Source organism: Bacillus sp. C-3-6, from assembly GCF_054509685.1.
The window spans coordinates 3,877,698-4,336,764 of record NZ_CM137247.1 but is presented as its reverse complement, the minus strand read 5'-3'; the positions used below and the strand labels follow the sequence as shown (position 1 = coordinate 4,336,764).

Annotated in this window: 491 protein-coding genes, 3 tRNA genes, 8 pseudogenes, 4 riboswitches and 11 other annotated features (2 of these 517 only partly in view); of the genes and pseudogenes, 388 read left to right on the top strand and 114 right to left on the bottom strand. The window is 36.2% G+C overall.

Annotated elements, in window-relative coordinates; genetic code table 11:
* The 6 genes from thrS to ACW0JX_RS22240 form a co-directional block, all read left to right on the top strand.
* A protein-coding gene (gene thrS / locus ACW0JX_RS22265) for a threonine--tRNA ligase (RefSeq protein WP_000786077.1) crosses the window boundary here: on the top strand, positions 1-637 show its 3' portion. Its footprint begins 1,301 nt before the window's first position; only the last 637 of its 1,938 coding nucleotides appear in the window; its start codon lies off the left edge, out of view; it ends in the stop codon at positions 635-637.
* Positions 638-847: 210 nt separating this feature from the next.
* Positions 848-968 (top strand) — a sequence feature (ribosomal protein L20 leader region).
* 62 nt (positions 969-1,030) lie between these two features.
* Positions 1,031-1,534, top strand: a complete 504-nt coding sequence (infC, locus tag ACW0JX_RS22260) for a translation initiation factor IF-3 (protein ID WP_000973215.1) — start codon at positions 1,031-1,033, stop codon at positions 1,532-1,534.
* Positions 1,535-1,555: 21 nt separating this feature from the next.
* Positions 1,556-1,756 (top strand): 50S ribosomal protein L35, encoded by a 201-nt coding sequence (rpmI, locus tag ACW0JX_RS22255; RefSeq protein WP_001125945.1) that lies wholly within the window; start codon positions 1,556-1,558, stop codon positions 1,754-1,756.
* Positions 1,757-1,793: 37 nt separating this feature from the next.
* Complete coding sequence (gene rplT, locus ACW0JX_RS22250; protein WP_001138362.1) at positions 1,794-2,150, top strand: 50S ribosomal protein L20; 357 nt, start codon at positions 1,794-1,796, stop codon at positions 2,148-2,150.
* Positions 2,151-2,582: 432 nt separating this feature from the next.
* Positions 2,583-3,074, top strand: a complete 492-nt coding sequence (locus tag ACW0JX_RS22245; protein WP_000365050.1) for a dUTP diphosphatase — start codon at positions 2,583-2,585, stop codon at positions 3,072-3,074.
* Between the two features lie 70 nt (positions 3,075-3,144).
* Positions 3,145-4,230: a M42 family metallopeptidase gene (locus ACW0JX_RS22240; RefSeq protein WP_000163555.1), complete on the top strand. Its 1,086-nt coding sequence runs from the start codon at positions 3,145-3,147 to the stop codon at positions 4,228-4,230.
* 40 nt (positions 4,231-4,270) lie between these two features.
* Here the strand turns inward: ACW0JX_RS22240 and ACW0JX_RS22235 are convergent, their stop codons facing one another.
* Complete coding sequence (locus ACW0JX_RS22235) at positions 4,271-4,888, bottom strand: TetR/AcrR family transcriptional regulator (protein WP_000023672.1); 618 nt, start codon at positions 4,886-4,888, stop codon at positions 4,271-4,273.
* Between the two features lie 297 nt (positions 4,889-5,185).
* Here ACW0JX_RS22235 and ACW0JX_RS22230 point away from each other — a divergent pair, with 297 nt between their 5' ends.
* Positions 5,186-5,839, top strand: a complete 654-nt coding sequence (locus ACW0JX_RS22230; RefSeq protein WP_001071419.1) for an HlyD family secretion protein — start codon at positions 5,186-5,188, stop codon at positions 5,837-5,839.
* A gap of 12 nt (positions 5,840-5,851) precedes the next feature.
* On the top strand, positions 5,852-7,651 hold the full coding sequence (locus ACW0JX_RS22225) for a DHA2 family efflux MFS transporter permease subunit (protein WP_459245065.1): 1,800 nt from the start codon (positions 5,852-5,854) through the stop codon (positions 7,649-7,651).
* Between the two features lie 22 nt (positions 7,652-7,673).
* On the opposite strand, the gene ACW0JX_RS22220 is transcribed toward ACW0JX_RS22225, so the two are convergent.
* From ACW0JX_RS22220 to sspI, 5 genes are all read right to left on the bottom strand, one after another.
* Entirely contained in the window at positions 7,674-8,030 is a 357-nt protein-coding gene (locus ACW0JX_RS22220) for an ammonia permease (protein ID WP_459245064.1), read from the bottom strand.
* 37 nt (positions 8,031-8,067) lie between these two features.
* Positions 8,068-8,439: a DNA-binding protein gene (locus ACW0JX_RS22215; RefSeq protein WP_070179522.1), complete on the bottom strand. Its 372-nt coding sequence runs from the start codon at positions 8,437-8,439 to the stop codon at positions 8,068-8,070.
* Between the two features lie 187 nt (positions 8,440-8,626).
* Positions 8,627-9,340: a CPBP family intramembrane glutamic endopeptidase gene (locus tag ACW0JX_RS22210; RefSeq protein WP_001182112.1), complete on the bottom strand. Its 714-nt coding sequence runs from the start codon at positions 9,338-9,340 to the stop codon at positions 8,627-8,629.
* A gap of 290 nt (positions 9,341-9,630) precedes the next feature.
* The gene (locus ACW0JX_RS22205; RefSeq protein WP_000554803.1) at positions 9,631-10,188 is read right to left on the bottom strand and encodes an HD domain-containing protein; all 558 of its coding nucleotides are present in this window, start codon (positions 10,186-10,188) and stop codon (positions 9,631-9,633) included.
* A gap of 176 nt (positions 10,189-10,364) precedes the next feature.
* Positions 10,365-10,574: a small acid-soluble spore protein SspI gene (sspI, locus tag ACW0JX_RS22200; protein ID WP_000009509.1), complete on the bottom strand. Its 210-nt coding sequence runs from the start codon at positions 10,572-10,574 to the stop codon at positions 10,365-10,367.
* A gap of 82 nt (positions 10,575-10,656) precedes the next feature.
* On the opposite strand from sspI, the gene ACW0JX_RS22195 reads away from it, so the two are divergent.
* The 5 genes from ACW0JX_RS22195 to ACW0JX_RS22175 all read left to right on the top strand — a co-directional run bounded on the left by ACW0JX_RS22195 (position 10,657) and on the right by ACW0JX_RS22175 (position 17,326).
* The gene (locus tag ACW0JX_RS22195; RefSeq protein ID WP_001986644.1) at positions 10,657-11,454 is read left to right on the top strand and encodes a TrmH family RNA methyltransferase; all 798 of its coding nucleotides are present in this window, start codon (positions 10,657-10,659) and stop codon (positions 11,452-11,454) included.
* Between the two features lie 48 nt (positions 11,455-11,502).
* Positions 11,503-11,731 (top strand) — a binding site (T-box leader).
* Positions 11,732-11,775: 44 nt separating this feature from the next.
* Positions 11,776-12,810, top strand: coding sequence for a phenylalanine--tRNA ligase subunit alpha (gene pheS, locus ACW0JX_RS22190; RefSeq protein WP_000388220.1), 1,035 nt, complete (start codon positions 11,776-11,778; stop codon positions 12,808-12,810).
* Between the two features lie 18 nt (positions 12,811-12,828).
* Positions 12,829-15,249, top strand: coding sequence for a phenylalanine--tRNA ligase subunit beta (pheT, locus tag ACW0JX_RS22185; RefSeq protein ID WP_459245063.1), 2,421 nt, complete (start codon positions 12,829-12,831; stop codon positions 15,247-15,249).
* Between the two features lie 153 nt (positions 15,250-15,402).
* Positions 15,403-15,654: a binding site (T-box leader), on the top strand.
* A 52-nt stretch (positions 15,655-15,706) separates the two neighbouring features.
* The gene (gene asnS / locus ACW0JX_RS22180) at positions 15,707-17,098 is read left to right on the top strand and encodes an asparagine--tRNA ligase (RefSeq protein WP_406653552.1); all 1,392 of its coding nucleotides are present in this window, start codon (positions 15,707-15,709) and stop codon (positions 17,096-17,098) included.
* A gap of 93 nt (positions 17,099-17,191) precedes the next feature.
* Complete coding sequence (locus ACW0JX_RS22175; protein ID WP_000039592.1) at positions 17,192-17,326, top strand: YuzL family protein; 135 nt, start codon at positions 17,192-17,194, stop codon at positions 17,324-17,326.
* A gap of 42 nt (positions 17,327-17,368) precedes the next feature.
* On the opposite strand, the pseudogene ACW0JX_RS22170 reads toward ACW0JX_RS22175, so the two are convergent.
* The 3 genes and pseudogenes from ACW0JX_RS22170 to rnhC all read right to left on the bottom strand — a co-directional run bounded on the left by ACW0JX_RS22170 (position 17,369) and on the right by rnhC (position 18,934).
* Positions 17,369-17,580 (bottom strand): annotated as a pseudogene (locus ACW0JX_RS22170) (hypothetical protein).
* A 52-nt stretch (positions 17,581-17,632) separates the two neighbouring features.
* A pseudogene (locus tag ACW0JX_RS22165) lies at positions 17,633-17,866 on the bottom strand (hypothetical protein).
* Positions 17,867-17,998: 132 nt separating this feature from the next.
* Positions 17,999-18,934: a ribonuclease HIII gene (rnhC, locus tag ACW0JX_RS22160; protein WP_053563578.1), complete on the bottom strand. Its 936-nt coding sequence runs from the start codon at positions 18,932-18,934 to the stop codon at positions 17,999-18,001.
* Positions 18,935-19,058: 124 nt separating this feature from the next.
* Here rnhC and zapA point away from each other — a divergent pair, with 124 nt between their 5' ends.
* The 13 genes from zapA to srtB all read left to right on the top strand — a co-directional run bounded on the left by zapA (position 19,059) and on the right by srtB (position 34,988).
* Positions 19,059-19,328 carry a cell division protein ZapA gene (gene zapA, locus ACW0JX_RS22155; RefSeq protein ID WP_000082701.1) on the top strand — a complete coding sequence of 90 codons (270 nt, stop codon included), beginning with the start codon at positions 19,059-19,061 and terminating at the stop codon, positions 19,326-19,328.
* Between the two features lies 1 nt (position 19,329).
* Complete coding sequence (locus ACW0JX_RS22150; RefSeq protein ID WP_000565409.1) at positions 19,330-19,869, top strand: CvpA family protein; 540 nt, start codon at positions 19,330-19,332, stop codon at positions 19,867-19,869.
* Positions 19,870-19,924: 55 nt separating this feature from the next.
* Positions 19,925-21,643 carry a DNA polymerase/3'-5' exonuclease PolX gene (polX, locus tag ACW0JX_RS22145; RefSeq protein WP_000867533.1) on the top strand — a complete coding sequence of 573 codons (1,719 nt, stop codon included), beginning with the start codon at positions 19,925-19,927 and terminating at the stop codon, positions 21,641-21,643.
* Positions 21,644-21,662: 19 nt separating this feature from the next.
* Positions 21,663-24,023 carry an endonuclease MutS2 gene (locus ACW0JX_RS22140; RefSeq protein ID WP_000893743.1) on the top strand — a complete coding sequence of 787 codons (2,361 nt, stop codon included), beginning with the start codon at positions 21,663-21,665 and terminating at the stop codon, positions 24,021-24,023.
* A gap of 195 nt (positions 24,024-24,218) precedes the next feature.
* Complete coding sequence (locus tag ACW0JX_RS22135) at positions 24,219-24,908, top strand: 23S rRNA pseudouridine(2604) synthase RluF (protein ID WP_000700737.1); 690 nt, start codon at positions 24,219-24,221, stop codon at positions 24,906-24,908.
* Between the two features lie 108 nt (positions 24,909-25,016).
* Positions 25,017-25,272: a binding site (T-box leader), on the top strand.
* 115 nt (positions 25,273-25,387) lie between these two features.
* Positions 25,388-26,713 carry a branched-chain amino acid transport system II carrier protein BrnQ6 gene (gene brnQ6 / locus ACW0JX_RS22130; RefSeq protein WP_000842650.1) on the top strand — a complete coding sequence of 442 codons (1,326 nt, stop codon included), beginning with the start codon at positions 25,388-25,390 and terminating at the stop codon, positions 26,711-26,713.
* 491 nt (positions 26,714-27,204) lie between these two features.
* Entirely contained in the window at positions 27,205-27,918 is a 714-nt protein-coding gene (gene isdC, locus ACW0JX_RS22125; protein ID WP_053563579.1) for a heme uptake protein IsdC, read from the top strand.
* A gap of 23 nt (positions 27,919-27,941) precedes the next feature.
* The gene (locus ACW0JX_RS22120) at positions 27,942-28,400 is read left to right on the top strand and encodes an NEAT domain-containing protein (RefSeq protein WP_168410176.1); all 459 of its coding nucleotides are present in this window, start codon (positions 27,942-27,944) and stop codon (positions 28,398-28,400) included.
* Between the two features lie 24 nt (positions 28,401-28,424).
* Complete coding sequence (locus ACW0JX_RS22115) at positions 28,425-31,469, top strand: NEAT domain-containing protein (protein ID WP_459245062.1); 3,045 nt, start codon at positions 28,425-28,427, stop codon at positions 31,467-31,469.
* Between the two features lie 69 nt (positions 31,470-31,538).
* On the top strand, positions 31,539-32,420 hold the full coding sequence (gene isdE / locus ACW0JX_RS22110; protein ID WP_168410178.1) for a heme ABC transporter substrate-binding protein IsdE: 882 nt from the start codon (positions 31,539-31,541) through the stop codon (positions 32,418-32,420).
* Positions 32,421-32,447: 27 nt separating this feature from the next.
* Positions 32,448-33,431 (top strand): FecCD family ABC transporter permease, encoded by a 984-nt coding sequence (locus ACW0JX_RS22105; protein WP_001036841.1) that lies wholly within the window; start codon positions 32,448-32,450, stop codon positions 33,429-33,431.
* The gene (locus ACW0JX_RS22100; RefSeq protein ID WP_069356275.1) at positions 33,421-34,191 is read left to right on the top strand and encodes an ABC transporter ATP-binding protein; all 771 of its coding nucleotides are present in this window, start codon (positions 33,421-33,423) and stop codon (positions 34,189-34,191) included. The genes ACW0JX_RS22105 and ACW0JX_RS22100 overlap by 11 nt, the downstream gene beginning before the upstream one ends.
* 32 nt (positions 34,192-34,223) lie before the next feature.
* Positions 34,224-34,988 carry a class B sortase gene (gene srtB / locus ACW0JX_RS22095; protein ID WP_168410179.1) on the top strand — a complete coding sequence of 255 codons (765 nt, stop codon included), beginning with the start codon at positions 34,224-34,226 and terminating at the stop codon, positions 34,986-34,988.
* A gap of 72 nt (positions 34,989-35,060) precedes the next feature.
* On the opposite strand, the gene isdG is transcribed toward srtB, so the two are convergent.
* Positions 35,061-35,384 carry a heme oxygenase gene (gene isdG / locus ACW0JX_RS22090; protein ID WP_000587818.1) on the bottom strand — a complete coding sequence of 108 codons (324 nt, stop codon included), beginning with the start codon at positions 35,382-35,384 and terminating at the stop codon, positions 35,061-35,063.
* Between the two features lie 293 nt (positions 35,385-35,677).
* On the opposite strand from isdG, the gene ACW0JX_RS22085 reads away from it, so the two are divergent.
* Entirely contained in the window at positions 35,678-36,877 is a 1,200-nt protein-coding gene (locus tag ACW0JX_RS22085; RefSeq protein WP_459245061.1) for a class I SAM-dependent rRNA methyltransferase, read from the top strand.
* Positions 36,878-36,915: 38 nt separating this feature from the next.
* Here ACW0JX_RS22085 and ACW0JX_RS22080 read toward each other — a convergent pair whose 3' ends face one another.
* Complete coding sequence (locus ACW0JX_RS22080; RefSeq protein WP_001014307.1) at positions 36,916-37,110, bottom strand: YwbE family protein; 195 nt, start codon at positions 37,108-37,110, stop codon at positions 36,916-36,918.
* The gene (locus tag ACW0JX_RS22075; RefSeq protein ID WP_001293578.1) at positions 37,111-37,284 is read right to left on the bottom strand and encodes a hypothetical protein; all 174 of its coding nucleotides are present in this window, start codon (positions 37,282-37,284) and stop codon (positions 37,111-37,113) included.
* 169 nt (positions 37,285-37,453) lie between these two features.
* On the opposite strand from ACW0JX_RS22075, the gene ACW0JX_RS22070 reads away from it, so the two are divergent.
* The 7 genes from ACW0JX_RS22070 (at position 37,454) to ACW0JX_RS22040 (ending at position 42,650) form a co-directional block, all read left to right on the top strand.
* Positions 37,454-38,146 (top strand): response regulator transcription factor, encoded by a 693-nt coding sequence (locus ACW0JX_RS22070; protein WP_075719095.1) that lies wholly within the window; start codon positions 37,454-37,456, stop codon positions 38,144-38,146.
* Between the two features lies 1 nt (position 38,147).
* Entirely contained in the window at positions 38,148-39,083 is a 936-nt protein-coding gene (locus ACW0JX_RS22065) for a HAMP domain-containing histidine kinase (RefSeq protein ID WP_459245060.1), read from the top strand.
* A gap of 125 nt (positions 39,084-39,208) precedes the next feature.
* Positions 39,209-40,132: an ABC transporter ATP-binding protein gene (locus tag ACW0JX_RS22060; RefSeq protein ID WP_459245059.1), complete on the top strand. Its 924-nt coding sequence runs from the start codon at positions 39,209-39,211 to the stop codon at positions 40,130-40,132.
* The gene (locus tag ACW0JX_RS22055) at positions 40,125-40,286 is read left to right on the top strand and encodes a hypothetical protein (protein ID WP_075719099.1); all 162 of its coding nucleotides are present in this window, start codon (positions 40,125-40,127) and stop codon (positions 40,284-40,286) included. Before ACW0JX_RS22060 ends, ACW0JX_RS22055 begins: the two co-directional genes overlap by 8 nt.
* A 34-nt stretch (positions 40,287-40,320) precedes the next feature.
* A complete protein-coding gene (locus tag ACW0JX_RS22050) occupies positions 40,321-41,025 on the top strand; it encodes an ABC transporter permease (RefSeq protein ID WP_000475542.1) in 705 nt (234 codons plus the stop codon).
* 35 nt (positions 41,026-41,060) lie between these two features.
* On the top strand, positions 41,061-41,933 hold the full coding sequence (locus tag ACW0JX_RS22045) for a DUF4097 family beta strand repeat-containing protein (protein WP_000239296.1): 873 nt from the start codon (positions 41,061-41,063) through the stop codon (positions 41,931-41,933).
* 24 nt (positions 41,934-41,957) lie between these two features.
* On the top strand, positions 41,958-42,650 hold the full coding sequence (locus ACW0JX_RS22040; RefSeq protein WP_089171817.1) for an ABC transporter permease: 693 nt from the start codon (positions 41,958-41,960) through the stop codon (positions 42,648-42,650).
* 63 nt (positions 42,651-42,713) lie between these two features.
* Here ACW0JX_RS22040 and ACW0JX_RS22035 read toward each other — a convergent pair whose 3' ends face one another.
* Positions 42,714-43,046 carry a YfjL-like protein gene (locus ACW0JX_RS22035; protein WP_088024417.1) on the bottom strand — a complete coding sequence of 111 codons (333 nt, stop codon included), beginning with the start codon at positions 43,044-43,046 and terminating at the stop codon, positions 42,714-42,716.
* 136 nt (positions 43,047-43,182) lie between these two features.
* The gene (locus ACW0JX_RS22030; protein ID WP_000284950.1) at positions 43,183-43,686 is read right to left on the bottom strand and encodes a DinB family protein; all 504 of its coding nucleotides are present in this window, start codon (positions 43,684-43,686) and stop codon (positions 43,183-43,185) included.
* A 184-nt stretch (positions 43,687-43,870) separates the two neighbouring features.
* Here ACW0JX_RS22030 and ACW0JX_RS22025 point away from each other — a divergent pair.
* Positions 43,871-44,424, top strand: a pseudogene (locus tag ACW0JX_RS22025) (sigma-70 family RNA polymerase sigma factor).
* Positions 44,417-45,085 (top strand): septation ring formation regulator EzrA, encoded by a 669-nt coding sequence (locus ACW0JX_RS22020; RefSeq protein ID WP_144465100.1) that lies wholly within the window; start codon positions 44,417-44,419, stop codon positions 45,083-45,085. The pseudogene ACW0JX_RS22025 and the gene ACW0JX_RS22020 overlap by 8 nt, the downstream one beginning before the upstream one ends.
* Before the next feature lie 65 nt (positions 45,086-45,150).
* Here ACW0JX_RS22020 and ACW0JX_RS22015 read toward each other — a convergent pair whose 3' ends face one another.
* Entirely contained in the window at positions 45,151-45,348 is a 198-nt protein-coding gene (locus ACW0JX_RS22015; RefSeq protein ID WP_089171814.1) for a hypothetical protein, read from the bottom strand.
* Positions 45,349-45,660: 312 nt separating this feature from the next.
* Between ACW0JX_RS22015 and ACW0JX_RS22010 the strand changes: the two genes are divergently transcribed.
* From ACW0JX_RS22010 to uvrC, 8 genes are all read left to right on the top strand, one after another.
* The gene (locus tag ACW0JX_RS22010; protein ID WP_459245058.1) at positions 45,661-46,986 is read left to right on the top strand and encodes a BclA C-terminal domain-containing protein; all 1,326 of its coding nucleotides are present in this window, start codon (positions 45,661-45,663) and stop codon (positions 46,984-46,986) included.
* Between the two features lie 189 nt (positions 46,987-47,175).
* The gene (locus ACW0JX_RS22005) at positions 47,176-48,861 is read left to right on the top strand and encodes a long-chain-fatty-acid--CoA ligase (protein WP_000414744.1); all 1,686 of its coding nucleotides are present in this window, start codon (positions 47,176-47,178) and stop codon (positions 48,859-48,861) included.
* Positions 48,862-48,967: 106 nt separating this feature from the next.
* A complete protein-coding gene (locus ACW0JX_RS22000; protein WP_000742223.1) occupies positions 48,968-49,555 on the top strand; it encodes a TetR/AcrR family transcriptional regulator in 588 nt (195 codons plus the stop codon).
* A gap of 11 nt (positions 49,556-49,566) precedes the next feature.
* A complete protein-coding gene (locus ACW0JX_RS21995; RefSeq protein WP_459245057.1) occupies positions 49,567-50,343 on the top strand; it encodes an enoyl-CoA hydratase in 777 nt (258 codons plus the stop codon).
* A 77-nt stretch (positions 50,344-50,420) separates the two neighbouring features.
* Positions 50,421-51,194 (top strand): electron transfer flavoprotein subunit beta, encoded by a 774-nt coding sequence (gene etfB / locus ACW0JX_RS21990; RefSeq protein WP_001029028.1) that lies wholly within the window; start codon positions 50,421-50,423, stop codon positions 51,192-51,194.
* Between the two features lie 36 nt (positions 51,195-51,230).
* On the top strand, positions 51,231-52,208 hold the full coding sequence (etfA, locus tag ACW0JX_RS21985) for an electron transfer flavoprotein subunit alpha (RefSeq protein ID WP_454484354.1): 978 nt from the start codon (positions 51,231-51,233) through the stop codon (positions 52,206-52,208).
* A 211-nt stretch (positions 52,209-52,419) separates the two neighbouring features.
* Complete coding sequence (trxA, locus tag ACW0JX_RS21980) at positions 52,420-52,734, top strand: thioredoxin (RefSeq protein ID WP_001018944.1); 315 nt, start codon at positions 52,420-52,422, stop codon at positions 52,732-52,734.
* 149 nt (positions 52,735-52,883) lie between these two features.
* Positions 52,884-54,668 (top strand): excinuclease ABC subunit C, encoded by a 1,785-nt coding sequence (gene uvrC / locus ACW0JX_RS21975; RefSeq protein ID WP_000544300.1) that lies wholly within the window; start codon positions 52,884-52,886, stop codon positions 54,666-54,668.
* Between the two features lie 115 nt (positions 54,669-54,783).
* Here the strand turns inward: uvrC and ACW0JX_RS21970 are convergent, their stop codons facing one another.
* On the bottom strand, positions 54,784-55,233 hold the full coding sequence (locus ACW0JX_RS21970; protein ID WP_000042214.1) for a YslB family protein: 450 nt from the start codon (positions 55,231-55,233) through the stop codon (positions 54,784-54,786).
* A 299-nt stretch (positions 55,234-55,532) separates the two neighbouring features.
* Between ACW0JX_RS21970 and sdhC the strand changes: the two genes are divergently transcribed.
* The 4 genes from sdhC (at position 55,533) to ACW0JX_RS21950 (ending at position 59,257) form a co-directional block, all read left to right on the top strand.
* Positions 55,533-56,159 (top strand): succinate dehydrogenase cytochrome B558, encoded by a 627-nt coding sequence (sdhC, locus tag ACW0JX_RS21965; RefSeq protein WP_000678354.1) that lies wholly within the window; start codon positions 55,533-55,535, stop codon positions 56,157-56,159.
* A 13-nt stretch (positions 56,160-56,172) separates the two neighbouring features.
* On the top strand, positions 56,173-57,966 hold the full coding sequence (gene sdhA / locus ACW0JX_RS21960) for a succinate dehydrogenase flavoprotein subunit (RefSeq protein ID WP_000676743.1): 1,794 nt from the start codon (positions 56,173-56,175) through the stop codon (positions 57,964-57,966).
* A complete protein-coding gene (gene sdhB / locus ACW0JX_RS21955; RefSeq protein WP_001291830.1) occupies positions 57,959-58,720 on the top strand; it encodes a succinate dehydrogenase iron-sulfur subunit in 762 nt (253 codons plus the stop codon). Before sdhA ends, sdhB begins: the two co-directional genes overlap by 8 nt.
* A 90-nt stretch (positions 58,721-58,810) precedes the next feature.
* Positions 58,811-59,257, top strand: coding sequence for an acyl-CoA thioesterase (locus ACW0JX_RS21950; protein ID WP_459245056.1), 447 nt, complete (start codon positions 58,811-58,813; stop codon positions 59,255-59,257).
* A 36-nt stretch (positions 59,258-59,293) separates the two neighbouring features.
* Here the strand turns inward: ACW0JX_RS21950 and ACW0JX_RS21945 are convergent, their stop codons facing one another.
* Positions 59,294-60,073 carry a M15 family metallopeptidase gene (locus tag ACW0JX_RS21945; protein WP_000720211.1) on the bottom strand — a complete coding sequence of 260 codons (780 nt, stop codon included), beginning with the start codon at positions 60,071-60,073 and terminating at the stop codon, positions 59,294-59,296.
* A gap of 266 nt (positions 60,074-60,339) precedes the next feature.
* On the opposite strand from ACW0JX_RS21945, the gene motA reads away from it, so the two are divergent.
* Entirely contained in the window at positions 60,340-61,134 is a 795-nt protein-coding gene (motA, locus tag ACW0JX_RS21940; protein ID WP_000344862.1) for a flagellar motor stator protein MotA, read from the top strand.
* Complete coding sequence (gene motB, locus ACW0JX_RS21935) at positions 61,124-61,948, top strand: flagellar motor protein MotB (protein WP_459245055.1); 825 nt, start codon at positions 61,124-61,126, stop codon at positions 61,946-61,948. Before motA ends, motB begins: the two co-directional genes overlap by 11 nt.
* On the opposite strand, the gene ACW0JX_RS21930 is transcribed toward motB, so the two are convergent.
* Complete coding sequence (locus ACW0JX_RS21930; protein WP_000782771.1) at positions 61,881-62,708, bottom strand: 5'-nucleotidase, lipoprotein e(P4) family; 828 nt, start codon at positions 62,706-62,708, stop codon at positions 61,881-61,883. The two genes, motB and ACW0JX_RS21930, sit on opposite strands and share 68 nt — an antisense overlap.
* Before the next feature lie 343 nt (positions 62,709-63,051).
* Here ACW0JX_RS21930 and ACW0JX_RS21925 point away from each other — a divergent pair, with 343 nt between their 5' ends.
* The 3 genes from ACW0JX_RS21925 to ACW0JX_RS21915 all read left to right on the top strand — a co-directional run bounded on the left by ACW0JX_RS21925 (position 63,052) and on the right by ACW0JX_RS21915 (position 65,715).
* Entirely contained in the window at positions 63,052-63,936 is an 885-nt protein-coding gene (locus ACW0JX_RS21925) for an ABC transporter ATP-binding protein (protein ID WP_000058130.1), read from the top strand.
* A gap of 2 nt (positions 63,937-63,938) precedes the next feature.
* On the top strand, positions 63,939-65,165 hold the full coding sequence (locus ACW0JX_RS21920) for an ABC transporter permease (protein ID WP_072940454.1): 1,227 nt from the start codon (positions 63,939-63,941) through the stop codon (positions 65,163-65,165).
* A 118-nt stretch (positions 65,166-65,283) separates the two neighbouring features.
* Entirely contained in the window at positions 65,284-65,715 is a 432-nt protein-coding gene (locus ACW0JX_RS21915; protein WP_000512998.1) for an Rrf2 family transcriptional regulator, read from the top strand.
* A 59-nt stretch (positions 65,716-65,774) separates the two neighbouring features.
* On the opposite strand, the gene ACW0JX_RS21910 is transcribed toward ACW0JX_RS21915, so the two are convergent.
* Complete coding sequence (locus ACW0JX_RS21910; RefSeq protein ID WP_000913213.1) at positions 65,775-66,440, bottom strand: aquaporin; 666 nt, start codon at positions 66,438-66,440, stop codon at positions 65,775-65,777.
* A 143-nt stretch (positions 66,441-66,583) separates the two neighbouring features.
* On the bottom strand, positions 66,584-67,549 hold the full coding sequence (locus tag ACW0JX_RS21905; RefSeq protein WP_069356261.1) for a DMT family transporter: 966 nt from the start codon (positions 67,547-67,549) through the stop codon (positions 66,584-66,586).
* A 100-nt stretch (positions 67,550-67,649) separates the two neighbouring features.
* Here ACW0JX_RS21905 and ACW0JX_RS21900 point away from each other — a divergent pair, with 100 nt between their 5' ends.
* Positions 67,650-68,222 (top strand): helix-turn-helix domain-containing protein, encoded by a 573-nt coding sequence (locus tag ACW0JX_RS21900; protein WP_000661921.1) that lies wholly within the window; start codon positions 67,650-67,652, stop codon positions 68,220-68,222.
* Positions 68,223-68,292: 70 nt separating this feature from the next.
* Here ACW0JX_RS21900 and ACW0JX_RS21895 read toward each other — a convergent pair whose 3' ends face one another.
* The gene (locus tag ACW0JX_RS21895) at positions 68,293-68,478 is read right to left on the bottom strand and encodes a PspC domain-containing protein (protein WP_000044337.1); all 186 of its coding nucleotides are present in this window, start codon (positions 68,476-68,478) and stop codon (positions 68,293-68,295) included.
* Between the two features lie 179 nt (positions 68,479-68,657).
* On the opposite strand from ACW0JX_RS21895, the gene ACW0JX_RS21890 reads away from it, so the two are divergent.
* The 5 genes from ACW0JX_RS21890 (at position 68,658) to ACW0JX_RS21870 (ending at position 73,318) form a co-directional block, all read left to right on the top strand.
* Positions 68,658-69,899, top strand: coding sequence for an amidohydrolase family protein (locus ACW0JX_RS21890; RefSeq protein WP_000219588.1), 1,242 nt, complete (start codon positions 68,658-68,660; stop codon positions 69,897-69,899).
* 98 nt (positions 69,900-69,997) lie between these two features.
* Positions 69,998-71,293 (top strand): purine/pyrimidine permease, encoded by a 1,296-nt coding sequence (locus tag ACW0JX_RS21885; RefSeq protein WP_078401066.1) that lies wholly within the window; start codon positions 69,998-70,000, stop codon positions 71,291-71,293.
* 165 nt (positions 71,294-71,458) lie between these two features.
* Positions 71,459-71,683 carry a spore germination transcription factor GerE gene (gene gerE, locus ACW0JX_RS21880; protein ID WP_000659484.1) on the top strand — a complete coding sequence of 75 codons (225 nt, stop codon included), beginning with the start codon at positions 71,459-71,461 and terminating at the stop codon, positions 71,681-71,683.
* 106 nt (positions 71,684-71,789) lie between these two features.
* The gene (locus ACW0JX_RS21875) at positions 71,790-72,452 is read left to right on the top strand and encodes a type 1 glutamine amidotransferase domain-containing protein (protein WP_016512275.1); all 663 of its coding nucleotides are present in this window, start codon (positions 71,790-71,792) and stop codon (positions 72,450-72,452) included.
* A gap of 227 nt (positions 72,453-72,679) precedes the next feature.
* Positions 72,680-73,318, top strand: a complete 639-nt coding sequence (locus tag ACW0JX_RS21870; RefSeq protein WP_029443378.1) for a TetR/AcrR family transcriptional regulator — start codon at positions 72,680-72,682, stop codon at positions 73,316-73,318.
* Between the two features lie 48 nt (positions 73,319-73,366).
* Here ACW0JX_RS21870 and ACW0JX_RS21865 read toward each other — a convergent pair whose 3' ends face one another.
* On the bottom strand, positions 73,367-74,050 hold the full coding sequence (locus ACW0JX_RS21865; RefSeq protein WP_089171808.1) for a type 1 glutamine amidotransferase domain-containing protein: 684 nt from the start codon (positions 74,048-74,050) through the stop codon (positions 73,367-73,369).
* A 545-nt stretch (positions 74,051-74,595) separates the two neighbouring features.
* Here ACW0JX_RS21865 and ACW0JX_RS21860 point away from each other — a divergent pair.
* The 9 genes from ACW0JX_RS21860 (at position 74,596) to ACW0JX_RS21820 (ending at position 81,065) form a co-directional block, all read left to right on the top strand.
* Positions 74,596-75,921 carry an MFS transporter gene (locus ACW0JX_RS21860; protein WP_459245054.1) on the top strand — a complete coding sequence of 442 codons (1,326 nt, stop codon included), beginning with the start codon at positions 74,596-74,598 and terminating at the stop codon, positions 75,919-75,921.
* 213 nt (positions 75,922-76,134) lie between these two features.
* A complete protein-coding gene (racE, locus tag ACW0JX_RS21855; protein WP_459245053.1) occupies positions 76,135-76,944 on the top strand; it encodes a glutamate racemase in 810 nt (269 codons plus the stop codon).
* Between the two features lie 183 nt (positions 76,945-77,127).
* Complete coding sequence (gene gerM / locus ACW0JX_RS21850; protein WP_001126743.1) at positions 77,128-78,177, top strand: spore germination protein GerM; 1,050 nt, start codon at positions 77,128-77,130, stop codon at positions 78,175-78,177.
* Between the two features lie 131 nt (positions 78,178-78,308).
* Complete coding sequence (rph, locus tag ACW0JX_RS21845; protein ID WP_001261762.1) at positions 78,309-79,046, top strand: ribonuclease PH; 738 nt, start codon at positions 78,309-78,311, stop codon at positions 79,044-79,046.
* Positions 79,047-79,057: 11 nt separating this feature from the next.
* Positions 79,058-79,666, top strand: coding sequence for an XTP/dITP diphosphatase (locus ACW0JX_RS21840; RefSeq protein WP_000815949.1), 609 nt, complete (start codon positions 79,058-79,060; stop codon positions 79,664-79,666).
* A 13-nt stretch (positions 79,667-79,679) separates the two neighbouring features.
* Positions 79,680-80,183, top strand: a complete 504-nt coding sequence (locus ACW0JX_RS21835) for a metallophosphoesterase (protein ID WP_000645488.1) — start codon at positions 79,680-79,682, stop codon at positions 80,181-80,183.
* Between the two features lie 108 nt (positions 80,184-80,291).
* Positions 80,292-80,365, top strand: a tRNA-Gly gene (locus tag ACW0JX_RS21830).
* 1 nt (position 80,366) lies between these two features.
* A tRNA-Arg gene (locus ACW0JX_RS21825) sits at positions 80,367-80,440 on the top strand.
* A gap of 424 nt (positions 80,441-80,864) precedes the next feature.
* Positions 80,865-81,065 carry a hypothetical protein gene (locus ACW0JX_RS21820; RefSeq protein WP_000124460.1) on the top strand — a complete coding sequence of 67 codons (201 nt, stop codon included), beginning with the start codon at positions 80,865-80,867 and terminating at the stop codon, positions 81,063-81,065.
* Between the two features lie 84 nt (positions 81,066-81,149).
* On the opposite strand, the gene ACW0JX_RS21815 is transcribed toward ACW0JX_RS21820, so the two are convergent.
* A complete protein-coding gene (locus ACW0JX_RS21815; RefSeq protein WP_000473869.1) occupies positions 81,150-81,764 on the bottom strand; it encodes a PH domain-containing protein in 615 nt (204 codons plus the stop codon).
* Positions 81,765-82,282: 518 nt separating this feature from the next.
* Here ACW0JX_RS21815 and ACW0JX_RS21810 point away from each other — a divergent pair.
* The 7 genes from ACW0JX_RS21810 to ysxC all read left to right on the top strand — a co-directional run bounded on the left by ACW0JX_RS21810 (position 82,283) and on the right by ysxC (position 91,721).
* A complete protein-coding gene (locus ACW0JX_RS21810; RefSeq protein WP_001983650.1) occupies positions 82,283-82,531 on the top strand; it encodes a hypothetical protein in 249 nt (82 codons plus the stop codon).
* A 197-nt stretch (positions 82,532-82,728) separates the two neighbouring features.
* A complete protein-coding gene (locus ACW0JX_RS21805) occupies positions 82,729-83,727 on the top strand; it encodes a hypothetical protein (protein ID WP_000358255.1) in 999 nt (332 codons plus the stop codon).
* A gap of 309 nt (positions 83,728-84,036) precedes the next feature.
* Complete coding sequence (gene tig / locus ACW0JX_RS21800) at positions 84,037-85,314, top strand: trigger factor (RefSeq protein WP_000105215.1); 1,278 nt, start codon at positions 84,037-84,039, stop codon at positions 85,312-85,314.
* A gap of 264 nt (positions 85,315-85,578) precedes the next feature.
* Positions 85,579-86,838 (top strand): ATP-dependent protease ATP-binding subunit ClpX, encoded by a 1,260-nt coding sequence (gene clpX, locus ACW0JX_RS21795; RefSeq protein WP_000472289.1) that lies wholly within the window; start codon positions 85,579-85,581, stop codon positions 86,836-86,838.
* Between the two features lie 106 nt (positions 86,839-86,944).
* On the top strand, positions 86,945-88,615 hold the full coding sequence (lonB, locus tag ACW0JX_RS21790) for an ATP-dependent protease LonB (RefSeq protein WP_000119173.1): 1,671 nt from the start codon (positions 86,945-86,947) through the stop codon (positions 88,613-88,615).
* Between the two features lie 182 nt (positions 88,616-88,797).
* Positions 88,798-91,128 carry an endopeptidase La gene (gene lon / locus ACW0JX_RS21785; protein ID WP_000097288.1) on the top strand — a complete coding sequence of 777 codons (2,331 nt, stop codon included), beginning with the start codon at positions 88,798-88,800 and terminating at the stop codon, positions 91,126-91,128.
* Positions 91,125-91,721 (top strand): ribosome biogenesis GTP-binding protein YsxC, encoded by a 597-nt coding sequence (gene ysxC / locus ACW0JX_RS21780; RefSeq protein WP_000869118.1) that lies wholly within the window; start codon positions 91,125-91,127, stop codon positions 91,719-91,721. The genes lon and ysxC overlap by 4 nt, the downstream gene beginning before the upstream one ends.
* Before the next feature lie 34 nt (positions 91,722-91,755).
* Here ysxC and ACW0JX_RS21775 read toward each other — a convergent pair whose 3' ends face one another.
* A complete protein-coding gene (locus ACW0JX_RS21775; protein WP_000359774.1) occupies positions 91,756-92,172 on the bottom strand; it encodes an organic hydroperoxide resistance protein in 417 nt (138 codons plus the stop codon).
* 2 nt (positions 92,173-92,174) lie between these two features.
* Positions 92,175-92,627 carry a MarR family winged helix-turn-helix transcriptional regulator gene (locus ACW0JX_RS21770; protein ID WP_459245052.1) on the bottom strand — a complete coding sequence of 151 codons (453 nt, stop codon included), beginning with the start codon at positions 92,625-92,627 and terminating at the stop codon, positions 92,175-92,177.
* A 415-nt stretch (positions 92,628-93,042) separates the two neighbouring features.
* Here ACW0JX_RS21770 and hemA point away from each other — a divergent pair, with 415 nt between their 5' ends.
* From hemA to pheA, 35 genes and pseudogenes are all read left to right on the top strand, one after another.
* Entirely contained in the window at positions 93,043-94,377 is a 1,335-nt protein-coding gene (hemA, locus tag ACW0JX_RS21765; RefSeq protein ID WP_000547868.1) for a glutamyl-tRNA reductase, read from the top strand.
* Between the two features lie 17 nt (positions 94,378-94,394).
* Positions 94,395-95,228: a cytochrome c biogenesis protein gene (locus tag ACW0JX_RS21760; RefSeq protein ID WP_000009005.1), complete on the top strand. Its 834-nt coding sequence runs from the start codon at positions 94,395-94,397 to the stop codon at positions 95,226-95,228.
* 15 nt (positions 95,229-95,243) lie between these two features.
* Positions 95,244-96,173, top strand: a complete 930-nt coding sequence (gene hemC / locus ACW0JX_RS21755) for a hydroxymethylbilane synthase (RefSeq protein WP_016080168.1) — start codon at positions 95,244-95,246, stop codon at positions 96,171-96,173.
* A 2-nt stretch (positions 96,174-96,175) separates the two neighbouring features.
* Positions 96,176-96,928, top strand: coding sequence for a uroporphyrinogen-III synthase (hemD, locus tag ACW0JX_RS21750; RefSeq protein WP_053563601.1), 753 nt, complete (start codon positions 96,176-96,178; stop codon positions 96,926-96,928).
* A gap of 20 nt (positions 96,929-96,948) precedes the next feature.
* Entirely contained in the window at positions 96,949-97,938 is a 990-nt protein-coding gene (gene hemB / locus ACW0JX_RS21745; protein ID WP_001087056.1) for a porphobilinogen synthase, read from the top strand.
* Positions 97,938-99,224 (top strand): glutamate-1-semialdehyde 2,1-aminomutase, encoded by a 1,287-nt coding sequence (hemL, locus tag ACW0JX_RS21740; RefSeq protein WP_000712942.1) that lies wholly within the window; start codon positions 97,938-97,940, stop codon positions 99,222-99,224. The genes hemB and hemL overlap by 1 nt, the downstream gene beginning before the upstream one ends.
* A gap of 80 nt (positions 99,225-99,304) precedes the next feature.
* Positions 99,305-100,315 (top strand): stage VI sporulation protein D, encoded by a 1,011-nt coding sequence (spoVID, locus tag ACW0JX_RS21735; RefSeq protein ID WP_003271973.1) that lies wholly within the window; start codon positions 99,305-99,307, stop codon positions 100,313-100,315.
* 66 nt (positions 100,316-100,381) lie between these two features.
* A complete protein-coding gene (gene ysxE / locus ACW0JX_RS21730) occupies positions 100,382-101,407 on the top strand; it encodes a spore coat protein YsxE (RefSeq protein ID WP_459245051.1) in 1,026 nt (341 codons plus the stop codon).
* A 217-nt stretch (positions 101,408-101,624) separates the two neighbouring features.
* Positions 101,625-101,856, top strand: a binding site (T-box leader).
* A 37-nt stretch (positions 101,857-101,893) separates the two neighbouring features.
* On the top strand, positions 101,894-104,539 hold the full coding sequence (locus tag ACW0JX_RS21725) for a valine--tRNA ligase (protein ID WP_459245050.1): 2,646 nt from the start codon (positions 101,894-101,896) through the stop codon (positions 104,537-104,539).
* 93 nt (positions 104,540-104,632) lie between these two features.
* Positions 104,633-105,934, top strand: coding sequence for a bifunctional folylpolyglutamate synthase/dihydrofolate synthase (locus tag ACW0JX_RS21720; RefSeq protein WP_459245049.1), 1,302 nt, complete (start codon positions 104,633-104,635; stop codon positions 105,932-105,934).
* A 164-nt stretch (positions 105,935-106,098) separates the two neighbouring features.
* Positions 106,099-107,049, top strand: a complete 951-nt coding sequence (locus ACW0JX_RS21715) for a hypothetical protein (RefSeq protein ID WP_023523114.1) — start codon at positions 106,099-106,101, stop codon at positions 107,047-107,049.
* A 233-nt stretch (positions 107,050-107,282) separates the two neighbouring features.
* Complete coding sequence (locus ACW0JX_RS21710; RefSeq protein WP_029443367.1) at positions 107,283-107,858, top strand: Maf family protein; 576 nt, start codon at positions 107,283-107,285, stop codon at positions 107,856-107,858.
* 46 nt (positions 107,859-107,904) lie between these two features.
* A pseudogene (gene radC / locus ACW0JX_RS21705) lies at positions 107,905-108,432 on the top strand (RadC family protein); the annotation flags it as partial.
* A 362-nt stretch (positions 108,433-108,794) separates the two neighbouring features.
* Positions 108,795-108,974 (top strand): hypothetical protein, encoded by a 180-nt coding sequence (locus tag ACW0JX_RS21700; protein ID WP_000858401.1) that lies wholly within the window; start codon positions 108,795-108,797, stop codon positions 108,972-108,974.
* 188 nt (positions 108,975-109,162) lie between these two features.
* A pseudogene (gene ltrA, locus ACW0JX_RS21695) lies at positions 109,163-111,108 on the top strand (group II intron reverse transcriptase/maturase).
* Positions 111,109-111,254: 146 nt separating this feature from the next.
* Positions 111,255-111,401: pseudogene (locus ACW0JX_RS21690) on the top strand (JAB domain-containing protein); the annotation flags it as partial.
* A 157-nt stretch (positions 111,402-111,558) separates the two neighbouring features.
* On the top strand, positions 111,559-112,578 hold the full coding sequence (mreB, locus tag ACW0JX_RS21685; protein ID WP_000466736.1) for a cell shape-determining protein MreB: 1,020 nt from the start codon (positions 111,559-111,561) through the stop codon (positions 112,576-112,578).
* A gap of 41 nt (positions 112,579-112,619) precedes the next feature.
* Positions 112,620-113,471, top strand: a complete 852-nt coding sequence (gene mreC, locus ACW0JX_RS21680; RefSeq protein ID WP_001135487.1) for a rod shape-determining protein MreC — start codon at positions 112,620-112,622, stop codon at positions 113,469-113,471.
* A 14-nt stretch (positions 113,472-113,485) separates the two neighbouring features.
* Positions 113,486-114,031 (top strand): rod shape-determining protein MreD, encoded by a 546-nt coding sequence (mreD, locus tag ACW0JX_RS21675; RefSeq protein WP_000975765.1) that lies wholly within the window; start codon positions 113,486-113,488, stop codon positions 114,029-114,031.
* 35 nt (positions 114,032-114,066) lie between these two features.
* The gene (gene minC / locus ACW0JX_RS21670; RefSeq protein WP_000391521.1) at positions 114,067-114,753 is read left to right on the top strand and encodes a septum site-determining protein MinC; all 687 of its coding nucleotides are present in this window, start codon (positions 114,067-114,069) and stop codon (positions 114,751-114,753) included.
* Positions 114,754-114,755: 2 nt separating this feature from the next.
* Positions 114,756-115,553, top strand: coding sequence for a septum site-determining protein MinD (gene minD / locus ACW0JX_RS21665; RefSeq protein ID WP_000503309.1), 798 nt, complete (start codon positions 114,756-114,758; stop codon positions 115,551-115,553).
* Between the two features lie 133 nt (positions 115,554-115,686).
* The gene (gene spoIVFA, locus ACW0JX_RS21660) at positions 115,687-116,433 is read left to right on the top strand and encodes a stage IV sporulation protein SpoIVFA (protein ID WP_000797475.1); all 747 of its coding nucleotides are present in this window, start codon (positions 115,687-115,689) and stop codon (positions 116,431-116,433) included.
* A complete protein-coding gene (gene spoIVFB / locus ACW0JX_RS21655) occupies positions 116,426-117,286 on the top strand; it encodes a stage IV sporulation intramembrane metalloprotease SpoIVFB (protein ID WP_000599064.1) in 861 nt (286 codons plus the stop codon). Before spoIVFA ends, spoIVFB begins: the two co-directional genes overlap by 8 nt.
* 67 nt (positions 117,287-117,353) lie before the next feature.
* Positions 117,354-118,742 carry an Rne/Rng family ribonuclease gene (locus tag ACW0JX_RS21650; protein WP_098127594.1) on the top strand — a complete coding sequence of 463 codons (1,389 nt, stop codon included), beginning with the start codon at positions 117,354-117,356 and terminating at the stop codon, positions 118,740-118,742.
* Positions 118,743-118,819: 77 nt separating this feature from the next.
* Positions 118,820-118,897, top strand: a sequence feature (ribosomal protein L21 leader region).
* 14 nt (positions 118,898-118,911) lie between these two features.
* Complete coding sequence (gene rplU / locus ACW0JX_RS21645) at positions 118,912-119,220, top strand: 50S ribosomal protein L21 (RefSeq protein ID WP_000270907.1); 309 nt, start codon at positions 118,912-118,914, stop codon at positions 119,218-119,220.
* A gap of 11 nt (positions 119,221-119,231) precedes the next feature.
* The gene (locus ACW0JX_RS21640) at positions 119,232-119,576 is read left to right on the top strand and encodes a ribosomal-processing cysteine protease Prp (RefSeq protein ID WP_459245048.1); all 345 of its coding nucleotides are present in this window, start codon (positions 119,232-119,234) and stop codon (positions 119,574-119,576) included.
* Between the two features lie 3 nt (positions 119,577-119,579).
* A complete protein-coding gene (gene rpmA, locus ACW0JX_RS21635) occupies positions 119,580-119,870 on the top strand; it encodes a 50S ribosomal protein L27 (RefSeq protein ID WP_000944957.1) in 291 nt (96 codons plus the stop codon).
* Positions 119,871-119,933: 63 nt separating this feature from the next.
* A complete protein-coding gene (locus ACW0JX_RS21630; RefSeq protein ID WP_001003587.1) occupies positions 119,934-120,482 on the top strand; it encodes a sporulation initiation phosphotransferase B in 549 nt (182 codons plus the stop codon).
* On the top strand, positions 120,482-121,768 hold the full coding sequence (obgE, locus tag ACW0JX_RS21625) for a GTPase ObgE (RefSeq protein WP_000497127.1): 1,287 nt from the start codon (positions 120,482-120,484) through the stop codon (positions 121,766-121,768). Before ACW0JX_RS21630 ends, obgE begins: the two co-directional genes overlap by 1 nt.
* A 140-nt stretch (positions 121,769-121,908) precedes the next feature.
* The gene (locus tag ACW0JX_RS21620; RefSeq protein WP_002082113.1) at positions 121,909-122,616 is read left to right on the top strand and encodes a response regulator transcription factor; all 708 of its coding nucleotides are present in this window, start codon (positions 121,909-121,911) and stop codon (positions 122,614-122,616) included.
* Positions 122,606-123,688 carry a HAMP domain-containing histidine kinase gene (locus ACW0JX_RS21615; RefSeq protein ID WP_000865403.1) on the top strand — a complete coding sequence of 361 codons (1,083 nt, stop codon included), beginning with the start codon at positions 122,606-122,608 and terminating at the stop codon, positions 123,686-123,688. Before ACW0JX_RS21620 ends, ACW0JX_RS21615 begins: the two co-directional genes overlap by 11 nt.
* Positions 123,689-123,781: 93 nt before the next feature.
* Positions 123,782-124,558 carry an ABC transporter ATP-binding protein gene (locus tag ACW0JX_RS21610; protein WP_000114529.1) on the top strand — a complete coding sequence of 259 codons (777 nt, stop codon included), beginning with the start codon at positions 123,782-123,784 and terminating at the stop codon, positions 124,556-124,558.
* Complete coding sequence (locus ACW0JX_RS21605; protein WP_089171799.1) at positions 124,533-126,455, top strand: ABC transporter permease; 1,923 nt, start codon at positions 124,533-124,535, stop codon at positions 126,453-126,455. Before ACW0JX_RS21610 ends, ACW0JX_RS21605 begins: the two co-directional genes overlap by 26 nt.
* 49 nt (positions 126,456-126,504) lie before the next feature.
* Positions 126,505-128,418: an ABC transporter permease gene (locus ACW0JX_RS21600; protein ID WP_459245047.1), complete on the top strand. Its 1,914-nt coding sequence runs from the start codon at positions 126,505-126,507 to the stop codon at positions 128,416-128,418.
* A gap of 96 nt (positions 128,419-128,514) precedes the next feature.
* Positions 128,515-129,366 (top strand): prephenate dehydratase, encoded by an 852-nt coding sequence (gene pheA, locus ACW0JX_RS21595; protein WP_000621693.1) that lies wholly within the window; start codon positions 128,515-128,517, stop codon positions 129,364-129,366.
* Positions 129,367-129,526: 160 nt separating this feature from the next.
* On the opposite strand, the gene ACW0JX_RS21590 is transcribed toward pheA, so the two are convergent.
* The 3 genes from ACW0JX_RS21590 to ACW0JX_RS21580 form a co-directional block, all read right to left on the bottom strand.
* The gene (locus ACW0JX_RS21590; RefSeq protein ID WP_088021638.1) at positions 129,527-130,174 is read right to left on the bottom strand and encodes an MOSC domain-containing protein; all 648 of its coding nucleotides are present in this window, start codon (positions 130,172-130,174) and stop codon (positions 129,527-129,529) included.
* Between the two features lie 79 nt (positions 130,175-130,253).
* Positions 130,254-130,796, bottom strand: coding sequence for a transcription repressor NadR (locus ACW0JX_RS21585; RefSeq protein ID WP_089171798.1), 543 nt, complete (start codon positions 130,794-130,796; stop codon positions 130,254-130,256).
* Positions 130,796-131,938, bottom strand: coding sequence for an IscS subfamily cysteine desulfurase (locus tag ACW0JX_RS21580; RefSeq protein ID WP_089171797.1), 1,143 nt, complete (start codon positions 131,936-131,938; stop codon positions 130,796-130,798). Before ACW0JX_RS21580 ends, ACW0JX_RS21585 begins: the two co-directional genes overlap by 1 nt.
* Before the next feature lie 152 nt (positions 131,939-132,090).
* Between ACW0JX_RS21580 and nadB the strand changes: the two genes are divergently transcribed.
* The 5 genes and pseudogenes from nadB to ACW0JX_RS21555 all read left to right on the top strand — a co-directional run bounded on the left by nadB (position 132,091) and on the right by ACW0JX_RS21555 (position 138,513).
* Complete coding sequence (gene nadB / locus ACW0JX_RS21575) at positions 132,091-133,620, top strand: L-aspartate oxidase (protein WP_459245046.1); 1,530 nt, start codon at positions 132,091-132,093, stop codon at positions 133,618-133,620.
* Positions 133,621-133,639: 19 nt separating this feature from the next.
* Positions 133,640-134,473, top strand: a complete 834-nt coding sequence (gene nadC / locus ACW0JX_RS21570) for a carboxylating nicotinate-nucleotide diphosphorylase (RefSeq protein ID WP_089171795.1) — start codon at positions 133,640-133,642, stop codon at positions 134,471-134,473.
* A 30-nt stretch (positions 134,474-134,503) separates the two neighbouring features.
* Positions 134,504-135,610, top strand: coding sequence for a quinolinate synthase NadA (nadA, locus tag ACW0JX_RS21565; protein ID WP_089171794.1), 1,107 nt, complete (start codon positions 134,504-134,506; stop codon positions 135,608-135,610).
* Positions 135,611-135,835: 225 nt separating this feature from the next.
* Positions 135,836-135,986 (top strand): annotated as a pseudogene (gene safA / locus ACW0JX_RS21560) (SafA/ExsA family spore coat assembly protein); the annotation flags it as partial.
* Positions 135,987-137,865: 1,879 nt separating this feature from the next.
* Entirely contained in the window at positions 137,866-138,513 is a 648-nt protein-coding gene (locus ACW0JX_RS21555) for a YhcN/YlaJ family sporulation lipoprotein (protein WP_016080194.1), read from the top strand.
* 33 nt (positions 138,514-138,546) lie between these two features.
* Here the strand turns inward: ACW0JX_RS21555 and ACW0JX_RS21550 are convergent, their stop codons facing one another.
* Positions 138,547-138,981 carry a branched-chain amino acid ABC transporter substrate-binding protein gene (locus tag ACW0JX_RS21550; RefSeq protein ID WP_069356231.1) on the bottom strand — a complete coding sequence of 145 codons (435 nt, stop codon included), beginning with the start codon at positions 138,979-138,981 and terminating at the stop codon, positions 138,547-138,549.
* A gap of 430 nt (positions 138,982-139,411) precedes the next feature.
* Here ACW0JX_RS21550 and ACW0JX_RS21545 point away from each other — a divergent pair, with 430 nt between their 5' ends.
* Positions 139,412-139,942: a BofC C-terminal domain-containing protein gene (locus ACW0JX_RS21545; RefSeq protein ID WP_000871172.1), complete on the top strand. Its 531-nt coding sequence runs from the start codon at positions 139,412-139,414 to the stop codon at positions 139,940-139,942.
* Positions 139,943-139,953: 11 nt separating this feature from the next.
* On the opposite strand, the gene ACW0JX_RS21540 is transcribed toward ACW0JX_RS21545, so the two are convergent.
* The gene (locus tag ACW0JX_RS21540; protein WP_000823606.1) at positions 139,954-140,898 is read right to left on the bottom strand and encodes an iron-hydroxamate ABC transporter substrate-binding protein; all 945 of its coding nucleotides are present in this window, start codon (positions 140,896-140,898) and stop codon (positions 139,954-139,956) included.
* 188 nt (positions 140,899-141,086) lie between these two features.
* Here ACW0JX_RS21540 and ruvA point away from each other — a divergent pair, with 188 nt between their 5' ends.
* The 6 genes from ruvA to yajC are packed head-to-tail and all read left to right on the top strand — an operon-like array spanning position 141,087 to position 145,420.
* Positions 141,087-141,704 carry a Holliday junction DNA helicase RuvA gene (gene ruvA, locus ACW0JX_RS21535; protein ID WP_000464511.1) on the top strand — a complete coding sequence of 206 codons (618 nt, stop codon included), beginning with the start codon at positions 141,087-141,089 and terminating at the stop codon, positions 141,702-141,704.
* 5 nt (positions 141,705-141,709) lie between these two features.
* Positions 141,710-142,711 (top strand): Holliday junction branch migration DNA helicase RuvB, encoded by a 1,002-nt coding sequence (gene ruvB, locus ACW0JX_RS21530; protein WP_000344450.1) that lies wholly within the window; start codon positions 141,710-141,712, stop codon positions 142,709-142,711.
* Positions 142,708-142,908, top strand: a complete 201-nt coding sequence (locus ACW0JX_RS21525; protein WP_000970410.1) for a DUF2905 domain-containing protein — start codon at positions 142,708-142,710, stop codon at positions 142,906-142,908. The genes ruvB and ACW0JX_RS21525 overlap by 4 nt, the downstream gene beginning before the upstream one ends.
* Before the next feature lie 19 nt (positions 142,909-142,927).
* Positions 142,928-143,980 carry a tRNA preQ1(34) S-adenosylmethionine ribosyltransferase-isomerase QueA gene (gene queA, locus ACW0JX_RS21520; protein ID WP_000354014.1) on the top strand — a complete coding sequence of 351 codons (1,053 nt, stop codon included), beginning with the start codon at positions 142,928-142,930 and terminating at the stop codon, positions 143,978-143,980.
* Between the two features lie 12 nt (positions 143,981-143,992).
* Positions 143,993-145,132 carry a tRNA guanosine(34) transglycosylase Tgt gene (tgt, locus tag ACW0JX_RS21515; protein WP_000125365.1) on the top strand — a complete coding sequence of 380 codons (1,140 nt, stop codon included), beginning with the start codon at positions 143,993-143,995 and terminating at the stop codon, positions 145,130-145,132.
* A 27-nt stretch (positions 145,133-145,159) separates the two neighbouring features.
* Positions 145,160-145,420, top strand: a complete 261-nt coding sequence (gene yajC / locus ACW0JX_RS21510) for a preprotein translocase subunit YajC (RefSeq protein WP_000991115.1) — start codon at positions 145,160-145,162, stop codon at positions 145,418-145,420.
* A gap of 37 nt (positions 145,421-145,457) precedes the next feature.
* Here the strand turns inward: yajC and ACW0JX_RS21505 are convergent, their stop codons facing one another.
* On the bottom strand, positions 145,458-145,841 hold the full coding sequence (locus tag ACW0JX_RS21505) for a TIGR04086 family membrane protein (protein WP_000349148.1): 384 nt from the start codon (positions 145,839-145,841) through the stop codon (positions 145,458-145,460).
* A 103-nt stretch (positions 145,842-145,944) separates the two neighbouring features.
* On the opposite strand from ACW0JX_RS21505, the gene ACW0JX_RS21500 reads away from it, so the two are divergent.
* Positions 145,945-146,592 carry a DUF421 domain-containing protein gene (locus tag ACW0JX_RS21500; protein WP_000454821.1) on the top strand — a complete coding sequence of 216 codons (648 nt, stop codon included), beginning with the start codon at positions 145,945-145,947 and terminating at the stop codon, positions 146,590-146,592.
* Positions 146,593-146,672: 80 nt separating this feature from the next.
* Here the strand turns inward: ACW0JX_RS21500 and spoVB are convergent, their stop codons facing one another.
* Positions 146,673-148,232 carry a stage V sporulation protein B gene (gene spoVB, locus ACW0JX_RS21495; protein ID WP_098584481.1) on the bottom strand — a complete coding sequence of 520 codons (1,560 nt, stop codon included), beginning with the start codon at positions 148,230-148,232 and terminating at the stop codon, positions 146,673-146,675.
* Positions 148,233-148,417: 185 nt separating this feature from the next.
* On the opposite strand from spoVB, the gene ACW0JX_RS21490 reads away from it, so the two are divergent.
* From ACW0JX_RS21490 to ACW0JX_RS21440, 11 genes are all read left to right on the top strand, one after another.
* The gene (locus tag ACW0JX_RS21490; protein WP_000886979.1) at positions 148,418-148,702 is read left to right on the top strand and encodes a post-transcriptional regulator; all 285 of its coding nucleotides are present in this window, start codon (positions 148,418-148,420) and stop codon (positions 148,700-148,702) included.
* 269 nt (positions 148,703-148,971) lie between these two features.
* Entirely contained in the window at positions 148,972-151,236 is a 2,265-nt protein-coding gene (gene secDF, locus ACW0JX_RS21485) for a protein translocase subunit SecDF (RefSeq protein ID WP_098352562.1), read from the top strand.
* A gap of 156 nt (positions 151,237-151,392) precedes the next feature.
* Positions 151,393-152,286: a cation diffusion facilitator family transporter gene (locus ACW0JX_RS21480; protein ID WP_000409746.1), complete on the top strand. Its 894-nt coding sequence runs from the start codon at positions 151,393-151,395 to the stop codon at positions 152,284-152,286.
* Positions 152,287-152,387: 101 nt separating this feature from the next.
* Complete coding sequence (recJ, locus tag ACW0JX_RS21475) at positions 152,388-154,727, top strand: single-stranded-DNA-specific exonuclease RecJ (protein ID WP_168410202.1); 2,340 nt, start codon at positions 152,388-152,390, stop codon at positions 154,725-154,727.
* A gap of 47 nt (positions 154,728-154,774) precedes the next feature.
* Positions 154,775-155,287 carry an adenine phosphoribosyltransferase gene (locus ACW0JX_RS21470; RefSeq protein WP_000346215.1) on the top strand — a complete coding sequence of 171 codons (513 nt, stop codon included), beginning with the start codon at positions 154,775-154,777 and terminating at the stop codon, positions 155,285-155,287.
* 210 nt (positions 155,288-155,497) lie between these two features.
* The gene (gene relA, locus ACW0JX_RS21465) at positions 155,498-157,681 is read left to right on the top strand and encodes a GTP diphosphokinase (RefSeq protein ID WP_001262795.1); all 2,184 of its coding nucleotides are present in this window, start codon (positions 155,498-155,500) and stop codon (positions 157,679-157,681) included.
* A gap of 16 nt (positions 157,682-157,697) precedes the next feature.
* Positions 157,698-158,138 carry a D-tyrosyl-tRNA(Tyr) deacylase gene (locus tag ACW0JX_RS21460; protein WP_001266965.1) on the top strand — a complete coding sequence of 147 codons (441 nt, stop codon included), beginning with the start codon at positions 157,698-157,700 and terminating at the stop codon, positions 158,136-158,138.
* Positions 158,139-158,303: 165 nt separating this feature from the next.
* The gene (locus ACW0JX_RS21455) at positions 158,304-158,480 is read left to right on the top strand and encodes a hypothetical protein (protein ID WP_459245045.1); all 177 of its coding nucleotides are present in this window, start codon (positions 158,304-158,306) and stop codon (positions 158,478-158,480) included.
* A 54-nt stretch (positions 158,481-158,534) separates the two neighbouring features.
* Positions 158,535-158,765, top strand: a binding site (T-box leader).
* Positions 158,766-158,834: 69 nt separating this feature from the next.
* The gene (gene hisS, locus ACW0JX_RS21450; RefSeq protein WP_000027079.1) at positions 158,835-160,106 is read left to right on the top strand and encodes a histidine--tRNA ligase; all 1,272 of its coding nucleotides are present in this window, start codon (positions 158,835-158,837) and stop codon (positions 160,104-160,106) included.
* Positions 160,107-160,118: 12 nt separating this feature from the next.
* The gene (aspS, locus tag ACW0JX_RS21445) at positions 160,119-161,894 is read left to right on the top strand and encodes an aspartate--tRNA ligase (RefSeq protein ID WP_000840885.1); all 1,776 of its coding nucleotides are present in this window, start codon (positions 160,119-160,121) and stop codon (positions 161,892-161,894) included.
* 202 nt (positions 161,895-162,096) lie between these two features.
* Positions 162,097-162,864 carry a tRNA threonylcarbamoyladenosine dehydratase gene (locus tag ACW0JX_RS21440; RefSeq protein WP_459245044.1) on the top strand — a complete coding sequence of 256 codons (768 nt, stop codon included), beginning with the start codon at positions 162,097-162,099 and terminating at the stop codon, positions 162,862-162,864.
* A 576-nt stretch (positions 162,865-163,440) separates the two neighbouring features.
* On the opposite strand, the gene ACW0JX_RS21435 is transcribed toward ACW0JX_RS21440, so the two are convergent.
* Positions 163,441-164,082 carry an RsfA family transcriptional regulator gene (locus ACW0JX_RS21435; RefSeq protein ID WP_000857709.1) on the bottom strand — a complete coding sequence of 214 codons (642 nt, stop codon included), beginning with the start codon at positions 164,080-164,082 and terminating at the stop codon, positions 163,441-163,443.
* Between the two features lie 37 nt (positions 164,083-164,119).
* On the bottom strand, positions 164,120-165,406 hold the full coding sequence (locus ACW0JX_RS21430; RefSeq protein WP_000812919.1) for a replication-associated recombination protein A: 1,287 nt from the start codon (positions 165,404-165,406) through the stop codon (positions 164,120-164,122).
* Positions 165,407-165,699: 293 nt separating this feature from the next.
* Between ACW0JX_RS21430 and cymR the strand changes: the two genes are divergently transcribed.
* The 7 genes from cymR (at position 165,700) to ACW0JX_RS21395 (ending at position 172,093) form a co-directional block, all read left to right on the top strand.
* On the top strand, positions 165,700-166,116 hold the full coding sequence (cymR, locus tag ACW0JX_RS21425; protein ID WP_000704116.1) for a cysteine metabolism transcriptional regulator CymR: 417 nt from the start codon (positions 165,700-165,702) through the stop codon (positions 166,114-166,116).
* A gap of 35 nt (positions 166,117-166,151) precedes the next feature.
* Positions 166,152-167,297, top strand: a complete 1,146-nt coding sequence (locus tag ACW0JX_RS21420; protein ID WP_053563619.1) for a cysteine desulfurase family protein — start codon at positions 166,152-166,154, stop codon at positions 167,295-167,297.
* A 16-nt stretch (positions 167,298-167,313) separates the two neighbouring features.
* The gene (gene mnmA, locus ACW0JX_RS21415) at positions 167,314-168,429 is read left to right on the top strand and encodes a tRNA 2-thiouridine(34) synthase MnmA (RefSeq protein WP_001038010.1); all 1,116 of its coding nucleotides are present in this window, start codon (positions 167,314-167,316) and stop codon (positions 168,427-168,429) included.
* A 109-nt stretch (positions 168,430-168,538) separates the two neighbouring features.
* Complete coding sequence (locus ACW0JX_RS21410; protein ID WP_000066411.1) at positions 168,539-169,198, top strand: tetratricopeptide repeat protein; 660 nt, start codon at positions 168,539-168,541, stop codon at positions 169,196-169,198.
* Positions 169,199-169,293: 95 nt separating this feature from the next.
* Positions 169,294-171,630, top strand: coding sequence for an SF1B family DNA helicase RecD2 (recD2, locus tag ACW0JX_RS21405; RefSeq protein WP_000528080.1), 2,337 nt, complete (start codon positions 169,294-169,296; stop codon positions 171,628-171,630).
* Between the two features lie 127 nt (positions 171,631-171,757).
* Entirely contained in the window at positions 171,758-171,946 is a 189-nt protein-coding gene (locus tag ACW0JX_RS21400; RefSeq protein WP_000469281.1) for a hypothetical protein, read from the top strand.
* An 18-nt stretch (positions 171,947-171,964) separates the two neighbouring features.
* On the top strand, positions 171,965-172,093 hold the full coding sequence (locus tag ACW0JX_RS21395; protein ID WP_001053553.1) for a YrzQ family protein: 129 nt from the start codon (positions 171,965-171,967) through the stop codon (positions 172,091-172,093).
* 45 nt (positions 172,094-172,138) lie between these two features.
* Here the strand turns inward: ACW0JX_RS21395 and ACW0JX_RS21390 are convergent, their stop codons facing one another.
* Positions 172,139-172,351 carry a hypothetical protein gene (locus ACW0JX_RS21390; protein ID WP_000242539.1) on the bottom strand — a complete coding sequence of 71 codons (213 nt, stop codon included), beginning with the start codon at positions 172,349-172,351 and terminating at the stop codon, positions 172,139-172,141.
* A gap of 176 nt (positions 172,352-172,527) precedes the next feature.
* On the opposite strand from ACW0JX_RS21390, the gene ACW0JX_RS21385 reads away from it, so the two are divergent.
* Positions 172,528-173,595, top strand: a complete 1,068-nt coding sequence (locus ACW0JX_RS21385; RefSeq protein WP_000793129.1) for an AI-2E family transporter — start codon at positions 172,528-172,530, stop codon at positions 173,593-173,595.
* 44 nt (positions 173,596-173,639) lie between these two features.
* On the opposite strand, the gene ACW0JX_RS21380 is transcribed toward ACW0JX_RS21385, so the two are convergent.
* Positions 173,640-173,984, bottom strand: coding sequence for a PH domain-containing protein (locus ACW0JX_RS21380; RefSeq protein WP_000209466.1), 345 nt, complete (start codon positions 173,982-173,984; stop codon positions 173,640-173,642).
* Positions 173,985-174,225: 241 nt separating this feature from the next.
* Positions 174,226-174,445: a binding site (T-box leader), on the top strand.
* A 40-nt stretch (positions 174,446-174,485) separates the two neighbouring features.
* Here ACW0JX_RS21380 and alaS point away from each other — a divergent pair.
* The 12 genes from alaS (at position 174,486) to ACW0JX_RS21320 (ending at position 186,587) form a co-directional block, all read left to right on the top strand.
* Positions 174,486-177,128: an alanine--tRNA ligase gene (gene alaS, locus ACW0JX_RS21375; RefSeq protein WP_144465081.1), complete on the top strand. Its 2,643-nt coding sequence runs from the start codon at positions 174,486-174,488 to the stop codon at positions 177,126-177,128.
* A gap of 76 nt (positions 177,129-177,204) precedes the next feature.
* Positions 177,205-177,471 carry an IreB family regulatory phosphoprotein gene (locus ACW0JX_RS21370; RefSeq protein WP_000348591.1) on the top strand — a complete coding sequence of 89 codons (267 nt, stop codon included), beginning with the start codon at positions 177,205-177,207 and terminating at the stop codon, positions 177,469-177,471.
* Positions 177,472-177,474: 3 nt separating this feature from the next.
* A complete protein-coding gene (ruvX, locus tag ACW0JX_RS21365; protein ID WP_001221193.1) occupies positions 177,475-177,888 on the top strand; it encodes a Holliday junction resolvase RuvX in 414 nt (137 codons plus the stop codon).
* Positions 177,889-177,900: 12 nt separating this feature from the next.
* On the top strand, positions 177,901-178,179 hold the full coding sequence (locus ACW0JX_RS21360) for a DUF1292 domain-containing protein (RefSeq protein ID WP_000392245.1): 279 nt from the start codon (positions 177,901-177,903) through the stop codon (positions 178,177-178,179).
* Between the two features lie 224 nt (positions 178,180-178,403).
* Positions 178,404-179,474, top strand: a complete 1,071-nt coding sequence (gene mltG, locus ACW0JX_RS21355; RefSeq protein ID WP_000572138.1) for an endolytic transglycosylase MltG — start codon at positions 178,404-178,406, stop codon at positions 179,472-179,474.
* Between the two features lie 203 nt (positions 179,475-179,677).
* Positions 179,678-180,319 (top strand): O-methyltransferase, encoded by a 642-nt coding sequence (locus ACW0JX_RS21350; protein ID WP_000389102.1) that lies wholly within the window; start codon positions 179,678-179,680, stop codon positions 180,317-180,319.
* A gap of 7 nt (positions 180,320-180,326) precedes the next feature.
* Positions 180,327-181,256, top strand: coding sequence for a peptidase U32 family protein (locus ACW0JX_RS21345; RefSeq protein WP_000742793.1), 930 nt, complete (start codon positions 180,327-180,329; stop codon positions 181,254-181,256).
* 18 nt (positions 181,257-181,274) lie between these two features.
* Positions 181,275-182,555: a peptidase U32 family protein gene (locus ACW0JX_RS21340; protein ID WP_000217961.1), complete on the top strand. Its 1,281-nt coding sequence runs from the start codon at positions 181,275-181,277 to the stop codon at positions 182,553-182,555.
* Between the two features lie 17 nt (positions 182,556-182,572).
* On the top strand, positions 182,573-183,211 hold the full coding sequence (gene udk / locus ACW0JX_RS21335; protein ID WP_000537080.1) for a uridine kinase: 639 nt from the start codon (positions 182,573-182,575) through the stop codon (positions 183,209-183,211).
* A gap of 278 nt (positions 183,212-183,489) precedes the next feature.
* Positions 183,490-183,966, top strand: a complete 477-nt coding sequence (gene greA / locus ACW0JX_RS21330) for a transcription elongation factor GreA (RefSeq protein WP_014894880.1) — start codon at positions 183,490-183,492, stop codon at positions 183,964-183,966.
* 93 nt (positions 183,967-184,059) lie between these two features.
* Positions 184,060-185,814 carry a peptidoglycan D,D-transpeptidase FtsI family protein gene (locus tag ACW0JX_RS21325; RefSeq protein WP_071729611.1) on the top strand — a complete coding sequence of 585 codons (1,755 nt, stop codon included), beginning with the start codon at positions 184,060-184,062 and terminating at the stop codon, positions 185,812-185,814.
* 116 nt (positions 185,815-185,930) lie between these two features.
* A complete protein-coding gene (locus tag ACW0JX_RS21320; protein WP_000897097.1) occupies positions 185,931-186,587 on the top strand; it encodes a YrrS family protein in 657 nt (218 codons plus the stop codon).
* 35 nt (positions 186,588-186,622) lie between these two features.
* Here the strand turns inward: ACW0JX_RS21320 and ACW0JX_RS21315 are convergent, their stop codons facing one another.
* A complete protein-coding gene (locus ACW0JX_RS21315; RefSeq protein ID WP_000010984.1) occupies positions 186,623-186,838 on the bottom strand; it encodes a YrzA family protein in 216 nt (71 codons plus the stop codon).
* 136 nt (positions 186,839-186,974) lie between these two features.
* Between ACW0JX_RS21315 and ACW0JX_RS21310 the strand changes: the two genes are divergently transcribed.
* The 13 genes from ACW0JX_RS21310 to ACW0JX_RS21250 all read left to right on the top strand — a co-directional run bounded on the left by ACW0JX_RS21310 (position 186,975) and on the right by ACW0JX_RS21250 (position 198,987).
* The gene (locus ACW0JX_RS21310) at positions 186,975-187,613 is read left to right on the top strand and encodes a class I SAM-dependent DNA methyltransferase (protein ID WP_000536323.1); all 639 of its coding nucleotides are present in this window, start codon (positions 186,975-186,977) and stop codon (positions 187,611-187,613) included.
* 14 nt (positions 187,614-187,627) lie between these two features.
* Entirely contained in the window at positions 187,628-188,323 is a 696-nt protein-coding gene (gene mtnN, locus ACW0JX_RS21305; RefSeq protein WP_001217027.1) for a 5'-methylthioadenosine/S-adenosylhomocysteine nucleosidase, read from the top strand.
* Between the two features lie 82 nt (positions 188,324-188,405).
* Positions 188,406-189,329, top strand: coding sequence for an O-acetylserine dependent cystathionine beta-synthase (locus ACW0JX_RS21300; RefSeq protein ID WP_001103877.1), 924 nt, complete (start codon positions 188,406-188,408; stop codon positions 189,327-189,329).
* Between the two features lie 3 nt (positions 189,330-189,332).
* Positions 189,333-190,466, top strand: coding sequence for a bifunctional cystathionine gamma-lyase/homocysteine desulfhydrase (locus ACW0JX_RS21295; RefSeq protein ID WP_001201921.1), 1,134 nt, complete (start codon positions 189,333-189,335; stop codon positions 190,464-190,466).
* Between the two features lie 261 nt (positions 190,467-190,727).
* Positions 190,728-193,331 carry a bifunctional acetaldehyde-CoA/alcohol dehydrogenase gene (adhE, locus tag ACW0JX_RS21290; RefSeq protein ID WP_098126826.1) on the top strand — a complete coding sequence of 868 codons (2,604 nt, stop codon included), beginning with the start codon at positions 190,728-190,730 and terminating at the stop codon, positions 193,329-193,331.
* Between the two features lie 126 nt (positions 193,332-193,457).
* Positions 193,458-193,685, top strand: a complete 228-nt coding sequence (locus ACW0JX_RS21285) for a YrhC family protein (protein ID WP_098126827.1) — start codon at positions 193,458-193,460, stop codon at positions 193,683-193,685.
* Between the two features lie 157 nt (positions 193,686-193,842).
* Entirely contained in the window at positions 193,843-194,790 is a 948-nt protein-coding gene (locus tag ACW0JX_RS21280) for an ABC transporter substrate-binding protein (protein ID WP_095690187.1), read from the top strand.
* 5 nt (positions 194,791-194,795) lie between these two features.
* Complete coding sequence (locus tag ACW0JX_RS21275; protein ID WP_141240980.1) at positions 194,796-195,824, top strand: FecCD family ABC transporter permease; 1,029 nt, start codon at positions 194,796-194,798, stop codon at positions 195,822-195,824.
* Positions 195,811-196,629, top strand: coding sequence for an ABC transporter ATP-binding protein (locus ACW0JX_RS21270; protein WP_071729617.1), 819 nt, complete (start codon positions 195,811-195,813; stop codon positions 196,627-196,629). The genes ACW0JX_RS21275 and ACW0JX_RS21270 overlap by 14 nt, the downstream gene beginning before the upstream one ends.
* Positions 196,596-196,991: an ankyrin repeat domain-containing protein gene (locus ACW0JX_RS21265; protein ID WP_016080225.1), complete on the top strand. Its 396-nt coding sequence runs from the start codon at positions 196,596-196,598 to the stop codon at positions 196,989-196,991. The genes ACW0JX_RS21270 and ACW0JX_RS21265 overlap by 34 nt, the downstream gene beginning before the upstream one ends.
* A gap of 428 nt (positions 196,992-197,419) precedes the next feature.
* Entirely contained in the window at positions 197,420-197,959 is a 540-nt protein-coding gene (locus ACW0JX_RS21260) for a GNAT family N-acetyltransferase (RefSeq protein ID WP_002024815.1), read from the top strand.
* A 70-nt stretch (positions 197,960-198,029) separates the two neighbouring features.
* On the top strand, positions 198,030-198,488 hold the full coding sequence (locus ACW0JX_RS21255; protein WP_000276127.1) for a GNAT family N-acetyltransferase: 459 nt from the start codon (positions 198,030-198,032) through the stop codon (positions 198,486-198,488).
* Positions 198,489-198,609: 121 nt separating this feature from the next.
* Positions 198,610-198,987 (top strand): hotdog family protein, encoded by a 378-nt coding sequence (locus tag ACW0JX_RS21250; RefSeq protein WP_000111564.1) that lies wholly within the window; start codon positions 198,610-198,612, stop codon positions 198,985-198,987.
* Between the two features lie 38 nt (positions 198,988-199,025).
* Here ACW0JX_RS21250 and ACW0JX_RS21245 read toward each other — a convergent pair whose 3' ends face one another.
* Positions 199,026-199,571 (bottom strand): helix-turn-helix domain-containing protein, encoded by a 546-nt coding sequence (locus tag ACW0JX_RS21245; RefSeq protein ID WP_001020693.1) that lies wholly within the window; start codon positions 199,569-199,571, stop codon positions 199,026-199,028.
* 156 nt (positions 199,572-199,727) lie between these two features.
* On the opposite strand from ACW0JX_RS21245, the gene ACW0JX_RS21240 reads away from it, so the two are divergent.
* Positions 199,728-200,132, top strand: coding sequence for a DoxX family protein (locus ACW0JX_RS21240; RefSeq protein ID WP_001071553.1), 405 nt, complete (start codon positions 199,728-199,730; stop codon positions 200,130-200,132).
* A gap of 22 nt (positions 200,133-200,154) precedes the next feature.
* A complete protein-coding gene (locus tag ACW0JX_RS21235; protein ID WP_000009849.1) occupies positions 200,155-201,012 on the top strand; it encodes a VOC family protein in 858 nt (285 codons plus the stop codon).
* Between the two features lie 14 nt (positions 201,013-201,026).
* On the opposite strand, the gene ACW0JX_RS21230 is transcribed toward ACW0JX_RS21235, so the two are convergent.
* From ACW0JX_RS21230 to ACW0JX_RS21220, 3 genes are all read right to left on the bottom strand, one after another.
* On the bottom strand, positions 201,027-201,341 hold the full coding sequence (locus ACW0JX_RS21230) for a 4a-hydroxytetrahydrobiopterin dehydratase (RefSeq protein WP_000979537.1): 315 nt from the start codon (positions 201,339-201,341) through the stop codon (positions 201,027-201,029).
* Positions 201,322-203,076: an aromatic amino acid hydroxylase gene (locus tag ACW0JX_RS21225; protein WP_000163188.1), complete on the bottom strand. Its 1,755-nt coding sequence runs from the start codon at positions 203,074-203,076 to the stop codon at positions 201,322-201,324. The genes ACW0JX_RS21230 and ACW0JX_RS21225 overlap by 20 nt, the downstream gene beginning before the upstream one ends.
* A 163-nt stretch (positions 203,077-203,239) precedes the next feature.
* Positions 203,240-203,467: a binding site (T-box leader), on the bottom strand.
* Between the two features lie 50 nt (positions 203,468-203,517).
* Positions 203,518-203,746 (bottom strand) — a binding site (T-box leader).
* Positions 203,747-203,965: 219 nt separating this feature from the next.
* Positions 203,966-206,719: a S8 family serine peptidase gene (locus ACW0JX_RS21220; RefSeq protein ID WP_459245043.1), complete on the bottom strand. Its 2,754-nt coding sequence runs from the start codon at positions 206,717-206,719 to the stop codon at positions 203,966-203,968.
* Between the two features lie 228 nt (positions 206,720-206,947).
* Between ACW0JX_RS21220 and ACW0JX_RS21215 the strand changes: the two genes are divergently transcribed.
* Entirely contained in the window at positions 206,948-208,186 is a 1,239-nt protein-coding gene (locus ACW0JX_RS21215) for a TolB family protein (RefSeq protein WP_069356215.1), read from the top strand.
* A gap of 39 nt (positions 208,187-208,225) precedes the next feature.
* Here the strand turns inward: ACW0JX_RS21215 and ACW0JX_RS21210 are convergent, their stop codons facing one another.
* Positions 208,226-208,348, bottom strand: coding sequence for a DUF4023 domain-containing protein (locus tag ACW0JX_RS21210; protein ID WP_000071866.1), 123 nt, complete (start codon positions 208,346-208,348; stop codon positions 208,226-208,228).
* Between the two features lie 69 nt (positions 208,349-208,417).
* Entirely contained in the window at positions 208,418-208,756 is a 339-nt protein-coding gene (locus tag ACW0JX_RS21205; RefSeq protein WP_000871151.1) for a hypothetical protein, read from the bottom strand.
* A gap of 168 nt (positions 208,757-208,924) precedes the next feature.
* Between ACW0JX_RS21205 and ACW0JX_RS21200 the strand changes: the two genes are divergently transcribed.
* The 3 genes from ACW0JX_RS21200 to ACW0JX_RS21190 all read left to right on the top strand — a co-directional run bounded on the left by ACW0JX_RS21200 (position 208,925) and on the right by ACW0JX_RS21190 (position 210,847).
* Positions 208,925-209,527 carry a histidine phosphatase family protein gene (locus tag ACW0JX_RS21200; protein ID WP_000706247.1) on the top strand — a complete coding sequence of 201 codons (603 nt, stop codon included), beginning with the start codon at positions 208,925-208,927 and terminating at the stop codon, positions 209,525-209,527.
* An 18-nt stretch (positions 209,528-209,545) separates the two neighbouring features.
* On the top strand, positions 209,546-210,082 hold the full coding sequence (locus ACW0JX_RS21195; RefSeq protein ID WP_098976539.1) for a delta-aminolevulinic acid dehydratase: 537 nt from the start codon (positions 209,546-209,548) through the stop codon (positions 210,080-210,082).
* 264 nt (positions 210,083-210,346) lie between these two features.
* Positions 210,347-210,847 carry a DoxX family protein gene (locus ACW0JX_RS21190; protein WP_000236608.1) on the top strand — a complete coding sequence of 167 codons (501 nt, stop codon included), beginning with the start codon at positions 210,347-210,349 and terminating at the stop codon, positions 210,845-210,847.
* 41 nt (positions 210,848-210,888) lie between these two features.
* Here the strand turns inward: ACW0JX_RS21190 and ACW0JX_RS21185 are convergent, their stop codons facing one another.
* Positions 210,889-211,773, bottom strand: a complete 885-nt coding sequence (locus tag ACW0JX_RS21185) for an alpha/beta fold hydrolase (RefSeq protein ID WP_098976538.1) — start codon at positions 211,771-211,773, stop codon at positions 210,889-210,891.
* Positions 211,774-211,788: 15 nt separating this feature from the next.
* Complete coding sequence (locus ACW0JX_RS21180; protein WP_098976537.1) at positions 211,789-212,622, bottom strand: GNAT family N-acetyltransferase; 834 nt, start codon at positions 212,620-212,622, stop codon at positions 211,789-211,791.
* A 262-nt stretch (positions 212,623-212,884) separates the two neighbouring features.
* On the opposite strand from ACW0JX_RS21180, the gene ACW0JX_RS21175 reads away from it, so the two are divergent.
* Positions 212,885-214,270, top strand: coding sequence for an alkaline phosphatase (locus tag ACW0JX_RS21175; RefSeq protein ID WP_000714908.1), 1,386 nt, complete (start codon positions 212,885-212,887; stop codon positions 214,268-214,270).
* 54 nt (positions 214,271-214,324) lie between these two features.
* Positions 214,325-214,792, top strand: coding sequence for a hypothetical protein (locus ACW0JX_RS21170; RefSeq protein WP_053563631.1), 468 nt, complete (start codon positions 214,325-214,327; stop codon positions 214,790-214,792).
* Positions 214,793-214,869: 77 nt separating this feature from the next.
* Here the strand turns inward: ACW0JX_RS21170 and ACW0JX_RS21165 are convergent, their stop codons facing one another.
* Positions 214,870-215,520 (bottom strand): GTP pyrophosphokinase, encoded by a 651-nt coding sequence (locus tag ACW0JX_RS21165; RefSeq protein ID WP_000456213.1) that lies wholly within the window; start codon positions 215,518-215,520, stop codon positions 214,870-214,872.
* Positions 215,521-215,869: 349 nt separating this feature from the next.
* On the opposite strand from ACW0JX_RS21165, the gene ACW0JX_RS21160 reads away from it, so the two are divergent.
* The 3 genes from ACW0JX_RS21160 (at position 215,870) to ACW0JX_RS21150 (ending at position 218,374) form a co-directional block, all read left to right on the top strand.
* Positions 215,870-216,496 carry a nitroreductase family protein gene (locus ACW0JX_RS21160; protein ID WP_000245980.1) on the top strand — a complete coding sequence of 209 codons (627 nt, stop codon included), beginning with the start codon at positions 215,870-215,872 and terminating at the stop codon, positions 216,494-216,496.
* Positions 216,497-216,642: 146 nt separating this feature from the next.
* The gene (gene rpmG / locus ACW0JX_RS21155) at positions 216,643-216,792 is read left to right on the top strand and encodes a 50S ribosomal protein L33 (RefSeq protein WP_001265617.1); all 150 of its coding nucleotides are present in this window, start codon (positions 216,643-216,645) and stop codon (positions 216,790-216,792) included.
* Positions 216,793-216,880: 88 nt separating this feature from the next.
* A complete protein-coding gene (locus ACW0JX_RS21150; protein WP_144465077.1) occupies positions 216,881-218,374 on the top strand; it encodes a YcdB/YcdC domain-containing protein in 1,494 nt (497 codons plus the stop codon).
* 43 nt (positions 218,375-218,417) lie between these two features.
* Here ACW0JX_RS21150 and ACW0JX_RS21145 read toward each other — a convergent pair whose 3' ends face one another.
* Complete coding sequence (locus ACW0JX_RS21145; protein WP_003271732.1) at positions 218,418-219,338, bottom strand: hypothetical protein; 921 nt, start codon at positions 219,336-219,338, stop codon at positions 218,418-218,420.
* Between the two features lie 152 nt (positions 219,339-219,490).
* On the opposite strand from ACW0JX_RS21145, the gene sigK reads away from it, so the two are divergent.
* Both sigK and ACW0JX_RS21135 read left to right on the top strand, forming a co-directional pair.
* A complete protein-coding gene (sigK, locus tag ACW0JX_RS21140; RefSeq protein WP_000051382.1) occupies positions 219,491-220,204 on the top strand; it encodes an RNA polymerase sporulation sigma factor SigK in 714 nt (237 codons plus the stop codon).
* A 290-nt stretch (positions 220,205-220,494) separates the two neighbouring features.
* Complete coding sequence (locus ACW0JX_RS21135; RefSeq protein ID WP_001255000.1) at positions 220,495-221,283, top strand: phosphatidylserine decarboxylase; 789 nt, start codon at positions 220,495-220,497, stop codon at positions 221,281-221,283.
* A gap of 185 nt (positions 221,284-221,468) precedes the next feature.
* On the opposite strand, the gene sda is transcribed toward ACW0JX_RS21135, so the two are convergent.
* Positions 221,469-221,624, bottom strand: coding sequence for a sporulation histidine kinase inhibitor Sda (sda, locus tag ACW0JX_RS21130; RefSeq protein ID WP_000850094.1), 156 nt, complete (start codon positions 221,622-221,624; stop codon positions 221,469-221,471).
* A gap of 246 nt (positions 221,625-221,870) precedes the next feature.
* Between sda and ACW0JX_RS21125 the strand changes: the two genes are divergently transcribed.
* The 8 genes from ACW0JX_RS21125 (at position 221,871) to ACW0JX_RS21090 (ending at position 227,007) form a co-directional block, all read left to right on the top strand.
* Complete coding sequence (locus ACW0JX_RS21125) at positions 221,871-222,383, top strand: YqeG family HAD IIIA-type phosphatase (protein WP_000765307.1); 513 nt, start codon at positions 221,871-221,873, stop codon at positions 222,381-222,383.
* A 3-nt stretch (positions 222,384-222,386) separates the two neighbouring features.
* Complete coding sequence (gene yqeH / locus ACW0JX_RS21120) at positions 222,387-223,493, top strand: ribosome biogenesis GTPase YqeH (protein ID WP_000140807.1); 1,107 nt, start codon at positions 222,387-222,389, stop codon at positions 223,491-223,493.
* A gap of 15 nt (positions 223,494-223,508) precedes the next feature.
* Positions 223,509-224,342: a shikimate dehydrogenase gene (aroE, locus tag ACW0JX_RS21115; protein WP_053563633.1), complete on the top strand. Its 834-nt coding sequence runs from the start codon at positions 223,509-223,511 to the stop codon at positions 224,340-224,342.
* A 5-nt stretch (positions 224,343-224,347) separates the two neighbouring features.
* Positions 224,348-224,641, top strand: coding sequence for a ribosome assembly RNA-binding protein YhbY (gene yhbY, locus ACW0JX_RS21110; RefSeq protein ID WP_000955227.1), 294 nt, complete (start codon positions 224,348-224,350; stop codon positions 224,639-224,641).
* Positions 224,642-224,779: 138 nt separating this feature from the next.
* A complete protein-coding gene (gene nadD / locus ACW0JX_RS21105; RefSeq protein ID WP_001226037.1) occupies positions 224,780-225,349 on the top strand; it encodes a nicotinate-nucleotide adenylyltransferase in 570 nt (189 codons plus the stop codon).
* A complete protein-coding gene (gene yqeK / locus ACW0JX_RS21100; RefSeq protein WP_001078478.1) occupies positions 225,339-225,908 on the top strand; it encodes a bis(5'-nucleosyl)-tetraphosphatase (symmetrical) YqeK in 570 nt (189 codons plus the stop codon). The genes nadD and yqeK overlap by 11 nt, the downstream gene beginning before the upstream one ends.
* A complete protein-coding gene (gene rsfS, locus ACW0JX_RS21095; RefSeq protein WP_000998173.1) occupies positions 225,905-226,261 on the top strand; it encodes a ribosome silencing factor in 357 nt (118 codons plus the stop codon). The genes yqeK and rsfS overlap by 4 nt, the downstream gene beginning before the upstream one ends.
* Positions 226,258-227,007: a class I SAM-dependent methyltransferase gene (locus tag ACW0JX_RS21090; RefSeq protein WP_000873069.1), complete on the top strand. Its 750-nt coding sequence runs from the start codon at positions 226,258-226,260 to the stop codon at positions 227,005-227,007. Before rsfS ends, ACW0JX_RS21090 begins: the two co-directional genes overlap by 4 nt.
* 189 nt (positions 227,008-227,196) lie before the next feature.
* On the opposite strand, the gene comER is transcribed toward ACW0JX_RS21090, so the two are convergent.
* Positions 227,197-228,024 carry a late competence protein ComER gene (comER, locus tag ACW0JX_RS21085; RefSeq protein ID WP_053563635.1) on the bottom strand — a complete coding sequence of 276 codons (828 nt, stop codon included), beginning with the start codon at positions 228,022-228,024 and terminating at the stop codon, positions 227,197-227,199.
* A 77-nt stretch (positions 228,025-228,101) separates the two neighbouring features.
* On the opposite strand from comER, the gene ACW0JX_RS21080 reads away from it, so the two are divergent.
* The 3 genes from ACW0JX_RS21080 to ACW0JX_RS21070 all read left to right on the top strand — a co-directional run bounded on the left by ACW0JX_RS21080 (position 228,102) and on the right by ACW0JX_RS21070 (position 231,658).
* Entirely contained in the window at positions 228,102-228,701 is a 600-nt protein-coding gene (locus ACW0JX_RS21080; RefSeq protein ID WP_053563636.1) for a helix-hairpin-helix domain-containing protein, read from the top strand.
* 63 nt (positions 228,702-228,764) lie between these two features.
* Positions 228,765-229,322, top strand: a complete 558-nt coding sequence (locus ACW0JX_RS21075; protein WP_459245042.1) for a ComE operon protein 2 — start codon at positions 228,765-228,767, stop codon at positions 229,320-229,322.
* A 14-nt stretch (positions 229,323-229,336) separates the two neighbouring features.
* Positions 229,337-231,658 (top strand): DNA internalization-related competence protein ComEC/Rec2, encoded by a 2,322-nt coding sequence (locus ACW0JX_RS21070; protein ID WP_098976534.1) that lies wholly within the window; start codon positions 229,337-229,339, stop codon positions 231,656-231,658.
* Positions 231,659-231,689: 31 nt separating this feature from the next.
* Here ACW0JX_RS21070 and ACW0JX_RS21065 read toward each other — a convergent pair whose 3' ends face one another.
* Complete coding sequence (locus tag ACW0JX_RS21065) at positions 231,690-231,824, bottom strand: YqzM family protein (RefSeq protein ID WP_000997609.1); 135 nt, start codon at positions 231,822-231,824, stop codon at positions 231,690-231,692.
* Between the two features lie 346 nt (positions 231,825-232,170).
* Here ACW0JX_RS21065 and holA point away from each other — a divergent pair, with 346 nt between their 5' ends.
* Positions 232,171-233,181 (top strand): DNA polymerase III subunit delta, encoded by a 1,011-nt coding sequence (holA, locus tag ACW0JX_RS21060; RefSeq protein WP_001279933.1) that lies wholly within the window; start codon positions 232,171-232,173, stop codon positions 233,179-233,181.
* An 85-nt stretch (positions 233,182-233,266) separates the two neighbouring features.
* Here the strand turns inward: holA and rpsT are convergent, their stop codons facing one another.
* Positions 233,267-233,524 (bottom strand): 30S ribosomal protein S20, encoded by a 258-nt coding sequence (rpsT, locus tag ACW0JX_RS21055; RefSeq protein WP_001274012.1) that lies wholly within the window; start codon positions 233,522-233,524, stop codon positions 233,267-233,269.
* 180 nt (positions 233,525-233,704) lie between these two features.
* Between rpsT and gpr the strand changes: the two genes are divergently transcribed.
* The 14 genes from gpr (at position 233,705) to ACW0JX_RS20985 (ending at position 248,087) form a co-directional block, all read left to right on the top strand.
* A complete protein-coding gene (gpr, locus tag ACW0JX_RS21050; protein ID WP_075719071.1) occupies positions 233,705-234,808 on the top strand; it encodes a GPR endopeptidase in 1,104 nt (367 codons plus the stop codon).
* The gene (locus ACW0JX_RS21045) at positions 234,805-235,170 is read left to right on the top strand and encodes a YqxA family protein (protein WP_098976532.1); all 366 of its coding nucleotides are present in this window, start codon (positions 234,805-234,807) and stop codon (positions 235,168-235,170) included. The genes gpr and ACW0JX_RS21045 overlap by 4 nt, the downstream gene beginning before the upstream one ends.
* A gap of 210 nt (positions 235,171-235,380) precedes the next feature.
* Complete coding sequence (lepA, locus tag ACW0JX_RS21040) at positions 235,381-237,204, top strand: elongation factor 4 (RefSeq protein ID WP_001030948.1); 1,824 nt, start codon at positions 235,381-235,383, stop codon at positions 237,202-237,204.
* Between the two features lie 130 nt (positions 237,205-237,334).
* Complete coding sequence (locus ACW0JX_RS21035) at positions 237,335-237,709, top strand: winged helix-turn-helix transcriptional regulator (RefSeq protein WP_001293539.1); 375 nt, start codon at positions 237,335-237,337, stop codon at positions 237,707-237,709.
* A 51-nt stretch (positions 237,710-237,760) separates the two neighbouring features.
* Positions 237,761-238,900, top strand: coding sequence for a radical SAM family heme chaperone HemW (gene hemW, locus ACW0JX_RS21030; RefSeq protein WP_098976531.1), 1,140 nt, complete (start codon positions 237,761-237,763; stop codon positions 238,898-238,900).
* A gap of 133 nt (positions 238,901-239,033) precedes the next feature.
* Positions 239,034-240,050 carry a heat-inducible transcriptional repressor HrcA gene (gene hrcA / locus ACW0JX_RS21025; RefSeq protein ID WP_000954942.1) on the top strand — a complete coding sequence of 339 codons (1,017 nt, stop codon included), beginning with the start codon at positions 239,034-239,036 and terminating at the stop codon, positions 240,048-240,050.
* Between the two features lie 114 nt (positions 240,051-240,164).
* A complete protein-coding gene (gene grpE / locus ACW0JX_RS21020; RefSeq protein ID WP_000392711.1) occupies positions 240,165-240,731 on the top strand; it encodes a nucleotide exchange factor GrpE in 567 nt (188 codons plus the stop codon).
* 26 nt (positions 240,732-240,757) lie between these two features.
* Positions 240,758-242,593, top strand: coding sequence for a chaperone protein DnaK (gene dnaK / locus ACW0JX_RS21015; protein ID WP_000034701.1), 1,836 nt, complete (start codon positions 240,758-240,760; stop codon positions 242,591-242,593).
* Positions 242,594-242,797: 204 nt separating this feature from the next.
* Positions 242,798-243,913, top strand: coding sequence for a chaperone protein DnaJ (gene dnaJ / locus ACW0JX_RS21010; RefSeq protein ID WP_000043947.1), 1,116 nt, complete (start codon positions 242,798-242,800; stop codon positions 243,911-243,913).
* A 28-nt stretch (positions 243,914-243,941) separates the two neighbouring features.
* The gene (gene prmA / locus ACW0JX_RS21005) at positions 243,942-244,880 is read left to right on the top strand and encodes a 50S ribosomal protein L11 methyltransferase (RefSeq protein WP_098976530.1); all 939 of its coding nucleotides are present in this window, start codon (positions 243,942-243,944) and stop codon (positions 244,878-244,880) included.
* 144 nt (positions 244,881-245,024) lie between these two features.
* Positions 245,025-245,774: a 16S rRNA (uracil(1498)-N(3))-methyltransferase gene (locus ACW0JX_RS21000; RefSeq protein ID WP_001190142.1), complete on the top strand. Its 750-nt coding sequence runs from the start codon at positions 245,025-245,027 to the stop codon at positions 245,772-245,774.
* Between the two features lie 6 nt (positions 245,775-245,780).
* A complete protein-coding gene (mtaB, locus tag ACW0JX_RS20995) occupies positions 245,781-247,133 on the top strand; it encodes a tRNA (N(6)-L-threonylcarbamoyladenosine(37)-C(2))-methylthiotransferase MtaB (protein ID WP_000108679.1) in 1,353 nt (450 codons plus the stop codon).
* A 321-nt stretch (positions 247,134-247,454) separates the two neighbouring features.
* Entirely contained in the window at positions 247,455-247,628 is a 174-nt protein-coding gene (rpsU, locus tag ACW0JX_RS20990) for a 30S ribosomal protein S21 (RefSeq protein WP_000048061.1), read from the top strand.
* Between the two features lie 15 nt (positions 247,629-247,643).
* Positions 247,644-248,087: a GatB/YqeY domain-containing protein gene (locus tag ACW0JX_RS20985; protein WP_000054582.1), complete on the top strand. Its 444-nt coding sequence runs from the start codon at positions 247,644-247,646 to the stop codon at positions 248,085-248,087.
* 135 nt (positions 248,088-248,222) lie between these two features.
* Here the strand turns inward: ACW0JX_RS20985 and ACW0JX_RS20980 are convergent, their stop codons facing one another.
* Positions 248,223-248,849, bottom strand: a complete 627-nt coding sequence (locus ACW0JX_RS20980) for a DUF4253 domain-containing protein (protein WP_098976250.1) — start codon at positions 248,847-248,849, stop codon at positions 248,223-248,225.
* A gap of 426 nt (positions 248,850-249,275) precedes the next feature.
* On the opposite strand from ACW0JX_RS20980, the gene yqfC reads away from it, so the two are divergent.
* The 18 genes from yqfC (at position 249,276) to ACW0JX_RS20890 (ending at position 265,705) form a co-directional block, all read left to right on the top strand.
* Positions 249,276-249,569, top strand: a complete 294-nt coding sequence (yqfC, locus tag ACW0JX_RS20975; protein WP_000732269.1) for a sporulation protein YqfC — start codon at positions 249,276-249,278, stop codon at positions 249,567-249,569.
* Positions 249,570-249,730: 161 nt separating this feature from the next.
* Positions 249,731-250,930, top strand: coding sequence for a sporulation protein YqfD (yqfD, locus tag ACW0JX_RS20970; RefSeq protein WP_000792498.1), 1,200 nt, complete (start codon positions 249,731-249,733; stop codon positions 250,928-250,930).
* A gap of 3 nt (positions 250,931-250,933) precedes the next feature.
* The gene (locus ACW0JX_RS20965; protein WP_000840520.1) at positions 250,934-251,893 is read left to right on the top strand and encodes a PhoH family protein; all 960 of its coding nucleotides are present in this window, start codon (positions 250,934-250,936) and stop codon (positions 251,891-251,893) included.
* Positions 251,894-252,087: 194 nt separating this feature from the next.
* Positions 252,088-254,232 carry an HD family phosphohydrolase gene (locus tag ACW0JX_RS20960; protein ID WP_000091513.1) on the top strand — a complete coding sequence of 715 codons (2,145 nt, stop codon included), beginning with the start codon at positions 252,088-252,090 and terminating at the stop codon, positions 254,230-254,232.
* Entirely contained in the window at positions 254,229-254,699 is a 471-nt protein-coding gene (gene ybeY, locus ACW0JX_RS20955) for an rRNA maturation RNase YbeY (RefSeq protein WP_000054684.1), read from the top strand. Before ACW0JX_RS20960 ends, ybeY begins: the two co-directional genes overlap by 4 nt.
* Entirely contained in the window at positions 254,696-255,049 is a 354-nt protein-coding gene (locus ACW0JX_RS20950) for a diacylglycerol kinase family protein (RefSeq protein ID WP_000715464.1), read from the top strand. Before ybeY ends, ACW0JX_RS20950 begins: the two co-directional genes overlap by 4 nt.
* 99 nt (positions 255,050-255,148) lie before the next feature.
* Positions 255,149-255,547 (top strand): cytidine deaminase, encoded by a 399-nt coding sequence (locus ACW0JX_RS20945; RefSeq protein ID WP_088022801.1) that lies wholly within the window; start codon positions 255,149-255,151, stop codon positions 255,545-255,547.
* Positions 255,540-256,445: a GTPase Era gene (gene era / locus ACW0JX_RS20940; protein WP_001080230.1), complete on the top strand. Its 906-nt coding sequence runs from the start codon at positions 255,540-255,542 to the stop codon at positions 256,443-256,445. Before ACW0JX_RS20945 ends, era begins: the two co-directional genes overlap by 8 nt.
* A gap of 176 nt (positions 256,446-256,621) precedes the next feature.
* Positions 256,622-256,765 carry a YqzL family protein gene (locus ACW0JX_RS20935; RefSeq protein WP_000883924.1) on the top strand — a complete coding sequence of 48 codons (144 nt, stop codon included), beginning with the start codon at positions 256,622-256,624 and terminating at the stop codon, positions 256,763-256,765.
* A 33-nt stretch (positions 256,766-256,798) separates the two neighbouring features.
* On the top strand, positions 256,799-257,545 hold the full coding sequence (recO, locus tag ACW0JX_RS20930) for a DNA repair protein RecO (RefSeq protein WP_000487009.1): 747 nt from the start codon (positions 256,799-256,801) through the stop codon (positions 257,543-257,545).
* Between the two features lie 107 nt (positions 257,546-257,652).
* A complete protein-coding gene (locus ACW0JX_RS20925) occupies positions 257,653-258,285 on the top strand; it encodes a helix-turn-helix transcriptional regulator (protein WP_000583756.1) in 633 nt (210 codons plus the stop codon).
* 29 nt (positions 258,286-258,314) lie between these two features.
* Positions 258,315-259,127 carry a pyruvate, water dikinase regulatory protein gene (locus tag ACW0JX_RS20920; RefSeq protein ID WP_000368944.1) on the top strand — a complete coding sequence of 271 codons (813 nt, stop codon included), beginning with the start codon at positions 258,315-258,317 and terminating at the stop codon, positions 259,125-259,127.
* A gap of 635 nt (positions 259,128-259,762) precedes the next feature.
* A complete protein-coding gene (locus tag ACW0JX_RS20915) occupies positions 259,763-259,906 on the top strand; it encodes a hypothetical protein (RefSeq protein WP_176549462.1) in 144 nt (47 codons plus the stop codon).
* Positions 259,907-259,987: 81 nt separating this feature from the next.
* Positions 259,988-261,784: a DNA primase gene (dnaG, locus tag ACW0JX_RS20910; protein ID WP_000528221.1), complete on the top strand. Its 1,797-nt coding sequence runs from the start codon at positions 259,988-259,990 to the stop codon at positions 261,782-261,784.
* Positions 261,785-261,843: 59 nt separating this feature from the next.
* A complete protein-coding gene (gene rpoD / locus ACW0JX_RS20905; RefSeq protein ID WP_000764066.1) occupies positions 261,844-262,971 on the top strand; it encodes an RNA polymerase sigma factor RpoD in 1,128 nt (375 codons plus the stop codon).
* 386 nt (positions 262,972-263,357) lie between these two features.
* Positions 263,358-263,714 carry a cytochrome c550 gene (cccA, locus tag ACW0JX_RS20900; RefSeq protein ID WP_000828142.1) on the top strand — a complete coding sequence of 119 codons (357 nt, stop codon included), beginning with the start codon at positions 263,358-263,360 and terminating at the stop codon, positions 263,712-263,714.
* 165 nt (positions 263,715-263,879) lie between these two features.
* On the top strand, positions 263,880-264,587 hold the full coding sequence (locus ACW0JX_RS20895) for a tRNA (adenine(22)-N(1))-methyltransferase (protein ID WP_001006547.1): 708 nt from the start codon (positions 263,880-263,882) through the stop codon (positions 264,585-264,587).
* The gene (locus ACW0JX_RS20890; protein ID WP_000036248.1) at positions 264,584-265,705 is read left to right on the top strand and encodes a Nif3-like dinuclear metal center hexameric protein; all 1,122 of its coding nucleotides are present in this window, start codon (positions 264,584-264,586) and stop codon (positions 265,703-265,705) included. The genes ACW0JX_RS20895 and ACW0JX_RS20890 overlap by 4 nt, the downstream gene beginning before the upstream one ends.
* 40 nt (positions 265,706-265,745) lie before the next feature.
* On the opposite strand, the gene ACW0JX_RS20885 is transcribed toward ACW0JX_RS20890, so the two are convergent.
* Complete coding sequence (locus ACW0JX_RS20885; protein ID WP_000706657.1) at positions 265,746-266,696, bottom strand: 4-hydroxy-3-methylbut-2-enyl diphosphate reductase; 951 nt, start codon at positions 266,694-266,696, stop codon at positions 265,746-265,748.
* An 89-nt stretch (positions 266,697-266,785) separates the two neighbouring features.
* Positions 266,786-267,532, bottom strand: coding sequence for a VrrA/YqfQ family protein (gene vrrA / locus ACW0JX_RS20880; RefSeq protein ID WP_000484179.1), 747 nt, complete (start codon positions 267,530-267,532; stop codon positions 266,786-266,788).
* A gap of 180 nt (positions 267,533-267,712) precedes the next feature.
* On the opposite strand from vrrA, the gene ACW0JX_RS20875 reads away from it, so the two are divergent.
* On the top strand, positions 267,713-269,023 hold the full coding sequence (locus ACW0JX_RS20875) for a DEAD/DEAH box helicase (protein WP_000194023.1): 1,311 nt from the start codon (positions 267,713-267,715) through the stop codon (positions 269,021-269,023).
* A 168-nt stretch (positions 269,024-269,191) separates the two neighbouring features.
* Complete coding sequence (locus ACW0JX_RS20870; RefSeq protein WP_095690204.1) at positions 269,192-270,088, top strand: deoxyribonuclease IV; 897 nt, start codon at positions 269,192-269,194, stop codon at positions 270,086-270,088.
* Between the two features lie 18 nt (positions 270,089-270,106).
* On the opposite strand, the gene ACW0JX_RS20865 is transcribed toward ACW0JX_RS20870, so the two are convergent.
* Positions 270,107-270,361, bottom strand: coding sequence for a DUF2624 domain-containing protein (locus ACW0JX_RS20865; RefSeq protein ID WP_459245041.1), 255 nt, complete (start codon positions 270,359-270,361; stop codon positions 270,107-270,109).
* Between the two features lie 149 nt (positions 270,362-270,510).
* Here ACW0JX_RS20865 and ACW0JX_RS20860 point away from each other — a divergent pair, with 149 nt between their 5' ends.
* The 4 genes from ACW0JX_RS20860 (at position 270,511) to ACW0JX_RS20845 (ending at position 273,599) form a co-directional block, all read left to right on the top strand.
* On the top strand, positions 270,511-271,389 hold the full coding sequence (locus ACW0JX_RS20860) for a YitT family protein (RefSeq protein WP_000435960.1): 879 nt from the start codon (positions 270,511-270,513) through the stop codon (positions 271,387-271,389).
* Between the two features lie 179 nt (positions 271,390-271,568).
* Entirely contained in the window at positions 271,569-272,339 is a 771-nt protein-coding gene (locus ACW0JX_RS20855) for a metal ABC transporter ATP-binding protein (protein ID WP_001059662.1), read from the top strand.
* Positions 272,339-273,172: a metal ABC transporter permease gene (locus tag ACW0JX_RS20850; RefSeq protein ID WP_000613817.1), complete on the top strand. Its 834-nt coding sequence runs from the start codon at positions 272,339-272,341 to the stop codon at positions 273,170-273,172. Before ACW0JX_RS20855 ends, ACW0JX_RS20850 begins: the two co-directional genes overlap by 1 nt.
* Before the next feature lie 13 nt (positions 273,173-273,185).
* Entirely contained in the window at positions 273,186-273,599 is a 414-nt protein-coding gene (locus ACW0JX_RS20845) for a Fur family transcriptional regulator (RefSeq protein WP_001054516.1), read from the top strand.
* 79 nt (positions 273,600-273,678) lie between these two features.
* Here ACW0JX_RS20845 and ispG read toward each other — a convergent pair whose 3' ends face one another.
* The 3 genes from ispG to yqgB all read right to left on the bottom strand — a co-directional run bounded on the left by ispG (position 273,679) and on the right by yqgB (position 276,136).
* Positions 273,679-274,782 (bottom strand): flavodoxin-dependent (E)-4-hydroxy-3-methylbut-2-enyl-diphosphate synthase, encoded by a 1,104-nt coding sequence (gene ispG / locus ACW0JX_RS20840; protein ID WP_161114734.1) that lies wholly within the window; start codon positions 274,780-274,782, stop codon positions 273,679-273,681.
* A 164-nt stretch (positions 274,783-274,946) separates the two neighbouring features.
* Positions 274,947-275,312 (bottom strand): protein YqfZ, encoded by a 366-nt coding sequence (yqfZ, locus tag ACW0JX_RS20835; RefSeq protein WP_000825415.1) that lies wholly within the window; start codon positions 275,310-275,312, stop codon positions 274,947-274,949.
* A gap of 65 nt (positions 275,313-275,377) precedes the next feature.
* Positions 275,378-276,136, bottom strand: a complete 759-nt coding sequence (gene yqgB / locus ACW0JX_RS20830; RefSeq protein ID WP_000021895.1) for a protein YqgB — start codon at positions 276,134-276,136, stop codon at positions 275,378-275,380.
* Between the two features lie 242 nt (positions 276,137-276,378).
* Between yqgB and ACW0JX_RS20825 the strand changes: the two genes are divergently transcribed.
* The 14 genes from ACW0JX_RS20825 (at position 276,379) to glcK (ending at position 290,709) form a co-directional block, all read left to right on the top strand.
* A tRNA-Ile gene (locus ACW0JX_RS20825) sits at positions 276,379-276,452 on the top strand.
* A 221-nt stretch (positions 276,453-276,673) separates the two neighbouring features.
* On the top strand, positions 276,674-277,285 hold the full coding sequence (sodA, locus tag ACW0JX_RS20820; protein ID WP_001052031.1) for a superoxide dismutase [Mn]: 612 nt from the start codon (positions 276,674-276,676) through the stop codon (positions 277,283-277,285).
* A 117-nt stretch (positions 277,286-277,402) separates the two neighbouring features.
* Complete coding sequence (locus ACW0JX_RS20815) at positions 277,403-278,680, top strand: MFS transporter (protein ID WP_023523062.1); 1,278 nt, start codon at positions 277,403-277,405, stop codon at positions 278,678-278,680.
* A 109-nt stretch (positions 278,681-278,789) separates the two neighbouring features.
* The gene (locus tag ACW0JX_RS20810; protein ID WP_071713588.1) at positions 278,790-280,919 is read left to right on the top strand and encodes a peptidoglycan D,D-transpeptidase FtsI family protein; all 2,130 of its coding nucleotides are present in this window, start codon (positions 278,790-278,792) and stop codon (positions 280,917-280,919) included.
* 342 nt (positions 280,920-281,261) lie between these two features.
* Positions 281,262-282,170, top strand: coding sequence for a PstS family phosphate ABC transporter substrate-binding protein (locus ACW0JX_RS20805; protein WP_459245791.1), 909 nt, complete (start codon positions 281,262-281,264; stop codon positions 282,168-282,170).
* Between the two features lie 27 nt (positions 282,171-282,197).
* Complete coding sequence (gene pstC / locus ACW0JX_RS20800; protein WP_459245040.1) at positions 282,198-283,148, top strand: phosphate ABC transporter permease subunit PstC; 951 nt, start codon at positions 282,198-282,200, stop codon at positions 283,146-283,148.
* A 1-nt stretch (position 283,149) separates the two neighbouring features.
* Entirely contained in the window at positions 283,150-284,016 is an 867-nt protein-coding gene (gene pstA / locus ACW0JX_RS20795) for a phosphate ABC transporter permease PstA (protein ID WP_029443309.1), read from the top strand.
* A 28-nt stretch (positions 284,017-284,044) separates the two neighbouring features.
* Complete coding sequence (gene pstB / locus ACW0JX_RS20790) at positions 284,045-284,860, top strand: phosphate ABC transporter ATP-binding protein (RefSeq protein WP_000226681.1); 816 nt, start codon at positions 284,045-284,047, stop codon at positions 284,858-284,860.
* 289 nt (positions 284,861-285,149) lie between these two features.
* The gene (gene phoU, locus ACW0JX_RS20785) at positions 285,150-285,806 is read left to right on the top strand and encodes a phosphate signaling complex protein PhoU (RefSeq protein ID WP_000251246.1); all 657 of its coding nucleotides are present in this window, start codon (positions 285,150-285,152) and stop codon (positions 285,804-285,806) included.
* 340 nt (positions 285,807-286,146) lie between these two features.
* On the top strand, positions 286,147-288,501 hold the full coding sequence (locus ACW0JX_RS20780; protein ID WP_097821477.1) for a sugar phosphate nucleotidyltransferase: 2,355 nt from the start codon (positions 286,147-286,149) through the stop codon (positions 288,499-288,501).
* A 69-nt stretch (positions 288,502-288,570) separates the two neighbouring features.
* Positions 288,571-288,720 (top strand): 50S ribosomal protein L33, encoded by a 150-nt coding sequence (gene rpmG / locus ACW0JX_RS20775; protein WP_001265616.1) that lies wholly within the window; start codon positions 288,571-288,573, stop codon positions 288,718-288,720.
* Positions 288,721-288,824: 104 nt separating this feature from the next.
* Positions 288,825-289,403 carry a 5-formyltetrahydrofolate cyclo-ligase gene (locus ACW0JX_RS20770; protein WP_000656861.1) on the top strand — a complete coding sequence of 193 codons (579 nt, stop codon included), beginning with the start codon at positions 288,825-288,827 and terminating at the stop codon, positions 289,401-289,403.
* A gap of 102 nt (positions 289,404-289,505) precedes the next feature.
* The gene (locus ACW0JX_RS20765) at positions 289,506-289,706 is read left to right on the top strand and encodes a YqgQ family protein (protein ID WP_000253699.1); all 201 of its coding nucleotides are present in this window, start codon (positions 289,506-289,508) and stop codon (positions 289,704-289,706) included.
* Between the two features lie 19 nt (positions 289,707-289,725).
* Positions 289,726-290,709 (top strand): glucokinase, encoded by a 984-nt coding sequence (glcK, locus tag ACW0JX_RS20760; protein WP_000391701.1) that lies wholly within the window; start codon positions 289,726-289,728, stop codon positions 290,707-290,709.
* Positions 290,710-290,789: 80 nt separating this feature from the next.
* Here glcK and ACW0JX_RS20755 read toward each other — a convergent pair whose 3' ends face one another.
* The gene (locus ACW0JX_RS20755; RefSeq protein ID WP_000524852.1) at positions 290,790-290,963 is read right to left on the bottom strand and encodes a DUF2759 domain-containing protein; all 174 of its coding nucleotides are present in this window, start codon (positions 290,961-290,963) and stop codon (positions 290,790-290,792) included.
* A 170-nt stretch (positions 290,964-291,133) separates the two neighbouring features.
* Between ACW0JX_RS20755 and ACW0JX_RS20750 the strand changes: the two genes are divergently transcribed.
* Positions 291,134-291,763: an MBL fold metallo-hydrolase gene (locus ACW0JX_RS20750; protein WP_459245039.1), complete on the top strand. Its 630-nt coding sequence runs from the start codon at positions 291,134-291,136 to the stop codon at positions 291,761-291,763.
* 9 nt (positions 291,764-291,772) lie between these two features.
* A complete protein-coding gene (locus ACW0JX_RS20745; RefSeq protein WP_095690210.1) occupies positions 291,773-292,885 on the top strand; it encodes a class I SAM-dependent methyltransferase in 1,113 nt (370 codons plus the stop codon).
* A gap of 142 nt (positions 292,886-293,027) precedes the next feature.
* Here the strand turns inward: ACW0JX_RS20745 and ACW0JX_RS20740 are convergent, their stop codons facing one another.
* The 4 genes from ACW0JX_RS20740 to metI all read right to left on the bottom strand — a co-directional run bounded on the left by ACW0JX_RS20740 (position 293,028) and on the right by metI (position 296,700).
* Positions 293,028-293,318, bottom strand: coding sequence for an ArsR/SmtB family transcription factor (locus ACW0JX_RS20740; RefSeq protein WP_000894377.1), 291 nt, complete (start codon positions 293,316-293,318; stop codon positions 293,028-293,030).
* Positions 293,319-293,751: 433 nt separating this feature from the next.
* Complete coding sequence (locus ACW0JX_RS20735; protein ID WP_069356200.1) at positions 293,752-294,264, bottom strand: cysteine hydrolase family protein; 513 nt, start codon at positions 294,262-294,264, stop codon at positions 293,752-293,754.
* Between the two features lie 163 nt (positions 294,265-294,427).
* Positions 294,428-295,591, bottom strand: a complete 1,164-nt coding sequence (metC, locus tag ACW0JX_RS20730) for a cystathionine beta-lyase (RefSeq protein ID WP_023523020.1) — start codon at positions 295,589-295,591, stop codon at positions 294,428-294,430.
* Positions 295,588-296,700, bottom strand: a complete 1,113-nt coding sequence (metI, locus tag ACW0JX_RS20725) for a cystathionine gamma-synthase/O-acetylhomoserine thiolyase (RefSeq protein ID WP_000103889.1) — start codon at positions 296,698-296,700, stop codon at positions 295,588-295,590. Before metI ends, metC begins: the two co-directional genes overlap by 4 nt.
* 94 nt (positions 296,701-296,794) lie before the next feature.
* A riboswitch (SAM riboswitch) is annotated at positions 296,795-296,905 on the bottom strand.
* A gap of 203 nt (positions 296,906-297,108) precedes the next feature.
* Positions 297,109-297,218: riboswitch (SAM riboswitch) on the top strand.
* Positions 297,219-297,288: 70 nt separating this feature from the next.
* On the opposite strand from metI, the gene ACW0JX_RS20720 reads away from it, so the two are divergent.
* From ACW0JX_RS20720 to ACW0JX_RS20695, 6 genes are all read left to right on the top strand, one after another.
* A complete protein-coding gene (locus tag ACW0JX_RS20720) occupies positions 297,289-299,121 on the top strand; it encodes a bifunctional homocysteine S-methyltransferase/methylenetetrahydrofolate reductase (RefSeq protein ID WP_000770353.1) in 1,833 nt (610 codons plus the stop codon).
* On the top strand, positions 299,121-302,519 hold the full coding sequence (gene metH / locus ACW0JX_RS20715) for a methionine synthase (RefSeq protein ID WP_095690213.1): 3,399 nt from the start codon (positions 299,121-299,123) through the stop codon (positions 302,517-302,519). Before ACW0JX_RS20720 ends, metH begins: the two co-directional genes overlap by 1 nt.
* Before the next feature lie 18 nt (positions 302,520-302,537).
* Positions 302,538-303,596, top strand: coding sequence for an undecaprenyldiphospho-muramoylpentapeptide beta-N-acetylglucosaminyltransferase (murG, locus tag ACW0JX_RS20710; protein ID WP_000724780.1), 1,059 nt, complete (start codon positions 302,538-302,540; stop codon positions 303,594-303,596).
* Between the two features lie 194 nt (positions 303,597-303,790).
* Positions 303,791-304,051: a DUF3966 domain-containing protein gene (locus tag ACW0JX_RS20705; protein WP_000817964.1), complete on the top strand. Its 261-nt coding sequence runs from the start codon at positions 303,791-303,793 to the stop codon at positions 304,049-304,051.
* A gap of 95 nt (positions 304,052-304,146) precedes the next feature.
* Complete coding sequence (locus ACW0JX_RS20700; RefSeq protein WP_088020495.1) at positions 304,147-304,521, top strand: nucleoside 2-deoxyribosyltransferase; 375 nt, start codon at positions 304,147-304,149, stop codon at positions 304,519-304,521.
* 79 nt (positions 304,522-304,600) lie between these two features.
* Positions 304,601-305,089, top strand: a complete 489-nt coding sequence (locus tag ACW0JX_RS20695) for a hypothetical protein (protein WP_139213257.1) — start codon at positions 304,601-304,603, stop codon at positions 305,087-305,089.
* A gap of 34 nt (positions 305,090-305,123) precedes the next feature.
* Here ACW0JX_RS20695 and ACW0JX_RS20690 read toward each other — a convergent pair whose 3' ends face one another.
* Positions 305,124-305,435 (bottom strand): hypothetical protein, encoded by a 312-nt coding sequence (locus tag ACW0JX_RS20690; RefSeq protein WP_001093240.1) that lies wholly within the window; start codon positions 305,433-305,435, stop codon positions 305,124-305,126.
* Positions 305,436-305,688: 253 nt separating this feature from the next.
* On the opposite strand from ACW0JX_RS20690, the gene ACW0JX_RS20685 reads away from it, so the two are divergent.
* Together ACW0JX_RS20685 and ACW0JX_RS20680 are read left to right on the top strand one after the other, a co-directional pair.
* Positions 305,689-305,904, top strand: coding sequence for a DUF3912 family protein (locus tag ACW0JX_RS20685; RefSeq protein WP_001008326.1), 216 nt, complete (start codon positions 305,689-305,691; stop codon positions 305,902-305,904).
* Positions 305,905-305,991: 87 nt separating this feature from the next.
* A pseudogene (locus ACW0JX_RS20680) lies at positions 305,992-306,384 on the top strand (hypothetical protein).
* Positions 306,385-306,463: 79 nt separating this feature from the next.
* Here the strand turns inward: ACW0JX_RS20680 and ACW0JX_RS20675 are convergent.
* From ACW0JX_RS20675 to ACW0JX_RS20665, 3 genes are all read right to left on the bottom strand, one after another.
* Positions 306,464-307,858: an L-cystine transporter gene (locus tag ACW0JX_RS20675; protein WP_001094344.1), complete on the bottom strand. Its 1,395-nt coding sequence runs from the start codon at positions 307,856-307,858 to the stop codon at positions 306,464-306,466.
* 107 nt (positions 307,859-307,965) lie between these two features.
* On the bottom strand, positions 307,966-308,208 hold the full coding sequence (locus ACW0JX_RS20670; RefSeq protein ID WP_000375619.1) for a DUF2626 domain-containing protein: 243 nt from the start codon (positions 308,206-308,208) through the stop codon (positions 307,966-307,968).
* Between the two features lie 126 nt (positions 308,209-308,334).
* Positions 308,335-309,030 carry a helix-turn-helix transcriptional regulator gene (locus ACW0JX_RS20665; protein ID WP_000434107.1) on the bottom strand — a complete coding sequence of 232 codons (696 nt, stop codon included), beginning with the start codon at positions 309,028-309,030 and terminating at the stop codon, positions 308,335-308,337.
* Between the two features lie 205 nt (positions 309,031-309,235).
* On the opposite strand from ACW0JX_RS20665, the gene comGA reads away from it, so the two are divergent.
* From comGA to ACW0JX_RS20615, 10 genes are all read left to right on the top strand, one after another.
* Positions 309,236-310,279 (top strand): competence type IV pilus ATPase ComGA, encoded by a 1,044-nt coding sequence (gene comGA, locus ACW0JX_RS20660; RefSeq protein WP_001013187.1) that lies wholly within the window; start codon positions 309,236-309,238, stop codon positions 310,277-310,279.
* Complete coding sequence (gene comGB, locus ACW0JX_RS20655; RefSeq protein ID WP_083530659.1) at positions 310,272-311,303, top strand: competence type IV pilus assembly protein ComGB; 1,032 nt, start codon at positions 310,272-310,274, stop codon at positions 311,301-311,303. The genes comGA and comGB overlap by 8 nt, the downstream gene beginning before the upstream one ends.
* A gap of 11 nt (positions 311,304-311,314) precedes the next feature.
* Positions 311,315-311,614, top strand: a complete 300-nt coding sequence (comGC, locus tag ACW0JX_RS20650) for a competence type IV pilus major pilin ComGC (RefSeq protein ID WP_053563652.1) — start codon at positions 311,315-311,317, stop codon at positions 311,612-311,614.
* Positions 311,611-312,066, top strand: coding sequence for a competence type IV pilus minor pilin ComGD (gene comGD, locus ACW0JX_RS20645; protein ID WP_002094140.1), 456 nt, complete (start codon positions 311,611-311,613; stop codon positions 312,064-312,066). The genes comGC and comGD overlap by 4 nt, the downstream gene beginning before the upstream one ends.
* Positions 312,059-312,361, top strand: coding sequence for a type II secretion system protein (locus ACW0JX_RS20640; protein ID WP_144465161.1), 303 nt, complete (start codon positions 312,059-312,061; stop codon positions 312,359-312,361). Before comGD ends, ACW0JX_RS20640 begins: the two co-directional genes overlap by 8 nt.
* Positions 312,331-312,801: a competence type IV pilus minor pilin ComGF gene (gene comGF / locus ACW0JX_RS20635; RefSeq protein ID WP_000923102.1), complete on the top strand. Its 471-nt coding sequence runs from the start codon at positions 312,331-312,333 to the stop codon at positions 312,799-312,801. The genes ACW0JX_RS20640 and comGF overlap by 31 nt, the downstream gene beginning before the upstream one ends.
* A complete protein-coding gene (comGG, locus tag ACW0JX_RS20630; RefSeq protein WP_069356197.1) occupies positions 312,798-313,169 on the top strand; it encodes a competence type IV pilus minor pilin ComGG in 372 nt (123 codons plus the stop codon). The genes comGF and comGG overlap by 4 nt, the downstream gene beginning before the upstream one ends.
* Before the next feature lie 174 nt (positions 313,170-313,343).
* Positions 313,344-313,994 (top strand): 2OG-Fe(II) oxygenase, encoded by a 651-nt coding sequence (locus tag ACW0JX_RS20625; protein WP_000183863.1) that lies wholly within the window; start codon positions 313,344-313,346, stop codon positions 313,992-313,994.
* Between the two features lie 115 nt (positions 313,995-314,109).
* Complete coding sequence (locus ACW0JX_RS20620; protein ID WP_089171758.1) at positions 314,110-314,607, top strand: shikimate kinase; 498 nt, start codon at positions 314,110-314,112, stop codon at positions 314,605-314,607.
* A 38-nt stretch (positions 314,608-314,645) separates the two neighbouring features.
* Complete coding sequence (locus tag ACW0JX_RS20615) at positions 314,646-314,846, top strand: YqzE family protein (protein ID WP_000106083.1); 201 nt, start codon at positions 314,646-314,648, stop codon at positions 314,844-314,846.
* Positions 314,847-314,911: 65 nt separating this feature from the next.
* Here ACW0JX_RS20615 and ACW0JX_RS20610 read toward each other — a convergent pair whose 3' ends face one another.
* The gene (locus tag ACW0JX_RS20610; protein WP_001073111.1) at positions 314,912-315,544 is read right to left on the bottom strand and encodes a VC0807 family protein; all 633 of its coding nucleotides are present in this window, start codon (positions 315,542-315,544) and stop codon (positions 314,912-314,914) included.
* Between the two features lie 141 nt (positions 315,545-315,685).
* On the bottom strand, positions 315,686-315,802 hold the full coding sequence (locus tag ACW0JX_RS20605) for a hypothetical protein (protein ID WP_003279814.1): 117 nt from the start codon (positions 315,800-315,802) through the stop codon (positions 315,686-315,688).
* A gap of 73 nt (positions 315,803-315,875) precedes the next feature.
* Here ACW0JX_RS20605 and ACW0JX_RS20600 point away from each other — a divergent pair, with 73 nt between their 5' ends.
* Both ACW0JX_RS20600 and ACW0JX_RS20595 read left to right on the top strand, forming a co-directional pair.
* On the top strand, positions 315,876-316,103 hold the full coding sequence (locus tag ACW0JX_RS20600; RefSeq protein WP_000032702.1) for a hypothetical protein: 228 nt from the start codon (positions 315,876-315,878) through the stop codon (positions 316,101-316,103).
* Positions 316,104-316,199: 96 nt separating this feature from the next.
* Complete coding sequence (locus ACW0JX_RS20595; protein WP_050844516.1) at positions 316,200-316,331, top strand: hypothetical protein; 132 nt, start codon at positions 316,200-316,202, stop codon at positions 316,329-316,331.
* Between the two features lie 49 nt (positions 316,332-316,380).
* Here ACW0JX_RS20595 and ACW0JX_RS20590 read toward each other — a convergent pair whose 3' ends face one another.
* Both ACW0JX_RS20590 and ACW0JX_RS20585 read right to left on the bottom strand, forming a co-directional pair.
* On the bottom strand, positions 316,381-317,175 hold the full coding sequence (locus ACW0JX_RS20590) for a YqhG family protein (RefSeq protein WP_044784477.1): 795 nt from the start codon (positions 317,173-317,175) through the stop codon (positions 316,381-316,383).
* Entirely contained in the window at positions 317,162-318,844 is a 1,683-nt protein-coding gene (locus ACW0JX_RS20585) for a DEAD/DEAH box helicase (protein WP_071729662.1), read from the bottom strand. Before ACW0JX_RS20585 ends, ACW0JX_RS20590 begins: the two co-directional genes overlap by 14 nt.
* A 390-nt stretch (positions 318,845-319,234) precedes the next feature.
* On the opposite strand from ACW0JX_RS20585, the gene gcvT reads away from it, so the two are divergent.
* From gcvT to ACW0JX_RS20530, 11 genes are all read left to right on the top strand, one after another.
* On the top strand, positions 319,235-320,335 hold the full coding sequence (gene gcvT, locus ACW0JX_RS20580) for a glycine cleavage system aminomethyltransferase GcvT (RefSeq protein ID WP_000631769.1): 1,101 nt from the start codon (positions 319,235-319,237) through the stop codon (positions 320,333-320,335).
* Between the two features lie 20 nt (positions 320,336-320,355).
* Positions 320,356-321,699: an aminomethyl-transferring glycine dehydrogenase subunit 1 gene (gcvPA, locus tag ACW0JX_RS20575; RefSeq protein WP_459245038.1), complete on the top strand. Its 1,344-nt coding sequence runs from the start codon at positions 320,356-320,358 to the stop codon at positions 321,697-321,699.
* Positions 321,696-323,171, top strand: a complete 1,476-nt coding sequence (gcvPB, locus tag ACW0JX_RS20570; protein ID WP_000795702.1) for an aminomethyl-transferring glycine dehydrogenase subunit 2 — start codon at positions 321,696-321,698, stop codon at positions 323,169-323,171. The genes gcvPA and gcvPB overlap by 4 nt, the downstream gene beginning before the upstream one ends.
* Before the next feature lie 291 nt (positions 323,172-323,462).
* Complete coding sequence (locus ACW0JX_RS20565) at positions 323,463-323,666, top strand: DUF3929 family protein (RefSeq protein ID WP_000262496.1); 204 nt, start codon at positions 323,463-323,465, stop codon at positions 323,664-323,666.
* 70 nt (positions 323,667-323,736) lie between these two features.
* Complete coding sequence (locus ACW0JX_RS20560) at positions 323,737-323,928, top strand: hypothetical protein (RefSeq protein WP_000535933.1); 192 nt, start codon at positions 323,737-323,739, stop codon at positions 323,926-323,928.
* Positions 323,929-324,046: 118 nt separating this feature from the next.
* Positions 324,047-324,421, top strand: coding sequence for a GntR family transcriptional regulator (locus ACW0JX_RS20555; protein WP_001021350.1), 375 nt, complete (start codon positions 324,047-324,049; stop codon positions 324,419-324,421).
* Positions 324,422-324,426: 5 nt separating this feature from the next.
* Positions 324,427-325,299 carry an ABC transporter ATP-binding protein gene (locus ACW0JX_RS20550; RefSeq protein ID WP_095690219.1) on the top strand — a complete coding sequence of 291 codons (873 nt, stop codon included), beginning with the start codon at positions 324,427-324,429 and terminating at the stop codon, positions 325,297-325,299.
* Complete coding sequence (locus ACW0JX_RS20545; RefSeq protein WP_001249554.1) at positions 325,280-325,948, top strand: ABC-2 transporter permease; 669 nt, start codon at positions 325,280-325,282, stop codon at positions 325,946-325,948. The genes ACW0JX_RS20550 and ACW0JX_RS20545 overlap by 20 nt, the downstream gene beginning before the upstream one ends.
* Before the next feature lie 14 nt (positions 325,949-325,962).
* Positions 325,963-326,595 carry an ABC-2 transporter permease gene (locus ACW0JX_RS20540; RefSeq protein ID WP_459245037.1) on the top strand — a complete coding sequence of 211 codons (633 nt, stop codon included), beginning with the start codon at positions 325,963-325,965 and terminating at the stop codon, positions 326,593-326,595.
* Between the two features lie 32 nt (positions 326,596-326,627).
* Positions 326,628-327,224 (top strand): ABC-2 transporter permease, encoded by a 597-nt coding sequence (locus tag ACW0JX_RS20535; protein WP_141240983.1) that lies wholly within the window; start codon positions 326,628-326,630, stop codon positions 327,222-327,224.
* 245 nt (positions 327,225-327,469) lie between these two features.
* Complete coding sequence (locus ACW0JX_RS20530) at positions 327,470-327,658, top strand: hypothetical protein (protein ID WP_088020489.1); 189 nt, start codon at positions 327,470-327,472, stop codon at positions 327,656-327,658.
* Between the two features lie 16 nt (positions 327,659-327,674).
* Here the strand turns inward: ACW0JX_RS20530 and ACW0JX_RS20525 are convergent, their stop codons facing one another.
* From ACW0JX_RS20525 to ACW0JX_RS20505, 5 genes are all read right to left on the bottom strand, one after another.
* Positions 327,675-327,932: a DUF3975 family protein gene (locus tag ACW0JX_RS20525; RefSeq protein ID WP_000265371.1), complete on the bottom strand. Its 258-nt coding sequence runs from the start codon at positions 327,930-327,932 to the stop codon at positions 327,675-327,677.
* A gap of 15 nt (positions 327,933-327,947) precedes the next feature.
* Positions 327,948-328,262, bottom strand: a complete 315-nt coding sequence (locus tag ACW0JX_RS20520) for a DMT family transporter (RefSeq protein ID WP_046956356.1) — start codon at positions 328,260-328,262, stop codon at positions 327,948-327,950.
* A gap of 1 nt (position 328,263) precedes the next feature.
* Positions 328,264-328,596: a DMT family transporter gene (locus ACW0JX_RS20515; RefSeq protein WP_071713565.1), complete on the bottom strand. Its 333-nt coding sequence runs from the start codon at positions 328,594-328,596 to the stop codon at positions 328,264-328,266.
* Between the two features lie 71 nt (positions 328,597-328,667).
* Positions 328,668-329,249, bottom strand: a complete 582-nt coding sequence (locus ACW0JX_RS20510; RefSeq protein ID WP_002005730.1) for a TetR/AcrR family transcriptional regulator — start codon at positions 329,247-329,249, stop codon at positions 328,668-328,670.
* Between the two features lie 96 nt (positions 329,250-329,345).
* Positions 329,346-330,323, bottom strand: a complete 978-nt coding sequence (locus ACW0JX_RS20505; protein WP_144465067.1) for a LacI family DNA-binding transcriptional regulator — start codon at positions 330,321-330,323, stop codon at positions 329,346-329,348.
* 314 nt (positions 330,324-330,637) lie between these two features.
* Between ACW0JX_RS20505 and ACW0JX_RS20500 the strand changes: the two genes are divergently transcribed.
* Positions 330,638-331,174: a hypothetical protein gene (locus ACW0JX_RS20500; RefSeq protein WP_033695179.1), complete on the top strand. Its 537-nt coding sequence runs from the start codon at positions 330,638-330,640 to the stop codon at positions 331,172-331,174.
* A gap of 40 nt (positions 331,175-331,214) precedes the next feature.
* On the opposite strand, the gene ACW0JX_RS20495 is transcribed toward ACW0JX_RS20500, so the two are convergent.
* Positions 331,215-331,598, bottom strand: coding sequence for a rhodanese-like domain-containing protein (locus ACW0JX_RS20495; protein WP_000108653.1), 384 nt, complete (start codon positions 331,596-331,598; stop codon positions 331,215-331,217).
* 170 nt (positions 331,599-331,768) lie between these two features.
* Between ACW0JX_RS20495 and ACW0JX_RS20490 the strand changes: the two genes are divergently transcribed.
* A complete protein-coding gene (locus tag ACW0JX_RS20490; protein WP_000514081.1) occupies positions 331,769-332,605 on the top strand; it encodes a lipoate--protein ligase family protein in 837 nt (278 codons plus the stop codon).
* Positions 332,606-332,633: 28 nt separating this feature from the next.
* Here ACW0JX_RS20490 and ACW0JX_RS20485 read toward each other — a convergent pair whose 3' ends face one another.
* From ACW0JX_RS20485 to ACW0JX_RS20475, 3 genes are all read right to left on the bottom strand, one after another.
* Positions 332,634-333,473, bottom strand: a complete 840-nt coding sequence (locus ACW0JX_RS20485; RefSeq protein ID WP_053563664.1) for a hypothetical protein — start codon at positions 333,471-333,473, stop codon at positions 332,634-332,636.
* A 201-nt stretch (positions 333,474-333,674) separates the two neighbouring features.
* Complete coding sequence (locus ACW0JX_RS20480; RefSeq protein WP_053563665.1) at positions 333,675-334,346, bottom strand: DUF1129 family protein; 672 nt, start codon at positions 334,344-334,346, stop codon at positions 333,675-333,677.
* 5 nt (positions 334,347-334,351) lie between these two features.
* Positions 334,352-334,669 (bottom strand): PadR family transcriptional regulator, encoded by a 318-nt coding sequence (locus tag ACW0JX_RS20475; protein WP_000556083.1) that lies wholly within the window; start codon positions 334,667-334,669, stop codon positions 334,352-334,354.
* A 156-nt stretch (positions 334,670-334,825) separates the two neighbouring features.
* Here ACW0JX_RS20475 and splB point away from each other — a divergent pair, with 156 nt between their 5' ends.
* From splB to ACW0JX_RS20460, 3 genes are all read left to right on the top strand, one after another.
* On the top strand, positions 334,826-335,851 hold the full coding sequence (splB, locus tag ACW0JX_RS20470) for a spore photoproduct lyase (RefSeq protein ID WP_053563666.1): 1,026 nt from the start codon (positions 334,826-334,828) through the stop codon (positions 335,849-335,851).
* A 144-nt stretch (positions 335,852-335,995) separates the two neighbouring features.
* Positions 335,996-336,424, top strand: coding sequence for a transcriptional regulator MntR (mntR, locus tag ACW0JX_RS20465; RefSeq protein ID WP_001143080.1), 429 nt, complete (start codon positions 335,996-335,998; stop codon positions 336,422-336,424).
* A 54-nt stretch (positions 336,425-336,478) separates the two neighbouring features.
* Positions 336,479-337,141 (top strand): HAD family hydrolase, encoded by a 663-nt coding sequence (locus tag ACW0JX_RS20460; protein WP_454500878.1) that lies wholly within the window; start codon positions 336,479-336,481, stop codon positions 337,139-337,141.
* Here the strand turns inward: ACW0JX_RS20460 and ACW0JX_RS20455 are convergent.
* Both ACW0JX_RS20455 and ACW0JX_RS20450 read right to left on the bottom strand, forming a co-directional pair.
* Positions 337,138-337,539 carry an SA1362 family protein gene (locus ACW0JX_RS20455; protein ID WP_001014463.1) on the bottom strand — a complete coding sequence of 134 codons (402 nt, stop codon included), beginning with the start codon at positions 337,537-337,539 and terminating at the stop codon, positions 337,138-337,140. The two genes, ACW0JX_RS20460 and ACW0JX_RS20455, sit on opposite strands and share 4 nt — an antisense overlap.
* Before the next feature lie 79 nt (positions 337,540-337,618).
* Positions 337,619-338,539: a DUF1385 domain-containing protein gene (locus tag ACW0JX_RS20450; RefSeq protein WP_000807120.1), complete on the bottom strand. Its 921-nt coding sequence runs from the start codon at positions 338,537-338,539 to the stop codon at positions 337,619-337,621.
* Positions 338,540-338,783: 244 nt separating this feature from the next.
* Here ACW0JX_RS20450 and ACW0JX_RS20445 point away from each other — a divergent pair, with 244 nt between their 5' ends.
* Genes ACW0JX_RS20445 through efp form a run of 4 tightly spaced genes read left to right on the top strand, consistent with a single transcriptional unit; the run spans position 338,784 to position 341,410 of the window.
* Positions 338,784-339,272, top strand: a complete 489-nt coding sequence (locus tag ACW0JX_RS20445; RefSeq protein WP_000076886.1) for a YqhR family membrane protein — start codon at positions 338,784-338,786, stop codon at positions 339,270-339,272.
* Positions 339,273-339,324: 52 nt separating this feature from the next.
* Entirely contained in the window at positions 339,325-339,765 is a 441-nt protein-coding gene (gene aroQ / locus ACW0JX_RS20440; RefSeq protein WP_000735140.1) for a type II 3-dehydroquinate dehydratase, read from the top strand.
* A gap of 4 nt (positions 339,766-339,769) precedes the next feature.
* Positions 339,770-340,831, top strand: a complete 1,062-nt coding sequence (gene pepQ / locus ACW0JX_RS20435) for a Xaa-Pro dipeptidase (RefSeq protein WP_000411057.1) — start codon at positions 339,770-339,772, stop codon at positions 340,829-340,831.
* 21 nt (positions 340,832-340,852) lie between these two features.
* Positions 340,853-341,410 (top strand): elongation factor P, encoded by a 558-nt coding sequence (efp, locus tag ACW0JX_RS20430; RefSeq protein WP_000626513.1) that lies wholly within the window; start codon positions 340,853-340,855, stop codon positions 341,408-341,410.
* A gap of 36 nt (positions 341,411-341,446) precedes the next feature.
* Here efp and ACW0JX_RS20425 read toward each other — a convergent pair whose 3' ends face one another.
* Together ACW0JX_RS20425 and ACW0JX_RS20420 are read right to left on the bottom strand one after the other, a co-directional pair.
* Entirely contained in the window at positions 341,447-341,767 is a 321-nt protein-coding gene (locus tag ACW0JX_RS20425) for a hypothetical protein (RefSeq protein ID WP_063548620.1), read from the bottom strand.
* Positions 341,748-342,326 (bottom strand): GNAT family N-acetyltransferase, encoded by a 579-nt coding sequence (locus tag ACW0JX_RS20420; protein WP_459245036.1) that lies wholly within the window; start codon positions 342,324-342,326, stop codon positions 341,748-341,750. The genes ACW0JX_RS20425 and ACW0JX_RS20420 overlap by 20 nt, the downstream gene beginning before the upstream one ends.
* 191 nt (positions 342,327-342,517) lie before the next feature.
* Between ACW0JX_RS20420 and ACW0JX_RS20415 the strand changes: the two genes are divergently transcribed.
* From ACW0JX_RS20415 to ACW0JX_RS20375, 9 genes are read left to right on the top strand one after another with little or no spacing between them, the layout of a single operon-like run.
* Positions 342,518-342,799 (top strand): YqhV family protein, encoded by a 282-nt coding sequence (locus ACW0JX_RS20415; RefSeq protein WP_000816050.1) that lies wholly within the window; start codon positions 342,518-342,520, stop codon positions 342,797-342,799.
* 27 nt (positions 342,800-342,826) lie between these two features.
* Positions 342,827-343,753, top strand: coding sequence for a stage III sporulation protein AA (gene spoIIIAA, locus ACW0JX_RS20410; RefSeq protein ID WP_000665907.1), 927 nt, complete (start codon positions 342,827-342,829; stop codon positions 343,751-343,753).
* Positions 343,747-344,262, top strand: coding sequence for a stage III sporulation protein SpoIIIAB (spoIIIAB, locus tag ACW0JX_RS20405; protein ID WP_000238703.1), 516 nt, complete (start codon positions 343,747-343,749; stop codon positions 344,260-344,262). Before spoIIIAA ends, spoIIIAB begins: the two co-directional genes overlap by 7 nt.
* Before the next feature lie 15 nt (positions 344,263-344,277).
* Positions 344,278-344,481, top strand: a complete 204-nt coding sequence (gene spoIIIAC, locus ACW0JX_RS20400) for a stage III sporulation protein AC (RefSeq protein WP_000020914.1) — start codon at positions 344,278-344,280, stop codon at positions 344,479-344,481.
* A gap of 23 nt (positions 344,482-344,504) precedes the next feature.
* Positions 344,505-344,888, top strand: coding sequence for a stage III sporulation protein AD (spoIIIAD, locus tag ACW0JX_RS20395; protein ID WP_077393170.1), 384 nt, complete (start codon positions 344,505-344,507; stop codon positions 344,886-344,888).
* 10 nt (positions 344,889-344,898) lie between these two features.
* A complete protein-coding gene (spoIIIAE, locus tag ACW0JX_RS20390; RefSeq protein WP_459245035.1) occupies positions 344,899-346,071 on the top strand; it encodes a stage III sporulation protein AE in 1,173 nt (390 codons plus the stop codon).
* Between the two features lie 12 nt (positions 346,072-346,083).
* Complete coding sequence (gene spoIIIAF / locus ACW0JX_RS20385; protein WP_001161037.1) at positions 346,084-346,716, top strand: stage III sporulation protein AF; 633 nt, start codon at positions 346,084-346,086, stop codon at positions 346,714-346,716.
* On the top strand, positions 346,706-347,368 hold the full coding sequence (gene spoIIIAG / locus ACW0JX_RS20380) for a stage III sporulation protein AG (protein ID WP_459245034.1): 663 nt from the start codon (positions 346,706-346,708) through the stop codon (positions 347,366-347,368). The genes spoIIIAF and spoIIIAG overlap by 11 nt, the downstream gene beginning before the upstream one ends.
* Before the next feature lie 15 nt (positions 347,369-347,383).
* Entirely contained in the window at positions 347,384-348,028 is a 645-nt protein-coding gene (locus tag ACW0JX_RS20375; protein ID WP_065485172.1) for a SpoIIIAH-like family protein, read from the top strand.
* Positions 348,029-348,141: 113 nt separating this feature from the next.
* Here ACW0JX_RS20375 and ACW0JX_RS20370 read toward each other — a convergent pair whose 3' ends face one another.
* Complete coding sequence (locus ACW0JX_RS20370; protein ID WP_002000935.1) at positions 348,142-348,336, bottom strand: hypothetical protein; 195 nt, start codon at positions 348,334-348,336, stop codon at positions 348,142-348,144.
* Between the two features lie 469 nt (positions 348,337-348,805).
* Here ACW0JX_RS20370 and accB point away from each other — a divergent pair, with 469 nt between their 5' ends.
* The 15 genes from accB to ACW0JX_RS20295 all read left to right on the top strand — a co-directional run bounded on the left by accB (position 348,806) and on the right by ACW0JX_RS20295 (position 364,144).
* On the top strand, positions 348,806-349,294 hold the full coding sequence (gene accB, locus ACW0JX_RS20365) for an acetyl-CoA carboxylase biotin carboxyl carrier protein (RefSeq protein ID WP_098678595.1): 489 nt from the start codon (positions 348,806-348,808) through the stop codon (positions 349,292-349,294).
* Between the two features lie 16 nt (positions 349,295-349,310).
* Complete coding sequence (gene accC, locus ACW0JX_RS20360) at positions 349,311-350,663, top strand: acetyl-CoA carboxylase biotin carboxylase subunit (RefSeq protein ID WP_000592870.1); 1,353 nt, start codon at positions 349,311-349,313, stop codon at positions 350,661-350,663.
* 22 nt (positions 350,664-350,685) lie between these two features.
* Positions 350,686-351,078, top strand: coding sequence for an Asp23/Gls24 family envelope stress response protein (locus ACW0JX_RS20355; protein ID WP_000807630.1), 393 nt, complete (start codon positions 350,686-350,688; stop codon positions 351,076-351,078).
* Positions 351,079-351,424: 346 nt separating this feature from the next.
* Positions 351,425-351,817, top strand: coding sequence for a N utilization substance protein NusB (nusB, locus tag ACW0JX_RS20350; protein WP_000830247.1), 393 nt, complete (start codon positions 351,425-351,427; stop codon positions 351,815-351,817).
* A 23-nt stretch (positions 351,818-351,840) separates the two neighbouring features.
* A complete protein-coding gene (gene folD, locus ACW0JX_RS20345; protein ID WP_000226732.1) occupies positions 351,841-352,701 on the top strand; it encodes a bifunctional methylenetetrahydrofolate dehydrogenase/methenyltetrahydrofolate cyclohydrolase FolD in 861 nt (286 codons plus the stop codon).
* Positions 352,702-352,727: 26 nt separating this feature from the next.
* Entirely contained in the window at positions 352,728-354,086 is a 1,359-nt protein-coding gene (gene xseA, locus ACW0JX_RS20340; RefSeq protein ID WP_098678596.1) for an exodeoxyribonuclease VII large subunit, read from the top strand.
* Positions 354,076-354,306: an exodeoxyribonuclease VII small subunit gene (xseB, locus tag ACW0JX_RS20335; RefSeq protein ID WP_000428423.1), complete on the top strand. Its 231-nt coding sequence runs from the start codon at positions 354,076-354,078 to the stop codon at positions 354,304-354,306. Before xseA ends, xseB begins: the two co-directional genes overlap by 11 nt.
* On the top strand, positions 354,306-355,196 hold the full coding sequence (gene ispA, locus ACW0JX_RS20330; protein ID WP_000150374.1) for a (2E,6E)-farnesyl diphosphate synthase: 891 nt from the start codon (positions 354,306-354,308) through the stop codon (positions 355,194-355,196). The genes xseB and ispA overlap by 1 nt, the downstream gene beginning before the upstream one ends.
* A gap of 301 nt (positions 355,197-355,497) precedes the next feature.
* Positions 355,498-357,390, top strand: a complete 1,893-nt coding sequence (gene dxs, locus ACW0JX_RS20325) for a 1-deoxy-D-xylulose-5-phosphate synthase (RefSeq protein ID WP_000366452.1) — start codon at positions 355,498-355,500, stop codon at positions 357,388-357,390.
* Positions 357,391-357,393: 3 nt separating this feature from the next.
* Entirely contained in the window at positions 357,394-358,233 is an 840-nt protein-coding gene (locus ACW0JX_RS20320) for a TlyA family RNA methyltransferase (RefSeq protein WP_000111872.1), read from the top strand.
* Positions 358,234-358,375: 142 nt separating this feature from the next.
* The gene (gene argR / locus ACW0JX_RS20315) at positions 358,376-358,825 is read left to right on the top strand and encodes an arginine repressor ArgR (protein ID WP_001032580.1); all 450 of its coding nucleotides are present in this window, start codon (positions 358,376-358,378) and stop codon (positions 358,823-358,825) included.
* A gap of 264 nt (positions 358,826-359,089) precedes the next feature.
* Complete coding sequence (gene recN / locus ACW0JX_RS20310) at positions 359,090-360,829, top strand: DNA repair protein RecN (RefSeq protein WP_000947734.1); 1,740 nt, start codon at positions 359,090-359,092, stop codon at positions 360,827-360,829.
* Between the two features lie 118 nt (positions 360,830-360,947).
* The gene (gene spoIVB, locus ACW0JX_RS20305) at positions 360,948-362,246 is read left to right on the top strand and encodes a SpoIVB peptidase (protein ID WP_063548618.1); all 1,299 of its coding nucleotides are present in this window, start codon (positions 360,948-360,950) and stop codon (positions 362,244-362,246) included.
* Between the two features lie 287 nt (positions 362,247-362,533).
* On the top strand, positions 362,534-363,328 hold the full coding sequence (gene spo0A, locus ACW0JX_RS20300) for a sporulation transcription factor Spo0A (RefSeq protein ID WP_011110369.1): 795 nt from the start codon (positions 362,534-362,536) through the stop codon (positions 363,326-363,328).
* A 252-nt stretch (positions 363,329-363,580) separates the two neighbouring features.
* Positions 363,581-364,144, top strand: coding sequence for a PRK06770 family protein (locus ACW0JX_RS20295; protein ID WP_459245033.1), 564 nt, complete (start codon positions 363,581-363,583; stop codon positions 364,142-364,144).
* Positions 364,145-364,383: 239 nt separating this feature from the next.
* Here ACW0JX_RS20295 and ACW0JX_RS20290 read toward each other — a convergent pair whose 3' ends face one another.
* A complete protein-coding gene (locus tag ACW0JX_RS20290; RefSeq protein WP_001247671.1) occupies positions 364,384-364,530 on the bottom strand; it encodes a YycC family protein in 147 nt (48 codons plus the stop codon).
* Between the two features lie 50 nt (positions 364,531-364,580).
* Here ACW0JX_RS20290 and ACW0JX_RS20285 point away from each other — a divergent pair, with 50 nt between their 5' ends.
* The gene (locus ACW0JX_RS20285) at positions 364,581-365,309 is read left to right on the top strand and encodes a glycerophosphodiester phosphodiesterase (protein WP_459245032.1); all 729 of its coding nucleotides are present in this window, start codon (positions 364,581-364,583) and stop codon (positions 365,307-365,309) included.
* Positions 365,310-365,358: 49 nt separating this feature from the next.
* Here the strand turns inward: ACW0JX_RS20285 and ACW0JX_RS20280 are convergent, their stop codons facing one another.
* The gene (locus ACW0JX_RS20280; protein ID WP_001190211.1) at positions 365,359-365,592 is read right to left on the bottom strand and encodes a DUF2627 domain-containing protein; all 234 of its coding nucleotides are present in this window, start codon (positions 365,590-365,592) and stop codon (positions 365,359-365,361) included.
* 137 nt (positions 365,593-365,729) lie between these two features.
* Here ACW0JX_RS20280 and ACW0JX_RS20275 point away from each other — a divergent pair, with 137 nt between their 5' ends.
* The 19 genes from ACW0JX_RS20275 to ACW0JX_RS20185 all read left to right on the top strand — a co-directional run bounded on the left by ACW0JX_RS20275 (position 365,730) and on the right by ACW0JX_RS20185 (position 384,361).
* Positions 365,730-367,802, top strand: coding sequence for a sigma 54-interacting transcriptional regulator (locus ACW0JX_RS20275; protein WP_459245031.1), 2,073 nt, complete (start codon positions 365,730-365,732; stop codon positions 367,800-367,802).
* Between the two features lie 195 nt (positions 367,803-367,997).
* Positions 367,998-368,897 (top strand): phosphate butyryltransferase, encoded by a 900-nt coding sequence (gene yqiS / locus ACW0JX_RS20270; protein WP_000764675.1) that lies wholly within the window; start codon positions 367,998-368,000, stop codon positions 368,895-368,897.
* Between the two features lie 34 nt (positions 368,898-368,931).
* Positions 368,932-370,032, top strand: coding sequence for a leucine dehydrogenase (locus ACW0JX_RS20265; protein WP_000171355.1), 1,101 nt, complete (start codon positions 368,932-368,934; stop codon positions 370,030-370,032).
* Between the two features lie 87 nt (positions 370,033-370,119).
* Complete coding sequence (gene buk, locus ACW0JX_RS20260; RefSeq protein WP_000115781.1) at positions 370,120-371,223, top strand: butyrate kinase; 1,104 nt, start codon at positions 370,120-370,122, stop codon at positions 371,221-371,223.
* A gap of 4 nt (positions 371,224-371,227) precedes the next feature.
* Positions 371,228-372,649 (top strand): dihydrolipoyl dehydrogenase, encoded by a 1,422-nt coding sequence (gene lpdA / locus ACW0JX_RS20255; RefSeq protein ID WP_001051295.1) that lies wholly within the window; start codon positions 371,228-371,230, stop codon positions 372,647-372,649.
* A 27-nt stretch (positions 372,650-372,676) separates the two neighbouring features.
* Positions 372,677-373,678, top strand: coding sequence for a 3-methyl-2-oxobutanoate dehydrogenase subunit alpha (gene bfmBAA, locus ACW0JX_RS20250; RefSeq protein ID WP_048655604.1), 1,002 nt, complete (start codon positions 372,677-372,679; stop codon positions 373,676-373,678).
* Positions 373,679-373,691: 13 nt separating this feature from the next.
* Entirely contained in the window at positions 373,692-374,675 is a 984-nt protein-coding gene (bfmBAB, locus tag ACW0JX_RS20245; protein ID WP_000290071.1) for a 3-methyl-2-oxobutanoate dehydrogenase subunit beta, read from the top strand.
* 15 nt (positions 374,676-374,690) lie between these two features.
* Positions 374,691-376,010 (top strand): dihydrolipoamide acetyltransferase family protein, encoded by a 1,320-nt coding sequence (locus ACW0JX_RS20240; RefSeq protein WP_048655603.1) that lies wholly within the window; start codon positions 374,691-374,693, stop codon positions 376,008-376,010.
* A 342-nt stretch (positions 376,011-376,352) separates the two neighbouring features.
* Positions 376,353-377,531: an FtsW/RodA/SpoVE family cell cycle protein gene (locus ACW0JX_RS20235; protein ID WP_000831181.1), complete on the top strand. Its 1,179-nt coding sequence runs from the start codon at positions 376,353-376,355 to the stop codon at positions 377,529-377,531.
* 108 nt (positions 377,532-377,639) lie between these two features.
* Positions 377,640-378,344: a DUF421 domain-containing protein gene (locus ACW0JX_RS20230; RefSeq protein WP_089171743.1), complete on the top strand. Its 705-nt coding sequence runs from the start codon at positions 377,640-377,642 to the stop codon at positions 378,342-378,344.
* Positions 378,345-378,414: 70 nt separating this feature from the next.
* The gene (locus ACW0JX_RS20225) at positions 378,415-378,879 is read left to right on the top strand and encodes an NUDIX hydrolase (protein WP_053563679.1); all 465 of its coding nucleotides are present in this window, start codon (positions 378,415-378,417) and stop codon (positions 378,877-378,879) included.
* 121 nt (positions 378,880-379,000) lie between these two features.
* The gene (locus ACW0JX_RS20220) at positions 379,001-379,408 is read left to right on the top strand and encodes a YjdF family protein (protein WP_000424203.1); all 408 of its coding nucleotides are present in this window, start codon (positions 379,001-379,003) and stop codon (positions 379,406-379,408) included.
* A gap of 144 nt (positions 379,409-379,552) precedes the next feature.
* Positions 379,553-379,966: a BrxA/BrxB family bacilliredoxin gene (locus tag ACW0JX_RS20215; protein ID WP_001979317.1), complete on the top strand. Its 414-nt coding sequence runs from the start codon at positions 379,553-379,555 to the stop codon at positions 379,964-379,966.
* A 252-nt stretch (positions 379,967-380,218) separates the two neighbouring features.
* Positions 380,219-380,998 carry a transporter substrate-binding domain-containing protein gene (locus ACW0JX_RS20210; RefSeq protein ID WP_000737678.1) on the top strand — a complete coding sequence of 260 codons (780 nt, stop codon included), beginning with the start codon at positions 380,219-380,221 and terminating at the stop codon, positions 380,996-380,998.
* 36 nt (positions 380,999-381,034) lie between these two features.
* Positions 381,035-381,694, top strand: coding sequence for an amino acid ABC transporter permease (locus ACW0JX_RS20205; protein ID WP_001046915.1), 660 nt, complete (start codon positions 381,035-381,037; stop codon positions 381,692-381,694).
* On the top strand, positions 381,687-382,409 hold the full coding sequence (locus tag ACW0JX_RS20200) for an amino acid ABC transporter ATP-binding protein (protein WP_000590203.1): 723 nt from the start codon (positions 381,687-381,689) through the stop codon (positions 382,407-382,409). The genes ACW0JX_RS20205 and ACW0JX_RS20200 overlap by 8 nt, the downstream gene beginning before the upstream one ends.
* 100 nt (positions 382,410-382,509) lie before the next feature.
* A complete protein-coding gene (locus tag ACW0JX_RS20195) occupies positions 382,510-383,478 on the top strand; it encodes an aromatic acid exporter family protein (protein ID WP_000472671.1) in 969 nt (322 codons plus the stop codon).
* A 16-nt stretch (positions 383,479-383,494) separates the two neighbouring features.
* Entirely contained in the window at positions 383,495-384,055 is a 561-nt protein-coding gene (locus ACW0JX_RS20190; protein ID WP_001146564.1) for a L,D-transpeptidase, read from the top strand.
* A 66-nt stretch (positions 384,056-384,121) separates the two neighbouring features.
* A complete protein-coding gene (locus ACW0JX_RS20185; protein ID WP_000281167.1) occupies positions 384,122-384,361 on the top strand; it encodes a DUF3894 domain-containing protein in 240 nt (79 codons plus the stop codon).
* A gap of 72 nt (positions 384,362-384,433) precedes the next feature.
* Here the strand turns inward: ACW0JX_RS20185 and prli42 are convergent, their stop codons facing one another.
* Positions 384,434-384,526, bottom strand: coding sequence for a stressosome-associated protein Prli42 (gene prli42, locus ACW0JX_RS20180; RefSeq protein WP_000549037.1), 93 nt, complete (start codon positions 384,524-384,526; stop codon positions 384,434-384,436).
* A 189-nt stretch (positions 384,527-384,715) separates the two neighbouring features.
* Here prli42 and ACW0JX_RS20175 point away from each other — a divergent pair, with 189 nt between their 5' ends.
* From ACW0JX_RS20175 to ACW0JX_RS20165, 3 genes are all read left to right on the top strand, one after another.
* Complete coding sequence (locus ACW0JX_RS20175; RefSeq protein ID WP_025118231.1) at positions 384,716-385,261, top strand: GNAT family N-acetyltransferase; 546 nt, start codon at positions 384,716-384,718, stop codon at positions 385,259-385,261.
* A gap of 127 nt (positions 385,262-385,388) precedes the next feature.
* Positions 385,389-386,507, top strand: a complete 1,119-nt coding sequence (locus ACW0JX_RS20170; RefSeq protein ID WP_000609816.1) for a tripeptidase T — start codon at positions 385,389-385,391, stop codon at positions 386,505-386,507.
* A gap of 343 nt (positions 386,508-386,850) precedes the next feature.
* Entirely contained in the window at positions 386,851-388,089 is a 1,239-nt protein-coding gene (locus tag ACW0JX_RS20165) for a DNA polymerase IV (protein WP_459245030.1), read from the top strand.
* A gap of 41 nt (positions 388,090-388,130) precedes the next feature.
* Here the strand turns inward: ACW0JX_RS20165 and ACW0JX_RS20160 are convergent, their stop codons facing one another.
* Together ACW0JX_RS20160 and mgtA are read right to left on the bottom strand one after the other, a co-directional pair.
* Positions 388,131-388,832 (bottom strand): MgtC/SapB family protein, encoded by a 702-nt coding sequence (locus tag ACW0JX_RS20160; RefSeq protein ID WP_050844500.1) that lies wholly within the window; start codon positions 388,830-388,832, stop codon positions 388,131-388,133.
* A gap of 73 nt (positions 388,833-388,905) precedes the next feature.
* Positions 388,906-391,611, bottom strand: a complete 2,706-nt coding sequence (gene mgtA, locus ACW0JX_RS20155; RefSeq protein ID WP_459245029.1) for a magnesium-translocating P-type ATPase — start codon at positions 391,609-391,611, stop codon at positions 388,906-388,908.
* 331 nt (positions 391,612-391,942) lie between these two features.
* A riboswitch (M-box (ykoK) riboswitch) is annotated at positions 391,943-392,110 on the bottom strand.
* Between the two features lie 168 nt (positions 392,111-392,278).
* Between mgtA and ACW0JX_RS20150 the strand changes: the two genes are divergently transcribed.
* Entirely contained in the window at positions 392,279-392,818 is a 540-nt protein-coding gene (locus ACW0JX_RS20150) for a hypothetical protein (RefSeq protein WP_459245028.1), read from the top strand.
* Between the two features lie 34 nt (positions 392,819-392,852).
* Here the strand turns inward: ACW0JX_RS20150 and ACW0JX_RS20145 are convergent, their stop codons facing one another.
* Positions 392,853-393,104, bottom strand: a complete 252-nt coding sequence (locus tag ACW0JX_RS20145) for a DUF3932 family protein (RefSeq protein ID WP_000665709.1) — start codon at positions 393,102-393,104, stop codon at positions 392,853-392,855.
* A gap of 189 nt (positions 393,105-393,293) precedes the next feature.
* On the opposite strand from ACW0JX_RS20145, the gene rnz reads away from it, so the two are divergent.
* The 4 genes from rnz (at position 393,294) to sdaAA (ending at position 396,444) form a co-directional block, all read left to right on the top strand.
* Positions 393,294-394,217 (top strand): ribonuclease Z, encoded by a 924-nt coding sequence (rnz, locus tag ACW0JX_RS20140; RefSeq protein WP_000397454.1) that lies wholly within the window; start codon positions 393,294-393,296, stop codon positions 394,215-394,217.
* A 485-nt stretch (positions 394,218-394,702) separates the two neighbouring features.
* Positions 394,703-394,840 carry a hypothetical protein gene (locus ACW0JX_RS20135; protein WP_000943432.1) on the top strand — a complete coding sequence of 46 codons (138 nt, stop codon included), beginning with the start codon at positions 394,703-394,705 and terminating at the stop codon, positions 394,838-394,840.
* A 47-nt stretch (positions 394,841-394,887) separates the two neighbouring features.
* The gene (sdaAB, locus tag ACW0JX_RS20130; RefSeq protein ID WP_000877449.1) at positions 394,888-395,547 is read left to right on the top strand and encodes an L-serine ammonia-lyase, iron-sulfur-dependent subunit beta; all 660 of its coding nucleotides are present in this window, start codon (positions 394,888-394,890) and stop codon (positions 395,545-395,547) included.
* Between the two features lie 18 nt (positions 395,548-395,565).
* On the top strand, positions 395,566-396,444 hold the full coding sequence (gene sdaAA / locus ACW0JX_RS20125; RefSeq protein ID WP_000489461.1) for an L-serine ammonia-lyase, iron-sulfur-dependent, subunit alpha: 879 nt from the start codon (positions 395,566-395,568) through the stop codon (positions 396,442-396,444).
* Between the two features lie 46 nt (positions 396,445-396,490).
* Here the strand turns inward: sdaAA and proI are convergent, their stop codons facing one another.
* Positions 396,491-397,330 (bottom strand): pyrroline-5-carboxylate reductase ProI, encoded by an 840-nt coding sequence (proI, locus tag ACW0JX_RS20120; protein WP_053563686.1) that lies wholly within the window; start codon positions 397,328-397,330, stop codon positions 396,491-396,493.
* Between the two features lie 165 nt (positions 397,331-397,495).
* Here proI and ACW0JX_RS20115 point away from each other — a divergent pair, with 165 nt between their 5' ends.
* Positions 397,496-398,449 (top strand): MBL fold metallo-hydrolase, encoded by a 954-nt coding sequence (locus ACW0JX_RS20115; protein ID WP_000125135.1) that lies wholly within the window; start codon positions 397,496-397,498, stop codon positions 398,447-398,449.
* A gap of 9 nt (positions 398,450-398,458) precedes the next feature.
* Positions 398,459-399,253: an SDR family NAD(P)-dependent oxidoreductase gene (locus tag ACW0JX_RS20110; RefSeq protein ID WP_000147789.1), complete on the top strand. Its 795-nt coding sequence runs from the start codon at positions 398,459-398,461 to the stop codon at positions 399,251-399,253.
* Positions 399,254-399,282: 29 nt separating this feature from the next.
* Here the strand turns inward: ACW0JX_RS20110 and ACW0JX_RS20105 are convergent, their stop codons facing one another.
* Positions 399,283-399,471: a YqzH family protein gene (locus ACW0JX_RS20105; RefSeq protein ID WP_001003222.1), complete on the bottom strand. Its 189-nt coding sequence runs from the start codon at positions 399,469-399,471 to the stop codon at positions 399,283-399,285.
* Positions 399,472-399,695: 224 nt separating this feature from the next.
* Between ACW0JX_RS20105 and argC the strand changes: the two genes are divergently transcribed.
* The 7 genes from argC (at position 399,696) to ACW0JX_RS20070 (ending at position 405,838) form a co-directional block, all read left to right on the top strand.
* Positions 399,696-400,733 (top strand): N-acetyl-gamma-glutamyl-phosphate reductase, encoded by a 1,038-nt coding sequence (argC, locus tag ACW0JX_RS20100; RefSeq protein ID WP_071729704.1) that lies wholly within the window; start codon positions 399,696-399,698, stop codon positions 400,731-400,733.
* 10 nt (positions 400,734-400,743) lie between these two features.
* Positions 400,744-401,967: a bifunctional glutamate N-acetyltransferase/amino-acid acetyltransferase ArgJ gene (gene argJ, locus ACW0JX_RS20095; protein WP_459245027.1), complete on the top strand. Its 1,224-nt coding sequence runs from the start codon at positions 400,744-400,746 to the stop codon at positions 401,965-401,967.
* Positions 401,968-401,978: 11 nt separating this feature from the next.
* Positions 401,979-402,746 carry an acetylglutamate kinase gene (argB, locus tag ACW0JX_RS20090; protein WP_001286792.1) on the top strand — a complete coding sequence of 256 codons (768 nt, stop codon included), beginning with the start codon at positions 401,979-401,981 and terminating at the stop codon, positions 402,744-402,746.
* A complete protein-coding gene (locus ACW0JX_RS20085) occupies positions 402,743-403,903 on the top strand; it encodes an acetylornithine transaminase (protein WP_053563690.1) in 1,161 nt (386 codons plus the stop codon). Before argB ends, ACW0JX_RS20085 begins: the two co-directional genes overlap by 4 nt.
* Before the next feature lie 12 nt (positions 403,904-403,915).
* On the top strand, positions 403,916-404,866 hold the full coding sequence (argF, locus tag ACW0JX_RS20080; protein WP_000108861.1) for an ornithine carbamoyltransferase: 951 nt from the start codon (positions 403,916-403,918) through the stop codon (positions 404,864-404,866).
* 138 nt (positions 404,867-405,004) lie between these two features.
* Complete coding sequence (locus ACW0JX_RS20075) at positions 405,005-405,565, top strand: DUF2062 domain-containing protein (protein WP_053563692.1); 561 nt, start codon at positions 405,005-405,007, stop codon at positions 405,563-405,565.
* 57 nt (positions 405,566-405,622) lie between these two features.
* Positions 405,623-405,838, top strand: a complete 216-nt coding sequence (locus ACW0JX_RS20070; protein ID WP_000291956.1) for a hypothetical protein — start codon at positions 405,623-405,625, stop codon at positions 405,836-405,838.
* Positions 405,839-405,862: 24 nt separating this feature from the next.
* On the opposite strand, the gene ACW0JX_RS20065 is transcribed toward ACW0JX_RS20070, so the two are convergent.
* Together ACW0JX_RS20065 and ACW0JX_RS20060 are read right to left on the bottom strand one after the other, a co-directional pair.
* Positions 405,863-406,309 (bottom strand): MarR family winged helix-turn-helix transcriptional regulator, encoded by a 447-nt coding sequence (locus ACW0JX_RS20065; protein ID WP_000445819.1) that lies wholly within the window; start codon positions 406,307-406,309, stop codon positions 405,863-405,865.
* 72 nt (positions 406,310-406,381) lie between these two features.
* The gene (locus tag ACW0JX_RS20060; protein WP_016080356.1) at positions 406,382-407,161 is read right to left on the bottom strand and encodes a GDSL-type esterase/lipase family protein; all 780 of its coding nucleotides are present in this window, start codon (positions 407,159-407,161) and stop codon (positions 406,382-406,384) included.
* Positions 407,162-407,526: 365 nt separating this feature from the next.
* On the opposite strand from ACW0JX_RS20060, the gene cpdB reads away from it, so the two are divergent.
* Positions 407,527-409,851, top strand: coding sequence for a bifunctional 2',3'-cyclic-nucleotide 2'-phosphodiesterase/3'-nucleotidase (gene cpdB, locus ACW0JX_RS20055; protein WP_459245026.1), 2,325 nt, complete (start codon positions 407,527-407,529; stop codon positions 409,849-409,851).
* Positions 409,852-409,899: 48 nt separating this feature from the next.
* Here the strand turns inward: cpdB and nhaC are convergent, their stop codons facing one another.
* The gene (gene nhaC / locus ACW0JX_RS20050) at positions 409,900-411,273 is read right to left on the bottom strand and encodes a Na+/H+ antiporter NhaC (RefSeq protein ID WP_000253730.1); all 1,374 of its coding nucleotides are present in this window, start codon (positions 411,271-411,273) and stop codon (positions 409,900-409,902) included.
* A gap of 278 nt (positions 411,274-411,551) precedes the next feature.
* Positions 411,552-411,772, bottom strand: a binding site (T-box leader).
* A gap of 142 nt (positions 411,773-411,914) precedes the next feature.
* Here nhaC and ACW0JX_RS20045 point away from each other — a divergent pair.
* From ACW0JX_RS20045 to ACW0JX_RS20010, 8 genes are all read left to right on the top strand, one after another.
* Positions 411,915-412,271, top strand: coding sequence for a hypothetical protein (locus tag ACW0JX_RS20045; RefSeq protein ID WP_000726902.1), 357 nt, complete (start codon positions 411,915-411,917; stop codon positions 412,269-412,271).
* A 77-nt stretch (positions 412,272-412,348) separates the two neighbouring features.
* Positions 412,349-413,782: an adenosylmethionine--8-amino-7-oxononanoate transaminase gene (gene bioA / locus ACW0JX_RS20040; RefSeq protein WP_459245025.1), complete on the top strand. Its 1,434-nt coding sequence runs from the start codon at positions 412,349-412,351 to the stop codon at positions 413,780-413,782.
* Positions 413,782-414,510: a dethiobiotin synthase gene (gene bioD / locus ACW0JX_RS20035; protein ID WP_459245024.1), complete on the top strand. Its 729-nt coding sequence runs from the start codon at positions 413,782-413,784 to the stop codon at positions 414,508-414,510. Before bioA ends, bioD begins: the two co-directional genes overlap by 1 nt.
* A complete protein-coding gene (gene bioF, locus ACW0JX_RS20030) occupies positions 414,476-415,663 on the top strand; it encodes an 8-amino-7-oxononanoate synthase (RefSeq protein WP_144465048.1) in 1,188 nt (395 codons plus the stop codon). Before bioD ends, bioF begins: the two co-directional genes overlap by 35 nt.
* Positions 415,660-416,400: an alpha/beta fold hydrolase gene (locus tag ACW0JX_RS20025; RefSeq protein WP_053563698.1), complete on the top strand. Its 741-nt coding sequence runs from the start codon at positions 415,660-415,662 to the stop codon at positions 416,398-416,400. The genes bioF and ACW0JX_RS20025 overlap by 4 nt, the downstream gene beginning before the upstream one ends.
* Positions 416,366-417,175 (top strand): malonyl-ACP O-methyltransferase BioC, encoded by an 810-nt coding sequence (gene bioC / locus ACW0JX_RS20020; RefSeq protein WP_000608911.1) that lies wholly within the window; start codon positions 416,366-416,368, stop codon positions 417,173-417,175. Before ACW0JX_RS20025 ends, bioC begins: the two co-directional genes overlap by 35 nt.
* Before the next feature lies 1 nt (position 417,176).
* Positions 417,177-418,175, top strand: a complete 999-nt coding sequence (bioB, locus tag ACW0JX_RS20015) for a biotin synthase (RefSeq protein WP_000815858.1) — start codon at positions 417,177-417,179, stop codon at positions 418,173-418,175.
* A gap of 182 nt (positions 418,176-418,357) precedes the next feature.
* Positions 418,358-418,678, top strand: a complete 321-nt coding sequence (locus ACW0JX_RS20010) for a hypothetical protein (protein WP_000280032.1) — start codon at positions 418,358-418,360, stop codon at positions 418,676-418,678.
* 22 nt (positions 418,679-418,700) lie between these two features.
* Here ACW0JX_RS20010 and ribH read toward each other — a convergent pair whose 3' ends face one another.
* From ribH to ACW0JX_RS19985, 5 genes are all read right to left on the bottom strand, one after another.
* Positions 418,701-419,162, bottom strand: a complete 462-nt coding sequence (gene ribH / locus ACW0JX_RS20005) for a 6,7-dimethyl-8-ribityllumazine synthase (protein ID WP_000230895.1) — start codon at positions 419,160-419,162, stop codon at positions 418,701-418,703.
* A gap of 18 nt (positions 419,163-419,180) precedes the next feature.
* Positions 419,181-420,374, bottom strand: coding sequence for a bifunctional 3,4-dihydroxy-2-butanone 4-phosphate synthase/GTP cyclohydrolase II (gene ribBA, locus ACW0JX_RS20000; RefSeq protein WP_098640422.1), 1,194 nt, complete (start codon positions 420,372-420,374; stop codon positions 419,181-419,183).
* 12 nt (positions 420,375-420,386) lie between these two features.
* Entirely contained in the window at positions 420,387-421,031 is a 645-nt protein-coding gene (gene ribE / locus ACW0JX_RS19995) for a riboflavin synthase subunit alpha (protein ID WP_459245023.1), read from the bottom strand.
* Positions 421,013-422,125, bottom strand: coding sequence for a bifunctional diaminohydroxyphosphoribosylaminopyrimidine deaminase/5-amino-6-(5-phosphoribosylamino)uracil reductase RibD (gene ribD / locus ACW0JX_RS19990; protein WP_000131986.1), 1,113 nt, complete (start codon positions 422,123-422,125; stop codon positions 421,013-421,015). Before ribD ends, ribE begins: the two co-directional genes overlap by 19 nt.
* Before the next feature lie 305 nt (positions 422,126-422,430).
* Positions 422,431-422,574, bottom strand: a riboswitch (FMN riboswitch).
* Between the two features lie 190 nt (positions 422,575-422,764).
* Positions 422,765-422,971 (bottom strand): CDGSH iron-sulfur domain-containing protein, encoded by a 207-nt coding sequence (locus ACW0JX_RS19985; RefSeq protein ID WP_001151582.1) that lies wholly within the window; start codon positions 422,969-422,971, stop codon positions 422,765-422,767.
* Positions 422,972-423,198: 227 nt separating this feature from the next.
* On the opposite strand from ACW0JX_RS19985, the gene ACW0JX_RS19980 reads away from it, so the two are divergent.
* Complete coding sequence (locus tag ACW0JX_RS19980; protein ID WP_000360796.1) at positions 423,199-423,444, top strand: DUF2552 family protein; 246 nt, start codon at positions 423,199-423,201, stop codon at positions 423,442-423,444.
* Between the two features lie 10 nt (positions 423,445-423,454).
* On the opposite strand, the gene ACW0JX_RS19975 is transcribed toward ACW0JX_RS19980, so the two are convergent.
* Positions 423,455-424,378, bottom strand: a complete 924-nt coding sequence (locus ACW0JX_RS19975; protein WP_000819230.1) for an alpha/beta hydrolase — start codon at positions 424,376-424,378, stop codon at positions 423,455-423,457.
* A gap of 81 nt (positions 424,379-424,459) precedes the next feature.
* Here ACW0JX_RS19975 and ACW0JX_RS19970 point away from each other — a divergent pair, with 81 nt between their 5' ends.
* Both ACW0JX_RS19970 and ACW0JX_RS19965 read left to right on the top strand, forming a co-directional pair.
* A complete protein-coding gene (locus ACW0JX_RS19970; RefSeq protein WP_000902437.1) occupies positions 424,460-424,942 on the top strand; it encodes a GNAT family N-acetyltransferase in 483 nt (160 codons plus the stop codon).
* Positions 424,943-425,041: 99 nt separating this feature from the next.
* Positions 425,042-425,905, top strand: a complete 864-nt coding sequence (locus ACW0JX_RS19965) for a LacI family DNA-binding transcriptional regulator (protein ID WP_000201347.1) — start codon at positions 425,042-425,044, stop codon at positions 425,903-425,905.
* 24 nt (positions 425,906-425,929) lie between these two features.
* Here the strand turns inward: ACW0JX_RS19965 and ACW0JX_RS19960 are convergent, their stop codons facing one another.
* Positions 425,930-427,249, bottom strand: a complete 1,320-nt coding sequence (locus ACW0JX_RS19960) for a Na+/H+ antiporter family protein (protein ID WP_000994810.1) — start codon at positions 427,247-427,249, stop codon at positions 425,930-425,932.
* Positions 427,250-427,380: 131 nt separating this feature from the next.
* Positions 427,381-428,379 (bottom strand): alpha/beta fold hydrolase, encoded by a 999-nt coding sequence (locus ACW0JX_RS19955; RefSeq protein ID WP_053563703.1) that lies wholly within the window; start codon positions 428,377-428,379, stop codon positions 427,381-427,383.
* Positions 428,380-428,500: 121 nt separating this feature from the next.
* Between ACW0JX_RS19955 and ACW0JX_RS19950 the strand changes: the two genes are divergently transcribed.
* Entirely contained in the window at positions 428,501-428,977 is a 477-nt protein-coding gene (locus ACW0JX_RS19950; RefSeq protein ID WP_000151933.1) for a ribbon-helix-helix domain-containing protein, read from the top strand.
* Between the two features lie 125 nt (positions 428,978-429,102).
* Here the strand turns inward: ACW0JX_RS19950 and ACW0JX_RS19945 are convergent, their stop codons facing one another.
* Positions 429,103-430,692, bottom strand: coding sequence for a bifunctional metallophosphatase/5'-nucleotidase (locus tag ACW0JX_RS19945; RefSeq protein ID WP_000265555.1), 1,590 nt, complete (start codon positions 430,690-430,692; stop codon positions 429,103-429,105).
* A 201-nt stretch (positions 430,693-430,893) separates the two neighbouring features.
* Here ACW0JX_RS19945 and ACW0JX_RS19940 point away from each other — a divergent pair, with 201 nt between their 5' ends.
* From ACW0JX_RS19940 to ACW0JX_RS19930, 3 genes are all read left to right on the top strand, one after another.
* Positions 430,894-431,157 (top strand): YqkE family protein, encoded by a 264-nt coding sequence (locus ACW0JX_RS19940; RefSeq protein WP_000727561.1) that lies wholly within the window; start codon positions 430,894-430,896, stop codon positions 431,155-431,157.
* Between the two features lie 67 nt (positions 431,158-431,224).
* On the top strand, positions 431,225-431,749 hold the full coding sequence (locus ACW0JX_RS19935) for a GrpB family protein (protein ID WP_001227176.1): 525 nt from the start codon (positions 431,225-431,227) through the stop codon (positions 431,747-431,749).
* 127 nt (positions 431,750-431,876) lie between these two features.
* Positions 431,877-432,704, top strand: a complete 828-nt coding sequence (locus ACW0JX_RS19930; protein WP_088114564.1) for an aldo/keto reductase — start codon at positions 431,877-431,879, stop codon at positions 432,702-432,704.
* 57 nt (positions 432,705-432,761) lie between these two features.
* Here ACW0JX_RS19930 and ACW0JX_RS19925 read toward each other — a convergent pair whose 3' ends face one another.
* Together ACW0JX_RS19925 and mciZ are read right to left on the bottom strand one after the other, a co-directional pair.
* Positions 432,762-433,676 (bottom strand): aldo/keto reductase, encoded by a 915-nt coding sequence (locus ACW0JX_RS19925; protein ID WP_459245022.1) that lies wholly within the window; start codon positions 433,674-433,676, stop codon positions 432,762-432,764.
* 92 nt (positions 433,677-433,768) lie between these two features.
* Positions 433,769-433,903 (bottom strand): Z-ring formation inhibitor MciZ, encoded by a 135-nt coding sequence (gene mciZ / locus ACW0JX_RS19920; RefSeq protein ID WP_000870302.1) that lies wholly within the window; start codon positions 433,901-433,903, stop codon positions 433,769-433,771.
* Positions 433,904-433,977: 74 nt separating this feature from the next.
* On the opposite strand from mciZ, the gene ACW0JX_RS19915 reads away from it, so the two are divergent.
* Complete coding sequence (locus tag ACW0JX_RS19915; protein WP_000067042.1) at positions 433,978-434,517, top strand: NUDIX hydrolase; 540 nt, start codon at positions 433,978-433,980, stop codon at positions 434,515-434,517.
* Positions 434,518-434,541: 24 nt separating this feature from the next.
* Here ACW0JX_RS19915 and ACW0JX_RS19910 read toward each other — a convergent pair whose 3' ends face one another.
* Positions 434,542-435,093, bottom strand: coding sequence for a GNAT family N-acetyltransferase (locus tag ACW0JX_RS19910; RefSeq protein WP_000803479.1), 552 nt, complete (start codon positions 435,091-435,093; stop codon positions 434,542-434,544).
* Positions 435,094-435,248: 155 nt separating this feature from the next.
* Between ACW0JX_RS19910 and spoIIM the strand changes: the two genes are divergently transcribed.
* The 9 genes from spoIIM to corA all read left to right on the top strand — a co-directional run bounded on the left by spoIIM (position 435,249) and on the right by corA (position 443,257).
* Positions 435,249-435,866 (top strand): stage II sporulation protein M, encoded by a 618-nt coding sequence (gene spoIIM, locus ACW0JX_RS19905; RefSeq protein WP_459245021.1) that lies wholly within the window; start codon positions 435,249-435,251, stop codon positions 435,864-435,866.
* Positions 435,867-435,973: 107 nt separating this feature from the next.
* Positions 435,974-436,429, top strand: a complete 456-nt coding sequence (gene fur, locus ACW0JX_RS19900; protein ID WP_000392657.1) for a ferric iron uptake transcriptional regulator — start codon at positions 435,974-435,976, stop codon at positions 436,427-436,429.
* 103 nt (positions 436,430-436,532) lie between these two features.
* Positions 436,533-436,763 carry a YqzK family protein gene (locus tag ACW0JX_RS19895; RefSeq protein WP_001250432.1) on the top strand — a complete coding sequence of 77 codons (231 nt, stop codon included), beginning with the start codon at positions 436,533-436,535 and terminating at the stop codon, positions 436,761-436,763.
* A gap of 6 nt (positions 436,764-436,769) precedes the next feature.
* Entirely contained in the window at positions 436,770-437,660 is an 891-nt protein-coding gene (xerD, locus tag ACW0JX_RS19890) for a site-specific tyrosine recombinase XerD (RefSeq protein ID WP_000390088.1), read from the top strand.
* Between the two features lie 144 nt (positions 437,661-437,804).
* Positions 437,805-438,548, top strand: a complete 744-nt coding sequence (locus ACW0JX_RS19885) for a FixH family protein (RefSeq protein ID WP_140155618.1) — start codon at positions 437,805-437,807, stop codon at positions 438,546-438,548.
* A gap of 354 nt (positions 438,549-438,902) precedes the next feature.
* Positions 438,903-440,087, top strand: a complete 1,185-nt coding sequence (gene deoB / locus ACW0JX_RS19880) for a phosphopentomutase (RefSeq protein ID WP_016080381.1) — start codon at positions 438,903-438,905, stop codon at positions 440,085-440,087.
* Positions 440,088-440,099: 12 nt separating this feature from the next.
* On the top strand, positions 440,100-440,921 hold the full coding sequence (locus ACW0JX_RS19875) for a purine-nucleoside phosphorylase (RefSeq protein ID WP_001078446.1): 822 nt from the start codon (positions 440,100-440,102) through the stop codon (positions 440,919-440,921).
* A 7-nt stretch (positions 440,922-440,928) separates the two neighbouring features.
* Positions 440,929-442,233, top strand: coding sequence for a pyrimidine-nucleoside phosphorylase (locus tag ACW0JX_RS19870; RefSeq protein ID WP_459245020.1), 1,305 nt, complete (start codon positions 440,929-440,931; stop codon positions 442,231-442,233).
* Positions 442,234-442,294: 61 nt separating this feature from the next.
* Positions 442,295-443,257 carry a magnesium/cobalt transporter CorA gene (gene corA, locus ACW0JX_RS19865; protein ID WP_002026281.1) on the top strand — a complete coding sequence of 321 codons (963 nt, stop codon included), beginning with the start codon at positions 442,295-442,297 and terminating at the stop codon, positions 443,255-443,257.
* 32 nt (positions 443,258-443,289) lie between these two features.
* On the opposite strand, the gene ACW0JX_RS19860 is transcribed toward corA, so the two are convergent.
* Positions 443,290-444,579: an NCS2 family permease gene (locus tag ACW0JX_RS19860; protein WP_000676248.1), complete on the bottom strand. Its 1,290-nt coding sequence runs from the start codon at positions 444,577-444,579 to the stop codon at positions 443,290-443,292.
* A 134-nt stretch (positions 444,580-444,713) separates the two neighbouring features.
* Complete coding sequence (locus ACW0JX_RS19855) at positions 444,714-445,385, bottom strand: SIMPL domain-containing protein (protein WP_001161449.1); 672 nt, start codon at positions 445,383-445,385, stop codon at positions 444,714-444,716.
* A 159-nt stretch (positions 445,386-445,544) separates the two neighbouring features.
* On the opposite strand from ACW0JX_RS19855, the gene ACW0JX_RS19850 reads away from it, so the two are divergent.
* Positions 445,545-445,964 (top strand): MarR family winged helix-turn-helix transcriptional regulator, encoded by a 420-nt coding sequence (locus ACW0JX_RS19850; RefSeq protein ID WP_001003307.1) that lies wholly within the window; start codon positions 445,545-445,547, stop codon positions 445,962-445,964.
* Positions 445,965-446,063: 99 nt separating this feature from the next.
* Complete coding sequence (locus ACW0JX_RS19845) at positions 446,064-446,609, top strand: hypothetical protein (RefSeq protein ID WP_089171724.1); 546 nt, start codon at positions 446,064-446,066, stop codon at positions 446,607-446,609.
* A 17-nt stretch (positions 446,610-446,626) separates the two neighbouring features.
* Here the strand turns inward: ACW0JX_RS19845 and ACW0JX_RS19840 are convergent, their stop codons facing one another.
* Genes ACW0JX_RS19840 through ACW0JX_RS19825 form a run of 4 tightly spaced genes read right to left on the bottom strand, consistent with a single transcriptional unit; the run spans position 446,627 to position 450,048 of the window.
* Entirely contained in the window at positions 446,627-447,712 is a 1,086-nt protein-coding gene (locus ACW0JX_RS19840) for an ABC-2 transporter permease (RefSeq protein ID WP_089171723.1), read from the bottom strand.
* A gap of 12 nt (positions 447,713-447,724) precedes the next feature.
* A complete protein-coding gene (locus tag ACW0JX_RS19835) occupies positions 447,725-448,792 on the bottom strand; it encodes an ABC transporter permease (protein WP_459245019.1) in 1,068 nt (355 codons plus the stop codon).
* Positions 448,782-449,663: an ABC transporter ATP-binding protein gene (locus tag ACW0JX_RS19830; protein ID WP_199716889.1), complete on the bottom strand. Its 882-nt coding sequence runs from the start codon at positions 449,661-449,663 to the stop codon at positions 448,782-448,784. The genes ACW0JX_RS19835 and ACW0JX_RS19830 overlap by 11 nt, the downstream gene beginning before the upstream one ends.
* Entirely contained in the window at positions 449,629-450,048 is a 420-nt protein-coding gene (locus ACW0JX_RS19825; protein ID WP_000548027.1) for a GntR family transcriptional regulator, read from the bottom strand. Before ACW0JX_RS19825 ends, ACW0JX_RS19830 begins: the two co-directional genes overlap by 35 nt.
* Positions 450,049-450,214: 166 nt before the next feature.
* On the opposite strand from ACW0JX_RS19825, the gene dacF reads away from it, so the two are divergent.
* From dacF to spoVAF, 13 genes are all read left to right on the top strand, one after another.
* Positions 450,215-451,405, top strand: coding sequence for a serine-type D-Ala-D-Ala carboxypeptidase DacF (gene dacF / locus ACW0JX_RS19820; protein ID WP_000831997.1), 1,191 nt, complete (start codon positions 450,215-450,217; stop codon positions 451,403-451,405).
* Positions 451,406-451,574: 169 nt separating this feature from the next.
* Positions 451,575-451,925: an anti-sigma F factor antagonist gene (gene spoIIAA / locus ACW0JX_RS19815; RefSeq protein WP_000059135.1), complete on the top strand. Its 351-nt coding sequence runs from the start codon at positions 451,575-451,577 to the stop codon at positions 451,923-451,925.
* Positions 451,926-452,366, top strand: coding sequence for an anti-sigma F factor (gene spoIIAB, locus ACW0JX_RS19810; RefSeq protein WP_001243398.1), 441 nt, complete (start codon positions 451,926-451,928; stop codon positions 452,364-452,366).
* A gap of 12 nt (positions 452,367-452,378) precedes the next feature.
* The gene (gene sigF, locus ACW0JX_RS19805) at positions 452,379-453,137 is read left to right on the top strand and encodes an RNA polymerase sporulation sigma factor SigF (protein WP_000350729.1); all 759 of its coding nucleotides are present in this window, start codon (positions 452,379-452,381) and stop codon (positions 453,135-453,137) included.
* A gap of 135 nt (positions 453,138-453,272) precedes the next feature.
* Positions 453,273-454,799, top strand: coding sequence for a sodium-dependent transporter (locus ACW0JX_RS19800; protein WP_000450088.1), 1,527 nt, complete (start codon positions 453,273-453,275; stop codon positions 454,797-454,799).
* Positions 454,799-454,897 (top strand): methionine/alanine import family NSS transporter small subunit, encoded by a 99-nt coding sequence (locus tag ACW0JX_RS19795; RefSeq protein ID WP_000016826.1) that lies wholly within the window; start codon positions 454,799-454,801, stop codon positions 454,895-454,897. The genes ACW0JX_RS19800 and ACW0JX_RS19795 overlap by 1 nt, the downstream gene beginning before the upstream one ends.
* A 115-nt stretch (positions 454,898-455,012) precedes the next feature.
* Complete coding sequence (locus ACW0JX_RS19790; protein WP_016080389.1) at positions 455,013-455,633, top strand: stage V sporulation protein AA; 621 nt, start codon at positions 455,013-455,015, stop codon at positions 455,631-455,633.
* Entirely contained in the window at positions 455,626-456,042 is a 417-nt protein-coding gene (gene spoVAB / locus ACW0JX_RS19785) for a stage V sporulation protein SpoVAB (RefSeq protein ID WP_000572941.1), read from the top strand. The genes ACW0JX_RS19790 and spoVAB overlap by 8 nt, the downstream gene beginning before the upstream one ends.
* Before the next feature lie 14 nt (positions 456,043-456,056).
* The gene (gene spoVAC / locus ACW0JX_RS19780) at positions 456,057-456,515 is read left to right on the top strand and encodes a stage V sporulation protein AC (RefSeq protein ID WP_089171719.1); all 459 of its coding nucleotides are present in this window, start codon (positions 456,057-456,059) and stop codon (positions 456,513-456,515) included.
* Between the two features lie 13 nt (positions 456,516-456,528).
* Positions 456,529-457,545, top strand: coding sequence for a stage V sporulation protein AD (gene spoVAD / locus ACW0JX_RS19775; RefSeq protein WP_001241140.1), 1,017 nt, complete (start codon positions 456,529-456,531; stop codon positions 457,543-457,545).
* A 3-nt stretch (positions 457,546-457,548) separates the two neighbouring features.
* A complete protein-coding gene (gene spoVAE / locus ACW0JX_RS19770) occupies positions 457,549-457,899 on the top strand; it encodes a stage V sporulation protein AE (RefSeq protein WP_000345907.1) in 351 nt (116 codons plus the stop codon).
* 5 nt (positions 457,900-457,904) lie between these two features.
* Positions 457,905-458,474: a stage V sporulation protein SpoVABEA gene (locus ACW0JX_RS19765; protein WP_001254416.1), complete on the top strand. Its 570-nt coding sequence runs from the start codon at positions 457,905-457,907 to the stop codon at positions 458,472-458,474.
* Positions 458,461-459,067, top strand: partial view of a spore germination protein SpoVAF gene (gene spoVAF, locus ACW0JX_RS19760; RefSeq protein WP_000165595.1) — the 5' end (the start) only. It continues 866 nt past the right edge of the window; only the first 607 of its 1,473 coding nucleotides appear in the window; its start codon is at positions 458,461-458,463; its stop codon lies beyond the right edge, outside the window. The genes ACW0JX_RS19765 and spoVAF overlap by 14 nt, the downstream gene beginning before the upstream one ends.

Genomic DNA, 459,067 nt, shown 5'->3' with positions numbered 1-459,067 from the left:
TAAAAAGTATTATGCGGATGATGAGATGTGGGAAAAAGCACAAGGTATGTTAAAAGAAGCTATGGATGAAATGGGTCTTGATTACTATGAAGCTGAAGGTGAAGCGGCATTCTACGGTCCAAAACTTGATGTTCAAGTTCGTACTGCTCTTGGAAAAGACGAAACACTTTCAACTGTACAATTAGACTTCTTACTTCCAGAACGCTTTGAATTAACTTATGTTGGCGAAGACGGTAAGCAACATCGTCCAGTTGTAATTCACCGTGGTGTTGTATCAACTATGGAACGCTTCGTAGCCTTCTTAATTGAAGAATACAAAGGTGCATTCCCAACTTGGTTAGCTCCAGTTCAAGTACAAGTAATTCCAGTTTCTCCGCAAGTACATTTAGACTATGCGAAGAAAGTACAAGACGAATTGCGTCGTGCTGGTATCCGTGTTGAATTAGACACTCGTGAAGAGAAGATCGGTTACAAAATCCGTGAAGCACAAATGCAAAAAATTCCGTACATGCTTGTAGTAGGTGATAATGAAGTAACTGAAAACGGCGTAAACGTACGTAAATATGGTGAACAAAAATCAGAAACAATCGCATTAGATGCTTTTGTTGACATGATTAAAGTAGAAGGAAAACGATAAGAAAAAGCCGCGGTATACCGCGGCTTTTCTTTGTAATATAAAAGAGAAAAACTAGAAAAAATAACCATGTAACACTTATCATAAAAAAGTATTGCAAGTATGTTAGTTGTTTGTTACAATATTTCTTGTTGTTAGTAAAACACATCGCGTCTTCTTGACAGACGTCATGTCCTATGATAAACTCATCAAGGATAATAGAATATTGTTTTGTGGAACAAGTAGAAGCACCCGCTTCTCACCTGATGGACGCATTCGCAGTTAGCAGGTAAATGTATTTCTTACTTAAGATTTTACAAGTGTGGGTGTCGTATGCCCGCACTTTTTTTGTCGGGTTCTATGACTACAAAATATGTTCTGAGAAAACCTTGGAGGTGGCTTACTATTAGCAAGGATATGATGATTAACGAGCAAATTCGTGCACGTGAAGTACGTTTAGTTGGCGCAAATGGCGATCAACTTGGAATCAAGTCTCGTAATGACGCTTTAGACTTAGCTGCAAATCTTAATCTTGATTTAGTATTAGTTGCTCCAAATGCGAAACCGCCAGTATGCCGCATTATGGACTACGGTAAATTCCGCTTTGAGCAACAGAAGAAAGAAAAAGAGCAGCGCAAAAATCAAAAAGTAATTAGCATGAAAGAAGTTCGTTTAAGTCCAACAATTGATGAACACGACTTTAACACAAAACTTCGTAATGCTATCAAGTTTTTAGAGAAAGGCGACAAGGTTAAAGCGTCAATTCGCTTTAAAGGACGTGCCATTACTCATAAAGAAATCGGTCAACGTGTTTTAGATCGCTTCTCAGAAGCTTGTGCTGAAGTTAGTACAGTTGAATCTAAGCCTAAAATGGAAGGACGCAGTATGTTCTTAGTTTTAGCACCGAAAAACGATAAGTAATAGATAGAGGAGGAAATACCTATGCCTAAACAAAAAACTCATCGCGGCGCTGCAAAGCGTTTCAAAAAGACTGGATCAGGTAAACTGAAACGTTCTCACGCTTACACAAGCCATTTATTCGCTAACAAATCTACAAAAGCTAAACGTAAACTACGTAAAGCTGGTGTAGTAAGCGCTGGTGACTTCAAACGCATTCGTCAAATGCTTGACAACTTAAAATAAGTTCGGCTGATATATAGAACAATTAGGAGGTAATATTATGCCAAGAGTAAAAGGTGGTACAGTTACTCGTCAACGTCGTAAAAAAGTAATTAAATTAGCAAAAGGTTACTACGGTTCAAAAAATACATTATTCAAGGTTGCTAACCAACAGGTTATGAAATCTCTAATGTATGCATTCCGTGACCGCCGTCAAAAGAAACGTGACTTCCGTAAATTATGGATTACACGTATCAACGCAGCAGCTCGTATGAATGGTCTTTCTTACAGCCGCTTAATGCACGGTCTTAAAAATGCTGGCATCGAAGTTAACCGCAAGATGCTTGCTGACTTAGCTGTTCATGACGAAAAAGCTTTCGCTGAATTAGCAACAGTTGCAAAAAACAACATTAACTAATTAATTAGTTGAAACCTTAGAAGAATTTTCTTCTAAGGTTTTTTGTTTGTGTTCAGAGAGAAGTTTGAAGTTCTAAAGATTAACGGATGTGTTGTTATCGATATGACAAAATCAACGTAAAAACTATAGCGATATAGAAGAATATACATATGAAGTCAGGAGAATCCTCCTGGCTTTTTTTAATTATGCACGTTTGGAAAGAAGAGTATCTTTCCTAGCCGAAACGACACTGCTATAATGGAAAGATGATATGGAACTTTCATCAGATGAACAATTTAAGAGTGATGACTGAAACGTATTTGCAAATTAAGGACAAGCTATTTTATAAAGAGGTAGATAGCTGACTTATTCATAAGAACTGAAACATAATAATGAACTTTGAGATGAAACAACATTGTTGCGTAAAATGCGATGTTGGAGGAGGACAATAGAATGGACTTACTACAACTATTTAAATTACAAAAAGAATTAGATGACCGTATTGCAAAAGAACATGACTTACAACCGAAAAAATTGTTAAAAGAAAAAATGTTAGCTCTTCTTGTAGAAATTGGTGAACTTGCAAATGAAACACGTTGTTTTAAATATTGGAGCAACAAACCAGCTTCGGAACGTGAAGTAATATTAGAAGAATACGTAGATGGTTTGCATTTTATTTTATCAATCGGAATTGATTTAGGTATTGATAAAAACTTCTTATTCTATAAATGTGCACAAACGAATAAAACACAAGTGGAAATTTTCTTAGACACATATGCGAAAGTAATTCGTTTTACAGATCAACCATCTATTACAAACTATATTGAATTATTTACGAGCTATCTTCGACTTGGACAAGCACTTGAATTTGAGCAAGAAGAGATTGAAAAAGCATATTTAGATAAAAATGAGGTAAATCATCAGCGTCAAACACAAGGATACTAATTTAATTTTTGAATATTTCAATTTAATTATTGTATAATGAATTGACTGAAGAAAAAGGAGGGTGTTGGCAATGACAAAATTAGACGCGACATTGACAATGCTAAAAGAATTAACGGATGCACGTGGTATTGCTGGTAACGAACGTGAACCACGTGAAGTAATGAAGAAATATATCGAGCCGTTTGCGGACGAACTTTCTACTGATAATTTAGGGAGTTTAGTTGCGAAAAAAGTAGGGGAAGAAAACGGTCCGAAAATTATGGTTGCAGGTCATTTAGATGAAGTTGGATTTATGATTACACAAATCGATGACAAAGGTTTCCTTCGCTTCCAAACGGTTGGTGGCTGGTGGTCACAAGTTATGCTTGCACAGCGCGTGACGATTGTAACGCGTAAAGGAGATGTAACAGGTGTAATTGGTTCAAAACCACCGCACATTTTACCTCCAGAAGCTCGTAAAAAGCCAGTTGAAATTAAAGACATGTTCATCGATATCGGTGCTTCTAGCCAAGAAGAAGCGATGGAGTGGGGCGTACGACCAGGAGATCAAGTTGTACCGTACTTTGAATTCCAAGTGATGAAGAATGAAAAAATGTTACTTGCAAAAGCGTGGGATAACCGAATCGGTTGTGCAATTGCAATTGACGTATTAAAACAACTAAAAGATGAAAAGCATCCAAACGTTGTATACGGCGTTGGAACTGTACAAGAAGAAGTTGGTCTTCGTGGTGCAAAAACATCTGCGAATTATATTAAACCAGATATCGCGTTCGCAGTAGATGTTGGTATCGCTGGAGATACACCGGGTGTAACGTCAAAAGAAGCGCAAAGTAAAATGGGCGATGGACCACAAATCATTTTATATGATGCTTCTGTTATTGGACATACAGGTTTACGTGATTTCGTAGTTGATGTTGCTGATGAATTACAAATCCCGTATCAATATGATTCAGTAGCGGGCGGAGGAACGGATGCGGGTGCGATTCACATTGCTGTAAATGGTATTCCTTCTATGGCAATTACAATTGCAACGCGCTATATCCATTCTCATGCGGCAATGTTACATCGTGATGATTATGAAAATGCAGTGAAGTTAATTGTAGAAGTTATTAAACGTCTTGATAAAGAGGCTGTACATAACATTACATTTAATTAATAGAAAAAGCGAAGGAGATTCTCCTTCGCTTTTTTATGTTTTAAAAAGGCCGTTCTAATCCCGCTGCAGTATGAGCGCCTAAAATAATTAAACGAGTTAATTGCATCGCCATAAAATGCGGGGTATATATCATTCCTCTTTTAAGCCATGACATAATCATCCCTAGATGGGCACCAGTAACATAACTAATGAGAATATCGCGTGGAACCATTAGTTTTTCATCGTTAGGTTGTGAAATAGAGAGGCTTAATGTTAAATGCGTTTGAATTGCTTTCATCATCTTATACGTATAGTTTCCGGCAGCTTTATCACCAAGCATGACGTTATAGAAGTTAGTGTTTTCTGCAATATGTTCGAACAAGGCCAAAAAACTTGGATGTGGCGAATCAAATGTTAGTTGGAAATCTTCTTTATTTCTATTTCTCGGTTTAATTACTTCAGTTAGCTTTTCTAACATTTCTTCAATGCTTTTGTCTAGTAAGTCATATTTATCGTGGTAATGGCTATAAAATGTAGCGCGGTTTACAGGAGCGCGTTCTGCAATATGTTGAACAGTAACATTTTCAAAACCTTTTTCGCCTACTAAAGCGACAAAAGCATCCTGTATGAGTTGTCTCGTCCGTTTTACACGTGGATCATTTGTATTTTTAATAGACATTTTTATTTCCCCTCGTTTAATTTTCTGTACTTAAACAACATATTGGTATTATATTGTTGTTTAAACGACATTTCATACGTAAATTGTCGGTTGTAGATTCAAAATAATTATTTATAATTATAAACGATAGTCCTTCAGAAATCAGCACCGCTCGCAGGTAGATAAATTTCGATTTACGCTGCAGATGGTGTGATTTTTTTGTTAAAAGGTTAATATAATTAACAATTAAACAATCTAAACAATAAGGACATAAATAGTTTAGAAAAAAATTATATGCGATATAAGGAGAGGAATGCAATGAATCAGTTTCGAAGAATGGTAATTATCAACATTATCACATTAATTGTACTAGTTGGCGGCGGTATTGGCGGTTATTACTATTACAATCAAACGGAAAATTACTTAAAAACAGACAATGCAAAGATTGATGGAAAGGTAATTCCGGTTGCTTCACCAGTAGCAGGTAAACTAACTGACTGGAAAGCTGAAGTAGGAAAAAATTATAATGAGAACGATAAATTAGGTACTGTTACTGTAGCGGCAGCTAATGGAGAACAAACAGTAGATGTAACAATTCCACAAAATGCAACAGTTGTACAATCAAACGCAACAACAAATGCTTTCGTTGGAGCAGGTAGCCCGATTGCTTATGCATTTGATATGAACAATTTATGGGTAACAGCAAACATTGAAGAAACAGATGTTGATGATGTTCAAAAAGGTCAAGATGTAGATGTGTATGTAGATGCATACCCAGATACAACGTTAACAGGAAAAGTAGAACAAGTTGGCTTAACAACAGCGAATACATTCTCTATGTTGCCATCAAGCAACGCAACAGCGAACTATACGAAAGTAACACAAGTAGTACCAGTTAAAATTTCTTTAGATCATAGCAAATCAGTAAATATTGTTCCTGGCATGAATGTGACAGTTCGTATTCATAAGTAAGGGGGAGATGAGATGTCCTCAATTGTAATTGCAGGATATGCACTATTTTGTATAATCGTCTTCTTCCTTGTAAATCGTCTTTTACGAAAGAAAAAAACGAAAATGGGAGAAGAACAAGTCCCAGCCGTAAGTAAAATAGAAGTAAGTAAAGTTGAAACAGAAGAGAAAGAAATTGAACGAAAGCAAGAATCGGAAATTTCTAATGTAGTTGAGTTAGAAACAGGAAAGCAAGAAGAAGTAAAACAAGAAAAAGAAGTGCCGAAAAAACAAATGTCTATGCCTGTAGAGAATGTGAACGTAAAAGCAGTTGTAGCTGTATTAATTCTCGGCATGTTCGTTTCTATTTTAAACCAAACAATCATTAACGTTGCATTACCTCCGTTAATGAATGAATTTAATGTATCAACTTCAACAGCACAATGGTTAATTACAGGCTTCATGCTTGTAAATGGTATTTTAGTACCGATTAGTGCCTTTTTAGTTTCACGATTTACGTATCGTAAATTATTCGTAGCAGCAATGTTATTCTTCACGGTAGGATCTATCATTTGTGCTACTTCAGGAAACTTTACAATGATGATGACAGGTCGCGTAATTCAAGCAGTTGGTGCGGGTATTTTAATGCCGGTTGGTATGAATATCTTTATGACGTTATTCCCGCCTCATAAACGCGGAGCGGCGATGGGATTACTAGGTGTAGCGATGATTTTAGCGCCAGCTATCGGACCAACTGTAACAGGTTGGGTGATTGAAAACTATAGCTGGAACTTAATGTTCTATGCGATGTTTATTATTGGTTTAATTATTACGTTCCTATCTTTAAAATTCTTTACACTAGCTCAGCCAGTGTCTAAAACGAAATTAGATATATTCGGTGTGGTTAGTTCAAGTATTGGACTAGGAAGCTTATTGTACGGATTTAGTGAAGCTGGAAATAATAGTTGGACTAGTGCAGAAGTCATTATTTCACTTGTTATCGGTGTAATTGGTTTAGCGTTATTTATTTGGAGAGAGTTAACAACGGACAATAAAATGCTTGATTTACAAGTATTTAAATATCCAGTATTTACTTTTACTTTAGTAATTAACGCAATCGTTACGATGGCATTATTCGGAGGTATGTTATTGCTTCCAGTATATCTGCAAAACATTCGTGGCTTTACGCCAATTGAATCTGGTTTACTACTTCTTCCAGGATCATTAATTATGGGGATCATGGGACCAGTAGCGGGTAAATTATTCGATAAATATGGCATTCGTCCATTAGCGATAATTGGATTGGCAATTACGACGTATGCGACATATGAATTTACAAAATTATCGATGGATACACCGTATAGCGTTATTATGACGGATTATATTATACGTTCAATTGGTATGTCATTCATTATGATGCCAATTATGACAGCTGGTATGAACGCGCTACCGATGAAATTAATTTCTCACGGTACAGCAACGCAAAATACGTCAAGACAAGTAGCTGGTTCAATCGGAACAGCGATTTTAATCACACTTATGACACAACAAACAACTGCTCACGTAGCAGATTACGGCAACATGTTAACAACATCAAACCCAATTTTAGTTGATAAAGTACACGGCATGGGTCAAAGCTTAGCGGCCTTAGCTGGATCAGCTCAAGCAGGAGACGCGATGAGCACACAACTATTATATGGACAAATTTCAAAGCTATCTGCAATTAACGGTATTAACGATGCCTTCTTAATTGCAACGATACTCGCAGGGATTGCTTGGGTGTTATCGTTCTTCTTACCATCAGGCAATAAACCAAATAAAAAAGCAGGGAATTAAATTCCCTGCTTTTTTGTGTTCTTTATGCAGTTAAATATAAAAGCTGGTAACCAGCTACGGAGCACAGCCCTGCTAGAAACAAAATTATCCCCATAGAACAAATACTCGATATTTGCCTGCCGCTTATAATAGCTAATAGTCCAGCTAAAGAGAAGAAGCACCAATATAAAGTTCCCGAAATTGGAACCATCCCCTCTAAATCTATTCCAGAACCTATACAAACGATAGGAACAACGATAAGTAATATGCTAATTAAACCAGCTATAATGGTAAGTGATTTACGACATTTAATACCAAAAATAATTAAAAAAATGCCAACGATGAATTCGCATACCATTAAAGTAAGAGCTAAAATCATCCAAGTTAATATTCCGAACACTTCTGTGTTACCTCCGATTTGTGAGTTTCAAAAAATATTATATATAGTATGAATCACCCACAGTCATGAGTAACCAGAAGATAACTCCTAATATACCAGCGATAAAAATAATGAATCCCATATTACGGATACTTTTAATCTTTGCTTGTAATCCACTTAATCCAGCTAATAATCCAGTTAAAGAAAATAGGGTCCAGTAAAGAGCAGTTGGAATGGGGAAGATTGTATCCATATTAATTCCTATACTTAAAAAAACAAAAGGTAGTGTGACAAAGGATAGGCTAAGTAGCCCCATTAAACCAACGAGTAATTTCCGATATTTAATTCCTGTTACTATTAAAAAAATACCACCAGCAATCCCGCATAGTAAGAGAAGTGGCGTGAAAAGCATCCAAATAACACTGAACATATGTAAACTCCTTTATATGAATTAAGTTATATTTTACTACATGAGGTTTATTTTGGATATTATTAATGAGTATATATAAATTGAAGGAAATGGGTAATAACGATACGGATTATCAAAAACGCTAACCGCAGAAGAGTTTGAAGTTATGATAAAAGAGTAAAGAGAGGTATCGCGATGATACCTCTTTTTAACTCAAGAATGCCAACATGTTATTCATAATATGAAATAACATAGCTGGAATAATGGACTTTGTTTTTTTACATAAAATGGCCATTAATAATCCCATAAAGAAAGTAATTACCATTACCCCAAGTGAGTATGTATGAGCGATACCGAAGAAGAAACTTGTTACGATGGCTGCAATCCAAAATGGAAAGCGTTCTGAGAAGAAGCGAAGTATAAAACCACGGAAAATAAGTTCTTCAAAAATGGGTGTGAGTATTGCAAAGCTGAGAAGTAATAATATTTGATATTGCTTAAAGACGTCTAAGCTTAGTGCGGAAGATTGCTGCTTTGTTGCGTCTTGGAACACATAATTTAACAAGATGTAATTGAGTATGATGTTGATAACGAAGAAAAGAAGTAAGTATACGTATGTGCGCCATTCTTTCAGTGTTTTAAAGTTAAAAGATTTTAGTAGTAATTTTTTTGCGGGTTCGAATTTAAAAATGAAGAATAACAATACAGCTAGTTGTAATACGGTACTTGCAGTATTTGCAATAGATTCATACAGGGCAACTTGTTTTTTATCTGTAAGACCTGCTGTATAAATTGTTAATGGCATTGCGAGGAACACAGTAATAAGTCCAGTTCCAAAAAAGGCGAATAAAACAGAGCTAATAAATTGTCCCCATGACATCGAGTGTTTTTGTTCATTAGAAAGCTGTGTAGCGGGTTGCATTTGTAAAATCACCTCTTTTATATTTGTATATTTAATTATAAAGTAAAATGTTTTTGAATGTAACATTTAAATATTACATATAAAGTGAAACTTTAATCATTGGGGAGGTTCATCCCCCACTGATTATCAGCCCTCACCAATCGGGCTTTTACGGGCAGTTGATTCTCCACCTAACTTCCTCGTCTTTGCTGAATTTCGAGGTGGGGATCTTACTGCCTGTTAATGCGGGATAAAGGTTTATTTTCCATAAAATAATAAAAGAGGTATCACCCTGTAGTGATGCCTCTTTCTCATTGATAACTATGTTCTGCCTTGTTATTCAATTTTGCTTGCTCTATTTGCAATTCACGCTCTACCAATCGATCTAATTGCTGAATAGCTTTAAGTGCTTTTTCATAAGAAATCGTTCTATAATGATGAGCTCCGCCTGGTTCTTCATCTGCTTCGTCTGCCCATTTAATAATGTTTTGAAGAGATGTTCTTTCAATTTCTTGTTCTACTAAGAAAGAATCTGTATGAAGAAGAATTGCGATAGAAATTTCTTTTGCTAGTTTTGGATGTTCTCCTAATCTAATAAGCAATTTATGTGCTCTTTCAGCACCTTTAATTGCATGGATATCATTCTTTTTATATAAGTCATAGTCCCATTCGCCGCCTGTGTACCACGTATGATGTCCGATATCATGAAGGAAACCGGCTTTTGTCGCAGCATCGACTGAGGCGTGATGCTTTTTGGCTAGGTGAAACGCATGGTAAGCGACAGCGATCGCGTGGACCATTCCAGAACGGTTTACGTATTTTTGTGTAATGTGATGTTTAAAAACTTGTTCAAGCGTAATACGGTGCATAAAACATTCACTCCTTTTATCTAATGATGTATACGAAGAAAAATCGATCGGTTTAAATGTATTTTGAACATTGTACTCCATCATAGTTCGTTAGTAAAGTAGAAATGTTTAGGAGAAGAAAAATTTTTTTCGTAAAAAAATCACCTTAGCTTATGCGAAGGTGATTTTCAAATTGCTTATTTTTTTAATCCTTGCTCTAGTGTTTCTAACATTTCGTGCTTTTCATTTTCATCAGCGTTTTTCCAAATGACTTCAAATAAAACGCCAAGACCTGGAAGCATTTTTTCTTCACCGCTTTGAATTGCATCGACAATTGTTTCTTGTAATTGATCTTGTGAATTACCAGATACATTCGCTAATACGGCACCGCGTAAATTAAAACTCATTGCTTTCACCTCTTCTTCAGAATTGAAACTGACGTTAGTTTTTGTTCTTTTTTATGTAAATATGTATGAAAAATAGGCTATAATGATAAGACAAGAAGAGAGGGAAATACATATTATGAAAAACATTGATTCAGTACAAAATCCGCGTGTAAAGCAGTGGAAAAAGCTGCAAACGAAAAAAGAACGCGATAAAAAAGGTTTATTTTTTGTAGAAGGATTTCACTTAGTCGAGGAAGCTCTGAAGGCAGGAATTGTAACAGAACTTATCGTTTCAGATCAGACAGACCTTCCGAAAGATTGGACAGTTAATGATGTGGAAATGTATATCGTGCCTGAGGCGATTGTAAAAATACTTCGTGAAACAGAAACGACGCAAGGTGTATTTGCTGTTTGTGAGAAGCATGAGAAAGAAGTAGCTCTTACTGATGGGAAATTCCTTTTATTAGATGGCCTGCAAGACCCAGGTAATTTAGGAACAATTATTCGTACAGCTGATGCAGCTGGTATTCACGCCGTTGTGCTTGGAGAAGGTTGTGTTGATGTTTACAATAGTAAAGTACTCCGCTCTACACAAGGCTCTATTTTCCACTTACCAATTGTAAAAGGGAACTTAGAAGAATGGGTAGACAAGTTAAAAGAAAATAACGTTCCTGTATATGGAACAGCTCTTGAAAATGGAGTTCCGTATGGTGAAGTAACTCCGGCTGGAAGTTTTGCATTAATTGTTGGAAATGAAGGAAATGGCGTACGCCAAGAAATTCTTGCAAAAACGGATCAAAACTTGTATATTCCGATTTACGGTGGGGCAGAATCATTAAATGTTGCGGTTGCAGCAGGGATTTTAACGTATTATTTGCAAAGCCCGGTTGCGAACAAATAAAAAACTTCTTATAATAAGTTGAAGTACATTATATTAAAAGTTAAATAACGAAAAACGTTGATAGAGAAGAGTAGCTTACAAAATCGCCATATAGGGAGAGAGTGCCGTAGACTGAAAGCATTCTTATGGTAGACGGAAGTGAATTCACCTCTGGAGTTGACGCCAGGACCATGTATATGTAAAGGCGTTCCGGTCAGAATTGATCGTTATAACTAATGAGTGGGCAGACTTGTTCTGTCAATTTAGGGTGGTACCGCGAATTTACCTCGTCCCTTTTTGGGAGCGAGGTTTTTTTATTTTTAAAATTAGGAGGGTTCCAAAATGGAAGCACGTTTAAAAGAGCTAAAGCAAAAAGCGTTAGAGCTTATTGAAGAAGCGAAAGAGCTAAAGGGCTTAAACGACGTACGCGTAGCGTATTTAGGAAAAAAAGGTCCAATTACAGAAGTATTACGCGGCATGGGAAAATTATCAGCGGAAGAGCGTCCACGTATGGGAGCATTAGTAAATGAAGTACGTGAAGCGATTCAAACGCGTCTAGAAGACAAAATTGGTAACTTAGAAAAAGCAGTAATTGAAGCGAAATTAGCTACGGAAACAATTGATGTTACATTACCAGGTCGTCCTGTTGAAACAGGTTGTCACCATCCGTTAACAGCTGTTGTTGAACAAATTGAAGATGTATTCATCGGTATGGGTTATGAAGTAGCTGAAGGAACAGAAGTAGAAAAAGACTACTACAACTTCGAAGCACTAAACTTACCGAAAGATCACCCAGCACGTGACATGCAAGATACATTCTACATTACAGAAGAAACGTTACTACGTACACATACATCTTCTGTGCAAGCACGTACGATGGAAAATAATAAAGAAAAAGGCCCAATCAAAATTATCTGTCCTGGTAAAGTATATCGCCGCGATGATGATGATGCGACGCATTCACATCAGTTCATGCAAATTGAAGGTCTTGTAATTGATAAAAACATTCGTATGAGTGACTTAAAAGGTACACTGCAAGTATTCGTGAAAAAGATGTTCGGTGAAGATCGTGAAATCCGTCTTCGTCCAAGTTTCTTCCCATTCACAGAGCCATCTGTAGAGATGGATATTTCTTGTATGATGTGTCATGGCAAAGGTTGCGGCACTTGTAAAGGAACTGGCTGGATTGAAATTTTAGGCGCAGGTATGGTTCACCCGAACGTACTTGAAATGGCTGGTTATGATTCAAAAGAATATCAAGGTTTCGCATTCGGTATGGGCGCAGAGCGTATCGCAATGTTGAAATACGGCGTAGATGACATTCGTCATTTCTATACAAATGATGTACGTTTCCTACAACAATTCAAACGAGCGTAAGGGAAGGAGAGGATAAATATGTTCGTATCATATCGTTGGTTACAAGAGTATGTAGATATTAAAGATGTAACAGCACAAGAACTAGCAGATAAAATCACGAAAAGTGGTATTGAAGTAGAAGGCGTTGAATTATTAAATAAAGGTGTAAAAGGTGTTGTAGTTGGTCACGTATTAGAATGTGAAAAACACCCAGAAGCTGATAAATTAAGCAAATGCTTAATCGATATCGGTGAAGAAGAGCCAGTTCAAATTATTTGTGGAGCTGCTAATATTGCAAAAGGTTTAAAAGTACCAGTTGCAAAAGTTGGTGCTGTACTTCCTGGTAACTTCAAAATTAAAAAAGCAAAACTACGTGGTGAAGCTTCTCACGGTATGGTTTGTGCTCTTCAAGAGCTTGGCATTGATGGAAAGTTAGTTTCAAAAGAATATGCAGATGGTATCTTCATCTTCCCAAGTGACGCTGAAGTTGGTGCAGATGCACTTGAAATTTTAAACTTACACGATGAAGTACTTGAGCTTGGTTTAACACCAAACCGTGCAGATTGCTTAAACATGTTAGGTGTTGCATATGAAGTGGCTGCTATTTACGGCCGAGAAGTAAAACTTCCAGCTATCGAATTACAAGAAACAGCAGAAAAAACTTCTGATTATATTTCTGTAAATGTAGAAGCGAAAGAAGAAAACCCATTATACATTGCAAAAATGGTTAAAAACGTAAAGATTGGTCCATCACCAATGTGGATGCAAACTCGCCTTATGGCAGCTGGCATTCGTCCAATTAGCAACGTAGTTGATATTACAAACTACATTTTAATGGAATACGGTCAACCGTTACATGCATTCGATTACGATAAATTAGGTTCAAAAGAAATCGTTGTTCGTCTTGCAAAAGAAGGCGAAAAAATTGAAACGTTAGATGATCAAGAGCGTACATTACAAAGCCACCACCTTGTAATTACAAACGGAACAAAAGCTTTAGCTGTTGCTGGTGTAATGGGCGGAGCGGATTCTGAAGTTACAAATGAGACAGTAAACGTTCTAATTGAGTCTGCATACTTTGCAGGTCAAACAGTGCGTCGTACATCAAAAGACTTAGGTCTTCGTAGTGAATCAAGTGCACGTTTCGAAAAAGGAATCGACCCAACACGTACATTTGAAGCAATTCAACACGCAGCTGCTTTAATGGCGAAATATGCTGGCGGTGAAGCACTTGAAGGTGTAGTAGAAGCTGACAACTTACAAGTACAAGAGCGTACAGTATCTGTTACTGCTGAAAAAGTAAACCGTGTATTAGGTACAAATATTTCTGCGAGTGAAATGGGTACAATGTTTACAAACTTGAAATTCCCATTCACAGAAGTAGAAGGAACATTCCATGTAAATGTACCAGCACGTCGTCCTGATATTACAATTTCAGAAGACTTAGTAGAAGAAGTGGGCCGTCTATACGGTTATGACCACATTCCAGTTACATTACCTTCTGGAACGATGACTCGTGGTAAATTAACATCAGCACAAACGAAACGTCGTAAAGTACGTCGCTTCTTAGAGGGTGCTGGTTTATATGAAGCAATCACGTATTCATTAACAAGCGCTGACAAAGCGAAACAATACATGGTTGAGCCAAACGAAAAAGCACCTGTAAACCTTGCGCTTCCAATGAGCGAAGAGCGTAGCCAACTTCGTTTAAGCTTAGTGCCACAATTGCTAGAAGCAGTTTCATACAATGTTGCTCGTAAAAACGACAGCGTTGCTTTATACGAAGTAGGTTCTATCTTCTTACCAACAGAAGCAGGAGAACTTCCGAAAGAAGAACAACACCTTGCAGGTGTTATGACAGGTCTTGCCCTTCACCATGCATGGCAAGGTGAGAAGAAAGTAGTAGACTTCTTCGTTATGAAAGGTGTACTAGAAGGACTATTTGACGTACTTGGCGTTTCAAACCAAATCACATATGCACCAGCAAAACGTGAAGGTATGCACCCAGGCCGTACAGCTGACATCGTATTAGATGGCGAAGTAATTGGTTTCATCGGTCAATTGCACCCAGAAGCAGAAAAACAATTAGATGTGAAAAATACATTCGTATTTGAACTATCTCTTGTAAAAGTATTCGGTGCAGACGCTGAAGAAACTTACTACTCAGCAATTCCGCGTTTCCCATCTATGACACGTGACATGGCTGTTGTAGTAACAAAAGAAACAAAAGCTGGTGAAATGAAGCAAGTCATTGCTGAAGCTGGCGGAGAACTTCTGAAAGACGTAACACTATTCGACTTATACGAAGGTGAAAAAATGGAAGAAGGCAAGAAATCACTTGCATTCTCTATGACTTACTTCGATGCAGAACGTACGTTAACAGACGAAGAAGTAACAGAAGCACATAACCGTGTATTAACAACGGTAGAAGAGAAATTTGGTGCGGAGTTACGTAAGTAATTAGAAAATTGCCGGATTCATTCCGGCAATTTTTTTATTGCACAATCGTCGAAAGATGTCGGAAAGTCGATATATTACAAAAATCGCTTATATATTTTCTGGCATCTTGCATCTTTCTCTCGAATGTAGTACATTAATTTTAGTTTAACAAAATGAAAGACGATGATAAGGAAAAGTAGTATATACTATAATCCAAAGCGAGTCAGGGGCGGTGAGAGCCTGATGAGGCGGTATATGTGAAGAACACCTTGGAGTTGCTAACCGAAATTGAATCTTGTATTCAAGAGTAGACTTAGACGGGAATCCGGCCTGTTACAAACCGGGAAGTATGTATTACATACGAGTTAAAGTTGGTCTTTATGACAAATTGGGTGGTACCGCGAAGTTTAACCTTTCGTCCCTTTATGGATGAAAGGTTTTTTTGTATTTAAATATATCAGCAAAGGAGAATTTCACTATGGAAAACACATTAGTAAAAAGTCTGTATAGAGATACAGAAAAGTATGCAGGTCAAACAGTACAAGTATCAGGGTGGATTCGTAACTTACGTGATTCAAAAGCATTTGGTTTCATCGAATTAAACGACGGTAGCTTCTTCAAAAGCGTTCAAATCGTTTTCGATACAGAATTAGAGAACTTTAAAGAAATTGCAAAGCTTCCACTTAGCTCTTCAGTGAAAGTAGAAGGTAAAGTAATTGCAACGCCTGGGGCGAAGCAACCATTTGAAATTAAAGCAGAAAAAATTGATATCGAGGGCTTATCAGATTCTGATTACCCACTTCAAAAGAAGCGTCATACGTTTGAATACTTACGTACAATCGCTCACTTACGTCCAAGAACAAATGCATTCTCTGCAACGTTCCGCGTACGTTCTATCGCAGCATTTGCGATTCACCAGTTCTTCCAAGAGCGTGGATTTGTACATGTTCACACACCAATCATCACTGGTAGTGATACAGAAGGTGCTGGCGAAATGTTCCGCGTAACAACACAAGATTTAAACAACGTACCAAAAGATGAAGACGGACAAGTTGATGAATCAAAAGACTTCTTCGGTAAAGAAACAAACTTAACAGTAAGTGGACAGCTGAACGCTGAAGCGTATGCATTAGCATTCCGTGATGTATATACATTTGGACCTACATTCCGTGCGGAAAACTCAAACACAACTCGCCACGCTGCTGAGTTCTGGATGGTTGAGCCTGAGATTGCATTCGCTGAGTTAGGCGATGTAATGGATCTTACAGAAGATATGCTGAAATATGCAATGAAATATGTATTAGAGCATGCACCAGAAGAAATGGACTTCTTCAACAGTTTCGTTGATAAAACAGTTCTAGAGCGTATGAACAACGTGATTAACTCTGACTTCGGTCGCATCACATATACAGAAGCAATTAAAGTACTTCAAGAATCAGGTGCTGACTTCAAATACCCAGTAGAATGGGGTATTGACTTACAAACAGAGCATGAAAGATACTTATCAGAAGAGATCTTCAAACGCCCTGTATTCGTAACTGACTACCCGAAAGACATTAAAGCGTTCTACATGCGTATGAATGAAGATGGAAAAACAGTAGCTGCTACTGACCTTCTAGTTCCTGGCATCGGCGAATTAATCGGCGGAAGTCAACGTGAAGAAAGAATGGACGTTTTAGTAGACAGAATTAAAGAATTAGGTATGAACGAAGAGGACTACTGGTGGTACTTAGAACTTAGAAAATACGGCGGTACAAAACACGCTGGATTCGGTCTAGGTTTCGAGCGCTTCCTAATGTACATCACTGGTATGGCTAACATCCGTGACGTAATTCCATTCCCAAGAACTCCAGGTTCTTCTGAGTTCTAAAATATGAAAAAAGCGAGAGGATTTCCTCTCGCTTTTTTGTTTGCATAGTTTATGACCCCGTAGCAAAAAGTAACGCGAAGGGGTGAGTATAAAATGAGTAAAAAAGTGAAGAAAGATCATTCAAGGTCAAGCCTTGGTTCTCCAGAAGTAGAAGGACAAGGAACGACGACGCATGAAACAGGTTCACATAAAGTACCTTCATCAAATAAGAAGCAGAAACGAAGCTAACATAAAAAAGGAGAGTCTTGGCGACTCTCCTTTTTTCATGTATTACATCTTCTTATCGTTAATTTCTTTTGTAATGTTATCGACATCTTTGTCTAATCGATCGAAATAGAAAAACCACAGTAAACTTATGAACACGTAATAGATGGCCATAACGCTAAGGCTATCAGATATGTTTCCAATGTGGATTTAGTAGTGAAGAAAGTGCCCCAAACAGTAGAAATAATGAAGTAAGAAAGTGGACCTACGATGTGTATGAAAACATATAATAATTTTTAAACTTTCACAGCGTCCATATGAATTCCCTCCTTATGTAAACAATCCTTTTCTTCTAATTATGAATTCAAATTCCTCAGAGAAGTGTTGTAGCTTGTTGTGCATCGTGTTTCACGATAAATTTTCGAATCCGAAAATTTAATAGGAATGATCTACCATATCTTTCGATTAAATTTTGGAACTCCTGTTGCTCACTTAATAGTTGGATATTCTCTCTAATTTTGAATTGTCTTTCATGGGATTACCTAGTAAGATGTTTAGAATCATTTATAGAAATAGTAATAGGAATTATCTTCTTTAATTTTAATAATATGTATATTTATGTTGTGACATAATTACAAGGACAATAGTAGGGTGAAACAAAAAACAGGAGTTTGTAGGCTCCTGTTTTTGTCGATACTATTTTAATAAGCGAAACGCCTTCTCTGTATTAGCAAAATGCAGTTTCACAAACTCAGGTAATCGTTCTTTACCAAGCTTTTGAATTAATTTAGCAGCAGCGATATCAACTTGTTTACCAGCACCTTTTGGAAGTGGCATACCAGCTTTTTTACTTAGTTCGTCAAACTGTTTTACGAATGAGTAGCGAGCTAAAATAGAAGCAGCGGCTACTGCTAAATGGACGCTTTCACCTTTCGTAGCGAAATAAACATTTTCACGCTGTACCTGTTTTTGTTTTGCTAAATATTTATAGTATGTATCAGGTTGTGTGAATTGATCGATTAAGACGCCTTCAGGTTTTGTAGGTGCCATTTTAGCTAATAAGTTTGTAATAGCTTTATTGTGTAGTAAAGCTTTTAACTTACCTTGATTGTTTCCTTTATCAAATAGCTCGTTATATTTTTCATTATGAAGGACAAGAGAGCTGTAAGGAACAACGTGTAGAAGTTGTTTCGCAATGGCAGTAATTTGATCGTCATTTAAGTTTTTAGAGTCTTTTACACCAAGTTCTTTTAGCAGTGGGATTTGCTTTGCATCCACATATACAGCAACGACTGTCATCGGTCCAAAGAAATCTCCCGTACCAACTTCATCAGACCCTACAATAGACATTGTACCGATGGAAGCGGGCGGCGCATAACGATGGGAATCGACAGATTTTTTTACAGCTGTTTTCGGTGTTTGAGAGACAGTTTGCCAACGAGAAGCTTCTGCTTCAGCGCGGCCTCCTTGGAACATTACTTTTCCAGATTTATACGCTGTAATTGTGCAAGATGGTACCTTTGCCATGAAGATTCCGCCTTGTGGAATTTTTGGGCTAAGCGAATGTTTATATTGTTGTTTCATGTCTTCAATTACTGTAGAATTTGTTTGAATTACGATAGAATTTGACATAATGGTCGCCCCTTTTTTTATATTGTTATTTTTATCATATCGGATTGTTCTTTCTGTTTCCATATTATGAAGGTTCATGGTATGATAAACTTTAGGATTCTGTACGTGATTGGAGGCCGGTGAGTTGTCACAACAAAAGGGAAAGAAAAGTCGAATTAATGTAGAAATCTATGGTCAGCAATATTCAGTTGTTGGCGATGAAAGTACAAGTCATATCCGCATGGTAGCAGCGATTGTGGATGATAAAATGCGCGAACTCAATGCCAAGAATCCTTCGCTTGACACGAGTAGACTAGCGGTATTGACGGCGGTAAACGTCATACACGATTACATAAAATTAAAAGAAGAACATGAGAAATTGAAAGAAAGTATGACAAAAAAAGGAATGGAATAACATGATTGATATTATTATCATTTTACTGCTTGTTATGGGATTTTTCCTCGGCTTACGCAGAGGGTTTATTCTGCAACTTGTAAAGTTAACAAGCTTTATTATCGCATACCTTGTTGCATACTGGTACTGTAAAGATTTAGCGCCAGCACTTGCGAAATTTATTCCGTATCCATTTGATAAAAACGTATCTGTTCCAGAATGGATTGATGCAAATAATATTGAGACAGTATTTTATCAAGCGCTTGCGTTTATCATATTGTTTATTATCACTAAAATTGCACTTTCATTACTTGGTAATTTGTTAAATATGTTTGCAGAAATACCGGTTTTAAAGCAAGTAAATGCGTTTGCGGGGGCAATCCTCGGATTTTTAGAAGTATATATTATTTTGTTTGTCTTAATTATCATTGGAAATATTCTTCCGATTGAACAAGTACAAACACCATTACAAAAATCATCAATTAGCAAAATAATTGTAGACGATACACCGATTCTATCTGAAAAGGTGAAGGAACTATGGCAGACAGGTAGCAGAGTATAACTTCTCTTTTTTCGGAAAGAGAAGTTTTTTTCTATGAAAGAAAGGCGGGGCAATGATGAAAGTAAATAAAAAACAAGTTATCAAATTATTAGAGACAATCGGGCTTTTTATGGAACTAAAGGGTGCGAATCCATTTAAAATATCTGCATTTCGTAAAGCGGCAGCAGCATTGGAAAGTGACGATCGTAGTCTTTCTGAAATTGAAGATTTCACAAAGATTCCAGGAATCGGAAAAGGAACAGCAGCCGTTATTCAAGAATATATAGAATCGGGAACATCTGAAGTATTGCAAGAACTTGAGAAAGAAGTACCAAGTAGCTTATTGCCGTTATTAAAACTACCAGGACTTGGTGGTAAAAAGGTGGCTAAGTTATATAAAGAACTTGGTGTTGTTGATATGGAATCGCTAAAAGCTGTTTGTGAGGAAAATAAAGTACAGGCTTTAGCAGGTTTCGGTAAGAAGACAGAAGAGAAAATATTAGAAGCAATCGATCAAGTAGGCTCTCGTCCAGAGCGTTTACCAATTGCGATGGTATTGCCTATTGCCGGGGAAATAGAGGAGAAATTGTCGAATATTGCTGAAGTAATTCGTTTCTCTCGCGCTGGTAGTTTGCGCCGTGTTCGTGAAACAGTGAAAGATTTAGATTTTATCATTGCAACGACAGAACCAGCAGCGGTACGTGAGCATTTACTACAATTTGATAATATGATTGAAGTAATAGCAAGTGGAGATACGAAAGTTTCTGTCCGTCTTCAATATGAATATGATATTTCAATTGATTTCCGTTTAGTAAAACCAGAAGAGTTTATTACAACTCTTCACCATTTCACAGGATCAAAAGATCATAACGTAAAAATGCGTCAAATCGCAAAAGATAAAGGCGAGAAAATTAGTGAGTACGGTGTAGAGAACTTGGAAACAGGTGAAGTGAAAACATTTGAGACTGAAGAAGACTTCTTTGCTCATTTCGGTTTGCCATTTATTCCGCCAGAAGTGCGTGAAGATGGAAAAGAAATTGAATTAATTAAAGAGTATCCAAACTTAATTCAGTTTTCCGATATACAAGGTGATTTACATATGCATACAACTTGGAGTGACGGTGCTTTTTCTATTGAAGAAATGGTACAAGCGTGCCGTGCTCGTGGATATAAGTTTATGGCGATTACTGATCACTCGCAATACTTAAAAGTGGCGAACGGTTTAACGAAAGAGCGTCTTCGTGAGCAAGCGAAAGAAATTGAACGTATGAATGAAAAGTATCCAGACATTACAATTTTACGCGGAATTGAAATGGACATTTTACCAGATGCCTCTCTTGATTTTGATGATGAAGTATTAGAAGAATTAGACTATGTCATTGGAGCGATTCACTCTAGCTTCTCACAAGACCGTGAAACGATTATGAAGCGTCTGCGTACTGCACTTGAGAATAAACATGTCACAATGATTGCCCATCCGACAGGACGTCTTCTCGGGCGCCGTGAGGGTTATGATGTAGATACAGATTTATTAATTGAACTCGCAAAAGAGACAAATACAGTTTTAGAATTAAATGCGAATCCGAACCGTCTAGATTTAAGCGCGAAATTATTAAAACAAGCACAAGATGCTGGTGTAAAAGTAGCGATTAATACGGATGCTCATACACTTGAAATGTTAGAAGATATGGAAACAGGTGTAGCTGCAGCACGTAAAGGTTGGATTCAAAAAGATAACGTGATTAACACATGGGATATTGAACGTTTATTAGACTATATTAAACGTAATAAGTAACACAAGGGGGACCTGCAACATGTTAGAAAGAACGTTGCGTGTATTAGAATACAATAAAGTAAAAGAACAATTACTTGAACATACAGCCTCTTCACTTGGCCGTGATAAAGTGAAGAATTTAGTGCCGAGCACTGATTTTGAAGAAATTGTAGAAATGCAAGATACAACGGATGAAGCAGCGAAAGTCATTCGTTTAAAAGGTAGTGCACCATTAGGTGGCATTACGGATATTCGCTCGAATGTGAAGCGTGCAAAGATTGGAAGTATGTTAAGCCCGAATGAACTACTTGATATTGCGAATACGATGTATGGTAGTCGTAATATGAAACGTTTCATTGAAGATATGGCTGATAACGGTGTCGAGCTTCCGATTTTAGAAACTCATGTCGCTCAAATTGTATCTTTATATGAGTTAGAAAAGAAAATTACAAATTGCATCGGTGATGGCGGTGAAGTAGTCGATAGTGCGAGTGATAAACTGCGTGGTATTCGTACTCAAATTCGTACTGCGGAAAGCCGTATTCGTGAAAAGTTAGAAAATATGACGCGTTCTTCAAACGCGCAAAAGATGCTGTCTGACTCGATTGTAACAATTCGTAATGAACGTTACGTAATCCCAGTAAAACAAGAATACCGCGGCGTATATGGCGGTATTGTTCACGACCAATCTGCTTCTGGACAAACATTATTTATTGAACCACAAGTAATTGTAGAATTAAATAATGCACTACAAGAAGCACGAGTGAAAGAAAAACAAGAAATTGAACGCATCTTATTAATGTTAACAGAAGAAGTGGCAGTAGAAGCCGATATCGTTTTATCAAACGTAGAAGTAGTTGCAAATCTTGATTTCATCTTTGCGAAAGCTTTTTATGCGAAACGAATTAAAGCAACGAAACCAATTGTAAATAACGAGCGTTATATGGATTTAAGACAAGCTCGTCATCCGCTAATCGATCCAGAAATTATTGTGCCAAATAACATTATGCTAGGTAAAGATTTCACAACAATTGTTATTACAGGACCGAATACAGGTGGTAAAACAGTTACGCTGAAAACAGTTGGTATTTGTGTATTAATGGCGCAATCTGGTCTTCACATTCCAGTAATGGATGAGTCAGAGATTTGTGTATTTAAAAATATCTTTGCTGATATCGGTGATGAGCAGTCGATTGAACAAAGCTTAAGTACGTTCTCCTCACATATGGTGAACATTGTAGATATTTTAGAAAAAGCTGATTTTGAAAGCTTAGTTTTATTTGATGAATTAGGTGCTGGAACAGACCCGCAAGAAGGTGCTGCACTAGCAATTTCGATTTTAGATGAAGTATGTAACCGCGGTGCTCGCGTTGTTGCTACGACGCATTACCCAGAATTAAAAGCATACGGATACAACCGTGAGCAAGTTATTAATGCGAGTGTTGAGTTTGATGTAAATACATTAAGTCCAACTTATAAATTATTAATCGGTGTACCAGGTCGCAGTAACGCCTTTGAAATTTCGAAGCGCCTTGGATTATCTGATCGCGTTATTGACCAAGCACGTAACCATATTAGTACAGATACAAATAAAATTGAAAATATGATTGCGAAGTTAGAAGAAAGCCAGAAGAACGCAGAGCGTGACTGGAACGAAGCAGAGGCACTTCGCAAACAATCTGAGAAACTTCATCGTGAGTTGCAACGTCAAATTATTGAGTTTAACGATGAGCGTGATGAAAAACTATTAAAAGCGCAAAAAGAAGGGGAAGAAAAAGTCGAAGCTGCGAAGAAAGAAGCAGAAGGTATTATTCAAGAACTTCGTCAATTGCGTAAAGCACAGCTTGTAAATGTGAAAGACCATGAGCTTATTGAAGCGAAGAGCCGTCTAGAAGGAACAGCGCCAGAGCTTGTGAAGAAACAAAAAGTAAACGTGAAAAACACTGCGCCGAAACAACAGTTACGCGCAGGTGATGAAGTAAAAGTATTAACGTTCGGTCAAAAGGGTCAATTACTTGAAAAAGTAAGTGATACAGAGTGGAGCGTACAAATCGGTATTCTGAAGATGAAAGTAAAAGAATCTAACATGGAATACATTAACACACCGAAGCAAACAGAGAAAAAAGCAGTCGCAAGTGTGAAGGGTAGAGATTACCACGTTTCATTGGAACTTGATCTTCGCGGTGAACGTTATGAAGATGCAATGATGCGCGTTGAAAAATATTTAGACGATGCCCAGCTTGCAAGTTATCCTCGTGTATCAATCATTCACGGTAAAGGAACAGGAGCGCTTCGCCAAGGTGTACAAGATTACTTGAAGAAGCATCGCGGCGTGAAGAATTACCGTTACGGTGACATGGGCGAGGGAGGCCTAGGCGTAACAGTTGTCGAATTAAAATAGCAAACAACGAAACAAAGGGGAAACCATTATATGTTTATGGACAAACTTGCAAAAGTATTGTTAGCTTGTTGTGGAATATTTTTGGTGATTGGGGTTATTTATTTAGTTGTTTTTGCGAAGTGAAAAAGCGTCAATCGTGGCATAATGATATTGCCATAGATTGACGTTTTTATTATATATGAAAAGGAATAAAACATGAAAATCAACCAATACATAAGCGAAGCAAAATCATGCTCAAGACGTGAAACAGACCGCCTTATTAAAGCTGGACGCGTGGCTATTAATGGCGAAATATGTACGCACGGTGCACTTGTGAGCGATGGTGATGTTGTAACGATTGATGGACAGGTTATTGCGAAAGAAGAGAAAGAAAAGGTGTATATCGCATTCCATAAACCAGTCGGAATTACTTGTACAGCAGCTGATCATATTGAAGATAATATTATTGATTATATCAATTACCCAGAGCGAATCTTTCCAGTTGGGCGATTAGATAAAGCATCAGAAGGACTTATTTTATTAACGAATGATGGCGCGATTGCCAATCAAATTTTACACGGTGATCACGAACACGAGAAAGAATATGTTGTCACAGTCGATAAACCTTTTACGGACTGGTTTATTGATGAGATGTCCAGCGGTGTAAAGATTAAAGATGGTATGACGAAGCCGTGCAAAGTGACGAGAGTCGATCAATCAACATTTCGTATCGTTTTAACGCAAGGAATGAACAGGCAAATTCGTAGAATGAGTCGTGCTTTCGGATTTACTGTAATAAAGCTAAAGCGAGTGCGCATTATGAATATAGAGCTAAATGAGCTTGGAGTAGGAAAATGGCGGAACATTGCAACTGAGGAATTAGAGATATTAAAAGGGCAGTTATAGGGAGGAAAAATTTTCTCCCTATATTTTTTTGTCAGAAAAAATAAAACTATTGATTTTTTAAAAAATAGCCCATATAATAAAAAACAACAAGTTTCGACAAGATATTTTATAAAAGTAATGATGAGGACATGAGTTGTATTTTACGATTCTCAGAGAGGGGAGCCTTAGGCTGTGAGCTTCCTAATACGAAAAGACAAGCTTACCACCTCTAAACTTCAAGAGTGAACTGCATACATGATGCATTGTAATTCTTGACGGATAAAACCGTTATCAATTTACACGAGCTATAAAATGAGCTTATTTTGCTATAAATTCATTTTATTAGAATAAGGGTGGAACCACGATTTCAACACTCGTCCCTTTGTTAGGGACGGGTGTTTTTTGCGTTCTTTTACGGGGAAGTATGCTTGAAAGAGGATATGTGACGGATTTAAAATCAGAATATTTTGTCAATTAATTATTTTAGGAGGTTAGTAGAAATGAAATCATCTTTAAAGTTTTCAGAGATGTTTGCAATAAGTTTAATGTTATTTGCACTGTTTTTTGGTGCAGGCAATATGATTTTTCCACCAGCGTTAGGGCAAGGTGCTGGAACGGACGTATGGATCGCGCTGTTTGGTTTTATCGTAACAGGGGTTGGACTACCTTTATTAGGAGTAATTGTTATAGCTTTAAAGGGAGATATTAATGAGCTAGCAGGACGTGTACATCCTATATTCGCACTTGTTTTTATCACTGCAATTTATTTATGTTTAGGCGTATTCGTAAGTGTGCCGCGTACAGGAACAGTAGCTTATGAGATGAGTGTTGCACCGTTTTTACCAAGTGAGATAGCTGGTCAGTCATATCCACTTGTTATCTTTACACTTATTTTCTTTGCAGTCACTTTCTATTTAGCTTTAAATCCTTCGAAATTAGTGGGGCGTATTGGTAAAGTACTAACTCCAATATTATTAGCAGTTATTGCAATTATCGTAGGTAAAGCACTTATTACACCAATTGGAGAATTTGGTGCACCGACAGAAGCGTATAGTGCTCCTCTCTTCAAAGGATTTATTGATGGATATTTAACTTTAGATGGACTTGCAGCACTTGTTTTCGGAAATGTTGTAATTCATGCGTTAAAAGAAAAAGGCATTACAAATAAAAATAGTATTGCAAAAGTAACAATCTTTGCAGGATTTATTGCAGCACTTGGTTTACTACTTGTATATTTAGCGCTTGCGTATCTTGGAGCTTCTAGTGTATCGCTTGGAATGGGCGCAAACGGAGGAATTATTTTAACAAATGTCGTGAATCATTTATTTGGTAGCTACGGAACTTTATTACTAGGGATCGCAATTACAGCAGCATGTTTAACAACTTCTGTAGGTATTGTTGCAGCTTGTGGTGATTACTTCTCTTCCTTATTACCAAAGCTTTCTTATCAAAAAGTCGTTTTCATTTTCTGTGTATTAGCATTTATGGTAGCAAACCTTGGGTTAACTCAGTTAAATGCATTAGCATTACCAATCTTAATCGCCATTTATCCAATTGGAATCGTACTTATCGTATTATCACTTGTTGAAAACTACGTTCGTCTTCCATTAGCGATGTATGTGGGCGGGATTGTAGGAGCATTTGCAATAAGTTTCTTTGATGGGTTACACAATGCAAACCTTCAAATTGCAGCGCTAGCACCTATTTTAGATAAGATTCCATTATATAGTGTAGGAATTGGTTGGTTAGTTCCAGGCATAATCGGTATAGGATTTGGTTATATAGTTTCTAAGTTTCAAAAGCAGGAAATTGCTGTAGAAAAATAGAGAAAAGAGGCTTTCTATAATAGAAAGTCTCTTTTTTTGTAGAAAAAGCCACATATAGAGAAATTCAGATATTAAAAATTTTATACGTAATATAGTTGACAAAAAATTTATGAGTAGGCTAAGATTGACTTAGTTGTGGAAATATTGGAAGGGAAGTGAGGGAAAAGGGTTTTCTATAACTAAAGTGTTGTTAGGGGAAAGAGGTGAAAGAAGAGGAGAAGAGATAGTTTATTTTTTTTGATTTATATTGAGAATGATAATCAATAAATAAGTCTTGAAATTTTTTCTCAGTTTCTATGCCTTCATATAAGGAATAGGGTGAGATATTATTTTTAACATTCAATGAGAATGATAATCAATAATACTTATATTACATAAAAGAATGCTAATTAAATAATAGGTAGAAGAGATTATTTTTTTTCTTATAAATTGAGAATAATTATCATTTTCAAAAAGTGAAGTGAAAGATAACAAAGGAGGAAACAAGAAAAATGAAAAAGGTTTCTGTATTACCCGCTTTTATTATAACGTTCGTATGTATGCTAGCTTTTCTTGTAATGCCATACGGGAATGCTTCAGCAAAACTAGCTGATGGTACTTACGATATTAATTACGTAATTCAAAAAGCGGAAAATGATTCAGCTTCAATGGCAAATGACTATTTTGAAAAGCCAGCAAAATTAATAGTGAAAAACGGTGAGATGAGAGTACAAGTTCCGATGAATCATAGTGCTTGGATTACAGAATTTAAAGCACCAGAGAACGGGAATTTTGTTGATGCGAAAGTTGTTAGTAAAGATGAATCGGCAGATAAAAGAACAGTAGAGTTTAAAGTAGATGATTTATCCAAACCAGCAGCTGTAAAAATTCATGTTGTTGTACCAAATGCAAACTATGACCACCACTACACAATTCGTTTTGCTTTTGATGCAAATGTAAAAGCTGTAGGTGGCGATAACGGCGTAGCTGCTACAACAAAAAATAATGATCAAGCGAAAACAGATACACAAGTAAAAGAAGAGAAAACAAAAGTAGAGAGTAAGGAAACAGCTAAAGAAGCGAACAAAGAAACAAAAAATGAAAATGGAAAAGCTGAAAAAACAGATAACCCAAAAACAGGCGATGAAGCACGTATTGGATTGTTTACAGCGTTAATTCTTATTTCAGGTGCTTTCTTAATTCGTAAAGTGAAATTGAGTAAATAAATCTTTTGAAGGGTGATGAATATATGTTTAAACAATTTAAAATGATTATTGCCGTATTTGCTGTTTTATTTACGTTTATCGCAACACTAGGTTTACAAGATGCAAAGGCTGCTACAAAACTAGCTGATGGAAAATATAATATTGCTTTTACTGTATGGAAAGGCGATAAAGATGAATCGTCTAGAATGAATAGTTATTTTGAAAGCCCAGCAACATTAACAGTTAAAAATGGAAAACAATATGTTTCATTTAAAGTGAAAGATAGTGCTTCTATTAAAAGTTTCCAAGTAGAAAAAGATGGTCAATTTGTAGAAACAACCGTGTTAAGTGAAAACAAAAAAGATAATACTAGAGTTGTAGAATTTGAAGTTGCTGACTTGTCAAAAAAACTAAATGGCAAGGTGAAAATTAATATTCCAATTATTAATTATAATGCTTCGTATGATATTCGCTTTGTATTTGATGGGAAGAGTATTAAATAATTTTCAAAAGGGAGAGTCGTTCCATTGAACAGGTATACAAAAATTATTGTTGCTATGTTTTTAATGATATTTACATTCGTATCAACATTACAACCACTTGCAGTTCAAGCAGCTACCAAGTTGGCTGACGGTGAATATTCAATTGGCTTCAAAGTTTTAAAAGATACATCAGATGAAGAATCGATGATGAATCAATATTCAGTAAGCCCGGGAACTTTAAAAGTGAAGGATGGGAAAAAGAAAGTATCCTTTACATTAACGAATAGTTCATGGATTACGAAGTTTGAAACAGAAAAAGCAGGTAAGCTAGTTGCGACAAATATAATTAGTGAAGATAAAGAAAAAGATACAAGAGTAGTAGAATTTGATGTAGAAGATGTAGAGAAGGTATTAAATGCAAAAGTAAAAGTAGATATTGATTTTTTAAATTATCATCATGAGTACGACGTTCGTATTGCATTTGATCAAAATAGCATTACACCAATTCATGTAGAAAAACCAAATGAAAAAGAGGACCCAGCTAATAAGCCAGATCCAAATAAAACTACCGATCCAGATCAGAAGCCCGACCAAAAGCCTGACCCAGATCAACAACCAAATTCTAACACAATTACAGATGGTGCGTACAGCATTCCATTTAAAGTATTAAAAGATCAAACAGATGAAGAATCTAAGATGAATACTTACATGGTAAATCCAGGAGTATTAAAAGTAGAAAACGGTAAGAAAAAAGCAATTGTAACACTAAAAAGTAGCTCATTAATTAAAAATTTCCAAACGGAAAAAGATGGCGCATTTGTTGATGCAAAAGTAGTGAGTGAGGATAAGGAAAAAGATACAAGAGTAGTAGAGTTTGAAGTAAACGATTTATCTAAAAAACTAAATACAAAAGTATTTATCGAAATGGCATCAAGAAATTATAAGCAAACGCATGATGTACAACTTTTATTTGAACAAGATAAACTTGAACAAATTAAAAATGAAGAGAAACAACCAGAAGTAGAAAAACCGGAAGCAGAAAAACCAGAAGTAGAAAAACCAGAAGTAGAAAAACCAGAAATAGAAAAACCGGAAGTAGAAAAACCGGAAGCAGAAAAACCAGAAGTAGAAAAACCAGAAGTAGAAAAACCAGAAATAGAAAAACCGGAAGTAGAAAAACCAGAAGCAGAAAAACCAGAAGTAGAAAAACCGGAAGCAGAAAAACCAGAAGTAGAAAAACCAGAAGTAGAAAAACCGGAAGTAGAAAAACCAGAAGTAGAAAAACCAGAAGTAGAAAAACCGGAAGTAGAAAAACCAGAAGCAGAAAAACCAGAAGTAGAAAAACCGGAAGCAGAAAAACCAGATGAAAATAAAAAACCAGATGCTGAAACAATTAAAGATGGTGAATACAGCATCAATTTTAAAGCATTAAAAGATCAAACAGACGAAATTTCAATGATGAACACATATACAAAAAGTCCAGGTGTGCTAAAAGTAAAAGATGGTAAGAAGTATGTATCATTTACGTTAACGAACAGTTCTTGGATTACAAAATTTGAATTTGAGAAAAATGGTTCGTTTGTTGATGCAAAAGTAATAAGTGAAGATAAAAAAGCTGATACACGCGTAGTGGAAGTAGAAGTACCAGATTTATCGAAAAAGTTAAATGCAAAAGTAAAAGTAGATATCGATTCAATGAATTATCACCATTTTTACGATATTCAATTTGCATTTGATAAAGGTAGCATTAAGCCGTTAGATAACCAAGGAGGAAACGACAACCAAGGCGGAAATAACAACCAAGGTGGAAACGACAACCAAGGAGGAAACGACAACCAAGGAGGAAACGACAACCAGGGTGGAAACGACAACCAAGGAGGAAACGACAACCAAGGCGGAAATAACAACCAAGGAGGAAACGACAACCAAGATAATAACACAACAATTGATCCAAAAGCTCTTAAAGATGGTGAATACAGCATTGGCTTTAAAGTGTTAAAAGATCAAACAGATGAAATCTCAATGATGAACACATACACAAAAAGCCCAGGTGTATTAAAAGTAAAAGATGGTAAGAAATACGTATCGTTTACATTAACAAATAGTACATGGATTACGAAATTTGAATTTGAGAAGAATGGTTCTTTCGTTAATGCAAAAGTGTTAAGTGAAAATAAAGAACAAAATACAAGAGTAGTAGAAGTAGAAGTAAACGATTTGTCTAAAAAATTAAATGCAAAAGTAAAAGTAGATATTGATTCAATGAATTATCACCATTTCTACGATGTTCAATTTGTATTTGATCAAGACAGTATTAAAGCTTTAGGGAACCAAGGTGGAAACGACAACCAAGGAGGAAACGACAACCAAGGAGGAAACGACAACCAAGGCGGGAATGACAACCAAGGTGGGAATGGAAACCAAGGTGGAAATAATAACCCGAAAGTAATAGTTGACCCGAAAAATTTAGTAGATGGCCAATATGATATTACATTTAAAGTATTAAAAGATAAAACAGATGAGATTTCAAAGATGAATGACTATGTTGTAAATCCAGCGAAATTAATCGTAAAAGATGGTAAAAAATACATTGAGATGACGCTGAAAAATAGTGCGTGGATTACGAAATTCCAAACGGAAAACAAGGAACTATTCGCTGATGCGAAAGTAGTAAGCGAAGATAAAAATGCAAATACGCGAGTAGTACAGTTTGAAGTAGAAGATCTATTTAAAAAATTAAACGCAAAAGTAAAGGTAGACATCGATGAGATGAACTACCATCATTTCTACGATGTACAAATTCAATTTGATACAAATAATATCGGCGCGTTAGGAACTATTAAAGAGGAACCGAAAAATGAACCGAAAAATCCAGTGACTACACCGAAAGTAGATAATGTAAAAACAGTAGGTACTCCTGATTTTAACCGAAATGCAGATGGTCAGAAGAAAAAAGAAGATACAAAAAATGATTCGAAAAAAGAGAAAAACTCAAAAACTGCAGATACAGCACAACTTGGTTTATACATGGTGTTACTGCTAGGTTCACTTGCTTTACTAGTTCGTAAATATAGAGCAGGTAGATTGTAATTTTTGGAGTCTTGATGCATGTTCGCGTGCATCAAGACTTGTTTCATATTGTATGGAAGGGAGTGGTGATTGAGAGTGAAGAAAATCGTAAGTGTACTAATGGCTATCATTTTGTTAATGAGTATAGCCGGGTGCTCATCACCAAAAAAAGAAACAGCAAAGCAGGTAAAGAGTGAGAGTAAGGAGCGCGTTGTTGCAACAACAGTGGCTGTTACTGAAATTATGGATGCGTTAGAAGTAGATTTAGTCGGCGTTCCAACAAGTTCTAAAACTTTACCGAAGCGATATAAAGGTTTACCTGAAGTTGGGAATCCAATGAGTCCAGATATGGAAAAGGTAAAGTCATTAAAGCCTTCAGAAGTGTTATCTGTGACAACACTTGAATATGAATTAAAGCCAGTTTTTGATGGTGTGGGTATGAAAGCAAACTTTTTAGATTTAACGAGTTTAAAAAATATGCAAAGTTCTATTAGCGATTTAGGTAAGAAATATGGAAGTGAAAAGCAGGCTGAAGCAGTAGTAACTAAGTTAGATAAAAAGGTTGCTAGCATTCAAAAGGAAGTAAAAGGAAAGAAAGAACCGACAGTGCTTATTTTATTAGGTGTGCCGGGCAGTTATTTAGTAGCAACAGAGCATTCTTATATTGGAGATTTAGTGAAACAACTAGGTGGTAAAAATATTGTACAAGGTGAACAAGTAGAATATTTAGCTTCTAATACAGAGTATTTAAAGAAAGCTGATCCAGATATTATTTTACGAGCAGCTCATGGTATGCCTGATGAAGTTGTAAAAATGTTTGATAAAGAATTTAAAACAAATGACATTTGGAAACACTTTGCTGCGGTTAAAAATAACCGTGTTTACGATTTAGAAGAGCGTTTATTTGGAACGACAGGCAATTTAGCAGCAATTGAAGCGTTAGATGAATTGAAAAAAATGATGTATCCGTGATGCATTTTAATATAAAGGAAGAGCAGAATGAATAAAAAAACTTGGAGTTTCCTCATTGTTACTGCATTGCTCATTGTTATGACATCATTGTCAGCGATGAAAGGGAGTTTAGAAGTAGGTATTGTTGAACTTGTGCAAGGGATATTTACAGGTGGGAATGAAGATGTTGAAGTCATTAAAGATTTACGTTTCCCGCGTATTATTATTGCGCTGTTCACTGGAGCGGCTCTTGCTGTTTCAGGGGTGCTTTTTCAAGCTGTTATGAAGAATCCACTCGCTGATGCTGGGGTAATCGGTATATCTTCAGGAGCTAGTTTTATGACACTCGTTATTATTACATTGTTCCCGCAATTCTTTTTCTGGACACCCGTATTCGCCTTTTTAGGTGGTGCGTTTGCGTGTTATCTCGTTTATTCGTTTTCATGGAAGTCAGGGTTAAGCCCGCTTCGCATTATTTTAATTGGTATTGCCATTAATGCGATGTTTACTGGATTAAATGAATCATTCGTTACGATTTGTGGGTATTTTATTAAGAGTATTAAGCAAACGACGACTTCTAACATAACAATGAAGACGTGGGGCGATGTAGAAATAATGGTGACTTATGGAACGATTGGTCTTATTCTTGCTCTGTTCGTAGGAGCTTGGTGTAACTTATTATCGCTACAAGATAAGACTGCGAAAAACTTAGGCTTGCACGTGACGAGAGTTCGTCTTATTATTTCTGCCATTGCAGTACTCTTAGCGGCAGTATCAACAGCGATTGCAGGTGTTATTGCTTTTGTAGGATTACTAGTTCCGCATATTTCAAGACAATTAGTCGGTTCAGACCATAAAGTATTAATTCCATTTTCTGCTCTTGCAGGCGCGTTATTAATTTTGACGGCGGATACGATTGGAAGGTTAATTGTGCCACCTAACGAAATTCCAGCAGCAACAATTATGGCGGTTATTGGTGGTCCATTCTTAATATTCTTGCTTAGAAAGAGTGATAAAGTTCATGGAAATTAAAAATGTAACCTTTTCATACGATAACATAACAAATCGTTTAAAGTCTGTTAGTAGTGAAATAGAAATTGGGAAAATTACAACAATCATTGGCCCGAATGGATGCGGGAAATCAACATTACTTAGTGTCATGTCTAGAAATCACGTTCCTAGCAGTGGAGAAGTAATACTTGATGGGAAAGCGATTAGTGAATATAAACCGAAAGAGTTTGCTAGAAAGCTAGCAGTTGTCCATCAACAAAATGAGGCTCCAGCAGATATTACAGTGGAAAAGCTAATAAGCTTTGGGCGTATGCCATATAAAAATATTTTCTCTCCGCAAACAGATGAAGATAGAGAAGCGATAGAGCGCGCACTAGTATGTACGAATTTACAAAGTAAGCGTGATAAGCCAATCTATGCTTTATCTGGTGGAGAGAGGCAGCGAGTTTGGATTGCAATGACATTAGCTCAAAATACACCAATGCTTTTCTTAGATGAACCGACAACATATTTAGATATTTACTATCAGCTAGAAATATTAGAGTTAGTGAAAGAGTTAAATGAAGTGTATGGACTAACGATTGTAATGGTATTACATGATATTAATCAAGCTATTCGTTATAGCGACCATATTATCGTTATGAAAGATGGAAAGATCATTACGAAAGGTAATCCTAATGATGTAATAACAGAAGAAATGGTTAAAGCAATATATGGTGTAGATGTCATTGTAAAGCAGGATGAAGATACCGGATTGTACATGGTACCTATGGGAATCTAAAGGCTGAGCATAATCCGTTTTGAGGTGATAATTTGAATAGCAAGAAAGGACGGAAAAAGAATTCTTTTTTTCAACGCATACTTACAATTGCGTTTTTAGGAATCTTTTTCTATTCAATGTATGAGTTGGGCGGGATTTTCATGGATTATTATGAAAATCGTAAAGTAATGGCTGAGGCACAACATATTTATAAAAGAAGTCCAATGGAAGAAAAATCGGAAGACGGAGAGGTACGTAAACAGTTTCAGGATCTCCAGAAAATTAATCCAGAGATAGTCGGATGGATTACGATGGATGATACACAAATTAATTATCCAATCGTTCAAGCAAAAGATAATGAGTACTATTTATTTCGTAATTATAAAGGTGAAGATATGAGAGCGGGCAGCATTTTTATGGACCATCGTAATGATGTGAAATCTCGAAATCGCAATACGATTTTATATGGTCATCGTATGAAAGACGGTTCTATGTTTGGTAGTTTAAAAAAGATGTTGGACGAAGACTTTTTCATGTCCCATCGTAAATTATATTACGATACATTATTTGAAGGATACGACATTGAAGTTTTTTCAGTATACACGACAACAACGGACTTTTATTACATTGAAACGGATTTTGAAAATGATGCAGCATATACATCGTTCTTAAAGGAAATTCAAGAAAAATCACTGTACAAAACGGATACGGAATTGACGGCTAATGATGAAATTGTAACACTTTCTACTTGTGACTATGCGCTTGATCCAGAGGCTGGAAGACTAGTTGTACACGCAAAATTAGTAAAAAGAAATTAAAGAAAAAAGTATAGAATATGAGAAGTGATAGATAACGCTTCTCATATTCTATACTTTAAAAAAGAACTGTTTTTACTGTGCTGCAGCCATTGGCATACGTACAACTTTTACATCATAGTAAGCAATTTTATTATCAAGAATATATTCTGGCATCCCGCCTTGATGTGAGTGAGCATCTTTAAATGCGGCGCTCTTTGTCCAACCTTGGAAATCTTCTTTTGCATTCCAGCGAGTGCTAATTGTTACTTCATCATAATCAACTGTATTTTGCGTTAAAAGAACTTCTAGACCTAAAAAGCCTGGCATCGTTTCAACTTTACCTACTTTATTAAAACGCTCAATTAATTTATGTCCATTTCCCTTTGTAATTTTAGCTGTATTTGTAACAATAATCATGTTTATTCCTCCTATAAATGTAGCTATATTTTCAAGAACTCATATACATTAAATGATAATGAAAATCATTATCAATGTCAATGGTAAATGTGAAATATATAATTTTTTCTATTATTTTGGACAGTGAGAGTTCCATTTCAAAACGTAGTAAATATGTGGCGGTTAAGTGTGAGAATGAGCGAGTTGTACTAGCAAAGCAATAATATGGTATAGTGAAACGAGGCTGTTTTTTCAGGCTCGCTTTTTAAATGCTTCCTATAGAGAAAGCATGCAAATGGAAAGGAAGTTATTATATGCGATCAGAAGTAACTATAAAAATAAAACCGAAATTTATAAAAGAAATTAAAAGTGGATATCCACTTATTTTAAAAGATGCAATTCAAAATTTAAACGATGTTCGTGAAGAAGGGACAATCATCAAAGTAGTAGATGAGAAGAACAACTTTGTCGGAAAAGGTTATTATGGAAAACAAAATAAAGGATACGGCTGGATTTTAACGAGAAAAGAGAGTGAACAAATTAATCAATCTTTCTTTGAAAGTAAAATCAAATCTGCCTTACATAAACGAAAACAATTTTATAAATCAAGTGATACGACAGCATTCCGTGTGGTGAATGGTGAAGGTGATGGTCTTGGTGGATTAATTATCGATTACTATGACGGCTACTACGTAGTAAGTTGGTATAGTGAAGGGATTTACACTTTCAGAGATGAGATTATAGCAGCTCTTCAAAAAGTAGCAAACTTTAAAGGCATTTATGAGAAAAAGCGTTTTGATACGAAAGGGAAATACATTGAAGGTGATGATTTCGTAGCAGGAGAGCGCGGTGAGTTCCCGCTTATCGTAAAAGAGAATGGTGTGAACTTCGCTGTATATTTAAATGATGGAGCAATGGTTGGTGTATTTTTAGATCAGCGTAACGTGCGAAAACAAATTCGTGATAAATATGCAAAGGGAAGAACCGTGTTGAATATGTTCTCTTATACAGGTGCTTTCTCTGTATTTGCAGCGCTTGGCGGAGCGAGCAAAACGACGAGTGTGGATCTTGCAAATCGTAGTTTAAGTAAAACGATTGAGCAGTTTAGTGTAAATGAAGTTGATTATGAAGCACAAGATATTATTGTAGAAGATGTCTTTCTGTACTTCAAATATGCAGCGAAGAAAAAGAGGAAATTTGATATGGTCGTACTTGATCCTCCAAGCTTTGCACGCTCAAAGAAATATACATTTAGTGCAGCGAAAGATTATAAAAATTTATTAAAAGAAACAATTGCTATTACAGAAAATAACGGGATTATCGTTGCTTCTACAAATTGTAGTGCGTTCGATATGAAAAAGTTTAAAGGCTTTATCGATACAGCCTTTAAAGAAATGAATGGCAAATATAAAATATTAGAAGAACATTCTTTACCAGAAGATTTCCGTACCATTGATCAGTTTAAAGAAGGAGACTACTTAAAAGTAGTTTTCATCGAGAAAATTAAAGGTTAATAAAGAAAAGGAGCTCGAGTTTACTTGAGCTCCTTTTCTTATTGAACGATATTTTGTACTCTACCGACTTGCCCGTCCTGCAATCGTACTTTAATGCCATGCGGATGGGAAGGGGATTTTGTTAAAATATCTTTTACAATTCCACGTGTTAATTTGCCTGTTCGTTGATCTTGTTTTAATACAATATCAACTTCAAGACCGGGCGCGATATTAGAACGTTTTTGTCCGTTCATTTACACACCTGTACGTCTACGTTGGTTGTTTGTTTTCTTCGTTTGTTGGTTTTGTAATTTTTTTGTTTCTTGGCTTTGGTTTTTGGCATTCTGACCATTACCGTTACCTTGCTTTTTCTTAGCAAGTTGTTCGCGCATTAAATCAGCTAAGCTTACTTTTTTATTCTCTGACATGATAAGTCTCCTTTATATAAAGTTAATTATGAACAATCGTAGTGAATTTCATCATATCATTGTTAAGGAAGGAAGGGAAGTTGGTTTGAAAATTCATATAATTGTTTCCAGCATTCATTCGTTGCGATACAATTGATATGTTAATGTTTGTAAAAAAGGGGATAGACATATGTCACATCATATTTTATTAGTTGAAGATGATATTTCAATTCAAGAGATGGTGGAAAAGTATTTAATAAAGGAAGGCTTTCAAGTTACGATTGCGTCTGACGGAGAAGAAGGGGTGCAAGCCTTTTTTAAATCATCTTTTGATTTAGTAATCCTTGATATAATGATGCCAAAGTTAGACGGATTAGAGGTTGTACGTATTATTCGTGAAAAAAGTGCAGTTCCGATTTTAATGATGTCGGCAAAAGATACAGATGTTGATAAAGCTGTTGGATTAGGACTTGGAGCGGATGATTACATTTGTAAGCCGTTTTCTATGATTGAATTGGCTGCACGTGTAAAAGCAGGTATTCGGAGGTCTACGAAATACTCGGCTACAGAAACAATAGAAAAAATGATTCAAATTGGTGATTTAACAATTGACCCAATTAATTTTACAGTTGAAAAAAACGGGAAGCCTCTCAAACTTACTTTAAAAGAATTTGAGATTTTAAAGCTATTCGTAAAGAACCAAAATCGTGTATTTACAAAAGCGCAAATATATACGTTAGTTTGGAATGAAGAGTATTACGGTGATGATAACGTTATTAATGTTCATATGAGAAGATTGCGTGAGAAAATCGAAAGTGATCCATCTAATCCAGAATATATTAAAACGTTATGGGGCATCGGCTATAAGTTGGAAGTGATGTAATATGGTCAATTTGTTAATAGGTATTATTTTTATATTGTTATGTGTTATTTATATGCAATATAGAATGAGAAAAAATAGTAGTAAAAATTTACGATACACATATGAAAAGTTAGAAAGTATTGTAAATGACAAAACAGGCGAGACGTTACTCGTTATGACAGATGATCTAGAATTGCAAAAATTATTAGTGGCAATTAATCAATTATTAGATGCAAAACAGAAAACGAATGCAGATCATGCAAAAGTAGAAATTTCGATGAGAAAAATGCTTTCAAATATTTCGCATGACTTGAAAACACCACTAACAGTTATTCTTGGATATACAGAAATGTTAAATAAGGATAAAACGATAAATAAAGAAGAACAGCAAATATTACTTGAAAAAGTGCATACGAAAACACTAGAAGTGATGGAGTTAATTCATAAGTTTTTTGACTTGGCAAAATTAGAATCTGGTGACAAAGCAATTGAAATGACAAAAGTAAATATGAATGAAGTTTGCCGCGAGAAGATTTTATCTTTTTATGATTTAGTGACGACGAAAGGTTTTCAGGTTCATATTGATATACCAGAAAGAAATATATACGCACTTGGAAATGTAGAAGTATTAGGTAGGGTATTGAATAATTTAATATCAAATGCGATTACATATGGAGACGATGGAAAGGCACTTGGTATGACGTTAAGAGATGATGAAACGAGTGTGTATATAGACGTATGGGATAAAGGAAAAGGGATTGATGAATCTCATATTGATAAAGTATTTGAGCGTATGTACACACTTGAAGATTCAAGAAATAGATCGTACCAAGGAAGCGGTCTAGGATTAACGATTACGAAACGGCTTGTGGAAGCGATGGACGGAAAAATTCACCTCTCTAGTAAACCGTATGAAAAAACAATTTTTACAATTGTATTAACAAAGATGCAGTTTTAGCTTGTAGAGCAGTAGATTCTACAAGCTTTTTTTCAGCGTAAGGAATTTGTAAGAAACGGGTAAGAAAAAAGAGATTTCCGTTGTCTATTATAGAAATATAGAGTATTGCGAAAGGGGAAAGTAACATGACATATATATTAAAAACAAACCAGTTAACGAAAGTGTTTAAAGGGAAAGAAGTTATTTCCGGTGTTAACATGCATGTGAAAAAAGGAGAAATTTACGGTTTTTTAGGACCAAACGGTGCTGGTAAAACAACGATTATGAAAATGATTACAAATTTAATAAAACCGACGAGTGGTGATATTGAAATCTTCGGTGAGAAATTAACAGATACATCTTATGAAGTATTAAAAAGAATGGGGACAATTATTGAATACCCAATCTTTTATGATAAATTAACGGCGAAAGAAAACTTAGACCTGCATTGTGAATATATGGGCTACTACGATAAAAATGCAATTGACCATGCTTTACATTTAGTGAAACTACAAGGGATAGATAATAAAAAAGTAAAAGATTTTTCATTAGGAATGAAACAACGACTCGGTATTGCAAGGGCAATCGTGACAAAGCCAGAATTGCTCATTTTAGATGAACCAATTAACGGTTTAGATCCAATTGGTATTAAAGAGTTACGAGACTTATTTAAAATGCTCTGCAAAGAATACGGTATTACATTATTAGTTTCTAGTCATATTTTAGGTGAGATGGAACTAATGGCGGATACAATTGGTGTCATTCAAAATGGAAAACTAATAAAAGAAGTTTCAATGAAGAGTATTAACGGAAAACAAACAGAGTACATTGAAATCACTGTTCCTGATGTGAAACGTGCAGTTTATATTTTAGAAGATAAACTTGGTATAAAAAACTACAAAATAATGAGTGGAACCATAATTCGTGTGTATGATACGTCAGCGTCTCAGCAGGCCATTTCAAAAGCACTTATTATGAACGATGTGGAAATTGAAAGTATTAATAAGAAACATAGTTCCTTAGAAGAATATTTCTTAAATGTAATGGATGGAGAAGGTATTCATGCTTAATGGACTGTGGCTGAACCTGGTAAGTGGATTTATCGTAATGCTAATAAGTGGAATTTTATATTATAGAAAACCAGAGCGGAAATGGTTGTTCAGTGTACTAGTGATAGGAATGTTAAGCTTCGTTACTGCTGGGATTAGAATGTTAGCAGCGTAGAGACAGGTATATAAAGAATGGAGGCGTAATTTATATGTTTAAATTAATGAAGCTCGAATGGAAGAAACATAAATTATCTAGTTACTTTAAAAGTGTAGCAATTTGTATTATAGCAATTTTCGCTGCAGTAAGCCTTATGGCATTGGGAATGAAAGCCGAGGAAGACATGCTCTTCTCTGACTTCACACAGAATATGGCTTTAGTAAATATTTTTATTAGGATAACATTCATTATTTTTAGTTCGGTCATTTTATCACGTTTAGTAATTGATGAGTATAAGAATAAAACGATACAACTATCATTTATGTATCCGCTTCAAAGGAAAATGCTAATGAGTGCGAAATTAACAATTGTTTTTTGTTTTTGTTTTGTGAGTACCATTATCGCGACTTTCATTATTAGTTTGCTCGTATATTTTGTGAGTCCAATGATGGGACTGATTGAAACACCTGCTACGATAGGTGAAATAATAGCTATCGTTCCAGGTACTATTATAAGTGCATTTATGATATCTGGTATAAGTTTAATTCCTTTGTTTTTTGGAATGAGAAAGAAATCGACACCGACAACGATTACTTCGGCAGTAATAATTGGTATGCTGATTAGTGGTAACTTTGGTCCTGGAAACGGTCAAGTAAGTATGTTTGATTTTATAGCTATCCCAATCGTGCTCTGTTTATTAGGAATTTTCATTAGTTATCTATCGTTTCGTAAAATCGACAAGATCGATGTGGCGTGAAGCAAGCTTAAAACAAAAAACGAACTGGGGTATGAATGGTGAAAAAAATAATAGTAATTGCAATATTATTCATTACAATTGCTAGTGTAGTTTTTGGTATTAAGGTATTTCAGGGGAAAGATTTTAAGAAAGAAAAGTCTTTTGAGATAAATAATATAAAAGCAATAGAAGTAGACATTGAAAACTGGAATCTTGAATTTAAAAGTACAGACGCTAATAAAATAGTAATTTCCGCTCAAGGTGAACAAGCAGATAAAGAGATAGATCCCGTCAAAATAGAAAATGATGAAAATAAACTTGTGATTAAGCAAAAACAAAAGGTGAACAGATTTTTTTATGGTTTTACGTTTAGGAAGAAAAATAGTATATCTATAGCTATTCCGAAGAAAGAAATAGATAAAATTGTATTAAATAATAAATCGGGTGATGTGAAAATAAACGATATAGTAGTAAAAAGCATCGTGACAAGAGGAAAATCTGGAGATGGAATGATTACAGGACTATCGGCAGAGAAGGGTGAATTTACATCCGAAAGTGGAGATTTAATGTTAAAAGATAGTTCATTACAAGAAGTAAATATAACTTCCACTACTGGTGATAATTATGTGAAAAATGTAAAAAACGAAAATATGAACATCACTTCAACATCTGGGGAAGTATTACTGAAAGATATGACAGAAGGAAAATCATTATTTGTAGAAACAAAATCAGGGGATATTGGCGTACGATATAAAGGTGTCCCGGCATCATTGAAGCTTATGGCTAAAAGTAATTCGGCTGACGTAATAGTGGATTTAAAAGGATTTAAGAAAGATAAAAGTACAGAAAAAATAAAAGTAGGAACCATTGGTGATGCAAAAAACAAAGTGGAGATTTTAAGTAAGACAGGGGTAATTTATATCGATTAAAATATAAATGAAAGGAGGACTATCATGCTACGTCTTATGAAGCTAGAAATGAAGAAGTTTAAGCTTGGATGGTATGTAAGGAGAGCGATTATTGCAAATATCGCTATACTGGCATTACTGATTTTTACGAGCATCGTTTCTCAAATAGAAGGAGATCCAGAAATGAGAGATCCACAGATGGTTTTGTTAATGGCTAGTACATTAGTAAGAGCAACATTTATTATTTTTGGTAGTGTGTTAATCGCAAGGTTAATAATTGGTGAATATAAAAACAAAACAATACTACTTATGTTTTCTTATCCTATTAATCGGAAGAAAATGATGATTAGTAAGTTGGTTATTACAGCAACATTAACATTTATAACAGTTATTGTATCTAACATTTTAGTAGTAGGAGTTTTCTTTGGGATAGATAGCTATTTTTCAATTCTTCCTAATTCATTCACAATAGATCAATTGAAGCAAGAAGGGATAAACCTTGTTCCTTTAGCCGTTGCAACTGCGGGAATAAGTTTAATCCCACTATATTTCGGAATGCGTAAACGTTCAGTGCCAACTACAATTGTTTCATCCCTTATCGTTGTATCAATTGCAATGAATAGCACTACGTTTTCTGTAGCGACTTTTCTTCCCCTTCAACTAGCACTTGCAGCAATTGGAGTTGTGATTGCATATTACGGCATTAAAAATATAGAGAAGGAAGATATAACTGTATGATAAGAATATACAAAAAAGAGTTGGCGTTACACCAACTCTTTTTTGTATATGTACGCTTCGTTACTACTCTGTAAATTTAGAGTGTGTGCTTAAATACTTTTGCACTTCTGGAGAAATGTTAAAGTTATTAGGACTTTTATATTCGATAGTAAACTCGCCGTCGGTACTTGTTTCAAAGGAGATTGCATAGCTATTCATTTTAGCATCGTAAGAAGTGTTTTTGACTTCTGCATCTAGATTAAAATATTTTGTAATATATTCTTTTGATTCCGTAATTGCTGCTTGTTTTCCCCAAGGGGTACCATAATAGGTGAAATAAAGAGATACACTAATAACTCCAATAATAGAAGTTAGTAAAATAGTTCCCATAACTATTTTTTTATTTTTTGTATTCAATTTGGTTACTCCTCTTCGTAATATGTATTCATTTTAACCTATCTTTTCCATAAAACAACCATTAAGAAAAAATAGTTTCACATGAAACAAGTTACAGAAAAAGACAAGATATGTAAACATCTTGTCTTTTTTGTCGTTACATTTTAGGAGCTTCCATTCCAGCCGCAGCCCATTCTTCTTTTGCGGGGCCATATACGCCAGGAACTGTTAAGCCAGCTTGTCGCATTAAAACCGTCATTTGTCCGCGGTGGTGATTTTGATGATTAATGAGTGTCATTAAAAATATAGAATTCGGCATAGGGCGACCAAAGAAGTCATTAATAGTAGCTAAGTCTTTATCAGTCCATTTACTTTGAAGTGTTTCAACAAAAGCCGCGTTTACTTTACGGTATTCATCTGCAATTGTTTTTGCAGAAGTTGGAACAGGATAATCTTTCGATTCTCCTTCAAACTTTAGCCCTGTGCCAGATAGTATAACAGGAATTGCCGTCACGATGTGCCAAGCAACTCTACCTAACGTCCAATGTTCAGGTGCAATTTCCTGTGATAAAGATGCATCGGTTAATGAATCAAGCATTTTCTGAGTAGACTCAGCCTCGTATGTCCATGATTGCAAGAAGCCGTCAATTGTTTGGTACATAGTTATCCCTCCTATTTTTGTTCATAGATTAAATTCGTGAGAGATAGTATAATCCCTGTTCCATAAGAAATAATTACTTAAGCATTGCTACAATATGAAAACAATTAGAAAATATTTGTAAAAGTGTCAGGAAACGAATGTGCTCATTCGTATATATAATGAATAAGGAATAGGATAAAGAGTGGTGATAAGGGTGAAGGATATAGAAATAGTAGAAGGTCTTCGGAAACAAGATATGTTAGCATTACATACAGCAATTGATCGATATGGAGATTTAATTTATAAGGTAGTTCATAGTATTTTAGATACTGCACAGAGTAAGGTGTTAGTGGATGAATGTGTTGACGATATTTTATTAATCGTTTGGTACAACATTAGTAGTTATGATGAAAATCGTGGGAAGTTTAGAAACTGGCTTATATCTGTCGCTAGGTTTAAGGCCATTGATTATAAATGAAAAAGTAATAAGTCTTATCAATTACAAGAGTTTCAGCAAGAAATATATGAAGATAGAAAAATGTCAATTTAACAAAAGAAGAGCGAGATTATAATTTTTACGTTTTAATTAAAGAATTGAATGAAGAAGATAAGAAAATTTTTATAAAAAGGTATTTAGATGAATATAGCGTACAAGAAATAGCGCTTGAATTCGGTATGACACGAGATACGGTATATAGTAGGCTTTCAAGAGGGAGAAAGAAATTGAAGAAGCTGCTGGGGGGGAAAAGGAATGAATAAAGAAAAGTTACTTCAGGAATTAAATAACTTACAGTATAGCGATAATTGTGTAGATGATTATAGAAATGATGAGAAAATAGATAAAAAGAAAATAGATCGTACAAAAGAAGTTGTAACAAAAACAATTTTAATGAAACGTTGTTATGAGGTTGTACAAGAAGAGTTACAGGGAAGCGAAGAGATTTTATATAGTATGCTTGCCGAAAATCATCGTGTGAAAAATTGGCAGACAGGCACAGCCATGACATTAGGGATAGGCGTTCTTGCAATGAACTTCGGTATTAATAATGTGTTAATCGTTACAAATAAACGGTTGTATGTGTTTTTTATGGATCGTTATTATAATGAAGTTGATTTAAAAGTATGTGTATTGAATGAAGTAGCTTATATGAAAACAATATTAGACCGTAAAGGTGGAAGTGAGTTTCTGCATATAAAGTATAAAAATGATAACGAATACGTATTATTGGGAAATGCTGATGATTACAGAGAGTTATTTCAAATAGTAGGTAGGTTGAAAATAGCGAATGGAATAGAATTGAGATTACAAGATAGGAAATTAAAGAGAAAGTTAACTTTAAAACGAAGTGTGTTCAATATAATCATGTATTCACTTGTTATATATATTATGTACAAAGCCTATGTTAATTTTATGCCATAATAGGAAAAGACGGCTTCACATATATGAAGCCGTCTTTTAATTAACTTTCTTCCTACTCTTCCTTATCAACCATAAGAAATAAGGCGCTCCAAGTACAGCAACTTTTTCGCTGGTTTATTTAATTTTATTTCCCATTCAGTATGTTTAATTGTTATAGCTTGCTTTTTATCGTCTGTCGTAGTTACCATTTTCTCCTCTTTTTGCTGTCCACATTCAACAGGGAATCGAAGAACAACCATGAAAATACTAAGAATTTTCTTCATCTTCTGTCCCAAAATAAGTTTTTTATTCGTAATTATATTTTTAAAATTTTGATGAAAAATAACGAATTATACGGATGTTTTTATGTAAGATTAAAATCCATATGTGTATGAAGAATTTAGAAAAGGAATTTCATTTAACCAGAGAGGCGAAAGTACAAGCAAAAGGAGATAGTATCGCATGTAATAATTATTAGAATGTATGGGATAAATCTATATTTATCTCCACTGAATAGAGCTTTCGGTCTAATTTGATAAATGTTTTTTAATTTCTTACTTGTACTTATAAGATTGAATTTGAAGGAAGGGATCAACATGTCTTCATGGCTCAATAATACAAATGGATATTGTAGTTGTAATAATCGAAATGGTGTACATGTTGATTCGTGTTGTTTTAGTTGTGATGGGACAGTTCCTAAGCTTGGTCCAACAGGTCCGACGGGAGCGACAGGTTCAACAGGCTCAACAGGTTCAACAGGCTCAACAGGTCCGACGGGAGCAACAGGTTCAACGGGAGCGACAGGTTCAACAGGCTCAACAGGTCCGACGGGAGCAACGGGTTCAACAGGATCAACGGGTTCAACAGGTCCGACGGGCTCAACGGGTTCAACAGGCTCAACGGGTTCAACAGGATCAACGGGTTCAACAGGTCCAACGGGGGCGACGGGAGCAACAGGAGCGACAGGTTCAACAGGTCCGACGGGCTCAACGGGAGCGACAGGCTCAACAGGTCCAACGGGAGCGACAGGAATAACAGGAGCAACAGGCCCAACGGGGGCGACAGGAATAACAGGGGCAACGGGTCCAACAGGAGCGACAGGAATAACAGGGGCAACAGGCCCAACGGGAGTAACAGGTCAAACAGGAGCAACAGGCCCAACAGGAGCGACAGGTTCAACAGGAGCAACAGGTCCAACGGGAGCGACAGGTTCAACAGGTCCAACGGGAGCGACAGGTTCAACAGGTCCAACGGGAGCGACAGGTTCAACGGGGGCGACGGGAGTAACAGGAGCAACAGGCCCAACAGGAGCGACAGGTTCAACAGGTCCAACGGGAGCGACAGGTTCAACAGGTCCAACGGGAGCGACAGGTTCAACAGGTCCAACGGGAGCGACAGGTTCAACAGGTCCAACGGGAGCGACAGGTTCAACAGGTCCAACGGGAGCGACAGGTTCAACAGGTCCAACGGGAGCGACAGGCCCAACAGGCTCAACCGGAGCTACAGGTACAAGTATCACGGCGACATATGCATTTGCAAATAATACGTCGGGAACAGCGATATCGGTAGTTCTAGGTGGAACGAATGTCCCGCTTCCGAATAATCAAAATATCGGTCCAGGTATTACGGTTTCCGGGGGAAATACAGTATTTACGGTTGCAAATGCTGGTAATTATTATATTTCATATACAATTAATATAACGGCTTCATTATTAGTCAGTTCACGGATTACAATTAATGGAGGGGCACTTGCTGGGACGATAAATTCTCCTGCGGTAGCAACCACATCATTTAGTGCAACAATTATTACAACTCTTGCAGCAGGAGATGCTATTAGCTTACAATTATTTGGTTTGTTAGCTGTTGCGACATTATCAACAACTACCCCAGGAGCGGTATTAACAATTATAAGATTAAGTTAATGACAAACTCTCTTACTCTTTTAAGATTAAGAGAGTTTCTACATATAATAAGAAGTTAATGAAGTAAAGCATAGTTATATAAAAGTCAGAATATTATGATTGTAACGTTATGGTGACTATAATATAATGAAAATAACCATCATGAATGAACATTCATTTATTTTTTATGTATTTGAAGGGGGAATGAAGGTGGAAAAACCATGGTTGAAAAGTTATCCAGAGGAAATTCCGAGTACGATTTCTTATGATATTCAGCCGCTTCATAGATATGTAGAACAGATGGCTTCTCGCTACCCAGAAAAGAAAGCGCTTCACTTTTTAGGGAAGGATATTACGTTTTCGGACTTCCATGATAAGGTGAAGCGGTTTGCAAATTATCTTCAAAAACTCGGTGTGGAAAAGGGTGATCGAGTTGCTATTATGTTGCCGAATTGTCCGCAAGCTGTAATTGGTTATTACGGTACATTACTTGCGGGAGGTATCGTAGTACAAACCAATCCACTGTATACAGAAAGGGAATTAGAATATCAGCTTCATGACTCGGGAGCAAAAGTAATTCTTTGTCTCGATTTAGTGTTTCCAAGAGTAACGAATGTTCAATCTGCTACAAAAATTGAGCATATTATCGTAACTCGTATTGCAGACTTTTTACCATTCCCTAAAAATCTATTGTATCCATTTGTGCAGAAAAAACAGTCGAATTTAGTTGTGAAAGTATCAGAGAGTGAAACGATTCATCTTTGGAATTCAGTAGAAAAAGAAGTGAATACGAATGTTGAGGTGCCTTGTGATCCTGAAAATGATCTAGCTCTTTTACAGTACACAGGAGGAACAACCGGATTTCCGAAAGGAGTTATGTTAACGCATAAAAACCTCGTCTCTAACACGTTAATGGGAGTTCAATGGTTATATAATTGCAAAGAAGGAGAAGAAGTCGTTCTTGGGGTTCTTCCATTTTTCCATGTTTATGGTATGACAGCTGTTATGAATTTAAGTATTATGCAAGGATACAAAATGGTCCTTATTCCAAAGTTTGATATGAAAATGGTTTTTGAAGCGATTAAGAAGCATAAAGTGACATTGTTTCCAGGGGCACCAACTATTTATATCGCTCTTTTAAATAGTCCGCTTTTAAAAGAATACGATATTTCTTCTATTCGTGCTTGTATTAGTGGATCAGCACCACTGCCAGTAGAAGTACAGGAAAAGTTCGAAAAAGTTACAGGTGGTAAACTAGTAGAGGGATATGGTTTAACAGAATCCTCTCCGGTTACACATAGTAATTTTTTATGGGAAAAGCGAGTGCCAGGTAGCATCGGAGTTCCGTGGCCAGATACAGAAGCAATCATTATGTCGCTTGAAACTGGTGAGGCATTACCGCCAGGAGAAATAGGGGAAATTGTAGTGAAAGGCCCTCAAATTATGAAAGGATATTGGAATAAGCCAGAGGAAACAGCGGCTGTATTGCAAGATGGCTGGCTCCATACAGGTGATGTTGGCTACATGGATGAAGATGGATTCTTCTATGTAAAAGATCGCAAGAAAGATATGATTGTCGCGAGTGGATTTAATGTGTATCCTCGTGAAGTTGAAGAAGTATTATATGAGCATGAAAAAGTGCAAGAAGTAGTGACAATTGGAGTTCCAGATCCGTACCGAGGAGAGACAGTTAAAGCGTTTGTTGTGTTAAAAGAAGGTACGGAATGCTCTGAGGAAGAATTAAATCAGTTTGCACGTAAATATTTAGCGGCTTATAAAGTGCCGAAAGTATATGAGTTTAGAGATGAATTGCCGAAAACGACAGTAGGGAAAATTTTGCGCCGTGTTCTAATAGATGAAGAGAAGAGAAAGAATGAGGATGAGCAAACGGGCTAAGGCCCTTTCTTTTTGAAAAAATAGGATTGACACTTTTCTAAATAGTCAGTATTATAAGAATATGAATGACTATTCATTCAGTCATCTTCTTGAAGGGGACAGTAAAGTGAAGAAAAATAGACCGAAATACAATCAAATTATTGATGCGGCAGTCATTGTGATTGCGGAGAATGGGTACCACCAAGCGCAAGTGTCTAAAATCGCAAAGCAAGCTGGGGTAGCTGATGGCACGATTTATTTATATTTTAAAAATAAAGAAGATATATTAATATCCTTATTCCAAGAGAAGATGGGAGAATTTGTCGAAACAATTCGTCAAAAAACAGCAGGAATTGAAAGCGCTGTATCGAAGTTATTCATGTTGGTAGAAACGCACTTCTTGCTGTTGTCGCAAAATGATCCGCTTGCTATCGTTACGCAATTAGAGCTAAGGCAGTCCAATCAAGACTTGCGCCTTAAAATAAATGAAGTATTAAAAGGCTACTTACAAGTTATGGATGAGATTTTAGAGACTGGTATAAAACAAGGTGAATTTCAAGCAGATTTAAATGTTCGCGTGGCAAGACAAATGATCTTTGGAACAGTAGATGAAGTTGTGACCAATTGGGTAATGAGCGATCATAAGTATGATCTGGTCGCACTTTCAAAAACGGTACACGGGCTACTTATTGCAGCTTGTGGTTATCGTCAATAATGGGAGGGATCATGTTGAAATTCCTATCTGTAAGAGTTGAAGATCATATCGCGGTGGCGACGTTAAATCACGCACCAGCGAATGCGATGTCTTCACAAGTTATGCATGACGTTACTGAATTAATTGATCAAGTGGAAAAGGATGATAACATTCGTGTTGTTGTTATTCACGGTGAAGGACGTTTCTTCTCAGCAGGAGCAGATATTAAAGAATTTACATCTGTTACTGAAGCGAAGCAAGCAACAGAATTAGCACAGCTTGGACAAGTTACGTTTGAGCGTGTTGAAAAATGTTCAAAACCAGTTATTGCGGCAATTCATGGAGCGGCACTGGGCGGCGGCCTTGAGTTTGCTATGTCTTGCCACATGCGCTTTGCAACTGAAAGTGCAAAACTTGGTTTACCTGAATTAACACTTGGATTAATTCCTGGCTTTGCAGGTACACAGCGCTTACCACGTTATGTTGGGAAAGCGAAAGCTTGTGAAATGATGTTAACAAGTACACCAATTACTGGTGCAGAAGCATTAAAGTGGGGACTTGTTAACGGATTGTTCTCTGAAGAATCATTTTTAGATGATACGCTTAAAGTTGCAAAACAAATTGCTGGAAAAAGTCCAGCAACAACTTGTGCTGTACTAGAGTTATTGCAAACGACAAAATCGTCTCATTACTATGAAGGTGTACAACGTGAATCACAAATTTTTGGTGAAGTATTTACGAGTGAAGATGGAAGAGAAGGTGTAGCAGCATTTTTAGAAAAGCGTAAACCTTCATTTAGTGGCAGGTAGTTCAATTATTTTTTAATATAAATTAACAGAAAATTAAAATTGATAGAATCTTTCTGAAAAACAAGGGGGTAAATGGAATGAACATCTACGTACTCATGAAACGAACATTTGATACAGAAGAAAAAATCGTAATTAAAAACGGTGCAATTTACGATGGCGAAGCGGAATTCATCATCAACCCTTACGATGAATATGCAATTGAAGAAGCAATTCAAGTAAGAGATGCACAAGGTGGAGAAGTTACAGTTGTAACAGTCGGTGGCGAAGATAGTGAGAAAGAACTTCGTACTGCATTAGCAATGGGCTGTGATAAAGCGGTATTAATTAATATTGAAGATGATGTAGAAAATGGTGACCAGTTCACGACAGCAAAAGTACTTGCTGAGTATTTAAAAGATAAAGATGCAGATTTAATTTTAGGCGGAAACGTTGCAATTGATGGTGCATCTGGACAAGTCGGGCCACGCGTAGCTGAAGCGTTAAATATTCCATATGTAACGACAATTACAAAACTTGAAATTGACGGTACAAATGTGAAGATTGAGCGTGATGTTGAAGGTGATACAGAAGTGATTGCAACTTCATTACCAGTTTTAGTAACAGCACAGCAAGGTTTAAATGAACCTCGTTACCCATCGCTTCCAGGTATTATGAAAGCGAAGAAAAAGCCACTAGAAGAATTAGAATTAGATGATTTAGATTTAGAAGAAGATGATGTGGAAGCAAAGACAAAAACAATTGAAATCTATTTGCCTCCTAAGAAAGATGCAGGAAAAGTGTTACAAGGCGAGCTGCAAGATCAAGTAAAAGAACTTGTATCGTTGCTCCATACAGAAGCGAAAGTAATCTAATAAAATACGAAATTATATATGCAGGAGGGAAAATCTATGGCTCGTAAAGTATTAGTAATGGGTGAAGTTCGTGATGGATCGCTACGTAACGTTTCGTTTGAAGCGGTAGCAGCAGCAAAAACAATTGCAGAAGGCGGTGAAGTAGTAGGTCTTCTAATTGGAGACAGCGTTGCCTCTTTTGCAAATGAATTGATTCATTACGGTGCAGATCGCGTTGTGACAGTTGAAAATGATAAATTAAAATCATATACATCTGATGGTTATGCACAAGCATTTTTAGCTGTACATGCTGAAGAAAATCCAGAAGGTATTGTCTTTGGACATACGGCACTTGGTAAAGATTTATCACCAAAATTAGCAGCGAAGCTTGAAGCTGGTTTAGTTTCTGACGTAACTGCTTTAGAGGTTGAAGGTGGAAATGTTATCTTCACTCGTCCAATTTACTCTGGTAAAGCATTCGAGAAGAAGATTGTAACAGACGGCATCTTATTTGCGACAGTGCGTCCAAATAACATTGCAAATCTGGAAAAAGATGAGTCTCGCAGCGGTGACGTATCCTCTATTACAGTTGATGTGAAAGATTTACGTACAATTATTCAAGATGTTGTCCGTAAAACAGCAGAAGGTGTGGATCTTTCTGAAGCGAAAGTTATTATCGCTGGCGGACGCGGTGTGAAGAGTGAAGAAGGATTTAAACCATTAAAAGAGTTAGCTGACGTACTAGGCGGCGCTGTTGGGGCATCTCGTGGTGCTTGTGACGCTGAATACTGTGAGTACTCATTACAAATTGGTCAAACTGGTAAAGTTGTTACGCCAGACTTATACATTGCATGTGGTATTTCTGGTGCGATTCAGCATTTAGCAGGTATGTCTAACTCAAAAATAATCGTTGCGATTAATAAAGATCCAGAAGCAAGTATCTTCAAAGTAGCTGACTACGGTATTGTTGGTGACTTGTTCGAAGTTGTACCTCTTTTAACAGAAGAGTTTAAAAAGTTAAAAGTACATTCATGATTTAAGTACCCTTGAGTTCCAAGTGAAGTACCCCTATATATAGAAAAAGGTGAGAGATCCCCTGTCTCTCATCTTTTTAGTATTTAATCCATATTTTTATATAGTATAAAGGAACATTTTTTTGTTACAATACATAACGATACATATTATTCGCCACGTATATAAGTTAATGATATACTCTTGGTAGAATATACTTGAAGGAGGAAATAAAATGGCAATTGTAAACGCAAATGACCAAAGCTTCGCAGCTGAAACTAGCGAAGGTGTTGTATTATTAGATTTCTGGGCACCTTGGTGTGGACCTTGTAAAATGATCGCTCCTGTATTAGAGGAGATCGATGCAGAACTAGGCGAAAAAGTAAAAGTAGTAAAAGTAGATGTTGATGAGAACCAAGAAACTGCTCGTCAATTCGAAGTAATGAGCATTCCAGCTCTTTTCGTATTAAAAGACGGTAAAGTAGTTGATCAAACGTTAGGTTACAAACCGAAAGAAGCGTTAGTAGAATTAGTTTCTAAACATTTCTAAAATAAAAAAAGCTACCAGTTGGTAGCTTTTTTTATTTTCTTTTTTACAGTCTTTCCGTTACAATAAAAGAACGTATGTTGGGTGTTTGAGCATAGTATGTTTTCAAGGGAAAATAAAAATGCTAAGTATGTAGAAATGGAGGGAGACGAGTGCACGAACATTTGAAAGAGAAGTTGGCTATTTTACCAGATCAACCTGGTTGTTATTTGATGAAAGATAAGCAAGGAACGGTTATATATGTTGGAAAGGCAAAAGTGCTTAAAAATCGTGTGCGCTCGTACTTTACTGGTTCACATGATGGGAAAACACTGCGGCTTGTAGGAGAAATTGTTGATTTTGAATATATTGTAACCTCTTCGAATTTAGAAGCACTTATTTTAGAGTTAAATCTAATTAAAAAATATGATCCGAAATATAATATTCAATTAAAAGATGATAAAACATATCCTTTTATTAAAATTACGGCGGAGAAGCAACCGCGCTTACTCATTACTCGAAATGTAAAAAAGGATAAAGGAAAGTATTTTGGTCCTTATCCAAATGCACAATCTGCTCATGAAACGAAAAAATTGCTAGATCGTATGTATCCACTGCGGAAATGTACGAATATGCCAGATAAAGTTTGTTTGTATTATCATATGGGTCAATGCTTAGCGCCGTGTGTGAAAGAAGTGACGGAAGAACAAAATAAAGAAATTGTAGATGAAATTATTAAGTTTTTAAATGGTGGACATAAAGAAGTTCGTTCAGAATTAGAAGTAAAAATGTATGAGGCCTCAGAGAAACTAGAGTTTGAACGTGCAAAAGAGTTGCGTGATCAAATTGCTCATATTGATGCGATTATGGAAAAACAAAAGATGATTATGAGTGACTTAGTCGATCGTGATGTGTTTGGATATGCAGTGGATAAAGGATGGATGTGTGTTCAAGTTTTCTTCGTTCGAAAAGGAAAGCTAATTGAACGTGATGTTTCTATGTTTCCAATTTACGATGAACCAGAAGAGGGCTTTTTAACGTTTATCGGCCAATTTTATGAAAACAGTAGTCATTTTAAGCCTAAGGAAATTGTCGTTCCAGGAAGTATAGACTCGGAATTAGTAGAGCGCTTTTTAGAAGTAGAAGCGACACAGCCGAAACGTGGTAAGAAAAAAGACCTTGTAGAATTAGCAAATAAAAACGCGAAAATTGCTCTTGAAGAGAAGTTTTACTTAATTGAACGTGATGAAGAACGAACGATTAAAGCAGTAGATCATTTAGGGAAGCAGCTTGGGATTGAAACGCCGTATCGTATTGAAGCGTTTGATAACTCAAATATTCAAGGAACAAATCCTGTTTCTGCAATGATTGCTTTTATCGATGGGAAACCGGCGAAGAAAGAGTATCGAAAATATAAAATTAAAACGGTTCAAGGACCAGACGATTATGAGTCTATGAGAGAAGTTGTGAGGCGCCGTTATACAAGGGCCCTTAAAGAAAATTCACCTTTACCTGATTTGATTATTATTGATGGAGGAAAAGGCCATCTAGCGGCTGCAAGTGATATTCTAGAGAATGAGCTCGGATTATATATTCCGATGGCAGGTCTTGTGAAAGATGATAAACATAAAACCTCCCATTTAATTATTGGGGACCCACCGGAACCTGTGATGCTTGAGAGAAATAGCCAAGAATTTTATTTATTGCAGCGTATTCAAGATGAGGTGCATCGATTTGCGATTACATTCCATCGTCAATTACATGGGAAATCTGTCATTCAATCAGCATTGGATGACATTCCAGGAATAGGTGATAAACGGAAAAAGGTATTGTTAAAACATTTTGGTTCATTAAAGAAGATGAAAGAAGCTTCTATAGAGGAATTTGTCGAAGCGGGTATGCCGAAAAATGTCGCGGAGACGATTTATACGTATTTAACAGATAAGAAGACGTTGTAGTTTACAACGTCTTCTGTTTTTTGGTATAATTTCTGAAGATTTAAAATAAATGCATCTGAATGAAAATACAAAAAAGTCAACTAAACTGATATGTCTAGTTGACTGTAGGTAATGCTTACACTTCAATGAGATCTTTTATATCCCATTTTACAAGAAATGTAATAGAGTCAGAACGTTTTTTCTTTTCTTCGTATGACTCTGCAACGACGTTCCGTTGCTTTTGAATTTGTTCAGCGATGAATCCAGCTTCTAGTTGATAAGAAGAATGTCGTTTTTGTTTTTGACGTTCTGCAATGAGTGTGCCTTTAAGTTGGAACTGCATTTCACGACGCTTATGTTCAATAATGCTTAAAGTGCCCCAGCCAGCTTTTTCAAAGAACTGAATGACTTCTTCAATTGTTTCTAGCGGATATTTTCTTGCAAGGTTTCTACCAGACCAGTATAAAATACCATCTAAATCGTTGCCGATTAAATCAGGTAGTAATTCTTCACGTAGCAATTCATAAGCGAAGGCGTTCAATGAAACATCTTCTAAAGATGTTATATCGATTGTATTTTTACTCACAATATTCCCCTCTTTCTATAGGGATTATTATATAACATTTTTCATTTATAAAAACAGATTTTTCTTTAGGGAAATCTGAATATCTAAGAAGAAAAAAAGAATTGCCAAATTATATGCAAATTATGTATACGTTTTCTTGACGCTTCGACAAAAATAGGGGTAAAATGAACTTGTTATCAAATTATGCTGAAATATTTCGAATAATTTTTTCAGTTTTTCTTATGCCAATAGTGAAAAAACATTATTGTTATAAATTAATCTGAAAACAGCAGTCAAACATTCAAGGGGGTAATGGGGACATGAAAGGCCGCGAGTATACGTTTCGTAAGTGGCACTCATTAATGGGGGTCATCCCGGTTGGTGTCTTTTTGACGCAACATCTAATTGTAAACAACTTTGCAACAAGAGGAGCAGAGGCTTTTAACAAAGCTGCAGGCTTTATGGAGCTCCTTCCATTCCGGTATGCGCTAGAAATTTTCATCATCTTTTTACCGATACTGTACCATGCTATATATGGCTTATATATTGCATTTACAGCTAAGAACAATGCGGTTTCTTACGGTTATTTCCGTAACTGGATGTTCGTTTTCCAAAGAATTTCAGGTATCGTTACGCTGATTTTCATTTCTTGGCACGTCTGGGAAACTCGTATTCAAGCAATGTTAGGTAAAGAGGTAAACTATGATATGATGGCAGATATTTTAAACAATCCAGCTATGTTTGCATTCTACTTAGTTGGTGTTGTTTCAACAATTTTCCACTTTGCAAATGGACTATGGACATTCTGCATCAGCTGGGGAATTACAGTATCTCCACGTTCACAAAGAATCTCTACTTATGTAACATTAGCTATTTTCTTAGGTCTATCTTATGTAGGTGTGAGTGCATTATTAGCGTTCATCGATCCACAGCTAGCAAATCAGTAAGGAGTGGGAGAGCATGAAAGGGAAACTTATAGTAGTCGGCGGTGGCTTGGCTGGCTTAATGGCAACGATTAAAGCGGCAGAAGCAGGAGTAAATGTTGAACTGTTTTCTTTAGTACCAGTAAAACGTTCACATTCTGTATGTGCTCAGGGCGGAATTAACGGTGCCGTAAATACGAAAGGTGAAGGGGATTCTCCATGGATCCACTTTGACGATACAATTTATGGTGGGGACTTCTTAGCGAACCAACCACCAGTTAAAGCAATGTGTGAAGCAGCACCTGGTATCATTCATTTAATGGACCGTATGGGTGTTATGTTCAACCGTACGGAAGAAGGACTTCTTGATTTCCGTCGATTTGGTGGAACGCAACATCACCGTACAGCATTTGCTGGTGCAACAACTGGACAGCAATTACTTTACGCATTAGATGAGCAAGTACGTCGTCACGAAGTAGCAGGACTTGTAACGAAATATGAAGGTTGGGATTTCTTACGAGCTGTTGTTGATGATGAAGGTGTGTGCCGAGGAATCGTTGCACAAGACTTACAAACTATGGAGATTAAAAGTTTCGGAGCAGATGCCGTGATTATGGCAACAGGGGGCCCTGGTATCATTTTCGGAAAATCAACAAACTCCATTATTAATACAGGTACAGCAGCTTCTGCTGTATATCAACAAGGTGCATATTATGCAAATGGTGAGTTCATTCAAATTCACCCAACGGCAATTCCTGGAGACGATAAATTACGTCTTATGAGTGAATCTGCACGTGGTGAAGGTGGACGTGTTTGGACATATAAAGATGGTAAACCATGGTACTTCTTAGAAGAAAAATATCCGGCTTACGGAAACCTTGTACCTCGTGATATCGCAACGCGTGAAATCTTTGATGTTTGCGTAGAGCAAAAACTAGGTATTAACGGTGAAAACATGGTGTACTTAGATCTTTCTCATAAAGATCCGAAAGAACTAGATATTAAACTTGGTGGAATTATTGAAATCTATGAGAAATTTACAGGGGATGATCCTCGTAAACTACCAATGAAAATCTTCCCAGCTGTTCACTATTCAATGGGTGGACTATGGGTTGACTATAAGCAAATGACTAGTATTCCAGGTTTATTTGCAGCAGGTGAGTGTGATTATTCTATGCACGGTGGTAACCGCCTTGGTGCAAACTCACTATTATCAGCAATTTACGGTGGTATGGTAGCAGGACCAAACGCAATTGAATATATGAAAGGTCTTTCTAAATCATCAGATGCTGTTTCATCTACTGTATATGAGCAAAATGAATTAATCGAAACAGAGAAATTTAACAATATTTTAACGATGGATGGTAATGAAAATGCATATGTTCTTCATAAAGAGCTTGGAGAATGGATGACAGATAACGTTACAGTAGTTCGTGAAAATAAAAAGTTATTAGAAACAGATGCGAAAATTGAAGAGTTAATGGATCGTTACAAACGTATTAACATTAACGATACAGCGAGATGGAGTAACCAAGGTGCTTCATTTACACGTCAACTTGCAAATATGTTTGAGTTAGCACGTGTTATTACAATTGGCGCATATAACCGTAATGAGAGCCGCGGGGCGCATTACAAACCTGAATTCCCAAATCGTGATGATGCAAACTTCTTAAAAACTACTATGGCAAAATTTGAAGGAGAAGGAAATGCACCAGCATTCCATTACGAAGACGTTGATGTTTCATTAATTAAACCACGTAAACGTGATTATTCTTCAAAACATGATGTAGCTGCTAAGGGTGAAGAGAAGGGGGATAAACAACATGTCTGAGAAAACAATCCGCCTCATCATTACGAGACAAGATGGACCAGATGCACAAGAGTTTGACCAAGAGTTTGAAATTCCATATCGTCCTAATATGAATATTATTTCGGCGCTTATGGAAATTCGTCGTAATCCTGTTGATTCAAAAGGAAACCAAACAACTCCGATCGCATGGGATATGAACTGCTTAGAGGAAGTATGCGGTGCATGTTCGATGGTTATTAACGGAAAGCCACGTCAATCATGTACGGCTCTTATTGACCAATTAGAACAGCCAATTCGCTTAAAGCCGATGAAGACATTCCCAGTTGTACGTGATTTACAAGTTGACCGCAGTCGCATGTTTAATGCTCTAAAACGCGTTAAAGCTTGGATTCCAATTGATGGTACGTATGACTTAGGTCCAGGACCAAGAATGCCTGAGAAAAAGCGTCAATGGGCTTATGAGCTTTCAAAATGTATGACATGTGGTGTTTGCTTAGAATCATGTCCAAACGTAAACAGTAAGTCTGACTTTATTGGACCAGCGCCGTTATCACAAGCTCGTTTATTCAACTCACATCCAACGGGTGAAATGCATAAAGCAGATCGCTTACGTGCAATTATGGGAGATGGAGGACTAGCAAACTGTGGTAACTCTCAAAACTGTGTGCAATCATGTCCGAAGGGTATTCCTTTAACAACTTCAATTGCGGCATTAAACCGTGATACAACAATTCAATCGTTCAAAGATTTCTTTGGTAGCGATAATAACTATTAATAAATAATGCCTCTTCATTTTGAAGGGGCAATATTTATAACTGTATTTTTCAGTTTATTCTGTTTTTTTTGGTAGGAAGGGGAGATAGCGTTGAAGAGAATTTCTTATATTGAAGACTTCGAGAAATGGGAAAGTGGTTTTTCATTTTACAATCCTGTAAAGGTTCGTTTTGGTGAAGTAGATATGTTTGGACATGTAAATAATGTCGTTGCTTTTACTTATTTTGAAGAAGCTCGTATCGCGTTGTTTAAAGAACTTGGATTTATGCAAGAGTGGACACATGCATCATCAGAAACGATGATCGTTGTTGCGGATTTACAATGTAATTTTATTAAGCAAATATATTTTGATGAACAGTTGAAGGTGTATGTAAAGGCAGGATCGGTTGGGAACTCTTCTTTAGATCTACATTATATGGTGAAGAATGCAGAAGGAGAGGTTTGTTTAGTAGGTCGTGGAATGATGGTTCAAGCGTCGAAAACAACAGGAAGAGGCGAACCATGGCCTGAAGAATGGAAGAAGAAATTACTACAATGATAGAGTGAAAGAAAAATAAGAGAGCAATTTGCTCTCTTATTTTTTGTCTTCCATCGCTTCTTCTAATGTTAAGTGATGTTTATATAGGTATGTAGCGTATGGATTACCAACGTAGCGTAAGTGCCATGGTTCATATGCATATTCTGTTGTATCTGTTTTATCTTCTAAGTAACGAATGACAAAGCCGAATTCATGAGCGTGTTCCGCGACCCATTTTCCTTCTGCTGTCTCCCCGAAAATAGGCTCTAATTGAAATTTAGCTGTTTTTGAACTAATATCCATTGCTAAACCCGTTTGGTGTTCACTCGTACCAGGAATTGCGCTTACTGAATTAGCCTCAGCTTTTCCTTGACGCCTAACGTATGTATCATGCAACGATTTTTGGCGTTTGTATGAACGATAACCAGATACAGCTGTAAGATCAAGCCCTTCTTTTTTCGCAGCTTTAAACATGTTTTCAAGTGCCTCTGCAGCATCTTTGCGTAGCAATGTTTTTTCTTTATCTTTTGGACTAGCAAATGGTACGTTTGGTCTCGTTAAGTCTTCAGGAATGTATCCATCTGGTAGTTTTCGATGTTTATTAATTAAGACAAGATTAGATTTTGGATTTGTTACAACTGAAAAGTTATTGTCTATTTTCTTTGCATTATGATCAGCTTTTGGAAAAGCAGGAATCTCTTCTTTTGGGTGGTTAGTATGTTTTTGACTTTCGACAGCTTTCGCTTCATTATGTAGTGGTGATTTAGAACCAAAGTAAGTGAAAGATGTGATACCGATTACAATAGTAGTGGCAGAAATAATTATTATCTTTTTCATAATGCCTTGTAATCACAGTCCCTTCTTAATAAAATGTGTATCGTTTTTTTATTATAAGTCTAGTTTGTTGGAAAAGGAATATAAGAGTCATAACGTAATAGAAATGCAAAGAAAATGTCAGAAAATGTGTGAATTTGTAGTATTTTTTTATATAATTCATTTCTTATCTTTCATGAATTGCATTTTTTATGTAATATATATACATAAGAAGATGTAGCGATTATCGAGAATAAAGAACTTCTTGTATAGACTAGGAGTGAATGGGAATGGATTTTGCAACAATTATTGGACTTGTTTTAGGATTTTTAGCAGTGGTAGTAGGGATGGTCGTCAAGGGCGCTGACGTAACAGCCTTATTAAATCCTGCCGCAGCATTAATTATTTTTATCGGTACATTTGCTGCAGTATGTATTGCATTTCCGATGAATCAACTAAAAAGGGTTCCAAAACTATTTAAAGTTCTTTTTGGTTCAAATAAAAAGGATTTAAGTTATGAACAGTTGCTAGAATTATTTGTTCATTGGACATCTGAAAGTAGAAAATACGGTATTTTGTCTTTAGAGCAACAATTAGACAAAATTCAAGATGAATTTCTTTTGCGCGGTATGAAATTTGTGATTGATGGCGTATCCGCAGAAGATTTAGAGCAGATTTTGGAATCTGAATTAGAGGCAATTGAAGAAAGACATGCAAAGGGAGCTGCTATTTTTTCACAAGCTGGTACGTATGCACCGACATTAGGAGTTTTAGGTGCTGTTATCGGTCTTGTAGCTGCGCTTGGTAACTTAACTGATATTGAAAAGTTAGGTCATGCTATTTCGGGTGCGTTTATTGCAACGATTTTTGGTATTTTTTCAGGTTATGTATTATGGCATCCATTTGCAAATAAGTTAAAGCAAAAATCTTCAGCTGAAATTGAGAAAAAACGTTTAATCATTGATTGTTTATTAATGTTACAAGAAGGTACATATCCGTTTATTATGAAGAACCGCATTTTAGGTGCACTTTCTGCAACTGAGCGTAAAAAGCTAGAAAAAGGAGCAGAAAAAAATGCGGAGTAAGAAAAATAGAAGAGGCAAAAAGAAAAAACATGATGAGCATATCGATGAAACGTGGTTAATTCCATATTCTGATATGTTAACGTTGTTATTTGCATTGTTTATCGTTTTATTCGCAATGAGTAGTATAGATGCTGCGAAGTTTAAACAGATGGCAGTTGCTTTTCGAAGTGAATTAGCTGGGGGAACAGGTAACAAAGAATTTTTAAGTGATCAAAAGCCAAATGAGGAAAAAGAATTATCAGCAAGTAGCCTTGAGGCAGAACAAGCAAAAAAACAAGAAGAAGCTAGAGCTAAAGAAAAAAAAGAGATGGATGAATTGAAAGCATTACAAAAAAAGATTGATCAATATATTAATGAAAAACAATTATCCTCTTCTTTTCAAACTAAATTAACTGAAAAGGGATTAATGGTGACAATATTAGAAAATATACTGTTTGATTCGGGGAAAGCAGATGTGAAATTAGAATCTTTAGGGATTGCGAAAGAGATGTCTAGCTTACTTGTTTCAGCGTCACCTCGTGAAATTACAGTATCGGGTCATACGGATAATGTCCCTATTGCCAATGCGCAGTTTGCGTCGAATTGGGAATTAAGTACGCAGCGGGCAGTTAATTTTATGCAAGTATTACTGCAAAATAAAGAATTACAACCAGAAAAATTTAGCGCGATTGGATACGGAGAATACCGTTCAATTGCTCCAAACGATACACAAGAAGGAAAGGCAAAGAATAGACGTGTGGAAGTGTTTATTTTACTTCAAATGATTTTAAGTTGTCGCGACGGATTTTATCTTTTTCTGCATCTGATTTTTTGAAATCATAATCATATAAAGCGCCTTCCCAATCGCCATACATTGGATTCGGGAAAATAATGAATTTCTCACCAAATTGTGCTTTTGAATCTTCTACTGTTTGGTTACGATCTTTTACAGATTTTCCATCAAAACCTGTGAAATCAGATAAGTTATCACCGAAGAATAAGACAATATCATGGGTTTGAGAAACGAGTTCACGGCGTTTTTCTTTTCCTTTTTCTTTCGGATCTTGTAGTAATATATGTTCTTTCGTTGCTTGAGGAGCACCTACACGCTCAAGATTTTTAATTGTTGCATCTAGTTGGTTCGTTTTACGATTTGAGATGTAGTAAATATCTACACCTTTAGACTCTGTATATTTTAAGAAATCAATTGCGCCTGGAAGGGCTTCAGCCTCAGCTTTATTAATCCAATCATCCCATTTGTAAGGATAGCCTTTGCCTGTTTTTACGCTCATTGCTTGATGAGGACTGTTATCTAAAACAGTTTCGTCTAAATCAAGTACGATAGCAGGTTTTTTCTCTGTCCCTTTTGCAAGAACTGCATCAAGCTTTAATTGACCGATATTGTACCCTTGGTAGTAAAGTGCTTTCGTTTCGCCAGCTGTTTGATACCATAAATCAGCCATTAATTGCTGTTCTGTTAATTTTACTTTCTCTTCTTTCGCCACTGTTTTCTCTGGTGTTCCTGAACATGCTACAAGTGATGTAGATAGAACCGCTACAGATAATAGAGTGGTAATGCCCCTCTTCATCTTCATATGTACCCTCCTTGATGTTAGAAAATCATTTTATATTATATATTAAAATATAATATTTTTATATGAACATTTGCATATTGTCTTTTGTATATATAGTAGTATGTCCTATATTAGAAAGATGAGCAAAATAATAATAGTTATTTTGACAAGTTTTATTGTCGTAATGACAATTATAATTGACAAAAAGAGTTTTGTTATTTACAATTTTAACTAAATAGAACAAATGATGGATTAATGACGGTGTTTACATATAAGAGGATGAAGTGTAGTGCTATATTTTTTCTTGAATAAACATAGTCTTTGAAAGAGAGTACGAATGATACTAAAGGGGAGGCTTTATACTTTGAGTTTACAAATTCAAAACTTAACGAAACAATTTGGGGAATCAAAAGCAGTTAACGGTTTGCAAATTTCGTTACCAAAAGGTGAAGTACTAGGATTACTTGGACGAAATGGTGCAGGGAAAACAACAACAATCAAAATGCTTCTCGGATTATTAACGCCTAATGAAGGTACGATTACGTGGGATGGAAAAGCATTTGGGGATAGTGGCGTAACAATTGGGTATTTACCAGAAGAAAGAGGTTTATATACAAAAAGTAGAGTAATAGATCAGTTGCGATATTTTGGTAGATTAGAAGGAATGTCGAAGAAAGAAGTAGATCAAGCTATTGATCATTGGTTAGAGCGTTTAGCGATACCAGAATATAAATTTAAAACGGCTGGAGAGCTTTCAAAAGGGAATCAGCAAAAAATCCAATTAATTGCTGCTCTTCTTCATAATCCGGAACTTCTCATTTTAGATGAACCATTCAGCGGCCTTGATCCAGTTAACGCCGGGATGTTAGCTAGTATTATTGAAGAACAAGTACAGAGCGGAAAGACGATTATTTTATCAAGTCATCGTATGGAACAAGTAGAGGCTTTTTGCCAACATGTATGTATTTTGAAAAAAGGTGAAGCAGTCGTAAAAGGACAGCTAAGTGATATTAAGAAAGAATACGGTTTCCGTAATTTAACGATTGAAGATACAGTAGAGAATGAAAAGGGATTAGAAGCTATACATGTATCGTATGAAAAACAACAAGGCCTTCTTTATGTGAAAGTACAAGACGATGCGGAAGCTCTCAAGATTTTGCAACAGTTGCAAGAGCAAGGTGTTAGCTTACGACAATTTAAAATGTTAGAGCCGACGTTAAATGAAATCTTTGTAGAGAGGGCGAAATAACGATGCGTAAATTTTCTCACGTATTTTCATTTTATTTTAGGGAAGCATTTTTATCTAAAAAATCATTAATTACGAGCGCGATTTTATTTTTAGTTGTGTTTGGGATTTTTGCATTTAATCATTTTACTTCAGGCGATGATAAAAATAAGGATAAAGATAAAATTGCAGTTGTAGTAGAGAGTTCCACATATAAAGTACAAAAAGATGAGCTAAATAAGCTATTGCCATCAGCAAAAATAACACTTGGTTCAAAGGATGATTTTGATAAACTGCATAAGCAAGTAGAAGAAGGCGATTTAGATGGTCTATTCCATGTGACGGAAAAGGGTGGGGCTCCATCGATTACATATATGTATAATGGATTTCCAAGCCAAGCAACTTCTGCAATTATGGCAGGATATTTAAAGCAACAATATACGATGGTGACAATTGCCAAAAATAATGTTTCACCAGAAATTGCACAGCAATTACAAACAGAAATTCAAGTAAAGCAAGAAGCGATAAAAGATCGTACATCTTCTTTCGGAATTGCCTATTTCTTTACATTTGCTTTATATATGTTTATTGTAGCGTTCGGAAATACAATCGCAATGAATATTGCATCTGAGAAGGCGTCACGTGTAATGGAAGTAATGCTTCCGAAAGTGAAACCTCTTACGATGATGTATGCGAAAATTTTAGCGGTTGTTTCAACGGCTTTATTGCAACTTGTCATATTGGCGTGTGGTTATCTTATTCCATATTTGTTAGGTTGGGTCGATTTAGAAAGTGCCTCACTATTGGGTATTCCAATTGACTTTACGAAATTAGATGCAAAGGTTGTAAGCATGTTTCTTGTTTATTTCATTACGGGATATTTACTTTATGCAATGATGTATGCTGCTGCTGGAGCTGTCGTGTCTAAGACGGAGGATTTACAAGCTGTATCTTTCCCGGTAATGATTTTAATTATGGCTGCATTCTTCATTAGTATTAAATCATTAAGTGATCCGAATAGTACTATCGTTGTTGTAAGTTCTTACGTTCCATTTTTTACACCGATGGTTACCTTCTCACGTATTGTAGCTGGTGAAGCAGGTATGCTAGAAATTACGATAACATTAGCAGTCTTATTGGCGACAATTGCGATATTAAATGCTGTTACAAGCCGCATTTACGTAAATGGCGTAATGAATTACTCAGATAAAGTGAAATTTAAAGATTTAGCGAAATTTATAAAGCGTCAATAATGAGAGAAAAGCATGATTTCCTATTGAAATCATGCTTTTTCTTTATGTATAAATTAAAAATAGTATATAATAATAAGAGTCGTCTTTTAATAGAATGAATAAAAAGGAGGGTGTGCAGATGGGGATTAGTAGTCGTTTTACAGTAGGTGTTCATATGCTGACATTACTTGCGATAGATCGAAACTCTCGCTGTACCTCTGAATGGATTGCCGGTAGTGTGAATACAAATCCAGTTGTGATTCGTCGCATTACAGGAATGTTGAAGAGAGCAGGACTTGTTGATGTACAAGCTGGTAAAGGTGGTACGACACTTGCTCGAGATTTAGAAGAAATTACATTACTTGATGTATATAAAGCAGTGGAAGTTGTAGAAGAAGGACAGCTATTTTCCTTCCATGAAAATCCCAACATTGAATGTCCAGTAGGAGCTAATATTCAATCAGTATTAGAAATTATTTTAATGCAAGCGCAAGAAGCGATGGAAAACGTGCTTGCAAATGTAACGGTAGATCAATTAGTTACAAATTTAAAGTCTAAAATGAAAGAATAAAAAAGCGAGCTTCCTCATAATGAGGGCTCGCTTTTTTTTATTCAGAAATATTGAAAATTCTATTTTTCAGTATTTAAAATGAATTTACCTACGATAGCTGCGAAGATACCACCAAGAATTGGTGCTACGATGAATACCCATAGTTGAGAAAGTGCTTCTCCACCAACAAATAAAGCTGGTGCGATACTACGAGCTGGGTTAACAGATGTTCCAGTTAACGGAATTCCTAATAAGTGGATTAAAACTAATGTGAAACCAATTACTAGTCCAGCTAAAGAAGAACTTCCTTTTTTACCTGTTACAGCGACGATAACTAAAATAAATACGAAAGTTAAAATGAACTCAACTAAAAATGCTCCAGATAAACCAAGAGTTCCGAAACCATTTTGTCCTAAATTATCTAAAGGTGTTTTAGCAGATTTTAAAATTGTTACTAACGTTGCAGTTCCTAATAAACCACCTAAAATTTGAGCTAATACATAATAACAAAGTTCCATAGCGTTCATGCGTTTGTTGATGAACATAGCTACTGATACTGCTGGGTTAATGTGACATCCAGAAATTGTTCCGATGCTATATGCCATAGCTACAATAGATAAGCCGAAAGCCATAGCGATTCCTAATGTTCCAATTCCTTCGATTCCGCCGCCAGTGACAGCTACTCCAGTTCCGAATAATACAAGTACAAAGGTACCAATAAATTCAGCGATTGCTTTTTTTAACATAATTTACCTCCTATTAATGCGCATGAAACGTATTATAACATACGTTTTAGTATAAACAGCCAATGAAATACTATTCTGATAAGGCGAAATAGGGGGACAATAAAAAAGAGTATGGTTCATCTCTATAGAACCATACTCTTTTTTTATGCTGATTTTTTCTGTTTAACGGCTGGAATAGATCGGTTTAAAATACTATTTGCAACCATTCCTAACATAATAATAATCATTCCAAGTAGGGAAAGCCCGCCAGGAAACGAACCATTCAAGAAAACAATTTCTCCAAGTACGGTAAAGACCATCGTTCCAGCTTGTGTTGCTTCAACAGCTCCAAGTAAAGCCAGGTTATCTTTTGCTAAGTCAGTAGCAAAGAAAAATGTCATCGTTGCAATAACGCCGGAACATAATGCTAACAAAAATCCTTGAAGCATTTGGCTAGATGTTGGAATACCCGTAGTAGAAAATCCGTATACACCAAGCAAAATTGTTATAGGAAGACTTCCAATTGCCATTCCTAATACACGTTGGAACGTATCAAGGCGTCCGCCAACAAGCTCCATCATTTTTCGGTTACCGAACGGATATAAGAAAGCGGCTAATACGACAGGTAAAAAACCTGAAATGAACTGAGTCATTGTAATATGGCCTGCGGCAGTTGCTTGCATACAAATTACACCAAGTAAAATAAATAAAGCAACATATAAGCTACGAAGTGGAATTTTTCCACGTACAAGTTTCGTACCTGATTTTGTTTCTATTTTCACAAAAAATAGTGGTGATAGTAGTAAACCAGCTAAAATCGTAACTTGCCAAGTTCCAGCAACGAGCCAAGCTGGAGAAAAGACAGCTGCGAAACTTAATAAAGAATAAAAACCAATACCGGCAACAGAACCCCATCCGATCCACGCCAATGGATGTTTTTTTAACTCTTCCCATAATCCCCTAAAGTTTTTGCGAAATAAAACGATAAGGAATAAAATAGGGAGAGCAAATAAAAAACGGAAGGAAGCTGTCCAAGCCCAGCTCGTTCCAGATACATTCATTGCTCTATTAATAATAAAGGTTGCAGAAAAAAAGGCCGATGATAAAAGACCTAATAAAATTGCGCGCATGAAGTATAGCACTCCTTTCGAAAATAAATAATTATGTATAGTATGATATACTTTAATTGAATAAAAGTAAACTATTTTATACTTTGAGGTGGTTTTATATATGAAAGAAAATGAAGATATGCAAACGAAAGAAGTCATTCAACAAGTTGGACAGTTATTGAGACAAATTCGAAATGAACAGAAATTAAGTTTAGAAGAATTAGCTCATAAAACAGGAGTTAGTAAATTAACATTAGGAAAGATCGAAAGAGGGGAAACAAATCCGACGCTAGCTGTCATTTGGAAAATAACGAAAGGGTTATCAATTCCTTTATCTAGATTAATGGTTTTTGGAGAACCGGTAGCCGTTGCGCGCTGTGGAGAAGGATTTGCAGTAGATGTAGGACAAGCATGGCATTTAGAAACGATGTTCCGTTATACGAAAGAAACAGGGATGGAAATGCACCGTGCTTGTTTACGATCAAATAGTATATATGAACCAGAAGCTCATCATGAAGGTGCGATTGAGCTTGTAACGGTAATGAAAGGGAAAGTGTCTATTCAAGTGGAGAATGATGTATATGAATTAAATGAGTTTGATTCCATTCAATTTGAAGCGAATAAGAAGCATATTTATAAAAATGAAGAAGAAGAAGTGGCGGTATTACATTTAACGATGAAATATTCTTCATGAAAAAATCCCCTATAGAAAAATCTATAGGGGATTTTGTATACACTATGCTCAAATATATGAAAGAATGTTATTAGTAAGAGCGTGGCATAAGTAATAAACAAATAAAATAAACTAAAAACCCCGTCCCAAAACATAAAACTGCAATGACCCAAAGTATGCGAATGAGAGTAGAGCTAATATCAAAATATTCTCCTAAACCACCGCATATACCAAATAGCATTTTATCAGTTTCGGATTTACATAATCTTTTTGACATCTTCCAATACACTCCTTTTTATAGCAAACTCTATACTTCTATTCTATATGGAAATCTATGAGGAGACTATGAGGTTGTATGACATTTTTTTAGGGAACAGTCATATTAATTGTCTTAATTTTCAGTTGATATTAAAATTATAGTAAGAGGTACTTTTAATAAAGGGTGGGGAAATAGAGATGACGGTATATTGGTTGACTAATGTAACGCTTGAATCGGGGTATACATATGAAGAGGGGAGAATTTCAAAAACAGAAACAGAGTTATGTAGTTTACTTATTGAAGAGGGACGAATTAAAAAAATTATAGCAGGGACTGTTCAAGAGGAAGGGGTACTCATTCTTGATGCTAATCGTTTATTAATTTTGCCCGCTTTCGAAGAGATGCATATTCACATTGATAAGACATATTATAGTGGTCCTTGGAAAGCTTGTATGCCAGCAGAAAGTATTTTTACACGTTTTAATGAAGAAGAAAAAATTTTACCAAAGCAATTAGCGACTGCCCAAAATAGAGCGGAAAATATGCTAGAGTTACTACTGCAAAATGGTGCAACGAATATTAGAACGCATTGTAATGTTGATCCAATTATTGGGCTTGGTAATTTGGAGGCGACGTTAGCGGCATTAGAAACATATAAAAATCGAGTGTCTAGTAGAATTGTTGCGTTTCCGCAACATGGATTATTGCGCAGTAATTCTGTGCAACTCGTGAAAGATGCGATGCGTATGGGTGCTCATCTAGTCGGAGGCGTAGATCCAGCTACAGTGGATAATGACATTGAAAAATCATTACATACAATTATGGATATCGCAGTAGAATTTAATGCGGATGTTGATATTCATTTGCATGATGCGAATAATCTTGGAACATTTACGATGAAGAGATTGGCAAGTTTAACAGAAGAAGCAGGATGGCAAGGTCGTGTAACAATTAGTCATGCACTTGGACTTGGTGGTGTTACTGATAAAGAGGCTGAAGAAGTGGCAGAAAGACTCGCAAATGTAAATATTGATATTACTTCAACGGTACCAATTGGTAAACAAGTAATCCCAATTCCGTTATTAGATAAAAAAGGTGTTAAGGTTTCATTAGGAAATGATAGTATTACAGATCATTGGTCACCGTTTGGAACAGGTGATATGCTTCAAAAGGCGAATCGATTAGCAGAGCGTTTTGGGTGGAGTGACGAAAGGTCTTTAGGAAAAGCACTTCGCTTTATTACAGGAGGAAAAGAAACGTTAAATAATGAAGGGAAGCGAGTATGGCCGAATGTAGGGGATGAAGCGAGTTTTGTTTTGACAAATGCGACATGCGCTGCTGAAGCAGTAGCGCGTCAAACAGAAAAACGTTTAGTCGTGTATAAAGGAAATATTGTTGTTGGAAGTTTAAATGAGGTGGAATTAAATAATCTTGTGTAGAAGAATCGTTTAAATATTTTGAGGGGGGTTCTAATGGTAAGTCTAGAACTCTTCTTTTTTATTCTTACAGTATATTTTTTATAGGAAAGCTAGAAGGGATGAAAATTTTGGACAATCAACATAACCAAAATCATATTATGGGAACTTTGCAATGGTTTATATTTTTATTAGCAAATTCAATCGCACTACCAATTGTCGTTGGCGGATTATTTCATCTTACGACGGAAGAAATATTTTATTTAATGCAGCGTACGTTTTTTGTAGTTGGTATATCTTCTTTTTTACAAGGCTGGCTTGGGCATAGACTGCCAATTGCGGATGGGCCGGCTGGATCTTGGGTTGGTGTATTTACCGTGCTTGCTTATGCAACGGCCGGACAGGATCAATTACATAGTACACTGCAAATTTTAGAATTAGGAATGATAATCTCCGGTGTTATTTTAATAGGATTAGGAGTAACTGGTTTTATAGGACGTATTTTATTTTTATTTACGCCGCTTGTGACAGGGACGTTTTTACTTTTATTATGTTTACAATTAAGTGGTGTATTTTTAAAAGGAATGTTAGGGATTACAGCTACTATTTCTCAAATTGACGGATTTACAGCAATGATCGCGTTTAGTATATTTTTGTTCGTTATTATACTATCTAATTTCGGAAAAGGCTTTGTCAAAAGTTATGCAGTTTTAATAGGATTAATTAGTGGGTGGATTATTTTTCTCATTGCAGGAAAAGTGACAATCCCATCTCAAGTAACTCATTTTGTGCAACTTCCACATATATTTGCTTGGGGACTTCCAAAATGGAATACAGGTATGGCTGTATCAAGTTTCGTTATGGTATGTATTTTAGTTTCGAATACGGTGGCAGCTATTATAGCAATTAATCAAGCAACTATTCATAAAGCGACTATTGAACAAAAACAGTTGAAAGCTGGAACATGGGTTGGGGGGATTTCACATATCATCTCTTCTGTATTTTCAACTGTAGGTGTCGTTCCGTTACCAGCAACGGCAGGATTTATACGTTTAACAAAACAAAAGTATATACGATCGTTCTTAATGGCATGTGCGTTACTAGTCGTAATGTCTCTTTTTCCAAGTATTATTCGTTACTTAGCATCTTTACCATCTGCCGTCGCATCGGCTGTTTTAATGGCTTCGTTCGTACAGTTAATTGGAATTGGATTTAATAATATAAAACAAGTGCCGATGAGTGAAAGGAATGTAACGATTTTAGGCGTTGCAGTATTATTTGGCAGCGGCGTTATGTTTTTACCGTCTGGAGCACTCCAATCCTTGCCGTCTGTTATGCAATATATATTCGGTAATGGTTTATTTGTAGGTACGGTTGTAAGTATATTGCTAGAACAAATATGGCGCGTTGGAAAGTAAGTGGATAAAAAGAGTGTACGCACTGTATAAAAGTCTAAAATAACATAGGAAATAAAGCCCATTTTCATTCACCACCTGCACATTTCGTTCATACAATATCTTGACTAAATAAACACCCAACTTACACATACACAGCTCTGGCTTAAGCAAGGAGGGTTATACCAGTTGAAGGAAAAAGCGTATCAATCTAAACCTTTACTCACAAAGAGAGAAAGAGAAGTATTTGAATTACTGGTTCAAGATAAAACAACGAAGGAAATTGCAGGTGAACTTTTTATAAGTGAAAAGACAGTTCGCAACCACATCTCAAACGCAATGCAAAAGCTAGGGGTTAAAGGACGTTCACAAGCAGTTGTGGAGCTTCTTCGTATGGGAGAGCTCGAACTATAAGAAAGCAGCCGACTTTATACAAAGAGTCGGCTATTTTTTTGTTTGCTTCACTTGCTATATGAATGATAAGAACACTCCATACATAAATAGGTAATAAGGAGGGGATATGTTGAAAAGGATACTGTTAGTTTCAACAAGTGCTCATGATATGAATGGACACCCGACGGGTTTGTGGCTTGAAGAGCTCGCAGCTCCTTATCATTTATTTAAAAAGGCTAAGTTTGATGTTGATATTGTGTCAATAAAAGGCGGGAGAGTACCTATAGATAGAGTGTCTATTCCGAATGGTATACCTCGCGAATTCAAGCATGTAGCTTCTTTATTACAAAATACGAGGCCGATTTCAAATGTTCATTTCTCGGATTATGATGCGGTTTTATTTGGTGGTGGGCACGGGGCGATTGTAGATTTTCCAGGCAATCCATATGTAGCAAATTTGATTGAGAATATGTATAACAATAACCGGATTGTAGCGGCTGTTTGTCACGGAGTAAGCTCCTTAGTCGGTGTGAAAAATAAGGATAGCTCGTTTTTTGTTGCCGGTAAGCGTATAACAGGTTATACAAACGATGAAGAAAAAGCTGTACATTTAGAAAAGCGCGTTCCGTTTTTGTTAGAAAGTAAGTTGAAAGAAGAAGGAGCTTTGTTTTATGTAGCGCCTAATTTTACGCCGCATGTGGTAGTAGATGGGCATTTAATTACAGGGCAAAATCCACAGTCTAGCGTGGAAATAGGTAAGGCTATAAAAAGGGCTGTAAATAAATTATAGAAAAAGTACCCGCTACTAACAAAGGTAGTGGGTATTTTTATCCTAAAATTCCCCCCTCAAAATTGGTTTGTAACTGTCCAGTTGGTGATAATGGATTCTAGTTCTCTATGTATAGTATATGAAAATGTAATAAACTAAAAAAGCATAATGAGTATAATAACTTCATTTATAATCATTCGTGAATTTGCTATACTATTTTGTATGGACAAAAGGGGAGGCTCTTTTAAATGAGAAAAGTCGCATGTGCAAATACTTATATTAATAAAATAAAGCCCGTTATTAGAAAGACGAGTTTTAGCCAATTGAAAATAGATGAAATTGCGAAATATATGGATATTAGTAAAGCTACTTTATATAAACGTTTTTCTTCGAAAGATGAAATTATTGAGGCGGTAGTAGAGGATTTTATGAATTATCTACTCGAAGGTGATGCGGACAATCAAGATGAAAGCATGTCTTTTGCAGAACGTTTCCAAAAGACGTTTATCCACTCTTTAAAATGTGTGACATATATTTCGGATGTTTTTTTGCAAGATTTGAAAGAAGCATATCCGCATTTGTCAGATCAATTAGTCGCTGCGCAACAAAATCGTAATCATAATTTGCAAATGTTTTTTGAAGCGGGTATGGAACAAGGTTATTTTAATAAAATGAATGCACAATTATTTATGGTACAAGATGATGTGATGTTACGACGTATTATAGATCATTCTTTTTGTATTCAGTACGATATTACTTTAAAGAAAGCGATACTTGATTTTTATCAATTAAAGAAGTATCAACTTTTTAAACCAGAGTATATAGAAGCAATTGATGATTCTGAAATTGAAAAAGAAGTTATTGCTATTTTGCAAATGATTTCGTAAAAAAGCAGATCTCCCTTAATAGAGGAGAATCTGCTTTTTTAGTACATATTATTTTTGCAACTGTTTTAATACTAATTCGGCTACTAGACCACCTGAAGCTGGGTTTTGACCAGTGATAACACGATTATCTTCTAGAGCATAAGCTTCCCAAGGCTGTGCAGCTTTTTCGTAAAGTCCTCCATTTTTAATGAGTTCATCTTCTGTTAAAAATGGAACGAATTGATCTAATTCAGCTAATTTTTCTTCTTCATTTGAAAAGCCTGTTACCTTCTTACCGCTAATTAAACGATCCCCATTGCTTAATGTAATATGAAATAAACCAGCAGCTCCATGACAAACCGAAGAAACAATTCCGCCGTTTTCATAAATATTGCGGCTAATATTTTGAAGTTCTTTATTTTCTGGGAAGTCCCAAATAACCCCGTGGCCACCTGCGTAATAAATAACAGCGTAGTCTTCTGGATTCACTTCACTTGGTTTCATTGCAGAACCGAGGCGATTCATAAACTCTTTCTTTTGATACCATTCCCAATCGATACTCTCCGCCATTGCTAAACTATGTGGATCAATTGGTGTATAACCGCCTTGTGGACTGACGTAATCAACTTCGTAACCCGCTTCTTCTACTTTTTTTACGAAATGTACAGCTTCACCAAGCCAAAGTCCGGTAGCCCTATTTAAATTTGGGTATTTTTCTACGCTTGTTAATACAACTAACATTTTTCTCTTCATCATAATCCTCCTATAATGTCTCTTCTATATAAAAGTTCTGTATGCGTTTCATTTTATTAAGTTAAAAAATGTAAATTTGAATAATCATGCCAGTCCTCCTTATATCGGCTTCGAAATTAGTGTATAATAACTTTTGAACAAAGTAAACTAAAAAGACTGAATTAGTTTACTTTGTATATTTTTCGTTGACAAACTGTAATGCTGAAACTATGATAGTTCCATGAATATCGAACAACATACGTGTTTCGTTTCGAATTCAATTTACCCCGCATTAACGGGCAGTAAGACCCCCACCTCAAAATTCAGCGGAGGCACAGAAGTTAGGTGGGAGATCAACTGCCCGTAAAAGCCCGATTGGTGAGGGCTAATAATCAGTGGGGGATGAACAAAAACCTCACTGATTAAAGTTTCACTTTATCGCGCGATAAATTAGCGCCATTTATACATTTAATGAAGTTGTTTAGTGGTGATACAACATTTAAATAACTTCATTTTTTTATCTATAGTTTGACAGTTTTAAAATTGCAATCAGGAGAGTGTTACACATGGGGAAAGATATAAGTAACCATTCGAAATGGTTTGTTTTTACATTATGTTTTATTGTTTTGTTAGGACCGATGAACGCTGTGTTATTTAATGTAGCGCTAGAGGATATTGCCAATGATTTATCAATTAGTCAATCGAAAGTAAGTTGGGTTGTAGTAGGGTATTCTTTAGTCGTCGGTATCGGTTCGATGATATATGGAAAACTGGCTGATCGTTACAGTGTAAAAAGGCTATTAATTATTTCTATTATCATATTTGTAGCGGGTTCTATTGTTGGGTTTTTGAATCAATCTTATGAGATTATCATTTTCGCAAGGTTAGTGCAGGCGAGCGGAGGAGCAGCGTTTATTGCGCTTAGTATGATTGCGGTGGCGAAATTAGTTGCTCCAGCTAAAAAACCGGGTGCGTTAGCAATGATTAGTTCTTCTATTGCATTAGCGGTTGGTATTGGACCTTTAGTTGGTGGGGCAATTACAAATACGTTAGGGTGGCCGTATTTATTTTTATTTATGGTTATTTCAATGGTTGGTATTTTCTTGCTCGTAAAATTTATGCCAGAAGAGGTGCAACATACCGATGAAGTGTTTCACTTTGATTTCATTGGAGCAGTTTTATTATTTGTATTGATTACGACCGTTTTATTAGGAGTGAATAGTAATAGTTGGCTTTTTGTGTTATCTGTTGCTTTCCTATTTTTATTCAAGGCTCATATGAAGAGAGCAGAGTCGCCGTTTATTGATATTGAGTTGTTTACAAATAAACCATTACTGCGTTTAATAGCGGTCGGATTTATCATTAATGTGGCGTTATGTGCTAGTTTATTATTATTACCATTACTGTTAGGAAGAGGGCACGGATTGTCTCCGTTCGTTATTGGAATTGTATTGTTTGTTGCATCTCTCTTTGGTATTGTATCTAGTTTTATTACCGGAAAGATTATTCCTGCGTTTGGGAATGTGAGGATGATGTATGTAGCGTCTGTAGTTATGATCATTGGCTTTTTAATTTTAGGGATTATTCCAGACGGGAACTTACTCTTTATTTTATTTGCGGTTATTTTAACATTTATGAGTTATTCGGCAATTCAAGTATCATTAAACACATTTATTCCGAAAACATTAAATCCAGCTAAAGTTGGAGTCGGCCTTGGTTTATATAATTTAATTAACTTTTTCGGTATGGCATTCGGACCAGCTGTAGCGAGCAAAATTATGGAATCTACAAATAGTTATCGATTGAATTTTATTTTGATCGTCATTTTAATTTCTGTTCATTTCGTCTTATTAATGGGAATGTCTTCTTTTCAAAAAAAGATGGATCAATGAATATGCACTTTATATAGAAGAAACCGACTTTCTTATAGAAGGTCGGTTATTTTTCTATCTTGCAAATTATGAAAAAAAGGAGCAAAATAAAAAAGGTCCTAGTCTATACATGGGCAAATGAAAATTTTCATACAGAAGCATTTGAAGTGAGCGAACTTAAAGTGTGTAAAATATAATGATAAACATAAAAGATGATGAATGAGAAAACGGGTGATGAAGTTGAATAGAGCAATCGGTGTTATCGATTCAGGAGTTGGCGGTTTAACAGTAGCGAAGGAATTAATTCGTCAGTTGCCGAAAGAGCGTATCATATATTTAGGAGATACAGCACGTTGTCCTTATGGTCCACGTTCTCGAGAAGAAGTACGTCAATTTACGTGGGAAATGACGGAGCATTTACTAGATTTAAATATTAAAATGTTAGTTATTGCGTGTAATACAGCAACTGCAGTTGTATTAGAAGAGATGCAAAAACAATTACCAATTCCAGTAGTAGGAGTTATTCACCCAGGATCACGTACAGCTTTAAAAGTGACAAACACGTATCACGTTGGGATTATTGGAACGATTGGAACGGTGAAAAGTGGTGCATACGAAGAGGCGTTAAAGTCTATTAATAACCGTGTTATGGTAGAAAGTTTAGCTTGTCCACCTTTCGTTGAACTTGTAGAGAGTGGGAATTTCGAAAGTGAAATGGCGTATGAAGTTGTAAGAGAAACGCTGCAACCACTGAAAAGTACCGATATTGATACACTTATATTAGGGTGTACACACTATCCAATTTTAGGACCTGTTATTAAAAAAGTAATGGGAAATAAAGTAAAACTAATTAGTTCTGGTGATGAAACAGCACGTGAAGTAAGTACAATCTTATATCATAGTAAAATGTTGAATGAAGGAGAAGAACAAAGCGATCATCTCTTCTTAACAACAGGAAAAATAGGCTTGTTTAAAGAAATTGCATCAAAATGGTTCGGTCAACCGATTGAAAATGTGAAGCATATTCATTTAGAAAAAGAATAATAGTAGAATTCATATAAGTGAGCTCCTGAGAAATCAGGAGTTTTTTGTTTTATCTTGCTATTTGCTGGGCAGTTAGACCCTCCACTGATTAAAGTTTCACTTTATAAGAGGCACAGCTTGTTCTAAAATGTGAAACGGCTCGTATACATAATAGTACAAACTTAGATTTTAGGGGGGAATGGCATGCCTAAATCCACTTTTAAATGGGTTGTTGGTGCTACTGTGAGCGCTGTTTTACTAACAGGGTGTGGCTTTATAAATCAGGAGAAAGCAACTGAACAAATTGATCCGCCAAAACAAGTTACGTATACAGAGGGTGGGAAGAAAGAAGTAGCTAAAAAAGATAAGCAAGGGCAAATGGTAAATAGAGAACTATACCTTGTTGATAAAAATGGTTATGTTGTACCACAAACGTTAGCTATACCTACTCCGAAAGCAAATGAGACTGTGAAGCAAACGTTAGAATACCTTGTGAAAGATGGACCGGTAACGAATTTATTACCGAATGGGTTTCGTGCAGTCATTCCGGCGAATACAACGATGACTTTAGATTTGAAAAAGGACGGGACGGCAGTTATTGATTTCTCTAAAGAAATGAAAAACTATGCGAAAGAAGAAGAGCGTCAAATCATTGAATCTATAGCGTGGACGTTGACGCAATTTACAGAGATAAAACAAGTGCAGTTCCAAATAAATGGTGAGAAATTGGCGAAGATGCCGGTTGCTGGTACACCGCTTGGTGAAGGAGTGAGCCGTGCAAATGGTATTAACTTCGATGATGAACAAGTAGCAGATGTAACGAATACAAAACCAGTCACACTATATTTCATGGCGCAAAATAATAATAAACAGCAATACTACGTACCAGTCACACGCCGCGTTGCGGAAGGAAAAGAAAATGATTATGCAGCAATTATAGATGAACTTGTAAAAGGTCCGATTCATCAATCGCTCCTGAATGATTTTAATCCAGGCGTTAAGCTTATTACGAATCCGAAATTACAAGATGGAAATCTTACATTAAACTTTAATGAAAATATATTTGTAAACCCAGATAAAAATATGATCTCAAATTACGTATTGAAGTCGTTAGTTTTATCTTTAACAGAAAAGAAAGGTGTGAAAAATATTTCTATTGAAGTGAATGGAAAAGCAAATCTTATAGATGAAAAGGGCGGAAAGTTAATAAAACCTGTAGATCGTCCAGAAAACGTGAATACAGGTAGTTTTTAATCTTGAATAATTTGATATACTTAAGTAAGAAAGGAGAATTGCTTTTTGGGTTCTCCTTCTTTTATTGTATACATATCATACATTTAAATTTGGCTATACTAACGAGTAGTAATTAAGAGGAGGTTATTTTTATGCGAGTAGATGGTAGAGAGAAAACAGAATTACGCCATATACATATTCACACGAATTATTTAAAACATCCAGAGGGATCTGTATTAATTGAAGTTGGGGATACAAAGGTGATTTGCTCAGCAACAATTGAAGAGCGTGTACCACCGTTTATGCGTGGAGAAGGAAAAGGATGGGTAACAGCTGAATACGCGATGATTCCGCGTGCAACAGAACAACGTACAATTAGGGAGTCAAGCAAAGGGAAAGTAACAGGACGTACAATGGAAATTCAACGTCTAATTGGACGAGCATTACGTGCGGTAGTTGATTTAGAAGCGCTTGGCGAGAGAACAGTTTGGATTGACTGTGATGTTATCCAAGCAGATGGTGGAACGAGAACAGCTTCTATTACAGGTGCATATGTAGCGATGGTATTAGCTTTCGAGAAATTATTACAAGCAGAAAAAGTATCTAAAATTCCAGTAAAAGATTATTTAGCAGCAACGTCAGTAGGAATTGTTGAAGAGCAAGGTGTTGTTTTAGATTTAAACTATGCAGAAGATTCTAAAGCAGACGTTGATATGAACGTAATTATGACTGGAAAAGGTCAATTTGTTGAAGTACAAGGAACTGGAGAAGAAGCGACGTTTAGTAGAGCGCAGTTAAATGAACTACTTGATGCTGCGGAAAAAGGCATTTTCCAACTGATTGATATACAAAAAGAAGCTTTAGGTGACATCGTATCTCATATAGAGTAGAGGTGGAAAGTATGAAACAAGTTGTTGTAGCGACAAAAAATATGGGAAAAGTACGTGAGTTTGCTGAGTTATTTGAGCGATTTGATTTAGAAGTGAAATCATTACACGATTTTCCTCATATTGAAGAAGTCGAAGAAACTGGTGAAACATTTGAAGAAAATGCGATCTTAAAAGCGGATAGTTTGAGTAGACAGTTGAATTCTATCGTAATTGCGGATGATTCGGGTCTTATTGTAGATGCTTTAAATGGAAAACCAGGAGTGTATTCAGCGCGTTTTGCTGGTGAACCGAAAAATGACCAAGCAAATATCGATAAAGTGTTACAAGAATTAAATGGCGTTGACTTTGAAAAGCGTAAAGCTCGTTTCTATTGTGCATTAGCAGTTGCTTTCCCTGAAGGTGATAAAAAGCCTGTCATTGTAAATGGGACATGTGAAGGATTTATCTTAGAACAACGCCGCGGAGAAAATGGCTTTGGATACGATCCGATTTTTTATGTGGAAGAATACAAAAAAGCAATGGCGGAATTAAGTTCAGATGAAAAAAATGCTATTAGCCATCGTGGCCGTGCTCTTCGTAAGTTAGAAGAAAAAATCCCGGAATGGTTTTTAGGAGAATAAGGGAGAGAGAATGATGAAAGCTTTAATCGTAAGCGATAGTCATAGCTCTGTGAAGGAATTACAGCAGTTGAAAGAGAAATATGAAGGGAAAGTAGATATCATGATTCATTGCGGTGATTCAGAGCTAACGCCTGCTCATGAAGAACTGCAAGGTTTCCATGTTGTAAAAGGAAACTGTGATTATGCTAACTTTCAAGATGAAATTGTAACTGATGTAGATGGAATTCGCTTCTTAGTAGTGCATGGACATCGCCATAATGTGAAAATGACATTACAAACGCTAGCGTACCATGCTGAAGAAGTGGGAGCGCAAGTTGCATGCTTCGGACATTCTCACGTATTAGGTGCGGAATTAATCGAGGGCGTTTTATTTATTAATCCAGGCAGTATTTTATTACCACGTCAGCGTGTAGAAAAGACATTTGCTTTATTAGAAATGGATGAAAATCAAATGGAAGTTCGTTTTGAAACGTTAGACGGACAACTAGTTGAACAAGCAGTTTTTAAAAGAGGATAAGAAAATTTATCCTCTTTTAAAAAAGGTGTTGACTTTATGTGTGGTTATACATATAATAAATATTGTCGATAGGGCAACGGCGCTAACGAAGAAAAGAAAATAACATATGCGGGTGTAGTTTAGTGGTAAAACAAGAGCCTTCCAAGCTCTGGTCGAGAGTTCGATTCTCTTCACCCGCTCCATGTCCCAGTAGCTCAGCCGGATAGAGCATACGCCTTCTAAGCGTACGGTCGGGAGTTCGAATCTCTCCTGGGACGCTAAAAAAACCTTGTTATCTTTTGATAACAAGGTTTTTTGTTTGTCTATAAATTGATGTATGTGCAAGAGGTTTAAAAATATTATAACGGGATATATGATAATGAGTATATGCAACAGATTAAAGTGCATTAAAAAGAGCGCTTAAAAACGCTCTTTGCTAGTCAGTTATATTATTTGTTTGTTCAGGCTCATCAAATGGTTTATGCACGTATTGAAAACCATATCCAGATTCTCTTAATTGTTTATTTACAATATTATCAAACTCTTTACCATTCTAGTACGATTGAGCAGCAGTTATCGGAACTTATCCCCGGCAGTGTGTTACAATTAATAGAAGCGGAAAACGAGAATCTCCAATTGACTGGACCTGTGATTGGTTAGAGGGTTTAAGAAGGTCGTATAAAAAAGGGAGATGGCGCAAAGATGGCGAGATCAAATGAGAATGATTTAACGGAGAAATTGGCAGAAGGTCATCGGAAATATGGTGATGGCAATTTTACAGTACAGAACATCGGTGATGAAACTAACCCGAATTGGACTGTTGTAAAAAATGTGAGGAAGGGATCGGCAGGCATTCGCGAGGGCGAAGATATATTAAGACTGCGATCAAAATATATAAAATAGTACGGAAATGGCCGGAGCGGGAGTTCTCATCTCTCCTAGGACGCTAAAAAAACCTTGTTATCTTTTGATAACAAGGTTTTTTGTTTAATTATTAATAAACTTCTCAAATACAAAACCATAATCTTTCACATTATATTGTTTCTTCGTATCAACAAGCCAGTTAAAGGCAATCTCGTTCATTTCTTTAAATTGCTCTGCTAGATTTACTTGTGCGTTTGAAATACGGCTAAAGGCATTAGATGCCATATCTAAACTTTTATGTGCATATTGTAATGTAATATCGTTGTCGTATGAAATTTCTTCGATTTTAAGTAAAGCCTTATATAAATCTTTTAATTCTTCAATATGTTTTTTATGAACATCAATTGAGTAATGTTCATCGCCCATTTGAAACTTAATTTCTACATCTAAATCAATCGTTCCTGCAGTTTCAAGTGCTACGTTTTTAATTTGATATTTGCTATAACTAAAGCGGCGTAGTGTACGTTTTTTACTTGTTGCGCTTGTACCGTCTAAGTGAATTAACCCTTTGTTTGTGAAGCAATATTCATCTGATTTGGATTTAATTAGAAAGTAAATTTTCTCCCCATCTTCATGCATCACATAATCATCAGCATCAACCTTATCATAGTCTTTCGGCGTAATGACAGAACCTACATCGCTTAGTCCTAATACATCTGCGGCCATTTTTTTAAACATATATAATCCCCCTTGTAAATTAAATTCTTAATTGTACAAAAATATATTAACACGATTTTCACCCGTTGTTTTCTTGTAATACGAAAATATCTGAAGGTAAGTTAAGAAAAGTAACGAATAATTATTTTGATTCTAAATTATTTAGTAAATCTATTAGTTTAAGAGTCGATTCACCGAAAAATAACTAAGAGAAAAAGTTAATTTTGCAAGTGATTATAGAGAAATTCCGTGAAAGCACCTCAAGCGATATGAGGTGTTTTTCAATCTCTTTTTGGAATCTTACAATTCTGTAAGGTAACTGTAAGGTAGTTCGATGGTAAGAAATTGCTAATCTTTTATAATGAAGATAACAACGATAAAACGAGGAGGCAGAAATGATGAAAGGATTAGTTGTAACGGGCTTAACGGTTGCTTTTGGATTTGTAGCGTATGAGAAATTAACGTATGTAGTTGATGTTGTGAAACATTTGATCGCTTAGAGAAAACAGCCATGAGAGGGAAAGGGAATGAGTGAATGAATGGAATGGTTATTTGGAATTATAGGTACTTGTAGTGTAGTGTTATTGTTCTTTGTCCCAAGTGGTATACTTAGTTCGACAACAAGTTTGTTCTTCTTAAGTTTGTTTGCTTGTACGATGCTTATTATTATGTTTTTAATGAAGCGAAGTAAACCAATCTTCTATTTTAGCATGATTGTTATGGCAATTATTGTTCTCCAAATTATTACCCTTGTAATATACCCCACAATTATAAAAGCTTTCCATTAATGATGAATCCTCTGTGCTTGTTGCTGGGGATTTTTATTTGTACAATTTTAATTTTTAGTAGAAATTTATTCGTATTGGAATGTAAAAATTAAATATTTTTATATTTCAAAAAAATGGTTTAGGGATGTTGTGTTCTCATTACGCATTTGATATATTTACTTTGAACATAATTAAAATCAAGAAAAAGAGGCGGACGTATGGATAAAAAAGAAAATACGGTCGTATTGTTTCCACAACTATCAGAGCGCTATATTGATGAAGGTTTTTTAGCGCTGAAAGAGCGGGAATTCGAAGATGCATTGCGTTGCTTTGAAATATTACGTCAGTATAATGCGGAAACGGAACAAACGGAATTAGCTTCAGTTATTTGTTTACTCGAATTAAAACGTATGGAAGAAGCGAAAGACAAATGTGAACAGTTGCTTAAAACAGGAGTTGTCTTATTTGGTGATATTCTTGAAACGTACGTAACTATTTTAGTTCAAACAAATGATTATGAAGGTGTTATTGAAACTGTTGAAAAGGTTTTACAAACGAAAGATATAATGCCTGATCAAAAGGAAAAATTAGCGCAGCTTGCTTTATTTGCAGAAGGTATGCTAAATGAGGGAGACGCATCGCTAGTGGATTCAAATTTTGAATTGGATGAGTTTACTAATGAAATTTTTGGAGAAAACTTTGGACAGAAGCTAAGAGCGATTCAGCGACTTTCGTTAAAAGACTTAGATCTTGCATTACCTGTTTTAAAGAAATTTTTAATAGACGAAGAGCAGCACCCCTATTTGAAAACTTCTATTTTGTATAAAATGATAGAAAGTCAGGTAGAAGAAGAAATAGAGGTAGAAAAGTTTGGAAATACGATTAAGGTGATTCCAGCATTTACAGGTCATAATGAGGAGCAATCCAATAACATTATACATAAATTATCAAGCCGATTAGAGCAAAATTATCCCGATATATTTGAAGCAATGGTTACATATTGGAAAGAGTTGCAAATTAGCGTTTTCCCATTCGCTCTATTAATGGATAAAGAAGAGATTTGGTCAGCTGTTTTAGAGAGAATTGGAAGAAAGCGTTTCGGATTGGCTATAGATGAAGAAGAGCTTATGGCAGCATATAATATCGAATTGGAAGAGTTTCATATTGCCTATCAATGGTTATTACGTGTTGAAAGAGAAGGATATTTGCCCGTATAATTATGAAAAAGAATCGTTCAGTTCTTGAAACGAGCATATTCTATGTTATAATGTAAGGGTTGCAAAAGGCAGAAATCTGCCTGTTTGTAAGAGAAGAGAAGTGTAATTCTCTTACTTAATATGTTTCATATTATTCTCGAACAAAATATACCGTAGTTGTCTTCTGGGCAATTAGTAGATTGGAACATTATATCTGAAAGCTTTTGCTAGAGGATTATTTGTGTATTTGTTATTTCAAAAAAGAGATAATGAAGATTTTAATCTATAGAGGTATGTGCATACATTATTATAGTTGGAGGGAAAGAATAAATGTCTACAAAATGGGAAAAATTAGAAGGTAACGTTGGCGTTTTAACAATCGAAGTTGATGCTAAAGAAGTAAACAACTCTATCGACGCTGCGTTCAAAAAAGTAGTAAAAACAATTAACGTACCAGGTTTCCGTAAAGGAAAAATGCCTCGTCCATTATTCGAACAACGCTTTGGTATTGAATCTTTATACCAAGATGCTTTAGATATCATTTTACCAAAAGCATACGGTGAAGCGATCGAAGAAGCTGGTATCTTCCCAGTTGATCATCCTGAAATCGACATCGAGAAGTTCGAAAAAAATGCTAACCTTATCTTCACTGCAAAAGTTACAGTGAAACCTGAAGTTAAATTAGGTGAGTACAAAGGTTTAGCAGTAGAAAAAGTTGAAACAACTGTAACTGACGAAGATGTAGAGAACGAATTAAAATCTTTACAAGAGCGTCAAGCTGAACTAGTTGTTAAAGAAGAAGGAACTGTTGAAAACGGTGATACAGCTGTAATCGACTTCGAAGGTTTCGTTGATGGCGAAGCATTTGAAGGCGGAAAAGGCGAAAACTACTCTCTAGCAATCGGTTCTGGTACATTTATCCCAGGTTTCGAAGAGCAAGTAATCGGTCTTAAATCTGGTGAGTCTAAAGACGTTGAAGTATCATTCCCAGAAGAGTACCATGCTGCTGAATTAGCTGGCAAACCAGCAACATTCAAAGTAACAATTCACGAAATCAAAACAAAAGAACTTCCTGAGTTAAACGACGAGTTCGCTAAAGAAGCAGACGAAGCGGTTGCAACTCTTGATGAATTAAAAGCAAAACTTCGCACAAACTTAGAAGAAGGCAAAAAGCACGAAGCTGAGCACAAAGTACGTGACGAAGTAGTAGAATTAGCTGCTGCTAACGCTGAAATCGAAATTCCAGAAGCTATGATCAACACTGAGTTAGATCGTATGGTTCGTGAATTCGAGCAACGTTTAAGCCAACAAGGTATGAACCTTGAGCTTTACTACCAATTCACAGGTACTGACGCTGACAAATTAAAAGAGCAAATGAAAGAAGATGCACAAAAACGTGTAAGAATCAATCTTGTTCTTGAAGCTATCATTGAAGCTGAAAACATCGAAGTTACTGAAGAAGAAGTAACTGCAGAAGTTGAAAAAATGGCTGAAATGTACGGTATGCCAGTAGACGCTATCAAGCAAGCTCTTGGAAGCGTAGACGCTTTAGCTGAAGATCTTAAAGTGCGTAAAGCTGTAGACTTCTTAGTAGAAAACGCTGCATAATAAAATAACAAGGCACGATTTTAATCGTGCCTTGTTTTATAAATATAGAAATATATTTATAAAACTTTTCGATGGAGAAGGAAAAGTTCCTTTACAAGTCGAATATACATATTTCAAAAGTTTTAAAATTTTTTTATTTGTACATAACTAGTCATATTATTTGTATTTCTCGCCACGTAGTGACATAATATGTATTTACATACGATACATTTATCGTGTACATACGAAGGCAAGAGGTTAGCACTTTGTAAGGGGTGTGAAAATATGTTTAAATTTAATGATGAAAAAGGGCAATTAAAATGTTCTTTCTGTGGTAAAACACAAACGCAAGTTCGAAAGTTAGTGGCAGGTCCAGGTGTTTACATTTGTGACGAGTGTATCGAACTTTGTACTGAAATTGTACAAGAGGAGCTTGCGAAGGACGAAGAAGTAGAATTCAAAGATGTACCGAAACCGGTAGAAATTCGTGAAATCTTAGATGAGTATGTCATCGGGCAAGATAGCGCGAAAAAAGCACTAGCGGTAGCGGTATATAACCATTACAAACGCATTAATTCTAACAGCAAAATTGATGATGTAGAATTAGCGAAGAGTAATATCGCACTTATCGGGCCAACAGGTAGTGGTAAAACATTACTTGCACAAACGTTAGCGCGTATTCTAAATGTTCCATTTGCAATCGCGGACGCAACATCTTTAACAGAAGCTGGATATGTTGGGGAAGATGTAGAAAATATCTTACTAAAATTAATTCAAGCGGCTGATTATGATGTAGAGAAAGCGGAAAAAGGAATCATTTATATTGATGAGATTGATAAAGTGGCACGTAAGTCCGAAAATCCATCAATTACACGTGATGTATCTGGTGAAGGTGTGCAGCAGGCACTTCTGAAAATTTTAGAAGGTACTGTAGCAAGCGTTCCACCTCAAGGTGGTCGTAAGCATCCGCACCAAGAGTTTATTCAAATTGATACAACGAACATCTTATTCATTTGTGGTGGAGCGTTTGATGGCATTGAGCCGATTATTAAACGTCGCCTTGGTGAGAAAGTAATTGGATTTGGTTCTGAGAAGAAAAATGCTGATGTAAATGAGAAGCATGTTTTATCTCACGTATTACCAGAGGATCTTTTAAGATTTGGTTTAATTCCAGAGTTTATCGGTCGTCTTCCAGTTATTGCGAACCTAGAGCCACTTGATGAAGATGCTCTTGTTGATATTTTAACGAAACCGAAAAATGCACTTGTTAAGCAATTCCAAAAACTATTGGAGCTTGACGATGTTGAGTTAGAGTTTGAAGAAGGTGCACTAATCGAAATTGCGAAAAAAGCAATTGAACGTAAAACGGGTGCTCGTGGACTTCGTTCTATTATTGAAGGCTTAATGCTTGATGTAATGTTCGAACTTCCATCTCGTAAAGATATCGAGAAGTGTATTCTTACAAAAGAAACAGTAGCTGATAATGAACCGCCAAAATTGGTGTTACAAGACGGTACTGTACTTGATACAAAAACATCTGCATAATGCGAAAGGGAAACAGCAATTTTTATAATTGCTGTTTTTCTTTATGTTTAGCTACGTTCCTCCGCGGAAATACTAAGAGATAAAATATTGCGGGAGGAAATAAATAATGAGCTGGACAAATATATTTTTAGTTGTTCAACTTGTTTTTGGTGTAATTGTCGGATTATATTTCTGGCATTTACTTCGAAATCAACGAACACAAAAAGTTTCAATTGATCGAGAATCGAAAAAAGAATTAGAACAGCTTCGTAAAATGCGTGAGATTTCTTTAACAGAGCCGCTAGCAGAAAAGGTGCGTCCTACAACCTTTTTAGATATTGTAGGGCAAGAGGACGGGATTAAGTCCTTAAAAGCGGCTCTTTGTGGTCCGAATCCGCAACATGTAATCATATATGGCCCGCCAGGTGTTGGGAAAACAGCGGCAGCACGTCTTGTATTAGAAGAAGCGAAACGAAATCCTAAATCTCCATTTCGTACGAATGCAACATTTATTGAACTTGATGCGACGACAGCTCGGTTTGATGAACGTGGTATCGCAGACCCTTTAATTGGTTCGGTGCATGATCCGATTTATCAAGGTGCTGGGGCGATGGGGCAAGCAGGTATTCCGCAACCGAAAAAAGGTGCTGTAACAGATGCGCATGGTGGTATTTTGTTTATTGATGAGATTGGCGAACTCCATCCGATTCAAATGAACAAAATGTTAAAGGTGTTAGAAGATCGAAAAGTATTTTTAGAAAGTGCGTACTATAGTGAAGAAAATACGATGATCCCAACATATATACATGATATTTTCCAAAAAGGCTTACCGGCAGATTTTCGCTTAGTTGGAGCAACGACACGTTCGCCAGAGGAAATTCCTCCTGCTATTCGGTCACGTTGCTTAGAAGTATTTTTCCGTGAATTAGATACGGAAGAGATTCAAAAAGTAGCGAAAAACGCCGCGGAAAAAGTGGAAATGCAAATAGGTGAAAATGGTATTGAAATGATTGGGATGTATGCAAGAAATGGACGAGAGGCGATTAATCTCGTACAAATTTCTGCTGGTATGGCGATAAATGAAGAACGTTCTTTCATTAAAGATGAAGATATAGAGTGGGTTGTTCACTCAAGTCAGCTTACGCCGAAATACGAAAAGCACATTTATCCGATTCCAAGGATTGGTCTTGTAAATGGTCTTGCTGTATACGGACCAAATACAGGTGCGTTATTAGAAATTGAAGTAACAGCAATTCCGGCGAAAGATAAAGGATCGGTAAATGTTACCGGAATTGTAGAAGAAGAAAGTATTGGTAGTCAAACGAAATCGATTCGCCGTAAAAGTATGGCAAAAGGCTCTGTTGATAATGTATTAACAGTACTTCGTTCTTTAGATGTGTTGCCAGAAGGATACGATATACATATTAATTTTCCAGGTGGTATCCCAATTGATGGACCTTCTGCAGGAATCGCTATGGCAACAGGTGTATATTCTGCGGTGCATCGCACATATGTAAATAATGAAGTAGCGATGACAGGTGAAATAAGTATACACGGAGAAGTAAAGCCTATTGGTGGCGTGTACGCAAAAATAAAAGCTGCGAAAAAAGCGGGAGCTAAGAAAGTCATTATTCCTGCTGAAAATATGCAACCATTTTTGTATACGATAAAGGGAATCGAAATTATTCCTGTCCGTAAATTAAAAGAAGTATTTGAGTTAACGTTTATGCAAGAAAATATGCATAGAGAGCTAGATGTACATACTAACGTAGACGAAACAGATGCACAATCTATGTAAAAATAAACAATAATAAAATTTGCCAGACTTCGTTTAAGTTTGTATGCTTAATCGGAGTCTTTTTTCTTTTCGTGAGGTAGAAAAACAAGCTATTTACAATTGCGAGGAATCTCAGCAATTGCATCTAGGTGTATTGTAATATAAAATAGTTGAACAGGAGTTTAATTTATTATGGAGGTGCTATGTCTAGTATGAATACGAACGAAAGAATCGTGCCCCTCCTACCATTAAGAGGCGTTCTCGTATATCCAACGATGGTTTTGCATCTTGATGTAGGACGTGATAAATCGATACAAGCACTAGAGCAGGCGGCAATGGATGAAAATATCATCTTTTTAGCAATGCAAAAAGAAATGAATATCGATGATCCGAAAGAAGATGACATATATAGTGTAGGTACAGTGGCGAAAGTAAAGCAAATGCTAAAATTGCCGAACGGTACGCTTCGTGTCCTTGTGGAAGGTTTACATAGAGCAGAAGTAATAGAGTTTATCGAAGAAGAAAATGTAGTACAAGTGTCTATTAAAACGGTAACTGAAGAAGTAGAAGATGATTTAGAAGAGAAAGCTCTTATGCGTACGTTACTGGAGCATTTCGAACAATATATTAAAGTTTCGAAAAAAGTTTCAAATGAAACATTTGCAACGGTAGCTGATGTAGAGGAACCAGGGAGATTAGCTGATTTAATTGCTTCTCACTTGCCGATTAAAACGAAGCAGAAACAAGAGATTCTAGAGATTGTATCTGTAAAAGAACGATTACATACACTTATTTCAATTATTCAAGATGAACAAGAGTTACTTAGCCTAGAAAAGAAAATTGGGCAACAAGTGAAACGTTCAATGGAGCGCACGCAAAAAGAATATTTCTTACGTGAGCAAATGAAGGCGATTCAAACTGAACTTGGCGACAAAGAAGGTAAGGGCGGAGAAGTAGAAGAACTTCGTGAAAAAATTGAACAGTCAGGAATGCCTGAAGAAACAATGAAGGCTGCGCTGAAAGAATTAGATCGTTATGAAAAGTTACCAGCAAGTTCTGCGGAGAGTGGTGTTATTCGCAATTATATTGATTGGTTATTAGCGCTTCCGTGGACAGAGGCAACAGAAGATATAATTGATCTTGCTCATTCGGAAGAGATTTTAAATAACGATCATTACGGTCTTGAAAAAGTGAAAGAGCGTGTACTTGAATATTTAGCTGTACAGAAGTTAACGAATTCATTAAAAGGACCTATCCTTTGTTTAGTAGGCCCTCCTGGGGTCGGAAAAACTTCGTTAGCGCGTTCAATTGCAACATCATTGAATCGTAACTTTGTCCGTGTATCTCTTGGTGGTGTGCGTGATGAATCTGAAATTCGTGGTCACCGCCGTACATATGTTGGAGCAATGCCAGGACGCATTATTCAAGGTATGAAAAAGGCGAAAACAGTTAATCCAGTCTTCTTATTAGATGAGATTGATAAAATGTCTAACGATTTCCGTGGAGATCCATCAGCAGCATTACTTGAAGTATTAGATCCAGAACAAAACCATAACTTCAGTGATCATTACATTGAAGAACCATATGATCTATCGAAAGTTATGTTTGTAGCAACTGCTAATACACTTTCAAGTATTCCAGGTCCGTTACTTGACCGTATGGAAATCATTTCGATTGCTGGCTATACAGAACTTGAAAAAGTACACATTGCTCGTGAGCATTTATTGCCGAAACAATTAAAAGAGCATGGCTTACGAAAAGGTAATTTACAAGTACGTGATGAAGCGCTTCTTGAAATTATTCGTTATTATACACGTGAGGCTGGTGTTCGTACGCTAGAACGCCAAATTGCAAAAGTTTGCCGTAAAGTAGCGAAAATTATCGTTACAGCAGAACGTAAACGTATCGTTGTGACAGAGAAAAAGATTGTTGATTTACTTGGTAAACACATATTCCGTTATGGGCAAGCTGAAAAAACAGACCAAGTTGGTATGGCAACAGGTCTAGCTTACACAGCAGCAGGCGGCGATACACTTGCAATTGAAGTTTCTGTAGCGCCAGGAAAAGGGAAACTAATTTTAACAGGGAAACTTGGGGATGTTATGAAAGAATCCGCACAAGCTGCGTTTAGTTATATACGTTCTCGTGCAGAAGAGCTTCAGATTGATCCGAATTTCCATGAGAAAAATGATATTCATATTCATGTTCCAGAAGGAGCAGTTCCGAAAGATGGACCGTCAGCAGGTATTACGATGGCAACGGCACTTATTTCTGCACTAACAGGTATTCCTGTAAGTAAAGAAGTAGGTATGACAGGTGAAATTACACTTCGTGGTCGTGTATTACCAATTGGTGGCTTAAAAGAAAAAACATTAAGTGCTCACCGCGCAGGCTTAACAAAAATTATTTTGCCAGCAGAAAACGAGAAAGATTTAGATGATATTCCAGAGAGCGTAAAAGAAAACCTTACGTTTGTGCTTGCATCTCATTTAGATGAAGTATTGGAGCACGCATTAGTAGGAGTGAAACAATGAAAGTAACAAAAGCAGATATTGTAATTAGTGCTGTTAAACCAGAACAATATCCAGACAGTGATTTACCAGAAATTGCATTAGCAGGTCGTTCAAATGTCGGGAAGTCTTCCTTTATTAATAAAATTTTAAATCGTAAAAAGTTAGTGCGTATTTCTTCTAAACCAGGAAAAACGCAAACGCTGAACTTTTTCTTGATCAATGAGATGATGCATTTTGTTGACGTTCCAGGTTATGGATATGCGAAAGTGTCTAAATCGGAGCGCGCGGCATGGGGGAAAATGATTGAAACGTACTTTACAACGCGTAAGCAATTAGACGCAGCTGTATTAGTAGTTGATTTACGTCACCAACCGACAAGTGATGACGTGATGATGTATGATTTCTTAAAGCATTATGAAATCCCAACAATTATTATTGCGACGAAAGCTGATAAAATCCCGAAAGGGAAATGGCAAAAGCATTTAAAAGTTGTAAAAGAAACGCTTGCTGTTGAAATTGGCGATGAAATCGTTCTATTCTCTTCTGAAACAGGACTTGGAAAAGAAGAAGCGTGGAAGGCAATTCATAAAATGACAAAAACAAAAAACGCGTGACGAATGTCGCGCGTTTTTTTCTTTATATAAGCTGTTAACGTACGTTTAATGTAACTTCAATATTACCTCGTGTTGCTTTAGAGTAAGGACATACACCGTGAGCCGCTTCTACAAGTTCTTGTGCTTCGCTATGTGAAACGCCAGCGACATGTACATCAAGCACGGCAGATAGGCCAAAACCACCATCTGTATCTTTTCCGATAGAAACGTGAGCGGTTACTTCTGTACTTTCTACTTTCATACGTTTTGTACGAATGACAAGTTGTAATGCACTATCGAAACAAGCTGCATAACCAGCTGCAAATAGTTGTTCTGGATTTGTTGCTTCTCCACCTGCACCACCTAGTGCTTTCGGCATTTTCACATCAAGATTTAATATGCCATCATCTGAAACTACTTTCCCATTTCTTCCACCTGTTGCTGTTACTGAAGCAGTATATAATTTATCCATATTTATTCCCCTTTTCCATCATTAATTGTTTTCATTGTTTCAATTAGTTTATTTAGTTGAATTAATAAAGAGCGATATTCTTGCTCTGTAATTCCTAAGTTTGTAGCCAGTGTTGTCGGTAATGAACAAGCCTTTTCCTTTAAATTTTTACCTTGTTCTGTTAATTCAATACAAACTTTTCGCTCGTCTTCTTTGGAACGAACACGTTTTACAAGTGTTAATGATTCCATTCGTTTTAACATAGGTGTTAACGTACCGGAATCTAAAAATAGACGCTCTCCAATTTCTTTTACTGTTAGTCCATCTTGCTCCCATAGTACGAGTAAAGTAATGTACTGGGGATACGTAATACCCATCTCTTCTAAATAAGGTCGATAAAAACGAGTAACCTCTCTAGAACAGGCATAAATAGAAAAACAAAGTTGGTTATCTAGATGCAAAGAGTCCTCTGTCATACATAACTCCCTTCTTATTAAGTTGTGCACAATTTAATTTTGTAAAATCAATATAACGAAAAAGAAATAAAATGTCAAATACATTGTATTGAGAAAGTGTTTGCTACATTTTGGAACAATCATACATATTTTCCTTCATGATGAAAGAAGATAGGAAAGATGATGTTATAATTTATATGGAATAGTTTCCATCACTTGATTATGAGGACTTTTTTTGGTAACGTACAAATAGAGTTATTAATTTATAATCATTATAAAGTAGAAGTTTTTTTATTAGTTTGCTGAATCTCCTTTATTACATACGGAGAATAATTAAAAAATAATCGGTTGTTCACACGATTGTCAGATTCATAAGAGGAAAGTTGTATTATGATAGTAGATAAAGTGATAAAACGGGTGAAGGGGGACATGCTGCGTGCATATTCTTGTTGTTAGTGTAAATTATCGAACAGCCCCTGTAGAATTTCGTGAGAAACTCACATTTCAGGCAGCAGAGCTAGAGCGAGCGATGACTACATTACAAAATCAAAAGAGCGTGTTAGAGAATGTCATTGTATCAACTTGTAATCGCACTGAGATTTATGCTGTTGTCGATCAATTACACACGGGACGGTATTATATTAAGAAATTTTTAGCTGATTGGTTTCAGCTTGAAATAGAAGAAGTCGCACCATATTTAACTATTTTTGAACAAGATGGTGCAATAGACCATTTATTCCGCGTAACGTGCGGTTTAGATTCTATGGTAGTGGGAGAAACACAGATTTTAGGCCAAATAAAAGATAGCTTTTTAGAAGCACAACAAGTTAAAGCAACAGGCACAATTTTTAATGAATTGTTTAAGCAAGTCATTACATTAGCAAAACGTGCCCACTCAGAAACAACAATTGGTGAAAGTGCGATGTCTGTTAGTTATGCTGCTGTTGAGCTTGGAAAGAAAATATTTGGCGAGTTAACGGATTGTCACGTGCTTATTCTTGGTGCTGGTAAAATGGGCGAACTTGCATTGCAAAACTTATATGGAAGTGGTGCTCGTAAAGTAACAGTTATGAATAGGACGCTTTCGAAAGCAGAAGTAATGGCTGAGAAATATATGGGACATGCAAAATCATTAAGCGAATTACAATGTGCATTATTAGAAGCAGATATTTTAATTAGTTCAACTGGTGCATCTGAGTATGTCATTACGAAAGAGATGATGACAAAGGTGGAGAAAATGCGCTCTGGTCGTCCTTTGTTTATGGTTGACATTGCAGTGCCACGTGATATTGATCCAGCGATTGATGAGCTAGAAGGTTCTTTCTTGTATGACATTGATGATCTGCAAGGAGTAGTGGAGGCAAACCGTGCTGAGCGTTTGAAAGAAGCAGAGAAAATTCAATTTATGATTGAAGAGGAAATTGTTCTATTTAAAACGTGGTTAAGTACACTTGGTGTTGTTCCATTAATATCAGCTCTTCGTGATAAGGCACTTGCAATCCAAAGTGAAACGATGGTAAGCCTAGAGCGAAAAATACCAAACCTTAGTGATCGTGAGAAAAAAGTTATTAGTAAGCATACGAAAAGTATTATTAATCAATTATTAAAAGACCCAATTTTAGTAGCAAAAGAAATAGCTGCTGAAGAGGGAGCGAGCGAAAAACTAGCGTTATTTGCAAAGATTTTTGATTTAGAAACGGAAGAAGTAGAGAGTCGTGCGGAAGAAGTAGAACATAAAAGAGTGTGGACACCATCCGTTCCATCTTTATAATTTGGAAGGATGATCGGATGAGTTTTTTAAATAACAGTATTATTTATCATATTGCAATTATTTTATATGCTTGTAGCATTAGTTTATATTTTATAGATTATTTCCAAAGTAACCGAAAGGCGAACCGATTTGCTTTTTGGTTACTTTCGATTGTATGGGTATTGCAGTCTATTTTTATGTTGCTTAGGGCGACAGATTCAGAAACGAATCCCATTTTAACTTTATTATCAGGGATTTATTTTTATGTTTGGTTATTGATTACGATGTCGTTAGTCATAAATCGATTTATGCGCGTTGACTTTTTAGTCTTCTTTACAAATGTTGTTGCATTTGGCGTAAGCGCTTTTTCTATTTTTACACCGCTCGGAAAGATGTCGCCAGTACTTGCAGAGCAATTAGTTTCAGAACTTGTATACGTGCATGTTGGAATGGCGATTATTTCTTATGCAACGTTTACGGTATCGTTTATTTTTTCTATTATGTATTTACTGCAATATCGCCTATTAAAAAAGAAAAAGTGGAATGCGAGATTAAGAAGGTTAGGGAATTTACCGAAGCTTGAATCTACGTCTTACGGATTAAATTTATTTTCTGTTCCATTTTTCTTACTAGCAATTTTATTGGGGTGTATATGGGGATATACAAAATTGGACAATTTCCATTGGTATGATACGAAAGTAATCGGATCTTTTGTCGTTCTATTTGTGTATTGCACAGGTTTATATTTACGAGCGGCAGATGTGTTGCAAGGTAAGAAAATTGTACAGTGGAATATCGGATCGTTTCTCGTAATGCTAGTAAACATTTTTCTATTAAGCAGTTTATCCAATTTCCACTTTTGGTATTTATAATGAGGAGAGAGAATTATGCGCAAAATTATTGTAGGGTCACGAAAGAGTAAACTAGCATTAACGCAAACAAACTGGTTTATTGATCAGTTAAAAGCGCTAGGTCTACCATATGAATTTGAAGTGAAAGAAATTGTCACAAAAGGTGATGTTATTTTAGATGTTACTCTTTCAAAAGTAGGCGGAAAAGGCTTGTTCGTTAAAGAAATTGAGCATGCGTTACTTACGAAAGAAATCGATATGGCTGTACATAGTATGAAAGATATGCCGGCCGTACTTCCAGAAGGTTTAATGATTGGCTGTACACCAAAGCGTGTTGACCCTCGGGATGCTTTTATCTCAAAAAATGGAGCATCGTTTAAAGAGTTAGCGGAAGGTGCTATTTTAGGTACGAGTAGTTTAAGACGTAGTGCACAGCTACTCGCTGCGAGACCAGATTTACAAGTGAAGTGGATTCGCGGGAATATCGATACACGTTTACGTAAATTAAAAGAAGAAGATTACGATGCGATTATTTTAGCGACAGCTGGATTACAAAGAATGGGCTGGGATGATGAAGTTATTACAGAACATTTAGATGAAACGTTATGTGTACCTGCTGTAGGACAAGGTGCATTAGCGATTGAATGTCGTGAGGATGATAAGGATTTATTGCAATTGTTAGCGCATATTAATGATGCGATAACAGAAAGAACAGTGGCAGCGGAGCGAGTATTTCTTCATAAACTTGAAGGTGGATGCCAAGTTCCAATCGCTGGATATGCAACCCTTACAGAAAACGATGCAATCGAATTAACAGCTCTTGTCGGCTCTATGGATGGCTCTGTTTTATTAAAAGAGACAGTAGTGGGTACTAATCCTGAAGAAGTAGGATTAGAGGCCGCGGACCGTTTAATTAAACAAGGCGCCAAAGAACTCATTCTTGCTGCAAATAAGGAGCAACAATAAATATGAACGCTCTCGCTGGAAAAACGGTATTGATTACACGTGCCCAGCATCAAGCGAAACAAATGAGTGTAGCAGTGAAAGAAAAGAGCGGAATTCCATTGGAAATTCCGCTTTTGCGTATGGAAGGTATGTCTCATAGGCAAATTCAACATATTGAAGAGCAGCTACATTCATACGACTGGGTTATTTTTACGAGCAGAAATGGTGTAGCTTTTTTTCTAGATAGTTTAAAAAAGAAACTACCACTAACCATTAAAATCGCTGCGGTAGGTGTGAAAACAAAATTAGAATTAGAAAAAAGGGGCTATCAAGTTCATTTTGTCCCGAATTCATTTGTTGCAGAAGCATTTGCCGAAGAGTTTCTAAAAGAATTAAATGGAAACGAACGTATTTTATTTCCAAAAGGCAATTTAGCAAGAGATGTAATACCAGTTAAACTGCGTGAAATTGGTGTTTCTCTAGATGAGTTGATCGTATACGGTACGAAAGTGAATGTAGAAAAAAAGCAAGAACTTATAGCAGCGTTGAAGTTAGGAGAAGTAGACATTATTACATTTACGAGTCCTTCAACTGTTACTAGTTTTGTTCGTTTACTTGAGGGTGCAAACTGGAGAGAATGGACAAAAAAATGTACAATTGCTTGTATAGGACCTATTACGGAAAAAGAGGCAAGTCGTTATTTTCCGTCTGTTATTGTGCCGAAAGAGTACACTGTAGAAGCATTACTACAATGTGTTTGTGAATCTATAAAATGAAAGAATGGGGATAGAAATCTATGAACTCTTTACAATTTAATCGTCATCGTCGTTTAAGACAAAGCGGGGGCATGCGTGCGCTTGTGCGTGAAACGTTTTTACATACGGAAGATTTTATTTACCCTATTTTTGTATTAGAAGGTGAAAATGTTCGTAATGAAGTTCCTTCTATGCCAGGCGTATATCAAATTTCTTTAGATTTATTGCAAGCTGAAATGCAAGAAGTTGTTGATTTAGGTATTCGTTCTGTTATTGTATTTGGTTTACCTGCTGAAAAGGATGAAGTTGGATCATCAGCATATTGTGATCATGGAATTGTACAACGTGCTATTCAGCAAATTAAAGGTGATTTCCCTGAGCTAGTAGTAGTCGCAGACACATGTTTATGTCAATTTACAAGCCATGGTCATTGCGGTGTAATTGAAGATGGTATTATTTTAAATGACGAGTCTCTTGCAGTTCTTGCGAAAACGGCTGTAAGTCAAGCGAAAGCAGGAGCGGACATTATTGCGCCATCAAACATGATGGACGGCTTCGTAACAGCAATTCGCCATGCATTAGACGAAAATGGTTTTGGACACGTGCCAGTTATGTCGTACGCTGTGAAATATTCATCAGCATTTTATGGACCATTCCGTGATGCTGCGCACGGTGCACCGCAATTTGGTGACCGTAAAACATATCAAATGGATCCGGCAAACCGTATGGAAGCATTCCGTGAAGCAGAATCAGATGTAATGGAAGGTGCAGATTTCTTAATCGTAAAACCAGCTCTTTCTTACTTAGATATCGTTCGTGATGTGAAAAATAACTTTAATTTACCAGTTGTCGCTTATAATGTAAGTGGTGAATATTCGATGATTAAAGCGGCAGCGCAAAATGGCTGGATTAATGAAAAAGAAGTTGTTCTTGAAAAATTAATTAGTATGAAACGTGCAGGAGCAGACTTAATTATTACGTATCATGCGAAAGATGCAGCAAAATGGTTACAAGAAGGAGGCGCTAAATAATGAAAAAGTTTGATAAATCGATTGCGGCGTTTGAAGAGGCACAAGACTTAATGCCTGGTGGCGTAAATAGCCCGGTTCGTGCTTTTAAATCTGTTGGGATGAATCCGTTGTTTATGGAGCGTGGAAAAGGCTCTAAAGTATATGATATTGATGGGAATGAATACATCGACTACGTATTATCATGGGGGCCTTTAATTCATGGTCATGCAAATGATCGTGTTGTAGAAGCGTTAAAATCTGTTGCTGAAAGAGGTACAAGCTTCGGTGCACCAACAGAAATTGAAAATAAATTAGCAAAACTTGTTATTGAGCGCGTGCCATCAATTGAGATTGTGCGTATGGTTAACTCTGGAACGGAAGCAACAATGAGTGCACTACGTTTAGCTCGTGGTTATACAGGTCGTAATAAAATCTTGAAATTTATTGGTTGTTACCACGGTCATGGTGATTCGCTATTAATTAAAGCTGGTTCTGGTGTGGCGACTTTAGGTTTACCAGATAGTCCTGGTGTACCAGAAGGTGTAGCGAAAAATACGATTACAGTAGCTTATAACGATTTAGAAAGCGTAAAATACGCGTTTGAACAATTCGGTGATGATATTGCTTGTGTAATTGTAGAACCAGTAGCAGGAAATATGGGGGTTGTTCCTCCGCAGCCTGGATTTTTAGAAGGTCTTCGTGAAGTAACAGAACAAAACGGTGCATTGCTTATTTTTGATGAAGTAATGACAGGGTTCCGAGTAGCTTATAATTGTGGCCAAGGTTATTATGGCGTAACACCTGATTTAACATGCTTAGGTAAAGTAATCGGTGGTGGTTTACCAGTAGGAGCATACGGTGGTAAAGCAGAAATTATGCGCCAAGTTGCACCAAGCGGACCGATTTACCAAGCAGGTACTTTATCAGGTAATCCACTTGCAATGGCAGCAGGTTATGAAACGTTAGTACAGTTAACGCCAGAATCATATGTAGAATTTGAGCGTAAAGCTGAAATGTTAGAAGCAGGATTACGTAAAGCAGCTGAAAAACATGGCATTCCACATCATATTAACCGTGCAGGTTCTATGATTGGTATTTTCTTTACAGATGAGCCCGTTATTAATTACGATGCAGCAAAATCTTCAAACTTAGAATTCTTTGCGGCTTACTATCGTGAAATGGTAGAACAAGGTGTATTCTTACCGCCATCTCAATTCGAAGGTTTATTCTTATCGACAGCACATAGTGACGCAGATATTGAGGCGACGATTGCAGCAGCTGAAATTGCAATGTCAAAATTAAAATAATGTATTAGAGAAAAATCGCTCTCCATAAGGGGAGCGATTTTTTTTATTCATAAAGTAAGCTTTCCCTACATAAATCTGTAATGACATATAGTTTGGGAGGGGGAAAAGAAGTGGCTGCAGATCATTCGTTACGATTTTCATTAAAAGAATCTGTTTGGTTCCAAAAGGGACAGGAAGTCGATGAACTTTTGTCAATTTCGTTAGATCCAGACGTTGAGATAGAAGAGCTTGATCATGAAGTAATCGTGAGAGGGCAATTAGATTTAACGGGAGAGTATGTTGCACGAAAAGATGATTCGGCGTATTCATTAAGAGAACTATCGCCAGCAAAGTCAATTGATTATGTAGAAACAAGGGAAGATGGGGTTAATGAACTTGTTCATTCCTTTCCGCTTGAAATATCAATTCCGAGAAATCGAGTGAAAGTAATTGAAGAGCTATATGTATCAATTGAGGAATTTGATTATGAATTAAAGGAAAATGGTTGCTTACAATTATTAGCGGATATATCTATTACCGGTTTGTGTGATGAAGAGAGAAACGAGGATGAAGCTGAAGAGGAAGAAACGGTGTATGCCGAGTTAGAAGAAGATTCAGCGCAAGAGGATGAAAATAGACCGGCGCCGCATGTAGAAGAACCAGCATATAAGGAATCAGATGAGTGGGAAGATTACGCATTTGAACCGTTCCAATTAGAGGAAAGAAAAGAGCAGGAATTAGAAGAAGAGAAGATAGAGGAACATGAATTTGTGGAGCGTGAAGAGGAGCAAGAAACAACGCCGCAATTTGAATTGTTTGGGCGAAAAGATTTCAAGAAAGAAAAAGCGAAAAAGCAGGAAGAACAAGAAGAAGAGTACTCACAGCGAGATGAAAATGCGCTTTATTTAACAAAACTATTTACGAAAGAACCGGAAGAAGAATTTACAAAGTTAAGAATGTATTTTGTGCAAGAAGGGGATACAATTGAATCTATTGCAGAACGTTATGAAACGTCTGTGCAAAATGTGTGCCGTGTCAATCAAACAGAAGATATATTTTTAAATACGGGGCAAATTATTTATATTCCGGTTTCAAGGGTAAAGGCGAAATAAGGAAGTGAGTGTTTTCACTCGCTTCTTTTCTTAGAGGCTATGTTTTGAATAGAAAGGGTTATTCGTATGGATATTGAATTACGAAATCACTATGAACCTATCGTGAGGCAATATAGATTGGATACGCAGCATATGGAAGAGCACGGAAGCGTAATGAAAATTTATACGAATCAAGGTCCATATGCACTCAAGAAAATAGAAGGCAGAAAGTTAGAGCGGAATAATTTTCTGCATCATATTCAATATTTGAAGGAGAAAGGTTTTTCAAATTATGTACCTATATACCACGCGACGGATGGAAATTATATTTTAAGTGACGGGACGTATAATTATTATTTAATGCCTTGGTTAGAACGTGCAGAAGGAAACGGCGAGGATAATGATCAATACCATAAAATGTTTCAGACACTTGGAACGTTGCATCAAAAAACTGTGAAGGAAGAAACATATACGGAAGAAGATTTAGAAAAACATTATACAACTATATTCGATCGGTGGGAAAATGATGGTGAGATGTTAGAAGAGTTTCTCGTAGAATCTGAATCAAAATGGTATATGTCCCCGTTTGAATTACAATATTGTACGTACTATCATCATGTAATGAGAGCGCGTGAATTTGCAACGAAGCAATTAAATGAGTGGAACGATGCGATGAAAGAAAAAGAGAAAACACGTATTACTTTTGTGCATGGTAACGTGTCACTTAATCATTTTTTATTTGACTATGAGCGAAATGGCTATTTTATTAGTTTGGAAAAATCGAAGTTTGCAACGCCTGTGCAAGATATAGTAGGTTTTTATTCACGGTCTTTAAACACATATCCAATCGCAAGAAGTGATCGGTTTGAATGGTTTCAAATGTATCAAAAAAATTTCCCTTTTACGAAAGAAGAGCAACTACTTATGTTTGCGTATATGACGTATCCATCGCAATTTATTCGGCAAATCCAGTCTTATAAGAAAAGAAGAGATAATCGCAACGAGGAAAATGAACTGCGCGGAGTAAAGAGTTTGCAACAATCGCATTGGCTCGTTAGCAATATAGAATATTTCCTGTCACAATTACAAGCTGCCCAGCAAGGGAACGGGTAAAGTAAAACTTTAATCAGCGGGTGGCTCCAACCTAACTTCTTTGCTTCAGCTGAATTTTGAGGTGGGGTCTTATTGCCCGCAAATAGCGGGATAAAGAAGATAAGTAGAGAATGCTACTTATCTTCTTTATATTCACCCGAAAAGTCATAGTTTTAAATTTATCTTGACGAATAAGGTTTCGTTTTTTACACTATTGTATATAATAATTAACAATCATATAAATGCCTTGAAGGGGAAGAGTATAACATGAAACGTCTTCAGAGAGGAGAATCAGTAGCTGGGAGATTCTCTAGATAGTTATGTTAGAAGGTAGCCCTGGAGCATCTTTTCTGAACAGAATAGTTCTCATTAGGAAAAGACGGATTTGTCCGTTATCAAATTAAGAGTATAAGCAAATTATGAATTTGTTTGTAAATAAAGGTGGTACCGCGATGTCCCTCGTCCTTTTTGGATGAGGGACATTTTTTATTTTAAGGAGGGAAAATAATGTCAAACACGGAAAAGAATTTACCAACTAAATATGATCATATGTCCGTTGAAGAAGGCCTTTATCAATGGTGGCTTGAAGGCAAATATTTTGAAGCAACAGGAGACGAGAAGAAACAACCGTATACAATTGTAATTCCACCTCCGAACGTAACTGGTAAGTTACACTTAGGTCATGCTTGGGATACAACTCTTCAAGATATTTTAACTCGTACGAAGCGTATGCAAGGTTACGATGTGCTATGGCTTCCAGGAATGGACCATGCTGGTATCGCAACACAAGCGAAAGTAGAAGGAAAACTTCGTGAAGAAGGTATTTCACGTTACGATCTTGGCCGTGAGAAATTCCTTGAAAAAGCTTGGGAGTGGAAAGAAGAGTATGCTTCTCACATTCGTCAACAATGGGGGAAAGTTGGTTTAGGACTAGACTATTCTCGCGAACGTTTCACATTAGACGAAGGTTTATCTGATGCGGTTAATAAAGTATTCGTTCAATTATACGAAAAAGGCTTAATTTACCGCGGTGAATATATTATCAACTGGGATCCAGCAACACGCACAGCTCTTTCTGATATTGAAGTAATTCATAAAGAAGTTCAAGGTGCATTCTACCATATGAACTATCCGTTAACAAACGGTTCAGGTCACATTCGCCTTGCTACTACTCGTCCAGAAACGATGCTTGGTGATACAGCGGTAGCAGTTCATCCAGAAGATGATCGTTACAAACATTTAATCGGAAAAACAGTTACACTTCCAATCGTAGGCCGTGAGATTCCGATTATTGCTGATGAGTACGTAGAAAAAGACTTCGGAACAGGCGTTGTAAAAATTACACCAGCTCATGACCCGAACGACTTTGAAGTAGGTAACCGTCATGACTTACCACGCATCTTAGTAATGAACGAAGATGGATCGATGAACGAAAAAGCTGGTAAATATAACGGTATGGATCGTTTCGAATGCCGTAAAGAATTAGTGAAAGACTTACAAGAAGCTGGCGTATTAGTAGAAATCGAGCCACATATGCATTCAGTAGGTCATAGTGAGCGTAGCGGTGCAGTTGTTGAGCCTTACTTATCAACACAATGGTTCGTAAAAATGGCTCCACTTGCTGAAAAAGCAGTAGCGCTTCAACAAAAAGAAGAAGAAAAAGTAACGTTCGTACCAGAGCGTTTTGAAAACACATATTTACGATGGATGGAAAATATTCATGACTGGTGTATTTCTCGTCAATTATGGTGGGGACACCGTATTCCAGCTTGGTACCATAAAGAAACTGGTGAAGTATACGTAGGTACAGAAGCACCAGCAGATATTGAAAACTGGAATCAAGATAACGACGTACTTGATACATGGTTCAGTTCAGCGCTATGGCCATTCTCAACACTTGGTTGGCCAAATGAAGATTCAGCAGACTTCAAACGTTACTATTCAACAGATGCACTAGTAACGGGTTATGACATCATCTTCTTCTGGGTATCTCGTATGATTTTCCAAGGTTTAGAGTTTACAGGCGAGCGTCCATTTAAAGATGTATTAATTCACGGTTTAGTTCGTGATGAGCAAGGTCGTAAGATGAGTAAATCTCTTGGTAACGGTATTGACCCAATGGATGTTATCGAGAAGTACGGTGCAGATGCAATGCGCTATTTCTTATCAACAGGAAGTGCACCAGGTCAAGATTTACGTTTCAGCATGGAAAAAGTAGAATCTACTTGGAACTTCATTAATAAAATTTGGAACGCATCACGTTTCGTATTAATGAACATGGATGATATGAAGTATGAAGAAATCGATTTAACTGGTGAAAAATCAGTTGCAGATAAGTGGATCCTAACTCGCTTAAACGAAACAATCGAGAGTGTAACACGTAACATGGATAAATATGAGTTCGGTGAAGCTGGTCGTTCATTATACAACTTCATTTGGGATGATTTCTGTGACTGGTACATTGAAATGGCGAAACTTCCACTATACGGTGAAGATGAAGCAGCTAAGAAAACGACTCGTTCTATTTTAGCTTACGTATTAGATCAAACAATGCGTCTATTACACCCATTCATGCCATTCGTAACAGAGAAAATTTGGCAACATTTACCGCATGAAGGCGAATCTATTACAGTAGCTGCGTGGCCAACAGTTCGCGAAGATTTACAAGATACGGAAGCTGCGGCAGAAATGCACCTTCTAGTTGATATCATTCGCTCTGTTCGTAACATTCGTGCAGAAGTAAATACGCCAATGAGCAAAAAAGTTCAAATGCAAATTAAAGCAAAAGATGAGGCTGTACTTGCTCAACTTACGAAAAATAGCTCTTACATTGAGCGTTTCTGTAACCCAAGCGAATTAACAATTCAAACGGACTTACAAGCGCCAGAAAAAGCAATGACTGCAATCGTATCAGGTGCAGAGTTATTCTTACCGTTAGCTGATCTTATCAATCTTGATGAAGAGAGAGCTCGTCTTGAGAAAGAACTTGAGAAGTTCGATAAAGAAGTAGAACGTGTACAGAAGAAACTTTCTAACCAAGGTTTCGTAGCGAAAGCTCCTGCAGCGGTTATTGAAGGAGAGCGTGCGAAAGAGCAAGATTACCTAGAAAAACGCGAAGCAGTTCGTCAACGTCTAGCAGATCTTGAAAAGTAAAAATATTTTTAGAGACTCACTGTATTGGTGAGTCTCTTTTCTTTGCGTATAATAGAACTATGAAAGTTGTCTTTTGAAAGGGGAAAAGCATACGTGATACATACATACGAAGAAGCGATAGGGTGGATTCATAGCCGATTGAAATTTGGTATTAAACCAGGATTAGAAAGAATGAATTGGATGCTAGAAGAGCTCGGAAATCCAGAGCGTCATATAAAATGTATTCATCTTGCTGGTACAAATGGAAAAGGTTCAACGTTAACATATATGCGTTACATGTTAGAAGGCGCGAAATATAAGGTAGGAACGTTTACCTCTCCTTACATCGAAACATTTAATGAACGCATTAGTGTGAATGGAACACCAATTGCAGATGAAGAGATTACTGAACTCGTAAAGATGGTAAAACCAGTCGTGAAAAAACTAGATGAAACGGATTTAGGGGAAGCGACTGAGTTTGAAATTATTACTGTTATGGCAATTTGCTATTTCGGTAAAGTCAATTTCTGTGATGTTGTTTTATTTGAAACAGGGCTCGGTGGACGTTTTGATTCTACCAATGTTATACACCCTGTTCTCACGATTATTACGAATATCGGTCACGATCATATGCATATTTTAGGGAATACACTAGGAGAAATTGCATATGAAAAGGCGGGGATTATTAAGTCTGGTGTGCCGGTAATTACTGGTGTAAAAGATGAAGAAGCTTTGCAAGTCATTCAAAATGTTGCAAAGGAAAACCATGCAAACTTATACGAACTTGGCAAGCATTTTACAGCGTTACATAAACAGTCTAACGAAGATGGGGAACAGTTTGATTTTACTTGTCCTTTTACCGCATTTGAAGATTTGCAAATCTCAATGAAAGGTATTCATCAAGTAGGAAATGCAGCGCTAGCACTTATGGCAGTAATGTATGTAAAAACATATTTATCATTTTTAATTGAGGAAGAGGGAATAAGAACGGGATTACGGGAAGCGTATTGGATTGGGCGCTTTGAAAAGCTACAAAGTAACCCGGATATTATTATAGATGGTGCTCATAATCCAGAAGGTATCGAAAGCCTTGTGAAAACAGTAGAAGCGCATTACAAAGATAAAAATGTAATAGTTTTATTTACTGCCCTTGGTGATAAACAATTGCATAACATGGTAGGCCGATTAGAAACCATTGCAGATGAAATGATTTTTACAACATTCGCCTTTGATCGTGCTATTTCTGCAGACAAGCTTGCATCATATTCACAAAAAGAATCAAAATTAGTTTTTGAAAATTGGAAAGAGGCAATTGATACAAAAGTTGAAATGATAGGGGAAAATGATGTTTTTATCATAACAGGTTCTCTTTATTTCATTTCTGAAGTTCGAAAATATATTCGAGAGAAAAACTAGATAGTCTTTGCTATCTAGTTTTTTGTTCTACAAATGAAGTCAAATGCATACATATAAGATAAATATATAGGGTTATTTGGCGAATTCCTCTGACAAATATCTCGTTTTTTTGTGAAATGAATATGATATGATGCGGACAACGATAAGAGGTGAGGTGTGAGTGTATGGACAAGCAATCACGAACGATCTCAGTGAAAGTGAATGGAACAGAAGCGAAGTATGAGGAAAAGAAGAAAGATGAATTTGAATGGATGGTAGTAGAAAGTGAACGACCTAAAAATGTTGTTCCGTTTCAAAAAGCGAAATCAGTGTCTGTGGAAAAATACCGAAAGAAGTGGAGTAATACATTAATTGCAATCGTTGCAACCGCAATTATTATCGGTACGACGTTTGGAATGGGGATGCTTCATTTACTTACTGGACAAGGAACAACAGGAGGAAGTGAAGTAACTGCTTCAAGGCCGACTGGAAATGGAGAATCAAAGGTGGGTGGAACGGCAGAACAAACACCAGCACCGAAAGAAGAAAAACAAAAGGCGCAGACAGGAACGTCATTGGATCCGATGAAATTATTCTTTGTTCAAGGGGGGCTTTATTCTTCTGAAGAAAAGGGACAGGCAGCTCTTGAAGAATGGAAAGGCAATGGGGGCATTGGTGCTTTGAGACCGAGCGGGGATAAGTATGCAATAGTTGTTGGTATTGCTAGCGATGAACAGGCTATAAATCAATTAATGACTAAGTATAAAAATGATGGTGTCTCCGTTTTAAAAAAGAACTGGGATATAACAGATAAAGCATTGCTGAAAGATGATAAAGAAGTAGGAACATTTTTAACAAAAGTGCAGCCATTATATACTCATTTAGCAAAATATGCTTCTAGCGTACAAGTTGGTGGAAAAAGCAGCGCAAAAGATATAGAAGTGATTGAAAAAGAATGGAAAGCGATTGAAAAAGAAGGGAAAAGTATGAAGCGAGAAGAAGCAAAGAAACTGTATATGTATACGTCGGTAGCTGTACAAACAGTAAAAGATGGGAAAATGGATAAGGAATCTTTGGCGAAATTAAATCAAGTTATTATTGATGGCTTACTCTCGTATGAAAAAATTGTTTCGTAGAAAGTGAAATGATAGGATAATAAAATGAGTAAGAAAGAAGTACATGTACTTCTTTCTTTTCTTTTGAATTTAGAGCAAAGTGCTTTCTCTATGACAGGAATATAATCGTATGCAATAAAGAAGTGTTATTTTTAGTTAGAGAAATTAATATTTCTTTCATTTGTGGGCAAACTATTCCTTTGATACGATTGATATAAATTGTTCTGCTTCATGTGAGAAAGGAAGGAGAAAATATGAAAAAAATAATTTTAGCTTCAGGGTCACCTCGGAGGAAGGAATTGCTTGAGTTAGCTAGCGTACCATTTGAAATCGTTGTAAGTGAAGTAGAGGAAACAATTGGTGCATATTCATCGCCTTCTGATATTGTAATGTCGCTTGCCTTGCAAAAAGCATCAGCGGTTGCAGAAAATAATAGTGATCACATTGTGTTAGGTGCAGATACAATTGTTACATATGAGTCGCGTATCCTTGGTAAGCCTTCTAATGAGGATGAGGCGAAAGAGATGTTACAATTACTATCTGGGAAAACACATGAAGTGTATACAGGTGTTGCGATTATATCAAAAGAAAAAACGGTTACTTTTTATGAGCGTACAGAAGTTACGTTTTGGGAATTAACAGAAGAGGAAATTGATACATACGTCGCGTCGAAAGAACCTCTTGATAAAGCAGGTAGTTATGGGATTCAAGGTAAAGGGTCTATTTTCGTTCAACATATTCAAGGGGACTACTATAGTGTAGTTGGCTTACCAATTGCACGTCTCGTTCGAGAATTAAAACAATTTGATATTGATGTAACCCATGCGTAAAATTGCATGGGGTTTTCTTTGAGAGAACAAATAAAGGGGTGGAGAGATGAACGGTATTCGTGATGTTGTAAGAGAAGAACAACCACGGGAGCGTTTATTGTCAGAAGGTGCTGGAAGTTTATCAAATCGAGAGCTCCTCGCAGTGTTACTCAGAACAGGTTCTAAAGAAGAAACAGTTTTAAAGTTGTCAGATAAAATTTTACACCAATTTGATGGCTTACGTATGTTGAAAGATGCAACATTAGAAGAGCTAATTAGTATACATGGGATTGGGATTTCAAAGGCATCGCAACTTATGGCAGCCTTTGAGCTAGGCAGAAGAATGGTACGTTTAGAATATCAAAATAGATATAGTATTCGAAGTCCAGAAGATTGTGCGAAATACATGATGGAAGAAATGCGCTTTTTACAACAAGAGCATTTTGTTTGTTTATATTTAAATACAAAAAATCAAGTTATACATAGGCAAACGATCTTTATTGGAAGTTTAAACACGTCAATTGTACACCCAAGGGAAGTTTTTAAAGAAGCCTTCCGTCGTGCAGCAGCCTCTATCATATGTCTTCATAACCATCGTGCGACACGTTCCTAACTGAAAAGGTTACGCACGCTGTCTGAACGTCATTTATGGCAAGTAAGGGAGTCGTGAACTCTTAACTCGATAGGTAGAATGATAGGGTAACGCCTTGAAATGCCTACTCTAATACTCCGACATGCGTTATTCGAATGTGTATAAGAATAGGGTGTGAAGCTCGGTGAAGTCGGCTGAAAGTTGTCGTAGTACTCATAAGTAACCGAAAGCTAACCAGAGGTGGTTGGTACAACTGATAGGTCGGGAGTCGTGAAAAACTTAATATGGTGAGAATGTGATAAAACACTGACGAACTAGCGAACGAAATGTCTGTAAGTGAAACTACTTAGAAATGAGTAGACTTGATGAAAACTTCAAGTGCGTTCCGTGGGCGAGTAAGTATGGTGGTTTCGAAAGCTCCATGCATCGTTACAGGCGATGGAGAGGACGCCAGGCAAGAGCTAGCACCTAAGTTAAGAATAGATAGAGTTAAGGGAACGTGGAAAGCTATCAACATGGAGAGTACACACTCTATGAAGTGGTAGGGAGGAAAGGAATATATCTATAACTTCCTTTTATGATAGTGAGAGTAGAGGCAGGAGTGATGAAGTTTCTGTAATGGAAATGGAACAATAGCCTCAAGTCGTTTCGCCTAAACTATTTCAACTCAATCATCTCAAGGATTCTCGTATGACTAAAAAGGTCACGAGCCAAGATTGGAGCGTGATATACCTTGAACGAAAACTTTAAGAAGATCCCTAGAATGAAAAATACAAGGTTACGCCATGCTGAGTATTATGGCATGACTGAAATCTTCGATGAACTTTATGCAAAAAGTAAGGATAAACAAAAATTTAAAAACCTCATGTCAATCATTACTTCAGACAACAACATTCTACTCGCCTATCGAAATATTAAACGGAATAACGGAAGTGCCACGCCTGGAGTCGATGAAGTTACGATAAAGGACGTTGAAGAGCTTGGAACCCATGAGTTTATTGGAATTGTGAAGAAAAGATTTAAACAGTATAATCCTCGAAAAGTAAAACGTGTGGAAATTCCAAAACCTAATGGAAAAACTAGACCATTAGGTATTCCATCTATGTGGGATAGAATTGCACAACAATGTATTCTACAAGTACTGGAACCTATATGTGAAGCTAATTTTTATAAATATAGTTATGGGTTTAGACCGACAAAATCAGCTGAAAATGCAATATCTGCATGTAATGGACGAATAAACAATAATAAAATGCAATATGTAGTGGACATAGACATTAAAGGTTTCTTTGATGAAGTGAAACATTCAAAGCTTATGCGACAAATTTGGACAATGGGTATTCGTGATAAACAATTACTTGTGATTATACGTAAAATGTTAAAAGCGCCTATTGTTTTACCAAATGGAGAAATCGTACATCCAACAAAAGGGACACCGCAAGGTGGAATACTTTCCCCTCTATTGGCGAATATCACTTTAAATGAATTTGATTGGTGGATTGCAAACCAATGGGAAAGTAAAAAGTGTCGAACGATTAACGACTATTTTAATAAGAAAACAGGATGGTATAATCGTCAATATCGCTATCAACAACTTAGAAAAACATCTACATTAAAAGAAATGTACATTGTCCGCTACGCAGATGATTTTAAAATTTTTACTACAACGCGATTAAATGCCGAAAAGATTTTCATGGCAAGCAAAATGTGGCTAGAGGAACGGTTAAACCTTCCTATTTCTGGGGAGAAATCTCAAATTACAAATCTGAAAAAGAAAAGTAGCGAGTTTCTCGGCTTTGAACTGAAAATGGAACGAAAAGGATATGACCGTTTTGGCCGCAGAAAATACGTTTGTCAATCACATATAGCAGAAAAAGCACGAAAGAGGATTAAGAAACAACTCAAAGACCAAATCAAACTCATGCAAAGAGTTCCCAATGGAAACGAATTAATCAAGAACGTTCGAATTTATAATAGTATGGTTATTGGCATTCACAATTATTATCAAATTGCGACGCAAGTAGTCAATAGTTTGATGCCAATACAATACCAATTAACACAAATAGAACGTCAACGATTAAAGCAATTTTCATTGCGAAAAACAACCAATTATCCAATCAAAGATAAAGGCATTAAACCTTATTTAAAATCAAAGATAAAGGCATTAAACCTTATTTAAAATCAAAGATGACAAGATATATTAATGGATATCCCCTCATTCCTATTGGGTTCATTAAAACAAAAACAGCATTAATGCCCAAAAATAGTGTTAATAAATTTACCAAAGAAGGACGAGAACTAATACATCGGGAACAAAAGTCGGTTCCGAACTGGCAAGTTCAATGGATTAGGGAACACCCTATCATTAATGAACGGACAACGATAGAATTCAATGACAATCGAATATCGCTGTTTATAGCCCAAAATGGAAAATGCGCAGTAACTGGGGAAGAATTGATTCTAACGGAAATGGATTGCCATCATAAAACATTATGGAGTAAAACGAAGGATGATAGTTATTCCAACTTAGTGCTAATTACTAGAGATGTTCACCGGCTAATCCATGCCACAGATGTAGAAACTATCCAAAGGTATCTTGAATTTCTTGAATTAAATGAGGAACAACTTATAAAGCTGAATAAACTAAGATTGTTAATTGGAAATGAAATAATCAAGTAAATTAGGGATTTAAATTAAACTAAGTAGATTGAGGAAAATGAAATAGAAGGCAAACGATGGCATGCCGTGTGCGATGAAAGTTGCACGCACGGTGTAGAGCAGGGGAAAAGGTGGAGATAACCTCAAAGTCTTACCTATTGCTATCCTCAGGAGATCCCACGCCGAGCCGTGAAGATATTGAAGTAACAAAACGCTTAGTAGAATGCGGTCAGATTATCGGAATTGAAGTGCTTGATCATATTATAATAGGTGACCATAAATTCGTGAGTTTAAAGGAAAAAGGTCATATTTAAGACTATGCTTTTTACTTATTTTGTTTTATAATGTGATTTATGAGTTTTTTGTAGAAATTTATCTACAAAAAGGATAAAGATATAAAAAACGTACTGTTTTTATAATATAAAGTAAGAAAAAATGAGTCCGTGAAAACAAGAAAGGAAGATAAATAATATGTTTGGATTTGGTGGATTTACTCGCGATCTTGGAATAGACTTAGGAACTGCGAACACGCTTGTATATGTAAAAGGAAAAGGTGTAGTTTTACGTGAACCTTCAGTAGTTGCGTTACAAACTGATACGAAACAAATCGTTGCTGTAGGTAGCGATGCAAAACAAATGATTGGTCGTACACCAGGGAACGTTGTGGCACTTCGCCCGATGAAAGACGGTGTAATTGCTGATTATGAAACAACTGCAACAATGATGAAATATTACATTCAACAAGCTCAAAAATCAAACGGTTTCTTCTCACGTAAGCCGTATGTAATGGTATGTGTACCATCTGGTATTACAGCTGTAGAAAGACGTGCAGTAATCGATGCGACTCGTCAAGCGGGTGCTCGTGATGCTTATCCTATCGAAGAGCCATTTGCAGCAGCAATTGGTGCAAACTTACCTGTTTGGGAACCAACTGGTAGTATGGTTGTTGATATCGGTGGTGGTACAACAGAAGTTGCAATTATTTCTTTAGGTGGTATTGTAACAAGCCAGTCAGTTCGTGTTGCTGGTGATGATATGGATGATTCAATCATTCAGTACATTAAGAAAAGCTATAACTTAATGATTGGTGAAAGAACAGCTGAAGCATTAAAATTAGAAATTGGTTCTGCAGGCGAGCCAGAAGGTATCGAGCCTATGGAAATTCGCGGTCGTGATTTAGTAAGTGGTTTACCAAAAACAGTACTAATTCAGCCAGAAGAAATTGCAGATGCATTAAAAGATACAGTAGATGCGATTGTAGAATCAGTTAAAAATACGTTAGAAAAAACGCCACCTGAATTAGCGGCTGATATTATGGACCGCGGTATCGTATTAACAGGCGGCGGGGCATTACTACGTAATTTAGATAAAGTAATTAGTGAAGAAACGAAAATGCCAGTTCTTGTTGCAGAAGATCCATTAGATTGCGTAGCAATTGGAACAGGTAAAGCATTAGACAATATCGATCTTTTCAAAACTGCTGCTCGATAATATTGCAAAATAAAAATCAGTGAAATTAAGAGGGTGTGAACGTGCCACAGTTTTTCTTAAACAAAAGATTAATTGTTTTGTTGGTTAGTATTATTCTTCTCGTGGCATTGATTGGAATCTCATTGAAAGAACGGAACAGTTTAACATGGCCAGAGCAGTTTGTTAAAGACACTGTCGGTGTTGTAGAACGTGTATTCCAAAAGCCAGCGAAATACGTAGCTGGATTCTTCGAAAATGTAGAAGATGTAAAGCGCACGTATGAAGAGAATAAAGAATTAAAAGCAAAATTAGATAATTATGCAGGTCTATCAGGGAAAGTAAAACAACTAGAAGATGATAACAAGAAGCTACAAGAGCTAACTGGTAAAAAAGAGTTAAATAGCGGGTATACTGAAATTCCAGCTACTGTTGTTTCTCGTAATCCAGATAAATGGTACGATTTAATTGGAATTGATAAAGGGGCACAGCAAGGAATTAAAAAAGATATGGCTGTAGTAACTTCACAAGGGTTAGTTGGAAGAGTGAAAAGTGTATCTCAGTTTACATCATCAGTAGAATTACTAAGTTCTATGAGCCGAACAAATCGCGTTTCTGCTATTGTACAAGGGCAAGAGAAAATCTTTGGTTTGATTGAAGGTTATGACAAAGAAAAACAATTACTTCTTTTCACAAAGATTGGCTCTGATGCACCGGTAGAAAAAGATCAACTAGTTGTAACATCTGGACTTGGTGATATTTTCCCGAAAGGTCTTGTAATTGGAAAAATCGTTGATGTTCAGCCGGATGCATATGGCTTAACAAAAACAGCTTATGTAAAACCTGCCGCTGATTTAAATGACGTAGAGCATATTACGGTTGCTAAACGTGCAACACCTTCAGCGCCATTAGAATAGGAGGAGAAGAAGAGATGATGAAGATATTAAAAAGAGCAGCTCTTCCTCTTTTGCTCCTTTTTGTGTTTCTATTTGAAAATATGTTTGCTACTGTTGTTCCAACGGATGTGTTTTGGAAAGACAGTATAGCAGCACCGCATTTCTTTATAATCGTCTTATGTTTTATTACAGTGTATTATAGTCCGGTCCAAGGGATTTATTACGGACTATTATTTGGCTTCTTATTTGATACCGTATACACAGAACTTGTCGGGATATATATTTTTGCTTATCCGATTTTAGCTTATTTAGTTTATAGTGTGATGAAAGTATTACAATTGAATTTATTTATTGTTGTTTCTATCATATTAGCTAGCATTGTAGCACTAGAGTATTATGTGTATGGATTCTTAACTTTGTTAGGACGTACTCATATGCCAGCGCATGTCTTTTTCACAGATCGTCTCCTTTCTACTTTATTGTTAAATGCTATTTTCTTATTGATAGTTTGTTTCCCACTGAGACGATATATAGTGCGTCTTTCAAAAGCGATGGAAGAAAAAGAAAAAAGGATTTTCTAATTTTATGTCGAATTGAATCGGTGGGGTGAACTTTAGTGGAAGAAAAAAAGCAACAAAATGTAACGATAAAAGGGACAAAAGATGGGATAACGCTTCATTTAGATGATTGTTGTTCATTCTCAGAATTATTGATGGAATTAGACGAAAAACTTTCTACACATTACTACGATGGTGATGGGCGCTCTTTAATTGAAGTGCATGTGAAAGTAGGAAATCGTTATTTAACAGAAGTCCAACAAGAAGAGATTCGTACGTTAATTCGTAATAAAAAGAATCTTGTTGTGGATTCAATTGAAAGTGATGTTATCACTAAAGCAGAAGCAATAGCTTGGAAAGAAGAAACAGAAATTGTCCCTATTTCCAAAATTGTTCGCTCTGGACAAGTTTTACATGTAAAAGGAAATTTGTTGTTAATTGGAGATGTTAATCCAGGCGGAACGGTTATCGCTGGGGGGAATATTTTTGTCGTAGGATCATTAAGAGGAATTGCACATGCTGGGTATTATGGGGATTCAGATGCTGTAATCGCTGCATCTGTTATGAACCCGATGCAACTTCGAATTAGTGATGTGGCAATGCGGGCTCCGGAAGAGAAAGAAGACGGAGCGGAGGCGGCAGAATGTGCGTATATTAATGAGAACAATCACATTGTTGTCGATCGCCTGCAACTTCTCACTCATCTTAGACCTAATTTAACAAAGTTAGAAAGGGGAATTGTATAGCTGTGGGAGAGGCAATAGTAATTACATCTGGAAAAGGCGGAGTAGGTAAAACTACTACATCTGCGAACATTGGTACGGCCCTAGCGTTATCTGGAAAGAAAGTGTGCTTAATTGACACAGATATCGGTCTTCGAAATTTAGACGTAGTAATGGGGCTGGAAAATCGTATTGTATTTGATCTTGTTGATGTCGTTGAAGGGCGTTGCCGTTTACCTCAGGCTCTTATTAAAGATAAACGTTTTGATGATCTTTATTTATTACCTGCAGCACAAACGAGTGATAAATCAGCGGTAACACCTGAACAAATGGATGAATTAATACAAGTATTACGTCAAGATTATGATTACATATTAATCGATTGTCCTGCGGGGATTGAGCAGGGATTTAAAAATGCGGTAGCTGGTGCGGATAAAGCAATCGTTGTTACGACTCCAGAAGTATCCTCAATGCGCGATGCGGATCGTATTATTGGGCTTTTAGAAAAAGAGGATATTGAACCACCGAAACTTGTTATTAACCGTGTACGTAGTCATATGCTTCATGAACAGGATATGTTAGATGTTGATGAAATTGTACGTACATTGTCAATTGAGCTTCTTGGTGTTGTCGAAGATGACGATGAAGTTATTCGAGCTACAAATACAGGTGAACCTGTGGCGTTGCAACCAAGCGGAAAAGCAGCGTTGGCTTATCGTAATATTGCAAGACGCTTGTTAGGTGAGAATGTACCATTACAAGCATTTGAACAAGAAAAGGTATCGGTATTTGCAAAGGTGAAAAACTTCTTTGGAATCCGTTAAGAGCACTTCGCACATATGCGAGGTGCTTTCTTTTTTCTTCACACGAATATCTTTCTTTCTTAGCTCATACATATGTACAAACTGTATACAACTGTTTCTATTGAAATTAGCTTAATGAAAGAAAGGAGACAGTATGAAGAATAGACGCGTAGAAGAAATTAAAAAGCGGATTGCAAAAAGGAAGGCCGAGCAAGAAAGGATGGAGGAAGAACAGTATTTTACCGGAGGGAATTTTGATAGCGAAACAGTAGTTATTGAAGATGGAGAAAAGGAAATGCATCCTTTATTTCGAAAGGAAGTCTTTTTCTTCAAAGTTTTATTATCGGCAATATTAGTTCTTTCGGTTGCTATTTTATATAAGAATGCTCCTTCTTCATTCAATGGAGCTAAAGCTGTTACAGAAAAAGTGATGAAAGAGGAATTTCAGTTTGCTACTGTAGCGAAATGGTACGAAAAGCAATTTGGAAAACCACTCGTATTCTATTCGCCAAACGAGAAAAAAGAAGGAAGTATTCAGCAAAAAGATTATGCAATTCCCGCTTCTGGAAAGGTAATGCAAGGGTTTCAAAAAAATGGCCAAGGTGTATTTGTCCAAACAGCTACAAATGCAACGGTTGAGTCAGTGAATGAAGGATTAGTTGTTTTTGCGGGTAAGAAAGAGGAACTTGGAAATACAGTTCAAATTCAACATGCAGATGGTACGGAGTCATGGTATGCAAACTTAAACGATATGTCAGTGAAATTATATGATTACGTTTCAAAGAAACAAAAAATTGGAACGGTGAGTAATGATACAAATGATAAAAATGGAAAGTTTTATTTCGCGATAAAAAAGAATGAAAAATTTATTGATCCGATCCAGGTGATATCATTTGATTAAATATAGAGACGTTTTGACGAAAATTTCCGTGCATCCATTATTTTGGGTTATTATTGTCATTGGTATTTTTACTGCACGTTTTAAAGAGTTACTACTGTTATTTTGTATCGTTCTTATTCATGAACTTGGGCATGCTATTGCAGCAGCACACTATAATTGGCGTATAAAAAGAATTCAGCTTTTGCCGTTTGGTGGCGTGGCCGAGCTTGAGGAACATGGTAATAAGTCATTGAAAGAGGAACTTGTTGTCGTAATTGCAGGGCCGATTCAACATGTTTGGATGATGCTGGTAGGTTATATGTTGTTTGAAGCCGGTTGGTTGAATGCAGATTTATATTATTTCTTTATGTGGAATAATATAATTATTTTAGCGTTTAATTTACTCCCTATTTGGCCGTTAGATGGCGGGAAAGTATTGTTTAATATACTATCATATCGTTTTCCTTATTTACAAGCACATGAAAAGATGATGAAATTGTCATGTGTTTTTTTTGGTGTAATATTAGGATGGCAGTTGCTCTGGAATAGTAACAATATTATGATGTGGGTACTACTCATATTTTTGGCAGTGTCGTTATATCAAGAGTGGAAACAAAGACGGTATGCATTTATGCGTTTTTTATTAGAACGTTATTATGGAAATAAAAGAGGGATTGAAAAGATTGCACCTATTGAAGTGCAATCAGAAGATCATTTATATAAGATATTCACAAAATTTCGTAGAGGATATAAGCATTCTATTATCGTCCGTGGAAAATATAAAGAGCATTACACATTGGATGAAAATGAATTGCTCTATGCATATTTTACTGAAAAACGAACAACCTCATCAGTTGAAGAATTAATCGGTTAGTGTTGACGATAGCACTAACCTTTTATTATTGTAAAAGCAAAGAAGATTATAAAGTGAGGAAATAATTTTGAAAACGTTATATGTGAATTACGCTGGTTCGGAAAAGCGCGTTGCAATTGAAGAGAAGAAAAAGATTGTTGAGTTTTTATGGAAACGTAATGAAGAGCAAGAGATTGTTGGGCATATTTATGTTGGACGTATCGTAAGAACAATTGCTGGAATGAACGCAGCTTTTGTAAATATAGGTTTAGAAAAACATGCGTATCTTTCATACGATGATGTACCACCTTCTTATCGTATACATGAAGGGCAAGCGATACTCGTACAGGTTGTGAAAGAGGCAATTGATACGAAAGGGCCTAAATTGACAGCGAATATAGAATTTACCGGGAAATATGTCGTTTATATGCCGTTTGATGAGATGCGAGCTGTTTCTCGGAAAATAAAAAATAATAAAAGAAGACAACAGTTACTTGAAATTGAAGTAGAAGGAACGGGAGGTTACATTTTCCGCTCTGCTTCTGAAAAAGGGGAAATTGAAGAAATACAAGCTGAAATGCAAGGGTTACAACAGTTGTATGAAGAGTTAAAAAGAAAAGAGGATCAAGGAAAGGCGCCGTTATTACTTCATCGACCGGCGACCTTTTTAGATCGTGTATTTCAAGAGAATCCAATTGAAACAATTGAAAAAGTAGTTGTAGATACAAGAAGTATAGTAAAAGAGTTAGAAGACAAAGTTGGAAAAGAAAAAGTATCTTTTTATAATGAAAAGTCTTCGATGTTTAACCATTTTGGAATAGAGCGTGAAATTGAGAAAGCACTCCAAAAAATTGTGTGGCTTCCAAATGGTGCTTATTTAATTGTAGAGCAAATGGAGACGATGACTGTAATTGATGTGAATACGGGCAAGTTTACTGGAAAACAAAATTTACAAGATACAGTACTTCGCACAAATGAGATGGCAGCTGAAGAAATTGCACGCCAATTAAGACTTCGTGATATTGGTGGTATGATATTAATTGATTTTATTAATATGAAAAAAAGAGAAGATAAAGAAAAGGTAAGAGAATGTCTCATAGCTGCTATGAAAGATGATCGTACTTATACAAGAGTACTTGGATTTACTGAGTTAGGAATTTTGGAGATGACACGAAAACGTAAAAAACATTCTTTACGTGACGTATTACTAGAAGAGTGTGTATCTTGCAAAGCGACGGGTTATGTAATGTCGTATGAAACAATTGCGTATGAGCTAGAGAGAGAATTAATCACATATGGCAACATAGAGGATGAGGCAGTATTAATCGCTGCGCCTAAAGAACTGCAAAAACAATTTTTGCAAAAAGAATTTAAAAAAAATATTCCATTTGAAATTTATTTCAAAGATGATATTATCGAAAAGTACGCTATTATCCGTTTTGGAAGTAAAAAAGAAATTGTAGAACGGAAAAAATAGTTAGTAGAAGATTCATTGACAATACTCAATGAATTATGGTAACATCTTTATGTTATAGTTTATAGCACCTAAACGGCTATATGCTACAACCGCACAAGACAGGTTCCCTAAAGGCATTTATGTCTACCTCGTTTTTGGCGAGTCTTAGTAATTAAGAGGAGGTGCAAGTATGTACGCAATTATCGAAACAGGTGGAAAACAAATTAAAGTTGAAGCTGGTCAAGCAATCTACATTGAAAAATTAGATGTTGAAGCTGGTGAAACTGTTACTTTTGACAAAGTTCTTTTCGTTGGTGGCGAAAACGTTAAAGTTGGTAGCCCAGTTGTAGAAGGTGCAACAGTTACTGCGAAAGTTGAAAAACAAGGTCGCGCTAAGAAAATCATCGTTTTCAAATACAAAGCGAAAAAGAACAATCGTAAGAAACAAGGTCATCGTCAACCTTACACTAAGCTAGTTGTTGAAGCTATCAACGCTTAATTCTGGTTAACATGATTAAAATTACGATAAGTCGCACGAAATTAGGAAGTATCCAATCATTTAAAATGACTGGACATGCCGATTATGCGCCACATGGACAAGACCTTGTCTGTGCTGGAACTACAGCGGTTGTGTTTGGTTCTATAAATGCAGTGGAAGAACTTTGTAATGTGCAGGCAACTATTGAACTCGGAAGTGATGGCGGATTCTTAATGTATGAATTGCCTAATGATTTAGACGTCCATGCAGCAGAAAAAGCACAGATACTTTTAGAAGGATTGGTTGTTTCGCTTAAGACGATCGAACTTGATTACGGAAAGTATATCCGTTTAATAGAAAAAGTGCAGGAGGTGTAACGTATGTTAAGATTAGATCTTCAGTTTTTCGCATCTAAGAAAGGTGTAGGTAGTACAAAGAACGGTCGTGACTCTCAGTCAAAACGTCTTGGTGCTAAACGCGCAGATGGTCAAACGGTTTCAGGTGGTTCAATTCTTTACCGTCAACGCGGTACAAAAATTTATCCAGGTGTTAACGTTGGTCGTGGTGGCGATGACACTTTATACGCGAAAGTTGACGGCGTAGTACGCTTTGAGCGTCTTGGCCGTGACCGCAAACAAGTGAGCGTATATCCTGTTGCTCAAGAAGCATAAGAACTCACGGAAAACTCTAACCTGAGTGCAGGTTAGAGTTTTTCTATATTAAGGGGTATCTAAATGAATGAAAAATGGACAATTATAGATGCATTGCGCCATTCAAGACATGATTGGCTCAATCGTATGCAGATGGTGAAAGGAAACCTTTCACTTGGAAAAGTGGAAGAAATTCATAGTCTCATCGATCGTTTTGTCCAAGAAGCGAGACAAGAATCCAATCTGATGGGGCTATCAATGCCTTTATTTTCAGAGTGGATTTTAACATATAATTGGAAACAGCAGCCGTGCTTATTGGAGTACGAAGTATTAGGGAAATTACATAACTTATCTCACTTGGATGAGACTGTATGTACATGGACGAATCAATTTTTCTCAATGCTTCAGCATAGTTTAGACGTATATGTTGAAAATTATGTTTGTATCACAATTGAATGTGACGCGGAGAATGCTCGTTTCTTTTTTGATTTTCGTGGTAAGCTAACGAGTGTAGAAGAACTACAGAATTGGCTTGCGACCCAAAACAATAAATGGTATTCCATTTCTTATACAGTGCGAGACGAAGAAGTCTCAGTTATATTACAACCAATTGAAAAAAGTGTGGTGAAATAATGTTTGTAGATCAGGTCAAGATATATGTAAAAGGCGGCGACGGTGGTAACGGTATGGTTGCGTATCGTCGTGAGAAGTATGTTCCTAAAGGTGGCCCAGCAGGTGGCGACGGCGGTAAAGGTGCAGATGTTGTTTTCGTAGTTGAGGAAGGCTTACGTACATTAATGGACTTCCGCTACCAACGTCATTTCAAAGCTGATCGCGGTCAGCACGGAATGAGTAAAGGTCAGCACGGACGTAAATCTGAAGATTTACTTGTAAAGGTTCCGCCAGGAACAGTAGTAAAAGATGAAAAAACTGGTCAAATTCTTGCCGATTTAGTAACGCATGGACAAACTGCTGTAATTGCAAAAGGTGGCCGTGGTGGCCGTGGTAACTCACGTTTCGCAACAGCTACGAACCCAGCGCCAGAAATCGCTGAGAACGGGGAACCAGGTCAAGAGCGTGATGTCATTCTAGAACTTAAAGTACTAGCAGACGTTGGACTTGTTGGATTCCCAAGTGTAGGTAAATCTACATTATTATCTGTTGTATCATCAGCGCGTCCGAAAATTGCAGAGTATCACTTCACAACAATCGTTCCGAATCTTGGTGTTGTTGAAACTGGTGATAACCGCAGCTTCGTTATGGCTGACCTTCCAGGACTAATTGAAGGCGCACATGCTGGCGTTGGACTTGGACACCAATTCTTACGTCATATTGAGCGTACACGTGTAATCGTGCATGTTATTGATATGTCTGGTTTAGAAGGCCGTGATCCATATGAAGATTACGTAACGATTAATAATGAATTGAAAGAATACAATCTTCGCTTAACTGAGCGTCCACAAGTTGTTGTTGCAAACAAAATGGATATGCCAGATGCAGAAGAAAACTTACAAGCATTTAAAGAGAAAGTGGGAGACGAAGTAAAAATCTTCCCAATCTCAGCTGTAACAAGACAAGGTGTTCGTGACTTACTGTTTGAAGTAGCAAACTTAATAGAAACAACACCAGAATTCCCAATACATGAAGTTGCGGATGAGTCTGATACAAGTGTAATGTACAAATTTGATACTGAAGGTGTTAAATTTGAAATTACACGTGAAAGTGATGGCACGTTTGTTATCTCTGGTTACGATATCGAGAAAACATTCAAGATGACAGACTTCTCACGTGATGAATCTATACGTCGTTTCGCTCGTCAAATGCGCGGAATGGGTATTGATGAAGCGCTTCGTGCACGTGGTGCAAAAGACGGAGATATTGTGAAAATTCTTGAATATGAATTTGAATTTATCGATTAAGACTGCCGAAATACGGCAGTCTTTTTTTATATCGTAAAAATCGGATTTATATAGGAAAAAATCCCCACTAATTAAATTTTCAATTTATAATGGAAAAAGGAGTAAATGTAGAAGAATTCTTTTATGGGGAGAAAAAGAACATGTATAAAATATTAATTGTAGAAGACGATGAGAAAATTGCGGGAATATTAGAGGAGCATTTAGAAAGGTATGGCTATCAATCATTTAGAGCAAGTGATTTACGTCATATAAAAGATGAGTTTGTAAAAATAAATCCTCATCTTGTGTTACTTGATATTAATTTACCGTACTTTGACGGTTTTTATTGGTGTCGTCAAATTCGTACTGTATCGAATGCGCCGATTATTTTTGTTTCTGCAAGAACAGGGGAAATGGATCAAGTAATGGCGATTGAAAATGGCGGCGATGATTATATTACGAAGCCATTCCATTTAGATATCGTAATGGCAAAGGTGAAGAGTGCGCTTCGCCGTGGCTATGGAGAGTATGCCTCTGCTGCTGAGAGTGATTGTTTAGGTGTAAATGGACTGTTGTTATTCCCGTCCCAGCATATCGTTGAGTGGCAGGGACAACAAACTGAACTGACAAAAAATGAGTTTTACTTATTAGAGTGTTTAATGAAACAGGTGAATCAATATGTAACGCGTGAAGAACTGTTAGAAGCTCTATGGGATGAAGTAGCATTTGTGGATGATAATACATTAACCGTAAATGTAAAACGTGTAAGGAAGAAACTAGAAGAGCTAGGCATTAAAAATGCAATTGTAACGAAACGTGGATATGGTTATGCGCTTCTTACAGAGTGGGGCGAAGGGCATGAAGGTTAAAAATTACCTCATGGACCGCTTTTCTTTAATTCTTTCTTATATTGTTAGCCTTTGTTTATTTGGGCTTGTTTTGCAGTTGCAAAGTCTTTTAGAAAAGAAATCCATTGATTGGAGTACGTGGTTATATGGACTTTTATTAGGAACAGTTGTGTTTACTGTATACCTCATTTACGATTACCGAAAACGGAGTGTGTTTTTAAAGAGTATCAAAAAGTATGTTACTGGCGGAAATACATTACATGACTCTTTACTTATTGATGAATCTTATACATTAGAGCAAGAAATGGTCGTTGAATCTTTTACGTTATTAAGACAGCAATATATGAATGAAGTTCATAAACAGCATGCGAAAGAGCAACAGCAAATGATATTTATGAACCAATGGATTCACCAAATGAAAACACCAGTATCTGTTATTGAATTATTGTTGCAGAAGTTTGGCAAAGAGCATCGTGAGGCAAGAGCAACAGTTGAAAGTATTCGTGAAGAAAATAACCGTATACTAAATGGTTTAGATTTAGCGTTACATATGGCAAGACTAGAGCAGTTTGCGAAAGATTATAAGGTAGAAGTAGTAAATGTTATAGATGTCGTGCGAGGTATTATTAATGAAAATCGAAAATCCTTCATTCAATCGTCTGTATTTCCGAAAGTGATGTTTGAAGAAGATACTTGTATGGTTGCATCTGATAGAAAATGGCTGAGTATTGCTATAGGTCAAATTGTTGTAAACGCAATTAAGTATACAAAAATTTCAGCGGCAGAGAAAAAAGAAATTCAATTTCAAATTGAAGAGAAAAATCAAAAGGTGTTATTACATATTAAGGACAATGGAATTGGTATTCCAGAGCAAGACGTAAAGCGCATATTTGATCCATTCTTTACGGGAATAAATGGACGTAAAACGAGAGAAGCGACTGGGATGGGCTTATATATTACGAAGGAAATTTGCGATAATTTACATCATGGAATATATGTTCAATCGGCTGAAGGAGAAGGAACAACATTCACGTTCCAATTTGCAAAAGATGAAGAGTATCATACATTAATGAGAAAAATGACAAAACTGTAAGATAACAAAAAGTTTTGTAAGGGAAATCACTCGTTTCTTTTTCTTATTTTTCTTATAGTAAATGTAAGAAGAAAACACATAGGGGGATTAGAAATGAGTGTTCTTGAAGTAAAAGGATTAACGAAGGTGTACCAATCAAAAGGTTCAGTAGCGACGACTGCTTTAAACGATATAAATTTTAAAATAGAAGAAGGCGAATTTGTAGGGATTATGGGTCCTTCAGGAAGCGGGAAAACGACGCTTTTAAATTTATTAGCAACAATTGATAAGCAAACTTCAGGTCATGTGCTTGTAAATGGTGAAGAAATTAATCAAATGCGTGCTGCAAAATTAGCGGAGTTTCGCCGTACACATTTAGGGTTCATCTTTCAAGATTTTAATTTACTTGATACGTTATCCATTAAAGAAAATATTATTTTACCACTTGTAATGGCGAAGAAATCTGTAAATGAAATCGATGCGAAAGTACTGGAAATTGCGAAGTTTTTAAACATCGAAGAAATTTTAAATAAAAAAGTATACGAAGTATCTGGGGGACAACAACAACGTGCAGCAGCAGCGAGAGCAATCATTCATGAACCGACGTTAATTTTAGCAGATGAGCCAACTGGAAACTTAGACTCGAAGTCAGCGAAATCGCTAATGGGCGCTCTGCAAGATTTACACGAGCAAAAGAAAGTAACGATTGCAATGGTTACGCACGATCCAGTAGCGGCTAGTTATTGTGAACGTATCCTTTTCATACGCGATGGGGAAATTTTCTCGGAAATACATAAAGGAAGAACGAAACAAGCCTTTTTCCAAGAAATTCTGGACGTACTTGCGATGCTAGGAGGAGAATATCATGAACTTTCGCCAGCTCGCGCTTAATAACGTAAAAGGAAATTGGCGTAACTATAAAGCGTTTCTTATAAGTAGTTGTTTATCGATTGTCGTATTTTTCATGTATGCTTCTTTTATTTATCATCCAGATGTCGTAAGCGGTAATATTAGTATGAGAAAGATGATCACAAAAGGATTAGAATCGATGAATTATATTGTGGTCATCTTCTCGGCACTCTTTATTTTATATGCAAATTCAACGTTTTTACGAGCAAGAAAAAAAGAGTTTGGTCTACTAACATTAATAGGCGGAACGAAATCGCAGCTCGGCCGAATGATTATATTAGAGCAACTGATGTTAGGTAGTATTGCAATTGTAATTGGTACTGGGGTTGGAATGCTTTGTTCAAAATTATTTTTCCAAGCGTTAAGCGTATTATTGAAAATAGATAAGACACTTCCACTTGTTTGGAATAGTAAAGCAGTTCTTATTACAGCTGGCGTATACTTTATTCTATTTTTAATCCTATCATTGTTTAGTGTTTGGACAGTCGGGCGCTTGCAAATTATTGATTTATTAAGAGAAGCAAGAAAGCAAAAAGTAGAGCCGTTTGCATTTACATGGTTATGTGTAGTTGGTATAGGATGTATTATTGCTGCGTATGTACTTAGCTTCCAAGTAACGTTTCTGAATTTCCTCATCCTCTTTTTACCGGTTGTAGGACTGACAATTGGCGGAACGTATTTACTATTTACACAAGGTAGTACAGTCGTATTAAAAGCATTGCAAAAACGAAAACAATCTTTTTATACGTACCCAAATATGTTCGTCCTTAGTAACCTTATTTATAAAATGAAAGATAATGCTCGTTTTCTATTTGTAATTTCTATTATTACGGCGGTTGTATCCTCGGCAGTTGGCACGCTTTACGTATATTTTGAAAATTTGAGTGCGAAAACGGTAGAACTTACACCACACGCTATTTCATATGAGGAAAAGGGGTTAAATACGCATAGCCTTATTAATGAAGAAAAGGTACAGGAGCTTGTGAAGAGACATGGGTTTGAAGATGCGCGAAAAGTAACCTACGTTAAACTACCGGCAACACAGAAAATAACGTTGTTTAATAGTGAACATGAAGTACCGATGACGATTATTTCAGAAAAAGAATATAATACGGAAGTGCGCAAACAAAAGAGAGAGCAACCTACAGAAGTTCATAATGCACCAGGTAGTGCAACGATGGTTATGGTTGATATGTCAAATGAACTGATGAAGATAGACCGTACGAAACCGTATGAATTTACAATTAACGGACAAAAGCAGTCTGTTCAATTAAATAATCCAACGCAGTATTCTGTTTTTAATGATAGTGAATATCTCGTTGTAAATGATCAAGATTTTGAGAAGTATGCAAAACTCGTACCAGATGAAGAAAAGACGAAATATTACGGTTATTATATTGAGGATTGGAAAAGTACAGAAGATCTTGTATTAGATTTGAAAAATGAAATTGCACCAGAAAAGCAAGGAGAATTGAGAAATTCAGTGTTTGCGTATAAGGATATAAGAGAAGGTGGAGCGATTACAATGTTCATCGGTTTCTTCGTGGCGGTACTATTCTTCTTCTTCGCTTGTAGTATGACATACTTTAAATGGTTTAACGATAAAGAACAAGATCGCATTCAATTTAAATCGTTAAAGAGAATCGGTATGACAGATAAAGAAATTCGCAAAATTGCGATTCGACAAATGGGAGTTATCTTCTTTATACCAATTTTAATCGGTTCCATTCATAGTGGATTTGCTCTTCATACGTTAGGGAAAATGCTTTATATTAATTTGTGGAAATCAGGTGCGCTTGTAATTGGAGCATACATTTTAGCTTCTGCCATTTACTTTATGATCGCGCAAAGAGGATATTTAAAACACGTAAAAAGCTAGGGGAACCTCTAGCTTTTTACCTATGTAGTAAGTTACAGGAGGAAGATAGATGAACATTCGGCAACTAGCGCTGCAAAATATAAAAGGAAATTGGCGTAATTATAAAGTGTTTTTCTTAAGTAATTGTTTTGCGATATTTGCATCTTTTGCATATATGTCTGTCATTGTACATCCGTATATGCAAGAGACGATGTGGTATCAAAACGTACGCTGGGGACTTATCATATGTAATGTTATAATTATTTCTTTTTTCGTCATATTTATTTTGTACTCTACTTCTATTTTCATAGAAGCACGTAAGAAAGAATTAGGGTTATATATGTTAATGGGAGCAACGAAGTCTAACGTAATAGGAGTAATTATGACCGAGCAAATATTAATTGGAATTTTTGCTAATATTTTCGGTATAGGGCTGGGCTTGATCTTTTTAAAGCTCTTCTTCATGGTGTTTAGTATGTTACTGGGGCTTCCGAAAGAACTCCCTGTTATATTTGACGTAAGTGCGATTGGTGTAACATTTATTACATATATGGTCGTTTTTATTCTGTTATCTTTTATAAGTGCTTTATGTATATGGAATATAAAAATCATTCGGTTATTGAAAGAATTTCGAACAGATAAAAAAGAGAAGAAAACATCAAAGTGGCTTTGTATATTCGGCTTTATTTGTTTAGGGATAGGATATGCGTTAGCGCTACAAGTGACGATGGCTACGATAGCAATATACTTTTTCCCTGTGTCTATACTTGTCTTTTTGGGAACGTATTTTTCTTTCGCGCATGGTGCTACCCAAGTGTTAGAAATGATAAAGCGAAATAAAAAGATTATGTATACATATCCATATTTGTTTATAGTGAATCAATTGTCACATCGAATGAAGGAAAATGGTCGCTTTTTCTTTCTGATGTCTATGGCAACGACGTTTGTAGTTACGGCAACAGGTACGGTGTTCTTGTATTTTTCTAGCATGCAAGATATGTGGCGAACTGGAGGGGTACACTCGTTTTCGTACATAGAAAAAGGTATTTCTACTTATGAAGTCTTTGAAGAAGGTGCGGTTGAAAAATTACTGAATCAATATGGGTATGATGATTTTCAATATATGAGTTTTGTTGGAGTGTATGCATCCTTTCAGTCTAATAAAGGAGAAACAACAATAGCACCGCTTATAAAAGAAAGTGATTATAACCAAGAAGCGAGGAAACAAAAACAGAAAACATATCATCCTAAAAAAGGTACAGTGACACTCGTTTATTATAATAAATACAATAATTCGAATGTATATAATCAAAAAGAGATTCAATTGCAAGTAATGAATCAACCATATCAATTCGTATTTAACGGTCAGAAAGAAGGGGTTCAATTTAACTATCACCCTTCGTACATTAATGGTCTGTTCTTCGTTATGAATGATGAAGACTTTGACAATATAGCAAATAAGGTTCCTGATTCTGAAAAGATGATATATAGAGGCTACACATTATCAAATATCGAAAAGACGAAGAAATTGAACGAAGATTTACGGAAACATATGAAACAAGATAATAATAATGCATTTCGAAGTAATATGGAGTTATATGTAAGTATGAAAGAAGGCGGCGATATTACTCTATTTGTGGGCTCGTTTATTAGTATATTATTCTTTCTTACTTCATGTAGTATCGTGTATTTTAAATGGTTCCATAATATTGCATCGGACCGAAAGCAGTATGGTGCACTCTCTAAACTTGGAATGACGAAGGAAGAAGTATGGAAAATTTCTCGTTGGCAATTATGTATGCTATTTTTTGCGCCAATTATAGTAGGGAGTATGCATAGTGCAGTTGCGTTATATACGTTTCATAATACTTTTTTTATGGATGGATCATTAAAAAAAGTAGGTTTGTTCATTCTGTTTTATATCGTAGCATGTATCATTTATTTCTTCTTCGCTCAAAGAGAATATAAGAAACATTTAGACTAGCAAATGCTAGTCTTTTTTTAATATTCGAAATTTACATAGAAGAATATAAAAAAGTATGGTATAACAGTAAGAAAACGAAAAAGAGGGGAAAAGACGATGATTCGAGTAGGATATTTAGGACCAGAAGCAACATTTACAAATATGGCGGTGAGTCGTTTTTTTCCGGAAGCAGATCATGTACCGTATCGAACGATTCCAGATTGTATAGATGCAGCTGCAAATGAAAATGTAGACTTCGCAGTCGTACCGTTAGAAAATGCAATAGAAGGTTCAGTGAATATAACGGTTGATTATCTTGTACATGAGCAGCCGCTTTCTATTGTAGGAGAAATTACAGTACCAATTCAGCAGCATTTACTTGTACATCCGCAGTATGCAGAAGTGTGGGATGAAGTATATGCGGTGCATTCTCATCCGCATGCCATTGCACAGTGCCATAAGTTTTTAAATGAAGAATTAAAAGGAGTAACTGTTCGAGATATGACATCCACAAGTGCCGCTGCGCAATATGTGAAAGAACATCCTGAAGAAAAAATTGCCGCTATTGCAAATGAAGCAGCTGCAGAAAAATACGGATTAACAATTGTAAGACGTAGTATTCATACGCATAAAAATAATCATACACGCTTCCTAGTGCTCCATAAGAAAAAGAAAGCAATACTCCCGAATAACGGAGAAAACCGCGGAGAGAAAACGACGCTTATGATAACGTTACCTGCAGATTATGCAGGTGCCCTATATCAAGTGCTATCAGCTTTCGCATGGAGAAAATTAAACTTATCAAAAATCGAATCGCGTCCGATGAAAACAGGTCTTGGAAATTACTTTTTCTTAATCGATGTCGATAAAGCATACGATGACGTATTATTGCCAGGCGTAACGATGGAACTTGAAGCACTCGGTTTTTCTGTTACTGTACTGGGGAGTTATTCTTCTTATTGGTTGTAAGATGTAGATGGAATATTTGTATTTGCCTAATCGTCCATATCATTTCATTGCCTAGTATATTTTTTGATAGATTAATAAAATCCCACCTGCAAAAGGTGGGATTCTTTATCCCGCTATTTGCCGGGCAGCCCGATTGGTGAGGGCTGATTAAAGTTTCACTTTATTTTAACTTCGCAAGACGATCTTCTAACTGACCACGCCAAATATCAGCTAGTTCTGGAACAGCAAGAATTTTTTCAATGCCATCTTTATCTTTTCTATTATGAAAATAAATTTCGTTAGAGAACAAAACAGAAACATTGCTCGGCTGACGTTCTAGTAATGTAATTTTAGAATCTTTACGTACAGTACCTTCTTGAAGAACACGGCATAGGTAGCCTGTAAATCCAGTTGCTACAATGCGCGGCAAAATGCCAGGGATGCCAAGACGTTTTGAAATTGTGCTACAAGGTACGCGAGCTTGCGTTACTTGAATGATTGCTTCGCCTAGTTGATATGTATCTCCGATGCATACATCATGCTCTAACATATTTGTTACGGTAATGTTTTCACCAAATGTGGAAGCTGGAAGCGTAGTTTGAAATTCCCCTTCCCATAGTGCGTAATGCTCGTGTGGGTACACACAAACGGCGCGATCAGGTCCCCCGTGATGTTTTAAATCCGCTACGTCATCACCACGAAATCCGTCTTTTGAGAGAAAGGCCTCTTCTGTAGGATCTTTACATATACCTGTTATCATTTCTTTATCTTCGCCATATTTCATTTGTTTCGGTTTGCCAATGCTAAAGTGAACGAGTTCAATTCCCATATTTGATCTCCTTTACGATTGATTACAATATTATAGCATTAAAAAAGCACAGAGAATGATAAAAACTCTGTGCTTTACATTAATAAACGAGAAATCCTGCTTTATCTAACGCCTCACAAGCAGCATCTAATTTTTCTTTAGAATCTGCCTCGATTGTATGTAAGTGAATACCATCTGTTAGTTGTGAAAGATAGGAAGCATTTGTGTTTTCGATTTTTTGTAAATATTGCTCTACATCAAAGCGATTGCTTACCATAATGGATGCTGTTAAGTCACCGTATACAGGATGCTCAACTTTTACGTCTTTAATCGTAACGCCATGGTCAACAAGCATTGTAAGTTCCTGACGTACTTCTGCTGGTTTATGTCGGCATACAATTACGCGTTCGAAAGTTTGTTGCTTCTCTTGTGGCTTTAAATATAAATAACCTTGAGCAGTCGCAATAATTGGTTCGTTTCGTGCTTTAAGCAAGGAAATATCTTGCACGATAACTTGTCTACTTACGTTCGTCTTTTTCGATAGTTCATTCCCCGATAACGGTTCATTTGCAGCAAGAAGCCACTGGAGGATAAGCTGTCGTCTTTCTTCACCTAAAATCTTTTTTTGTTCATTTTGTTTCATTATGATTTAACACCTCTATAAAATTGATTTCCAATTGTGTGTAGTGCATGAATAGTAGTATCAATTTGATCTTTCGTTGTTTGTTGTCCGAAAGAGAAGCGGACATATTGTTTGGCCTCTTCATACGTTTTTCCAATTGCAAGCATAGTTTTCGAAGGTTCTTGTTTACCGACTTGGCAAGCACTTCCGGTGGAAATGGCAATACCATGACGATTACATTCTAGCATAGTATATTGACCTTCGATTCCTTTTATTGTAACCCCAACAATATGTGGTAAACAAGAAGTAGAATGACCTTCTACTTCAATTTCTAGCGGAAGTGTTTGTATTTGCTCTAAAAAGTAGGATCGTAACTCTTTAAAACGTAAACTTTCTTCCCATTGGGTTTTCAATATATTTCCAGCAGCTGTTAAAAAAGATGCGATGCCGGGAACGTTCACTGTACCTGGGCGAAATCCTTTTTCGTGAGAAGTTCCTGGAAATACTTGTTCCCAGCGAGCTTGCGGATTTATGTAGCAAGCGCCGACACCTTTTGGGCCGTATATTTTATGTGCTGAAACAGAAAGACTATCAATCCCCATCTCAAAAACATGGATAGGCAGTTTACCAAACGTTTGCACACAATCCGTATGAAATAAAACATTATATTTTTTTAAAAGTGCCCCGATTTTTGTAATGTTTTGAACGGTTCCGATTTCAGAGTTTCCATGCTGTATACTTGCTAGCACAGTATCTTCTGTAATAGCTGCCTCTAAATCTACTAAACAAATGAGTCCGCTTTTATCAACAGGAATTTCAGTGATCGTATAGCCTTTTGATTTTAGAGATTGAAAATAACTTCGAATGGATGCATGTTCCATAGGTGTCGTAATAATATGCTTCTTATTTCGGGCATTTAGAAGTGATTGAATTGCAAGATAGTTCGATTCCGATCCACCGCTTGTGAAAAATACTCCTTGTTCTTTGCCTCCAATCATTTCCGCAAATGTTTTTCGGCAAACTTGTAATAAAGAAGAAGCCGTTCCTCCAATATCATGTAAACTTTGTTCATTTCCGAAGTATTGCGAAGCTGCTTTCATATATGTTTGTAACGCTTCCTCGCTCATAGGTGTAGTAGCTGCATAGTCAAGATATATCATCATGTAAGTTCCTCTCTCTAGTAAGAGTTACATTTCTTTTACTTTTTAAATGGTAGTGAAAATAAGAATTATAAAAAAACTCTTGTCATTATTTTAAAACTATGTAAATATAGGTGTCAAGACAGTTGAAAAGTGTAAAGTAGGAGGCAACAATTATGCCAAGTGCAGATGTCTTAATTATTGGAAGTGGCGTTGCGGCACTTCGTGTTGCAAAAGAGATTTGTCACGAAAAGAATGTGATTATTATCACAAAGGAGACAAAACGTAGTAATAATACACATTTAGCTCAAGGTGGAATTGCCGCAGCGGTAGCTACATATGACAATCCTAATGATCATTTTGAAGATACGTTAGTAGCAGGGTGTCATTATAACAATGAAGAAGTGGTCCGTTATTTAGTCGAGGAAGGACCGAAAGAAATTAATAACCTTATTGAAAGAGGAATGAAATTTGATGGAGATGAAACAGGTCCTCATCTTGGAAAAGAAGGAGCGCATCGAAAACGTCGTATTTTACATGCAGGTGGCGATGCAACAGGAAAGAATTTATTAGAGCATCTTATTCAAGAAGTAGCTCCATACGTTACGGTAGTGGAACAGGAAATGGTGCTCGATTTTATTATAGAAAAAGATAAATGTGTTGGGGCTTTAACTCGCAACAATAAAGGAGAACTGAAACGTTACAATGCAGATTATACGGTGTTAGCTTCAGGCGGTATTGGCGGTTTATACGCCTTTACTTCTAATGATGAGACAATTACAGGTGATGGACTTGCAATGGTGTACCGTGCAGGCGGAGAGCTTGTAGATTTAGAGTTTATACAATTTCATCCGACGATGTTATACGTGGGTGGGCGTTGTTCCGGCCTCGTGTCCGAAGCTGTTCGCGGAGAAGGAGCTGTCCTTATAAATGGCAAAGGGCAGCGTTTTATGATGGATATACATTCCGAACAGGATTTAGCGCCTCGTGATGTAGTTGCAAGGGCTATTCATGAACAGCTACTTGCGGGTGAAAAAGTGTACTTAAACATCGAAATGATTCAAAACTTTGAACAACGCTTTCCGACCGTGTCATCGATATGTAAAACGAATGGAGTCGATATAAATAAAAACCTTATTCCAGTCGTGCCCGGTACTCATTTTCACATGGGTGGCGTGAAAACGAACTGTGATGGAGAGACGTCTATTCCGAACCTATACGCAGTCGGGGAAGTAGCTTGTAATGGGGTTCATGGTGCAAATAGATTAGCGAGTAATTCATTATTAGAAGGACTTGTGTTTGGAGGAAGAATCGGAAGGCACATTTTATCTAGAGAGACAAAAGAAAAGGTGAACATGCTAGCCGAAAAAGAAGCAAAGTTTATCGTTCTGAATCATTTACCGACGAAAGAAGAAATACAAAAATGCATGATGAAATATGTTGGGATTGTGCGAACAGAGCAAAGTTTATTTTATGCGAAGAGATGGCTTAGTAAGTATGGTGTTCGAAATATGATATTACAACATGATGTTCTTACGAATGAAGAGATAACGCTTATTAATATGTTAACAGTTTGTGAGCTTATAGTTGTTTCAGCCCTGCAAAGAGAAGAAAGTATTGGCGGGCATTACCGAAGTGATTATCCAGATAAAAATATAGGAAAGAAAGAAATTGTTCGAGTAAAGAGAAAACTACAACTTGTGTGATGAGGGGAAGAGGGGCTTTATGAACACGATAAAAGTTAAAGAAGCATTAAATCGATTTTTTTTAGAAGATATAGGAGAAAGAGATGTAACATCTCAGCTTATTTTTCCAGATAACTTACTTTCGAAAGGAACGTTTCTTGCGAAGGATACAGGGGTCTTTGCAGGACGTTTAGTAATTGAATCAGGATTTAAATTAATTGATGAGAGAATTGAAGTAGAGCTTTATAAGAAAGATGGGGATCTTGTAGAAAAAGGCGAAATCATTGCAACTGTGCAAGGTCCAATTGCATCGTTATTAACAGCAGAGCGCGTTATATTAAACGTTATTCAGCGTATGAGCGGAATAGCGACGATGACGCGTAAAGCGGTTCTTGCTTTAGATAGTAGCCATACTCGCATTTGTGATACGCGAAAAACGATGCCAGGACTACGTATGTTTGATAAGTATGCAGTCGTGTGTGGTGGTGGATTTAATCATCGCTTCGGTTTATATGATGGTGTCATGATTAAAGACAATCATATTGTGTTTGCTGGTTCTATTACAAAAGCTGTTACATCAGTGAAAGAAAAGTTAGGACATATGGTGAAAGTAGAAGTAGAAACAGAAACTGAGGAACAGGTGAGAGAGGCTGTTGCTGCTGGTGCGGATATTATTATGTTCGATAATCGTACGCCAGATGAAATCCGGGAGTTTTCGAAAATTGTACCAAGCGCTATCGTTACAGAAGCTTCAGGGGGCATCACAATTGAAGATTTATCGAAATACGGAAAAACAGGGGTAGATTATATTTCACTTGGAGCGTTAACACATTCAGTGAAAGCACTTGATATTAGTTTCAATATTGAAGGGTAAGGAAAGTGGCTTAGAGGGGGAGAAACGTATATGAGTATTTTAGAACAAGTACAGCCAATTGAAACGATGTTACCAGAGCGTTATTACACGATGTCAACGGAAGATATGGAAAAGCGTGTTCGTGAAATTAAAGAGAAGATGGGGAAAATGTTATTCATTCCAGGGCATCATTATCAAAAAGATGAAGTGGTACAATTTTCAGATGCAGCAGGGGATTCACTTCAGCTTGCGCAAGTTGCAGCGAGCAATAAAGACGCAAAATATATTGTGTTTTGCGGGGTGCACTTTATGGCGGAAACAGCAGATATGTTAACGACAGATGATCAAGTTGTCATCTTACCAGATATGCGTGCAGGTTGTTCGATGGCGGATATGGCAGATATTGAACAAACAGAAAGAGCGTGGAAAGAGTTAAAGAAATTATTTGGAGATACGATGATTCCGTTAACATATGTGAACTCTACAGCTGCAATTAAAGCGTTTTGTGGTCGTAACGGAGGAGCAACAGTAACTTCTTCTAATGCAAAGCAAATGGTATCTTGGGCGTTTACTCAAAAAGAGCGTCTCGTCTTTTTACCAGACCAACATTTAGGGAGAAATACAGCGTACGATTTAGGTATCCCGTTAGATAAAATGGCAGTATGGGACCCACACACAGATTCATTAGAGTACGATGGGGATATAGAAGAAATTCAAGTGATTTTATGGAAAGGGCATTGTTCTGTTCATCAAAATTTTACAGTGAAGAACATTGAGAGCGTACGAAAAAATCATCCTGATATGAATATTATTGTACATCCAGAATGTTGCTATGAAGTTGTAGCTGCTTCAGATTATGCAGGCTCAACGAAATATATTATTGATATGATTGAATCGGCGCCATCTGGTAGCAAATGGGCGATTGGTACAGAAATGAATTTAGTGAACCGAATTATTCAGCAACATCCAGATAAAGAAATTGTTTCACTTAATCCATTTATGTGCCCGTGCTTAACGATGAACCGAATTGATCTGCCTCACTTATTATGGGTACTTGAAACGATAGAAAGAGGAGAAGAAATTAACGTTATTAGCGTAGATAAACAAGTAACGACAGAAGCGGTTCTTGCATTAAATCGTATGTTAGAGCGTGTGTAAAGCAACGGTATTCCCGTTGCTTTTTTTCATACATATAATCATAACAAGAACAAAATGGGCATACATTGTTTTGAAGAAATCATTGTGGTTCTTTATGCTTATTCCACTTCGAATGATATTGAAAATCGAAGAAGTGATAAAAGTGAAAAGAAGTTAATGTTATTTAGAAAGAGTTACTTCATGAGATTTGTTACTTATAGATAAGTTATACAGGAGGGGGAAAATTTGAAAATTCATATCGTGCAAAAAGGGGATACCCTTTGGAAAATTGCGAAAAAGTACGGAGTGGATTTTGATACGTTGAAAAAAACAAATACACAACTTAGTAATCCAGATTTAATCATGCCAGGTATGAAAATTAAAGTGCCATCAAAGAGTATTCACATGAAACAACAGGCTGGGGCAGGCTCAGCGCCTCCAAAGCAATACGTAAAAGAAGTGCAGCAAAAAGAATTTGCAGCAACACCAACTCCGCTTGGAATAGAAGATGAAGAAGAAGTTACGTATCAATCAGCACCAATTACACAGCAGCCAGCTATGCAACAAACACAAAAAGAAGTGCAAGTAAAACCGCAGAAGGAGATGCAAGTAAAGCCGCAAAAAGAAGTACAGGTGAAACCGCAAAAAGAGGTGCAAAAAGAACAGCCAATTCAAAAAGAGAAACCAGTTGAAAAACCGTCTGTTATTCAAAAACCACCTGTGATAGAAAAACAAAAACCGGCGGAAAAAGAAAACACGAAGTTTTCGGTAAATGTATTGCCACAGCCGCCACAACCACCAATAAAACCGAAAAAAGAATATAAAATTTCAGATGTAATAAAAAAAGGAAGCGAGTTAATTGCTCCTCAAATTAGTAAAATGAAACCTAACAATATCATTTCTCCGCAAACGAAAAAAAATAATATAGTATCGCCGCAAGTGAAGAAAGAGAATGTAGGGAATATAATATCGCCACAAGTGAAGAAAGAAAATGTAGGAAATATAGTATCGCCGCAAGTGAAGAAAGAAAATGTAGGAAATATAGTATCGCCGCAAGTGAAGAAAGAAAATGTAGGGAATATAGTGTCACCGCAAGTGAAAAAAGAAAATGTAGGGAATATAGTGTCACCGCAAGTGAAGAAAGAAAATGTAGGGAATATAATATCGCCGCAAGTGAAGAAAGAAAACGTAGGGAATATAATATCGCCGCAAGTGAAGAAAGAAAACGTAGGGAATATAGTATCGCCAAATGTATCGAAAGAAAATGTAGTTATTCCACAAGTCATACCGCCAAATATTCAAATGCCAAATATTCAAATGCCAATTATGGATAACAACCAGCCACCGAATATAATGCCAATTATGGATAACAATCAAATGCCGAATATGATGCCAATTATGGATAACAACCAACCACCGAATATGATGCCAATTATGGATAACAATCAAATGCCGAATATGATGCCAATGATGGATAACAATCAAATGCCGAATATGATGCCGATAATGGATAACAATCAAATGCCGAATATAATGCCAATCATGGATAACAACCAACCACCGAATATGATGCCAATTATGGATAACAATCAAATGCCGAATATGATGCCAATCATGGATAACAACCAGCCACCGAATATAATGCCAATTATGGATAACAATCAAATGCCGAATATGATGCCAATTATGGATAACAATCAAATGCCGAATATGATGCCAATGATGGATAACAATCAACCACCGAATATGATGCCCTATCAAATGCCGTATCAGCAGCCCATGATGCCGCCGAATCCGTATTATCAACAACCAAATCCATATCAAATGCCATATCAGCAAGGAGCGCCGTTTGGCCCGCAATATACGTCTATGCCAAACCCAAATATGATGCCAATGGATAATAATATGCCGCCGCTTGTGCAGGGTGAGGAAGATTGTGGATGCGGAGGAGAAAGTAGACTATATAGTCCACAACCAGGTGGTCCGCAATATGCGAATCCTTTATATTATCAACCAACTCAGTCTGCATATGCACCACAGCCAGGAACGATGTATTATCAACCAGATCCACCAAATGTATTTGGAGAGCCCGTTTCAGAAGAAGAGGACGAAGAAGAAGTTTAAAAAGGCGTGTTAATTAAGAAAATGAAGTTTTTTTTATGAGGTGCTAGAAAATTCCCAGTGAAATATTAACAGTGTAAAAACCTTCTCTGTTACTCATCATAAGAGGGAGCTTTTCAGTAGAGAAGCTCATTCTAACAGAGGGGGTTTTTGTATTGAATACGAAAGTAAAAGTGATTGCTGCTTCTTTGTTAGTTACCAGTGCATTAGCTGCATGTGGTACACCAAAAGATAACAATGCAATGGATGGACGTAACTACAATTACGAGCGTACATCTTATAATGATACACACCAGTATCGTGATAATGTAACGCGTAATGATCGTTATACAGATTATGTAACATATAGAAATGGTCGTAACGATACAGGATATAATAATTATTACCGCGATGTAAATTATAATGGCCAAATTGCTAATCCACATCCAACACGTAATATTACAATGAACAATTCATACATTAACAATGATGGTAAAACAGCAGAAAGAATTACAAATCGTGTGAAACGTATGAATAACGTAGACCGTGTGTCTACAGTTGTATATGGAAACGATGTAGCGATTGCGGTAAAACCACGTAATCCAGTATCGAATGAAACAGCGCTTGCAAATGAAGTTCGTCAAGCTGTTGCAAATGAAGTTGGAAACAGAAACGTATATGTTTCTGTAAGAAATGATATGTTTACTCGTGTCGATGCAATGAGTACTCGTCTACGTAACGGTACAGTTACAAACGATTTTAATCGTGACATAGTGAATATGTTCCGAGACATTCGTTACGGTTTAACTGGTACAGTACGATAGCAAAACAAAAGAGGAAGGGGTAGCCCTTCCTCTTTATTCATCGTTGTCTTGTAAACGACGTTTTTTAATAAAATAACTAACGGAGTAAGAAACTAAAAAGCATATGAAAAGAATACTACCTGTTAAAATAGCTTCAAACAGTGGTCTTTCTGGACTGAAAATAATATAAATAATAGCCATAACGATTCCTACAATAAGGGAGCGGAAGACAAGTTTATAATAAGGAGTTAACTTTATTTCCTTTTCACTTTCTTCTACATCGATTGAAACACTTAACTGTAAATAACTAAGGACGATACTTGTAAGAATAAATAATAGCCATAATGGAGATTTCGTAATTTGATCCATTCCTTCAGTGAATCCGATATAGCCTAAAATGCTAATTATACCAAGCGATTGAAAAAGAAAGGCAATACGTATGTTTTTTAATGTTTTCAGAATGAGACGTTCATCCTTTATTTTTTTCACAATATCCATCTCCTGTTTATTATGATTTCGCTGTTACATTAATTGTAACATATATATTACTTTTATCAATTTATAATTTACATATTATTCAGTTGGATAAAAGAGGGAATAAAATGTTTTTATAAACATGTTGCACTTATACTTTATTAATGTTATATTAACAAAGCGATGAGCTAATTTACGTAAGACGAGAGATATGCTTAAGTGCTAAACACGCGAATGTGGTCGCCTGGTCTCTCGCCGTAAACGCATCAAGACGCCTGCTTTGCAGGCGTCTTTCATTTTATATAAAAGTAAATGATACATGCAGATGAGGTAAACCCTTATCTGCATTTTTTATTTTTCGAAAGAAATGTAATATGGATAAAACCACCATTTCCGGAAAAACTACTAATGAAAGTATGATCTTGCCTAAAAGAGGTGAACGGAAATGAAATGGATACTGATTGCGATGCAAGCTTTCGTTATGATGTTTTGTTTCGTTTATGAAACGAATGTGAAGGCGGAAGGGCCAGTACCAGAAGTAACGGAAAAAGAACCTGAGGTTACAATTTTATTAGAGCGTATGTATGTTGATGGAGAAGTAAGTGAGGAAATACTTACAGAAAAAGTAGCGGATTTAGAAAAGTTTTTACAGCAATATAAAGAATGGCAACTTGTTGATCGTGATGATGTACAAATCGTATTACAAAAGAAAGTTGATGATATTTCTCCGTTATTGAAAACGAGCGGATATTTTGGTGTTTCAGAGGAAGGGATATTACAAATTTTCAAAGGTGTGCCAAAAAGTGATAATGCGATCCATTCTTTCTTTCAAATTGATATGAAAAAGCTTGAGAGTTATGAGCGTGCGAAATTGAAGCGTGGTATTCGGATTAAATCAAAAGAAGGTTTTGTAAAGACGATTGAAAAAATGAAACAATACGCAGTGCAAAATAAGAAAAAAAGCAGCTCATGGTGAGCTGCTTTTTCTTACTTATTTTTAGCTAAAATTTCTTTTGCGATTTCATCAATTAGCATATCTTTTCCAATTGGATTGAATGCTTTCGTATTGAAGACTTCATTTGATACTTCATATACGTGATTATTTTTAACTGCTTTATTGTCTTTCCAAACGGCACTGTTTTTGTAGTCTTCGTACACTTTATCAGCTTCGCCGCCGAAGTTTACAATAAACATTTGATCAGGCTGGAATGCAACTAGACCTTCTAGTGATACTTGCGCCATCGTTTGTTTTAAATCTGTACCTTTTGTTGCAGGAAGTTTTAAGTCGTTAAAGATGATGTCACCGTATCCGAAGCTGCCGTATACACGGAAGTTTTGAGGTGTAACTGCAACGAACATAAAGTTCTCATCTTTTGTTTTCTCTTTAATTTTTTTAGATAAAGAGTCTGCTTTCTTATCGTAGTCTGCAATCCATTTGTCTGCTTTCTTCTCTTCGTCAAATAGCTTACCTACTTCTTTAAACTTACCACGCCAGTCTTCTAAGTTTGTTTCTAGAACAACTGTAGGTGCAACCTTTTCTAGTTGATCATAAATTTTTAATTGACGGTTGTTTAAAATAATTAAGTCTGGTTTTAAAGCAGTAACAGCTTCTAAATCAACTTTAGGTGCCCAGTACCAACCCACTGCTTTTACTCCATCTAACTTGTCTGTTAAGTGATTTTGGATTTTATCTTTATATGTATTTGCTGTACCAACAGGTTTGTGTCCAAGAAGTAATAGTTCTTCTGTTGATCCAGATAAGTCAACAATTCTCTTTGGATTTACTGGAATTGTAGCTTCACCTTTAGCATGTTTTACAACTTTTGTTTTCGGTTGTTCTTTTGCTTTTGATTCTTCTTTTTGAGAAGAACAGCCAACGATAGAAAGAACAACAAGCATAATAGTAAATAAAATAAATAGCTTACGTTTCATCCTGATGTAACCCCTTTAATTAATATTGATAATCATTATCGACCTCTGTATATTAAGGTGCTTTAACCTTTCTGTCAATGGAAAATAACAGAAGTTTCAAGTGGAGAACATTTGTTGGGGCAGTCTCGCTTTTCTATCATTAAATATGTTAAAATGGAATACATGATTTAAGAGGGAGAGATCGTATTTTGTTTGAATATGTTACAGGTTACGTGGAGTATGTAGGGCCGGAATATGTCGTAATTGACCATAATGGAATTGGTTATCAAATTTTCACACCAAATCCGTATGTATTTCAAAGAAGTAAGCAAGAAATCCGTGTCTATACATATCATTATGTGAGAGAAGATATTATGGCACTTTACGGGTTTAAAACACGTGAAGAGCGTTTATTATTTACAAAGTTGTTAGGCGTGTCTGGCATTGGGCCAAAAGGCGCTCTTGCAATTTTAGCTTCTGGTCAAACAGGACAGGTCGTTCAAGCGATTGAGCATGAAGATGAGAAGTTTTTAGTGAAATTCCCAGGCGTCGGAAAGAAAACAGCACGCCAAATGATTTTAGATTTAAAAGGAAAACTAGCAGATGTCGTACCAGATGCATTTGTGGATTTATTCTCAGACACAGAACGTTTTGATGAGAAGAAAGGTTCATCAGCTGAGCTTGATGAGGCACTGGAAGCTCTGCGCGCACTTGGATACGCAGAACGCGAAGTTTCTCGCGTTGTACCAGAGTTATTAAAAGAATCATTAACGACGGATCAGTATATTAAAAAGGCACTTAGTCTTTTACTAAATGGTAAGAGGTGAGTATAATGGACGAACGTCTCCTTTCAGGGGAATCTGCATATGAAGATGCGGATTTAGAATATTCATTACGGCCACAGACGCTCCGTCAGTATATTGGCCAAGATAAAGCGAAACATAATTTAGAAGTATTTATTGAAGCAGCGAAAATGCGTGAAGAAACGTTAGATCACGTGCTTTTATATGGACCACCAGGTCTTGGTAAAACGACGCTTGCGAATATTATTGCAAATGAGATGGGCGTTAATGTTAGAACAACTTCAGGTCCCGCGATTGAAAGACCAGGAGATTTAGCTGCTGTATTAACAGCGCTTCAGCCAGGGGATGTATTATTTATTGATGAAATTCATCGTTTGCATAGATCAATTGAAGAAGTATTGTATCCTGCGATGGAAGACTTTTGCCTTGATATCGTAATTGGAAAAGGGCCTTCAGCACGTTCTGTACGCCTAGATTTACCGCCATTTACATTAGTTGGAGCAACGACACGCGCCGGAGCATTATCGGCACCGCTTCGTGACCGCTTCGGTGTACTTTCAAGGTTAGAGTACTACACAGTAGATCAGCTTTCTGCGATTGTTGAACGTACAGCAGAAGTGTTTGAAGTTGAAATCGATTCGTTAGCTGCATTAGAAATTGCAAGACGTGCTCGTGGTACACCTCGTATTGCGAATCGTCTTTTAAGACGTGTACGTGATTTCGCGCAAGTTCGTGGTAACGGAACGGTTACGATGGAAATTACGCAAATGGCATTAGAGCTACTGCAAGTAGATAAATTAGGTCTAGATCATATTGATCATAAATTACTGCTTGGTATTATTGAGAAATTCCGTGGTGGTCCAGTTGGATTAGAAACGGTTTCAGCAACAATTGGAGAAGAATCTCATACGATTGAAGATGTGTATGAGCCGTATTTATTACAAATTGGCTTTTTACAACGAACGCCAAGGGGCCGAATTGTAACGCCGCTTGCGTATGAACATTTCGGAATGGAGATGCCAAAAGTATGATGGAGATGCCCAAAATGCTTATTACAGCGGGAATCTTACTCATCGTTGTTGGATTAGCTTGGAAGTTCATTGGCAGGCTTCCAGGCGATATTTTTGTGAAAAAAGGAAACGTTACCTTTTATTTTCCTATCATTACATGTATTGTGTTAAGTATTGTACTATCTTTTATTATGTATATAATAAATCGATTTAAATAAGAAATAGGTGGATATAGCTATGGATATAAATCTGTTTGATTTTCATTTACCAGAAGAACTTATTGCACAAGTCCCGTTAGAAGATCGTGAAACATCAAGATTAATGGTGTTAGACCGTGAAACAGGTGATATTGAGCATAAACATTTTACGGACATTCTTTCTTACTTACATGAGGGGGATTGTTTAGTTTTAAATGAAACGAAAGTTATGCCTGCTCGTTTGCACGGTGTGAAAGAAGATACAGGCGCGCACATTGAAGTACTTCTTTTAAAACAAGAAGAAGGCGATAAGTGGGAAACGCTTGTAAAGCCAGCGAAACGTGTAAAAGAAGGAACTGTTATCTCTTTTGGCGAAGGGAAATTAAAAGCAACTTGCACAGGAACTGCAGATCAAGGTGGACGTCAGCTTGAATTTTCATATGACGGCATCTTCTATGAAATTTTAGATGAACTTGGGGAAATGCCACTTCCTCCATATATTAAAGAGACGCTAGAAGATCGCGATCGCTATCAAACAGTATATGCGAAAGAAATCGGTTCAGCAGCAGCGCCGACTGCGGGACTTCACTTTACAGAAGAGTTACTTGAGAAGTTAAAGCAAAAAGGCGTTCAGTTGGCATTCATTACACTTCACGTAGGGCTTGGAACATTTAGACCAGTTTCTGCAGACACGATTGAAGAACACCATATGCACGCAGAATATTACCATATGTCTGAAGAGACAGCGGCATTATTAAATCGTGTGAAAGAGAATGGTGGACGTATTATTACTGTAGGTACGACATCAACTCGTACGTTAGAAACAATTGCAACAGATCATGACGGTAAGCTTTGCGCCGCTTCTGGATGGACAGATATTTTCATGTATCCAGGATATGAATTTAAAGCAATTGATGGTTTAATTACAAACTTCCACTTGCCGAAATCAACACTAATCATGCTTGTAAGTGCATTTGCAAATAGAGATAATGTACTTCATGCTTATAATGAAGCAGTAAAAGAAAAATATCGTTTCTTTAGCTTCGGTGATGCAATGTTCGTTGCATCTCACGCTAAAATGAGAAACAAATAAAAGGAGTAAGTTATGACAGCAATTCGTTATGAATTTATTAAGACATGTAAACAAACGGGTGCCCGTTTAGGTCGTGTGCATACACCGCACGGTTCATTTGATACACCAACATTTATGCCAGTTGGTACACTTGCGACAGTTAAGACAATGTCACCGGAAGAATTAAAAGCAATGGATTCTGGCATTATTTTAAGTAATACGTATCATTTATGGCTACGTCCAGGTCATGAAATTATTCGTGAAGCAGGCGGCTTGCATAAATTTATGAACTGGGATCGTGCAATCTTAACAGACTCTGGTGGTTTCCAAGTATTCAGTTTAAGTGACTTCCGTCGTATTGAAGAGGAAGGCGTTCACTTCCGTAATCACTTAAATGGAGATAAATTATTCTTATCACCAGAAAAAGCGATGGAAATCCAAAATGCATTAGGTTCAGATATTATGATGGCATTTGATGAGTGTCCGCCATTCCCGGCTACTTTTGAATATATGAAGAAATCTGTAGAGCGTACGAGCCGCTGGGCAGAACGTTGCTTAAAAGCGCATGAACGTCCGCAAGATCAAGGTTTATTCGGTATTGTACAGGGCGGGGAGTACGAAGAGCTTCGTCGTCAAAGTGCGAAAGACCTTGTTTCAATGGACTTCCCTGGTTACGCTGTAGGTGGTTTATCTGTTGGTGAACCGAAAGATATTATGAACCGTGTACTTGAGTTTACAACACCACTTCTTCCAGATAATAAGCCTCGTTACTTAATGGGTGTAGGTTCTCCTGACTCATTAATCGATGGTGCAATTCGTGGTATTGATATGTTTGACTGCGTACTTCCAACTCGTATCGCTCGAAATGGTACATGTATGACAAGTGAAGGTCGACTCGTTGTAAAAAATGCGAAATTCGCAAGAGACTTCGGTCCGCTTGATCCAAACTGTGATTGCTACACATGTAAAAACTACTCACGTGCGTATATTCGTCACTTAATGAAATGTGATGAAACGTTCGGAATTCGTTTAACGTCTTATCACAACCTTCATTTTCTGTTAAACTTAATGGAGCAGGTGAGACAAGCTATTCGTGAAGACCGTCTTGGCGATTTCCGCGAAGAGTTCTTTGAACAGTATGGCTTTAATAAACCGAATGCTAAAAACTTCTAATACATAATTTAAAAGGAGGAACAAAAGATGAATGCAGGTATGATGAATATCGTTATGATCGTTGCGATGTTTGCGATTTTCTATTTCTTATTAATTCGCCCGCAACAAAAACGTCAAAAAGCAGTTGCTCAAATGCAAAGTGAGTTAGCAAAAGGTGATGCTATCGTAACAATCGGTGGTTTACACGGTACAATCGAATCAGTAGATGAGACGAAAATCGTTATTAAATCTGGTGGTTCACACTTAACTTTCGATCGCAATGCGATTCGTGAAGTTGTGAAAAACTAATGTGGAAGGCCCTGTATGAAATGTGCAGGGCCTTTTTTTAGTTACTTTGCTTTGACATATTTACACCGAAAATACCACCGAGTGTACTCGCCCCCATTAATGCTAATTGATAAAGTAATTGTGAGTTCGATAAGGTTTGAGAAAAGCCTAAATAGTTAACTAGAAAGACGAGTATAGTGAATGTGAGTCCTGTTGTGAAACCTACTAGCCAACCTTTTCCTTGAGCCTTTTTGCCGGCAGTAAATCCAGACATAAGCATAGATAAAAGAGCGAGTATAAAAATAGTAACGGTTAATGTCCCTTCATTTATATTTGTAAACTTTAATAAAAGAGCCATAATCATACTAGTAATAGATGCGAGAATTAGTAGTGTAACAATACCGAAGCCAATTGCAGTTGATAATTTTTTCGTTCCATCCATTTATGCATTCCTCCTTTTTAATACAAGCATATTTTCCTTTTGCCCAAGTTAGACTAGTTTCTTTTTTATAGGGGAGTCTATACGTAAAAAAGGAGATGTAGAAATGGAATGGATATCAATAATTGGACGGACAATGCTTTTGTATATCATCATCTTAATTATTTTTCGTCTTATGGGTAAACGTGAGATAGGAGAGCTAAGTGTATTAGATTTAGTCGTATTTATTATGCTTGGAGAAATGGCCGTAGTGGCAATTGAAAATACCGATAAATCACTTTGGCATCAATTAGTTCCGATGACTTTTCTTATGTGCATCCAAATTATTTTGTCAGTCATTTCCCTAAAGTATCAACGCTTTCGGCATTTAATAGAAGGTGAGCCAGCTATTCTTGTAAACGCGGGGAAGATTGATGAAAAGAAGATGAGAAAGCAACGGTATAATATAGATGATTTAATGATGCAATTAAGGGAACAAGGAGTTGGAGATATTCGGGATGTAGAATATGCTATTTTGGAACCGTCTGGGAAGTTATCTGTCTTTCAAAAACAAAAAAATAAACAAGATACATTACAGTTTACGCTTCCTCTTATTATTGATGGAGAAATTCAATCTAGTCATTTACAAATGATTGAGCATACAGATGAATGGCTTATTGAGAAATTAAAAAACTTAGGTTATAACGATGTAACACAAATTTTATACTGTAGTTTTCAAAACGGACAATTTTTTGTTGATGTAAAAGAAAATTAGAGATTTATCCTTTGAAAGAGTAAGAATGATTGGTTTAACTAATAATCAGTGGAGATTACCCCACTGATTAAAGTTTCATCTTATTTCAAAAATGAAAGTTTACGAATGATAGGGAGACGACTTAACTCTTCTTTTCGAATGAGTTTGAAAGTGAAGAGAAGTACGATATAAACAATTGTTGTTAAAGTGATTTCCCATAATGTTTGTATGCCAAGGGAATGAGAGAAAATAATATATTTATGGAGATAAAAACCGAAGGCGCCTGCGATACCGATGGCAAGTCCGCCGAAAATATAGTCTTTTGCGTAAATGGTAAATGTAATCTTTTTTAAAACAGTAGCGTAGTGAAGAAATGTTACTGTTACAATATTTGCAGCGATAGCAAGTGCAACCCCCATCATTTGAAATTCTGGCCTTGATGCTAGTACAAAAATAACGATTAATTTCACGATGGCACCAATAAATGTATTCATCATTGCAGCCCTTGCTAAGTTTAAAGCTTGCAAAACAGAGGTAAGTGGACTTTGGAAATAATGAAATAAAAAGCAAGGCGCAAGAAGTTGAATGAATGCTGTTGCGCTGTCTGATCCATACATAAGAGTTAAAACAGGAGAAGCGAATACGTATAATATAACGACAGACCATCCGCCGGTAATTAATGAAATTCGAAGTGCTTGTTGTAAACGGTGCTCCACTAATTTATGTTGTCTTTTTGCCATTGCTTCACTAATAGAAGGGACGAGCGCTGTAGAAAGAGCGTATGTAATAAAGGCGGGTAGTGATAGAAGCGGGAATGCATAACCGTTTAATATACCGTATTGCTGGGTTGCAACAGAAGCAGCGACACCAGCGATTGCTAAACTTTGCATAACGACAATAGGTTCAAAAAAATATGAAACGGAGCCGATTAAACGACTTCCTGTAGTTGGAAGGGCAATATCCATCAGAGAATAAAATGTCCCTTTGCTTTCCTTTACAGTAGTGAAAAATCCAGAGCGTATTGATAAATGTTTTTCTCGCTGAAATAACGTGAGTAAAAATAATAAGGATGCAACTTCACCGAGAACAGCTGATAACATAGCGCCGGCTGCAGCGTATTCTATGCCGTAAGGTAAAAATAACTGGATGCATATAGCGATAATGGTAATGCGGACGACTTGTTCTAGAACTTGCGCATAAGCGCTAGGTTTCATGTTTTGTTTCCCTTGAAAGTAACCACGCAAAACAGAAGAAACAGCAATAACCGGGACAACGGGCAAAATGGCCATTAATGGATAGTACGTTCTTTCGTCGGTTAATAATGTTTTTGCTAAAATAGGCGTGAGGAACATAATTCCGATTGTTAAAATGATACTAATAAAGGATGTAACAGCTAGTGATACGGTTAATATTTTTTTAACTCTTTGTTTATCGTTTACAGCTTCCGCTTCTGCTACAAACTTTGCGATTGCGACAGGAAGACCAATTTGTGTCAATGTAATTGCTAAAATGAATGTAGGAACGGCCATCATATAAAGACCAACGCCTTCTTCTCCTAAAATACGTGCCATTACTATGCGGTTGATAAAGCCAAGTATTTTTGTAATAAAGCCGGCTATCATTAAAATAAATGCGCCTTTTAAAAAGCTTTGTCTCGTCATGTTCTTCTCCTACCTTCTCAAAATCCATGGAATGATTTACAATAATTTATATGCACGTACGAGACAAGAATGACAAGCATTTAAGAGAGTGAAGTATGATAGTGCTCTTGAAAGTAGTTATTGCTGTCCATTAGAGCGGGATTAAAGCGACTTTTTCGTGCTGAAATAAGAAGGAGATGTTATAAATGTTAGATAGAGAGGCTTTGGTAGAATCATACCGCGGACAGTTACAAGTCGTTTTAGAAAGTAAAGTAGAAGAGTTTCAAATGTTCGGTTACGACCGAGTAACAGATGATGACATTTGGAAGTTTCTCAAAGTGAAAAAGTGGAAGAAGATAGACAGCGATGTTAGATTGTATGAATTAGTTAATGACGTATTAACAGTAAGTACTAATGAATATATGACATATTTAACTGTTGAAGCTTACCAAGCACCGCTTTGGTCATTTGATGAGTACGAAAATAAATAACCGACTGCAATTGGTTTGTTCTTCCTTTTGCAGTATAATGATATGTATTGATAAAGAGGAAATAATTGTGTCTAAGATTATATATAAAGGAGGTAGTGAAGAGGAAAATAAATGATGAAAGTGTAGGGAGTGTAAAAGCTTACCTATACAGCTAGTGATGAGCTAGCAAAAATTATAGAAAGGAAGTCTACTAACTAGGCGTATGCACACGTATAGCAGTGAATCGTAAAAGATTTATTGAAAGTGTTAGTAGCAGAAAGAGGGTACATATGGCAAAGCGTGGTACGAGAATTGCCGCCTTTTTCCTCATCGTCTTATTAATCGGTGGAGTAATTGGTGCGGCAGGAAAAGACATAGCAAAAGGAATTAGTCTAGGACTAGACCTTCGCGGTGGTTTTGAAATTCTGTATGAAGTAAAACCAGCCAAAAAAGGTGATAAAATCGATCGAGACGTACTTGTAAGTACAGTAGGTGCTCTTGAAAATCGTGTCAATGTTCTCGGTGTAAGTGAGCCGAACATTCAAATCGAAGGGCAAGATCGAATTCGTGTACAGCTTGCTGGTGTACAAGATCAGCAAAAAGCACGTGAAATGTTATCAACACAAGCGAAATTAACATTCCGTGATGTGGATGATAACCTTCTTATGGATGGAACGGATTTAAAAGGCGGCGGAGCGAAGCAAACATTTGATGAGCAAGGCCGTGCGAGCGTAGGTCTTACACTAAAAAGCGCTGAAAAATTCCGTGAAGTAACTGAAAAAATTTCTAAAATGCCACCACCAACGAATTTAATGGTAATTTGGCTTGATTTTGAAGAAGGAAAAGATTCGTATAAAGCAGAATCTGCAAAACCGAATCCAAAGTTCTTATCAGCAGCAACAGTAAACCAAGTATTTAACCAAGCTGAAGTATCTATCGTAGGTGGAAACTTCACAGTTGAAAGTGCGAAACAACTTTCATCTTTATTAAATGCAGGTGCACTTCCTGTTGATTTAAAAGAAATGTATTCAACATCTGTTGGAGCGAAATTTGGTCAACAAGCGTTAGAGCAAACGATTTTCGCTAGTGCGATTGGTATCGCTCTTATTTTCTTATTTATGCTTGTATTCTACCGTTTACCAGGACTTGTAGCGGTTATTATGTTAGGTTTATACATTTTCGTTACATTACTTGTCTTTAACTGGATGCATGCAGTTCTTACGTTGCCAGGTATTGCGGCGTTAGTGCTCGGAGTAGGTATCGCAGTTGATGCGAATATTATTACGTACGAGAGACTGAAAGAAGAGCTGAAAATTGGTAAGTCCATGATGTCGGCATTCCGAGCTGGTAACCATCGTTCATTAGCAACAATTTTAGATGCAAACGTTACGACTCTTGCAGCAGCTGGTGTGTTATTCGTTTATGGTAATAGCTCTGTAAAAGGATTCGCAACAAGTTTAATCGTAAGTATTTTAGTTGGTTTTATTACGAACGTATTCGGTACTCGTTTCTTACTAGGTTTACTTGTAAAGAGCCGTTACTTCGATAAAAAACCAGGATATTTTGGTGTGAAACAAAAGGATATTATTCCATTAACAAAAGGTGTAGTGCATCCGCCAACGAGATTTGATCGTATTAACTTCGTGAATATCGGTCATAAATTCCTTATCTTCTCAATTGTAGTTGTAATTGCGGGTGCAATTATCTTACCAATTTTCAAATTGAATCTTGGGATTGACTTTGCAAGTGGTACACGTATTGACTTGCAATCAAAACAAGCCATTACGGTATCTGATGTTCATAAAGATTTTAAAGAATTGAACATTGATGTGAAGGAAGAAAATATTGTACCGACTGGAGATGACAATAAAGGTTTCGCAGTTCGTACATTAGGTGTTTTATCAAAAGATGAAATTGCCAAAACAAAAACATTCTTCCACGATAAATATGGTACAGATCCAAACATAAGTACAGTTTCACCGACAATCGGTAAAGAAATTGCACGAAATGCATTTATCGCTGTACTGATTGCTTCTGCAGTTATCATTTTATACGTAAGTATTCGATTCCGATTTACGTATGCGTTATCTGCAGTGCTTGCGTTACTACATGACGCATTCGTTATGGTTGTTATGTTTAGTATTTTCCAATTAGAGGTAGACTTAACGTTTATCGCTGCAGTACTAACAATCATCGGTTATTCTATTAATGACTCAATTGTTACATTTGATAGAAACCGTGAATTATACAAGCAGAAAAAACGAGTGCGCGATATAAAAGACCTAGAAGAGATTGTAAATGCAAGTATCCGCCAAACGCTTGGTCGTTCGATTAACACCGTATTAACAGTGTTATTCCCAGTAATTGCACTGCTTATCTTCGGTAGTGAGTCACTACGTAACTTCTCGTTTGCGTTACTTGTTGGATTAATTGTAGGTACGTACTCTTCTGTTTTCGTTGCCTCTCAAATTTGGTTAATGCTTGAAAACCGTCGTTTGAAAAAGGGGAAAAACAAGAAGAAGGTTGAGAAAGTAGAATCTGAACCGCAAGTATAGAAAAGATGATGCCTTATTATGAGGCATCTCTTTTTTCGTTTGTGGATACAATAAGATAGCAACTTTTTGATGGGAAGAAGATGGAAGAAAGTGGTGGTGTTATCGCTGTTTTTGTTAAAATAAAAAGATAGGTTAAGAAAAGAAGGGATTTTAATTATGGAAAAAGATGAACGTTTTAAACAGGCCGAGTTTGGTGCTATTGTCGGGATCGTTGGTAATATTATATTAGCAATTGTAAAGGCGGTAATTGGTTATATTGGGAACAGTAAAGCACTGCTAGCAGATGCGGTGCATTCTGCATCAGATGTAATTGGTTCGCTAGCTGTACTTTTTGGATTGCGAGCGGCAAAGCAGCCACCTGATGAAGATCATCCGTATGGTCATGGTAAAGCGGAATCGATTTCAGCGATTATTGTTGCGGTATTATTATTTATTGTGGGACTTGAAATCGCGATTTCATCTATAAAAGCTTTTTCGCAAGAACTAGAACCGCCGAAAGGAATTACGATTTTTGCTGTTGTTCTTTCAATCGTCGTGAAAGAAGGAATGTTTCAATATAAATTCCGATTAGGGAAGAGGGTAAATAGTGATGCAATTATTGCAAATGCATATGAACACCGTTCGGATGTATTTTCTTCAATTGCAGCTTTAATCGGTATTTGTGCAGCTATACTCGGTGGTAAGCTTGGTATAGACTGGCTTGTATATGCTGATCCGATTGCAGGATTAGTTGTTTCGCTTCTTGTTGTAAAAATGGCATGGAGCATTGGAGCGGAAGCAATTCATGCAACGCTTGACCATGTTCTTCATGAGGAGGATGTTATTCCGCTTAGAGAAGCAGTTCTTCAAGTAGATGGTGTGAAAAAAATTGGTTCTTTATATGCACGGGAGCATGGTCATTATGTTATTGTCGATATTAAAGTGTCTGTAGATCCATACATTACTGTAGAAGAAGGACACCGTATTGGAAAACATGTGAAAGAAATACTTATGAAACAAGATAATGTACAAAATGTATTCGTACATATAAATCCGTATTCTCCAAATTAAACATCATTAACATTTTAGTATATAGATATTGCATCGTAGTTTGCATTATATTGTCACCCCTTAATCTGTCTTGTATAATGAACAGGTTAAGGGGTGATTTCGTGTTACAACCGAAGACGCGTTGGAAAGAAAAAGAATATAATGACAAACGAGTGAGTGAATTAGCAAGTAAATTACAGTTATCGCCACTTGTCGTTTCATTATTCCTCGGTAGAGGACTAGATACAGAAGATAAGATTTTAGATTTTTTAAATACAGAAAATCAAGAATTTCATGATCCATTTTTATTAGAAGGAATGGATAGAACGGTAGAACGTGTAAATAAGGCGATTCAAAATGGAGAACAAATATTAATATTTGGTGATTACGATGCAGACGGAGTAAGTAGTACAACTGTGTTATATCTTGCTCTTCAAGAATTAGGTGCAGAAGTAGAATTTTATATTCCAAATCGTTTTACAGAAGGGTATGGGCCGAATGAAGAAGCGTTTCGTTGGGCGCATAGTGCAGGGTTCTCACTGATTATTACTGTCGACACTGGCATCGCAGCAGTACATGAAGCGAATGTAGCGAAAGAGCTTGGAATAGATCTAATTATTACAGATCACCATGAGCCACCGCCAGAATTGCCAGAAGCACTTGCGATTATACATCCGAAATTAGATGGCGGTGTATATCCGTTTCACTATTTAGCTGGTGTAGGTGTTGCGTTTAAAGTTGCGCATGCACTATTAGGCCGTGTACCAGAACATTTATTAGAGATTGCAGTAATCGGTACAGTAGCCGATTTAGTGTCACTTCATGGTGAAAATAGGTTGCTAGTGAAACGCGGTTTAAAACATATGCGTATGACGAAAAATATTGGTTTAAAGGCATTGTTTAAAGTTGCTAACGTTTCGCAAAGTGAAATTACAGAAGAGAGTATTGGCTTCTCAATTGCACCGCGTATTAATGCGGTCGGGCGTTTAGAAGATGCAACGCCGGCTGTACACCTTTTATTATCAGATGATCCTGAGGAAGCGAAAGAGTTGGCCGAAGAAATTGATGAGCTGAACAAACTGCGAAAAGATATTGTAAAGCAAATTACAGAAGAGGCTATCGCTGAAGTTGAAAATAACTTTCCGCCAGAAGAAAACAAAGTATTAGTACTTGCAAAAGAAGGTTGGAATCCGGGTGTAATTGGGATTGTCGCTTCTAAATTAGTTGAACGTTTTTATCGTCCGACTATTGTATTATGCATTGATCCTATAAAAGAAACAGCAAAAGGCTCAGCGCGTAGTATTGCAGGATTTGATTTGTTTGCAAATTTATCAGATTGTAGAGAGTTATTGCCACACTTTGGAGGGCATCCGATGGCAGCGGGAATGACGCTACATATGAATGATGTAGATGAATTACGTCGCCGCTTAAATGAACAAGCAGATGCAATTTTAACAGAAGAAGATTTTATTCCAATTACAGCAGTTGATGTTTTTTGTAAAGTAGAGGATGTAACACTAGCGGCAATTGAAGATATGCAGAAGTTAGCACCATTTGGTGTTGGAAATCCGAAACCACGTATTGCAGTGAAAGATGCAGAGTTAGAAAGTATTCGCGCAATCGGATCAGATGGCTCTCATTTAAAAATGGCTCTTCGTGATGGACAAGCAACACTGGATACAATTGGATTTGGTTTTGGTGCATATGCGAAAGAAATCTCTCCAGTTGCAAAAGTATCTGTAATAGGAGAAGCATCCATCAATGAATGGAACAATTTTAAGAAGCCGCAATTAATGGTACAAGATATTGCTATAGAGGCGTGGCAATTATTTGATTGGCGTAGTATGCGTAATGCAGAAGCAAATTTAGCAGAACTTCCGAAAGAAAAAATAACAATGGTGTATTTTTCTGAAGAGGTATTGAATAAATTTTCTTTAGAGGACTATAAAGAAAAGCTTATGCATGCGTCAGAAGTAACGCATTTGGATGATCAATACATCGTGTTACTCGATTTGCCAAGCGGAACAGATGAATTACGTGAGTTATTTAAAGTAGGATTCCCAGCGCGAATTTATACGCTGTTTTATCAAGAAAATAACCATCTATTTAGCACAGTTCCTACGAGAGAACACTTTAAATGGTACTATTCTTTCTTAAGCCAAAAAACACCATTTTCTTTAAGACAATATGGAGAACAACTATGTCGCCATAAAGGCTGGTCAAAAGATACAGTAAATTTCATGACACAGGTGTTTTTTGAGTTAGAATTTGTTACAATAAAGGATGGCGTCATTTTTATGGCAGACAAAAAACAAAAGCGTGATTTAATTGAATCGAACACATATCGTGAGAAAATGAACCACTTACAATTAGAAAAAGAATTGGTTTATAGCACATATCAGCAACTATATACATGGTTTGAAACGATTCGTAATCATAAAGAAGTAGAACAGTTAGGGTAAAGGATTTGTATTTACAAACCTTTTAGATCTGAGGAGGATTCAGAAATATGGATTTCAAGCAACATATCGCAATTGTACCGGATTATCCGAAAGAAGGTATTGTGTTTAAAGACATTACACCTTTAATGAATGACGGTAAAGCATACAAAGCAGCAACAGATGCAATCGTTGAGTACGCAAAAGAAAGAGATATCGATGTTGTAGTAGGACCAGAAGCTCGTGGTTTCATTATCGGTTGCCCAGTTTCTTATGCGTTAGAAGTAGGATTTGCGCCAGTTCGTAAATTAGGAAAATTACCACGTGAAGTAATTACAGTTGACTACGGTAAAGAATATGGTAAAGATGTTTTAACAATCCATAAAGATGCAATTAAGCCAGGTCAACGCGTATTAATTACAGATGATCTATTAGCTACAGGTGGAACAATCGAAGCGACAATTAAGTTAGTTGAAGAGCTAGGCGGAGTTGTAGCAGGGATTGCATTCTTAGTAGAGCTTACTTACTTAGATGGTCGTAAAATGTTAGATGGTTACGATGTATTAGTATTAGAAAAATACTAATCACTATATAGGTAAAACTACGGTGATAAAAAGTACCCGTGAATCTCTTGGAGAGGAGCGGGTACTTTTGTATAATTGAACAAAAAATCATGGTGAAATGTCAGTAAAATCTTTTCCTTTTCACAATTCACAATCATTGGGTTATAATGATAGAATATAATTTATTCTATTAAATAAAGATAAAGTCAATTTTCAATAAAAGGTGATTCGATGGCAAATGAGCAGGTACTAACAGCTGAACAGGTACTCGAGAAAGCAAGTCAATATTTAGCGGATGAAGATATTGAGCTAGTGGCACGTGCCTATGAATATGCACGTGATGCGCATAGCGAACAATATAGAAAATCGGGTGAACCGTATATTATTCATCCGATTCAAGTTGCAGGTATTTTAGTTGATTTACACATGGATCCAGCTACGGTATCAGCAGGTTTCTTACATGATGTAGTGGAAGATACAGAGATTACGTTAGAAGATATTGAACGGGAATTTAACAAAGAAATTGCTATGCTTGTTGATGGTGTTACAAAGCTTGGGAAGATTAAATATAAATCTCACGAACAACAACAAGCCGAAAACCATCGCAAAATGTTTATTGCAATGGCTCAAGACATTCGAGTTATTTTAATTAAACTAGCTGATCGTCTTCATAACATGCGTACATTGAAACATTTGCCTCAAGAGAAGCAGCGTCGCATAGCGAATGAAACGTTAGAAATCTTTGCACCTTTAGCACATAGACTCGGAATTAGTACTATTAAATGGGAGCTAGAGGATACGTCACTTCGCTATTTAAATCCCCAACAATATTATCGTATTGTAAATTTAATGAAGCGTAAACGTGCAGAACGTGAAGAATACTTAGACGAAGTAATGACTGGTATTCGTGAGAAATTAAAAGAAGTTGCAATTCAACCTGAGATTTCTGGAAGACCGAAACATATTTACAGTATTTATCGTAAAATGGCACTGCAAAATAAGCAGTTCAATGAAATTTACGATTTATTAGCTGTACGTGTCGTTGTAAATAGTATTAAAGATTGTTATGCGGTGCTTGGAATTATTCATACGTGCTGGAAGCCGATGCCAGGTCGTTTTAAAGATTATATTGCAATGCCAAAAGCAAATCTATATCAATCTCTTCATACGACTGTAATTGGACCAAAAGGTGATCCACTTGAAGTGCAAATTCGTACGAAAGAAATGCACGAAATTGCAGAATTCGGGATCGCGGCACACTGGGCGTACAAAGAAGGAAAAACAGCAGAAACAACAGGTACATTAGAGAAGAAACTCACATGGTTCCGTCAAATATTAGAATGGCAAAATGAAGCTTCTAATGCAGAAGAATTTATGGAGTCATTAAAAATTGATTTATTCTCTGACATGGTATTCGTCTTTACACCGAAAGGCGATGTAATGGAATTACCACTTGGATCGGTTCCGATTGATTTCGCGTATCGTGTCCATTCGGAAATTGGGAATAAAACAATTGGTGCAAAAGTAAACGGTAAAATGGTGACGTTGGATTATAAATTAAAAACAGGCGACATCATTGAAATTTTAACGTCGAAACATTCATATGGCCCAAGTCAAGATTGGGTAAAACTTGCTCAAACATCTCATGCGAAAAATAAAATTCGTCAATTCTTTAAGAAACAACGTAGAGACGAAAATATTGAAAAAGGCCGTGAACTTGTTGAAAAGGAAGTACGTGGTCTAGAGTATGAGATGAAAGAAGTATTAGCGCCTGATAACTTAAAACGCGTCGCTGAGAAATTTAACTTTGCAAATGAAGAAGATATGTTTGCAGCAGTTGGATATAGCGGAATTACAGCTTCGCAAATTGTTACGCGACTAACGGACAAGTTCCGCAAACAACGCGAAGAAGAAGAAATTGTTGAAGTTAAGGAAGTTCGTAAACCGATGAAAATTCGAAAATGGGATTCTGGTGTAAAGGTAAGCGGTGCTGATAATTTATTAATCCGTTTATCGAAATGCTGTAACCCAGTTCCAGGCGATGATATCGTTGGATATATTACGAAAGGCCGAGGTGTATCGATTCACCGCCGTGATTGTGTAAACGTTCATACAGAAGAAGCTGTAGAACGTTTATTAGAAGTAGAGTGGGAAGGTAGCCCTGAAAAAGAAATTGAGTATAACGTTGATATTGAAATTTCGGGTTACGATCGCCGTGGTTTATTAAATGAAGTACTGCAAGCTGTTACAGAGACGAAAACGTACATTTCAGCTGTTTCTGGTAGAAGTGACCGTAATAAAATGGCAACAATTAATATGTCAATCTCGATTCGTAACTTACAACACTTGAAAAAAGTAGTAGAACGCATTAAACGCGTTCCAGAAATTTATGCAGTACGACGCATGATGCATTAATAGGGAGTGTAGAAAGATGAGAGTTGTTTTACAACGATCAAAGAAAGCGTCTGTCACAGTAGACGGTGAGATCGTAGGACAAATTCCGTTCGGTTTAACATTACTAGTTGGCATTACGCACGAAGATACAGAAAAAGATGCAACTTACATTGCGGAAAAAATTGCAAACTTACGTATTTTTGAAGATGAGAGCGGAAAGATGAATCATTCTGTACTTGATGTAGAAGGACAAGTTCTATCTATTTCGCAATTCACATTATACGGAGATTGCCGCAAGGGCAGACGTCCAAACTTTATGGATGCTGCGAAACCTGACTATGCAGAGCGTTTATACGATTTCTTTAATGAAGAAGTTCGTAAACAAGGATTACATGTGGAAACAGGAAAGTTTGGAGCAATGATGGACGTTTCTTTGATCAATGATGGTCCGGTGACCTTAATTGTAGAAAGTAAATAGTGTTGATAAAAAAGAGAGGGTTATATAATCCTCTCTTTTTTATACATTGTTGTATGTTTTGTTCATTTATTTGGAATCAATAGCAGTTTCGGTTATGTATAACTCTCTCATCAATATGGAACAATAAAAAGTAAAACATCCATATTGAATGTGAGGGATATACGTATGCGTATGAATGAAAAAGGGCATTCTGTTACAAATGGTGCAAATCAACTGTTTAACGTGAATTTTCATGATTTTCTTTCAAAAGAGCAAAATAATACTTCAATGGAGCTTGCTTCCGAGTTTGGGATTTCTCTTCAAGATGTAAAGCGTTTAAAGAAGCAGATTGAACGTTCTTAGAGCACTTGACAATCCTACTTAACAAACGTATAGTAATTTTATATTTACATATGAATATAACCGTTGATAGAGAAGAGTAAATGAGATACACATGGAAAGAGAAGGAATGTCTTAGGCTGAAAACATTTCTGCATGATGACTGATTGAATGACACTCTAGAGGTTTCAACTTGAACGGCATATATGCTTAGTAGGGATGAACGCATATTTAAGCGTTATTAAAAAAGTGGAAGCATACGTGCTTCAATTAGGGTGGCACCACGGGTATAATACTCTCGTCCCTACTGTTTAAACAGTAGAGGCGGGAGTTTTTTTATTTTTATTAAGATTAAAACAATTTGAGGAGGAACTGAATATGTCTATTCAAATCCCACGCGGAACGCAAGATATTCTTCCAGGCACTGTTGAGTTATGGCAGTATATCGAAGGGCAAGCACGCGAAATTTGCCGTCGTTACAATTATAAAGAAATTCGTACACCAATTTTTGAGCACACTGAGCTATTTTTACGCGGTGTTGGTGATACGACAGATATCGTACAAAAAGAAATGTACTCATTCCAAGATCGTGGAGAGCGTAGCTTAACATTACGTCCAGAAGGTACTGCACCTGTTGTACGTTCTTACGTTGAAAATAAAATGTTTGGTGATGCAACACAACCAACGAAATTATACTATATCGGTCAAATGTTCCGTTATGAAAGACCACAAGCAGGTCGCTATCGTCAATTCGTACAATTCGGTATCGAAGCAATCGGCAGTAATGACCCTGCAATTGATGCAGAAGTAATTGCACTTGCTGTTGAATTTTACCGCGGCATGGGCTTGAAAAATATTAAAGTTGTATTAAACAGTTTAGGTGACGCAGCGAGCCGTCAAGCACACCGTGATGCATTAATCGCACACTTTGAGCCACGTATCGGCGAATTCTGTTCTGACTGTCAATCTCGCTTAGAAAAGAACCCACTTCGAATTTTAGACTGTAAGAAGGACCGTAACCATGAATTAATGGCAACAGCACCATCTATTACAGAATACTTAAACGAAGATTCAGCAGTATACTACGACAAAGTTCAAGAACTATTAACGATGATGGATGTTCCATTTGAAAAAGATCCGAACTTAGTGCGTGGTTTAGACTACTACCAACACACTGTTTTTGAAATTATGAGTGAGGCAGAAGGTTTCGGTGCGATCACTACATTAAGCGGTGGTGGCCGTTATAACGGACTTGTACAAGAAATCGGTGGACCAGAAATGCCAGGTATCGGTTTTGCAATGAGTATTGAACGTTTAATTATGGCGCTAAAAGCTGAAAACATTGAATTACCACTTGAACATAGCATTGATTGTTACGTTGTAGCGCTTGGTGAAAAAGCGAAAGACCATGCTGCAAAAGTGGCATTCGATCTTCGTAAAGCTGGATTGTCGGTTGAAAAAGATTATTTAGATCGCAAAATGAAAGCACAATTTAAATCAGCAGATCGTCTAAAGGCGAAATTTGTAGCTGTATTAGGAGAAGATGAGCTAGATAAAGGCATCATTAACTTAAAAGATATGGCAACAGGTGAACAAGAAGAAGTAGCGTTAGATGTATTTGCTTCATACGTAGCAGAGAAATTAATATAGGGGGAACTTACAGTGGCTGAAAGAACACATGCATGTGGAAAAGTAACAGTAGAAGCTGTTGGACAAACAGTTCAATTAAAAGGTTGGGTACAAAAACGCCGTGACTTAGGTGGATTAATCTTTATCGATTTACGTGACCGTACAGGTATCGTACAAGTTGTATTTAACCCAGAAACATCAAAAGAAGCGTTAGAAGTAGCAGAAACAATTCGTAGCGAATACGTATTACACATAGAAGGTACAGTTGTTGAACGTGGTGAAGGCGCAATTAATGACAATATGGCAACTGGTCGTATTGAAGTACAAGCAACAAAAGTAAATGTACTAAATGCAGCGAAAACAACACCAATTATCATTGCTGATGATACAGATGCATCAGAAGATGTGCGTTTAAAATATCGTTATTTAGACTTACGTCGTCCTGTAATGTTCAACACATTCAAAATGCGTCACGACGTAACAAAAACAATTCGTAACTTCTTAGATACAGAAGAGTTCTTAGAAGTAGAAACACCAATTTTAACGAAGAGTACGCCAGAAGGAGCTCGTGACTATTTAGTACCAAGTCGTGTACATGACGGTGAATTCTATGCATTACCACAGTCACCACAGTTATTTAAACAGCTTCTTATGGTCGGCGGATTTGAGCGTTACTATCAAGTAGCACGTTGTTTCCGTGATGAAGATTTACGTGCAGATCGTCAACCGGAATTCACGCAAATCGATATCGAAGCTTCATTCTTAACACAAGATGAAATTTTAGAAATGATGGAGCGTATGATGACGAAAGTTATGAAGGATGCAAAAGGTGTAGAAGTTAGTGCACCATTCCCTCGTATGAAATATGCTGATGCAATGGCTCGCTACGGTTCTGATAAGCCAGATACACGCTTTGAAATGGAACTAACAGACTTATCTGAGTTTGCAGCAGGTTGTGGCTTTAAAGTGTTTACAAGTGCTGTAGAAAGCGGCGGACAAGTAAAAGCAATTAATGCAAAAGGTGCTGCAAGTAAATACTCTCGTAAAGACATCGATGCATTAACTGAATTCGTGAAAGTATACGGTGCAAAAGGTCTAGCTTGGCTTAAAGTTGAAGAAGACGGCCTAAAAGGACCGATTGCGAAATTCTTCGGTGAAGAAGATGCAAATGTGTTAATGAGCACATTAGAAGCTACTGCTGGCGACTTATTACTATTCGTAGCAGATAAGAAGAGCGTTGTTGCAGATAGCTTAGGCGCACTTCGTTTACGTCTAGGTAAAGAGCTTGAGTTAATTGACGAAAGTAAATTTAACTTCCTATGGGTAACTGATTGGCCACTTCTTGAGTACGATGAAGATGCAGATCGTTATTTCGCAGCTCACCATCCATTCACAATGCCATTCCGTGAAGACGTTGAGCTACTAGAAACAGCACCAGAAAAAGCACGTGCACAAGCATATGACCTTGTATTAAACGGTTATGAGCTTGGTGGTGGATCACTTCGTATTTATGAGCGTGACGTACAAGAAAAAATGTTCAAAGCACTTGGATTCTCACAAGAAGAAGCGCAAGAGCAATTCGGATTCTTATTAGAAGCATTCGAATACGGTACACCACCACACGGCGGAATCGCATTAGGTTTAGATCGTCTTGTTATGTTACTTGCAGGCCGTACGAACCTTCGTGATACAATTGCATTCCCAAAAACAGCAAGCGCAAGCTGCTTATTAACAGAAGCTCCAAGCCCAGTTGCAGAAGCACAGCTTGAAGAGTTAAACTTAAAATTAAGCTTAAAAGAAGAGAAGTAAGAATAGGGTCTAGATGGTTATACTATAACCATCTAGACTTTTTTAATGGATAATTAAAAGAAGAAACAAAATCCCGGTTTACACTATGTTTTCATTATCGAAATATGTATTTTTAGGAATTCTATAACTTTTTCTATACAAATAGTCGGAAAAACGCTAGAATACATGGTAGACCATTTTTGTAATAGGAGTGTAGAGCTGAATGTTACATCAATTTTCACGTAATGAATTAGCCTTCGGTAAAGAAGGACTTGAAATATTAAAAAATAGTACAGTTGGTATTTTAGGAATTGGCGGCGTAGGTTCATTTTCAGCTGAAGCGTTAGCGCGTTCTGGAGTAGGACGTCTCGTATTAGTTGATAAAGACGTTGTAGATATTACAAACGTAAACCGTCAAATTCACGCTTTAGTATCTACTGTAGGACGTTCAAAAGTAGAATTAATGAAAGAGCGTATTGCAGACATTAATCCGGAATGTGAAGTAATTGGATTAGAAATGTTTTATACAGATGAAACATATGAAGAGTTCTTTAAACACGGTTTAGATTTCGTAGTGGATGCATCTGATACGATTACGTTCAAAATCCATTTAATTAAACAATGTTTACGTCGTAAAATTAAAATTATCTCATGTATGGGTGCAGCAAATAAAATGGACCCAACTCGTTTCCGTATTGTGGACATTTCTAAAACACATACAGATCCAATTGCGAAAGTAATTCGTACGAAGCTTCGTAAAGAGGGTATTAAAAAAGGTGTAAAAGTTGTCTTCTCTGACGAAAACCCAATCGTAATTCGCGAAGAAGTACGTAAAGAAATCGTACCAGACGAGAATGCAAAAATTCGTAAAGCGAAATTACCGCCTTCATCAAATGCATTTGTACCATCTGTGGCAGGCTTAATTATGGCAAGTCACGTTGTACGTGAACGTATTAAAAATGTAGAAGTGAAACGTGTAGGGCAAGAATAAAAGAAAAGCATATATCCATTTTGGATATATGCTTTTTTATATGTATTAAAGAAATATGGATATTTGCATCACTACTAGTTCAAATGTAAGTAAGGTTAGTAAGTAATAATCATATTTATCTGATTTATAGGCGGATGTCTTTTTTAGACTGTTAATGGTGAAAAGAGCTAAAGTCAGGACGAGAAGGCCAAGAGTTATTTTGAAGATTATTAATGAAATAGCAACCATCTCCCTTTAAAGGTATATGTTTATAATAACATTTTAGTAAAAAATATCTAATCCATTTTAGGAGTTTCCTTGTATGACAGGGAGTAATGTTATTGTAAATCTTTGTCATTAAATCGATCTCCTTTATTGAATCGTTGATATATTGCAAGTTGTGATAGATATATTCGAAAAATCGTTGATATATTGTAAGTTGTGATAGATATATTTGAAAAATCGTTGATATATTGCAAGTTGTGATAGATATATTTGAAAAACCGTTAATATAATTTCATTTACCGACATGTATATATATGGTTTTCCGAAAACAAACAAGGATGTCACTTAGTCAAAAAAGTGACATCCTTGTTTTTAATTCTCTGCAGAATATATAATATCTAAATTTCCATTTTGATCTGTCTTGAAAATGGGAGCAATCTGTTCTTCTTGTTCTTCAACCGAAACAAGTTTTCGAGCGCGATCCATAATTCGAACAAGCATCGCGTAATCTTCTTCGATTGCTTGTTGTTTTTTTGTGAGTACCGCTAATTTCGTTTCAAGTTCATGATTCGTTTTTTGCAGAGAAGTGAGCTGAGCTTGTAATACATCATTTTCAGTTTGCAACTTTGCAAGTGAAGGATTGTTATGTTCTAAATTTTGTAAAAATGAGATGACATTTTGCATTGTAAGATCTTGTTTACTTGGCGTAATATCTTCTGAAAAATCGGCGTCAATTACGAGTTGTTTCGTTTTCGTGAACCGATCTTTTTCTATATTAGCTTCAGAACGTTTTAATTCTTTACGTTGTTTTTTTGCAAGCTGCACCGCATCTTCGTAATTCGGTCTTACTTCAGCATTCCATCTAAAACCACAAGCTGCGGAAGTGCGGTTTAAAGCGTCGCCAACTTCATCAAACGCTTTTATTTGTGTACTTCCGCTGCGAATATGTCGCAAAACAGTTTCTGCTAAAAGGAGATCATCTTCTTTTGTCCATGCATCTTGACGTGTTTTCATAAGCGAAGCCTCCATAATGGTGACGTTTTCGTTTATGTTACCCTTTATTTTTCGTTTTATTCGAAGTTTGTAATCTTTCATAAACAGTAGAAAGTGCTTGCTCAAATTTCCCTGTCGTTTTCGGTTTATAATATTGCTTGTTTTTTATTTTATCAGGTAAGTATTGTTGCCTTACCCAGCCATTTGGATGGTCGTGTGGATATAAATATCCAATGCCTCTTCCGAGTGATTCTGCGCCTTTGTAATGACTATCTTTTAAATGGCTTGGAATGTCACCTGTTTGACCGTTGCGTAAATCGTGTAATGCAGCATCAAGTGCTTTATAAGCTGAATTTGATTTTGGTGATAAGCATAGCTCTATAACGGCATTTGCAAGTGGGATGCGTGCTTCTGGGAATCCAACTCGTTCAGCTGATTCAATTGCAGCTAGTGTACGCGGTCCAGCTTGTGGGCTAGCAAGTCCAATATCTTCATAAGCCATAATAAGAAGGCGTCTGCCAATACTTTGTAAATCACCTGCTTCAATAAGGCGTGCTAAATAATGGAGCGCTGCATTTACATCACTTCCGCGTACTGATTTTTGAAATGCTGATAATACGTCATAATGAGCATCGCCGCCTTTGTCGTGAACGAAGCTCTTCTTTTGTAAGCATTCTTCTGCAATCTCGAGTGTGATTTCAGCCGCTTGATCGTCTGTAGTAAAGCTAGATAATACAGCAAGTTCAAGTGCGTTATAAGCGGAACGCATATCACCACCAGAGGCATTTGCAAAATGATGTAGTGCTTCATCTGTTACCGTTACAGCATATTCTCCAAGGCCTTTTTCTTTATCTTCTAAAGCTCTTTTTAACCCAATTAAAATATCATCTTCTGTTAGTGCGTGTAATTCGAAAATTTGACACCTGCTTCGAATAGCGGAGTTTATTGCATGGAATGGATTACTTGTCGTTGCACCAATTAAAGTAAGAAGTCCGCTTTCTAAGTGGGGTAATAGAAAGTCTTGCTTTGCTTTATCTAGACGGTGAACTTCATCTAGAATTAAAACGAGGTGTCGATGCATCTTTGCTTCTTGTACGACAACTTCCATATCTTTTTTATTGTGAGTAACAGCGTTTAATAGACGAAACGGGGTACCGGTACTTCCTGCAATTGCACTGGCAATGGATGTTTTTCCTGTACCTGGAGGACCGTATAAAATCATAGATTGAAAATGATTTGCTTGGACCATTCGCCATAAAATCTTTCCTTCACCAACTAAATGTTGTTGCCCAATAATTTCTTGAATATTTGTAGGGCGCATTCGATGTGCGAGTGGTTGTTTCATTTAGACCGTCTCCCTTAATATATAATCTCGTTCTATCGTATCATTTTTTTCTACGAAATTTGAAATAGGATGCTGTTTTATGGGAAAAATGAAGAAGAATATTTTCATTTTTCTTTCAATTGTAATAATTTCCGAGTTTTTCAATGTGATTTTATGTTATCATTTTGATACACAAGTTGAAATTTCTTATAATACTATATTATGCTATAATTTCATAGGATTTTAAATTGTGTTCTTTTTATAAATAAGATATAACCAATAGAAGTGAAAATTTGAAAAGAGGTGCAAAATAGATGAAGATTTCAACAAAAGGCCGCTATGGCTTAACAATTATGATTGATCTTGCAAAAAAGTTTGGTGAAGGTCCGATTTCATTAAAATCAATTGCGCAGGCGCATGACTTATCCGAGCATTACTTAGAGCAATTAATTTCACCACTTCGTAACGCTCGTCTTGTAAAGAGTACGCGCGGGGCATATGGCGGATATGTATTATCTGATCAACCGGCTAACATTACAGCTGGGGATGTAATCCGTGTATTAGAGGGACCGATTAGTGTTGTAGAAATGATAGAAGAAGAAGAGCCAGCACAGCGCCAGTTATGGATGCGTGTTCGTGATGCGGTGCAAGAAGTGTTAGATAGTACAACGTTAGAAGATTTAGTACGTTATGAGGAAGAAAATCACGGGGGCTATATGTTTTACATTTAATTCCTTGTGAAACGATTTGGAAAGAAGGAGATTTAATGGAACGCATTTACTTAGATCATGCTGCGACATCTCCGACTCACCCAGAAGTGGTCGAAAAGATGATTCCATATATGACAGAAATATTCGGGAACCCGTCTAGTATTCACTTTTATGGACGTCAAACTCGTCACACAGTAGATGGGGCGAGACGAGTGTGTGCACGCAGCATTCATGCGAATCCGAATGAAATTATATTTACGAGTGGTGGTACAGAAGCTGATAATTTAGCGCTTATAGGTGTAGCACGTGCGAACCGTCATAAAGGTAACCACATAATAACGACGCAAATTGAACATCATGCGATTTTGCATACGTGCGAATTGTTAGAGCGTGAAGGGTTTGAAGTGACATATTTACCTGTCGATGAAACAGGACGCATTCAAGTTTCTGACATACAAAAGGCATTAACAGAAGAGACGATTCTTGTATCTATTATGTTTGGGAATAATGAAGTAGGGACAATGCAACCAATTGTGGAAATAGGAAAGCTGCTAAAAGAGCATCAAGCTTATTTCCATACAGATGCGGTACAAGCTTACGGTTTAGTAGAAATTAATGTGAAAGAGTTTGGTATTGATTTATTATCAATTTCAGCTCATAAAATTAATGGGCCAAAAGGTGTAGGGTTCTTATTCGCTGGTGCAAATGTGAAATTTGAGCCGTTATTAATAGGCGGAGAGCAAGAAAGAAAACGCCGTGCTGGTACGGAAAATGTGCCTAGTATTGCTGGGCTTCAGCATGCAATTCTTATAGCTGAAAAAACTCGTGAGCAAAAAAATGCCCAATATGAAGAGTTTAAAGATATAATGGTATCTGTCTTCAAAAATGAAGGCATTACTTTCGAGGTAAACGGAAACTTAGAACATCGCTTACCGCATGTACTTAATGTAAGTTTTACAGGAATGAACATTGAACCGTTTCTTGTGAACTTAGACCTAGCTGGCATTGCAGTATCAAGTGGTTCTGCTTGTACAGCTGGTTCGATTGATCCATCACATGTATTAGTAGCGATGTTTGGAAAAGACTCCGATCAAATACGTTCATCCGTACGCTTTAGTTTTGGACTTGGAAATACGAAAGAGCAAATTGAAAAAGCGGCGTACGAAACAGTGAAAATCGTGAAGCGATTAACACAAAATTAGCATGGGAGGTGACATGATGAACAAACTACCTCACGAAACACGCGTTGTCATCGGAATGTCCGGTGGCGTCGATTCATCTGTAGCAGCACTTTTATTAAAAGAGCAAGGTTATGATGTAATCGGAATTTTTATGAAAAACTGGGATGATACAGATGAGAATGGTGTCTGCACAGCAACAGAAGATTACAATGATGTAATTGAAGTGTGTAACCAAATTGGTATTCCGTATTATGCAGTAAACTTTGAAAAACAATACTGGGATAAAGTATTTACGTACTTCTTAGATGAGTACCGAGCTGGTCGTACACCAAACCCAGATGTAATGTGTAATAAAGAAATTAAATTTAAAGCATTTTTAGAGCATGCAATTGCGCTTGGTGCCGATTATGTAGCAACAGGTCATTATGCACGCGTTGCTTATATGGACGGCGAATATAAAATGCTTCGCGGCGTTGATGACAATAAAGATCAAACATACTTCTTAAATCAATTAAGCCAAGAGCAATTATCAAAAACAATGTTCCCGTTAGGTGAACTGAAGAAACCACAAATTCGTGAAATGGCGAAAGAAGCTGGCTTAGCGACAGCGGCGAAAAAAGATAGTACAGGTATTTGCTTCATTGGGGAGCGTAACTTTAAAGATTTCTTAAGTAACTACTTACCAGCACAACCAGGTGTAATGCAAACATTATCTGGTGAAGTGAAAGGGAAGCATGACGGTTTAATGTATTATACAATTGGACAACGTCATGGTCTTGGAATTGGTGGTAATGGTGATCCATGGTTTGCTGTTGGAAAAAATCTAAAAGAAAACATTTTATATGTTGATCAAGGATTCCATAACGAACTTCTATATGGTGATGAAGTTATTGCTACGAATGTAGGATGGGTAAGTAACAAAGAAAAAGAAACAGAATTTAAGTGCACGGCGAAATTCCGTTATCGTCAAGAAGACAATAAAGTAACGGTTCAAATCGTTGATGAAAATACAGTTCGTATTCTTTGTGATGAGCCAATTCGTGCAATTACACCAGGACAAGCAGTCGTTTTCTATGATGGAGATGAGTGCTTAGGCGGTGCTACAATTGATGAAGTATACCGTAGTGGTAAGAAATTGGATTATTTAGGATAAATGAGAAGCCTCTGCCGATTAGCGGTTAGAGGTTTCTTTTACATAAAGCGAATTTTCGTTCGCTTGGAAAATACATTCTTTGTTATAATTTGTTGTAGAGGTGAAGGACATGTCAAACAAACTTGAAACAGGTATTCAATATATGCAAGAAGGAAATTGGGAAGAAGCAGCTAAAAATTTTACAGAAGCAATTGAAGAAAATCCGAAAGATGCGCTTGGATACATTAATTTTGCAAATTTATTAGACGTATTAGGAGATAGTGAGCGAGCGATTTTATTTTATAAACGTGCATTAGAGTTAGATGATAAATCTGCAGCTGCTTATTATGGCTTAGGAAACGTATATTATGGCCAAGAGCAATTTACTGAGGCGAAAGTTGTATTCGAACAAGCAATGCAAGCTGGATTACAATCAGCTGATGTAACATTTATGTTAGGTATTACACATGTACAGCTTGGAAATGATCGTCTTGCACTACCATTCTTACAAAGAGCAACAGAATTAGATGAAAACGATGTAGAAGCTGTATTCCAGTGCGGACTTTGCTTTGCGCGACTAGAACATATTCAAGAGGCGAAACCTTATTTTGAAAAGGTATTAGAAATGGATGAAGAGCATGCAGATGCGTATTACAATTTAGGTGTTGCTTACGTATTTGAAGAAAATAACGAGAAAGCTCTCGCTTTATTTAAGAAAGCAACTGAAATTCAGCCAGATCACTTTTTAGCTGGTAATGGCGTTCGTTTATTAGAGCAAGAAGCTGAATAAGATAAAAATATAGTTTAATGGGTAGTTATCCCTCATCTAAAAAGGTGGGGGATGTACTGCTCATTAAAGTGAAAATATCGGAAAGGAGAGGAAAGATGGGAAATCAACATGCAATGGATTTGTTTGAGGAAGAGAAAAAATTTATAAAAGCGCAAGTTCTTCATACCATTTTCCACAACGAAGAAAACCTCTATTCCGTTGTCAGTATGAAAGTCATTGAAACGAATGAAACGTATGACGAAAAGAAAGTAATGATAAACGGTCATTTTCCCCGCATGCATGAAGATGAAGTGTTTACATTGACAGGTCACTTTAAGGACCATCCAAAGTATGGAAAACAATATATGGTTGAAACATTTAAAAAAGAATTGCCGCAAACAAAAGCAGGTATGGTGCAATATTTAGCGAGTGATTTATTTAAAGGGATAGGAAAGCGTACAGCGGAAAAAATTGTGGATCATCTCGGGGAACATGCTATTTCTAAAATTATGGATGACCCTGAGGCGTTAAATGGTGTTGTTAACAAACAAAAGGCTCAGGAAATATATGAGACAATTGTTGAACATCAAGGATTAGAGAAAGTAATGAGCTTTTTAAATGGTTACGGTTTTGGAACGAAACTTTCTATTAAGATTTACCAGCAATATAAAGAGATGACATTAGAAGTGATTCGTAATAATCCGTATCAACTTATTGAAGAAGTGGACGGGATTGGTTTTGGACGAGCGGATGATATAGGGCGTGCGTTAGGGATATCGGGTAATCACGACGACCGTGTACGAGCGGGATGTTTTTACACATTAGAGAATGTCTCATTGCAACTTGGTCACGTTTATATGAGGAAAGATCAACTTGTAAGAGAAACGATGTCACTTTTAAACAATCAAGAAGGAAGAGTGACTGAAGAAGATATTATAGGTTGTATTGAAACGATGCAAAGTGAAGGGAAAGTCATCATAGAAGAAGAACGAGTGTATTTAGCAACTTTATTCTACTCTGAAAAAGGTGTTGTAAAGTCTATTCGTCGATTGATGAATCAAGAGGAAACACCTTCATTTCCTGAAGCAGAAGTGTTAAAAACATTAGGTGAAATTGAAGAACAGTTGAATGTACAATATGCACCATTTCAGCAAGAAGCGATTCAAACGGCACTTCATAAACCGATGATGTTATTAACAGGTGGACCAGGAACAGGAAAAACAACCGTTATTAAAGGGATTGTTGAAATGTATGCGTCACTTCACGGATTATCGTTAAATCCGAATGAATACAGTGATGATAATCCATTTCCAATACTATTAACAGCTCCAACAGGAAGAGCAGCGAAGCGGATGAGTGAATCGACAGGACTTCCAGCTTGCACAATTCACCGTTTGCTTGGCTGGACGCCAGAAGGATCTTTCCAGCGTAATGAAACGGATCCTGTCCAAGGTAAGCTCCTTATTATCGATGAATTTTCAATGGTTGATATTTGGCTCGCAAATCAGCTATTTAAGTCGCTACCAACGAATATTCAAGTTATCGTTGTAGGTGATGAAGATCAGTTGCCATCTGTAGGACCTGGACAAGTATTAAAAGATTTATTAAATGCAGGTGCAGTTCCGACAGTGAAGCTTACTGAAATTTATCGTCAAGCAGAAGGCTCATCTGTTATTCAACTTGCCCATGCGATCAAAGACGGCACACTCCCGCCAGATTTAGCGCAAAATAAAAAAGATCGTTCGTTTATCAGCTGTACAGGGGCTCAAATTGTTGAGGTTGTGAAAAAAGTTTGCGAAAACGCTAAAACAAAAGGCTTTAGTGCAAGGGATGTTCAAGTATTAGCACCGATGTACCGCGGGCCTGCTGGTATTAATGTATTAAACGAAGCGCTGCAACAAGTATTTAACCCGAAAAGGGAAAAGAGTAAAGAAATCCAGTACGGTGATGTTGTATACCGAAGAGGCGATAAAGTACTGCAACTCGTTAATCAGCCGGAGAGCCAAGTTTTTAATGGGGATATCGGAGAAATTGTTTCGGTGTTTTATGCGAAAGAAAACGTTGAGCAACAAGATATGATTATCGTTTCATTTGATGGAATTGAGGTAACGTATACAAAGCCGGATTTAAATCAAATTACACATGCATATTGTTGTTCGATTCATAAATCACAAGGTAGTGAATTTCCGATTGTTATTATGCCGATTGTGAAAAGTTACAACCGTATGTTACGCCGTAATTTAATTTACACGGGCATTACAAGAAGTAAGAAGTTCCTTATTATTTGCGGGGAAGAAGTAGCTTTCCAATCTGGTGTAAATCGCCTTGATGATGCAATGCGTCAAACAACTTTAGCTAGTCGCTTGCAGGAATCACAAGGAGAAGTACAGATGGTCACAGTTAATGGCGAGGAAATGGACGTGGAAAACATTTCACCGTATGATTTCATGTAACAAGGTGAAATTATATAGTGAAACTTTCAAACGCATAGCGTTGAAAGGCTCCAGCAATGTATAAATGAATGCGGTTTGGACATAATGGCGAATAGAATCTGGGAGACTGTAAGGAGATGAAAGCCATATGTTCATTTGTCCAAATTGCAAAGGGAAAGACATTGGGAAAATAGGTGTCAACCAATTTTATTGCTGGAATTGTTATATCGAATTATCGGTTTCAAAGGGGAAAATCCATACGCATCAAGTTGAGGAAGATGGTTCATTAAGCTCTCTTGATGATTTATTTGATGAGAATGAAAGAACGATTGGATAACGAAAAGGGGGATTTACTTTGAATCTACGCAATTCATTAATCGCATTAGGTGTTGGAGCTGCAGCATATCAATATGCTCGTAAGCAAGATGTATTTTCAAAACGCAATATGAAAAAAGCACGTAAGATGATTAAGTCTTACTTATAATCATTTCGATAAAGTGAAAACTCCCTTATAGACAAGGGAGTTTTTTTATGCACTCATATGCAAATAAAAAAGTCCAATTTCTGAGAAAAGATAAGATAGACCGTAACAGCCGACGCCAAGTATTCCATACTGCCATAATTGCTTCGCTTTTTCTTTACGTGAGGAACGAATAAAGAACCCCTTCCAAATACCAAAGCCGATACAAATCCATTCAAGAATCATAAAAAGTGCTGATAATCCAAGCATAAACAAAACCATAATTAGCCCTCCTGATTACATTATTTCATGCTGTATTCTCAGGGGTGGTTGTCCTTGTTATGTTATTTATATGTACGTCTTTAAAAAACAGTATGGTCCGTATGAAAAGATTTTAAAAGTTTCACACATAACCTAACCCATTTATTTTCAAAATAAAGGTGGAGGAGGTTTTTCATGTGAAGAATCTTAAAATCATTTGGATATATCGTTTAGGATTATTGTTACTTGTTTTTCTTTGTTTGCTCGTCTTTTTAAAAATTAAGCCACTATGGGCACCGATTATTTTTGTATTTAAAGTAGCGATTACGCCGTTTCTTATCGCCTGTTTTATTGCGTATTTATTGCACCCTTTAATTGAAAAAATTCATAAGGAAGGGATGCCCCGTACACTTGCCATTTTGCTCATTTATATCCTTTTCTTTGGTGGAATTGGTTATGGGATTTATAAAGGAACACCAGTCGTTATTAAACAGTTACAAGAGATTAATGAACAATTTCCGCAGTTTACAAAGATGTACGATTCGTGGATGGATGGCGTTACAGAACAAACAGCGAATTTCCCTTCGTTCATTCATGAAAAGGTGAAACAACTTTTTGTGGGTGTGGAAACGAAGATTCAAGCGCTTTTAAATAAAGTGATGAGTACAGCTCGTGGTGTACTCGATTCATTGCTCATTATTTTCTTAATACCGTTCATTGTATTTTACATATTAAAAGATTATGGTGAGTTTTATCATATCTTTTGGAAACTAGTCCCAAGTAAATGGCGAGGTACGGGGCAAATGCTTGCGAAAGAAATTGATAAGTCACTTGGAAGTTATATTCGAGGACAGTTATTTGTTTGTTTAGTATTAGGGGGAGTATCAGCTCTTTCTTTTTGGTTTATCGGTATGAAATATCCATTATTGCTTGGCATTATTATTGGGGTAACGGATATAATCCCGTACTTTGGTCCTATTTTAGGAGCGATCCCGACGTTAATGATTGCAGCAACAGTATCAACGAGTTTACTTATTAAGGCGGGGATTACGATTGCTATTTTGCAATTTGTGGAAAGTAACATTTTATCGCCTTACATTGTTGGTAAGTCACTTCGTATGCATCCTGTTATTATTATGCTTGCATTACTAGTTGGGGGGGAAGTAGCTGGTATTGTAGGATTACTAATATCGGTTCCGATTTTAGCAGTTATTCGTACTGTCATTGTTCATGTGAGACCTCTCTTGAAAAAAGAAAATGTGTAAGTATAGAAGCCCTCTATGTAAGAAATAGAGGGCTAATCATATATTTATTTAGAAAGCTGCTCGTGTATCTTTTGAACGAGGGAGCTCACATCATTTGTTTGAATATGTTTTATTTTTTTCCATTCATTATCATACATAAATACAATTTGATTGTTGAAAAGACGCTTTTGTTCTTTTAGATTAGAAATTTTTGCAAAAGAGTACTCTTCAAATATTGGATTCTTACTTACATCTGGCCCGTAAAAGAATAGCCTTTTGTTCGTTAAAATTAGCAATCCTGGCCTTGCGACGGAACGATAAATAAATATGTCTAATGAACATGCTGCGTAAAATAATATCGTTTCGTCAGTTGCTAATATGTTTTTAGCTTTGTTAAGTAAGGTTGTCATTGTGATCGCTCCTTTATTTTATTAACAATAATTTAATTATAGCAAAAAAAGTAATATTTAGAAATTTTTATAAATAATTATTGTAAGGAGATTCCAATTTATTAATAAACGCATAATATATGAAAAGGCTGTTAAGAATGAATAGTAGAATACCTATGATTAATAAGCGATTAATACAATATAAATGATTATCTACATTGACAAACTTAAGAGAATTCTATTATATTTAGTCATATAATACATTAAATCAATGACGGAACAAGTACGTTACAGTCCATTTATAGAGAGAAGCTTCCATATGGCTGAAAGAAGCTTTAAATGAAGGGTAACAGAAAGCTAATCCTGAGAGCAGCTAATCACTGCCGTCTTGCCACGTTACGGCACCATGAGGTGATGAATTGATTGTTATTGTAATCAATTCATAATTAGGGTGGTATCGCGAGTTAACTCTCGTCCCTTTTATAGGGACGGGAGTTTTTTATATTTAAGGAGGAAAATACAATGAAACAACTAACAGGCGCACAAATTCGTCAAATGTTTTTAGACTTTTTCCAAGAAAAAGGACATGCAGTAGAACCTAGTGCATCACTAGTTCCACATGAAGATCCATCTCTTCTGTGGATTAATAGTGGTGTAGCTACATTAAAAAAATATTTTGATGGACGTGTAATCCCACAAAATCCACGTATTACAAATGCTCAAAAATCAATTCGTACAAACGATATTGAAAACGTAGGGAAAACAGCTCGTCACCATACATTCTTTGAAATGTTAGGAAACTTCTCAATCGGTGATTACTTCAAAGAAGAAGCAATTACATGGGCTTGGGAATTCTTAACGAGCGACAAATGGATCGGATTCAATAAAGAATTACTATCAGTTACAATCCATCCAGAAGATGAAGAAGCATTCACAATTTGGAATGAGAAAATGGGCGTTCCAAAAGAGCGTATTATCCGCTTAGAAGAAAACTTCTGGGATATCGGTGAAGGACCAAGTGGACCGAATACAGAGATTTTCTATGACCGCGGAGAAGCTTACGGTAATGACTTTAGTGACCCAGAATTATATCCAGGCGGAGAAAACGAGCGTTACTTAGAAGTATGGAACCTTGTATTCTCTCAATTTAATCATAATCCAGATGGTTCATATACACCACTTCCTAAGAAAAACATTGATACAGGGATGGGTCTAGAACGTATGACATCTATCGTTCAAGATGTGCCTACGAACTTTGATACAGATCTATTCATGCCGATGATTGGTGCAACAGAATCAATTTCTGGTGAGAAATATCGTAATGGCGATTTAGAAAAAGATATGGCGTTTAAAGTAATTGCTGACCATATCCGTACAGTAACATTTGCTGTTGGTGACGGTGCTCTTCCTTCTAACGAAGGCCGTGGTTATGTATTACGTCGTTTATTACGCCGCGCTGTTCGTTATTCGAAGAAATTAAACATTAACCGTCCATTCATGTTTGAATTAGTACCGGTTGTTGGAGAAGTAATGAAAGACTTCTATCCAGAAGTACTTGAAAAGAAAGATTTCATTGCGAAAGTTGTGAAAAACGAAGAAGAGCGTTTCCATGAAACACTTCATGATGGTGAAGCAATTTTAGCTGAAGTTATTACAAAAGCAAAAGAAGAAAAAACAACTGTTATTTCTGGAGTAGATGCGTTCCGTCTATATGACACATACGGTTTCCCAATTGAATTAACAGAAGAATATGCAGAAGAAGCTGGCATGACAGTTGATCATGAAGGTTTTGAAAATGAAATGGAAAAACAACGTGAGCGTGCACGTGCTGCTCGTCAAGACGTTGACTCAATGCAAGTTCAAGGCGGTGTACTTGGAGAAGTTAAAGTAGCGAGTGAGTTCGTTGGTTACGGTACAGTTGCAACAGAAAGTAACGTTGTTGCACTTGTGAAAAACGGCGAATACACAGACAGCTTACAAGCTGGTGAAGAAGGACAATTAATGCTTGATGTAACACCATTCTATGCTGAGAGCGGTGGACAAATTGCAGACCGTGGTTACCTTCTTGCTGATGGCGTGAAAGTTCTTGTAAAAGACGTGCAAAAAGCACCAAATGGTCAAAACTTACACAAAGTTGTTGTTGAAGAAGGTACATTAACGAAAGATGCGGCTGTGAAAGCTATTATCGATACGAAAAACCGTAGTAGCGTTGTGAAAAATCATACAGCAACTCACTTACTACACCAAGCATTAAAAGATGTACTTGGAACACACGTTAACCAAGCAGGTTCTCTTGTAACTTCTGAACGTTTACGCTTTGACTTCTCTCACTTCGGTCAAGTACAAGCTGACGAATTAGAAAAAATTGAGCGTATGGTAAACGAGAAAATTTGGGAAAGTATTGATGTTGAGATTTCTCAAAAAGCAATCGAAGAAGCGAAAGAAATGGGCGCAATGGCATTATTCGGTGAAAAATACGGTGATGTTGTACGCGTTGTACAAGTTGGCGATTACAGCTTAGAGCTTTGTGGTGGTTGTCACGTTGATAATACAGCTTCTATCGGTATTTTCAAAATCGTTGCTGAGTCTGGTATCGGTGCAGGAACTCGTCGTATTGAAGCAGTAACTGGTAAGTCTGCATACGAATTAATGAACGATCAAGTAGGTTTATTAAAAGAAGCAGCAGGAAAAATGAAAACAAATCCGAAAGATATTTTAACAAGAGTTGATGGTCTATTTGCCGAAGTAAAACAACTGCAAAAAGAAAATGAATCTCTTGCTGCGAAATTAAGCAATATCGAAGCTGGAAACTTAACTGATTCTGTAATGACAGTTGATGGTGTGAATGTATTAGCAGCGAAAGTAAATGTTGCAGATATGAACAACTTACGTACGATGATGGATGATCTAAAAAATAAATTAGAGTCAGCAGTTGTTGTATTAGCGTCTGTTAATGACGATAAAGTAAACATCCTAGCAGGTGTAACGAAAGACTTAATTGGCCAAGGTTACCATGCTGGTAAACTTGTGAAAGAAGTAGCTTCTCGTTGCGGCGGTGGCGGTGGTGGCCGTCCTGATATGGCACAAGCAGGCGGTAAAAACCCAGCTCAAGTCGAAGAAGCTTTAGCATTTGTAAAAGAGTACGTTAAATCTGTTTCAAAATAAAGAGATAGTAGTGTACAATGGTAGGGAGAGGAGAAGTTCTTCTCCCTATACTTACTATATAAGTGAGGTGCTTGAAATGGACGGTTTTGATAAAACAATGAAGTTTAGCATTCAAGATGAAAAACAGAGTGTCCATGTAAATGATGTACTTTTAACTGTGTATGATGCACTTCAAGAAAAAGGCTATAATCCGATTAACCAAATCGTCGGTTATTTATTAAGTGGAGACCCAGCATACATACCTCGCCATAAAGATGCGCGTAGCATCGTTCGCAAGCTTGAACGTGATGAGATTATTGAAGAGCTTGTGAAGTCTTACTTGAAACATCATCGTGAGGAGTAGTTTATGCGGATATTAGGTTTAGATGTAGGTACAAAAACAGTCGGAGTTGCAATTAGCGACGAAATGGGCTGGACAGCACAAGGATTAGAAACAATTAAGATTAACGAAGAACGAGGTCACTTTGGTTTTGATCGTATTTCTGAGTTAGTAAAGCAGTACAATGTGGATAAAATAGTAGTAGGTTTACCTAAAAATATGAATGGTACAATTGGCCCACGTGGTGAAGCGTGCCAACAATTTGCAGAAAACCTACGAGAGCTGTTACAATTAGACGTTGTAATGTGGGACGAGCGTTTGTCAACGATGGCAGCGGAACGTCTACTCATTTCAGCTGATGTAAGTCGTAAGAAGCGAAAACAAGTAATCGATAAGATGGCTGCAGTCGTAATCTTACAAGGATTTTTAGATAGTAAATAAGAGGTGACCAAAATGGAAGAAAATCAAATTACAATTGTAGACGAAAAAGGTAACGAACATTTATGTGAAATTATTTTCACTTTTGATGCTGAAAAATTTGGTAAAAAATCATATGTAGTCTTCTCTCCAATCGGTGAAGTAGACGAAGATGGAGACCCAATTTATGATGCAATGGCTTATGAGCAAAATGAAGAAGAGGGCGGAAGCTTACTTCCAATCGAATCTGAAGAAGAGTGGGAAATGGTACAAGAAATGTTCAACACTCTTGCTGATGAGCAAGAAGCTGAATAATAGGTACTGAAAAGATGGACGACATACAGTCCATCTTTTTTTGTATTTATATGTAAAATGAAAGATTTTTTGTCGAAACTGTGTAAGTCTTTGTAGTATAATGAGACGGATTGTAGAAAAATAAAGTGTCTATTAAAAAAAGATAAGTGAATTTGTTGCGTTTTTACATCGTGCTGTATAGAAAGGTGTACATACGGTCTACAATTAAGTAAGGAGGAAATGTTTTGATAGAGAATCAAGTGAAAAAGAAGCGTAGACGCATCTTTTTATTTTCGATTATTGCACTGCTTTTAGTTTGTGGTTCAGTCTATGCGTATATTTCATCTGCATTAGGACCAGTTGATAGCGGGAATAAAAAAGAGATTGAAGTAGAAATTCCGAAAGGATCATCTACAAGTAAAATTGGAGAAATTTTAGAAGAAAAAGGCGCTGTAAAAAACGGTACAGTTTTTAGTTTTTATACAAAGGCTAAATCGAAAAGTTTACAAGCAGGTACATATTTATTAAACCCTTCAATGAATGCTGAAGATGTGATCGAACAAATGTCATCTGGCAACGTGCATCGTCCAGCTCTTTATAAAGTGACGATTAAAGAAGGGGCGCAAGTAACTGAAATTGCAGAAACGATTGCGACAGAACTAAAGTGGAATAAAGATGATGTTACGCGTCAATTAAACGATAAAGCATTTATTCAAAAAATGCAGCAAAAGTATCCGAAGTTATTAACGGATAAAATCTTTGATAGTAATATTAAATACCCATTAGAAGGTTATTTATATCCTGCAACGTATTCGTTTTATAAGAAAGATACAACGTTAGAAGAAATTGTAATTCCGATGCTTGAGAAAACAAATGCAATCATTGTTCAAAATGAGGCGAAAATGAAAGCGAAGAACTGGGATGTTCATCAGCTTTTAACATTATCTTCACTTATTGAAGAAGAGGCAACTGGTTTTACAGATCGTCAAAAGATCTCTAGTGTCTTTTATAATCGTTTAGCAAAAGGTATGCCGCTTCAAACGGATCCAACGGTATTATATGCACTTGGAAAGCATAAACAACGTGTATTATACGAAGATTTAAAGGTCAACTCACCGTACAATACGTATGTTGTAAAAGGATTGCCGGTAGGGCCGATCGCAAACTCTGGTAAACATTCAGTGGAAGCTGCGTTAGAACCTGCGCAAACAGATTATTATTATTTCTTAGCTGCACCAAGTGGTGAAGTGTACTATGCGAAAACATTAGAAGAGCATAATGCATTAAAGCAAAAATACATTACGAAAAAACAGTGAAATGGGGAGGGATAGCGAAAAAAGTCGCACATCCCTCTTTTTTGTGGTAAAATATATCGGGTTAAAAACTGGCAGAAGAATCGTTTTTAATATCAAAACGGGACGTACAAGCTAAGGGTAAAGCTGGCTTGTATTTTTATTGCATTCTATGTGGGAAAAGACGTCATAGAGGCACTTCTCCATGTAAATAAGGAGGACCATTTATGGAGGATGCAGTTAACGAGTACCTATTATCATTTATTGATCCGAAAGATAAATTAATTCTTGAAATGGAAGAATATGCAACAGAAAATCATGTGCCGATTATGGATCGACTTGGAATGGAATTTATGCTGCAATTTTTACGTTTAATTGGACCGAAAAGCATTTTAGAACTTGGAACAGCAATCGGTTATTCTAGTATTCGTATGATGCAAGCTATTCCAAATTCACGTATTGTGACAGTTGAGCGCAATCGTGAGCGATATGAAAAAGCACTTGAATATATAGAACGTTCCCCAGTAACAGATCGTATTTCAGTTATTTACGGTGATGCGTTAGAGACAGGTGAACAAGTAAAAGAACACGGGACATTTGACGTTATTTTTATTGATGCAGCAAAAGGACAGTATCGTCGCTTTTTTGACTTATATGAACCGTTATTAAATCCTGGTGGCGTAATTATTTCAGATAATGTTATGTACCATGGTCTTGTAACGACAAAAGAGAAGATTGAAAACAGACGTACACGTGGTTTAATCCGTCGTATTAAGACGTACAATGAGTGGCTTATGAACCATGAAGGATATGATACAACAATTTTCCCAATTGGTGATGGAGTAGCTGTTAGTAAAAAGAGAGGGTGACCAAGGTATGAAGAAACCTGAATTGTTAGTAACGCCAAGAGCGGTGGCGGATATCGAACTTCTTGCGAAAGCAGGAGCAGATGCGGTAATGATCGGTGAGCAAAAGTTTGGTTTACGTTTAGCAGGGGAGTTTTCACGTGAAGATGTAAAACAAACTGTGAAGATTGCGCATGAAAATGGTGTGAAAGTATACGTAGCAATGAACGCTATGTTCCACAACGATAAAGTAGAAGAATTAACAGATTACGTTTCATTTTTAAATGAAGTAAATGTAGATGCAATTGTTTTCGGAGATCCAGCAGTATTAATGGCTGTTCGCGAAGTAGCGCCAAATATGCAGTTGCACTGGAATACAGAAACGACAGCAACCAATTGGTTCACTTGTAATTACTGGGGCCAAAGAGGAGCGAAGCGTGCTGTATTAGCTCGTGAGCTAAGCTTAGATGAAATTGTTGATTTAAAAGAAAATGCTGAAGTGGAACTAGAAGTACAAATTCACGGTATGACTTGTATGTTCCAATCGAAGCGTTCATTAGTAGGAAACTACTTTGAGTATCAAGGACGTAATCTTGACATTGAAAAGAAAAAATATGAAGAGAATATGTTCTTATATGACCCAGAGCGTAATAATAAATATCCAATCTATGAAGATGAAAATGGTACTCATATTATGAGTCCGAACGATATTTGTTTCATCGATGAATTAGAGGAACTAATCGAAGCTGAAGTTGACAGCTTAAAAATCGATGGTGTACTAAAAAGTTCTGAATACATTATTGAAGTAACGAAGAAATATCGTCAAGCGATTGATTTATGCGTAGAAGATCGTGATGCGTATTATGACGTGAAAGATGCTCTATATAAAGAAATAGAAGAAATGCAACCAGTAAATCGTCCGTTAGACACAGGATTCTTCTTTAAAGAAACGGTTTACTAAACGAGGAGGGTGTAGGAAATGACTGTACAAGAAATTTCACGAGTGATCGATGGCAAGCGCGTTATTGTGAAGAAGCCTGAACTGTTAATCCCTGCGGGTAACTTAGAAAAATTAAAAGTAGCTATCCATTATGGGGCAGATGCTGTATATTTAGGTGGACAAGAATTTGGTCTTCGTTCGAATGCAGGTAACTTTACGCTGGAAGATATGGCAGAAGGCGTTGAATTTGCAAAGAAATATGGAGCGAAAATATATGTAACAACAAATATTTTCGCACATAATGAAAATATGGACGGGCTAGAGGAATATTTAAAAGGGATTGAAAAAGCTGGCGTAACGGGAATTATCGTTGCTGATCCGCTTATCATTGAGACGTGTAAACGTGTAGCGCCTTCTGTTGAGGTGCATTTAAGCACACAGCAATCACTATCCAACTGGAAAGCAGCACAGTATTGGAAAGAAGAAGGTTTACATCGTCTTGTATTAGCTCGTGAAGCAAGCTATGAAGAAATGAAAGAAATTAAAGACAAAGTGGATATTGAAATTGAAGCATTCGTCCATGGTGCAATGTGTATCGCATATTCAGGAAGATGTACACTAAGTAACCATATGACAGCGCGTGACTCTAATCGTGGCGGTTGTTGCCAATCTTGCCGCTGGGATTATGATTTAGTTCAAACAGTATCACAACATAAAGATGCAAAAGAGCTTCCTCTATTCCAAGAAGAAGATGCTCACTTTGCGATGAGTCCAAAAGATTTAAATTTAATTTTATCAATTCCGAAAATGATTGAAATTGGAATCGATAGTTTAAAGGTAGAAGGACGTATGAAATCAATCCATTATGTAGCGACTGTAGCAACTGTATATCGTAAAGTAATTGATGCTTATTGTGCGGATCCGGATAACTTTGAGTTTAAACAAGAATGGTTAGATGAGCTTGATAAATGTGCAAATCGTGATACAGCTCCTGCATTCTTTGAAGGGGTTCCAGGACATCAAGAGCAAATGTTTGGAAATCATAGTAAGAAAACAACGTATGATTTTGCTGGTTTAGTGTTAGATTATAATGAAGAAACGGGCATCGTAACGCTTGAGCAACGTAATCATTTCAAACCAGGACATGAAGTGGAGTTCTTTGGACCAGAAATAGAAAACTTTACGCAGACGGTGGAGAAAATTTGGGATGAGGATGGAAACGAATTAGATGCAGCGAGACATCCGTTGCAAATCGTGAAATTCAAAGTGGATCAACCAGTGTATGTGAATAATATGATGCGCAAAAGCATACTTCAATAAGAAAGAGTGGTAGTCGAATGGGGACGAATAAGCCTGTTGTAATTGGAATCGCTGGTGGTTCAGGATCAGGAAAAACAAGTGTAACGAAAGCGATTTTTGACCATTTTAAAGGTCATTCCATTTTAATCTTGGAGCAAGATTATTATTACAAAGATCAAAGCCATTTACCAATGGAAGAGCGTTTAAAAACAAATTATGATCATCCGCTTGCGTTTGATAATGATCTGTTAATTGAACATTTGCAGCAGTTGCTTGCATATGAGCAAATTGATAAGCCTGTATATGACTATACATTGCATACGCGTTCAGAAGAAATTATTCCAGTTGAGCCGAAAGATGTAATTATTTTAGAAGGAATTCTTATTTTAGAAGACCCACGTCTTTGTGAGTTGATGGACATTAAGTTATTCGTTGATACAGATGCTGACCTTCGTATTCTGCGCCGCATGCAGCGTGATATTAAAGAGCGCGGTCGTACGATGGATTCAGTTATTGATCAGTACGTAACTGTTGTACGTCCAATGCACAATCAATTTATTGAGCCTTCTAAGAAGTTTGCGGATATTATTATCCCTGAAGGTGGACAAAACCATGTTGCAATTGATATTATGGTGACAAAAATTGCAACAATTCTTGAACAAAAAGTAAATTTGTAATAGCATAGTAAAAGATATACGGTAGGAAGGGATTTTTTCCCTTCCCATCGAATACAATGAAACATGCAACCTCATCTATATATAGGTGAGGGCATATTTATATCAACTTTCCATACATATCTTCTTTATATAAAGAAGAATTGGAAATACGGGGTTGTATGTGACAACTCCGCTAGTGCAAGGGTACTAGAAACCTCCGCTAACAATGGAAGCGGAGGAGTTTTCATATGGAACTCCTCTTTTTTTCGGGGGATTGGTATATAAAAGGAGTGGAAAATATGTCAACAGAAAAAACATACCCTATGACGCAAGAGGGTAAGCAAAAACTAGAGAACGAACTTGAGCAATTAAAAACAGTAAGACGTAAAGAAGTAGTAGAACGTATTAAAATCGCACGTAGCTTCGGGGACCTTTCTGAGAACTCTGAGTACGATGCAGCGAAAGATGAGCAAGCATTCGTAGAAGGACGTATTACACAATTAGAAAATATGATTCGTAACGCAGTTATCATTAAAGATAATGGCGAAGTATCTACTGTTGTTACATTAGGTAAAACAGTAACATTTAAAGAATTACCAAATGGAGATGAAGAAGCGTACACAATCGTAGGTAGTGCGGAAGCTGATCCATTTGAAGGAAGAATTTCTAACGATTCTCCAATCGCAAAAAGCTTATTAGGTAAGCAAATTGGTGAGAAAGTAACAATCCAAACACCAGGCGGAGAAATGCAAGTAGAGATTGTCTCTGTAAAATAATAAAAAAATCACTCGTGTAAAAACGAGTGATTTTTTTATTTGTATAAAAGATGAAACACTCCGTCCAAACTATAACAGACGAGGTGTTTTTTTATGAAAATAAAACGGAGAATTACAATTGTTTTAATTTGTTTTATGGGCATTATGTTTTTATTGCTTTGTCGTTTAATTCAAATTCAAATTATAGATACAGAATCATTTACTGATCGCAAAATAAATTTAATTGAAAAAAGTGTTACGCAACGTACGCAATCCATTGCAGTAGACGATGGACGTGGGCAGTTTATAGATCGTAGTGGTAAAGAAATAGGTGAGGAAAAGTATCCTGTTTTAATTGTTTTTCCATTTTTACAAATAAAAAATGACATGTTAGAGAAAATCGCGCATATCATTGGTGTGTCGAGACAAGAGATCAGAAGACAAATGAAAAATAAAAAAAATGCATTTATACTGCAAGGGGAAACTGCTCCATTTCGAGTGACAAGAGAGCAGATGGAGAAGGTGAATCAATTACATGTATTAGGTATTGTAGCAGCTGAAGTGCGATTAAAACAAACTGGGGAGATAAATCATTTAATTGGTGATGTAGGGGAGAACGAAAGAGAATTTCAAAAGCGATATGGAGAAGTGAAAAAAATTTCAAAACAAACGCCGATAGGTATTTCAGGATTACAGCAATCATTTGATGAATTTTTATTGACTGATGGAGAGGCAAAAGTATTGTATCAAGTAGATCGGCAAGGAGAACCGATTTTCGGAAAGCAAGCGAAATATACTTCACCAGGAAATCCATTTTACCCCGTTAGGATTCAAACTACTTTACATAAAGGGTTGCAGCAAAAAGCAGAAGAAGTGATTGAAGCAAATGAAATAAAGAAGGGGGGATTAGTATTACTTGATGTAAAGACAAATGAAATATTAGCGATGGTCAGTAAGCCGTCTTTACAAGTAAGAGATAAGAATTTATATAAGACTACACTTGAAAATCAAATGTTAACGCCGCATTTTCCAGGCTCTGTTTTTAAAACAGTAGTTGCAGCTGCAGTCATTGATCAAAAAGTAAATTTGTTTAATCGGACATTTAATTGTAATAAAGATTTATATGGTGAAAACGACCCACAAGTTATGATGGGTACACTTAACTTCAAAGAGAGCTTTGCTAGGAGCTGTAACAGGACATTTTCTGAGTTAGGTAACGAGCTATTACAAAAGGATAGGACGGTGCTAGAAACATACGTAGCAGCTTTAGGAGCAAATGAAAAGGTCGGATGGAAAGGTTCTGTATTTCATACACCTCATTTCGAGCAAATGCCAGAAGAAAAAGGCTCTACTATTTGGGGGAATGAAGAAAACAAAAATAGTAAAAAAGCGGTAGAGCAAACAGCGATTGGACAGAAAGATGTACGTATATCACCTCTAGCAATTGCTAATATGATGGCGACGATTGCGAGGAATGGAGAAAAGATGGAAGTGAAAGCTGTTGAAAAAATAGTATATAAAAATGGAGCGGATTTTTTTACATTTGAGAACCATACGTTACATGGAAAACAGCTTTCGTATGAAACAGTGAAAACATTACAAGAGTTATTAAGAGGCGTTGTAACAAGGGAGAAAGGAACAGGAACGGCATTCCGCTCGTTACCGCTCAGTGTCGCTGGAAAATCCGGGACAGCGCAAACAGGGAAAGGGACGAGGGTGAATCGCTGGTTTGCAGGTTATTTTCCGTATGAGAATCCAAGATATGCTTTAGTTGTTGTTGATCTAGAGACTGATAACAAAGTGAATAAAGTCACACCTATTTTTAAAGATATGGTAGGAGCAATCTATCAATTGGAGAATGAAAAGTAATCTTGCAATTTATAGTGAATTGTTTTCATTTCATGAAAATATCATTGTAAATGTTCAACCTTTCTAGATTTAATGTTACAATAGCAATTAGGAAAAACTGCATGGAGGTTTGGAGAATGGCAGGAGGATCAAGATTCCAACAGAAACAACAAAAACGTCGTCAAAACGGTGTTTTAAATATTGCAATCGCTATTGTATTACTATTAGTAGCTATTGTAGCATATCAATTGTTCGTTCCTAGTACGAAAGAGCAAGCATCTTCTACTGATAAGAAAGTCTCTCAACAAACAACAAAGAATGAGAAAGCTGGAAAATCAGAAGATAAAGAATCTGCTAAGAAAAAAGAAAAAGAGCAAGCAGAAGCTAAGCAAAAAGCTGAAGAAGAGAAGTTAAAGGCTGAGGAAGAAAAGAAAAAAGCTGAAGAAGAAGCGAAAGCTAACGAGAAAGTATCAGCTGAAAAAACTGTATCCAAGGCAAAAGAGGCTTATACAAAACCTTCTTGGAAAGCTGTAGGAACAGAACAAGGTTCATCACCAGCGATGACGTTTAAACAGGGGTCATCAGATTGGAATGAGATGCAAAGTGCAATTGCTGCAGGTATTGAAGTGCCGAAGGAGCAATTAGTATTCCATTTTGTTGGAAGAGACAAAACTGGAAAGAGTAAAGCTTATGGTGACGTTCAAGATAAGCAAAGTGGAAAAAGATATTACGTAAATATTGATTGGGTAGACAATGAGGGCTGGAAACCAGTACTTGTTCAAACTCTAAACTAAAAAAGAGAAGCTCCTTAGGAGCTTCTCTTTTTTAGTTAACGCAATTTCTTTAATTTAAAATGAACAACCGCGCTATAATACGGTCTTTTGCTTTCAGGATCCATAACCATTTGATGTGAGATGTGATGAACTTCAAGCATAAGTGCTTTATTATTATCGATTTGTTCACTAATTTTTCGTTCTAAAGAAGCTAAGTCTCCCGCTTCAAAAAATTCTACTTTATCTTCTAACATTTCAAAGGTAAATGACATGAAGACGGCCCCTCTCCTATGTAATCAACTATAGTGTAACAAAGAAAAGAAGGAAATACCATGTACATTTCAATTGACATTTTTAGAAAGAGGGAATATCATACTGATAAAACCGATAAGAAAAAGGGGAATTTTTATGGGCACAGAATTTAATGGTTTATTTGATGAGTGGGCTCATACGTACGACTCATTCGTACAAGGCGAAGATATACAATATAAAGAAGTTTTCGCCCATTATGAGGATATTCTAGAGGATGTAGTTAACAAGTCATTTGGTAATGTATTAGAATTTGGTGTCGGTACAGGTAATTTAACAAATAAATTATTACTTGCTGGCCGCACAGTTTACGGTATAGAACCGTCGCGTGAAATGCGTATGATTGCAAAAGAGAAATTGCCAAAAGAATTTTCGATTACAGAAGGTGATTTTCTTTCGTTTGAAGTCCCAAATTCAATTGATACCATTGTAAGCACCTATGCATTTCATCATTTAACAGATGATGAAAAAAATGTAGCGGTTGCGAAGTATAGTCAATTGCTAAACAAAGGTGGTAAAATAGTGTTTGCTGATACGATATTTGCAGATCAAGATGCATATGATAAAACTGTTGAAACAGCAAAACAAAGAGGTTTTCACCAGTTAGCAAACGATTTGCAAACGGAATACTATACACGCATTCCAGTTATGCAGACTATTTTTGAAAACAATGGCTTCCATGTAACGTTTACGAGATTAAATCATTTCGTTTGGGTAATGGAGGCAACTAAGCAATAGAAAGAGGGATTAGATTGAGAATTGCTGTAATTGGAGCAATGGAAGAAGAAGTACGTATTTTACGTGACAAATTAGAACAAGCAGAGACAGAAACGGTTGCAGGTTGTGAATTTACGAAAGGACTATTAGCAGGACATGAAGTAATCTTGTTAAAGTCTGGTATTGGTAAAGTAAACGCAGCGATGTCAACGACAATTTTATTAGAAAAATATAAGCCTGAAAAAGTAATTAATACTGGTTCAGCTGGTGGATTCCATCATTCTCTAAACGTTGGTGATGTAGTTATTTCCACTGAAGTTCGTCACCATGACGTAGATGTAACAGCATTTAACTATGAATATGGTCAAGTACCAGGAATGCCGCCTGGATTTAAAGCTGATGAGGCGTTAGTTGCATTAGCTGAGAAATGTATGCAAACTGAAGAAAATATTCAAGTTGTAAAAGGCATGATTGCAACAGGCGATTCATTTATGAGTGATCCGAACCGCGTTGCAGCCATCCGTGATAAATTTGAAAATCTTTATGCGGTAGAAATGGAAGCAGCAGCTGTCGCACAAGTATGCCACCAATATGAAGTTCCGTTTGTTATCATTCGCGCACTTTCTGATATTGCTGGTAAAGAATCAAATGTTTCATTTGATCAGTTTTTAGATCAAGCAGCTCTTCATTCTACAAACTTTATCGTAAAAGTGTTAGAAGAGTTAAAGTAATGTAACAAAAAGGCAACTGTCTCATATAAAGAAAATACATACAGTTGCCTTTTCTTTATTGGCAAACAAGGGGGAGAACACGATGAATGTATATCGTGGAGTTCATGAGTTAATTGGTCATACACCAATTGTAGAAATTACTCGTTTTTCACTTCCGAAAGGGGTCCGCTTATTTGCAAAGCTTGAATTTTATAACCCAGGCGGAAGCGTTAAGGATCGTTTAGGAAGAGAATTAATCGAAGATGCGCTAGAAAAAGGGCTTGTTACCCAAGGTGGAACAATTATTGAACCGACTGCTGGGAATACTGGTATTGGACTGGCACTTGCAGCATTAGAACATGATTTACGTGTTATCGTTTGTGTACCAGAGAAATTTAGTATTGAAAAACAAGAATTGATGAAAGCACTAGGTGCAACGGTCGTGCATACACCGACTGAGCAAGGAATGACCGGTGCAATTGCAAAAGCAAAAGAATTAGTAAATGAAATACCGAATTCATACTCTCCAAGTCAGTTTGCGAATGAAGCAAACCCGCGTGCTTATTTCAAAACACTAGGTCCTGAACTTTGGGATGCACTGAATGGAGAGATTAACATATTTGTTGCTGGAGCAGGAACTGGCGGTACGTTTATGGGGACTGCATCTTATTTGAAAGAAAAAAATATAGATATTAAAACAGTTATCGTAGAGCCAGAAGGATCTATTTTAAATGGTGGTAAGGCTGGTTCACATGAGACCGAAGGAATTGGACTGGAATTTATCCCGCCATTTTTGAAGACATCTTATTTTGATGAAATTCATACGATTTCTGATCGGAATGCATTTTTACGAGTGAAAGAATTAGCGCAAAAAGAAGGACTTCTCGTTGGGAGCTCTTCAGGAGCAGCATTTCATGCGAGCTTACTTGAGGCAGAGAAGGCAGCACCAGGTACAAATATTGTAACCATTTTTCCTGATAGCAGTGAGCGCTATTTAAGTAAAGACATATACAAAGGATGGGAATAAAAAATGAGAGCAAAGACAAAGTTAATTCATGGTATTCGCATAGGAGAACCTTCAACTGGATCTGTAAACGTACCGATCTATCAAACAAGTACGTACAAACAAGAAGCGGTTGGTAAGCATCAAGGATATGAATATTCACGTACAGGCAACCCAACACGTGCAGCTTTAGAAGAAATGATTGCCGTATTAGAAAATGGTCATGCTGGATTTGCATTCGGTTCTGGAATGGCTGCTATTACAGCGACAATTATGTTGTTCTCAAAAGGTGACCACGTTATTTTAACAGATGATGTTTATGGTGGAACGTATCGTGTTATTACGAAAGTATTAAACCGCTTCGGTATTGAACATACATTTGTAGACACAACAAACTTAGAGGAAGTTGTAGAAGCAATTCGTCCAAATACGAAAGCGATCTATGTGGAAACACCAACGAACCCACTACTAAAAATTACTGATATTAAGAAAATATCTACTCTTGCTAAAGAGAAAGATTTATTAACAATTATTGATAATACATTCATGACGCCATATTGGCAGTCGCCGATTTCTTTAGGAGCAGACATTGTACTTCATAGTGCAACGAAATATTTAGGAGGTCATAGTGACGTAGTTGCAGGTCTAGTAGTGGTAAATAGCCCACAACTAGCAGAAGACCTTCACTTTGTACAAAACTCAACAGGAGGTATTCTTGGACCACAAGATAGCTTCTTACTACTTCGCGGTTTAAAAACGTTAGGAATTCGTATGGAAGAACATGAAACGAATTCACGCGCTATTGCTGAATTCTTAAATAATCATCCAAAAGTAAATAAAGTATATTACCCAGGTCTTGAATCACATCAAAACCACGAATTAGCAACAGAACAAGCAAATGGATTTGGTGCTATTATTTCGTTTGATGTAGATAGTGAGGAAACATTAAATAAAGTACTTGAGAAACTGCAATACTTTACACTTGCTGAAAGCTTAGGAGCAGTAGAAAGTTTAATTTCTATCCCATCTCAAATGACACATGCATCAATCCCAGCAGATCGCCGTAAAGAATTAGGAATTACAGATACATTAATTCGTATTTCTGTCGGTATTGAAGATGGTGAAGATTTAATTGAAGATTTAGCACAAGCGCTAGCGTAATAAAAAATGCACTGCTAATGTGGAGCAGTGCATTTTTATTATGTTAATTTGTGAAACATTTCACAAATTAGACATACACAAATGAAATGATTTCATGTATATTGAATTCATGAAATGTTATTCACGAGCAAACTTGTGAAATGTTTCACAAACAATGGGATTCATGTAGGACGGTAACTCTATTTTTTTTCGCTAATCGGGACTTATTATGACCTATAGGGACTTATAAAGACCGTGATAACAGAATAGGAGGAAATTTGCATGGTAGTCAAAGAGAAAGTTGTAAATGAAATGCAAGAGGTAAAAGAGATGATTGATATGTTAGTAAATAACGGTCAACAAGCTTTACAAGCATTAGAAAGTTTTACACAAGAGCAGATTGACAACATTGTTCATGAAATGGCATTAGCAGGTGTTGATCAACATATGCCACTTGCAAAATTGGCTGTTGAAGAAACAGGCCGTGGTGTCTATGAAGACAAATGCATTAAAAATATTTTTGCCACTGAATATATTTGGCATAGTATAAAGCAAAATAAAACGGTAGGAATTATTCACGAAGATCCTCATGAAGAAATAATAGAAATTGCAGAACCTGTCGGTGTAGTAGCTGGGGTAACACCAGTAACGAATCCAACGTCGACAACAATGTTTAAAGCGTTGATTGCGATAAAAACGAGAAATCCAATTATTTTCGCATTTCATCCTTCTGCACAAAATTGTTCGGTGGCAGCAGCGAAAACCGTATATGATGCAGCAATGAAAGCTGGTGCACCAAAACATTGTATTCAATGGATTGAAAGACCGTCTGTCGAAGCGACGAAACAATTAATGAACCATGAGGGTGTGGCACTCGTTCTAGCAACTGGAGGCGCTGGTATGGTGAAATCAGCTTACTCTACTGGAAAACCAGCGCTAGGTGTAGGTCCTGGTAATGTACCGTGTTATATAGAAAAATCAGCACATGTAAAACGAGCTGTTAATGATTTAATTTTATCGAAAACATTTGATAACGGTATGATTTGTGCATCGGAACAAGCAATCATTGTCGATAAAGAAATCTATGATGATGTTAAAACAGAAATGATCGAAAACAATTGTTACTTTGTAACAGAAGAAGAAAGAAAAAAATTAGAAAAGCTCGTTATAAATGAAAATACATGTGCAGTAAATAGTGATATTGTAGGAAAATCAGCACAGTATATTGCCGAATTAGTTGGGATTACTGTTCCTGAACATACAAAAATGCTTGTAGCTGAAATTCAAGGTATCGGAGCAGCATACCCGTTATCTCGTGAGAAACTGAGCCCAGTATTAGCCTGTGTGAAGGCGAATTCATTAGAAAAAGGATTTACATATTGCGAAGAAATGTTGAACCTCGGTGGTTTAGGACATTCAGCAGTTATTCATTCTACAAATAAAGAAGTGCAAAAGCAATTTGGATTACGTATGAAAGCTTGCCGTCTCATTGTAAATGCACCTTCATCACAAGGTGGAATAGGGGATATATATAACGGATTTATTCCATCACTTACACTTGGTTGTGGTTCTTACGGAAAAAATTCAGTTTCCCAAAATGTAACAGCGACTCATTTATTAAATATAAAAAGGCTGGCAAATAGAAAAAAGAATATGCAGTGGTTCAAATTGCCACCAAAAATTTATTTTGAAAAACATGCTACAGCGTATTTAGCAAATATGCCTAACATTTCACGTGCATTTATTGTAACGGATCCTGGAATGGTTGAACATGGCTATGTGGATACAGTCACGCACTATTTAAACAAGCATGCAAATGATGTGAAAATTGAAGTTTTCTTTGAGGTCGAACCAGATCCATCAGATGAAACTGTCTTTAAAGGTGCGGAAATGATGAGAAGCTTTAAGCCAGATGTAATTATCGCACTTGGTGGTGGTTCAGCTATGGATGCAGCAAAAGGAATGTGGTTATTCTATGAGCATCCAGAAACGACATTCTATGGCATTAAACAGAAGTTTTTAGATATAAGAAAACGTACATGTAAATATCCGGAATTAGGAAATAAGGCGCAGTTTGTTGCGATTCCAACAACATCAGGAACAGGATCAGAAGTGACACCATTTGCGGTTATTACAGATAAGAAAAATAATATAAAGTATCCGCTCGCAGATTATGAATTAACACCAGATGTAGCAATTGTTGATCCGCAATTTGTAATGACAGTACCACCACATGTAACAGCAGATACTGGTATGGATGTTTTAACACATGCAATTGAGGCGTATGTGTCTGTTATGGCAAATGACTATACAGATGGATTAGCATTAAAAGCTATTGATCTCGTATTCAAATATTTACCGAGAGCATATAAAGATGGAAATGATGAAGAAGCACGGGAAAAAATGCATAACGCTTCTGCAATTGCAGGGATGGCATTTGCAAATGCTTTTCTAGGTATTAATCACAGCTTAGCACATAAAATTGGTCCAGAATTCCATATTCCGCACGGACGTGCAAATGCAATTCTTATGCCGCATGTAGTCCGCTATAATGCTATTAAGCCAAGAAAACACGCATTGTTCCCAAAATATGAGCACTTTGTAGCAGATGAACGCTATGCACATATTGCGAGAATGCTCGGGCTTCCAGCAAGCTCAGTAGCAGAAGGTGTGGAATCACTCGTCAAAGCAATTATTGAGCTTGGAAAAAGCTTAAATATTAATATGAGTATTGCCGGACAAGGGGTAGATAAAGAGCAATTTGAAGAGGTTGTTGGAGTATTAGCAGAAAGAGCTTTTGAAGATCAATGTACAACTGCTAATCCAAAGTTACCGCTTATTTCAGAGCTGAAAGAAATTTATATGGAAGCATATAAAGGTGAATAATGATTAAAAAAGAGCCGCAGTAAAGCGGCTCTTTTTTTGTTGGAAAACATCTCCCAGAATGGCTGTATTTACTGGTCTTTCAGTTTCATAGAATATGATAAAGTGAAATGGAGGAGTGAGAATATAATGAAAGAATTACAAGGGAAAATAGAAGATTATACTAGGTTCGGACAAATTCTTCTCGCTGTAAGTACATTGTTAATGGGTGGCTTGTTGATTCCGGATGGAGCAAAAGAGACAATCCAATTTTTTGTTATGATGGGGAGCATCGTTATATTTTTAAGTTTATCGTTCTTTTTCTTTCAGCGTGTGAAAGTGATGCGTGACCAGTTAGAGGAAAATGAATGTGAATAATATTGTTAACTAGAGCGCGGCGAAAAGAAAGAATCTTTTTGTCGCGCTTTTTGTTTTTTGTAGAAAAATGTATGCGTTTCATGTTGACAATGATAATCCTTATCAATTAAAGTAGAATAGTAGTTAATGATTATCATTATCAATTAGAGGTGAAGGAATGAAAAAATCTATTACGCTATTTACAGCGATTTTATCTATTTTTTTCTTGTTAATAGGTTGCAGTGCCAAAGGGGACGAAAAAGCGTCTGCAACCAAAATAGAAAAAGGAAAAGAAAAAATTGAAATTACCGACCTGTCAGGGAGAAAGGTAACATTCGATAAAGTACCAGAAAGTTTTGCAACATTAAGTATGGGAGACATGGATATTATTCATGCTTTAGGTGGAAAAGTAGTAGGTCGTCCGGATACGAAATTAACTCTTCCAGAGGAGTTAAAGAAAGCAAAAGTAATCGGGAATGCACATCAACCGAACTTTGAGCAAATTGCTAGTTTAAAGCCCGATGTACTTGTTGCTAACAATGGATTCCAAAAGAATGTGCCAACGGTTGAAGGACAGGGAACGAAAGTAATCATTTCTTCTGCGAATTCTGTACAAGATATTCAAAAGAATATTGAATTATATGGAATGGTAATGAAGAAAGAAGATAAAGCAAAAGAACTTAATCAAAAAATCAATGATCAAATGAAGAAATATGAGAAAAAGAGCGATGTGAAAGCATTGCTAGTGTATGGCGCACCAGGTACTTATTTAGCGGCATTACCAACATCTTTATCAGGTAATGTTTTAGAAAAAACAGGCGGGAAAAATATTGCTTCTGATTTTCCAGAAACGAAAGAATATCCGCAATATGCACAGCTAAGTGTAGAACGTATTATTGAGGCGAATCCAGATGTCATTTATTTAATTACACACGGAGATCCAAAAAGTGTGAAAAAAGCATTCGAAGGCGAAATGATGAAAAATGAAGCGTGGAAAAATTTAGATGCAGTAAAACAAAACCGCGTAGTTATTTTGCCACCTGATTTATTTGGATCTAATCCTGGGACAAAAGTTACAGAAGCAATGGACTTTATGTATAAAAGTATACAAGATGTAAGGAAATGATACGTATGGAAAGTAGTGAAGTAGTAAGAGAAAAGGAACATCCTTTTGCGAAAAAAAGATGGATAATAGCAGTTACTTTAGTTGTATTAACAATTCTAGGCCTCTTTTACGGACTTTTCGCAGGAAGTTTATCTTTTTCTGTACGAGACATTCTAACAGGTATACAAGATGAAGATTCGACAGTTCATCGAATTGTATGGGATCTTCGCATACCGAGAGTTCTCGTTGGGTTTATAGTAGGAACATGTTTAGCTGCATCTGGTACACTGCTGCAAGGGGTTATGAGAAACCCTCTTGCAGATCCTGGTATTATCGGGGTTTCATCTGGAGCAGGCCTTGTAGCAATTGTCATCATGATTTTATTCCCACAGCATCTAGCTTTTTTACCACTAGGGGCGTTTTTAGGAGCTTTCATAACAGCGATGGTTATTTATGCTTTATCATGGCAAAAAGGGGCACCACCTTCAAGAATCGTCTTAGTAGGAGTGTCAATCAATGCATTAATTGGTGCAGCAACGTCAGCTTTAATGTTATTACATAGTGACAAAGTACAATCCGTGTTACCGTGGCTAGCGGGCGGCATTGGTGGTGTAAGTTGGGCACATTTAAACATGATTATTTATTATGCAATATTCGCCATTATATTAGCTTTCTTTGGTATTAAGCATATTCGAGTGTTAATGCTTGGAGATGAAATGGCAAAACTATTAGGACATAATGTGGAAAAAAGTCGGTTTTATTTAATCGTAGTAAGTACATTATTAGCTGGAATTGCGGTAAGTGTGTCTGGTCTTATTGGATTTGTCGGTCTTGTCGTACCACATATGCTACGTTTATTAGTTGGAAATGATTATAGATATTTGCTACCTTTATCATGCCTTGGCGGCGGGGTATTACTTGTTTTTGCAGATGCAATAGCTCGAAGTTGGTTTGACCCAATCGAATTGCCTGTTGGTATTTTACTGTCCTTCTTAGGTGGTCCTTTCTTCTTATATTTAATTCATAGAGGAGGAAAACAACGTGATTTCCGTTAACAAAGTGTTTTATGCACACTCTGAAAGATTTCAAATGCAAAATATGAATGTACATATTAAGGCTGGAGAAATCGTTAGTTTAATTGGTCCGAATGGATCGGGAAAATCTACTTTGCTTCGTTTAATAGCAAGGCTACTGAAACAAAGCGAAGGGGACATCATTTTAGATGGGAAAAATATTCATATAATGAAGAGTGCTGATGTAGCGAAGCAATTAGCGATGTTACCACAAATGCATGATCATCAATTAGATTTGACAGTGAAAGAACTAATTGAGTTCGGAAGAGGTCCACATAAATCATGGAGTAGCCGCTTAAATAAAGAAGATGAAGAAATTGTTGATTGGGCATTGTCTGTTACAAATCTTGAAGGGTATGAATATCGTCTTTTACATTCTTTATCAGGAGGGGAACGGCAACGTGCTTGGATTGCGATGACGCTAGCGCAACGTACAAATGTCTTATTATTGGATGAACCAACAACCTTTTTAGATATCGTTCACCAGTTGGAAGTAATGGAACTTGTGAAACGATTAAATGAGGAGTTTGGAATGACAATTATAATGGTTTTACATGACATTAACCAAGCTGCTCAATATAGCGATCGTTTACTCGTATTAAAGCGAGGAAAGATTCAGTATGATGGTATACCAGAAGAAGTACTATGCCATGAAATGTTTCAACATGTATTTGGCATAGATGTAGATATTTTTCAAGGAAATGACAAACCGTTTTTTACACCGAAACGAATTTCTAGAAGGGGAGAAGAGCGATGCAAACAGAAGAGCGTATTACCACTGAATTAGTAAGAGAATTTGTTATGGCAGCTCACGGGGATTTAGAGAAAGTACAAGAGCTATTAGCTGAATCGCCAAGCTTACTTCACGCCTCTTATAATTGGGGTGGATCAGATTGGGAAAGTGCGTTAGGCGCATCGGCACATGTAGGTCGTAAAGATATTGCTCTTTATTTACTAGAAAAGGGTGCTCGGATGGATATTTTTGCAGCAGCTATGCTTGGTGAATTAGAAGTTGTACAAGCTATTTTAGTAGCTCAACCAGAAGCATTGCGTGCATCTGGCCCTCATGGTATTTCTCTTCTTCAACATGCACGAATGGGTGGAGAGAAATCTAAGCGTGTATATGATTATTTAGCAATACTATCTTAATGAACGAAGGAAGTTCTTATGTGCGGTAAACTTTTCACTTGAAACAATTGGAAAGTTTACCGCCCGTTAGAACGGGATAAGTATCTAGTATATTTGAAAATCCTACACCCCCCTCAATTGTAGTTTTCTTTATGCTAGTTATGATATGGATGCAGTGGACAATATTTGTCTACTGCTTTTTTTAGTTATTAAGAATGAATATTCTGTATTTTATTGTTGGTTCATTTATCCCGCTATTTTCCAGGCAGTAAGACTCCCGCCTAAAAATTCGGCTAAAGCAAAGAAGTTAGACGGGAGATACACTGCCCGTAAACGCCTGGTTGGTGAAGGCTAATAATCAGTGGGGATGAACAAAATTTCCCACTGATTAAAGTTTCACTTTATAATAAATAGTAACATTTCGTATACACACAAAACGTGATCGTGAAATGAAGAAAAAATTAGTGGAAAGGAGTGCCAGCATGTTTCATACAGAACGTTTACAAATTCGCAAATATACAATGGATGATTTACAGTTCTACGCTTCACTGTGGGGGAACGAGAAGGTAATGCGTTATATTGGAAATGGGACGTTAAAAACATATATGCAGTGTAAAAAAAGTCTGGAGGAATGGGTGATTCCTAGCTATAAAAACGGTCTCGGTTTATTTGTATTGATTGAAAAGGAAACGGGAACAAGAATTGGTCATGCAGGGCTGGTAAAGCAGAAGATAGATGGAAAAGAGGAAATTGAAATTGGTTATTGGTTACTTCCTCAGTATTGGGGAAAAGGGTATGCAAAAGAAGCGGCGGCAGCATTTCGTGACTATGGTTTCCAAGCATTACGAATGAATAAATTAATTTCTCTTATTAATCCGAATCATCCCGCCTCAATATTTGTTGCTAGAAAAACCGGGCTCAGCTATGAGAAAACAACGTCATTTCATGGAATCGATGTTCTAGTTTATTCTATTAAGCGTGTTGGATGAAAAAATTACTTTTTTAAAGGTAAATTGCATTTTTTGAAGAATGGTATATGAAAATAAAGGGAGGGGTTACATGTACATTTATCATAATGGACTTATTATTCGTGAGGGAACGAGTAGCGTACCAGCATATGCAATTAAAGCTTTGTTTGAAGATGCTGGTTGGAGTAATGATAATATCCCTTCTTGGCAAATTGAAAAATTTACGATAGCATTCGAAAATTCAACATGGGCTTTCACAATTTGGGATGAGGAAGAGATGGTTGCGATGGTTAGAGTCATTTCTGATGGAATTATGATTGCGAACATAGTAAATTTAGTTGTGAAGTGTGAATATAGAGGGAAGGGATTAGGTAAGAAGCTTGTAGCTCTTTGCCTGCAAAAACTTCCCCACGGTGATTGGTTTGCGCATACATCAGCGAACAATTTTGATTTTTATAGAAGTTGTGGGTTTGAAGTTAGAGAGCTATCGAGAAATGGAACATGTGCGTATTATGGATACCAAGTCGCGAAAAGAGATGGTCACCGATAAATGAATGGAAAGTAAAAAAGTATAGCGAGGTAATTTTGAGACTTTTGATAATAGAGAATGGATTGAGGCTCGTTTTATGATAAAATAAAAGAAAATTCTGTTTATTATTAGGAGGATAAAAATGAGTGTAAAAGCTGGGGATGTATTTAAATATGAAAGAAGATTTACTGAGGAAGAAGTTTTTGAATTTGCAAATATTACCGGTGATAAAGGTAGACACCATGTGGAATACGATGAAAATGGAAGATTAATGGTTCATGGTTTATTGACTGCTAGCATTGGGACGAAAGTGGGAGAAGAGTTACATTACATAGCAAGAGAATTAGTAAGTGAGTTTATTAGACCAGTTTTCACAGGAGATACGATCACTTGTGAACTAACTTTAACAAATGTTGAGCAAATGGAAGGCTATAAAAAAGTTTCAATCGAGTCAGTTTATCGCAATCAGCATGAAAAGACTGTACTAGTTGGGACAAGTTATGGAATTATAAGGGGATAAAAAAGAAGCCTGTTTAACAGGCTTCTTTTTTTTATTATTTAATAAACACGTTTTCGATTTTCCGCATAACTAGAGATGAGTAATAATGCAGTTTCTTCTCCTATATTACGAACAATATGAGGAACGCATGCATTCCATGAGAAAGAATCACCTTCTTCTACAATTGCAATATCTTCACCGTGCTGAACTTCTAGTTTTCCGCGTAATACAAGGTGACATTCTTCCCCTTCATGGGCATTTGGTGAGTTTTCTTTCGGGAATCCAGTTGGGATTTCTACTAAAGATAGGCGAAGGCCCCCTTGCTCCGCAACATGTTCAATTCTTTGCTCATCTTTGCCGTATACACTGTATTTCCGTTCTTCTTTTTTGACAATTTTTAATCGATCTTTTTGCTCTAACAATAAATAGGGAAGGGGAACGTTTAAAAAATTGGAGATCGTTTCTAAAGTTGAGATAGATGGTGATGTTTTATTATTTTCAACCTGACTCATAAATCCTTTAGAAAGACCTGTTCCCTCGCAAATTTGTGCAATTGTTATGCCTCTACGTTGACGAATTTCACGTATTGCAGAACCAATATTCATAAAATCAAGCTCCTTTTTGTAAACAACTATTTGTATCATAGCAAAAAAAATATATTTTTTCCCAGTGAAAATGAATTGACGAATAAAAAAAATTAGTGTATGTTTTGTAATGTGAATAAAAGTTTTGTATAAGAAAACTATAAAGGAGAGAATGAAATGAATCAACATATTGGTAACTTAATTATTCGTATCGTGTTAGGGGTAACATTCTTCATGCACGGTTTAACAAAATTCCAATCAGGAATTGACAATATTGCAGGATGGTTTACAAGTATTGGTTTACCAGGAGGACTTGCATACGGTGTAGCAACGTTTGAATTAGTTGGAGGTCTATTATTAATTCTAGGTTTAGGTGTAAGATATATTGGATTATTATTTGCACTTGTTATGGTTGGAGCAATCGTAAAAGTGAAATGGTCAGCTGGTTTATTGGGAGATGGAAAAAATCCTGGTTTCGAATTAGAACTTGCATTATTAGCAATGGGTGCATACTTATTTGTTGCAAAAGCTGATGGTTTTGTAGATAATTTCTTAAAAGAAAAAATGTCAAAAAAGAACTAATTTAAATGGGGGGGCTAACAAGATGAGTTTTCAACTTCATCCCGATACAACACTTGATGTTGTTCATTTATACGTATCTAATGTAAAGAAATCACTAGAGTTTTATACGGAAGTACTAAGTATGAAGGTGCTAAGAGAAGAAGAAGCAGTCGTTACATTTGGGAATGAAAATGATGAACCACTTCTTATCATTGAAGAAAAGAAAGAAGCTTTTCCGAAGCAAAGAGGAAGAACAGGGTTATATCATTATGCAATTTTATTACCAAGTAGACAGGATTTAGCGAATGTTCTTCGTCATCTTGTAGAGATGGTATATCCACTACATGGCGGAGCCGATCATTACTTTAGTGAAGCTCTTTATTTAGCTGATCCAGATGGAAACGGGATTGAAATTTATCATGATCGACAAAAAGAAGTTTGGCGTGATGAGAATGGAGAACTCCCATTTGTTAGTAACCCGTTAGCTGGTGAAGAATTATTACAGCAAGGAAGTACATGGAATGGCTTTCCAGCTGGTACTGTGATGGGGCATATTCATTTTCATGTAGCTGATTTAGAGGAAGCGAAACGTTTCTATGTTGATGGTCTTGGTTTTGAAGTAACGATTCCATCTCGTAATGGAGCATTGTTCGTATCTGCAGGTGGTTATCATCACCATATCGGTTTAAATACATGGCAAGGTGAAGGGGTACCACCGCAAATGCCAGGTTCTGTTGGTTTGAAATATTTCACAGTTGTACTAGCGAATGAAAAACAAAAAGAGCAAGTATGTGAAAGCTTAAAAAATATTGGCAAGATTGCTACGTACAAAGATGGAATATTACAAGTCGAGGATCCATTTGGACATTGTATCCATTTCAAAATAAAAGGAGAAGCCTAAAAAGGCTTCTCCTTTTATTTTCTTATAATTGCTTTTTCGTTTTGTAAAAATAGTTCATCAAATTGTTTTGCAAGCTCAAAATCTAGTTTCGTTAAACCTTTTGCATTCCAAGATGACAAAGTAATAATAACTGCTTTATACTGGATAAGGATAAATGGATGGTGATTATGTTCTTCTGATAGTTTGGCGGCTTCAGAGACAAATTCGACTCCTTTTAAGTAGTCGGAAAACATATATTTTCGTTCAATCCATTTCTCATCTTTTACCATCCATTTATCTACCTTCAATAATTCTTCGTGAACTTCTTCTTCAGTTAATCTTAGCATCATTTTTCACATCCTTTACTGGAAGTAACGCAAGACCATTGTTAATAAGGCGTGTTACAGCTTCGTCAGTTGTGAAAGTAGAAAGTTGATGTAGTAATGCTGCCGATGTTTCATGCCCTTTGTTATGCTCTAAAAGTAACTCTAATACTTCAAGGCGCAGCAACCATTCTTTCGCATAAAATTTATTTAATACTTCTTGAATTGCTACTAATTGATCGATATGCGCGTCGTGTAAAATCCCCTCACTTCGAATATCTCGAACTGTTTGATACATACGTTCAAGTTCATTCAGTACAAGTGGAGCAGGAATTTCGTGAACTTCTTCATCCATTGGGAAAAATGCTGCGGCATCTGCGGCACCTGGGAATACTGAAGTGATTTGTGAGCCAACAGCCATATCAAATGCGCCCCATGAAGCATCAAATAAAACGCGGGCGTTATAAGTAACTGTGCAATCGATAAAGGAAATAAGAGCAATTTTCTTATCGTTTTTTACAATATCTGTTACTGTTCCTTTTACATGAATACCACTTGCAAAAGTAAACTCAGCGATAGTTCCAATTGTAATTCCTAATGATTGTAGTTGTTCGTCTGTACAATTTTCTAATGCAATATTTTCAGTGAGTAATCCAATCGGTGTTCCAAATCCGTCACTGTGTACAGAAGTAGAATGATTTGCTAACTGTTTATTATGAAGCGCTAATGCCGTTGGCGAATTTGTTCGCATGTAAATTAATTCACCTGCATCGTTTTCAATTGTCTCGCTAAATGTACCTGTAATTTGTAATCCACTATTTAGCTCAGCTGTTGCATAGTTCTCAGAGCGAATTGCTTTTTCTAAACCTTCTTTTCCACCTGTTTTAAAGGCCATTGTTTTAGAAAATGTTTCAAGCGCATCTGTTAATTCTTCAAAGGATTCACAAACAAATAGTTGTGGTTGCATTTTTGTTACGTCATAAGTTGTCCCTATACATGCTTCGATAGAAAATGGAACCTTTTCTACAGCGTCTGTTAAGCAATGTTTGCTTTCGCCAACAGAAGAAAGGAGACCAGCACCATATATCTTTGGATCATCTATATTTCCGATCAATCCATATTCTACTGTCCACCAGAAAAGACGTGAAATTTGTTCAGCTTCTGATAAACCAGAAACTAAGTTTTGTTTTTCAATTACAGCATTTTCAGCAGCCTTAACTTCATCAGGAGTAGAAGTAGGGCTTTCTTTCACTATCGTTAATGTACGAACAGCTTCAAATGCATCATGTTCTTCTTTTGTAGAGAAAGCTTTTGCACCAATTTGCCCAAAACGTTTCACATATTTTGCATATGTAGGATCAAGTAAAATCGGTGCGTGTCCTGCGGCTTCGTGTACGATATCTGGAGCTGGTGTGTACTCGATATTTTCTACTTTCCGAATATCTGTTGCGATCGGTAGTAATCCGTGTCCTTGAAAATCGAAGAATGCTACGCCGGGAATAAGTCCGTCAATCGTTACAGCGCCCCAGCCACTTGGTGCCAAACACTCATTCATTTCTTCTACTTTTGGAATTGCATCTATATTAATACCAGATGATTGTAGTCCGTTCACATAGGCTGGATGAGCAACGTCTTTTAAGAAGCTATGATTTTGTCTCATAATGTAACGCCACACAGCGTGATTCACCGGTGTGTATTGATCATAATGTTGTGTGGATACGAATGGTTTTAAATGCGATGGAATTTCTGTTTTCTTTGTCATTTAGACATCCTCCTTTTTTTCTATAAAATTGAATATCGATTTCGTATAGCTTGTATCACCTCCCTTCATTATTTGTAAGCGCTTATAAAATTTTATCATAAGATTCGGAATTATTTAACATCTGTTTCTGTGAGAAATAGAAAAAGCCCCTATCGGAAAATCCGATAGGGGCGAAAGAATCGCGGTACCACCCTATTTGTAAGTGAAAATATACTTACATCTCAATTAATGATAACGGAAAAATTCCGTCTTTTCCTTCATGCATAAAAGCACTACGAAAAAGAAGCTCCAGAATTGTAATTCATACTTATATATGTGCTAATTTCCACCGACCATTAGCTCTCTGTAACAGGGATATAAGATACTACTGCGATTCTTTCAACGCGTATATATGAAATTGTGTAAGAGGATGGACGCAAAAAAGTCCCTATCGGAAAATCCGATAGGGACGATAAAAATCGCGGTACCACCCTATTTGTAAACAACTAATTGTTTACCACTCACTTTACGATAACGGAAAGATCCGTCTTTCTCTTCATGCATAAAAAGCATTACGGGAAAGAAGCTCCAGAATTGTAATTCACGCTTGTATATGTACTGATTCGCACCAACCATCAGTTCTCTGAGACAGTGATATAAGTCGCTACTAGTATTCCTTCAAAGCCGATATATAATTCGTTCAACTAAACTATGTTTTGTATTATAAAACTATATTAAAAAAATTGTCAACAAAAATTTTTATCCCGTGTTAATGAGCAGTAAAATTCCTACCTCAAAATTCGGTTGGAGCAAAGAAGTGAGATGGGAGATTAACTGCCCGTAACTCCCGATTGGTGAAGGGTAATAATCAGTGGGGATGAACGAAATCTCTACTGATTGAAGTTTCACTTTATTTCACTTCTAAATTAACAGTTAAATTAGAGGTATTGCCAGCTGCATCAGTTGCTACAATGTGAATAGTATTTTTTCCTTCTTGTAATTGAGTACGATCGAAATAAATGTCATAGCTTTTCTCCCAAGGGTTCAGGAATGCCTGGTCCCATACACCATTTCCGTTAATTTCATATTGCATTCTCACTGGAATACCAGGTGCTATCCAACCAGATTCTGACATCCAATCTAGTAGAATATCATCAACTTTTCCTCTAATTACGAGATTTTCTTGGTCAACTTTGTATGTTAACTTAGGTGCAGTTCGATCAAGAAATACAGCAGCTGTTTGTTTTGTTTCTCCGCCAGAATTAGAAGCAACTGCTTCGATTTGATATAGCCCGTCAGCTAAAGGAGTTCCATCGGTTTTTGTACCATTCCATTTGAAAGGTTTGTATCCAGGAGTTGCATTTTTAGCTTGATGGATAATCCCTTGATACGTTACACGTTCTTTCGTAACTAAATTTGCATGCAATGTTACATCATCCACAGGCGCAACTAAATAGTAGTTGATGAGATTATCATCTAGTACGTGGTCGCCATTTGGGCTAAAAGTAGAATTAATAATTTCAAGTCCATCGATACGTTTATAATCTTTAGGATCGATACTAAATGTGAATGGAATTCGAATTTCTTCTTTTGCCCCTTGTTCTTTTACATATACATTTCCAGTATACACACCTTGTGGTAGTGAGCTATCTACAGTGATAGTAAATGGTTTTTCGGTACTACTATTCGGTTGAATGCTAATCGATGAAGGGACAGAAGCTTTTAATTTTGTGTTTGTGTTTGCATCTAGTAACTCCACACGAGTTACAAAACTTTTCTTTTTACTAGAAAGGTTTTGTAATGTAACATTTTGCGTCAGTTTTACTTTTCCGCTATTTGGCTTAATAAGACCAAAGCTGACATTGTTAGGTTTTACTAATACATTTGTTTGAGCTGCTTTCGGAATGTTAATTAAACCTGATCCTTGTGCCATAACAGGGTATGTATTTTCATTGACATCATGTAATGTTTTTGCATTGTTAGCAAGAGCCGCTTTCAATTGTTCTGTCGTCCAATCAGGATGCATTTGACGCAAGAGGGCAACCGCTCCAGCTACTTGCGGAGCAGCCATACTTGTTCCGTTATGCGATTCATAGCCGCCTCGCGGTACTGTACTAGTAATTTGTACTCCAGGTGCAACAACATCAGGCTTTATTAGCCAACTTCCTTGTGATGGTCCTCTTGAACTAAAGTTACCGATAAGTTCTGTTTGCTTTGGTTGTCCAATTTTTATATTTTTCTTTCGTTTTGTAATTAAAGTTTTTAATTCTTCCCCATTTGTATTTGATAATTGCATTACTGGGACAGCTAGATGTTCACGTGAAAAATATTCCGGCATCATATTAATTTCTTTTTCGCTAGAGATTAATAACACACCAAGTGCCCCAGCTTGCTTCGCTTGTTCTGCTTTTACTAATGTACTAGAAGTACCTTGTAAAATAAGTGCGAATTTCCCTTTCACATCTTGTTTTGCATAATCACTTGGATTGCCATAGCCAACGTATACAAGAGGGGAATCATTTCCTATTGGAAAATCGGATTTTGATAACGGTAACCCTTGATATGTTTTGCTGGAACCAGCTACTTGGAATGTTGGAAACGGGATAGAAACCGTAGATGCTCCAACAGAAATGACACTACTTGCGTTACCGGGAGCATCAACAGACCAAGGTTTTGGTCCGTCATTTCCATTTGAAACGACAGTAGTAACACCAAGTTTCGCTGCTCGTTCTAACGTTAATGTTACAGGCTGATCAGGTACATTTAAATCCTGCCCAAGGGAGAGGTTTAACACATCCGCACCATCTTGAATCGCTCGCTCAATCCCTTGGATAATATCATCTGTTGTACCAGTTCCACCGTCATTCATTACACGATAGGCTAGAATAGAAGCGTTTGGAGCAACGCCTTTAATTTTTCCATTACCCGCAATAATTCCAGCTACATGAGTACCATGTACGTTACCATCCATTGGATCGCTATCTTCATCAACCTTGTCATATCCACCGATATAATTTGCCTTTAAGTCAGGGTGTGTATAGTCTACGCCAGAGTCGATAATGGCTACTTTCATGCCTTTTCCATCAAGCGGTTTGCCAGATGGATCTTTTAAATTCCACGCTTCAGGTGCACCAATTGTCGGTCCACCGATATTTGGTGCTTCTTCGTTAGTAGTACTTTTTGATGTTTCATGCAATTTATATGTTAAGTTCGGATAGACTGCTTTTACTTCAGGTAAAGAGGCAAGAGAGGTAATTTGATCTCCAGGAACTGAAATAGAGAATCCGGAAAATAACGTATTATACACTTCTTTAATTTTTGCACCAGGTGCTTTTTCTTTTATTTTCTTAGTCGTATCTTCTTGTGCTTTTTTTAGCTCAGCATGATAAGACTGCGCATTACTATTTTGTAAATCTGGAGCATGCTGAATATTACTTTGAGCAGCGAGAGGTGCATGTTGCAATTCTACAATTACTGATATTTCTTTTGTTGTTTTCGTTTCAACATTTTGAGCAATTTTATGTTCTCCCCACTGTTCAATCGTTGTTTTTAATTGTGGACTAAATTGCTTCTCCTTTTGTAGTGATTCAGCATGAGCGCTTAAAGCTCCAAAACTAGAAAAGACAAGCGCCATGCTTAATAGTGTAGATGTAGTTTTTTTCATTGATACTCCCCCTAATAAAAAGTGCCAATATTCAGAAATGTAATCTTACATTTTAGTTAGAACTTATAAATATAAATGTTGGCTAAACTATACTTTCGACATAATTCATACCAATCCTCTATGAATTGAAAATTTCTTGGGGAATTTTTTCTGATTATGTCGAATCGATATTTTTCACATATTGTAGGAAGAAAGTGAGGAATGCTATGAGGGAAATGGAGTGATGGTATGAAAAGGCTAATAGTAAGTGGTAGTGTAGTGTTGTTTATGTTTTTATGTTCTATCGCTATTACTAGCGCAGAAAATAATAGTGTGAAAGTTGCTTTTATTCGTCATCATAACCTTTGGATTAAAGTTGATGGGAAAGAAAAACAACTTACAAAAGGAGAGAACATAACAGGGCCAAAGTGGTCACATGATGGAGAATGGCTGGCATATGTAAAAGGGGAGAAACAAAATATTCTTGAGTTATATCGGCTGAAAGATGGAAAGAAAGTTACGCCGTTTCACTCAGAAGCATCGAATTATCAATGGTCACCAACAGAAAATATAATTGCATTTATATTTACAGGTACATTGAATACATTTGATGTAGAAAAAAAGAATGCAGATTTTGAAAATGTATCGGCTGGTGTGGGTGATTATGCATGGTATCCTGATGGAAAGAACTTTCTTGTATCCTCTGAAGCGCACTTACTTCCAACAGGATGGACAGGGGCTCAGCTATATGAAGTGCAAAAAGATGCACATATGAATCCTCACAAAATGAAGCATTTGTATGCATTGCCAAATGAACATGATGATTTTCTAGCGCTAGTAGCAAGTGGCTTTAAGTGGTCACCAGATCAAAAGTGGATTTCATTTTTAGCGGTACCGACAGCTTCATGGTCAGCTGATAGTAATACGCTTTGCTTAGTTCGAGCAGATGGTAGTCGGTTTGAAATAGTAGATCAAATGCTATTAAATACAGAATGGTTCAAATGGGCGCCATCAAAAAACATATTGGCTTATATTGAAGGAAGCGGGAGAGTTGCATTAGAGAATAAACATTTAAAAATAAAAGAACTGCCAGTACTCCAGCAGCAAACATTTACGCCGAAAGGATATGTGGATTGGGATTTTACATGGAAGAACGATAATGTAATTATCGTTTCACGAGCAAAAGAGGGAGGGTTTGAAACTCTGCCAGAAAAAAGACCATTCCCATCTTTATATGAGATAAATAGCACAAGCGATAAACAATATCAAATTACAAAGTCATCTAATAAGCAAGGCGATTATCATCCAATTTTCATGAAGAAGAGCAATCAATTAATATGGATACGTTCAGATCGTAAGAAAGCTAATATATGGATAGCTCATAGTGATGGAAAACATGAAAAAAAGTGGATTGAAAATGTAGATATACCAGAGTGGTATTATGAGAAATGGAATTGGGAAAATGTTATCTCGGTGAAAGAAGAATAAAAAACTGCCTAAAAGATTGTTTTAGGCAGTTTTTTACTGTTATTTATGTGTTTTATTTGGCTTTTTTTTCGCTGGGTTTCCGTTCCCTTGGCGCTTTCTATTTTGTTCATCTTTTGCTTGTTTTTCATGTAGTGTATCTAAAAATTCATTCGAGTTACTCATGTTTATATCTCTCCTTTCATTTTGTCATGATTACTATAACCATTTAGGAGGATAATCATGAGTTAGAAGTTAGGCACTTAATTTTCTTCGATAATGTAAGTAAAATATTCCATACATAACAAATAGCATGAGTAAAACTTGTAACTCTACATTTGCCTTTAAAATAGCTGCGATAGGGTCTGGTAAGTACGGTGAGTTATCATTTGTGCTTAAACCTAACCATTTATTTAAGAGGCTAATGGTACAAAACATAAAAACACCGGACCAGCTTGCCGTAATTGCTTTTTGTTTAATTTTTGTTTCACGTTCATCATCTGTAATCCAAGGATTAGCAGTTTTATCACTACTAAAGAAGCCGTTTATATATCCCCATACAATCATTCCAATAAAGACAATTATCCATTTCATATATGTAATTCTCCTTTCAGTGTAAAAAGTATTTTACATGTAATATTGTAATATTTTACAAACTTTCGTGTCAAACCTTTTTTACATATCGGTTTTTATACAGCAGGAATAAAGAATGCAATAGGGAAGAAATATGTGTGAGGATTTTATAGTAAGAGGAGACTGAATATGAAAATCGTTTTTGTTCGGCATGGTGAAGGTGAACATACAACGGATTTACCAGAAAGTTTACAAGTGTTTGACCCACCATTGACGAGAGTAGGAAAGGCTCAAGCTAAATTACTTCAACGTGATGTATCATTACAAGAAGCGGATATATTAATTGTTAGTCCTACACTTAGAACTTTACAAACGGCGACAATATGGAGTGCGAAAGTAGCTTGTCAAAAAATAGTCCATCCATATGTATCTCCGCGTATTTTTCCTTATCGAGAAGGAGCGAAAACATTACCGTGCGATTATATAGTAGATCAGGGAATGATAACAAAGTTATTTCCGCATTTTTCGATAGAGAAAAGCTCAAATAATCAGTTATGGAAGGAAGGTATAAACACTATTTCAGAGAATAGCTTTCAGCAAATAGTAGATGAATTTCTTCTTTGGTGTTATGAACTGGGTGCGGAAAGAATTTGCATTGTATCTCACGATGGAACAATTACAGCATATAGGCAATATTTACATAAAGTCGTTTTAACTAGATCAGATTTTTTGAAAGAAACAGGTATATATGAAATGGATTTATCCCATAAAAGTCTGATTGATAAGGGCTGATTATAGGATGGAGGTTGTTTGTTGAATATTGCATTAGTAGTTGGTTTTAATTCGGATTTAGAGGCGCAATCAATACGAGCATCTCTTGAGTATTTTGGTGCAAGAGTTGTGACATATTGGATTGGTAGACCGAAAGATTTTGTGGAAGTTCTTTCTGGAAAGAACTTATTTGACGATATTAATTATATTATTTTTTGCTTTCATGGTGAAGAAGGAAAGTTTGTCATGGAAGAGTTAGGCGAAGAAGTATATGAACAAGATGAACCGAGAGGGTATTTTGGTAAAGCAGAAATTTATAAATATGCAAAATTGCATAATACACATATTGTAAATAGCGGGTGCACATTAGGGGAGCAAAAACTTGCAAAATCTTTTTTACATAGTGGTGCAAAATCATATATTGGATCGATTGATTATGTAGATGGAAATGCAGCACTTATGTTTACTATACGCTTATTTTATGGGGTTATTAACCATGGGAAAACGTTAGAAGAAGCGTTTCAAGAAGCGAGTTTAATTGATGAGGAGACACATACATTTCGATTCTATAATTAGTATGAAACACGTTTATTCTATATTCGAATAAACGTGTTTCACATTTAACTCACAATTTTTTTACATTTTTTTCAATGAAAATGATTATCACCTGTGGTATGATATGTTCAAGTTTTTACAGGTAATAAAAGTTACTATATAAACGTTAGTTTTTAATGTTTCATACACATGTCATGAATTATTCATAATTAACGTTTGAAAAATGAGTAACTAATGTTATTATATTAACTGTAACTAACTTAATTACAACTTTAGGAGGAAGATATGGTTATTCAATTTTTAAGAGAAAACAAAGCAGTTTCTTTTGTATTAGCAGTAATTCGAGTATATCTTGGTTACACATGGTTAATGGCTGGAATCGGTAAACTACAAGGAAAAGGATTCGATGCAACAGGTTATTTGCAAGGCGCAATTGAAAAATCTAAAGGTGCACAACCGGCTGTTCAATCTTGGTGGGCATCATTCTTACAAGAATTTGCAATTCCAAATGTAGATTTGTTTAATACGCTTGTAACATGGGGAGAAATTTTAGTCGGAATTGGTTTAATTGTAGGCTGTTTAACAAAAACAGCGGTCTTTTTTGGTCTTGTAATGAACTTTTCCTATATGTTTAGTGGGTCAATTGGTGTGAACCCTGAGATGGTTATCTTATCTATGTTTGTTCTTGTTGCCGGTATGAACGCTGGGAAATTTGGAATGGATGGCTTTGTTATCCCGAAAGTATTAGGATCAAAAACTCAAAAACGCCAAAAGCAAGCTGCTTAATATATGAAAACGGGTATCTCAAAATGAGATACCCGTTTATGTTATTTTTCAACTTTGATCGGATTGTTCTTAAAGAAGTCTTGTACATACCCGACAAATTCTTGTGGTTCTTGGCGAAATGGTGCATGATAACCTTTTTCAATAATATGTAAAGTGCTATTTTTTAAGAATTGATGATACGTTTCTCCTTCTTTCCAAGAAACGCTACTATCATTTCTGCCCCATATAATTAAAGTCGGCTGTTTCATTTCATTCGCATTAATTTTAAGACGTCTAGGCCATAGTTTCATTTTGTTATAATGCTCTTCATCGTTACGTTTGAATTTCACTTTGCTCTCATCATAATCAGTAATAGAAGAAACGGCATTTAAATCAGTCGGCAATTGTGGTTTTGGTGAGCCTTGTTTAGTAACGAATGTATGAGGACCACCTGTAGCATCAGTTAAAATAAGGTGAGTAACTGCTTCAGGATATAAATATGTTAAATTTAGAGAAATTTCTCCCCCCATGGAATGCCCCAGTATTGCGAATGAATCATACCCTAGTTTTTTCATTAATTTATAATACAAATTTGCATGAGTTGGAAAAGAATAATAAAAATCCATTGGCTTAGATGAGCGCCCGAATCCTAAAGCATCTACAGAAATAATTGTATGATCTTTTGCTAAATCGGAGTAAATCTTTTGAAAACCATCTGATGACCCTCCAAAGCCATGAATCATAAGTAAAGGTGGTTTTTCATTACCAATCTTTTTAAAGTAAATGGTTTGACCATCTATTTCTACCATTTTTTCCTCGGTAGCTAGTTTAGCTGTAATTGTATTTTTCACTTGCTTTACTTGTTCTACTGGCTTTTCTGCTGCACTACATCCTACTAATAGTATAAGAGTAAGACAACCTACCATAAAATAGCTAAATCGCTTCAATTAGGTGTCTCCTTTCTAACATAACGCTGTATCTATCATAGCAAATAGCATATTACGATTTCCAGGAAGTTGGCTACTATTTTTTATCATAAGAGGTGAAAGGAGCGTTTCTTGGAAATTTTCTGTTTGAAGAAATTTACGAAATATAAATTGTGAGTGTGGGACATCAATTCGTACTATACCATTCCAACATTCACATATCTTTTTTAATAATTGAATAGCATCTTCTTCTTGCTTGGCGATAAGTGGATGGATACATAATATATTGCCCTTTTGTATGCATAATGAAAAAGCTTCTATACGGTTATTTCTTTCAATTTTAAAAGCGTGTATGGCCCTTGGTAATAGCAAAGAGTAAAGTAGAGAACGATTCACACCAGTTGCAATTTGATCAAGAGAAGTAAGAGATATAAGGTCTTCTTCTCGTACTTGTTGTAAGTGAGAAGGATACGTCTTAGTAGTTTGCTTTTCAAAACGATGAATTGTTGTTGCTGTTTGAAATCCACATGATGTGTATAGAGGTTCGCCAGCTTTTGTCGCAATAAGTGCAATTGGTTGTTTTGGATGAATTTGTTCCAAGCAATGATTTAGCAACATGCGCCCTATTCCTCGTCCTTGAAAATTAGGGTGAACGATTAACATACCAATGGAAGTGAAGTTACTTGTAAAAGGAAATACTCCTCCAGTCGCAATGAGTTTGTTTTCATGAATATAACCTACAAGTGTGCCGATAGAAAGATACATTTCGAATTGCTTTTTCATAAAAATTTCATCGTGTAACCATCCAACAGATTTGCAAAGATTAAGTAATTCAAAAATAAAAGACTCATTTAGCTTTACTATTTTCATAAAGGCTCACCGCATTTCTATTTAATTTCATAAAAATAGAGTCAAAATGTAAAAAAAAGAGATTTACGTTAAATGAAATCCAACCTGTTTATATTTAAATTGTAAAGGGCAGGATGGCTGATACGAAGAGACAAAGTTATACAAATTATAACTGATATTTACATAAGTTAACAAAAAATTTACATACAGCTAATTTTCTCTTAATAGTCTTCCATTAAATTTGATAGTGGGAAATGAATAACCTAATTAGGGGGACAAGACAGTGAAAAAGTTTGTGAAAAAAGCATGGCCATTTGCAGTTGTGGCATCATTAGCAGTTACTTCGGTAGCAACATGGAATTTTACTCGTTCTAGTGAGGTTAATGCAGATGAGAACGGAAGCAATGCAAAGATTAAAAATGTTATCGTATTAATTGGGGATGGTATGGGCCCTTCATATATGACGGCTCACCGTTATATGAAAGATAATCCAAAAACCTTTGAAATGGAATCTACAGAATTTGATAAGCATCTTGTAGGAACACAAAAAACATACCCAGAAGATGAGCATGAAAATATTACAGACTCTGCATCAGCAGCAACAGCTATGTCAGCAGGGATTAAAACATATAATGCTGCAATTGCAGTTGATAATGATAAAGCGGAAGTGAAAACGGTTCTTGAGCAAGCGAAAGAAAAAGGGAAATCAACGGGACTTGTTGCAACTTCTGAAATTACACATGCAACACCAGCTGCTTTCGGTGCGCATGACATTAGCCGTAAAAATATGGACGCAATTGCAAATGATTATTTTGATGAGAAAATTAAAGGGAAGCATAAAGTAGATGTTATGCTTGGCGGCGGCGTAAAGAACTTTGTTAGAAAAGATCGTAATCTTACAGAAGAGTTTAAGAAATCTGGTTATAGCTATGTAACGGATCGAGATCAATTGTTAAATGATAAAAATGATCAAATTCTTGGTTTATTTGCACCAGGTGGATTAGATAAAATGATTGACCGTAATGATAAAACACCTTCATTAGAAGAAATGACTAATGCAGCAATTGAGCGTTTGAACAAAAATAAAAATGGTTTCTTCTTAATGGTGGAAGGAAGTCAAATCGACTGGGCTGGACATGATAATGATATCGTTGGTGCAATGAGTGAAATGGAAGACTTCGAAAAAGCTTTCAAAGCAGCGATTGAGTTTGCGAAAAAAGATAAAAATACGTTAGTTGTTGCAACGGCAGACCACGCTACAGGTGGATTATCTTTAGGGGCCAATGGCGAGTATAACTTTAAAGTAGATCCAATTAAAGCTGCAAAACGCACACCAGACTTTATGGCAAATGAGATTGCAAAAGGTGCAAATGTAGAAGAAACATTGAAAAAGTATATTGATTTACAATTAACTCCAGAAGAAATTCAAGCTGTAAATGATATAGCTCCGTCAAAAGATGTAACAAAGATTGATAATGCAATTGAAGATATTTTCAATAAGCGCTCGGTTACAGGCTGGACAACTGGTGGACATACAGGGGAAGATGTGAACGTGTATGCATTTGGTCCAGGTAAATACTTATTCTCAGGCGTTCAAGAGAATACAAATATAGCGAAACGTGTCTTTGATATTGTTGGCGGTGGCGATCCGAATAAAGGAAGACGTTAATTAAGAGCGAAAGTGAGGCGAAATGCCTCACTTTTCTTTTTAGGAGTTGGGAATATGGAAAAAATATTTAGGAAATTAAGATTCCTTCTAGTATTTGTAGTATTACTAGTTGGATGTCAACAAGAAGAGAATAACGTAGAACAAAAATTTACTACTAAAAAAACTGAGGAAAAGGTACAAATAACAAAAGAAGAAGAGAAATCTATTCAAGATGTTATTACTACATTTGTGCGAACGACGAATGAAAAAAATCTTGCAGAACATATGGAGTTATTTTCAAAGAAGATGCCTAGTGCTGAAGACTTAAAAACACAAAAAGAAGCCGCATTTCAAAAGGGAAATAAGAAGATTGAATTGGAACATATAGATATGAAAGCTAGTAAAGTAGGGTATGTTATTGTTGAAACGAAAGAAAAGGAAGTAGACGATAGTGTCACTCTTCAAAAGAAAGTACAGTACGCTCTTGGAAAAGAAGATGAGAAATGGAAGATTGAAGAGGTTCGCACGATAGAGAAAAAATAACGTGAAACTTTAATAAGTGTGGGAGTCGCACTTCTAAAAAATGGTACAAAAAAGGTTCTCATTGGCGAGAACCTTTTTTATAGTGGTAGCATAATTTGATTTGAGCATGCCTCAATATCATCAATATCTTGACGAATTGTGGCCATTTTATTATCAAGATCTTCAGCTTTCATTGCTGCATCATGTAGTTCATCTTTTAAATACTCCGGTATTTTCCCTTCATATTTATAATAAAGTTTGTGTTCTAAACTTGCCCAAAAGTCCATTGCCAGTGTACGTAACTGAATTTCTGCAAATACATCTTTTGTACCAGAATTCAGTGATAAAGGATATTTAATAATCATGTGTAAACTTTTATAACCGTTTCCCTTTGGATTAGCGATATAATCTTTTACCTCTATGATTTCCATATCTTCACGCTTTTGAATGACTTCTTTTAAATGATAAATATCTTCTACGAAGCAACATGTAATACGAATACCAATAATATCTTGTAAATGCGTTTGGGCATTTTCAACTGTCGGTAATAAATTTTTACGTTCAAGCTTTTTAATAATACTTTCAGGTTGTTTTAGTCTTGTTTTTATATGTTCAAACGGGTTGTAATCCTCTAAAAATTGAGCTTCCCGGTTCATAATTTCAAATTTAGTTTTTAACTCTTCTAAAGCAAATGTATATGGTAATACAAAAGCTTTCCAGTAGTTAACTGTTGATTGATTATATTCCATTTATATACACACCTTTTCCTATTTACAAGTGAGGTTGTTATTATACTAAATACCAAATCATATAAGCACAAGCGGCAAATGATGAGATCATAAAGCGATATTTAGTTTTCATACTTTCAACTCCTTTCGAGTAAGATTCTATATAAATAAACGTGATTGTTAATAAGTTCACTATGTACAATTTCTATAGTAATAGATTCGTGTGAATTTCGTATGAACTAATTGTTTCAGCTTTTTGTCTTTTTTACTGTTAATCATAATTATTATTCGGATTTAAAGTGTTTTCATTTGATTTATCTATTTGTATAAATTAATGTATATTTAAATTTATAGTTATTAAGGAGGATATATGGTGAACTTTGAAGAATTAGCAATTGCTAGACGTTCTGCAATGAAATTTATACAAGGTATAGAAATCCCTGATGAGGATTTTAAAAAAATATTTGAGTTAACTAAGCTTTCTCCATCTTGCTATAATTTGCAGCACACACATTATGTTGTAATTCGTGATCAAGAGCGAAAAGAAAGATTAAAAGAATTAGCGTTCGGTCAATATAAAGTATCGAGTGCATCAGCGGTAGTGCTCGTTTGTGGTGATAAAAGAGCATACCAAAATGTTGAAAATATTTACTTCGGTATGAAAGTTTTAAAAATGATTGATGAATGCGAATATGAAGATACAATTAGGCAAACGAAAGGTTTATATGAAGGAAAAGGAGAGCGTTTCATGGAGGATGAAGCGATTAGAAATGCTTCGTTAAGCGCGATGACTTTTATGTACGCAGCTAAATATTATGGCTATGATACATGTCCAATGATTGGTTTCGATGAAAAAGCAGTACAAAGTGAATTAAATATGCCAGAGCATGTAATACCTGTTTTAATGATTACGATAGGGAAAAGTGATACGACTAAAGTTCGTCCAAGAGGATATCGAAAGCCAATTAGTGAGTTTGTTACATACGAATCGTTTTAATAAAATTTATTTAACTATAAAAACAAGGGGATTCTAAATGGAATCTTCTTGTTTTTGCAATTGACAAATAGAATGAAGTTTTATAATATATAAATCGTAATCATTACGTTTTAGTTTGCGATCTTTGAAAGAAAGGAGAATTACCTATGCGTGTAAATATTACATTAGCTTGTACGGAGTGCGGTGATCGTAATTATATTTCTAAAAAAAATAAACGAAACAATCCAGAACGCATCGAACTAAAAAAATATTGTCCACGATTAAAGCGAGTAACGTTACATCGTGAGACGAAGTAGAAGACTAGAGATATCTCTAGTCTTTTTTTGTTAATAAGTTTTGGTTTTCTTTGTTATAATTACCTTAAATTGTAACAAAGGAGAGGGTATGGTGAATCAAAAAGATAAAGAAAGAAAAGAGCACGTAGCTCATATTATTGAAATTCCAGATGAATATAGGCTTGTTGTAGATGATCAAGAAGGGATTGATGACCCGTATCATCTATTATGGTGGGGACATAAAGATGATGAAGAGAAACAGATACAAATTACATTAAATAGACATACTGGTAAATTAATCGAATTTAGGATAGATGATGGAAATTCTTTTTCGAGTGATAAGGGAGCGATAGAGGAGAATAAAGCAAGAGAGGTTGCAAATACATTCTTAAAAAAATATACAAAAGAAGAATATGAATTCTATACATATGTAACGGTTAAGGACGACAGGCGCGGTTGGAAAGAAGTAAATTATATGCAAGAAGTGAATAGCTATCCATTGCCGAATACTGGGTGTGTTGTGCGAGTGCACCCTTCAGGTAATGTTGTGCATTTTCATTACAATGGACAAAAAGCCATAGAGAAAAAACCGTTATGGCCAAGTGAAATTGTTGGGGAGAATATCGTTTTAGAAAATTTGAAAGCTAGACAAGATATGAGACTTGTATTTGTAGATTTAACATACTCTTCATGTGAGTATGAAAACGGGGAAGAAGTAAAAGGGTACCATCTTGTATATGAACCAGAGCCTAGTCATGCGTTTATTGATGCAAGTACAGGTAAAGATTTATATGGGCTAGAACACTATAAATTACCTTCTACAGTACTTGTTGATAAACCGCTAAAGAGTAGTCAAAAAAAAGATGTGTTTGATTTATTTGATTGGGACAAGGGGAAGTTTGTCAAAATAGATGAAACAGTAGATGAGGATGAAGTCCGGATAAAATTTGTATTAAAAGAAGAATTACAAAAAGAAATAGAAGAGAAGGATTCATATTCAATGGATGAGTTTTATAAAAAACATTTTCCGATGTTGAAACATGATGAATTCGTTGTAATTACTCTAGATAAAGAAACAAATCAATTGCTTTCTTTTTTTATGTGGAAGGATGAGAAAAAAAGGAAAACAATCTTATCAAGAGAGCAATGTTTAAGCAAGGCACTTCAATTTTTAGAGCATATTATCCCAGATGCGACAAAGTATGTTCAACTTTGGGATAATTATGAGGAGGAAGAGGGGATAGAGAGGTTTTCCTTTTCAATCTATGTAAATGACATTCATGTAGAGCGGAAATATATTATGATCAACATCAATGCAGAAAATGGTGCTGTGATGCACTACTCTGGAGAGTCTGGCAACTTTATAAAAGAATTACTTACATATGAAACAACACCAAAAGTAACAAAAGAAAAAGCGTTAGAAATATACAGAGAGGCTATCCGAGTTAAATTAGAATGGTTTGTGGATCATGATGCAGAGGAAACGAAATACAAACTACTGTACAAACAAACGACAGATGAAAAACATAAAGAACCTTTTGATTGTAGTCGGGAAATTCGTTATATTGATGCCCAAACTGGGAGAAAGATTTGGAGTAAGTAAAATAAAAAGAGTTATTTTTCAAAGAAAATAACTCTTTTTATTTTTATAATTTGTCTGTTCGTTTTTCAAAATTAAATGTGATAGGAAGATTGGAAGAAGAATTATCACTTTTAAATGTTACTTTCCATTCTTTAGTATGGGCTTTAATTTCAAAATTAAGAAGATTCATCGCTCTACGTTTATCTATTTCTAAAAACATATTATGAATTTCTGGTTCTTGCTGTAAATTAAGAGCCTTTAGTGTGACTGTTAATGTGAAAAAATTTTGCCCTTCATATACTATTTTTGATATTTTTGTTTTTTGTGTATTTAACAGTATATAAAAACGGTCTGATGGAGTTAATTGTACAGAGTCATCAGTAATTTCATTCTCGCTATTATAAAGTTCAACTAAGAAAGATGTACTATGGGAAGAATGTTTTTTGCTTGTAATCTGTAATTCAGTAGGAATCATCGGTATTTCATAAAAATCATTCCTTATTATGTTATTGTAATCCTCTGAAAATTTACGGACTTCTTTTGGAAAAGAGTCTTCTTGTGTACTTAAAAAAGTTTTATGTTGCTTTGGAGTTTTTTTACTAAAATTTAATGTTTCTTTAAAGTAATAATTGGATCCAGTTAAAAATAAAAAACTACAAATTAATAAAAAAATTCGATACGGATTTTGAAAGTTAAAGAACAGTAGTATACATGTAATAAATCCAATTACATAGAAAATAAAGATAAGTAGTTCTAGTTTTGAGTGAAAGGAGAAACCATAATTATGAAAAAATTTCATTCCAATTATAATTTGAGCTCCAAAAAACAAAGAAATTCCAAATTGAAAAAATAATAAATCAGGCCCTCTCTTAATAACAAAAGTAATGAACGAAATGAAAAGTAAAAATACCCCTAAATAAATTGTTACATTTAATAATCGATCTAATGTAAGCATGAATAGTTTCCCCTTTAATAGCATATTCATATATAAATAACAATTTTATATAATTATAATATAACAATAAAATATTTTAAATGTTGGAAGTGTTGAGTTTTATAAATAAACTGTACAGACACAAACAACCTCAAGCCCACATACACATAATAAAGACCACTATTTTGGCGGAGGTGAAAGGTTTGAGTCTATTCGCCGCAATTGGATATATGGTTCGAGAAGTGTTTGTCTTTGTTTCTTATGTGAAAAATAATGCGTTTCCGCAGCCGTTATCATCAGATGATGAGAGAAAGTACTTAGAGTTAATGGAGCAAGGTGATGCTCAAGCGAGAAATCTTTTAATTGAACATAATTTACGGCTTGTAGCTCATATCGTTAAAAAATTTGAGAACACAGGAGAAGATGCAGAAGATTTAATTTCAATTGGTACGATCGGGCTCATTAAAGCGATCGAGAGCTATTCTGCAGGAAAGGGAACGAAGCTTGCGACGTATGCAGCACGCTGTATTGAAAATGAAATTTTGATGCATTTACGTGTACTAAAGAAAACGAAAAAAGATGTTTCACTTCATGATCCGATCGGGCAAGATAAAGAGGGCAATGAAATATCGCTTATTGATATATTAAAATCAGAGTCTGAAGATGTAATTGATATGATTCAGCTTAGTATGGAGTTAGAAAAAATTAAAGAGTATATCGATATTTTAGACGAAAGAGAAAAAGAAGTGATTGTGAAACGTTTTGGACTTGGGCTAGATAAGGAGAAAACACAGCGGGAAATCGCTAAGGCGCTTGGCATTTCTAGAAGTTACGTATCACGGATCGAAAAGCGTGCTTTAATGAAAATGTTCCACGAGTTTGTAAGGGCAGAGAAAGAGAAAAAAGCGAAAGAGTAAAGTGTATTAGAAGCAGCCATATTTTAAAATAGGCTGCTTTTCTTATTGTAAATAAGAAAAGAAAACGCGTTATGCTAAGAAGAAATACATGTTCACTGTTGAAAATGACGGATTCTATCTGTAATATTAGAAGGTGCTAAATAATTTAAGAATAATACCATACTTAGTTTTCTGTATGTATAATAAGGCTGCTTTATATGATATGTGGGAATAAGAACCAATTTTACGTATGATATAGAAAGAAAATAAGGGAAAACTAAAGTTATAGACTGATTAGGGGGTTTCGCAATTTGCGACGTACATTATATCGACTTATGATAGAACTTACAAATGGTCGCTTTACTTCTTATATATTACGTAAATTTGCACAATCTCGTTTGAGCTCTATCATTATTCCATCGTATGCGAAAGTTTTTCAAATTAATCAAGATGAGATGGAAAAGGGTTTGAAGGAATATAGAACATTGCATGAATTATTTACGCGTAAGCTAAAAGAAGGAAAGCGTAGTATTGATACAGATGCATCGAGTATCGTTAGTCCTGTTGATGGTGTTTTTGCAGATCATGGTCCTATTGAGGATACAAAAACATTTGACATTAAAGGAAAGCGCTATTCAATTGTGGATATGCTAGGTAATGAAGAACGTGCAACGCGATATGCAGGCGGTACATATATGGTAATTTATTTGAGTCCAAGTCACTATCATCGCATTCATAGTCCGCTTTCTGGTTCTGTGACTGAAAGATTTGTACTCGGTAGAAAATCGTATCCGGTAAATGCAGCTGGTATGGAATACGGGAAAGAACCGCTGTCAAAAAATTATCGTTCTGTTACAGAAGTAAGCAGTGATGGCGAACATATGGCTCTTGTAAAAGTAGGGGCCATGTTTGTTAATAGTATTGAGCTTTTGCATGAGAGAGACACTGTTCAAAAAGGTGAAGAAATGGCATACTTTACATTTGGTTCAACAGTTGTGTTATTGTTTGAAAAAGATATGATAGAAGTAGTGCAGGAATTAAAGAGTGGACAAGAGCTGCGTCTTGGTGAAAAAATAGCTACTCGATTAGCTCATAAATAAAGAAAAGCTTTTATAACCGTAAGTAAGAGTTATGGGCAAAGATACTTAATGATGAAATCCCCTAGATGGGAGTACTTGTTTATTCGAGAGCCATCGTAGGATGGCTCTTTTTACAGGGCATTCAATAATGTATCCTGTAACTGTTTGATTGGTACGGGCTGATTAAACTTTCACTTTATATGTAATCAAGAAGATTTGACAAGCTTGTCCTCTAATGAGCGTCTAATGATTTCTTGTTTTATAAGTAAAATGAAGTCGGGATTTAATTTTAGTTCTTTTGCTTTATAATAAGACTCAGTGAGTAACTCAGTGGATAACTGTTCCATATGTTTTGTTTTCAAGGTGAGTCACCTCCTAATAATATAAGGATTGATTCGTTGATGCATTTAATGTACCAAAAAAGTATGACAGTCACAAACGAGTGGTTATCCACATACCTAGGTGGATAAAGTGTGTATAGTTTGTTAGTAAATTCCAAATTAACTGAAAGATTAATGTGGAAAATGTGTACAATTTTATCCACAGGTTATATATCGAAAAATGTTGTCGAAAAATTTTATGAAAAATCCTCAAAGAGGTGAAAGAAATTGAAGCTATTTTTACCAAATGAATACGTGAAAAATGTATATCATGTTCAACCAGAAGATTTAAAAAAACGTGGGATTAAAGGTGTTATTACTGATTTAGATAACACTTTAATTGAATGGGATCGTCCAAATGCAACCCCGCAACTTGAAGAATGGTTCTTAAAAATGAAAGAGCAAGGCATCCAAGTAACGGTTGTTTCAAATAATAATGAGCAACGTGTAAAAGATTTTGCTGATCCATTAGGTATTCCATTTATTCATAGTGCACGTAAACCATTTGTTCGAGCGTTTAAGCGTGCGATACAAGAGATGCATCTGCAGGCAGAGGAAGTTGTAGTAATTGGAGATCAGTTACTGACTGATGTGCTTGGTGGAAACCGAGTAGGGCTTCATACAATTTTAGTTGTACCGGTAGCACAAACGGACGGATTAGTGACGCGCTTTAATCGAAAAATTGAACGAAGAATCATGAAAAATATGAAGAAAAAAGGTTTAATTAACTGGGAGGAATAAAGTTTGACTGAAACAATTAAATGTATTGGTTGCGGTGTAGAAATTCAAACAGAAAATAAAAACGAAGTGGGGTATGCTCCTACCTCATCTTTAGAGAAAGAACAAGTCATTTGTCAACGTTGTTTTCGCTTGAAGCATTACAATGAAATTCAAGATGTATCGTTAACAGATGATGACTTCCTACGCATTTTAAATGGAATTGGAAAATCAGATGCATTAGTAGTCAAAATTGTAGATATTTTTGATTTTAATGGTAGCTGGTTACCTGGCTTACATCGTTTCGTAGGAAATAATAAAGTATTACTTGTTGGAAATAAAGCTGATTTAATTCCAAAGTCAGTAAAACATGATAAAGTAAAGCATTGGATGCGCTATAGTGCAAAGCAGCTAGGATTAAAACCAGAAGATGTCTTTTTAATTAGTGCAGCGAAGGGACAAGGAATTGCTGAACTAGCAGATGCTATTGAGTATTATCGCGGCGGCAAAGATGTTTACGTTGTTGGATGTACGAATGTAGGGAAATCGACATTTATTAATCGTATGATTAAAGAATTTAGTGATGAGACTGAAAATGTAATTACAACATCTCATTTCCCAGGAACAACACTGGATTTAATTGATATTCCATTAGACGAAGAATCTTCTTTATATGATACGCCAGGTATTATTAACCACCACCAAATGGCTCATTATGTTGGGAAGCAAAGCTTAAAGCTTATTACACCAACAAAAGAAATTAAGCCGATGGTATTCCAATTAAATGAAGAACAAACGTTATTCTTTAGTGGATTGGCACGTTTTGATTATGTAAGTGGTGGTCGTCGTGCGTTTACTTGTCACTTCTCGAATCGTTTAACAATCCATCGTACAAAGCTTGAGAAAGCAGATGAATTATATAAAAATCATGCTGGAGATTTACTAAGCCCGCCAACGCCAGAAGAATTAGCAAATATGCCTGAGTTAGTGAAATACGAATTTAATATTCGTGAACCAAAGACGGATGTTGTATTCTCTGGATTAGGATGGGTTACTGTGAACGAACCAGGCGCAAAAATTGTTGCACACGTACCAAAAGGAGTAAGTGTTTCACTACGTAAATCTTTAATTTAATATGGAGAGGGATTTATGAAACAATTATATGGTGTAATCGGAAATCCAATTGGACATTCATTATCACCCGTTATGCATAACGATGCATTTGAACACTTGAATATGGATGCCCATTATCATGCATTCCTTGTTGAAGAGGAAGCGCTAGGGGAAGCAGTAAGAGGTTTAAAAGCATTAGGTATTTCAGGATTTAATGTAACAACTCCGCACAAGGTTGCTATCATGGAGTATTTGGATGAGATTGATCCATTGGCAAGGAAAATCGGTGCAGTAAATACAGTGGTTCATAAGAATGGAAGGTTAATTGGCTACAACACAGATGGAATTGGTTTTGTTCGAGCGCTGCAGTCAATTAGTAATGAACCACTTCAAGGGAAACGTATTTTGTTACTTGGTGCAGGTGGTGCTAGCCGAGCTATTTATTTTTCTCTTGCTGATGTAGGTGTAAAAGAGATTGATGTAGCCAATCGTACAGTAGATAAGGCGAAAGAACTTATTGCTGCACGTACGGCCGATGTTAATTCTGTTGCTTTGTCGTTAGAAAAAGCGACAGAAGAACAAGGAAATTATGATATTATCATTCAGACGACAACGATAGGTATGCATCCACACGTCGAACATACGCCATTACAAATGTGTTCGTTAAAAAAAGGAACGATTGTATCAGATATAATTTATAATCCATTTGAAACGAAAATTTTATGTGAGGCAAAAGAGCAAGGCGCAATCATTCAAAATGGTATTGATATGTTTGTTTATCAAGGAGCACTTGCATTTGAAATGTGGACAGGACGTGTACCAAATATTAATCGAATGAAACAATTAGTTATAGAAAAGCTTGGAGGCTAACATATATGTTAACAGGAAAACAAAAAAGATTTTTACGTGCACAAGCACATCATTTAACACCAATTTTTCAAGTAGGAAAAGGCGGAGTAAATGAAAATATGGTAAAACAAATTGGAGAAGCGTTAGAAGTTCGTGAACTATTTAAAGTGAGCGTATTACAAAACTGTGAATTTGATCGCCGTGAGGTTGCGGAAGAACTTGCAAAAGGTGCACGTGCTGAAATCGTTCAAGTAATTGGAAGCACAATCGTTTTATACAAAGAATCAAGAGAAAATAAACAAATTAAGCTTCCTCGATAAAAAGATTAGCATGCGCTATTTTTTATCGCTGATGCGTAATGATGTAGAGAGCGAAACCAATTGAACTTTTATTAATAGCAGCTCTCTTCGTTCCTAACCAAGGAGAGTTGCTGTATGTAAAAGGAAGGGGCGTTTCTTTTGAGGAAAATTGGCATCATTGGCGGTACATTTGATCCGCCTCACTATGGACATTTGCTAATTGCAAATGAAGTATATCACGCTTTGGAATTGGAAGAAGTATGGTTCTTGCCAAACCAGATTCCGCCACATAAACAAGGACGTAATATTACAAGTATAGAAAGTCGTTTACATATGTTAGAGCTTGCGACTGAGGCAGAAGAACACTTTTCTATTTGTTTAGAAGAGCTAAGCAGGAAGGGCCCATCTTATACGTATGACACTATGTTACAATTGACGAAGAAGTATCCGGATGTGCAGTTTCACTTTATTATCGGTGGGGATATGGTTGAGTATTTACCGAAGTGGTATAACATTGAAGCTTTACTTAATCTTGTAACATTTGTTGGAGTTGCAAGACCTGGGTATACATTGCATACACCATATAAGATTACTACAGTGGAAATTCCGGAATTTGCAGTTTCTTCATCCTTATTACGTGAGAGATATAAGGAGAAGAAAACGTGTAAATATTTACTTCCTGAAAAAGTACAGGTATATATCGAGAGGAATGGGTTGTATGAATCGTGAGAATGCACTGCATATTGTCAAACAACAAATGCATGAAAAACGTTATATACACACAATTGGTGTAATGGAGACAGCGATTGAGCTTGCTAAGTTATACGGTGTGGACGAGAAAAAAGCAGAGATGGCAGCTATATTCCATGATTATGCGAAATGTAGAGCAATTTCAGAGATGGAAGAGATTATTAAACGTGAAGATTTGCCGAAAGATTTACTTTGCTATAATAAAGAGTTGTGGCATGCGCCTGTTGGGGCATACTTAGTAGAAAAAGAGGTAGGCATTACGGATTCTGAAATATTGCAAGCTATTACATATCATACAAGTGGTCATGAGAACATGACGATGTTAGATAAAGTGATTTATGTAGCTGATTACATTGAGCCAGGGCGAAAGTTTCCAGGTGTGGAAGAGGCTCGTAAACTCGCATATACGGATATAAATCAAGCTTTATTATTTGCCTTAAAGAGAACAATTCAATTTTTAATGGAAAAAAATCAGACGATTTATCCATTAACATTCCAAACATACAATGCAGTTATCAAGGAGGAAATGAGTAAATGAACGATAAAGATTTATTAGTGTTAGCGGCAAAAGCAGCTGATGATAAAAGAGCAGAAGATATGGTTGTCCTAAATATGCAAGGTATTTCACCAATTGCAGATTATTTCATTATTTGTCACGGTAATTCAGATAAACAAGTGCAAGCAATTGCACGTGAAATTAAATCAAAAGCACATGAGTTCCAAATCGACGTACAACGTATGGAAGGTTTTGACGAAGCACGTTGGGTATTAGTTGATCTTGGAGATGTAGTTGCCCATGTATTCCATAAAGATGAGCGTAATCACTATAATTTAGAGCGTCTATGGGGCGATGTGCCACGTGAAGATATAACAGAAGAGCTAGGCCAATGAAATACGAACAATTTGCATTGTTGTACGACGAACTGATGAATGATGTCCCTTATGATAAATGGGTAGAATTCACAGAGGAAAGCCTGCAGCAGGCAGATATGAAAGAGGCAAAAATTCTTGATGTAGCATGCGGTACGGGTAATGTAACCCTTCCGCTTGTGCAAAAGGGTTACGATTTAATAGGTGTCGATCTTTCAGAAGAAATGTTAACAGTCGCTCAGCAAAAACTAGGAGGAGAGGGATACTTTATTCCTTTTTACCAACAAGACATGCGAGAGCTTGATGTTCCAGGTGAGTTTGACTGTGTCACTATCTTTTGTGATTCATTAAATTATGTATTGCAAGAAGATGGAGTACAAGAAACATTTAGAAGAGTGTTTCACCATTTGCGTCAAGATGGTTTGTTTTTATTTGATGTACATTCTTTATATAAAATACATCATGTATTTCAAAATGAAACGTATACAGTGAATGGAGAAGAAATATCTCTTATTTGGAATTGCTTCCCTGGTGAAGAATCAAATAGTGTAGAGCATGATTTGACATTCTTTGTTCAAGATCCGGAAGAAGATGTGTACCATCGGTTTGATGAATGTCACGTGCAACGTGCATATCAAGTGGAAGAGTTAACGAAATGGCTTGAAGAAGCAGGTTTTACAGTTCTTCGTGTAACAGGTGATTTTGAGCGACTTGAAGTTACAGAACAAACAGAGCGTATTTTCTTCATGGCGAAGAAAAACGGATAAAACAAATAAAACAAATAAAACAAAAGCAACCGAGAAGGTTGCTTTTGTTTTATAAAGAAGATGTATTTTTAGTTCTAGCATAATCTGAAGATCGTATGCGTAAAGTGTGGGAATAGTAGTTGAAGTGAAAATGTATTGTAAAAAAGTAAGTATTTATAAAAAGGATTTGGAATGAAAATGACGTATTTATTATGTGTGTTTATTGAATTGCTGATCAACGCATTCTAAATCTTCATCAAATTTTTCATGTGTTCGCTCGATTAACTTATGGAACATATCTCCAACGTGTTCTTCTAAAACCCGAATGCCTTCCCCGGTAACGCCGCCTTTCACGCAAACCTTTTCTTGTAAGGTAGGTAATGTGAAGATTTCTTTTTCAAGTAATTTCCCCATCCCCACGACCATTTCACTTACTAAAGTAGTAGCCTCTTCGTGTGTAATATTTGTTTTATCTACAGCAGCGTTAATGAAGCATTGTAGTAAATAACTAAAGAAAGCAGGACCGCAACTTGCTATATCAGATGAAACACGTGTTATATCTTCTTCTATTACAAGAGGTGTAGAAATATTTTTGAATAGACGAAGTAGTTTTTGTTGCCATTCTTCAGAGCAATTATTTCCAAATGTAAATAGTGAGGCGCCAGAGAGGGCGCGATTTGTGATACTTGGAATGATACGTGCGACGTGGCACGGTACGAGAGTCTCTAATTGTGATGGAGATATTGGACTTGTAATAGAAACTAAGCACGTTTCATCAGAAAAATGTTCAGCGTATTTTTTTAGGATAGGGTATATATCTATCGGCTTAACGCAAATAAAAATAAGTTGTGATTGTTCGATTACTTCCGGGATTGTTTTTGCTATATGAACAGAAGGGTATTTTTCTTTTATGTGATATGCTTTGGCAGGCGTCCGATTAATGATTGTAAGGCACGAAGGTTTGACAGCACGGGTTTCTAAAAATGCATCGATTAGTATATTCCCCATGTTTCCTGTCCCTATAATTCCTATGTTCAAAGTTTCATCCCTCCTTCGTAACAGCTTTCTCCTAAACAATATGAATGATGTTATAAATTTATGATTAGAGGTGTAAAATGATGTGGGATTTTCCGAAAAAGTGGTTAGGTTTAGTAGCTATTATTGGAACTTTACTTTTTCTTGTTTTTTGGAAAACGAATCAGAGTGTAGAACGAACGCCTATTACAATGAATGTGCAAGAGAAGGAGATAGAAAAAAAGGGTAAACCGAAAATATCGGATACAAAGGAACAGAAAAGAACAATTATAATTGATGTGAAAGGAGCGGTTAATAAAGAAGGGGTATATGAAATGAAGGAAGGAGATCGCGTAAAGGATGCGGTTCAAAAGGCTGGTGGTTTTTTATCAGAAGTAGATATGAAAAAAGTGAATTTAGCACAAATTGTACAAGATCAAATGCTTCTTTATATACCGAGTAAAAATGAGCCAGAACAAGGGATGTTTACTTCTTCTAAGGAAGATGGCAAGATTCGAATAAATACAGCAGCGAAAGAGCAATTGGAAAAAATTACAGGGATTGGCTCTCGAAAGGCAGAAAGTATTTTGAAATATCGAGAAGAGCATGGTCCGTTTCAGAAAATAGAAGATTTATTAGAGATTGATGGGATTGGTGCGAAGTCTCTTGAAAAGATAAAAGATCAAATTATTATTCCGTAAAAGATTGACGAAGTTTTTCTTCTTTCGCTACACTACAAGTAGACAAAAAAGTAGGTGAAAAATATGGAACGAATTTCATGGGATCAATATTTTATGACGCAAAGCCATCTACTATCGTTACGTAGTACATGTACAAGGCTTGCGGTAGGAGCGACAATCGTTCGCGATAAACGAATTATTGCTGGTGGATATAATGGTTCGATTAAAGGTGGCGTACATTGTATAGATGATGGTTGTTACGTAATCGATAATCATTGTGTTCGGACAATTCATGCCGAAATGAATGCTTTATTACAATGTGCCAAGTTTGGTGCGAAAACAGAGGAAGCAGAAATTTACGTTACGCATTTCCCTTGTTTACAATGTTGTAAGGCAATTATTCAAAGTGGTATTACAGCGGTTTATTATGCGCAGGATTATAAAAATCATCCATACGCCATAGAGTTATTTGAACAAGCGAATGTAACAGTGAAGCACGTTCCGCTAGAATATGATATCGCTGCATTAGAGGAGCAAAAACGTTATACGGAGTTAAAAGAATTATTTGCGTCTTTAGAAAAAGATAATTTATCAATGGAAGAATTACAGCATGTATTCACGAAAGTAAAAATGATGCTATAAGGAGTGAGTATAAGTTGCAGGAACAATGGGGGTATGTTGCAATCTCGTTTATAATAGGGATTGCAATTGCCTTTTCCTCGTCACTTTTATTGATAGTTTTTTACCTCTTTTTAAATGGTTTCTTCTGTTTATATCGCACTTCGCGTAAAACCTTCTTTTTTTGCATTGTAGCGTGCTTTAGTGGCGCTGTATACACTTCCTATGTTCAAGGGTGGAATAAGTCTCTAGGAGAGCCCTATGGAGTTACAAGAGGGGTTATACAAAACACACCGCTTGTTAATGGAGATCGCCTATCTTTTCAGTTTGAAGATCACAATAAAAATATAGTGCAGTTAAGTTATAGAATAAAATCAGCCTTGGAAAAGGAAAAAATGCAACAATTATACGCAGGGATATCATGTGTATTCGAGGGTGAGAGGAAAGAACCGCAAACAGCTCGGAATTTTCATGGTTTTAATTACCGTGATTATTTATACAAGCAACATATTCATTTCACATTTGAGGCTGCATATATTTCTGAATGCTATAAAACATCACTGTCGCTCATGCAACGGATTCTCCTTTTGAGGCAACAAGTAATCTCGAAAGTTACAGAGATGTTTCCAGAGCAATCAGGTGCTTTTATGAATGCGTTACTATTTGGTGATAGACAACAAATGACGTTTGAAGTGGAAGAGCAATATCAACAGTTTGGTCTTGTACATTTGTTAGCAATTTCAGGTTCGCACATTGTATTGTTAATGGTGATAGTATATTTTATTTTGCTAAGAAGTGGTGCGACGAGGGAGGTAGCAACAATTTGCCTTATCATTTGTATTCCTTTGTATATGGTTTTAGCAGGGGCGTCACCCTCTGTTATAAGGGCTTCTATAACAGGAGTTTTGACGTTGATTGCTTTTATGTGCTCGATTCGTTTATCTAGTTTAGATGCTTTAAGTGTAACAGCTATATGTATGCTTATATATGACCCTTATCTTGTTTTTAATATTGGATTTCAGTTTTCTTTTGTAGGTAGCTTCGCTTTACTTTTGTCTGCTCCGTTATTGTTAGTGAGTAGCAACGGAGTAATCCGAAATTCTATTTATATTTCTATCATTTCACAGCTCGTTAGTACTCCGATTTTGTTATATCACTTTGGTTATTTTTCTCCATATAGCATTTTCCTCAATCTTTTATACGTTCCGTTTTTATCTATCATTGTATTACCATGTAGCATTATTATTTTACTGTGTATGCCAATTGTCCCGTTTCTCGCAAAAGGATTTGCGGATGTGTTATCAATAGGCTTGAGTATGTCTAATGTTTTTCTAAGTTATTGTGAAAGTTTACCATTTAACCAGCTTATTTTCGGGAAAACGTCCTTCAATCTTGTAGCTGTATATTGCGCGAGTATTGTCAGTATATTGATGGTTTGGGAAAGGAGAGCGCCGAAAAAAATGGTTTGTATAGTTGTGAGTATATTTCTTTTTATTAGCACGTGTCATTATGTATATCCATATTTTAGAGGAAGTGGAAGTGTAACATTTATTGATGTTGGACAAGGTGATGCAATATTAATTCGCCTTCCGTATGATAAAGGGGTTTATCTTATTGATACAGGTGGAACGCTTCGTGTCAATAAGGAAGAGTGGCAACAAAAAAAGCATGAATTTTCTGTTGGAAATGATGTTTTAATACCCTATTTACAAAAAGAAGGTATTAAAACAATTGATAAATTAATCGTAACGCATGGAGATGCAGATCATATAGGTGCTGCGCAAGAATTATTATCATATATACCTGTAAAAGAAGTTGTATTTGGCCGAAAGGGAAAAGATGCAGTATTAGAAAAAGTAGTAAAGAAACAGGCATTAGAAAAGGAAATGAAAATAACTGAAGTGGGGGAAGGGGAAAGTTGGAGTGTAAATGAAGCTGAATTTTTCGTTTTAGCTCCAAAAGGAAAAGAAAAAAGTGAAAATAATGCTTCAATTGTAATATGGGCAAAATTTGGAGGATTGACGTGGCTATTTACAGGCGATTTAGAAGAAGAAGGAGAGCAGTTTTTAGTATCTGCGTATCCAGATTTGCGAGTAGATGTTTTAAAAGTTGCTCATCATGGAAGTAACACGTCATCTATAGAGTCTTTTTTGAACGTTATACAGCCCCGTGTAGCGATTATATCTGTTGGTAAGCAGAATAGATATGGACACCCACATAAAGAAGTGATAGAGCGTTTGGAGAAGATGGGGAGTGCGATATGGCGCACGGACAAGCAAGGTGCTATTTCCTATGTTTTTAAAGGGGAAAATGGAACCTTTCAAAGTAAAATCACATACGATAAGACATATAATAGGTGAAAAAGAGAAGACTGCCATGAAGTGGCAGCCTTTAAGAACCGATAAATTTAATAACAGTTGCAATGATGAAAAGTGTTGCGAAAAAACCAAATGAGACGATAAATCCTACCCCTGAATCAATAGCGTCATTGCGTTTACTTTGAACGTTTTGTTCAAAATCATTCATTTAGAATCCCTCCCCAACATTCCACTTTAGTATAAAATATTGTCAGAAAAAAATCTACAATTTCCATATGAAGAGAAAATGAGCTTTTTTGCTACTTTTAGATCATGAAGTAACGTGAGTTTTTTGTTTCCAAGCATGTTAACAGTTGGCACTTATACTCGAATTTTTATTGTGAATAATAAAGGGAAGGTGATTACCGCACACCAATAAGAAACCCGGGGCTTATTGCGTGGCGTTTAATATAAATAAAGGGACGGGTTATAAAGCCTGTTCCTTTGTACTTGTAAAACAAAAGCTAGGGCATTAGTATAAATATATATTGCCAAGTTAGGGAGTAGGAAAAAGTATGAGTGATATACATAAAAAAATTAAAAAGAAACAGTTTGCTTCGTTATATTTACTATATGGAACGGAAGCTTTTTTTATAAATGAAACGATAAAGCTTATTACGACAGAAGCACTTGAAGAAGAAGATCGAGAGTTTAATGTTGTGACATACGATTTGGAAGAAGCATATTTAGAAGATGTGGTTGAGGATGCGCGTACGCTTCCTTTCTTTGGAGAACGGAAAGTACTGTTAATAAAATCACCGCTATTTCTGACTTCGCAAAAAGAAAAGTTAGAGCAAAATATAAAAATTTTAGAAGAATACATTGGTGAACCTTCTCCATTTTCTATTCTTGTTTTTGTTGCGCCTTACGAAAAACTTGATGAGCGAAAAAAAATTACAAAACTATTAAAGAAAACAGCAGATGTAGTAGAAGCGAATGCGATGCAAGTGCAGGATGTTCAGAAGTGGATTATTGCTCGTGCAGATGAAGTGCATGTGCACATTGATAACGCGGCTGTTAGTTTGTTGCTAGAGCTTGTGGGAAGTAATGTAACGATGTTGGCGAAGGAAATGGACAAGTTAACGTTATACGTTGGTATGGGCGGAGAGATTACGACGAAACTTGTTGCAGAGCTTGTGCCAAAATCAGTTGAGCAAAATGTATTTGCTTTGACAGAAAAAGTGGTGAAAAAAGATATTGCAGGTGCAATGCAAATTTTGGATGGATTATTTACGCAGCAGGAAGAACCGATTAAATTGCTTGCGTTATTAGTGAGTCAATTCCGTTTGTTGTATCAAGTGAAAGAGTTACAGCAACGTGGTTATGGGCAAAATCAAATTGCATCTCATATTGGTGTACATCCGTATCGTGTAAAATTGGCGATGAATCAAACGAAATTTTTCTCTTTTGAAGAATTAAAAAAAGTGATTATAGAATTAGCGGAAGCTGATTATAGTATGAAGACGGGAAAGATGGATAAGAAACTTGTGCTCGAGTTTTTCTTAATGCGATTAAATCATATGTGATGACACAAAAAAAGTTCATGTACCTAGTGCATGAACTTTTTTTGTATATAAAAAAACGATCCAAATGGATCGTTTTTTAAACGCCTTACGCGTTTACTTGTTTCGCTAAGCGAGATTTTTGACGAGATGCAGCGTTTTGGTGGATAAGACCTTTACGAGCTGCTTTGTCAAGTTTTTTAGAAGCAGTTTTGAAAGCTTCTTTAGCATTTTCAAGATCGTTATTAGTAACTAAAGCTTCTACAGTTTTAACAGCAGAACGCATGTCAGACTTGATAGAAGCGTTATGTGCACGACGCTCTTCGCTAAGTTTAGCGCGTTTGATAGCAGATTTGATGTTTGCCATACTTTTCACCTCCCTGGTGCAATCGAATGACTCGATTCTTACATAGAACAAGTGATATTCTATCAAACGGTGAAGAGAATTGCAATAGTATATCCATGAAATTTCACGTAAAGGAAAGAATGACCTTATATAACTTTGGGAAATCTAACGATATTTACTATGAATTACGGAGGAGATACGATGAAAGAACCATTGGATTTAAGTAAATATAGCGTTAGAACTGACCTTGCTGTAGAAGCTCATCAAATGTTGCAAGAAAGCCAAGAAGAACAAAAAGGGGTACAGGGGGTAATTGTAAAAGAGAGGGAAGAAGAAGGTACTATAATTACAAAAGTAACAATTGATGAAGCTGCCTCTGAAGCGATGGGTAAAAAACCTGGAAATTATTTAACGCTTGAAGTACAAGGTATACGTCAGCAAGATACAGAACTTCAACAAAAAGTGGAGCGTATTTTTGCAAAAGAATTTTCTTATTTCTTAGAAGAGGTTGGTGTTACAAAAGAAGCGAGCTGTTTAATTGTAGGCCTTGGGAATTGGAATGTAACACCGGATGCTCTTGGGCCAATAGTTGTAGAAAATGTATTAGTAACGAGACATTTGTTTCAATTGCAGCCTGAAAGTGTAGAAGAAGGATTCAGGCCTGTTAGTGCAATTCGGCCGGGGGTAATGGGGATTACAGGCATCGAAACGAGCGATGTTATTTATGGGATTATTGAGAAGACAAATCCAGACTTTGTAATTGCGATTGACGCATTAGCTGCCCGTTCTATTGAACGAGTAAATAGCACGATACAAATTTCTGATACTGGAATCCATCCTGGATCAGGGGTTGGGAATAAACGTAAGGAACTAAGTAAAGAGACATTAGGTATCCCTGTTATCGCAATTGGTGTTCCGACTGTGGTCGATGCAGTTTCGATTACAAGTGATACGATTGATTTTATTTTGAAACATTTTGGTCGAGAGATGAAAGAAGGAAACAAACCTTCAAGATCTTTGTTACCAGCGGGATTTTCATTTGGAGAAAAGAAAAAATTAACAGAAGAAGATATGCCAGATGAAAAGAGCCGAAATATGTTTTTAGGTGCTGTTGGTACGTTAGAAGAAGAAGAAAAAAGAAGGTTGATTTATGAAGTGCTATCGCCTCTTGGTCATAACTTAATGGTGACCCCAAAAGAAGTAGATACTTTTATTGAGGATATGGCGAATGTAATAGCGAGTGGTTTAAATGCAGCGCTGCATCATCAAATTGATCAAGATAATACGGGAGCGTATACACATTGAGGGAGAAAAATGATAATAGTTTGAGTCGTTTTGCGCTTTTGTGTATATGTAGTGTAGCTTTATGTTTACTTATGATGATAGCAGGAGTGTCACTTGCTAATCATGGTTTGAAAAGTATGAAAGGTTATCGGCAATTGTCGTATGAACAAATAGCTCATATGACAGGGACAGAGAGTACAGGTGCTGAATCAGAAATTTTGGGTAGTTCGTTTTCAGCTTCAGAAAAACAACAACAATTAGAACGTTTAAGAAGTTTTAATGTTGTAGAAGGAATTGGGATGGCGGTAGCAAGTGTAGCTTATGAAATGACGAAGTTCGGAACGGATATAGTTGTTGGGAAAATAAAGGGGATTTTTAGCTAAGAGTAGCATGGGAGATGGTTGTTTTACTGATTTGTAAGACAACCGTTTTAAAATTTGAAAAGGGTTTGTCTCTTATGGTTTATTCGCATAAGATATAGATAGAATGATTTGTATCGTAAGCAGCACGAGTTTTCATTGAATCTTTGTTGCTCTATTGATATAATCAGTGCTAGTGTATATTGGCGAGACTATTAGGAGTTGAGAACATAGATGAACAAAGAAGAAAGAGCAAAAAGACAGTCCAAAATTCGTAATTTCTCTATTATTGCTCATATTGACCACGGAAAATCAACGTTAGCAGACCGTATTTTAGAGAAAACAAATGCGTTAACACAACGCGAAATGAAAGCTCAGTTGCTTGACTCTATGGATTTAGAGCGTGAGCGTGGTATTACAATCAAATTAAACGCAGTTCAATTAAACTATAAAGCAAAAGATGGTGAAGAGTATATTCTTCATTTAATTGATACACCAGGACACGTCGACTTTACGTACGAAGTATCTCGTAGTTTAGCGGCTTGTGAAGGCGCGATTCTTGTAGTAGATGCAGCGCAAGGTATTGAAGCTCAAACGTTAGCGAACGTATACTTAGCGCTCGATAACAACTTAGAAATTTTACCAGTTATCAATAAAATCGACTTACCAAGTGCGGATCCAGAACGTGTACGTCAAGAGGTAGAAGATGTAATTGGTTTAGATGCATCAGAAGCGGTACTTGCTTCTGCGAAAGCTGGAATTGGTATTGAAGAAATTTTAGAACAAATTGTTGAAAAAGTACCAGCTCCGGCAGGTGATTCAGAAGAGCCGTTACAATGTATGATTTTCGACTCTTTATATGATCCGTACCGTGGTGTAATTGCTTATATCCGTGTTGTAAATGGAACGGTAAAAGTTGGCGATAAAGTACGTATGATGGCAACGGGTAAAGAATTTGAAGTAACAGAAGTAGGTGTATTTACACCGAAAACTACGCAACGTGACGAGTTAACAGTAGGTGATGTAGGTTTCTTAGCAGCATCTATTAAAAACGTAGGTGATACACGTGTTGGTGATACGATTACACATGCGAAACGTCCAGCTGCAGAGGCGTTACCAGGTTACCGTAAATTAAACCCGATGGTATTCTGTGGGCTGTATCCAATTGATTCTGCTCGTTATAACGATTTACGTGATGCGTTAGAAAAATTAGAGTTAAACGATTCTGCTCTTGAGTTTGAACCAGAAACATCTCAAGCGTTAGGATTTGGTTTCCGTTGTGGATTCTTAGGGCTTCTTCACATGGAAATCATTCAAGAACGTATTGAACGTGAATTTAAGATTGACTTAATTACAACAGCGCCAAGCGTTATTTATAAAGTTTATTTAACAAACGGTGAAGATGTTATTGTTGATAATCCATCTAATATGCCAGATCCACAGTCTATCGATCGTGTAGAAGAGCCGTTTGTGAAGGCTTCAATTATGGTTCCGAATGACTATGTTGGAGCTGTAATGGAAATTTGCCAAGGTAAACGTGGAACGTTTATTGATATGCAATATTTAGATGAAACGCGTGTTACATTAACATATGAAATCCCGTTATCAGAAATCGTATATGACTTCTTCGATCAATTGAAATCAAATACGAAAGGGTATGCATCATTTGACTACGAGTTAATTGGTTATAAACCATCTAAACTTGTGAAAATGGATATTCTTTTAAATAATGAACAAGTGGATGCTTTATCATTTATCGTACACCGTGATTCAGCGTATGACCGTGGTAAAGTAATTGTAGAGAAATTAAAAGAATTAATTCCGAGACAACAGTTCGAAGTACCAATTCAGGCGACTATCGGAAATAAAGTTGTAGCACGTTCTACAATTAAGGCGATGCGTAAAAACGTACTTGCAAAATGTTACGGCGGTGACATTTCTCGTAAGCGTAAACTTCTTGATAAGCAAAAAGAAGGTAAAAAACGTATGAAGTCTGTTGGTTCTGTAGAAGTGCCACAAGAGGCATTCATGGCTGTACTGAAAATGGATGACAACTAATATTTGAAATAAAAAAGAAGTCGTTTGTGCGGCTTCTTTTTTCTGTATAATTACTTTTTAGACATCTGAGCAGCTCTCATTTACAATAATGAGAGAGCTTTTTAGTTCATATAGAGTTAGGAGATTGTTAATGTCCGAAAATATTCGAAAAGATATTCAAGATAAAATACAAAATGGCAATTTTAATTGTGAAAAGGAATTGACGCTTTCTATTATTAGTGGAAAGTGGAAAGTTGTGATACTGTGGCATCTTGGTGTGGAAGGGCCTCATCGTTTTAGTGAATTACAACGGTTATTCCCAAGCATTTCTCATAAAGTTTTGTCGAACCAATTAAAAGAGCTAATGGAAGATGGGATTGTTGATCGAACAGTATATCCCGAAATTCCTCCTCGTGTTGAGTATTATATGACGGAACTAGGCATGTCACTTTTACCGATCGTTGAAATGATGTATGATTGGGGAAAAATGCGAATGGAACAAATTCGTAATACGTTAGAGAAGTAGAGAATCCTCCGGAGTGCGGAGGTTTTCTTTTTAGAAAGGTAGGAGTTATATTTGGTACAAGCTGCATATATTCATATTCCGTTTTGTCAGCACATTTGTCACTATTGTGATTTTAATAAAGTGTTTATTGAACGCCAACCGGTTGATCAATATTTAGATTATTTAGAGAAGGAAATAATAAATACGGTTCAAAAAGTTCCGTTTGATAATATGAAAACGATTTTTGTGGGCGGTGGAACTCCGACAGCGTTAAATATGGAACAGACAAAAAAATTACTCGAGATTATTAATCGTCATTTGCGTCCGTTTGCTCCGAATTGTGAATTGACATTTGAAGCGAATCCAGGAGATCTACCGAAAGAGAAGTTGAATGTACTACTAGAAGGTGGAGTGAATCGAATTAGTTTTGGTGTGCAAACGTTCCGTGATGAACTGCTTGAGAAAATCGGGCGCAAGCATACAAGGGAAGATGCATTCCTAGCAATTCGAGAAGCTCAGGAAGTAGGCTTTAAAAATATTAATGTAGATATTATTTATGCTTTGCCAGGACAAACGATAGAAGATGTGAAGGAAACATTAGACATTGCTTTTACGCTTGGTGTACAACATTTCTCGGCATATTCATTAATTGTGGAACCTAAAACAGTGTTTTATAACTTAATGAATAAAGGGAAATTGCGTCTTCCGGGTGAAGACCATGAAGCTAAAATGTATGAAATGGTAATGGATGAAATGGAGAAACACGGTTATAACCAGTATGAAATTAGTAATTTTTCAAAAGGTGACAATAAAAGTAGACATAATCTCACATACTGGAATAATGAAGAGTATTATGGCTTTGGAGCTGGAGCTCATAGTTATGTGAATGGGGAACGTATTCAAAATGTAGGTCCGCTGAAGCAATATTTTAATAAAATTGATGAAACAGGATTTCCGTATTTAGATGTTCATAAGGTGACGGAGAAAGAAAGAATGGAAGAAGAACTGTTCTTAGGACTTCGAAAAACTAAAGGTGTTTCTAAAACGGCATTCCGCAATAAATTTAATGTGGAGATGGATCAAGTTTTCGCGAAGCAGTTACAAAGCAATCAAGAACAAGGATTACTTGAAGAGGAAAATGGACATGTGCGTTTAACGCGAAAAGGAAAATTATTAGGGAATGAAGTATTCCAATCATTTTTGATTGACTAATTAAATGTTCCATAGGCGTGAAAAAGTTTCATTATTTCGTGACGTTTCCGTTGACAATTGAATATCAATTTTGGTAAGTTATTAATAGATTTAGCACTCAAAGACAAAGAGTGCTAACAGAGGTGATGATGAGATGCTTACGGAACGTCAGCTCTTAATTTTACAAACAATTATTGATGACTTTATTGGATCAGCGCAGCCTGTTGGGTCTAGAACGTTGGCTAAAAAAGATGAAATTACATTTAGTTCAGCTACTATTCGAAATGAAATGGCGGACTTAGAAGAATTAGGTTTTATTGAAAAAACGCACAGTTCTTCTGGACGTGTTCCTTCTGAGAAGGGCTACCGATTTTATGTAGACCATCTTTTAGCGCCGCAAAACTTACCGAACGCTGAAATTGTACAAATTAAAGATTTATTTGCTGAAAGAATTTTTGAAGCGGAAAAAATTGCACAGCAATCTGCTCAAATTTTATCAGAACTTACGAATTATACGGCCATTGTTCTTGGACCGAAGTTAAGTACAAATAAACTTAAAAATGTACAAATTGTGCCGCTTGATCGTCAAACTGCAGTCGCTATTATTGTAACTGATACAGGGCATGTACAAAGTAAAACGATTACCGTTCCGGAATCTGTTGATTTATCAGATTTAGAAAAAATGGTTAATGTTTTAAATGAAAAGCTATCTGGCGTACCGATGGAAGAACTTCATAATAAAATCTTTAAGGAAATTGTTACAGTTTTACGTGGGTATGTTCATAATTACGATAGTGCAATAAAAATGTTAGATGGTACATTTCAAGTTCCGTTATCGGAAAAGATATACTTTGGAGGAAAAGCAAATATGCTTTCGCAGCCAGAGTTCCATGACATTCAAAAGGTTAGATCTTTGCTTACCATGATTGATAATGAAGCCGAATTTTATGACATTTTGCGTCATAAACAAGTCGGGATTCAAGTGAAAATTGGTAGGGAAAACACTTCGACGGCTATGGAGGATTGCAGTTTAATTTCTGCAACATATTCGATCGGCGAAGAGCAACTTGGAACAATTGCTATTTTAGGTCCTACGAGAATGCAATATTCTCGTGTAATTAGTTTGTTACAGTTATTTACGAGACAATTTACTGATGGACTTAAAAAGTAAATGAGAGTAATACATTCGCTCAAGTGATGAAATTTTCATTGCTGTGTGTAATATATAATGCTTAGGTAATCATGCTATGCATGATACCTAATACCTTTTAAGGAGGTGAATATTGTGGAAGAGCGTAACGAACAAGTGGTAGAAGAAGTAAAAGAAGCGCAAGTTGAAGAAGCTGTCACGCCAGAAAACAGTGAAGAAACTGTAGAAGAAAAAAGTGAGGCTGCTCTTTTACAAGAAAAAGTAGATGAGTTACAAGCGAAACTAACGGAAACGGAAGGTCGCACATTACGTCTACAAGCTGATTTTGAAAATTATAAGCGCCGTGTCCAAATGGATAAACAGGCTGCTGAAAAATATAGAGCACAAAGTCTAGTTTCAGACATCTTGCCAGCTCTTGATAATTTTGAAAGAGCAATGCAAGTGGAAGCGACTGATGAGCAAACGAAATCCTTGTTACAAGGTATGGAAATGGTGCATCGTCAATTGTTAGAAGCGCTGACTAAAGAAGGTGTGGAAGTGATTGAAGCTGTTGGTAAACAGTTTGATCCTAATGAACACCAAGCTATTATGCAAGTGGAAGATAGTGAATTTGAATCAAACGCGGTTGTGGAAGAATTCCAAAAAGGTTATAAATTAAAAGACCGTGTGATTCGCCCATCAATGGTAAAAGTAAATCAATAATTTACATAAAACTAGGAGGATTCGCCATGAGTAAAATTATCGGTATTGACTTAGGTACAACAAACTCTTGTGTAGCTGTTATGGAAGGTGGAGAACCAAAGGTTATCCCAAATCCAGAAGGAAACCGTACAACACCTTCTGTTGTAGCTTTCAAAAATGAAGAACGTCAAGTTGGGGAAGTTGCAAAGCGCCAAGCAATTACAAACCCAAATACAATCATGTCTGTTAAACGTCATATGGGTACAGACTACAAAGTAGAAGTTGAAGGTAAAGATTATACACCTCAAGAAATTTCTGCAATCATTTTACAAAACTTAAAAGCTTCTGCTGAAGCATACTTAGGTGAAACAGTAACGAAAGCTGTTATTACAGTACCTGCATACTTCAACGATGCAGAGCGTCAAGCAACGAAAGATGCTGGTCGTATCGCTGGTTTAGAAGTTGAGCGTATCATTAACGAGCCAACAGCAGCAGCACTTGCTTACGGTTTAGAAAAACAAGACGAAGAACAAAAAATCTTAGTATATGACTTAGGTGGCGGTACATTTGACGTATCTATCCTTGAGTTAGCAGACGGCACATTCGAAGTTATTTCAACTGCTGGTGACAACCGTCTTGGTGGCGATGACTTTGACCAAGTTATCATCGATCACTTAGTAGCTGAGTTCAAAAAAGAAAATAACATTGATTTAAGCCAAGATAAAATGGCGCTTCAACGCTTGAAAGATGCAGCTGAAAAAGCGAAAAAAGATCTTTCTGGTGTAACACAAACTCAAATTTCATTACCATTCATTAGTGCTGGAGCTGCTGGTCCATTACACTTAGAATTAACGTTAACAAGAGCGAAATTCGAAGAGCTTTCAGCAGGTCTTGTTGAAAGAACATTAGAGCCAACTCGTCGTGCATTAAAAGACGCTGGTTTTGCTCCAAGCGAATTAGATAAAGTTATTCTTGTTGGTGGATCTACTCGTATCCCAGCTGTACAAGAAGCTATTAAACGTGAAACTGGTAAAGAGCCATATAAAGGTGTAAACCCTGATGAAGTTGTAGCATTAGGTGCTGCAGTTCAAGGTGGCGTACTTACTGGTGATGTAGAAGGCGTTCTATTATTAGACGTAACTCCACTTTCTTTAGGTATTGAAACTATGGGTGGCGTGTTCACGAAATTAATCGAGCGTAACACTACAATTCCAACAAGTAAGTCACAAGTATTCTCGACAGCTGCTGATAATCAACCAGCAGTAGACATTCACGTATTACAAGGTGAGCGTCCAATGTCAGCTGACAACAAAACGTTAGGTCGTTTCCAATTAACTGACCTTCCACCAGCGCCACGTGGTATTCCACAAATCGAAGTAACATTCGATATTGATGCGAACGGTATCGTTAACGTACGTGCGAAAGACTTAGGAACAAGCAAAGAGCAAGCTATTACAATCCAATCTTCTTCAGGTCTTTCTGATGAGGAAGTAGAACGTATGGTACAAGAAGCGGAAGCAAATGCTGACGCTGACCAAAAACGTAAGGAAGAAGTTGAACTTCGTAACGAAGCTGACCAACTTGTATTCCAAACAGACAAAGTTGTAAAAGATTTAGAAGGTAAAGTAGATGCAGCTGAAGTTGCAAAAGCAACAGAAGCGAAAGAAGCATTACAAGCTGCAATTGAGAAAAACGAGCTTGAAGAAATTCGTGCGAAAAAAGATGCTTTACAAGAAATCGTACAACAATTAACTGTTAAATTATACGAGCAAGCTCAAGCAGCTGCTGGTCAAGCAGAAGGTGCGCAAGGTGCACAAGACGCTGGCACGAAGAAAGACAATGTAGTTGACGCTGAGTTTGAAGAAGTAAAAGAAGACAAGTAATTCAACTGTAAACATAATAAGTAAGATGACAAAAAGTCAAAGTCAAGCGTGCCTTGACTTTGGCTTTTTTCACGAATGAGAAGCGATGTGTGAGGATCTTAAGTTTTTCGCTTTGCATACTGTAAGTGAGGAAACTTTGTTGCAAAGCACTTTCTTTCGGTGTTAAAATTACGTTTATGTGAAAGATTCGGGGGTTGTAAATTTATGAGTAAACGAGACTATTATGAGGTCCTTGGACTTAGCAAGGGCGCTTCAACAGATGAAATAAAAAAAGCGTATCGTCGTTTGGCTAAAAAATACCATCCAGACGTAAGCAAAGAAGAAAATGCAATTGAAAAGTTTAAAGAAGTACAAGAAGCATACGAAGTGTTAAGTGATGATCAAAAGCGTGCGCAGTACGATCAATTTGGTCATGCTGGTGCAAATCAAGGATTCGGTGGATTTGGCGGCGGAGGAGACTTCGGCGGTGGCTTCGGTTTTGAAGATATATTTAGTTCTTTCTTTGGCGGTGGCGGCGGCAGACGTCGTGATCCAAATGCTCCGCGCCAAGGTGCTGACTTACAATATCAAGTCACTTTAGATTTTGAAGAAGCTATTTTTGGTAAGGAATTAAATGTGGAAATTCCAGTAGAAGATCCATGTGATACTTGTAAAGGTAGTGGAGCAAAACCAGGAACTTCAAAAGAAACATGTAAACATTGTTCAGGCTCTGGTCAAGTGAGTGTAGAACAAAACACACCGTTTGGTCGTATCGTAAACCGTCAAGCTTGTGGTCATTGTTCAGGAACTGGACAAATTATTAAAGAAAAATGTACGACATGTCACGGTTCAGGTAAAGTTCGTAAGCGTAAAAAAATCAATGTTAAAATTCCAGCGGGTATCGATAATGGTCAACAAATTCGTGTGTCTGGAAAAGGTGAAGCCGGCGTAAATGGCGGACCAGCAGGAGACTTATATGTTGTCGTTCATGTAAGAAATCATGAATTCTTCGAGCGTGAAGGAGATCACATTATTTGCGAAATGCCATTAACATTTGCGCAAATGGCGCTTGGTGATGAAGTGGAAGTTCCTACTGTTCATGGTAAAGTGAAGCTGAAAATTCCAGCAGGAACACAAACTGGAACAGAATTCCGCTTAAAAGGAAAAGGTGCTCCGAACGTACGTGGATACGGCCAAGGAGATCAATATGTAGTCGTTCGTGTTGTTGTACCGACGAAATTGACTTCACAGCAAAAAGATTTATTACGTGAATTTGCAGGACAAGAAGAGCAGGATGATAGTTTATTCGGAAAGCTTAAACGTGCTTTCAAAGGGGAATAATGGAAATAAAAAATGGAGTTGGTAAATTGTGAAATGGTCAGAAATTAGTATTCATACAACAGAAGAAGCAGTAGAAGCTGTCTCTCATATTTTACATGAAGCTGGTGCTAGCGGAGTTGCGATTGAGGATCCAGCGGAGTTAACGAAAGAGCGCGAGCAACAATATGGTGAAATTTATGCATTGAATCCAGATGAATATCCGGCGGAAGGTGTATTAATAAAAGCATATTTCCCGCAAACGGATTCTTTACATGAAACGATTGCAGGTGTAAAATCATCTATTGATGTGCTTCCATCTTACGACATTGAAATTGGTACTGGAAATATTACCGTTAACGAAGTCAATGAAGAAGATTGGGCTACTGCTTGGAAAAAATATTACCATCCAGTACAAATTTCTGATACATTCACAATCGTACCGACGTGGGAAGAATATACACCATCTTCTCCTGATGAAAAAATCATTGAATTAGACCCAGGTATGGCGTTTGGTACAGGAACTCATCCAACAACAACGATGTGTGTTCGTGCTTTAGAAAAAACAGTACAGCCAGGTGATGCTATCATTGATGTAGGAACAGGTTCTGGTGTGCTTAGTATTGCAGCGGCAAAATTAGGTGCGTCTTCTGTTCAAGCATATGATTTAGATCCGGTTGCAGTTGAAAGTGCAGAAATGAATGTGCGTTTAAATAAAACAGATGATATCGTGTCTGTTGGGCAAAATAGTCTTTTAGAAGGTATTGAAGGTCCTGTTGATTTAATTGTAGCTAACTTATTAGCAGAAATTATTCTTTTATTCCCTGAAGATGCAGCGAGAGTTGTGAAGTCAGGTGGATTATTTATTACATCGGGCATTATTGCTGCGAAGGAAAAAGTAATTTCTGAGGCGTTAGAACAAGCTGGATTTACAATTGAAGAAGTGTTACGAATGGAAGATTGGGTAGCAATTATTGCACGAAATGCGTAATATAGATTTTAGTCTATAATGAAAAGGGGAGTCTCTCACTATAAGGTGAGGGACTTGCCGTTTGTTATATGAAAAATGATAATGTTTCGTTCTTTTCGTAAGTGTTGACTTACGAAAGGAACGAAACTCTACTAAGGTGATTATATGCAACGTTATTTTGTAGAAGAAAAACATGTAAGTGAAGCAAAAATTCGCATTGTAGGTGATGATGTACATCACATTGCGAGAGTAATGCGTATGACAGCTGGCGATCAAATTTATTGCTGTGTAAACGGAAAAACAGCAGTATGTTCAATTGATGAAATTACCAGTGAATTTATTAATACGGCTATTGTAGAATGGGTAGAGGCGTCAAGTGAACTTCCTGTTTTCGTGACGATTGCAAGTGGACTGCCAAAAGGAGACAAGCTAGAGTTGATTTTTCAAAAAGGAACTGAGCTTGGGGCAGCTGCATTCTTACCATTTCAAGCATCTCGCTCTATCGTAAAATGGGATGCGAAAAAAGCTGATAAAAAAGTTGAGCGTTTAAGAAAAATTGTGAAAGAAGCTGCGGAACAATCACATAGAAGTGAAATTCCGGAAGTACATGCTCCGGCATCATTTAAGCAACTGCTTACAATGAGTGGTGAGTATGATGTTTGTCTTGTTGCTTACGAAGAGGAAGCGAAACAAGGCGAGAAATCTAATTTTGCGAAAGCTTTAACGACAATGAAACCAGGTCAAAAGCTATTGATTGTATTTGGCCCAGAAGGCGGTTTAGCTGAGGAAGAGATTACAGCGCTTCGTGAACATAAATTTGTACCATGTAGTTTAGGACCAAGAATTTTAAGAACAGAAACGGCGCCGTTATACGCGTTAAGTGCTGCTTCGTATCATTTTGAATTGATGGGGTGATGATCAATGTCAACTGTTGCGTTCCATACGTTAGGTTGTAAAGTAAACCACTATGAAACAGAAGCCATTTGGCAATTGTTTAAACAAGGTGGTTATGAAAGAACAGAATATGAAAAGAAAGCTGATGTATATGTTATTAACACATGTACAGTAACGAATACTGGGGACAAAAAAAGCCGTCAAGTAATCAGACGTGCTGTGCGTCAAAATCCAGATGCAGTTATTTGCGTAACGGGATGTTATGCACAAACATCTCCAGCTGAAATTATGGCGATTCCAGGTGTAGATATTGTAGTTGGTACACAGGATCGTGAAAAGATGTTAGGTTACATCGAAGAATTCCGTAAAGAGCGTCAACCAATTAATGCTGTCCGCAATATTATGAAAACACGTGTGTACGAAGAACTTGATGTACCTTATTTCACGGATCGTACACGTGCGTCTTTAAAAATACAAGAGGGTTGCAATAACTTCTGTACATTCTGTATCATTCCTTGGGCGCGTGGTTTAATGCGTTCTCGTGATGGAAAAGAGGTTATTAAACAAGCACAACAATTAGTGGATGCAGGCTATAAAGAAATCGTATTAACGGGTATTCATACAGGTGGATACGGCGAAGATATAAAAGATTATAACTTAGCTGGATTACTTCGCGATATGGAAGCGGAAGTAGGCGGATTAAAACGTCTTCGTATTTCTTCTATTGAAGCGAGTCAAATTTCAGATGAAGTAATTGAAGTGTTAGATAAATCTGAAGTAGTTGTACGTCACTTGCATATTCCGTTGCAATCTGGTTCTAATACTGTATTAAAACGTATGCGTCGTAAATATACGATGGAATTCTTCCAAGAGCGTTTAGATCGTTTGAAAGAAGCGTTACCAGGCCTTGCGATTACATCTGACGTAATCGTTGGTTTCCCGGGTGAAACAGAAGAAGAATTCATGGAAACATACAATTTCATTAAAGAGAACCGCTTTTCTGAGTTACACGTGTTCCCTTATTCAAAACGTACAGGAACACCTGCAGCACGCATGGAAGATCAAGTTCCTGAAGATGTGAAGAACGATCGTGTTCATCGTTTAATTGAGCTATCTAATCAATTAGCGAAAGAATATGCATCAGCGTTTGAAGGTGAAGTGCTTGAAATCATTCCAGAAGAGCAATTTAAAGACGGCGACCGTGAAGGGTTATATGTAGGGTATACAGATAACTACTTGAAAATTGTATTTGAAGGATCAGAAGAATTAATTGGTAAGCTAGTGAAAGTGAAAATTACGAAAGCTGGCTATCCATATAACGAAGCGCAATTTGTTCGTGTTCTTGAAGATGATGTGAAAAAAGAATCAGCAAGTGCATAAAAAAGAGCGTGCAACCGGAAACGGTTTGCATGCTTTCTTTATTTGAAGCGGTTAAGTACTAGAAGGTGGAGAGGCGTTTCGTGCATCCCTGTATGAAAAAAGTTGAAATGATAAAAATATAGTTGTCTTCATGAAAGAAGGATACTAGCTATTTGTATAACTTTTGAAAAGGAAATGCTTCTATTCTTCTTTTATTCTGCCAAATAGTTGACCTGAAGTGATAAAATGTATTATAATCGTAAAAGACATGCTGAAGAAGTGTTTCTTTTTGCATGCTGAAGTTAGTATGTAAGTGTGATGTTTCGGAGGGAGGGAAAGAGAATGTCAAAAACAGTCGTTCGTAAAAACGAGTCTTTGGAGGATGCACTTCGCCGTTTTAAAAGATCGGTTTCTAAAACTGGTACACTTGCTGAAGCAAGAAAGCGCGAGTTTTATGAAAAACCAAGTGTAAAACGTAAGAAGAAATCTGAAGCGGCAAGAAAGCGTAAATTCTAAGAGAGGGTGTAAGTTATGAGTCTTCTCGGTCGTTTAAACGATGATATGAAACAAGCGATGAAGAATAAACAAAAAGAAAAATTAACCGTTATTCGTATGGTTAAGGCTGCTTTACAAAATGAAGGTATTAAACTGCAACATACTCTTACTGAAGAAGAGGAAGTAACAGTTTTAGCTCGTGAAGTAAAACAGTATAAGGACTCCCTCCTTGAATTTAAAAAAGCTGGTCGTGAAGACCTTGTTAATAAACTGCAAAGTGAAATTCAGATTTTAAGCGCATATTTGCCAGAGCAATTAACTGAAGAAGAACTAGTTGATGTAATCAAGCAAGTTATTTCTGAAGTTGGTGCGACTTCTAAAGCAGATATGGGTAAGGTGATGACTGCTGTTATGCCGAAAGTAAAAGGTAAAACAGACGGATCACTTGTGAATAAGTTGGTTATCCAGCTATTAGCATAAAAAAACGTCTCATTTCGTATGAGACGTTTTTTTATTGTTCTTATTAAGGAAAAACGCTATATTGCTTAAAAAGCGTTTCTGTAAGTGATAGAAACGCCTCTGGTATGTAAAAAAAGGTAACGGCCTTAGTTATGATTAATCCCACCATAAAAAAAGCTTTTTCGTTTTCTTAATTTCTTCAACTAACTCCTCAATGCTTTCTGTTCCTTGTTCCACTATATCTGGACAAAATTCATACATTTCTTGCGCGAAAGATTGCATTTCTTCGTCTGTAGGTAACGCGCTAAAAATGGCATCAACCCAGTCATGATCTGCACCGATTATGATAAAAGGATAGCGATCATTCCATTTTCTTAGTTTAAAAATAACATCTATATTGCTAACTTCGTAATTAACGCCATTTGTTTGTTGGATTGTAAGGATATCAAATTGGTCATTTCCTTGTGTAATTGCAATTGTACACTCACTCTTACTTCCTTGACTAAAACTTCTTTCGCAAATAAAAGCTAAGTATCCAAGTTTCTGAACCTCAGATTGAAGTTTTATAACTTGCTGTTCAGCAGAATCCTCAAAGGTAACGAAAGAGACTCCGGCTATTTTAGATTTTGAATCAGTTGCATAAAAGGGCTGGATGCTGCTGTTAGTAACTTGTTTTATAACATTCAAAATTTCTTGACTAAATCCAATTTCCTTTCGTATTTCCTCGCTTATTAATTCATTTTTTTGTTTTTTAATGAATCCTAATATTTTTTTGAAATTCATATAACAACCACCTATAAAATATTCTTACTTACACCGCAAAATTCAGAGTGGAGCAATTTCCTTTTTCGGATTTTATCTCATTTGTCTAATGAATGACAACTACTTATTCTATGGTCAGTATGTCACGTCCAGAACGAATTGTAACAGGTTTTTTCAAGTTTCCAACTTCTTGCTAGGCTCAATTTCTTAATTTAACTTGTACTGATATCCCCTGAGGGCGCATATTCTTGTATTAATACTTCTATTATTATGGGTAACATTCTCTGATCCATCATTGTCCTGATAAATATGATTTCATATAGCGACTGTTTTAATTAACATGAGATGAACTCTTACAGAATATAGTTATGTTAGTGAAGTCGTTATAACACGATAGGCACTTGTGAAGAAATACATATATATGGGATGAGGAGGGGGTCTTTCGAGATGAAGAAATTAGAACAAATGAAAAATTGGTTAACAAAACAAGTAGACCTACCAGTGGATGTATTAATGGATCTGCCTCGGATTACTCTTGTTGGGCAAATACATATTTATATAGAAAATCATCGGGGGCTATTAGTGTTTTCAGATAAAGAAGTGCGATTGCTTTTAAAACATGGTCAATTACTAATTAAAGGACAATCCTTTGTTATTAAAACGATTCTTCCAGAAGAGCTTTTGCTTGAAGGGATAATTGAGCAAGTAACATTTTTAGAAAATGAAAAAAAAGGTGATTGAAGTGAAACTTCCATTTGTGAAGTTTTTCTTCTTTATCCTGTAAAAGTTTCGTTGATAGAGACCGATTACAGTTTTAATTTGTTTCATTTTAGTACGAGCTATTTTAATGCTTCAAATAAAAAGTAGTATATCTACTTTTAGAAAGGCAGTGAAGGTGGTAAATGAAAAATAAATGGTTTATAAAGTGGCTTGGATATGTAAAAGTGCGGATTGAAGGTAGAGGAGCGGAACGGTTTGTTAATGAATGTGTACGGAGGAATTTGTTAGTTTGGGATGTTAAGAAAATAGCTGATGAAACGTTAGTTTTTTGTATGTTGTTACGCGATGTGAAAAAAATAAAACCAATTTATAGAAAAAATGAATGTAAATTATATTTTATTGGACGTTATGGTTTTCCTTTTTGGAATAAGCGTTTAATTAAAAATAGTGGATTTTTAATTGGGTTTTTAATTTTCTTTTTTGGCGTGATTGCAATGTCAAATATGGTTTGGAAAATTGAAATTACAGGAGCAAAACCCGAAACAGAATATATATTGATGAAAGAATTGGATAAAATGGGTATTAAAAAAGGGAAACTACAATTTCAAATGCCGAATGTAGAAGATGTACAACGCCATTTGACAGATAATATTAATGCCATTACTTGGGCGGGACTAGAAGTAAGAGGGACGACGTATCATTTTAAAATTGTTGAAAAAAACGAACCGAAAAAAGAAAAGGAACAAAGGCCGCAAAATTTAGTAGCAAAAAAAGAAGCGATTATTACAAAAACGTTTGTAGAAGTTGGAAAGCCGGTTGTACTGAAGAATGATCATGTAGAAAAAGGGCAGATTCTCGTATCGGGAATATATGGTAATGAGGAAAGTCCGACGATTGTTTCAGCGAAAGGTATTGTGTATGGCGAAACGTGGTATACATCTAAGGTAGATGTTCCGCTAAAGACGCAATTCCAAGTGTATACTGGTAATGTATACAATGAACATTTTCTTAAATTCGGGGATACGAAAATAAAAATATGGGGATTTCAGCATGATAAGTATAAACGCTCTCGTACTGAAAGTGTAAAGCATGATGTGAAATTATTTGGTTTTACACTGCCGATTGCATATGAAAAAGATGTTGTGAGAGAAGAGGAAGAAGCGAATCGAGAATATACAGAAAAGCAAGCGCTGAAAGTAGCGAAGGAGATGGCCGAAAAAGAACTAAAGAAAAAATTGGATGAACATGCTATGATTGTAAGTGATAAGATTTTGAGTAAAGAGGTTGAGGCGGATCAACTAAAAGTCACATTGCATTATACTGTGGTTGAAAATATTGCAGAGCCACAACCAATATCCGAATCCGATATTCAAGGAGACTGAGTAATGGCAGAACAATTAGTAGAAATGAACCAACAATTGGAAAATACTAACGAAGCAATCGCTCTTTTTGGAGTCAATGATGCACATTTAAAAGTAATTGAACGAGAACTGAATGTATCGATTGTAACTAGAGGAGAAACTGTTCATGTATCTGGAGCAGTTGAAACGGTGACACTCGTAGAAAAAATCTTACAGCAATTACTTGTTGTAATTCGTAAAAGTATATCAATTTCAGAGAGAGATGTTGCGTATGCAATTCAGCTGGCGCAACAAGGGAAAATTGCTCAATTTGAAGAGTTATATGAAGAAGAAATTTTCAAGACTGCAAAAGGTAAATCCATTCGTGTAAAAACAATGGGGCAAAGAAGATATATTCATGCGATGAAGAAGAATGATATTGTCTTTGGGATAGGGCCTGCAGGAACTGGAAAAACATATTTAGCTGTAGTAATGGCTGTGAGAGCTTTAAAACAAGGATATGTAAAGAAAATTATTTTAACAAGACCTGCTGTAGAAGCTGGAGAAAATTTAGGTTTTTTACCAGGGGATTTGAAAGAGAAGGTAGATCCATACTTACGTCCATTATATGATGCCTTACATGATATTCTTGGACAAGAATATACGCAGCGTATGATGGAGCGAGGAGTAATTGAAATAGCTCCGCTTGCTTATATGAGGGGGCGTACGCTTGATGATTCATTTGTTATTTTAGATGAGGCTCAAAATACAACGGGTGCTCAAATAAAAATGTTTTTAACAAGATTAGGTTTTAGCTCTAAAATGGTTATTACAGGGGACCCTTCACAAGTAGACTTGCCAAAAGGGGTAAAATCAGGGCTATCTATAGCTGCTAATATTTTATCTGGTGTATCAGGTCTGTCATTTATTACATTAGAACAAACGGACGTTGTGAGACATCCATTGGTGCAACGTATTATTGAGGCATATGATAAAATGGAATGATCCTATTTGTCAGGATCATTTCTTTTTGTATGATAAGGTTGGCGAATGTCATATTTTTTACTATCATGAAAGATAAGGAAAATAAACTATAGGTACTGGTGTGTAAAATGTTGCCTCAAAGTATCGTTGGGTAGAAGAAATGAAAGCTATAAATAGTTTCACTTTATTTCTGGAGAGGAGAAGGTATTGAAATTATGTCAAGATCTCAAGAAATTTCTAAGTGGTTTCGTAATTTACAACATTCGAAAAAACTAAGTTGGATTTCTTACGTTGTGTTAGGAGCAGTGCTGTTTTTTGCGCTTATGAATAATGTAAAACCAGAACAATTAGATGTTAATATGTATTCTATTGCGAAAAAGACAATCCATTCTCCTATAAAAATTGAAGATAAAGTTACAACGGATAAAAAGAAAAAAGAAGCCGCTACAAAAGTTGAAGATCAATATACATATAAAAGTGAGTATAAACAAAACAAAGTTGATATTGTGAATGACGTCTTTGCTAAAGTGGATGAAGTGGTGCAAGAGATTAAAGCTGTTGGACCGGATGATCAAAAAAAGATGACTGATGCTGAGAAAGTGGATAAGTTAAAAAAGAAACTACCCGCTGACTTAACGAAAGAATTATCTGATTCAAACTTACTAAATTTGATTAATGCAGATTCGAGCCAATTGGTATTAGCGAAAGATGCTGCGGTCACAGCGATTAATAGTATCATGACTGAGCATATTAAAATGGACGAATTGAAAGATGCGAAAGAACGATATGTAAGTGAGATGAATAGTGTTAATGTTGATAATGGTTTAAAAGAGTCAATTAAGGCGCTAGGAAGATATGCAATTTCAGCGAACTATTTTTATGACCCGATCTTAACGAAAGAGAAGAGAAAAGCAGAGGAAGATTTAGTTCCACCTGTTTATATTCTTCAAGGACAAGTTCTTGTTAGAGAAGGTGAAACGATTTCAAGTGATGTGTATAATCAGTTGAAATTAGTTGGTTTGTTAGAAAAAGGGAACGGCTTTCAACCTTATGTTGGATTAGCGGTACTCATTGGTGTATTACTATACTTTATGCATAAACAATTTGAATTATTTTTAAAGAGAAAAAGAGAAGATAGACCGTATGTTTTAGCGTATATTACAATTTTGTCTATCACAATCGTCTTAATGAAAATCATTAGTTTGTTTCAAAAACTTGAATACGCAGGGATTGCATATGTTGTCCCAGTTGCGATGGGAACAATACTTGTAAAACTAATGATTGGTGATCGATTTGTCTTTTTAACGAGTATGATTTTTTCTGTATGCGGAAGTATTATGTTTAATGAAGGAGTAACGAGTACATTAAATTATAGTGTAGGGATTTACGTATTGTTAAGTTCATTATCGGTTAGTATTTTCTTGCGAGAAAAAAATCGTCGTACAATGATTTTACAAGCTGGTATACTCGTTTCTGTATTAAATGTAGTCGTATTAGCGGCGCTCTTATTATTACGTAATGGGAATTTTTCGCCTCTTGAAATTGGTACGCAATTATTAATGGCTTCACTTTCAGGGATTATATCATCCGTTTTGGCTATGGGGATTTTACCATATTTAGAAAGTGGACTTGGAATCGTATCAAGTATGAAGCTTATGGAACTATCAAGTCCAAATCATCCGCTTTTACGCAGAATTTTGTTAGAAGCGCCAGGGACATATCATCATAGTGTAATGGTAGCAAATCTTTCTGAGGCTGCTTGTGAAGCAGTTGGGGCAAATGGTGTATTAGCGCGTGTAGGGGCATATTATCATGATGTAGGAAAAACAGTACAACCGCAATTCTTTATTGAAAACCAAATGGGAATTAAAAACCCGCATGATAAATTAGATCCTGTAACGAGTAAAGATATTATAATTGCTCACGTAACGGATGGAGTAAGAATGCTCGAAGAATATCATATTCCACAAGAAATTATTGATATCGCTGGGCAACATCACGGTACAACGTTACTGAAATATTTTTATTATAAAGCTATTAAAGAAGATAAAGAAAAATATACAGAAGAGATGTTCCGTTATCCAGGTTCAAAAGCAACTTCGAAAGAATCGGCAATTGTTGGTATTGCTGATAGTGTAGAAGCTGCGGTACGTTCTATGAATCACCCAACGCCAGAACAAATTAATAATTTGGTGCAAAGTATTATTAAAGATCGACTGCAAGACGGTCAATTTAGTGAATGTGATTTGACGTTTAAGGAACTACAAATCGTTGGAAAAACGTTGTGTGAAACGTTAAATGGTATTTTCCATTCGCGTATTACATATCCGGAACCTCCGGAAGAAAAGGAGAAAGAATGAGTTTGTTAATTGATTTTATTGATGAAACAGAAGAAGTAAAAGAAGAGTATATGAGTTTAATTCGTGAAGTGTTAGAAAAAGCAGCTCAAATGGAAAATATCGAGGATGGTGCGGAGGTATCGGTGACATTTGTAGATAATGAGCGCATTAGAGAAATTAATCGTGATTACCGAGATAAAGATCAACCTACAGATGTAATATCCTTTGCCATGGAAGAGATGGGAGAAGGAGAAATGGAGATTGTTGGTGCAGAGATGCCGCGCATGTTAGGGGATCTTATTATCTCTATTCCAAGGGCGAAAGAGCAAGCTGAAGAGTACGGACATTCTTTCGATCGTGAACTTGGATTTTTGGCGTTACATGGCTTTTTACATTTACTTGGTTATGATCACATGACAGAAGAAGATGAAAAAGAAATGTTCGGAAGACAAAAAGAAATTTTAGAAGCTTTTGGATTAGGACGATGAAAAAAGGAAAACTTATAGATAGTTTTGGATATGCTATAGCTGGTATATTCTTTTGTTTTCGTCATGAACGAAATATGAAAATCCATTATTTAGCCGCAGTCATTGTTATATGCTGCGGCTTTTATTTCCATATTACGAAAATAGAGTGGATGATATTACTTATTGTAATAGGGAGTGTAATGAGTTTAGAGATGGTAAATACGGCTGTGGAAAAAACGGTAGATTTAGCGACTGCCGATATTCATCCGTTTGCAAAAATTGCAAAGGATGTTGCGGCAGGAGCGGTTTTATTGTTTGCAATTATAGCTGTTATAATTGGTGCTATTATCTTTTTACCGTATATGGTATAGTTGCATTCCGAAGCTTTTATTAAGCTTTGGAAGTGCTGTAAGGGCCTTTAATGAGAGAGTGTATCTCTTCATAGCTGTGAACAGGAAGGATGCGGGAATATGAATAGTAAACAATTAATTCTAGAAGCAATCGAAGCGCGTAAACAAGCGTACGTACCATATTCTAAATTTCAAGTAGGTGCAGCATTATTAACGCGCGGTGGAAAAGTATATCGTGGATGTAATGTTGAGAATGCATCATATGGCTTATGTAATTGTGCTGAAAGAACAGCTTTATTTAAGGCGATTTCTGAAGGAGATAAAGAATTTGTAGCCATTGCGGTTGTAGCAGATACAAAGCGCCCAGTACCTCCTTGTGGAGCATGTCGACAAGTTATGGTAGAATTATGTAAACAGGATACGAAAGTATACTTATCAAACTTACATGGTGACGTTCAAGAGACGACAGTCGGAGAATTGTTACCAGGAGCATTTTTAGCGGAGGATTTACATGAATAGAAAAGGTTATAAATCAGGTTTTGTCTCTATTATTGGCAGACCGAATGTTGGAAAATCTACATTTTTAAACCGTATTATCGGCCAGAAAATTGCTATTATGAGTGATAAGCCACAAACGACTCGTAATAAAATTCAAGGTGTATATACAGAAAATGATGCACAAGTTATTTTCATTGATACACCAGGAATACATAAACCTAAACATAAATTAGGCGACTTTATGGTAAAGATGGCGCAAACGACATTAAAAGAAGTTGATATTGTTCTGTTTATGGTTAATGCAGTTGAAGGATTTGGTCGTGGTGAGGAATTCATCATTGAGAAATTAAAAGAAACGAAACAACCAGTATTTTTAGTCATTAATAAAATTGACCAACTTCATCCAGAGCAATTACTAGAGTTAATTGATCAATATCGTAAACTACATGAGTTTGCAGAGATTGTACCAATTTCTGCGTTAGACGGTAATAATGTGGACGCTTTAATTGGAACAATTAAAAAGTATTTACCAGAAGGACCACAATACTATCCAGAGAATCAAGTAACGGATCATCCGGAGAGATTTATTATTGCAGAGCTTATTCGTGAGAAAGTACTACATTTAACACGTGAAGAAGTGCCGCATTCTGTGGCTGTTGTTATCGATGCGATTCAAAAGCGTGAGGGCGGGGCAGTTTATATAAATGCAACGATTGTTGTTGAACGTGCATCACAAAAAGGAATCATCATCGGAAAACAAGGGAAAATGTTAAAAGAAGTTGGTAAGCGAGCTCGTTTTGATATTGAAGCGCTACTTGGTTCTAAAGTATTTTTAGAAGTATGGGTAAAAGTGCAAAAAGATTGGCGTAATAAAATGTCTCAGCTTCGTGACCTAGGTTTCCGCGAGGATGAGTACTAAAATAGAGTAAAGTTGTAATCAGTGGATGGTTGGTTCATCCACTGATTATTGGTTTTTATGAACTTTGATAAATTAGGAAAAATTTTTCTCACATGAAAATGGACAAAATGGGTCAATTTAATAACAACAAAGGAAATTGGTTTATAGGCTACGCTTATTGAGAAAGGTGGATTCTTATGCTAGATTTTACCTGGAAGTTTTTCTCCAAAACAGGAAGCATTGAAACGTACTTGCTTTTGAAAGAAATGGAAAAAGACGTAAACGATGAGATGGATCAACATGAAGAGGAGCTAGCGCATCTAGACTCTCCAATTTCTTGACCCGTTTTGTTCAAACCTTGGATGGTGACGAACATGTTTCAAAAAGTTGAGGGCATCGTTATCCGTACGACAGATTACGGAGAAACGAACAAGATTGTTACAATATTCTCAAGAGAACTTGGTAAGGTAAGTGCAATGGCAAGAGGGGCAAAAAAACCGAAAAGCCGATTAGCATCTGTGTCGCAATTAATGACACATGGCCATTTTCTTATTCAAATGGGATCTGGGCTTGGAACATTGCAACAAGGCGAGATTATTTCAACTATGAAAGAAATTCGCGAGGATATATTTTTAACTGCTTATGCATCATTTATTGTTGAGTTAACTGATAAAGCAACAGAAGATAAAAAACATAATCCGTATTTATTTGAAATGTTATATCAAACGTTGCATTATATGTGTGAGGGTGTTGATCCAGAAGTGTTATCATTAATTTATCAAACGAAAATGCTTCCGGTATTAGGGATGCGCCCGTACTTTGATACATGTGCGATTTGTCATCAAGAAACAGACTTTGTCGCCTTCTCCGTAAGGGAAGGCGGTTTTCTGTGCTCACGCCATGCAGAGCAAGACCCATATCGTATACCGGTAGGAGAAGCTGTTCATAAATTATTACGTCTTTTCTTCCATTTCGATTTACATAGGCTCGGAAATGTATCGGTAAAGGATAGCACAAAAAAACAAATGCGTTTAGTATTGAATACATATTATGATGAATATTGCGGAATTTATTTGAAATCAAGACGTTTTTTAGAACAACTTGATAAGTTTCAAATATAATTTTGGGCCGTATACGGTCCTTTTTACATACTTTCTTTTTCGAATAGCATATTTAGTATATAATATTTAAGAGATAGTATAACTTTTTTCGTTGTGCATTAAAGGTGGTGATTATCATAGAGCTGAATAAACGGCAAGAACATATCATTCAGATTGTAAAAGATCACGGTCCTATTACAGGGGAATCAATTGCAGCGCAATTGGGTCTAACACGTGCGACGCTAAGACCAGACTTAGCAATTTTAACGATGGCTGGTTATTTAGAAGCACGTCCACGCGTAGGTTATTTTTATACGGGTAAAACTGGGGGGCAGCTATTATCTGAAGCTGTTAAGAAAATTAAAGTACAAGATTATCAATCTAGACCGGTTGTAATTGATAAAAATGTTTCCGTATACGATGCAATTTGTACGATGTTTTTAGAGGACGTTGGTACATTGTTCGTTGTAGATCAGATGACTCTATTAGTTGGTGTTGTGTCTCGTAAAGATTTATTAAGAGCGAGCTTAGGAAAGCAGGATTTAACCTCTCTTCCGGTTAATATTATCATGACAAGGATGCCAAACATTGCGATGTGTCGTAGAGAGGATTCTTTATATGATATTGCGATGGAATTAATAGAAAGACAGATTGATGCAATGCCAGTTGTAAAAGATACGAAACAAGGTTTAGAAGTGATTGGGCGAATTACAAAAACAAATATTACACGTGCGTTTGTAAATTTAGTAAATAACGAATAAGTGTAATTTGTTTAAAGTGAGGTAATGTAATGGATAATAAAATCGTATATGTCGTATCTGATTCTGTAGGGGAAACGGCTGATTTGGTTGTTCGAGCAGCAATGGGGCAATTCCCGTTTGCTCCTGATATTAGACGTGTACCGTATGTAGAAGATACAGGGACATTAAAAGAAGTGATTTCGATTGCTAAGAGTAATCAAGCACTTATATGTTTTACGTTAGTTAAGCCTGATATGCGCCAGTATTTAGTAACAGAGGCTGCAAAAGAAGGGGTAGAGGCATACGATATTATCGGCCCTCTTATTGATCAAATTGAAGAAATTACGGGGCAAGTGCCGAGATATGAGCCAGGTGTTGTCCGTAGGTTAGATGAAGAATACTTTAAAAAGATTGAAGCGATTGAATTTGCTGTGAAGTATGATGACGGCAGAGATGCACGAGGTATCTTAAAAGCAGATATCGTGTTGATTGGTGTTTCGCGTACATCAAAAACACCACTTTCCCAATATTTAGCTCATAACAAACGCTTGAAAGTTGCGAATGTACCACTCGTGCCAGAAGTTGACCCACCTGAAGAACTATATCAAGTGGCAAAAGAAAAATGTTTCGGTTTGAAAATTACGCCAGATAAGTTAAATCATATTCGAAAAGAACGATTAAAATCACTTGGATTAAGTGATGGAGCAACATATGCAAATATTAATCGTATTCAAGAAGAAATTGATCACTTTGAGGAAGTAATTAGTAAAATAAATTGCCAAGTAATCGATGTATCGAATAAAGCGATTGAAGAAACAGCAAATATTATTGTGAATGCAGTGCAAAACCAAAAAATGTTTTAGCACATTTACCAAAGGTGAATGTGCTTTTTTCGCTCGTGTGAAATATGATACCTATGGATTTTGTAATAGATTGTAGTGTAATGGTTATACTTATACTCCTTTGTCTTTTAGTATATTCAAGGTGTGAGTTTGTCATCCTGAAATGTAAGATGAAAAAATAAAGGGATATGTAGCGTAGTTGAAGAAAATATATTATAATAAAAAATTGTGATAAAAACCTATATTTTACGTTTAGACTTTAATTTTTCAGAATAAACTAGGGATAGGATTTACGAAAAAGACATGTAATTACGTTAAATCGACAAAATCTATACAAGAAAACGCACATTATGGAAGGATTCACAGAAGGGATGTAGAATACAGAAATATGCAAAACATCAACAACATATTAGTTGGTGTAGATGTATATCCCGTGAAGGCTGAAATTGTGCAAGTTGGAGCGGAATTTCATGTCGGAATTTTGTTTGTCGCATCATATGCTCATCCTTTAAGGAAATAGCAAGGCAATTGGATCTTTGTAGATACTGAACAAAATGGAGTTGATTGTTATATGGATCAACATGCAAATGTTACAGATCTCAAGATCAAACAGTATATGTGGCTTGCTACTCTTCTTGTAAAAAGGTGTATATGTATTGTTTCTAAGAGATACATTTGTAACAGATGAGCAAATGTATACAATTTTATATAGCAAGTATGTATATGCGATTTATGCAGATAAAGGATCTATAGGAAAGGTTCAAAATCGTTTATACAATGTAATCGGCAACACTTTCTAACAAGTTTAGAAAAATATTGTCGAATTATAAAGGAATTTTTTAATTTATATCGAATACAAAATACGACACGGAGATGGAGTTATGGGGAACAGAATTCCCGAAGAAGTTGTTGAACAAATTCGGACATCATCCGATATTGTAGAAGTGATTGGTGAATACGTTCAACTTAGAAAACAGGGGCGTAACTATTTCGGCCTTTGTCCATTTCATGGTGAGAATTCTCCTTCATTCTCTGTTTCATCTGATAAGCAAATTTTTCATTGCTTCGGATGTGGAGAAGGTGGAAATGTATTTTCCTTTCTAATGAAAATGGAAGGACTGGCTTTTACCGAGGCTGTTCAAAAGCTAGGCGAAAGAAATGGAATTGCGGTTGCAGAGTATACATCAGGGCAAGGACAACAAGAAGACATATCTGATGACACTGTCATCATGCAACAAGCTCATGAATTATTGAAAAAGTATTATCATCATTTATTAGTAAATACGGAAGAGGGAAATGAAGCACTTTCATATTTATTAAATCGTGGTATTACGAAAGAGATGATTGAGAAGTTTGAAATTGGTTATGCATCACCTGCTTGGGATGCAGCGACGAAAATTTTACAAAAAAGAGGTTTATCGCTGTCTAGTATGGAACAAGCTGGCCTTCTAATAAGAAGTGAGAAGGATGGTAGTCATTACGATCGCTTCCGTGGAAGAGTTATGTTCCCGATCTATACGTTACAAGGTAAGGTGATAGCGTTTAGTGGAAGGGCGTTAGGGGATGACACTCCGAAATATTTAAATAGCCCTGAAACACCGATTTTTCACAAAAGTAAATTGTTGTATAACTTCCACCAAGCAAGACCGTTTATTAGAAAGCGTGGGCAAGTGGTTCTTTTTGAAGGATATGCCGATGTGCTAGCTGCGGTAAAAAGTGGTGTGGAAGAAGCTGTTGCGACAATGGGAACAGCTTTAACTGAAGAACAAGCAAAACTTCTGCGACGTAACGTTGAAACTGTTGTTCTTTGCTATGATGGTGATAAAGCAGGGCGAGAAGCGACGATGAAAGCAGGGCAATTATTGCTAAAAGTTGGTTGCCAAGTGAAAGTCACATCCTTGCCAGATAAGCTTGATCCTGATGAATATGTGCAACAATATGGGACTACCGCTTTTGAAAATCTTGTGAAATCAAGTGTGAGTTTTGTTGGTTTTAAAATAAATTATTTGCGTTTAGGGAAAAATTTGCAAGATGAGTCTGGCAAAGAAGAATATGTGAAAAGTGTTTTAAAAGAGTTATCGTTGTTACAAGATGCGATGCAGGCAGAGTCATATTTGAAGTCATTATCGCAAGAATTTTCGTATTCAATGGAAACACTTTTGAATCAATTGCACCAATATCGCAAAGAACAAAAGGTACAGCAAAAACAAATAAAGCAGGTTGCTAAACCGTCTCAAGTCGTTCAAACAAAACCGAAGTTAACAGGTTTTGAAAGAGCGGAAAGAGAAATTATTTACCATATGTTGCAAAGTGCAGAAGTAGCTGTTCGTATGGAATCCCATATAGAAGATTTTCATACAGAAGAACATAAAGGGATTTTATATGAACTATACGCATATTATGAAAAGGGAAATGAACCTTCAGTCGGAACATTTTTAAGTTGGCTCTCTGATGAAAAGTTGAAAAATATTATCACTGATATTTCGACGGATGAATTTATTAATCCAGAATACACAGAAGAAGTGTTGCAAGGCCATTTGGAGACGCTTAGGCGGCATCAGGAAAAACTTGAAAAGATGGAGATCATCTTTAAAGTGAAACAAATGGAAAAAACAGATCCTGTAGAGGCTGCTAAATATTATGTAGCATATTTACAAAATCAAAAAGCGAGAAAATAGCTTTTTTGATAAAGTTTTAGTATAATGAATGTTTGTATCTCGCGTAAGGAGGGGAACAGATGGCTGACAAACCAGCTCGTTCTAAACAAATTGAAACTGAAATGACCCTTGAGCAAGTGAAAGAACAACTCACTGAGCTCGGAAAAAAACGTGGCGTTCTTACATATGAAGAGATTGCAGAACGCATGAATGGATTTGAAATTGAATCCGATCAAATGGATGAATACTATGAATATTTAGGTGAACAAGGCATTGACTTAGTTGGTGATAATGACAACGAAGAAGGCCCTAATAATCGCCAAATTACAAAAACAGAAGAAGAGTTTGACCTCAATGATTTAAGTGTACCACCTGGGGTTAAAATCAACGATCCTGTTCGTATGTATTTAAAAGAAATTGGTCGTGTAGACTTACTATCTGCAGAAGAAGAAATTCGACTTGCAACGCGTATTGAAGAAGGCGATGAAGAAGCGAAACGTCGTCTTGCAGAAGCAAACTTACGTCTTGTAGTAAGTATTGCAAAGCGCTACGTAGGCCGTGGTATGCTTTTCTTAGACTTAATTCAAGAAGGTAATATGGGTCTAATTAAAGCTGTTGAAAAGTTCGATTATCGTAAAGGTTTCAAATTTAGTACGTATGCAACTTGGTGGATTCGCCAAGCTATTACACGTGCGATTGCGGACCAAGCGCGAACAATTCGTATTCCAGTTCATATGGTTGAAACGATTAATAAGTTAATTCGTGTACAACGTCAATTATTACAAGATTTAGGTCGCGAACCGTCTCCTGAAGAGATTGGTGAAGAAATGGATCTTGCTCCAGAAAAAGTACGTGAAATCTTAAAAATTGCACAGGAGCCAGTTTCTCTTGAAACACCAATTGGTGAAGAAGATGACTCCCATTTAGGTGACTTTATTGAAGACCAAGAAGCAACATCGCCTGCGGACCATGCAGCCTATGAATTGCTAAAAGAACAATTAGAAGATGTGTTAGATACACTAACAGATCGTGAAGAAAATGTTCTGCGTCTTCGTTTCGGTTTAGATGATGGACGAACTCGTACGCTTGAAGAAGTTGGGAAAGTATTCGGCGTAACGAGAGAGCGTATCCGTCAAATTGAAGCAAAAGCACTTCGCAAATTAAGACATCCAAGTCGTAGTAAGCGTCTTAAGGATTTCTTAGAATAGGTTATTTTTTAAGTTTACTTCACCTTTGTGAAGTAAACTTTTTTATTTTGTTAATTTTTGTTAAAATTTAGCTATCGGCAACGATTACAATTTCTTGTAATTTATTTTACAGAATTGTCTTTTGATTTGCAAATGCTCATTTTTCGATTTTTCGATTAATTTTGTTTATTCTATACAAAAATATATGTAGAAAAGCGAAAAATATGATGAGAAACGTTAATAATTATCGAAATAATAAGCTATATGACAATAAAAAACAATAAACTGAATTTATGGAATATTTTTAACAAGTAGTAGTTTTCTCTTTTCTGATAGAGCGTTTTCAAGTACAATGGAAATGACTGAATCATCTAACTATTTAGGGGTATAGAGGGGGGAGAAGAGATATGAAACGTAATCCGCTGATTCCGTTCGCTCTTATTGCAGCATTGGGTATTATCGTTATGTTTGTATTTTCATTTCAGGGGCTAAATAAATCTAAAGAGTTAGCTGATGCAAAAAATGGCGGGAAGCCAGCACAAACAGCATCAAAACCAGAGGATATTGTGAAGCAAAGCTGTACGAGCTGCCACGGTGATCAGCTACAAGGGGCAGTAGGACCTAACTTACAAAAAATTGGTGGGAAACTTTCAAAGGATGAAATTAAAGAAATTCTTTCGAAAGGAAAGGGCAATATGCCTGCTAATATAGTTCCAGCTGATCAAGCCACTAAAGTAGCTGATTGGTTATCGAAGAAAAAATAAAGTTCCGTATGACAAGTCTTTTGCTTATGCAAAGGGCTTGTTTTTCTATATTTTCTAAAATACGATGAATGATAGAGAAGTGAATTGTTGTTATGGGCTTGCAACAACTACTATAAATTCATTATCATGGAGACAGACTGACAAGAGAAGGAGTAATGGAAATACATGAATGAAGTAAAGCTTTCAAAACGATTAGAAGAAGTTGTGCGTGAAATACCGGTAGGATCTACAGTTGCTGATATTGGATCGGATCATGCGTATTTACCGTGTTATACAATTATAAATAATATTGCTACAAAAGCAGTTGCTGGAGAGGTTGTAGATGGACCGTTTCGCTCTGCACAAGCAACTGTAGCTGAAAGTGGCTTGCAAGATAAAGTAGATGTGCGTAAAGGGAATGGATTAGCTGTTATAGCGCCAGGAGAAGTAGATGTAATTACGGTTGCTGGAATGGGCGGAGCGTTAATTCGTGACATTTTAGAAAGTGGTAAAGAAAAATTAGAAGGTGTAACACGTTTAATTTTACAGCCGAATATTGCAGCACATCATATTCGTGAATGGTTTGTTGAAAATGGTTGGGAGCTTATCCATGAAAAAATCGTAAAAGAAGATGGGAAAATTTATGAGATTTTAGTAGGAGAGCGAGGAAATGTCGAAGCACCTTACTCGGAAAATAAACAAGCGGGATTGTTTATGGGGCCATTTTTAATAAAAGAAAAAAGTGAAGCTTTCGTTGAAAAATGGGAAGGGGAATTGAAAAACTTCCAAAATATTTTAAAACAGTTAGAACGTGCGGCTAATTCTGAAGAAACAAAAGCGAAACGTGCAGAAGTAGAAGCGAAAATGAAAATGATAGGGGAGATTTTATCATGAGTAAAATTCCAAACGGCCATGAAATTATTTCTTTATTTGAAAGTATGTATCCGAAGCATCTGGCGATGGAAGGAGATAAAATTGGTCTGCAGATTGGAGCGCTTAATAAATCTGTACAACACGTATTAATTGCATTAGATGTAACGGAGGAAGTTGTGGAGGAAGCGATTCAATTAGGAGCGAATGTCATTATCGCGCATCATCCTTTAATTTTTAATCCGTTAAAAGCGATTCATACAGATAAAGCGTACGGAAGAATTATTGAAACGTGTATTAAAAATGATATTGCCATTTATGCAGCGCATACAAATGTGGATGTTGCCAAGGGCGGGGTAAATGATTTACTTGCTGAGGCGTTAGGGTTGCAAAATACAGAAGTTTTGGCACCGACATATGCAGAAGAAATGAAAAAAGTTGTTGTGTTTGTGCCAGTAACTCATGCAGAGGAAGTACGAAAAGCATTAGGAGACGCAGGTGCTGGTCATATCGGCAATTATAGCCACTGTACGTTTAGTAGCGAGGGTACAGGTACGTTTGTACCTCAAGAGGGGACAAATCCTTATGTAGGGGAAACTGGACAGTTAGAGCGCGTAGAAGAAGTGCGGATCGAAACGATTATTCCAGTTTCACTACAACGAAAAGTGATTAAAGCAATGGTAACGGCACATCCATATGAAGAAGTAGCGTATGATGTGTATCCACTTGATAACAAAGGCGAAACATTAGGGCTTGGGAAAATAGGATACTTAAAAGAAGAAATGACACTTGGACAGTTTGCAGAACATGTAAAGCAATCATTAGATGTAAAGGGTGCACGAGTTGTTGGGAAATTAGATGATAAAGTGCGCAAAGTAGCTGTACTTGGTGGTGATGGTAACAAATACATCAATCAAGCTAAATTTAAAGGAGCAGATGTATATGTAACAGGTGACATGTATTATCATGTTGCTCATGATGCGATGATGCTCGGTTTAAATATAGTTGACCCAGGACATAACGTTGAAAAAGTAATGAAGCAAGGTGTGCAAAAGCAATTACAAGAAAAAGTGGATGCAAAGAAACTCAATGTACACATTCATGCTTCGCAATTACATACAGATCCATTTACATTTGTATAAGAAAAATAAAAACCGTTGCTCATATAGGCAACGGTTTTTATTATTGTTCTTTTTTCACTTTTACACGAGGTAATATTTTTTGTAACGGTACTTTTCGAACTCTCTCCCATGTAGCGGGATTCATTGGGTCATATTGATCTAAGAAAGCGATAACTTCTTTTGTAATTGGAGTTGGAGTAGAAGCACCTGCTGTAACAGCTACGTTTTCTACACCTTGTAGCCACTCTAATTTAATCTCACTTACGTCTGCAACGCGGTATGCTTTGGTACCAGCAATTTCTTGTGACACTTGTGCTAAACGGTTTGAGTTGTTACTTTTCGGATCACCGACAACAATTGTTAAGTCTGCAACATCAGCTTGTTTAGCGACAGCTTCTTGGCGAACTTGAGTTGCTAAACAAATTTCTTTATGGAATTCTGCTGTTGGGAATTTTTTTTGAATGTCCTCCATTAAATGTTGAACATCCCATTGACTCATCGTTGTTTGATTCGTTACTAAAATTTTATCTGTTGGGATTTCTAATGTTTTTAAATCATCGGCTTTTTCGATAAGGTGAACGATGTCAGGTGCAATACCAACTGCGCCTTCTGGCTCTGGATGATTTTTTTTACCGATATAAATGACATGATACCCTTCCGCTTTCTTAGCTTCGATAAGGTCATGTGTCTTGGTAACATCTGGACAAGTGGCATCGATTGTTGTTAAACCTTTTTCTTTTGCGCGTTGTTTAACTTCTGGAGAAACACCGTGTGCAGTGAAAATAACAGTACCAGAATCAATTTTATCTAAAATTTCTAAGCGACTTGGACCGTCTAATGTGATGATTCCATCTTCTTCAAAAGCGTCTGTAACATGTTTATTGTGAACAATCATACCTAAAATATAAATGGGTCTCGGCAATGATTTATCTAATGCGGCGTTACGTGCAATTACCATTGCATCGACAACACCGTAGCAATAACCACGAGGGGAAATTTTAACAATTTTCATATGAGTAATCCTCTCCTTCTAAACAAGGGATACTTTTGTGCATAGTCTTTTACATTATAAAGGAGGAGTGGATAGAAAACAAAGGATTGTTACACATATAGTTTTGGTTTTGTTGCTGTTTTTTGAACAGGCTCCTCTCGTAATTCTTTTTCTATGACTGGCTCAATCACTATTTTTTTTCTTTTTCTTTTTTTTTGTGGAGGAGGCGGAGTTGCTACCTCAACCTTTTCTGTTATGTCTTCAGCCTGATTTTTAGTTGAATCTTCTTCCGTACTTTTTCCAGAGGTGAGGATTTTAACAATGCTTGGTAGGTTACGCATAATAGGGCCGTACTGTTCGACGACAGGGCTTACAGATTGAACGACTTGGGATACTTTTTCTATATTGTTTATCATATTAGTTGGATTCGAAATTAAATTCGCAAAAAAACTGCCGATGCCGCTACTGGATGCTGCTGTAGTTGTTGCACCGCCGCGCGTTTCGTTTGATTCGTACATTTGAGGGGGAATCATTTGCTCTGGATGCTGCTGCATGTATGGTTGATATTGCTGTGAGTACTGCTGTGGGTATTGCTGTTGATATTGGGGTTGATATTGTTGCCGATATTGAGGTGGCGGTTGCTGGTGCTGGTGCATCATTGGTGGTGGTCCTTCCATTTGTCGATAAGGCGGAACCATTTGCATGTAAGGTTCGGTTGGATCGTGTTTTTTAAAGAGTTTAGCAAGGAACCCTTTCTTTTTTTGTGCCATTGGTGGTAGTTGTGGAATTGGATATGGTGTATAAGGTTGCTGCCCTTGATTTGGATACATTTGTCTTGTAGGGGATTTTGGAAACATGTGAGAAATCCTCCTTTCTTCAGTTAGGTATATACACATACAATATGCAATAAGGGGGAAGAAGGTTAGTTTTTGAAGGGAAAACCTAAACTAAAGATGGATTTTACTTGTAGATTTCGATATAATGTAGACTTGACTGATTTGTGCGCGCAGTAGAAATTTAGAAAGAAGGTGTAACTTATGACACAACAAACTTTTACACAGTATGATTTTAAACCATTTTTAATAGATGCAGTTCGTGAACTACGCTTTACAGAGCCGACAGGAATTCAGCAGAAAATTTTCCCGGTCGTGAAAAAAGGTGTAAGTGTAATTGGACAATCCCAAACAGGTTCTGGGAAAACACATGCATACTTACTTCCTACATTGAACAGAATTAATGCAAGCCGTGAAGAAGTACAACTTGTTATTACAGCACCTACTCGTGAGTTAGCACAACAAATTTACGAAGAGATTGTGAAATTAACAAAATTCTGTGCGGAAGATCAAATGATTACAGCGCGTTGTTTAATTGGTGGAACTGATAAACAACGTTCAATTGAAAAGTTGAAAAAACAACCTCATATCGTAGTCGGGACACCAGGACGTATTAAAGACTTAGTAGAAGAACAAGCATTATTTGTTCATAAAGCAAATACGATTATTGTCGATGAAGCTGACTTAATGCTTGATATGGGATTCATTCACGATGTAGATAAAATTGCAGCACGCATGCCTAAAAACTTGCAAATGCTAGTTTTTTCTGCAACAATTCCTCAAAAACTAAAACCGTTTCTGAAGAAATATATGGAGAATCCAGAGCATATTCATATCAATCCAAAACAAGTTGCAGCTGGAAACATTGAACACTATTTAGTGCCTTCTAAACATCGTAATAAAATTGATTTAGTGAATAAAATGCTACTTCAATTTAAACCGTATTTAGCAGTTGTTTTCACGAATACGAAAAAAATGGCAGATCAAGTTGCTGATGGATTAATGGAACGCGGCTTAAAAGTTGGACGAATTCACGGGGATTTATCACCACGTGATCGTAAAAAAATGATGAAACAAATTCGTGACCTTGAATTCCAATATATTGTTGCGACTGATTTAGCAGCACGTGGTATCGATATTGAAGGAATTAGCCATGTTATTAACTATGAGCTACCATCAGATTTAGATTTCTTCGTTCACCGCGTTGGAAGAACAGCACGTGCCGGGCATTCTGGTATTGCAGTGACGATTTATGATCCAGCAAACGAAGAAGCATTAGATAGCTTAGAAAAACAACGTCATATCGAGTTTAAACATGTAGATTTACGCGGAGATGAGTGGGCAGATTTAGGTGAGCGTCGTCGTCGTAAGAGCCGTAAAAAACCAAATGACGAACTTGACGTTATGGCAACGAAAGTTATTAAAAAACCGAAAAAAGTAAAACCAAACTATAAACGTAAACTTGCAACAGAACGTGACAAAGTGAAGAGAAAATATAGCAATAAAAAAAGATAAGGGGTTTCCCTTATCTTTTTTTAATCCCGCTAATTTAAATGAAGAGTATAGTCTGTTTAAATACTCATATAAATTTGTGTAGTGCGTCTTTTGTGAACAAACAATTCACTACATATTTCTACAAATTATGCTATCATTATATCTATTGTATATTGAAGAGGTGATTGTATGTTAAAGATTGGATCTCATGTTTCCATGAGTGGTAAGAACATGTTATTAGCAGCAAGTGAAGAGGCTGTTTCATACGGTGCAACAACGTTTATGATTTATACAGGTGCACCGCAAAATACACGAAGAAAACCAATTGAAGAATTGAACATAGAAGCAGGAAGAAAACATATGGAGCTGAATGGTATTGAGGAAATTATCGTCCATGCGCCGTATATTATTAATGTTGGGAATACGACGAAGCCAGAAACATTCCAATTAGGCGTAGACTTCCTTCGTATGGAAATTGAAAGAACATCGGCATTAGGTGTAGCGAAACAAATTGTTCTTCACCCAGGAGCGCACGTTGGTGCTGGAGCAGATGCTGGTATTCAACAAATTATTAAAGGGCTTAATGAAGTACTAACGTCAGAACAGACGGTTAACATTGCGTTAGAGACGATGGCAGGAAAAGGAACAGAATGTGGTCGTAGCTTTGAAGAAATTGCAAAGATCATTGATGGCGTAAAATATAATGAAAAGCTATCTGTATGCTTTGATACGTGTCATACGCACGATGCAGGATATGATATTGTAAATGATTTTGACGGTGTATTAAACGAATTTGATAAGATCGTTGGTATAGATCGTTTACAAGTACTTCATATTAATGATAGTAAAAATGTACGCGGAGCAGGAAAAGACCGTCATGAAAACATCGGATTTGGTCACATTGGGTATAAAGCGTTGCATCACATTGTACATCATCCACAGTTAATGCATGTACCAAAAATTCTTGAAACACCGTATGTAGGGGAAGATAAAAAAGATAAGAAGCCACCATACAAATTGGAAATCGAAATGCTGAAAAACGGTACTTTTGATGAAGGGCTTCTTGAAAAAATTAAAGCGCAATAAGGAGGGGATTTCCCCTCCTTATTTTAGTAATTGCTGAAATAATGTATTTACTTGTCGGGCAGTGGCAGGGGAAGTTACTTTTGCAATCTGTTTTAAGAGCTCTAGTCGCTCGTTGTTATCGTAAATATTAATATTTTTACCTTTCATAAGTAAAACGATTTGGTCAGCTTGTGCAGTCGTAATAGAAACTTCATATTCTTTGCTATATTTTAATAACTCTTTTGTAGAAATATGATTTAATTTTTTATTAACAATTTGTTTAATGAGGTTCATCTTGTTATCCTCCTTCAGGCGTTCTTCTATCGAAATATATGAGCATATAGCTTGTACATATTCGTATAGAGTTTCTTTTTTCATGAGGAAAAGAAGCGTATGTTATAATATAAGGACAAAACTACAGAAAAAGAGTAAAGGGAGGACCTATGGAGCAAAAGCAACATCGAAAAGAAAGTGTTATTCATCTCATTTATCGTTTAGTTATGATTATTTTTGGGGCAGCATGCGCAGCGGTAGCGATTGAACTATTTTTAATGCCAAATAAAATTATTGATGGTGGAATTATTGGTATTTCTCTTATATTAGATTACCTTACTCCTAATATTTGGTGGTTAAGTTTTTCTACTTTAGTCGTTGTTCTCAATATCCCATTTATGTATTCGGGTTATAAGCAAATTGGAAAAACATTCATGTTATCTTCGGCATTTGGTATTGTAGCACTAGCATTCATTGAGTCAACGTTACATGCGGTGCCACCGTTTACAACAGAGCCTATTTTAGCGACTGTGTTTGGTGGTCTTATTTTAGGTCTTGGTGTAGGACTTGTAATTCGTCATGGTGGATCGTTAGATGGAACTGAAATTATGGGGATTTTATTAACGAAGAAATTACCGTTCTCTGTTGGTGAATTCGTAATGTTTGTGAACTTATTTATTTTTGCATGGGCAGCATTTGTGTTTGGTGTGGAACAAGCGATGTATTCTGTTATGACGTACTATATTGCATTTAAAACAATCGATACAGTAATTCAAGGGCTAGATGAAACGAAAGCAGTTTTAATTGTATCTGATCAATATGAGGAAGTATCAAATGCGATTTTACATCGACTCGGTCGTGGAACTACAAAGCTTGTAGCAAAAGGTGGTTATACAGATAAAGAAAAAGAAGTTATTTATGCAGTTGTAACGCGTCTAGAAGTGACGAAGTTAAAGTCAATTGTGCATGAAATTGATGAAAATGCGTTTGTTACGATTATGAGCACGCAAGAGACAAATGGTGGTAAGTTTAAATCGGCTATTCACTAAACGTATATAGGAATATTTTTCGAAAGCAGAGAATTTTTCTCTGCTTTTTGTTATAATAGTAAGGTTTCTTGAAAAAATAGATATATTTTAGGCAGATTGGTTTACAACTATAATAAGCTGTACTATAATTCAAATAGATATAAATCGGAATCATTCTGAATTAAAATAGGTGAGATGCTATGAATAATATATTAGAGATTGAAGGTTTAACATTCCGATACGAAGATCGGAATGTGTTAGAAAATATTAATTTGCAAGTTCCGAAGGGAGCTTTTTTAGGTTTAGTGGGACCGAATGGTTCAGGTAAATCAACTTTACTTAAGTGTTTATTAGGCGTTTTAAAGCCAAAAGAAGGAAGCATTCGTGTGTTTGGCGTTGATAGTAAGAAGTTTAAGGAATGGAATAAAGTTGGTTATGTATCCCAAAAAGCAAATAGTTTCAATTCTGGTTTTCCAGCAACTGTTTCTGAAGTTGTGTCAATGGGACTTGTTTCGAAAAAAGGGCTTTTTCGCTTTTTCACAAAAGAGGATAAGAAAAAGGTAGAAAAAGCAATTGCTGATGTAGGGATGAGTGAGTTTCAAGGTCGTAATATTGGAGAGCTTTCTGGTGGACAGCAACAGCGTGTATTTATTGCTCGTGCGCTCGTTAGTGATCCTGAATTGCTTATTTTAGACGAGCCTACTGTTGGAATCGATGTAAAAAATGTGGAAAGTTTTTACGAAATATTAGAGGATTTAAACAAAAGGCTCGGGATCACATTAATTCTTGTTACTCATGATATGGGAGCTGTTACCGAAAAAGTAACACATGTTGCATGTCTAAACCAACATCTACATTTCCATGGAAATGTAGAGAAGTTCCGAGAGTTAGAAGATGCAGAAATGTCCGTCTTATATGGACATCATGTTCATCGTTTAGAACACGAACATGAGCATCACGGGAGGATATAATGATACAAGATTTTTTACAATATGACTTTTTACGTAATTCTTTATATGCAGGTATTTTAATTGGACTTGTTGCACCGCTAATAGGTGTGTTTGTTGTTATTCGTCGTTTATCTCTTATTGCGGATGCATTAAGTCACGTGACGTTATCAGGTATTGCAGCAAGTTTATTACTTGAAAAAACCATTTTTACAGGTGGATTTTTAAACCCCTTATATATGGGGATGGTTTTTTCAATTGGTGGAGCGCTATTAATCGAAAAGTTAAGAACTGTATATAAGCACTATCAAGAATTAGCAATTCCGATTATCCTTTCGGCAGGGATGGGAGTTGGAGTTATTTTCATTTCACTTGCAAATGGATTTAACACAGACTTATTTAGTTATTTATTTGGTAGTGTCAGTGCTGTAACAAGTACGGATTTAATTATTATTGGGATTGTAGCAATTGTTGTTGTTGCGACAATTATTTTATTATATAAAGAGCTGTTTCTACTATCATTTGATGAGGAATACGCAGTATCAACTGGTTTAAGAGCGAAATGGATTCACTTTATTTTCATTATATTAGTTGCTCTTGTCATTGCAGTATCAATGCGTGTAGTAGGGGTTCTTCTCGTATCATCATTAATGACGTTACCAGTTGCAGCAAGTATTCGTATTGCTAAAGGATTTAAACAAACAATTTTCTTTTCCATTTTATTTGGTGAAATTGCAGTAATTGGTGGAATGTTTGCTTCGTATCAACTTGATCTAGCACCAGGTGGTACAATTGTTATGATAGCAGTTCTTATTTTAATCGGTGCGATTTTATGGAAGAAGAAAAAAACTGCATAAAGTAGGGATAGGTATGAATCTAACAGAAGCTTTACGCCTAATGAAGGAAAAAGGATACAAACATACTGGAAAAAGAGAAGAGATGCTCAGATTATTTGCAGCACATAATCGTTATTTAACTGCGAAAGACGTTTTAGAGCATATGAAAGACGATTATCCAGGGCTTAGTTTTGATACGATTTATCGTAACTTAACAGTTTTTGCTGAGATTGGTGTTTTAGAACAAACGGAATTAAATGGTGAAAAACATTTTCGTTTCACTTGTTCTATTATGGAACATCATCATCATTTTATTTGTTTGGATTGTGGTGGGACGAAAGAGATTACTTCCTGCCCAATGGATTTTATGAATAAAGACTTTACTGGTTATGAAGTAACGGGTCATAAGTTTGAAATATATGGTCGTTGTCCAAAATGTGCAAAGTAAAAGCTCGTCGGTTATATAACTGACGAGCTTTTTTACGTAGAAAAGAAGGTTGCTCACAAATATTGTGGCAACCTTCTTTTTATTGTTCTTGTGTCTCTTTTTCTTTTTCTCGTTCAGCAGCCATTTCAGCAGCAATTACGTCGATTTCTTTTTTCAGTTCTTCTACCATTGTTTCTTCTGGTACTTTACGAACGACTTGCCCTTTACGGAATAATAATCCCTCTCCACGTGCACCAGCAATACCGATATCAGCTTCACGAGCTTCACCAGGACCATTTACAGCGCAACCAAGTACTGCAACTTTAATTGGTACTTGAAGTGTAGAGATGTATTCTTCCACTTCGTTAGCGATGCTAATTAAATCGATTTCAATACGACCACAAGTTGGACAAGAGATAAGTGTCGCTGCGTTAGACGCAAGACCGAATGATTTTAATAATTCACGAGCAACTTTTACTTCTTCAACTGGATCAGCACTTAATGAAATACGTAGTGTATTTCCGATGCCTTTACTTAAGATTGCTCCAAGACCAGCGGCACTTTTTACAGTTCCAGCAAACAATGTTCCAGATTCTGTAATACCTAAATGTAATGGGTAATCAAAAGCGCGAGCAGCTTTCTCGTATGCTTCGATTGCTAAGTTAACATCAGAGGCTTTCATAGATACGATAATATCGTGGAAATCTAAGTCCTCTAAAATTTTAATATGATGTAGCGCGCTCTCAACCATACCATCAGCAGTTGGGTATCCGTACTTTTCTAAAATGTGGCGCTCTAATGAACCAGCGTTTACACCAATACGGATTGGAATACCGCGCTCTTTTGCTGCATTTACAACAGCTTCTACTTTATGGCGACGACCAATATTACCTGGATTGATACGTACTTTATCAATGCCACCTTCAATTGCTTTTAAAGCAAGGCGATAATCAAAATGAATATCAGCAACAAGTGGAATGTTGATTTGTTTTTTTATATCAGCAATAGCATTAGCTGCGCGTTCATCTGGAACGGCAACGCGGACGACTTGACAGCCAGCTTCTTCTAAACGCTTGATTTCAGCAACTGTTGCTTCAACATCATGTGTTTTTGTTGTTGTCATACTTTGTATAATTAATTCATTATTACCGCCAATTGTTAAATTACCGACTTTAACTGGACGTGTTTTTGTACGATGAGTCATTTCATTCACGAATAGATCGCTCTCCTTATAAAAGAAGTTTCTTATTTAGTCCCTCATATCAATGATAGTATACGTGATATAGGGCTATAGAAACCGAAGTGCTCGGTTTCACTTTTACTATTGTATCAGCGCCTTTATGTAATTGACAAGGATTAAGTGATGGCTTATTGATATAACGGGAATTTATAAGACTTTCCAATTTGTATTTTTGTAGCAGATGTACTTTTGTTTAATTGTTTAAAGTCGTCAATGACTTTTTCTATGGAAGGAATTTTTTTCTTGTTAATTTGTTCTGTAATAGAAAGAACTGTCTCGCCAGTTTTTACTTCAATTGTTTTATAAGATGTATCCGTTTCTTTTTCTGTTTTATTCTCTTTATTTTGTTGGCTGTCTGTGTTTTCTTTTTTAATCGTTTGGGCAGCAGTTGTTTTTTTATATGAACTTAACATCGGTAAAGTACCGATTTTTATATCGTAATAAAATATATAACCGAGAACAAGCACGAATAGGAATATACCTAACCTCTTCATATTCTTCACTCCTTTGCTAGGAATATATGCTTGTCCAAAAAAAAAATGCCTATTTAGGCATTTTTTTATTTTTCTTTCGGTTGGGGTACCTCTTTAATCGTTAAGTATAGAACGATTAAAACAACAGCGATATAAATGAATGTTGCGCCAGGTACGACGATTTTGAATAAATCCATAATCATGAAGAAAATGGTTGGGATTGTGTAGCTGTATGCAGTTAGTGTCCAAACTTGTTTATAGGATAGTTTACGTTGACCGCTCATAGCAGAACCGATGAACGCAAGTAAAGTCACGCCTACAAAAGTGATGAATAATTGGAATAGGTACACTAAGAATCCAATAACAAATAATAAAATTGGATAAATATTATCGAATAAAGAAATAAATTCTTGTAGATCTTTTTTCTCAAGAGATGCACCTAACAAATCGTTATAAGAATACGTTTGTGTTTGACCATTTCCCATAGAGACTACTTTATCTTTTAAAACAAATAAACCTGTTTTATTTTGATATTTTTCTAGGTCTGTTGAATTTGGATCAAATACGAAAAGTGCATTTCCTTCTTCTTTTTCAATAGGCTGATCAATATCGGCTTTTAGTTCGCCATTTTCAATTTTAAAATCAGGTAAATCTTTATCGATGACTTGATTTACCATGCCTACACCATCTTGGATAAAACTACCGTACAAAAAAGTTCTTGGAATAGTAGTAATTAAGCAAAGTAGCATAATATACAAAATGGTTTTACCGATTTTTTGAAAACGGAATAGCGCCATATCTTTAGGCGAGTATATGCTTTTTACGAATTGGGTAAATATGGACATAGATTCACTTCCTTTATGTATGTATAAAATCATTGTAACGTAGGAATCTAGAGAATCTCAAGATATATTATATTTACATATAGTGGAGATAACTAAATTTCTTTTTATTAACTTTCTTCTTTTAAATAAGAAAAATACAATTGACACTTTTCTTTTCTATATGGTAAATTTATCTTACATTTCTTAAAGGGCATATCCGATAGGAATTCCTTTATTTGATATGTTGTTACATACATAATTGTGGACCCTTAGCTCAGCTGGTTAGAGCAGACGGCTCATAACCGTCCGGTCGTAGGTTCGAGTCCTACAGGGTCCATATCCATTTCGCATGTTTATTATGTTAGCAGGAAGCTTCCTTGTAGAAGGAAGCTTTTTTTACGGAATATATGAGCATTTTAATTGAAAAGAAGTGGGAATTTTGCTACTTTAATGATAGCAAGACAATGTGATTTATTTGTTTGCACCCTATGGCAATTAGGGTAGAATGAAGTTGTATGTCACTTAAGTGGCAATACATAAACTGGGAGGAATATAACAATGGCAAAACACGAATTACCAAATTTACCTTATGCGTATGATGCTTTAGAGCCTCACTTTGACAAAGAAACAATGAACATCCATCATACAAAACATCACAACACGTACATTACAAACTTAAACGCTGCTTTAGAAGGTCATGCAGAATTAGCTGACAAAAGCGTAGAAGAATTAGTTGCAAACTTAAACGAAGTACCAGAAGCAATCCGTACAGCAGTACGTAACAATGGTGGCGGACATGCTAACCATACATTCTTCTGGACAATCCTATCTCCAAACGGCGGAGGACAACCTGTAGGTGAACTTGCAACTGCAATTGAAGCAAAATTCGGTAGCTTCGATGCATTCAAAGAAGAATTCGCAAAAGCTGGCGCAACTCGCTTCGGTTCTGGTTGGGCTTGGTTAGTAGTAAACAATGGTGAGTTAGAAGTAACAAGCACTCCAAACCAAGATTCTCCTTTAACTGAAGGTAAAACGCCAGTTATCGGTTTAGATGTTTGGGAGCATGCTTACTACTTAAACTACCAAAACCGTCGTCCAGACTACATCGGTGCATTCTGGAACGTTGTAGATTGGAACGCTGCTGAAAAACGTTACCAAGAAGCAAAATAATTGTAATAAATATAGAAAAAAGCTAGGGGAGAACCCCTAGCTTTTTTCTATGCTTTCCTTTTACATAATTGGGCTTGTCTTTGGAAGACTAGAACATGAAGTAAAGGAGAGTTGTGTATGAAGTGGAAACATATAATTGGTGACGTTGAAGTGAATCGGGATTTAGTGTTATTGCTCCTTATAGGAGGTTTATACACGCTCGCAATTTCTTTATCGAATACGTTTGTAAATATTTATTTATGGAAACAAACACAAAATTATGTGAATCTTGGCTTGTATAATTTGGCCAGCGTTATATTACAGCCTCTCACATTTCTTGTAGGGGGAAAATTAGCGAAACGTATCGATCGCTCGATTTTATTACGAATAGGAGTAGGAACGCTCGCAATTTTTTTTATTGTTGTCTTAGTAGCGGGGAAAAGTGCTTCTCAGTATATTTTATTAATGGGGGCTCTTTTAGGAGTAGGATACGGTTTTTACTGGTTGGCTTTTAACTTATTGACATTTGAAATTACAGAACCAGAAACAAGAGATTTCTTTAATGGGTTTCTTGGACTTCTTACATCCTTCTCTGGGATGATCGGACCAATAGCAGCAGGATACACAATTTCACGTATGGAGAAATGGAGTGGTTATACTGTTATATTCTTTCTTTCATTAGTTCTATTTGCAATTGCTGTCGTCTTAAGCTTCTTTTTATCTAAAAGAGAATGTGAAGGGCGTTATGAAATCGTGCAAGTATTGAAAGAACGACGGATTGATAAAAACTGGGGAAAGATTACACGAGCTCATTTTTTCCAAGGATTGAGAGAAGGAACGTTTATTTTTGTCATTTCAGTATATGTTTATTTAGCAACTAATAGTGAGTTCGCATTAGGGAAATATAGTTTAGTGAACTCTGCTGTATCCTTTGTATGTTATTACTTAGTTGCTCGTATGTTAAAGAAGGAGTGGCGAAAAAAAGCAATTTTACTTGGAGGCATTATTTTATATGCTGTCGTCTTTTTAGTTATTTTCAATGTTACATACACGAAATTACTTATTTATGCGGCATGTATTGCGATTGCATATCCTATTTTACTTGTTCCGTATGGATCAATGACATATGACGTAATTGGTAGAGCGAAAAATGCGAGAGAATGGCGTGTGGAATATGTCGTTGTTCGGGAGCTGTGGTTAAACGCCGGAAGAATCTGTTCCATTTTAAGTTTTTTATGTGCTGTACTATTCTTTCCACCTGAAAAAAGTTTACCTTACTTATTATGTATTTTAGGTGCTGGACATTTTCTTATTTATTTTGCAGTTAAAAATGTCAAATATGATGAGGGAAATGCGAGTAAAACAAGTGTTGTAACGCAAGGAAACGCGCAAAACCAAACTGAACCAGAAGGTTAACTTCTCGTTTGTTTTATGCTAGAATAGAAAAAGATGTAAGACAGCAGTGAGGACACCTGTATGAAGGTGTCCCTTTCACATTACATAGCTGTTGGTAGAGGGGGTTTGTATGAGCAAGAAGCAGAAGCAAAATAAGAAAAAGACCCACGTTCCTTTTCGGTTAAACGTGCTGTTTTTCTGCGTGTTTTTAATGTTCTCCGCGGTTATTGTAAGGCTCGGATATGTACAAATTGTTCGCGGTGAAGAATATAAGAATGAAGTGGAGAAGAAAGAAAACTCAACGATAAGTAATCCTGTACCGCGTGGGAAAATATTTGACCGTTATGGGCGATCTGTAGTAGATAATGCAGCCATTCGTACTATTACATTTACAAAAATGAAAGGATCAACTGCAGAGGATCGCTTAGAAACAGCGAAAAAGCTAGCAGATTTGATTGAAGTACCGACAGATAAATTAACAGATCGCGATAAAAAAGATTATTGGCTTGCTATGCATAAAGAGGAAGCTAAAGAAAAAATTACGAATAAAGATCGTCAAGAGTTTAAAGATAAAAAAATTGATGATAAAGAATTAGACGAGCGTCAGCGCAGTCGTGTAACAGAAGAAGAGATTAATCAATTATCCGCAAAAGATCTAGAAATACTAGCGATTAAGAGTAAGATGGATGGCGGATATGCAATGACACCTCAAGTTCTTAAGAAAAATGCAACAGATGAAGAATATGCGATTATTAGTGAAAATTTAGCGCAATTGCCGGGAGTAGATACAAGTGTTGATTGGGAACGAAAATATGCATATGATGGTGATTTGTTCCGAAGTGTACTTGGTGGTGTAACAACTTCTGACGAAGGTTTACCAAGAGAAAGACTAGATTACTATCTTGTTCGTGATTATAATCGAAATGACCGAGTAGGAAAAAGTTATCTTGAACAACAGTATGAAGATAGTCTGCACGGTACGAAAGCAGAAGTTAGAAATGTTACAGATAAAAACGGTAATATTTTAGAAACGATTAATGTATCAAAAGGACAAAGTGGTAATGACCTGAATTTAACGATTGATATGGAATTACAAAAGCGCGTGGAGGATATTCTTACGAAGAATTTAATGAGATTTAAAGGAAGCGAACCTCTTTTAGATCGCGCATTCGTTGTAATGATGAATCCAAAAAATGGTGAAGTTTTATCTATGGCTGGGAAACAATTAGTTAACGAAGATGGTCAAACGAAAGTAAATGACTTTGCATTAGGTACCATGACAAGTTCTTATCCGATGGGGTCAACTGTAAAAGGTGCAACAGTACTTACTGGATATCAAACTGGTGCGATTCAACCAGGTTCAGTACAATTGGATGAACCAATTAAATTAAAAGGTACACCTACGAAGTCATCTTGGAAAACGATGGGATATATTAATGATCTTACAGCTTTAAAAATGTCTTCTAACGTTTATATGTTTAAAACAGCGATGAATATCGCTGGTGTTCCATATGTGAGAGGTGGTACGTTAGATATACCTCAAAAAGCATTTGATACGATGCGTTATTATTTCGGACAGTTTGGACTTGGTGTAAAAACAGGAATTGATTTACCGAATGAATCTGCTGGTCAGATGGGGAGAGGTAGTCAACCAGGTTTCTTACTAGATTTATCAATTGGACAGTATGATACGTATACACCGCTTCAATTAGCGCAATATATTTCGACGATTGCCAATGGTGGATATCGTATGCAACCACAAGTTGTAAAAGAAATTCGTCAACCGGCAGTGAAACCAGATGAAGTTGGGAAAGTTGTTCAATCTATGGAACCGAAAGTATTAAATCGTGTTGATATGCCAGAATCGCAAATTAAACGTGTTCAAGAAGGATTTAGACAAGTGTATAATGATTCAGGTGGTACAGCTACCAAATACTTTACAGGTGCAAAATATAAAGCGGCAGGGAAGACAGGTACCGCGCAAACTGTGTATGGCGGAGATAAAGAGATTGGTAGAAAGGCAAATGGTGAACGTGTGGAAACATATAACTTAACATTAGTAGGTTATGCGCCACTTGAAGATCCAGAAGTAGCATTCTCTGTTGTTGTTCCATGGGTACATGATGATAAGACTGGTATTAATGGATATATTGGTCGTGAAATTATGGACGCCTACTTTGATTTAAAAAACCAAGAAGTAAATGGTGAAGCTCCAAAAGATGATAAAAACAATAAAAATAAAGATCAAGATGATGAATAAAAAAATTTAAAAAAAGCACACTATCTGAAAAGATAGTGTGCTTTTTTTTATGGTTTATGCATATCGTGTAATAAATGTGGACAAGTATACAACATTGAAAAAAAACGCGGCCGTATAAATGATACTTGTATATGGTGGGATAGGGGATAAATATTTTATAGGGAAATCATCAGAGGAAATGAATAGCTACTACTGAATTAAAATTGTACCGTATGTTGATTTATGTGGAACTTTACAAAACTTTTACAAACAATTAAAACCGAATTAATAGTTTAGCAGTATTCTTATATCTGTAATCCTGTTATTTCCGGTTACTTCTAGGAGGAAGAACACGTGAAATGGATGCGTACACCGATTATAATTTTCGTACTATCGATATGGTTCCTCTGTTTTGAAATGTCTACTGCATTTGCTTTAAATGATATGGGAGAAGTGAGAGTTGATGGATCCTCAACGGTTTTTCCTATTATAGAAGCAGTAGCGGAGGAATATACAAAGGTGCATCCAGACGTGAAAATTTCCATCAGTGTTTCTGGAACTGGAGGAGGATTTAATCGTTTCAGTAAAGGAGAAGTAGATATAAATAATGCTTCGAGAGTAATGAAACAAGTCGAGAAAAATGAGATGAAGAAAAACTCTATTCAGTTCACACCTTTTGAGGTCGCTAACGATGGTCTTACAATCGTTGTGAATCGGCACAATACATGGGTAGACGATATGTCAGTAGACGAGTTACGTTTACTGTGGAGTGAAGATGGAAGAGAGAAGCGATGGTCACAAATTCATTCAACATGGCCACGTGAACAAGTGAAGTTTTATGCACCAGGCGTAGACTCTGGTACTTATGATTATTTTCAAAATGTCATCTTACAAAATCATCGCATTGTAAAAAAAGTCTCTTTGTCTGAAGATGATCAAGTTATTATGCAAGGGGTAATGAATGATGAACATGCCATTGCTTTTGTAGGATATGCTTATTATATGGCTAATCGAGATAAGGTGAAAGCAATAAAAGTGAATGGTGTATTTCCGACGAAAGAGACCATTCAGTCAGGTAAGTATAAGCCGTTATCTAGGCCGCTACTTACTTATGTGAATAATGCATCTATCCGAAATAAAATGAATGTAGCAAACTATGTTGAGTTTATGATTCAGCATGTTGGTAACCTCGCTGAAGAGGTCGGGTATGTAAAATTAAGAAAAGAAAAATACAATGAACAGCTGCGTATGTTAACAGAAATAAAAAGGTAATGTCAGGGTGGAAAGGGGTTTTCATCTTTGGCTCATAATGACAAAAGTCAAATTACATTTTCTGTACAACATTTGATTGAAAGAAATACAAAACAAAGAAAAAAAACGCAGCAAATCAATCGAATAATGCCTTTGTTACTAAAAATAATTGCTAGCGTTTCTATTGTTACGACACTTGGAATTGTTTTTACGCTCTCTAATGAAACAATCATGTTTTTTCAAAAAATATCATTGTACTCCTTTTTGACGGAGAAAGAATGGTTACCGTTTTTTGAAAATCCTAAATTCGGTATATTACCACTTATATGTGGAACGTTCCTTGTAACAGCAATCGCTATGTTTGTAGCAATTCCTATCGGTTTAGCGTGTGCCGTATTTTTAAGCGAATATGCTTCAAATAGTGCACGGAAAATATTAAAGCCGATGTTAGAGCTATTAGCAGGTATCCCGACAATTGTATATGGTTTTTTTGCATTAACAATTGTTACGCCGCTTTTACAAAGGATTATACCAGATTTACAGTTTTTTAATGCGATTAGCCCAGGAATCGTTATCGGATTTATGATGATGCCTACAGTTGCATCTCTATCTGAAGACGCGATGAGAGCTGTGGCGAAAGGGACGAAAGAAGCTTCATTAGCACTCGGAGCGACGCGGTTTGAAATGGTAAAACAAGTGGTGTTTCCGTCCGCTTTTACAGGGATTATGGCAGCAATTATATTAGCGGCTTCGCGTGCAATTGGTGAAACGATGATTGTTGTAATTGCGGCAGGATCCACACCAAATGTATCGCTTGATCCGACACATTCTATTCAAACGTTAACAGCCTATATTGTGCAAGTAAGTTTAGGTGATGCTCCGCATGGAACGATTACGTATTACAGCATGTATGCTGTAGGTGCAACATTATTTTTGTTTACTTTTATTATGAACATCATTTCGCAGTCAATTATGTGCCGTTTTAGGAGGATGACATAATATGCGGATGTTGAATCATAAAAAAATACAAAAAAACATGGCATCACGCTTTTTAAAAGATCGAATTTACAAATTGTTATTTTATATAGCGATTTTATTTTCAATCGTAATTTTGTTTGTGTTACTTTTTCAAATTGTTGAAAAAGGTATAAGCTATCTTTCAATAGATTTCTTTACAAATTTCGCTTCACGTAATCCGAAAGAAGCTGGTATTGCTGCAGCTTTGTCAGGGACAATATTATTTATGAGTATTGTTATACCTGTTTCTTTTATATTTGGAGTTGGAACAGCCCTTTATTTAGAGCAATATGCGAAGGAATCTCTATTTAAAAAAATAGTAGAGATTAATAATCAAACATTAGCAGGAGTACCATCCGTTGTATTTGGATTGCTTGGTTTAACTATTTTTGTATATGCTCTTCATTTAGGAGAGAGTATAGTTGCAGCAGCACTGACGATGAGTTTACTCGTCTTACCAACAGTTGTTGTGGCGAGTCAAGAAGCGATCCGATCAGTACCAAGTGCATTATTAGAGGGTTCTTACGGATTAGGTGCTACGAAGTGGCAAACGATGTATCAAATTGTATTGCCATATGCTTTCCCGGGGATTATAACGGGCTGTACGTTAGCGATATCAAGAGCAATTGGAGAAGCAGCACCACTATTAGTTATTGGGGCACTTGCGTTTGCAAATTATGTTCCATTTAGTATGTTTGATAGATTTACAGTTTTACCAATTCAAATTTTTAATTGGATGAGTAGGCCACAAGAAGAATTTCAGTATGTAGCAGCAGCTGGGATGATTGTTTTGTTAGGTTTGTTGCTATTTATCAATATATTTGTTTTATGGTTACGAAATCGAAAATAAGTTGGAAGTGGATGAAAGGGGAATTCAAATGGTAGCAACAGTAGTAAATGTACAGGTGAAAAACGAAGAGAAAATCGAGACTGCGCCAAAGAAGGTAGTATTTGATACGAAAAACTTAAATTTATGGTATGGGGAAGACCATGCTTTAAAAGATATTAATTTAAGTATTCATGAGAATGAAGTTACAGCAATTATCGGTCCAAGTGGCTGTGGTAAATCAACGTACTTAAAAACGTTAAATCGCATGGTAGAGTTAGTACCGATCGTTCGAACTACAGGTGTAATTGAGTATAGAGAACGCAATATATTTGATAAATCATATCCAGTTGAAGAATTAAGAACGCACGTAGGAATGGTGTTCCAAAAGCCAAATCCATTTCCAAAATCTATTTATGAGAATGTAGCATACGGTCCAAAAATCCATGGTATTCGTGACAAAAAGACATTAGATGAAATTGTTGAGAAAAGTTTACGCGGAGCAGCGATTTGGGATGAGTTAAAAGATCGTTTGCACGATAATGCATACGGTTTATCTGGTGGACAGCAACAGCGTCTATGCATCGCACGTTGCTTAGCTATTGAGCCAGACGTTATTTTAATGGATGAGCCAACATCGGCACTAGATCCAATTTCAACATTAAAAGTAGAAGAATTAATTCAAGAGTTAAAGAAAGACTTTAGTATTGTTATCGTAACGCATAATATGCAACAAGCAGCGCGTATTTCAGACAAAACCGCTTTCTTCTTAAGCGGGGAAGTTGTGGAGTATACAGATACAAACAAATTATTTACGACGCCTTCAGATAAGCGTACAGAAGATTATATTACAGGTCGCTTTGGTTGATATCGTTGCAAAGCTAAGAGAAAATGCCCTCTTAACAGAGGGCATTTCTTATTTTTATCTCACTTTAATAGGGAAGTAATACCTTCTCTTTATCTTAAGGTTTATTACAAGCGTAAGAGGTTATGTAGGAGATTTATCCCGCTATTTGCGGGCAGTAAGACTCCACCTCAAAATTCAGCAAAAGCAAAGAAGTTAGGTGGGCAGGCGGCCTGTAAAAGCCCGATTGATGAGGGGTGATTAAAGTTTCACTTTGTATATAATGGCACATAATATTGAGGGGGAAGAAAAAATGGTAAGAGAACAGTTTCAAGGTGATTTAAAAGTGTTACAGCAAAAGGTGATTGAGCTTGGCGAATTAGCAAATGCGGCTTTATTGATTGCTATGGAAGGTCTGCATACAAGGGATGTAGAGAAAGCGTTAGAGGTCATTGATGGTGATTACCGTATGGATAATTTAGAAGAGGAAATAAACGATCTTGCGCTTATGCTCATTACGAAGCAGCAACCTGTAGCAAGTGACTTAAGAAGGATCTTTATTTCAATTAAAACAGCGACAGATTTAGAGCGTATTGCAGATCATGCTGTTAATATTGCAAAGGCTACAATTCGTCTTGGGGAAAAAGAAGTGGCTGTTAGTTTGCACAACCTGGATGAAATGTTTGCGGTTGCAAATAAGATGTTGCATTTAGCGTTAGAAGCATATGAACAAGAAAATTTAACTTTCGCGAAACAAATTGCTGAAATGGATGATTCCGTTGATGAAATATATGGAAAAGCAATTCGTGAGTTTATATCTTCAGTTCCGGAACAACCAGAAGCAATTACGCAAATTACACAATTATCATTTGTGGCGAGATATATTGAGCGTGTAGCAGACCATATTACAAATATTGCTGAAAATGTATTTTATTTAGTAAAAGGAAAGCATTATTTATTGAATGAGTAGGAATAAAAGTAGGTGATGAGAAATCACCTGCTTTTTTTAGTCAAAACATGACAAAAAAAGCTTGTTGTTTCCTTTAGTTTATGATGATAAGATGTATCATAATGTAATGGGAAAATTAGTATATATGTTGTTCGTTAATAAGTATTATTTATCAATTAATAGTAAGCGCTTTCTTGTCGTTTGAAACGTACGTTTTTATAGGTGGGAAATTTAATTATAGGGTCTTTTAAATGAGGATTCGTTTAACTAATCAAGTTTATGCTGCTAGTTCATGTGGGATAGAGAATATACATATGGTATATGGAGCTACTGAACATTATATAAGTGGAGGCTGAAGTATATGAAGGGGGTTATTTTAGCTGGAGGAAAAGGAAGACGCCTTAGACCATTAACATGTAATACTCCAAAGCCGATGTTACCATTATTAGAAAAACCAGTTTTAGAATACAATATTGAGTTATTACGCCAGCATGGTATTCGTGAAATTGCAATTACTGTTCAATATATGAGTACTACGATTAAGCGATATTTTGGTGATGGTAGTAAATGGGGAGTTAACTTGTATTATTTTGAAGACTCTCCTCCGCTTGGTACAGCAGGGAGTATTAAACAAGCAGAACAATTTTTAGATGAAACATTTGTTGTAATAAGCGGGGATGCATTAACTGACTTTCAATTATCAGAAGGAATTAGGTTTCATGAACAAAAGAAAAGAATGGTAACAATGTTTGTGAAAGAAGTAGAAAATCCACTCTCATTTGGATTGGTTGTAATGAATAAAGACCAGGAGGTTACACGATATATAGAAAAGCCGGGTTGGAATGAGGTAGTATCTAATGTTGTGAATACAGGCATATATATTATGGAGCCAGAAATCTTTTCTTACATACCGCCTAGACAATTTTTTGATTTCAGTCATGATGTGTTTCCGTTATTGGCAAACAAAAATGTGTTATTCGCATATTTGTCAGAAGGTTATTGGTTAGATATCGGCACATTTAATCAATATCGACAAGCACAATTTGATTTGTTAACGAAAAAGTTACAAGTACCTATTCCTTATACGGAAGTATTACCGATGGTATGGATGGGAGAAGGGGTGACGATTGGGAAAGGGACAAAAATTCATGGCCCCTCTTTCATTGGAGAAGGAGCAAAGATTGGTACAGGAGCTGTAATTGAGCCATATTCTATTATTGGAAAAAATAGTATCATTTCAAATTATTCTCATCTTCAAAAAAGTATTGTTTTTGCAAATGCCCATATTGGAAAGTATTGTGAACTATTAGAAACGACAATAGGAGAGCGTACAATAGTTGAAGATGACGTTACACTGTTTCAAAAAAGCATTGTAGCGGATCACTGTCATATCGGGAGAAGTACGATAATTAAGCAAAAAGGAAAACTATGGCCTTATAAGGCGATTGATAGTCATTCGATAGTAGGAGCGGCTGGTATTCAAGAGAGTGAAATGAGTGCAGGGTGGTTACAAAAAAGCCGCATTGTAGGAAGAGGGAATGTTGAAATTACTCCCCAGTTTATCGTGAAGATTGCGATGGCGTATGGCTCTCTTTTTACAAAAGGAGAAAGTATATTAATTGGAAGTCAAGAAAATATAGAAACAACCTCTTATAAAAATTTATTTTTACATGCTATTCATGGTATAGGGATTCATACGATGGAATGCAAAGAAATGAACGAGTCACTTTTTCAATATAGTGTTCATCATTTGCAATGTGCAGGTGGGGTTTTCATTCAAGTGGAGAATGAGAATGAGATTGTTATAAAGTTGTATGGTCAAGCTGGCATGCCGTTAACGTATAAGCAGCAAAAAGAGATAGAACAAGTATATATGTCCGAATTGTTTTATTACGTGCATGAGAAAGAGATGGGGCGAAATAAGCTGGTTCATGTTTCTATGAATGAGTATATAGAAGTTATATTGGGGCATATTGATATCGAGAAAATACAGATGCAGAAGTTTCATCTTCTTATTAATAAGAGAAATGATACGTTGCAACATTTACTTATGCTCTTTCTACAAAGACTTGGTTGTACAGTTACATGGATTTATGCAAGTGAACAAAAAGATCATGTGAAAGCTTTGATGAAATCAAGTAAAGCGAATATGGCTCTTATGTTTTCTGAGCAAGGAAATCATTTCGAGTTATACGATAAACATAGTAATATTTACCAGGGTACAGATTTAGAAGAGGTAGATATTCCAGATTTCTTACTCGAATCTACAGGAAATATTTACCCAATGTCTTTGAAATTAGGAGAATGTTATCTTCTTTTTTATACGCAGGATGAAAGGAAGTCGTTTCAAGTAAGGTGGAAGCGAGATATTTTATATCGAATTGGAAAATTATTTGAGCTAATAGCATTGCAAGGAAAAACGTTTCTCAGCATAGTAGAGCAATCACCTCCGCTCTATTTACTTTATGATGAAGTGGTATGTTCATGGAATGAAAAAGGGGAAATTATGAGGAAATTATTGGATGATATTGAAAGGAAGGGAGAAGGCATATTTGAAGGAGTACAGTTCAAATATACTGAAAAAGAGTGGTCTTATATCGTTTCTGACACAAAACAACCAAAATTTTTAGTGTATTCACATGCTAGAAACCCAGTAATAGCAAGGGAAAATATGAAAAATCTTATAGAAAAAATTAGACAATATCAAAAGGTGTAGAATTTTTATTTTAAAAGTGGTATTATAGTATAGTCTGATTTAAGTTATTAGTACTGGAGGGAAATAAGAATGCGTGTGAATATTACTCTAGCATGTACAGAATGCGGAGATCGTAACTATATCTCAAAGAAAAATAAACGTAACAACGCTGAGCGTATCGAGCTTAAAAAGTATTGCAAGCGTGACAAGAAGTCTACGTTACACCGTGAAACAAAGTAAGCAGTAGGAATATTTTCCTACTGTTTCTTTTTTTATTCGATTCCTATGTTAAAAGTGATACACTATCATCATAGAGTAAAGTGTCACTGTAAGGAGGAGAATGTGTGAAAGAAGAGAAAGTGCGTTTGCGTAAACAAATAATAGAACACATGAATTCTTTATCAGAAGAACAATATACAACTTTATCAGAACAGATTGCATTTTCGTTGTATGCGCAAAAAGAGTGGGTTGAAGCTAAAACAATTGGAATTACTCTTTCAATGGAAAATGAAGTGAATACATATCCTATTATCGAAAAAGCTTGGGAAGAAGGAAAGAAAGTTGTAGTTCCTAAGTGTAATAAAGGAACAAGAACGATGTCCTTCCGGAAAATTAGTGATTTTGATCAATTAGAAACGGTGTATATGAATTTACGTGAACCGATTCCGGGACTTACGGAAGAAGTGAGTGCGGATGACATTGATCTTCAAATTGTGCCAGGCGTAGCTTATACAGAGCGAGGAGAACGGATTGGATACGGCGGGGGCTATTATGATCGTTATCTCGTGCATTATAAAGGGAAAACGCTATCATTAGCATATGATTTTCAAATGGTAAAACACATTCCGGTAGAGCCATTTGATAAAAATATAGAAAAAATTATTACAGAAAAAGGAACAATGCTTATAAATGAGCTTGTATAGACAAATAAAAATTGACGAGACTTTTTCTTCTTGATTATAATAAAATATGTGAACGTTTTCTTATTATAATTTTTATAGTAAGTGAGCATAGAGGGTGATGAAATGGTATCTATTTATGATATTCAGCAATTGCTAAAGAAATTTGGTACGATTATTTATACGGGAGATCGAATTGCAGATTTACAATTAATGCAAGATGAATTGCGTGAATTAAATCAATCACAGCTAATCGATCCACAAGACTATCAAACAGCTTTATTTTTATTGAAGCAAGAAATTCAAAAAGAGCTAAATAAGAATTAGATAAAGGTAGGTAAGCAACATGGAAGAGAAATGGTTAGTTGGTGTTGACCTTGGTGGGACAACGATTAAATTAGCATTTATTAATGTATACGGCGAAATTTTACATAAGTGGGAAATCCCTACAAATACAGGTGAGCAAGGAAAACATATTACACTTGATGTTGCGAAAGCAATTGATAAAAAGCTAGAAGAATTAGGCGAATTGAAGAGCAAGTTAATTGGTATTGGTATGGGAGCTCCTGGCCCTGTACATGTGGCATCTGGAATGATTTATGAAGCGGTTAATTTAGGGTGGAAAAACTATCCGCTAAAAGATTTATTAGAAGTAGAAACAGGATTACCTGTTGTTATTGATAATGATGCAAACTTAGCAGCGCTTGGTGAAATGTGGAAAGGTGCTGGTGAAGGTGCAAAAGATTTAATCTGCATGACACTTGGTACGGGCGTTGGTGGTGGTGTAATCGCCAATGGTGAGATTGTACACGGCGTGAGTGGTGCTGCTGGTGAGATTGGACATATTACAGTAGTTACAGAAAATGCTTTCCCATGTAATTGCGGGAAGTCTGGTTGCTTAGAAACAGTAGCATCTGCGACAGGTATTGTACGTGTTGCTATGCAAAAAATACAAGAGACTAATAAAGAAAGCATGTTGCGTTCTATGTTAGCTGAAGAAGGACGTATTACATCAAAAGATGTCTTTGAAGCACTTGGACAAGGTGATGAATTAGCAGGCGAAGTAGTAGAAAAGGTAGCTTCTTATTTAGGGTTAGCTGTAGCGAACCTATCTAGTACGTTGAACCCAGAGAAAATTGTTATTGGTGGAGGCGTGTCTAAAGCTGGAGATGCGCTATTAGAACCAATTCAACGCTATTTCGAGCAATACGCTTTCTCACGTGCTGTAAAGAGCACGAAGTTAGCTATTGCAACACTTGGTAATGATGCAGGTGTTATCGGAGGAGCTTGGCTTGTAAAAAAGCACAAATACGAAGCGAAGATGATATAAGTTTTGAAATATGAAAAGAGGAAGGGGGAACCCTTCCTCTTTTTGTGTGAAATCTCGATGAAGAATAAAGTGTAAACGAATTAAGCTGCTGGTGGATACCCGTTATATAGAACAGTCATGATCGTAAACCATCCGAAAACGAGTACAGTTGCAATTGCAAAGCCGCTCGCGAAAAAGTTTTTTTCACGAAGTGTTCTAAGCGTAGCAAATACAGCTAACAGAGTGACAAGTGTAAAAATAATAACAAGGCCCATACAATATCCTCCTCTGTCTACCCATTTCTTATTATGAGTTTTGGGAATATTTACTCTTTTATATTGTACATGTTTTAAAAATGATTGTCGAGATAGCATCCTTTCTTTTCCTAAGAGAAAGAAATGTTGTATCATTAAAAGTAAGTTTAATAACTGGAGGAGATTTTCATATGGAATGGATACAAATGCCGTTAGGCCCATTACAAACAAATGCTTATATTTTAATGAACGATCAAAAAGAGTGCATTATCTTTGACCCTGGGCACGAAGGTGAAAAGCTCGTTACATATTTACAAGAAGAACAATTAAAACCATTGGCTGTTTTATTAACGCATGCTCACTTTGATCATATCGGTGCTGTTGATGCGGTAAGAGACGCTTTTCATATTCCTGTATACGTACATAAAGAAGAAGTAGATTGGTTAGGAGATGCAACTGTAAACGGCTCTCAAATTTTTATGATGAACCGCAGTATTACAGCAAAACCAGCGGATCATATTATTGATGCAGAAGGTACATTAACAATTGGATCATTTAATTTTGAAATTTTTGAGACGCCAGGACATTCTCCAGGAAGTATTTCTTATTATAGTAAAGAGGCAAATGCTGTATTCTCAGGAGATGTATTGTTCCAAATGAGCATTGGAAGAACAGATTTGCCTGGTGGAAGTTTTGCTGAATTAATTGGAAGTATTGAAGAGAAATTATTTGTATTACCAGATGAGACAGCGGTGTTATGTGGACATGGTCCAGAAACAAGCATTGGTTTTGAAAAAGAAAATAATCCGTTTTTACAATAAGGAGTCATTATGGGAATGGAGCTCATTTTAAGAGAATGGATGGGGAAAGAAAAGGATTATTCAATTTCATATAGTACGTATATGAACCTTGTATTGTATACAGAAGGTCATGGATATTATATGAAAGCACGTGAAAAGATTGGAAGACAAGGGGATTTTTTTACAAGTAGCAATGTATCCTCTGTTTTTGCAAAAACTTTTGCTAAACTTTTTATTCGTCTTGTTGAAAATGGTGAAGTTGCTTCGAATATTTGTGAGGTTGGTGGGGGAACTGGAAAGTTTGCCTATGATGTTTTACAAGAATGGAAGCAATTATCTCCAAAAACCTTTATTGATTTAAACTATTCAATGATTGAAGTGAGCCCTTTTCATAGGAAATTACAGCAGGAGCAACTTGGCTCATTTTCTAATGTATCGTACTATACCTCCTATAGTGAAATGGGAGATTCTTTCGAGGGAATTCTCTTTTCGAATGAGTTGTTTGATGCATTTCCTGTTGAAATAATTGAGAAAAGAAATGGTATGTTGTATGAAGTGCGTATTACATATACAGAGGAAGGAAACCTTTCAGAAGTATGTAGGCCGTTAGATAAAAGAATTGGTCGATATTTATTGAAATATAATATTCATATTGCTGAAGGGCAACGTTTTGAAGTACCAATTGTGATGGAGGAGTATATAAAAGAAATCGCGAAATGGTTTCAAAAAGGTATATGTATTACAGTTGATTACGGATACACAAAAGAAGAATGGATGCATCCAGCACACCGTGAAGGAAGTTTGCGAGGTTATTATCAGCATAAGCTAATACGTAACCCACTAGCGCATCCAGGTGAAATGGATCTTACTACTCATATTCATTGGGACGAGCTAAAGGAGATGTTTAGTATGCAAGGAATGAGTGCAGTATGGCATAAGAAACAATCTGAGTTCTTGTTAGCTGCAGGGATATTAGAACAGCTTACCAGCCATCAAGATATGAATCCTTTTTCTGAAACGCAAAAACAAAATCGAGCAGTTCGTTCTATGATTTTGAATGGAGGAGTAGGGAGTGCGTTTGATGTTGTTATACATACAAAAGATATGCAACATTTACATTTGGAGCGGTATGTAACAATATAAAAAACAAGACACAGTATATACTGTGTCTTGTTTTTTAATACGACTTATGTAGTATTATATATTTCCTCTCATGATATATATTTATATTAAAGATATGAGATAAAAAATATAGAATACGTTCTTTTTCTTCGATTATTAGTCCCTAACCTAATAATACGCGAACGAGTTGAATTATTGTTTCGTTCTCTACTTTGTAATAAATTTCCAATCCTTTTCTTTCACTAGAAACGATTTTAGCGCTTTTTAATTTTGCTAAATGCTGTGAAATTGTAGATTGTGGCATGTTTAAGCCAGTGTACATTGTAGAAACGTTGCTTGGACCGCGCTCAATTAATCCTTTTACGATACATAAACGAACAGGATGAGCCAGCACTTTTAATAATTCTGCATTACTTTCATATAGTTCTAATTCTTTTTGAAAGGTTTCTAACATGTTCTTTTCCACCTCCGTGTGAGCTATTATACCATACTATACATACCAAAAATTTAAAGAAAAGAAAATAGTTGTTGCAGAAAAAAAGTCCTAAAGTAAAGAAATTGTAAGAAAAGAGACCATGATGTAAATAAAATAGGTAAATTAGCACGTTTTTGTAAAATGACATTTTTGGGTGAAAATTTCGATGCGTTTTAAAAATTGAAAGATATAGATATATTTGTAACACAATTTTATCATGATTTTCTTATTCTTTCAAATGAATATACGAAATTTTTAAAATAATATGACAAAGGAATTATAATGATATATATAGAATATAAAACAGGTTAAAAGAAAAGAAGCTGAATGTAATTCGCTTCTTTATGGTGATAATGAAATATTTGATTACGGCTGATAAATCTTAGGATAATCAAGTCATTAGTCATTTATTCTAAAATTCATCTTTTAGCAACGTTAAAAATCTGTGATTCCATATGTTCTCGTAAAAATCAATTGTCTCTTTTGCGGACATAAAAGGATTATTCAACGTAGAGGTTGTTTTCTGTATCATAAAGTTTTCGTATCCCAGTCCGTGGGCAAACTTAATCGTAGCATCCATACAGTACTCTGTTTGGGCACCGCAAAATTCAATGCGATTTACAGATAATTGATCTAAAATTTCTTTTAAGTTTGTTTTATAAAATGAATTTGCATGTGTTTTTCTTACAAAAAAATCTTGTTCTTGAACATCAAGATCGGTATGAATAGCCCAAAGTTCTTTCTCGGGTACTAAATCATCATCACAATGTTGAACAAAAAGGATTGGTTTATTTAATTTTCTGTATGAAGAAATTCTTTTATTTACTTTTGTTAGTAAGTTCTGTAAATCAAATAAATGCTCTCCGCCATAACATACGCCATTTTGTAAATCGATAACGATTAAAATATCTGCACAAGTATCCATTATTTTTACCCCTTTTTATTTTTTAATATATCAATTAATCAATTATTTAGAAATAGATGATATACTTTTATTTTTTATGGACTATAAGAAAAATTTCAAATGACTATAACTAAATCGCATAAAAAGAAGATATGAAAACCTATTCTCATATCTTCTTTTTTCTCTATGCATTTACAGGTTCTTCTACATAAGAAAGGGCATTTTCAAAATCGGATATTAAATCGTTAACATTTTCAAGACCGACTGATAACCGAAGTAATGAATTAGAGATTCCTCTTTCATCACGAGCTTCTTGCGACAGTGCTGCATGTGACATTTTTGCTGGATAAGAAAGAATTGACTCTACAGCTCCTAAACTAACTGCAAAAACAGGTAATTTTACTTTTGATAAAAATTGGCGGAGTGCATCTTCTGACTGCAAAGTAAATGATAAGACTGCTCCAGCTGATGTTGCTTGAGATTGTTGAATATCAAATCCGAGATGTGTTTGTAATCCCGGATAATAGACATTTTGTACTTTAGCGTGCTCTTGTAAATAATGTGCAATTTTATTGGCATTTTTAGCTGAATGCTCGAGGCGTACATGTAATGTTTTTAGACCGCGAAGTACGAGAGAACAATCTTGAGGTCCTAAAATAGCACCGAATGCATTTTGTAAAAATCCAAGTTTTTGAGCGAGTTCTGCATCTTTTACTACTGCTAATCCGGCAGTAACATCACTATGCCCAGCAATAAATTTTGTGGCACTATGAAGAACAACATCAGCTCCAAGTTCAAGTGGTTTTTGGAATAGTGGTGTCAAAAATGTATTATCAACAAAAGTAAGAGCCCCAATAGATTTTGCAAGTTTAGAAACCTCGCGAATATCTGTCACCTTTAAAAGTGGATTAGAAGGTGTTTCTACATAAAAGAGCTTTGTATTTGGTTTAATGCTTTGTTTTATTTCTTCTAAATTGGTCATATCAACAAATGTATGTGAAACACCGTAACGGGAGAGTACCTCAGTTATCACTCGGTAAGTTCCTCCGTATACATCTTCTGAAATGAGTACGTGATCACCTTGTGAAAGAAGGAGGAATGCAGTGGAAATCGCTGCAATGCCTGATGCAAAGGCGAATCCCTTTGTTCCACCTTCTAATAAAGCAATGATATCTTCAAGAGCTTCACGAGTTGGATTTCCTGACCTGCTATAGTCATATTTTCCGAACGTATCTACATCAAACTGGTGAAAAGTTGATGTGTTATAGATAGGAACGTTCACAGCTCCTGTTTGCGAGTCATGTTTATATTGGTTGTGTAGTAAGAGTGTATCTATAGAATAACTCATATTCTTACACCTTCTTTTACAAGTTTAATGGCTTGCTTTAAGTCTTGAATTAAATCGTTACTATTTTCAATGCCAACGGAGAATCGAAGAAGACGATTACATACACCGTTTGCTGTTCTAATTTCTTCAGGAATATCAGCATGTGTTTGCGTTGCTGGATAAGTCATTAAACTTTCTACACCACCAAGACTTTCGGCAAATGTAATTAAGGATAAAGATTGTAAGAATGGATTAATCCAAGCTTCATCTTTAAGGCGAAATGAAATCATGCCGCCTCTTCCAGGATAAAATACATCTGTCACCCCGTCTTCATCATTTAAATATGCAACAACTGCTTTCGCATTTTCTTCATGCTGTCTCATGCGAAGCGCTAACGTTTTCATACCGCGAATTAATAACCATGAGTCAAATGGGCTTAAAACTGCACCTGATGCATTATGATAATGAGCGATTTCTTCACAAAGTTCCTTTCCTTTTGCAACGACAAGTCCGCTTAGTACATCGTTATGTCCCCCTAAATATTTCGTTGCGCTGTGAAGTACAATGTCAGCACCTTCTGTTAATGGTTGCTGTATATAAGGTGTGTAGAATGTGTTGTCTACAATAAGAAGTAGTCCGTGCCTTTTCGCTACAGTTGCGACTGCAGCAATATCAGTAACTTGCATTAATGGATTAGTTGGAGTTTCTATGAAAATAGCCTTCGTTTCAGTTGTGATAGCTTGCTCAATTTGTTTAATAGACTGTGTATTTACGTATCTACATCGAACATTCCACTTTTTTTCATGTTCAGAAAATAATCGATACGTTCCACCGTATAAATCTTCAGATACAATAAGTTCGTCTCCAGAGCGGAATAGAGAAAGGACGAGGAGAACAGCCGCCATCCCTGAACTACAGGCATAACCTTGTTCGCCATATTCTAAGTCTGCGATTGCCTGTTCTAAAAGACCTCGAGTTGGATTGCCAGTTCGTGAATAGTCAAAGCCAGTAGATTTACCAATTCCTTCATGACGATAAGCGGTTGAGAAATAAACTGGTGGATTAACCGTTCCAGTTGTAGTTTCACTGCGATTGCCGATTTGTGCTAGTTTTGTTTCGATTGTTGACATGTGAAAATTCCTCCTTTTTAAATTGAAACATTAAGTGAATATAAAATAAAAAAAGCCTTCTAAGAAGAAGGCTTTCGGTTTGAATAGAGTCTTCTTCTCATCTGTCAAATCTTTCACAATTTGCTGGAATTAGCACCTTATTAACAAAATGTTAATGGTTGCTGAGGCGTCACAGGGCCAGTCCCTCTACCTCTCTAGATAAGAATGTTCGTATGAAATTTTTATTATGTTTTTAACTTTACAACAAAAGATAATTGAATTGCAACTTTATTTTGAAAAATTTTTATTTTTCCGCAAGTGTCATTGACTTTTACTTTTGTGCATGCTAAATTTATTAAAAAATTAACAAACATTGTTAAAAGGGGAACGCATTTCCTTTTAGCTACATAAATAAAATAATAAAGACAACTCTTATTGAGAGCGGTGGAGGGAAAGGCCCTGTGAAACCCGGCAACCTTCAAACGAAATGTTTGAAACGGTGCTAATACCTGCAAAACGAATGTTTTGCATAATAAGAGGAGGAACGATTATGTCCCCCTCTTCAAAGTGAAGAGGGGGTTTTTATATTGATAGAAATGAGGGAGATTCGTGAAATTACTAGATTTATTATCAAAAGGAATTGTAATAGGTGATGGTGCGGTTGGGACGTTATTGCATTCACATGGCTTGCAAAGTAGCTTTGAAGAATTGAATGTATCTGATCCAGACTTAATTATATCGATTCATAAACAATATGTAGCTGCTGGAGCAGATGTAATTCAAACGAATACGTATGGAGCAAATGAGGCGAAATTACGTATGTACGGCTTAGAAAATCAAGTTACAGAAATTAATAGAGCGGCAGTAAAACTGGCGAAAGCATCTGTGACAGATAAAAATGCAATTTTAGGAACAATTGGTGGTATGAAACATATCGGAGCCGTTACAACGACTGATATGGAAAGGGAGTTTATGCTACTTGAACAGGCAGGGGCTTTACTAGAAGAACAGGTTGATGGATTACTATTAGAAACTTTTTACGATGAATTTGAATTACTTCATGCTGTTAAAGTATTGCGTAAGCAAACGAACATTCCAATTGTTGCTCAATTAGCGTTACATGAAGCAGGTACGACTCAAAATGGAAATGATGTCAATGAAATATTAAAGCAACTTATAGATTACGGTGCAAATGTTGTTGGATTAAATTGTCAACTAGGGCCGCTTCATATGACGGAGGCTTTCAAAATGATATCGATTCCGCAAAATGGCTATTTATCAGCATACCCAAATGCAGGTCTCCCGAATTATGTGGAGGGACGTTACGTATATGAGGGAAGCCCAGCTTATTTTGAGGCGATGACGCCGAGATTTATTGAGCAAGGTATTCGGTTATTAGGTGGTTGTTGTGGTACGACTCCAGAACATATTCAAAGTATGAAGCACGCTGTTGCGAATGTTACACCTGTAATAGAAAAAGACACCATTCAAAGGCCGAAAGTTGTTCATACGCATGAGAAACGTTCGAAGGCTCACGTCACTCTAGCAGAGAAAGCGAAAAAACAAACGACAGTTGTAGTGGAATTAGATCCACCGAAAACGTTAGATACACAGCGGTTTTTTGAAGGAGCAAGAGCTTTAAAAAGAGCGGGAGCAGATGCTATTACTCTAGCAGATAATTCATTAGCATCGCCTCGTATTTCTAATATGGCAATGGGTGCGTTATTAACGAAGCATGATATCCCGGTATTGACACATTTAACGTGTAGGGATCATAACGTCATTGGACTACAATCTCATTTGTTAGGTTTATCGGCGTTAGGGATGGAAGAAGTGTTAGCTTTAACTGGTGATCCAGCGCGCGTTGGTGATTTTCCTGGTGCAACTTCTGTATACGATTTGTCCTCTATTGAGCTCATTAAAATGATTAAAGAAATGAACGATGGACGTTCAATTTTAGGGAAATCAATTGGACCGGCGACAAGGTTTTCTGTAGGCGGCGCATTTAATCCTCACGTGAGGCACTTAAAAGCAGCGGTTAAGCGAATGGAACGAAAAATAGATGCTGGAGCGGAATATTTTTTAACTCAGCCAATTTACGATATCGCGTTAATTGAAGAAGTGTATGAAGCGACAAAGCATTTGGAACAACCTATTTTTATTGGAATTATGCCGTTAGTAAGTAAGCGGAATGCAGATTTTCTTCATTTTGAGGTACCGGGTATTACTCTTCCAGAAGAAATAAGAGAGAGAATGGATGGACACGAAACGAAAGAGGCGGCAATTGAGGAAGGGATTCGCATTTCGCAAGAATTGATCGACGCAGCGATGAAATATTTTAATGGTATTTATCTTATTACACCATTTTTAAAATATGAAATTACAGAACATCTTGTTAAATATGTAAGAGAAAAGCAAGAAGTGAAAGAAGGTATTAATTGATGAAGTGTATAGAAGAAAAATTACAAAATAGCATTTTAATATTAGATGGTGCAATGGGAACAATGATTCAGCAAGAGGATTTAACTGCTGAAGATTTCGGAGGAGAAGAGTACGAGGGCTGTAATGAATATTTAGTAGAAACAAGACCAGACGTTATTTTAAAGATTCATAAAGCTTATATTGAAGCTGGAGCGGATATTATTGAAACAAATACATTTGGGGCAACGAATATTGTACTAAGTGATTATGAGCTGTCTCATTTAGATGAAGAACTAAATGAAAAGGCAGCACTTTTGGCGAAGCAAGCTGTTAAAGAAAGCGGTAAGGAAGTATATGTTGCGGGAGCGATGGGACCAACAACGAAAGCAATTAGTGTTACTGGTGGTGTGACTTTTGAAGAATTGATTGAGGCTTATACAAGGCAGGCACGAGGATTATTAAAAGGAGAAGTTGATGTATTACTCGTTGAGACGAGTCAAGATATGCGTAACGTGAAAGCAGCTTATATTGGAATTCAAGTTGCTTTTGAAGAACTGAAAAAAACGGTTCCTATTATGATTTCAGGAACGATTGAGCCAATGGGAACGACTCTGGCTGGGCAAACAATTGAAGCTTTTTATTTATCAGTAGAACATATGAAACCATTATCTGTTGGGTTAAATTGTGCGACTGGTCCGGAGTTTATGAGGGACCATATTCGTTCACTATCTGATTTATCGGAGTGTTACATTTCTTGTTATCCAAATGCAGGTCTTCCTGATGAAGATGGACATTACCATGAGTCTCCATCTTCTCTCGCTGAAAAGGTGAAGCGATTTGCTGAAGAAGGATGGGTTAATATTATCGGTGGTTGTTGTGGCACGACACCAGAACATATAAAAGCAATGAAAGAAGCACTAGCATCTCTTAAGCCTCGTGACCATCATGAGAGAGAAGGACATGGAATTAGTGGATTAGAGGCACTGCAATATGATGAGTCTATGAGACCGTTATTTGTAGGTGAAAGAACGAATGTTATTGGATCACGTAAATTTAAACGATTAGTAGCAGAAGGGAAATTTGAAGAGGCTGCTGAAGTGGCAAGAGCGCAAGTGAAGAAAAATGCTCATATTATTGATATTTGTATGGCAGATCCTGATCGTGATGAAATAGAAGATATGGAGAAATTTTTGACAGAAGTTACGAAAGTGTTAAAAGTACCGATTATGATTGATTCAACGGATGAAAATGTTATGGCAAGAGCACTTACTTATATTCAAGGAAAAGCTGTTATCAACTCTATTAATTTAGAAGATGGAGAAGAGCGTTTTGAAAAGGTAACACCGCTTCTTCGTAAGTATGGTGCTGCAATTGTAGTTGGTACAATCGATGAAGATGGTATGGCAGTAAGTGCTGAAAGAAAATTAGAAATTGCAAAAAGAAGTTACGAATTATTAACGACGAAATATGGGATACGCCCGTCAGATATTATTTTTGATGCACTTGTGTTTCCAGTAGGGACAGGTGATGAAGAATATATTGGTTCAGCGGCAGCGACTATAGAGGGCATTCGCCTTATTAAAGAAGCGTTACCAGAGTGTTTAACGATTTTAGGTGTAAGTAACATATCATTTGGTTTACCACCGGCTGGACGTGAAGTATTGAATTCCGTCTTTTTATATCATGCTACGAAGGCTGGATTAGATTACGCGATTGTTAATACGGAAAAATTAGAACGCTATGCGTCGATTCCAGAGGAAGAAAAACACCTTGCAGATGCATTACTGTTTGAAACGACGAAAGAGACGTTAGAAGAATTTACAAACTTTTACCGAGTCGCTAAAAAGAAAGATGTCGTTGTGCAAGAAACGTTAACGCTAGATGAACGACTAGCAAATTATATTGTAGAAGGTACGAAACAAGGATTACACGAGGATTTAAGTCTTGCACTTGAAGAAGGAAGAAAACCTCTTGATATTATTAACGGTCCGCTTATGACAGGGATGGATGAGGTAGGACGACTATTTAATAATAATGAACTTATTGTTGCTGAAGTATTGCAAAGTGCCGAAAGTATGAAAGCTGCTGTAAGTTATTTAGAGCCACATATGGAATCTAGCGATAGTGCAAAAAAAGGGAAAGTATTATTAGCAACTGTAAAAGGTGATGTGCATGATATTGGGAAAAATCTCGTTGAAATTATTTTAGCGAATAACGGATATGAGATTATTAATTTAGGAATTAATGTACGTTCGGATCGAATTGTTCAAGAAGTACAAGAAAAGAAGCCGGACATTATAGGCCTTTCAGGTTTATTAGTAAAATCAGCGCAACAAATGGTAACGACTGCTGAAGATTTAAAAGCAGCAAATATTGATGTGCCCATTGTTGTAGGTGGTGCAGCGTTAACGAGAAAGTTTACAGATAATCGAATTTCACCATCATATAAAGGGCTCGTTTGTTATGCGAGTGATGCGATGACGGGGCTCGATATTATTAATAAGCTTCAAAAAGAAGAAGAGCGTGAGAAGATGAAACAGGATAAAAAAGAACGTCATCTTCATATCGTAAAAATAGAGGAGAAGAAAGTAGAAATTCCAGCAGTAATTGAGCCATTACCGAAGGCTGAGGTTATGGTGCCTGATTCAACAAAACGAATTGTATTACGCGATATTCCGGCTCTTCATCTCGCTCCATTTTTAAATAGACAAATGTTACTGGGGCATCACCTTGGATTAAAAGGAAATGTGAAGAAGCTTTTGAAAGAGGGAGATAAGAGAGCACATGAATTAAATGATTTAATAGATGAATTATTGCAGGAAGGACAATCTTGGTTAAAGCCGAAAGCAGTGTATCAATTTTTCCCAGCGCAAAGCGACGGACAAAACATTGTAATATATGATCCAGAAGATCATACGCGTGTTATAGAGCGTTTCACATTCCCTAGACAAGGAAAGGCTCCCTATCGTACTTTAGGCGATTATTTGCGCCCAATTGGAGATGAGATGGACTATGTTGCTTTCTTATCTGTTACGGTTGGGGAAGGAGTTCGGGACATTGCTGAAGAGTGGAAGGCGAAAGGTGATTACTTACGTAGTCATGCTATTCAATCGTTAGCGCTTGAATTAGCAGAAGGACTTGCTGAAAAAACACATATGCTCATTCGTGACCGCTGGGGCATTCCAGACTCACCTGAACTGACGATGGAAGAACGTTTCCGTACGAAATATAGAGGAATACGCGTGTCATTTGGTTATCCGGCGTGTCCAGAACTTGCAGATCAAGAAAAGCTATTTCGCTTAATTCATCCAGAGGAAATAGGTATTTCATTAACAGAAGGATTCATGATGGAGCCAGAAGCGTCCGTAACGGCTATGGTATTTTCTCACCCTGAGGCAAGATATTTTAGTGTATTATAGTCTAGAAGGGGGAGACGTATGAAGAAAATAGTCTTTACAGGTGGCGGTTCGGCAGGACATGTAACACCTAATTTAGCCATTATCCCATATTTACAGGAAGACAACTGGGATATCTCTTATATTGGTTCTCACCAAGGTATTGAGAAAACGATTATAGAAAAGGAAGGCATTCCCTACTATAGTATTTCGAGTGGAAAGCTACGTCGTTATTTTGATTTAAAAAATATAAAAGATCCTTTTCTTGTAATGAAGGGGGTTATGGATGCGTATGTAAGAATTCGAAAACTAAAACCAGATGTGATTTTTTCAAAAGGCGGTTTCGTATCTGTACCAGTCGTAATTGGAGGATGGCTAAATAGAGTACCAGTTTTATTACATGAATCTGATATGACGCCAGGACTAGCAAATAAAATTGCGCTTCGTTTTGCTTCGAAAATATTTGTTACATTTGAAGAAGCGGCGAAACATTTACCGAAAGAAAAAGTAATATATACGGGATCTCCTGTACGTGAAGAAGTGCTGAAGGGAAATCGAGAAACAGGTTTAGCATTTTTAGGTTTTTCACGTAAAAAGCCAGTTATTACGATTATGGGAGGTAGCTTGGGCGCGAAAAAAATTAATGATACGGCTCGAGAAGCATTACCAGAACTTCTTAAAAAGTATCAAATTGTTCACCTTTGCGGAAAAGGTAACCTTGATGAAAGTTTACAAAATAAAGAAGGATATAGACAATTTGAATATGTACATGGAGAACTGCCAGATATATTAGCGGTAACAGATTTTGTTATTTCACGCGCGGGCTCCAACGCAATTTTTGAATTTTTAACATTACAAAAGCCGATGGTTTTAATTCCATTATCGAAATTTGCAAGCCGTGGAGATCAAATATTAAATGCAGAGTCCTTTGAAAGGCAAGGGTATGCCTCCGTATTATATGAAGAAGATGTAACTGTAAAATCTCTTATAAAGTATGTCGAAGAATTGAATCAAAATAATGAGAAGTATAAAACAGCACTAAAAAAATATAATGGAAAAGAAGCAATTAAAACAATCATTCAAAATATTTCAGAGGCATGATGAAACAATCATGCCTCTTTTAGTAGGGTGAAAGATTCCAAGAATTGATATTTTTATGTTACAATAAAGTGAAACTTTAATCAGTTGGGGGCATGCTCCATCTGACTTCTTTGCTTTCACTGGAATTTGAGGAGGGGGTTTTACTGCCCTCAAATAGCGGGATAACAAATGGGTTAATAGGGAAATTCCAATTAATGAAGCGTGAAAATACGAATGGATTAGGAGTGACTGTGTTGGAGCTAAGTCTCTATGAAAATACTGCACTTATTATATGCTTTGTGTTGTACGTTGGTAGTGTTATTGTTTATATTTCAAGGAAATTTTCGCAAGAAAGAGAGCTTGAAAAATCAGAGATAACAGCTGAACTAGAAATGTTAGCTGATGAAAGTTATAAAAAACAAAAAATAAAAGAAGACCATGAAGCATCCCATCATTTAAACGCAAATAAGTTTTAAAGATGGGGATTTTTTTTGAAGTTGTTCTTTATTATAGCTATAACAATTAACGCTAAAAAGGAGTTTCCCCATACATAATGAAGGAGTGTATATAAATGAATTTTTATATCGCCTCAGGTTTCCAAAATAAACATCTTGTATGTTCCGTAGCAAATGAACTGAAACATGCAGGATGGCACCATACATATGATTGGACCAAAAACGAAAGAGCAGTGAATCAAGAACAATTAAGAGAAATTGGTCAGGCAGAAAAAAATGCTGTAAAAGAAGCGGATGTGTTTTTACTTATATTAGATGGCGGAAACGGGAGCCATACAGAGTTTGGAATGGCGATTGCACTAGAGAAAACGATATATGTATATGATGCAGGAAACCCGCTCCAAACAACGTTCTATCACTTGCCAGAAATAAATATTTTTGAAGGAGATGTAGCTGAGTTTGCATCTTATGTTATGAATCATGTGAAATAATAGTAACTACCTAAAAGGTTATAAAAGTGATCTTTTGGGTACAGTGATGATAAGAAACGTATATAAAGGAGTACATAATATGAAATTAGAAAATGGATGGGAAACGAGCTTTTTAGAAGTCGTACAAAATAGTGAATTTAAGAAAGAGGCACTTCTTAGTCAATTGCTTTGTCAGGATAGTGAAGAAGTAGAAGAGCTTGTGGATGATTACGGCTACGAAGAACTTGTTGAACGTGAACATGATGATGAGTTAGCTGAAATCTTAGGAGAAGAACTTTTTAGTGAGATGGAACGCCAAGTATTCTTATCTTCAAACCCAGAAGAAAAACTTATTGCATTCGTCAATGGATTAGGTTTTCATGTGTTAGATTGGATCGTTCTTCTTGAAACAGAATTTGGCATTGATAGTGCAAACTTTACATCAGATGCTGTAAAGGTGTTAGAAAAGCGTTTCAGACAGTTTCCGTACATAGAGAACAATACAATTTTTGATATGACATTTGGAGAATCGATGGATGTATTAGAATCTGTTACAGGATTACAACTAAAGGAAAAGATGAACATATAATGAAAAAAGAACGTGATTCAATCACGTTCTTTTTTTACATAATAATAATTTTATCATCTAGTTTTGTCTGCCCGGTAAGAAGTGCGTTTAAATATTCCACTTTTCTTATACAAGCTTGTATATGTCTTTCAACCTCTTGTAACTCTGCTTGGTGATGTGTTTCAATTGGATGAATTTGTACGTTGAATTTTTCAAATTGACTACTATATGTTATTTCTGCATAGCCGCTCATAATATCGGTTTCGTTATGAAATAAAAATTGCCTCGTTTTGTCACAGAATGATACATCCTGAAAGCCATATACTTTTAATGCTTCAATTACTTTTTTAATCATTTTTGTATTCATTTTTTTAACCCTCTTTACGAAGTTCTACTTTTATATTATAACATAAAAAATTACATAGAAAGCGCTTCCAAGTGTATTTTATTATAAACTTTACGTTTCAATCACAAAAATGAAACAAAGAAAAAATAATTGTAAAGAAGGAAGGACTCTTTTATTGTTTCGTCATATATATAGAGAAATAGTGCAATGAAAGGAAATTTTCCGAGGTGGAGATCGTATTTCCAATTTGAGCGCAGTAAAAGAGGTGAGAATCTTGAACTTTGATATTGTAGGACAAAAAGCATATATAAAAGATGGACCGCATCGGAACCGAATTGGAATTGTAAAGAAAAACGAGACAAAATTAGCATCGCAGTTTGCTATTGTAATTGGAGAACAAATTATTGATGTAGAGCTAAAGGATATCGTGTTAGTTGGAGTAGACGTAGGACAATTTCATAAATGGTGCGAACAAAATGGTTATTTGTGAAAAGGACGGGCTGTGAGATAATGAAATATATTTGAGGAAAGAGAATATATTATTGTATTCTCTTTTTCTATGTTTAAGGAGGCGAAAATGAAATATAAAGAACAGGAGTTTACGTTGGAGTTAAAAGAGAACATTCAATGTATGGAGAAGGAAATAGAGCGAATGTCACTTAAATTGTATAAAGAGTATTCGCATTTATACATAGAAAAAAACATGGAATTAGATATGGGATTTGCAAGAGAAAAAGAGAATCCCTTTGAGGTGGGTTATTATTCAACAGTTGCTATAGCTATATTAGATGAAGAAAAAGAGATGATTAAATTTCACAATATTCCAATTTATTAATATTAAAGAATCTTTTTAGGAATGCCAATTCAATCAAACATTTTGGGTAGTAAGAAAGTAGGAGAACTCGCTGATGAATCTTGTTATGAGATTGAGGAAGAGTTAAAAGAGCAATTAGAAGAATACTTGGAGTGATAATTCTCAAGATAAGATCTATAAAGAGGGAACGGAATAAAAAAGACGCTAACAATTGTATGTTAGCGTCTTTTTTTCATTATGAAGCAATTTCACCAGTTTTTGTATCATCTTGATTGTACGTATCTTGATCTAATTCACCAAGCCATTTACTTGAAATAAGACCTGCTGTCATAGAACCACTTACGTTAAGAGCTGTACGACCCATATCGATTAATGGCTCAACCGAGATAACTAGAGCAACAATACCGATTGGTAAGTTCATTGTAGATAGTACGATTAAAGCTGCGAATGTTGCACCGCCACCAACTCCGGCAACACCGAATGAGCTAATAGCAACAACAGCGATTAAAGTTAAAATAAATTGTGGTTGTAATGGATCAATTCCTACAGTTGGAGCGACCATCATTGCAAGCATTGCTGGATAAATGCCTGCGCAACCGTTTTGTCCGATAGATACCCCAAATGAAGCTGCGAAGTTTGCAATTCCTTCGGAGATACCAAGCTTTTCTTTTTGAGCTTCAATATTTAATGGCATCGCACCAGCACTAGAGCGAGATGTGAATGCAAAAGTTAGTACAGGGAACACTTTTTTCAAATATTGAATTGGATTTAAACCAGACAATGCAATTAATAATAAGTGAATGATAAACATTACGATAAGTGCTACATAAGAGGCTAATACGAAGTTACCAAGCTTTAAAATAGCATTTATATCGCTACCAGCAACTGTTTTTGCCATAAGAGCTAATACGCCGTATGGAGTAAGGCGTAAAATTAATGTTACCATACGCATTACGATTGCATATACAGCATCAAGCATTTTCTTAAATAGCTCTGCTTGTTCTGGATATTTTCGTTTTACACCTATAAAGGCAATGCCGATAAAGGCTGCAAATATTACGACAGAAATTGTTGATGTTGGACGAGCGCCTGTTAAATCAAGAAACGGATTTGTAGGCAATAGCTCTAATAATTTATCTGGAATTGTTGTCTTTTCAATAGAAGTAAATCTTTCTTCAACTAGTTTCAGACGAGCAGATTCTGCATCACCTTGTTGCAAGCCTGTTGCAGATACATCAAATCCTGCACTTGCAGCGATACCGACAGCTGCAGCGATTCCTGTAGTAAGAATTAAAATTCCGATAATAAGACCACTAATTTTACCAAGGTTTTTCGTTAACTGTAATTTTGTAAATGCTGAAATAATAGATACTAAAATAAGTGGCATAACGATCATTTGAAGTAATTTCACATAACCGTTACCAATTAAGCCAAACCAAGTATTTGATTCAATAATTACTTTAGAAGTTGGCTCATAAATGAATTGTAATATAAGACCGAATAAAATTCCGACTCCTAAAGCGGTAAATACACGTTTATTAAAAGATACATGCTTACGTTGCATATAATATAATACGCCAACTAAGATGAGCATGACTGCAACGTTAATTCCGACAAGCAGTGTATTCATGTTGATTCCCCCTAATTCCAATCTGTTATATAGAATATAAGGTAATAAAACCTATAAGTCAACTAGGAAATTGCGGGATTAAAAAAAAGATGGCAAAATGCCATCTTTTAATGTCCAGCCCCAGGGACAAGTAAAAATGTCGTGTAGTATGTAAATCCTATGAAGAAAACAGTTAAATATGCCCCAAATACGTATATATACATACGCTCTGTTAATTTTAAATAGCTTAAAAGTACGAAGAAACCTGTTTGTCCTAAAAATAGTAGTGCAGCCTGTTGCATATCTCCTACGTAAAACATAACCGAGAAAATTCCAGTCCAAAAGCCGAGAACGCGAAACATGCGATCCATGCTATTTCCCTCCTTTTCTAGAAAAAGTAAAACCTCTTTTCATTATAGTTTATTTTTCTTACTATTGTAAATATTCGTTCATATAAAAAGAAGCCAATTATTATTGGCTTCTTTTTATATGATAAATTAAATTGTTAGTTTATAATTACAAGATTTACATCCATCTAATAGACTATCATGTCGAGTTAATTCCATGTTAGGGAATAGGATTTCAAAAATGCCTTTCATCATATCTCCGTGCATGTTACAAATTTCAGTTGGATGATGAACAGCAACTTCTTTAAATGGACAATTGTGTACATCATAGAAAATTTTTGTTCCATCTGCACTTAATTCAAATGCAGGTGATAAGCCGGCTGTTGAGAAAGCTTCTTTTGCAATTTGAACTTTTTGCTCTACTGTTAAAGCATCTTCACTCACATTTAAACGTTGCATATGTTGTTGCATTAATTCGGCCCCGAATTGTTTTCCTGTTTCGTATAGCGCTTTTTCACCAGCAGCGCCAAGGCTAAGTAAAGAATTAAATGCTATTCTTGCTAACAATTGATAATCACGGAATGGAAATTGCAATTGAATAACATCTTCAGATAAGACATATAATCTGCTTGGTCTTCCGCCTTTTCCAGTTTTCTTCGTTTCCGATTTAAGCATATGAACATCTTCTAATTTAGATAAATGTAAACGCGCTACGTTTGGATGAATATCGAATTCATCTGCAATTTCTTGTACAGTTACGTAACTATGTTTTTGCGAAATATATTTATAAATGTAATAACGAGTTGGGTCAGCTAAAACACCTGTAATTTTTAAAGCTTGTTCCATGAGGATCTCCACCTTTATCACTTTATCCAAGATAATAACATTATAATACAGATAAACATGAGTATAGGTAATTTCAGACAATAATTCAGAAATTGTTCATAATTTCACAAACATATTTTTCCTTTTTGTTCTAGTGAAAATACAAAATTCCAAATTTTTATTGTGCATGTTTTCATGCTATATACATAGTGAGGAGGGAAAAGTGATGAATGGGATTGAAATTTTTGCGAATACAATTTTAAAAGAAGCGTGTAGGGTACAAGCGTCAGATTTACATATTGTGCCCCGGCAGAAGGATGTAGCGGTGCAACTACGTGTAGGAAAAGATTTAATGACGAGACATTGTATTGAAAAGGAGTTTGGAGAAAAACTTGTCTCACATTTTAAATTTTTAGCATCTATGGACATAGGAGAGAAACGGAAGCCACAGAATGGTTCGTTGTATTTGCAAATTGATGGACAAGAAGTGTATTTACGCCTTTCAACACTTCCAACAGTATATCAAGAAAGTCTCGTTATTCGCCTTCATTTACAAGCATCTGTTCAGCCCTTATCACATCTTTCGTTATTTCCAAGTACGGCAGCAAAACTACTCTCGTTTTTACGCTATTCACAGGGGCTACTCGTGTTTACTGGACCGACTGGTTCTGGGAAGACAACGACAATGTATGCATTATTAGAGGTAATTAGAAAAAAGAAAACACGTCGCATCATTACACTTGAAGATCCGGTTGAAAAAAGAAGTGACGATGTATTACAAATTCAAATAAATGAAAAAGCGGGTCTCACATATGAAACAGGATTAAAGGCTATTTTACGTCATGATCCAGATATTATTTTAGTCGGTGAAATCCGTGATGAAGAAACAGCAAAAATAGCTATAAGAGCAAGTTTGACAGGACATTTAGTCATGACAACGCTGCATACGAATGATGCGAAAGGAGCAATCATTCGTTTCATGGATTATGGTATAACGAGGCAAGAGATTGAACAGTCTTTATTGGCTGTAGCTGCACAGCGACTTGTCGAATTGAAGTGTCCGTTTTGCAGAGGAAAGTGCTCAACTTTATGTAAATCAATGAGGCAAGTAAGGCAAGCAAGCATTTATGAGCTGCTATATGGATATGAGTTAAAACAAGCGCTTAAAGAAGCAGATGGAGAATGTGTTACTTACAAACATGAGACTTTAGAATCGTCAATAAGAAAAGGATATGCTTTAGGTTTTTTAGAAGATGATGTTTATGTTTAAGAAAACTTGGAGTTTAAGTGATCAAGTAGTATTGTTGAAACGTTTAGGAGAATTACTAGAAAAAGGCTACTCTCTTTTACAAGCATTAGAATTTTTACAGTTTCAATTACCTGTAGAAAAGAAAGTACAATTGCAGCACATGATTGAGGGGTTAAAAGATGGGAAAAGTCTACACGATTCTTTTCATCAGTTAAAGTTTCATCAGGACATGTTAAGTTATTTATTTTATGCCGAGCAACATGGTGATATTTCTTTTGCTTTGCAACAAGGAAGTGCACTTCTTTATAAAAAAGATAAGTATAGGAGAGATATGATGAAAATCATGCAGTATCCTATGTTTTTAATGTTTTTTCTACTAATCATGCTTTTTATTTTCAACCTCATTTTATTACCTCAGGTTGAAATGGTTTATAGTTCGTTCGGTTCTAATACACCACTACTTACAGAACAAATTTTAAGTGCAATAAAACTGCTACCTTACATTATTTTAACCGCTATTTTAACTGTTATTATTGGATGTAGTTTGTATATGTTGTATTTTAGGAAACTTCCACATATTAGCCAGGTAAAAATCATGCTTCGTATGCCCCTCATCAAAACATTTCTTATTTTAAAGCATTCACATTATTTTGCTACTCAGTTGAGTGGTTTATTAAATGGTGGACTATCAGTATGCGAAGCTTTAACAATAATGATGGAGCAAAGATATCATCCGTTCTTTCAATATGAAGCGAGCCGGATTGAAAGACAATTAATTGGAGGAGAACAGTTACAATCTATCATTGCTAAAAGTGGGTATTACGAGAAAGAACTTTCTTATGTTATTACGCATGGACAAGCAAACGGCAATTTAGCGATTGAATTAGGTGACTATAGCGATCTTATTATGGAAAAGATGGAACGGAAAATTAAACATATGTTAGTTATCATTCAGCCTATTTTATTTACATGTATTGGAGGAATCGTTGTCCTTATGTATTTAGCGATGATTATGCCAATGTTTCAAATGATGAATTCTATTTAGGGGGCATTTGTATGCAGAATGAGGAAGGATTTACTCTGTTAGAGATGCTATTAGTAATGGTTGTCATAACTATATTATTACTATTAATTATTCCGAATGTAGTTACACAGCGTTCATCGGTCCAAGGAAAAGGGTGTGCAGCTTACGTGAAATCTATAGAAGCGCAAATACAAGTATATCAATTACAACATAATAAAATTCCATCGTTAAAAGAACTGACAGATGAAAAGTATATTACAACTGATAAGTGCCCGAATGGCGAATCTATTCATATTTCAGATGATGGCTCAGTATCAATTAGGGCATTGTGAAACAACAGGGGTTTACTTTTTTAGAAATGTTACTCGTTTTATTTGCTATTTCTGTATTAAGTGTAGTTACGTATTTTAGTGTTCATTCCTTATACGAGCGACAAAAAGTTGAACAATTTTTGAGACAGTTTTCAAATGATATTTTGTATATGCAGCAATTAGCGATAAATCGTCAAAAGCACTATACATTACGTTGGCATAAAGATAGAAATATGTATGCTATAAAAGAGTCAGGTACAAAGTATTATATCGTCAAGCGGGAGTATGAAGAAGATATACAAATTGATTTGCATACGTTTCCAAATCCGATGACATATAATCCAAGTGGAAATATTAATAGAGGTGGTACGATTATAATTTCATATCGAAATTATAAATATGAAATTGTATTTCAGCTTGGAAGAGGGAGATTTACGTATCGTGAAATGTCAAAAAGGATCCATAATGGCTGAAATGATTGTATCGTTAAGTATTTTAATGATGGCTGTATCGTTACTACTACCGCAAACAGTATTAGTTATGCAAGAAAGAAAAAATATACAAATTCGTTATAAGGCATCTGGATTATTAAAAAAGGAAGCAATTATATATATGTATGGAAATGAAGAAAAGCGAATAATAGAAAAGAATATGAATGGAATTGTGTATTACACATATTGGGGAGGCAATGAAGTTTGTACCATGTGGAGAGATGTGAAAGACAGAGTGATGGAACAATGCTTTTATGTAGGAGAAAAAATAAATTAGAATTTGGTTTTTCATTAATAGAAATGATTGTATGTCTGTTTCTATTATCAATATTTTTTTTGCTCTTTCCCCGCCTACATTTCATTGAAATGGAAAATAAACAGTCGAAAGGGTTAAATGATTGGGAGTGGGATGTGTATTTAGGGCAAATGCAATTGGAGTTTCGTGAAGTATCATCTGGAGAACAGCTAGCATTTGAAAATGGAGAAAGTATTTTACGATTTCGATCGCGTAATGGGAGTGAAGTATCGTATGAAAAAGAGAATAGTCGTCTTATAAGAAAGGTAAATAGGCGCGGGAGGGAAGTTGTTTTACAAAATATTGGAACGGTTTCTTACAAACTAACACCTCATGTACTCATTATAAATGTGAAAGATACTAGCGGAAAAATATATGAAGGTGTAGTTATGCGATATAGTGAAATGGAAATGAATGTATGAGAGGGCAAAATGGGTTTACAATGCCTGGAACACTCATCTTTCTTATTTTATTAACTTCTTTTTTTATATACGAAACAAATATGTTGTTTACAGATAAAAATTTTTATATAGAAATAGAACAAAAGTTTTTACTGGATGAACTACTTAACCGATCTATTACAGATATAAAAAAAGACTTACAGCAAAAAGAAAAAGAAGGTGCATTTTTCTTTCAGTATGAAAAGGGAGAAGTGAGTGGAAATTATATCTTTGAAAATGATTTAATTCTCGTTGCGTTGCAGTGTACACTCAAACAGGAAGCTTTCTATACGGTGAGCTTTCGGTATAGAAAAAAGGATGGAAAAATAGTCGATTGGATAGAAGAATAGTATGTAAAAAATACGAAGAAAAACCAGGGATTTCTATTGTAAATTGAATTGATTTTTTAGAAGAAATGGATAAATATAATGATTAAAAGTTTAAATTTTCTCAAAAAAGAGAAAGGTAGAAAGAATGTGATATATTCATGCTATCCAATCATTATTTTTAGGGAGAATAGGGAAATGACAAACAACAATCAAATAGGTGAAAATAAGGAACAAACTATTTTTGATCATAAAGGAAATACGATTATGACAGAAGATAGAGAAATACACATTATTTCAAAATTCGAAGAACCTCTTATTGTCGTATTAGCAAATGTACTAAGTGATGAAGAGTGTGATGAATTGATTGAAATGTCTAAAAATAAAATGAAGCGTTCTAAAGTTGGTTCATCACGTGATGTAAATGATATTCGAACAAGTAGCGGTGCATTTTTGGAAGACAATGAACTTACTTCAAAGATTGAAAAACGAATTTCATCTATCATGAATGTTCCTGCGTCGCATGGTGAAGGATTGCACATTTTAAATTATGAAGTGGATCAACAATATAAAGCACACTATGATTATTTTGCGGAACATAGTAGATCAGCTGCTAACAATCGTATTAGTACGCTTGTAATGTACTTAAATGATGTAGAAGAAGGCGGGGAAACGTACTTCCCGAAATTAAATCTTTCTGTACACCCTAGAAAGGGAATGGCAGTATACTTTGAGTATTTTTATCAAGATCAATCACTAAATGAGCTTACGTTACACGGAGGGGCACCTGTAACGAAAGGCGAGAAATGGATTGCAACGCAGTGGGTGAGAAGAGGTACTTATAAGTAAAAGCGAGTGTTACGTTTTGTTCTTCATAGTATAAGAACAAAACGTTTTTTTATTAAACAAAGTAGCATCTTTCGTTATAATAACAATTAATAAATGACGATTGAGAGGACAGAAAATGAAATCTATATACATAACCGGCTATATGGGAGCAGGGAAAACAACAATTGGAAAAGCATTAAGTCAAGAACTTCAAATGGATGTTGTAGATACTGATCAAAAAATCGAAGAGAAGCAAGAGAAGGCAATTCGTGATATTTTTGCCGAAGAAGGCGAAACGGCTTTTCGGGAATATGAAAGCGAAATGTTACGTTCGCTACCAGTCCATAATGTCATTATTACAACTGGTGGGGGAATTATTGAACGAGCGGAAAATCGCAAGTGGATGAAAGAGAACGGAACTGTCGTGTATTTATATTGTGATCCGCATGTAATTGCAGAGAGGCTTCGTGAAGATAAGACACGTCCACTATTTCAAAAGAAAGATATAGATGCATTTGTAACGAAATTTGAATTACGCCGAGCTTATTATGAAGAGGCTCATATTCATATCGATACGACAAATAAGTCTGTAAAGCAAATTATGAATGAATTAAAGGAAAAGATTAATGTATAAAAAAGTGGACATACTAATCAAGTAGAGGTGATGATAATATGTCTACTAATGATTATGTTCGCTTTGTGACGCAGCAGTTTGTGTCGTATATGGATGCTCCAAAAGAAGATCGAAAACAAAAGAAAGAACAACGCCGTGCTGAAAAAGAGCCATTTATGAATAAGTGGTTTGGTGTTATGCCGCTGAGTGCTGCTTTGTTTTATCGAAATGTAAAAAGTAAAAGAAAAAAATCAAGTTAAATTTTAGTCATATGTCTAGCAAAATAAAGATCCCCTAGTGTCGTAATACACTAGGGGATTTTTATTTACTGCACGGATTCTTGTTCTTCCGTAACGGCATGTATTTTATTGTTCACCCATACGAACCCTATTCCGATACAAATAGAAATGCCCCAGCCGACAGCGGTCATAATCGCTCTCATTTCACCGTAGCCATCTACACCAAAAACAGAGATGAAATAAATTTTTAAGAAGCTTTTTAATATGAATTGTAGGCCGAAAAATAACGTTAAGTATTGTAGTGCTGGATAGATACGACTATCACGATACAGTTCACGACTTTTATCGCGGTCATGTCCTTGCAGCGCTGCAATATCCGCAGCGAAATATAACATGAGTGGTTTTTTTATGAAAATTGTACAGATGACGATAATACCGAGTACGATGTGATAATATGCATCATTCCACAACATTCGTTCAGCTGACCCAGATAATAGATCTACCGTTGTATTAGAAATGAGTGTAATTAAAATAAAGAACCCTGTCACGTTAAACTGTTTTTCTTTTTTAAAGGTATACAGTGTATAAATAATCCCCGGAACAGAGGAAAGTAACATCGCGTAATAAGGATCGATATAAGGTTTTGCAAATTTCCAAATGAGGAATGGGATTACGAGATAAAAGACAAGATCTAATATAGCTTTTTTATTTTGATTCATACAAAGCCTCCTTAAGTCATACATATATTTTATAATATAATTTCTGAAAATTGTATAAGGTTTAATGGGAAAAGAAAAAATATATCAATTTTTGAGGGATTAGTAGATTGAAAAAAATTGCCCCTAGCGTAGTAAGTTTTTTTAGTATATAATAAAGGAAACGCTTTCATTTTTAGTTTGTTCACAAAATGGACGGAAAATCACATATTTACTATCGATATGTTGCTTTATAATGAAACTAATTAAATATACATGCATACAATATTGTGAAATAAATAACATAAATAATCTATATAAATGTAAACGTTATCAAAAGAGAGAGGTGGAGACAATGAGTAAATTTTTCTTCAATCATAATCCAGCAACAGTAGAGGATGGAAGGCTTGTTAAATATGCTGAAATTATTTATGGAGAAGGTGGCCGTTCTGTATTAGAAAATTTAATGGTGAAGGCATCTATCAGATTGCGTGATCGTTATCCGAATAAATCTGACGAGCAGATCTCGAACCTAGTAAATAAAGGCATCCATGATATGTTTCAAAAATATGTGAGCGAGTAAGAGTAGCCAATGGCTGCTCTTATTTTTTGTATAAGGATTGTAACTCTAGCTGAAAATAAACATGTATTTTGAAAAACGTAAAAAGGAGTGGGAAAGATGAGCAATGGAATTGGACGTTCGAAAGAAAATCTTCCAACTGATGCAAATCATGTGAGTGCAAAGGATCGTGCACACCAGAAACGTATGGCACAGAAAAAACAGCAAGAGCGTAGTGGCGATAGCGAGTAGGGTAGAAAATAGCTCAAAAGAGGCTCCTTCTAAAGCAGAAGGAGCTTCTTCAAGATAGAAAATGATTCGCGGTAACATAAAAAAGGCCACCGTTAATAATTTGCACTGTAATATGTGGTTCATACTGTTCTTGCAGAGCTTGTTTTTCAATTTCATAGCTCTCAGGAAGTTCGTCACTTTCTTCATAAAAACGGTTTAAAAGGTCTAGATCATGATTCCAACGCACTCTTGCTTCTTTTGCCCACGTATGGTCATCTTCTGCAATTATATTTTTTAAAGCGTCTTCTATGCGTTGTAAACCACTTTGAGGTTTAATGATGGGCGAGAGCGTAAAACAAAAATCAGGTATTTTTGGTGTAAGTTTAATGTTTGTTAATGTTTCATGAAAGTTTGCCATCATTGTTCCAGAAATGAGATGAATGCCAATCGAGTGAAGGATGTCTTTTTTTCGATCACATTGATAGGAAACTTTTATATTAATACCGAGCCAAGGGTGGAGCGGTGTATGTGTTGCCCCATTATGTCTTACATCCTCATATAAACGTATGTAAGAGCCTAATTCTTTTGTCGTTTGGAAAATTTGATGTAGACGTGGTGAACCGTAGTGAATAAGCTCACCATCATTTTCTTCATTTTCTGGATTTGTAATAAGAGTAAGGCGCATCGGATTCGGTACGCCTCCTGTTTTCTCAAGATAGTGCCAATAAAAAGGGCGATTCATTAATAATTTATCCATCTCAATTGTTAACTGTACATCTAATAAATGAGGAGAACGTTCTAAAATTTCACAGTTATTCGCCTCAAAGAAATTGTATAAGTAATTATGAATTTCATGTTGCTGCATAGCCTTGCACCTCAGCTTCATTTCGTTTCGCAAAGTCGATAATAGATGTTAAGTTTTCCATCTTAATTCTAATTTCACCTTCGCTTTTTGATTGCGCGAAAATTTCTTGAATGTGCGCGTCGATGTTTTTCATATTAATTCTCGTTAAAATTTCATCGAGTTCACCGATAACACGCTCGAATAAGTTGATTTTTTCATATAACAGTTTCAGAATATGTTCTTCAACAGTATGCTTTGTAGCTAAGTTATAAATATGAACATCATTCTTTTGACCGAGACGGTGAATACGTCCGATTCTTTGCTCAAGACGCATTGGATTCCATGGCAAATCATAATTGATCATATGGCTACAAAACTGTAAGTTAATGCCTTCTCCGCCAGCTTCCGTTGCAATTAACACTTGGGCACGATTTTGGAAAAGTTCCTTCATCCAATCTTTCTTCCCGCGTTTAAATCCGCCGCGGAATGGGACAGAAGAAATACCGTGTTGTTGTAAAAACCATTGTAAGTACATCTGTGATGCTCGGTATTCCGTGAAAATGACGACTTTATCGTCAATTTCTTTTATAAGCTCTAGAGCTTTAGTTGCTTTCGAGTTGAAAGGAATATGATTAATTTTGTCCATTAGCACATCGATATGTGGATCTTTTATATAATGTTCATTTTCTTTCTGTCTTTTTTCTACATGCTTTTTCAATGAATAGTAAACAGCCTCACGACTACTGCACGCTTCCCGTTTTAAAGTTAACGATGAGAAAGCAGATGTGAAGGCGTCTTGTCCTCGCCAATTTTCGATATCATTATATAGAGCTTGTTCTTGTTCATTAAACTCAATAAAAATTGTACGTACATGTCTCTTCGGCCAATCGATACCGGTATTATGTCGTCTATTTCGCACCATTACTTTGTTAATGAGAGCTTTTAAGTCTTCATCTGATTCGGCTGAACGATTTTTGGAAGCGTAATATTCTTCAAAGTTGGATTGATTGCCTAGATGTCCTGGCTTTAATAAAGAAACAAGGTTAAAAATTTCATCAATCTTATTTTGAACAGGAGTAGCGGTTAGTAATAAACAAAACTTCTTTTTTAATCGTTGTGCAAATTCATAGTTTTTTGTTTTATTATTTTTCAGTTTATGTGCTTCATCGATAATAATAAGGTCATATTCTAAGTTCAACACGATATCGCGATGTGGTGAACGTTTCGCAGTATCAATTGATGATACGATTACGTCAGCTTGTTCCCACGAGTAGCTTTTCTTTTGTGCTACAGCGGGAATGAAAAACTTTGTATTCAGCTCGTATGCCCATTGTGATACGAGAGAAGCTGGGACAAGTATAAGTACCTTTTTCACAAGCCCGCGGACCATGTATTCTTTCAAAATAAGTCCAGCTTCGATTGTTTTTCCAAGACCTACTTCATCTGCTAGAATCGCTTTACCATTCATTTGTTCAATTACATTTTGAGCGACTTCTAATTGATGCGGAAGCGGTGTGAAATGGGATAAATGTTTCGGTGCTTGTAGTCCATCAAAAGTAGGAACAAGTAACGATTTTTCTGTTTCATAAGCTAAGTGATATAAATCCCAGTTTGTCCAAGGACCATCTTCATCAATTCTATTTAAAAAATTGTTTTGCCACGTCCGATCTACGGAAATATCGACATTCATTACGACTCTCCCACCTTTTATAAACTAAAGTAATTATTTTTTAATGTATGATGATTTGCCTTAAAAGAAGGCATAATTATCGTTATTAAAGGCTATATGATAGACAATAATAAAGTATTAAATCTCAAAAGCTGTATTTATTGTGTTTTAACATAAAAAATTCTAAATTATTTTTTATGCTAGAATATTGATGAAATATAGCGAATGATGTTAGGATAATGGTGTGAAATGTGTGGAATCTTTCGTATTTTATCCAAGAAAGTGATTTTTTATTTACGCTTTCATAAAAAAATATAATGAGATTCCGTATATCCTATCTTTTCAGAATGAAAATGTTTAGAAAAGGGAAGCAACTTTTATTGATTTGTCAAAGCATAAGGGGGAGAGAGCATGATTACATTACAACGTACACCGTTATTTGATGTATACGCGAAGTATGGTGGGAAAACAATCGACTTCGGTGGTTGGGAATTACCAGTTCAATTTTCAAGCATTAAAGAAGAACACGAAGCTGTACGTACAGCTGCAGGTTTGTTCGATGTGTCTCATATGGGAGAAGTTGAAGTAAAAGGTGTAGATAGTTTAGCATTTTTACAACGTGTTGTTACAAATGACGTATCTACCTTAAAGGTAGGGGGCGCACAATATACAGCTATGTGCTACGAAAATGGTGGTACAGTAGATGATTTATTAATCTACAAACGTGGTGAAGAAGACTATTTATTAGTAATCAATGCATCAAATATCGAGAAAGATTACGAATGGTTAGCAAGTCATGTAATTGGCGATGCGACAGTAGTCAATGTTTCTAGTGAAGTTGCACAGCTTGCAATTCAAGGACCAAAAGCAGAAGGCATTTTACAAAAAGTTGTGTCAGAAGATTTGAAAGAAATTAAGTTCTTTAAATTTAAAAACGATATTCTTGTAGATGGAATTCCAGCACTTGTATCTCGTACAGGTTATACAGGTGAAGATGGATTCGAAATTTACTGTAAGAGTGAAGATGCTGCAAAACTTTGGGAGAAACTTCTTGAAGTTGGAGCAGAAGAGGGCTTAAAAGCATGTGGTTTAGGTGCTCGTGATACACTTCGATTCGAAGCAACATTACCACTTTATGGACAAGAATTATCAAAAGATATTACACCGATTGAGGCTGGAATTGGCTTTGCGGTAAAAACAAATAAAGAAGCAGACTTCTTTGGAAAAGCAACGTTAAAAGAGCAAAAAGAAAACGGTGCGCCTCGTAAATTAGTCGGCATCGAAGTAATCGAACGTGGAATTCCTCGTACGCATTACCCTGTATTTATTGGTGAAGAAAAAATTGGGGAAGTAACGAGTGGTACACAATCTCCAACGTTAAAGAAAAGCATTGGTTTAGCACTAATTGATGTAAAATACGCAGCAGTTGATACAGAAGTAGAAATTGAAATTCGTAATAAACGCGTCAAAGCAGTAGTTGTTCCAACACCATTTTACAAACGTTCAAAGTAACGGGGAGAGGGGTAGATTTCATGTTGCATCGTTATCTTCCAATGACAGAAGAAGACAAAAAAGAAATGTTACAAACGATCGGCGTTCAAACGATCGATGAATTATTCTCTGATATTCCAGAGAGTGTTCGTTTTAAAGGGGATTTAAAAATTAAAGAAGCAAAATCAGAGTCAGAGCTTTTAAAAGAGCTATCTCAAATGGCTAGTAAAAATGCTAACTTAAAAGAATACGCTTCTTTCTTAGGAGCAGGCGTATACGATCATTATGCTCCAGTAATTGTAGATCATGTTATTTCTCGCTCAGAATTTTATACAGCTTACACACCATACCAACCGGAAATTTCACAAGGGGAATTACAAGCAATCTTTGAATTCCAAACAATGATTTGTGAATTAACAGGAATGGATGTAGCAAACTCTTCTATGTATGACGGGGGTACAGCTTTAGCTGAAGCGGCAATGTTAGCAGCTGGCCATACTCGCAAAAAGAAAATTCTTGTATCTAGCGCGGTTCATCCAGAATCAAGAGCAGTACTTGAAACGTATGCAAAAGGTCAAAATCTTGAAGTTGTTGAAATTAATCATAAAGATGGTGTAACAGATTTAGACGTATTACAAAGTGAAGTAGATGATACAGTTGCTTGTGTAATCGTTCAATATCCAAACTTCTTCGGACAAGTTGAAAAATTAGCTGATATTGAAAAAATCGTTCATCAACAAAAATCATTATTTATCGTTTCTTCAAATCCATTATCATTAGGCGCATTAACACCACCAGGGAAATTTGGTGCTGATATTGTAATCGGTGATGCACAACCATTCGGTATTCCAACGCAGTTTGGTGGACCGCACTGTGGTTACTTTGCAACAACGAAAGCATTTATGCGTAAAATTCCAGGACGTCTTGTTGGACAAACTGTAGATTCAGATGGTAAACGTGGATTTGTATTAACGTTACAAGCACGTGAACAGCATATTCGCCGTGATAAAGCGACGTCTAATATTTGTTCAAACCAAGCGTTAAATGCATTAGCAGCTTCTGTTGCAATGACGGCACTTGGCAAACAAGGTGTGAAAGAAATGGCACGTCAAAACATTTCTAAAGCACAGTATGCAAAACGTCAATTTGAGGCGAAAGGCTTCACAGTAACATTTGCTGGACCATTCTTCAATGAGTTTGTTGTAGATTGCAAACGTCCAGTGAAAGAAGTAAACGATGCATTATTACAAAAGAATATTATCGGTGGTTACGATCTAGGCCGTGATTATAAAGAGCATGAAAACCATATGCTTGTAGCAGTAACTGAGCTTCGTACAAAAGAGGAAATTGACACACTTGTAAACGAAATGGGGGCTATCCAATGAAGAACCAAGACCAAGCACTTATCTTTGAAGTGAGTAAAGAAGGACGCATAGGATATAGCTTACCCAAATTAGATGTAGAAGAAGTGAAACTAGAAGATGTGTTTGAGAGCGATTATATTCGAGTAGAAGATGCAGAGCTACCAGAAGTATCTGAACTTGATATTATGCGCCACTATACAGCACTTTCAAACCGTAACCACGGTGTTGATTCTGGATTCTATCCACTTGGATCTTGTACGATGAAATATAATCCGAAAATTAATGAGAGTGTAGCTCGTTTCGCAGGATTTGCAAATATTCATCCACTGCAAGATGAAAAGACAGTACAAGGTGCAATGGAATTAATGTATGACTTACAAGAGCATTTAATTGAAATTACAGGTATGGATACTGTTACTTTACAACCAGCAGCTGGTGCACACGGAGAATGGACAGGTTTAATGTTAATTCGTGCATACCATGAAGCGAATGGTGACTTTAACCGTACGAAAGTAATTGTACCTGACTCTGCTCACGGAACGAACCCGGCATCTGCAACTGTAGCTGGTTTTGAAACAATTACAGTAAAATCAAATGAAAATGGCCTTGTTGACTTAGAAGACTTAAAACGTGTTGTAAACGAAGAAACAGCAGCACTTATGTTAACAAATCCTAATACATTAGGTCTATTCGAAGAAAATATTTTAGAAATGGCAGAAATCGTCCATAATGCAGGCGGTAAGTTATACTATGATGGTGCAAACTTAAATGCGGTATTAAGCCAAGCACGCCCAGGAGATATGGGATTTGACGTTGTGCATTTAAACCTTCATAAAACATTTACAGGTCCTCACGGCGGTGGTGGCCCAGGTTCTGGTCCAGTAGGTGTGAAAGCTGATTTAATTCCGTACTTACCAAAACCGATTTTAGAAAAAACGGAAAATGGTTATCACTTCAACTACGACCGTCCAGAAGCAATTGGTCGTGTGAAGCCATTCTATGGTAACTTCGGAATTAACGTTCGTGCATACACGTATATTCGCTCTATGGGTCCAGATGGCTTGCGTGCAGTAACTGAGTATGCTGTATTAAATGCGAACTATATGATGAGAAGATTAGCGCCATTCTACGATCTTCCATTCGATAGACATTGTAAGCATGAATTTGTATTATCAGGTCGTCGTCAAAAGAAACTTGGCGTACGTACATTAGATATTGCAAAACGTCTGCTTGATTTCGGTTACCATCCACCAACAATTTACTTCCCATTAAATGTGGAAGAATGTATTATGATTGAGCCGACAGAAACAGAATCAAAAGAAACATTAGATGGTTTCATTGATAAGATGATTCAAATCGCTAAAGAAGTAGAAGAAAATCCAGAAGTTGTACAAGAAGCACCGCATACGACAGTCATTAAACGTTTAGACGAAACGATGGCTGCACGTAAACCAGTTTTACGTTATGCAAAGCCAGCTCCTGTACAAGTTTGATTAGAATAACAAAAGGAGAACTCGCTGCGGCGGGTTCTTTTTTTGTATGGAGAATTTGTGCAGAAATAGTGAAGAAAATGTTAAAAAATTATATTTTTTGTTTCCTAATGGTGTAAAGGTGTAGTTTTATAGGTAGTTTTGTTGAAAAAGTCGGTTTGATAAAAGTATTTATTTTTGTTAGAATTTTATTGAAATTAAGAAGATGTGATGAGGCAAAAATTACTCATTTTTATGTATATGTGAAAAAACGAGCAAGACGGGGGTGAAAGTGTGGGATATCGATGTTATAGAATGGTATACCATTTAGAAAATGGAGAAACAATTAAAGATGTAAAAGAATTTTGCTATCGAGACCAAGGGAAAGTGTTAGAAAGAGTAGCAAATCGTGTAATGGATAATAGAGAAGTGACGGCGATTGATAAACAAGGAACAATCATTTCAATAGCATGTGAGGACATTGTAAAGGTGGAACTTGATTACATAACAGAAAGTTAACCTTGAGTCATATCGAATTATTCGATAAAATAAACTGTTGAATGGTGAAGTGAGAAGAGAGGAGTTTATCATGGGTAGTACAAGACACTTTTATATGTTTATCTTAGCGTTTGTTCTTGTTGTGGCATTAACGATTTACTTAATCGTTGACAGCAGCTGGTACAACACGGTTCATCCGGCATTCCTTCTGTTTATGTATATAGGAATTGCAGTAGTAAGTTTCGGAATGAGAGACGAGATGTTAGATCGCTTTGAAAAGTGATACATATACGAAAGACCAACAGGAAAATGTTGGTCTTTTTTTCTTGCCAAAAATAGGATGCTGTGTATATACTGTATATATAAGGTATATACAGTATATACACACACTGGAGGAAAACATGAATATTATTATTTCGAATTCTTCCCAAGACCCTATTTATGTGCAAATAAGAAAACAATTAAGCCAGCTTATTTTAAATGGTGGTTTAAAGGGTGGAGACCAATTACCGTCTATTCGTAGCTTAGCGAAGGAATTGCAAATTAGTGTAATTACAACGAAGCGTGCGTACGAGGAGCTTGAAAAAGAAGGATATATAGAAACTGTTGCTGGGAAGGGGACTTATGTTTCACGTAAAAATAATGAACTATTAAAAGAACAGCGGCTACGTCTATTGGAAAGTAAGGCTGAAGAAATCGTAAAAGAAAGTAAAGTGTTGCAGCTTTCACTTGAAGAATTGCAGCAGATGATTGCGTTTTTATATAAGGGGGAATGAGAGAGATGTTAGAGTTAAAAAACGTTTGTAAAAGTTATGAAGATTTTGCAGTGAAAAATATAAGTTTTGCATTACCACGAGGATATATTATGGGGTTTGTCGGACCAAATGGTGCTGGGAAAAGTACAACGATCAAAATGATTATGAATTTAATTAGAAAAGATAGCGGCGATATAAAAATTTTTGGCAAAGACAATAAGAAAGCTGAAAAGGACATAAAACAAAATATTGGTTTTGTATATGATGAAAATCATTATTACGAAGATTTAACGTGTGAACAAATGAAACGTATTATTGCACCGTTATATAAAAAGTGGGACGAAAATCAATACCAATCGTATATGCACAGATTGCAAGTTCCAAAGTATAAAAAAATTAAAGAGCTATCTAAAGGGATGAAAATGAAGTTTGCGATTGCCATCGCACTTTCACATCATGCAGAGTTTATCATTATGGATGAGCCGACAGCAGGATTAGATCCAGTTGTCCGAAGTGAATTACTTGATATGTTGCAAGAAATTGTAATGGAAGATGAAGTATCTGTATTATTCTCAACCCACATTACAACGGATTTAGAACGTATTGCAGATTATATTACGTTTATCAACGATGGAGAAATTATATTTACTGGTGAAAAAGATGAATTAATGGAGAACTACGTAATCGTTAAGGGAAGCAATGATTTATTAGATCGAGAAGGAAAAGAACTATTTGTTGGATTACGAAAAAATAAATTCGGTTTCGAAGGTTTAGCGAAGGATAAACAAGGAATTATCGATTGGTTTGGAAATGAGGTTGTACTAGAAAAGCCTACATTAGATGACATTATCGTTTACACTGCGAAAGGGAGAGGTGCTTATGCGTCAGCTCGTATATAAAGATTTGTTCTTTTTTCGGGTAATTTGGTTAGTGAATCTTGTTATGCCCCTTTTGTTCTTTATGTTAGATGCAAGTGGTGAATTGTTATTTCCAATGAGTTGTCTATTTATAACCTTTTCATCGGTTATGACGTTAACCGTTATGGATGAAAGAAATAAAAGTGACATTGTTATAAATAGTTTACCGGTAAGTCGAAAGGATATCATAATTGCTAGATATATTTCCTGTGCAATATTCATTGTTGGTGCCATTCTCTCTACGATGTTAGTTGTTTTTCTTATAAGGGGTATTGTGGTTATTAGTGATATCGGTGTATATCATCCTAATCTATACATTGAAATTCCATGGTATGAAGTCATAAATGGAGCTGTTTATGCCACATTTTTTGTTGTCACGTTTTTCCCTAGTTATTATGGTACAAAATCGAAGGTAGTAAGAAGTATAGGATCAGCAGCATCAATAGGAGTGGGTGTAATTCTTTGGATATTTATTAGTGATGGGCTGAATGAAACAACATCTTCATTCAGTGAGTGGATTATGAATCCAGTACATATTGGTGTATTTATAGTTGGAGGAATGATATTAGCTAGTGTCTATATCGTTTCTATGTTTCTTACAATTAAAATTTATGAAACGCGTGATTTATAGAGAGGAGAATTTATATGCAACAATTGATTTTGAAGGAGTTTTTCTTACAGAAGAAGATGTTTCCTTTCTATTTTTTAATACCCATTTTATCTATTTTTAAGCATTCCGTCGAACCAATGGGGATTGCAATAGGATTATTTATAACATGTAGTACGATTATATATATTTCTTTTTATTATGAAGAGAAAAGTAAAGCGGAAAAAGTATTAGTGAGCTTGCCTATAACGAGAACAGAGATAGTTATAGCTAAATATATTGCAAGTTCATTATTTATTATGGCTGGTTTGAGTGTAACTTTTATAGTCTTAATATTAGGAAATATTTCATTGGGCAGGGATATAGTCATGCCTGGATATGCAGTATTTTCAGCAATAGTAGCAACTTTAATCTATTGTGTTGTAACGATACCCGCTAATTACATTGGAGGATATAAAGCGACTTCTGTTTTGAATGTTATTATGATTTTGCCTTTAACAGGTATGATTGGCCTTATGTGTAATATTTTTGGTGATAAAACAATTATGCTAAAAGTACTCCACTCTCAAGAGGCTACACTAGCAATGAGTGTTCTTGGTATCGGAGTATTAGTAAGTATATTCATATCAATGTTCCTCTCAATGAAAATGTTTCAGGAGGCAGAGTTATAGAAGTGACATTTTCATATTAGGAGGTGTAATACATGATCAAGCAACTAATTTTAAAAGATTTCATCATTCAATGGAAATTTTTAATTTGGTACATACTGTATCCTGTTTTCTTTTATATGGCCTTAACGGATACGGAAAATCTGTTCATAATTATGTCAGTAATTATTACAATTGGGGCAACAGTAAAAACATTTGAAGCAGATAGTAAAAATGAAAGTGAAGTCATAGTAAATAGTTTCCCAATATTGAGAAAACAAATTGTGTATGCAAAATATATAGTAGCAATTATTATTCTTTTTATAAGTGTAACGGTTGGTTGTTTCACGATGGGAATGAAGAGTGGGGTTAACTTATTTGAATTTATTGAAACGACAATAGTTGCTAGTATTAGCTTTATTTTAGTGTATTTAAGTTTGGTTTTACCGCTATCCTTTTGGCTAGGGTATAAGAAAACTATTTTTATTGCGATTTTTATACTAATAGCACCTATGGCTGTTTCTTCTATTTTCTTTGGAATCAACCTAAAACAAATTCAGCTATATAACAGCTTGTTATTCATTGGTTCAATATGCATGTTCATAGCATCTATCTTCGTTTCAGTAAAAATATATGAAAAAAGAGAATTTTAAAAGGTGCCTTAAAAAAGGCACCTTCTTCAATAACGACAATACGAGAGCAGTAGTTTATAAAAAGAAACGCTATTTGGTACATCTGTCGGAGTATGTAATATAAAGCTGAAAACGATGATGAGAATAAGAAATAGGAAAAATAAAAATAGGATTTGCTTATGTATAGAATTTTGCATATTATTCACTCCTTTTTTAGGTAGTATGTCCAAAAGAAAGGAGTGTATGAAAAATTTTAGGAGGGGAGAATGATGAACAAAAGAAAATGGTTATATAGAATAGGGGTACTTTTTGTTTCAATCGGTCTCATATTAGCAAATTTTTATTTAGACATACCGTCACCGTTTCCTAATTTGCATAAAGGAATTGGTATAAGTATTGTCATAGTTGGTCTTCTTTGTCTTATTGCATCTAACTTTTATAGAAAATCTGAATGAATACGAAAAAGGACAGTTACTCTTTTTCAGAAGTACTGTCCTTTTTAAATAACTTATTCCATAGCTTGGCGATACTCCATATAATGACGATTGCAATGGAGGCAATAATTGACCAAGCAATAGATGCAATTTCAAGTGCCATGCTAGGAAGGAAGGTAAGAATGGATACTACTTTATGAAACAACCATTCTATTATATGAAAACTTATTTGTAATAGAATGACGATACCAAGTGTGATCCATGCTAATATTTTCTTTCCTTTTTCTTTCCACATGACATTCACCTCACGTTAGCTTAATAGTTTTAAGCCAACAGCGCCGCATAGAATGCAGCTTAAGAAAGCAAGACGACGCCAATCCGCTGATTCTCGGAAAATGAGAATGCCTAGAAGTGCACTTCCAGCAGTTCCGATTCCAGTCCAAATCGCGTAAGCAGTCCCCATCGGTAACGTGTTCATTGCAAGAGATAAGAAGAAGAAGCTTACGCCGAAGTTAGCGATTAAAATAACTTTTGGTGCCCAGCCTTTCTTTTCAGTGGCTACTTTCATAAAGAGTACACCAATAATTTCACAAATACCAGCTAGAATTAAAAATAACCAAGCCATTTTATGCGGCCTCCTTCGCGTCTTTTTCTTCTGTTACTCGTTTTAAACCAATTACTCCGAAGAAGATTAAACCGATTAATAAAACTTTTACGATAGAGAAAGGTTCTCCGAAGATGAAAATCTCTGTAAGAACGATTCCACCAGCTCCAATTCCTGTGAAGACTGCGTATACAGTGCCGACAGGTAAATCTTTATAAGCTCTAAATAATAAGACGAAACTAATTGTAATTAATAGAGCGACACCAGCCCATTCAAGTGGTGCCTCCGCTTTTTTTAGTCCAATCACCCAAAAGATTTCAATAATACCAGCGATGATTACATAAATCCATGCCATATGTCATTTCTCCTTCCTACCAGTCGTTAGGTAAAGGGCTTAAAAACGACGCATTGCAAAGGAGCAATCCGTCAGTTTGAAAGTCCACGCCAAAATACTTTCCAAGAAGCGTCTAAACGTGTCTCAAAACGATTTAAACCTGCGTATAATAGTTCAACCATAAGACCGTCGAGTAAGCATAGAAAAGCCTCTAAGGCGTCTTTTACTTCAATGTTATGCAGCTCATCTTGTTCGCTTGCTCTTTTAAATACAGGGAATAAAAGTTTTCCGACGTTTTCAATGTGTACATTTGCTTTATTAATAATTTGTTCGCGAAATGCATCAGGCGGAAAATAAGAAGTTCGTAACCAAAACATTGATTCTTCACTTTCACCAAAGCGTTTTGCATAGCCTTTTAATAATTTTAAAAGCAATTCTTCAGTGGACGAATTGGAAAAGCTTTCGATATCGCCTGTGAAGCTCTGCAAATCTTTTTGAAGAGCAGATTCTAAGCATATGAAATATAGCTCTTCTTTTCCTTTAAAGTGTGCGTAAATCGATGGTTTTTTAATCCCAACTTCTTGAGCAATATTTGCCAATGAAGTTCCTTCATAGCCGTAGCGTGCGAAATGAGAAAGTGCTACAGCTTTAATGCGGTTTGCTGTCATTTTCATCCCCTACCTACCGTTCGTTAGGTTCATTATATGAGATAAAAAATATAATGTCAATAGGTGAAGAGCTGAAAAAGAGCGTTATAGGTAACGCTCTTTTTAGACAGTCTCTCGCTCAATTAAATGGAATGAAAGTTCTTTTGCACTGCCGACAATTTGCTCGCTTTGGATCTGCTTATGGAATAAAGAAAAAGCATGTGAGCCCATTGCGAGACCGGGATGTTCAATTGTGGAAATTTCTAATGCCTTTGAAATTTCATGATTATCAAATCCAAGGATAGCAAGGTCTTCAGGTACTCGAATGCCATGTTTTCGAGCCTCTGTTAATAAACCAGCTGCAACTTGATCGTTCGCTGTAAAAATAGCAGTTGGACGATTTTTCATATTTAAAATACGATGGAGTATTTGTGCTCCGTCCTGCATTGTATAGCATTGGTGGAAAATCCATTCAGGATGCAACGTTTTCCCTTCGTTACGAAGGGTATCGGCGAACGCTTTTTCGCGCTCCATGGAGTTTACACTTGTTTTTCTTGCTAAACAAATTCCGATTTTTTCATGGCCTTTACTTAGTAAATAGGCAGTACCGAGACGGAAACCTTCATAATGATCTAAGTAGATGGATGAAATGAGGGGGTGCTTCATTTTTTCACATGAAATAATAGGGGCAAATTTTGCGAAAGGTTCGATTTGTTCCCAAGAGCTCGTTCGGGAGCAAATAATCATCCCATCAAATTGTTTCATTTTCATCATTTCAAGAACACGAATTTCTTCAAGGCTATCGTAATTTGTTTGGCATAAATTAATGTGATATCCAGCTAATAATGCTTCGTTACCGATTCCTTCAATAATGGTACTGAAGTAGGGGAGGTTAATGAAAGGAAGCATAACGCCAATTGTATATGTTTTCCCTCTTATTAAATGGACAGCATTTATATTTTTTGCGTAGTTTAATTCTTCAACAGCGTCTAGAACACGCTTACGCTTTTCTTCTTTTACGTAAGGGTGATTATTCAGAACACGAGAAACAGTTGATATCGATACACCAGCAGTTTTAGCAATTTGTTTTATATTGGCCATATGTATCACCTCTTTCCCTTATTATAAAGGGAAAATAATAAGAAAGAAAAAATCTTGACCTGAAAAGCTTTTCACAAACTATGGTATTAATAAGACTTCTTTTTATTCGCGTAACCTTTTCACTTGGGCGTAAGAATGATAGGGGTCTTTTTTGTTTGCAAAAAGTGTTGTCAAAATGTGTGAGAATAACGTGGAAAGTTTTCAAAGGTGGAGTTTGATGACAAAGCGAATATGAAGAGCATATCAACGCTTCGTTCGTTAAGAGAGCGGTATGAAAGGGCGGAAACAAATTGAAAAAAAGAATCATTTGTTTCGTGTTTTCTAGTTTTGTACTTAGTTCGTGTTCGTTTCAGCAAACGATGCAAGAAGAAAAACACTTTGTGGGAACAACAGGAGGAGCTATGGATCGTGTTACGGATCCTATTCCGCTAAAGGAACTTCCAAAATATTTTCCGGTGAAGTTTAAAGTTCCAACGTTTTTACCGTACGACATTACAAGTGATGTGAAGGGTGAAGTAAGAACGCTTGGGAAAAAGAACGCTGTCTTAACGATTAAATATAAACAGAAGGAGCCAGGTAGAAATGAGTATATTGAGTTAAATGTCGCGAACTTTCCTTATAGTTTTCCGGACCTTATGGAAGAGAAGCGATTTCAAGAACAAATGAAACTGAATAATGGAACGTCTGCTTATTTTAAAAATAAAGATGATTATGAACGTGGTGACGAATTTGCTACGCTTATATGGAAAGAGAAAGGAATTGAATATCAGCTGCTGTATCGGAATGTAGAAGAGAACGATGAAAAGGTAATCAAGCAGAATTTATTATACATTGCGAATAAGATGAAATGAAAAAACTAGCTGATTTATTCAGCTAGTTTTTTGTATGTTATTATTTCTTTTTAATTTTGCCTGTCCAAGATTTAAATCCACCTTGTAATTGGTAGAAATCTTTGTAGCCTTGTTTTTTTAAGTATTGCGCTGCACGACCTGTACGGAATCCGCTTTGGCAATATAAGTAAACAGGTTGATCTTGACGAAGTTCTTTATGGCGAAGGCGAATTTGTGATAACGGAATGTTACGTGCACCTAAAATATGCCCTGCGTTATATTCGTCTGCTTCACGAATATCGATAAGCTGTGCTTTACGGTAGCCAGCGCGAAATTCTTCTTCTGTAAGAGTTTTAATTAATTTTTTCTGATAGAAGTACATCCATACAGTGTAGCCGATAAATGCTACGATTACGGCTAATAAAATAATCCAAGTTGTTGACACGATTCTATCGCTCCCTTTTTTCTTATCCTACTTTCAATATTATAATGCCCATATGTATTTATGCAACAGATTCATTTGCATATAACAAGAAATTTCGTATTCTTTCACAAATTTTGTCGAATTTGGTAGACTAGAGAATGTGAAAAATAATTGGTTATATGAGGTGCAGGATGGGAAAAGAAAAATGGTGTTATATTAACTCTGGTCAATGTTCACCGGCATTTAATATGGCGTTAGATGAATGTTTGTTAAATTGGCAAAGTGAAAAGAAAATGCCACCAACAATTCGTTTTTATGAATGGGAAGTACCAACATTAACAGTTGGATATTTTCAACGTGTTGAGAAAGATATTAATATGGATGTAGTTAACGAAAAAAAATATGGATTCGTTCGTCGTCAAACAGGCGGCAGGGGTGTACTACATGACAAAGAGTTAACGTATAGTGTTATTGTGTCTGAAGATCATCCGAATATGCCGAAAACAGTTACAGAAGCATATCGTGTTATTTCGCAAGGCTTATTAGATGGTTTTAAGGCATTAGGGTTAGAAGCATATTATGCAGTTCCAAAAACAGAAGCAGATCGTGAAAATTTGAAAAATCCACGTTCAGGTGTATGTTTTGATGCACCATCTTGGTATGAAATTGTAGTGGAAGGAAGAAAAATTGCTGGTAGTGCTCAAACACGTCAAAAAGGTGTTATTTTACAGCATGGATCGATTCCATTAGAAATTGATTTAGATGAACTATATGATCTATTTTTATTCCCAAATGAACGTGTGAAGGAACGTATGAAGAGTATGTTCTCTTCTAAAGCAGTAGCAATTAATGAATTAACAGACCGTACATTTACGATAGAACAGTTAATTAAAGCGTTTGAAGTTGGCTTTGAAAAAGGATTGGATGTAGAACTTGTTCCATATGAATTAACAGAAGAACAGTTACATGAAGTTCAAACGTTAGCGAAAGAAAAGTATGAAAGTAATGAGTGGAATTATAAAAAATAAGAGATGGCAATTGCCACCTCTTATTTTTTTATAGTAAATTAAGTACTTTTTCTACTTTGATTCCTTTATCTTGTAAAGAACGAAGGCGACTTACAACGTCCATAATTTCTTTGTCAAATGTAACGCTAATACCTTGGCTTTGTAGTTCTTCTTTTAAGCTTTCAATAGAATCATCTATGTCGATGCCAAGCTCGTAATCTTGACAAACTTCAATTGTCTTTTTCACGAGTTTCACATAATTTTCTTGTAGTTTTGTATTTGTTTCAGTCAAAGCAGATTGCTTCGGTTTTGCAGGCGCAACCGGTGCAGACTCTTGCTTTGTAACTGGAGTTGGTACTGCTTTTTTCACAGGTGCTGGAGTAGATAATTCCATAGCAGCTTCTACACTTACTGGCTTCGGTGTTGGTACCGGAGTAGGTTTAGGTGCTGCAGGTGTTTCTACTCGCGTAACAGGTTTTGGAGCAGGTGTAACTGCTTTTGGCGCTTCTACAACTACTTCTTTTTTCGGAGTAGCTTCTACAACAGTTTCTTCTTGCTCAGCAGCTTCTTTATTCTCTTTGCTCCACATAACGCGTTCAATTTCTAGAGAAACATTGTTTTTGTTCATCGCTGTTAATGTAACTTTACCAACTTCAGCGTTTCCAGTGAAATCAACAATTTTATAAATAACACTCTTGTTCCAATCCACGTTTCCGCTCAAAAATAATTCTTCGTTACATTTCGGCGTTAAGCCCTCGATTTTAATTTCTGCGTTTACACCGTTTTCACTATATACCATAATTAGCGAAGCATTTACATCTTCGTCTGCTAACATTAGTTCACGTACCATTTTGCCGGTGCGTACTTGCGTTTTCTTCTTAACTGACATCTAATTTCTCCTCTCAAAAATTCAGTAATAATAAAAAAATCGTATAACGAAAAATAATTGCTCACGAAGATTTATGATACCGATAATAAAAGCATCACGTCAACAATTAACTTTAATTATTTTGCATTTTTCTTATTTTCTTTATGAAATTTTTCAATTTGTAAAATTAGACAGAAGAAAAAACAGCCTTTTGAAGGGCTGTTAAAAATTTGATTTTTTATATAGTAATTTATATAAAATAAAAAATAAGATAGCAATTAAAGCATTTTGCCAGAAATTTAGATGATAAATGAGATAAGGTTGCTTTTGGAAATAAATATTTAAGAATACAGCGGAACAAAATGGAGTAGCAAATGCGAATCCAAATAGAATTCTTCTTTTCCAATTCATTTTCTGATCAAAGGAGTAACGCTTTAATAAATATAAAAGAAATAGTATACCTAGTATAATTATTGAAACAGACAAAGTAGTTCCAAGGATGCTAAAAGGCGGACTTGATAATGTATTGTTTTTTTCAAATAGAAACATAAAAAATGAAATAATTGCATTTATGCCAAACTGTATAGCAAGAAGTAAGCTAATAGAAAATCCAATTAAAGAGGTTTTTTCTAACTTTGTTTGAGTTGGTAAAGCTGATATAAGTTCATCGCAATAAGATTGTAAATTATCTCCAAAGATGTCATAAGCGTTTTTATTTTCTGCTTGTGCTTCGATGAGGTGATCTAATATTTCTAGTAACAGTTCCTCCATTTGTTGCTCGGGTACGTTTGATATTCGAAGATATACTAACATATCACCATAAGCAGCCTCGTTTTCGGAAGTTAGAAGCTCACGTTTTTTATTATTCAATTCAATCATGTCTTGTGCATTCATCCCTATCACTCCCCCTGTAATAAGTTATTTACCGTAGTTGAAACCATTCCCCAGCTTTGTTTAAATTCTTCAAGCTGCTCTAATCCTTTATCCGTTACGTGATAATATTTTCGTTTTGGACCGAGTGAGGAGGCTTTTAATGTTCCTTCAATCAATTTTTCTTTTTGCATACGTAACAATAACGGATATATGCTTCCTTCGCTTACGAATGTAAATCCGTGTTTATTTAATTTTGTGCTCAGTTCATATCCGTACACTTCTTCTTGTGAAATGATGTATAGGATGCAACCTTCTAGTACACCTTTTAACATTTGGCTGTGCATGATTTCACCACCTTTTACTCAGGTAACTTGCGTTGCAAAGTAGCTGTTATCCAAATTATAACATTCAGTAACTTGCAACGCAAGTTACTGAAGTGGAAAACTTTAATGCGTGTTAATTTTTCAATGTTTCCCATACTAACGAGAGGAGGGAAGCGTATGAAACCATTTATGCCAAAACTCGTTTACTTTGAACCAAAGGCACTTGAATATCCGCTTGGAAAAGAGCTTTATGAGAAGTTTACGAAGATGGGATTAGAAATTCATGAAACAACATCACATAATCAAATTAGAAATTTGCCAGGAGAAAATGATTTGCAAAAGTATCGTAATGCAAAAGCTACACTTGTTGTTGGGGTGAGGAAAACGCTAAAGTTTGATACGTCAAAACCGTCAGCTGAATATGCAATTCCGCTCGCAACAGGGTGTATGGGACATTGTCATTATTGCTATTTGCAAACAACACTTGGGAGTAAGCCTTACGTTCGTGTGTATGTCAATCTTGATGAAATATTTGAGAAGGCAAAGCAATATATGGATGAAAGGGCACCTGAAATAACAAGATTTGAAGCAGCGTGTACATCAGACATTGTTGGGATTGATCATTTAACACATGCATTAAAGCGGGCGATTGAATTCATTGGAGAAAGTGAATATGGGCGCTTACGTTTCGTCACGAAATATTCGCACGTTGATCATTTATTAGATGCAAAGCATAATGGGAAAACTCGTTTCAGGTTTAGTATAAATTCACGATATGTAATTAAAAATTTTGAACCAGGGACATCGCCATTTGAGGAGCGAATTGAGGCGGCACGTAAAGTAGCAGGTGCAGGTTATCCACTTGGTTTTATAGTCGCGCCACTTTATATGCATGAAGGATGGGAAGAAGGATATCGTGAACTATTTGAGCGACTGTACAATGCGCTGAAAGATATGACGATACCAAATTTAACGTTTGAATTAATTCAGCATCGTTTTACGAAACCAGCGAAAAAGGTTATTCAAGAGCGTTATCCAAATACGAAGCTTGAAATGGATGAAGAGAAGCGAAAGTATAAATGGGGACGATATGGAATTGGGAAATATGTATATAAAAAAGATGATGCAGAAGTATTGGAGGAAACGATTCGAGGATATATTCATCACTTTTTTCCTGACGCAGAAATTCAATATTTTACATGAAAGGAACTTGTATTTGAATACAGGTTCTTTTCACTTTTGCAGATTTAGGCTCGTTTCCACCTTGTCACGTTATTCTTTCTGGTGTATCATTTTATTGATTGCTTCGTACGGAATAAGCAAAATGAAATTGGATGGAGGAAACCGATGCCTACCCCTAGTATGGAAGATTATATTGAACAAATTTATTTGTTGATTGATGAAAAGGGTTATGCCCGTGTATCTGATATTGCTGAAGCGCTTAGTGTACATCCATCCTCTGTAACAAAAATGGTACAAAAATTAGACAAAGACGAATATCTAATTTATGAAAAATATAGAGGGCTTGTATTAACATCAAAAGGTAAAAAAATCGGGGAACGTCTCGTATATCGACATGAATTGTTAGAACAGTTTATGCGCATTATCGGTGTGGATGAAAGCAAAATCTATAATGATGTAGAAGGAATTGAACATCATTTAAGTTGGGAATCAATTGACCGTATCGGTGATTTAGTACAATACTTTGAACAAGATGAGGTTCGAGTGGAAACACTTCGTGGTGTTCAAAAAGCAAATGAAGAGAAAAGTAATTAAGGGGAACGGATGGCGTTTCCTTTTTTATTTCAATTCGAAAAGGATGGGAGAATTATGAAAGCAATTATTTTTGATTTTGATGGATTAATTGTGGACACAGAAACGATATGGTTTCACTCTTTCAGAGATGCTGTTCGTGAATACGGCGGGGAACTACCTTTAGAGGAATTTGCGAAATGCATTGGAACAACAGATGAGGTACTTTATGCATATTTAAATGATCAATTAAAAGAGAAGTTTAACAAAAGTGTATTAAAAGAAAAAGTGGCAACTTTACATAAAGAGAAAATGAAAATACCAGAAGCTCGTGACGGGGTAAAAGAATATTTAGAAGAAGCGAAAGAAATGGGATTAAAAATCGCACTAGCTTCTAGTTCGTCTAGAGAATGGGTTATTCATTTTTTAGAAGAGCTACAGATTCGAGAATATTTTGAAGTAATTAAAACGAGAGAAGATGTTGAGAAGGTAAAACCAGATCCAGCTCTTTATCGAGTTGCAATAGAAGAATTAGGAATTAAGCCATCTGAAGCTGTTGTATTTGAAGATTCATTAAATGGATTGAGAGCAGCAGTTGCAGCGGGATTAACGTGCGTTGTTGTACCTAATGATGTGACACGGAATTTACCATTTAAAAATCATCATCTTCGAATTGAAAGTATGAGAGAGAAAAGTTTAAACGAAGTGCTTCAAAGTATAAAAAAAGACCGTATTTCCTAAAAGGAAGCACGGTCTTTCTTTTTACTTTTTTTGCCTTCAATGACAGTTAAATGAGACTGTTTTCTTTTTCGTTTTAAAGTGGAAGAATTCCCTTTTTTACTTTTGTCATTAGAAGTATTTGACTTAAAGAAAGAATTGCCTAGGGGTGCTACATTTTGTTTCCCATGTTTGCGGTTCGATTGTTTTGCCGCACGCTTATATGAGCTTTGCGAATTTGCGGAACCACTGGAATTTGTAAACATCTTGTATAGCAAGTAAAAGATACCGACAACAAGTAACATGTACCCGATATTTCTTAATACACCCATGGGATTTGTAATAACAGATGAAACAAGGCCGAATATTGCCAATCCAATAATAAGCACAAATATAGCGAAAGTAAACGAACGACCGTTCATAAGGGACACCTCCTAAAAACGTATATTAAAATTAGTATATTAACGATGAGGAAAGGAGTTGAACACCATTTTTAAATAATTATTGTTTGTTCTCTAAACGTAATAATTCTTCAAACGATGCAATTGCTACTTCCACTTGGTCATCTGTTGGTTCTTTCGTTGTTAATAGTTGTAGCCATAACCCAGGATATCCAAGTACGCGTAATACGGGAATATCTCTTAATCGATTTGTAAATTGCAATACTTCAAAAGAAATACCAAGTACAACTGGAATTAATAAAATTCGGTTTATAACTCGTGCCCAAAGAGGATCTGTAGGGACTAGGAAATAAACGAACATTCCAATAATGACTGTAAATATAATAAAGCTACTGCCGCATCTATAATGGAGGCGAGTTTGCTTTTGAACGTTTTCTACAGTCAGAGGAAGGTTATTCTCATAAGCATTGATTACCTTATGCTCTGCACCGTGATACTGAAATACCCGCTTAATAAGTGGGGTTAAAGAAATAAAGTATATATAGCTCAATAATAGCATGAGCTTAATGACACTTTCGACAATGATTTGCCCAGTATGAGATGGGAAAATCGGTCTCGTTAATTCAGCTAATAGTGCAGGAACTGCTGTGAAGATGACTTTACCGAATATGAAAGATAAAACGCCAACAGCTGCAACTCCTAATACCATCGTTAATTTTGATTGTTCTTCTTTTTTATTTGCAATTTGTTCATCATCTTCTGGGTGGACGTCAAATCGTTCTGAAGCGAAGTTTAAATGCTTTGCTCCATTCGCACTTGCATCCACAATAGCGGCAATACCTCGTAAAAATGGAATTTTTTTTAGGATAGATAATACTTTATTACGAACGCGTGGTAATCGATAAAATTCAATCGATTTATCTTTACGACGAACCGCTGTAACAGTATATTCTCTACCGCCAAACATAACTCCTTCTATGACCGCTTGCCCGCCATATATTTGTTTTGACTCTTCTGCCATGTTAACACCAACCTGTATTTGTTTCTCTCTTATGTAGAAAAAGAGGCAATTGTCATACTGGGTTCTGTCGTTTTGAAATAAGACAATCACCGAGTTTCCTTTATTTTATCGGCAAATACAAGTAGATGACAAGGGAAAATGTTATGAGAGTCGGACATTTCTTATTCTTTTTATAGACAAATTTCGCAGGATTTAAACATGCTTCAAAATAGTTTCGGGCATACTATTGAGCGGAGGTGTCGATGTGAGTCAAGAACAATTAGGAACAAGGAATTTTGTACAAATCGGTTTGTTTGGTGGAATCTTTTGGGGCGGGATATGGTATTTCCTTCATATATTTTCATTCACGGAGGCGGGACCGAATTATTTCCTTTTACCATTTGCGTTTGGAAGTTGGAAGGAAGGTGTATGGGGGAATGTGTCAGGAATAGTTTGTATGGGACTTCTTTCAATTTTGATTGCCTTTTTGTATAAAGCATTTTTTGCGAAGTTTGAAGGGATTATTGCGGGAATTATTTATGGATTATTTTGGTGGGCATTACTGTTTTTGGGGATGGGTTTAATGGCTCCTGTTATTAAAAGTGCGCTCCATTTACCAAAAGAGACAATTGTAACGACAATATGTATTTTTATATTGTATGGTGTGTTTATAGCATATTCTGTTTCTTACGCAGTAAATAGCAATAAAGTAGAACAAGAAGGGCGAGAGAAGACGAACTATTCAAATAAGTAACTCCTATGTTAAAATATTGTATAGATATTTAATATTAAGGAGTTTTAAGAATATGAAAAAGTTACTCCTCGTAAACGGTCCTAACCTAAATCGCCTCGGTGTTCGTGAGGTAAATGTATATGGAAAGGGCACGCTAGCGACACTTGAAGCAGATATGAAGCAAGAAGCGGAAACAATGGGAGTGGAGTTAGAATGTTTCCAATCGAATCATGAAGGTGCCATTATCGACATTATTCATGAAGCGGAAGATATATATGAAGGGATCATTTTAAATCCGGGAGCATTTACGCATTATAGCTATGCGATTCGTGATGCCATTGCGAGCATTTCGATTCCTGTTATTGAAGTACATATTTCTAACATTCATCAGCGTGAATCGTTCCGTCACGAATCTGTGACGGCAGCTGTTTGTGCAGGACAAATTGTTGGATTTGGTTTTTATGGCTATAAGTTAGCGTTATTTGCATTAATGGAGAAATTGAGGGAGGCATAAAGTAATGGAGAAAATTGAAAGATTACGAAGTGCATTTGGTGAGGCTGGCATTGACGGTATTTTGTTAACAAATGAACATAGTCGTAGATATATGGCTAACTTCACAGGAACAGCAGGTGTAGTTCTTATTTCAAAAGATCGTGCGCAATTTATTACAGATTTCCGTTACGTCGAGCAGGCAAGTAAACAAGCGGTTGGATATGAGATTGTACAGCACGCAGGATTAATCATTGATGAAGTGGCAAAGCAAGTGAAAGAGCTTGGAATTCAAAAGCTTGGTTTTGAGCAAGATACTCTTACATATAGTTCTTATTCAGCGCATAAGGAAGCGATTGATGCTGAATTTATCCCAACTTCTGGACTTGTAGAAAAGTTACGCTTGATAAAGACTGATTCAGAGATTAAGATATTAAAGGAAGCTGCACAGATTGCAGATGCTGCCTTTGAGCATATTCTATCATTCATTCGCCCGGGAGTATCTGAAATTGAAGTGTCAAATGAACTTGAATTTTTCATGAGAAAACAAGGAGCAACATCTTCTTCGTTTGATATTATCGTTGCTTCAGGTCTTCGTTCGGCATTACCGCACGGCGTGGCATCTGAAAAAGTGATAGAAACAGGAGATTTCGTTACATTAGACTTCGGCGCTTATTACAAAGGATATTGCTCTGATATTACTCGTACGATTGCAGTCGGTGAACCATCTGATAAATTAAAAGAAATTTATAATATCGTTTTAGAAGCACAACTACGTGGTGTGAACGGTATTAAAGCTGGTTTAACAGGTCGCGAGGCTGATGCGCTAACGCGTGATTACATAACGGAAAAAGGATATGGTGAATACTTTGGACACTCTACTGGTCATGGAATAGGTCTTGAAATCCATGAAGCACCAGGTTTAGCGTTCCGTTCTGATACAGTACTTGAACCCGGTATGGCTGTAACAGTAGAACCAGGTATTTATATTCCAGGTATTGGCGGCGTACGTATTGAAGATGATATCATTGTGACAAGTGAAGGTAATGAAGTAATTACGAAATCACCAAAAGAACTTATTATTTTGTAATACACAGGAGGATTTTTTTACATGATTTCAGTAAACGATTTTCGTACAGGTTTAACAATTTCAGTGGACAATGCCCTTTGGCAAGTACTTGATTTCCAACACGTAAAGCCAGGTAAAGGTGCTGCATTCGTTCGTTCTAAACTACGTAACATTCGCACAGGATCTGTTCAGGAGAAAACATTCCGTGCAGGTGAGAAAGTAGAAAAAGCGCACATCGAAAACCGTCGTATGCAATACTTATACGCAAGTGGTGAGGCTCACGTATTTATGGATAACGGAACTTATGAGCAAATCGAGCTTGGTGAAAAACAAATCGAGCGCGAGCTTAAATTCCTAAAAGAAAACATGGAAGTAGCAATCATGACTTACCAAGGCGAAGTACTTGGTGTTGAACTTCCAAACACAGTTGAATTACAAGTTACAGAAACAGAGCCTGGTATTAAAGGTGATACTGCTTCTAACGTAACAAAACCAGCTACATTAGAAACTGGTCTTGTTGTACAGGTACCAATCTTCATTAACGAAGGCGAAATGCTTATCATCAACACTGGTGAAGGTAAATACGTTTCTCGTGCATAGTAGAAAAGCACTCGTGATAATTCACGAGTGCTTTTTTTATAGGAAATAGGGTAGATAGTAAATAGCTGTTATAATAAAACTGACTAAAACAAGTGAAAGAGTACCCATAATAGATGGAGTCAAAACAATTTGAAATGGTTTTATTTCGCCAGTCTCAACACCAGTTAATGTTTTACTTATTGCGTGATCTGTAATGTTATTTCTATGGTTACTCATAATAATTAACCACATAATTGCAAATATTGCTAAACTACCAAGGAAAAATGTCTCTATAAATGACCAACCGACCAATAAGGAAAAAAGATAAATAAGAGCTAATTCTACTACAACGGTTAAACTAATTTTCAATGTCTTCATATTTTTCCTCCTCACTTTGTAATCTCAACCAGTTTAAAAAATTTTCACGTGACACGACATGCAAAGAGCAAGTTGACTTTACTTCTTTCTCTAGTGCAGCGTATTCGTCTGGAAACTTGTTTTCCACATGCAATGAAATATAAGGTAGTTTTTCTTGTGCTTTTAACGAGCGGGTATTATTCGTTTTAGCACCAGCAAATACGTAGGAAAGTTGTAAGTCTAAAAAGGCGATTTTAAAGATTTCTTTTTTAGCAGCCTCGTTATAGCCTTTTCCCCAGTACGGATAGCCGAGCCAACTACCAATGTGAGATTGCTTCTTCTCATCATTAATATGTTTAAGTGTGGTGAGGCCAATTATTTCATTCTCTTCATTCACAATCATTCTCGATAAGGGTTTCTTTTGATGTTCTTCTTCTATTGCGAAAAGAAGAAATGCTTTTGTGTCTTCGATGTTTTCTGCCGTTATCCCTAATGCATTTTTTATATGTGGATCACTTGATAGCTCGAAAATCACATTTGTATAGCGTAAATCGAGTGGTAATAAAGTAACGTGCTGCATGGTTTATACCCCTTTTAAACTAAATGTACCATAATATACCATAAAATAATATAAATATTCAGATTCTAATTCGGGCTTTAGAGAAAAATTATGTTTTTACTTCTGAAATAGACAACCTCTGCATATGGTTGTACAAATATATTCTTTTTAAGAATACGAAGTTAGTAACTGTTACGGGAGAAGGTGGAAGAATGAAACAGTGGCTAGCGGCAATGGAAACATCCGTGCTTGTTATGGGAGCACTTCGATTATTTTCAGGTAGTGCGGAGATATTTGCTGCTTTGCTTATGCTTTATGTGAATGATGCGAAGAAAGCGTTGTTTATAAATGGTATGTTAGCGTTTGTTGGACCTACCGTATTAATTTTAACAATGACAATTGGGATAGCGAGTGTAGCAAGTGAAATTTCTTTCTTGAAGCTCTTTTTTCTAGCGCTTGGAATTTGCTGTATTTTTATCGCATTACTGAAATAGTAAGTCGAGTATAGTGGGGAGAAGCCGATGAAAGAGGTATTAGAAGTTTTACCAAAAACGATGAAGTACTTAATTGAAGAATGTAAGCAATACGATGCTTTAGAGGAAATTCGTGTTCGAATTGGAAGACCGCTAGAGTGTATTGCACACGGAAAGGTGTTTTTTTATGACTATATCACTACTGCAGAGGATGCTATTTACTTATTGAATAAGTTAAGTCAATTCTCAATTTATACGATGGAAGAGGAATTAAAACGTGGGTATGTGACACTTCGCGGAGGGCATAGAATCGGATTAGCGGGAAAAGTCATTACAGAAAAAAGCGCAGTGAAAATGATTCGTGATGTCTCTTCCTTTAATATTCGTATTGCTCGTCAAAAAATAGGGATTGCTGAACCGCTTTTGCCATATTTGTATGAAAAAAGATGGTTAAACACGATGGTAATTGGCCCTCCGCAAACGGGAAAAACGACACTTTTAAGAGATGTAGCTCGTTGCATGAGTCAAGGAGTAAGTGCTTCGGAAATTCCTTCTTGTAAAGTGGGGATCGTTGATGAACGGTCAGAAATTGCTGGCTGTGTGAAAGGGATCCCGCAATATGATTTTGGTACCCGAGTCGATGTGTTAGACGCGTGTCCAAAGGCAGAAGGAATGATGATGATGATTCGTTCTATGAGTCCTGATATTTTGATCGTAGATGAAATTGGCCGTAAAGAAGATAGTGAAGCAATTATGGAGGCAGTGCATGCAGGTGTTCAGCTTTTTATAAGTGCACACGGATTTTCCTATGAGGATGTTGTGAGACGTCCATCGCTAAAGGCAGTGCTAGAGCTTGGTATATTTGATAGGTTTGTGGAGTTGTCAAAAGCGAGGGGTCCAGGAACGGTTATGCAGGTGAAAGATAAATATGGAAAACCAGTGTTATCAAGTAGAAAGGCTGAGGGCGTATGGTGAAAATATTCGGTGCAGTGTTAATCGTTGCGGTCAGCACCTTTTTCGGGTTTTCATACGCTAAAAGATATAGTGAGAGGCCGAGGCAACTTAGATTATTAAAATCAGCACTTCAATCATTAGAAGCAGAAATTATGTATGGACACACACCTTTATCTGAGGCTGCCGAGCGATTAGTTAAACAAATGCCAAAGCCATTAAATTGGATATTTCAAAGTTTCGCCAGAAGACTACAAAGCGGGGAACAAACAGTAAGAGAAGCGTGGATAGATAGTTTGAAAGAGAACTGGAAGTTAACCGCATTTCAACAAACTGAGTATGAAATACTGCAGCAATTTGGTGAAACGCTCGGGCAACATGATCGTGAATCACAACAAAAACATATTCGCTTATGTATTACACATTTGGAGAGAGAAGAAGGAGAAGCGAAAGCATTACAACTGCAATACGAAAAAATGATTAAGAGCTTAGGGGTACTAGCAGGGCTACTTATTGTAATTTTACTGCTATAGGGGGGGAGAAAGGCGATGTCCATTGATGTTGGATTAATATTTCAAATCGCCGGAATCGGCATTGTTTTAGCTTTCATTCATACTGTACTAAAAGAATTAAAGCGGGAGGATATTGCAAATTGGGTTATCCTTGTCGGTTTTGTCGTCATTTTATTTCATGTTGCGTTTTTAATTAACACGCTATTTGACAAGATTAAAAGTGTCTTTCTCTTCCAGTAAAGGAGGCGGTTCGAATCGAAATTATACAAATTGTCGGATTAGGCCTCGTTGCTACGTTTTTAGCTGCTGTTTTGAATCAGCATAAATCTAGTATTACATCTTTATTTATTGTGTTCGTAGGTAGCGTGATGTTTCTTATTTTAATCGATCAAATTCATTCTATTTTACAAATGATTGAGAGAGTAGCAAGTGAAGCGAAAGTTAGTAACGTCTACGTGGAAACGTTACTAAAGATTATTGGAATTGCTTATATTGCTGAGTTTGGAGCCCAAATTACAAAAGATGCTGGTCAAGGTGCCATCGCTTCGAAAATTGAACTTGCTGGGAAAATCTTAATTCTCGTTATGGCGATTCCTATTTTGACGGTTGTAATTGAAACTATTCTCGGATTTTTACCGACGGGATAAGGGGGAGTGAATGTTGAGGAGGTTTGGAGCTAAGCTGCTATTTGCTTGCTTCCTTTTCTTTTCTTTACCGATTGTTGTACAAGCTTCTCCTGTAGAAACAAACGTCGTTGATCAACAATTGGATAAGCTCGGAATTGAAGATGTGAAGCAATTTTGGGACGGGCTTGTTACAAAATATGGAGGCTATTTGCCAGAGAGTCAAAAAGGGAGCTTTATGGAGTTTGTAAAGGGAGAAAAAGAATTCTCTCTAAAAGAGTGGATGATAGGGTTATTAAAATATTTATTTCATGAGCTTGCTGCTAATGGAAAACTGCTTGGCACACTTATTATGCTCACAATCTTTAGTGCATTGTTGCAATCACTGCAATCCGCTTTTTCAAAAAGTAGCGTAAGTAAAATTGCTGATGCTGTTGTGTATATGGTACTTATTATTTTTGCTTTAAATAGTTTTTATGTCGTTATGACATATGCAAGAGAAACGATACAAACAATGGTAGATTTCATATTAGCGTTATTGCCAATTTTGCTGGCGCTTATAGCAACTGGGGGCGGGGTTGTATCTGTATCATTTTTTCATCCGGTTATCATTTTCTTAATGAATACGAGTGGGCTTCTTATGAATTATATCGTTCTACCACTTTTATTACTGGCAACGATATTAAGTATTGTAAGTACAATGAGTGATCAATATAAAGTGACGAAATTATCCAAGCTTCTGCAAAACGTTAGCGTAGGGATTATCGGTGTCTTTTTAACAATTTTTTTAGGAGTATTATCTGTACAAGGAACAGCAACAGCTGTTGCTGATGGAATAGCTGTGAAAACTGCTAAATTTGTAACAGGAAACTTCATTCCAGTAGTTGGAAGGATGTTTACAGAAGCGGCAGATACTGTTATTAGCGCATCAGGATTATTGAAAAACACAGTCGGAATTATTGGGCTCGTCATTTTATGCTTAATTGTTGCTTTTCCAGCGATTCAAATTTTCTGTATTGCATTTATTTATAAATTCGCAGCAGCAGTATTGCAACCGGTTGGCGGCGGAGCAATTATTCAATGTTTAGACATTATTGGACGAAGCATCATTTACGTATTTGCTTGCTTAGCTATCGTATCATTTATGTTCTTTTTAAGTATTACAATTATTATTGCTGCGGGGAATATTACACTTATGATGCGGTAGGAGGTGAAGAGTATGCAATTTGTTACAGAGTGGATCAGAAATATTATCGTTTTTTTGCTCTTAGCAACAATGCTTCATCTTATTCTTCCAAATTCGAATTTGCAAAAATACGTTAAATTCGTTGTAAGTCTTTTGTTAGTCGTATTAATTTTAACGCCCCTTTTTAAACTATTGCAGACAGATGTAAATGAAGTAATTGCAAATTTTAATGAAGAAAAGTACGTAGCAGAAGGATCTGTAAAAAATTCAATAGATTCGAAGAAAAAAGAAATACAAGCTCTAACACGTGCATATAGTTTAGAAGAGATGGCTACCAAAATGAAAAAAGAAGTAGGAAAAGAGTTTGAGAAAAAGTATGGTATGACTGTCTCTGAAATACAAATAGTCGCAGCAGAAAATACAGAAGAAGTAAAGTCAGCGAAAGATATTCAATCTGTTGTTGTGACGTTGAAAGAAAAAGAACGTAGTAAAAATGATGCAATCGAAACAGTAAAGCCAATTGAAATTAACACGAAAGAGCCTCCAAAAAAAGTGGAAGAAACGAATGTAGAAATGAAAGATTTCTTTTCAAGCAGGTGGCAACTAGAGGGTAAACAAATCCAAGTTCAAATGGAAGGGAGGACAGGTAGAGTAAATGGACAATAAAGATAAAAATTCGAAGTTCTCATTTTTTCGAAACTTATTGAATGGGGATCAAAAAGAAAGAAACGAGAAGGGTAAAAAGGTAACACCTAAGTTTTTACTTGTCCTACTCATACTTGGAATGTTGCTTATGTTTTCTAGTAGTCTCTTTTCAAGTAAAAAAGAAGAAGTACCTGTATTTAAAGAACAAAAAACTCAAAATCAAGAAAAAGACGTACCAACTTTCGGACAAAAAAGTAATGATAGTATGTCAAATGTAGAAAAATATGAAAAAGCGTATGAACAAGAATTAAAAACTGCTTTAGAAGAAATAGCAGGAGTAAAAGACGTAACGATTAAAGTGAATTTAGATTCATCTGAAGAAAAAATTTTAGAAAAAAATACAGTGAAACGCTCACAAACAACAGGTGAAACGGATAAAACAGGCGGTAAGAGAGAAGTAGAGGACGAGTCTCTTGATGAAAAGACTGTCATTATACGTGAAGGGGATAAAGAAACTCCTGTTGTTTTACGAACAGAGAAGCCGAAAGTACGTGGTGTTCTTGTCGTAGCAAAGGGAGTGGATAATATACAAGTTAAAGCAATGGTAAAAGAAGCTGTGATAAGGCTGCTAGATGTACCGGCCCATCGCGTTTCAGTTTCACCGAAAAATTGATAGGGAGGAAATAAAGTGTTAAAAAAACAAACAGTTTGGTTATTAACGATGTTAAGTTTAGTTGTTGTACTATCTGTGTATTACGTAACAACTCCTGACAAAATGAATACAGCATCGCCGGCAACAGGTGAAAAGATTGGACAAGAAAAACAAGGTACTGATAAAGCAGTAACAAACGAAGCGCCTAAAGAAACTCCGAAAAAAGAAAATACAAGCAAGGAAACAACAAATAAAGAAACAGACAAAAAAGAAAATGCAAAAAAAGAAACAAGTAAAAAAGAGGGCAATGTATCAGTTCAATCAAGTGATGAGAATTTCACAGCTTTACGTATGCAAATGGAAGATCAGCGTAGTGAAGCGAAAGCAAAATTACAAGAAGTGATGAGTTCAACAAAAGCTTCAGCAACAGAAAAGAATAAAGCAAAAGAAAATTTTGATGCCATTACGACAATGGAAACGAAGCAAGAATTACTTGAGACAGTAATTAAATCTCAAGGAGGATATCCAGATGCTCTTGTAAGAGCTGATGGTACTGACATTAGAGTAACGGTTAAAGCGGCAAAACATTCACAGAAAGAAGCAAATAAAATTATTCAACTTGTAAGAAGTGAAGGCGGATCAAAAGATGTAGGTGTGAAATTTGATCCACCAGCGAAATAAGTGAAACTTTAATCCGCAGGGATTTCCCTGCGGATTATTATCTTTTACTAAGCAAAGGGTATGCAAATAGTAAAATAGAGTATGTAAGTAAACGTGTGAATAGAAAAAAGCTATCATTTTCGATAGCTTTTTTCTATTTCGTCTTTGTAGTTATTTTTACTATGTTCAACTCGGAATGGAGAAACACGTTGCGAGTAAAAGATTAATGGTTCATGGTACTGATGATTACTTTTTCCGGATTTGACGTGGATGCAAAGAACACATGCCCAAACGATTACAGCAGGTAAAAAGAGAATGAGCCATATCATATTTCCACACCTCGACACAATATATTTTCTACACTTTGAACATACTATTCTTATATGAAGGAATGATGAACGGCGTGTAAACAAAAAAATAATATTTGGTAAAAATATGTTATTGACTATAGGTGTAGTGAAGAGTGGAGAGGGAATGGCATGTTTGCTGTGTAACGTTTTGCTAAAGTAGTGAATGTTTTTTAAGAAGTGGTCTTGCCAATTTCATGTGAAACTTGGTATTATTACTAGGTATTAAATTTTTATTGGAATAATATTTTTACAGGAGTTTCGATTTATTATAAAGAAATATAAATTGGAATGTTTAAAAAATTTATCGTAAGATGGAAATAGTAAATATTTCTATTAGTTAATGAAATATATTTTCTAATAGAATACATCGTATTTTTACAGTCAATCTAGTTTTCGTGACGAGAATCTGTAAAAACGGGACAAACAAGAGTATGGGAGTGGATTTTACATGTTTAAAATTCAAGAAGTTCGTGAATTAATTAAATTAATTGATAGCTCTAATATTGATGAATTTGAATACAAAAAAGACGGTACAACAATCAAAATGAAAAAGCGTGGTAATGAAGTTGTTGCTGTGCAAGCACCTGCAGCAAAACAAGCTATGCAACCAGTAGCGCCTGCTGAAGTTGAAACGACAGTAGCAGCAGCGCAAGCAGAAGCGCCAAAACAAGAAGAGAAGAAAACTGTTCAAGATGAAAACCTACATAAGATCACCTCACCAATGGTAGGTACATTCTATTCTTCTTCTTCACCTGATACACCTCCATATGTAAGTGTTGGGGATAGAGTATCGAAAGATTCTATCGTATGTATTGTCGAGGCTATGAAGTTATTTAACGAAATTGATGCTGATGTAGAGGGCGAAATTGTTGAAATTCTTGTTAATAACGGACAGCTTGTTGAGTATGGACAACCGCTATTTCTTGTAAAAGCGTAATAAGGGAGTCTTTGTGATGATAAAAAAAGTATTAATAGCCAATCGTGGGGAAATTGCTGTACGAATTATTCGTGCTTGTAAAGAAATGGATATTGAAACAGTTGCAATTTATTCAGAAGCAGATAAAGAGTCACTTCACGTACAGATTGCAGACGAGGCGTATTGTGTAGGACCAACGATTTCGAAAGAAAGCTATTTAAATTTGACGAACATTATTAGCGTTGCGAAGTTAACAGGCTGCGATGCTATTCATCCGGGATACGGATTTTTAGCAGAGAATGCAGATTTCGCAGAGTTATGCCGTGAATGTAACTTGATTTTTATCGGTCCAAGTCCAGAAGCTATTTCAAAGATGGGCACAAAAGACGTTGCTCGTGATACAATGAAAGAAGCAGGGGTTCCGATTGTACCAGGTTCACAAGGGATTATTAAAAATACCGAAGAAGCGATCGAGCTTGCTAATCAAATTGGATATCCAGTTATTATTAAAGCGACTGCAGGTGGCGGCGGAAAAGGTATTCGTGTTGCACGCCATGAAGAAGAGCTTATAAAAGGAATTCAAATTACACAGCAAGAAGCTAGTACCGCTTTTGGGAACCCTGGTGTATACTTAGAAAAGTACGTTGAAGATTTCCGCCATGTTGAGATTCAAATAATGGCAGATACACACGGAAATGCCATTCATTTAGGAGAGCGTGATTGTACAATTCAGCGCCGTTTGCAAAAACTATTAGAAGAAAGTCCATCACCTGCACTTGATGAAGATATTCGCAAGCAGATGGGTGAAGCGGCAGTTAAAGCGGCGGTAGCGGTTGATTATACAGGTGCTGGTACGGTTGAGTTTATTTATGAATATAAAACGAAAACCTTTTATTTCATGGAGATGAATACGAGAATTCAGGTTGAGCATCCGGTTACTGAAATGGTAACGGGAATGGACTTAATTAAAGAACAAATTCTTGTTGCTTCAGGAGAAAAGTTATCGTTACAGCAAGAAGAAGTACAATTTAATGGTTGGGCAATTGAATGTCGAATTAATGCGGAAAACCCTGCCAAAAAATTTATGCCATCTCCAGGTAAAGTAGAAATGTACTTACCACCAGGAGGATTTGGTATTCGCGTCGATTCAGCTGTATATCCGGGATATTCAATCCCACCTTTCTATGATTCGATGGTTGCTAAATTAATTGTTCACGGAAAAACACGTGAAGAGGCAATTGCAAAAATGAAGCGCGCACTTAGTGAATTTGTCATTGAAGGCGTACATACAACAATCCCGTTCCATTTGCAATTGCTAGATCATCCTGATTTTGTAAAAGGTGAGTTTAATACGAAATTTTTGGAAGAGCATGAACTTGTGACGCAGTGATACATTAAAGGAGGTTTTTTTCATGGCTGAACATATGTTAGATATGGGTCAAGATACAACTCTTGGTAAAGTAGAAATTGCACCAGAAGTAATTGAAGTAATTGCAGGTATTGCAGCTGCTGAAGTAGAAGGTGTAGCGGCAATGCGCGGTAATTTTGCTACAGATGTTGTTGAGAAGTTAGGTAAGAAAAATCATGGTAAAGGTGTAAAGGTTGAATTAGCAAACGAAGATATTATCGTTGACCTTTATGTTGTAATGTATTTTGGTGTAGCAATTCCAGTTGTTGCACAAAAGATTCAAGACAATATTCGCCAAGCACTCTTTACGATGACAGGACTTGAGCCAAAAGAAGTGAATGTTCACATCGTTGGCGTAACATTCGAAACACAAAAAACAGAAATCGAACCAGTGTAAGAATGAAAAGGTGCCTAGTAACATAGGCATCTTTTTTATCGTTTCATTTCTTCACAAATTACAACCCTCTAATTATTATACTATTTCAAAAAATAAGAAATAAACAAGAAAATGTGTCGTTTTTCCAAAAAACGTACATTGTGATAAGATATGGAACTTGAAGTTAATCTTTTTATTATTTTTCAGCCTTGTAACCCGTGTGTGAAACGATAAATTGTGTTATTATCATTGTATTATAAGGTTGGAAAATCAATGAAAACTGTAAGAGTAAGTGAATTGACGGCTTATAAATTATAATAATATAACAAAGTATAAGGAAAGACTTGAAGCATAAAGGAGAGTTACAATGAAACGTAGGACGGCTAGAGAAAGAGCAATGCAAGCATTATACCAAATGGATATTACAGGTGAATTAGAACCGAAAGTAGCAGTGGAAAACACGCTAGATGAAGGCGAAGAAACAAATGAGTTTCTAGAGTCACTTGTAGTAGGTTTTGTAGAAAATAAAGAAGCAATCGATGAAGCGATTCGTCAAAACTTAAAAAAGTGGAAGCTTGAGCGTATTAGCATTGTTGATCGCAGTATTTTACGTGTAGCTGTGTATGAAATGAAATACATGGAAGAAATTCCACACAACGTAACAATTAACGAAGCAATTGAAATTGCTAAAACATTTGGGGATGAGGAATCTCGTCGTTTTATTAACGGCGTTTTATCTAATATAAAAGATACACTGTAAATTCTTTAAGGGGGAATCTTAAAATGGTAGCAGTAATCATCAAAGGAAATGAAGTTGCGGAGAAAAAACGAGCACAATTAACAGAAGAAGTTGTGAAGTTGAAAGAGCAAGGTATTGTACCAGGGTTAGCAGTTATTTTAGTTGGAGAAGATCCAGCATCTCGTTCTTATGTGAAAGGAAAAGAAAAAGGCTGTGAACAAGTAGGGATTTACTCAGAGCTAATTGAACTTCCTGAAACAATTACTGAGGAACGTTTGCTTGCTGAAATCGATCGCTTAAATGGCGATGACCGTATTAATGGCATATTGGTGCAATTACCTTTACCAAAACATATTGAAGAAAAAGCTATCATTGAAAGAATTTCACCAGAAAAGGATGTAGACGGATTTCACCCAATTAGCGTGGGACGTATGATGACGGGACAAGATACATTCCTTCCATGTACACCGCATGGTATTGTAGAATTAGTAAAAGAAACAAATCTTGATATTTCTGGAAAACATGTAGTAGTAATTGGAAGAAGTAATATTGTCGGTAAACCAGTGGGGCAATTGTTTTTAAATGAAAATGCAACTGTCACATATTGTCATTCTAAGACGCAAAATATGAAAGAGTTATCGAAGTTAGCTGATATTTTAATCGTAGCTGTTGGACGACCTAAAATGATAACAGCGGATTATATTAAAGAAGGAGCGGTTGTAATTGACGTTGGTGTTAACCGTTTAGAAACAGGAAAACTTTGTGGTGATGTTGACTTTGACAACGTGTTAGATGTTGCGGGTTACATTACACCTGTGCCAAAAGGTGTTGGTCCAATGACAATCACAATGCTTCTTCATAATACTGTTGAATCTGCCAAACGTGCAGGTGTCGTTTGTAAATAATTTGAGTCGGCTATGAGGAGAGAGAAATGGAGAAGCAATATTTAACCGTTACAGCGTTAACACGCTATATAAAAACAAAAATAGAATATGATCCGCATTTGCAGTCTGTTTGGTTAAAAGGTGAAATTTCCAACTTTAAAAATCATAGCCGTGGCCACATGTATTTTACATTGAAAGATGAAAATGCAAGAATCGCAGCGGTTATGTTTGCGGGTCATAATCGTAATATTAAATTCAAACCTGAAAATGGGATGAAGGTACTCGTGAAAGGGAAAATCTCTGTTTACGAGGCGAGTGGTTCTTATCAAATTTATATTCAAGACATGCAGCCTGACGGAGTCGGAAATTTACATTTAGCGTACGAACAGTTAAAAGTTCGCTTGGAAGAAGAAGGACTTTTTTCTCAAGTTTATAAAAAAGCAATTCCTCCTTACGCTAAAACAATAGGTGTGATTACGTCGCCAACAGGAGCAGCGATTCGTGATATTATAACAACGATTAAACGTCGTTATCCAATTGGGAATGTTATTGTATTTCCGGTACTTGTACAAGGGGAGTCAGCGGCTCCCTCGATTGTACAAGCGATTCGTACAGCGAATGAAATGGGAGAGATAGATGTACTAATCGTTGGTCGTGGTGGAGGTTCTATTGAGGAATTATGGGCTTTCAATGAGGAAATGGTTGCAAGAGCAATCTTTAAGAGTGAAATTCCTATTATTTCGGCAGTAGGCCATGAAACGGATTTTACAATCGCAGATTTTGTTGCAGATTTACGCGCGCCAACACCGACTGCAGCAGCTGAGCTAGCAGCACCTAATATTATAGAGTTACAAGAAAAGGTATTACAAAGAACTCTGAGATTGCAAAGAGCAATGAAAGAGTTAGTACATAAAAAAGAAGAAAAACTACAAGTGTTGCAAAAATCGTATGCGTTCCGTTATCCAAGACAAGTATATGAGCAAAAGGAAGAGCAATTAGATAGAGCGCTAGAACAGCTTGTTTTAGCGAAAGAGCGCTATATTGATAAAAAGGTGAATCAGTTAAAGCAACTTTCATTTTATTTAGAGAAGCACCACCCATCTCAAAAAATTATTCAAACGAAGGTAGCTGTTGAAACTTTGCAAAAGCAATTACAACGTGAAATGCAAACGTTACTTCAAAGGAAAGAATTTGCCTTTGTAAGAGCTGCTCAAAAACTTGAAGCGTTAAGTCCGCTTAAAGTAATGATGAGAGGGTATGGGCTTGTATATGATGAAGAGAAGCAAGTGTTAAAAAGTGTGAAAGATGTAAGCCTTGGAGATGCTGTTTCAGTTCAATTACAAGATGGAATACTAGATTGTAGCGTATCAGGCATAGAGGAGCGTGAATTGAATAATGGAAAATAAATTAAGCTTTGAAGAGGCAATTTCGCAACTTGAGCATCTTGTTTCTAAGCTAGAACAAGGTGACGTACCTTTAGAAGAAGCGATTTCTTATTTTAAAGAGGGTATGGAATTATCTAAGCTTTGTGATGAGAAGTTGAAGAATGTACAAGAACAAATGGCAGTTATTCTTGGGGAAGATGGAGAGCTTGAACCGTTTACTGCTTTAGGAGATGAAGCATAGTGACGATTGCTTTTGATACTTTTTTGAAGGAAAGTAAAACTTTCGTAGAAGAGAAACTTGTAAGCTATGCAAATGAATTACAATGTCCAAATGTACTTCGTGAAGCGATGGCATATTCTTTAGAAGCGGGTGGAAAACGTCTCCGCCCGTTACTTTTGTTTGCAACATTACAAGCTTTTGGGAAAGAAAGAAATCTTGGAGTAGGTGCAGCTTGTGCTCTTGAAATGATTCATACATATTCGTTAGTTCATGACGATTTACCTTGTATGGATGATGATGATTTAAGAAGAGGAAAGCCCACAAATCACAAAGTATTTGGTGAAGCGATGGCAGTTTTAGCAGGAGATGGCTTATTGACGTATGCTTTTCAAGTTATTATGGCATATGAGCAAAAAGAAATTTCTGCAGAAAAAAAAGTAAGACTTGTACTTGAACTTGCAAAAGCAGCAGGACCAGAAGGAATGGTTGGCGGACAAGTGGCAGATATGGAGGCTGAAGGGAAACGCCTTACGATTGATGAATTGGAGTACATCCATAAACATAAGACCGGAAAACTGCTTGAATTTGCTGTACTTGCGGGCGCGATACTTTCTGATGCGACAGAAGAGCAAGAAGAAAAGTTGCTTACGTTTGCTAAATATATCGGTCTAGCTTTTCAAATTCGAGATGATATTTTAGATGTCGAAGGCACCGAAGAAGAGATTGGAAAACCGATTGGTAGTGATCTTTCTAATGAAAAGAGCACATATACGACGTTGTTTACTGTAGATAGAGCAAAGGATATTTTAGAAGAAACAATTGCAGAAGCAAAAGGTGCAATTAGCTCCTTGCAATTACAAGATGAATATTTACTATCTATTTGCGATTTGATTGCAAAACGTAATAACTAATATAACAGCGTTTTCATTTGTTGAGTCATTCATCATTTTATGATATAAATGTAGGAAAAGGTTTTTCTTTTCTTGTTATTGGCAAAAATATATGTAGATTACATTGCCGTTATCACTTCGTGTTAGCGGCTATTTTTTTCATCGCCTAAAGAAATATGGTTTATAATAGGATTAAGGCGCAATAGACTGGTTAATAGCGGGACAAGACGAAAAATAGAAAAGAGAATTTCTTGTTTTGTGTAAATGTTTTTTATAATATTTGACATGTTGACAGATTATGAAATGAAAGTGAGTGATCCATGTGGATCTAACGCAAATTCAAAACCCTAGTTTTTTGAAAGATATGTCTATCAGTGAACTAGAGGGATTGAGTGAGGATATTCGTAAGTTTTTAATTGAAGAGCTCTCTCAAACAGGTGGACATATTGCACCTAATTTAGGTGTAGTAGAACTCACAATTGCTCTGCACAAATTATTTGATAGCCCGCAAGATAAATTTTTATGGGATGTAGGACATCAATCCTATGTACATAAAATTTTAACTGGACGCGCGAAAGAGTTTGGTACATTAAGGCAATATCAAGGTCTATGTGGTTTCCCGAAACGTTGCGAGAGTGAGCATGATGTATGGGAAACTGGTCATAGCTCGACTTCGTTATCGGCTGCAATGGGAATGGCTCTGGCACGTGATTTAAAGAAAACGAAAGAATATGTTATACCAATTATTGGAGATGGTGCTTTAACAGGTGGAATGGCCTTAGAGGCATTGAACCATATTGGACATGAAAAAACAGACATGATTGTTATTTTGAATGATAATGAAATGTCAATTGCACCAAACGTTGGTGCGCTTCATAATGTACTCGGTCGTTTACGTACCGCAGGAAAATATCACTGGGTAAAAGATGAGTTAGAGTATATATTAAAGAAAATCCCAGCAGTTGGCGGGAAAGTGGCTGCGACAGCAGAGAAAATAAAAGATAGTCTTAAATATTTACTAGTATCTGGTGTCTTTTTCGAAGAGTTAGGCTTTACATATTTAGGTCCAGTCGATGGGCATGATTATGAAAAGTTATTCGAAACGTTGCAATATGCAAAGAAAACAAAAGGCCCAGTACTTGTTCACGTTATTACGAAAAAAGGAAAAGGTTATAAACCGGCTGAGAGTGACGTTATTGGAACTTGGCATGGAACAGGACCTTATAAAATTGAATCAGGTGACTTCGTTAAGCCAAAAGAAGTTGCACCAGCATGGAGTGCTGTCGTTAGTGAAACAGTACTTAAGCTAGCGAGAGCGGATGAGCGTATCGTAGCAATTACACCTGCAATGCCTGTTGGATCAAAACTTGAGAAATTCCAAAAAGAATTCCCAGATCGTATGATTGATGTAGGTATTGCAGAACAGCACGCTACAACAATGGCAGCAGGTATGGCAACGCAAGGAATGAAGCCATTCTTAGCAATTTATTCGACATTTTTACAAAGAGCATATGACCAAGTTGTTCATGATATATGCCGCCAAAATTTAAATGTTTTCATCGGAATAGATCGCTCGGGATTAGTAGGAGCAGATGGTGAAACGCATCAAGGCGTATTTGATATCTCATTCTTACGTCACTTGCCGAATATGGTGCTTATGATGCCGAAAGATGAAAATGAAGGGCAACATTTAGTTTATACGGCGATGCAATATGAAGATGGACCAATCGCATTGCGTTATGCTCGTGGTAATGGACTTGGCGTTCATATGGATGAAGAATTAAAGGCGATTCCAATCGGTACGTGGGAGACGTTAAAAGAGGGTACACAAGCAGCTATTTTAACGTTTGGTACGACAATACCAATGGCAATGGAAGCAGCTGAGCGTCTTGAAAAAGCTGGGGTTTCAGTGAAAGTAGTGAATGCTCGCTTTATTAAACCAATGGATGAAGCATATTTACATGATCTTCTAGGGAAGAATATACCGATTTTAACGATTGAAGAAGCTTGTTTAATCGGTGGTTTTGGAACAGGAGTAGTTGAATTTGCATCTGAAAATGGTTACCATAGTGCATTAGTTGAACGAATGGGTATTCCAGACCGCTTCATAGAGCACGGAAGTGTAACAAAATTATTAGAAGAAATTGGTTTAACGACAGATGCTGTTGTAGACCGTATTCATACAATGATTCCATCAAAACAAAAAAGGGCGTAACAAATGAGCGTAAAAAAAGAAAGAGTAGATGTACTATTAGTAGAGCGAGGACTTATAGAAACGCGTGAGAAAGCAAAGCGCGCCATTATGGCCGGACTCGTATATGCAAATGAGATGAGACTTGATAAGCCAGGAGAGAAAATCTCGCAAGATACTGAGATTACGGTGAAGGGACAAGTTATGCCGTATGTAAGTCGTGGTGGTTATAAACTTGAAAAGGCATTAGAGACATTTCATCTTGATTTACAAGATAAAGTTATGATAGATATTGGTTCATCAACTGGTGGCTTTACAGATTGCGCGCTTCAAAATGGAGCGAAATTATCTTATGCATTAGATGTAGGATACAATCAACTAGCGTGGAAATTACGTCAGGATGAGCGTGTTGTTGTAATGGAACGAACAAACTTCCGTTACGTGACACCAGCAGACTTAGAACGTGGTTTACCTCAATTTGCAAGTATTGATGTTTCATTTATATCATTAAAGCTTATACTGCCAGTTTTAAAAACAATGCTTATGCCTAACGGAGATGTAGCAGCGTTAATTAAACCGCAGTTTGAAGCTGGAAGAGAGCAAGTTGGGAAAAAAGGTATAGTTCGTGATAGAAAAGTACATGAAGCTGTTGTAGAAATGATTGTCGATTTTGCTTTAAAAGAGGGCTATGATGTGGAAGGTTTAACATTCTCACCAATTACGGGTGGGGATGGTAATATTGAATTTTTAATTCATCTGAAATGGCATGGTGAACGTGAGAATGGCGAAAATCATTCTCCGATTTCTATAGAGCAAGTTGTTACAGAAGCGCATGACGTTCTAAAACAAAAAGGGAAAGGGGAATAACATATGTTGTTCCTCTTTTTGCTGTAATTGTATAATGATTGTAAAAACAATTGTGTACAAGAAACGAATTATAAGTTAACATAAATAAGTGAAGTATACCAATGTTTAAACTATGGTAAGAGATAGTGTGAGGTGCAAATGTATGAATAAAGGTCAGCGCCATATTAAAATCAGGGAAATTATTGCAAACAAAGAAATTGAAACACAAGATGAATTAGTTGATATTTTACGTAATGAGGGATTTAATGTAACGCAAGCAACAGTATCGCGCGATATTAAAGAACTGCACTTAGTGAAGGTGCCATTACATGATGGGCGCTATAAATATAGCTTGCCAGCAGATCAACGATTTAACCCGTTACAAAAATTAAAACGAAATCTAGTGGATTCATTTGTAAAATTAGACACGGCAGGACATATGCTTGTGCTAAAAACATTGCCTGGTAACGCTCATTCACTTGGAGCACTTATTGATCATTTAGAGTGGGATGAGATCATCGGAACCATCTGTGGTGATGATACTTGCTTAATTATTTGCCGTACACCTGACGATACAGGTGTTGTCTCTGATCGTTTCTTAAATATGTTGTAACAAAAAATCTTGTTTGCTTTCCATCGTAAAGTGGGAAGTGAACAAGATATTTTTATTGGTCAAAAATATGATTTTTCAATTGTAATATAATATTTTGTTTGCATAAAGTTAGAAAATAGATGGATTGACCCGTAAAACAAATGTTTGGTACAATGAAGCGGGTTAGAAGAGTATATACATACAAATATATAGCATGATTATTTGAATGAAGAACTGAGAAAATCCTTTAGTAAGGGATTATTTTATAACGAGGTGAATGGGGCATTGTTATCGGAATTATCGATTAGAAACTTTGCTATTATTGAAGCATTAAATATTTCTTTTCAAAAAGGTTTAACGGTTTTAAGCGGTGAAACAGGGGCCGGAAAATCGATTATTATTGATGCGATTAGTTTACTTGTAGGTGGCCGTGGGTCAGCAGAATTTGTTCGATATGGAACAGAAAAGGCTGAGATTGAAGGGCTGTTTTATGTTGAAGATGATAAGCATCCATGTATTGAAAAGGCAGAAGAGTTAGATATAGAAATAGAAGATGGCATGATTATTTTAAAGCGTGATATTGCTGCGAACGGGAAGAGTGTATGTCGTGTAAATGGGAAGCTTGTTACACTTAGCATATTAAAAGAAATTGGGAAAACACTTGTTGATATTCATGGACAGCATGAAACGCAAGATTTAATGAATGAAGAACGACATCTGTTTATGCTTGATCACTTTGATGGGGATCGAATCGTTAAACAACTAGACATATATCAAAACGTATACGCTGACTATGAAAAATTAAAAAAACAATTGAAATCGTTAAGTGAAAATGAACAACAGATGGCACATCGCTTAGATTTAATTCAATTTCAGCATGAAGAAATTCGCAAAGCCGATTTAAAGATGGATGAAGAAAATGAATTAACTGAGGAACGATTGCAAATTTCTAATTTTGAAAAGATTTATAAAGCATTAGGTGATGCATATCGTTCATTGAGTGCTGACGGACAAGGATTAGATAATGTAAGAAGCGCAATGGGACAAATGGAAAGTATTACACATTTAGATGAAATGTATCAAGAGAATCATGATTCAATTGCAAATAGCTATTACTTATTAGAAGAGGTTGCATATCAACTGAGAGAAAAGCTCGATATGATGGAATATGATCCAAATCGTTTAGATGAAATCGAAACACGTTTGAATGAAATTCGTATGCTAAAGAGAAAATATGGAAATACTGTAGAAGAGATTTTAGCGTATGCAGATAAAATTGAACAAGAAATATTTACAATTGAAAATAAAGACGTTCATATTGAAACGACGAAGAAACAGTTGAAGGAATTAGAAAGTGTTATTCTGAAAGAAGCAACGTTGTTAAGTAATATGCGTCATGAGCTTGCAGAACACCTTACAAATGCAATTCATCAGGAATTAAAAGAATTATATATGGAAAAAACGAAATTTGAAGTGAGAATTATGAAGAGAGAAGGAAATGCAGAAGAACCCCTTGTGGAAGGTGCACCGGTAAGACTTACGGCAGATGGTTACGATCATGTGGAATTTTATATTTCGACGAACCCAGGAGAGCCGCTAAAACCACTTTCAAAGGTTGCTTCTGGCGGAGAGTTATCTCGTATCATTTTAGCTTTAAAAAGCATTTTTTCTAAGCATCAAGGGGTTGCATCTGTTATTTTTGATGAAGTGGATACGGGTGTAAGTGGCCGGGTCGCACAGGCTATTGCTGAAAAAATTTATCGAGTATCAGTAAACTCGCAAGTACTTTGTATTACGCACTTACCTCAAGTAGCTTCAATGGCAGATTCGCATTTATTTATTCGGAAACAAGTAGCGAATGATCGGACAATTACATCAGTTACTGTTTTAACTATGGAGGATAAAGTAACAGAAATAGCTCGAATGATTTCTGGTGTGGAAATCACAGATTTAACGACGGAGCATGCGAAAGAATTACTTACGCAAGCGCATCATTTTAAACAGACAGCAGAGGCTATCCAGTAATGGATAGCTTTTTTTCTCAAATGACGATTTCTTAATTCTTCCGGTTATAAATAAAGCATTGCAAGGAGAGATTAAAAAGTGAAGCCAAGAGGCTGAATGTGGGGTAGGAGCGAGGAGAGTGAACAAGTTGAAATTAGAAAAATTTCGAAAAATAATAGGTCTTTGTCTCCTTGTTTCTTTAGTTTTTATTGGATGTTTTAAACCGCTTCGAACGTTTATTTCATCACCGAAACAACTTGTTGTTTTTGAAGGACAACAATCAGAAATATCATCATTACCAGTTTTCAAAGCTTCATCCACAAATCGTCATGTATTTACAGTGAGTTCGAATGAACAAAAACAAGGACTTATGGTAAATTCTCATCAAAATGGTGAAGCTGATATGGTATTTCAGCTTGCGGGTTTTCCAGTGAAAAAAGTAAATGTGAAAGTGTTAAAAGATTTTAAAGTGATTCCAGGTGGACAATCAATTGGTGTGAAATTAAATACAAAAGGTGTACTTGTTGTAGGCCATCATTTAATTCAAACTGAAAAAGGTAAAATATCTCCTGGTGAAACAGCAGGTGTACAAATTGGAGATATGATTACTGAAATTAATGGTAAAACCATTGAAAGAATGAGTGATGTAGCACCGTTTATTCATAATAGTGGAGAAACAGGTGAACCGCTTAATCTTGTATTGCTAAGAGATGGAAAATATATTCGCACGAAGCTAACGCCGCAAAAAGACAATGGTGAAGCGTCTTATCGAATTGGCTTGTATATCCGTGATTCGGCAGCTGGAATTGGAACGATGACATTTGTTCATCCGGATTCTATGAAATACGGGGCGCTTGGTCATGTTATTTCTGATAATGATACAAAAAAGCCGATTCAAGTCGAAGATGGACAAATTATGCGCTCGACAGTTACATCAATTGAAAGAGGCAGTCATGGGAATCCAGGCGAGAAATTAGCAAGATTTTCACCAGATCGTGAAGTGATTGGCAATATTACAATTAATAGTCCATATGGTATTTTTGGAAAATTAAATACGAATATGAAAAACGGTATAATGGATAAAGCAATGCCTATCGCATTATCTCATCAAGTAAAAGAAGGACCGGCAAAAATATTAACAGTTATTGATCAAGATAAAGTAGAAGCGTTTGATATTGAAGTCGTTAGTACAGTGCAGCAAAAATTCCCAGCTACAAAGGGTATGGTAATAAAAGTAACAGATAAACGTCTATTAGCGAAAACGGGCGGTATCGTACAAGGAATGAGTGGAAGTCCAATTGTACAAAATGGAAAAGTAATTGGTGCTGTTACACATGTATTTGTAAATGATCCAACATCAGGATATGGTGTTCATATTGAATGGATGTTACATCAAGCTGGAATTAATATTTATGATCAAGAGAAAAAAGCGAGCTAATACATATTAGCTCGCTTTTTCTGTTGAAAAATTCGTTGAAATTTTGTAAAAGCTCCGCAAGAGGTGTTTTTTGTTGTAAAATAAAAGAAAAGGGTTGAACGTTTCGTTGTATTTCTATGATGGAATGTGTTGCGAAAGGGAATAAATGAACGATAAACATATTTTTTTGTGATTTTATCGGAAAGTAAGAAACTTTAAAAGGGAATTTTCACACAATTGTCGAACAATTCATGTAGCCTAGAAGGATACACATGTCGGAGAATCGATTCGGTAAGGGAGGAAAAGCTGTGGAGAAAATTAAAGTATGTCTTGTGGATGATAATAAAGAACTAGTATCAATGTTAGAGAGCTATGTAGCTGCTCAAGATGATATGGAAGTAATCGGTACTGCTTATAATGGTCAAGAGTGTTTAAACTTATTAACAGATAAGCAACCTGATGTACTCGTTTTAGACATTATTATGCCACACTTAGATGGTTTAGCTGTATTGGAAAAAATGCGACATATTGAAAGGTTAAAACAGCCTAGCGTAATTATGTTGACAGCATTCGGGCAAGAAGATGTGACGAAAAAAGCAGTTGACTTAGGTGCCTCATATTTCATATTAAAACCATTTGATATGGAGAATTTAACGAGTCATATTCGTCAAGTGAGTGGTAAAGCAAATGCTATGATTAAACGTCCACTACCATCATTCCGATCAGCAACAACAGTAGATGGAAAACCGAAAAATTTAGATGCGAGTATTACGAGTATCATTCATGAAATTGGTGTACCCGCTCATATTAAAGGATATATGTATTTACGAGAAGCAATCTCCATGGTATACAACGATATCGAATTATTAGGATCGATTACGAAAGTATTGTATCCAGATATCGCAAAGAAATATAATACCACAGCAAGCCGTGTGGAGCGAGCAATTCGTCACGCGATTGAAGTAGCTTGGAGCCGTGGGAATATTGATTCTATTTCGTCCTTATTCGGTTATACAGTATCCATGTCAAAAGCAAAACCTACGAACTCTGAGTTTATCGCAATGGTTGCGGATAAGCTGAGACTTGAACATAAAGCTAGCTGAGAGTAGAAGTAGCAATGGGTTTTCGTTTTAGTAAAACCGATGTATTCTGGAACGCTATACTCGATATTAATTTTAAAACGAATAAACTTTTTAATGAAAGACCAATGAATGTTATGATTCGTTGGTCTTTTTATTTTGTTGAGAAAAAGAGATTATTTCATACCATGGAAAATAAAACCTATTTTTAGTAATATTACATATAAGTGAGTTTTTTATAAGGTAATTAAATAGGTATAGATAGGGAGAAGGGGAATGAAAAATAAAATTTTAACTTGGTTAGGAATAGTAGCAGCTATGGGAGTTCTTGCTGTAGCAGTTACATTTGGAATGTTAGAACTTGCCGATAATCCAGCAGATAAAGAGGTAAGTGCTCAAATAGACAAAAAAGAAGACCAAACGATAGTAGGTAGAGAGGTAGATGGAATCTTTGTTGATGTGTATGTTACTGAAAATTCTACTGAAAGCGAAGTCATTACAGCGATGCATCACATGACTCATCAAAAAGTGGTGGCAGAACGAAAATCGGGCTCTATCCCAATGGTTCAAAATAATGCTAAAAAGTTAAAAGAAATCATAAATAAGAGTAGCTTTGCGAAGAAAAATGAGCTATTAGCAATTGCTGATAGATGGGTGAAAAAAGATTTTAGTAAAATTGTAGAAGATCACAATTATTTCTCGGATGCTCAAGAAGATAGCGTTTGTAAAGCAACTAGAGCAATGGATGCGTTAGAAGAGCAACATTATATTTTAACTACATTCGGGGAGGAAAAGGCGAAAGAACTATACGAATCAGGGGATGCTCCGCACGTTCAATAAAAAATAATATAAAGGCTTTCTAGTTTTGTATTATCGTGTTTTAAGGATGCAATGGGGACTTATAAATAAATAGTCTGCTTTCTTTATGACTTGTAACAAAAAAGAAAAGATATGATTCATTATTAAATGATGAAGGAACGGCTAAATTGCACCGAAGTACATCTATTAAAGAATTTTAGTAGGGAAAGTATCCATGGTATAATGGAGGGAAATAAAAAGCCCTGCAAAACAGGACTGTATTATTCTTCGTCTTTATTTTGTTTTTCTAATTCAACTAGCTTTTGAATTAAAATGTGCTGTGGCATATGCATGAGTTGTTCAAGTGGAACACCTAGTGCTTTTGATAAGCGGACTGCAGTATCTGGAGAAATTTGTAATGGTCTCATAGAAGTACCTCCTTTTTCGTATAGTATAGCATAAGATTGGGGGAGTGAGGATGACTCTTATATTTGCGCATCGTGGTGCGGCTGGAACGTACCCAGAAAATACAATGATTTCATTTGAAGCGGCTGAGTCTTTTAGAGCGGATGGAATTGAACTTGATGTTCAATTAACGAAAGATGGAAAAGTTGTCGTCATCCATGATGAAACGGTGGACCGGACAACAAATGGAAAAGGTGCGGTTCGGAATTATGTATATGAGGATTTATGCATGTTAGATGCAAGTTATAAATTTGGTGATAAAGTAGGGTTTTGTAAAATACCACTTTTAGAAGAGGTATTAGAATGGCTTGAACGAACGAGTTTGCTACTTAATATTGAACTTAAAAATAATAAAATTCCATACAGAGGTTTAGAGGAAGAAGTTATAACGCTTGTACGGAAATTTAGTTTAGAGGATCGCGTTGTATTTTCTTCGTTTAATCACTACAGTATGAAACGGTGCCATATGATGGCTCCTGATATTCAAACAGCTATTTTATATCGCGAAGGTTTGCATAGTCCGTGGGCATACGCGAAAAAAATGGGAGCTACAGCAGTACATCCGAATTATCGTTACCTTCAAGATGCTATTGCCGAACTAACGATGGAAAGTGGTGTAGAGGTTCGCCCTTATACAATTAATGAAGAAACGCTTATGCGTAAATATTTTGATATGAATATATCGGCGATTATTACTGATTACCCTGAAACGGCAAGAACGTTGTTGTCAATAAAAAAATGAGACCGCGTGTAACGGTCTCATTTTTTTATTTATAAATAGTGGGGCATTCCTATCTTCTAAAGCGAGCTTGTACTTTATTTCGTTTACGGTCTCGGTGCAAGACAAAGCCACCGAAGATATAAAACCCGAGCCCGAAGCAGAGAGCGCCGATTAAAAATTGTAACCACAGTATAGAGATTGGTGGAAATAGAATCCCGAATACAGTATCTCTCATTAACTTTATACCAAACACAGCTAATGAAATAGGGATGAGTGCTAATAGTAGAGCAACGTAACGCTGCATACATAACTCTCCTTTTTAGATTATTTCGTATATTTTAATGATGTTATACGGAAAGGGGGTTTGTCAAGAGGGTGCTGAACGAGTAAGATAAGGGTGTGAAAAAATTTGCAGAGTTACTTCGAGAGGAAGTGTAATATATGAAACAAAAAGTATTAATTGTTGGTGCAGGTGAAGGCGGGAGCGCACTGCTGAATCTGTTACATAATTCGAATATATTTCAAATTATAGGGATTATTGATATAAATCCGTTGGCAAAAGGATTACAAATTGCTAAGGAATATGGAATTGCAATTGGAGAAAGTGTAACTCCATTTCTTTCTATGCATATCGATGTAATATTTGATATGACAGGTGAAGATGATGTACATAAAGTTTTATTGGAAAAAAAGAAAAAAGACACTCTTCTTATACCAGGTGATATTGCAAAAATTGTTACAGGATTAGCGCATGAGAAGGAAGGGCTAATTGGGCGGTTAGAGGAACAAACGCAACAAGGAGAATTAATTTTAAATTCTACGCATGACGGCATGATCGTAATTGATCGAGAGGGACAAGTTCGTCTTTTTAATAAAAGTGCGGAGCGTATTATCGGATATAAAAAAGAAGAGGCGATAGGAAAATATATTTTAGAAGTCATTCCCACTAGTAAATTACTTCGCATTATACGTACGAAACAAATAGAAGTAAATTATGAACTAACATTAGAGAATGGAAAGAAAATTATTACAACGCGTATACCGATATTAAAAGAAGGCGGAGAGGTACAAGGGGCATTTGCAATTTTTAAAGATATAACAGAAGTTGTAGATTTAGCGGAAGAAGTTACAGACTTAAAAGAAATTCAAACACTATTAGAGGCAATTATCAACTCATCTGAAGAAGCGATTTCGGTTGTGGATGAAAAAGGAAGAGGTTTAGTCATTAACCCGGCATATACGAAATTAACGGGTCTAACAGAAGAAGATATTATTGGGAAGCCTGCTACAACTGATATTGTAGAAGGCGAAAGTATGCATATGAAAGTACTTCGAACGCGTCGTGCGGTGCGCGGAATACATATGAAGATTGGGCAAAAAAAGCGCGATGTAATTGTAAACGTAGCGCCAGTTATTGTGGATGGAATATTGAAAGGAAGCGTTGGCGTTATCCGTGACGTGTCGGAAATTCAAAAGTTAACAAATGAATTGAATAGAGCAAGGCAAATTATTCGCACATTAGAAGCAAAATATTCATTTGATGATATTGTCGGAAATTCAGATGAAACAACGGCAGCTATCGAACAGGCGAAGCTAGGAGCGAATACACCAGCAACGGTACTGTTACGTGGTGAATCTGGGACTGGTAAAGAATTGTTTGCACATGCAATCCATAATGGAAGTAATCGGAAATACAATAAATTCGTCCGTGTAAACTGTGCGGCCATTTCGGAGACGTTGTTAGAAAGTGAATTATTTGGTTATGAGGAAGGGGCGTTTTCTGGAGCGAAAAGAGGTGGGAAACGTGGGTTCTTTGAGGAAGCGAATAACGGTAGTATTTTTTTAGATGAAATAGGGGAGTTATCTGCAAATACACAAGCGAAACTCCTTCGTGTATTGCAGGAAAAAGAAATTGTAAAAGTTGGTGGAACGAAAGCGATACCCATTAATGTTCGAGTAATTGCAGCGACACATGTGAATTTAGAAAAGGCTATTCTAGAAGGGAAGTTTAGGGAGGATTTATATTATCGATTAAATAAAATTCCAATTCAAATTCCATCTCTTCGTCAACGTAAAGGAGATATACCGAAAATTGCGGACAGGTTGATTCAAAAAATTAATCAAGATTATGGTCGTAATGTAGAAGGGCTCACTGATTCAGCTATTTTATATTTACAATCATACGAATGGCCAGGAAATGTGAGAGAACTTGAAAATATTTTAGGACGAGCGATTATTTTTATGAATTATAACGAGATCTATATTGATGTACAACATTTACCGCCATTACATAATGAAGAGCAGGTGGAGTCAAAGCAATCTCATTTATTACCTGAATTAGAAGAAAAGCCACTTGAACATTTAGTAACAGAGTTTGAAGGGAATATTATTCATGAATATTTGGAGAGATTTGATGGGAATAAAACACAAACTGCAAAAGCGTTAGGAATTTCCGTTCGAAATTTATATTATAAGCTAGAAAAGTATGACCATGCAAAAAATGGCATGCAATAAATTGCGTACCGTGCAATTTATTGCATGGTATACAAAAAGCGACAAAATAAGACAGAATCTTTTGTTATTTTCCAAAGTATTGATTTTACTGCATTTTGAATGCGTTTTCATTATTGGTAAGACCACTTTTAAAAGTTGGCACGGTATTTGCTTTATAAATAGACGAGGGACGACGGAAAGGGTTGATTACAAAATATGAAGTTAGAATACTTAATTGATCAAGCAGCGGGACAGCCTAAAAAAACTGTAGCTGTAGCAGTAGCTGAAGATCATGAAGTAATTGAAGCTGTAGCGAAAGCAATTAAATTACAGCTAGCTCAATTTCGTCTATATGGAAATCAAGAAAAAATAATGGGGATGCTACAAGAACATGGTTTACAAACTTCAGAACATGTTGAAGTGATTGCAGCAATGTCTAATGCAGAGGCTGCAGAACTTTCTGTTAAAGCTGTGAGAAATGGTGAGGCAGACGTGCTTATGAAGGGTAACATCCCAACAGCGAATATTTTGAAGGCTGTGTTAAACAAAGAGTGGGGCCTACGTAAAGGTAGCGTACTTTCACATGTAGCAGCATTTGAAGTTCCAAACTATGATCGTCTTATTTTCGTTACAGATGCAGCGATGAACATCGCACCTGATGTAACACAAAAAGCTGCTATTATACAAAATACTGTAGAAGTTGCCCGGGCAATAGGAATCGACTTGCCAAAAGTGGCACCAATTGCAGCAGTAGAAGTTGTGAATCCAGCGATGCAGGCGACAATTGATGCAGCGATGTTAACACAAATGAATCGCCGCGGACAAATTAAAGATTGTATCGTTGATGGACCACTTGCTTTAGATAATGCAGTATCACAAATTGCAGCAGAGCATAAAGGCATAGTAAGTGATGTAGCAGGTAAGGCAGACATTTTACTCGTCCCAACGATTGAAGCTGGAAATGTGCTATATAAATCACTCGTATACTTTGCGGATGCAAAAGTAGGAGCAATGATTGCTGGCGCAAAAGCACCGATTGTTTTAACATCTCGTGCTGATTCAGCAGAAACAAAAGTATATTCATTAGCATTGGCAGTTGCGACTGCTTCAAAATAAACCAAAAAGGGTAAAACATTAGGGGGAAACGACAATGACATTAGAAATCTTCGAATACTTAGAAAAATATGATTATGAGCAAGTAGTATTTTGTCAAGATAAAGAATCTGGTTTAAAAGCAATTATTGCAATTCATGATACAACACTTGGACCGGCTCTTGGTGGAACAAGAATGTGGACATATGATTCTGAAGAAGCGGCGATTGAAGATGCATTGCGTCTTGCAAAAGGGATGACATACAAAAACGCAGCAGCTGGTTTAAACTTAGGTGGTGCGAAAACAGTAATTATCGGTGATCCTCGTAAAGATAAGAGCGAAGCAATGTTCCGAGCACTAGGACGTTATATCCAAGGACTAAACGGACGATACATTACAGCTGAAGATGTTGGTACAACAGTAGATGATATGGATATTATCCACGAAGAAACTGACTTTGTAACAGGTATCTCACCATCATTCGGTTCTTCTGGTAACCCATCTCCAGTAACTGCATACGGTGTTTACCGTGGTATGAAAGCAGCTGCAAAAGAAGCTTTCGGTACTGACAATTTAGAAGGAAAAGTAATTGCTGTTCAAGGCGTTGGTAACGTAGCATATCACCTATGCAAACATTTACACGCTGAAGGAGCAAAATTAATCGTTACAGATATTAATAAAGAAGCTGTACAACGTGCTGTAGAAGAATTCGGTGCATCAGCAGTTGAACCAAATGAAATTTACGGTGTTGAATGCGATATTTACGCACCATGTGCATTAGGCGCAACAGTTAATGATGAAACTATTCCACAACTTAAAGCAAAAGTAATCGCAGGTTCTGCAAATAACCAATTAAAAGAAGATCGTCACGGTGACATCATTCATGAAATGGGTATTGTATACGCCCCAGATTATGTAATTAATGCAGGTGGCGTAATTAACGTAGCAGACGAATTATATGGATACAATAGAGAACGTGCACTAAAACGTGTTGAGTCTATTTATGACACGATTGCAAAAGTAATCGAAATTTCAAAACGCGATGGCATAGCAACTTATGTAGCGGCAGACCGTCTAGCTGAAGAGCGCATTGCAAGCTTGAAAAATTCTCGTAGCACTTACTTACGCAACGGTCACGATATTATTAGCCGTCGCTAATCATTCATATATAACTTTTACAAAAGGTGTGGTTACCTCTTATGAGGTTTCCACTTCCTTTTGAATTTATTAGTGGAGGTAGCAACATTGTCTGTAAATCGAATTCTTGTTATTAACCCAGGTAGTACATCCACAAAAATTGGTGTTTTTGATAATGAAAGACCCGTTCTAGAAGAAACGATTCGTCATGACGTAGAACAGATTGGAAAATATAAGAGAATTATCGACCAATATGAGTTTCGAAAAGAAACGATTTTAGAAGTTCTACATTCTCATGGTATTAACATTTCAAAATTAAATGCTGTTTGTGGGCGTGGTGGATTACTTCGTCCAATCGAAGGCGGTACGTATACAGTAAACGATGCGATGTTAGAAGATTTGAAAAATGGCTTTAGCGGTCATCACGCTTCAAACCTTGGAGGCATTTTAGCATATGAAATTGCTTCTGGATTAAACATTCCTGCATTCATTGTAGATCCTGTCGTTGTAGATGAGATGGAGCCGGTTGCTCGTATAAGTGGCATTGCTGGTATGGAACGCAAAAGTATCTTCCATGCATTAAATCAAAAAGCAGTTGCTCGTAAAGTAGCTGAACAGTTAAATCACAAATACGAGGATTTAAATTTATTAGTTACACATATGGGTGGCGGTATTACAGTTGGTGCTCATAAAAAAGGAAGAGTAATCGATGTGAATAACGGTTTAAACGGAGAAGGACCATTTAGTCCAGAGCGCGCTGGTACAGTACCAGTAGGGCAACTAGTAGAAATGTGTTTCTCTGGTGAGTATTACCGTGATGAAATGATTAAAAAACTTGTCGGACAAGGTGGACTTGTAAGTTTAATCGGTACAAATGATGCGATTAAAGTAGAGCAAATGGTTGAAAAAGGTGATCCTGAAGCAACTCTTATTTATAAAGCAATGGCATATCAAGTTGCAAAAGAGATTGGCGGAGCTAGCGCTGTACTTCACGGGAAAATCGATGCAATCGTATTAACTGGTGGACTGGCATACAGTAAAATTCTTGTCGATGAAATAAAAGAGCGAGTGGACTGGATTGCAGATGTTATCGTACATCCAGGCGAAGATGAGTTAGAAGCGTTAGCAGAAGGAGCACTTCGTGTATTACGTGAAGAAGAAGCTCCAAAAGAATACGTTGTACGTGAAAAAGAAACGGTAGCTAGGGGTTGAGATAATGGCAAAAGAATATGATTTAGTCATCGTTGGCGGCGGTACTGGTGGATATGTTGCTGCAATTCGTGCATCACAATTAGGGTTAAAAACAGCACTAGTCGAAAAAGAAAATCTTGGTGGTACTTGTTTACACAAAGGATGTATTCCTAGTAAGGCTCTTTTACGTAGTGCGGAAGTATATGCAACTGCTAAAAAAAGCGAAGAGTTCGGAGTTATTGCAAGCAATGTAGAACTAAACTTTGCGAAAGTACAAGAGCGTAAAGAGAAGATTGTAACGCAGCTTCATAAAGGCGTTCAACATTTAATGAAACAAGGTAAAATTGATGTGTTTGAAGGTATTGGTCGTATTCTTGGCCCGTCTATTTTCTCTCCTATGCCAGGGACAATTTCAGTTGAACTTGCAAGTGGAGAAGAGAATGAAATGTTAATTCCAAAAAATGTACTTGTTGCAACAGGTTCTCGTCCAAATTCATTACCAGGTTTAGAATTAGATGGAGAATACGTAATGTCTTCGGATCATGCCCTAAAAATGGAAACGCTTCCTAGTTCGATTATTATCGTTGGTGGCGGTGTAATCGGTATTGAGTGGGCATCTATGCTTGCTGACTTCGGTGTAGAAGTTACAGTATTAGAGTATGCAAAAACGATATTACCACTAGAAGATCAAGACGTTTCAAAAGAAATGCAACGTCTATTCAAGAAAAAAGGTATTAAAGTGGTAACTGGTGCAAAAGTATTACCAGAAACATTGGTAAAAGATAATGGAGTAACAATCCAAGCTGAACACAACGGTGAAAATAAAGAATTTAAAGCAGAAAAAATGCTTGTATCTGTAGGAAGACAAGCGAATACGCAAAATATTGGCTTAGAGAACACAGATATCGTTGTGGAAAAAGGATACATTCAAACAAATGAGTTTTATCAAACGAAAGAATCGCATATTTACGCAATTGGAGATGTAATCGGTGGCCTGCAACTTGCTCACGTTGCTTCTCATGAAGGAATTGCTGCAGTAGAACATATTGCAGGGAAAGAAGTTACACCAATTGATTACTCTATGGTATCAAAATGCGTATATAGCAGTCCAGAAGTTGCTTCTGTCGGTTTAACAGAACAAGAAGCGAAAGAAAAAGGCTATAAGTTAAAAGTAGGTAAGTTCTCATTCCGCGCAATCGGAAAAGCACTTGTATACGGAGAATCAGATGGTTTCGTAAAACTTGTAGTTGATGAAGAGACAAATGACATTCTTGGTGTTCATATGATTGGACCGCATGTAACAGATATGATTTCTGAAGCTGGTCTTGCAAGAGTACTTGATGCAACACCTTGGGAAGTAGCACATACAATTCATCCGCATCCATCATTATCTGAGGCGATTGGTGAAGCAGCACTTGCTGTAGATGGAAGAGCGTTACACGCATAAAAATGTGGATTTAGGAGGTTATGAAAAATGGCAGAAGTAAAAGAAAAGCGCCATGAAGAGCTTGGCTTAAGTGATGAGCAAGTATTAGAAATGTTCCGTACGATGTTACTTGCACGTAAAATCGACGAACGTATGTGGTTATTAAACCGCGCTGGTAAAATTCCATTCGTAATTTCTTGTCAAGGACAAGAGGCTGCACAAGTTGGAGCGGCGTTCGCTCTTGATAGAGAGAAAGATTATGCATTACCATACTATCGTGATATGGGTGTTGTACTAGCATTTGGTATGACAGCTAAAGAGCTTATGTTGTCTGCTTTCGCGAAAGCTGGAGATCCAAACTCTGGTGGTCGTCAAATGCCTGGTCACTTCGGTCAAAAGAAAAATCGTATCGTTACAGGTTCATCTCCAGTAACAACGCAAGTACCACATGCAGTTGGTATTGCACTAGCTGGAAAAATGGAGAAGAAAGATTTAGTAACGTTCGTTACATTTGGAGAGGGTTCTTCAAACCAAGGTGACTTCCATGAAGGGGCAAACTTTGCTGGTGTACACAAACTACCTGTTATTTTTATGTGTGAAAATAACAAATATGCAATCTCTATTCCAGTTGAAAAACAATTAGCATGTAAAAACGTATCAGATCGTGCGATTGGTTACGGTATGCCTGGATATACAATAGACGGAAACGATCCGCTTGCAGTATATAAAGCTGTAAAAGAAGCAGCAGATCGCGGTCGTCGTGGTGAAGGCCCAACTTTAATTGAAACAGTATCATATCGTTTAACAGCACATTCTAGTGACGATGATGATCGTGTTTATCGTGATAAAGAAGAAGTAGAAGAAGCAAAGAAAAAAGATTCAATTATAACATTCGCGGCTTATTTAAAAGACGCTGGTGTGTTAACTGAGGAATCGGAAAAACAAATGTTAGACGAAATTATGCATATCGTAAATGAAGCAACAGAATATGCAGAAAATGCTCCGTATGCAGCACCTGAAGATGCATTGAAGCACGTATACGCAGAATAGGGGGGAACGTTTCATGGCTGTAATGTCTTATATTGATGCTATTACATTAGCAATGCGCGAAGAAATGGAACGCGATGAGAAAGTATTCGTTTTAGGAGAAGATGTTGGTAAAAAAGGTGGCGTGTTTAAAGCGACACACGGTTTGTATGATCAATTTGGTGAAGATCGTGCGCTTGATGCACCGCTTGCAGAATCTGCAATTGCTGGGGTAGCAATTGGTGCGGCAATGTATGGTATGCGTCCAATCGCTGAAATGCAGTTTGCTGATTTCATCATGCCAGCAGTAAACCAAATTGTTTCTGAGGCAGCAAAAATTCGTTATCGTTCTAATAATGATTGGACTTGTCCAGTTACAATCCGTGCACCATTTGGCGGGGGGGTTCACGGTGCATTGTATCATTCACAATCTGTAGAAGCGATGTTTGCAAACCAACCAGGTTTAAAAATCGTTATCCCTTCTACACCATATGATGCAAAAGGCTTATTAAAAGCAGCCATTCGTGATGAAGATCCAGTATTATTCTTCGAACATAAACGTGCATATCGTTTAATTAAAGGTGAAGTGCCGGAGGATGACTACGTATTACCAATCGGAAAAGCAGATGTAAAACGTGAAGGTGATGATATTACAGTTATCACGTACGGATTATGTGTTCATTTTGCTCTTCAAGCGGCTGAAAAGTTAGCACAAGATGGCATCTCTGCACACATTCTTGATTTACGTACTGTATATCCATTAGATAAAGAAGCAATCATTGAAGCAGCTTCTAAAACAGGTAAAGTTCTTCTTGTAACAGAAGACAATAAAGAAGGAAGCATTATGAGTGAAGTGGCAGCAATTATTGCTGAAAACTGTCTATTTGATTTAGATGCGCCAATCGCACGTCTTGCAGGTCCAGACGTTCCAGCAATGCCATATGCACCAACAATGGAAAAATTCTTTATGGTAAATCCAGATAAAGTTGAAAAAGCAATGCGTGAACTTGCGGAATTTTAATCGGGGGGACTATACATGGCTGTAGAAAATATTACAATGCCTCAGCTCGGGGAGAGCGTTACAGAGGGCACAATTAGTAAATGGCTCGTTAATGTTGGCGATCACGTAAACAAGTATGATCCGCTTGCAGAAGTAATGACTGATAAAGTAAATGCTGAAGTACCATCTTCTTTCACGGGGATTGTAAAAGAGTTAATCGCTGGTGAAGGTGATACGTTAGCTGTAGGTGAAGTAGTTTGTGTGATTCAAGTAGAAGGCGCAGATGAAGTAGCAGCAACAGCTGTTGAGGAAAAAACGAAAGAAGAACCAAAGGTGGAAGTAGCTACGTCTGAAAAAGCACCGAAAGTAAAACAACCAACTGATGGAAAACCACGTTTTTCACCAGCTGTGTTAAAACTTGCGGGTGAGCATAACGTTGATTTAGATCTAGTAGAAGGTACGGGAGCAAACGGCCGTATCACTCGTAAAGATATTTTAAAGCTAGTGGAATCTGGAAATATTCCGCAAGCAGGTGCGGCGAAGAAAGAGGAAGCTGTAGCGGCAGTAGTAGAAGCTCGCCCAGAAGCACCAAAAGCAGCACCAGTAGCGCAAAAAGTAGAAGCTGCGAAACCAGTTTCTGTACCTACAATGCCTGGAGATATCGAAATTCCAGTAACAGGTGTGCGTAAAGCAATCGCAGCAAACATGTTACGTAGTAAACACGAAGCACCACATGCTTGGATGATGATTGAAGTAGATGTGACAAACCTTGTGTCATACCGTAACTCAATCAAAGGTGACTTTAAGAAGCGTGAAGGCTTTAACTTAACGTTCTTTGCTTTCTTCGTAAAAGCAGTAGCACAAGCGTTAAAAGAGTATCCTCAAATCAATTCAATGTGGGCTGGCGATAAAATTGTTCAGAAGAAAGATATTAACCTTTCTATCGCTGTTGCAACAGAGGAAGAACTATTTGTACCAGTAATTAAGCAAGCGGACGAGAAAACAATTAAAGGTATCGCTCGTGAAATTACAGAACTTGCAGGAAAAGTACGCACGAAATCGTTAAAAGCAGACGAAATGCAAGGTGGAACATTTACAATTAATAACACAGGATCATTCGGTTCTGTTCAATCTATGGGTATTATTAATTACCCACAAGCGGCTATTTTACAAGTTGAATCAATTGTAAAACGCCCAGTAATTATGGATAACGGTATGTTCGGTGCTCGTGACATGGTTAACTTATGTTTATCACTTGATCACCGCGTACTTGATGGTTTAATTTGTGGTAAGTTCTTAGGGCGTGTTAAAGAAATTTTAGAAAACATGTCAGAAAATAATACATCTGTATATTAATAAAAAGCTCGCTTATGCGAGCTTTTTATCATCTTATTTCTTCATCTACATCCTACTATATGTATAAATACCTTTCCCAGTAATCTTACAATAAACGATTATGTATTAGGAATTTACGAAAATACATTGCTGATATATGGTATATGGATATAAAATAAGAAAAGAATAATTTTTTTGGCAAATCTTACTGATGAAACTGTAGTATAATATATTGTATTGTATGAAAAAGAGAGTTATTCTATATAAGTGTTTTATAGATAATGTGTAATCAGTCGTCAAAACATGAAGAATGTTGACTCCTGGTTTTTTATTTTTGCCGTAACAATGTTTCAGGAGGATGTCATGAAAAGAAGTACCGAGTTTCTAAAAAGTTTAGATGTAAAATTAATTTTAATTTTGTGTGCACTATGTGTGACGAGTATAGCTGCTATATATAGCAGTCAGCAAACGGGACAGTATGGAGCTGCAAACTTTGCTATGAAACAAGGTGTTAACTACATAATTGGGGTTGTATTGTTACTTCTTGTTGCAAGCATTGATTTAGATCAGTTACAAAAATTATCTTGGCCGCTTTATATTGCTGGGTTTGCTTCACTTATTCTTTTGAAAGTATTACCACCATCAGGTTTTACACCTGAAAAATTAGGTGCAAAAAGATGGTTTGTTTTCCCAGTATTTGGACAAATTCAGCCGTCTGAGTTTTTCAAAATTGCATTGCTACTCGTAGTAGCGAGTATAGCAGTAAAACATAATGCACAGTATATGGCAAGGACATTCCAAACAGATTTAAAGCTAGTAGGTAAAATTATGCTAGTGTCACTTCCACCTATGGCGGTTGTATATAGTCAACCTGATACAGGTATGGTGTTCTTATATGCTGCTGCTATTGCATGTATTTTATTTATGTCAGGTATTCAAAAGAAATTGATAGCATTATGTACAGTTATTCCGTTGACCATATTATCTGCTTTAATATTTATTTTCTTTAAGTATCAAGATTTTTTCTATAATAATTTAGTTACTTTACTAAAACCTCACCAACAGTCGCGTATTGTAGGTTGGTTAAATCCATTTGAAAATGCAGATCAAGGTTATCAAACGCAACAATCGATTTTAGCTGTAGGTAGTGGAGGAATGGAAGGTAAAGGGTTTGGGGGAGGAAGCGTCTATATCCCAGAGAAGCATACTGACTTTATTTTCGCTACAATTGCCGAAGAAGGTGGATTTATCGTAGCAGCCTTAGTTGTTTTCTTGTTCCTATTACTACTATATCGAACAATTATTATTGGTTATTCCGCTGATAATTTATTTGGTACATTATTATGCGCTGGATCGATCGGTATATTAACAGTTCAAATATTCCAAAACATCGGTATGATCGTTGGATTAATGCCTGTAAAAGGTATTGCATTACCTTTCTTATCGTATGGGGGAAGTTCCTTATTCTCGAATATGATTATGATGGGGCTCATACTATCGGTACGGAAAACTTATAAAAAATATATGTTTTCCGTTAAGTAAAAAAAGCTGGTTCGTTTTTAAACGAACCAGCTTTTTTTACATATATGCTCATAAACGTTGCAAACTAAAACAGGATAGCAGTTTGAGACGGGTAAGGAGTGCAAAGTGATGCATATGCATATTTTTGAAGGAGCACGGCATCTTTCTAATAGTGAATGGGTTATTCGGGCTATTATAGCATACATATTTTTAATATTAGTTGCGAAAGCAATGGGGCAAAGGTCTATCGCACAACTTCGTTTTTTAGATGTTGTATTAGTGTTATTGCTTGGTGGGAATGTTTCTAACGCATTGTCTGATGAAAAAGTAGGGTTACTGGGCTCGATGATTACAACGTTCATACTCGTTGTACTTCATATTATAAGCTCAGTTTTAATGCTGAAATGGGATAAATGGAGACGCTTTTTAGAGCCAGCACCTATCATTCTTATACATAATGGTTCCATTGATTTTAGCAATTTGAAAAAGGCGAGAATTACCGTGGAATATTTGTTTTCGGAACTTCGTATGCGAAATGTGAGCGATATTCAAACGATTAAATTAGCATTATGGGAAGCGAACGGTGTCGTTTCTATATTTCGGTATCCAGAATATGAAGCAGTTTCGCGGCTTGATCTTAAAGTGGCGGGAAGAAAATCTCCAGTTTCTTTTGTATTAGTAAAGGATGGGAGGATTCAGAAAGATGCTCTTGCATTATTAGGAAAAACAGAAGCGTGGGCGAGAGAATTTCTAGAGGAGAGTACAGAAGTCGAATCCATTATGTTAGCTACAGTAGATGAATCACATAAAATAAATATTTTGTTAAAAAAATGAAAAATATACGCATTTTGTCGTTTCGTACATATGATACAATAGTGTGGACAACGAAAAAGGAGGCGATACGGTGGGATATGTAGAAGAATTACGAAAAATAGTTGGTCATCGCCCTTTAATTTTAGTTGGTGCTGTTGTACTCGTTATAAATGAAAATGGTTATGTTTTATTGCAGCAGCGGACAGAGCCGTACGGAAAATGGGGGCTACCTGGCGGGCTAATGGAGCTTAGTGAATCACCAGAAGAAACAGCTTATCGTGAAGTATATGAAGAGACAGGAATAAAAGTGAAGAACTTGCGACTAATCAATGTATTTTCTGGAGCGAACTACTTTACAAAATTAGCAAACGGTGATGAATTTCAATCTGTAACAACCGCCTATTATACGGATGAATACGAAGGGGATTTTGTTATGAATAAAGAAGAAGCAGTTCAGCTTAAATTCTTTTCAGTAACAGAACTACCTGACTATATTGTAGGATCGCATAAAAAAATGATTGTTGAATATATGAAGATTATGGAAAAAAAGATATAATAAAAGTGAAAGAAATACAAAAACACAGCTCTGGTTGGTAGTCCAGACGCATGATTTCATGTCAGTAACCTTCCCCTCCGGGATGTCCCGTATTTCTAATTTTTTAAAGGAGGGGCTGTCAATGGAGTTGACAGTATATCACGATGGCCAATTTTTTGTTGGAATCATTACATGTAAAGAACAAGGGAAATTGTATGGAGCGAGGTATATTTTTGGAGCGGAACCGTCAGATGAAGAAGTGCTTATGTTTGTGAATAGTTCACTTTTAGAGCATTTTCAGCATTTTGCAAAATGTGGTGTAGAAGTTAAAGAAAAACAGCGTCCTAAAAACATAAAGCGTATCATACGACAAGCAGCAAAAGAAACAAATGTTAAACGTTTTACTAAGGCGCAAGAGGCGATTAGTTTATCTTATGAATTGCATAAACAAGAAAAGAAAGTGCAGTCTAAGGAGAAGCGAGAAGCTGAAAAAGAAAGAAGACGTTTAATTAAAGTACAAAAAGCAAAGCAAAAACATCGTGGTCATTAAAGAAAAGGTGTTAGAGCAAGTGCTCTAACACCTTTTCTATACTTAAATACAAGTAAACTTACTTGTATTTCATAAACATTAACTGGTAAGATACAAATAGGTAGTTTTAGAGGAGGGAAAAGAGTGATTAATTTTAACTTTTTTATGAATGATGTTGTCCGCCAAGCGCGTGAAGAGATTGTCTCTGCTGGATATACAGAATTGACGACGCCAGAAGCGGTAGAAGAAGCGTTTAAAAGAAATGGAACAACACTTGTAATGGTAAACTCTGTATGTGGTTGTGCAGGTGGTATTGCTCGTCCTGCTGCTGCGCATTCCGTACATTATGATAAACGTCCTAACCACCTTGTAACGGTGTTTGCAGGTCAAGATAAAGAAGCGACAGCAAGAGCGCGTGAATATTTCGAAGGGTACCCACCTTCTTCTCCATCATTTGCTTTATTAAAAGATGGAAAAATTGTAACGATGGTAGAGCGTCATGAAATTGAAGGTCATGAACCGATGCAAGTTATTGCGAAACTACAATCATATTTTGAAGAGAATTGTGAAGAACTATAAAAAATAAGAGAAAAGGCGGCACGTCCACAATCAAGTGGATGTGCCGCCTTTTTTATTTATTATTAAAATTTCAGAGATATGCATAGTTATGTTATTTTATGCATTATTTTATACATAACAAATAGCGTTTATATTGTTTTGTTATTTATTTTTATTTTATATATTGCATAAAAATAAAAGTGCTGATACAATACAAGCATCGAATAAATATTCTATTAAACTTTTAAATATACATTATTAGGGGGAAGAAAGATGAAGAAGTTAGTATCAATATCGTTTGCACTTATTTTAATTGTAAGTATATTCAGCGCTTGTAGTAATGGGGAATCGAAAGAAACAAAAGGAAATAAGAAAGTACTCGTAATGGGGACTTCAGCAGATTATAAACCATATGAATACGTGGAAGCTTCAAAAAGTGATGAAATTATTGGTTTTGATGTTGATGTTGCTAAATATATCGGAAAAGAACTTGGGTATGAAGTGAAAGTGAAAGATATGGATTTTGGTGGTTTATTAGCATCTCTTAGTTCAGGAAAAGTTGATTTCGTAATGGCAGGCATGACGCCAACTGCAGAGCGTAAAAATAATGTTGATTTTACAGATATTTATTTTGTTGCGAAAAATATGGTCGTTTCTAAAAAGGATTCTAACATTAAATCTGTAGAGGATTTAAAAGGGAAAAAAGTAGGGGTACAAACAGGATCTATTCAAGAAGAGAAAGCGGCAGAATTTAAAAAACAAGTAGATTTCCAAGTTGAGGGACGTGACCGTATACCAGAAATCGTACAAGAAATTAAAGCTGGTCGTTTTGACGCTGCAATTATAGAAGACACAGTTGCTAAAAATTATTTAGAGAAAATGAAAGATTTACAAGGAATTGAAATTAAAGAAGCGCCAGAAGAAGTTGGAGCAGCAATTGCCCTTCCGAAAAACAGTGATAAAACAGCTGAATTTAATAAAGTAATTAAAAAAATGCAAGAAAATGGAGAAATGGATAAATTAGTGAAGAAATGGTTTGGCAGCGGAAAATAAGCTGCCTTTCACTTTTCTGTGAGGGGAATGAAAAGAATGAACTTAGATTTTTCGGCGATTACGCCTTCGATACCATATATACTAAAAGGTTTAGAAGTTACTTTGAAAATTGTAGCAGTATCAGCTTTAGCAGGATTTATTTTAGGAACGTTATTAGCACTTTGTAAAATTGCTAGAATACGAGCGTTAAATATAGCAGCAGATTTTTATACATCAATTTTTCGTGGTACACCACTTGTATTGCAATTAATGATTATTTATTTCGGTGTCCCGCAAATAATTGGTTATGAAATACCAGCATTCTTAGCAGCTGTACTTGCATTTAGCTTGAATTCAGGTGCATACATGTCAGAAGTAATTCGTGCTGGTATTCAAGCAGTTGATAAAGGACAAACAGAAGCAGCAATGGCTTTAGGGATACCATACGGAAAAATGATGAGAAATATTATTTTCCCTCAAGCATTAAAAAATATATTACCAGCGCTTGTGAACGAATTTGCGACACTTACGAAAGAATCAGCTGTAGTAACAGTAATAGGCGCGACTGATTTAATGCGTCGTGCTTACATTGTAGGCGGTGAGACATTTAAATATCTTGAACCATTACTTTTTGTTGGACTGATTTATTATATGTTAGTCATTATTCTTACATTAGTCGGGAAGGCAATTGAAGGGAGAATGAAGAAAAGTGATTAAAATTGAAAACCTTCATAAATCATTTGGTAAAAACGAAGTATTAAAAGGAATTACAACAACGATTGAAAAAGGGGAAGTAGTTGCAATTATAGGACCTTCTGGATCAGGAAAATCAACATTTTTACGTTGTATGAATATGTTAGAAGCACCAACGGATGGTCACATTTGGATTGGAACGGAAGAAGTAACGAATCCGAAAACGAATGTTATGCATGTTCGTGAAAATGTCGGTATGGTATTTCAGCATTTTCACTTATTTCCTCATATGACTGTATTAGAAAATATTACGTATGCTCCTATCAATGTAAAAGGGGTAACGAAGCAAGAAGCTGAAAAGAAAGCTGAGAAACTTTTAGAAAAGGTTGGATTAGTAGATAAAAAAAATACGTATCCGAATCGTTTGTCGGGAGGACAAAAGCAACGTGTAGCAATTGCAAGAGCGTTAGCGATGGAACCGGAAGTTATGTTATTTGATGAACCGACATCGGCGCTAGATCCAGAGATGGTGAAAGAAGTGTTAGAAGTTATGAAATCGTTAGTTACGACAGGAATGACGATGGCCATTGTTACACATGAAATGGGCTTTGCAAAAGAAGTGGCAGATCGTGTTCTTTTCTTGGACGGAGGAAAGCTTGTAGAAGATAGTGCGCCAGAAGAATTTTTTGCAGCGCCGAAAAGTGAACGTGCGCAACAATTTTTACAAAAAATATTGTAATATGAAAAGGTTATGTGAATAATAAGTAGAAAAGGATGACATTGTGTCATCCTTTTTTTATACTAGCTGTAAATACGTTTATACATATAGGAGCAATGATATGTTCAAAATTGGATACCGTACAGTAAAAACAGCAATAGGGACAGGCGCGGCAGTTTTTATTGCTCAGTTATTAGGATTAGAATTTTATAGTTCAGCAGGTATTTTAGTTATTTTATGTGTACAAAATACGAAGCGCAAATCGCTTCAAGTGTCGTTACATCGTTTTCTAGCGTGTGTATTATCAATGGTATTCGCGTTTTGTATTTTTGAAACGATCGGCTATACACCACTTGCAATTAGCATATTGTTACTTACATTTATTCCGACTGCAGTAATGCTTAAAATTCAAGAAGGTATTGTCACCAGTTCAGTTATTGTTATGCATCTATATTCATTGAAGCAAATTACATGGCTTATAGTTGGAAATGAAATTGCTATATTAACAATAGGAATTAGCGTGGCGTTATTAGTAAATATGTATATGCCGAGTAGTGAAAATAAGCTAAAAGAGTATCAGGATAAAATAGAGAGTAATTTTAAAACGATTTTGTTTGAAATGGTTGTGTATTTACGAAATCGAGAAAGTAGTTGGAGTGGAGCAGAACTCATTGAAACCGAGAATATGTTAAATGAAGCAAGAGATTTATCGTTTAAAAAACTTGAGAATGCATTTATGCGAGAAGATGATTATTACTATCGTTATTTTAATATGCGTATGCAACAATTCGAAATTTTAGAGCGAATGATACCATTAGCAGCTTCTTTATCGTGGACGTATGAACAAGCTGACATGATTGCAGATGTTGTTGAAAACATTGGTAATGCTATTAGCCCTGAGAGTACAGGCGTTATTTCCTTAAGGCAGCTTCAAGAAATGAGGGAATTATTTAGAGACATGCCATTGCCAGCTACACGCGAAGAATTTGAGATACGTGCGAAACTTGTTCAACTTGTGTATGAAATGGAACAATATTTACTCATTAAAAGTCGCTTTAAGGGAAAGGATAATATAAAAGAACTTATATAGAAGGTAGGAATTATCTATGCCGTATCTTCTCTCTATCATATTATGTCTTTCTTTATCGCCGATTTGGCCTCTTGGGGATAATCCACGTGCCGGAGATCCTTTTATTATTGTAAATAAAGCAACGAATAAATTAGCTTACATTGACGATGGAAAGATTCAAAAGGTTTTTCCAGTAGCGACAGGGAAAACGAATGAATTAACTCCAGAAGGAACTTTTGATGTTGTAATGAAAGCGAAGGATCCGTATTACATTGCGAAGGATATTCCAGGTGGATCGCCAAAAAATCCACTTGGATCAAGGTGGATTGGATTTAATGCAAGAGGAACTGATGGAAGTAAATATGGAATACATGGAACAAACCAACCGAGTTCAATTGGAAAGTATATTTCACAAGGATGTATAAGAATGAAGAAAAACGATGTGGAATATTTGTTTGATCGTATTCCAATTGGAACGAAAGTATGGATTGTGAAATCGAAAAAATCATTTCAGCAATTGGCAAAAGAAAAAGGAGCCGTTGCATATGAAGAAGCCAACGAAAAGGTTGGCTTTTTCTATTGTAATAAGTTGTCTTGACATGTGTACATAACCATGCGTTAATGAAAGTATAGAAAGATAAAATTAGATAAAGGGGTTGCTCATATGTACTTGAATCCAAAACTTTCGTATATGCAGTTTTTTATGGGATTTCTATTTGTTATTACATTCATATTGGCAACTTTTAATATATGTTCTTATCTTGTAGCGATTGTATGTATGGCATTACTTAATCTCACTTTTGTTATTGGGGCATTTCAGCAGAAACAATATACAAGTTTTGTAATAGCACTTGTAATGTCATTTTCCTTCAGTATTGTAGCGATTGTGTTTTATATAAAATAAACCATCTCGATGTCGAGATGGTTTATTTTGTCATGTGTAAAAAGTAAAAAAAGGACGAACACATCGCCCTTTTTACCAAAACATACTCGCGCCAGCAAGTAATGTTGTTACAAGCATAGAAATTAGCATCACATAAACCATAATTTTTTGAGCTTTTTTATGCATCGTTATACCTCCTTGCAAATCAGTACAATTTCATTGTAACGAGAAATGAAATTATGGACAAGGGGAGAGTAAGGACAAAATTCGGGAAGGGGTTGCAAAATATAACAGGAAATTTGAGTGTGTGTAGAGAATATAGTAAAAGGGTATATTGTTAATTTTTAGTTGGGCAAGCTGAAGAATGGAGATACGATGATGAAAATATACGAAACAGATCGTTTATATTTAAAGGAAATTGATGAGTCGTATGCTGAAACAGTTCTTCAATATTACGACAGAAATCGTGAGTTTTTAAAAGCTTGGGAAGAGTATAGACCGGATGATTTTTTTACGCTAGATTATCAAAAGAAAAAGTTGCAAAAGGATAGAAAAGAGTTCGAAGAAGGGAAAATCATCAGACTATGGATTTTTAAAAAGGGTGATGATACGAAAATAATTGGGTGTATTTCATTTAATTTAATCGTTCGTGGCATTTATCAATCTTGTGTACTCGGTTATAAATTAGATAAAGCAGAGTTAAACAAAGGGTATACGACAGAAGCGCTTAGAAAAGCAATTCAAGTTGCTTTTGAGGGATTTCAGTTACATCGTATAGAAGCTCCGATTATGCCTCGTAATTTAGCATCTATACAAGTAGTGACGAAGATAGGCTTTCAATATGAAGGCGTGTCTAGGAAGATGTTAATGGTAAATGGCGTGTGGGAGGATCATATGCGCTGGGTATTGTTAAATGAGTAATAGAAAGCAGATGGTTATCTAGACATGTAAACCATCTGTTTTTTGTCTTGTATTTCGAAACTTTTGCGAAATTCTGTTATAATTAATAGTGTTACATACATAATGGTAGTGCAGGAGGCGCAGTCTTATGATTAATCAAGAACGTTTAGTAAATGAATTTATGGAATTAGTACAAGTAGATTCTGAAACGAAATTTGAAGCAGAAATCTGCAAAGTATTAACGAAGAAATTTACAGATTTAGGTGTAGAAGTATTTGAAGATGACACAATGGCTGTAACTGGTCATGGTGCAGGTAACTTAATTTGTACTTTACCAGCAACAAAAGATGGTGTTGATACAATTTACTTTACTTCTCATATGGATACAGTAGTTCCTGGTAATGGAATTAAGCCTTCTATTAAAGATGGATATATCGTATCAGATGGTACAACAATTTTGGGCGCGGATGATAAAGCTGGATTAGCATCAATGTTCGAAGCAATCCGTGTTTTAAAAGAGAAAAATATCTCTCACGGTAAAATTGAATTTATTATTACAGTCGGAGAAGAATCAGGTCTTGTTGGTGCAAAAGCTTTAGATCGTGAGCGTATTACAGCGAAGTATGGCTACGCATTAGATAGCGATGGAAAAGTTGGTGAAATCGTTGTTGCAGCTCCAACACAAGCGAAAGTGAACGCAATTATTCGCGGGAAAACAGCTCACGCTGGTGTAGCACCGGAGAAAGGTGTATCTGCAATTACTATCGCAGCGAAAGCAATTGCGAAGATGCCACTTGGTCGCATTGACTCTGAAACGACTGCAAACATTGGACGTTTTGAAGGTGGTACACAAACGAATATCGTTTGCGATCATGTACAAATCTTTGCAGAAGCTCGTTCTTTAATCAATGAGAAAATGGAAGCACAAGTTGCGAAAATGAAAGAAGCATTTGAAACAACTGCAAAAGAAATGGGTGGTCATGCAGACGTTGAAGTAAACGTTATGTACCCAGGATTTAAATTTGCTGATGGCGATCACGTTGTAGAAGTTGCAAAACGTGCAGCTGAAAAAATTGGTCGTACACCTTCTCTTCACCAAAGTGGTGGCGGAAGTGATGCAAACGTAATTGCAGGACACGGTATCCCAACAGTTAACTTGGCAGTTGGTTATGAAGAAATTCATACAACAAACGAGAAGATTCCTGTTGAAGAGTTAGCAAAAACAGCAGAATTAGTTGTTGCAATTATTGAAGAAGTAGCGAAGTAATAGAATAGAAAAAGCGTGTAAATCAATTGTGATTTACACGCTTTTTATTTTGATTCGATTGTTTTTACAAGGCGTATAAGCCAATACAAGAAAAATCATAGCAGTATATAATATTAGACGAGAGAAAAATCCAAACGTATTCATGTTGAAAATTGGAAGGAGTAAATAATTATGATGATTAATATAACTACAAGGAACATATAGTTAATTTCACCATAATCAGCCTCTCTCACATGTGTATCCTCTTTATATGGATTATAAAAAAGAACAAGTAATTATTATAACTATTGTGCAAAATTTGATATAATAAAAGAACGAACGTTCTGATTAGGGAGTGAGTACTATGCGAGAAATGTATCCGAAAAATGGTCGTGTAATTTTACATGTAGATATGAATTGCTTTTTCGCATCTGTTGAAATTGCTCATGATCCATCATTACAAGGAAAGCCATTAGCGGTTGCTGGAAATGAAAAAGAGAGAAAAGGAATTATTATAACATGTAGTTATGAGGCGAGAGAATACGGAATACGTACGACGATGCCCCTTTGGGAAGCGAAAAGGTTATGCCCGCAATTAGTTGTAAGGCGTCCTAATTTCACATTATATCGCGAAGCTTCATTTCAAATGTTTCAAGTCCTTTCCCGTTTTACAGAAAAGATACAACCAGTCTCAATAGATGAAGGATATTTAGATATTACAGATTGCTACGCACTTGGTTCTCCTCTTGAAATAGCAAAGATGATTCAACAAGCACTATTAACAGAGTTGCAGCTTCCGTGTAGTATTGGAATCGCTCCAAATCTTTTCCTAGCAAAGACCGCTTCAGATATGAAAAAACCACTTGGTATTACCGTGCTTCGAAAACGCGATATTCCAGAACTGATTTGGCCACGTCCAGTTGGAGCAATGCATGGAATTGGTGAGAAAACAGCTGAAAAATTAAATGATATTCATATACAGACAATTGAACAGTTGGCAAAGGGAGACGAGCATATCATTCGCGCTAAAATTGGCAAGCACGGTGTTGATTTGCAAAGGCGTGCAAAGGGTATAGATGATAGGGAAGTGGATCCGAGTCAAATGGGACAGCATAAAAGTGTCGGTAACTCGATGACTTTTTCAAAGGATATGGATGAAGAGAAAGAATTACTTGATATGTTAGAACGTTTATCAAAGTCAGTGAGTAAAAGGTTACAAAAGCGAACCCTTGTCAGCTATAATATTCAAATTATGATTAAATACCATGATAGGCGAACAGTAACACGGAGTAAGCAATTGAAAAATGCGATTTGGGAAGAACGCGATATTTTTCAAGCAGCATCCCGTTTATGGAAGCAACATTGGGATGGTGATTCCGTTCGTTTACTAGGTGTTACAGCTACTGAAATAGAGTGGAAGACAGAATCGGTGAAACAATTAGATTTGTTTTCATTTGAAGAGGATGCAAAAAAAGAACCGCTACTTGCTGTCATTGATCAAATTAATGATAAGTATGGAACACCACTTTTACAACGAGGTAGTCAACTATTACGTAAGCAAGAGAAGTCGTTTCAACAAAAGTTAGAAAATAAATTTATGTAGAAGGTGTCATGAAGTAGTAAAAATCATGACACCTTTCCTATTTAACTCGCTTCTAAATCTAAAGAAGTCTTCCATCCAGCTCCAGTAACGCCAGATTCTAATAGCATTCTACTTACTATTTTTTCAATTAAGATAGCTGCATTTGTCTTGCAATGTAATGTAGCCTGTATACAAACTTTTTGATTAGAATCTACATCTTCACTATACAACTCTTTTAAACTGAGCCCTTCTGTACTTACCATATGCATAAGTAAAAAACGAATATGTGCTTCATTTTCTTCTGAACAAGTAAGGGAAAGTAAGTAGTTCGTTTGTTCAGGTGATTCTTCTTTTGATTTTTTATTCATAAAAAGAGCAATTGGACGAAGAAGTATATTTGCTAGTAACACGCCGGCTGCACCTAATATAGCTGCAACGAGGAAACCGGCGCCTGTAAGAGTACCGACAGCAGCTGCACACCATAAAGTAGCTGCCGTATTTAGCCCTCTAATACTAAAACCATCGCGGATAATAACGCCACCCCCTAAAAAACCAATGCCACTAACGACTTGAGCAGCAATGCGTGAGGGGCTAGCATCATGATCAAGCATGACGGATAATAAAACAAATATACAGGCACCAAGTGATACGAGAGCATTTGTCCGCAGCCCGGCCATTCGGTGTCTCCATTGCCTTTCCATTCCGATGCAAGCACCTACAATAATTGCGATAACTAATCTGAATACAATGTCGTACCATACCATCATGGTCACCTCCATATATAAGTATCTGTTATGTCTTTTAGAATGAGCGGGGAATACCCACTCATTCTTATTTTTACAACCAGCTATGAAACTTTTTAATATAAAGCTTTTTCAGGAATTGTGTTAAAAAAGCGTAGCCTAATAGTATTCCTACTAACCAAGGGAAGTAGCTAAGTGGCAATGCTTGTAAACCAACGGCTGCACCAAGTGGTGAGAATGGAATATAAATCCCGATTGCCATAATAAGAGCGGTTAATAAAACGACTGGTGTTGATGCAGCGCTTTGAATAAATGGAATCTTCTGTGTTCGTATCATGTGAACAATTAAAGTTTGTGTTAACAATCCAACCACAAACCAACCGGACTGGAATAATGATTGCTCGCTCGGTGTATTTGCGCCAAATACATTCCACATGACTACGTATGTGATAATATCAAATATGGAACTAATTGGGCCGATACAAATAATGAAGTTTCGTAAGTTTGCAGTATCCCATTTTCGTGGTTTTTCTAGAAACTCTTTATCCATTTTGTCCCATGGAATAGAAAGTTGTGAAATATCATAAAGTAAGTTTTGAATTAAAAGATGAATGGCAAGCATCGGTAAAAAAGGAATGAAAGCACTTGCTACTAACACGCTAAACACATTACCGAAGTTAGAGCTAGCTGTCATCTTAATATATTTTAAAATATTTCCGAATGTAGTACGTCCTTCTAAAATCCCGGCTTCTAATATAGTTAAACTTTTTTCGAGTAGAATAATATCAGAAGCTTCTTTCGCAATATCAGTAGCAGTATCAACAGATATTCCGACATCAGCTTCACGTAATGCTACAGCATCGTTAATGCCATCTCCCATGTAACCTACAGTGTGTCCGTTTCCTTGTAATGCGTGTATAATGCGAGATTTTTGCATTGGATTAAGCTTCGCAAATACAGTCGTTTCTTCAGCAAGTTTTGCTAATGCTTTATCTGGTAAAGAATCAATCTCGTAACCGAGGATTGGTTCGCCGATATCTAATCCAACTTCTTTACAAACTTTTCGTGTAACAATTTCGTTATCGCCAGTTAAAATTTTTACTTGTACACCATGCTTTTGTAATGCTTGAATTGCAGCTGCTGCAGATGGTTTCGGTGGATCTAAAAAGCCGATATATCCAGCGAGAATCATATCAGTTTCGTCTTTTACTGCGTACTCTTTATCATTTATGTTTCTATCTTTTTTATAAGCCACAGCAATAACCCGCATACCTTCACTATTCAATGTCTCGCTTAGTTTTTTGACATTTGAGCGTATTTCCTCAGTGAGTGTAACGATTTTTTTATCCACTTCAGTGTAGTTGCAAATTGATAAAATTTCTTCTACGGCACCTTTACAAACCATTGTATGTTCACCTGAAATATCTTTTACGATGACTGACATACGCCGGCGGGCGAAATCGAATGGAATTTCATCTAGCTTTTGAAAAGCTGATGGGTCAAATGTATTGTTTTCCTCTGTATGCTTAATAACAGCTTTATCTATTAAGTTTTTCAATCCAGTTTGATAGAAACTATTTAAATAGGCAAATTGCAAGACGCGATTGCATTTATTTCCATTAGGATCTAAGTGACGAACAAGGATAACGTTATCTTCTGTTAAAGTTCCGGTTTTATCTGTACAAAGAATATTCATAGCACCTAAGTTTTGAATAGAATTTAGGTGCTTCACAATTACTTTTTGTTTAGACATGTTAACGGCACCTTTAGCTAAATTAGCAGTTACAATCATTGGCAACATTTCAGGTGTAAGGCCAACAGCCACGGCAATAGCGAAGAAGAAAGCTTCTTGCCAATCTCCTTTTGTGAATCCGTTAATGAGAAGGACAATAGGCGCCATAATAAGCATGAATGTAATTAAGAGCCAGCTTACTTTGTTTACACCTTTATCAAAGCTTGTTTCTACCCGCTTTCCGATTACCTTATTTGCTAAAGAGCCGAAATACGTATCAGTACTTGTTGAGATGACAACAGCTTTTGCGCTACCACTTACAATATTTGTTCCCATGAAGCAAAGGTTTTCCATATCGAGTGGATTGTAATTTTTTTTCATGTTTTTCGGTAAGATATGCTTATTTTCTGTATGGTAGCAGTTTTCGTATTTTTCTACAGGAAGTGCTTCCCCTGTTAAAGAAGATTGATTAACAAATAAATCTTTAGCGGATACAATACGCACATCGGCTGGAACGATATCACCTGCTGAAAGGGAAATAATATCGCCAGGTACAAGTTCCTCAATTGGAATTTCTGTTGTGTAATTTCGATTTAAATTCGTTACATTTTTTATTTCATGTACAAATCCATTTATTCTAAATACGCTCGCAGTTGTTCGAACCATAGCTTTTAACTTATCGGCAGCTTTTTGAGAACGAAATTCTTGGGAAAATCGAATCGTTGCACTAAGTAGGACCATTACAGATACGACAATTGTTCCTTGCATATCATCCGTGAAAAAGGAGAGTGCTCCAAGAGCTAATAAAACGAAAATAAATGGATTTTTAAATGCTAACAGAAGCTGAATGTACCACGGTGCCATTTTATTATGAGCTATTTCGTTCGGGCCATATAAAGAAAGTCTACGAGACGCTTCTTGTTTAGATAATCCATCTTGAGATGTTTCTAAAAGTTTTAACGCAGAGCTTATATCTTGTGTTGCAACCTCCACTAATAATTCGTTATTTGTTTTCATGCTATCTTGCTCATAAGCATGCTTTGTTTCTTGTCTTTGTAAATTAAACATCGGTAGTTCCTCCTCTGTCATGAAGGAGGAAACAATCTGTTACCTAACTATTTGAAATGGTGAGGAACAGTTTCTTTCCTACCTACATGATGAAATATGAATGTAAAACGTATGGGTATCTGGGCCGAATCATCAATTGCCAACTGTTCCTCACCTCCGTACAATTTAGTAGTTTCTGAATATGCTATGTTTGTTTCATAGTAAGGTGCATATAGACGTAAAAAGACCTTTACTCAAAACGAGTAAAGGTCTGAATTCGCAGTTAAAAGAGTCCACAACAAAGACTGCTAGTAGACATAAATAAAAACAGTTTTTGTGTATGACAAAATACATGCACCTCTCCCTCGTTGAGTTTTAGCACTGTATAGCATAGGTACTGAAACCAGCTACGTTAAAAAAGGCCTTCATTCCGACCTTTCCTGTTGACCCATTGGCGTCTCTCGACATTTTTGGGCAGCAGCGTTTCTCTATACAGGAGCCTCACCTAACAGAGACCATATTCAATTACATGTTGAATGTTAGCACTGTAAAATCGTAGTGTCAATATCTTTTTTATCTGTGTTTTTAAAATATTAAATGGATTTATAATAGATATATGGGATGAAATGCATGATATTAATTATAAATAATGTGGAAAATAAATATTTTTATAAAAGGGGAATTTGTAATGGTACCACAAAATTTTATTATAAATATTGAGAATCAAAAGTGGTTGTTTAATGAGCAGGAAGATTTATGTTCTCACGGGGAAATTTATTTAAATGTGGATGGAACGATTATTACACAAACAGGTATGGATGAGGAATGGGGAATAAGTGAATCAGCTTTAGCTCTGTTACGAACTTTAGATAAAGAATATATTTGTGATATTGAAAATGAAGAGGGGCTTATTTTGCACGGATGTGGCACTATGCCCATGTTAGGATGCCCAATTTTAATTCATTGGACTATAAACCATATAGGTGAAAATGTGGTTTTAAAGGATTTTGTCAAAGTTATTTCTACTGATCAAAAGGCTATATACTATGAAGGGCTTCATATAGAAGTAAATGAAAATGAATATAGAAAACAAATTGTTTCTTTTGCGCTACAAGCAAAAGAATTATTCAATAAATCAAGTGAAAAGATAATTTTAGATGAGTTTGATCAAAGTATGTATACAGACTTTTGGACGGAATATAATCATTTGCTAAATAAGTATAAATAAAAAAGCACTGTAACCAGTGCTTTTTTATTATAGATTACGAGATGGTAGGGTTTTCAAAAATAACAATCTCTGAACTGTTTGTAGTTGAAACGCGTTGGGCGTAATATGTTAAAGCTGAAGAAATATATGCTGGTAACGTATCATTTGTATGTGATGTTGTATATTCATGGATTAATTCCTTTAAAGTTGTCCATTCTAATTGTGCTGGGTGATCAGACACGAAAGAACTTACCCAGCGATCAAATGAAGATGAAAAATCAGTTTGTAAACGAAATACTTCTTTCATAATAAAACGCTCCCTTAAAATGTAGTATAATCATTTTAACACAAAACACGAACGATTGCTAAATTTTTTAAGTATAATGTTCGTGTTATATAGTTGTCTAGATGATTGGTTATGTAAATTCAATTTGCCATTTGAAATAACATTCCGTAAGATGAGAGATAGAGTATATTTAGAGCTGGAGGAAAGAAAGTGGAATTTGTATTTTTAGGAACTGGTGCAGGTGTTCCTTCAAAAGGAAGGAACGTTTCAGCAATTGCTTTACAATTGTTAGAAGAACGAGGACAAACTTGGTTATTTGATTGTGGCGAGGCCACGCAACATCAAATATTACATACATCTGTACGTCCGCGCCGCATTGAAAAAATATTTATTACGCATTTACATGGCGATCATATTTTTGGATTGCCTGGTTTATTAGGTAGCCGTTCATTTCAAGGAGGAACTACGCCTTTAACGGTGTATGGACCGAAAGGAATTAAACAATTTATTGAAGTGGCATTATCGGTAAGTACGACACATGTGAAATATCCACTTGAAGTTGTGGAGATAACAGAAGAAGGTACCGTATTTGAAGATAATGAATTTTATGTAGAAACGAAAAGATTGTCACACGGTATAGAATGTTTTGGATATCGTATTGTAGAGAAAGATATACAAGGTGCTCTTTTAGTTGATAAGTTGCTTGAGATGGGTGTGAAACCAGGTCCAATCTTTAAACGTTTAAAGGATGGAGAAGTAGTTGAATTAGAGGATGGCACGATATTAAATGGAAATGAGTTTATCGGCCCACCTCAAAAAGGAAGAATTATTACTATCTTAGGTGATACGCGATATTGCGAAGCGAGTAGGGAGCTTGCGCAAGATGCAGATGTACTTGTCCATGAAGCGACTTTCGCAGCAGAAGATGAGCAACAAGCGCATGATTATTTTCATTCCACATCTAAGCAAGCTGCGAGCATTGCACTTCAGGCAAATGCGAAGCGATTAATCTTAACTCACATTAGTTCTCGCTATCAAGGAGATACATATAAGGAATTATTGAAAGAGGCAAGAGAGTTGTTTTCTAATACAGAAATAGCGACAGATTTGAAATCATTCCCAGTAGAAAAATAATAATTTTGTAAAAAATGGTAACGATGGGTTGCCATTTTTTTATGTCTAAAAAAATTTAAAAATAAAACTGTTATTATTTTATACTTATACTTGGATGATACAGAAAATTAGAATGGTTTGAATATATACGATAAAAATACGAAATAATGATTATTTAGAAAAACTGTTATATAAGTCAGATGACATACAAGTGATACAAATAGCAGGAATGGACTTTTATTCAGAACTTTTAAAATTCAACAAAAGTAAGCGTTTTATAAAAAACAAGCTATAATGAGGGCAGATTATAATTTATGATAAGTCACATGCTTTTTAGTTATTATCGTAACAAGTGAAGTTGACTAAACCATGAGAGAGTAACATGAGAATTATAATAGGAAAGATATCGCTTGTTTATGCTATCCTTGCAATGGCTTCTGTGTTAAACTTTGGATTGCTACCAGACTTTATTGTGGATTATCTTATATCATTTTTTAATGAAAATAATGCTAAGATTCTTATGTATTATTATAACTGGTATTATTTCAGGTTATATTGGATTACTTTTATTTAAAAATTATCCAATTCATACAGCAGAACAAATTCGTGGTACAACTGGAAAAGCGACAGATGTAGCAGGTTAATAGAATAGTAGAATAAATTTTTGCATAGAGGTTTAGGGGGAGTTATGATGAAGTATCGCTCAGTATTTGATATTATCGGTCCAGTTATGATTGGACCATCAAGTTCACATACAGCAGGCGCGGCAAGAATGGGGCAAGTTGCTCGCCAGCTGTTTCGTCATGAACCAGAAAGAGTAAGCATTTCGTTATATGGATCATTTGCAAAGACGTATCGAGGGCATGGTACGGATGTAGCACTAATCGGTGGAATATTAGGATTTGAAACAGATGACTTACGTATTCCAGAGGCGCTAGAAATAGCAAAAGAGCGCGGAATTGAAGTGGAATTCATTGAAGAAGATGCCAATGCACCTCACCCAAATACAGCGAAAATTCGTTTGTATAAAGGTGAAGAAGAAATTGAAGTTGTTGCTTGCTCAATTGGTGGCGGTAAAATTGAAGTTGTAGAATTAAACGGATTCGATCTTCAATTATCAGGCACAAGTCCAGCACTACTTATTGTAAATAACGATCGCTTTGGTGCTATTGCAGCAGTAGCTTCAATCCTTGCTACAAACGAGATTAACATTAGTACAATGAGTGTTTCTCGTAAAGAAAAAGGAAGAAGAGCGCTTATGGTTATTGAAACAGATGAATTATTAGCAGATGAAGTGATTGAAGAAATAAAAGCGCAACAAAATATTTGTCAAGTAACTATTATGGATTAATTGCAGGGGGGACACACCATGTTTCGGAACGCAGCGGAACTAGTGGCGCAAGCTAAAGAACAAAATGTAAAAATCGCAGAAATTATGATTCAATGTGAAATGGAAACAAGAAGTATTTCACGTGAAGAAGTAATTGCTGGTATGGAAAAGAACTTAGTCGTGATGGAACAAGCAGTAGAACGTGGTATTCGCGGCGTGAAATCACCAACTGGTTTAACTGGTGGAGATGCTGTAAAAGTTCAAGCGTATATGAAGAGTGGAAAAGGCTTATCTGGAGATACGATTTTGGATGCAGTAAGCAAAGCTGTTGCAACAAATGAAGTAAACGCAGCGATGGGAATTATTTGTGCAACACCAACAGCAGGGTCTGCTGGAACAGTGCCAGGTGTACTATTTGCGCTAAGAGAAAAATTGCAGCCTACACGTGAAGAAATGATTGAATTCTTATTTACAGCAGGAGCTTTCGGTATGGTTGTTGCGAATAACGCTTGTATTTCTGGTGCGGCAGGAGGATGCCAAGCTGAAGTTGGTTCAGCAAGTGGAATGGCGGCTGCAGCTGCAGTTGAGATGGCTGGTGGAACACAAGATCAAGCAGCTACAGCGATGGCAATTTCATTAAAGAACATGCTTGGTTTAGTGTGTGATCCTGTTGCAGGACTTGTAGAAGTACCTTGTGTAAAACGTAATGCAGCAGGAGCTGCAAATGCGATGATTTCAGCAGATTTAGCATTAGCTGGTGTAACGAGTACAATTCCATGTGATGAAGTAATTGAGGCAATGTTTAGAATCGGACAAACGATGCCAGTAGCACTTCGTGAAACAGCGGAAGGTGGACTTGCAGCAACGCCGACTGGTCGTCGCCTGCAAGAAGAGATTTTTGGGAAGAACAATAACTAAGTGTAATTATAGAAAAAGGAGCTCAAATAAACTTGAGCTCCTTTTTCTATTTTTCTTTTGTTAGTTGTTCTAATGTTTTTCCAAGATTATGTGATCGTTCCGTTGCCTGTGTAATACAAGAAATAAGTGCTTGTTGAAATTTATGTTCTTGTAATACTTCAATACCTGCTTCGGTAGTTCCACCAGGAGAAGTAATTTCCTTTCGCAAAATAGAAGGGTGTTTGTCACTTGCTTTTAGCATTTCAGCAGCACCAATCATCGTTTGAAGAATAAGTGATTTTGCAACATCTTCTTTTAAACCGATTTTTTTTGCAGCTTCTTCCATAGCTTCCACTACGTAATAAATATAAGCAGGTCCACTTCCGGATAATGCAGTGACAGCATGCATATCTTCTTCCTCTACAACAGAGACGAGACCAATCGTTTCAAATAAAGATGTTGCAGTGCGAATATGTTCCGCTGTTGCATGTTTCGAAGGGGAGATAGCGGTAGCTGATTTTAAAATGGCTGCGGATGTATTTGGCATTGCACGAATAATTGGAACGTCTTTTTGAAGTAGTTTTCTAATTGAGTGAGTAGAAACACCTGCTAGTAATGAAATAATAAGCACGTTATTATTTATGTATTCTTTAAAAGGGATAAGCGCCTCTGCAACATCCTTTGGTTTCATTGCTAGAAAAAGAATATTTGCATCAGTAAGTAATTCTTTTTTATTATGAGTACCTTTGACACCGTATTTTTTATGTAGCTCTTGTAATCTTGTCTCGTTAGAACGATTACTTACAGTAATTTGTTCACCTTTAACAACGTTTGCATGTAACAAGCCACCAATAATAGCTTCAGCAATAGAGCCTGCACCGAGAAAGGAAATGTTTTGAATAGACATGATGTTCCTCCTTTAATTTTGGTTAGAAATTCTTATAAATGTACATACATTCGTTTTTTTATAGGAAACACCTCTTTTTATCTGAAAATAATGACAAATATATATAGAAGTTGTAAACTGAAGAAGTATTCATTTTTGAACCGGAAAGAGACAGGGGGGCTAAGCATGACGGCGATTCACCGAATGGAGATTCCTGTACCATTTGCAGTGGAAACTGTGAATGTGTTTTTAGTTGAGGGGGAGACATTAACATTAATTGATACAGGGACGAATACAGAAGAGGCAAGAAATGCGTTAGAAAGTCAATTAGGTACATTAGGACATACGATAGAAGATATTGAAACAGTAGTCATTACGCATCATCATGCAGATCATTGTGGACTTTTAAATATATTTTCTGAGAAGACGAATATTATTGGACATCCTTGGAATGAGCCTTGGATCACACAAAATCCAGAGTTTTTAAAGCGGTATCATGAATTTTTTAGAGAGACGGCCTTACAGTTTGGTGTGCCAGTAGCATTTTTGAAAGACGAGTCGTTATTGACGACGAGGACACTTAAATATTCTTGTAATAGATCGTTAACGCATACTGTGAGAGAAGGAGATCGTATTAATTCTTTGCCTGGATTTACAGTGCTTGAAACACCAGGTCATGCTTCTACTCATATTTCTTTATATAGAGAATCTGATGGAATATTAATTGGTGGAGATGCTCTCATTAGTCATATTTCTTCGAATCCAATACTAGAACCACCATATGAAGGGCAAACAGAACGGGCACGCCCATTACTACAATATAATCAAACATTACAGCGTTTAAGCGAAATGAATATTTCACGCATTTTATCAGGGCATGGGGAAGATGTTCTAAATGTGAAACAACTTATTGAAACGAGATTACAAAAGCAAGAAACACGTGCTTTTAAAGTACTTGAGTTATTAAAGGAAAAACCAATGACAGCATTTGAAGTATGTGTAAAACTATTTCCGGTATTATATAAAGAACAATTACCACTTACTATTTCAGAAACGGTTGGACAATTGGACTATTTAGCATATAATCAACAAGTGATGATTGATGAGTCATCGCAACAATTGATTTATTATGCAAAGTAGGTGACAGCAATGACAGGACGTTTACAAAATAAAGTAATCGTCATTACAGGTGCTTCTAGTGGGATTGGTGAGCAAGTTGCAATGCAAGTTGCAGCACAGGGAGCGACTCCAGTATTAATGGCTCGAACAGAAGAGAAACTACAAGCGTTAGTAGACAAAATTAAAGAAACTTATAATACGCCTTGCTATTATTATGTATTAGATGTAAGTGATGAGATGGAAGTACAGTCTGTTTTTTCAAAGGTATTACAAGAAGTGGGACGTATTGATATATTAGTAAACAATGCGGGATTTGGTATTTTTAAAACGTTTGAAGATGCGTCAATGGGTGAAGTAAAAGATATGTTCCAAGTAAATGTATTTGGATTAGTAGCATGTACGAAAGCGGTACTACCTTATATGGTAAACAAGAATGAAGGACATATTATTAATATTGCTTCACTTGCTGGAAAAATTGCAACTCCGAAATCGAGTGCTTATGCAGCAACGAAACATGCCGTATTAGGATTTACGAATAGTTTACGCATGGAATTAGCCAATACAGATATTTATGTTACAGCAATTAATCCAGGTCCGATAGATACAAACTTTTTTGAAATAGCGGATCAATCTGGTACATATGTAAAGAATATGGGACGTTACATGTTAAAACCAACATACGTAGCAGAACAAATCGTAAAGTCGATGCACACGAAAAAACGTGAAGTAAACTTACCGAAGTGGATGGGAATTGGCCCGAAACTTTATGCTTTATTCCCAGGTTTATTTGAACGTGTAGCAGGTAAATCATTAAGTAAAAAATAGGAGATTTCCATATGGAAATCTCCTATTTTTTATTGTTTTCCAGTTACATAATCATAAACAATATCCTCAATTTCCTCGTATAAATCAATTTCAATATTTGAATGAGTCACCGTTTGAATATGTTTCACTAGCATTTCCTGATCTTCTTTTGATATTGGACTGCATTGATATTGTTGAAAACTTTTTATAATCATTTTCTCAATTAATTTTTCGTTCATATTTTTCCCCGCCTGTATGTACGTATGTATTGTTTTATTGTACTTGAAGTGAAATAAAAAAACTACTATGCACTATTTTTGTATAAAAATTCGGTTGAGTATATTATTTTTCTAATAAAATTAAGTTTTTTTAGATTTAAAAATTTATAAATATTTAATTGACTCTATAAATATACAATATTATAATCATACTTAATTTAAAGAATCGATATGAGGAGGAACTTATGAAAGTCGCAATTATTGGAGCCACTGGATATGGGGGCATTGAGTTAATTCGTTTATTAGAACAACATCCATATTTTTCGATAGCATCTCTCCATTCTTTTTCACAAGTTGGTGAGTGTATAACAAATGTATATCCGCATCTTCGAAATGTCCTTTTTCATACGTTACAAGAAATTGATGTGGAGACGATAGGAAAAGAAGCAGAAATCGTATTTCTAGCAACCCCAGCAGGAGTATCGGCGGAGTTAACTCCCAAGTTATTAGCAGAAGGTTTAAAAGTAATTGACCTATCTGGAGACTTTCGTATGATAGATCCTTCGTCATATGAACTGTGGTATAAAAGGCCAGCAGCGAAAGAAGAAATTCTTAGAAAAGCAGTGTATGGGTTAAGTGAATGGAAAAGGACTGGGATTCAAAAGGCAAATTTAATTGCAAACCCAGGATGTTTTGCTACAGCCACATTGCTAGCGATAGCGCCGTTAGTACGTAGCGGCATGATTGAAGAAGATTCGATTATTATTGATGCGAAATCAGGGGTATCAGGAGCAGGTAAAACACCAACAACAATGACTCATTTTCCTGAGCTATATGATAACTTGCACATTTATAAAGTGAATGAGCATCAGCACGTTCCAGAGATTGAGCAAATGCTTACAGAATGGAATAGTGAATCACAGCCAATTACATTTAGCACACATTTAATACCGATATCACGAGGAATCATGATTACACTTTATGCAAAAGTAAAACAAAAGATGGAAATAAAGCAAATTCAAAAATTGTATGAAGAAACGTATGAACAATCGCCTTTCATCCGAATTTGTACGCAAGGGAAATTTCCAAGTCCAAAAGAAGTGAGAGGCTCAAATTATTGTGATATTGGCATAGCTTACGATGAAAGAGCTGAAAGAGTTACGGTCGTTTCTGTTATAGACAATATGATGAAAGGCGCGGCTGGGCAAGCGATTCAAAATGCAAACATAATAGCGGGACTAGAAGAGACAACAGGTTTACAACATATGCCGCTTTATCTATAAGGGGGACATGATGATTAAAGTAGCGTCTATTACAAAATTAGAAAATGGTTCAATTGTAACGCCGAAAGGCTTTTCTGCAATTGGTACTGCAAATGGTTTAAAAAAGGAGAAAAAGGATTTAGGTGCCATCGTTTGTGATGTACCTGCATCATGTGCCGCTGTGTATACAACGAATCAAATACAAGCAGCTCCTTTGCAAGTAACGAAGGATAGTATAACGGCAGAAGGGAAGTTACAAGCAATTATCGTTAATAGTGGAAATGCAAATGCTTGTACTGGAATGAAAGGATTACAAGACGCATACGAGATGCGCGCATTAGGGGCGGAACATTTTGGGATGAAAGAAAATTACGTTGCAGTAGCTTCAACAGGTGTAATTGGTGTTCCACTGCCGATGGATATAATCCGAAAGGGAGTTGCAACTCTTATACCAACGAAGGAAGAAAGTGAAGCATATTGTTTTTCTGAAGCAATTTTAACGACGGATCTTATAACGAAAGAAGCTTGCTATGAAATGATTATTGATGGGAAGAAAGTGGCGATTGCGGGTGTTGCAAAAGGTTCAGGGATGATTCATCCGAATATGGCAACGATGCTTAGTTTTATTACGACAGATGCTCATATAGAGCATGACGTATTGCAAACAGTGTTATCCCAAATTACGAATCATACATTTAATCAAATTACGGTAGATGGAGATACTTCTACGAATGATATGGTCATCGTTATGGCAAGTGGATTATCAGAAACAAGACCGATAAATATGGAACATACAGATTGGGAAACTTTCGTATGTGCTTTACAGAAGGTATGTGAAGATTTAGCGAAAAAAATTGCGCAAGATGGTGAAGGAGCTAAGAAGTTAATAGAAGTAAATGTGCTAGGAGCTCAAACGAATGAAGAGGCAAAAAAAATTGCAAAGCAAATAGTCGGTTCGAGTCTTGTGAAAACAGCAATACATGGTGCAGACCCAAACTGGGGGCGAATTATTAGCAGTATTGGACAAAGTGAAGTAGCTATTAATCCGAACACAATTGACATTACTCTTCAATCTATATCGGTATTAAAAAATAGTGAGCCTCAAATATTTTCTGAAGAAGAAATGAAAGAGAGATTACAAGAAGATGAAATAGTCATTAATGTGTACTTACACTTAGGTGAAGAGACAGGATCAGCTTGGGGCTGTGACTTAAGCTATGAATATGTGAAAATAAATGCTTGTTATCGTACATAAGGAGAGAGAAGATGAGCGATTATATTGTAGTGAAATGCGGCGGTAGTATGTTGAATCAATTAAATGCTGTGTTTTTTGATTGTATAAAGAAATTGCAACAGAAGTATAAAGTAGTGATTGTTCATGGTGGTGGGCCAGAAATTGATGCCAAATTAAAAGATTGTAACATCAACGTAGAAAAAAGAGATGGATTACGCGTAACACCAAAAGAAGTTATGGATGTTGTTCAAATGGTGCTATGCGGAAGTACGAATAAAAAACTCGTAATGAATTTACAAAAGCATAATTTACTTGCTGTAGGTTGTTCGGGGTGTGACGGTAATTTACTTCAAGTTCAACCTGTCAGCGAGGAGATAGGATATGTGGGAGAAGTAAGTTATGTAGAAACAGCCTTATTAAAAGGATTAATAAATATGGGGTATATTCCTGTTATTGCTCCAATCGGGGTAAATGGTAATGAAATTTATAACATAAATGCGGACAATGCTGCAGCTGGGATTGCGGCCGCGTTAGGGGCAAAAGAGCTTATTTTTATTACGGATGTAGATGGAATATTACATGAAGGGAATTTGGTAAAGGAAACGGATGAATCTGAAATTGCAACTTTTATAGAAACAGGTGTTATTACAGGTGGGATGATTCCGAAAGTACAGGCGGCACTAGCATCATTAAAAATGGGAGTGCAAAAGATAAGTATTGTGAATGGTACAAAAGATTTTACTGAGGTTACGGGAGAGTGTATTGGAACGACGGTAACGAAAGGTGTGAGTATTGCATGACGAGTCATCTTTTTCAAACGTATGGCAGAAGAACTATTGAGTTTGTAAAGGGAACTGGAACGAAAGTTATTGATAATAAAGGTAAGCAATATTTAGATTTTACATCAGGAATTGGCGTATGTAATTTAGGACATTGTCACCCTACTGTTCTCAAAGGTGTACAAGAGCAACTTGATGATATATGGCATATATCTAACCTGTTTACAAACAGCTTACAAGAAGAAGTTGCGTCATTATTAACAGAAAATAGAGCATTAGATTATGTGTTTTTCTGTAATAGTGGGGCAGAGGCAAATGAAGCGGCTTTAAAGTTAGCACGTAAGCATACTGGAAAATCTCTCGTCGTAACATGCCAGCAGTCTTTTCACGGTAGAACATTTGGAACGATGAGTGCAACGGGCCAAGATAAGGTGAAAGAAGGATTTGGTCCATTACTTCCATCTTTTTTACATATCCCTTTTAACGATATTAAAGCATTAGAGGAAGTAATGAATGAAGAAGTTGCGGCGGTAATGGTAGAAGTTGTTCAAGGAGAGGGAGGAGTAATACCTGCTGATCTATCTTTTTTGAAAGAGATTGAAACATTATGTAATAAGTTCGGTTCCTTATTTATTATAGACGAAGTACAAACGGGGATAGGAAGAACTGGAACACTATTCGCTTATGAACAAGTGGGAATAGAGCCTGATATCGTTACCGTTGCAAAGGCACTTGGGAATGGGATTCCTGTCGGAGCGATGATTGGCGGGAAAGAGCTCGGAACGTCGTTTACTGCAGGATCACACGGTTCAACTTTTGGCGGGAATTACATCGCGATGGCTGCAGCGAAAGAAGTATTGCAAGTGAGTAAAAAACCATCGTTTTTAAAAGAAGTACAAGAAAAAGGCGAGTACGTATTAGAGAAGTTGCAAGAGGAATTACAGCATGTCGAATGTATTCAAAATATACGTGGTAAGGGGCTTATGATTGGGATTGAGTGTAAGCATGAAGTTGCAAGTTTTATAGAACAACTAGAAAACGAAGGACTTCTCGTATTACAAGCAGGCCCTAATGTTATAAGACTATTACCGCCACTCATTGTCACGAATGAAGAGTTAGAACAGGCAGTATATATAATAAAAAAAGTAGTTTGTACAAAAAACGTATCAATCATATAAGGGGGAAGTTTCATGTCAACTGTACAAGTACCGAAATTAAATACGAAAGATCTTTTAACACTAGAAGAATTAACGAAAGAAGAAATTATTTCTTTAATTGAGTTCGCTATATATTTAAAAAAGAATAAGCAAGAGCCTTTATTACAAGGCAAAATATTAGGGCTTATTTTTGATAAGCATTCAACTCGTACTCGTGTATCTTTTGAAGCGGGAATGGTACAACTCGGGGGACATGGTATGTTTTTAAGTGGGAAAGAGATGCAAATGGGAAGAGGAGAAACCGTTTCAGATACTGCGAAAGTATTATCGCAGTATATTGACGGGATCATGATACGTACATTCTCACACGCGGATGTAGAAGAGCTTGCAAAAGAATCGAGTATTCCTGTTATTAACGGTTTAACGGATGATCATCATCCTTGTCAAGCATTGGCAGACCTCATGACGATATATGAAGAAACAAATACATTTAAAGGAATAAAATTAGCTTACGTAGGTGACGGAAATAATGTATGTCATTCATTGTTGCTAGCGAGTGCAAAAGTCGGAATGCATATGACTGTTGCAACGCCTGTAGGATATGAACCGAATGAAGAGATTGTAAAAAAAGCGTTAGCGATTGCCAAGGAAACAGGAGCTGAAATTGAAGTTTTGCATGATCCTGAATTAGCGGTGAATGAAGCAGATTTCATTTATACTGACGTTTGGATGAGCATGGGGCAAGAGGGCGAAGAAGAGAAATATTCTTTATTTCAACCTTACCAAATCAATAACGAACTTGTTAAGCATGCGAAACAAACATATCGTTTCTTACACTGTTTACCTGCCCATCGTGAAGAAGAAGTAACAGGCGAAATTATAGATGGACCACAGTCTATCGTATTTGAGCAAGCTGGTAATCGATTGCATGCTCAAAAAGCGTTATTAGTGAGTTTATTTAAAAATGTAGAAGAGCCTTCCTAAAAGGGAGGTTTTTTTATATTAAAATGTCGGATGTATATTTGGTTAACCATTTCGATATCATTTATAATAAAAGAGAAAACTAAATTTGTTTTTCAGAGTGTGTAAGGACATACTACATATAAAAATATAGTTAAAGAGATGATGAGGGTGAAAACAACTAAGAAAACATATTCGTTTTTTCAGCGGATGTGGAGAATATTAAAGTTTCAATATTATAAGTTGCTTCGATCGCCAGAAGGCGCAAAGAAAGTATCGTTAGGGTTTGCTATAGGATTCGGCTTAGAAATGTTAGTCATTTATACGGCATCGCTCGTATATGTAGTATTTTATCCAATCGTCAGGTTAGCAAAGGGATCTTTTCCTGCGGCAGTTATTGGCAATATTATTGGGAAAATATCGTTTCTCCCAGTATTTTTATTTCCGCTTGCGTATGCGCTAGGAAAAATGATTTATCCATTTCATGTACAGAAAATTCATCATGAACCATTTACGATATCGGACTTGTTTTCAAGTCACATTTTTACGATATTAAAGAGCTTATTACAAAGTGAAGTGTATGTATTAATTGGAATGACGATTTTAGGAGTTGTGTTTGGTCTCATTTCATATTTCGTTGTGCATTATTTATACGAAAAGAACCGTAAGTTACGCTTGAAGAAAAGGAAGAAACGAGTGAGAGAACCACTTGTACAATTATAAACAATGTCACATTCATTTTCTCCTTTGAATATGTTTAAGAAAAAGGAGGAGAGGATAATGTATTATTATTACGTACCTCAAGTATATCCATATGTAAATTATTATCCGGTTTATGATACGAGTAGACAATACGAATTATATCGGCAACAACAATTACAGCAATTATCACAAATACCACAATTACCACAACAACAGCCTACACAGGAAAAAAAACCATATTTAACAACATGGCCATATTCCAATGTGTACTATGGTAACTATTACGAATCATAAAGCTGCTTCTATTTAGAAGCAGCTTTATACGTTTGTTTTCAAAATTAAATTTTGAATGGTTTGAAGAGAATGAATGAGCTTTTCGCGCTCTTCCTCAGATAATGTTTGGAAATTTTCTTTTAGTTTGTCTAAAATGAATTGCTGATACTGATTTACTAATAATTTCCCTTCAGCTGTTAGAGAAATTAAAATGACCCGTCGATCTTTTTCGCTATAATGACGCTCTATTAGTTCTTCTTGAATAAGTTTGTTTAATAGAGGTGTCATGTTAGGCCGTGAAATCGCTAGCCGCTTGCCGATTTCGGAAACTGCTAATGTGCCGTTTTCATGCAAAAGCAGTAATACTTGTGTATGTGATGGCGGCATATGTCTTTGAGAAGAAAATTCTCCAGGAAGCATAAATTTGCGATAAAAAAGAGGCACTAGCGAAAGAAGATGATCAACAATACGTTCCCACTCGCGTGATTCCATATAAAGGCCCCCTTCCACTATCATTGTAACAAAAAAGACATGTTATAAAAATAGAATTGTTTCATGGGAATTTTAATATTTGTAGGCCAATACTTTTTTTGTAAATGAATCGGCAATAATCGTATAGCCTTTATCATTTGGGTGTACTTGGTCAAAGAGCAATTCTTTTTTATCATTCGATATTAATTTACGAATTGGCAAAACGATAGATGGTTGATTCACTTTTGCAATGGAATAAACGGATTCATTCCAGCCGTCTAAAAACATATCTGCATAACTTGCGATGGAGTCATCGAGTTGTAACGGGTTATAGAGTTCAGAAAGAATGAGTAAAGCATCCGGATTTTGATCTCGGACTGTCTTTACAATATTTTTTACATCCGCTTCAAAATGAGCTTTTTCTTTATTTAACATTTTAATACCGTCTATAACACCGACATCACGATTTAAGCGAAATAAATTATTTCCCCCAATATTAATTGTAATTATATTTGCTGCTCTAATTTTTTCCTTTACATCTTCTGATTGAACTTTTTTAGCGAGACGATCTGTTGTAAGACCGTTTACCCCAAGGTTTTCTACTGTAATTGGTTTATGAATTTGTGCTTCTATTTGCTTAGAAGCTAATTCAGCAAATCCACCTTGTGTCGATCCATATCCTTTAGCGAGTGAATCACCTAATACAAGATGATAAAAAGATTCGTTTGTTTGCTTATCAATCCAATTTGGGGCAGATGTTTTTTCTGTTTTTTCTTCAGATTCATTTTGTTTTGTCTCGTCGTTCTTTTCAAAATAAGAATAAGAAATGATCAGAAGGAGGAGACAAACAATTGTTAAGATGACTTTTTTCATAAATTCATCCTCCTTGTAATTGGTAATTGTATCATATTCAGCAGTATTAGCAATGTAAGGGCATATTATATGTTTATGAAAAGTTTATAATAACTTTACAGAAAATTTGTTGAAGTTTGTCAAAAAATATTGACGATAGGAAAGAACTTTATATATGATAATGTCAGATAAGGTGAAACTTTAATTAGTGGGAGCTTTATTTCCTATTAATTGTTAGTCTTCATCAATCGGGCGTTTAAGGGGACTACTCGTTAGCGCAGGGTGAAATGAAAATTGTGTCTCTAATAGAAGAAAAAAGGTATGTGGTTAGAGACAGATAGGGATTCATTTCATTATTTCTGGTAATTGTATAAGGGGGATTTTTTGTGAAAAAGTCAAAAAAAATGCTAGCTGGAGCAACTCTTGCGATTGGTGTTATAGCACCGCAAGTAATGCCAACAACAGCTCATGCAGATGAGAACGCTGGGGAGAGTACAGTTAAGTTACGAATTCTAGAAACATCAGATATTCACGTTAACTTAATGAATTACGATTATTATCAAACGAAAACAGATAATAAAGTAGGTCTCGTACAAACAGCAACACTCGTTAATAAAGCACGTGAAGAAGTGAAGAACTCTGTCCTATTTGATGATGGGGATGCATTACAAGGGACGCCGCTTGGAGATTATGTAGCGAATAAAATAAAAAATCAGGAGAATTCTGTTGATTCTAACTATGTCCATCCATTATATCGTGTAATGAATTTAATGAAGTATGACGTCATCTCTCTTGGGAATCATGAATTTAACTATGGTTTAGATTATTTAAAGGAAGTGACTGGTAAAACAAAAATTCCGGTTATTAACTCGAATGTCTACAGAGATGACCATGATGGTAATGATGAGAATGACGAGCATTACTTTGATAGACCATATCATATTTTAGAGAAAGAAGTAATGGATGAAGCAGGCCAAAAACAAATAGTGAAAATTGGTGTAATGGGATTTGTTCCACCACAAATTATGAATTGGGATAAAGCGAATTTAGAAGGACAAGTTAAAGCGAAAGATATAGTTGAAACAGCGAAGAAAATGGTACCAAAAATGAAAGCAGAAGGTGCAGATGTTATCGTTGCACTAGCTCATTCCGGTGTTGATAAAAGTGGATACAACGTTGGTATGGAAAACGCGTCGTATTATTTAACAGAGGTTCCTGGCGTAAATGCAGTATTAATGGGACATTCACATACTGAAGTGAAGGATGTATTTAATGGTGTTCCAGTTGTAATGCCGGGTGTTTTTGGTAGTAACTTAGGTATTATTGATATGCAATTGAAAAAGGTAAACGGAAAATGGGAAGTGCAAAAAGATCAGTCTAAGCCGCAACTTCGTCCGATTGCTGATAGTAAAGGTAATCCATTAGTAGAATCTGATCAAAAATTAGTTAATGAAATTAAAGATGAACATGAAAAGACAATCGAATATGTAAATACACATGTAGGTGAAACGAAAGCACCAATTAATAGTTATTTTTCATTAGTACAAGATGATCCTTCTGTACAAATTGTGACAAATGCGCAAAAATGGTATGTAGAACAAGAACTTAAAAAACCAGAATACGAAAAGATTAAAGATATTCCGGTTTTATCTGCAGGTGCACCATTTAAAGCAGGTGGCCGAAACGGTGCAACATATTATACTGATATTCCAGCTGGAACGTTAGCGATTAAAAACGTTGCAGATTTATACGTATATCCAAATACGTTATATGCTGTAAAAGTAAATGGGGCACAAGTGAAAGAATGGCTTGAAATGTCTGCAGGTCAGTTTAATCAAATTAATCCTAAACCAAAAGAAAAAATTGAACAGCAATTGGTGAATACAGGATATCCTACATATAACTTTGATATTATAGATGGTTTAAAATATGAAATTGATGTAACACAACCGGCGAAATACGATAAAGATGGAAAAGTTGTAAATGCAAATACGAATCGTATTGTAAATATGATATATGAAGGTAAGCCAGTAGCTGATGATCAAGAGTTTATTGTTGCTACAAATAATTATCGCGGTAGCAGTAAAACGTTCCCTGGTGTAAGTGAAGGAGAAGTTATTTACCAATCGCAAGATGAAACACGTCAAATTATTGTAAAGTATATGCAAGAAACGCCAGTTATTAACCCGACAGCAGATCAAAATTGGACATTTAAACCGATTGTTGCAGATAAATTAAATACAACATTTGATTCTTCACCAAATGCACAAAAGTATATAAAGAAAGATGGAAAGATTTCATATGTTGGACCATCTGAAAATGAATTTGCTAAATATGCAATTGATATAACGAAGAAGAATGATGATAAAGAAACTGGTGAAGGAAATCCAACGACACCGCCAACAGGTGGTGAAGGAAATCCAACGACACCGCCAACAGGTAATGGAGAAAACGCAACACCACCAACAGAAGAAGGTAATAATGGTAATGAACCAAAGCAAGATGGAAATAATACCGGATCTGGACAAACTACAACAGATGATCAAAATACAAAAGAAACAACAACTGTAAGTGAAAATAAAGAAGCTGAAAAAGATGAACGTGATTTACCGAAAACAGGTGCAAGTATTGCTTCTACAATTGGAGCTGGTCTTGCGTTTGTTGGAGCGGGATTACTTATGTTATTTAGAAGAAAGAAAGCGAATAGATAGTCGAGAAATATAAAAAGGATTACCGATTTGGTAATCCTTTTTGTTATATTATGAAACTGGTACTGCTTTTTCTTTTTTCCATGAAAGACCGAATCCAGTAAAGCCGACGATAATGGTTACGACTGGACACGCTAAACAGAAGATTGCGTATGGCAAGTAATCGAATGTTGGAACGCTAAGAACGTTTGTTAAGAATACGCCACTGACACCCCATGGTACGAGTGGATTAATTACTGTACCAGCATCTTCTAATACTCGTGATAAATTACGACGTTCTAAACCGACTTCATCGTATTTATTAGCAAATGCTTGTCCTGTTAAAACGATGGATAAGTACTGCTCACCAAGTAAGAAGTTTACACCAATTGCAGTTGAAGCAGTAGAAATAATTAAGCGTGTACTAGTTTTTACGAAGCTAGAGATAATATTCATCAGCTGCGCTATAATACCCATTCCTTGTAATAATCCTCCCATACAAAGAGCTAGGAAAATAAGAGCAATTGACATCATCATACTTTGCAGGCCACCGCGAGATAATAAGCTGTCAATGTCTTTGATACCAGTTTTAGAAACGTAACCGTCTTGCATAATTTTTATTAAATCAGCTAAAGAAGTGCTAGGTTTAAAAATAAAGAGAATAATAATCCCTACCACAATTCCTGCAAGTAATGTTGGAACTGCGGGTACCTTTTTAAATGCGAATAGGAACAGTAATAAAATAGGAATCAGCGTAACGATAGAAATCGTTGCATTTTTTTCTAATGTGTTAATAAATGCTGAGAAATCAACGTTTCCACCAGATCCGCTTCCTAAAATGAAAAATGCGATAAATGCAATAATGAAAGCTGGCACTGTTGTCCAAAGCATGTTACGAATATGTTCAAATAAATCTACACCTGTTACAGCAGGCGCTAAGTTTGTTGTATCAGATAAAGGAGACATTTTATCTCCGAAGAATGCACCAGAAATAATTGCACCAGCAATAAGAGCTGGATCGTATCCAAGGGCAGTACCCATTCCCATAAAGGCAAGTCCTACAGTTGCAGCAGTTGTAAATGCACTACCGATACTCGTTCCAACAATTGCACAAACAACAAAAACAGTTGGAACGAAAATTTTTGGAGATACAAGTTGGAAGCCGTATACCATTAAAGTCGGAATAGTTCCAGCTGCGATCCAAACGCTAATTAATACGCCTACAAGTAAGAAAATAAATATAGATGGAATACCAGCTGAAATACTACTGATCATCCCTTTCTCCATAGTAGACCAAGAGATTTTCTTCAGGAATCCAAATGCTAATAAAAGAACGATACCAAATAAAATTGGGATGTGTGGTGAAACTTCTAATTGAATAACACTAAAACCAATACAGAAAAAGATAAAAATTGTTAAAAGAACAGACTCAATTTTTGAAACCATTGTTTTCCCCTCCTAAGTAATGTAAAATAGCTCTTTTTTATATAAAATTCGCCAATATTGTATATTTCCTTCTAAAATTTAGAATTTTGTGACAAATTACCGGTAATTGTTGGTCCTTCTATATGATACGGAAATGATTGGATAAAAAAACGTCCCTGCATATAATTATGCAGGGACGAAGAAATCGCGGTACCACCCTAGCTTGTGAAATGAATGTATCACAAAATAAAGGGTCATATGATATGCGCTTATAAAATAAAAAACGCCCCTGCAATATATGCAGGGACGAAAAATTCGCGGTACCACCCTAAATTGTGAAACAGTGTCGTTTCACCACTCTTTAGACATAACGGTCTATAACCGTCTTTCACTACTCCTCACGTTTCGTAAAAGAAGCTCCAGGGGGTAATTCATAATTCGCTCTGTACTGGTTCGCACCGACCACCAGCTCTCTGAAATCAGAAATCGAAATACTACTAAATCCTATCAACGCCGATTCATATGATGTTAGTTAAATTTTTATCATATTTTCATCTTACATGTCAATAAAAATATTAAATATTTTTTAGGGAAATAAAGGAGAATTGTTTTTAACGCTGTAAAAATGTACGTTATAATGAATTTGAAAGGGGGAGGAAAGAGTGAAGAAAAAAATAATTCTTTTTACCACTTTATTAGTTATTGGAGGAAGTGCTGGAATTTACACAGCTTTTGCGGCTGAATCAGAGCAGTTGAAACAAAAGCAAATACAACAGTCAGAAGTGAAGAAAGTAAAAGAAATAGAAGAGAAGAAATCAATGGAAAAAGCAGCAGAAAAACTAGGAGTTTCTACTGAGGGGAAAACAAAAGAAGAGGTTACGAAAGAAGTAAATACCGCTAGGTTTGAGAAGCGTCATGATTTATTAATTGAGCACGCTAAGCAACTTGGAATTGATACAGAGGGGAAAAAAGATGAAGAAATTATTTTAGAAATTGGAAAGATACAGCATGGAAAGTAGAACAACTTATCGTATGATAAGTTGTTCTTTTTTAAGAACTATTTGATTTTAAAATAATTGACAGTCATTCGGATTTAATGTTAACTATATTTATAAACAAGTTAACATTAGGGGTGACAGTTGTGACAATAAATAGTAGAACAATTGAAAAATCATCTTATACATATGAAGAATTAGCAGAGAAAAATAAAGCTTACGTATGGCACCCATTTACACAAATGAAAGATTATTTAGAAGAAGATCCTGTCATTATTGAACGTGGAGAGGGAAGAAAACTATACGATGTAAATGGTAATGAATATTGGGATGGTGTTTCATCTATATGGTTAAATGTTCACGGACATCAAGTACCGGAATTAGATGCAGCAATTCGTGAGCAATTAAATAAAATTGCTCATTCTACTATGTTAGGACTTGCTAACGTTCCATCTATTTTATTAGCAGAAAAAATTATTGAGGTTGTACCAGATGGATTGAAGAAGGTATTCTATTCTGATTCAGGTTCTACCGCTGTTGAAATTGCAATTAAGATGGCTTTCCAATATTGGCAGCATAAAGGGAAACCAAAGAAACAAAGATTTATTACATTAAAAGAAGCATATCACGGTGATACAATTGGAGCTGTTTCAGTAGGGGCAATAGACTTGTTTCACCAAGTGTATAGTTCGCTCTTATTTGATGCGATTAAAATGCCGTATCCATATACATATCGTTCTCCTTACGGAAATAATAAGGAGGAAATTGTAAAAAGCCATTTAGAAGAAATGGAAGAATTGTTGAAAGAAAAGCATGAAGAAGTAGCTGCCATCATTGTAGAGCCATTAATGCAAGGTGCTGGCGGAATGATTACAATGCCAAAAGGATATTTAAAAGGACTGCGCGATTTATGTACAAAGTACAATGTATTATTTATTACAGATGAGGTAGCGACTGGATTTGGGCGTACAGGGAAAATGTTTGCGTGTGAACATGAAAATGTGACGCCAGACATTTTAACTGCTGGGAAAGGTTTAACAGGTGGATATTTACCAATTGCAGTTACGGTAACGACAGATGAAATATATAATGCCTTCTTAGGAGAATATGAAGAACAAAAAACATTTTTCCATGGACATAGCTACACAGGTAATCCGTTAGGGTGTGCCGTAGCAATCGCGAATCTAGAACTATATGAAAAAACAAATTTAATAGAAGAAGTGGCACATAAAACGGATTATGTGGCAGCGCAATTAGAAAAGCTCTTTGCTTATAAACATGTAGGTGATATTCGTCAGTGCGGATTAATGGTTGGTATTGAGCTTGTGAAGAATAAGGAAACGAAAGAAGCGTTTGACTGGACAGAGAGAGTCGGTGTTCAAGTATGTAAACGCTCAAGAGAGCTGGGTATGATTTTACGACCGCTAGGTAACACGATTGTATTTATGCCGCCACTTGCTTCTACTTTTGAAGAGATTGATGATATGTTACGCATTTTATATAAGGCAATCTCGGATGTTACGGAGGGAGAATAATGAGTGGTTTTTTCATAACAGCAACTGATACTGAAGTTGGAAAAACAGTAGTTGCAGGTGCTATAGCAGGTGTATTTAGAGAATTAGGATATAACGTAGGGGTGTATAAACCGTTGCAAAGTGGGCATGTTGCATCAAATCCTGAGGGAGATGCGGCAAGGTTAAAAGCATTATCAGGTGTACCGACACCAGAAAATGAAATTTGCCCTTATTCTATTGAAGAACCACTTGCTCCGAGACTTGCCATGAAAAGAGCTGGAAGAGTAGTAAAGTTAAAAGAAATTATTGATTACTATAATGAACTATTAAAAGAGTTTAATAGCTTATTTGTAGAAGGAGCAGGTGGGCTTGCTGTTCCATATACAGAAGATGCTTTAGTAATTGATTTTGCAAAAGAATTACAGTTGCCTCTTATTGTAGTAGCTCGTCCTACATTAGGAACAGTAAATCATACAGTGTTAACGATTGCTTACGCAAAGGCGCATGGCTTAACCGTAGCGGGTGTCATTTTATCAGGTTGCAAAGAATGTGAAATGGAAAGAGTGCAAGAAAATAAAAAGATGATTGAAGAGCTGAGCGGGGTACCAGTTTTAGGATTATTACCATTCTTTGAAGGTGAGTTTACGAAAGAAGAAGTATTAGAATCTGCAAAAGAACATATTATGATTTCAAAATTAGAGGAGTTTATCCAAAATGAATCAAACGTGGCGGGCGCACCTTCAATCTAAATTACAACAATTACATGAGCAAGGGCAGTATCGAAATTTATATGTAACAGAGAAGGCAGAAGAGACTTGGCTTATTCGAGATAAAAAAAGGATGTTAAATTTAGCGTCAAATAATTATTTAGGGTTAGCTGGAGATGAAAGGTTAAAAGAAGCTGCTATTGCCTGTACAAAAAGATGTGGAACTGGAGCGACTGCCTCTCGTCTCGTTGTAGGAAATCATCCATTATATGAAGAGGTTGAGAGAAGCATATGTGACTGGAAAGGTACTGAAAGAGCTTTAATTGTAAATAGTGGGTATACGGCAAATATAGGTGCCATATCTTCTTTAGCCTCTCGGCACGATATTGTTTTTAGTGATAAGTTAAATCACGCAAGTATTGTTGATGGAATCATATTAAGCGGGGCAGAGCATAAAAGGTATCGTCATAATGATTTGGATCATTTAGAGAAGCTGTTGAAAACAGCGTCACCTGAAAAGCGGAAATTAATCGTAACTGATACCGTTTTTAGTATGGATGGTGATACTGCTTATTTGAGAGATTTAGTACAGCTGAAAGAGAAATACGGGGCAATCATTATAGTCGATGAAGCACATGCGAGTGGAATATATGGAATCGGCGGAGCTGGGTTATCTCATATAGAAAAAAATCTTGCTCAAAAAATTGATATACATATGGGGACGTTTAGCAAGGCTTTAGGGTGTTATGGTGCGTATTTGACAGGTGATGAAATTTATATAGAGTATTTACAAAATATGATGAGAAGCTTTATTTTTACTACAGCTTTACCACCAAGTACGTTAGGAGCAGTGCAAAAAGCAATTGAAATTGTAAAAGAAGATAACGAAAGAAGAGAGAACCTTATAGCAAACGGAGAATACTTCAGAACTAAATTAAGGGATGCTGGTTTTGATATTGGGAATAGTTCAACTCATATTGTACCGATTGTAGTCAGTTCAAATGAACATGCTTTACGATTTAGTAAAAGGTTGCAAGAGGCAGGGATTGCGGCTATTGCAATTCGTCCGCCAACTGTGCCGGTTCATAGTTCTCGAATTCGCTTTGCAGTTACATCGCAACATACAATAGCTGATTTAAAATGGGCTATTGACCGAATTATTCACATTGCGAAAGAAGAGGAGATTTTCGTATGAACGAGCTAAAGATTATTTTTATCCCCGGATGGGGAATGGAAGAGAATATTTGGGATTTAGTAATTCCGTATTTTAAAGGATATCCTGTTCAATGCATAGATTGGCGTAATGTGAACGAACGAAGTGAATTTGTGGAACGAATTATAGATGTAGCGCATAACGACAACGTAATTTTAGTTGGTTGGTCACTAGGAGCGTTAGCAGCAGTTGAAGCTTATAAAAAGATTAAGGCAAAAGGCATCGTATTAATTGGTGGTACTGCTAAATTTACAAATACGAGCGATTACAGTAACGGATGGAATGCTTTGCATGTAGAACGGCTGAAAAGGAATTTGGCGAGAAGGAAAGAAGATACGCTCAAGCGGTTTTATGAAAATATGTTTACGAAAGATGAGTTAAAAGAGAATAAAAACTTTGAAGACATTGTAGACCGTTTTAAAGGTGATTCTATTCAGTCTTTACAACTAGGTTTGGATTATTTAATAGAAACAGATATGAGAGAAGAACTAAAAGAAATTAAAGTACCTATACTACTTATTCACGGAGAACAGGATGTAATATGCCCATTGTCTGCGGCACGTAGTATGACGGAGAATAGCAGCAGCGAGCTGAAAGTAGTAAGTGATGCAGGGCATGCGTTATGTGTAACGAATTTTGAATATTGCGCAAATGAGATAATTCAATTTGTAGAGGGGATACGACATGATCAACAAAACGTTACTACAAAAACGGTTTAATGGGGCAGCCGTATCTTACGATCGATATGCAAATGTACAAAAAAAGATGGCACATTCATTACTTTCAATCTTAAAGGAACGATATAGTGAAACGGCATCAATACGTATTTTAGAACTGGGGTGCGGGACGGGGTATGTAACAGAGCAATTATCAAAGTTATTTCCGAAAGCACATATTACAGCAGTTGATTTTGCTGAAAGTATGATTGCAATTGCGCAAACTAGACAAAATGTAAAAAATGTAACGTTTCACTGTGAAGATATTGAGCGATTACGATTAGAAGAATCATATGATGTCATTATTTCAAATGCTACATTTCAATGGTTAAATAATTTACAACAAGTGTTAAGAAATTTATTTCAACATTTGTCTATAGATGGGATATTACTCTTTTCAACGTTTGGACATGAAACATTTCAAGAATTGCATGCTTCGTTCCAACGTGCGAAAGAAGAAAGAAATATAAAAAATGAAACATCGATTGGTCAACGTTTTTATTCGAAAGATCAGTTGCTTCATATATGCAAGATAGAAACAGGGGATGTGCATGTTTCTGAAACATGTTACATAGAGAGTTTTACAGAAGTTAAGGAATTTCTACATTCTATTCGAAAAGTAGGAGCGACTAATAGCAATGAAGGATCATATTGTCAAAGTCCCTCACTCTTTCGTGCGATGCTACGCATATACGAAAGAGACTTCACGGGAAATGAAGGGATAATGGCAACGTATCATGCTTTATTTATACATATAACAAAAGAGGGGAAGAGATGAAATGAAACAAGTACAAACAAAAAGGGATTGGAAAAAACTTGCATACGACGTAGTGGAAGAGAAGATGATTACGAAAGAAGATGCAATAGCGATATTAGAAGCTGATGATACAGAAGTTTTAGAAATTATGAATGCGGCTTACATTATTCGCCATCATCACTTTGGTAAGAAAGTAAAATTGAATATGATTATTAATACGAAATCTGGATTATGTCCTGAAGATTGTGGATATTGCTCACAGTCTATTATTTCAGAAGCACCGATTGATAAATATGCATGGTTAACGCAGGAGAAGATTGTAGAAGGGGCACATGAAGCAATACGCCGTAAAGCAGGTACATATTGTATTGTAGCGTCTGGTCGTCGTCCGACGGATAAAGAGGTAAATCACGTAATTGGAGCAGTTAAGGAAATTCGTGAAACGACAGACTTGAAGATTTGTTGTTGTTTAGGTTTCTTAAATGAAGATCAAGCAGGGCGTTTAGCGGAAGCGGGCGTGCATCGTTATAACCACAACTTAAATACACATGAAAATAATTACGATAGTATTTGTTCAACTCATACGTATGATGATCGTGTTGATACAGTTCAAAAAGCGAAACAAGCGGGCATTTCCCCATGCTCTGGAGCGATTTTTGGCATGGGAGAAACAATTGAAGAGCGTGCTGAAATTGCATTTGAATTACAACGTATAGATGCAGATTCTATCCCTTGTAATTTCCTTGTTGCTGTAAAGGGAACACCTCTTGAAGGGCAAAAAGAGTTAACACCAGTAGAATGTTTAAAAGTACTGGCAATGATGCGTTTTGTAAACCCGACAAAAGAAATTCGTATTTCAGGAGGACGTGAAATCAATTTACGCTCTGTACAGCCAATCGGTTTATTTGCAGCAAATTCTATTTTTGTCGGGGACTACTTAACGACAGCTGGACAAGAGCCGACTGCAGACTGGGGTATGATTGCAGATTTAGGATTTGAGATTGAAGAGTGTGCATTATAAGATAGATGAAAAAGCAAACTTGTAAAAGGGTTTGCTTTTTTTGTAAATAAAATGTAATAAATAGTTGTGAACGCTTGATATTATTGGTTTTTGAGCGAAAAAAAGAATTTTTGTGGACGAATTTTCCAAGCCCTAGTTGTACATAGTAAATATGTAATTTATATTGGGTTGGAGGATTTTACATGTACAAATACATATTAGCGATTATGACTTGTTTAATTTTAATAAAAGCAATAAGTTCTGATCCAGTTAAGGCTGCTGAAAATCCTGAACAAAAAGAGATGCAACAAAGAATCGAACAACACTTTCGAACGAAAGCTGAACATTTTGGATTGAAAACGGAAGGAAAAGATTTAAAGGAAGTTAGAAAAGAAATTACTATTATAGAAGAAGCGAAAAAAAGAGAGAATGTATGGAGAACAGCACAAGCTCTTCATATAAAAACAGAAGGAAAAACGATGAATGAATTAATAAAAGATGTACAAAAAAAGGTGAAAAAATAAAAAGAGGCCGAAGCCTCTTTTTTTATGCCCATTGTTTTGATAAGTGAGCCATTTCAATTGCAGCAACAGCTGATTCATATCCTTTATTACCAGCTTTCGTACCTGCGCGTTCAATCGCTTGTTCAATTGTTTCTGTCGTTAATACGCCGAAAATAACTGGGATGTCCATTTGTAGTGATAAAGACGCAACGCCTTTTGCTACTTCATTACAAACGTAATCGTAGTGAGTTGTAGCACCTCGGATTACAGTACCTAATGTAATAACAGCATCATACTTTCCGCTACTAGCCATCTTTTTAGCGATTAAAGGAATTTCAAATGCACCAGGAACCCAAGCAACATCAATATCATTTTCTTCTACACCGTGACGCTTTAATCCGTCTAAAGCGCCGCCAAGTAACTTACTTGTAATAAATTCGTTAAAACGTCCAACAACAACTCCAACTTTTAATCCTGTACCAACTAAATGACCTTCGAATACCATAATAAATCTCTCCTTTAATTATAAGTTTAGTAAGTGTCCTAATTTGTTTACTTTCGTTTGTAAATACGATTTATTCTCTTCTTTTGCTGGCATTTGCAACGGTACACGCTCGACTACTTCTAAATCGTAACCTTGTAAGCCAGCAATTTTTCTTGGGTTATTCGTTAATAATCGTAAACTTTGTAAACCTAAATCTTTTAATATTTGTGCTCCGATACCGTAATCACGAAGATCAGCAGGGAAGCCGAGTTTTTCATTTGCTTCTACAGTATCGAATCCTTCTTCTTGCAATTTATAAGCACGAAGCTTATTAAGAAGCCCAATGCCTCTTCCTTCTTGTCTCATATAAAGAAGAACACCTTTTCCTTCACGCTCAATTTGAGCAAGTGCTGCATGGAGTTGTGGTCCGCAATCGCAGCGATGTGAACCGAATACATCTCCTGTTAAGCATTCAGAATGAACACGCACAAGTACCGGTTCACCTATTGAAATATCACCTTTTACAAGTGCGATATGTTCTTTCGTATCTAATGAGTTAGAATAGCCAATTGCGTGGAAAGTACCGAAATCTGTAGGTAATGTAATTTCCACCTCTCTCGTCACAAGTGTTTCATGATGGCGGCGGTAAGCAATTAAATCTTCTATTGTAATCATTTTTATATCAAATTGTTTTGCGCATTCTATTAAATCAGGTACACGTGCCATCGTGCCGTCCTCATTTATAATCTCGCAAATAACTCCAGCTGGTTCGGCACCGCATAGCTTCGCTAAATCAACAGCAGCTTCTGTATGACCTGCACGACGCAGGACACCGCCTTCTTTCGCAATTAATGGAAAGATATGTCCAGGTCGATTGAAATCAGCACCTTTTGATGCGGGGTTTAACAATTCTTGTATCGTAGTTGCACGTTCGTGAGCGCTAATCCCTGTTGTTGTAGAGACATGGTCAATGCTCACTGTAAACGCAGTATGATGTGAATCTGTATTATGAGATACCATTGGTTCTAATTGTAGACGTTCTGCGTACCCTGCTGTAATCGGTACACAAACGAGACCACGGCCATGTGTAATCATAAAATTAATTGTTTCTGGTGTAATGTACTCTGCTAAAGCAATAAAATCGCCTTCATTTTCTCGGTTTTCATCATCACATACGATAACGACTTTACCTTTTTTTAAATCTTCTAGAGCTTCTTCAATACGATGAAACATTATGCTTCCCCCTTATAGAAATCCGTTTTCTTGTAAAAAGCTTTCGGTCATTGAACCTACTCGTTTTGTAGGTTTAGTAATAAAGCGTTCAATATATTTACCAATCATGTCACACTCAATGTTTACGATATCTCCGGCATTTTTTGCTCCAATGACAGATTCGCTTACTGTGTGCGGGATGAGTGAAATCGTTATGGAAGATTCGTCTATATCAAATATCGTTAAACTCGTTCCATCAACAGCAATGGACCCTTTCTGCAAACAATAGCGCAGTAGTTCATCAGAAATTGCTATTTTGTAATAGACGGCATTGTAATGTTGTTTTTTATTTAAAATCGTTCCGATTCCATCAATATGTCCTGAAACGAAATGTCCACCGAATCGTCCGTTTGCAGCCATTGCTCGCTCTAAATTTACTTTAGAGTGCGGTTTAAGCATGCGAAGTGATGTCGACTGCATCGTTTCAGGCATTGCATCAACTGTAAATGAAGTAGTTGTAAAGCTTGTTACAGTTAAGCAAATACCGTTAACCGCGATACTATCACCTAAGTGAACATCTGATAAAATTTTCTTTGCATGAATCGTTAATTTCATCGCTTCTACGCTTTGTTGCATGTTTGCTATCGTTCCTAATTCTTCTACAATTCCTGTAAACATTTCGTCACCTCGTTTCGGGCATTCGCAACGATTTTTATATCATCACCAATTTGTTTCATCTCTTGAATTTTCAAGGAAAGCGCATTTTGTAATTTTGAAAAACCATTTCCTCCAAATAAAGTAGGAGCATCTTTCCCACCAATTAATTTCGGGCTTATATAGGTTACAATTTCATTAAAATTGTTTGTTTTTAAGAAACTTGCATGAATCGATTGGCCACCTTCAACGAATAGAGAAAGAATTTGTTTCTCTCCAAGAAAGGAAAGAAGGTCCTCGATTTCTATATGTTTCGTTTCCATTTGGAATATAGCTATATTTTTAGATTCATAAGAAGATATCTTCTCTTCCTTTACATCCTTACCGACAATAATCCATGTCGGTGCTAAACCATCTGTTATAACATGAGAAGATGGTGGCGTTCGTAAATGGGTATCTAAAACAACGCGAATAGGATGTTTCCCACCATTTGGAATTCTTGTTGTTAAATGAGGATTATCAGCTATAACTGTATTCACTCCAACAAGAATTGCATCATGTGTATGGCGATATTGGTGAACATCAGCACGTGCTTCTTCACCTGTAATCCACTTACTTTCACCAGTTACAGTTGCTGTTTTTCCATCTAAGCTCATCGCTGTTTTGATTGTTACAAAAGGGCGCTTCGTTTTCATGTAGTGAAAAAAGTAGCGATTTAATAAAACTGCTTCTGCTTCAAGAACACCGGTCGTTACTTCAATTCTAGCTTCCTCTAATCTTCTTTTTCCGTTACCAGAAACGAGCGGATTACAATCGAGAGTAGCAATTACAACACGCTTAACTCCTTTTTCGATGAGCAATTCACAACAAGGTGGTGTTTTTCCAAAGTGGCTACACGGTTCCAGTGTTACATAAACGGTAGCGTCTTTGGCGTTCTGACCAGCCATTTGAAGGGCATGAACTTCAGCGTGTTCTTCACCAGCCCGTAAATGAGCCCCCATACCAACGATGTTTCCATCTTTTACAACAACAGCACCAACCATAGGATTTGGACTTGTTTGTCCTGATGTTCCTTCTGCTAACTGCAGGGCAATCCTCATATATTCTTGATCTGTCATTTTCTTCACCTCTCCTAAAAAAATCAAAAAACCCCAAGGATTTAATATCCTTGGGGTTTGGGAGACGTGATTTCTAGAAATATAGTTTGAATACGAAAGCATAGGAAAGAAACCTAACGATAATTGATATTTCTGCATAAGGAAAAAACCTAGCAAAATATCGAATTTTTAAACGCTAGTTGTCTCTTTTTATTTCAGTATAAAAAATAAGTATAGAAAATTAAACATATATAAAGAATCAAAATGAATCTTTAAAAATATGCATACTGAAATAAAAGTGTATTCACTATATAAAAAACTAGAAACATATCCTTCTCCCATCCAGACTATACTGTCGGCCCTAGAGTTTCACTAGATCCACCGTTTTCGAGTTGAAAACGGGTCACGGACTTAGAAGTTTTCACTTCATCACCGCCGGTTGGGAATTTCACCCGACCCCGAAGGATGCTGTTTGCTCAAATTATAGCACAAAAAAAATAAAAGGCTAGTAAAAAATATTCGAATGTGAAGAATTGTGTGAAAATATATGCAGGCTGGAATGGAAATAAAAGTATTAGAAATGTTGTAAGGAGAAGGGATATAACGGAGTTGCTAAAAAGAAAAAACATGCACAAAAAAATGTGCATGTCACATGTAAAATTATTCTGCCTCTGGTGCTCTAACAACAGACTCGAATTTACCTTTATGCGAAGCGTCGCAATAAGGCATATTTTTTGATAAACCACAACGGCATAAAGAAAATGCCGGTTTTGCTGGGAATACATTCCCTTGTGAGTCGACTAATTCCACGTCCCCTGTAACGCGAAAAGAGCCATTGTCATTTACTTTAATTTGTACTTTTGCCAACGTTATCCCTCCTTCCCAAACGCTTAATTTCATCATATAATCAAGGGAAGTGCTTGGCAATATAAAGTGAAACTTTAATTAGTGGGGGAGGCATCCACCACTAATTATTATTTGAACCAATCGGGCTTTTACTGCCCGCAAATAGCGGGGAAAAAAGAGCACTTTGTTTGAGAAAGAAGAGAGTGTTATAATAGTTTTCATAACTGACTAGAGTAAGGTGACGAGAGATGGATAAACAATTACATACATTACGAAACATTGCAAATGAGCGCACGTGGGCATCATTTTTGAATGATAATCATCCATATAGTTTGTTACATTGGTCCATTGCAGGTGTAGGGCAAGAGGTAAAGGATGTTTGGTTACTTCAAGATGAAGTAACATTTCAAACGACAGAATTTCCAACGTTAGATGATGCAATGCAATGGATTTCTGAAAATATGGAACAAGTTACAGACGTTTTAGCGCAATAAAAAAACAGGCTTATGCAAGCCTGTTTTTTGTTTCTTTCACATATGTGTTTAAAAATTGATCGATGGCTGCTTCGTACTCTTCTTTATTTTCGTTATAAGAGCAAGCGTGTGCACCGTGTTCTGCAATATAAAGTTGCTTATTATTTTCTTTCGCTTCATATAACGCTTTTGTCATATCAGCTAAAATATAGTCGTCATCTTTACTATGAATAAAGAGAACGGGATTGTTAATGTTTTTTATACAGTCGATTGGTGAAACTTCACGAATTGTATAACCATCACGAACTTTTAAAAATGCGTTTGCTAAAGGTAATAAAGGCCATTTTGGTAAATGGAATTCAACCTTTAAACGGTGCTGTAATTGTCCGTGAAAATCAGAGAAAGGACAATCTGCAATATAGAAATCAGCGCCATCTTCTACAAGTCCTGCGTATTGAAGAATTGTTGCGGCTCCCATAGATTCACCATGAATACCAAGTGTAATATTGGTTCCAAAACGGGTTTTTAGCCAGTCAACTACGGATTTCAAATCATGCTTTTCATAGTATCCATAGCTTGTTGTTTTTCCGCCAGTTTTACCATGACGACGATGATCGTAAATGAGGACATTATATCCCCTTTTTAAGAATAAGTTTGCATATTTTACAGAGTTTATTTTATTTACAGTTACACCGTGGCAAAAAACCATAAACTTATTGGAATGACCAGCAGGAATGTAATATCCGTGAAGGTCGTATCCGAATTGTGAAGGGATATGAATTTCTTCTTTATGAAGAGCATCAAAATCCTCTATACGAAAATGTTTTTTCGTTTCTCTTTCGAGTACTTCTTCCTCTGTTTTTTTCTTTAAGTACATCACTTTATTTGTAAAGAAAATCCCAAGGGCAGTTATTGCACCTAGTATAGTAAACAATGCTGCAAAAAAACGTTTCATACTTTACCTCATCCTCCAAATACCGTTACATGTGATACACTTATATTGTATCACAATGATATAAAAGGGGAGAAATAGGAAATGCTGCATATACAAAAAATTACGCCAGCGATGAAAGAAACAATCCGAATGTTCATGTGTGAGAACTGGGGAAGTTCATTGATGGTTTCACGTGGTAAGGGACATCAGTTAGAAGAGTTGCCAGGATTTGTTGCGCTCTCAGATGACAGAATAATCGGAATTATAACGTATGAAGTGACCGGAAATATGTGCGAAATTGTATCGCTAGATAGCTTTGAAGAAAGAAAAGGAATAGGGACGAAACTTGTGGATTGTGTATTACAAGTTGCAGAAGAAGAACGGTGCAGACAGGTTTGGCTTATTACAACAAATGATAATATGAATGCGTTACGATTTTACCAAAAACGTAATTTTGTAATGACTAATTTATATGTGAATGCGGTAGAGGAGGCACGAAAAATAAAGAAAGAAATTCCACGTATTGGATATGATAATATCCCAATTTTACATGAAATTCAGTTGGAGTATCGTTTAGTGAAATGATGTAACAATTTTCAGAAATGTGAGTTATTAATCTTGACGGATAGTGTAATTTAGGTTACCGTAAAATTGTAATCTATTACCATATTAAGGGGTGACGATGTGGCAACTATACGTGATGTTGCAAAATTGGCAGGTGTTTCAGTCGCAACCGTTTCACGAGTTATTAATGAAAAAGGATACGTTCATGAGGACACAGTAAAACAAGTAAAGGAAGCAATTGAAGAATTACGTTATAGGCCAAACAGTGCAGCGAAGCCACTATTTAAAGAGAATTCAACGATAATTGCATTACTTGTAGATAATTTATGTAACCAATCAAACATCACTTTGCTACATTGTATTGAGGAAATAGCATATAAAGAAGGCTATCAAATCATTATTTGTAATATAGAGAATAAAGATAGATACATACATATGCTGAAGCAAAATAACATTGCAGGTGTTATTTTGACGAGAGCAGTTTTTAAAAGTGTAGGAGAAATTCCATTTCCGTTTGTTGTGATCGATGAGCAACAATCACATGGAAATTATTATGAAAGTGGACAGAGAGCTGTTTCTTTATTAAAAGAGAAAGGGTGTCACTTTCTTGCATATTTCGGTGAGGGAGAAGAAAGTGAAGAAATGGAAGATTATATAGCAGGGTTTTTAGACGCTGTTTGGGATGAAGGAATCTCTTATCGAGAAGAATGTGTACAAGGGTATACAAATAAACAATTTATTACATTATTGCAAAACAATCCGTATATAGATGGAATTGTAACCTCAAGTGATCAGATTGCTATTGAGTTAATTCGGTCAGCGAGATTTCTAAATATACATATACCAGATAAATTAAAAATTGTTGGACCTAATGGGAGCATAGAGTGTGAATGGATAGGTTCATCACTACCGGCAATTGAAAGCTATGTCAAAGATAATGGAAAATTAGCTTTTCAACAATTAAAAGGAAAAATAAAAAAGTAAAAGGTGCGTTTTATACGCACCTTTTTATAATGTAATTGCGGCAATAAAACCAAATATAAGTAACGGTATATTGTAATGTAGAAAAGTGGGTACACATGTATCCCATATATGATGGTGCTGACCATCAGCATTTAAACCGGATGTTGGTCCAAGGGTACTATCCGATGCTGGAGATCCTGCGTCACCTAGTGCTCCGGCTGTACCGATAATTGCAATTGTGGCCATTGGACTAAATCCAAGCTGAATGCAAAGAGGTACAAAAATGGTTGTTAAGATAGGGATCGTTGAAAAGGATGAACCAATTCCCATTGTAACGAGAAGTCCAATAACGAGCATAAGAAATGCAGCGAGTGGTTTATTATTTCCGATTATATGTGCACTCGTTTGCACCAGAGATTCAACATGTCCTGTTTTTCGAAGAACAGCGCCGAATCCAGCGGCAGCAATCATAACAAAGCCAATAAAGGACATCATACGCATTCCGCTTGTTAATATCGCATCTGCTTCTTTAAGTGGTAGACTGCCACTAACCGATAAGACGATAATACCTGCTAAAGCACCAAAAATCATTGATTCTGTTGTTAATTGAACAGTTAATGTAGCAATGATAGATAATAACCCGAAAGTAATGCTACGTTTTGTATAGGGAACGATTTCATTTTCGGTAGTATGAATTTGTTCTGTTTCATACGTACGAGGTTTTCGGTACGTAATGAATACCGCTACACATAATCCAATAATCATACCAATTGCTGGAATAGTCATTGCTTTTGGAATAAGTGTGACATCAAATGTAAGGCCGCTTTGCGCAGCGTTGGTTTGTAATACGTCATGATAAATTTTTCCGAATCCTGCAGGGATCCACATATAAGGAGTAATCAATCCAAATGTAATAATACATGTGACAAGTCTGCGATCCACTTTCAGCTCATTTAATACTTTTAAAAGTGCTGGAATTAAGATGGGGATGAAAGCAATGTGAACAGGAATCACATTTTGTGAGAAACAAGCCATAGTTAAAATAATGAATAAAATAAGTATTTTAGAATAAACTTGTTTTTTCGTGTCTTGTTCATTGCCAATCCATTTTAATGCAGTTTGAATCATAGCATCTGGAAGTCCTGTTTTGGAAAGGGAAATAGCGAAACCACCAAGCATTGCATAACTTAAAGCGATTGGAGCACTGTTTCCAAGACCAGTTGTAAAAGTGTTAATCGTTTCTGAAATACCGAGTCCGCCGATAATTCCGCCTGTTAAAGCTCCAACAATGATGGCGACAATGACCTGGACACGTAACAAACTAAGCAATAGCATAATTGCTACTGCGACGAGTACAGCGTTCATAATAAATGTAATCTCCCTAAATTTTTATTCTGTTAAGACAAGTAAATATGAAATATTTTGCGATGTTTATACATACTTGCGACATATTATTATAAAATGTTTTCTATGAAATGTAAAAGAGCCTTTTGTTACTAATGCTGAAAAGCTAGCTCTTGTTTAATTGATTGCAAAGAATTAGCGAATAATTCTGGTTCTTCTAAATCAGGAGAATGTGCTGAATTTGGGAACCAAATCATCTTTTTTATAGGCGCTTCAATAAGATCGCAATATTCCTGAACGAGTGCATAAGGAGTTTGATAATCATAGCGACCAGAACAAAAATAAACTGGAATAGATAAACTTGAGATAGAAGAAAAGAAATCGATTGTCAGCATTTCTTCCCATAAAACGCCAGATTTTAAATTTCCTGCGAGAAACTTGAACCAATCTAATAGCGTATACTCAGGAGAAAAGAAACCTTTTCGTATGAAAGAAAAGGAAGATCCGTTTTGGATTGCGCCTCCAAATGTGCCAAGCCACTTTCTTTGAATAATGAGACGTCTCGTATCTAAAAATGGTGGTTTGCCTAATTTTAAAAGGGAAGCTAATGCTTTTTTATGATCATGTTTTTTTGCAGAATGAATTAAATGTTGATATAGCAATTCTTCATTTTGTTTCATATGTACAATTTGCCCAATACCGATGTAAGCCTCGATATACTTTGGATATTGATGTGCTATGTTAAGCCCAATAATACTTCCCCAAGAATGACCAGCGAGAAATAGTTTTTGTTTGTTGAACCTTTTAAGTACATATTGAATCACTTCTTTTGCATCGGAAACGAATTGTTCAATTGTGAAATTTGCTCCGAAATCTTTCATTGAAAAGGATTTACCAGCCCCGCGCTGATCCCAATTAATAACAATAAATTGCTTCTCTAATTCTTTTTGAAAATGGCGAATAAATCCGATTTGTGCCATCCCAGGTCCGCCGTGACAGCATAATAAAATAGGTTGCTCTACGTTTTGTCCACGCATAAGGAGAGTTTGTTTTCGATTATTTATCATAACGCTTTCTATCGTAGCGATACTATTAGGAATGAGTTGTTTGTTTTCGTTATAGAACTGAGGGGTGTAGCTACGAAAAAGCATATTGAAAACCTCCTTTTGTGAAATCGTATGAATCGCACAGGCTATTCATTTTGCATATACTGTTAGAAAATCATTGTAACATACCATACTAGTGTCATTTCAACACGGGAGGAGGGAAATTGTGACGATTGGAGAAATTATAGATGGTTTAAACAGACGTGAATCCATCGCTATTATAGCAAAACGTCTTGAAATAAGCCCGTATACATTATCGAAGAAATTAAGATTGATTGGATACGAATATGATGGAGAGCAGAAGAAACGTATTTTTGTAGGAGATGGAGAAGAACCACGTCACTTACAACTCCAAGAAGCGACCGCCCTTCAATATGAGAAAACAGATTATCAATTATTAATTTACGAGCAATTACAAAGCATTTATGAGTTACTAAGAAAAAGAGGCGAAGTAATTGCACCAATTATGAGTAAGAGTACAGAGAAAAAGAGACGAACCTTTTCTATTAATACAGAAATATTAGCAAGATTGGACCTTATATCAGAATCGAAAGGAATTCAAAAGTCTAAACTTGTAGAAGAGGCGTTGCAACAATTTTTACAGCAATATGAAGTTGACAAAACATCACATTTTGATAACTAAAGAAAAGGATACTATGTTCATTGGAAGAACGAGTATCCTTTTTATAATGTATATTACGTATAAAATAGAGTATCAGTACAAATCCTTTATGGCGTGAAAAATAAAATTTATTATTAGAGAAACACTTAATTTACTTTTTGAATTCTTCCATCAATAACTGGCTGAATTGGTTCTTTTAATTGTTTTACGTAATCGACTAACGCTTCAAAGTCGTTTGGACCAGTTTCTGCATTTTTACCATTTTTAAATGATACGAATCCGTCACCGCCAGAAGCTAAGAAGGCATTTGCAACTACGCTATACGTTTTAGATGGAGATAATTCTTCTCCGTTTGTTAAACGTATATTTGTAACTTTTTCACCGTTTGGTTTATTTGCATCCCACGTATATTGAATACCTGAAATTTGAAGCATTCTTGTTGTTCCTTTTTGCCATTGCTGATTTAAAATATCGCGAATGTCTTGACCTGTTAAATCTACTTTAATCAATTGATTTCCAAAAGGTTGAATGCCGTATAACTCACCCCACGTAATATCACCAGCATCTAAGTCATTACGAATGCCACCAGGATTCATGAGGGCGATTTGAGTTTGCATCGTTTGACGCTGAGCATCGGCAACTAAATTTCCAAGAGTGGACTCACCAGCATCATTTTGTTTACGGTCGATAGGTGCTGTAGATTTTCCGACCACTTCATTTACAAGTGGTGCGATTTTTTCTTTATATTGATCTAGTTTTTTCTTTACTTGTTTATCAGGTTCTACACCTTCATGATACGTTGTAACAACTTCAGCTTTTTTCTTTACAATATCCTTTGTTTTACGATCAATTGTTACATCCACGTCTGAGAAAGCCGTTCCGTATGAATTTGCTTGGACAATTAGTTTATTATTTACTGTACCATTTACATACGTATGACTATGTCCACCGAAAATAACATCAACTTCTGGGTCTGTTTCATTTGCAATTCGAGTAAGATCGCCATTTGTTACCCCAGACTCATCGGTTGTTCCACCGACATGAGCAAGAACGACGATCGATTTAACGCCGAGGCGTTTTAATTGTTGTGTTGATTTATTAATTGCTTCTACTTCATCAGTAATTTGTACATTTTTAAGCATCGTAGGCATAACAACATTTGGTGTATCAGTTGTAACAACACCAATGAATCCAACAGGAACACCATCTACCATTTTTACAGTAAATGGTGGTAAAAATAAGCGGCCAGTTGATTTGTTATAGAAGTTAGCAGCTACATAGGGGAAGTTAGCCCCTTTGAAATTCCCTGTTTTTTCATGATATCCACCGTAAATGAGGCGTTTCATTTCATCAATGCCTTCATCAAATTCATGGTTTCCGATTGTACCAACATCAAATTTTAAATCATTTAAAAATTCAATCGTCGGTTCATCTTGTAATAATGCTGAAACTGGTGGACTAGCTCCGACGATATCACCAGCATGTACGAGAAGTGTATTAGGGTTTTGTTTTTTACGTTCTTTTAAATAAGTAGCTAAGTAATCAGCGCCACCAGCTTCTTTATTATTGATTTTTTTAACAGTATCTAGTTGTCCATGGAGATCATTAATACCAAGCATTTGTACGTCTATGTAGCGGTTTTGTTCAGCTGGATTCTGAGATGGGGGAGCGGCAAATACGCTTGAAAAAGTAATAGTGCTTAAAACAGCAACGGCAGGAATAATTTTTTTCCACATAATATAATTCTCCTCTTTTTATAATCTGACATCATACGACATAATTTTAATAGATTCATAGGATTATAGCTACATAAAAATTTAGTCTTTTCGAAAAATTAACATATTTACAAAAAGTGAATAATAGAGTAAAGACCCTTTTTTATTGTCGATTTCATCGTGTATCTACTATAATGGAGAAAAAAGTAAAAGGTGAGTAGCATGAAGAAAAAGAAACAAAGACAAATGCAAAGACAATCGCAAGTGAATCAACCAAAGAAAGAAACACTTACATTAGGCGATCAATTAAATGATTCACTCATGCAACAATTAAAGAGTAAGAAGAAAGAGTTGCAAGTGAGAGAAGAGGAAAAAGAGGCAGCTGAACTGGAAAGAAAGCGCCAAGAACAAAAAGAACGTGAAAAGAATAAATCATTTGAAGAACTGCTAAGTGAAAGTAACCTTACTTGGAAAGACTTTAAATAATAAAAAAATGATCAGTGAAATACCACTGATCATTTTTTGACGAGCTTGTAAGAAAAGGGGAGTTAGAATGAGAAAAATTGTCGTTGTTCCGCATGAAAACCATTGGATTGAAAAATTTCAAATGGAGGCTGAAAGATTAAAATCAGCGATGCCAGAAACGGTGAAAATGCATCATATTGGAAGTACGTCAGTGCCCGGACTGGCAGCTAAACCTATTATTGATATGATCATGGAAGTAGAAAATATCGAAAGAGTAGATGGGTGGAATGAACGATTTATAGAGCTTGGTTACATCGTAAAAGGGGAAAATGGTATTTCAAGACGCCGATATTTTATTCATGGAACTGAGGAAAAACGTTCGTATCATTTACACGTGTTTGAAAAAGGAAATCCAGAGATAGTAAGGCATTTAGCGTTTCGTGATTATATGATGGCTCATTGTGAAGAAGCAGAGGCATATGCAACCTTAAAGAAAGAATTAGCCGAAAAGTATACATATGATGGCACGTTATATACGGAAGGGAAAAATGAGTTTGTGCGCAATGTGGATAAAAAAGCGAAAGAATGGAGAGAAAATAACGTAAATGAATGAGTTCACGTTATTTTTTAGCTATATAAAAGTGTTATGTAAACTGTACGTATGTTTTGACTTTTTGGATGAATATTGTTGAAATAAAGTTGTGGCTTATAAATAATGTAACAATGAAAGGGAGACGACTGTGCATATTCCAACAACTACACTTCATAATGGCGTGAAAATGCCGATGATTGGTCTAGGCGTATATAAAGCGAAAGAAGGAGACGAAGTAAAACAAGCAGTAAAAACAGCGTTAGAGGTTGGATACCGTTCGATTGATACAGCGACTGTATATGAAAATGAAAGCGGTGTCGGAGAGGCGATACGTGAATCAGGAATTCCAAGAGAAGACCTATTTATTACAACAAAAGTATGGAACGACGATCAAGGATATGAGGAGACACTCGAGGCGTTTGAAAAGAGTTTAAAAAAATTACAAATGGACTATGTAGATTTATATTTAATACATTGGCCGGTAAGAGGGAAGTATGTTGATACGTACCGAGCTTTAGAGAAATTGTATGAAGAAGGTAAAGTGCGTGCGATTGGTGTTTCTAATTTTCATAAACATCATTTAGAACTATTATTACCAAATTGCAAAGTGAAGCCGATGGTAAACCAAGTGGAACTTCATCCGATGTTGACGCAATTTGAGTTGTGCAATTATTGTCAAGATGAGCAAATTCAAATGGAAGCATGGAGTCCGTTAATGAGGGGCGGAGAAGTATTCCAGCATCCAATCATTCAGGCTATTGCTAACAAATATGAAAAAACACCTGCACAAGTTATATTAAGGTGGGATATTCAAATCGGGATTGTTACAATTCCTAAATCTGTTACACCATCTCGTATTAAAGAAAACTTTACTATTTTTGATTTTGCACTAACTGAAGAAGAAATACGTCAAATTAACACGTTGAATCGTGATTTACATGTAGGAACGAATCCTGATAAATATGATACGTTATAAAAAAGACTGTCTCCTAATAAAGGAGGCAGTCTTCTGTTTATCGGTAATTCGATATTTTTAACGATGCAAAGCATATGTGTCATATTTAACAATTTTTTGAAGTTGTACATATTCTTCTTTCGTTAAAGGTAACTGTTGGCTAGCTCGTATATTTTCCTGTAATTGTTGAAGCGAGCTTGCACCAGGTATAACAGCTGCAACAGTCTTATTATGTAAGCAATATTGAATAGCTGTTCCTGTTAAAGAGCTTTCTCCAATCGTTTCTTTTACACTCGCTAGAGTTGTATGTAATTCATCGTAAGAATAAGAGAGATAATCCTTTTCCTTTACTCTTTCTATTTTTCTTGCATTGTTGTCAGTTAAAATTCCTTTTGCAAGTGGCCCGCGGGCAATGACGCTAATTTGGTGTTCATTTAGAAGGGGGAACCATTCTTCTGGACGCCGATTTAAAAGGCTATATTCCATTAGTACACTAACGATGTTTGAGCGTTTTGCATATTCACGAACGACATTTGGGCGTATAGAAGAAATACCGTAATGGCGAATAATACCTTCCTTTTTCAATTTTTCAAAAGCTTCAATTGTTTCATCTATTGGATCTTCAATTGTTCCGCCATGGAGTTGGTAAAGGTCAATATAATCAGTTTGAAGTCTACGTAAACTTTCCTTTACTTCAGTCTTTATGTAAGCTTTAGAAGGATCCCAAGACCAGCCATTTTTTTCTTCTGTCCAACGATTTCCAACCTTCGTTGTAAGTACAATTTGGTCTCTTCTTCCCTTCAAGGCTTTTCCAACAAATTCTTCATTTAATCCGTAATCATATAAATCTGCTGTATCAAAAAAATTAATTCCTAAATCGATCGCTTCATCGATAATATGCATAGCTTCTGTTTCAGATGTACCGAGAGACATACAGCCAAGGCCCATTTCTGTAACAAACAAATCTGAGTTTCCTAATTGACGTTTTTTCATAGGTCAACCTCCTTACCTTTATTGTACGAGAGGGAAAAGAGGTTGACAAACGTTTACTTTCCGCTTCGCATTAACTGCCCGTAAAAGCATGATTAATGTTTCACTTTATTTGCTGTAATCCACTCTTGTACAGTTGTATACTCTTTGCTATATTGCTTTAGCTTATGGCGAATTTGCCATGCTTTTCCGACTAAAGTGACGCGATTTGGTAAAATATAAACTTTCATTTCTATCACGCTCCTTTCAATGTGGTAAAATGTATGAGGAAAGAATAGGAAATAGAACAGGGAGATGAAGTAGTATGAGTAATCTTGCAGAGAGAACAGTAAAAACTGAGCCAATTTTTGATGGTAGAGTTATAAAAGTTCGTGTTGATGATGTAGTATTACCAAATGGAGCAATGAGTAAACGTGAAATTGTAAATCACCCTGGTGCAGTTGCTATTATTGCTATTACTGATGAGGGGAAAATTGTGCTTGTTGAGCAGTATCGTAAAGCACTTGAAAAGGCGATTATAGAAATTCCGGCTGGCAAGTTAGAACCTGGTGAAAAACCTGAGGTAACAGCAGTTCGTGAATTAGAAGAGGAAACAGGATATGTATGTGAAAATATGGAGCTCATTACTTCTTTCTATACATCTCCAGGATTCGCAGATGAAATTTTATATGTATATAAAGCGACAGGTTTGACAAGAAAAGAAAATAAAGCTGAGTTAGATGAAGATGAGTTTGTGGAATTAATGGAAGTATCGTTAGAAGAAGCGATTACTCTTATGAAAGATCTTCGTATTCATGATGCGAAGACGATGTTTGCAGTACAATATTTACAACTACAAAAATAAACACTCGCCAAAGGCGAGTGTTTTTTAATTGATTTTTGCATATACACGTGCATCACGTAAGCTACCATCTGGTGCTAGGAAATCATTTTCCATTGTACCTTCTAGAATGAATTCTAGACGTTCTGCTAAGCTACATGCATTTATATTTGTTGCATCAGTACGAATTTCAATCCTTCTAGCGCCTAGTTTATCAAAGGCGAACTGAATTGCACCTTTAACAGCTTCGGTCATATAGCCTTGTTTTGTATAGGCACTATGTAGCCAGAAGTGAAGTGAAAACTTTGGAATATCCCAGTTTTCAGGCTTTAGTGTAATTGCTCCGATGAATGTACCAGATACTTTATCGTATAAGTGAAAATCAAGTGTTTCCCGAAGTAAAAACTGTCCGTGAGCTTCGCGAACAATTTCTTCAGCACTCTCTTCTGTTTCAGCGTTAATTGGTATCCACGGTACTAAGTCTTCTAGAGAAGCTTGGATTGCTTCATATACTTCTGCACCATCACCTGGAAATGGTTTACGAACTTGCAAGCGTTCAGTTTGAAATAATGTTGGAAAATCTAATAATAATGGTTTCAAGAGAAATCCCTCCTATTCTCTACTTTTTAGTTTAGCAAAGTAGAGCGGAATTTCAATGTTAATTCGTCATACTTTTTTCTTTCTTTCATACATTTTTAATAAGAGTGTGAACGGAGGGAAGAAAAATGTGGCGAAAAAATTGGCAAGACCGTGTAATGTCTCACATACAGGAAAACTCTTCATTATATATATTTAACGCTGTTTTATTATTTATGGGAGTAATATTCGGAGCCATTCTGGTGAATAGTTTACAAATCAATCAAAAACAAGATTTATCATTTTATTTACAACGTTTTTTTGGACAAGTCTCTAAAGGAGAATTTGCCATTGCGGGCGAAATGTTTCGAGAAAGTTACTTTTCGCAATTAAAATACATCGGATTTATTTGGATTTTAGGGATTTCAATTATTGGATTACCACTTATTTTTATTTTATTATTTGTAAAAGGAGTTGTCGTTGGATTTACAGTTGGTTTTTTAGTAAGTCAGCATGGATGGAATGGACTATTATTAGCATTTGTATCTGTTTTGCCACAAAATTTAATTATCATTCCAGTCTTTCTCGTTATGACAACTATTGCTGCAAGTTTTTCTTTACGGATGATTAGGCATCAATTTATTAGAAAAATAACCGAGCCACTATTACCATTATTAATCCGTTATACATGCTTCTTTCTCGTAATTGGAGTGGTGTTAGCACTTGCTTCTAGTGTGGAGGCTTACGCATCACCAGTTTTAATGAAAGAAGTCGTTGAGGCTATTAATAAAAAATAAATACTTTTTGAGAATAATTATCAATTTGTTTTTATTGTTTTTTCTTTTGACAGAAGCCCTTCTTCTGATATAATGGTGTAAGAGTGGCGAGGAGGGAGTAGTACCGAATGGAAGAAAGAATTGAACGAATTAAGAAGCAATTACATGCAGCGAGCTACAAATTAACACCGCAACGTGAAGCAACAGTTCGTGTGCTGCTAGAAAATGAAGAAGATCATTTAAGCGCAGAAGATGTTTACCTCCTTGTAAAAGAAAAGTCGCCAGAGATCGGATTAGCAACCGTCTATCGAACTTTAGAACTATTATCTGAGTTAAAAGTTGTCGATAAGATTAACTTCGGAGACGGTGTTTCACGCTATGACTTACGCCAAGAAGGTGCGCAGCGTTTCCACCATCATTTGATTTGTACACAATGTGGTGCTGTACAAGAAATACAAGAAGATTTACTTGGTGAAGTGGAAAGGAAAGTAGAACGAGACTGGAGCTTTAAGGTGAAAGATCATCGTTTAACATTCCATGGGATTTGTAAAAACTGTCAAGAAAATGAAACGGATGAAAAATAACCTTTTCCTATTTATCTAGGAAGAGGTTTTTTATTTGAATAAGGTATAAATTGGTGAAAGCTTGGCATATGTTGTAATAACTTATATTTTGGAGGAATTTACAATGCGCCGAGCTTTAAAATTAACTTTTGATGGAATAAAAGTATTTTTATTATTTACAAGTTGTACGATTTTGTTTTATTTCGCTATACTATGGATAAATGAAGAATATGAAAGCTATCATCGTTATGAAAAACCTAAAGAAGAGACTGTAGAAAAAGTATCAGGGAATGAAGAACCGGCAAAGGATGCTTTCGTAAATAGAATGATGTTTTTCTATGAAAATGGGGAGTAGTGTAGAGTGGAAGATCAATTAAAAGATTTTATTCATTATATGGTTGTCGAAAAAGGATTAGCAAAGAATACAGTAGTATCTTATGAACGGGATTTAAAAAGCTACGTAAAGTATTTGCAAAATGTGGAACAGACGAAAACTTTTCATGAAGTGACCCGTTTACACATTGTTAACTTTTTGCAGTATTTAAAAGAGAACGGAAAATCTTCGAAAACATTGGCGCGTCATATCGCATCAATTCGTTCGTTCCACCAATTTTTACTTCGTGAACGAGCGGTAGAACACGACCCATCCGTACATATTGAAACGCCGCAAGGGGAACGGAAATTACCAAAAGTATTATCAGTTGATGAAGTAGAGGCGTTACTTCAAACACCAAAAATGACAAGTGCTTTTGGGATTCGTGATAAGGCGATGCTAGAGTTACTGTATGCGACAGGACTTCGTGTTTCAGAATTGATTGCACTCAATTTAGAAGATGTACATTTAACGATGGGATTTGTTCGTTGCATAGGGAAAGGGAATAAAGAAAGAATTATTCCACTAGGAAGTTTAGCAACGGAAGCGATTCAAAAGTATATTGAAAAAGGAAGAAGAGAATTAATGGGGAAAAAAGTAGTAGATGCACTCTTTTTAAACCATCATGGTAATCGATTATCAAGACAAGGATTTTGGAAAATATTAAAACGATTAGCGAAAGAAGCAAATATTGAAAAAGAGCTTACACCTCATACGTTGCGTCACTCGTTTGCTACGCACTTATTAGAAAATGGAGCAGATTTACGTGCTGTACAAGAAATGCTTGGACATGCAGATATTTCAACGACGCAAATTTATACGCACGTTTCAAAAACTAGATTAAAAGATGTATATAAACAGTTTCATCCGAGAGCATAGTTACTATGCTCTTTTTTTCATAGATTAAGAGGGGGAGACCGTTTCACAGAAACTTCACAAACATTTCGTATATTGTTTTCAGCAGAAGACTGGAATATTACAATGTATTTCCTCTATACTAAATAAAGTATAAAGGAGGAAATGATGATGAAAAAACTGATTATAACTTTATTTATCGCGATGCTAGCGTTGGCTGGCTGTAATACAAACAAAGAAGAACCGAAAAAAGAACAGAAACTTGAAGCTATAAAAGTAGCAGTCCAAACAAATCCGAAAGAAATTAAACCAGGTGAAAAAACAGAAGTACAAGCACTTGTTACACAAGGAAAAGAAAGAGTAACGGATGCTGATGACGTAAAGTTTGAAATTTGGAAAGATGGCGACGAGAAACACGAGATGTTAGATGGTAAGCATAAAGGAAAAGGTGTTTATGCAGTCGAGAAAACATTTGAAACTGATGGAGTATATCATATTATTCCTCATACAAATGCACGCGATATGCACGTTATGCCAGAAGAAAAAGTTGCTGTAGGAAATGCGAAAGTAGAAGATGCAAAAAAAGGAAATAGCAATCACAGTGCAGGACATGGAGATCATAAAAGTGACACAATGATCCATCTTATGGCTGGAGACATAAAGGCAAATGCTGAATCTACAATGAAAGTTCATTTAAAGCAAAAAGAAGAAGCATTAACTGGTGCTGAAGTACAACTAGAGATTTGGAAAGATGGTGTTGCAAAACACGAATTTATTCCAGCGAAAGAAGGAAATAAAGGAGAGTATGAAACGAAACATACTTTCAAAGAGAACGGCTCTTACAAAGTGAAAGTGCATGTAAGAAAAGGCGAATTGCATGAACATAAAGAAGAAACAATAGAAGTAAAATAAAAAGTAGCTCTTTAGAGCTACTTTTTATTTTTGTTATGAAGAAATAAATCATAAAAAAATTAGCACTTCGTTGCAGAATGGATTACAATAGAAGTGTGAAGAAAATGAGAAATTCTACGAAAATGTATTAAAAAGAAAGCGTAAACATGTTATGATATCAATATCAGATGTCTGACATCTGACTTAGAAAAAACTAGAAATGTTTTTGAATCGTTTCAAGTAAACGAAATAGGTTAGAAAATGATTTAAAGAAGTACTGTTTGACGATGAGAATTCTTATGGATAACAGTTTCACTTTATAGCGTTTTGAACATACTACAAGAAGTAGAACTGAACTTATAGGAGGTCGCAGTTATGAATAAATATAAACGTATATTCCTAGTCGTAATGGACTCTGTGGGAATCGGTGAAGCACCAGATGCTGAGCAATTTGGTGATTTAGGGTCTGACACAATTGGTCACATTGCTGAACATATGAATGGTTTACAAATGCCTAACATGGTGAAATTAGGTCTTGGTAACATTCGTGAAATGAAAGGTATCTCTAAAGTAGAGAAACCACTTGGATATTACACAAAAATGCAAGAGAAATCTACTGGTAAAGATACAATGACAGGTCACTGGGAAATCATGGGCCTTTACATTGATACACCATTCCAAGTGTTCCCGGAAGGATTCCCGAAAGAATTACTTGATGAATTAGAAGAAAAAACAGGCCGTAAAATTATCGGTAATAAGCCAGCTTCTGGAACTGAGATTCTTGATGAACTTGGTCAAGAGCAAATGGAAACAGGCTCTTTAATCGTTTATACTTCTGCTGATAGCGTATTGCAAATTGCAGCACACGAAGAAGTAGTGCCACTTGATGAGTTATATAAAATCTGTAAAATTGCACGTGAATTAACATTAGATGAGAAGTACATGGTAGGGCGTGTTATTGCTCGTCCATTCGTTGGTAAACCTGGAAACTTTACACGTACACCAAACCGTCATGACTATGCATTAAAACCATTCGGTCGTACAGTAATGAATGAATTAAAAGATAGTGACTACGATGTAATTGCTATCGGTAAAATCTCTGATATTTATGATGGTGAAGGGGTAACTGAATCACTTCGTACGAAGTCTAACATGGATGGAATGGATAAGCTTGTAGATACATTAAATATGGACTTTACAGGTCTTAGCTTCTTAAACTTAGTTGACTTTGATGCATTATTCGGCCACCGCCGTGATCCACAAGGATACGGAGAAGCTCTGCAAGAATATGATGCACGTCTTCCAGAAGTATTCGCAAAACTAAAAGAAGATGATCTATTATTAATTACAGCAGACCACGGTAATGATCCAATTCACCCTGGTACTGACCATACACGTGAATATGTACCATTATTAGCATATAGCCCAAGCATGAAAGAAGGCGGACAAGAGTTACCACTTCGTCAAACATTTGCTGATATTGGTGCAACAGTAGCAGAAAACTTCGGTGTGAAAATGCCAGAATACGGAACAAGCTTCTTAAACGAGCTAAAGAAATAGGGGGATAAACAAATGAATCGTGAACTTATTACAAAATCAGCTTCATACTTAAAAGAGAAATTTCAAGAGACACCACAAGTAGGACTAATCCTTGGATCAGGACTAGGTGTATTAGCAGACGAAATTGAGAATGCAGTAACAGTACCTTACAGTGAAATCCCTGAATTCCCAGTATCAACTGTAGAAGGCCATGCAGGTCAACTAGTATTTGGTACACTTCAAGGTGTAACAGTAGTAGCAATGCAAGGACGTTTCCACTTCTATGAAGGATACGACATGCAAAAAGTAACATTCCCAGTTCGTGTTATGAAAGAACTAGGTGTAGAAACAGTAGTTGTAACAAACGCAGCTGGTGGTGTAAATACATCATTTGAGCCAGGCGATCTTATGTTAATTTCAGACCACATTAACTTCATGGGTACGAATCCATTAATCGGACCGAATGATTCTGAAATGGGCGTACGTTTCCCTGATATGTCTACATCATATACAGTAGAACTTCGCGAAATGGCGAAACAAGTTGCAGCAGACTTAAATATTAAAGTACAAGAAGGTGTATACGTAGGAATGACAGGTCCTGTATATGAAACACCTGCTGAAATTCGTATGCTTCGTACACTTGGCGGAGATGCAGTTGGTATGTCAACAGTACCTGAAGTAATTGTAGCGCGTCACGCTGGTATGAAAGTATTAGGTATTTCTTGTATTTCAAATATGGCAGCTGGTATTTTAGATCAACCACTTCACCACGATGAAGTAATTGAAACGACAGAACGTGTTAAAGCTAACTTCTTAGCATTAGTAAAAGCAATCGTAAAACAAATGAAGGGGTGACTTCACAATGAGAATGGTGGACCTAATTGCAAAAAAACGTGACGGACATGCATTAACGACAGAAGAAATTAACTTTATTGTTGAAGGATATACAAATGGTGATATTCCTGATTATCAAGTAAGTTCACTTGCAATGGCAATTTTCTTCCAAGATATGAACGATCAAGAGCGTGCTGATTTAACGATGGCAATGGTAAATAGCGGTGATACAATCAACTTATCAGCTATTGAAGGTGTAAAAGTAGATAAGCATTCGACAGGTGGTGTTGGTGATACAACGACACTTGTATTAGGTCCATTAGTAGCTGCTTTAGGTGTACCAGTAGCGAAAATGTCTGGACGCGGTTTAGGACATACTGGTGGTACAATTGATAAATTAGAAGCAGTTCCAGGATTCCATGTGGAAATTGAAAACGATGAATTCATGCGTCTTGTAAATGAAAACAAAATCGCTGTTATCGGCCAAAGTGGTAACTTAACACCTGCTGATAAAAAGTTATATGCACTTCGTGATGTAACAGCAACAGTAAACTCAATTCCGCTTATTGCAAGTTCGATTATGAGTAAAAAAATTGCTGCTGGTGCAGATGCAATTGTTCTTGATGTAAAAACTGGAGCAGGTGCATTTATGAAAACGGATGAAGATGCAAAACGTTTAGCAGAAGCAATGGTACGCATCGGTAATAACGTTGGTCGTAATACGATGGCAGTTATTTCTGATATGAGTCAACCACTCGGTGAAGCTATCGGTAACGCATTAGAAGTACAAGAAGCAATTGATACATTACAAGGTAAAGGGCCGAAAGATTTAGAAGAGCTATGTTTAACACTTGGAAGTCAAATGGTGTACCTTGCTGGACAAGCTTCATCTTTAGAAGATGCACGTGAAAAGCTAATTGAAGTAATGAACAACGGAAAAGCGCTAGAATCATTTAAAACGTTCTTATCAGCGCAAGGCGGCGACGCATCTGTTGTTGATGACCCTTCTAAATTGCCACAAGCACAATTTAAAATTGAAGTGGAAGCGAAAGAAGACGGATATGTATCAGAAATCGTTGCAGACGAAATCGGAACAGCAGCAATGCTTTTAGGAGCAGGACGTGCAACGAAAGAGTCTGAAATTGATTTAGCAGTTGGTCTAATGCTGCGCAAAAAAGTAGGCGATGGCGTGAAGCAAGGTGAATCCCTTGTTACAATTTACGCAAACCGCGAAAATGTTGAAGATGTAAAAGCGAAAATTTATGAGAACATGAAGATCTCTAAAGAACACGTAGATGCACCAACTTTAGTACACGGTATCGTAACGAAGTAATAAAAAAAAGCTGAGGAGATTTCTCCTTGGCTTTTTTTACTATTTTTTGTTTATAATAATAATGGGTGAAATTATGATTAGAATTTGTGCAGTAACAAAAACAGATGAAGTATTATATGATGTTTCTCTAGAAGAAACAAAGAAAGACCATATTGTATGGTATTGGCTAGATTTATATAAGCCAACGAAAGAAGAGTATACATATATTCTGCAAGACCATTTTAAGTTCCATCCCCTTGCAATTGAAGACTGTCTAGAATATGTACAGAGGCCAAAAGTTGATTTTTATGATGGATATAACTTTTTAGTTCTTCACGCGTTTGGAGAAGATGGGCTAGAACCACATGAAATTGATTTGTTTGTTAGTGATCGCTATATTGTTTCTTTCCATTTTTCTCATAATAATGCAATTGAAAGAGTATGGAAAACACTTGGTGAGAAGAGGCGGATTAAGAAAGGACCTTTACATGTAGCACATACGATCACTGATCAAATTGTAGATGATTATTTCGCACCTGTATATTACATTGAAGATCATTTAAATGCGATTGATGATAATTTAACAGGTGAGACAGCAGGAGCCGTACTAGAGGAAGTATTTGATATTAGGGCAGATTTATCTAAGTTAAGACGTACAATTATTCCAATGCGTGATTTATTGTATCGTATTTTGAATTCCACTCGTTTTTACGGTATAAGTGATCATGAGATTTATTTTAAAGATATACATGATCATTTACTTAAACTTACGGAAATGATTGAGGCAAGTCGAGAGTTAACGGCGGATATTCGGGATAGTTATTTTTCATTAAACTCACATCATATGAATAACATTATGAAAACATTAACTGTATTCTCGACTATTTTCATGCCATTAACATTTATTGCGGGAGTATATGGAATGAACTTTACGCATATGCCAGAGCTTGGTGGACAATATAGTTATTTTATTTGTCTTCTTCTAATGGCATTAATTGGCGGCGGAATGATGGCCTGGTTTTATAAAAAAGGATGGTTTAAGTAAAAAAACACCGAGGATTTCCCCGGTGTTTTTTCTTAACCAATAGCATGTAATACAAACATAGCTAAGAATAAGCATGTAATGATATACATAGATGGTGCGACTTCTTTACGCTTTCCAAGAGCAACTTTTAAGATAGGGTAAGCAATAAATCCGAACGCAATGCCATCAGCGATACTATATGTGAGCGGGATCATGACGATAATTAAGAACGCTGGAAATCCTTCTGAAAAATCGTTCAGAGGAATTTGCTGAATGCTTGTAATCATCAGGCCGCCAATAATAATTAAGATTGGTGCAATGGCACTATCAGGAATTAGTTTGACAAACGGAAGTGCAAACAATGATGCAAAGAATAACAACCCCGTAACGATAGACGTCAGACCTGTCTTTCCGCCTGCAGTAATACCTGCGGCACTCTCTACTGTTGATACGGTAGGGCTTGTGCCAAATAGACCACATGTCATTGCTGAAATTGCATTGGCTTGGTAAGCACGTGGGAATTTACGGTCATCTTCTAATAAACCGTGCAGAAGTCCCATGTTCTCAAAAATAAGCACCATGCTTAAGGAGAATGTTGCAATCCAAAACGGTAAGGAAGAAAGTTTGCCAAATGACATAGCTCCAAACACATCGCCGTAATTAGCGAATGAGAATGAACTATTTCCGATTTGACTTGTATCAACAAGGCCAAATAGCCATGCAATACCAGTTCCTATTGCAATCGTCCATAAAAAGTTTCCACGTACGTTACGAATAAATAGTACAAGTGCAACGATAAGAGTAAGCACGGTCGCAAGAACGACAGGGTTACTTAATTTACCCATTGCAACAGCAGTATTTGGGTTCGAAACGACTAAACCACCTTTTTGCAATCCGATAAACGCTAAAAATAATCCGATGCCGACAGTAATTGCTTCTTTTAATGACTTTGGAATTGATACTGATAGCACGCGAGCGATTGGTGTAAAAGCGGCAATTGCAAAAATAATACCAGAGATAAAGACAGCAGCTAATGCTTCTTGCCAAGTTAGTCCAAGCGTATGCACAGCTGTGTACGTGAAGAATGCATTTACACCCATACCAGGGACAAGAATAGCAGGTGCATTTGCCCAAAATGCCATGAGTAGACATCCGACAAATGAACTGAAAACAGTTGCTAAAATTCCAGCTTCAAGAGGAATGCCAGCATCGGATAAAATTGACGCATTTACAATCATAATATATACGATCGTGAAAAATGACGTAACTCCAGCTAAAACTTCTTGTTTTGGTGATGTTTCGTGTAAACCTAATTTAAATGTTCTTTCAAGTATTCCTTTCATGTTAAACCTTCTTTTTCATATCCCTCTCCCACCCGTGATATCTCTTTCGTAAGAGCTCACCGTCCTTTATTATATCAGAACATCATGTTTTTACAACAAGGAAAATGATAACGTTTACTTATAAATGAAATTATTTATAAATACGTAAAAATTGCCCGTATTGTTGAAATAATTTCTAATTCTCCCGATTGAATAGGTGGAGCTGCTTGCGCATGTAAAGTAGCATAAGACGTAACCTCCCTTGGTAATTGGGCAGATTCTTCAACGAATGAGAGGGGAACAGGATTAATATTTAAATTATATGTACTCGCAATAGCACGAGCTTTTTCTACTGCCTGGTGCAGAGCTTGAATGAGAGCTTGCTCATAATATTTATTTGGATGAGATACTCGGAAACGTAAACCTTTTGCTACATTTGCGCCATTTGAAACGGCTATATCATATACTTCCCCAGCTTTTTGTACATTTAAAACGGTAATTTCATACAAATGCTCTACACGGTATCCTTGTAGCAATGCTTTATCATTTACATATTCGTATTGAGGAGTAATTGTATAAGAAATCGTCTCTATATCTTTATCGGCAATACCAAGCTGTTTAAGTGCATCCAGCAATTGTTTGGATTGCACTGCATTTTCTTCTTGAGCCTGTTTTACATTTTTATCATCTGTTCGAATGCCGAGTGTTAATATAACAACATTCGGTTTTGCTTTTACAACACCTTCTCCTTGTACAGTAATAGTAGCTTCTTTACCAGTATTAGCAGTGCGTACGTTGTGTAAATAAGGATTCATTCCACCCTGCATTTTCCATCACCATCCTTTTTATATGTATATGTGTGAACAAAAAAGAAATTTATATGAAAAAAGTTACATAAATGAGAATGTTGAGGAAAGAAAGCATATACAACATAGGTATTTATAGATTATAATATGTGTAAATATGATAAAAAAGGGACGAGGCTATTGAACGAAAAAAGAGAAACGCTGATTTTAGATTTATCTGCATCATTTCGAAAAATGATACGTTTATTACAAAATGATATTAATACACGTTTTGCAGAACATATGCCATATAATGAATTTTCTGTATTACGTGCGTTATTTTTAAACAGTCCACAGATGGCTTCGCAAATTGCGAGTGAAGTAAACGTAACCTCCAGTCATATTACAGCTGTTACAGATCGTCTCGTACGAAAAGGATTAGTAGAAAGAAAACGTTCTAATTCAGATCGTCGAATCGTGTACTTAGAAATTACAGAGCACGGAAGAGAAGTAACTGAAAAACTTGAAGCTGTGCGTAAAGAATATTATAAAGAGAGATTTAAAGGTTGGAGCGACCAAGAAATAGAAATGGTCTTAGAACTATTTGGCCGCGTATTATAATAAATGAGGATAGGAAGCGAAAGCACTCCTATCCTTTTTCTTTTGAATAAAAATATTTTGAAACTCCGATACTTTAATTAAAAGATCGGAGGAAAGATTATGAAATATATTGCTGCACTTACCATTTTATTTGGTTGTTTTTTCTGTTTTCAAACATTCACGTACGCAGATACGCCTATCCAAGTGGTGCGAAAAGAAGTGAAGTACATCGAAAACGATAATACAGTCTTATATTCAAAATTATGGGTTCGTTCTATGCAAAACGCAGTATTATTCCACCATAGCGATAATATTCGTAATCGGGACACATTACGTAATGTAACAAGTTCATCGCTTGTTAAAGCGAAGCAACTATCTTTTCAGAAAGCAGCACTTTATATACCGAGACTATCGCAATACGTATCAAAAATAGGGAAAGAAAACATTCAAGTGTACTACATTGCGATTCACTATAATGTGAAAAAAGAAAATGCATATCAATTAGATGGCATGAACTATTTTCTACAAGTATTCGTAAAAGAGCGTGGGGAATGGAAAATTGCCGAAAGTGTAGTTGCACCGACAGAGCAAATTGTGCAAAATGGTGATGGATTTGGGATGAAAGAAGAGATGGTGTATGGGGATAGGAGAGAGAATGTGAAATAACCTCCTTTTAAAGGAGGTTATTTCACACGCCAAGAAAATTTAAATTTTAATAAGCGAGATAATAGTAGGTAGACTATCGTACTGGTCCCTATAAAACCAATATAATAATTTAAGATAGAACGACTTCCGCCCGCTGCCATTCCTCCAAACATTCCAATAAAGATTACACAACATATCATACATAGTGTTTTAAGCTTCGGATATAAGAGAAAGTTTCCGTTTTGTTCATTAGGTGATCTTGTATATAAGTACATTCCTAAAGGGAATAGAATAAGTATATTTGCAATTGGACCGGTAAGTTTTGTTGCTGAAGGAATATACGTAAAATTAGGTTCATCATGACGTACGCCTTGTTGATCAGTATAAGCACGTTGAGGATCGTAATTAAAATTAATATTGAATCCACGAACGGGCGCTAAAATACTCATTTTTTCTATTACTGAACCGTAACGATCTACATTTTCCTCCGTATAGACGGTATGATTGGAGGTAAGTCCAACCGTATGAATAGAAATAGCTCCGGCAATTAGAGTCGGCAAAATAAAAGGGAATCCAAGTATAGCAACACTGAAGAATCCTTGTGAAATCATATTACCAGCAATTGTTCCTATGCATAATGCAAGTGTATATATAGCAATTAAGATGATAACCATGTACAAGAAGTAAGTATGAAATGGTGAAAATATTTGATACTTATTATGAAAGGTTGTCTTTTTCATAATAGCAAAAAGTCCCCAATTTAGTATAACGATAGCTACAATATTACACACACCAAAAAGCCATTTCGTTATGAAGAGATGTTTTCGTTTAAATGGCATAGACCATAAAATGTCACTTGATTCATTTTGACGTTCCCATCCAATAAGAATGCAGGCTAATATAATAAGGAGTCCTCCTTGAACCATGATAGCATCGGGAAGTGAAAGTTGATAATAGTATCGGTATATATATTTCCATTCATTATGTTCATGAAAATATTTTAATTGCTCGGCAGCTGCTAAATAGTATTTATATGATAGTACATAAAAACTTACTAACCAAAATAGCCAAACAATATATTTACTTTGTTTGTAGGTATGCACCCATAATGCTTTTTGAAACATAGGATCTCTCCTTTAAAAAACTTTATAGTTTGTAAGACGTGATAATATAAAATAAGTGACGATTCCAAATAAAAAGAATCCAACATAGTAACTAAATAATAAATCAAAACTTTTTAACATTTGCCCACCTATTAATGCAAAATAAAAGGTAGTACACCACATCCAGAGTGAGTTGTATTTTGGAAAAAGGAAAATTTTCTTATTATGTTCATTAGGTGACCTTGCATAGAGAAACATCCCAATAAGCAAACTGAAAATTGTATAGAAGATAGGAACAAGTATTATTTTTGCAGAGTAATAACTATGAAAAGTAGGTCCCCTTTGTATTACTTTTCCATGATCTTCATCTGATTGGGCAGTAGGGTGGTAATTATAACTAATTGAAAAGTCTAATATAGCGCTTGAAATGTTGGTTTTTTTATTGAATTTATAAGCGTTTTCGAAACTTGTATAACTTTTATTTTCGTGTATTGCTTCAGCATGAGCTGTAAAGAAAAGGAGTAAGAGTGAAAAGATTCCCATTCCCATTATGCAAAAAGTAATGCTGAAGATGCTTTGTGAAATAATACTGCCAGTAAATGTACCTATACATAAAGAGACAGTATAGATAGCGATATATGTGAAAATTGCATACAAGAAATATCGATGAAACGGTTCGAAAGATTGATATTCAAAGTGAATCGTAGATTTATAAATAAAATACATAAGACCCCAATTGATTAGAAATGATAGTACAATGAAAAATCCACCGAAAACCCACTTCGATAAGAACATATCACGTCTTTTAAATGGAAATGTCATAAGTGAATCTCCATTTTGATTACTTCGCTCCCAGCCAATTAATATACAGGATAGGATAATTGTAATAATACTTAACCAAAAGCTATTAGAAGAATGAAAAGAATAATGATAGTAGAACTTTTCTTCACCTATTTTTTCTGGATGGAGAAAGAGAGACTGTTGAGTTTCTGCTGCTTGATAGTATTCGAAAGATAAAAAATAAAGTGAACTGAAGAGAAAAAGTAACACAGCATATTTCCCGCGCTTCCAATTCCACATCCACAACGCCTTATGAAACATACCCATCCTCCTCCAGTGTCGTGACGAAGACATCTTCAAGTGACATTGTTAATTCTTCAATGAGTATAGGTTGCTCTTTATAAAACTTCTCCAGTGTTGTAGCTACATTTCCCTCAATTAAGATTGTATATACTTTTCCTGTTTGATTTAATATTTTAATATTGCTTAAGTTTTCTAGTTTTTGAGGTAATGATCGTTCATAAGCAACTTGAATTTTAGCAAATTGTGATTTTGCATCGTCTAGCGATGTAATAGAAGATACGGTATGTCCTTTTAACATAATGATTGTATCTGCAATTTGTTCAACTTCATCTAAATGATGGGTAGATATGAAAATGGTAATCTCTTTTTCTGCAACTTCTCCAACGAGAAACTGTAAAATCTGTCTTTTAACGATAGGATCAAGTCCATTTGTCGGTTCATCTAAAATAATATATTCTGCTTTTGCAGCAACAGCTAAAATGATGGCAAGCAGTGCTTTCATTCCTTTTGAATAACTACGAATTCGTTTATTTGGTAAGTTGAAATGTTCTAGTAGTTCATAGAAATATGGTTCATCAAATGCTGTATAAACTGATTTATAAAACTTCACGATTTCTTTTACTGTATAACCGTTCAGTATGTTAGTAGAATCCGGAACATATACGATTTTTTGTTTCGTTTCAGGATTTTTATGGATGTCGATATCCTCATATGTAACAGTTCCCTCGTCTGGGTCTAAAATGCCGACCATCGTTCGTAATAAAGTTGTTTTTCCCGCGCCGTTTCTTCCAAGTAATCCGACGATACTACCTTTTTGTAATGTGAAAGAAACATCGTCTAAAATTGTTTGATTATCAATTGTTTTCTTCAAGCTTGTCACTTTCAACATCCGTATTCCCTCCAATCTCTTTATAGTATGAATCTATCCAATCATGAATTTTATCTTTCGTAATACCAAGATAAGAGGCTTCTAATAGTAATTGATGAAATTGCTTTTCAACCATAGCGATTTTCCTTTCGTCTAATGTTGGGGTAATCGATTGGGATACAAATGTTCCTTTTCCTCGTAACGTTTCAATAATTCCTTGTCGCTCTAACTCTTGATACGCTTTACTCACTGTATTTGGATTTATAACGAGTAAAGAAGCGAGTTCGCGTACAGAAGGAAGTTTATCACTTGGAGCCAACATGTTTTTCAATACGAGTTCTTTTATATTTTGAACAATTTGTTCCCATATCGGAGTGTTGCTTCTTGGGTCAAGTTGAATATGCAAGAGCAATGTCTCCTTCCTCATATGTATTAAGTGTACTAATATGCGTAATACACTTAATACAATATAGGGGGCGAATGTATTTGTCAACTGAAAATAATAGAAAAAATTGGTATTAAAAAAGGGGGAATTGGAAAAAATAGGTCTGATATAGAATGGAGGGTTAGTCATGAAGCGAGTTTTTGGAATACTTGTTTGTTTCATGTTATTGCTTTCTGGAACTTCAGTGAGTTTTGCGCAATCTGAAAAAACGAAGCAGGAGAAAACAGAAGAAACAACGCCGAAGTTAGCGGAACAAGCGTCGTCAGCAATCGTAATTGAGCAAGATACAGGTAAAGTTTTATTTGATAAAAACCCAAATGAAAAATTACCACCTGCTAGTATGACAAAGATTATGACAATGCTTTTAATTATGGAACAAGTTGAAAAAGGAAAACTAAAACTGACCGATAAAGTTAGAGCAAGCGAACATGCAGCTTCAATGGGTGGATCGCAAATCTTTTTAGAACCTGGGGAAGAGATGACTGTAAATGAGATGTTAAAGGGTATTGCAATTGCATCTGGAAATGACGCATCTGTTGCAGTAGCCGAGCACATCGCAGGTTCAGAAGAAGGATTTGTAAATATGATGAACAAAAAGGCGAAAGATTTAGGGCTGAAAAATACACATTTTCAAAACCCAACAGGTCTTCCGGCCAAAGACCATTATTCGACAGCAAATGATATGGCTATAATGGCGAGAGAATTGATGAAGTATCCACTTATTCGTAAATACACAGGTAAGTACGAAGATTATTTACGTGAAGATACGGATAAAAAGTTTTGGCTCGTTAATACGAATAAACTAGTACGTTTTTATCCTGGCGTAGATGGAGTAAAAACAGGTTTTACGACAGAAGCGAAATATTGTTTAACAGCATCGGCTGAAAAAAATGGTATGCGTGTCATTTCAGTTGTCATGGGAGCACCAACATCAAAAGAACGGAACAACCAAGTGACAAAGCTTCTTGACTATGCATTTGGACAATATATGACAAAGAAATTGTATACGCGCGGCGAAAAAATTAAGACAGTTCAAGTAGGAAAAGGGAAAAAAGAAAAAGTAGATTTAGTTGCGTCAGATAATGTTTCTCTTCTTATGAAGAAGGGCGAGAATATGGACAAGGTAAAACAAGAAGTAATTGCTGAAAAGAAAGTAAAAGCACCGATTAAAAAAGGTGACGCGCTTGGCACCCTTGTTATAAAAAAAGATAAAGATGTTTTATTAAAACAAACAATTATAGCAAAAGAAGATGTTGCTGCAGCGAGCTGGTGGGAGTTATTTAAAAGAAGTTTTGGGATGTTTTCAACATCAAAATAGCGGCAAATATTTTGCCGCTTTTCTATTCGTATGTAAGTGAATAATGCTGAAAGGTTTCACTTTATGACGAAATAGTTCTTCTTTTGTCAGCAGGAAGGATTCTTATTTTATATCACGAAAATCTTTATGTATGTGAATAAGTAAAGTTTGAGCATAAGGAGGAAATCGTGTGAGTCTTTCCATGCAATTAGAAGTAAAACGTGACGTCCTATGTGTGAGACTAGAGGGTGAATTAGATCATCATACGGCTGAAGAGTTGCGAACGAAAGTAACAGATATGATTGAGACACATGGTGTTCATCATATTGTTTTGAGCCTAGAGAACTTATCGTTTATGGATAGTTCTGGTCTAGGTGTTATATTAGGCCGATATAAACACGTAAAGGGATTAGGTGGAGAAATGGTTGTTTGTGCAATTTCACCGCCTGTTAAGCGTTTATTTGAAATGTCGGGCTTATTCAAAATCGTTCGCTTAGAAGAAAGTGAAGCGCACGCGCTCGCGACGTTGGGGGTGGCATAGATGAGAAATGAAATGAACCTTCAATTTTCAGCATTAAGTCAAAATGAATCATTCGCTCGCGTTACAGTGGCGGCTTTCATTGCACAACTAGATCCAACGATGGAAGAATTAACGGAGATTAAAACAGTTGTGTCAGAAGCGGTTACAAATGCAATTATTCATGGATACGAAGGAAATGCAGAAGGTATTGTTTATATTTCTGTAATTTTGGAAGAAGCAATGGTGAAACTCACGATTCGAGATGAAGGGATTGGAATCTTTAACTTAGATGAAGCGAGACAACCCCTTTTTACAACTAAACCTGAATTAGAGCGTTCCGGAATGGGATTTACTATCATGGAAAATTTTATGGATGAAGTAGAAGTTATTTCAAACGAATCTTTCGGGACAACAATCCATTTGACAAAATACTTATCAAATAGTAACGCTCTATGCAATTAAGGAGAATAGCCTATGGACATAGAGGTCAAAAATGAGAAGAAGAAACCTCAGTTAAAGGACCACGAGCTAAAAGCGTTAATTCAAAAAAGTCAAGATGGAGATCAACAAGCGAGAGATACAATCGTTCAAAGTAATATGCGCCTCGTTTGGTCGGTTGTACAGCGGTTTCTTAATCGAGGATACGAACCAGACGACCTATTTCAAATTGGATGTATTGGGCTCTTGAAATCGGTAGATAAATTTGATTTATCTTTCGACGTGAAATTTTCAACATATGCAGTTCCAATGATTATTGGTGAAATACAACGTTTCTTACGCGATGATGGATCAGTGAAAGTTAGTAGGTCTTTAAAAGAAACAGGAAACAAAATTCGAAAGATGAGAGATGAGCTTTCGAAAGAATTCGGAAGGGCTCCAACGATTAATGAAGTGGCAGAGGCACTAGAACTAACGCCAGAGGAAGTTGTTCTAGCACAAGAAGCGAGCCGGGCGCCTTCATCTATACATGAAACTGTATATGAAAACGATGGAGATCCAATCACTATTTTAGATCAAATTGCAGATCAATCTGAAACGAAATGGTTCGATAAAATTGCTTTAAAAGAAGCGATTAGAGAACTAGATGAACGAGAGCGCTTAATTGTATACTTGCGTTACTATAAAGATCAAACTCAGTCAGAAGTAGCAGAGCGCATAGGCATTTCGCAAGTACAAGTTTCAAGACTTGAAAAGAAAATATTAAAACAGATGAAAGATCGAATAGACGAATAATTGTCTATTCGATTTTTTTATGCCGTTAATAGGAGAGAGATGTTAATTTTCGCAAAAATTAACAGAATTTATTGATAATTTAGTCAATTTAAAATATAATCCAAGTATGAACTTGTCATAAAGGGGGAAGGAAACATGGAAACGAGGCAACAATGGGGAACGAGAGCTGGATTTATTTTCGCAGCGGTCGGATCTGCCGTTGGATTAGGAAACATATGGCGTTTTCCTTATACAGCGTATGAAAATGGAGGAGGAGCATTCTTTTTACCGTACTTATTTGCATTATTAACGACTGGTATTTCATTGTTAGCGTTTGAGTTTGCCCTTGGTCATCGTCATCGTGGCTCAGCACCACTTACATTTTTCCGTATTAGCCCGCGTGCAGAATTTATTGGATGGTGGCAAATGTGCGTAACATTTATCGTTTCAACATATTATGCAGTGATTATTGCTTGGTCTATATCGTATACATACTTTGCAATTACTGGAGCATGGGGAAAAGACACGCAATCATTTTTATTTAAAGAGTACTTACATGTTGCAGATAAGCCAGGACAATTTGGAGGACTTGTACCGGAAGTATTAATTCCGTTAGCTCTCGTTTGGATTATTGTGCTTGGCGTTGCATTTAAAGGAGTTAAAAAAGGAATCGAAGTTGTTAACCGTATATTTATTCCTTTATTAGTTGTTATGTTCCTTATTATCGTCGTTCGTGCAGTGACGATGGAAGGTGCTATGCAAGGACTAGATGCATTCTTTAAACCAGATTGGAGTCGTATTTTTGATGGGAAAGTATGGCTTGCAGCTTATGGTCAAATATTCTTTAGTTTATCTTTAGCATTTGGAATTATGATTACGTATTCTAGTTATTTACCGAAAAACTCGGATACAACAAATAATGCCTTTATTACTGGATTTGCAAATTCAGGATTTGAATTATTAGCAGGTATTGGGGTCTTTGCAGCTCTTGGATTTATGGCAAATAATATGGGAGTACCGGTTGATAAAGTAGCAAGTGCTGGCGTTGGGCTTGCGTTCGTAGTATTTCCCCAAATTATTAATGAATTGCCGATGTCACCGTTGTTTGGTGTTTTATTTTTCTTATCGTTAACGGTTGCTGGAATTACATCACTTATTTCACTCGCGGAAGTATGCTTTGCCGCTGTATCTGAAAAATTCAGTTTAAGTCGGGAAAAAACTATTGGAATTATGGGAACCCTTCTCGTGTTAGTTTCTCTTGTTTTTGCAACACGTGGTGGACTTATGTTCTTAGATGTTGTCGACTATTTCGCTAATAATTTCGGATTAATTACAATTGCACTTGCGGAAGTAGTTACGATAGGGCTCATTTTACGCCGTTTACCAGTTTATCAAAATCATGCAAACTTTGTATCTGATATTAAATTAGGAACGTTTTGGAGAGTGAGTTTACTCGTTATTACTCCGCTTATGTTAGGGTATATGCTAATTGATGGTACAATCCAAAATATTAAAAAGAACTACGGAGATTATCCGACTGAGTTTGTTGTAACGTATGGTTGGTCGATAGCAGCAGCATTCCTCATAGTTGCAATAATCATTGGCCTGAAAAAATGGGATGCACAAATTCATTCGGATTCTGCCAAGCTTGAAAAAGAATGGAAAGATCGAGGTGTTTCATAATGAGTGGATCAGCGATTATGATGATGGTTATTGGAATAGTAGTCATTTGGGGAGGGCTTGCATTAAGTATTGCAAACTTATTTAAGAAAAAGGCATAAGTAAAAAACATCTGTACCAAAATGGTGCAGATGTTTTTTTATGAAAAAATTGTATTAGAAAAAAATTCAATAACCATACTACAACTACGAGGAAGAGTGAAGGGGTGAATGAAAGTTGGAACAAACGATTTATATTAAAATGCGCAATCGTTTAAAAGTTTCTCCTACTTATGAAGTAAAGCTGGGTGATGTTGCTCAACTTGCCGGAGATTCTTCCGTAGTTGAGTTGTTACAAAATGAGATAGTTTACAAAATAACAGCGCATGATAAGACGCATGTTGTAATTGATGTTATGAAAGTAATTGAGATTATTCAACAGAAAGCATCTCACGTACAAATTAATTTGCTCGGTTCCGGACAAACTCTTGTTGAAATTATATACGAAAAAAAGAAGGCACACCCAGTTTTTTTCGGGCTTGTATGGCTTTTACTTTTCATTGGAGCAGCTCTTGCAATCATTTATTTCCATGAGGATGTAAGTATGCAACAAGTACATCAACGGTTATATTACATGATTACTGGAGAATTTAATGCACAACCACTTTTATTTCAAATTCCTTATTCTGTAGGTCTTGGTTTAGGGATGGTTCTATTCTTTAATCATGTATTTCAAAAACGAATTAATGAAGAGCCGAGTCCGTTAGAAGTTGAGATGTTTCAATACCAACAGTCACTTGATCAATATGTAATCGTTAATGAAAACAAGGATAATATGAAACAACTTGCCGATGATTGAGTCTGGGTTTGTTATTTTAATTGGTTTAGCTGGAGGGATAGCGGTAGGTAGCGGATATGTCGCATTTTTAGCTGTACTTGGTATAATCCCCCGTTTAGCTCAATTAACGAGAAGTGGAAAGCATATTCAATATTTTGAGTGGGCAGTCATTGCAGGTACTTTAACAGGGGCTTGGTGCAGTTTGAAAAACATTACACTTCAAACGTCGCAATATTGGCTCGTTATATTAGGGCTATTTTGTGGTACGTTCATTGGAATGCTCGCTGCGGCATTAACAGAGGTGTTAAATGTTCTACCTATTTTAGCTAAACGAGTAGGGGTAGAGGGGAAGATTATTGTTTTACTCGTTGCTCTTGTGCTTGGGAAAGTAATAGGATCGTTGTTCCACTGGATTTATTTCGTAAAGTAGGAGGCAGTATATAAATGACAAGTCAGAAATTGAAGGATGATTACATAAATAAAGTGAAGGAGTATCATCCAAAGCCAAACTATTTACTAAATTGTATCAAAGCATTTCTTGTAGGTGGACTCATTTGTACAGTTGGAGAAGTATTGATGAAATTTTATATACATTATTTTCACTTCAGTGAACAAGAGGCAGGAAACCCAACTGTTGCAACTCTTGTTTTATTATCCGCGATTTTAACGGGGTGTGGTGTATATGATAAAATCGGTCAATTTGCTGGAGCAGGATCAGCGGTACCGGTAACAGGATTTGCAAATTCTATGGCAAGCGCTGCTTTAGAACATAAGAGTGAAGGGATTGTTCTAGGGATTGCGACAAATATGTTTAAACTGGCAGGAAGTGTGATTGTATTTGGGGTTGTTGGTGCATATCTCATTGGGTTAATAAGGTATACCTTTAAAATTTTTATGTCTTAAAGGAGGGGCTAGTATGAGGTTGACCGGAAAACAAACGTGGGTATTTCAAAACGACATATATGTGAATGCAACGGGTACTGCTGTCGGTCCGAAAGAAGCTGAAGGCCCTCTTGGAAAAGATTTTGATATTTCATATGATGACTTGCATTGTGGAGAGGAAAATTGGGAGCTCGCCGAACGAAGATTAATGTCAGACTCAATTCAACAAGCAGTGCAAAAAGGGAATATAAAAACATCGCAAATTGATTTCTTTTTAGCGGGAGATTTATTAAATCAAACAGTGACAGCAAATTATGTTGCGCGTCAGTGGGGCATTCCTTTTTTAGGAATGTTTAGCGCCTGTGCGACGTCTATGGAAACTTTAGCAGTTGGCTCAGCTTTTATAGACGGTGGATTTGCAAATCGTGTCTTAGCTACAGTAAGTAGTCATAATGCAACGGCTGAAAGACAATTTCGCTATCCAACAGAGTACGGTGGGCAAAAACCAGGGACAGCAAATTCAACTGTGACTGGTGCAGGATCTATATTAATTAGCAATGAAAAAAGTGCAATTAAAATTACGGCGGCTACAATCGGAAAAGTGCAAGATTTAGGAATCACAAATCCTTTGGATATGGGGGCAGCGATGGCTCCAGCAGCAGCTCATACAATTCAACAGCATTTTGAAGATTTAAGAAGAAGTGCCGATGACTATGATTTGATTGTTACGGGTGATTTATCAGCTGTTGGGACACCGATTGCAAAACAACTTTTACTTGAGGAAGGTTACGATCTTGGACATATATACAATGATTGCGGATTAATGATTTATGAATCAAGTCAAGAAGAAGTGTTTGCAGGTGGTAGTGGTTGCGCTTGTTCAGCAGTTGTCACATATGGCCATTTATTACACGAGATGCAAAAAGGGAATTTACAACGAATTTTTGTCGTTGCCACTGGCGCATTATTAAGCCCGATAATGATGCAACAGAAAGAAACGATTCCAACAATTGCACATGGTGTCGTATTTGAGAGAGTTAAAGGAGAGTGAATTGTGGATTTTATATATGCATTTCTTGTAGGTGGAGCTATTTGTGTAATTGGGCAACTATTGTTAGATTTCGCAAAGTTAACACCAGCTCATTTAATGGCAACTTTTGTAGTCATCGGAGCAATTTTAGATGGATTTGGATTGTACGATAAATTAATAAAGTTTGCAGGTGCTGGAGCAACAGTCCCTATTACAAGTTTTGGACATTCACTATTGCACGGAGCAATGCATGCAGCAGAAAAACATGGATATTTAGGAATTGGTATTGGCATGTTTAGTTTAACGTCTGCGGGCATTTCCGCAGCGATATTGTTTTCGTTTTTTATAGCACTTATATGTAAACCGAAAGGATAAATCAAATGAGACGAAGGGTTGTTTTGGTCACAGATGGAGATGAATATGCAAAGCGGACAATTGAGCTTTTAACGAAGGAATTTGGGGGAAGGTGTATTTCAGCATCACAAAGTAATCCAACCAAATTGACAGGGAAAAAAGTTGTTGAGCTTATTATGCAAACGCCATATGACCCTGTATTTGTCATGTTTGATGACAGTGGATTTATTGGAGAAGGATCTGGTGAAAAGGCTTTAAAATATGTAGCTACCCATAAACAAATTGATGTGCTCGGTATTTTAGCGGTAGCGTCTAATACGCATCATTGGGAATGGGCACGTGTAGATGTAAGTGTAGATCGGAACGGAAATTTAACCGAATACGGTGTTGATAAATTTGGACTTCCAGATGGTGAAATTGGCAGAATTAGCGGAGATACAATTTATTGTTTAGATGACTTGAATGTTCCTGTCATCGTTGGAGTCGGTGACATTGGTAAGATGTGCGGGAATGATGAATGGGAGAGGGGATCACCTATTACTAGAAAAGCGATTCAATTAATTTTGGAAAGGAGTGGTTTTTATGACGAAGCCTAAAAAAGTGGATATCCCTATATCAACTTTCATAAGTGATAATGAAAATTATTTAAAGCAGACAGTTGGACTAGGCGTTACATACGATGTTGGCATTCGTAAATTTCAAATTTTGAATAAAGAAATCGGTGTGTTATTTGTAAACGGACTTTGTGATACAAATTATATTATCCCTATTTTAGAAGAAGCGGTGGATACAAATGAGATAAGGGATGTAGAAGAAGATACAGTGAAGCTTTTAGAGAATCGCTTAATCCATCAACAAGTAAGCAAAGTGAAAACGATGGATGAGGTAATGCTCCAAGTATTATCAGGGCTCATTGTGATATTTGTGGAAGGTGAAACGGAAGCGTTCGCGATTGATGTTCGTAGTTATCCAGGGCGAACACCGACAGAACCAGATACCGAAAAGGTAGTACGCGGTGCGAGGGATGGATTTGTTGAAAATATCGTTGTAAATACAGCGTTAATTCGTAGGAGAATTCGAGATCCACGACTTCGAAATGAAATGGTTCGAGTAGGAGATAGATCACAAACGGATATTTGTATTACATACGTTCAAGATGTTGCAAATCCAGATTTAGTAAAGATTATAA

What these genes read in the sequence shown, in the direction of transcription:
- infC (WP_000973215.1), top strand. Translation starts at nt 1,031, where the DNA reads ATGATGATTAACGAGCAAATTCGTGCACGTGAAGTACGTTTAGTTGGC.
- rpmI (WP_001125945.1), top strand. Translation starts at nt 1,556, where the DNA reads ATGCCTAAACAAAAAACTCATCGCGGCGCTGCAAAGCGTTTCAAAAAG.
- rplT (WP_001138362.1), top strand. Translation starts at nt 1,794, where the DNA reads ATGCCAAGAGTAAAAGGTGGTACAGTTACTCGTCAACGTCGTAAAAAA.
- ACW0JX_RS22245 (WP_000365050.1), top strand. Translation starts at nt 2,583, where the DNA reads ATGGACTTACTACAACTATTTAAATTACAAAAAGAATTAGATGACCGT.
- ACW0JX_RS22240 (WP_000163555.1), top strand. Translation starts at nt 3,145, where the DNA reads ATGACAAAATTAGACGCGACATTGACAATGCTAAAAGAATTAACGGAT.
- ACW0JX_RS22235 (WP_000023672.1), bottom strand. Translation starts at nt 4,888, where the DNA reads ATGTCTATTAAAAATACAAATGATCCACGTGTAAAACGGACGAGACAA.
- ACW0JX_RS22230 (WP_001071419.1), top strand. Translation starts at nt 5,186, where the DNA reads ATGAATCAGTTTCGAAGAATGGTAATTATCAACATTATCACATTAATT.
- ACW0JX_RS22225 (WP_459245065.1), top strand. Translation starts at nt 5,852, where the DNA reads ATGTCCTCAATTGTAATTGCAGGATATGCACTATTTTGTATAATCGTC.
- ACW0JX_RS22215 (WP_070179522.1), bottom strand. Translation starts at nt 8,439, where the DNA reads ATGTTCAGTGTTATTTGGATGCTTTTCACGCCACTTCTCTTACTATGC.
- ACW0JX_RS22210 (WP_001182112.1), bottom strand. Translation starts at nt 9,340, where the DNA reads ATGCAACCCGCTACACAGCTTTCTAATGAACAAAAACACTCGATGTCA.
- ACW0JX_RS22205 (WP_000554803.1), bottom strand. Translation starts at nt 10,188, where the DNA reads ATGCACCGTATTACGCTTGAACAAGTTTTTAAACATCACATTACACAA.
- sspI (WP_000009509.1), bottom strand. Translation starts at nt 10,574, where the DNA reads ATGAGTTTTAATTTACGCGGTGCCGTATTAGCGAATGTATCTGGTAAT.
- ACW0JX_RS22195 (WP_001986644.1), top strand. Translation starts at nt 10,657, where the DNA reads ATGATAAGACAAGAAGAGAGGGAAATACATATTATGAAAAACATTGAT.
- pheS (WP_000388220.1), top strand. Translation starts at nt 11,776, where the DNA reads ATGGAAGCACGTTTAAAAGAGCTAAAGCAAAAAGCGTTAGAGCTTATT.
- pheT (WP_459245063.1), top strand. Translation starts at nt 12,829, where the DNA reads ATGTTCGTATCATATCGTTGGTTACAAGAGTATGTAGATATTAAAGAT.
- asnS (WP_406653552.1), top strand. Translation starts at nt 15,707, where the DNA reads ATGGAAAACACATTAGTAAAAAGTCTGTATAGAGATACAGAAAAGTAT.
- ACW0JX_RS22175 (WP_000039592.1), top strand. Translation starts at nt 17,192, where the DNA reads ATGAGTAAAAAAGTGAAGAAAGATCATTCAAGGTCAAGCCTTGGTTCT.
- rnhC (WP_053563578.1), bottom strand. Translation starts at nt 18,934, where the DNA reads ATGTCAAATTCTATCGTAATTCAAACAAATTCTACAGTAATTGAAGAC.
- ACW0JX_RS22150 (WP_000565409.1), top strand. Translation starts at nt 19,330, where the DNA reads ATGATTGATATTATTATCATTTTACTGCTTGTTATGGGATTTTTCCTC.
- polX (WP_000867533.1), top strand. Translation starts at nt 19,925, where the DNA reads ATGAAAGTAAATAAAAAACAAGTTATCAAATTATTAGAGACAATCGGG.
- ACW0JX_RS22140 (WP_000893743.1), top strand. Translation starts at nt 21,663, where the DNA reads ATGTTAGAAAGAACGTTGCGTGTATTAGAATACAATAAAGTAAAAGAA.
- ACW0JX_RS22135 (WP_000700737.1), top strand. Translation starts at nt 24,219, where the DNA reads ATGAAAATCAACCAATACATAAGCGAAGCAAAATCATGCTCAAGACGT.
- brnQ6 (WP_000842650.1), top strand. Translation starts at nt 25,388, where the DNA reads ATGAAATCATCTTTAAAGTTTTCAGAGATGTTTGCAATAAGTTTAATG.
- isdC (WP_053563579.1), top strand. Translation starts at nt 27,205, where the DNA reads ATGAAAAAGGTTTCTGTATTACCCGCTTTTATTATAACGTTCGTATGT.
- ACW0JX_RS22120 (WP_168410176.1), top strand. Translation starts at nt 27,942, where the DNA reads ATGTTTAAACAATTTAAAATGATTATTGCCGTATTTGCTGTTTTATTT.
- ACW0JX_RS22105 (WP_001036841.1), top strand. Translation starts at nt 32,448, where the DNA reads ATGAATAAAAAAACTTGGAGTTTCCTCATTGTTACTGCATTGCTCATT.
- ACW0JX_RS22100 (WP_069356275.1), top strand. Translation starts at nt 33,421, where the DNA reads ATGGAAATTAAAAATGTAACCTTTTCATACGATAACATAACAAATCGT.
- isdG (WP_000587818.1), bottom strand. Translation starts at nt 35,384, where the DNA reads ATGATTATTGTTACAAATACAGCTAAAATTACAAAGGGAAATGGACAT.
- ACW0JX_RS22085 (WP_459245061.1), top strand. Translation starts at nt 35,678, where the DNA reads ATGCGATCAGAAGTAACTATAAAAATAAAACCGAAATTTATAAAAGAA.
- ACW0JX_RS22080 (WP_001014307.1), bottom strand. Translation starts at nt 37,110, where the DNA reads ATGAACGGACAAAAACGTTCTAATATCGCGCCCGGTCTTGAAGTTGAT.
- ACW0JX_RS22075 (WP_001293578.1), bottom strand. Translation starts at nt 37,284, where the DNA reads ATGTCAGAGAATAAAAAAGTAAGCTTAGCTGATTTAATGCGCGAACAA.
- ACW0JX_RS22070 (WP_075719095.1), top strand. Translation starts at nt 37,454, where the DNA reads ATGTCACATCATATTTTATTAGTTGAAGATGATATTTCAATTCAAGAG.
- ACW0JX_RS22065 (WP_459245060.1), top strand. Translation starts at nt 38,148, where the DNA reads ATGGTCAATTTGTTAATAGGTATTATTTTTATATTGTTATGTGTTATT.
- ACW0JX_RS22060 (WP_459245059.1), top strand. Translation starts at nt 39,209, where the DNA reads ATGACATATATATTAAAAACAAACCAGTTAACGAAAGTGTTTAAAGGG.
- ACW0JX_RS22055 (WP_075719099.1), top strand. Translation starts at nt 40,125, where the DNA reads ATGCTTAATGGACTGTGGCTGAACCTGGTAAGTGGATTTATCGTAATG.
- ACW0JX_RS22050 (WP_000475542.1), top strand. Translation starts at nt 40,321, where the DNA reads ATGTTTAAATTAATGAAGCTCGAATGGAAGAAACATAAATTATCTAGT.
- ACW0JX_RS22045 (WP_000239296.1), top strand. Translation starts at nt 41,061, where the DNA reads ATGGTGAAAAAAATAATAGTAATTGCAATATTATTCATTACAATTGCT.
- ACW0JX_RS22040 (WP_089171817.1), top strand. Translation starts at nt 41,958, where the DNA reads ATGCTACGTCTTATGAAGCTAGAAATGAAGAAGTTTAAGCTTGGATGG.
- ACW0JX_RS22030 (WP_000284950.1), bottom strand. Translation starts at nt 43,686, where the DNA reads ATGTACCAAACAATTGACGGCTTCTTGCAATCATGGACATACGAGGCT.
- ACW0JX_RS22020 (WP_144465100.1), top strand. Translation starts at nt 44,417, where the DNA reads ATGAATAAAGAAAAGTTACTTCAGGAATTAAATAACTTACAGTATAGC.
- ACW0JX_RS22015 (WP_089171814.1), bottom strand. Translation starts at nt 45,348, where the DNA reads ATGAAGAAAATTCTTAGTATTTTCATGGTTGTTCTTCGATTCCCTGTT.
- ACW0JX_RS22010 (WP_459245058.1), top strand. Translation starts at nt 45,661, where the DNA reads ATGTCTTCATGGCTCAATAATACAAATGGATATTGTAGTTGTAATAAT.
- ACW0JX_RS21995 (WP_459245057.1), top strand. Translation starts at nt 49,567, where the DNA reads ATGTTGAAATTCCTATCTGTAAGAGTTGAAGATCATATCGCGGTGGCG.
- etfB (WP_001029028.1), top strand. Translation starts at nt 50,421, where the DNA reads ATGAACATCTACGTACTCATGAAACGAACATTTGATACAGAAGAAAAA.
- etfA (WP_454484354.1), top strand. Translation starts at nt 51,231, where the DNA reads ATGGCTCGTAAAGTATTAGTAATGGGTGAAGTTCGTGATGGATCGCTA.
- trxA (WP_001018944.1), top strand. Translation starts at nt 52,420, where the DNA reads ATGGCAATTGTAAACGCAAATGACCAAAGCTTCGCAGCTGAAACTAGC.
- sdhC (WP_000678354.1), top strand. Translation starts at nt 55,533, where the DNA reads ATGAAAGGCCGCGAGTATACGTTTCGTAAGTGGCACTCATTAATGGGG.
- sdhA (WP_000676743.1), top strand. Translation starts at nt 56,173, where the DNA reads ATGAAAGGGAAACTTATAGTAGTCGGCGGTGGCTTGGCTGGCTTAATG.
- sdhB (WP_001291830.1), top strand. Translation starts at nt 57,959, where the DNA reads ATGTCTGAGAAAACAATCCGCCTCATCATTACGAGACAAGATGGACCA.
- ACW0JX_RS21945 (WP_000720211.1), bottom strand. Translation starts at nt 60,073, where the DNA reads ATGAAAAAGATAATAATTATTTCTGCCACTACTATTGTAATCGGTATC.
- motA (WP_000344862.1), top strand. Translation starts at nt 60,340, where the DNA reads ATGGATTTTGCAACAATTATTGGACTTGTTTTAGGATTTTTAGCAGTG.
- motB (WP_459245055.1), top strand. Translation starts at nt 61,124, where the DNA reads ATGCGGAGTAAGAAAAATAGAAGAGGCAAAAAGAAAAAACATGATGAG.
- ACW0JX_RS21930 (WP_000782771.1), bottom strand. Translation starts at nt 62,708, where the DNA reads ATGAAGATGAAGAGGGGCATTACCACTCTATTATCTGTAGCGGTTCTA.
- ACW0JX_RS21920 (WP_072940454.1), top strand. Translation starts at nt 63,939, where the DNA reads ATGCGTAAATTTTCTCACGTATTTTCATTTTATTTTAGGGAAGCATTT.
- ACW0JX_RS21915 (WP_000512998.1), top strand. Translation starts at nt 65,284, where the DNA reads ATGGGGATTAGTAGTCGTTTTACAGTAGGTGTTCATATGCTGACATTA.
- ACW0JX_RS21910 (WP_000913213.1), bottom strand. Translation starts at nt 66,440, where the DNA reads ATGTTAAAAAAAGCAATCGCTGAATTTATTGGTACCTTTGTACTTGTA.
- ACW0JX_RS21905 (WP_069356261.1), bottom strand. Translation starts at nt 67,549, where the DNA reads ATGCGCGCAATTTTATTAGGTCTTTTATCATCGGCCTTTTTTTCTGCA.
- ACW0JX_RS21900 (WP_000661921.1), top strand. Translation starts at nt 67,650, where the DNA reads ATGAAAGAAAATGAAGATATGCAAACGAAAGAAGTCATTCAACAAGTT.
- ACW0JX_RS21895 (WP_000044337.1), bottom strand. Translation starts at nt 68,478, where the DNA reads ATGTCAAAAAGATTATGTAAATCCGAAACTGATAAAATGCTATTTGGT.
- ACW0JX_RS21890 (WP_000219588.1), top strand. Translation starts at nt 68,658, where the DNA reads ATGACGGTATATTGGTTGACTAATGTAACGCTTGAATCGGGGTATACA.
- ACW0JX_RS21885 (WP_078401066.1), top strand. Translation starts at nt 69,998, where the DNA reads ATGAAAATTTTGGACAATCAACATAACCAAAATCATATTATGGGAACT.
- ACW0JX_RS21875 (WP_016512275.1), top strand. Translation starts at nt 71,790, where the DNA reads ATGTTGAAAAGGATACTGTTAGTTTCAACAAGTGCTCATGATATGAAT.
- ACW0JX_RS21870 (WP_029443378.1), top strand. Translation starts at nt 72,680, where the DNA reads ATGAGAAAAGTCGCATGTGCAAATACTTATATTAATAAAATAAAGCCC.
- ACW0JX_RS21865 (WP_089171808.1), bottom strand. Translation starts at nt 74,050, where the DNA reads ATGAAGAGAAAAATGTTAGTTGTATTAACAAGCGTAGAAAAATACCCA.
- ACW0JX_RS21860 (WP_459245054.1), top strand. Translation starts at nt 74,596, where the DNA reads ATGGGGAAAGATATAAGTAACCATTCGAAATGGTTTGTTTTTACATTA.
- racE (WP_459245053.1), top strand. Translation starts at nt 76,135, where the DNA reads ATGAAGTTGAATAGAGCAATCGGTGTTATCGATTCAGGAGTTGGCGGT.
- gerM (WP_001126743.1), top strand. Translation starts at nt 77,128, where the DNA reads ATGCCTAAATCCACTTTTAAATGGGTTGTTGGTGCTACTGTGAGCGCT.
- rph (WP_001261762.1), top strand. Translation starts at nt 78,309, where the DNA reads ATGCGAGTAGATGGTAGAGAGAAAACAGAATTACGCCATATACATATT.
- ACW0JX_RS21840 (WP_000815949.1), top strand. Translation starts at nt 79,058, where the DNA reads ATGAAACAAGTTGTTGTAGCGACAAAAAATATGGGAAAAGTACGTGAG.
- ACW0JX_RS21835 (WP_000645488.1), top strand. Translation starts at nt 79,680, where the DNA reads ATGAAAGCTTTAATCGTAAGCGATAGTCATAGCTCTGTGAAGGAATTA.
- ACW0JX_RS21820 (WP_000124460.1), top strand. Translation starts at nt 80,865, where the DNA reads ATGGCGAGATCAAATGAGAATGATTTAACGGAGAAATTGGCAGAAGGT.
- ACW0JX_RS21815 (WP_000473869.1), bottom strand. Translation starts at nt 81,764, where the DNA reads ATGTTTAAAAAAATGGCCGCAGATGTATTAGGACTAAGCGATGTAGGT.
- ACW0JX_RS21810 (WP_001983650.1), top strand. Translation starts at nt 82,283, where the DNA reads ATGGAATGGTTATTTGGAATTATAGGTACTTGTAGTGTAGTGTTATTG.
- ACW0JX_RS21805 (WP_000358255.1), top strand. Translation starts at nt 82,729, where the DNA reads ATGGATAAAAAAGAAAATACGGTCGTATTGTTTCCACAACTATCAGAG.
- tig (WP_000105215.1), top strand. Translation starts at nt 84,037, where the DNA reads ATGTCTACAAAATGGGAAAAATTAGAAGGTAACGTTGGCGTTTTAACA.
- clpX (WP_000472289.1), top strand. Translation starts at nt 85,579, where the DNA reads ATGTTTAAATTTAATGATGAAAAAGGGCAATTAAAATGTTCTTTCTGT.
- lonB (WP_000119173.1), top strand. Translation starts at nt 86,945, where the DNA reads ATGAGCTGGACAAATATATTTTTAGTTGTTCAACTTGTTTTTGGTGTA.
- lon (WP_000097288.1), top strand. Translation starts at nt 88,798, where the DNA reads ATGTCTAGTATGAATACGAACGAAAGAATCGTGCCCCTCCTACCATTA.
- ysxC (WP_000869118.1), top strand. Translation starts at nt 91,125, where the DNA reads ATGAAAGTAACAAAAGCAGATATTGTAATTAGTGCTGTTAAACCAGAA.
- ACW0JX_RS21775 (WP_000359774.1), bottom strand. Translation starts at nt 92,172, where the DNA reads ATGGATAAATTATATACTGCTTCAGTAACAGCAACAGGTGGAAGAAAT.
- ACW0JX_RS21770 (WP_459245052.1), bottom strand. Translation starts at nt 92,627, where the DNA reads ATGACAGAGGACTCTTTGCATCTAGATAACCAACTTTGTTTTTCTATT.
- ACW0JX_RS21760 (WP_000009005.1), top strand. Translation starts at nt 94,395, where the DNA reads ATGAGTTTTTTAAATAACAGTATTATTTATCATATTGCAATTATTTTA.
- hemC (WP_016080168.1), top strand. Translation starts at nt 95,244, where the DNA reads ATGCGCAAAATTATTGTAGGGTCACGAAAGAGTAAACTAGCATTAACG.
- hemD (WP_053563601.1), top strand. Translation starts at nt 96,176, where the DNA reads ATGAACGCTCTCGCTGGAAAAACGGTATTGATTACACGTGCCCAGCAT.
- hemB (WP_001087056.1), top strand. Translation starts at nt 96,949, where the DNA reads ATGAACTCTTTACAATTTAATCGTCATCGTCGTTTAAGACAAAGCGGG.
- hemL (WP_000712942.1), top strand. Translation starts at nt 97,938, where the DNA reads ATGAAAAAGTTTGATAAATCGATTGCGGCGTTTGAAGAGGCACAAGAC.
- spoVID (WP_003271973.1), top strand. Translation starts at nt 99,305, where the DNA reads ATGACATATAGTTTGGGAGGGGGAAAAGAAGTGGCTGCAGATCATTCG.
- ysxE (WP_459245051.1), top strand. Translation starts at nt 100,382, where the DNA reads ATGGATATTGAATTACGAAATCACTATGAACCTATCGTGAGGCAATAT.
- ACW0JX_RS21725 (WP_459245050.1), top strand. Translation starts at nt 101,894, where the DNA reads ATGTCAAACACGGAAAAGAATTTACCAACTAAATATGATCATATGTCC.
- ACW0JX_RS21715 (WP_023523114.1), top strand. Translation starts at nt 106,099, where the DNA reads ATGGACAAGCAATCACGAACGATCTCAGTGAAAGTGAATGGAACAGAA.
- ACW0JX_RS21710 (WP_029443367.1), top strand. Translation starts at nt 107,283, where the DNA reads ATGAAAAAAATAATTTTAGCTTCAGGGTCACCTCGGAGGAAGGAATTG.
- ACW0JX_RS21700 (WP_000858401.1), top strand. Translation starts at nt 108,795, where the DNA reads ATGAAAACTTCAAGTGCGTTCCGTGGGCGAGTAAGTATGGTGGTTTCG.
- mreB (WP_000466736.1), top strand. Translation starts at nt 111,559, where the DNA reads ATGTTTGGATTTGGTGGATTTACTCGCGATCTTGGAATAGACTTAGGA.
- mreD (WP_000975765.1), top strand. Translation starts at nt 113,486, where the DNA reads ATGATGAAGATATTAAAAAGAGCAGCTCTTCCTCTTTTGCTCCTTTTT.
- spoIVFA (WP_000797475.1), top strand. Translation starts at nt 115,687, where the DNA reads ATGAAGAATAGACGCGTAGAAGAAATTAAAAAGCGGATTGCAAAAAGG.
- rplU (WP_000270907.1), top strand. Translation starts at nt 118,912, where the DNA reads ATGTACGCAATTATCGAAACAGGTGGAAAACAAATTAAAGTTGAAGCT.
- ACW0JX_RS21640 (WP_459245048.1), top strand. Translation starts at nt 119,232, where the DNA reads ATGATTAAAATTACGATAAGTCGCACGAAATTAGGAAGTATCCAATCA.
- rpmA (WP_000944957.1), top strand. Translation starts at nt 119,580, where the DNA reads ATGTTAAGATTAGATCTTCAGTTTTTCGCATCTAAGAAAGGTGTAGGT.
- ACW0JX_RS21630 (WP_001003587.1), top strand. Translation starts at nt 119,934, where the DNA reads ATGAATGAAAAATGGACAATTATAGATGCATTGCGCCATTCAAGACAT.
- obgE (WP_000497127.1), top strand. Translation starts at nt 120,482, where the DNA reads ATGTTTGTAGATCAGGTCAAGATATATGTAAAAGGCGGCGACGGTGGT.
- ACW0JX_RS21620 (WP_002082113.1), top strand. Translation starts at nt 121,909, where the DNA reads ATGTATAAAATATTAATTGTAGAAGACGATGAGAAAATTGCGGGAATA.
- ACW0JX_RS21615 (WP_000865403.1), top strand. Translation starts at nt 122,606, where the DNA reads ATGAAGGTTAAAAATTACCTCATGGACCGCTTTTCTTTAATTCTTTCT.
- ACW0JX_RS21610 (WP_000114529.1), top strand. Translation starts at nt 123,782, where the DNA reads ATGAGTGTTCTTGAAGTAAAAGGATTAACGAAGGTGTACCAATCAAAA.
- ACW0JX_RS21605 (WP_089171799.1), top strand. Translation starts at nt 124,533, where the DNA reads ATGAACTTTCGCCAGCTCGCGCTTAATAACGTAAAAGGAAATTGGCGT.
- ACW0JX_RS21600 (WP_459245047.1), top strand. Translation starts at nt 126,505, where the DNA reads ATGAACATTCGGCAACTAGCGCTGCAAAATATAAAAGGAAATTGGCGT.
- pheA (WP_000621693.1), top strand. Translation starts at nt 128,515, where the DNA reads ATGATTCGAGTAGGATATTTAGGACCAGAAGCAACATTTACAAATATG.
- ACW0JX_RS21590 (WP_088021638.1), bottom strand. Translation starts at nt 130,174, where the DNA reads ATGGGAATTGAACTCGTTCACTTTAGCATTGGCAAACCGAAACAAATG.
- ACW0JX_RS21585 (WP_089171798.1), bottom strand. Translation starts at nt 130,796, where the DNA reads ATGAAACAAAATGAACAAAAAAAGATTTTAGGTGAAGAAAGACGACAG.
- ACW0JX_RS21580 (WP_089171797.1), bottom strand. Translation starts at nt 131,938, where the DNA reads ATGATGATATATCTTGACTATGCAGCTACTACACCTATGAGCGAGGAA.
- nadB (WP_459245046.1), top strand. Translation starts at nt 132,091, where the DNA reads ATGCCAAGTGCAGATGTCTTAATTATTGGAAGTGGCGTTGCGGCACTT.
- nadC (WP_089171795.1), top strand. Translation starts at nt 133,640, where the DNA reads ATGAACACGATAAAAGTTAAAGAAGCATTAAATCGATTTTTTTTAGAA.
- nadA (WP_089171794.1), top strand. Translation starts at nt 134,504, where the DNA reads ATGAGTATTTTAGAACAAGTACAGCCAATTGAAACGATGTTACCAGAG.
- ACW0JX_RS21545 (WP_000871172.1), top strand. Translation starts at nt 139,412, where the DNA reads ATGAAATGGATACTGATTGCGATGCAAGCTTTCGTTATGATGTTTTGT.
- ACW0JX_RS21540 (WP_000823606.1), bottom strand. Translation starts at nt 140,898, where the DNA reads ATGAAACGTAAGCTATTTATTTTATTTACTATTATGCTTGTTGTTCTT.
- ruvB (WP_000344450.1), top strand. Translation starts at nt 141,710, where the DNA reads ATGGACGAACGTCTCCTTTCAGGGGAATCTGCATATGAAGATGCGGAT.
- ACW0JX_RS21525 (WP_000970410.1), top strand. Translation starts at nt 142,708, where the DNA reads ATGATGGAGATGCCCAAAATGCTTATTACAGCGGGAATCTTACTCATC.
- queA (WP_000354014.1), top strand. Translation starts at nt 142,928, where the DNA reads ATGGATATAAATCTGTTTGATTTTCATTTACCAGAAGAACTTATTGCA.
- tgt (WP_000125365.1), top strand. Translation starts at nt 143,993, where the DNA reads ATGACAGCAATTCGTTATGAATTTATTAAGACATGTAAACAAACGGGT.
- yajC (WP_000991115.1), top strand. Translation starts at nt 145,160, where the DNA reads ATGAATGCAGGTATGATGAATATCGTTATGATCGTTGCGATGTTTGCG.
- ACW0JX_RS21505 (WP_000349148.1), bottom strand. Translation starts at nt 145,841, where the DNA reads ATGGATGGAACGAAAAAATTATCAACTGCAATTGGCTTCGGTATTGTT.
- ACW0JX_RS21500 (WP_000454821.1), top strand. Translation starts at nt 145,945, where the DNA reads ATGGAATGGATATCAATAATTGGACGGACAATGCTTTTGTATATCATC.
- spoVB (WP_098584481.1), bottom strand. Translation starts at nt 148,232, where the DNA reads ATGACGAGACAAAGCTTTTTAAAAGGCGCATTTATTTTAATGATAGCC.
- ACW0JX_RS21490 (WP_000886979.1), top strand. Translation starts at nt 148,418, where the DNA reads ATGTTAGATAGAGAGGCTTTGGTAGAATCATACCGCGGACAGTTACAA.
- secDF (WP_098352562.1), top strand. Translation starts at nt 148,972, where the DNA reads ATGGCAAAGCGTGGTACGAGAATTGCCGCCTTTTTCCTCATCGTCTTA.
- ACW0JX_RS21480 (WP_000409746.1), top strand. Translation starts at nt 151,393, where the DNA reads ATGGAAAAAGATGAACGTTTTAAACAGGCCGAGTTTGGTGCTATTGTC.
- ACW0JX_RS21470 (WP_000346215.1), top strand. Translation starts at nt 154,775, where the DNA reads ATGGATTTCAAGCAACATATCGCAATTGTACCGGATTATCCGAAAGAA.
- relA (WP_001262795.1), top strand. Translation starts at nt 155,498, where the DNA reads ATGGCAAATGAGCAGGTACTAACAGCTGAACAGGTACTCGAGAAAGCA.
- ACW0JX_RS21460 (WP_001266965.1), top strand. Translation starts at nt 157,698, where the DNA reads ATGAGAGTTGTTTTACAACGATCAAAGAAAGCGTCTGTCACAGTAGAC.
- ACW0JX_RS21455 (WP_459245045.1), top strand. Translation starts at nt 158,304, where the DNA reads ATGCGTATGAATGAAAAAGGGCATTCTGTTACAAATGGTGCAAATCAA.
- hisS (WP_000027079.1), top strand. Translation starts at nt 158,835, where the DNA reads ATGTCTATTCAAATCCCACGCGGAACGCAAGATATTCTTCCAGGCACT.
- ACW0JX_RS21440 (WP_459245044.1), top strand. Translation starts at nt 162,097, where the DNA reads ATGTTACATCAATTTTCACGTAATGAATTAGCCTTCGGTAAAGAAGGA.
- ACW0JX_RS21435 (WP_000857709.1), bottom strand. Translation starts at nt 164,082, where the DNA reads ATGAAAACACGTCAAGATGCATGGACAAAAGAAGATGATCTCCTTTTA.
- ACW0JX_RS21430 (WP_000812919.1), bottom strand. Translation starts at nt 165,406, where the DNA reads ATGAAACAACCACTCGCACATCGAATGCGCCCTACAAATATTCAAGAA.
- cymR (WP_000704116.1), top strand. Translation starts at nt 165,700, where the DNA reads ATGAAGATTTCAACAAAAGGCCGCTATGGCTTAACAATTATGATTGAT.
- ACW0JX_RS21420 (WP_053563619.1), top strand. Translation starts at nt 166,152, where the DNA reads ATGGAACGCATTTACTTAGATCATGCTGCGACATCTCCGACTCACCCA.
- mnmA (WP_001038010.1), top strand. Translation starts at nt 167,314, where the DNA reads ATGAACAAACTACCTCACGAAACACGCGTTGTCATCGGAATGTCCGGT.
- ACW0JX_RS21410 (WP_000066411.1), top strand. Translation starts at nt 168,539, where the DNA reads ATGTCAAACAAACTTGAAACAGGTATTCAATATATGCAAGAAGGAAAT.
- recD2 (WP_000528080.1), top strand. Translation starts at nt 169,294, where the DNA reads ATGGGAAATCAACATGCAATGGATTTGTTTGAGGAAGAGAAAAAATTT.
- ACW0JX_RS21400 (WP_000469281.1), top strand. Translation starts at nt 171,758, where the DNA reads ATGTTCATTTGTCCAAATTGCAAAGGGAAAGACATTGGGAAAATAGGT.
- ACW0JX_RS21390 (WP_000242539.1), bottom strand. Translation starts at nt 172,351, where the DNA reads ATGGTTTTGTTTATGCTTGGATTATCAGCACTTTTTATGATTCTTGAA.
- ACW0JX_RS21380 (WP_000209466.1), bottom strand. Translation starts at nt 173,984, where the DNA reads ATGACAACCTTACTTAACAAAGCTAAAAACATATTAGCAACTGACGAA.
- alaS (WP_144465081.1), top strand. Translation starts at nt 174,486, where the DNA reads ATGAAACAACTAACAGGCGCACAAATTCGTCAAATGTTTTTAGACTTT.
- ACW0JX_RS21370 (WP_000348591.1), top strand. Translation starts at nt 177,205, where the DNA reads ATGGACGGTTTTGATAAAACAATGAAGTTTAGCATTCAAGATGAAAAA.
- ruvX (WP_001221193.1), top strand. Translation starts at nt 177,475, where the DNA reads ATGCGGATATTAGGTTTAGATGTAGGTACAAAAACAGTCGGAGTTGCA.
- ACW0JX_RS21360 (WP_000392245.1), top strand. Translation starts at nt 177,901, where the DNA reads ATGGAAGAAAATCAAATTACAATTGTAGACGAAAAAGGTAACGAACAT.
- ACW0JX_RS21350 (WP_000389102.1), top strand. Translation starts at nt 179,678, where the DNA reads ATGGAGGATGCAGTTAACGAGTACCTATTATCATTTATTGATCCGAAA.
- ACW0JX_RS21345 (WP_000742793.1), top strand. Translation starts at nt 180,327, where the DNA reads ATGAAGAAACCTGAATTGTTAGTAACGCCAAGAGCGGTGGCGGATATC.
- ACW0JX_RS21340 (WP_000217961.1), top strand. Translation starts at nt 181,275, where the DNA reads ATGACTGTACAAGAAATTTCACGAGTGATCGATGGCAAGCGCGTTATT.
- udk (WP_000537080.1), top strand. Translation starts at nt 182,573, where the DNA reads ATGGGGACGAATAAGCCTGTTGTAATTGGAATCGCTGGTGGTTCAGGA.
- greA (WP_014894880.1), top strand. Translation starts at nt 183,490, where the DNA reads ATGTCAACAGAAAAAACATACCCTATGACGCAAGAGGGTAAGCAAAAA.
- ACW0JX_RS21325 (WP_071729611.1), top strand. Translation starts at nt 184,060, where the DNA reads ATGAAAATAAAACGGAGAATTACAATTGTTTTAATTTGTTTTATGGGC.
- ACW0JX_RS21320 (WP_000897097.1), top strand. Translation starts at nt 185,931, where the DNA reads ATGGCAGGAGGATCAAGATTCCAACAGAAACAACAAAAACGTCGTCAA.
- ACW0JX_RS21315 (WP_000010984.1), bottom strand. Translation starts at nt 186,838, where the DNA reads ATGTCATTTACCTTTGAAATGTTAGAAGATAAAGTAGAATTTTTTGAA.
- ACW0JX_RS21310 (WP_000536323.1), top strand. Translation starts at nt 186,975, where the DNA reads ATGGGCACAGAATTTAATGGTTTATTTGATGAGTGGGCTCATACGTAC.
- ACW0JX_RS21300 (WP_001103877.1), top strand. Translation starts at nt 188,406, where the DNA reads ATGAATGTATATCGTGGAGTTCATGAGTTAATTGGTCATACACCAATT.
- ACW0JX_RS21295 (WP_001201921.1), top strand. Translation starts at nt 189,333, where the DNA reads ATGAGAGCAAAGACAAAGTTAATTCATGGTATTCGCATAGGAGAACCT.
- adhE (WP_098126826.1), top strand. Translation starts at nt 190,728, where the DNA reads ATGGTAGTCAAAGAGAAAGTTGTAAATGAAATGCAAGAGGTAAAAGAG.
- ACW0JX_RS21285 (WP_098126827.1), top strand. Translation starts at nt 193,458, where the DNA reads ATGAAAGAATTACAAGGGAAAATAGAAGATTATACTAGGTTCGGACAA.
- ACW0JX_RS21280 (WP_095690187.1), top strand. Translation starts at nt 193,843, where the DNA reads ATGAAAAAATCTATTACGCTATTTACAGCGATTTTATCTATTTTTTTC.
- ACW0JX_RS21275 (WP_141240980.1), top strand. Translation starts at nt 194,796, where the DNA reads ATGGAAAGTAGTGAAGTAGTAAGAGAAAAGGAACATCCTTTTGCGAAA.
- ACW0JX_RS21265 (WP_016080225.1), top strand. Translation starts at nt 196,596, where the DNA reads ATGCAAACAGAAGAGCGTATTACCACTGAATTAGTAAGAGAATTTGTT.
- ACW0JX_RS21260 (WP_002024815.1), top strand. Translation starts at nt 197,420, where the DNA reads ATGAAGAAAAAATTAGTGGAAAGGAGTGCCAGCATGTTTCATACAGAA.
- ACW0JX_RS21255 (WP_000276127.1), top strand. Translation starts at nt 198,030, where the DNA reads ATGTACATTTATCATAATGGACTTATTATTCGTGAGGGAACGAGTAGC.
- ACW0JX_RS21250 (WP_000111564.1), top strand. Translation starts at nt 198,610, where the DNA reads ATGAGTGTAAAAGCTGGGGATGTATTTAAATATGAAAGAAGATTTACT.
- ACW0JX_RS21245 (WP_001020693.1), bottom strand. Translation starts at nt 199,571, where the DNA reads ATGAATATTGGTTCTGCAATACGTGAAATTCGTCAACGTAGAGGCATA.
- ACW0JX_RS21240 (WP_001071553.1), top strand. Translation starts at nt 199,728, where the DNA reads ATGAATCAACATATTGGTAACTTAATTATTCGTATCGTGTTAGGGGTA.
- ACW0JX_RS21235 (WP_000009849.1), top strand. Translation starts at nt 200,155, where the DNA reads ATGAGTTTTCAACTTCATCCCGATACAACACTTGATGTTGTTCATTTA.
- ACW0JX_RS21230 (WP_000979537.1), bottom strand. Translation starts at nt 201,341, where the DNA reads ATGATGCTAAGATTAACTGAAGAAGAAGTTCACGAAGAATTATTGAAG.
- ACW0JX_RS21225 (WP_000163188.1), bottom strand. Translation starts at nt 203,076, where the DNA reads ATGACAAAGAAAACAGAAATTCCATCGCATTTAAAACCATTCGTATCC.
- ACW0JX_RS21220 (WP_459245043.1), bottom strand. Translation starts at nt 206,719, where the DNA reads ATGAAAAAAACTACATCTACACTATTAAGCATGGCGCTTGTCTTTTCT.
- ACW0JX_RS21215 (WP_069356215.1), top strand. Translation starts at nt 206,948, where the DNA reads ATGAAAAGGCTAATAGTAAGTGGTAGTGTAGTGTTGTTTATGTTTTTA.
- ACW0JX_RS21210 (WP_000071866.1), bottom strand. Translation starts at nt 208,348, where the DNA reads ATGAGTAACTCGAATGAATTTTTAGATACACTACATGAAAAACAAGCA.
- ACW0JX_RS21205 (WP_000871151.1), bottom strand. Translation starts at nt 208,756, where the DNA reads ATGAAATGGATAATTGTCTTTATTGGAATGATTGTATGGGGATATATA.
- ACW0JX_RS21200 (WP_000706247.1), top strand. Translation starts at nt 208,925, where the DNA reads ATGAAAATCGTTTTTGTTCGGCATGGTGAAGGTGAACATACAACGGAT.
- ACW0JX_RS21190 (WP_000236608.1), top strand. Translation starts at nt 210,347, where the DNA reads ATGGTTATTCAATTTTTAAGAGAAAACAAAGCAGTTTCTTTTGTATTA.
- ACW0JX_RS21180 (WP_098976537.1), bottom strand. Translation starts at nt 212,622, where the DNA reads ATGAAAATAGTAAAGCTAAATGAGTCTTTTATTTTTGAATTACTTAAT.
- ACW0JX_RS21170 (WP_053563631.1), top strand. Translation starts at nt 214,325, where the DNA reads ATGGAAAAAATATTTAGGAAATTAAGATTCCTTCTAGTATTTGTAGTA.
- ACW0JX_RS21165 (WP_000456213.1), bottom strand. Translation starts at nt 215,520, where the DNA reads ATGGAATATAATCAATCAACAGTTAACTACTGGAAAGCTTTTGTATTA.
- ACW0JX_RS21160 (WP_000245980.1), top strand. Translation starts at nt 215,870, where the DNA reads ATGGTGAACTTTGAAGAATTAGCAATTGCTAGACGTTCTGCAATGAAA.
- rpmG (WP_001265617.1), top strand. Translation starts at nt 216,643, where the DNA reads ATGCGTGTAAATATTACATTAGCTTGTACGGAGTGCGGTGATCGTAAT.
- ACW0JX_RS21150 (WP_144465077.1), top strand. Translation starts at nt 216,881, where the DNA reads ATGGTGAATCAAAAAGATAAAGAAAGAAAAGAGCACGTAGCTCATATT.
- ACW0JX_RS21145 (WP_003271732.1), bottom strand. Translation starts at nt 219,338, where the DNA reads ATGAATATGCTATTAAAGGGGAAACTATTCATGCTTACATTAGATCGA.
- aroE (WP_053563633.1), top strand. Translation starts at nt 223,509, where the DNA reads ATGAAACAATTATATGGTGTAATCGGAAATCCAATTGGACATTCATTA.
- yhbY (WP_000955227.1), top strand. Translation starts at nt 224,348, where the DNA reads ATGTTAACAGGAAAACAAAAAAGATTTTTACGTGCACAAGCACATCAT.
- yqeK (WP_001078478.1), top strand. Translation starts at nt 225,339, where the DNA reads ATGAATCGTGAGAATGCACTGCATATTGTCAAACAACAAATGCATGAA.
- rsfS (WP_000998173.1), top strand. Translation starts at nt 225,905, where the DNA reads ATGAACGATAAAGATTTATTAGTGTTAGCGGCAAAAGCAGCTGATGAT.
- ACW0JX_RS21090 (WP_000873069.1), top strand. Translation starts at nt 226,258, where the DNA reads ATGAAATACGAACAATTTGCATTGTTGTACGACGAACTGATGAATGAT.
- ACW0JX_RS21080 (WP_053563636.1), top strand. Translation starts at nt 228,102, where the DNA reads ATGATGTGGGATTTTCCGAAAAAGTGGTTAGGTTTAGTAGCTATTATT.
- ACW0JX_RS21075 (WP_459245042.1), top strand. Translation starts at nt 228,765, where the DNA reads ATGGAACGAATTTCATGGGATCAATATTTTATGACGCAAAGCCATCTA.
- ACW0JX_RS21065 (WP_000997609.1), bottom strand. Translation starts at nt 231,824, where the DNA reads ATGAATGATTTTGAACAAAACGTTCAAAGTAAACGCAATGACGCTATT.
- holA (WP_001279933.1), top strand. Translation starts at nt 232,171, where the DNA reads ATGAGTGATATACATAAAAAAATTAAAAAGAAACAGTTTGCTTCGTTA.
- rpsT (WP_001274012.1), bottom strand. Translation starts at nt 233,524, where the DNA reads ATGGCAAACATCAAATCTGCTATCAAACGCGCTAAACTTAGCGAAGAG.
- gpr (WP_075719071.1), top strand. Translation starts at nt 233,705, where the DNA reads ATGAAAGAACCATTGGATTTAAGTAAATATAGCGTTAGAACTGACCTT.
- lepA (WP_001030948.1), top strand. Translation starts at nt 235,381, where the DNA reads ATGAACAAAGAAGAAAGAGCAAAAAGACAGTCCAAAATTCGTAATTTC.
- ACW0JX_RS21035 (WP_001293539.1), top strand. Translation starts at nt 237,335, where the DNA reads ATGTCCGAAAATATTCGAAAAGATATTCAAGATAAAATACAAAATGGC.
- hrcA (WP_000954942.1), top strand. Translation starts at nt 239,034, where the DNA reads ATGCTTACGGAACGTCAGCTCTTAATTTTACAAACAATTATTGATGAC.
- dnaK (WP_000034701.1), top strand. Translation starts at nt 240,758, where the DNA reads ATGAGTAAAATTATCGGTATTGACTTAGGTACAACAAACTCTTGTGTA.
- dnaJ (WP_000043947.1), top strand. Translation starts at nt 242,798, where the DNA reads ATGAGTAAACGAGACTATTATGAGGTCCTTGGACTTAGCAAGGGCGCT.
- ACW0JX_RS21000 (WP_001190142.1), top strand. Translation starts at nt 245,025, where the DNA reads ATGCAACGTTATTTTGTAGAAGAAAAACATGTAAGTGAAGCAAAAATT.
- mtaB (WP_000108679.1), top strand. Translation starts at nt 245,781, where the DNA reads ATGTCAACTGTTGCGTTCCATACGTTAGGTTGTAAAGTAAACCACTAT.
- rpsU (WP_000048061.1), top strand. Translation starts at nt 247,455, where the DNA reads ATGTCAAAAACAGTCGTTCGTAAAAACGAGTCTTTGGAGGATGCACTT.
- ACW0JX_RS20985 (WP_000054582.1), top strand. Translation starts at nt 247,644, where the DNA reads ATGAGTCTTCTCGGTCGTTTAAACGATGATATGAAACAAGCGATGAAG.
- ACW0JX_RS20980 (WP_098976250.1), bottom strand. Translation starts at nt 248,849, where the DNA reads ATGAATTTCAAAAAAATATTAGGATTCATTAAAAAACAAAAAAATGAA.
- yqfC (WP_000732269.1), top strand. Translation starts at nt 249,276, where the DNA reads ATGAAGAAATTAGAACAAATGAAAAATTGGTTAACAAAACAAGTAGAC.
- yqfD (WP_000792498.1), top strand. Translation starts at nt 249,731, where the DNA reads ATGAAAAATAAATGGTTTATAAAGTGGCTTGGATATGTAAAAGTGCGG.
- ACW0JX_RS20965 (WP_000840520.1), top strand. Translation starts at nt 250,934, where the DNA reads ATGGCAGAACAATTAGTAGAAATGAACCAACAATTGGAAAATACTAAC.
- ACW0JX_RS20960 (WP_000091513.1), top strand. Translation starts at nt 252,088, where the DNA reads ATGTCAAGATCTCAAGAAATTTCTAAGTGGTTTCGTAATTTACAACAT.
- ybeY (WP_000054684.1), top strand. Translation starts at nt 254,229, where the DNA reads ATGAGTTTGTTAATTGATTTTATTGATGAAACAGAAGAAGTAAAAGAA.
- ACW0JX_RS20950 (WP_000715464.1), top strand. Translation starts at nt 254,696, where the DNA reads ATGAAAAAAGGAAAACTTATAGATAGTTTTGGATATGCTATAGCTGGT.
- ACW0JX_RS20945 (WP_088022801.1), top strand. Translation starts at nt 255,149, where the DNA reads ATGAATAGTAAACAATTAATTCTAGAAGCAATCGAAGCGCGTAAACAA.
- era (WP_001080230.1), top strand. Translation starts at nt 255,540, where the DNA reads ATGAATAGAAAAGGTTATAAATCAGGTTTTGTCTCTATTATTGGCAGA.
- ACW0JX_RS20935 (WP_000883924.1), top strand. Translation starts at nt 256,622, where the DNA reads ATGCTAGATTTTACCTGGAAGTTTTTCTCCAAAACAGGAAGCATTGAA.
- recO (WP_000487009.1), top strand. Translation starts at nt 256,799, where the DNA reads ATGTTTCAAAAAGTTGAGGGCATCGTTATCCGTACGACAGATTACGGA.
- ACW0JX_RS20920 (WP_000368944.1), top strand. Translation starts at nt 258,315, where the DNA reads ATGGATAATAAAATCGTATATGTCGTATCTGATTCTGTAGGGGAAACG.
- dnaG (WP_000528221.1), top strand. Translation starts at nt 259,988, where the DNA reads ATGGGGAACAGAATTCCCGAAGAAGTTGTTGAACAAATTCGGACATCA.
- rpoD (WP_000764066.1), top strand. Translation starts at nt 261,844, where the DNA reads ATGGCTGACAAACCAGCTCGTTCTAAACAAATTGAAACTGAAATGACC.
- cccA (WP_000828142.1), top strand. Translation starts at nt 263,358, where the DNA reads ATGAAACGTAATCCGCTGATTCCGTTCGCTCTTATTGCAGCATTGGGT.
- ACW0JX_RS20895 (WP_001006547.1), top strand. Translation starts at nt 263,880, where the DNA reads ATGAATGAAGTAAAGCTTTCAAAACGATTAGAAGAAGTTGTGCGTGAA.
- ACW0JX_RS20890 (WP_000036248.1), top strand. Translation starts at nt 264,584, where the DNA reads ATGAGTAAAATTCCAAACGGCCATGAAATTATTTCTTTATTTGAAAGT.
- ACW0JX_RS20885 (WP_000706657.1), bottom strand. Translation starts at nt 266,696, where the DNA reads ATGAAAATTGTTAAAATTTCCCCTCGTGGTTATTGCTACGGTGTTGTC.
- vrrA (WP_000484179.1), bottom strand. Translation starts at nt 267,532, where the DNA reads ATGTTTCCAAAATCCCCTACAAGACAAATGTATCCAAATCAAGGGCAG.
- ACW0JX_RS20875 (WP_000194023.1), top strand. Translation starts at nt 267,713, where the DNA reads ATGACACAACAAACTTTTACACAGTATGATTTTAAACCATTTTTAATA.
- ACW0JX_RS20870 (WP_095690204.1), top strand. Translation starts at nt 269,192, where the DNA reads ATGTTAAAGATTGGATCTCATGTTTCCATGAGTGGTAAGAACATGTTA.
- ACW0JX_RS20865 (WP_459245041.1), bottom strand. Translation starts at nt 270,361, where the DNA reads ATGAACCTCATTAAACAAATTGTTAATAAAAAATTAAATCATATTTCT.
- ACW0JX_RS20860 (WP_000435960.1), top strand. Translation starts at nt 270,511, where the DNA reads ATGGAGCAAAAGCAACATCGAAAAGAAAGTGTTATTCATCTCATTTAT.
- ACW0JX_RS20855 (WP_001059662.1), top strand. Translation starts at nt 271,569, where the DNA reads ATGAATAATATATTAGAGATTGAAGGTTTAACATTCCGATACGAAGAT.
- ACW0JX_RS20850 (WP_000613817.1), top strand. Translation starts at nt 272,339, where the DNA reads ATGATACAAGATTTTTTACAATATGACTTTTTACGTAATTCTTTATAT.
- ACW0JX_RS20845 (WP_001054516.1), top strand. Translation starts at nt 273,186, where the DNA reads ATGAATCTAACAGAAGCTTTACGCCTAATGAAGGAAAAAGGATACAAA.
- ispG (WP_161114734.1), bottom strand. Translation starts at nt 274,782, where the DNA reads ATGACTCATCGTACAAAAACACGTCCAGTTAAAGTCGGTAATTTAACA.
- yqfZ (WP_000825415.1), bottom strand. Translation starts at nt 275,312, where the DNA reads ATGAAGAGGTTAGGTATATTCCTATTCGTGCTTGTTCTCGGTTATATA.
- yqgB (WP_000021895.1), bottom strand. Translation starts at nt 276,136, where the DNA reads ATGTCCATATTTACCCAATTCGTAAAAAGCATATACTCGCCTAAAGAT.
- sodA (WP_001052031.1), top strand. Translation starts at nt 276,674, where the DNA reads ATGGCAAAACACGAATTACCAAATTTACCTTATGCGTATGATGCTTTA.
- ACW0JX_RS20815 (WP_023523062.1), top strand. Translation starts at nt 277,403, where the DNA reads ATGAAGTGGAAACATATAATTGGTGACGTTGAAGTGAATCGGGATTTA.
- ACW0JX_RS20810 (WP_071713588.1), top strand. Translation starts at nt 278,790, where the DNA reads ATGAGCAAGAAGCAGAAGCAAAATAAGAAAAAGACCCACGTTCCTTTT.
- ACW0JX_RS20805 (WP_459245791.1), top strand. Translation starts at nt 281,262, where the DNA reads ATGCGTACACCGATTATAATTTTCGTACTATCGATATGGTTCCTCTGT.
- pstA (WP_029443309.1), top strand. Translation starts at nt 283,150, where the DNA reads ATGCGGATGTTGAATCATAAAAAAATACAAAAAAACATGGCATCACGC.
- pstB (WP_000226681.1), top strand. Translation starts at nt 284,045, where the DNA reads ATGGTAGCAACAGTAGTAAATGTACAGGTGAAAAACGAAGAGAAAATC.
- phoU (WP_000251246.1), top strand. Translation starts at nt 285,150, where the DNA reads ATGGTAAGAGAACAGTTTCAAGGTGATTTAAAAGTGTTACAGCAAAAG.
- ACW0JX_RS20780 (WP_097821477.1), top strand. Translation starts at nt 286,147, where the DNA reads ATGAAGGGGGTTATTTTAGCTGGAGGAAAAGGAAGACGCCTTAGACCA.
- rpmG (WP_001265616.1), top strand. Translation starts at nt 288,571, where the DNA reads ATGCGTGTGAATATTACTCTAGCATGTACAGAATGCGGAGATCGTAAC.
- ACW0JX_RS20765 (WP_000253699.1), top strand. Translation starts at nt 289,506, where the DNA reads ATGGTATCTATTTATGATATTCAGCAATTGCTAAAGAAATTTGGTACG.
- glcK (WP_000391701.1), top strand. Translation starts at nt 289,726, where the DNA reads ATGGAAGAGAAATGGTTAGTTGGTGTTGACCTTGGTGGGACAACGATT.
- ACW0JX_RS20755 (WP_000524852.1), bottom strand. Translation starts at nt 290,963, where the DNA reads ATGGGCCTTGTTATTATTTTTACACTTGTCACTCTGTTAGCTGTATTT.
- ACW0JX_RS20750 (WP_459245039.1), top strand. Translation starts at nt 291,134, where the DNA reads ATGGAATGGATACAAATGCCGTTAGGCCCATTACAAACAAATGCTTAT.
- ACW0JX_RS20745 (WP_095690210.1), top strand. Translation starts at nt 291,773, where the DNA reads ATGGGAATGGAGCTCATTTTAAGAGAATGGATGGGGAAAGAAAAGGAT.
- ACW0JX_RS20740 (WP_000894377.1), bottom strand. Translation starts at nt 293,318, where the DNA reads ATGTTAGAAACCTTTCAAAAAGAATTAGAACTATATGAAAGTAATGCA.
- ACW0JX_RS20735 (WP_069356200.1), bottom strand. Translation starts at nt 294,264, where the DNA reads ATGGATACTTGTGCAGATATTTTAATCGTTATCGATTTACAAAATGGC.
- metC (WP_023523020.1), bottom strand. Translation starts at nt 295,591, where the DNA reads ATGAGTTATTCTATAGATACACTCTTACTACACAACCAATATAAACAT.
- metI (WP_000103889.1), bottom strand. Translation starts at nt 296,700, where the DNA reads ATGTCAACAATCGAAACAAAACTAGCACAAATCGGCAATCGCAGTGAA.
- metH (WP_095690213.1), top strand. Translation starts at nt 299,121, where the DNA reads ATGAAGTGTATAGAAGAAAAATTACAAAATAGCATTTTAATATTAGAT.
- murG (WP_000724780.1), top strand. Translation starts at nt 302,538, where the DNA reads ATGAAGAAAATAGTCTTTACAGGTGGCGGTTCGGCAGGACATGTAACA.
- ACW0JX_RS20705 (WP_000817964.1), top strand. Translation starts at nt 303,791, where the DNA reads ATGAAGCGTGAAAATACGAATGGATTAGGAGTGACTGTGTTGGAGCTA.
- ACW0JX_RS20700 (WP_088020495.1), top strand. Translation starts at nt 304,147, where the DNA reads ATGAATTTTTATATCGCCTCAGGTTTCCAAAATAAACATCTTGTATGT.
- ACW0JX_RS20695 (WP_139213257.1), top strand. Translation starts at nt 304,601, where the DNA reads ATGAAATTAGAAAATGGATGGGAAACGAGCTTTTTAGAAGTCGTACAA.
- ACW0JX_RS20690 (WP_001093240.1), bottom strand. Translation starts at nt 305,435, where the DNA reads ATGAATACAAAAATGATTAAAAAAGTAATTGAAGCATTAAAAGTATAT.
- ACW0JX_RS20675 (WP_001094344.1), bottom strand. Translation starts at nt 307,858, where the DNA reads ATGAATACACTGCTTGTCGGAATTAACGTTGCAGTCATGCTCATCTTA.
- ACW0JX_RS20670 (WP_000375619.1), bottom strand. Translation starts at nt 308,208, where the DNA reads ATGGATCGCATGTTTCGCGTTCTCGGCTTTTGGACTGGAATTTTCTCG.
- ACW0JX_RS20665 (WP_000434107.1), bottom strand. Translation starts at nt 309,030, where the DNA reads ATGGAACAAGCTTTAAAAATTACAGGTGTTTTAGCTGACCCAACTCGT.
- comGA (WP_001013187.1), top strand. Translation starts at nt 309,236, where the DNA reads ATGAATGGGATTGAAATTTTTGCGAATACAATTTTAAAAGAAGCGTGT.
- comGB (WP_083530659.1), top strand. Translation starts at nt 310,272, where the DNA reads ATGTTTAAGAAAACTTGGAGTTTAAGTGATCAAGTAGTATTGTTGAAA.
- comGC (WP_053563652.1), top strand. Translation starts at nt 311,315, where the DNA reads ATGCAGAATGAGGAAGGATTTACTCTGTTAGAGATGCTATTAGTAATG.
- ACW0JX_RS20640 (WP_144465161.1), top strand. Translation starts at nt 312,059, where the DNA reads ATGGCTGAAATGATTGTATCGTTAAGTATTTTAATGATGGCTGTATCG.
- comGF (WP_000923102.1), top strand. Translation starts at nt 312,331, where the DNA reads ATGCTTTTATGTAGGAGAAAAAATAAATTAGAATTTGGTTTTTCATTA.
- comGG (WP_069356197.1), top strand. Translation starts at nt 312,798, where the DNA reads ATGAGAGGGCAAAATGGGTTTACAATGCCTGGAACACTCATCTTTCTT.
- ACW0JX_RS20625 (WP_000183863.1), top strand. Translation starts at nt 313,344, where the DNA reads ATGACAAACAACAATCAAATAGGTGAAAATAAGGAACAAACTATTTTT.
- ACW0JX_RS20620 (WP_089171758.1), top strand. Translation starts at nt 314,110, where the DNA reads ATGAAATCTATATACATAACCGGCTATATGGGAGCAGGGAAAACAACA.
- ACW0JX_RS20615 (WP_000106083.1), top strand. Translation starts at nt 314,646, where the DNA reads ATGTCTACTAATGATTATGTTCGCTTTGTGACGCAGCAGTTTGTGTCG.
- ACW0JX_RS20610 (WP_001073111.1), bottom strand. Translation starts at nt 315,544, where the DNA reads ATGAATCAAAATAAAAAAGCTATATTAGATCTTGTCTTTTATCTCGTA.
- ACW0JX_RS20605 (WP_003279814.1), bottom strand. Translation starts at nt 315,802, where the DNA reads ATGCATGTATATTTAATTAGTTTCATTATAAAGCAACATATCGATAGT.
- ACW0JX_RS20600 (WP_000032702.1), top strand. Translation starts at nt 315,876, where the DNA reads ATGAGTAAATTTTTCTTCAATCATAATCCAGCAACAGTAGAGGATGGA.
- ACW0JX_RS20595 (WP_050844516.1), top strand. Translation starts at nt 316,200, where the DNA reads ATGAGCAATGGAATTGGACGTTCGAAAGAAAATCTTCCAACTGATGCA.
- ACW0JX_RS20590 (WP_044784477.1), bottom strand. Translation starts at nt 317,175, where the DNA reads ATGCAGCAACATGAAATTCATAATTACTTATACAATTTCTTTGAGGCG.
- ACW0JX_RS20585 (WP_071729662.1), bottom strand. Translation starts at nt 318,844, where the DNA reads ATGAATGTCGATATTTCCGTAGATCGGACGTGGCAAAACAATTTTTTA.
- gcvT (WP_000631769.1), top strand. Translation starts at nt 319,235, where the DNA reads ATGATTACATTACAACGTACACCGTTATTTGATGTATACGCGAAGTAT.
- gcvPA (WP_459245038.1), top strand. Translation starts at nt 320,356, where the DNA reads ATGTTGCATCGTTATCTTCCAATGACAGAAGAAGACAAAAAAGAAATG.
- gcvPB (WP_000795702.1), top strand. Translation starts at nt 321,696, where the DNA reads ATGAAGAACCAAGACCAAGCACTTATCTTTGAAGTGAGTAAAGAAGGA.
- ACW0JX_RS20565 (WP_000262496.1), top strand. Translation starts at nt 323,463, where the DNA reads ATGGTATACCATTTAGAAAATGGAGAAACAATTAAAGATGTAAAAGAA.
- ACW0JX_RS20560 (WP_000535933.1), top strand. Translation starts at nt 323,737, where the DNA reads ATGGGTAGTACAAGACACTTTTATATGTTTATCTTAGCGTTTGTTCTT.
- ACW0JX_RS20555 (WP_001021350.1), top strand. Translation starts at nt 324,047, where the DNA reads ATGAATATTATTATTTCGAATTCTTCCCAAGACCCTATTTATGTGCAA.
- ACW0JX_RS20550 (WP_095690219.1), top strand. Translation starts at nt 324,427, where the DNA reads ATGTTAGAGTTAAAAAACGTTTGTAAAAGTTATGAAGATTTTGCAGTG.
- ACW0JX_RS20545 (WP_001249554.1), top strand. Translation starts at nt 325,280, where the DNA reads ATGCGTCAGCTCGTATATAAAGATTTGTTCTTTTTTCGGGTAATTTGG.
- ACW0JX_RS20540 (WP_459245037.1), top strand. Translation starts at nt 325,963, where the DNA reads ATGCAACAATTGATTTTGAAGGAGTTTTTCTTACAGAAGAAGATGTTT.
- ACW0JX_RS20535 (WP_141240983.1), top strand. Translation starts at nt 326,628, where the DNA reads ATGATCAAGCAACTAATTTTAAAAGATTTCATCATTCAATGGAAATTT.
- ACW0JX_RS20530 (WP_088020489.1), top strand. Translation starts at nt 327,470, where the DNA reads ATGATGAACAAAAGAAAATGGTTATATAGAATAGGGGTACTTTTTGTT.
- ACW0JX_RS20525 (WP_000265371.1), bottom strand. Translation starts at nt 327,932, where the DNA reads ATGTGGAAAGAAAAAGGAAAGAAAATATTAGCATGGATCACACTTGGT.
- ACW0JX_RS20520 (WP_046956356.1), bottom strand. Translation starts at nt 328,262, where the DNA reads ATGGCTTGGTTATTTTTAATTCTAGCTGGTATTTGTGAAATTATTGGT.
- ACW0JX_RS20515 (WP_071713565.1), bottom strand. Translation starts at nt 328,596, where the DNA reads ATGGCATGGATTTATGTAATCATCGCTGGTATTATTGAAATCTTTTGG.
- ACW0JX_RS20510 (WP_002005730.1), bottom strand. Translation starts at nt 329,249, where the DNA reads ATGAAAATGACAGCAAACCGCATTAAAGCTGTAGCACTTTCTCATTTC.
- ACW0JX_RS20505 (WP_144465067.1), bottom strand. Translation starts at nt 330,323, where the DNA reads ATGGCCAATATAAAACAAATTGCTAAAACTGCTGGTGTATCGATATCA.
- ACW0JX_RS20490 (WP_000514081.1), top strand. Translation starts at nt 331,769, where the DNA reads ATGGGAAAAGAAAAATGGTGTTATATTAACTCTGGTCAATGTTCACCG.
- ACW0JX_RS20485 (WP_053563664.1), bottom strand. Translation starts at nt 333,473, where the DNA reads ATGTCAGTTAAGAAGAAAACGCAAGTACGCACCGGCAAAATGGTACGT.
- ACW0JX_RS20480 (WP_053563665.1), bottom strand. Translation starts at nt 334,346, where the DNA reads ATGAATGCACAAGACATGATTGAATTGAATAATAAAAAACGTGAGCTT.
- ACW0JX_RS20475 (WP_000556083.1), bottom strand. Translation starts at nt 334,669, where the DNA reads ATGCACAGCCAAATGTTAAAAGGTGTACTAGAAGGTTGCATCCTATAC.
- splB (WP_053563666.1), top strand. Translation starts at nt 334,826, where the DNA reads ATGAAACCATTTATGCCAAAACTCGTTTACTTTGAACCAAAGGCACTT.
- mntR (WP_001143080.1), top strand. Translation starts at nt 335,996, where the DNA reads ATGCCTACCCCTAGTATGGAAGATTATATTGAACAAATTTATTTGTTG.
- ACW0JX_RS20460 (WP_454500878.1), top strand. Translation starts at nt 336,479, where the DNA reads ATGAAAGCAATTATTTTTGATTTTGATGGATTAATTGTGGACACAGAA.
- ACW0JX_RS20455 (WP_001014463.1), bottom strand. Translation starts at nt 337,539, where the DNA reads ATGAACGGTCGTTCGTTTACTTTCGCTATATTTGTGCTTATTATTGGA.
- ACW0JX_RS20450 (WP_000807120.1), bottom strand. Translation starts at nt 338,539, where the DNA reads ATGGCAGAAGAGTCAAAACAAATATATGGCGGGCAAGCGGTCATAGAA.
- aroQ (WP_000735140.1), top strand. Translation starts at nt 339,325, where the DNA reads ATGAAAAAGTTACTCCTCGTAAACGGTCCTAACCTAAATCGCCTCGGT.
- pepQ (WP_000411057.1), top strand. Translation starts at nt 339,770, where the DNA reads ATGGAGAAAATTGAAAGATTACGAAGTGCATTTGGTGAGGCTGGCATT.
- efp (WP_000626513.1), top strand. Translation starts at nt 340,853, where the DNA reads ATGATTTCAGTAAACGATTTTCGTACAGGTTTAACAATTTCAGTGGAC.
- ACW0JX_RS20425 (WP_063548620.1), bottom strand. Translation starts at nt 341,767, where the DNA reads ATGAAGACATTGAAAATTAGTTTAACCGTTGTAGTAGAATTAGCTCTT.
- ACW0JX_RS20420 (WP_459245036.1), bottom strand. Translation starts at nt 342,326, where the DNA reads ATGCAGCACGTTACTTTATTACCACTCGATTTACGCTATACAAATGTG.
- ACW0JX_RS20415 (WP_000816050.1), top strand. Translation starts at nt 342,518, where the DNA reads ATGAAACAGTGGCTAGCGGCAATGGAAACATCCGTGCTTGTTATGGGA.
- spoIIIAA (WP_000665907.1), top strand. Translation starts at nt 342,827, where the DNA reads ATGAAAGAGGTATTAGAAGTTTTACCAAAAACGATGAAGTACTTAATT.
- spoIIIAB (WP_000238703.1), top strand. Translation starts at nt 343,747, where the DNA reads ATGGTGAAAATATTCGGTGCAGTGTTAATCGTTGCGGTCAGCACCTTT.
- spoIIIAC (WP_000020914.1), top strand. Translation starts at nt 344,278, where the DNA reads ATGTCCATTGATGTTGGATTAATATTTCAAATCGCCGGAATCGGCATT.
- spoIIIAE (WP_459245035.1), top strand. Translation starts at nt 344,899, where the DNA reads ATGTTGAGGAGGTTTGGAGCTAAGCTGCTATTTGCTTGCTTCCTTTTC.
- spoIIIAF (WP_001161037.1), top strand. Translation starts at nt 346,084, where the DNA reads ATGCAATTTGTTACAGAGTGGATCAGAAATATTATCGTTTTTTTGCTC.
- spoIIIAG (WP_459245034.1), top strand. Translation starts at nt 346,706, where the DNA reads ATGGACAATAAAGATAAAAATTCGAAGTTCTCATTTTTTCGAAACTTA.
- ACW0JX_RS20370 (WP_002000935.1), bottom strand. Translation starts at nt 348,336, where the DNA reads ATGATATGGCTCATTCTCTTTTTACCTGCTGTAATCGTTTGGGCATGT.
- accB (WP_098678595.1), top strand. Translation starts at nt 348,806, where the DNA reads ATGTTTAAAATTCAAGAAGTTCGTGAATTAATTAAATTAATTGATAGC.
- accC (WP_000592870.1), top strand. Translation starts at nt 349,311, where the DNA reads ATGATAAAAAAAGTATTAATAGCCAATCGTGGGGAAATTGCTGTACGA.
- ACW0JX_RS20355 (WP_000807630.1), top strand. Translation starts at nt 350,686, where the DNA reads ATGGCTGAACATATGTTAGATATGGGTCAAGATACAACTCTTGGTAAA.
- nusB (WP_000830247.1), top strand. Translation starts at nt 351,425, where the DNA reads ATGAAACGTAGGACGGCTAGAGAAAGAGCAATGCAAGCATTATACCAA.
- folD (WP_000226732.1), top strand. Translation starts at nt 351,841, where the DNA reads ATGGTAGCAGTAATCATCAAAGGAAATGAAGTTGCGGAGAAAAAACGA.
- xseA (WP_098678596.1), top strand. Translation starts at nt 352,728, where the DNA reads ATGGAGAAGCAATATTTAACCGTTACAGCGTTAACACGCTATATAAAA.
- xseB (WP_000428423.1), top strand. Translation starts at nt 354,076, where the DNA reads ATGGAAAATAAATTAAGCTTTGAAGAGGCAATTTCGCAACTTGAGCAT.
- ACW0JX_RS20320 (WP_000111872.1), top strand. Translation starts at nt 357,394, where the DNA reads ATGAGCGTAAAAAAAGAAAGAGTAGATGTACTATTAGTAGAGCGAGGA.
- argR (WP_001032580.1), top strand. Translation starts at nt 358,376, where the DNA reads ATGAATAAAGGTCAGCGCCATATTAAAATCAGGGAAATTATTGCAAAC.
- ACW0JX_RS20295 (WP_459245033.1), top strand. Translation starts at nt 363,581, where the DNA reads ATGAAAAATAAAATTTTAACTTGGTTAGGAATAGTAGCAGCTATGGGA.
- ACW0JX_RS20290 (WP_001247671.1), bottom strand. Translation starts at nt 364,530, where the DNA reads ATGAGACCATTACAAATTTCTCCAGATACTGCAGTCCGCTTATCAAAA.
- ACW0JX_RS20285 (WP_459245032.1), top strand. Translation starts at nt 364,581, where the DNA reads ATGACTCTTATATTTGCGCATCGTGGTGCGGCTGGAACGTACCCAGAA.
- ACW0JX_RS20280 (WP_001190211.1), bottom strand. Translation starts at nt 365,592, where the DNA reads ATGCAGCGTTACGTTGCTCTACTATTAGCACTCATCCCTATTTCATTA.
- ACW0JX_RS20275 (WP_459245031.1), top strand. Translation starts at nt 365,730, where the DNA reads ATGAAACAAAAAGTATTAATTGTTGGTGCAGGTGAAGGCGGGAGCGCA.
- yqiS (WP_000764675.1), top strand. Translation starts at nt 367,998, where the DNA reads ATGAAGTTAGAATACTTAATTGATCAAGCAGCGGGACAGCCTAAAAAA.
- ACW0JX_RS20265 (WP_000171355.1), top strand. Translation starts at nt 368,932, where the DNA reads ATGACATTAGAAATCTTCGAATACTTAGAAAAATATGATTATGAGCAA.
- lpdA (WP_001051295.1), top strand. Translation starts at nt 371,228, where the DNA reads ATGGCAAAAGAATATGATTTAGTCATCGTTGGCGGCGGTACTGGTGGA.
- bfmBAA (WP_048655604.1), top strand. Translation starts at nt 372,677, where the DNA reads ATGGCAGAAGTAAAAGAAAAGCGCCATGAAGAGCTTGGCTTAAGTGAT.
- bfmBAB (WP_000290071.1), top strand. Translation starts at nt 373,692, where the DNA reads ATGGCTGTAATGTCTTATATTGATGCTATTACATTAGCAATGCGCGAA.
- ACW0JX_RS20240 (WP_048655603.1), top strand. Translation starts at nt 374,691, where the DNA reads ATGGCTGTAGAAAATATTACAATGCCTCAGCTCGGGGAGAGCGTTACA.
- ACW0JX_RS20235 (WP_000831181.1), top strand. Translation starts at nt 376,353, where the DNA reads ATGAAAAGAAGTACCGAGTTTCTAAAAAGTTTAGATGTAAAATTAATT.
- ACW0JX_RS20230 (WP_089171743.1), top strand. Translation starts at nt 377,640, where the DNA reads ATGCATATGCATATTTTTGAAGGAGCACGGCATCTTTCTAATAGTGAA.
- ACW0JX_RS20220 (WP_000424203.1), top strand. Translation starts at nt 379,001, where the DNA reads ATGGAGTTGACAGTATATCACGATGGCCAATTTTTTGTTGGAATCATT.
- ACW0JX_RS20215 (WP_001979317.1), top strand. Translation starts at nt 379,553, where the DNA reads ATGAATGATGTTGTCCGCCAAGCGCGTGAAGAGATTGTCTCTGCTGGA.
- ACW0JX_RS20210 (WP_000737678.1), top strand. Translation starts at nt 380,219, where the DNA reads ATGAAGAAGTTAGTATCAATATCGTTTGCACTTATTTTAATTGTAAGT.
- ACW0JX_RS20205 (WP_001046915.1), top strand. Translation starts at nt 381,035, where the DNA reads ATGAACTTAGATTTTTCGGCGATTACGCCTTCGATACCATATATACTA.
- ACW0JX_RS20195 (WP_000472671.1), top strand. Translation starts at nt 382,510, where the DNA reads ATGTTCAAAATTGGATACCGTACAGTAAAAACAGCAATAGGGACAGGC.
- ACW0JX_RS20190 (WP_001146564.1), top strand. Translation starts at nt 383,495, where the DNA reads ATGCCGTATCTTCTCTCTATCATATTATGTCTTTCTTTATCGCCGATT.
- ACW0JX_RS20185 (WP_000281167.1), top strand. Translation starts at nt 384,122, where the DNA reads ATGTACTTGAATCCAAAACTTTCGTATATGCAGTTTTTTATGGGATTT.
- prli42 (WP_000549037.1), bottom strand. Translation starts at nt 384,526, where the DNA reads ATGCATAAAAAAGCTCAAAAAATTATGGTTTATGTGATGCTAATTTCT.
- ACW0JX_RS20175 (WP_025118231.1), top strand. Translation starts at nt 384,716, where the DNA reads ATGATGAAAATATACGAAACAGATCGTTTATATTTAAAGGAAATTGAT.
- ACW0JX_RS20170 (WP_000609816.1), top strand. Translation starts at nt 385,389, where the DNA reads ATGATTAATCAAGAACGTTTAGTAAATGAATTTATGGAATTAGTACAA.
- ACW0JX_RS20165 (WP_459245030.1), top strand. Translation starts at nt 386,851, where the DNA reads ATGCGAGAAATGTATCCGAAAAATGGTCGTGTAATTTTACATGTAGAT.
- ACW0JX_RS20160 (WP_050844500.1), bottom strand. Translation starts at nt 388,832, where the DNA reads ATGGTATGGTACGACATTGTATTCAGATTAGTTATCGCAATTATTGTA.
- mgtA (WP_459245029.1), bottom strand. Translation starts at nt 391,611, where the DNA reads ATGTTTAATTTACAAAGACAAGAAACAAAGCATGCTTATGAGCAAGAT.
- ACW0JX_RS20150 (WP_459245028.1), top strand. Translation starts at nt 392,279, where the DNA reads ATGGTACCACAAAATTTTATTATAAATATTGAGAATCAAAAGTGGTTG.
- ACW0JX_RS20145 (WP_000665709.1), bottom strand. Translation starts at nt 393,104, where the DNA reads ATGAAAGAAGTATTTCGTTTACAAACTGATTTTTCATCTTCATTTGAT.
- ACW0JX_RS20135 (WP_000943432.1), top strand. Translation starts at nt 394,703, where the DNA reads ATGCTAAGATTCTTATGTATTATTATAACTGGTATTATTTCAGGTTAT.
- sdaAB (WP_000877449.1), top strand. Translation starts at nt 394,888, where the DNA reads ATGAAGTATCGCTCAGTATTTGATATTATCGGTCCAGTTATGATTGGA.
- sdaAA (WP_000489461.1), top strand. Translation starts at nt 395,566, where the DNA reads ATGTTTCGGAACGCAGCGGAACTAGTGGCGCAAGCTAAAGAACAAAAT.
- proI (WP_053563686.1), bottom strand. Translation starts at nt 397,330, where the DNA reads ATGTCTATTCAAAACATTTCCTTTCTCGGTGCAGGCTCTATTGCTGAA.
- ACW0JX_RS20115 (WP_000125135.1), top strand. Translation starts at nt 397,496, where the DNA reads ATGACGGCGATTCACCGAATGGAGATTCCTGTACCATTTGCAGTGGAA.
- ACW0JX_RS20110 (WP_000147789.1), top strand. Translation starts at nt 398,459, where the DNA reads ATGACAGGACGTTTACAAAATAAAGTAATCGTCATTACAGGTGCTTCT.
- ACW0JX_RS20105 (WP_001003222.1), bottom strand. Translation starts at nt 399,471, where the DNA reads ATGAACGAAAAATTAATTGAGAAAATGATTATAAAAAGTTTTCAACAA.
- argC (WP_071729704.1), top strand. Translation starts at nt 399,696, where the DNA reads ATGAAAGTCGCAATTATTGGAGCCACTGGATATGGGGGCATTGAGTTA.
- argJ (WP_459245027.1), top strand. Translation starts at nt 400,744, where the DNA reads ATGATTAAAGTAGCGTCTATTACAAAATTAGAAAATGGTTCAATTGTA.
- argB (WP_001286792.1), top strand. Translation starts at nt 401,979, where the DNA reads ATGAGCGATTATATTGTAGTGAAATGCGGCGGTAGTATGTTGAATCAA.
- ACW0JX_RS20085 (WP_053563690.1), top strand. Translation starts at nt 402,743, where the DNA reads ATGACGAGTCATCTTTTTCAAACGTATGGCAGAAGAACTATTGAGTTT.
- argF (WP_000108861.1), top strand. Translation starts at nt 403,916, where the DNA reads ATGTCAACTGTACAAGTACCGAAATTAAATACGAAAGATCTTTTAACA.
- ACW0JX_RS20075 (WP_053563692.1), top strand. Translation starts at nt 405,005, where the DNA reads ATGATGAGGGTGAAAACAACTAAGAAAACATATTCGTTTTTTCAGCGG.
- ACW0JX_RS20070 (WP_000291956.1), top strand. Translation starts at nt 405,623, where the DNA reads ATGTATTATTATTACGTACCTCAAGTATATCCATATGTAAATTATTAT.
- ACW0JX_RS20065 (WP_000445819.1), bottom strand. Translation starts at nt 406,309, where the DNA reads ATGGAATCACGCGAGTGGGAACGTATTGTTGATCATCTTCTTTCGCTA.
- ACW0JX_RS20060 (WP_016080356.1), bottom strand. Translation starts at nt 407,161, where the DNA reads ATGAAAAAAGTCATCTTAACAATTGTTTGTCTCCTCCTTCTGATCATT.
- nhaC (WP_000253730.1), bottom strand. Translation starts at nt 411,273, where the DNA reads ATGGTTTCAAAAATTGAGTCTGTTCTTTTAACAATTTTTATCTTTTTC.
- bioA (WP_459245025.1), top strand. Translation starts at nt 412,349, where the DNA reads ATGTTAACTATATTTATAAACAAGTTAACATTAGGGGTGACAGTTGTG.
- bioD (WP_459245024.1), top strand. Translation starts at nt 413,782, where the DNA reads ATGAGTGGTTTTTTCATAACAGCAACTGATACTGAAGTTGGAAAAACA.
- bioF (WP_144465048.1), top strand. Translation starts at nt 414,476, where the DNA reads ATGAATCAAACGTGGCGGGCGCACCTTCAATCTAAATTACAACAATTA.
- ACW0JX_RS20025 (WP_053563698.1), top strand. Translation starts at nt 415,660, where the DNA reads ATGAACGAGCTAAAGATTATTTTTATCCCCGGATGGGGAATGGAAGAG.
- bioC (WP_000608911.1), top strand. Translation starts at nt 416,366, where the DNA reads ATGATCAACAAAACGTTACTACAAAAACGGTTTAATGGGGCAGCCGTA.
- bioB (WP_000815858.1), top strand. Translation starts at nt 417,177, where the DNA reads ATGAAACAAGTACAAACAAAAAGGGATTGGAAAAAACTTGCATACGAC.
- ACW0JX_RS20010 (WP_000280032.1), top strand. Translation starts at nt 418,358, where the DNA reads ATGTACAAATACATATTAGCGATTATGACTTGTTTAATTTTAATAAAA.
- ribH (WP_000230895.1), bottom strand. Translation starts at nt 419,162, where the DNA reads ATGGTATTCGAAGGTCATTTAGTTGGTACAGGATTAAAAGTTGGAGTT.
- ribBA (WP_098640422.1), bottom strand. Translation starts at nt 420,374, where the DNA reads ATGTTTCATCGTATTGAAGAAGCTCTAGAAGATTTAAAAAAAGGTAAA.
- ribE (WP_459245023.1), bottom strand. Translation starts at nt 421,031, where the DNA reads ATGTTTACAGGAATTGTAGAAGAATTAGGAACGATAGCAAACATGCAA.
- ribD (WP_000131986.1), bottom strand. Translation starts at nt 422,125, where the DNA reads ATGACAGATCAAGAATATATGAGGATTGCCCTGCAGTTAGCAGAAGGA.
- ACW0JX_RS19980 (WP_000360796.1), top strand. Translation starts at nt 423,199, where the DNA reads ATGGATAAACAATTACATACATTACGAAACATTGCAAATGAGCGCACG.
- ACW0JX_RS19975 (WP_000819230.1), bottom strand. Translation starts at nt 424,378, where the DNA reads ATGAAACGTTTTTTTGCAGCATTGTTTACTATACTAGGTGCAATAACT.
- ACW0JX_RS19970 (WP_000902437.1), top strand. Translation starts at nt 424,460, where the DNA reads ATGCTGCATATACAAAAAATTACGCCAGCGATGAAAGAAACAATCCGA.
- ACW0JX_RS19960 (WP_000994810.1), bottom strand. Translation starts at nt 427,249, where the DNA reads ATGAACGCTGTACTCGTCGCAGTAGCAATTATGCTATTGCTTAGTTTG.
- ACW0JX_RS19955 (WP_053563703.1), bottom strand. Translation starts at nt 428,379, where the DNA reads ATGCTTTTTCGTAGCTACACCCCTCAGTTCTATAACGAAAACAAACAA.
- ACW0JX_RS19945 (WP_000265555.1), bottom strand. Translation starts at nt 430,692, where the DNA reads ATGTGGAAAAAAATTATTCCTGCCGTTGCTGTTTTAAGCACTATTACT.
- ACW0JX_RS19940 (WP_000727561.1), top strand. Translation starts at nt 430,894, where the DNA reads ATGAAGAAAAAGAAACAAAGACAAATGCAAAGACAATCGCAAGTGAAT.
- ACW0JX_RS19935 (WP_001227176.1), top strand. Translation starts at nt 431,225, where the DNA reads ATGAGAAAAATTGTCGTTGTTCCGCATGAAAACCATTGGATTGAAAAA.
- ACW0JX_RS19925 (WP_459245022.1), bottom strand. Translation starts at nt 433,676, where the DNA reads ATGAAAAAACGTCAATTAGGAAACTCAGATTTGTTTGTTACAGAAATG.
- mciZ (WP_000870302.1), bottom strand. Translation starts at nt 433,903, where the DNA reads ATGAAAGTTTATATTTTACCAAATCGCGTCACTTTAGTCGGAAAAGCA.
- ACW0JX_RS19915 (WP_000067042.1), top strand. Translation starts at nt 433,978, where the DNA reads ATGAGTAATCTTGCAGAGAGAACAGTAAAAACTGAGCCAATTTTTGAT.
- spoIIM (WP_459245021.1), top strand. Translation starts at nt 435,249, where the DNA reads ATGTCTCACATACAGGAAAACTCTTCATTATATATATTTAACGCTGTT.
- fur (WP_000392657.1), top strand. Translation starts at nt 435,974, where the DNA reads ATGGAAGAAAGAATTGAACGAATTAAGAAGCAATTACATGCAGCGAGC.
- ACW0JX_RS19895 (WP_001250432.1), top strand. Translation starts at nt 436,533, where the DNA reads ATGCGCCGAGCTTTAAAATTAACTTTTGATGGAATAAAAGTATTTTTA.
- ACW0JX_RS19885 (WP_140155618.1), top strand. Translation starts at nt 437,805, where the DNA reads ATGATGAAAAAACTGATTATAACTTTATTTATCGCGATGCTAGCGTTG.
- deoB (WP_016080381.1), top strand. Translation starts at nt 438,903, where the DNA reads ATGAATAAATATAAACGTATATTCCTAGTCGTAATGGACTCTGTGGGA.
- ACW0JX_RS19875 (WP_001078446.1), top strand. Translation starts at nt 440,100, where the DNA reads ATGAATCGTGAACTTATTACAAAATCAGCTTCATACTTAAAAGAGAAA.
- ACW0JX_RS19870 (WP_459245020.1), top strand. Translation starts at nt 440,929, where the DNA reads ATGAGAATGGTGGACCTAATTGCAAAAAAACGTGACGGACATGCATTA.
- corA (WP_002026281.1), top strand. Translation starts at nt 442,295, where the DNA reads ATGGGTGAAATTATGATTAGAATTTGTGCAGTAACAAAAACAGATGAA.
- ACW0JX_RS19860 (WP_000676248.1), bottom strand. Translation starts at nt 444,579, where the DNA reads ATGAAAGGAATACTTGAAAGAACATTTAAATTAGGTTTACACGAAACA.
- ACW0JX_RS19855 (WP_001161449.1), bottom strand. Translation starts at nt 445,385, where the DNA reads ATGCAGGGTGGAATGAATCCTTATTTACACAACGTACGCACTGCTAAT.
- ACW0JX_RS19845 (WP_089171724.1), top strand. Translation starts at nt 446,064, where the DNA reads ATGAAATATATTGCTGCACTTACCATTTTATTTGGTTGTTTTTTCTGT.
- ACW0JX_RS19840 (WP_089171723.1), bottom strand. Translation starts at nt 447,712, where the DNA reads ATGTTTCAAAAAGCATTATGGGTGCATACCTACAAACAAAGTAAATAT.
- ACW0JX_RS19835 (WP_459245019.1), bottom strand. Translation starts at nt 448,792, where the DNA reads ATGTTTCATAAGGCGTTGTGGATGTGGAATTGGAAGCGCGGGAAATAT.
- ACW0JX_RS19830 (WP_199716889.1), bottom strand. Translation starts at nt 449,663, where the DNA reads ATGTTGAAAGTGACAAGCTTGAAGAAAACAATTGATAATCAAACAATT.
- dacF (WP_000831997.1), top strand. Translation starts at nt 450,215, where the DNA reads ATGAAGCGAGTTTTTGGAATACTTGTTTGTTTCATGTTATTGCTTTCT.
- spoIIAB (WP_001243398.1), top strand. Translation starts at nt 451,926, where the DNA reads ATGAGAAATGAAATGAACCTTCAATTTTCAGCATTAAGTCAAAATGAA.
- sigF (WP_000350729.1), top strand. Translation starts at nt 452,379, where the DNA reads ATGGACATAGAGGTCAAAAATGAGAAGAAGAAACCTCAGTTAAAGGAC.
- ACW0JX_RS19800 (WP_000450088.1), top strand. Translation starts at nt 453,273, where the DNA reads ATGGAAACGAGGCAACAATGGGGAACGAGAGCTGGATTTATTTTCGCA.
- ACW0JX_RS19795 (WP_000016826.1), top strand. Translation starts at nt 454,799, where the DNA reads ATGAGTGGATCAGCGATTATGATGATGGTTATTGGAATAGTAGTCATT.
- spoVAB (WP_000572941.1), top strand. Translation starts at nt 455,626, where the DNA reads ATGATTGAGTCTGGGTTTGTTATTTTAATTGGTTTAGCTGGAGGGATA.
- spoVAC (WP_089171719.1), top strand. Translation starts at nt 456,057, where the DNA reads ATGACAAGTCAGAAATTGAAGGATGATTACATAAATAAAGTGAAGGAG.
- spoVAD (WP_001241140.1), top strand. Translation starts at nt 456,529, where the DNA reads ATGAGGTTGACCGGAAAACAAACGTGGGTATTTCAAAACGACATATAT.
- ACW0JX_RS19765 (WP_001254416.1), top strand. Translation starts at nt 457,905, where the DNA reads ATGAGACGAAGGGTTGTTTTGGTCACAGATGGAGATGAATATGCAAAG.